The sequence below is a fragment of the Pseudomonas sp. Emmai genome, assembly GCF_055179735.1.
Map to the genome: position 1 here is coordinate 3,860,967 of NZ_CM143685.1, position 461,373 is coordinate 4,322,339.

Annotated in this window: 375 protein-coding genes, 1 tRNA gene and 12 pseudogenes (2 of these 388 running past the window's edge); 205 read left to right on the plus strand and 183 right to left on the minus strand. The window is 59.7% G+C overall.

Annotation, left to right across the window (positions count from 1 at the left end):
* Together galU and gorA are read left to right on the plus strand one after the other, a co-directional pair.
* Positions 1 to 134 carry the 3' portion of a UTP--glucose-1-phosphate uridylyltransferase GalU gene (gene galU / locus ACY4LX_RS17890; RefSeq protein WP_054050566.1) on the plus strand. The gene continues 706 nt to the left of window position 1, outside the view, so 134 of the gene's 840 nt are visible here — the last part of the coding sequence; its start codon lies off the left edge, out of view; the stop codon is at positions 132 to 134.
* Positions 135 to 264: 130 nt separating this feature from the next.
* Positions 265 to 1,623, plus strand: coding sequence for a glutathione-disulfide reductase (gene gorA, locus ACY4LX_RS17895; RefSeq protein ID WP_463257290.1), 1,359 nt, complete (start codon positions 265 to 267; stop codon positions 1,621 to 1,623).
* On the opposite strand, the gene ACY4LX_RS17900 is transcribed toward gorA, so the two are convergent.
* Complete coding sequence (locus tag ACY4LX_RS17900) at positions 1,620 to 2,630, minus strand: DNA-binding protein (RefSeq protein WP_463257291.1); 1,011 nt, start codon at positions 2,628 to 2,630, stop codon at positions 1,620 to 1,622. The two genes, gorA and ACY4LX_RS17900, sit on opposite strands and share 4 nt — an antisense overlap.
* 177 nt (positions 2,631 to 2,807) lie before the next feature.
* On the opposite strand from ACY4LX_RS17900, the gene ACY4LX_RS17905 reads away from it, so the two are divergent.
* From ACY4LX_RS17905 to ahpF, 3 genes are all read left to right on the plus strand, one after another.
* Positions 2,808 to 3,752, plus strand: a complete 945-nt coding sequence (locus ACY4LX_RS17905; RefSeq protein ID WP_149661726.1) for a site-specific integrase — start codon at positions 2,808 to 2,810, stop codon at positions 3,750 to 3,752.
* A 145-nt stretch (positions 3,753 to 3,897) separates the two neighbouring features.
* Positions 3,898 to 4,461, plus strand: coding sequence for an alkyl hydroperoxide reductase subunit C (gene ahpC, locus ACY4LX_RS17910; protein ID WP_149661727.1), 564 nt, complete (start codon positions 3,898 to 3,900; stop codon positions 4,459 to 4,461).
* Positions 4,462 to 4,593: 132 nt separating this feature from the next.
* On the plus strand, positions 4,594 to 6,159 hold the full coding sequence (ahpF, locus tag ACY4LX_RS17915) for an alkyl hydroperoxide reductase subunit F (RefSeq protein ID WP_463257292.1): 1,566 nt from the start codon (positions 4,594 to 4,596) through the stop codon (positions 6,157 to 6,159).
* Positions 6,160 to 6,263: 104 nt separating this feature from the next.
* Here ahpF and gloA read toward each other — a convergent pair whose 3' ends face one another.
* The gene (gene gloA, locus ACY4LX_RS17920) at positions 6,264 to 6,785 is read right to left on the minus strand and encodes a lactoylglutathione lyase (protein ID WP_463257293.1); all 522 of its coding nucleotides are present in this window, start codon (positions 6,783 to 6,785) and stop codon (positions 6,264 to 6,266) included.
* A 144-nt stretch (positions 6,786 to 6,929) separates the two neighbouring features.
* Between gloA and ACY4LX_RS17925 the strand changes: the two genes are divergently transcribed.
* On the plus strand, positions 6,930 to 7,454 hold the full coding sequence (locus ACY4LX_RS17925) for a DUF4946 domain-containing protein (RefSeq protein ID WP_463257294.1): 525 nt from the start codon (positions 6,930 to 6,932) through the stop codon (positions 7,452 to 7,454).
* Positions 7,455 to 7,672: 218 nt separating this feature from the next.
* On the opposite strand, the gene ACY4LX_RS17930 is transcribed toward ACY4LX_RS17925, so the two are convergent.
* From ACY4LX_RS17930 to ACY4LX_RS17940, 3 genes are all read right to left on the minus strand, one after another.
* A complete protein-coding gene (locus ACY4LX_RS17930; protein WP_123408041.1) occupies positions 7,673 to 8,038 on the minus strand; it encodes a histone-like nucleoid-structuring protein, MvaT/MvaU family in 366 nt (121 codons plus the stop codon).
* A 224-nt stretch (positions 8,039 to 8,262) separates the two neighbouring features.
* Entirely contained in the window at positions 8,263 to 9,798 is a 1,536-nt protein-coding gene (locus ACY4LX_RS17935; protein ID WP_463257295.1) for an EAL domain-containing protein, read from the minus strand.
* 23 nt (positions 9,799 to 9,821) lie between these two features.
* Positions 9,822 to 10,715: a LysR family transcriptional regulator gene (locus ACY4LX_RS17940; protein WP_463257296.1), complete on the minus strand. Its 894-nt coding sequence runs from the start codon at positions 10,713 to 10,715 to the stop codon at positions 9,822 to 9,824.
* 69 nt (positions 10,716 to 10,784) lie between these two features.
* Between ACY4LX_RS17940 and ACY4LX_RS17945 the strand changes: the two genes are divergently transcribed.
* Entirely contained in the window at positions 10,785 to 11,729 is a 945-nt protein-coding gene (locus ACY4LX_RS17945; protein ID WP_463257297.1) for a DMT family transporter, read from the plus strand.
* 252 nt (positions 11,730 to 11,981) lie between these two features.
* Positions 11,982 to 13,058 (plus strand): 4-hydroxyphenylpyruvate dioxygenase, encoded by a 1,077-nt coding sequence (gene hppD / locus ACY4LX_RS17950; RefSeq protein WP_463257298.1) that lies wholly within the window; start codon positions 11,982 to 11,984, stop codon positions 13,056 to 13,058.
* Between the two features lie 151 nt (positions 13,059 to 13,209).
* On the opposite strand, the gene rarD is transcribed toward hppD, so the two are convergent.
* The 3 genes from rarD to ACY4LX_RS17965 form a co-directional block, all read right to left on the minus strand.
* Positions 13,210 to 14,097 (minus strand): EamA family transporter RarD, encoded by an 888-nt coding sequence (gene rarD / locus ACY4LX_RS17955; RefSeq protein ID WP_463257299.1) that lies wholly within the window; start codon positions 14,095 to 14,097, stop codon positions 13,210 to 13,212.
* A gap of 257 nt (positions 14,098 to 14,354) precedes the next feature.
* A complete protein-coding gene (locus ACY4LX_RS17960) occupies positions 14,355 to 15,368 on the minus strand; it encodes an aldo/keto reductase (RefSeq protein WP_149661736.1) in 1,014 nt (337 codons plus the stop codon).
* A 242-nt stretch (positions 15,369 to 15,610) separates the two neighbouring features.
* Positions 15,611 to 16,921 (minus strand): MFS transporter, encoded by a 1,311-nt coding sequence (locus ACY4LX_RS17965; protein WP_463257300.1) that lies wholly within the window; start codon positions 16,919 to 16,921, stop codon positions 15,611 to 15,613.
* 170 nt (positions 16,922 to 17,091) lie between these two features.
* Between ACY4LX_RS17965 and ACY4LX_RS17970 the strand changes: the two genes are divergently transcribed.
* The 4 genes from ACY4LX_RS17970 to ACY4LX_RS17985 all read left to right on the plus strand — a co-directional run bounded on the left by ACY4LX_RS17970 (position 17,092) and on the right by ACY4LX_RS17985 (position 22,805).
* A complete protein-coding gene (locus ACY4LX_RS17970; protein ID WP_149661739.1) occupies positions 17,092 to 18,204 on the plus strand; it encodes a sugar diacid recognition domain-containing protein in 1,113 nt (370 codons plus the stop codon).
* A gap of 227 nt (positions 18,205 to 18,431) precedes the next feature.
* Complete coding sequence (locus ACY4LX_RS17975) at positions 18,432 to 19,574, plus strand: glycerate kinase (RefSeq protein WP_463257301.1); 1,143 nt, start codon at positions 18,432 to 18,434, stop codon at positions 19,572 to 19,574.
* Positions 19,575 to 19,951: 377 nt separating this feature from the next.
* Positions 19,952 to 21,577 carry a methyl-accepting chemotaxis protein gene (locus tag ACY4LX_RS17980; protein WP_463257302.1) on the plus strand — a complete coding sequence of 542 codons (1,626 nt, stop codon included), beginning with the start codon at positions 19,952 to 19,954 and terminating at the stop codon, positions 21,575 to 21,577.
* 40 nt (positions 21,578 to 21,617) lie between these two features.
* A complete protein-coding gene (locus tag ACY4LX_RS17985; RefSeq protein ID WP_149661742.1) occupies positions 21,618 to 22,805 on the plus strand; it encodes a pyridoxal phosphate-dependent aminotransferase in 1,188 nt (395 codons plus the stop codon).
* 182 nt (positions 22,806 to 22,987) lie between these two features.
* Here the strand turns inward: ACY4LX_RS17985 and ACY4LX_RS17990 are convergent, their stop codons facing one another.
* From ACY4LX_RS17990 to ACY4LX_RS18010, 5 genes are all read right to left on the minus strand, one after another.
* The gene (locus ACY4LX_RS17990) at positions 22,988 to 23,965 is read right to left on the minus strand and encodes an NAD(P)-dependent oxidoreductase (RefSeq protein WP_463257303.1); all 978 of its coding nucleotides are present in this window, start codon (positions 23,963 to 23,965) and stop codon (positions 22,988 to 22,990) included.
* Between the two features lie 21 nt (positions 23,966 to 23,986).
* Positions 23,987 to 25,285, minus strand: a complete 1,299-nt coding sequence (locus ACY4LX_RS17995; RefSeq protein ID WP_149661744.1) for an MFS transporter — start codon at positions 25,283 to 25,285, stop codon at positions 23,987 to 23,989.
* Between the two features lie 118 nt (positions 25,286 to 25,403).
* Positions 25,404 to 26,378 carry a sugar kinase gene (locus tag ACY4LX_RS18000; RefSeq protein WP_463257304.1) on the minus strand — a complete coding sequence of 325 codons (975 nt, stop codon included), beginning with the start codon at positions 26,376 to 26,378 and terminating at the stop codon, positions 25,404 to 25,406.
* On the minus strand, positions 26,371 to 27,153 hold the full coding sequence (locus ACY4LX_RS18005) for a sugar phosphate isomerase/epimerase family protein (RefSeq protein ID WP_463257305.1): 783 nt from the start codon (positions 27,151 to 27,153) through the stop codon (positions 26,371 to 26,373). The genes ACY4LX_RS18000 and ACY4LX_RS18005 overlap by 8 nt, the downstream gene beginning before the upstream one ends.
* Before the next feature lie 145 nt (positions 27,154 to 27,298).
* Complete coding sequence (locus ACY4LX_RS18010) at positions 27,299 to 28,324, minus strand: LacI family DNA-binding transcriptional regulator (protein WP_463257306.1); 1,026 nt, start codon at positions 28,322 to 28,324, stop codon at positions 27,299 to 27,301.
* A gap of 248 nt (positions 28,325 to 28,572) precedes the next feature.
* On the opposite strand from ACY4LX_RS18010, the gene ACY4LX_RS18015 reads away from it, so the two are divergent.
* Both ACY4LX_RS18015 and ACY4LX_RS18020 read left to right on the plus strand, forming a co-directional pair.
* On the plus strand, positions 28,573 to 31,392 hold the full coding sequence (locus tag ACY4LX_RS18015; protein ID WP_463257307.1) for a hypothetical protein: 2,820 nt from the start codon (positions 28,573 to 28,575) through the stop codon (positions 31,390 to 31,392).
* A gap of 244 nt (positions 31,393 to 31,636) precedes the next feature.
* A complete protein-coding gene (locus ACY4LX_RS18020; protein WP_463257308.1) occupies positions 31,637 to 34,177 on the plus strand; it encodes an autotransporter outer membrane beta-barrel domain-containing protein in 2,541 nt (846 codons plus the stop codon).
* 61 nt (positions 34,178 to 34,238) lie between these two features.
* On the opposite strand, the gene ACY4LX_RS18025 is transcribed toward ACY4LX_RS18020, so the two are convergent.
* The 5 genes from ACY4LX_RS18025 to ACY4LX_RS18045 form a co-directional block, all read right to left on the minus strand.
* Positions 34,239 to 34,856, minus strand: a complete 618-nt coding sequence (locus ACY4LX_RS18025) for a LysE family translocator (RefSeq protein WP_463257309.1) — start codon at positions 34,854 to 34,856, stop codon at positions 34,239 to 34,241.
* A 49-nt stretch (positions 34,857 to 34,905) separates the two neighbouring features.
* Positions 34,906 to 35,745 (minus strand): AraC family ligand binding domain-containing protein, encoded by an 840-nt coding sequence (locus tag ACY4LX_RS18030; protein WP_463257310.1) that lies wholly within the window; start codon positions 35,743 to 35,745, stop codon positions 34,906 to 34,908.
* Positions 35,746 to 35,822: 77 nt separating this feature from the next.
* Positions 35,823 to 36,464, minus strand: coding sequence for a DUF1345 domain-containing protein (locus ACY4LX_RS18035; RefSeq protein WP_149661755.1), 642 nt, complete (start codon positions 36,462 to 36,464; stop codon positions 35,823 to 35,825).
* Positions 36,465 to 36,645: 181 nt separating this feature from the next.
* Positions 36,646 to 39,744: a multidrug efflux RND transporter permease subunit gene (locus ACY4LX_RS18040; protein ID WP_463257311.1), complete on the minus strand. Its 3,099-nt coding sequence runs from the start codon at positions 39,742 to 39,744 to the stop codon at positions 36,646 to 36,648.
* A 15-nt stretch (positions 39,745 to 39,759) separates the two neighbouring features.
* Positions 39,760 to 40,917: an efflux RND transporter periplasmic adaptor subunit gene (locus ACY4LX_RS18045; protein WP_149661757.1), complete on the minus strand. Its 1,158-nt coding sequence runs from the start codon at positions 40,915 to 40,917 to the stop codon at positions 39,760 to 39,762.
* Positions 40,918 to 41,188: 271 nt separating this feature from the next.
* On the opposite strand from ACY4LX_RS18045, the gene ACY4LX_RS18050 reads away from it, so the two are divergent.
* A complete protein-coding gene (locus ACY4LX_RS18050) occupies positions 41,189 to 41,890 on the plus strand; it encodes a response regulator (RefSeq protein WP_149661758.1) in 702 nt (233 codons plus the stop codon).
* 4 nt (positions 41,891 to 41,894) lie between these two features.
* A complete protein-coding gene (locus ACY4LX_RS18055) occupies positions 41,895 to 43,196 on the plus strand; it encodes an ATP-binding protein (protein WP_149661759.1) in 1,302 nt (433 codons plus the stop codon).
* Between the two features lie 148 nt (positions 43,197 to 43,344).
* Here the strand turns inward: ACY4LX_RS18055 and pncA are convergent, their stop codons facing one another.
* The 5 genes from pncA to ACY4LX_RS18080 all read right to left on the minus strand — a co-directional run bounded on the left by pncA (position 43,345) and on the right by ACY4LX_RS18080 (position 46,513).
* Positions 43,345 to 43,986, minus strand: coding sequence for a bifunctional nicotinamidase/pyrazinamidase (pncA, locus tag ACY4LX_RS18060; protein WP_463257312.1), 642 nt, complete (start codon positions 43,984 to 43,986; stop codon positions 43,345 to 43,347).
* A 47-nt stretch (positions 43,987 to 44,033) separates the two neighbouring features.
* The gene (locus ACY4LX_RS18065; protein ID WP_149661762.1) at positions 44,034 to 44,810 is read right to left on the minus strand and encodes an anti-sigma factor family protein; all 777 of its coding nucleotides are present in this window, start codon (positions 44,808 to 44,810) and stop codon (positions 44,034 to 44,036) included.
* Positions 44,807 to 45,304: an RNA polymerase sigma factor gene (locus tag ACY4LX_RS18070; protein ID WP_463257313.1), complete on the minus strand. Its 498-nt coding sequence runs from the start codon at positions 45,302 to 45,304 to the stop codon at positions 44,807 to 44,809. Before ACY4LX_RS18070 ends, ACY4LX_RS18065 begins: the two co-directional genes overlap by 4 nt.
* 52 nt (positions 45,305 to 45,356) lie before the next feature.
* The gene (locus ACY4LX_RS18075; protein ID WP_149661763.1) at positions 45,357 to 45,887 is read right to left on the minus strand and encodes a tetratricopeptide repeat protein; all 531 of its coding nucleotides are present in this window, start codon (positions 45,885 to 45,887) and stop codon (positions 45,357 to 45,359) included.
* Between the two features lie 80 nt (positions 45,888 to 45,967).
* On the minus strand, positions 45,968 to 46,513 hold the full coding sequence (locus tag ACY4LX_RS18080) for a cytochrome b (protein ID WP_463257314.1): 546 nt from the start codon (positions 46,511 to 46,513) through the stop codon (positions 45,968 to 45,970).
* 136 nt (positions 46,514 to 46,649) lie between these two features.
* Here ACY4LX_RS18080 and ACY4LX_RS18085 point away from each other — a divergent pair, with 136 nt between their 5' ends.
* The 3 genes from ACY4LX_RS18085 (at position 46,650) to nudC (ending at position 49,280) form a co-directional block, all read left to right on the plus strand.
* A complete protein-coding gene (locus ACY4LX_RS18085) occupies positions 46,650 to 47,423 on the plus strand; it encodes a class I SAM-dependent methyltransferase (RefSeq protein WP_463257315.1) in 774 nt (257 codons plus the stop codon).
* Between the two features lie 207 nt (positions 47,424 to 47,630).
* On the plus strand, positions 47,631 to 48,443 hold the full coding sequence (locus ACY4LX_RS18090) for a crotonase/enoyl-CoA hydratase family protein (protein ID WP_463257316.1): 813 nt from the start codon (positions 47,631 to 47,633) through the stop codon (positions 48,441 to 48,443).
* Between the two features lie 6 nt (positions 48,444 to 48,449).
* Positions 48,450 to 49,280: an NAD(+) diphosphatase gene (gene nudC / locus ACY4LX_RS18095; protein WP_463257317.1), complete on the plus strand. Its 831-nt coding sequence runs from the start codon at positions 48,450 to 48,452 to the stop codon at positions 49,278 to 49,280.
* Here nudC and ACY4LX_RS18100 read toward each other — a convergent pair.
* Both ACY4LX_RS18100 and ACY4LX_RS18105 read right to left on the minus strand, forming a co-directional pair.
* Positions 49,248 to 50,027, minus strand: a complete 780-nt coding sequence (locus tag ACY4LX_RS18100) for a TSUP family transporter (RefSeq protein WP_123408103.1) — start codon at positions 50,025 to 50,027, stop codon at positions 49,248 to 49,250. The genes nudC and ACY4LX_RS18100 overlap by 33 nt on opposite strands.
* Positions 50,028 to 50,208: 181 nt before the next feature.
* Entirely contained in the window at positions 50,209 to 51,447 is a 1,239-nt protein-coding gene (locus ACY4LX_RS18105) for an acyl-CoA dehydrogenase family protein (protein ID WP_463257318.1), read from the minus strand.
* Positions 51,448 to 51,803: 356 nt separating this feature from the next.
* On the opposite strand from ACY4LX_RS18105, the gene sfnG reads away from it, so the two are divergent.
* Entirely contained in the window at positions 51,804 to 52,898 is a 1,095-nt protein-coding gene (gene sfnG, locus ACY4LX_RS18110) for a dimethylsulfone monooxygenase SfnG (RefSeq protein ID WP_463257319.1), read from the plus strand.
* A gap of 115 nt (positions 52,899 to 53,013) precedes the next feature.
* On the opposite strand, the gene ACY4LX_RS18115 is transcribed toward sfnG, so the two are convergent.
* Both ACY4LX_RS18115 and ACY4LX_RS18120 read right to left on the minus strand, forming a co-directional pair.
* Positions 53,014 to 53,493, minus strand: a complete 480-nt coding sequence (locus ACY4LX_RS18115; protein WP_133836485.1) for a nuclear transport factor 2 family protein — start codon at positions 53,491 to 53,493, stop codon at positions 53,014 to 53,016.
* Positions 53,494 to 53,542: 49 nt separating this feature from the next.
* Entirely contained in the window at positions 53,543 to 54,106 is a 564-nt protein-coding gene (locus tag ACY4LX_RS18120; protein ID WP_463257320.1) for a TetR/AcrR family transcriptional regulator, read from the minus strand.
* Positions 54,107 to 54,324: 218 nt separating this feature from the next.
* On the opposite strand from ACY4LX_RS18120, the gene pssA reads away from it, so the two are divergent.
* Entirely contained in the window at positions 54,325 to 55,668 is a 1,344-nt protein-coding gene (gene pssA, locus ACY4LX_RS18125; RefSeq protein ID WP_463257321.1) for a CDP-diacylglycerol--serine O-phosphatidyltransferase, read from the plus strand.
* Between the two features lie 161 nt (positions 55,669 to 55,829).
* Here pssA and efeO (ACY4LX_RS18130) read toward each other — a convergent pair whose 3' ends face one another.
* The 7 genes from efeO (ACY4LX_RS18130) to ACY4LX_RS18160 all read right to left on the minus strand — a co-directional run bounded on the left by efeO (ACY4LX_RS18130) (position 55,830) and on the right by ACY4LX_RS18160 (position 64,579).
* A complete protein-coding gene (efeO, locus tag ACY4LX_RS18130) occupies positions 55,830 to 56,654 on the minus strand; it encodes an iron uptake system protein EfeO (RefSeq protein WP_463257322.1) in 825 nt (274 codons plus the stop codon).
* Between the two features lie 21 nt (positions 56,655 to 56,675).
* Positions 56,676 to 57,971, minus strand: coding sequence for an iron uptake transporter deferrochelatase/peroxidase subunit (gene efeB, locus ACY4LX_RS18135; protein ID WP_463257323.1), 1,296 nt, complete (start codon positions 57,969 to 57,971; stop codon positions 56,676 to 56,678).
* 18 nt (positions 57,972 to 57,989) lie between these two features.
* Positions 57,990 to 59,189, minus strand: coding sequence for an iron uptake system protein EfeO (efeO, locus tag ACY4LX_RS18140; protein ID WP_463257324.1), 1,200 nt, complete (start codon positions 59,187 to 59,189; stop codon positions 57,990 to 57,992).
* Positions 59,190 to 59,197: 8 nt separating this feature from the next.
* Positions 59,198 to 60,037 (minus strand): iron uptake transporter permease EfeU, encoded by an 840-nt coding sequence (efeU, locus tag ACY4LX_RS18145; protein ID WP_149662023.1) that lies wholly within the window; start codon positions 60,035 to 60,037, stop codon positions 59,198 to 59,200.
* Positions 60,038 to 60,150: 113 nt separating this feature from the next.
* Positions 60,151 to 61,158, minus strand: a complete 1,008-nt coding sequence (locus tag ACY4LX_RS18150; RefSeq protein WP_463257325.1) for a DUF3829 domain-containing protein — start codon at positions 61,156 to 61,158, stop codon at positions 60,151 to 60,153.
* On the minus strand, positions 61,155 to 62,879 hold the full coding sequence (locus ACY4LX_RS18155; protein ID WP_463257326.1) for a J domain-containing protein: 1,725 nt from the start codon (positions 62,877 to 62,879) through the stop codon (positions 61,155 to 61,157). Before ACY4LX_RS18155 ends, ACY4LX_RS18150 begins: the two co-directional genes overlap by 4 nt.
* Positions 62,876 to 64,579, minus strand: coding sequence for a molecular chaperone HscC (locus ACY4LX_RS18160; RefSeq protein WP_463260613.1), 1,704 nt, complete (start codon positions 64,577 to 64,579; stop codon positions 62,876 to 62,878). Before ACY4LX_RS18160 ends, ACY4LX_RS18155 begins: the two co-directional genes overlap by 4 nt.
* Positions 64,580 to 64,735: 156 nt before the next feature.
* On the opposite strand from ACY4LX_RS18160, the gene ACY4LX_RS18165 reads away from it, so the two are divergent.
* The 6 genes from ACY4LX_RS18165 (at position 64,736) to ACY4LX_RS18190 (ending at position 71,774) form a co-directional block, all read left to right on the plus strand.
* Positions 64,736 to 65,752, plus strand: coding sequence for an AraC family transcriptional regulator (locus ACY4LX_RS18165; protein ID WP_463257327.1), 1,017 nt, complete (start codon positions 64,736 to 64,738; stop codon positions 65,750 to 65,752).
* 314 nt (positions 65,753 to 66,066) lie between these two features.
* Entirely contained in the window at positions 66,067 to 67,731 is a 1,665-nt protein-coding gene (locus tag ACY4LX_RS18170; RefSeq protein WP_463257328.1) for an AMP-binding protein, read from the plus strand.
* 16 nt (positions 67,732 to 67,747) lie between these two features.
* Positions 67,748 to 68,509, plus strand: coding sequence for an SDR family NAD(P)-dependent oxidoreductase (locus tag ACY4LX_RS18175; protein ID WP_463257329.1), 762 nt, complete (start codon positions 67,748 to 67,750; stop codon positions 68,507 to 68,509).
* Positions 68,510 to 68,521: 12 nt separating this feature from the next.
* The gene (locus ACY4LX_RS18180; protein WP_463257330.1) at positions 68,522 to 69,715 is read left to right on the plus strand and encodes an acetyl-CoA C-acyltransferase; all 1,194 of its coding nucleotides are present in this window, start codon (positions 68,522 to 68,524) and stop codon (positions 69,713 to 69,715) included.
* Positions 69,716 to 69,859: 144 nt separating this feature from the next.
* Entirely contained in the window at positions 69,860 to 70,987 is a 1,128-nt protein-coding gene (locus ACY4LX_RS18185) for an acyl-CoA dehydrogenase (protein WP_463257331.1), read from the plus strand.
* A gap of 13 nt (positions 70,988 to 71,000) precedes the next feature.
* Complete coding sequence (locus ACY4LX_RS18190; RefSeq protein ID WP_149662015.1) at positions 71,001 to 71,774, plus strand: enoyl-CoA hydratase; 774 nt, start codon at positions 71,001 to 71,003, stop codon at positions 71,772 to 71,774.
* A 92-nt stretch (positions 71,775 to 71,866) separates the two neighbouring features.
* On the opposite strand, the gene ACY4LX_RS18195 is transcribed toward ACY4LX_RS18190, so the two are convergent.
* From ACY4LX_RS18195 to argH, 11 genes are all read right to left on the minus strand, one after another.
* Positions 71,867 to 73,018, minus strand: coding sequence for an acyl-CoA dehydrogenase family protein (locus ACY4LX_RS18195; RefSeq protein ID WP_149662014.1), 1,152 nt, complete (start codon positions 73,016 to 73,018; stop codon positions 71,867 to 71,869).
* 3 nt (positions 73,019 to 73,021) lie between these two features.
* Positions 73,022 to 74,128: an enoyl-CoA hydratase/isomerase family protein gene (locus ACY4LX_RS18200; protein WP_463257332.1), complete on the minus strand. Its 1,107-nt coding sequence runs from the start codon at positions 74,126 to 74,128 to the stop codon at positions 73,022 to 73,024.
* Positions 74,129 to 74,428: 300 nt separating this feature from the next.
* Positions 74,429 to 75,124, minus strand: a complete 696-nt coding sequence (locus ACY4LX_RS18205; protein ID WP_463257333.1) for an HPP family protein — start codon at positions 75,122 to 75,124, stop codon at positions 74,429 to 74,431.
* Between the two features lie 158 nt (positions 75,125 to 75,282).
* On the minus strand, positions 75,283 to 76,461 hold the full coding sequence (locus tag ACY4LX_RS18210; protein ID WP_463257334.1) for an MFS transporter: 1,179 nt from the start codon (positions 76,459 to 76,461) through the stop codon (positions 75,283 to 75,285).
* A 21-nt stretch (positions 76,462 to 76,482) separates the two neighbouring features.
* On the minus strand, positions 76,483 to 77,922 hold the full coding sequence (locus ACY4LX_RS18215) for an MmgE/PrpD family protein (protein ID WP_463260614.1): 1,440 nt from the start codon (positions 77,920 to 77,922) through the stop codon (positions 76,483 to 76,485).
* A gap of 29 nt (positions 77,923 to 77,951) precedes the next feature.
* Entirely contained in the window at positions 77,952 to 78,839 is an 888-nt protein-coding gene (locus ACY4LX_RS18220) for a polysaccharide deacetylase family protein (protein WP_463257335.1), read from the minus strand.
* A complete protein-coding gene (locus ACY4LX_RS18225; RefSeq protein ID WP_463257336.1) occupies positions 78,832 to 79,680 on the minus strand; it encodes a polysaccharide deacetylase family protein in 849 nt (282 codons plus the stop codon). Before ACY4LX_RS18225 ends, ACY4LX_RS18220 begins: the two co-directional genes overlap by 8 nt.
* 257 nt (positions 79,681 to 79,937) lie before the next feature.
* Positions 79,938 to 80,762: an ABC transporter substrate-binding protein gene (locus tag ACY4LX_RS18230; protein WP_463257337.1), complete on the minus strand. Its 825-nt coding sequence runs from the start codon at positions 80,760 to 80,762 to the stop codon at positions 79,938 to 79,940.
* 53 nt (positions 80,763 to 80,815) lie between these two features.
* Complete coding sequence (locus ACY4LX_RS18235) at positions 80,816 to 81,580, minus strand: amino acid ABC transporter ATP-binding protein (RefSeq protein WP_463257338.1); 765 nt, start codon at positions 81,578 to 81,580, stop codon at positions 80,816 to 80,818.
* Positions 81,581 to 81,590: 10 nt separating this feature from the next.
* Positions 81,591 to 82,469: an amino acid ABC transporter permease gene (locus tag ACY4LX_RS18240; RefSeq protein ID WP_463257339.1), complete on the minus strand. Its 879-nt coding sequence runs from the start codon at positions 82,467 to 82,469 to the stop codon at positions 81,591 to 81,593.
* A gap of 209 nt (positions 82,470 to 82,678) precedes the next feature.
* Positions 82,679 to 84,106, minus strand: coding sequence for an argininosuccinate lyase (argH, locus tag ACY4LX_RS18245; RefSeq protein ID WP_463257340.1), 1,428 nt, complete (start codon positions 84,104 to 84,106; stop codon positions 82,679 to 82,681).
* A 295-nt stretch (positions 84,107 to 84,401) separates the two neighbouring features.
* Between argH and ACY4LX_RS18250 the strand changes: the two genes are divergently transcribed.
* Positions 84,402 to 85,367: a LysR family transcriptional regulator gene (locus ACY4LX_RS18250; protein WP_463257341.1), complete on the plus strand. Its 966-nt coding sequence runs from the start codon at positions 84,402 to 84,404 to the stop codon at positions 85,365 to 85,367.
* A 431-nt stretch (positions 85,368 to 85,798) separates the two neighbouring features.
* On the opposite strand, the gene ACY4LX_RS18255 is transcribed toward ACY4LX_RS18250, so the two are convergent.
* From ACY4LX_RS18255 to arnB, 13 genes are all read right to left on the minus strand, one after another.
* Entirely contained in the window at positions 85,799 to 86,104 is a 306-nt protein-coding gene (locus ACY4LX_RS18255) for a hypothetical protein (RefSeq protein ID WP_429530765.1), read from the minus strand.
* Positions 86,101 to 86,814 (minus strand): DUF4225 domain-containing protein, encoded by a 714-nt coding sequence (locus ACY4LX_RS18260; protein ID WP_463257342.1) that lies wholly within the window; start codon positions 86,812 to 86,814, stop codon positions 86,101 to 86,103. Before ACY4LX_RS18260 ends, ACY4LX_RS18255 begins: the two co-directional genes overlap by 4 nt.
* Positions 86,802 to 87,296, minus strand: coding sequence for an Hcp family type VI secretion system effector (locus tag ACY4LX_RS18265; RefSeq protein ID WP_149662003.1), 495 nt, complete (start codon positions 87,294 to 87,296; stop codon positions 86,802 to 86,804). Before ACY4LX_RS18265 ends, ACY4LX_RS18260 begins: the two co-directional genes overlap by 13 nt.
* A gap of 107 nt (positions 87,297 to 87,403) precedes the next feature.
* Positions 87,404 to 87,922, minus strand: coding sequence for a GNAT family N-acetyltransferase (locus ACY4LX_RS18270; RefSeq protein WP_463257343.1), 519 nt, complete (start codon positions 87,920 to 87,922; stop codon positions 87,404 to 87,406).
* A gap of 93 nt (positions 87,923 to 88,015) precedes the next feature.
* Positions 88,016 to 89,632 (minus strand): ArnT family glycosyltransferase, encoded by a 1,617-nt coding sequence (locus ACY4LX_RS18275; protein WP_463257344.1) that lies wholly within the window; start codon positions 89,630 to 89,632, stop codon positions 88,016 to 88,018.
* A complete protein-coding gene (locus tag ACY4LX_RS18280; RefSeq protein WP_463257345.1) occupies positions 89,605 to 90,984 on the minus strand; it encodes a UDP-glucose dehydrogenase family protein in 1,380 nt (459 codons plus the stop codon). Before ACY4LX_RS18280 ends, ACY4LX_RS18275 begins: the two co-directional genes overlap by 28 nt.
* Positions 90,981 to 91,394: a 4-amino-4-deoxy-L-arabinose-phosphoundecaprenol flippase subunit ArnF gene (gene arnF, locus ACY4LX_RS18285; RefSeq protein WP_463257346.1), complete on the minus strand. Its 414-nt coding sequence runs from the start codon at positions 91,392 to 91,394 to the stop codon at positions 90,981 to 90,983. The genes ACY4LX_RS18280 and arnF overlap by 4 nt, the downstream gene beginning before the upstream one ends.
* Positions 91,391 to 91,735 (minus strand): 4-amino-4-deoxy-L-arabinose-phosphoundecaprenol flippase subunit ArnE, encoded by a 345-nt coding sequence (gene arnE, locus ACY4LX_RS18290; RefSeq protein ID WP_149661999.1) that lies wholly within the window; start codon positions 91,733 to 91,735, stop codon positions 91,391 to 91,393. Before arnE ends, arnF begins: the two co-directional genes overlap by 4 nt.
* Positions 91,732 to 93,381, minus strand: coding sequence for a lipid IV(A) 4-amino-4-deoxy-L-arabinosyltransferase (gene arnT / locus ACY4LX_RS18295; RefSeq protein ID WP_463257347.1), 1,650 nt, complete (start codon positions 93,379 to 93,381; stop codon positions 91,732 to 91,734). Before arnT (ACY4LX_RS18295) ends, arnE begins: the two co-directional genes overlap by 4 nt.
* On the minus strand, positions 93,378 to 94,262 hold the full coding sequence (gene arnD / locus ACY4LX_RS18300; RefSeq protein WP_149661997.1) for a 4-deoxy-4-formamido-L-arabinose-phosphoundecaprenol deformylase: 885 nt from the start codon (positions 94,260 to 94,262) through the stop codon (positions 93,378 to 93,380). Before arnD ends, arnT (ACY4LX_RS18295) begins: the two co-directional genes overlap by 4 nt.
* Complete coding sequence (gene arnA, locus ACY4LX_RS18305) at positions 94,262 to 96,253, minus strand: bifunctional UDP-4-amino-4-deoxy-L-arabinose formyltransferase/UDP-glucuronic acid oxidase ArnA (protein WP_463257348.1); 1,992 nt, start codon at positions 96,251 to 96,253, stop codon at positions 94,262 to 94,264. Before arnA ends, arnD begins: the two co-directional genes overlap by 1 nt.
* On the minus strand, positions 96,250 to 97,269 hold the full coding sequence (gene arnC, locus ACY4LX_RS18310; RefSeq protein WP_149661995.1) for an undecaprenyl-phosphate 4-deoxy-4-formamido-L-arabinose transferase: 1,020 nt from the start codon (positions 97,267 to 97,269) through the stop codon (positions 96,250 to 96,252). Before arnC ends, arnA begins: the two co-directional genes overlap by 4 nt.
* Positions 97,266 to 98,414 carry a UDP-4-amino-4-deoxy-L-arabinose aminotransferase gene (arnB, locus tag ACY4LX_RS18315; protein ID WP_149661994.1) on the minus strand — a complete coding sequence of 383 codons (1,149 nt, stop codon included), beginning with the start codon at positions 98,412 to 98,414 and terminating at the stop codon, positions 97,266 to 97,268. Before arnB ends, arnC begins: the two co-directional genes overlap by 4 nt.
* A 374-nt stretch (positions 98,415 to 98,788) precedes the next feature.
* On the opposite strand from arnB, the gene ACY4LX_RS18320 reads away from it, so the two are divergent.
* The gene (locus ACY4LX_RS18320) at positions 98,789 to 99,727 is read left to right on the plus strand and encodes a site-specific integrase (protein ID WP_372242378.1); all 939 of its coding nucleotides are present in this window, start codon (positions 98,789 to 98,791) and stop codon (positions 99,725 to 99,727) included.
* A 33-nt stretch (positions 99,728 to 99,760) separates the two neighbouring features.
* Here the strand turns inward: ACY4LX_RS18320 and ACY4LX_RS18325 are convergent, their stop codons facing one another.
* The 10 genes from ACY4LX_RS18325 to ACY4LX_RS18370 all read right to left on the minus strand — a co-directional run bounded on the left by ACY4LX_RS18325 (position 99,761) and on the right by ACY4LX_RS18370 (position 111,749).
* A complete protein-coding gene (locus tag ACY4LX_RS18325) occupies positions 99,761 to 101,263 on the minus strand; it encodes an ArnT family glycosyltransferase (RefSeq protein ID WP_463257349.1) in 1,503 nt (500 codons plus the stop codon).
* 145 nt (positions 101,264 to 101,408) lie between these two features.
* Positions 101,409 to 103,130 carry a lipid IV(A) 4-amino-4-deoxy-L-arabinosyltransferase gene (gene arnT / locus ACY4LX_RS18330; protein WP_463257350.1) on the minus strand — a complete coding sequence of 574 codons (1,722 nt, stop codon included), beginning with the start codon at positions 103,128 to 103,130 and terminating at the stop codon, positions 101,409 to 101,411.
* A gap of 149 nt (positions 103,131 to 103,279) precedes the next feature.
* The gene (gene pmrG, locus ACY4LX_RS18335) at positions 103,280 to 103,957 is read right to left on the minus strand and encodes a lipopolysaccharide core heptose(II)-phosphate phosphatase PmrG (protein WP_463257351.1); all 678 of its coding nucleotides are present in this window, start codon (positions 103,955 to 103,957) and stop codon (positions 103,280 to 103,282) included.
* Between the two features lie 324 nt (positions 103,958 to 104,281).
* Positions 104,282 to 104,830, minus strand: coding sequence for a PqiC family protein (locus tag ACY4LX_RS18340; RefSeq protein WP_463257352.1), 549 nt, complete (start codon positions 104,828 to 104,830; stop codon positions 104,282 to 104,284).
* A 17-nt stretch (positions 104,831 to 104,847) separates the two neighbouring features.
* A complete protein-coding gene (locus tag ACY4LX_RS18345) occupies positions 104,848 to 106,503 on the minus strand; it encodes a PqiB family protein (protein WP_149661990.1) in 1,656 nt (551 codons plus the stop codon).
* Positions 106,484 to 107,131 carry a paraquat-inducible protein A gene (locus ACY4LX_RS18350; RefSeq protein WP_463257353.1) on the minus strand — a complete coding sequence of 216 codons (648 nt, stop codon included), beginning with the start codon at positions 107,129 to 107,131 and terminating at the stop codon, positions 106,484 to 106,486. Before ACY4LX_RS18350 ends, ACY4LX_RS18345 begins: the two co-directional genes overlap by 20 nt.
* The gene (locus ACY4LX_RS18355; protein ID WP_463257354.1) at positions 107,128 to 107,724 is read right to left on the minus strand and encodes a paraquat-inducible protein A; all 597 of its coding nucleotides are present in this window, start codon (positions 107,722 to 107,724) and stop codon (positions 107,128 to 107,130) included. Before ACY4LX_RS18355 ends, ACY4LX_RS18350 begins: the two co-directional genes overlap by 4 nt.
* A gap of 194 nt (positions 107,725 to 107,918) precedes the next feature.
* Positions 107,919 to 109,220 (minus strand): NAD(P)/FAD-dependent oxidoreductase, encoded by a 1,302-nt coding sequence (locus ACY4LX_RS18360; RefSeq protein ID WP_463257355.1) that lies wholly within the window; start codon positions 109,218 to 109,220, stop codon positions 107,919 to 107,921.
* On the minus strand, positions 109,217 to 110,305 hold the full coding sequence (locus ACY4LX_RS18365) for a polyamine ABC transporter substrate-binding protein (protein ID WP_463257356.1): 1,089 nt from the start codon (positions 110,303 to 110,305) through the stop codon (positions 109,217 to 109,219). The genes ACY4LX_RS18360 and ACY4LX_RS18365 overlap by 4 nt, the downstream gene beginning before the upstream one ends.
* Before the next feature lie 85 nt (positions 110,306 to 110,390).
* Complete coding sequence (locus tag ACY4LX_RS18370; protein WP_149660741.1) at positions 110,391 to 111,749, minus strand: glutamine synthetase family protein; 1,359 nt, start codon at positions 111,747 to 111,749, stop codon at positions 110,391 to 110,393.
* 161 nt (positions 111,750 to 111,910) lie between these two features.
* Here ACY4LX_RS18370 and ACY4LX_RS18375 point away from each other — a divergent pair, with 161 nt between their 5' ends.
* From ACY4LX_RS18375 to ACY4LX_RS18395, 5 genes and pseudogenes are all read left to right on the plus strand, one after another.
* Positions 111,911 to 112,819 carry a helix-turn-helix domain-containing protein gene (locus tag ACY4LX_RS18375; RefSeq protein WP_463257357.1) on the plus strand — a complete coding sequence of 303 codons (909 nt, stop codon included), beginning with the start codon at positions 111,911 to 111,913 and terminating at the stop codon, positions 112,817 to 112,819.
* Between the two features lie 201 nt (positions 112,820 to 113,020).
* Positions 113,021 to 113,323: a hypothetical protein gene (locus ACY4LX_RS18380; RefSeq protein WP_463257358.1), complete on the plus strand. Its 303-nt coding sequence runs from the start codon at positions 113,021 to 113,023 to the stop codon at positions 113,321 to 113,323.
* A 278-nt stretch (positions 113,324 to 113,601) separates the two neighbouring features.
* Entirely contained in the window at positions 113,602 to 114,786 is a 1,185-nt protein-coding gene (locus ACY4LX_RS18385; RefSeq protein ID WP_463257359.1) for an FAD-binding domain, read from the plus strand.
* 85 nt (positions 114,787 to 114,871) lie between these two features.
* A pseudogene (locus tag ACY4LX_RS18390) lies at positions 114,872 to 115,009 on the plus strand (anti-sigma factor); the annotation flags it as partial.
* A gap of 338 nt (positions 115,010 to 115,347) precedes the next feature.
* Complete coding sequence (locus ACY4LX_RS18395; RefSeq protein WP_463260615.1) at positions 115,348 to 116,715, plus strand: DegQ family serine endoprotease; 1,368 nt, start codon at positions 115,348 to 115,350, stop codon at positions 116,713 to 116,715.
* Between the two features lie 242 nt (positions 116,716 to 116,957).
* On the opposite strand, the pseudogene ACY4LX_RS18400 reads toward ACY4LX_RS18395, so the two are convergent.
* Positions 116,958 to 117,164 (minus strand): annotated as a pseudogene (locus ACY4LX_RS18400) (transposase); the annotation flags it as partial.
* Positions 117,165 to 117,219: 55 nt separating this feature from the next.
* Here ACY4LX_RS18400 and petA point away from each other — a divergent pair.
* The 3 genes from petA to ACY4LX_RS18415 all read left to right on the plus strand — a co-directional run bounded on the left by petA (position 117,220) and on the right by ACY4LX_RS18415 (position 119,346).
* A complete protein-coding gene (gene petA / locus ACY4LX_RS18405) occupies positions 117,220 to 117,816 on the plus strand; it encodes a ubiquinol-cytochrome c reductase iron-sulfur subunit (RefSeq protein WP_463257360.1) in 597 nt (198 codons plus the stop codon).
* A gap of 434 nt (positions 117,817 to 118,250) precedes the next feature.
* Positions 118,251 to 118,769: a peroxiredoxin family protein gene (locus ACY4LX_RS18410; protein WP_463257361.1), complete on the plus strand. Its 519-nt coding sequence runs from the start codon at positions 118,251 to 118,253 to the stop codon at positions 118,767 to 118,769.
* A 112-nt stretch (positions 118,770 to 118,881) separates the two neighbouring features.
* A complete protein-coding gene (locus tag ACY4LX_RS18415; protein ID WP_463257362.1) occupies positions 118,882 to 119,346 on the plus strand; it encodes a DUF2254 family protein in 465 nt (154 codons plus the stop codon).
* 172 nt (positions 119,347 to 119,518) lie between these two features.
* Here the strand turns inward: ACY4LX_RS18415 and ACY4LX_RS18420 are convergent, their stop codons facing one another.
* Positions 119,519 to 120,766: a cation:proton antiporter gene (locus ACY4LX_RS18420; RefSeq protein ID WP_463257363.1), complete on the minus strand. Its 1,248-nt coding sequence runs from the start codon at positions 120,764 to 120,766 to the stop codon at positions 119,519 to 119,521.
* Positions 120,767 to 120,900: 134 nt separating this feature from the next.
* On the opposite strand from ACY4LX_RS18420, the gene ACY4LX_RS18425 reads away from it, so the two are divergent.
* The 6 genes and pseudogenes from ACY4LX_RS18425 (at position 120,901) to ACY4LX_RS18450 (ending at position 124,613) form a co-directional block, all read left to right on the plus strand.
* Complete coding sequence (locus ACY4LX_RS18425) at positions 120,901 to 121,170, plus strand: cation:proton antiporter domain-containing protein (protein ID WP_463257364.1); 270 nt, start codon at positions 120,901 to 120,903, stop codon at positions 121,168 to 121,170.
* 274 nt (positions 121,171 to 121,444) lie between these two features.
* Positions 121,445 to 121,974 (plus strand): annotated as a pseudogene (locus ACY4LX_RS18430) (hypothetical protein); the annotation flags it as partial.
* Complete coding sequence (locus ACY4LX_RS18435; protein WP_463257365.1) at positions 121,971 to 122,219, plus strand: hypothetical protein; 249 nt, start codon at positions 121,971 to 121,973, stop codon at positions 122,217 to 122,219. The pseudogene ACY4LX_RS18430 and the gene ACY4LX_RS18435, both read left to right, overlap by 4 nt.
* Positions 122,220 to 122,222: 3 nt before the next feature.
* A complete protein-coding gene (locus ACY4LX_RS18440; RefSeq protein ID WP_463257366.1) occupies positions 122,223 to 123,380 on the plus strand; it encodes a glycoside hydrolase family 15 protein in 1,158 nt (385 codons plus the stop codon).
* Entirely contained in the window at positions 123,307 to 124,059 is a 753-nt protein-coding gene (locus ACY4LX_RS18445) for a glycoside hydrolase family 15 protein (RefSeq protein ID WP_463260616.1), read from the plus strand. The genes ACY4LX_RS18440 and ACY4LX_RS18445 overlap by 74 nt, the downstream gene beginning before the upstream one ends.
* Positions 124,056 to 124,613, plus strand: coding sequence for an ROK family protein (locus ACY4LX_RS18450; protein WP_463257367.1), 558 nt, complete (start codon positions 124,056 to 124,058; stop codon positions 124,611 to 124,613). The genes ACY4LX_RS18445 and ACY4LX_RS18450 overlap by 4 nt, the downstream gene beginning before the upstream one ends.
* On the opposite strand, the pseudogene ACY4LX_RS18455 reads toward ACY4LX_RS18450, so the two are convergent.
* The 4 genes and pseudogenes from ACY4LX_RS18455 to ACY4LX_RS18470 all read right to left on the minus strand — a co-directional run.
* Positions 124,558 to 124,785 (minus strand): annotated as a pseudogene (locus ACY4LX_RS18455) (DUF6388 family protein); the annotation flags it as partial. The gene ACY4LX_RS18450 and the pseudogene ACY4LX_RS18455 overlap by 56 nt on opposite strands.
* A 66-nt stretch (positions 124,786 to 124,851) precedes the next feature.
* Positions 124,852 to 126,036 carry a D-alanyl-D-alanine carboxypeptidase family protein gene (locus tag ACY4LX_RS18460; protein WP_463260617.1) on the minus strand — a complete coding sequence of 395 codons (1,185 nt, stop codon included), beginning with the start codon at positions 126,034 to 126,036 and terminating at the stop codon, positions 124,852 to 124,854.
* Between the two features lie 140 nt (positions 126,037 to 126,176).
* The gene (locus tag ACY4LX_RS18465; RefSeq protein WP_463257368.1) at positions 126,177 to 127,562 is read right to left on the minus strand and encodes a sensor histidine kinase; all 1,386 of its coding nucleotides are present in this window, start codon (positions 127,560 to 127,562) and stop codon (positions 126,177 to 126,179) included.
* On the minus strand, positions 127,540 to 128,220 hold the full coding sequence (locus tag ACY4LX_RS18470) for a response regulator transcription factor (protein WP_348122794.1): 681 nt from the start codon (positions 128,218 to 128,220) through the stop codon (positions 127,540 to 127,542). The genes ACY4LX_RS18465 and ACY4LX_RS18470 overlap by 23 nt, the downstream gene beginning before the upstream one ends.
* A 482-nt stretch (positions 128,221 to 128,702) precedes the next feature.
* Between ACY4LX_RS18470 and speC the strand changes: the two genes are divergently transcribed.
* The 9 genes and pseudogenes from speC to ACY4LX_RS18515 all read left to right on the plus strand — a co-directional run bounded on the left by speC (position 128,703) and on the right by ACY4LX_RS18515 (position 136,921).
* Positions 128,703 to 131,075: an ornithine decarboxylase gene (gene speC, locus ACY4LX_RS18475; RefSeq protein ID WP_463257369.1), complete on the plus strand. Its 2,373-nt coding sequence runs from the start codon at positions 128,703 to 128,705 to the stop codon at positions 131,073 to 131,075.
* Entirely contained in the window at positions 131,072 to 131,275 is a 204-nt protein-coding gene (locus ACY4LX_RS18480) for a hypothetical protein (RefSeq protein ID WP_463257370.1), read from the plus strand. Before speC ends, ACY4LX_RS18480 begins: the two co-directional genes overlap by 4 nt.
* Positions 131,275 to 131,433: an Orn/Lys/Arg family decarboxylase gene (locus tag ACY4LX_RS18485; RefSeq protein ID WP_463260618.1), complete on the plus strand. Its 159-nt coding sequence runs from the start codon at positions 131,275 to 131,277 to the stop codon at positions 131,431 to 131,433. The genes ACY4LX_RS18480 and ACY4LX_RS18485 overlap by 1 nt, the downstream gene beginning before the upstream one ends.
* Positions 131,434 to 131,437: 4 nt before the next feature.
* The gene (locus ACY4LX_RS18490) at positions 131,438 to 132,793 is read left to right on the plus strand and encodes a basic amino acid/polyamine antiporter (protein ID WP_463257371.1); all 1,356 of its coding nucleotides are present in this window, start codon (positions 131,438 to 131,440) and stop codon (positions 132,791 to 132,793) included.
* 19 nt (positions 132,794 to 132,812) lie between these two features.
* Positions 132,813 to 133,721: a F0F1 ATP synthase subunit gamma gene (locus tag ACY4LX_RS18495; protein ID WP_463257372.1), complete on the plus strand. Its 909-nt coding sequence runs from the start codon at positions 132,813 to 132,815 to the stop codon at positions 133,719 to 133,721.
* Between the two features lie 126 nt (positions 133,722 to 133,847).
* Positions 133,848 to 134,105, plus strand: a complete 258-nt coding sequence (locus ACY4LX_RS18500) for a hypothetical protein (protein WP_463257373.1) — start codon at positions 133,848 to 133,850, stop codon at positions 134,103 to 134,105.
* Positions 134,106 to 134,195: 90 nt separating this feature from the next.
* Positions 134,196 to 135,413: pseudogene (locus tag ACY4LX_RS18505) on the plus strand (arginine deiminase).
* Between the two features lie 25 nt (positions 135,414 to 135,438).
* Positions 135,439 to 136,312, plus strand: a pseudogene (locus tag ACY4LX_RS18510) (ornithine carbamoyltransferase).
* A gap of 36 nt (positions 136,313 to 136,348) precedes the next feature.
* On the plus strand, positions 136,349 to 136,921 hold the full coding sequence (locus ACY4LX_RS18515) for an amino acid kinase family protein (protein ID WP_463260619.1): 573 nt from the start codon (positions 136,349 to 136,351) through the stop codon (positions 136,919 to 136,921).
* A 9-nt stretch (positions 136,922 to 136,930) separates the two neighbouring features.
* Here ACY4LX_RS18515 and ACY4LX_RS18520 read toward each other — a convergent pair whose 3' ends face one another.
* The 3 genes from ACY4LX_RS18520 to ACY4LX_RS18530 all read right to left on the minus strand — a co-directional run bounded on the left by ACY4LX_RS18520 (position 136,931) and on the right by ACY4LX_RS18530 (position 140,376).
* A complete protein-coding gene (locus ACY4LX_RS18520; protein ID WP_348122818.1) occupies positions 136,931 to 137,317 on the minus strand; it encodes a DUF1850 domain-containing protein in 387 nt (128 codons plus the stop codon).
* Positions 137,314 to 139,341, minus strand: coding sequence for a TRAP transporter permease (locus ACY4LX_RS18525; RefSeq protein ID WP_463257374.1), 2,028 nt, complete (start codon positions 139,339 to 139,341; stop codon positions 137,314 to 137,316). Before ACY4LX_RS18525 ends, ACY4LX_RS18520 begins: the two co-directional genes overlap by 4 nt.
* A gap of 81 nt (positions 139,342 to 139,422) precedes the next feature.
* Positions 139,423 to 140,376: a TAXI family TRAP transporter solute-binding subunit gene (locus ACY4LX_RS18530; RefSeq protein WP_348122821.1), complete on the minus strand. Its 954-nt coding sequence runs from the start codon at positions 140,374 to 140,376 to the stop codon at positions 139,423 to 139,425.
* A 240-nt stretch (positions 140,377 to 140,616) separates the two neighbouring features.
* Here ACY4LX_RS18530 and ACY4LX_RS18535 point away from each other — a divergent pair, with 240 nt between their 5' ends.
* Positions 140,617 to 141,936, plus strand: a complete 1,320-nt coding sequence (locus ACY4LX_RS18535) for a chloride channel protein (RefSeq protein WP_348122822.1) — start codon at positions 140,617 to 140,619, stop codon at positions 141,934 to 141,936.
* Position 141,937: 1 nt separating this feature from the next.
* Here ACY4LX_RS18535 and ACY4LX_RS18540 read toward each other — a convergent pair whose 3' ends face one another.
* Positions 141,938 to 143,215: a DUF2254 domain-containing protein gene (locus ACY4LX_RS18540; RefSeq protein ID WP_463257375.1), complete on the minus strand. Its 1,278-nt coding sequence runs from the start codon at positions 143,213 to 143,215 to the stop codon at positions 141,938 to 141,940.
* Positions 143,216 to 143,512: 297 nt separating this feature from the next.
* Between ACY4LX_RS18540 and ACY4LX_RS18545 the strand changes: the two genes are divergently transcribed.
* The 3 genes from ACY4LX_RS18545 (at position 143,513) to ACY4LX_RS18555 (ending at position 147,724) form a co-directional block, all read left to right on the plus strand.
* Positions 143,513 to 144,967, plus strand: a complete 1,455-nt coding sequence (locus tag ACY4LX_RS18545) for a TrkH family potassium uptake protein (RefSeq protein WP_101206751.1) — start codon at positions 143,513 to 143,515, stop codon at positions 144,965 to 144,967.
* Between the two features lie 160 nt (positions 144,968 to 145,127).
* Positions 145,128 to 147,002: a DUF294 nucleotidyltransferase-like domain-containing protein gene (locus ACY4LX_RS18550; RefSeq protein WP_463257376.1), complete on the plus strand. Its 1,875-nt coding sequence runs from the start codon at positions 145,128 to 145,130 to the stop codon at positions 147,000 to 147,002.
* The gene (locus tag ACY4LX_RS18555; RefSeq protein ID WP_101206753.1) at positions 147,002 to 147,724 is read left to right on the plus strand and encodes a 3'-5' exonuclease; all 723 of its coding nucleotides are present in this window, start codon (positions 147,002 to 147,004) and stop codon (positions 147,722 to 147,724) included. Before ACY4LX_RS18550 ends, ACY4LX_RS18555 begins: the two co-directional genes overlap by 1 nt.
* 101 nt (positions 147,725 to 147,825) lie before the next feature.
* Here the strand turns inward: ACY4LX_RS18555 and ACY4LX_RS18560 are convergent.
* From ACY4LX_RS18560 to ACY4LX_RS18580, 5 genes and pseudogenes are all read right to left on the minus strand, one after another.
* Positions 147,826 to 148,793 (minus strand): annotated as a pseudogene (locus ACY4LX_RS18560) (SulP family inorganic anion transporter); the annotation flags it as partial.
* Between the two features lie 213 nt (positions 148,794 to 149,006).
* On the minus strand, positions 149,007 to 150,128 hold the full coding sequence (locus ACY4LX_RS18565) for a mechanosensitive ion channel family protein (protein WP_463257377.1): 1,122 nt from the start codon (positions 150,126 to 150,128) through the stop codon (positions 149,007 to 149,009).
* Between the two features lie 101 nt (positions 150,129 to 150,229).
* Entirely contained in the window at positions 150,230 to 151,885 is a 1,656-nt protein-coding gene (locus ACY4LX_RS18570) for a BCCT family transporter (protein ID WP_463257378.1), read from the minus strand.
* A 209-nt stretch (positions 151,886 to 152,094) separates the two neighbouring features.
* On the minus strand, positions 152,095 to 152,421 hold the full coding sequence (locus ACY4LX_RS18575) for a hypothetical protein (protein ID WP_463257379.1): 327 nt from the start codon (positions 152,419 to 152,421) through the stop codon (positions 152,095 to 152,097).
* Entirely contained in the window at positions 152,373 to 152,591 is a 219-nt protein-coding gene (locus ACY4LX_RS18580; protein ID WP_463257380.1) for a GH36-type glycosyl hydrolase domain-containing protein, read from the minus strand. The genes ACY4LX_RS18575 and ACY4LX_RS18580 overlap by 49 nt, the downstream gene beginning before the upstream one ends.
* A gap of 18 nt (positions 152,592 to 152,609) precedes the next feature.
* Here ACY4LX_RS18580 and ACY4LX_RS18585 point away from each other — a divergent pair, with 18 nt between their 5' ends.
* Positions 152,610 to 153,407: an inositol monophosphatase family protein gene (locus tag ACY4LX_RS18585; RefSeq protein WP_463257381.1), complete on the plus strand. Its 798-nt coding sequence runs from the start codon at positions 152,610 to 152,612 to the stop codon at positions 153,405 to 153,407.
* A 1,470-nt stretch (positions 153,408 to 154,877) separates the two neighbouring features.
* On the opposite strand, the gene ACY4LX_RS18590 is transcribed toward ACY4LX_RS18585, so the two are convergent.
* Positions 154,878 to 155,498 (minus strand): dTMP kinase, encoded by a 621-nt coding sequence (locus tag ACY4LX_RS18590; protein ID WP_149660415.1) that lies wholly within the window; start codon positions 155,496 to 155,498, stop codon positions 154,878 to 154,880.
* 248 nt (positions 155,499 to 155,746) lie between these two features.
* Here ACY4LX_RS18590 and potE point away from each other — a divergent pair, with 248 nt between their 5' ends.
* The 3 genes from potE to ACY4LX_RS18605 all read left to right on the plus strand — a co-directional run bounded on the left by potE (position 155,747) and on the right by ACY4LX_RS18605 (position 160,339).
* A complete protein-coding gene (potE, locus tag ACY4LX_RS18595) occupies positions 155,747 to 157,156 on the plus strand; it encodes a putrescine-ornithine antiporter (protein ID WP_149660414.1) in 1,410 nt (469 codons plus the stop codon).
* Positions 157,153 to 159,438: an Orn/Lys/Arg family decarboxylase gene (locus ACY4LX_RS18600; RefSeq protein ID WP_463257382.1), complete on the plus strand. Its 2,286-nt coding sequence runs from the start codon at positions 157,153 to 157,155 to the stop codon at positions 159,436 to 159,438. Before potE ends, ACY4LX_RS18600 begins: the two co-directional genes overlap by 4 nt.
* A gap of 241 nt (positions 159,439 to 159,679) precedes the next feature.
* Positions 159,680 to 160,339: an MliC family protein gene (locus tag ACY4LX_RS18605; protein ID WP_463257383.1), complete on the plus strand. Its 660-nt coding sequence runs from the start codon at positions 159,680 to 159,682 to the stop codon at positions 160,337 to 160,339.
* 1 nt (position 160,340) lies between these two features.
* On the opposite strand, the gene ACY4LX_RS18610 is transcribed toward ACY4LX_RS18605, so the two are convergent.
* The gene (locus tag ACY4LX_RS18610; RefSeq protein WP_463257384.1) at positions 160,341 to 161,246 is read right to left on the minus strand and encodes a LysR family transcriptional regulator; all 906 of its coding nucleotides are present in this window, start codon (positions 161,244 to 161,246) and stop codon (positions 160,341 to 160,343) included.
* Positions 161,247 to 161,363: 117 nt separating this feature from the next.
* On the opposite strand from ACY4LX_RS18610, the gene ACY4LX_RS18615 reads away from it, so the two are divergent.
* Complete coding sequence (locus tag ACY4LX_RS18615; RefSeq protein WP_463257385.1) at positions 161,364 to 162,359, plus strand: zinc-dependent alcohol dehydrogenase family protein; 996 nt, start codon at positions 161,364 to 161,366, stop codon at positions 162,357 to 162,359.
* Positions 162,360 to 162,384: 25 nt separating this feature from the next.
* Entirely contained in the window at positions 162,385 to 162,945 is a 561-nt protein-coding gene (locus ACY4LX_RS18620; RefSeq protein ID WP_463257386.1) for a chorismate mutase, read from the plus strand.
* A gap of 113 nt (positions 162,946 to 163,058) precedes the next feature.
* Here the strand turns inward: ACY4LX_RS18620 and ACY4LX_RS18625 are convergent, their stop codons facing one another.
* The 3 genes from ACY4LX_RS18625 to ACY4LX_RS18635 form a co-directional block, all read right to left on the minus strand.
* A complete protein-coding gene (locus tag ACY4LX_RS18625) occupies positions 163,059 to 164,201 on the minus strand; it encodes a patatin-like phospholipase family protein (RefSeq protein WP_463260620.1) in 1,143 nt (380 codons plus the stop codon).
* A gap of 174 nt (positions 164,202 to 164,375) precedes the next feature.
* Entirely contained in the window at positions 164,376 to 165,011 is a 636-nt protein-coding gene (locus ACY4LX_RS18630; RefSeq protein ID WP_149660408.1) for a response regulator transcription factor, read from the minus strand.
* 4 nt (positions 165,012 to 165,015) lie between these two features.
* Entirely contained in the window at positions 165,016 to 166,464 is a 1,449-nt protein-coding gene (locus ACY4LX_RS18635) for a sensor histidine kinase (protein WP_463257387.1), read from the minus strand.
* Between the two features lie 230 nt (positions 166,465 to 166,694).
* Between ACY4LX_RS18635 and ACY4LX_RS18640 the strand changes: the two genes are divergently transcribed.
* From ACY4LX_RS18640 to phaR, 6 genes are all read left to right on the plus strand, one after another.
* Positions 166,695 to 168,317, plus strand: coding sequence for an acyl-CoA synthetase (locus ACY4LX_RS18640; protein ID WP_149660406.1), 1,623 nt, complete (start codon positions 166,695 to 166,697; stop codon positions 168,315 to 168,317).
* Between the two features lie 126 nt (positions 168,318 to 168,443).
* Entirely contained in the window at positions 168,444 to 168,770 is a 327-nt protein-coding gene (locus tag ACY4LX_RS18645) for a DUF485 domain-containing protein (RefSeq protein ID WP_149660405.1), read from the plus strand.
* Complete coding sequence (locus ACY4LX_RS18650) at positions 168,770 to 170,440, plus strand: cation acetate symporter (RefSeq protein WP_149660404.1); 1,671 nt, start codon at positions 168,770 to 168,772, stop codon at positions 170,438 to 170,440. Before ACY4LX_RS18645 ends, ACY4LX_RS18650 begins: the two co-directional genes overlap by 1 nt.
* Before the next feature lie 60 nt (positions 170,441 to 170,500).
* Entirely contained in the window at positions 170,501 to 172,273 is a 1,773-nt protein-coding gene (locus ACY4LX_RS18655; protein WP_463257388.1) for an acyl-CoA dehydrogenase C-terminal domain-containing protein, read from the plus strand.
* 129 nt (positions 172,274 to 172,402) lie between these two features.
* Positions 172,403 to 173,671, plus strand: coding sequence for an OprD family porin (locus ACY4LX_RS18660; RefSeq protein WP_149660402.1), 1,269 nt, complete (start codon positions 172,403 to 172,405; stop codon positions 173,669 to 173,671).
* Between the two features lie 369 nt (positions 173,672 to 174,040).
* Complete coding sequence (gene phaR / locus ACY4LX_RS18665; RefSeq protein ID WP_463257389.1) at positions 174,041 to 174,562, plus strand: polyhydroxyalkanoate synthesis repressor PhaR; 522 nt, start codon at positions 174,041 to 174,043, stop codon at positions 174,560 to 174,562.
* A gap of 35 nt (positions 174,563 to 174,597) precedes the next feature.
* Here the strand turns inward: phaR and ACY4LX_RS18670 are convergent, their stop codons facing one another.
* Positions 174,598 to 175,167 (minus strand): phasin family protein, encoded by a 570-nt coding sequence (locus ACY4LX_RS18670; RefSeq protein WP_149660400.1) that lies wholly within the window; start codon positions 175,165 to 175,167, stop codon positions 174,598 to 174,600.
* Positions 175,168 to 175,412: 245 nt separating this feature from the next.
* Between ACY4LX_RS18670 and ACY4LX_RS18675 the strand changes: the two genes are divergently transcribed.
* Positions 175,413 to 177,779, plus strand: a complete 2,367-nt coding sequence (locus tag ACY4LX_RS18675) for a DUF3141 domain-containing protein (RefSeq protein WP_463257390.1) — start codon at positions 175,413 to 175,415, stop codon at positions 177,777 to 177,779.
* A 21-nt stretch (positions 177,780 to 177,800) separates the two neighbouring features.
* On the opposite strand, the gene ACY4LX_RS18680 is transcribed toward ACY4LX_RS18675, so the two are convergent.
* Positions 177,801 to 178,838, minus strand: a complete 1,038-nt coding sequence (locus ACY4LX_RS18680) for an AraC family transcriptional regulator (RefSeq protein ID WP_149660398.1) — start codon at positions 178,836 to 178,838, stop codon at positions 177,801 to 177,803.
* 241 nt (positions 178,839 to 179,079) lie between these two features.
* Between ACY4LX_RS18680 and phbB the strand changes: the two genes are divergently transcribed.
* The 5 genes from phbB (at position 179,080) to ACY4LX_RS18705 (ending at position 185,018) form a co-directional block, all read left to right on the plus strand.
* Positions 179,080 to 179,826 carry an acetoacetyl-CoA reductase gene (gene phbB / locus ACY4LX_RS18685; protein WP_149660397.1) on the plus strand — a complete coding sequence of 249 codons (747 nt, stop codon included), beginning with the start codon at positions 179,080 to 179,082 and terminating at the stop codon, positions 179,824 to 179,826.
* A gap of 57 nt (positions 179,827 to 179,883) precedes the next feature.
* Positions 179,884 to 181,062 (plus strand): acetyl-CoA C-acetyltransferase, encoded by a 1,179-nt coding sequence (locus ACY4LX_RS18690; RefSeq protein ID WP_149660396.1) that lies wholly within the window; start codon positions 179,884 to 179,886, stop codon positions 181,060 to 181,062.
* 94 nt (positions 181,063 to 181,156) lie between these two features.
* Positions 181,157 to 182,860: a class I poly(R)-hydroxyalkanoic acid synthase gene (gene phaC, locus ACY4LX_RS18695; protein ID WP_149660395.1), complete on the plus strand. Its 1,704-nt coding sequence runs from the start codon at positions 181,157 to 181,159 to the stop codon at positions 182,858 to 182,860.
* A gap of 131 nt (positions 182,861 to 182,991) precedes the next feature.
* Positions 182,992 to 183,645 (plus strand): hydrolase, encoded by a 654-nt coding sequence (locus tag ACY4LX_RS18700; RefSeq protein ID WP_463257391.1) that lies wholly within the window; start codon positions 182,992 to 182,994, stop codon positions 183,643 to 183,645.
* A gap of 59 nt (positions 183,646 to 183,704) precedes the next feature.
* Positions 183,705 to 185,018 (plus strand): OprD family porin, encoded by a 1,314-nt coding sequence (locus ACY4LX_RS18705; protein ID WP_463257392.1) that lies wholly within the window; start codon positions 183,705 to 183,707, stop codon positions 185,016 to 185,018.
* 196 nt (positions 185,019 to 185,214) lie between these two features.
* On the opposite strand, the gene ACY4LX_RS18710 is transcribed toward ACY4LX_RS18705, so the two are convergent.
* Positions 185,215 to 185,856: a hydrolase gene (locus ACY4LX_RS18710; RefSeq protein ID WP_149660393.1), complete on the minus strand. Its 642-nt coding sequence runs from the start codon at positions 185,854 to 185,856 to the stop codon at positions 185,215 to 185,217.
* Positions 185,857 to 185,998: 142 nt separating this feature from the next.
* On the opposite strand from ACY4LX_RS18710, the gene ACY4LX_RS18715 reads away from it, so the two are divergent.
* Positions 185,999 to 186,886: a LysR family transcriptional regulator gene (locus ACY4LX_RS18715; protein ID WP_463257393.1), complete on the plus strand. Its 888-nt coding sequence runs from the start codon at positions 185,999 to 186,001 to the stop codon at positions 186,884 to 186,886.
* A 3-nt stretch (positions 186,887 to 186,889) separates the two neighbouring features.
* On the opposite strand, the gene ACY4LX_RS18720 is transcribed toward ACY4LX_RS18715, so the two are convergent.
* The 7 genes from ACY4LX_RS18720 to fdnG form a co-directional block, all read right to left on the minus strand.
* Positions 186,890 to 186,985, minus strand: a tRNA-Sec gene (locus ACY4LX_RS18720).
* Positions 186,986 to 188,890 carry a selenocysteine-specific translation elongation factor gene (selB, locus tag ACY4LX_RS18725; RefSeq protein ID WP_463260621.1) on the minus strand — a complete coding sequence of 635 codons (1,905 nt, stop codon included), beginning with the start codon at positions 188,888 to 188,890 and terminating at the stop codon, positions 186,986 to 186,988.
* Complete coding sequence (gene selA, locus ACY4LX_RS18730) at positions 188,887 to 190,293, minus strand: L-seryl-tRNA(Sec) selenium transferase (RefSeq protein ID WP_149660391.1); 1,407 nt, start codon at positions 190,291 to 190,293, stop codon at positions 188,887 to 188,889. The genes selB and selA overlap by 4 nt, the downstream gene beginning before the upstream one ends.
* Positions 190,294 to 190,344: 51 nt before the next feature.
* Positions 190,345 to 191,271: a formate dehydrogenase accessory protein FdhE gene (gene fdhE, locus ACY4LX_RS18735; protein WP_463257394.1), complete on the minus strand. Its 927-nt coding sequence runs from the start codon at positions 191,269 to 191,271 to the stop codon at positions 190,345 to 190,347.
* A gap of 4 nt (positions 191,272 to 191,275) precedes the next feature.
* Positions 191,276 to 191,926, minus strand: coding sequence for a formate dehydrogenase subunit gamma (locus tag ACY4LX_RS18740; protein WP_463257395.1), 651 nt, complete (start codon positions 191,924 to 191,926; stop codon positions 191,276 to 191,278).
* A complete protein-coding gene (gene fdxH / locus ACY4LX_RS18745) occupies positions 191,923 to 192,858 on the minus strand; it encodes a formate dehydrogenase subunit beta (protein WP_463257396.1) in 936 nt (311 codons plus the stop codon). The genes ACY4LX_RS18740 and fdxH overlap by 4 nt, the downstream gene beginning before the upstream one ends.
* A complete protein-coding gene (fdnG, locus tag ACY4LX_RS18750; RefSeq protein ID WP_463257397.1) occupies positions 192,859 to 195,924 on the minus strand; it encodes a formate dehydrogenase-N subunit alpha in 3,066 nt (1,021 codons plus the stop codon).
* Between the two features lie 341 nt (positions 195,925 to 196,265).
* Between fdnG and ACY4LX_RS18755 the strand changes: the two genes are divergently transcribed.
* The 4 genes from ACY4LX_RS18755 (at position 196,266) to ACY4LX_RS18770 (ending at position 199,019) form a co-directional block, all read left to right on the plus strand.
* A complete protein-coding gene (locus ACY4LX_RS18755) occupies positions 196,266 to 197,411 on the plus strand; it encodes a MalY/PatB family protein (protein WP_463257398.1) in 1,146 nt (381 codons plus the stop codon).
* A 111-nt stretch (positions 197,412 to 197,522) separates the two neighbouring features.
* Positions 197,523 to 197,711 carry a hypothetical protein gene (locus tag ACY4LX_RS18760; protein ID WP_463260670.1) on the plus strand — a complete coding sequence of 63 codons (189 nt, stop codon included), beginning with the start codon at positions 197,523 to 197,525 and terminating at the stop codon, positions 197,709 to 197,711.
* 224 nt (positions 197,712 to 197,935) lie between these two features.
* Positions 197,936 to 198,229, plus strand: a complete 294-nt coding sequence (locus tag ACY4LX_RS18765) for a hypothetical protein (protein ID WP_149660384.1) — start codon at positions 197,936 to 197,938, stop codon at positions 198,227 to 198,229.
* 313 nt (positions 198,230 to 198,542) lie between these two features.
* Positions 198,543 to 199,019: a hemerythrin domain-containing protein gene (locus ACY4LX_RS18770; protein WP_463257399.1), complete on the plus strand. Its 477-nt coding sequence runs from the start codon at positions 198,543 to 198,545 to the stop codon at positions 199,017 to 199,019.
* A 187-nt stretch (positions 199,020 to 199,206) separates the two neighbouring features.
* Here ACY4LX_RS18770 and ACY4LX_RS18775 read toward each other — a convergent pair whose 3' ends face one another.
* Together ACY4LX_RS18775 and ACY4LX_RS18780 are read right to left on the minus strand one after the other, a co-directional pair.
* Positions 199,207 to 199,743 carry a hypothetical protein gene (locus ACY4LX_RS18775; RefSeq protein ID WP_149660381.1) on the minus strand — a complete coding sequence of 179 codons (537 nt, stop codon included), beginning with the start codon at positions 199,741 to 199,743 and terminating at the stop codon, positions 199,207 to 199,209.
* 104 nt (positions 199,744 to 199,847) lie between these two features.
* On the minus strand, positions 199,848 to 201,770 hold the full coding sequence (locus ACY4LX_RS18780) for a hybrid sensor histidine kinase/response regulator (RefSeq protein WP_463257400.1): 1,923 nt from the start codon (positions 201,768 to 201,770) through the stop codon (positions 199,848 to 199,850).
* Positions 201,771 to 201,927: 157 nt separating this feature from the next.
* On the opposite strand from ACY4LX_RS18780, the gene ACY4LX_RS18785 reads away from it, so the two are divergent.
* Positions 201,928 to 202,701, plus strand: a complete 774-nt coding sequence (locus tag ACY4LX_RS18785) for a DJ-1/PfpI family protein (RefSeq protein WP_463257401.1) — start codon at positions 201,928 to 201,930, stop codon at positions 202,699 to 202,701.
* Here the strand turns inward: ACY4LX_RS18785 and ACY4LX_RS18790 are convergent.
* Both ACY4LX_RS18790 and ACY4LX_RS18795 read right to left on the minus strand, forming a co-directional pair.
* The gene (locus tag ACY4LX_RS18790) at positions 202,607 to 204,919 is read right to left on the minus strand and encodes an ATP-dependent DNA helicase (RefSeq protein ID WP_463257402.1); all 2,313 of its coding nucleotides are present in this window, start codon (positions 204,917 to 204,919) and stop codon (positions 202,607 to 202,609) included. The two genes, ACY4LX_RS18785 and ACY4LX_RS18790, sit on opposite strands and share 95 nt — an antisense overlap.
* Complete coding sequence (locus tag ACY4LX_RS18795; RefSeq protein WP_463257403.1) at positions 204,916 to 206,583, minus strand: VRR-NUC domain-containing protein; 1,668 nt, start codon at positions 206,581 to 206,583, stop codon at positions 204,916 to 204,918. The genes ACY4LX_RS18790 and ACY4LX_RS18795 overlap by 4 nt, the downstream gene beginning before the upstream one ends.
* Positions 206,584 to 206,753: 170 nt before the next feature.
* On the opposite strand from ACY4LX_RS18795, the gene ACY4LX_RS18800 reads away from it, so the two are divergent.
* Positions 206,754 to 206,978: a YgdI/YgdR family lipoprotein gene (locus ACY4LX_RS18800; protein WP_149660376.1), complete on the plus strand. Its 225-nt coding sequence runs from the start codon at positions 206,754 to 206,756 to the stop codon at positions 206,976 to 206,978.
* Between the two features lie 89 nt (positions 206,979 to 207,067).
* On the opposite strand, the gene ACY4LX_RS18805 is transcribed toward ACY4LX_RS18800, so the two are convergent.
* From ACY4LX_RS18805 to ACY4LX_RS18875, 15 genes are all read right to left on the minus strand, one after another.
* Positions 207,068 to 207,433: a hypothetical protein gene (locus ACY4LX_RS18805; RefSeq protein WP_463257404.1), complete on the minus strand. Its 366-nt coding sequence runs from the start codon at positions 207,431 to 207,433 to the stop codon at positions 207,068 to 207,070.
* A 240-nt stretch (positions 207,434 to 207,673) separates the two neighbouring features.
* Positions 207,674 to 209,527: a polyurethane esterase gene (locus ACY4LX_RS18810; protein WP_463257405.1), complete on the minus strand. Its 1,854-nt coding sequence runs from the start codon at positions 209,525 to 209,527 to the stop codon at positions 207,674 to 207,676.
* 98 nt (positions 209,528 to 209,625) lie between these two features.
* Positions 209,626 to 211,323 carry a polyurethane esterase gene (locus ACY4LX_RS18815; RefSeq protein WP_463257406.1) on the minus strand — a complete coding sequence of 566 codons (1,698 nt, stop codon included), beginning with the start codon at positions 211,321 to 211,323 and terminating at the stop codon, positions 209,626 to 209,628.
* A 24-nt stretch (positions 211,324 to 211,347) separates the two neighbouring features.
* Positions 211,348 to 214,419 carry an autotransporter domain-containing protein gene (locus tag ACY4LX_RS18820; protein WP_463257407.1) on the minus strand — a complete coding sequence of 1,024 codons (3,072 nt, stop codon included), beginning with the start codon at positions 214,417 to 214,419 and terminating at the stop codon, positions 211,348 to 211,350.
* A 148-nt stretch (positions 214,420 to 214,567) separates the two neighbouring features.
* A complete protein-coding gene (eprS, locus tag ACY4LX_RS18825) occupies positions 214,568 to 217,528 on the minus strand; it encodes an autotransporter serine peptidase EprS (RefSeq protein ID WP_463257408.1) in 2,961 nt (986 codons plus the stop codon).
* Between the two features lie 238 nt (positions 217,529 to 217,766).
* Positions 217,767 to 219,119 carry a TolC family outer membrane protein gene (locus ACY4LX_RS18830; RefSeq protein WP_463257409.1) on the minus strand — a complete coding sequence of 451 codons (1,353 nt, stop codon included), beginning with the start codon at positions 219,117 to 219,119 and terminating at the stop codon, positions 217,767 to 217,769.
* A gap of 14 nt (positions 219,120 to 219,133) precedes the next feature.
* Positions 219,134 to 220,483 (minus strand): HlyD family type I secretion periplasmic adaptor subunit, encoded by a 1,350-nt coding sequence (locus ACY4LX_RS18835; protein ID WP_463257410.1) that lies wholly within the window; start codon positions 220,481 to 220,483, stop codon positions 219,134 to 219,136.
* Positions 220,480 to 222,261: a type I secretion system permease/ATPase gene (locus ACY4LX_RS18840; RefSeq protein WP_463257411.1), complete on the minus strand. Its 1,782-nt coding sequence runs from the start codon at positions 222,259 to 222,261 to the stop codon at positions 220,480 to 220,482. Before ACY4LX_RS18840 ends, ACY4LX_RS18835 begins: the two co-directional genes overlap by 4 nt.
* Positions 222,262 to 222,465: 204 nt before the next feature.
* Positions 222,466 to 222,888, minus strand: coding sequence for an AprI/Inh family metalloprotease inhibitor (locus ACY4LX_RS18845; RefSeq protein WP_463257412.1), 423 nt, complete (start codon positions 222,886 to 222,888; stop codon positions 222,466 to 222,468).
* A gap of 96 nt (positions 222,889 to 222,984) precedes the next feature.
* Positions 222,985 to 224,439: a serralysin family metalloprotease gene (locus ACY4LX_RS18850; RefSeq protein WP_463257413.1), complete on the minus strand. Its 1,455-nt coding sequence runs from the start codon at positions 224,437 to 224,439 to the stop codon at positions 222,985 to 222,987.
* 487 nt (positions 224,440 to 224,926) lie between these two features.
* Positions 224,927 to 225,331: a hypothetical protein gene (locus ACY4LX_RS18855; protein WP_463257414.1), complete on the minus strand. Its 405-nt coding sequence runs from the start codon at positions 225,329 to 225,331 to the stop codon at positions 224,927 to 224,929.
* A gap of 133 nt (positions 225,332 to 225,464) precedes the next feature.
* Positions 225,465 to 226,550 (minus strand): polyamine ABC transporter substrate-binding protein, encoded by a 1,086-nt coding sequence (locus ACY4LX_RS18860; RefSeq protein WP_149660365.1) that lies wholly within the window; start codon positions 226,548 to 226,550, stop codon positions 225,465 to 225,467.
* A 54-nt stretch (positions 226,551 to 226,604) separates the two neighbouring features.
* Positions 226,605 to 226,946, minus strand: a complete 342-nt coding sequence (locus ACY4LX_RS18865; RefSeq protein WP_463257415.1) for a cupin domain-containing protein — start codon at positions 226,944 to 226,946, stop codon at positions 226,605 to 226,607.
* 18 nt (positions 226,947 to 226,964) lie between these two features.
* Positions 226,965 to 228,371 carry an NAD(P)/FAD-dependent oxidoreductase gene (locus tag ACY4LX_RS18870; RefSeq protein ID WP_463257416.1) on the minus strand — a complete coding sequence of 469 codons (1,407 nt, stop codon included), beginning with the start codon at positions 228,369 to 228,371 and terminating at the stop codon, positions 226,965 to 226,967.
* Positions 228,372 to 228,422: 51 nt separating this feature from the next.
* A complete protein-coding gene (locus ACY4LX_RS18875; protein ID WP_463257417.1) occupies positions 228,423 to 229,238 on the minus strand; it encodes a helix-turn-helix domain-containing protein in 816 nt (271 codons plus the stop codon).
* Between the two features lie 266 nt (positions 229,239 to 229,504).
* Between ACY4LX_RS18875 and ACY4LX_RS18880 the strand changes: the two genes are divergently transcribed.
* Positions 229,505 to 229,780 (plus strand): DUF1652 domain-containing protein, encoded by a 276-nt coding sequence (locus tag ACY4LX_RS18880; RefSeq protein ID WP_463257418.1) that lies wholly within the window; start codon positions 229,505 to 229,507, stop codon positions 229,778 to 229,780.
* A gap of 71 nt (positions 229,781 to 229,851) precedes the next feature.
* Here ACY4LX_RS18880 and ACY4LX_RS18885 read toward each other — a convergent pair whose 3' ends face one another.
* Positions 229,852 to 232,335, minus strand: a complete 2,484-nt coding sequence (locus ACY4LX_RS18885; protein ID WP_463257419.1) for a UvrD-helicase domain-containing protein — start codon at positions 232,333 to 232,335, stop codon at positions 229,852 to 229,854.
* 279 nt (positions 232,336 to 232,614) lie between these two features.
* Here ACY4LX_RS18885 and ACY4LX_RS18890 point away from each other — a divergent pair, with 279 nt between their 5' ends.
* Positions 232,615 to 233,310 carry a pirin family protein gene (locus ACY4LX_RS18890; RefSeq protein ID WP_463257420.1) on the plus strand — a complete coding sequence of 232 codons (696 nt, stop codon included), beginning with the start codon at positions 232,615 to 232,617 and terminating at the stop codon, positions 233,308 to 233,310.
* Positions 233,311 to 233,519: 209 nt separating this feature from the next.
* Here ACY4LX_RS18890 and pgm read toward each other — a convergent pair whose 3' ends face one another.
* The 4 genes from pgm to ACY4LX_RS18910 form a co-directional block, all read right to left on the minus strand.
* On the minus strand, positions 233,520 to 235,166 hold the full coding sequence (gene pgm, locus ACY4LX_RS18895; RefSeq protein ID WP_149660359.1) for a phosphoglucomutase (alpha-D-glucose-1,6-bisphosphate-dependent): 1,647 nt from the start codon (positions 235,164 to 235,166) through the stop codon (positions 233,520 to 233,522).
* Between the two features lie 109 nt (positions 235,167 to 235,275).
* Complete coding sequence (locus tag ACY4LX_RS18900) at positions 235,276 to 236,676, minus strand: aminotransferase-like domain-containing protein (protein WP_463257421.1); 1,401 nt, start codon at positions 236,674 to 236,676, stop codon at positions 235,276 to 235,278.
* A gap of 67 nt (positions 236,677 to 236,743) precedes the next feature.
* Positions 236,744 to 238,198, minus strand: coding sequence for a hypothetical protein (locus ACY4LX_RS18905; RefSeq protein ID WP_463257422.1), 1,455 nt, complete (start codon positions 238,196 to 238,198; stop codon positions 236,744 to 236,746).
* 542 nt (positions 238,199 to 238,740) lie between these two features.
* Complete coding sequence (locus ACY4LX_RS18910; RefSeq protein ID WP_149660356.1) at positions 238,741 to 239,763, minus strand: zinc-dependent alcohol dehydrogenase family protein; 1,023 nt, start codon at positions 239,761 to 239,763, stop codon at positions 238,741 to 238,743.
* Positions 239,764 to 240,032: 269 nt separating this feature from the next.
* Between ACY4LX_RS18910 and ACY4LX_RS18915 the strand changes: the two genes are divergently transcribed.
* The 6 genes from ACY4LX_RS18915 to ACY4LX_RS18940 all read left to right on the plus strand — a co-directional run bounded on the left by ACY4LX_RS18915 (position 240,033) and on the right by ACY4LX_RS18940 (position 248,137).
* Positions 240,033 to 240,950: a LysR family transcriptional regulator gene (locus ACY4LX_RS18915; protein ID WP_149660355.1), complete on the plus strand. Its 918-nt coding sequence runs from the start codon at positions 240,033 to 240,035 to the stop codon at positions 240,948 to 240,950.
* Positions 240,951 to 241,171: 221 nt separating this feature from the next.
* Positions 241,172 to 241,522 carry a DUF4190 domain-containing protein gene (locus ACY4LX_RS18920; RefSeq protein ID WP_149660354.1) on the plus strand — a complete coding sequence of 117 codons (351 nt, stop codon included), beginning with the start codon at positions 241,172 to 241,174 and terminating at the stop codon, positions 241,520 to 241,522.
* Positions 241,523 to 241,537: 15 nt separating this feature from the next.
* On the plus strand, positions 241,538 to 241,993 hold the full coding sequence (locus ACY4LX_RS18925; RefSeq protein WP_463257423.1) for a DUF805 domain-containing protein: 456 nt from the start codon (positions 241,538 to 241,540) through the stop codon (positions 241,991 to 241,993).
* Between the two features lie 274 nt (positions 241,994 to 242,267).
* Positions 242,268 to 243,521, plus strand: a complete 1,254-nt coding sequence (gene mexE / locus ACY4LX_RS18930) for a multidrug efflux RND transporter periplasmic adaptor subunit MexE (RefSeq protein ID WP_149660352.1) — start codon at positions 242,268 to 242,270, stop codon at positions 243,519 to 243,521.
* 15 nt (positions 243,522 to 243,536) lie between these two features.
* The gene (locus tag ACY4LX_RS18935) at positions 243,537 to 246,716 is read left to right on the plus strand and encodes an efflux RND transporter permease subunit (RefSeq protein WP_149660351.1); all 3,180 of its coding nucleotides are present in this window, start codon (positions 243,537 to 243,539) and stop codon (positions 246,714 to 246,716) included.
* Complete coding sequence (locus ACY4LX_RS18940) at positions 246,713 to 248,137, plus strand: efflux transporter outer membrane subunit (protein WP_149660350.1); 1,425 nt, start codon at positions 246,713 to 246,715, stop codon at positions 248,135 to 248,137. The genes ACY4LX_RS18935 and ACY4LX_RS18940 overlap by 4 nt, the downstream gene beginning before the upstream one ends.
* A gap of 293 nt (positions 248,138 to 248,430) precedes the next feature.
* Here the strand turns inward: ACY4LX_RS18940 and ACY4LX_RS18945 are convergent, their stop codons facing one another.
* From ACY4LX_RS18945 to ACY4LX_RS18955, 3 genes are read right to left on the minus strand one after another with little or no spacing between them, the layout of a single operon-like run.
* The gene (locus ACY4LX_RS18945; protein WP_463257424.1) at positions 248,431 to 249,396 is read right to left on the minus strand and encodes an HlyD family efflux transporter periplasmic adaptor subunit; all 966 of its coding nucleotides are present in this window, start codon (positions 249,394 to 249,396) and stop codon (positions 248,431 to 248,433) included.
* Between the two features lie 4 nt (positions 249,397 to 249,400).
* Positions 249,401 to 249,601 (minus strand): DUF1656 domain-containing protein, encoded by a 201-nt coding sequence (locus tag ACY4LX_RS18950; protein ID WP_133839750.1) that lies wholly within the window; start codon positions 249,599 to 249,601, stop codon positions 249,401 to 249,403.
* Entirely contained in the window at positions 249,591 to 251,738 is a 2,148-nt protein-coding gene (locus tag ACY4LX_RS18955; protein ID WP_463257425.1) for an FUSC family protein, read from the minus strand. Before ACY4LX_RS18955 ends, ACY4LX_RS18950 begins: the two co-directional genes overlap by 11 nt.
* 207 nt (positions 251,739 to 251,945) lie before the next feature.
* Between ACY4LX_RS18955 and ACY4LX_RS18960 the strand changes: the two genes are divergently transcribed.
* The 4 genes from ACY4LX_RS18960 to ACY4LX_RS18975 all read left to right on the plus strand — a co-directional run bounded on the left by ACY4LX_RS18960 (position 251,946) and on the right by ACY4LX_RS18975 (position 257,398).
* Positions 251,946 to 252,845 (plus strand): bestrophin family protein, encoded by a 900-nt coding sequence (locus ACY4LX_RS18960; RefSeq protein WP_463257426.1) that lies wholly within the window; start codon positions 251,946 to 251,948, stop codon positions 252,843 to 252,845.
* 77 nt (positions 252,846 to 252,922) lie between these two features.
* Positions 252,923 to 253,978: a tetratricopeptide repeat protein gene (locus tag ACY4LX_RS18965; protein ID WP_149660345.1), complete on the plus strand. Its 1,056-nt coding sequence runs from the start codon at positions 252,923 to 252,925 to the stop codon at positions 253,976 to 253,978.
* Between the two features lie 250 nt (positions 253,979 to 254,228).
* On the plus strand, positions 254,229 to 255,731 hold the full coding sequence (locus ACY4LX_RS18970) for an ATPase domain-containing protein (protein ID WP_149660344.1): 1,503 nt from the start codon (positions 254,229 to 254,231) through the stop codon (positions 255,729 to 255,731).
* Positions 255,728 to 257,398: an ATP-binding protein gene (locus ACY4LX_RS18975; RefSeq protein ID WP_463257427.1), complete on the plus strand. Its 1,671-nt coding sequence runs from the start codon at positions 255,728 to 255,730 to the stop codon at positions 257,396 to 257,398. Before ACY4LX_RS18970 ends, ACY4LX_RS18975 begins: the two co-directional genes overlap by 4 nt.
* A 168-nt stretch (positions 257,399 to 257,566) precedes the next feature.
* On the opposite strand, the gene ACY4LX_RS18980 is transcribed toward ACY4LX_RS18975, so the two are convergent.
* From ACY4LX_RS18980 to ACY4LX_RS19000, 5 genes are all read right to left on the minus strand, one after another.
* Positions 257,567 to 257,944: a response regulator gene (locus ACY4LX_RS18980; protein ID WP_149660342.1), complete on the minus strand. Its 378-nt coding sequence runs from the start codon at positions 257,942 to 257,944 to the stop codon at positions 257,567 to 257,569.
* A 77-nt stretch (positions 257,945 to 258,021) separates the two neighbouring features.
* Positions 258,022 to 259,203 (minus strand): hybrid sensor histidine kinase/response regulator, encoded by a 1,182-nt coding sequence (locus ACY4LX_RS18985; protein ID WP_463257428.1) that lies wholly within the window; start codon positions 259,201 to 259,203, stop codon positions 258,022 to 258,024.
* Positions 259,197 to 259,790, minus strand: a complete 594-nt coding sequence (locus tag ACY4LX_RS18990) for a chemotaxis protein CheB (protein ID WP_149660340.1) — start codon at positions 259,788 to 259,790, stop codon at positions 259,197 to 259,199. Before ACY4LX_RS18990 ends, ACY4LX_RS18985 begins: the two co-directional genes overlap by 7 nt.
* Positions 259,787 to 260,602 carry a CheR family methyltransferase gene (locus tag ACY4LX_RS18995; protein ID WP_149660339.1) on the minus strand — a complete coding sequence of 272 codons (816 nt, stop codon included), beginning with the start codon at positions 260,600 to 260,602 and terminating at the stop codon, positions 259,787 to 259,789. Before ACY4LX_RS18995 ends, ACY4LX_RS18990 begins: the two co-directional genes overlap by 4 nt.
* A gap of 13 nt (positions 260,603 to 260,615) precedes the next feature.
* Complete coding sequence (locus ACY4LX_RS19000; protein ID WP_463257429.1) at positions 260,616 to 264,107, minus strand: response regulator; 3,492 nt, start codon at positions 264,105 to 264,107, stop codon at positions 260,616 to 260,618.
* A 264-nt stretch (positions 264,108 to 264,371) separates the two neighbouring features.
* Between ACY4LX_RS19000 and ACY4LX_RS19005 the strand changes: the two genes are divergently transcribed.
* From ACY4LX_RS19005 to ACY4LX_RS19075, 15 genes are all read left to right on the plus strand, one after another.
* Positions 264,372 to 264,731, plus strand: a complete 360-nt coding sequence (locus ACY4LX_RS19005; protein WP_463257430.1) for a response regulator — start codon at positions 264,372 to 264,374, stop codon at positions 264,729 to 264,731.
* A 105-nt stretch (positions 264,732 to 264,836) separates the two neighbouring features.
* Positions 264,837 to 266,336 carry a PhoPQ-activated protein PqaA family protein gene (locus ACY4LX_RS19010; protein WP_463257431.1) on the plus strand — a complete coding sequence of 500 codons (1,500 nt, stop codon included), beginning with the start codon at positions 264,837 to 264,839 and terminating at the stop codon, positions 266,334 to 266,336.
* Between the two features lie 414 nt (positions 266,337 to 266,750).
* Complete coding sequence (locus ACY4LX_RS19015; protein ID WP_463257432.1) at positions 266,751 to 270,281, plus strand: hypothetical protein; 3,531 nt, start codon at positions 266,751 to 266,753, stop codon at positions 270,279 to 270,281.
* A gap of 73 nt (positions 270,282 to 270,354) precedes the next feature.
* Entirely contained in the window at positions 270,355 to 274,131 is a 3,777-nt protein-coding gene (locus ACY4LX_RS19020) for a hypothetical protein (protein WP_463257433.1), read from the plus strand.
* A 94-nt stretch (positions 274,132 to 274,225) separates the two neighbouring features.
* On the plus strand, positions 274,226 to 275,542 hold the full coding sequence (locus tag ACY4LX_RS19025; RefSeq protein WP_463257434.1) for a glycosyltransferase: 1,317 nt from the start codon (positions 274,226 to 274,228) through the stop codon (positions 275,540 to 275,542).
* A 162-nt stretch (positions 275,543 to 275,704) separates the two neighbouring features.
* On the plus strand, positions 275,705 to 276,580 hold the full coding sequence (locus ACY4LX_RS19030; RefSeq protein WP_149660332.1) for a PI-PLC domain-containing protein: 876 nt from the start codon (positions 275,705 to 275,707) through the stop codon (positions 276,578 to 276,580).
* A 53-nt stretch (positions 276,581 to 276,633) separates the two neighbouring features.
* Entirely contained in the window at positions 276,634 to 277,539 is a 906-nt protein-coding gene (locus tag ACY4LX_RS19035) for an AraC family transcriptional regulator (RefSeq protein WP_149660331.1), read from the plus strand.
* Positions 277,540 to 277,852: 313 nt separating this feature from the next.
* Positions 277,853 to 279,163: an ABC transporter substrate-binding protein gene (locus ACY4LX_RS19040; RefSeq protein WP_463257435.1), complete on the plus strand. Its 1,311-nt coding sequence runs from the start codon at positions 277,853 to 277,855 to the stop codon at positions 279,161 to 279,163.
* A 205-nt stretch (positions 279,164 to 279,368) separates the two neighbouring features.
* The gene (locus tag ACY4LX_RS19045) at positions 279,369 to 280,268 is read left to right on the plus strand and encodes a carbohydrate ABC transporter permease (protein WP_256672338.1); all 900 of its coding nucleotides are present in this window, start codon (positions 279,369 to 279,371) and stop codon (positions 280,266 to 280,268) included.
* Positions 280,269 to 280,278: 10 nt separating this feature from the next.
* A complete protein-coding gene (locus tag ACY4LX_RS19050) occupies positions 280,279 to 281,109 on the plus strand; it encodes a carbohydrate ABC transporter permease (RefSeq protein WP_054046221.1) in 831 nt (276 codons plus the stop codon).
* Positions 281,110 to 281,173: 64 nt separating this feature from the next.
* On the plus strand, positions 281,174 to 282,277 hold the full coding sequence (locus ACY4LX_RS19055) for an ABC transporter ATP-binding protein (RefSeq protein WP_463257436.1): 1,104 nt from the start codon (positions 281,174 to 281,176) through the stop codon (positions 282,275 to 282,277).
* A gap of 12 nt (positions 282,278 to 282,289) precedes the next feature.
* Positions 282,290 to 283,765: a mannitol dehydrogenase family protein gene (locus ACY4LX_RS19060; protein ID WP_463257437.1), complete on the plus strand. Its 1,476-nt coding sequence runs from the start codon at positions 282,290 to 282,292 to the stop codon at positions 283,763 to 283,765.
* 127 nt (positions 283,766 to 283,892) lie between these two features.
* The gene (xylB, locus tag ACY4LX_RS19065) at positions 283,893 to 285,389 is read left to right on the plus strand and encodes a xylulokinase (RefSeq protein ID WP_463257438.1); all 1,497 of its coding nucleotides are present in this window, start codon (positions 283,893 to 283,895) and stop codon (positions 285,387 to 285,389) included.
* A gap of 15 nt (positions 285,390 to 285,404) precedes the next feature.
* Entirely contained in the window at positions 285,405 to 286,349 is a 945-nt protein-coding gene (locus ACY4LX_RS19070; RefSeq protein ID WP_463257439.1) for a carbohydrate kinase family protein, read from the plus strand.
* Between the two features lie 170 nt (positions 286,350 to 286,519).
* The gene (locus ACY4LX_RS19075; protein WP_149661641.1) at positions 286,520 to 287,140 is read left to right on the plus strand and encodes a transglycosylase SLT domain-containing protein; all 621 of its coding nucleotides are present in this window, start codon (positions 286,520 to 286,522) and stop codon (positions 287,138 to 287,140) included.
* An 85-nt stretch (positions 287,141 to 287,225) separates the two neighbouring features.
* Here the strand turns inward: ACY4LX_RS19075 and ACY4LX_RS19080 are convergent, their stop codons facing one another.
* Positions 287,226 to 288,527: an OprD family porin gene (locus ACY4LX_RS19080; RefSeq protein ID WP_463257440.1), complete on the minus strand. Its 1,302-nt coding sequence runs from the start codon at positions 288,525 to 288,527 to the stop codon at positions 287,226 to 287,228.
* Between the two features lie 350 nt (positions 288,528 to 288,877).
* On the opposite strand from ACY4LX_RS19080, the gene ACY4LX_RS19085 reads away from it, so the two are divergent.
* From ACY4LX_RS19085 to ACY4LX_RS19155, 15 genes and pseudogenes are all read left to right on the plus strand, one after another.
* Positions 288,878 to 290,950 (plus strand): type VI secretion system Vgr family protein, encoded by a 2,073-nt coding sequence (locus tag ACY4LX_RS19085; protein ID WP_463257441.1) that lies wholly within the window; start codon positions 288,878 to 288,880, stop codon positions 290,948 to 290,950.
* Positions 290,947 to 291,798, plus strand: coding sequence for a DUF4123 domain-containing protein (locus ACY4LX_RS19090; protein ID WP_463257442.1), 852 nt, complete (start codon positions 290,947 to 290,949; stop codon positions 291,796 to 291,798). Before ACY4LX_RS19085 ends, ACY4LX_RS19090 begins: the two co-directional genes overlap by 4 nt.
* Complete coding sequence (locus tag ACY4LX_RS19095; protein ID WP_463257443.1) at positions 291,791 to 292,600, plus strand: hypothetical protein; 810 nt, start codon at positions 291,791 to 291,793, stop codon at positions 292,598 to 292,600. Before ACY4LX_RS19090 ends, ACY4LX_RS19095 begins: the two co-directional genes overlap by 8 nt.
* Before the next feature lie 10 nt (positions 292,601 to 292,610).
* A complete protein-coding gene (locus tag ACY4LX_RS19100; protein ID WP_463257444.1) occupies positions 292,611 to 293,471 on the plus strand; it encodes a hypothetical protein in 861 nt (286 codons plus the stop codon).
* A gap of 10 nt (positions 293,472 to 293,481) precedes the next feature.
* A complete protein-coding gene (locus tag ACY4LX_RS19105; RefSeq protein ID WP_463257445.1) occupies positions 293,482 to 295,689 on the plus strand; it encodes a lipase family protein in 2,208 nt (735 codons plus the stop codon).
* 121 nt (positions 295,690 to 295,810) lie between these two features.
* Positions 295,811 to 298,103: pseudogene (locus tag ACY4LX_RS19110) on the plus strand (type VI secretion system Vgr family protein).
* Positions 298,100 to 299,668 carry a hypothetical protein gene (locus ACY4LX_RS19115; protein WP_463257446.1) on the plus strand — a complete coding sequence of 523 codons (1,569 nt, stop codon included), beginning with the start codon at positions 298,100 to 298,102 and terminating at the stop codon, positions 299,666 to 299,668. The pseudogene ACY4LX_RS19110 and the gene ACY4LX_RS19115 overlap by 4 nt, the downstream one beginning before the upstream one ends.
* Positions 299,669 to 299,673: 5 nt before the next feature.
* Entirely contained in the window at positions 299,674 to 300,612 is a 939-nt protein-coding gene (locus ACY4LX_RS19120) for a PoNe immunity protein domain-containing protein (RefSeq protein WP_463257447.1), read from the plus strand.
* 105 nt (positions 300,613 to 300,717) lie between these two features.
* Positions 300,718 to 301,656, plus strand: a complete 939-nt coding sequence (locus tag ACY4LX_RS19125) for a PoNe immunity protein domain-containing protein (protein ID WP_463257448.1) — start codon at positions 300,718 to 300,720, stop codon at positions 301,654 to 301,656.
* Between the two features lie 54 nt (positions 301,657 to 301,710).
* Positions 301,711 to 302,508: a PoNe immunity protein domain-containing protein gene (locus ACY4LX_RS19130; protein ID WP_463257449.1), complete on the plus strand. Its 798-nt coding sequence runs from the start codon at positions 301,711 to 301,713 to the stop codon at positions 302,506 to 302,508.
* Entirely contained in the window at positions 302,501 to 303,262 is a 762-nt protein-coding gene (locus ACY4LX_RS19135; RefSeq protein WP_463257450.1) for a PoNe immunity protein domain-containing protein, read from the plus strand. The genes ACY4LX_RS19130 and ACY4LX_RS19135 overlap by 8 nt, the downstream gene beginning before the upstream one ends.
* Positions 303,259 to 304,029, plus strand: a complete 771-nt coding sequence (locus tag ACY4LX_RS19140) for a PoNe immunity protein domain-containing protein (RefSeq protein WP_463257451.1) — start codon at positions 303,259 to 303,261, stop codon at positions 304,027 to 304,029. Before ACY4LX_RS19135 ends, ACY4LX_RS19140 begins: the two co-directional genes overlap by 4 nt.
* 11 nt (positions 304,030 to 304,040) lie before the next feature.
* Positions 304,041 to 304,988 carry a type VI immunity family protein gene (locus ACY4LX_RS19145; RefSeq protein WP_463257452.1) on the plus strand — a complete coding sequence of 316 codons (948 nt, stop codon included), beginning with the start codon at positions 304,041 to 304,043 and terminating at the stop codon, positions 304,986 to 304,988.
* 5 nt (positions 304,989 to 304,993) lie between these two features.
* Positions 304,994 to 305,797, plus strand: a complete 804-nt coding sequence (locus ACY4LX_RS19150; RefSeq protein WP_463257453.1) for a PoNe immunity protein domain-containing protein — start codon at positions 304,994 to 304,996, stop codon at positions 305,795 to 305,797.
* 40 nt (positions 305,798 to 305,837) lie between these two features.
* Positions 305,838 to 306,506: a hypothetical protein gene (locus tag ACY4LX_RS19155; RefSeq protein WP_463257454.1), complete on the plus strand. Its 669-nt coding sequence runs from the start codon at positions 305,838 to 305,840 to the stop codon at positions 306,504 to 306,506.
* Positions 306,507 to 306,530: 24 nt separating this feature from the next.
* Here the strand turns inward: ACY4LX_RS19155 and ACY4LX_RS19160 are convergent, their stop codons facing one another.
* Entirely contained in the window at positions 306,531 to 306,827 is a 297-nt protein-coding gene (locus ACY4LX_RS19160) for a hypothetical protein (RefSeq protein WP_463257455.1), read from the minus strand.
* 378 nt (positions 306,828 to 307,205) lie between these two features.
* Between ACY4LX_RS19160 and ACY4LX_RS19165 the strand changes: the two genes are divergently transcribed.
* From ACY4LX_RS19165 to ACY4LX_RS19175, 3 genes are all read left to right on the plus strand, one after another.
* The gene (locus tag ACY4LX_RS19165) at positions 307,206 to 307,754 is read left to right on the plus strand and encodes a hypothetical protein (RefSeq protein WP_463257456.1); all 549 of its coding nucleotides are present in this window, start codon (positions 307,206 to 307,208) and stop codon (positions 307,752 to 307,754) included.
* A gap of 194 nt (positions 307,755 to 307,948) precedes the next feature.
* The gene (locus tag ACY4LX_RS19170) at positions 307,949 to 308,218 is read left to right on the plus strand and encodes a DUF2790 domain-containing protein (protein WP_463257457.1); all 270 of its coding nucleotides are present in this window, start codon (positions 307,949 to 307,951) and stop codon (positions 308,216 to 308,218) included.
* Positions 308,219 to 308,309: 91 nt separating this feature from the next.
* Complete coding sequence (locus ACY4LX_RS19175) at positions 308,310 to 308,705, plus strand: hypothetical protein (RefSeq protein WP_149661629.1); 396 nt, start codon at positions 308,310 to 308,312, stop codon at positions 308,703 to 308,705.
* Here ACY4LX_RS19175 and ACY4LX_RS19180 read toward each other — a convergent pair.
* The gene (locus ACY4LX_RS19180; protein ID WP_463257458.1) at positions 308,702 to 308,971 is read right to left on the minus strand and encodes a DUF1652 domain-containing protein; all 270 of its coding nucleotides are present in this window, start codon (positions 308,969 to 308,971) and stop codon (positions 308,702 to 308,704) included. The two genes, ACY4LX_RS19175 and ACY4LX_RS19180, sit on opposite strands and share 4 nt — an antisense overlap.
* A 385-nt stretch (positions 308,972 to 309,356) precedes the next feature.
* Between ACY4LX_RS19180 and eco the strand changes: the two genes are divergently transcribed.
* Together eco and ACY4LX_RS19190 are read left to right on the plus strand one after the other, a co-directional pair.
* A complete protein-coding gene (gene eco / locus ACY4LX_RS19185; RefSeq protein ID WP_463257459.1) occupies positions 309,357 to 309,839 on the plus strand; it encodes a serine protease inhibitor ecotin in 483 nt (160 codons plus the stop codon).
* 182 nt (positions 309,840 to 310,021) lie between these two features.
* The gene (locus ACY4LX_RS19190) at positions 310,022 to 310,327 is read left to right on the plus strand and encodes an NIPSNAP family protein (RefSeq protein WP_149661626.1); all 306 of its coding nucleotides are present in this window, start codon (positions 310,022 to 310,024) and stop codon (positions 310,325 to 310,327) included.
* Positions 310,328 to 310,351: 24 nt separating this feature from the next.
* Here ACY4LX_RS19190 and ilvA read toward each other — a convergent pair.
* Positions 310,352 to 311,347 (minus strand): annotated as a pseudogene (gene ilvA / locus ACY4LX_RS19195) (threonine ammonia-lyase, biosynthetic); the annotation flags it as partial.
* Between the two features lie 346 nt (positions 311,348 to 311,693).
* Between ilvA and ACY4LX_RS19200 the strand changes: the two are divergent.
* Positions 311,694 to 312,026 (plus strand): DUF2834 domain-containing protein, encoded by a 333-nt coding sequence (locus tag ACY4LX_RS19200; RefSeq protein WP_149661624.1) that lies wholly within the window; start codon positions 311,694 to 311,696, stop codon positions 312,024 to 312,026.
* On the opposite strand, the gene ACY4LX_RS19205 is transcribed toward ACY4LX_RS19200, so the two are convergent.
* The gene (locus ACY4LX_RS19205) at positions 312,007 to 312,930 is read right to left on the minus strand and encodes a magnesium transporter CorA family protein (protein ID WP_463257460.1); all 924 of its coding nucleotides are present in this window, start codon (positions 312,928 to 312,930) and stop codon (positions 312,007 to 312,009) included. The genes ACY4LX_RS19200 and ACY4LX_RS19205 overlap by 20 nt on opposite strands.
* A gap of 7 nt (positions 312,931 to 312,937) precedes the next feature.
* Positions 312,938 to 314,512, minus strand: a complete 1,575-nt coding sequence (locus tag ACY4LX_RS19210) for a RimK family protein (protein ID WP_149661623.1) — start codon at positions 314,510 to 314,512, stop codon at positions 312,938 to 312,940.
* A 92-nt stretch (positions 314,513 to 314,604) separates the two neighbouring features.
* On the opposite strand from ACY4LX_RS19210, the gene rimI reads away from it, so the two are divergent.
* Positions 314,605 to 315,705: a ribosomal protein S18-alanine N-acetyltransferase gene (rimI, locus tag ACY4LX_RS19215; RefSeq protein WP_463257461.1), complete on the plus strand. Its 1,101-nt coding sequence runs from the start codon at positions 314,605 to 314,607 to the stop codon at positions 315,703 to 315,705.
* Positions 315,706 to 315,854: 149 nt separating this feature from the next.
* Here the strand turns inward: rimI and ACY4LX_RS19220 are convergent, their stop codons facing one another.
* Together ACY4LX_RS19220 and ACY4LX_RS19225 are read right to left on the minus strand one after the other, a co-directional pair.
* Entirely contained in the window at positions 315,855 to 317,006 is a 1,152-nt protein-coding gene (locus ACY4LX_RS19220) for a PQQ-dependent sugar dehydrogenase (RefSeq protein WP_463257462.1), read from the minus strand.
* Positions 317,007 to 317,057: 51 nt separating this feature from the next.
* Positions 317,058 to 317,372 (minus strand): hypothetical protein, encoded by a 315-nt coding sequence (locus ACY4LX_RS19225; RefSeq protein WP_463257463.1) that lies wholly within the window; start codon positions 317,370 to 317,372, stop codon positions 317,058 to 317,060.
* 202 nt (positions 317,373 to 317,574) lie between these two features.
* Here ACY4LX_RS19225 and ku point away from each other — a divergent pair, with 202 nt between their 5' ends.
* The gene (gene ku / locus ACY4LX_RS19230) at positions 317,575 to 318,450 is read left to right on the plus strand and encodes a non-homologous end joining protein Ku (RefSeq protein ID WP_133839703.1); all 876 of its coding nucleotides are present in this window, start codon (positions 317,575 to 317,577) and stop codon (positions 318,448 to 318,450) included.
* A 33-nt stretch (positions 318,451 to 318,483) separates the two neighbouring features.
* Positions 318,484 to 320,991 (plus strand): DNA ligase D, encoded by a 2,508-nt coding sequence (gene ligD / locus ACY4LX_RS19235; RefSeq protein WP_463257464.1) that lies wholly within the window; start codon positions 318,484 to 318,486, stop codon positions 320,989 to 320,991.
* Positions 320,992 to 321,090: 99 nt separating this feature from the next.
* On the opposite strand, the gene lpxO is transcribed toward ligD, so the two are convergent.
* Entirely contained in the window at positions 321,091 to 321,990 is a 900-nt protein-coding gene (lpxO, locus tag ACY4LX_RS19240; RefSeq protein WP_149661616.1) for a lipid A hydroxylase LpxO, read from the minus strand.
* Between the two features lie 483 nt (positions 321,991 to 322,473).
* Between lpxO and ACY4LX_RS19245 the strand changes: the two genes are divergently transcribed.
* Together ACY4LX_RS19245 and ACY4LX_RS19250 are read left to right on the plus strand one after the other, a co-directional pair.
* Complete coding sequence (locus ACY4LX_RS19245) at positions 322,474 to 324,063, plus strand: ABC-F family ATPase (protein WP_123410456.1); 1,590 nt, start codon at positions 322,474 to 322,476, stop codon at positions 324,061 to 324,063.
* 272 nt (positions 324,064 to 324,335) lie between these two features.
* Positions 324,336 to 325,523 carry an MFS transporter gene (locus tag ACY4LX_RS19250; RefSeq protein WP_463257465.1) on the plus strand — a complete coding sequence of 396 codons (1,188 nt, stop codon included), beginning with the start codon at positions 324,336 to 324,338 and terminating at the stop codon, positions 325,521 to 325,523.
* A 91-nt stretch (positions 325,524 to 325,614) separates the two neighbouring features.
* Here ACY4LX_RS19250 and ACY4LX_RS19255 read toward each other — a convergent pair whose 3' ends face one another.
* Together ACY4LX_RS19255 and ACY4LX_RS19260 are read right to left on the minus strand one after the other, a co-directional pair.
* Positions 325,615 to 326,652 carry an alpha/beta hydrolase family protein gene (locus tag ACY4LX_RS19255; protein ID WP_463257466.1) on the minus strand — a complete coding sequence of 346 codons (1,038 nt, stop codon included), beginning with the start codon at positions 326,650 to 326,652 and terminating at the stop codon, positions 325,615 to 325,617.
* A gap of 262 nt (positions 326,653 to 326,914) precedes the next feature.
* Positions 326,915 to 327,526: an FMN-dependent NADH-azoreductase gene (locus tag ACY4LX_RS19260; protein WP_149661613.1), complete on the minus strand. Its 612-nt coding sequence runs from the start codon at positions 327,524 to 327,526 to the stop codon at positions 326,915 to 326,917.
* A gap of 130 nt (positions 327,527 to 327,656) precedes the next feature.
* Here ACY4LX_RS19260 and ACY4LX_RS19265 point away from each other — a divergent pair, with 130 nt between their 5' ends.
* Positions 327,657 to 328,565: a LysR substrate-binding domain-containing protein gene (locus ACY4LX_RS19265; protein WP_149661612.1), complete on the plus strand. Its 909-nt coding sequence runs from the start codon at positions 327,657 to 327,659 to the stop codon at positions 328,563 to 328,565.
* Positions 328,562 to 328,921: an MmcQ/YjbR family DNA-binding protein gene (locus ACY4LX_RS19270; protein ID WP_463257467.1), complete on the plus strand. Its 360-nt coding sequence runs from the start codon at positions 328,562 to 328,564 to the stop codon at positions 328,919 to 328,921. Before ACY4LX_RS19265 ends, ACY4LX_RS19270 begins: the two co-directional genes overlap by 4 nt.
* Here the strand turns inward: ACY4LX_RS19270 and ACY4LX_RS19275 are convergent.
* Together ACY4LX_RS19275 and ACY4LX_RS19280 are read right to left on the minus strand one after the other, a co-directional pair.
* The gene (locus ACY4LX_RS19275) at positions 328,918 to 329,346 is read right to left on the minus strand and encodes a DUF1294 domain-containing protein (protein WP_463257468.1); all 429 of its coding nucleotides are present in this window, start codon (positions 329,344 to 329,346) and stop codon (positions 328,918 to 328,920) included. The two genes, ACY4LX_RS19270 and ACY4LX_RS19275, sit on opposite strands and share 4 nt — an antisense overlap.
* Complete coding sequence (locus ACY4LX_RS19280) at positions 329,343 to 330,173, minus strand: undecaprenyl-diphosphate phosphatase (RefSeq protein ID WP_149661609.1); 831 nt, start codon at positions 330,171 to 330,173, stop codon at positions 329,343 to 329,345. Before ACY4LX_RS19280 ends, ACY4LX_RS19275 begins: the two co-directional genes overlap by 4 nt.
* A 291-nt stretch (positions 330,174 to 330,464) precedes the next feature.
* Here ACY4LX_RS19280 and ACY4LX_RS19285 point away from each other — a divergent pair, with 291 nt between their 5' ends.
* From ACY4LX_RS19285 to ACY4LX_RS19325, 9 genes are all read left to right on the plus strand, one after another.
* Positions 330,465 to 332,099: a methyl-accepting chemotaxis protein gene (locus ACY4LX_RS19285; protein ID WP_463257469.1), complete on the plus strand. Its 1,635-nt coding sequence runs from the start codon at positions 330,465 to 330,467 to the stop codon at positions 332,097 to 332,099.
* A 128-nt stretch (positions 332,100 to 332,227) separates the two neighbouring features.
* Positions 332,228 to 332,791 (plus strand): nicotinamide riboside transporter PnuC, encoded by a 564-nt coding sequence (pnuC, locus tag ACY4LX_RS19290; RefSeq protein WP_149661607.1) that lies wholly within the window; start codon positions 332,228 to 332,230, stop codon positions 332,789 to 332,791.
* Positions 332,788 to 333,312 (plus strand): AAA family ATPase, encoded by a 525-nt coding sequence (locus ACY4LX_RS19295; protein WP_463257470.1) that lies wholly within the window; start codon positions 332,788 to 332,790, stop codon positions 333,310 to 333,312. The genes pnuC and ACY4LX_RS19295 overlap by 4 nt, the downstream gene beginning before the upstream one ends.
* 331 nt (positions 333,313 to 333,643) lie before the next feature.
* Complete coding sequence (locus ACY4LX_RS19300) at positions 333,644 to 334,081, plus strand: hypothetical protein (protein WP_463257471.1); 438 nt, start codon at positions 333,644 to 333,646, stop codon at positions 334,079 to 334,081.
* 1 nt (position 334,082) lies between these two features.
* Positions 334,083 to 334,655 carry an adhesin gene (locus ACY4LX_RS19305; protein WP_149661605.1) on the plus strand — a complete coding sequence of 191 codons (573 nt, stop codon included), beginning with the start codon at positions 334,083 to 334,085 and terminating at the stop codon, positions 334,653 to 334,655.
* Positions 334,656 to 334,711: 56 nt separating this feature from the next.
* Positions 334,712 to 335,998, plus strand: a complete 1,287-nt coding sequence (locus ACY4LX_RS19310; RefSeq protein WP_463257472.1) for a heme utilization protein — start codon at positions 334,712 to 334,714, stop codon at positions 335,996 to 335,998.
* 63 nt (positions 335,999 to 336,061) lie between these two features.
* Positions 336,062 to 336,742 (plus strand): C39 family peptidase, encoded by a 681-nt coding sequence (locus ACY4LX_RS19315; RefSeq protein ID WP_149661603.1) that lies wholly within the window; start codon positions 336,062 to 336,064, stop codon positions 336,740 to 336,742.
* 33 nt (positions 336,743 to 336,775) lie between these two features.
* Entirely contained in the window at positions 336,776 to 337,543 is a 768-nt protein-coding gene (locus ACY4LX_RS19320) for a hypothetical protein (protein WP_149661602.1), read from the plus strand.
* Positions 337,544 to 337,590: 47 nt separating this feature from the next.
* On the plus strand, positions 337,591 to 338,871 hold the full coding sequence (locus tag ACY4LX_RS19325) for a coiled-coil domain-containing protein (protein WP_463257473.1): 1,281 nt from the start codon (positions 337,591 to 337,593) through the stop codon (positions 338,869 to 338,871).
* Between the two features lie 146 nt (positions 338,872 to 339,017).
* On the opposite strand, the gene ACY4LX_RS19330 is transcribed toward ACY4LX_RS19325, so the two are convergent.
* A complete protein-coding gene (locus ACY4LX_RS19330) occupies positions 339,018 to 340,343 on the minus strand; it encodes a sigma-54 dependent transcriptional regulator (protein ID WP_149661600.1) in 1,326 nt (441 codons plus the stop codon).
* Between the two features lie 343 nt (positions 340,344 to 340,686).
* On the opposite strand from ACY4LX_RS19330, the gene ACY4LX_RS19335 reads away from it, so the two are divergent.
* The 3 genes from ACY4LX_RS19335 (at position 340,687) to nhaB (ending at position 344,081) form a co-directional block, all read left to right on the plus strand.
* The gene (locus ACY4LX_RS19335) at positions 340,687 to 340,953 is read left to right on the plus strand and encodes a hypothetical protein (protein ID WP_463257474.1); all 267 of its coding nucleotides are present in this window, start codon (positions 340,687 to 340,689) and stop codon (positions 340,951 to 340,953) included.
* 265 nt (positions 340,954 to 341,218) lie between these two features.
* Positions 341,219 to 342,508 (plus strand): NHL repeat-containing protein, encoded by a 1,290-nt coding sequence (locus ACY4LX_RS19340; RefSeq protein ID WP_463257475.1) that lies wholly within the window; start codon positions 341,219 to 341,221, stop codon positions 342,506 to 342,508.
* Between the two features lie 70 nt (positions 342,509 to 342,578).
* Positions 342,579 to 344,081 carry a sodium/proton antiporter NhaB gene (nhaB, locus tag ACY4LX_RS19345; RefSeq protein WP_463257476.1) on the plus strand — a complete coding sequence of 501 codons (1,503 nt, stop codon included), beginning with the start codon at positions 342,579 to 342,581 and terminating at the stop codon, positions 344,079 to 344,081.
* 115 nt (positions 344,082 to 344,196) lie between these two features.
* Here the strand turns inward: nhaB and ACY4LX_RS19350 are convergent, their stop codons facing one another.
* The 3 genes from ACY4LX_RS19350 to gnd are packed head-to-tail and all read right to left on the minus strand — an operon-like array spanning position 344,197 to position 347,518.
* The gene (locus ACY4LX_RS19350) at positions 344,197 to 345,021 is read right to left on the minus strand and encodes an HAD family hydrolase (RefSeq protein ID WP_463257477.1); all 825 of its coding nucleotides are present in this window, start codon (positions 345,019 to 345,021) and stop codon (positions 344,197 to 344,199) included.
* Positions 345,018 to 346,541 carry a glucose-6-phosphate dehydrogenase gene (gene zwf, locus ACY4LX_RS19355; protein ID WP_463257478.1) on the minus strand — a complete coding sequence of 508 codons (1,524 nt, stop codon included), beginning with the start codon at positions 346,539 to 346,541 and terminating at the stop codon, positions 345,018 to 345,020. Before zwf ends, ACY4LX_RS19350 begins: the two co-directional genes overlap by 4 nt.
* Positions 346,538 to 347,518: a phosphogluconate dehydrogenase (NAD(+)-dependent, decarboxylating) gene (gnd, locus tag ACY4LX_RS19360; protein WP_149661594.1), complete on the minus strand. Its 981-nt coding sequence runs from the start codon at positions 347,516 to 347,518 to the stop codon at positions 346,538 to 346,540. The genes zwf and gnd overlap by 4 nt, the downstream gene beginning before the upstream one ends.
* Before the next feature lie 273 nt (positions 347,519 to 347,791).
* Here gnd and ACY4LX_RS19365 point away from each other — a divergent pair, with 273 nt between their 5' ends.
* From ACY4LX_RS19365 to ACY4LX_RS19390, 6 genes are all read left to right on the plus strand, one after another.
* A complete protein-coding gene (locus ACY4LX_RS19365) occupies positions 347,792 to 347,971 on the plus strand; it encodes a DUF6026 family protein (RefSeq protein WP_133839677.1) in 180 nt (59 codons plus the stop codon).
* Positions 347,972 to 348,328: 357 nt separating this feature from the next.
* Positions 348,329 to 350,077, plus strand: coding sequence for a phosphoethanolamine transferase CptA (locus ACY4LX_RS19370; protein WP_463257479.1), 1,749 nt, complete (start codon positions 348,329 to 348,331; stop codon positions 350,075 to 350,077).
* Positions 350,078 to 350,228: 151 nt separating this feature from the next.
* A complete protein-coding gene (locus ACY4LX_RS19375; protein WP_463257480.1) occupies positions 350,229 to 350,525 on the plus strand; it encodes a transposase in 297 nt (98 codons plus the stop codon).
* The gene (locus tag ACY4LX_RS19380; RefSeq protein WP_463257481.1) at positions 350,522 to 351,355 is read left to right on the plus strand and encodes an IS3 family transposase; all 834 of its coding nucleotides are present in this window, start codon (positions 350,522 to 350,524) and stop codon (positions 351,353 to 351,355) included. Before ACY4LX_RS19375 ends, ACY4LX_RS19380 begins: the two co-directional genes overlap by 4 nt.
* A 159-nt stretch (positions 351,356 to 351,514) precedes the next feature.
* Positions 351,515 to 353,755: a TonB-dependent siderophore receptor gene (locus ACY4LX_RS19385; protein WP_463257482.1), complete on the plus strand. Its 2,241-nt coding sequence runs from the start codon at positions 351,515 to 351,517 to the stop codon at positions 353,753 to 353,755.
* 145 nt (positions 353,756 to 353,900) lie between these two features.
* Positions 353,901 to 354,107 (plus strand): hypothetical protein, encoded by a 207-nt coding sequence (locus tag ACY4LX_RS19390; protein WP_463257483.1) that lies wholly within the window; start codon positions 353,901 to 353,903, stop codon positions 354,105 to 354,107.
* Positions 354,108 to 354,190: 83 nt separating this feature from the next.
* Here ACY4LX_RS19390 and ACY4LX_RS19395 read toward each other — a convergent pair whose 3' ends face one another.
* The 5 genes from ACY4LX_RS19395 to ACY4LX_RS19415 form a co-directional block, all read right to left on the minus strand.
* Positions 354,191 to 354,682 carry a GNAT family N-acetyltransferase gene (locus tag ACY4LX_RS19395; protein ID WP_463257484.1) on the minus strand — a complete coding sequence of 164 codons (492 nt, stop codon included), beginning with the start codon at positions 354,680 to 354,682 and terminating at the stop codon, positions 354,191 to 354,193.
* A 72-nt stretch (positions 354,683 to 354,754) separates the two neighbouring features.
* Positions 354,755 to 355,336, minus strand: a complete 582-nt coding sequence (locus ACY4LX_RS19400; RefSeq protein WP_463257485.1) for a DinB family protein — start codon at positions 355,334 to 355,336, stop codon at positions 354,755 to 354,757.
* Positions 355,337 to 355,353: 17 nt separating this feature from the next.
* Positions 355,354 to 356,472 (minus strand): cell division protein ZapE, encoded by a 1,119-nt coding sequence (gene zapE, locus ACY4LX_RS19405; RefSeq protein ID WP_463257486.1) that lies wholly within the window; start codon positions 356,470 to 356,472, stop codon positions 355,354 to 355,356.
* A gap of 225 nt (positions 356,473 to 356,697) precedes the next feature.
* On the minus strand, positions 356,698 to 357,039 hold the full coding sequence (locus ACY4LX_RS19410) for a nuclear transport factor 2 family protein (protein ID WP_463257487.1): 342 nt from the start codon (positions 357,037 to 357,039) through the stop codon (positions 356,698 to 356,700).
* 52 nt (positions 357,040 to 357,091) lie between these two features.
* A complete protein-coding gene (locus ACY4LX_RS19415) occupies positions 357,092 to 357,808 on the minus strand; it encodes a helix-turn-helix transcriptional regulator (RefSeq protein ID WP_149661586.1) in 717 nt (238 codons plus the stop codon).
* A 191-nt stretch (positions 357,809 to 357,999) separates the two neighbouring features.
* On the opposite strand from ACY4LX_RS19415, the gene ACY4LX_RS19420 reads away from it, so the two are divergent.
* Positions 358,000 to 359,052: an aldo/keto reductase gene (locus ACY4LX_RS19420; protein ID WP_463257488.1), complete on the plus strand. Its 1,053-nt coding sequence runs from the start codon at positions 358,000 to 358,002 to the stop codon at positions 359,050 to 359,052.
* Positions 359,053 to 359,185: 133 nt separating this feature from the next.
* Here the strand turns inward: ACY4LX_RS19420 and speB are convergent, their stop codons facing one another.
* Both speB and ACY4LX_RS19430 read right to left on the minus strand, forming a co-directional pair.
* Positions 359,186 to 360,145 carry an agmatinase gene (gene speB / locus ACY4LX_RS19425; RefSeq protein WP_463257489.1) on the minus strand — a complete coding sequence of 320 codons (960 nt, stop codon included), beginning with the start codon at positions 360,143 to 360,145 and terminating at the stop codon, positions 359,186 to 359,188.
* Positions 360,146 to 360,158: 13 nt separating this feature from the next.
* Entirely contained in the window at positions 360,159 to 361,250 is a 1,092-nt protein-coding gene (locus ACY4LX_RS19430; RefSeq protein WP_463257490.1) for a polyamine ABC transporter substrate-binding protein, read from the minus strand.
* Positions 361,251 to 361,352: 102 nt separating this feature from the next.
* Between ACY4LX_RS19430 and ACY4LX_RS19435 the strand changes: the two genes are divergently transcribed.
* The 3 genes from ACY4LX_RS19435 to ACY4LX_RS19445 all read left to right on the plus strand — a co-directional run bounded on the left by ACY4LX_RS19435 (position 361,353) and on the right by ACY4LX_RS19445 (position 364,669).
* On the plus strand, positions 361,353 to 362,246 hold the full coding sequence (locus tag ACY4LX_RS19435; protein ID WP_463257491.1) for a LysR family transcriptional regulator: 894 nt from the start codon (positions 361,353 to 361,355) through the stop codon (positions 362,244 to 362,246).
* Positions 362,247 to 362,510: 264 nt separating this feature from the next.
* On the plus strand, positions 362,511 to 363,959 hold the full coding sequence (locus ACY4LX_RS19440; protein WP_463257492.1) for a nucleobase:cation symporter-2 family protein: 1,449 nt from the start codon (positions 362,511 to 362,513) through the stop codon (positions 363,957 to 363,959).
* 53 nt (positions 363,960 to 364,012) lie between these two features.
* Entirely contained in the window at positions 364,013 to 364,669 is a 657-nt protein-coding gene (locus ACY4LX_RS19445) for a TetR/AcrR family transcriptional regulator (RefSeq protein ID WP_149661580.1), read from the plus strand.
* A gap of 48 nt (positions 364,670 to 364,717) precedes the next feature.
* Here the strand turns inward: ACY4LX_RS19445 and ACY4LX_RS19450 are convergent, their stop codons facing one another.
* The 4 genes from ACY4LX_RS19450 to ACY4LX_RS19465 all read right to left on the minus strand — a co-directional run bounded on the left by ACY4LX_RS19450 (position 364,718) and on the right by ACY4LX_RS19465 (position 370,599).
* The gene (locus tag ACY4LX_RS19450) at positions 364,718 to 368,278 is read right to left on the minus strand and encodes a molybdopterin cofactor-binding domain-containing protein (RefSeq protein ID WP_463257493.1); all 3,561 of its coding nucleotides are present in this window, start codon (positions 368,276 to 368,278) and stop codon (positions 364,718 to 364,720) included.
* Between the two features lie 16 nt (positions 368,279 to 368,294).
* Positions 368,295 to 368,771, minus strand: coding sequence for a (2Fe-2S)-binding protein (locus ACY4LX_RS19455; RefSeq protein WP_463257494.1), 477 nt, complete (start codon positions 368,769 to 368,771; stop codon positions 368,295 to 368,297).
* 160 nt (positions 368,772 to 368,931) lie between these two features.
* A complete protein-coding gene (locus ACY4LX_RS19460) occupies positions 368,932 to 369,414 on the minus strand; it encodes a MarR family winged helix-turn-helix transcriptional regulator (RefSeq protein WP_463257495.1) in 483 nt (160 codons plus the stop codon).
* Positions 369,415 to 369,546: 132 nt separating this feature from the next.
* On the minus strand, positions 369,547 to 370,599 hold the full coding sequence (locus ACY4LX_RS19465; protein WP_463257496.1) for a 2,5-dihydroxypyridine 5,6-dioxygenase: 1,053 nt from the start codon (positions 370,597 to 370,599) through the stop codon (positions 369,547 to 369,549).
* A gap of 311 nt (positions 370,600 to 370,910) precedes the next feature.
* Here ACY4LX_RS19465 and ACY4LX_RS19470 point away from each other — a divergent pair, with 311 nt between their 5' ends.
* The 7 genes from ACY4LX_RS19470 to ACY4LX_RS19500 all read left to right on the plus strand — a co-directional run bounded on the left by ACY4LX_RS19470 (position 370,911) and on the right by ACY4LX_RS19500 (position 377,991).
* Complete coding sequence (locus ACY4LX_RS19470; protein WP_463257497.1) at positions 370,911 to 372,059, plus strand: FAD-dependent monooxygenase; 1,149 nt, start codon at positions 370,911 to 370,913, stop codon at positions 372,057 to 372,059.
* On the plus strand, positions 372,056 to 372,862 hold the full coding sequence (locus tag ACY4LX_RS19475; RefSeq protein WP_463257498.1) for an alpha/beta fold hydrolase: 807 nt from the start codon (positions 372,056 to 372,058) through the stop codon (positions 372,860 to 372,862). The genes ACY4LX_RS19470 and ACY4LX_RS19475 overlap by 4 nt, the downstream gene beginning before the upstream one ends.
* 18 nt (positions 372,863 to 372,880) lie before the next feature.
* Positions 372,881 to 373,633: a maleate cis-trans isomerase family protein gene (locus tag ACY4LX_RS19480; protein ID WP_149661574.1), complete on the plus strand. Its 753-nt coding sequence runs from the start codon at positions 372,881 to 372,883 to the stop codon at positions 373,631 to 373,633.
* A 245-nt stretch (positions 373,634 to 373,878) separates the two neighbouring features.
* Complete coding sequence (locus ACY4LX_RS19485; protein WP_463257499.1) at positions 373,879 to 374,511, plus strand: N-carbamoylsarcosine amidohydrolase; 633 nt, start codon at positions 373,879 to 373,881, stop codon at positions 374,509 to 374,511.
* 404 nt (positions 374,512 to 374,915) lie between these two features.
* The gene (locus tag ACY4LX_RS19490; RefSeq protein WP_463257500.1) at positions 374,916 to 376,226 is read left to right on the plus strand and encodes an MFS transporter; all 1,311 of its coding nucleotides are present in this window, start codon (positions 374,916 to 374,918) and stop codon (positions 376,224 to 376,226) included.
* Between the two features lie 113 nt (positions 376,227 to 376,339).
* Positions 376,340 to 377,422, plus strand: coding sequence for a nucleoside hydrolase (locus ACY4LX_RS19495; protein ID WP_463257501.1), 1,083 nt, complete (start codon positions 376,340 to 376,342; stop codon positions 377,420 to 377,422).
* A 101-nt stretch (positions 377,423 to 377,523) separates the two neighbouring features.
* Positions 377,524 to 377,991, plus strand: coding sequence for an LEA/WHy family protein (locus tag ACY4LX_RS19500; RefSeq protein ID WP_149662281.1), 468 nt, complete (start codon positions 377,524 to 377,526; stop codon positions 377,989 to 377,991).
* Between the two features lie 165 nt (positions 377,992 to 378,156).
* On the opposite strand, the gene ACY4LX_RS19505 is transcribed toward ACY4LX_RS19500, so the two are convergent.
* On the minus strand, positions 378,157 to 379,080 hold the full coding sequence (locus tag ACY4LX_RS19505; protein ID WP_463257502.1) for a carbon-nitrogen hydrolase family protein: 924 nt from the start codon (positions 379,078 to 379,080) through the stop codon (positions 378,157 to 378,159).
* Positions 379,081 to 379,165: 85 nt separating this feature from the next.
* On the opposite strand from ACY4LX_RS19505, the gene ACY4LX_RS19510 reads away from it, so the two are divergent.
* A complete protein-coding gene (locus ACY4LX_RS19510; protein ID WP_463257503.1) occupies positions 379,166 to 380,104 on the plus strand; it encodes a LysR family transcriptional regulator in 939 nt (312 codons plus the stop codon).
* 174 nt (positions 380,105 to 380,278) lie between these two features.
* On the opposite strand, the gene ACY4LX_RS19515 is transcribed toward ACY4LX_RS19510, so the two are convergent.
* On the minus strand, positions 380,279 to 380,530 hold the full coding sequence (locus ACY4LX_RS19515; RefSeq protein WP_054046380.1) for a hypothetical protein: 252 nt from the start codon (positions 380,528 to 380,530) through the stop codon (positions 380,279 to 380,281).
* Positions 380,531 to 380,694: 164 nt separating this feature from the next.
* Between ACY4LX_RS19515 and ACY4LX_RS19520 the strand changes: the two genes are divergently transcribed.
* Positions 380,695 to 381,012 (plus strand): ElaB/YgaM/YqjD family protein, encoded by a 318-nt coding sequence (locus tag ACY4LX_RS19520; RefSeq protein ID WP_149661434.1) that lies wholly within the window; start codon positions 380,695 to 380,697, stop codon positions 381,010 to 381,012.
* A gap of 56 nt (positions 381,013 to 381,068) precedes the next feature.
* Here ACY4LX_RS19520 and ACY4LX_RS19525 read toward each other — a convergent pair whose 3' ends face one another.
* Positions 381,069 to 382,100 carry an Ldh family oxidoreductase gene (locus ACY4LX_RS19525; protein WP_463257504.1) on the minus strand — a complete coding sequence of 344 codons (1,032 nt, stop codon included), beginning with the start codon at positions 382,098 to 382,100 and terminating at the stop codon, positions 381,069 to 381,071.
* Between the two features lie 379 nt (positions 382,101 to 382,479).
* Complete coding sequence (locus tag ACY4LX_RS19530) at positions 382,480 to 382,749, minus strand: PepSY domain-containing protein (RefSeq protein WP_149661436.1); 270 nt, start codon at positions 382,747 to 382,749, stop codon at positions 382,480 to 382,482.
* A gap of 153 nt (positions 382,750 to 382,902) precedes the next feature.
* On the opposite strand from ACY4LX_RS19530, the gene ACY4LX_RS19535 reads away from it, so the two are divergent.
* On the plus strand, positions 382,903 to 383,904 hold the full coding sequence (locus ACY4LX_RS19535; protein ID WP_463257505.1) for a FecR family protein: 1,002 nt from the start codon (positions 382,903 to 382,905) through the stop codon (positions 383,902 to 383,904).
* Positions 383,905 to 383,962: 58 nt separating this feature from the next.
* Here ACY4LX_RS19535 and pvdQ read toward each other — a convergent pair whose 3' ends face one another.
* Positions 383,963 to 386,314: a bifunctional acylase PvdQ gene (pvdQ, locus tag ACY4LX_RS19540; RefSeq protein ID WP_463257506.1), complete on the minus strand. Its 2,352-nt coding sequence runs from the start codon at positions 386,312 to 386,314 to the stop codon at positions 383,963 to 383,965.
* Positions 386,315 to 386,569: 255 nt separating this feature from the next.
* On the opposite strand from pvdQ, the gene ACY4LX_RS19545 reads away from it, so the two are divergent.
* The gene (locus ACY4LX_RS19545) at positions 386,570 to 386,971 is read left to right on the plus strand and encodes a fe2+ zn2+ uptake regulation protein (RefSeq protein WP_149661439.1); all 402 of its coding nucleotides are present in this window, start codon (positions 386,570 to 386,572) and stop codon (positions 386,969 to 386,971) included.
* Here ACY4LX_RS19545 and ACY4LX_RS19550 read toward each other — a convergent pair.
* A complete protein-coding gene (locus ACY4LX_RS19550; protein ID WP_149661440.1) occupies positions 386,961 to 387,149 on the minus strand; it encodes a hypothetical protein in 189 nt (62 codons plus the stop codon). The two genes, ACY4LX_RS19545 and ACY4LX_RS19550, sit on opposite strands and share 11 nt — an antisense overlap.
* Before the next feature lie 572 nt (positions 387,150 to 387,721).
* Here ACY4LX_RS19550 and ACY4LX_RS19555 point away from each other — a divergent pair.
* From ACY4LX_RS19555 to ACY4LX_RS19575, 5 genes are read left to right on the plus strand one after another with little or no spacing between them, the layout of a single operon-like run.
* On the plus strand, positions 387,722 to 388,945 hold the full coding sequence (locus ACY4LX_RS19555; protein ID WP_463257507.1) for an MFS transporter: 1,224 nt from the start codon (positions 387,722 to 387,724) through the stop codon (positions 388,943 to 388,945).
* A gap of 26 nt (positions 388,946 to 388,971) precedes the next feature.
* Entirely contained in the window at positions 388,972 to 390,102 is a 1,131-nt protein-coding gene (locus tag ACY4LX_RS19560) for a LuxE/PaaK family acyltransferase (protein WP_463257508.1), read from the plus strand.
* Position 390,103: 1 nt separating this feature from the next.
* Positions 390,104 to 392,512, plus strand: a complete 2,409-nt coding sequence (locus ACY4LX_RS19565; protein WP_463257509.1) for an acyl-CoA reductase — start codon at positions 390,104 to 390,106, stop codon at positions 392,510 to 392,512.
* A gap of 45 nt (positions 392,513 to 392,557) precedes the next feature.
* Complete coding sequence (locus tag ACY4LX_RS19570) at positions 392,558 to 393,847, plus strand: AMP-binding protein (RefSeq protein ID WP_463257510.1); 1,290 nt, start codon at positions 392,558 to 392,560, stop codon at positions 393,845 to 393,847.
* Positions 393,844 to 394,779: a GNAT family N-acetyltransferase gene (locus ACY4LX_RS19575; RefSeq protein ID WP_463257511.1), complete on the plus strand. Its 936-nt coding sequence runs from the start codon at positions 393,844 to 393,846 to the stop codon at positions 394,777 to 394,779. Before ACY4LX_RS19570 ends, ACY4LX_RS19575 begins: the two co-directional genes overlap by 4 nt.
* Here the strand turns inward: ACY4LX_RS19575 and ACY4LX_RS19580 are convergent.
* On the minus strand, positions 394,768 to 395,694 hold the full coding sequence (locus tag ACY4LX_RS19580; protein WP_463257512.1) for a LysR family transcriptional regulator: 927 nt from the start codon (positions 395,692 to 395,694) through the stop codon (positions 394,768 to 394,770). The genes ACY4LX_RS19575 and ACY4LX_RS19580 overlap by 12 nt on opposite strands.
* Positions 395,695 to 395,812: 118 nt before the next feature.
* On the opposite strand from ACY4LX_RS19580, the gene ACY4LX_RS19585 reads away from it, so the two are divergent.
* Entirely contained in the window at positions 395,813 to 396,808 is a 996-nt protein-coding gene (locus ACY4LX_RS19585) for an aldo/keto reductase (protein ID WP_149661448.1), read from the plus strand.
* A gap of 46 nt (positions 396,809 to 396,854) precedes the next feature.
* Here the strand turns inward: ACY4LX_RS19585 and ACY4LX_RS19590 are convergent, their stop codons facing one another.
* The gene (locus ACY4LX_RS19590) at positions 396,855 to 397,364 is read right to left on the minus strand and encodes a hypothetical protein (RefSeq protein WP_149661449.1); all 510 of its coding nucleotides are present in this window, start codon (positions 397,362 to 397,364) and stop codon (positions 396,855 to 396,857) included.
* 419 nt (positions 397,365 to 397,783) lie between these two features.
* Here ACY4LX_RS19590 and ACY4LX_RS19595 point away from each other — a divergent pair, with 419 nt between their 5' ends.
* From ACY4LX_RS19595 to ACY4LX_RS19695, 21 genes are all read left to right on the plus strand, one after another.
* Entirely contained in the window at positions 397,784 to 399,775 is a 1,992-nt protein-coding gene (locus tag ACY4LX_RS19595) for a methyl-accepting chemotaxis protein (protein ID WP_463257513.1), read from the plus strand.
* Positions 399,776 to 400,210: 435 nt separating this feature from the next.
* On the plus strand, positions 400,211 to 400,495 hold the full coding sequence (locus tag ACY4LX_RS19600; RefSeq protein WP_463257514.1) for a DUF3077 domain-containing protein: 285 nt from the start codon (positions 400,211 to 400,213) through the stop codon (positions 400,493 to 400,495).
* Positions 400,492 to 400,758: a short-chain dehydrogenase gene (locus tag ACY4LX_RS19605; RefSeq protein ID WP_463257515.1), complete on the plus strand. Its 267-nt coding sequence runs from the start codon at positions 400,492 to 400,494 to the stop codon at positions 400,756 to 400,758. The genes ACY4LX_RS19600 and ACY4LX_RS19605 overlap by 4 nt, the downstream gene beginning before the upstream one ends.
* Positions 400,759 to 401,058: 300 nt before the next feature.
* Positions 401,059 to 401,505 carry a DUF411 domain-containing protein gene (locus tag ACY4LX_RS19610; protein ID WP_463257516.1) on the plus strand — a complete coding sequence of 149 codons (447 nt, stop codon included), beginning with the start codon at positions 401,059 to 401,061 and terminating at the stop codon, positions 401,503 to 401,505.
* The gene (locus ACY4LX_RS19615) at positions 401,505 to 401,939 is read left to right on the plus strand and encodes a YqaA family protein (RefSeq protein WP_463257517.1); all 435 of its coding nucleotides are present in this window, start codon (positions 401,505 to 401,507) and stop codon (positions 401,937 to 401,939) included. Before ACY4LX_RS19610 ends, ACY4LX_RS19615 begins: the two co-directional genes overlap by 1 nt.
* 85 nt (positions 401,940 to 402,024) lie before the next feature.
* On the plus strand, positions 402,025 to 403,047 hold the full coding sequence (locus tag ACY4LX_RS19620; protein WP_149661454.1) for an alpha/beta fold hydrolase: 1,023 nt from the start codon (positions 402,025 to 402,027) through the stop codon (positions 403,045 to 403,047).
* A 10-nt stretch (positions 403,048 to 403,057) separates the two neighbouring features.
* Positions 403,058 to 404,011, plus strand: a complete 954-nt coding sequence (locus tag ACY4LX_RS19625; RefSeq protein ID WP_463257518.1) for a D-2-hydroxyacid dehydrogenase family protein — start codon at positions 403,058 to 403,060, stop codon at positions 404,009 to 404,011.
* 587 nt (positions 404,012 to 404,598) lie between these two features.
* Positions 404,599 to 406,179 carry a glycogen synthase GlgA gene (glgA, locus tag ACY4LX_RS19630; RefSeq protein WP_133840581.1) on the plus strand — a complete coding sequence of 527 codons (1,581 nt, stop codon included), beginning with the start codon at positions 404,599 to 404,601 and terminating at the stop codon, positions 406,177 to 406,179.
* A 16-nt stretch (positions 406,180 to 406,195) separates the two neighbouring features.
* On the plus strand, positions 406,196 to 407,989 hold the full coding sequence (gene treZ / locus ACY4LX_RS19635) for a malto-oligosyltrehalose trehalohydrolase (protein ID WP_463257519.1): 1,794 nt from the start codon (positions 406,196 to 406,198) through the stop codon (positions 407,987 to 407,989).
* Positions 407,986 to 410,064 (plus strand): 4-alpha-glucanotransferase, encoded by a 2,079-nt coding sequence (gene malQ / locus ACY4LX_RS19640; protein ID WP_463257520.1) that lies wholly within the window; start codon positions 407,986 to 407,988, stop codon positions 410,062 to 410,064. The genes treZ and malQ overlap by 4 nt, the downstream gene beginning before the upstream one ends.
* Positions 410,061 to 412,856, plus strand: a complete 2,796-nt coding sequence (locus ACY4LX_RS19645; RefSeq protein WP_463257521.1) for a malto-oligosyltrehalose synthase — start codon at positions 410,061 to 410,063, stop codon at positions 412,854 to 412,856. The genes malQ and ACY4LX_RS19645 overlap by 4 nt, the downstream gene beginning before the upstream one ends.
* 21 nt (positions 412,857 to 412,877) lie before the next feature.
* On the plus strand, positions 412,878 to 413,207 hold the full coding sequence (locus ACY4LX_RS19650; RefSeq protein ID WP_149661460.1) for a DUF2934 domain-containing protein: 330 nt from the start codon (positions 412,878 to 412,880) through the stop codon (positions 413,205 to 413,207).
* Between the two features lie 229 nt (positions 413,208 to 413,436).
* Entirely contained in the window at positions 413,437 to 415,596 is a 2,160-nt protein-coding gene (gene glgX, locus ACY4LX_RS19655; protein ID WP_463257522.1) for a glycogen debranching protein GlgX, read from the plus strand.
* Between the two features lies 1 nt (position 415,597).
* On the plus strand, positions 415,598 to 416,587 hold the full coding sequence (locus ACY4LX_RS19660; RefSeq protein WP_463257523.1) for an acyl-CoA dehydrogenase: 990 nt from the start codon (positions 415,598 to 415,600) through the stop codon (positions 416,585 to 416,587).
* A complete protein-coding gene (locus ACY4LX_RS19665; protein WP_463257524.1) occupies positions 416,584 to 417,342 on the plus strand; it encodes a PIG-L deacetylase family protein in 759 nt (252 codons plus the stop codon). The genes ACY4LX_RS19660 and ACY4LX_RS19665 overlap by 4 nt, the downstream gene beginning before the upstream one ends.
* Positions 417,339 to 417,938 carry an SAM-dependent methyltransferase gene (locus tag ACY4LX_RS19670; RefSeq protein WP_149661464.1) on the plus strand — a complete coding sequence of 200 codons (600 nt, stop codon included), beginning with the start codon at positions 417,339 to 417,341 and terminating at the stop codon, positions 417,936 to 417,938. Before ACY4LX_RS19665 ends, ACY4LX_RS19670 begins: the two co-directional genes overlap by 4 nt.
* Positions 417,935 to 418,594, plus strand: coding sequence for a glycosyltransferase family 2 protein (locus ACY4LX_RS19675; RefSeq protein ID WP_149661465.1), 660 nt, complete (start codon positions 417,935 to 417,937; stop codon positions 418,592 to 418,594). Before ACY4LX_RS19670 ends, ACY4LX_RS19675 begins: the two co-directional genes overlap by 4 nt.
* A gap of 179 nt (positions 418,595 to 418,773) precedes the next feature.
* Positions 418,774 to 419,532, plus strand: a complete 759-nt coding sequence (locus tag ACY4LX_RS19680; protein WP_149661466.1) for a PIG-L deacetylase family protein — start codon at positions 418,774 to 418,776, stop codon at positions 419,530 to 419,532.
* A gap of 232 nt (positions 419,533 to 419,764) precedes the next feature.
* Positions 419,765 to 420,592 (plus strand): endonuclease/exonuclease/phosphatase family protein, encoded by an 828-nt coding sequence (locus tag ACY4LX_RS19685; protein WP_372242367.1) that lies wholly within the window; start codon positions 419,765 to 419,767, stop codon positions 420,590 to 420,592.
* A gap of 266 nt (positions 420,593 to 420,858) precedes the next feature.
* Entirely contained in the window at positions 420,859 to 423,567 is a 2,709-nt protein-coding gene (locus ACY4LX_RS19690; RefSeq protein ID WP_463257525.1) for an autotransporter family protein, read from the plus strand.
* A gap of 322 nt (positions 423,568 to 423,889) precedes the next feature.
* Entirely contained in the window at positions 423,890 to 424,957 is a 1,068-nt protein-coding gene (locus ACY4LX_RS19695; RefSeq protein WP_463257526.1) for an autotransporter domain-containing protein, read from the plus strand.
* Positions 424,958 to 425,118: 161 nt separating this feature from the next.
* On the opposite strand, the gene glgB is transcribed toward ACY4LX_RS19695, so the two are convergent.
* From glgB to ACY4LX_RS19710, 3 genes are all read right to left on the minus strand, one after another.
* Positions 425,119 to 427,350: a 1,4-alpha-glucan branching protein GlgB gene (gene glgB, locus ACY4LX_RS19700; RefSeq protein ID WP_463257527.1), complete on the minus strand. Its 2,232-nt coding sequence runs from the start codon at positions 427,348 to 427,350 to the stop codon at positions 425,119 to 425,121.
* 2 nt (positions 427,351 to 427,352) lie between these two features.
* A complete protein-coding gene (gene treS / locus ACY4LX_RS19705; RefSeq protein ID WP_463257528.1) occupies positions 427,353 to 430,694 on the minus strand; it encodes a maltose alpha-D-glucosyltransferase in 3,342 nt (1,113 codons plus the stop codon).
* A 178-nt stretch (positions 430,695 to 430,872) separates the two neighbouring features.
* Entirely contained in the window at positions 430,873 to 432,870 is a 1,998-nt protein-coding gene (locus ACY4LX_RS19710; protein WP_463257529.1) for an alpha-1,4-glucan--maltose-1-phosphate maltosyltransferase, read from the minus strand.
* 218 nt (positions 432,871 to 433,088) lie between these two features.
* Between ACY4LX_RS19710 and ACY4LX_RS19715 the strand changes: the two genes are divergently transcribed.
* Positions 433,089 to 433,256: a hypothetical protein gene (locus ACY4LX_RS19715; RefSeq protein WP_178129263.1), complete on the plus strand. Its 168-nt coding sequence runs from the start codon at positions 433,089 to 433,091 to the stop codon at positions 433,254 to 433,256.
* A 112-nt stretch (positions 433,257 to 433,368) separates the two neighbouring features.
* On the opposite strand, the gene ACY4LX_RS19720 is transcribed toward ACY4LX_RS19715, so the two are convergent.
* Entirely contained in the window at positions 433,369 to 433,875 is a 507-nt protein-coding gene (locus ACY4LX_RS19720) for an MgtC/SapB family protein (protein ID WP_463257530.1), read from the minus strand.
* Positions 433,876 to 433,996: 121 nt separating this feature from the next.
* Here ACY4LX_RS19720 and ACY4LX_RS19725 point away from each other — a divergent pair, with 121 nt between their 5' ends.
* From ACY4LX_RS19725 to mapR, 3 genes are all read left to right on the plus strand, one after another.
* Positions 433,997 to 434,230 carry a DUF3203 family protein gene (locus tag ACY4LX_RS19725; RefSeq protein ID WP_149661474.1) on the plus strand — a complete coding sequence of 78 codons (234 nt, stop codon included), beginning with the start codon at positions 433,997 to 433,999 and terminating at the stop codon, positions 434,228 to 434,230.
* Between the two features lie 195 nt (positions 434,231 to 434,425).
* The gene (gene ccoG, locus ACY4LX_RS19730) at positions 434,426 to 435,838 is read left to right on the plus strand and encodes a cytochrome c oxidase accessory protein CcoG (RefSeq protein WP_463257531.1); all 1,413 of its coding nucleotides are present in this window, start codon (positions 434,426 to 434,428) and stop codon (positions 435,836 to 435,838) included.
* A 169-nt stretch (positions 435,839 to 436,007) separates the two neighbouring features.
* Positions 436,008 to 437,417 carry a GntR family transcriptional regulator MpaR gene (gene mapR, locus ACY4LX_RS19735; RefSeq protein WP_133839068.1) on the plus strand — a complete coding sequence of 470 codons (1,410 nt, stop codon included), beginning with the start codon at positions 436,008 to 436,010 and terminating at the stop codon, positions 437,415 to 437,417.
* 158 nt (positions 437,418 to 437,575) lie between these two features.
* Here mapR and ACY4LX_RS19740 read toward each other — a convergent pair whose 3' ends face one another.
* The 9 genes and pseudogenes from ACY4LX_RS19740 to ACY4LX_RS19780 all read right to left on the minus strand — a co-directional run.
* A complete protein-coding gene (locus tag ACY4LX_RS19740; protein WP_149661476.1) occupies positions 437,576 to 438,322 on the minus strand; it encodes an SDR family oxidoreductase in 747 nt (248 codons plus the stop codon).
* Between the two features lie 242 nt (positions 438,323 to 438,564).
* Positions 438,565 to 440,646: a putative bifunctional diguanylate cyclase/phosphodiesterase gene (locus ACY4LX_RS19745; RefSeq protein WP_463257532.1), complete on the minus strand. Its 2,082-nt coding sequence runs from the start codon at positions 440,644 to 440,646 to the stop codon at positions 438,565 to 438,567.
* A gap of 97 nt (positions 440,647 to 440,743) precedes the next feature.
* Positions 440,744 to 440,950 carry a hypothetical protein gene (locus tag ACY4LX_RS19750; protein WP_463257533.1) on the minus strand — a complete coding sequence of 69 codons (207 nt, stop codon included), beginning with the start codon at positions 440,948 to 440,950 and terminating at the stop codon, positions 440,744 to 440,746.
* Positions 440,951 to 440,955: 5 nt separating this feature from the next.
* A complete protein-coding gene (locus ACY4LX_RS19755; RefSeq protein ID WP_149661479.1) occupies positions 440,956 to 442,437 on the minus strand; it encodes an efflux transporter outer membrane subunit in 1,482 nt (493 codons plus the stop codon).
* Positions 442,434 to 445,541 (minus strand): efflux RND transporter permease subunit, encoded by a 3,108-nt coding sequence (locus tag ACY4LX_RS19760; protein WP_463257534.1) that lies wholly within the window; start codon positions 445,539 to 445,541, stop codon positions 442,434 to 442,436. The genes ACY4LX_RS19755 and ACY4LX_RS19760 overlap by 4 nt, the downstream gene beginning before the upstream one ends.
* Positions 445,542 to 445,644: 103 nt before the next feature.
* Positions 445,645 to 448,740, minus strand: a complete 3,096-nt coding sequence (locus tag ACY4LX_RS19765) for an MdtB/MuxB family multidrug efflux RND transporter permease subunit (protein WP_463257535.1) — start codon at positions 448,738 to 448,740, stop codon at positions 445,645 to 445,647.
* Positions 448,737 to 450,047 (minus strand): MdtA/MuxA family multidrug efflux RND transporter periplasmic adaptor subunit, encoded by a 1,311-nt coding sequence (locus tag ACY4LX_RS19770; RefSeq protein WP_463257536.1) that lies wholly within the window; start codon positions 450,045 to 450,047, stop codon positions 448,737 to 448,739. The genes ACY4LX_RS19765 and ACY4LX_RS19770 overlap by 4 nt, the downstream gene beginning before the upstream one ends.
* 173 nt (positions 450,048 to 450,220) lie before the next feature.
* Complete coding sequence (tpx, locus tag ACY4LX_RS19775; RefSeq protein ID WP_008030203.1) at positions 450,221 to 450,721, minus strand: thiol peroxidase; 501 nt, start codon at positions 450,719 to 450,721, stop codon at positions 450,221 to 450,223.
* A gap of 275 nt (positions 450,722 to 450,996) precedes the next feature.
* A pseudogene (locus tag ACY4LX_RS19780) lies at positions 450,997 to 451,080 on the minus strand (polyketide cyclase); the annotation flags it as partial.
* A 105-nt stretch (positions 451,081 to 451,185) separates the two neighbouring features.
* On the opposite strand from ACY4LX_RS19780, the gene ACY4LX_RS19785 reads away from it, so the two are divergent.
* The 3 genes and pseudogenes from ACY4LX_RS19785 to ACY4LX_RS19795 form a co-directional block, all read left to right on the plus strand.
* The gene (locus tag ACY4LX_RS19785) at positions 451,186 to 451,611 is read left to right on the plus strand and encodes a YciI family protein (RefSeq protein WP_149661484.1); all 426 of its coding nucleotides are present in this window, start codon (positions 451,186 to 451,188) and stop codon (positions 451,609 to 451,611) included.
* 290 nt (positions 451,612 to 451,901) lie between these two features.
* Positions 451,902 to 452,693, plus strand: a complete 792-nt coding sequence (locus tag ACY4LX_RS19790; RefSeq protein ID WP_463257537.1) for a hypothetical protein — start codon at positions 451,902 to 451,904, stop codon at positions 452,691 to 452,693.
* Positions 452,694 to 452,703: 10 nt separating this feature from the next.
* Positions 452,704 to 453,327 (plus strand): annotated as a pseudogene (locus ACY4LX_RS19795) (DUF1254 domain-containing protein); the annotation flags it as partial.
* Between the two features lie 164 nt (positions 453,328 to 453,491).
* On the opposite strand, the gene ACY4LX_RS19800 reads toward ACY4LX_RS19795, so the two are convergent.
* Positions 453,492 to 454,163, minus strand: coding sequence for a DUF3313 domain-containing protein (locus tag ACY4LX_RS19800; RefSeq protein WP_149661486.1), 672 nt, complete (start codon positions 454,161 to 454,163; stop codon positions 453,492 to 453,494).
* A gap of 207 nt (positions 454,164 to 454,370) precedes the next feature.
* On the opposite strand from ACY4LX_RS19800, the pseudogene ACY4LX_RS19805 reads away from it, so the two are divergent.
* A pseudogene (locus ACY4LX_RS19805) lies at positions 454,371 to 456,538 on the plus strand (tetratricopeptide repeat protein).
* 128 nt (positions 456,539 to 456,666) lie between these two features.
* Here the strand turns inward: ACY4LX_RS19805 and ACY4LX_RS19810 are convergent.
* The 3 genes from ACY4LX_RS19810 to ACY4LX_RS19820 form a co-directional block, all read right to left on the minus strand.
* On the minus strand, positions 456,667 to 457,635 hold the full coding sequence (locus ACY4LX_RS19810) for a hypothetical protein (RefSeq protein ID WP_463257538.1): 969 nt from the start codon (positions 457,633 to 457,635) through the stop codon (positions 456,667 to 456,669).
* Positions 457,636 to 457,815: 180 nt separating this feature from the next.
* Positions 457,816 to 458,295, minus strand: coding sequence for a DUF934 domain-containing protein (locus tag ACY4LX_RS19815; RefSeq protein ID WP_149661489.1), 480 nt, complete (start codon positions 458,293 to 458,295; stop codon positions 457,816 to 457,818).
* Entirely contained in the window at positions 458,292 to 459,965 is a 1,674-nt protein-coding gene (locus ACY4LX_RS19820) for a nitrite/sulfite reductase (protein WP_463257539.1), read from the minus strand. The genes ACY4LX_RS19815 and ACY4LX_RS19820 overlap by 4 nt, the downstream gene beginning before the upstream one ends.
* Before the next feature lie 259 nt (positions 459,966 to 460,224).
* Between ACY4LX_RS19820 and ccoN the strand changes: the two genes are divergently transcribed.
* A protein-coding gene (gene ccoN, locus ACY4LX_RS19825; RefSeq protein ID WP_149661491.1) for a cytochrome-c oxidase, cbb3-type subunit I crosses the window boundary here: on the plus strand, positions 460,225 to 461,373 show its 5' portion. It continues 279 nt past the right edge of the window; 1,149 of the gene's 1,428 nt are visible here — the first part of the coding sequence; the start codon lies at positions 460,225 to 460,227; its stop codon lies off the right edge, out of view.

Below are 461,373 nucleotides of genomic sequence, written 5' to 3' on the forward strand. Positions count from 1 at the left end.
AGCAGGCGCAAAACGGTTGCGTGATTGCCTACAAGTTCAAAGGCAAGCGTTTCGACTGCGGTGGCGCTGAAGGCTACATCGAAGCGACCAACTTCTGCTTCGAGAACTTCTACAAGACTGGCAAGGCTTACTGATAGCGCCTGACCCACTTGTACTGAGAAAACCACCTTCGGGTGGTTTTTTCGTTTTCCGGCCCCATATTGTTCGCAGCGCTTGCCCAATGGGCGTCTGCGGGTATGCTGATGGCCTGCCGAGGAGATAGAAATGGCCTACGATTTTGACCTTTATGTGATTGGCGCCGGTTCCGGCGGTGTGCGGGCTGCGCGATTTGCGGCCGGTTTTGGCGCGAAAGTGGCCGTGGCCGAAAGCCGCTATCTGGGCGGTACGTGCGTGAACGTCGGTTGCGTGCCGAAAAAACTGCTGGTCTACGGGGCCCACTTCGCCGAAGACTTCGAACAGTCTTCCGGTTTCGGCTGGACTCTGGGTGAGGCGAAGTTCGATTGGGCGACGCTGATCGCCAACAAGGACCGCGAGATCAATCGCCTGAACGGCATTTATCGCAACCTGCTGGTCAACAGCGGCGTGACCCTGCATGAAGGCCACGCCAAGATCGTCGACCCGCACACGGTCGAGATCAATGGCCAACGCCACAGCGCCAAAAATATTCTGATTGCTACCGGCGGTTGGCCGCAGATCCCAGAAATTCCGGGGCACGAACACGCCATCAGCTCCAACCAGGCCTTCTTCCTCAAGGAGTTGCCGAAACGCGTTCTGGTGGTCGGTGGTGGTTACATCGCGGTGGAATTCGCCGGGATCTTCCATGGCCTGGGCGCCGAGACCACGTTGCTGTATCGCGGCGATCTGTTCCTGCGCGGCTTCGATGGCGCGGTGCGCAAACACTTGCAGGAAGAGCTGACCAAGCGCGGCATGGATCTCCAATTCAACGCGGACATCGAGCGTATCGAGAAACTGGCCGATGGCAGTCTGAAAGCCACCCTCAAGGATGGCCGCGAACTGCAAGCCGATTGTATTTTCTATGCTACTGGGCGACGTCCGATGCTGGACAACCTGGGTCTGGAAAACACCGGCGTCAAACTCGACAAGAAAGGTTTCGTTGAAGTTGATGAGCAGTACCAGACCGCCGAACCATCGATCCTCGCCTTGGGTGATGTGATCGGCCGCGTCCAGCTGACGCCGGTGGCGCTGGCCGAGGGCATGGCCGTTGCCCGGCGTTTGTTCAAGCCTGAGCAATATCGTCCGGTGGATTACAAGATGATCCCGACTGCCGTGTTCAGCTTGCCGAACATCGGCACCGTCGGCCTGAGCGAAGAAGAGGCCCGGGAAGCCGGGCACGAAGTGGTGATCTACGAAAGCCGTTTCCGGCCGATGAAGCTGACCCTGACTGAATGCCAGGAACGCACGCTGATGAAGCTGGTGGTGGATGCCAAGACCGACAAGGTCCTGGGTTGCCACATGGTCGGTCCGGATGCCGGGGAAATCGTCCAAGGCCTGGCGATTGCCTTGAAGGCCGGCGCGACCAAGCGCGATTTCGACGACACCATCGGCGTGCACCCGACGGCCGCTGAAGAGTTCGTCACCATGCGCACACCTGTCGCGGGTTAATCGTCCTGCGCGGCGTCTGGCGCGGTTGCAACGACGGCCGCCAGGCGCACGCTTTCATCCAGGCTGGCCTGGGTCTTCGCCAATTCGATTTCCAATGACTGATTGACCTGCGACTGCTCGTCGACGTTCTGCTTGAGCGCCTGGCTTTCCAGTAACGCAATGCGCAGGCGTTCCTGGAGGAGGGTGCGTTCGCTGTCGACGCGATTGGCTTGCTCCAGCAACTGATCCTGGCGAGTGTTGGCCTGCTTGAGCTGCTCCTGTAACAGGCTCAATTCCCGCAGCGTCCCACGGTTTTCAGTCAGCAGACGTTCATTGTCGCGGTGCAATTGGGTGATTTCATCCTGGCGGACTAGGGCGCTTTGCTGGGCTTGGCGCAATTCCATCTGAATCTGTTGTACCTGGCCTTCGTGGCGGCGCTGATCCTGATCGCGCTGTTCCTTGACCGAGTTGCGGTAGTGCTCAAGGGCATCCCGGGCGTGCAGGTGCTTTTCTTCAAGGGAGCGGATCTGCTCATCCTTGTCCTTCAAGCGCAATTCGAAATCTGACAGTGCCTGGTTCAGCCCGGCGTTGCGGGTTAGCTCGGTCTGCAGCATCGAGCGGGTTTCCAGCAGTGTGTCGGACTCCTGTGTCAGTGCCAGGCTTTGAATCTCGTATTGTTGATGCAGTTCGGTGTTGGCCTCACGGGCTTCTTCGAGCTGAGATTCCAGCTCCTTGCGCTGGCGATCGAACTGCTCACGCGCCTGATCGATGGGCTCTTGCGCCTGCTCCTTGAGGCGTTGTGCCAGGCGCGCCACCAAGCCTGCCAGCTCATCATCAATCGGTTCGGCCGTTTCTTCGACGCGTGCCGGGCCGCCATCTAGCTCCTTCAAATAGCGATGAATCGTGGTTTTCGAGCCGGTATTGCCCATCTCGATCCGTACCGCATCGATGCTGGGGTTTTCGCCACGGGCGAGGATCGCCAACCGTGCCGCTTGTACGACCGCTTTATTTACGCCGCCACGAGCCATGAGTTCTCCTACGATTTCGTACTGTGGTACATATTATTAATTACACAGTGTACCACTGCCAAATAAAAGTTAAATACTTTACGTTTTTAACACGGGATATACTGGTATTACCCCGTGTGATACGTCATAAACGCGGTTTACACCCGCTAAAGCGGTACGTTTTCGAGAACTGAGCCCATGACCGATCTGGATCGCTACCTGCAAGCCGCCACTCGCGACAACACCCGTCGCAGCTACCGGGCGGCCATCGAGCACTTCGAAGTCAGTTGGGGAGGGTTTTTGCCGGCGACCAGCGATAGCGTTGCGCGCTATCTGGTCGCGCATGCGGGCGTGCTCTCGATCAACACCTTGAAGCTGCGCCTGTCGGCGTTGGCGCAATGGCACAACAGTCAGGGTTTTGCCGATCCGACCAAAGCGCCGGTGGTGCGCCAGGTGTTCAAGGGGATTCGCGCGTTGCACCCGGCGCAGGAGAAGCAGGCTGAGCCGTTGCAACTTCAGCATTTGGAGCAAGTGGTGGCCTGGCTTGAGCAGGAAGCGCAAACCGCCCGGGCTGCGGGTGATCAGCCGGGATTATTGAGGGCGCGACGTGACACAGCGCTGATCCTGCTGGGATTCTGGCGCGGCTTTCGTAGCGATGAGTTGTGCCGCTTGCAGATCGAGCACGTGAAGGCCATCGCTCAATCGGGGATAACGCTCTATTTGCCCCGTAGCAAAAGTGACCGCGAAAACCTCGGCAAGACCTATCAGACGCCCGCATTGCAGCGCTTATGCCCGGTGCAGGCCTACATCGCCTGGATTACCGAAGCGGCATTGGTTCGCGGGCCGGTGTTCCGCGGCATCGACCGTTGGGGGCATCTGAGCGAGGAGGGCTTGCACGCCAACAGCGTCATTCCGCTGCTGCGCCAGGCGCTGGAGCGTGCCGGTATCCCGGCCGAGCAGTACACCAGTCACTCCTTGCGTCGCGGTTTTGCAACATGGGCCCATCAGAGTGGTTGGGACTTGAAGTCGTTGATGAGTTACGTGGGCTGGAAGGATATGAAATCCGCCATGCGCTATGTTGAAGCGAGCCCGTTTCTCGGGATGACGCCCCTCGAGGAAAAGGCCATTGGCGCTGCTCAGTAAGTTTTCTTCTATTAATACGTAGCTCTAATAGCGAAAACCAATGAGCAGCATGAGCTTTGCCAATGAGCCATCCGTCCATCGAGTGGGTAGGATTCACCCCATCAACTTCTTAACCAAACTTTTCAACCCTGACGGAGAGTCACCGATGCCTATCATCAACAGCCAAGTAAAACCGTTCAAAGCTACCGCTTACAAAAATGGCGACTTCGTACAAGTGTCTGACGCTGACCTGAAAGGCAAATGGTCGGTCGTGTTCTTCTACCCAGCCGACTTCACCTTCGTTTGCCCAACCGAACTGGAAGACCTGGCTGACAACTACAGCGCGTTCCAGAAACTGGGCGTCGAGATCTACAGCGTTTCCACCGATACCCACTTTGCACACGCTGCCTGGCACAACACTTCGCCAGCCATCGGCAAAATCGAATACACCATGATCGGCGACCCGACCCACGCCATCTCCCGCAACTTCGACGTGCTGATCGAAGAAGTTGGCCTGGCTGACCGTGGCACCTTCGTGATCAACCCTGAAGGCCAGATCAAAATTGTTGAACTGAACGACGGCGGTGTTGGCCGTGACGCTTCCGAGCTGCTGCGCAAAATCAAGGCTGCTCAGTACGTCGCTGCTCACCCGGGCGAAGTGTGCCCAGCCAAGTGGAAAGAAGGCGAAGCCACCCTGGCTCCGTCCCTGGACCTGGTCGGCAAGATCTAAGTCTGTGACACCAGCAATATCAGGGCGGGTTTCCGCACCTCAGTAAGCTGCAACCGCCCAATAAAAACGCCCGGGCGAGATTCGCTCGGGCGTTTTTTTTTCGCCTCAAATAAAGTAAAGGAAATCGCCCGTATGTTGGACGCCAATCTTAAAGCCCAGTTGAAATCGTACCTGGAACGGGTCACCCAACCGATCGAGATCGTTGCCTCCCTCGACGACGGTGCGAAATCCCAGGAAATGCTTGAACTGCTGAAAGACGTTACCAGTCTTTCCAACCAAATTACCTTGCTCGACAACGGTGATGATGCACGCAAGCCATCGTTCTCGATCAACCGCCCGGGTGCCGACATCAGCCTGCGTTTCGCCGGCATTCCCATGGGCCACGAATTCACTTCGTTGGTGCTGGCCTTGCTGCAAGTCGGCGGCCACCCTTCGAAAGCCAGCGTTGAAGTGATCGAGCAGATCCGCTCGCTCAAAGGCCAGTTCAGCTTCGAGACGTACTTCTCGCTGTCCTGCCAGAACTGCCCGGACGTGGTTCAGGCGCTGAACCTGATGGCGGTCCTGAACCCTAACATTCGCCACGTCGCCATTGACGGCGCGTTGTTCCAGGCTGAAGTCGATGACCGCAAGATCATGGCCGTGCCGAGCATCTACCTGAACGGCGAACTCTTCGGCCAAGGCCGCATGGGCCTGGAAGAAATCCTCGCCAAGATCGACACCAGCGGTGCCGAACGCCAGGCCGAGAAGATCAGCGCCAAAGAAGCCTTTGATGTGTTGATCGTCGGCGGTGGCCCGGCCGGTGCTTCGGCGGCGATCTACGCGGCTCGTAAAGGCATCCGCACCGGTGTGGCCGCTGAGCGTTTTGGTGGGCAGGTGCTGGACACCATGGCTATCGAAAACTTCATCTCCGTGCAGGAAACCGAAGGGCCGAAACTGGCCAGCGCCTTGGAAGAACACGTCAAGCAGTACGACGTTGACATCATGAACCTGCAACGCGCAACCGCGCTGATCCCGGCGAAGAATGTCGGCGAGTTGCACGAAGTTCGCTTTGAAAGCGGTGCCAGCCTGAAAACCAAGGCACTGATCCTTGCTACCGGCGCCCGCTGGCGCGAAATGGGTGTGCCGGGCGAGCAGGAATATAAAGCCAAGGGCGTGTGCTTCTGCCCGCACTGCGACGGCCCGCTGTTCAAGGGCAAGCGCGTGGCGGTGATCGGCGGCGGTAACTCCGGCGTTGAAGCGGCCATCGACCTGGCCGGTATCGTCAGCCACGTTACGTTGCTGGAATTCGACAGCAAGTTGCGCGCCGATGCCGTATTGCAGCGCAAGTTGTACAGCCTGTCGAATGTCACTGTCATCACCAGCGCGTTGACCAGCGAAGTGAAAGGCGATGGGCAGAAGGTGACCGGTCTGGTCTACAAGGATCGTGATTCGGGTGAGTTCAACACGGTCGAGCTGGAAGGGATCTTCGTGCAAATCGGTCTGTTGCCTAACACCGATTGGCTCAAAGGCACCGTCGAGCTGACGCCTCGTGGCGAGATCATTGTCGATGCGCGCGGTGAAACTTCATTGCCGGGTGTGTTCGCCGCTGGCGACGTCACCACCGTGCCGTACAAGCAGATCGTGATTGCGGTGGGCGAGGGTGCCAAGGCATCCCTGAGCGCATTCGACCACCTGATCCGGACCTCGGCCCCGGCTTAAACGCCAACGCTGAAAACACAAAACCCCATGAGCGATCATGGGGTTTTTGTGCTTGATGCTGATCGTTACCGCGCAGCGTGGGAACGATCGGCGGTGGTGTATTTTTACATCGGTGCCGGCTGAATGATCTCGACCCAGTAAGCATCCGGGTCCTTGATAAACGCCAGGCTCTTCATGCGGCCATCGTTCAAACGCTTCTGGAAATCACAGCCCAGCGCTTCGAATCGCTCGCACGCGGCGCGGATGTCCGGCACGGAAATACAGATATGACCGAAGCCCCGCGGGTCGGTGTTGCCGTTGTGGTAGGCAAACGCCGGATCGTTTTCGGTGCCGTGGTTGTGGGTCAGTTCCAGAATGCCGGGGATCGACTTCATCCACTCGGTACGCGCCGCGGCATCGGCCGGGATCTGGTTTTTGTCGACCAGCGCCAGGAAGTACAGACTGAATTCGGCTTCCGGGAAATCGCGCTTTTCAACCAGCGAGAAACCGAGGATGCGCGTGTAGAAATCCAGGGACTTGGTGATGTCCTTGACTCGCAGCATGGTGTGGTTGAAGACGAACTTCTGGGTGCTGCTGTCAGGCTGGGCAGTGACGCCGGGAAAGTTGTTCAATTCGTGCAGGCTCATGGGCCCTCCGGAAAATATGTGGGGCTGGCGATGGTCGCAATGATACGCAAGCGACCCGGCATCGCCAAACCAAAACGCCCGGCTATTGCCTGGCGGCCGGGTGAGGCTCAGACTTTGTGGTTCAATCTATGAGTGCCTCTCGTAATGATCCGACCGTTTGCATCGCTATTCGTTTTCATGGGTTTGTTGGCGCTGGCCACGGCGGCGCAGGCCGATACCCCGAGCATTACCTGGCCCAGTGGCTGGGAGGTGGAAGTCATTGCTGCAAATGAGGCCGCGCCGCAGGTGTCCCGCCAGCGCGCAGTGAAAAACGACGCCGATGGCAACCAGGTGCTGGTGATGGAGCTGACGATGACGCCAGTGGAAAGCGACCATCAGGTGAACTTGCAGGGTGTGTTGCTGGAAATGCGCAAGTCGGTGCAAAAAGACTTTTTTCAGGGGGGATATCAAAGTGTCTGCAACCGGATTCACCCGACGACATTAAGCCGGCTGTCAGCCCTTGAAACCACTTGTACGGTCACTCAGAACGGTCGACACGTGCTGTCTCAAACATTGGTCGCGGCTGTGGAGGCGGACAGGGCCTATGTTCTTTCCTACGCGGGACAGGCCGAGGTTTATAAGGCAAGTCAGGACGAAATAGCGGCTGCCCGCAACAGCTTGAAACTTTAGATGAAGAATTGAGCGGCGATGGGTTTCGGCAAGCTCGGGTTTTACTTACCCAAAGGGATTAAACACAAAGTTGCCCGCCAAGTACCGAGCGTCGGTTCAGGTGGCAGCCTCCTTTACAAGGAGTTTCCAACTTGATCGGCGGTCAATCGTTGTATTTGTTAGATATTGTCCATAAAAAAACCCTGCATTAGCAGGGCTTTTTTTGTTGCCGCGAAGGGTTAGCCGCGCAACCAGGAATCGACGGTAGCAGCGCCGTACTGTTCTTTCCAGGCTTTCAGGCCGCGGTGGTTACCGCCCTTGGTTTCAATCAGTTCACCGGTGTGCGGGTTGTGATAGACCTTGACGACGCGGGCGCGACGGGTTTTAGGCGCTGCGGCCTGTTGCAGGCCCGATTTAGCCGGGTTCGGATCGAGAATGGCGATGATGTCGCGCAGGCTTTTGCCGTAAGTTTTCATCAGCCCCTGGAGCTTTTCTTCGAATTCGATTTCTTTCTTGAGCCCGGCATCGTTCTTCAAGGATTCGAGCTGCTTGAGCTGCTCTTGAAGGGCCTTTTCAGCTGCACGAAATTCAGCGAGTCTGGACAATATCTTTACTCCAATAGTGTGTTTGGCTGATACCAACCGCAAACAAAGCTATAAGCCAAGAGCCTTGAAGCGACTCGGTGATAATGGCTCACCTGCCAATCTTGCGCAGGCAAGAAAAATTGTAGTAGTTAATCGTCCAAGAGTAAATCCTGTCTTTTTCTTCATGTAACAACAGCAGTCTTTTGATTCAATTTGGTGCAACATTTTGTTATTTACCCAGCCAGTTAATGGTGACTTAATGCATTAATGAAGTCCGCGCCGGGCATTGGCCGACCGAACAGGTAGCCTTGCAGGAAGTTCACGTTGTGCGCTGTCAGGTAATCGCTTTGCTCTTGGGTTTCCACACCTTCGGCAACAATTCCCAGGTCCAGCTTGGCCGAGAGTTCGATGATGCTGTCCAGAATATGCCGGGAAAGCGCATCGGCACCGATCATGGCGACGAAGCTCTGATCGATTTTCAGGAAGTCCACGTTGAATTGGCGCAAGTACCCCAGACTTGAATGGCCGGTGCCGAAATCATCGATCGCGATCATCACGCCCAACCCGTGAAGTTGCTCGAACAACTGATGAGTCAGGGCCGTCGGTTCGATCAGTTCGCGCTCGGTCAGCTCCAGCACCAGGCTGATGCTATCCGGCGCAAAAGCACCGAGAAACGTTCGGCAATCCTCCACCAGTTCCAGGTCCTGGCAATGGCTGGCGGTAATGTTGATGCCAATATGAAACGGGCTGTCGAAGGAGGCCGATATCGGTGCCAGCAGTGCGGCGGTCTGCTGCATCAATGAACGGGTCATGGGTACGATCAACCCCGAGTGTTCGGCAAACGGGATAAACAGATCCGGCCGCACCAAACCTTCCTTGGGATGACTCCAGCGCATCAGCACCTCGGCGCCGCTCCATTTTTTAGTGTCGCCATGCACCACCGGTTGAAAATACGGAATGAACTCACCGGCCTCCAGTGCGCGCTGCAACTCAACACTCGGCGACGAAGCACGCTTTTGCAGGATGTGCCCGATCGAGCCCGACACCACGCCAAAAAAGATCAGCAGGCTGAACAGCGGCGGGTACTCGCTGCTCATGTAACGCCAGGTCCCACCCTCGGGAAAACCGGCGGCCACGGTAAACGCATACTGCTTGGAAACCCGCACGCTTTGCGCCACCGGCAAGACGGGCAGGGCGCCGTCCCGGACTTTGCCGTCGGCGGCCAACCAGTGATTGCCCACTTGCAGCAACAGCGACGTCTGGCGGCCGATCAACCGCAGCACGTTACTCAAGTGGTAACCGTCGAGGGTGGTCAGCGCGCCCTTGTTTTCATCACTGAGGCGATAGACCAGCAGCGCGGTGTTGGGCGTGACCGGGTTGCCATTCATCAACCACAACTGGCCTTGGGTGTAGTCGCCGGGGTTGACCTTCTCCTGATGTTCGCCGAACAACGAACTGCAATAAAGGTTGTTGTCGTACACCAGATTCGTCGAGCGCACGAAGGGGCGGCGGGTCACCTGTTCACGCAGCGCCAGTGTGGCGTCGTTGCAACTATTGCCAGCCAGGGGCAGCAACACCCGCGCGGCCTCGGCAGTGTTGTCGAGCATCAGATTGAATTGGCGCAAGGCTTCATCGGCGGTTTGTTCGGTGCTTTGCTGCAACGCGCGCCCGGCTTGCATATAAAGGATGGCGAAGCCCAGCAGAACCGGGAGCACCCCGCTCAACACGGTCACAGCAATCCGGGTGCTGCGCTTGCGGCGGGATTTGACGGTTAGTGGCATCTGCGAAACCTGTGGCGATGAAACTAGGAGGATAGATGGCCGTTCGCGCTTTGGCTCAGGCCGGATGCCAGCGAAATAAAAGCCAGAGTCGCCGGCGAAGACTGACGCTGGTCCAACACCGCCAATCCGACCTGGCGCCTGACCGGTGGCGACAGCGGACGTTTCACGTAGCGGCGATCGGCGTCCTGCGGCAATGAGCTTTCGGCGACGACAGTCAGTGCATCGCCACGGCCCACGGTGTCGAGGGTGCTGAGCAACTGTGAGCAGCGGTAACGGATGTTCGGCGTCAGCCTGGCGGCGCTGAACAGCCGGGACACCAGCTCCGAAGAACCGGCCTCGGTCAACACGAAGGGGTCATGGCACAAGTCGCTCAAACTCAAGCTTTTGCGCGCCGTCAGCGGATGATCGGCGGGCAGCAGCGCGACCATCTGGTCCTCCATCAGCGCAAACGTGTCGAAACGGTCCTCGGGCAATACCACGAAACCAATGTCGATGCGCCGCTCTTCAAGCCACTGAATCACCTGGCGATCCGGGCCTTCATCGACGTGCACTTCGATGCCGGGATGCGCTGCGCGGTAATGCTGCAAGATCAGCGGCAGTAACTTGATCGATGACGTCGGGCCGAACGAACCGATGCGCAACGTGCCGCGTTTCATACCACGAGCATCGGCGGCTTCCTGGCGCAGGGTGTTGGCCAACCCGAGCATGGCCCGGGCGCGCAGCAACAGTTGCTGGCCGATGTCGCTGAGTTCGACCTGGGACTGATGCCGGCGCAGCAACTCGACACCCAGTTCCTGTTCCAGGGCCTTGAGCGCATGGGACACCGCCGATTGCGAGATGCCCAGGCGATTGGCGGCGGCGGTGAAGCCGTGCAGTTCGGCCACCAGGGAGAAGATTTCCAGTTGGGTCAGGGTCATGAGTGTTTACTCATTTTACGATGATCAGGTATTAGCCGGATCATACGGCATCTGTGCTTCGGGTGACCTATGAGTAGCTATGAGCAAAACTGGACGAAACCGTCGGACGTGCCGGTGTATCTGAAGCTGGCGGCAGTGACCATGATCTGGGGCGGGACTTTCGTGGCCGGGCGTTTCCTCGCCGACAGCCTCAGCCCGTTGTTTGCCGCGAGCCTGCGGTTTTTGCTGGCCAGCGTGGCGTTGTTGCTGTTTGTGCTACTGGCCCGGATGCCGCTGGTGCGGCCCAGCGCCAGGCAGTGGCTGCAATTGGCGATGCTGGGGTTCTTCGGGATCTTCTTCTACAACCTGTGCTTCTTTTACGGGCTGCATTACATCAACGCCTCACGGGCGTCGTTGATCGTGGCGTTGAATCCAGCGGTGATTGGCCTGGCATCCTGGCTGTTATTCAAGGAACGCCTGAAGCGGGCGAAAGTGGCAGGGATTGCGATCTGCATCGCCGGAGCAGGGCTGGTGATTGTCAGCCGCAACCCGCAACTGCTGGCGGCTAATGCCGACGCGTGGATTGGCGATCTGCTGATCTTCGGCTGCGTGCTGAGTTGGGGGGTCTACTCGTTGTTTTCCAAGGGCTTGAATCAAACGCTGGGGCCGGTGCAAACGGTGACCTATTCGATCCTGTTGGGCACGGCGATGCTTTGGCTCACCAGTGCGGTGCGCGGCGAGTTGAGTGTCGAGGCGCTCATCCGCCTGGGGCCGCAACAATGGCTGAGCCTGATGTACCTGGGCGTACTCGGCTCGGCGCTGGCCTACATCGGCTATTACGACGGCATTCGCAAAATCGGCGCGACCCGTTCCGGCGTGTTCATTGCCTTGAATCCGTTGACCGCCGTCATCCTGGGCGCATTGCTGTTGGGCGAACAACTGACCTTGCCGATGGGCCTGGGCGGCGGGCTGATCCTGGCGGGGATTTACCTGTGCAACAAACCGCTTGCGCCGCCTGTGAAAAAGGGGATTTGATACAGAAGGCGGACAAACCGTTTTACGCTGTGTAGAATCGGGTTACGCATACAATAATAAACGACTTCTGACACCAGAAGCCTCGCCCGCAAGAGCCTTGGGTCGACAATGAAGAGTTTTGGGTTTCAACTGATCTACGGTGACTTCCTCGCCCGCAGCGTGCGCGGCATCTCCTGCGCGCCGCCCGCCAGTCTCAGCATTGCTAGCAACTAACGATCCGTTAATTCTAAAAATGATGATGAGGCGCCAACCATGGCAGATTTATACGAAAACCCAATGGGCCTGATGGGCTTTGAATTCATTGAGTTCGCATCGCCGACCCCGAACACCCTGGAGCCGATCTTCGAGATCATGGGCTTCACCAAGGTCGCGACCCACCGTTCCAAAGACGTGCACCTGTATCGCCAGGGCCAGATCAACCTGATCCTCAACAACGAACCCCACAGCGTCGCTTCGTACTTCGCGGCCGAGCATGGTCCGTCGGTGTGCGGCATGGCGTTTCGCGTCAAGAACGCCCAACAAGCGTTTGCCCGTGCCCTGGAACTCGGCGCCCAGCCGATTCATATCGAAACCGGCCCGATGGAACTGAACCTGCCGGCGATCAAAGGCATCGGCGGTGCGCCGCTGTACCTGATCGACCGTTTCGGCGAAGGCAGCTCGATCTACGACATCGACTTTGTGTTCATCGACGGCGTGGACCGCAATCCGGAAGGGGCGGGCCTGAAGATTATCGATCACCTGACCCACAACGTGTATCGCGGGCGTATGGCCTACTGGGCCAACTTCTACGAGAAGCTGTTCAACTTCCGCGAAATCCGTTACTTCGACATCAAGGGCGAATACACCGGCCTGACTTCCAAGGCCATGACCGCGCCGGATGGCATGATCCGCATCCCGTTGAACGAAGAATCGTCCAAGGGCGCCGGGCAGATCGAAGAGTTCCTGATGCAGTTCAATGGCGAAGGCATCCAGCACGTCGCGTTCCTCAGCGATAACCTGATCGACACCTGGGATCGCCTGAAGAAAATCGGCATGCGCTTCATGACCGCGCCACCGGAAACCTATTACGAAATGCTCGAAGGCCGTTTGCCGAACCATGGCGAGCCGGTTGATCAACTGCAATCGCGCGGGATTTTGCTGGACGGCTCGTCCGAGTCGGGCGACCGCCGCCTGCTGCTGCAGATCTTCTCGGAAACCCTGATGGGCCCGGTGTTCTTCGAATTCATCCAGCGTAAAGGCGACGATGGTTTCGGCGAGGGTAACTTCAAGGCGTTGTTCGAATCGATCGAGCGCGATCAGGTTCGTCGTGGCGTACTGTCCACCGAGTAAGCCACCGCAGATGTAAAAAAGCCCGGTCAGCAGCAATGCTGGCCGGGCTTTTCTTTGGCTGATACATCCCCCTGTAGGAGCGAGGCTTGCCCGCGAAGCTTTTTGGCGCCTTCAAGGACGCCTTCGCGGGCAAGCCTCGCTCCTACATTATTTACATAGGCTTGCGGCGCTGCCGGACCAGATGCTTGAACCCTTCAAACACCAACACCACCACCGCCAGCCAGATCGGAATGTAGGTCAGCCATTCCCCTGGCTTGATACTTTCCCCCAACAGCAACGCCACCCCCAGCAACAGCACCGGCTCGACATAGCTCAGCAAGCCGAACAGGCTGAACGGCAACAAGCGGCTGGCGATGATGTACACCACCAGCGCCGAAGCACTGATCAACCCGAGTACAGGGATCAGCAGCGATAGCCATGGGTATTGATCGAACACGACGAAACCCTGTTCACCGCCCCAGACGAACCAGAACGCCACCGGCAGCATCAAGGTCATGTCCAGCCACAAACCGCCGAGGTTGTCGGTGGTCAGCCATTTGCGCAACACGAAGTACAAGGGATAACCGACGACCACCAGCAGCGTCGCCCAGGAGAAACCGCCGACCTGATACAACTCGTTGAGCACGCCGAGGGAGGCGAAAAACACGGCGACTTTTTGCAAGTAGGACAAACGCTCGCCATAAGCGATGCGCCCGGTCAGCACCATCGCCAGCGGCAACAGGAAATAGCCCAGCGACACGTCGAGGCTGTAGCCGTTAAGCGGTGCCCACATGAACAGCCAGAGTTGCAGGCCAAGTAGCGTCGCCGAGACGACCAGACCGGCGAACAACTTGGGTTTACCGCCCAGGCGCTTGAGGATGTCGAGCGAGCGCCGCCATTCACCGGACACCAGCATGAACACTGTCATGCAGGGCACGGTCAGCAGCATCCGCCAGCCGAAGATTTCTACGCCGCTCAAGGGCGTGAGCAGCGAGGTGTAGTAATACATGACGGCAAACAGCACCGAGGCTGTGACCGATAAAGCGATACCTTTAGACAAACTGTCCTCGCGGGGTTGAACGTGAAACGGGGGGCGGAGGATACGTGGTTTTAGCTTAGAACATTGTCTGATTGATCAAGATCGTTCACAGATGATCGTTCCCACGCTCTGCGTGGGAACGATCAAACCGGGATTTGGCGAACGCCACAGTTCCCTTGTAGGAGCGAAGCTTGCTCGCGAAAGCGGATTTCCAGCCAACATCGATGTTGGATATCAAGACGTCTTCGCGAGCAAGCTTCGTTCCCACAGGGTGTGTGTCAGCTGTTGCGGGGTTTACGGCCCGAGACGAAATGGCTCACGTCATTGAAGCCCGGTGTCGAGGAGTGGCCCGGTGTCACCAGCGAGTCAATGAACGCCTCATCTTCCGCCGTGATCTTCACCGTCTGCGCCTTGGTGTAGGCGTCCCACTGTTCCTCGGTGCGCGGCCCGACGATGGCGGAGGTGACGGCGCTGTTATTGATCACCCAGGCAATGGCGAATTCGACGATGCCCACGCCACGGCCCTGGGTGTATTGCTGGATCTGCTGGGCGATGCGCAGCGACTCGACGCGCCATTCGGTTTCGAGGATGCGTTTGTCTTGGCGCCCGGCGCGGCTGTTGGCGTCCGGCGTGACGTCCGGTGCGTATTTGCCGCTGAGCACGCCGCGCGCCAATGGGCTGTAAGGCACCACGCCGAGGCCATAGGCGTGGGCGGCGGTGATCTGTTCGGTTTCAGCCTGGCGATTGACGATGTTGTACAACGGCTGGCTGATCACCGGCCGGTCGACGCCAAGCTTGTCGGCCACGCGAATGACTTCGGCGATGCGCCAGCCACGGTAGTTGGACAGGCCCCAATAGCGGATCTTGCCTTGGCGGATCAGGTCGCCGATGGCCGAGATCGTCACTTCGAGCGGCGTGTTGTGGTCTTCGCGGTGCAGGTAATAGATGTCGACATAGTCGGTGCCCAGGCGGGTCAGGCTGGCATCGATGCCGTTGAAAATGTGCTTGCGACTGAGGCCGCTGCGGTTCGGCACGCCGTCCACCGGGCCGAAACCGACCTTGGTGGCGAGCACCCATTCGTGACGGTTGCCGGCAATCGCCTCACCGACGATCTCTTCGGAGCGGCCGCCGGTATAGACGTCCGCGGTGTCGATGAAGTTGATGCCCTGGTCCCAGGCCTTGTCGATGATCCGCAGGGAATCTTCGGTGCTGGTCTGTTCGCCGAACATCATGGTGCCCAGGGTCAACGTAGAGACTTGCAGACCCGAATGACCCAACGTGCGGTAACTCATGACGAAATCCTTTTGCCGATGGAAAGGCGTCAATCAAATACCAGAACGGTGGCCGGGAGCAACCGGATTTATCGACACAACTCCATTTTGGCCAGGGGCAATAAACGGCCATTGTGGCGAGGGAGCTTGCTCCCGCTGGGCTGCGTAGCAGCCCCAAATTCTGCAAATATTCACGATTTTGCGAGTGCTGCGCACTCGAGCGGGAGCAAGCTCCCTCGCCACAAAAGCACCTTGCTTGCTCGTTAAACCTTCAACGTACGCGTCATCCGCAACGCCAGCACACTGCCGCAGACAATCACGCCCGCCAGCAGATACAACGCCGCATCGGTCGACCCGGTGCTGTCCTTGACCCAACCCACCAGATACGGGCTGAGGAAACCGGCCATTTGGCCCATGGAGTTGATCAACGCCAAACCGCCCGCCGCCGCACCGGCACTCAGCAGCGCGGTCGGCACTGGCCAGAACATCGGCAGGCCGGTGAGGGCGCCCATGGTCGCGATGGTTAAACCAAGAATCGCAATCGCCGGCGTCGTGGCGAAGTTCACCGCGATCAGCAGACCGACCGCGCCCATCAACATCGGCACCACCAAATGCCAGCGCCGCTCTTTGCGCAAGTCCGCCGAACGACCGACCAGCAACATGAACATCGCCGCCAGCAGGTAGGGAATCGCACTCAACCAGCCAATCACCAGGTTATCGCTGAATCCCAGGTTCTTGATGATCGACGGCAGCCAGAAGTTGATCGCATAAACACCGCTCTGGATGCAGAAATAGATCAAGCCGAACGCCCAGATCGCCGGGTTCTTGAACACCGCCAGCAGCGAATCGGTGGTGGTTTTCGGCTTGTTGGCCAGGTCTTGCGCGTGGTCCGCTTCCAGTACCGAACGCTCGAACGGCGTCAGCCACTTGGCATTGGCGTAACTGTCGCTGAGCAGGAAGTAGGCGAGGGCGCCGAGGATTACAGTTGGGATCCCTTGCAGTAAAAACATCCACTGCCAGCCGGCCAAACCCGCCTGGCCAGCGCCGAAGTGATTGAGGATCCAGCCGGAAAACGGGCTGCCGAGCAGGCCGGACACCGGGATCGCCGACATGAACAGCGCCATGATGCGACCACGGCGGAAGGTCGGGAACCACTGCGAGAGATAGAGCACCACGCCCGGGAAGAACCCGGCTTCGGCCGCGCCGGTGAACAGACGCAAGGTGTAGAACTCGGTGGGCGTGGTGACGAACAGCAGGCAGGTCGAGAGCGAACCCCAGACAATCATCATCAGCGCAATCCAGCGCCGTGGGCCGAATTTGGTCAGGGCCAGGTTGCTCGGTACGCCACACAATACGTAGCCGATAAAGAAGATCCCGGCGCCGAGGCCGTACACGGTTTCACTGAATTTCAGGGCGTCGAGCATCTGCAGCTTGGCGAATCCAACGTTGACCCGGTCGAGGTAGTTGAACAAGTAGCAGATGAAGATGAAGGGGATCAATCGAAGGGTAATGCGTTTGTAGACGGCGTTTTTTTCGTCAGCAATGGTCTGGGTAACGGCTGCGCTCTGTGACATGGCGGGCTCTCTCTTTATTATGATTTTTTGCGATGCAAAGGGTAACGTTGATCGCCCTGTGAGTCTCGGCCACCGCTTGGGTGGTTGTCTTTGTGCCTGAGCACAGGGTTTGCCCACAAGGCCTGTGCGGGTGAACAACCCGTCCCTCCACGCTTTCAAGGATCTGCCCAATGTTTGAACTCGATCACGACCTGGCCCAGGACATCGTCGACCGGGCCATGGCCATCCTGCCGTACAACGTCAACGTCATGGACAGCCAGGGGCTGATCCTCGGCAGCGGCGAGCCCGAGCGGATCAACACCCGCCACGAAGGCGCGCAACTGGTGCTGGCCAACGGGCGCGTGGTGGAGATCGACGCGCAAACCGCGATTCACCTCAAAGGCGTGCAGCCGGGGATCAACCTGCCGTTGTTGCTCGATCAACGGCTGATCGGCGTGCTCGGCATCACCGGCGAACCCGAGCAGTTGCGCACCTACGCCGAGCTGGTGCGCATGACCGCCGAGATGCTGGTGGGCCAGCGCAATCAGCAGGCGGAACAGCAATGGCGACGCCAGCGTTGCGATGATTTGCTCGCCTTGTTGTTGACCGACGCGGGGGATTCGCCGCGTCTGGTGGATGAGGCGCAACAATTGGGCCTCAAGCCGCAGCTATCGCGGGTGCCGTATCTGTTCGAGTTGGGCCTGGAACACGGGCCGGGGCAGACCGTCGAAGCCCTCAGCGCCTGGCTGATCAGCCGTTATCCCGACAGTTGGTGTGTCAGCTCCGCCAAGTCCTCGCTGCTGTGGTGCCGGCCGGCGAGCCAGGCGATCGAGCATGAACGGTTGCTGGAAAAACTCGATGGCCTGGGCTGGAACATTTTGCGCATCGCCGTGGGCGGGCAGGCCGATGGGTTGCCGGGGTTGCGCCGCTGCTATCGCCGGGTCGGTGATCTGCTGGCCTATGGACGCGATGTGTTGCCGCGCTCGCGGTTGCTGAGGCTGAACCGTTATCGGCTGCCAGTGATGCTCTGGCGGCATCGCAACGACGACGCGCTGGACGAGTTGCTCAAGCCGTTGCGCAAAGTCATCGCCAAGGACAATAACGGTCAATTGCTGGCGACCCTGCGTTGCTGGTGCGACCACGATGGGCAAAGCCAGGCGTGTGCGGATGCGTTGGGGATTCATCGCAACAGTCTGCGTTATCGCATGGAAAGGATTGCCGAGTTGAGTGGGGTTGATCCGTTGCGGCTGGACGGGATGCTGGCGTTGTACCTTGGGGTGCAGTTGCTGCCGCAAACGGAGTGAAAGATGTGGCGACTATATGGACGCCTTCGCGGGCAAGCCTCGCTCCTACAGGGATCGCGGCGCTCGCTCTTGTAGGAGCGAGGCTTGCCCGCGAAGAGGCCCTCCCAGCCACCACAATCCCGGGTTTGTAGAAATGAACAACAAACGCCACCCCCACTTGTGCACCTGACCGGCGTCATCCTCTGGGGCAACTGGCAGCATGGATGCATTGAAAACGGAGAATTCTCATGAAAATCGTCATCGCCCCCGATTCGTTCAAGGACAGCCTGAGTGCCCAAGGCGTCGCCGATGCCATCGCGTTGGGATTGGCCGAGGTCTGGCCGCAGGCGCAGTTGGTCAAGTGCCCGATGGCCGACGGCGGGGAAGGGACGGTCGAATCGATTCTGGCGGCGTGTGCGGGTGAATTGCGCCGCACAACCGTGCGCGGCCCGTTAGGTGCCACGGTTGACGCCGCGTGGGGCTGGCTGCCGCACAACCACACCGCGATCATCGAAATGGCCGAGGCCAGTGGTTTGCAATTGGTGCCGATGGCGCAGCGCGATGCCTGCGTCAGCAGCACTTTCGGCACCGGCGAACTGATCCGCGCCGCGCTGGATGCCGGGGCGCAGCGGGTGATCCTGGCGATTGGCGGTAGCGCCACCAACGACGCTGGCGCCGGGGCGATGCAGGCCCTGGGCGTCAAACTGTTCGATGCCCAGGGCCAAATCCTCGCGCCCGGTGGCCTGGCGCTGGCGCAACTGGCCCGCATTGACCTGAGCGACATCGATCCGCGCTTGAACGCGGTGCGCTTCGACATCGCTGCCGACGTCAACAATCCCCTGTGCGGACCCCACGGTGCCTCGGTGATTTTTGGCCCGCAGAAAGGTGCATCGCCGTCGCAGGTCCAGCAACTGGATCAGGCCCTTGGGCTGTTTGCCGATGTGTGCGCGCAAGCCTTGGACAAAGACGTGCGCGATGAACCGGGCAGCGGCGCGGCGGGTGGCCTGGGGTTCGCGGCCAAGGCGTTCCTGGGGGCGCAATTTCAGGCTGGTGTGGAAGTGGTCGCGGAACTGGTTGGCCTGGCCGAGGCGGTGGAGGGCGCGGACCTGGTGATTACCGGTGAAGGCCGATTCGATGCCCAGACCTTGCGCGGCAAGACGCCGTTTGGCGTGGCGCGGATTGCCTGCCGGCAAGGTGTGCCGGTCATCGTGATCGCCGGGACCTTGGGTGAGGGTTATCAAGAACTCTACGAGCACGGCATCGACGCCGCGTTTGCCCTGGCGAGCGGGCCGATGACGCTGGAGCAGGCGTGTGCCGAGGCGCCTCGGTTGTTGCGGGAGCGGGCGAGCGATATTGCGCGGGTTTGGCAGATCGCTTCCCAAAAGACCTGAACGCGATCCTCAGGGTAGAGCGTTTTTGTGGCGAGGGGGCTTGCCCCCGTTGGGGCGCGTAGCGGCCCCTGGCATTCTTTCAGTCATTCCGTGCAAGCAGGTTTAGCGCCTGCTTCGCAGGCGAACGGGGTAGAGCCCCCCCTCGCCACAATGGACTCGCCCCTGCAGCACAGGTGTTTCGCCGCTGAAACACCCCTAACCCCCTTGAAATATTTTTCCACTTCCCCCGTAAAAATCCTCAAGCCCGGCCGATAACCCTCATAGGCGCGCACAAACCAACCATAACAGTGGCGCCAAGCTGATCCCGCCGGCCCCACGCCCGCCCGACAGCGACCACGGCACGGATGCTTCGACGCTCACCCCCCGAGAATCATCCTATGTCCCTGCGTAATCTGAATATCGCGCCTCGAGCGTTCCTCGGTTTTGCCTTCATCGCCTTGCTGGTGATCGTGCTGGGTGTGTTTGCGGTCAATCGCATGTCGATCATCCGCCAGTCCTCGGTCGACATGGGCAGCACCCAACTGCCCAGCGTCACCTTCCTGGGCAATGTCACCGAAAACATCCTGCGCATGCGCATTCTCTCGTTCCGCATTCTGGTTAACCGCGAGCCGGCCAGTCTGCAGGAAGCCGATACGCGCATTGGCGTACTGACCGACAAGGCCCGCAAGGCGCAGGTCGCTTATGCCGCACTGCCGATGGGTCCTGACGAAGCGGCGCTGTATAAAGTGTTCAGCACCACCCTCGACAATTACATGCAAGCCCAGCGGGAAATGCTGGACCTGTCGCGTCAGAACAAAGTCGATGAGATGCGCAGCCTGATCAATACGCGGATCAAGGAAGGCACCGACCTGATGGGCGAACAGCTCAATAAACTGGTGGCTTACAACATCGACGGCGCCAAAGCGGCGGAGACGGTTGCCGAAGACAACTACAACACCGCCGTGAACGGCATCATTGTCGTGTCAGTGGTGGCGGCGCTGATGACTGTGCTGCTGGCCTGGTTGTTAACCCGCAGCATCGTCACACCGTTGAACCGCGCGGTGCAGGCTGCCGAAACCATCGCCGGCGGTAACTTGACCAAAGCCATCGAAGTCGATGGCAAGGACGAACCGGCCCGCCTGCTCGGTGCCTTGTCCGTCATGCAGACCAACCTGCGCCAAACCATCGAGCAGATCGCCGGTTCCGCCACGCAATTGGGCGCTGCCGCCGAAGAACTCAGCACCGTCACCGAAGAAGCCTCGCGCGGCCTGCAACAGCAGAACAACGAAATCGAACAAGCGGCCACCGCCGTCAATGAGATGACCGCCGCCGTGGAAGAAGTGGCGCGCAATGCGGTGTCGACTTCCGAAGCGTCGAACCAGTCGACCCAGGCCGCTCGCGAAGGCCGCAACCGCGTGGTGGAAACCGTCGACGCGATCCAGACCATGACCCACGACGTGCAAAACACCGCGACCATGATCGAAGGCCTGGCCGCACAAGGTCGCGACATCGGCAAGGTGCTGGACGTGATCCGCGCCATCGCCGAGCAAACCAACCTGCTGGCGCTCAACGCCGCCATCGAAGCCGCCCGTGCCGGTGAAGCCGGGCGTGGTTTTGCGGTGGTGGCAGACGAGGTCCGGGCCTTGGCCCATCGCACCGCGCAATCGACCCAGGAAATCGAAAAAATGGTCGCCGGCATCCAGAACGGGACCGGTGAAGCGGTGTCCTCGATGCAGCAAAGCAACCAGCGCACCCAAAGCACCCTGGAAATGGCCCGCGCCGCCGGTGTGGCCCTGGAGCAGATCACCCAATCGATCCACCTGATCAACGAACGCAACCTGGTGATCGCCAGCGCCTCGGAAGAACAGGCCCAGGTGTCCCGCGAAGTCGACCGCAACCTAGTCAACATCCGCGACCTCGCCACTCAGTCCGCCGCCGGTGCCAACCAGACCAGCGCTGCCACTCACGAACTGTCGCGTCTGGCCGTGGATTTGAATGCGATGGTGGCGCGTTTTGTAATTTGAGATAGGGTTGAGTCTGGAGCACGCGCGACAGGAGACGTACATGCGCTATTCAGCCCTGACTCAACGTATTGCCGGTGACGGAGCGGCAGCCTGGAACATTCATGATCGAGCGCTGGAGATGCGCGAGCAGGGCATTGATGTGTTGCTGCTGACGGTGGGCGATCCGGATTTCGACACGCCCAGGCCCATCGTCCAGGCCGCCATCGACAGCCTCTTGGCCGGCGATACCCATTACTCGGATGTGCGTGGCACCCGGGCGTTGCGCAACAGCATCGCCAGTCGGCATCGACGCCGCAGCGGTCAGGCGGTGGATGCCGGGCATGTGATCGTGTTGCCGGGGGCGCAATGTGCGGTGTACTCGGTGGCGCAATGTTTGCTCGATCCGGGCGATGAAGTGATCGTCGCCGAACCGATGTACGTCACCTACGAAGGTGTCTTCGGCGCTTGTGGGGCGAAAGTGGTGCCGGTGGCGGTACGGCCGCAGAACGGTTTTCGCGTGGACCCGGCGGATGTCGCGGCGCTGATCACGGCCAAGACCCGGGTCATTTTGCTGAACAGTCCAAACAATCCTTCCGGCGCCAGCCTTTCATTGAAGCTCTGGCAGGAACTGGCGCTGCTCTGCGTTCGCCACGACTTGTGGCTGATCAGCGACGAGGTCTACAGCGACTTGCTGTACGAAGGCGAGCACGTCAGCCCCGCCAGTCTGCCCGGCATGGCCGAGCGCACGGCGACCATTAACAGCCTGTCCAAATCCCACGCCATGAGCGGTTGGCGCGTCGGTTGGGTGATCGGCCCCAAACCCTTGGCCGAACACTTGATGCACCTGTCGTTGTGCATGCTGTTTGGCATTCCGGATTTCGTGCAGAAAGCCGCGCAAGTGGCGCTGGATGGGGACCTGCCGGAGGTGGCGCAGATGCGCGAAGAGTATCGCCAGCGCCGGGACCTGGTGTGCTCGCGGTTGAGCGCGTGCCCGGGTATCCGGCCGATCGTGCCCGATGGCGGGATGTTCGTGATGGTCGATATACGCCCGACCGGACTCTGCGCCCAGGGGTTTGCCGAGCGGCTGCTGGAGGGGTATGGCGTGTCGGTGCTGGCGGGCGAAGCCTTCGGGCCGAGTGCGGCGGGGCATATTCGCCTGGGGCTGGTGGTGGACCAGGTGAAACTGGCGGACGCGTGTCGGCGGATTGCGCGGTGTGCGGCGGATTTGTTGGAGGCGCGTAGGGCCTGATCGTTCCCGCTGGTTTCGCGGGCCTCTTCGCGGGCAAGCCTCGCTCCTACAGGATCTGCGCAATTGATCGTTCCCACGCTCTGCGTGGGAATGCATCCCGTGACGCTCCGCGTCACATCCAACGGCGGAACGCGGAGCGTCCCTGGCGGCATTCCCACGCAGAGCGTGGGAACGATCATCGCTCAGGCCTTCCAAGCCCCGGCATTCACAAGATTCACCGGCCGTTCTCCGGCCAACGCCAGCAGCAGATTGTCCACCGCGCACCTGGCCATCGCCTCGCGCGTCTCATGGGTCGCCGAGCCAATGTGCGGCGTGGCCACCACGTTATCCAGCCGCAACAATGGCGACGCCGAATCCAGCGGCTCGCGCTCGAACACATCCAGCCCCGCCGCCCGAATCTGCCCCTTGCGCAGGGCGTCAATCAGCGCAGCTTCGTCCACCACTTTGCCCCGGGAAATATTGATGAAGATCGTCTCCGGGCCCATCAAGGCAAACTGCTCAGCCCCGATCAACCCTTCGGTTTCAGCAGTCAGCGGCAAGGTCAGGCACACGAAATCCGCCTCTTGCAACAGTTGCGGCAGGCTGCGGTATTGCGCGTTGAAACGCTGTTCCACCGCCGGTTTCGGCGAGTGGCTGTGATAAATGACCGGCATGCCGAAGCCGAAATGCCCACGCTGGGCCAACGCCTCGCCGATGCGGCCCATGCCGATGATGCCCAAGGTCTTGCCATGCACATCGGTGCCGAACTGTGCCGGGCCAACGTTGCGCTTCCAGTGGCCGGCACGAACCATGTTCGCCAGTTCCACCACGCGGCGGGCACTGGCCAGGATCAATGCAAATCCGGTGTCAGCCGTGGTTTCGGTGAGCACGTCCGGGGTGTTGCTGAGCAGGATCCGGCGCTCGGTCAAATAATCGATGTCGTAGTTGTCGACACCCACCGAAACGCTGGCGATGGCTTCGAGATCGGGGGCCAGATCGAGTAATGCAGCGTCCAGCTTCAGACTGGCGCCGAGCAAGCCCTGGGCCTTGGGCAGGGCCTCGCGCATTTTGGCCAGGCCCTCGGCGTCGAGGCTGTCGATCAGGGTCACTTCAGTCTGCTCATGCAAGCGGGCCATCAGCAACGGCGAGAGTTTCTTGTACAGCACGACCTGCTTTTTCATCGTCATCGTCTCAACTTCAATTCAAGGGTGAGCAGGCACCGGCCGTTTCGCAACGGCCTTGGCCACGACCCGGTCACTGGCGCCGGGCTTGAGGAAAATCGTCAGTACTACCGAGAGCATCAACGCGCCGCTCATCAACAGATACGAAGCACCCGGCGAACCGGTGCTGCTGTTCAGGTAACCGACCAGATAGGAACCGCCAAACGAACCGAGGGCACCCATGCTGTTGATCAGCGCCATGGCGCCACCGGCGACGTTGGCGGGAAGGATTTCCGGGACGATCGCAAAAAACGGCCCATAAGGCGCATACATGCAGGCCCCGGCGATCACCAGCAAGGTGTAGGACCACCAGAAGTGTTCCGCACCCAAAGCGTATGAACCGTAGAACGCAATCGAGGCGATCAGCAACGGCGGCCACACAAAGCGTTTGCGCTTCTGCAACTTGTCCGAGCCCCAGGACACCGCGAGCATCCCAATCACCGCCGCCAGGTACGGCAGCGCCGAGAGCCAGCCGGCCTCGACCATGTCCATCTGCAAACCGGCCTTGAGGATCGACGGCAGCCACAGCACGAAGCCGTAGACGCCGATGCTCCAGCAGAAAAACTGCAGGGCCAGCACGATGACTTTCGGCGAGCGGAAGGCTTCGGCGTAGTTTTTCACCGCTTTGATCCCGACTTGTTCGGCCGCCAGGGCGCTTTCCAGGTCCTGTTTCTCCTGGTCGCTGAGCCACTTGGCCTGGGCTGGACGCTCGTCCGCCAGGCGCCACCAGATAAAGGCCCAGATCACCGCGGGCAAGCCTTCGATGATGAACATCCAGCGCCAGCTGAAATGCTGCACCAGATACCCCGACACCACCGACATCCACAGCATGGTCACCGGGTTGCCGAGGATCAGGAAGGTGTTGGCGCGCGAACGTTCGGCACGGGTGAACCAGTGGCACAGGTACACCAGCATCGCCGGCATCACCGCGGCTTCAACCACGCCGAGCATGAAGCGAATCACGATCAGCCAATAGGCACTGGATACGATCCCGGTCAGGGTCGCGAGGCCGCCCCAGAGGATCAGGCTGACGAAAATCAGCTTCTTTACGCTGTGTTTCTGCGCGTAGATCGCGCCCGGCACCTGGAAGAAAAAGTAACCGAGGAAGAACAGTGCGCCGAGCATCGAGGACAAACCCGGGGTGATCATCAGGTCTTCGGCCATCCCGGAGGCGGCGGCGAACCCGTAGTTGGCGCGGTCCAGATACGCCAGGCTGTAGGTGATGAAGACGATGGGCATGATGTACCACCAGCGGCGGGTGGCGAGTGTTGCGGTTTTCATGATGGTGCTCCTGAGCTTGTTGTTTTTGTCGCAGCAGGTAACGGTGTTCGGTGATCGTTCCCACGCTCTGCGTGGGAATGCCTCTACGGACGCTCCGCGTCCACGGTTGCGCAGAGCGTCACGGGCTGCATTCCCACGCAGGAGCGTGGGAACGATCAGGTATGTGGCTTGGCAATTCGGCGCGGGTCGGCAACCCCTCCATATCCCCTCGACTCTGCACCGCCCGGCTGCCTATCCAGTTGGCGCGCTGCACGGCGTCGGCAAAGCTGTGGTTTTCCAGCAGGGCGCTGATCATGCCGACGGCAAAGCCATCGCCGGCGCCCACGGTGTCGACCACGTTTTGCACCGGCACACCGGCGACGAAGCCCTGGTCCAGGTGCGTGCGGTAATACGCACCGTGTGGCCCCAGTTTGATCGCCACCGCTTCAACCCCTTGGTCGAGGTAAAACGCCGCGATGTCCGCCGGATCCTCAAACCCGGTGAGCAAACGACCTTCGCTCAACCCCGGCAGTACCCAATGGGCGAGGGCGGCGAGGCGATTGATCTCGGTGATCATCTGTTGCTCGCTGGCCCACAGGCTCGGGCGCAGGTTCGGGTCGAAAGACACACTGCGCCCAGCCTCACGCATGCGGGTCATCAATTCAAAGGACATCTCCCGAGCGCTGACGGAAAGCGCCGGAGGAATCCCGGTGGCGTGCAAGTGCCGGGCGTTCAACAGCTCAGGCTGGATCGACTGCACCGACAAGTGACTGGCTGCCGAACCACGGCGGAAATACTCGACCACCGGGTCGCTGCCGTCATCGGCGCGGGACTTGAGTTGAAAACCGGTCGGGTGCGCCGGGTCGATATCGACCTGACTGCAATCCAGGCCTTCTTTGGCCAACGTATCGATTATGAAACGACCCAGCGAATCAGCACCCACCCGGCTTAGCCACGTGACGTTGAACCCCAGCCGCGACAATCCGATGGCGACGTTACTGTCCGCCCCGGCAATGCGCTTATGAAACTGGCCAACCGCCGCCAGGTCACCGCTCTGCTCGGCGACGAACATCGCCATGGTTTCGCCGAACGACAGGATATCGATCTCAGACATGGGCGCTCTCCAACCGTGATTGACCGAGGCGGGCGAGGGTGGCGACGTGTTCGGTGGTCAGTTGCACCAGGTCGTCGCCCTGCAACGGATACTCCGCCGCTCGCATGATGCCTTGGGCCATGTGCCGCAGCAGTTGTTCCCACAGATGCAGGTCGGCGGCGCTCGGTGGTATCGCCACCAGTTTGCCGTCGGCCCGGCGCGCCACAGCCTTGCAATGCACGTAGCCGACATGCCGCCCGAGCAACCGCGCGGCGCTGGCGGCGGACTGGTCCTGCCATTGCCAGTTGCCGATGTCGAAGGTCATCTTGATCGGCAGGTTGTGCTGCTCGACCTCAGCGAAAAAGCGCTGGAACGGCTCAATGCGCCCGCCGTGCAAGGTCTGGTCGTTTTCTACCAACAGGTGCACGGGGCTTTGGCTCAACTGTCGAGCCAACGCCTGCAAGTCGTTGTTGTCGGTGAAATAGCCGAGGGAGACTTTCAGCCACTTGGCGCAAAACAGCTCAGCGCGTTGCAGGGTCTTGAACAATTCAGGATTGGGCTTCGATTGACCGGCCAGCCACAGCTCCATCGGCGAGGAATAGATGCTTTCGAGGCCGCGAGCCTGGGTGTCATCCGCCAGTTGCGCGGGGTCTTCGTGGGTCAACAGTTCTTCGCGCCATTCGATGCGCGTGGCGCCGGCGGCGGCCAGCACCTCGATAAAACTGCCCTGGCCGCGTAGGCGCACAAGGTCGGCGCCGTAGCTCGACAAGCTGATGGAAACGGGTGGTTTATTCATTGTTATTTACCTCTGAAACCGGTTTCATTTTTGTTCAAAAAAAAGGTTTGGAATTTGCGTTGTTCTTTCGGGCGTCTTTGCGGGCAAGTCGGATCGCCGCACCGCTCGCTCCTACAGGTTTCGCTGCGTTTGAATAACGTGTGATTCAACGCAAATCCCCACGGGTCGACCCACGCACCACCAACCGCGCCGCAAAATCCATCGTCCGCACTGGCCCGACATCCCCGCGCAAACGCTTGAGCAAACATTCAAACGCACTCGCGCCAATCTCCGCCGTCGGCTGGGCGAGGGCGGTAATGCCGCTGCCCACCAACGGGTACCAATCCAGATCATCCAACGCAATCAGCCCGACATCCCCAAACAGGTCACAGCCAAGCTCACGCAACGCATGGGTGCCGGCCAACGCCGCAATCCCGTTGGCACAGAACAGCGCTTTTGGCCCGGGGCCGGGTGTATCAAGGAAGGTTTGCAAGCGTGAGGTCAGGTCGCTGCCGGTTTCGACGACAGCCCCTTGCAGCGTCGAACGCTGCTCAATCTGCGCCTTGAAACTGCCCACCCGTTCAATCCGCGAGCTGGTGCCGTCAAACGGTTCAGTCACCAACAGCACATCGCGATAACCGCGTTCTTCAAGATGGGCGAGGGCCATGGCGACGGCGGCGGGATTATCCAGCCCGACCAAATCACTCTCGAGCTGCTCGACCTTGCGATCCACCAGCACCAGCGGCATCTCCCGATGCAACTCGCGCAGTTCATCGCGGTGATGACCCAGGGTGTTCACGATCAAGCCTTCGATGTTGTACGAACGCAGCAGCGCCAGGTGCTGGCGTTCTTGCTCGTCATCGCGGTCGGTGTTGCACACCACCAGGCTGTAGCCATGCTGACGGCAGGCGGTTTCCACGCCATGCATCACGGCAATCGAATAAGGGTTACGGATGTCGGCCACCAGCATGCCGATCAGGCGCGTGCGCCCGCGCTTCAGGCCGCGTGCCATCTGGTTGGGGCGGTAACCCAATTCGCTGATGGCGTGTTCGATGCGCTGGGCAATGGCATCGGAGAGCAGGGCGCGGTCATCGCCGATGAAGCGCGAGACGCTGGCCTTGGACACGCCGGCGTGTTCGGCGACGTCAAGCATGGTCACGCGGCTGCGTTGGGCGGCGGAAAAATCGTTCATGGCGGCGTTTTCTTGTTGTTGGATAGCGGTTCGAGTAGTCGTGAAACCGGTTTCAGATAACACCAATCTCTGCACTCTCGTCAAGGCGCGTTCATCTTCTCCAGCAATGCGCAGCCTTCGCCACCCGACGGACGGTCGCTTTACCTGTCAGATCTGACAGTAGGCAACTCCGATGGCTGAGCGTTTAATTCGTCCATGAGCGGTATAGAAGTTACGTATGTCCTACAACCCGGATGGACTAGAAGGCTATGACGACGAAAAATCTGCCGGAATCAGGTGCAGACATATTAGCGGCCCCCCTTTCAGTAGAAGGTGTCGATGATAGCGACCTAGAGGGTTATGTCTCCCGCGAGATATTGCGCAACGGTACTCGCATCATTATTCCTTATTGGCCCAGTCCTCTGAACGATGATGAGCTGTGGATAACACTGTTGCAAAACGGAACTGAACAAAGGCTCTACACGGAGTTCTTAGATCCGCCACAAGCTAATTTTTTATATTTCAGGCTGACACCGCAACACTTGGCGAACGACGGTATTGCATTCTTATCTTATAAAGTCTGGAAAGCATCGGGCGGTACCCCTGATCCTTCGCCGCCAAGAAAACTGACCATCGATCACACGCCACTTCTCAGCCTGGACGAACCGAGATTTCCCCACGCCACCCTTTGGGGTTATCTGAATAACAAAACGGTTCCGCCGCTTACTTCCGGGGCGACTGTTGCGTTACCCGCCTCAACAGGTATCGCATTGCGCGGCGATACCGCCAGAGTGCATTGGCAGGGTTATTTAAGCAAAAATGGAAGCACTGATCCCGTTGCGGGTACCGAAGGTGTCTTTGATAAACAATTGCTACAGCAGGATGTAGATCAAGGGTATGAACAGGTCGTACCGTTCGACCCTTATATACAGCTTCTTTATGATGACGACTCTGCACTTGCCTATTGGCAGTTGTATAGAGGAGGGCAATTGATTGGCGAGTCGAAAAAAAGTTTGGTGAAAATCGACAGAGTAACACCCGGCGAAAGTGGCCTTGCTGGCCAAACAGCACAAGGAGATACGAAGATGGCACTGAAATACGTACCCAAAAAAAACAGACCCGCGTCCACTGAAATTAGTGAAGCAGGGCCTTTATCTGTTATTACGATAGATACACTTGCTGACGGTTTTGTCGCGAAGAGTGTACTGGACAGCGGCAACCTGACCCTGAATTTTGTCCGCCCAGAAGATGAGTATGACCGTGATGAGTTTGATGTTCTGTATGGGGTGAGAGGCGAGACTCTAGCGCCGTATGACCAAACAATCCAGCTGGGTCCAATTGCGGGCAGGCCTCCCGTCAATGTTCCATTCCAGTTGCCCGCCCGTCTTTTTCCAGAGCTACCTACGCCAGCAGCGCCTACCACTTATGTGGTTCAGATCCAACTTTATAAAGACAGTGGTGGTAACGCGGATCCTTCCAATCTGCTGGAGTTCGTTATCGACCAAACGGCTCCTTTCAATACAAAAAATCCCAGGAGAGAAGTAAGGCCGACGCCAACGCCAGTCTTTGTCAATAGACCTTTAGATGCGCAAGTCACTGTCAACGAAGCCTGGATGACCGCTAACCCTAACGTGAGTGCGACCGTGAACGTTAGTTATGCCCTGCGTCGTCTTGACGACAATCTTCGCGTCGCGCTTCTGGCAGGCACCACGAGGGTTGAGGTCTTTAACGGTACTGTGCCCGCAAACGGTGCATTTACGTTCGCCAGCAGCTTGCTACGTCAACTTCCGAATGGGCGGGTCAATATCGTCTATGACTGGACAGACCTTCCCGGCAACCAGGGTTTGGAGTCTCTGTCAGCGGCGTTTCTGACATTGGCTGTGGCACAAAGACCGGTGCTGAACAAAGCGCCCCTGGTGCCTATAACCGATCCCGGTTACGCCACGCCTATCTATTTGGACGATCTGGCCAGTGGCATTACGGCGATCGTGGAAAACGCGTTTATCCAGAACGCGGAGCCGGGCGATCAAATCTTTTTGACTATTGAAGATGCCAATGACGCGACGCTCTTTCATGAAACTGCCGCCCAACCTTGGGCCGGTGCGAATCTGACGTTCCCACTGACTTACGCAGACTTGGCTAAAGTCTTCGATGATGCCGACGAACCGAAGAGTGTCACCATCAAGTCCACAATTACCCGCACCGGGATGGTCCCCCCCAATCCTGAGTCGCCAGACGCCACTTTTACCCTGGCATTCGACTACGCAGGTCCAGACAACCCGGATCTTCCGGACTTGATCAACCCGAACCTTCAGTTGCCCGTTGTCACTGGCGACTCTGGGACACCGAACGAGTTACTACCCGGCGACCGCGACAAGGCGGGTAAATTTAAAGTGGTATTTGCACTTACTGATCCACCCATCACTCCTGAGCAGACAGCCAAGTGCTACATCAATGATGTATTTATTGCTGACTACATTCCATTTGCCGATCAGGATGAATTTGAAGTTACTATTCCGGCAAATATAATTTCCAGTCTTACGCCCCCTGAAGTGCAAGCTCACTGGACGATTCAAAAGACAGGTAGTGACAAGAATGTCATGCAGTCCAGAGACCGAAGAGTGCTGGTGGGCGGCATCCCAATTACGCTACCGCTACCGACTATCCGAATCCGTAATCCGGCAAATCGCGATTTTATCGAATGTTACGGGATGATCAGTCCTACCAGTAACTACATACTTGGTTTGCAAATTCCAAAGGATTCATTGTTGCCGCCTGGCAAAACAATTACCGCGCATTTTGCGGCCTACAGTGATCCGGGAGGAAATACTCTGATCCCCAATACGGAGGACTCTAAGGATTACGTCATCAAAGCCGCTAATGAGGCTGACGTGGCGCCAATAGGCAGTCCGGCGATTTTCAAAGCAGCACAACCCGTTAGAGGCGCGGTTGCGTATGGCAAATATTGGTATACGACGGATATAAATGGCTCGCAAACGTCTGTGCCTGTTATCAAGCAGTTGGACACTATCAGTAATAGCTTTAACTACTGTGACCAGACGGCAGTTCCTGCAGCGCCAGGGCCATAGTTTTTGTAGTGCTTTGAACAGTATCGCGAGGGAGACCTGACCGTCTCTCTCGCGATTATTTTTGATTCAGGAGTGGGAGGAGGTTTATGCCTACTTACACTGAAGACAATTCCTCAAGAGACAAGGACTTTTCCTACATCAGGCTTTCGCTTGAGTCATTAGGCTGTCGAACGTTTTTTGGATAGAGACATTCAATACTGCCAGAAAACATTTTCAGTATTTGTGCAGGATTGAGGAGCTTCCTATGCCACTGTTTTCGTTTTCACACCACCCACAGGCGATCAAAAAATTAATCATAGCCATCGTGGTTGCGTCCTCTCCCGAAGCCTACAGCCGAATACTGTTGCCGGGCGAAAGTGATGTGGTGACCAATCCACCCGCTCCCGAAGCATGGGCGGTTTCGCAAGGGGGCACGCTGACTATCAACAATGCCCAGGCGCTGACCATTTCTTCAACTAATGCCAACGTCGTTTTCAACGGTGGCCAGAGCCAACGAATCAACGCCAATAATTCTGTGTTGAGCCTTTCCGGGGCCACTGTCAATAGTGCGAGTGGCAGGGGAGCGATACAGCTGATTGACAGCAGTGCAACGATCGACAACAACACGAATATCACCAGTTCGAACAGTTTTGGCCTTCTGTTGGGACGCAATATCAACACACCCGCTTCCTCCAGTGCGACGGTCAAGGGTGGAAGCACAATCACCGGTCTGCCCGGGGGCGCGAATGCGGTCGGTTTCGCGGTGTTGAATGTCGAGAACTCGACCATCCGTGGCACTGACACAACCAGCTACGGCGTGCAATTGGGCGGTGCAACACTGTCGGCGACAGGCAGCACCATTTCCGGCGGGCAGGATGGCCTTCAAATCGTGACTGACACGGTCGGTGTCAATGCCAGTACCGTGACACTCAACAATACCCGCGTGACAGGCGGTACTGGTTCAGCGATTGTGCTGGGTTCGTCCGGCCCCGCCGGCGCTGTGGCCAAGATCGACATCCTGGGCGGCACCGAACTGATCGGCGGTAACGGCACGCTGTTGCAGGCGACCAATGGCTCTACGGCCACTGTCACGGTCGACGGCAGTGCTTTGAGGGGAAACGTGATTGCCGACAACGGCAGCACTATCGGGTGGTCGATGAGCAACGCCGCGTCTATCGAAGGCAATCTGCAGAATGTTACCCGGGTCAATCTGGATACCCGCAGTGCGTTGAACGGCAATGTTTTGGCGGTGGCAGGGACTGCTGCGACGGTTAGCCTGAATAACGGTTCCACCATCAACGGCAACGTCGAAAACGTTTCCAGTCTGTCGCTGGACAATGCCAGCAGCATGACCGGTGATGTGGTCACCGACACCCGGGGCAGCGTATCGCTGAATAACGGCTCTGTGCTGACCGGCCAAATCAGCAATTCCGCCAATCTGAATATCGACAATTCAGCACAATGGGTGATGACCGGCGATAGCTCCGTACAACGTCTTGCGCTGAGCAACGGTGTCGTGCGCATGGGGACGAACGAACAGTTCCAACGCTTGGATGTGGGCGATCTGTCCGGTAACGGCACGTTTGCGATGGCGACCGACTTGAGCAATGGCAACACGGATTTCCTGAACGTCACCGGCCAGGCCAGTGGACAACATCAACTGCAAATCTCCGCCACCGGCACCAATCCGCTCACCGCCGAGCGGGTACAGGTCGGCAATATCGCTTCCGGCGACGCAAACTTTTCCCTGGCCAATCGTGAAACAGTGGACGCGGGCACCTTTGTCTACAGGCTGGCGAAGGAGGGCACGGGTTTGTACCTGAACCCGGACAAGGAAACGGTCAGTACTTCATCCAATACGGCACTGGCGCTGGCCGGCAGCGCACGCAGCGTGCTAAATGCTGAAATGGCCATGCTCAGCGATCAACTGGGTGATCGCAGTCTCAGCATCCGGCCCGAAGCCTCGCTCCGGGCGATGAACGACGGTTCGGTTAAAAACCTCAGCAACAGCGTCTGGGTCCGCACTTACGGCAATCAATACAACGTCAGTAATGCCTATGGCGATGGCTACACGCAGAACCAGACCGGCATCACCGGTGGTGCCGACACGACCGTGGATTTGGGCAGCCGGTCGTGGGTGTTGGGCGGATTCGTGGGTACAAGCCGTACGAATATGGATTTGAAATACGGTTCCAGCGCCACAGTCGACAGCCTGAATGCCGGTGTTTATGGCAGCACGTTCGATGTTGAAAGCGGTGTGTTCGTTAATGTCATGGCCAAGATCAACCAGTTCGACAATCACGCCAAAGTCACCATGAGTGACGGCACGCGGGCCAAAGGTGATTACAAGGCGTTGGGTGTCAGTGGTTCCGTAGCAGTGGGCAAGCACATTCGCCTCAAGGACGATTACTTTTTAGAGCCTCAGGTCCAGGTATCGACCGGCGCCACCCAAAGCGACAAGTACCGGCTGGACAACGGCCTGGAGGTCAAAAGCGACACCATGCGTTCAGTGCAGGGTAAGGTCGGGATCAAAGGTGGGCGCGTCATCACCCTCGACAACGGCAGTTTGCTGGAGCCCAGTGTGCTGGCGGAGGTCAATCACGAGTTCGTCAAAACCAATCAGGTCAAGATCAACGACGACAGTTTCGATGACGATCGCGCCAGTAGCTCGATCGGTTATGGCGCCGGTTTGAAATGGACGCCGGCGCAACGCAACTGGCAGGTTGCCGGCCAGGTGGGAGGCAGCAAAGGCACGACGGTCAGTCAAGACTGGTGCGGTAGTGTGAGACTGAGCTATTTCTTCTAGATGACTTAAAAATGCCCCGATGAGATCGGGGCATTTTTTTGCTCGCGGATTGAGCGTTGGGTCACGCCAGCAAGCTGAGCCAGGCCGAACCCAGCAGTAAAAGGGCCATGGCCTGATTGAAGTGTTTCAAGCGGTTGGACGACCGAATCCACCTGGCCGAGCCTGCGCCAAGCAATGCCCAGGTGCCCATGCACGGCACTGACACCAGAAAAAACACCAGCGACAGGCACAGCGTCTGAACCTGACGATCGGCGCTGGTCCCGGCAAACACACTGACGACGGCCAGGGCCATCATCCAGGTCTTGGGGTTGACCAGTTGCAAACCGGCGGCGCCCTTGAAGCCCAGTCGTTGTGACTGCGGGGGGCCGGCCAAGGGTTCCTTGGTATTGACCGGCGCCCAAAAAATTTGCCACGCCAGATAACTCAACCACGCGACACCTGCCCACTGCAGAGTTGTTTGCAGGTAGGGGCGGGTGCTGAGCACTTGCCCCATACCGCCGCCCACGGCCAGTACGAGCAGCGCTGCGCCAGTGCAGGCACCGAAGACGATCGGCAGCGCGGCCTTGAAACCATAGCGGGCGCTGTTGCTCAGCACCAGGATATTGGTCGGACCAGGGGTGATGGACGCGACGAAAGCGAATGCCAAAAACGGCAGCAGGCTGGAAAAAGTGACAAGCATGATCATGGGCTCCTTGGACAGTCAGGAGCCAATCTTCACAAAGGCCAGGTCACACGTCTGGAAGATTTGAGCAGCGCCTGCGGTACATCGCCGGGGTCAACCCATACGCCCGGACAAACCAGCGGCCCAGATGACTCTGATCGGCAAACCCCAGCTCCATGGCCACCGCCGCCGGTTGCAAACCGCTGGCGAGCATTCGCCGGGCCTTGGACAGGCGCAATTGCACGAGATAGGCGTGGGGCGCCAATCCGTAGGCAGCCTTGAACGCGCGAGTCAGGCGAAAGCGATCAACGCCTGTGACGACCGCCAACTGATCGAGGCCAATGTCCAGATGAGCATTGGCGTGCAGGTATTCCCGGGCCTTTTGCGCCACCAGCGGCAGACGCGGGTCTTCGCCGTAGCGGGTGCGCCAGTGCAGATGGCGGGTCAGGTGTTCGAGCAAACCGTCGAGGGCCGTCTGGCGCACGATCTTCAACTCGCCACCGTGCAACGTCTGGAACGCCAGGCTGGTGGCTTGGGCCAGTTGTGGGTCAGTGGTCAGGGTGTTGGCGAAACTCAGTTGGCTGTTGAGCGGGGCGTTTTCGAACAACGCGCTCAGTTCCCGTTCCAGCCATTGCGGGTCGAGGTAGAGCATGCGGTAGGTGAAGCCGTCCTCGGTGGGCGCTTCGCCGTCGTGGATGTCACCGGGTTCCAGCAGAAACACCTTGCCCGGCGTGCTCTGATGCCGGGCCCGGCGGCAGTTGAATTGCTGCACGCCTTGCTCGGTGACGCCCACCAGGTAACTGTCGTGCCAGTGCGGGTCGTAGGCGTGGCCCTCGAAATGCGCACGCAAGGTTTCGATGCCGGTGTCGGCGTCCTGGGCCAGGTCGATCCAGTTGTGCGAAGTCATGCTGCACCTGTGAGACGGATTGCCGACTTATTTAACGCCTGCGACGCGGGTAACGCCTAGAACGTTTGTGCAGCCGTTTAGCTGAACAGTCCGGCCGCGATGTTGATCGAAAACCCGAGAATCGCCGTGTTGAACACAAAGCCGATCAGCGATTGCGCCAAGACGATTTTGCGCAGCCCCCGGGTCGCCACGCCGACATCGGCAGTCTGCACCGCCACGCCGATGGTGAACGAGAAGTACAGGAAGTCCCAGTAATTGGGGGTAGTCAGGCCTTCGGCAAAGCGCAGTGCCGGCTCCTTGCCGTCCCAGGTGTAGAACAGGCGGGCGTAGTGCACGCTGAAAATCACCCCGATCAGCAGCCATGAACCAATGACGGTGGCTGCGGTGAAGGCGTAATGCAGCAGCTTGCGTGAGGTTTCCAGGTCTTTGCTGCCGGCCAGTTCGAAGGTGATGGTCGCCAGGCTGGCAATCGCGGCGATGCACACCACGAACAACACCAGCCCGGCGTTTTCATCCTCGATCTCGGCAATGCGCTTCACATCCGGAGCCTTGGCCTTGGTGGCGAGCCAGATCATCAGGATCAGGTAGGTCCAGACCCCGGCGTTCCAGCCGATGAGGATTTTGCTGATGATCGAATCGGCCGGGGCCAGGATGCCCACCGCCAGGCCAAGAACCGTGGCGGACGACAGGCGAGGGTGGGTGCGGGCGAGGAGGGGCATGGAGGCTCGATGGGCGCAGGGGTTTGCAACACCTTAGCCCAGGGCGATGCGTTGTGACCACTCGGCGACGCAACCTTGTAGGAGCGAGGCTTGCCCGCGAAAGCGATCTTACCGTCAACATTTCTATCGACGGTGATGACGCTTTCGCGGGCAAGCCTCGCTCCTACAGGGGATTGGTGGGTCAGGTGTCTTTGTGGCGTTTGCGCACCAGTTTCATCACCACCACGAAAAACACCGGTACAAACAGCACCGCCAGGGTCGCGGTGATCATCCCGCCGATCACCCCGGTGCCAATTGCTTGCTGGCTCGCCGAACTGGCCCCGGTGGCAATCGCCAGCGGCACCACGCCAAGGATGAACGCCAGCGACGTCATCACAATCGGCCGCAACCGCAGGCGCGCGGCTTGCAGGGTGGCGTCGATCAGGTCGTGGCCTTCGTCGTACAGGCTCTTGGCGAATTCGATGATCAGGATCGCGTTCTTCGCCGACAAGCCGATGATGGTGATCAGCCCGACCTTGAAGAACACGTCATTGGGCATCCCGCGCAAGGTCACTGCCAGTACCGCGCCGAGTACGCCGAGCGGCACCACCAGCAGCACCGAAGTCGGAATTGACCAGCTCTCATACAGCGCCGCCAGGCACAGGAACACGATCAACAGCGACAAGCCAAGCAGAATCGGTGCCTGACTGCCGGACAAACGCTCCTGCAACGACAGGCCGGTCCATTCCTGACCCAACCCCGCCGGGCCTTGCGCCACCAGCCGTTCGATTTCCGCCATGGCTTCGCCGGTGCTGTGACCCGGTTTCGGTTCGCCGGAAATACTGATGGCCGGGTAGCCGTTGTAACGGGTCAATTGCGTCGGGCCCTGGGTCCATTTGGCCTGGACGAAGGCCGACAGCGGCACCATTTTCCCGGCGCTGTTGCGCACGTGGATCTTCAGCAGGTCCTCGACCTGGCTGCGTCGATCACCTTCGGCTTGCACGACGACGCGCTGCATCCGCCCCTGATTGGGGAAGTCGTTGATGTAGGCCGAACCCACGGCCGTGGACAGCACGCTGCCGACATCGGCAAAGGACACGCCAAGGGCATTCGCCTGTTTACGGTCGACTTCCAGTTGCACTTGCGGTGCTTCGGCCAGGGCGCTTTCGCGCACATTCATCAGGATCGGACTTTTCTCCGCCGCCGCCAGTAACTGCGTGCGCGCTTGCATCAGCGTGGCATGACCGAGGCCGCCGCGATCCTGCAAGCGGAACTCGAAACCACTGGAGGTGCCGAGGCCATCCACCGGTGGCGGCAACACGGCAAACACCACCGCATCCTTGATCTGGCTCAGGGCAATGTTGGCGCGGTCGGCGATCGAACTGGCCGAGTCATCGCTGCTGCGCTCGGACCAGTCCTTCAACGTGGTAAACGCCAGTGCCGCGTTCTGCCCGCTGCCGGAGAAGCTGAAACCGAGAATCACCGTGCTGTCACCGACACCGGGCTCCGTGGCGTTATGTTTTTCGATCTGTTCGACCACCTGCACCGTGCGGTTCTTGCTCGCGCCCGGTGGCAGTTGAATGTCGGTGATGGTGTAACCCTGGTCTTCCACCGGCAGGAACGAGGAGGGCAGGCGACTGAAGCACAGGCCCAGCCCGATCAGCAGCACGCCGTAGATCAGCAGGTAACGCCCGGTGCGCTTCAGCGCATAGGCCACCCAGCCCTGATAACGCACGGTCAACTGTTCAAAGCGACGGTTGAACCAACCGAAGAAGCCACCCTTTTCGTGATGCTCGCCTTTGGCAATCGGCTTGAGCAGCGTCGCACACAGCGCCGGGGTCAAGGTCAGGGCGAGGAAGGCCGAGAACAGGATCGAAGTAGCCATCGACAGCGAGAACTGCTTATAGATGACCCCGACCGAACCCTGCATGAACGCCATCGGAATAAACACCGCTACCAGCACCAGGGTGATGCCGATGATCGCGCCGGTGATCTGCTTCATCGCCTTGCGCGTGGCGTCCTTGGGCGACAAGCCCTCGGTGACCATGATCCGCTCGACGTTCTCCACCACCACGATGGCATCGTCCACCAGAATGCCGATGGCCAGCACCATGCCGAACATGGTCAGCACGTTGATCGAGAACCCCAGCGCCAGCATCGTGGCAAAGGTGCCCATCAACGCCACCGGCACCACCAGGGTCGGGATCAGCGTGTAGCGGATGTTTTGTAGGAACAAAAACATCACCGCGAACACCAGCAACATCGCCTCGCCCAGGGTGTAGACCACTTTGGTGATCGAGACTTTGACGAAGGGCGAGGTGTCGTACGGGATCTTGTATTCGACGTTGGCCGGGAAGTAACGCGCCAGGTCATCCATTTTTGCCCGCACGGCGGTGGCGGTGCTCAGGGCATTGGCCCCAGGAGAGAGTTGCACGCCGACGGCGGTGGATGGCTTGCCGTTCAAGCGGGTGCCGAACTGGTATTCCTGACTGCCGATCTCGACCCGCGCCACATCGCCGATGCGCACCGTGGAGCCGTCGGGGTTGGCCTTGAGCACGATGTCGGCAAACTCTTCCGGCGTCGACAACTGGCCCTTGACCATAATGGTCGCGGTGATTTCCTGGGTGCTGCGGGTCGGCAAGTCGCCGATGCTGCCGGCGGACACCTGGGCGTTCTGCGCGACGATCGCGGCGTTGACGTCGGCCGGGGTCAGGTTGAAACCGATCAGCTTCTGCGGGTCGATCCAGATGCGCATTGCCCGTTCGGCACCGTACAACTGGGCCTTGCCGACACCGTCGAGACGCTTGATCTCGTTCATCACGTTGCGCGCCAGGTAATCGCTGAGCGCCACGTCGTCGAGCTTGCCGTCGCTGGAGGTCAGGGTGATCAGCAACAGGAAGCCGGAGGAGACTTTCTCCACCTGCAAGCCTTGCTGGTTCACGGCCTGGGGCAGGCGCGACTCGATCACCTTGAGGCGGTTTTGCACATCGACCTGCGCCATCTCGGGGTTGGTCCCCGGTTGGAACGTCGCCTTGATGGTGGCGCTGCCGAGGCTGCTCTGGGATTCGAAATACAGCAGGTGATCGGCGCCGTTAAGCTCTTCCTCGATCAGGCTGACCACGCTTTCGTCGATGGTCTGCGCCGAGGCGCCGGGGTACGTGGCGTTGATTTCGATCTGCGGCGGCGCGACGTCGGGGTATTGCGCCACCGGCAACTGTGGAATGGCCAGGGCACCGGCCAGCAGGATGAACAACGCGACCACCCAGGCGAACACCGGGCGGTCGATAAAGAACTGCGGCATAAAAAAGCGTCCTGCTTACTGACCAGAAACCTGGGCAAGTGGAAGAGGGGTGTCGTCGATCTGCACTTTTTCGCCCGGCTTGGCGTGTTGCAGGCCTTCGGTGACGATGCGGTCGCCGGGCTTGAGGCCGCCGGTGACGATCCAGCGATCGTTCTGCACCGCGCTCAGTTGCACCGGTTGCAGACCGACCCGTTGCTCGGCGTCGAGCAACATCACCTGGGCCACCCCGGCGCTGTCGCGCTGGATCGCCCGCTGCGGCACGCTGATGCCTTGCTGGTTGACCCCTTGCTCGACGCGTACACGGACGAAGCTGCCCGGCAGCAAGTCGAGGTCCGGGTTGGGGAACTCGCTGCGCAGGATGATCTGGCCGGTGCCCGGATCGACGCTGATCTCGGCGAACAGCAGCTTGCCCGGCAGCGGGTACAGACTGCCGTCATCCTGGATCAGCGTGGCCTTGGCCTGATCCTGGCCAACCTGCTGCAGGTTTCCAGAGCGGAAGGCCCGGCGCAGGTCGTTGAGTTCACGGGTCGACTGGGTGAGGTCGGCGTGGATCGGGTTCAGTTGCTGGATCAAGGCCAGCGGGGTGGTTTCGTTCTGCCCGACCAGTGCGCCTTCGGTGACCAAGGCACGGCCGACGCGCCCGGAAATCGGCGCGGTGACGGTGGCATAACCCAGGTTCAGCTTGGCCCGGGCCACGGCGGCTTTATTGGCCGACACATCCGCGGCGGTTTGCCGGGCATTGGCCCGGGCGTTGTCGTAGTCCTGGCCGCTGATGGCGTTGCCTTCGATCAACTGCGAATAGCGCTGCTCTTGCAGCTTGGCCTGGAAGGCATTGGCCTCGGCCTTGCGCAGCGCCGCTTCGGCGCTGTCCAGGTCCGCCTTGAACGGTGCCGGGTCGATGCGGAACAGCACGTCGCCCTGTTTCACGTCGCTGCCTTCGCGGAAGGTGCGCTGCAATACAACGCCGGCCACCCGAGCGCGGACTTCGGCAATGCGCGGCGCGACAATCCGCCCGCTCAGTTCGCTGCTGATCGACAGCGGCCGCGCTTCGATGGTTTCGATGCGCACAGTGGCCAGCGGCGCCGCTTCTTCAGCGGTCGAGGACTTGTCACAAGCGCTCAGGGTCAACGCCAGTGCAATCAGGCTGAGCGTGGCAAGCAGGTTCTTTGACATGTGAATACCCCAATAATGACCCCGGCATCCTACGGGGAGTCGGCGAGAGTAGCGGTGAAGCTTTGTAGGCGCTGTGTGAAATTGTGTAAGGGTTTTACTCGCGGGTGCGTGAGGGCGTATATCCTTGGGCCCTTGAATTTCTCAGCGACCGTTCGGGCGTCTTCGCGGGCAAGCCTCGCTCCTACAGGGGAATGCGATACCTGTGTAGGCGCGAGGCTTGCCCGCGAAGACGCCCGAAAGATCGCCACAGCACTTTTTCTGGAAACACCCCATGCCCAACATCCTCCTGGTCGAAGACGACACCGCGCTCTCCGAACTGATCGCCAGCTACCTGGAACGCAACGGCTATTGCGTCAGCGTGATCAGCCGCGGCGATCATGTGCGCGAACGCGCGCGGGTCAATCCGCCGGACCTGGTGATCCTCGACCTGATGCTGCCGGGCCTTGACGGGCTGCAAGTCTGCCGCTTGCTTCGCGCCGATTCGGCGACATTGCCGATCCTGATGCTCACCGCCCGGGACGACAGCCATGATCAAGTGCTGGGCCTGGAAATGGGCGCCGACGACTATGTCACCAAACCCTGCGAGCCACGCGTCTTGCTGGCCCGGGTGCGCACCTTACTACGGCGCAGCAGCCTCGGCGAACCGCAGACCGCCAACGACCGCATCCTGATGGGCAACCTGTGCATCGACCTGTCCGAGCGCACGGTGACCTGGCGCGAACAACTGGTGGAGCTGTCCAGCGGCGAATACAACCTGCTGGTGGTGCTGGCCCGGCATGCCGGCGAAGTGCTGAGCCGCGACCAGATCCTGCAACGCCTGCGCGGCATCGAATTCAACGGCACCGACCGCTCGGTGGATGTGGCGATTTCCAAGCTGCGGCGCAAATTCGACGACCACGCTGGCGAGGCGCGCAAGATCAAGACAGTGTGGGGCAAGGGCTACCTGTTCAGTCGCTCCGAGTGGGAATGCTGAGGCGATGTTCAGAATCCTCTTTCGCCTGTACCTGGTGACGATCGTTTCGTACAGCGCGGCGATTTACCTGGTGCCGGATGTGGTGATCAAGCTGTTCCATGAACGCTTCGTCACCTACAACCTCGATTATTCCCGTGGTTTGCAGACCCTGATCGTCAAGCAGTTCCACGCCGTGCCAAGCGAACAATGGCCGGCCCTGGCGGCGGAAATGGACAAGGAGTTCCAGCCGCTGCACATCGTGTTGAGCGGCAAGGATGACGACGACTTCACCCTGGAGGAGCGTGAACGCTTGCAGCGCGGGGAGAACGTGGTGCGGATCGGCGACTGGGGCTGGCGCACCCTGGCGGTGGCGCCGTTGAACGAACGGACCGTGGTGCAGATGGTGGTGCCGCCGGATCCGCTGGACGTCAATTTGTTGTACTGGAGTATCAACGTGCTGATCGGCGCGATGATGCTCGCGTGCCTGCTGCTGTGGCTGCGCCCGCACTGGCGCGATCTGGAGCGCTTGAAAGGCACGGCCGAACGCTTCGGCAAAGGGCACCTGAGCGAGCGCACGCAGATCTCGCATAAATCCAACATCGGCAGCCTGGCCAACGTGTTCGACACCATGGCCGGCGATATCGAGAACCTGCTCAACCAGCAGCGCGACTTGCTCAACGCCGTATCCCACGAACTGCGCACGCCGCTGACACGCCTGGATTTCGGCCTGGCCCTGGCCCTTTCGGATGACATGCCGGCGCCGAGCCGCGAACGCCTGCAAGGGCTGGTCGCGCACATCCGAGAACTGGATGAGCTGGTGCTGGAATTGTTGTCCTACAGCCGCTTGCAAAATCCGGCGCGCTTGCCGGAGCGGGTTGAAGTGGCGCTGGATGAGTTTATCGACAGCATTCTGGGCAGTGTCGATGAGGAACTGGAATCACCGGATATCGTCATTGACGTGTTGCTGCACGGCCAACTCGAACGCTTCACACTCGACCCGCGCCTGACGGCGCGTGCCTTGCAAAACCTGCTGCGCAATGCCATGCGTTATTGCGAAAAGCGCATTCAGGTTGGCGTGAAGGTATGCCCCAAGGGCTGCGAGATCTGGGTCGATGACGACGGAATCGGCATTCCGGAGGATGAGCGGGAGCGGATATTCGAGCCGTTTTATCGGCTGGATCGAAGCCGGGATCGCGCGACCGGCGGCTTCGGCCTCGGCCTGGCCATCAGCCGCCGCGCCCTGGAAGCGCAAGGCGGGACGTTGACGGTTGAGCCTTCGCCGCTGAGTGGCGCGCGGTTCCGGTTGTGGTTGCCCACACCGAACTGACGGCAAGCATACCCACCTGTGGCGAGGGAGCTTGCTCCCGCTGGGCCGCGAAGCAGCCCCCAGCGTTCATTCAATTACAACGCGCTGGCATGTTTTGCGACTGCTGCGCAGCCGAGCGGGAGCAAGCTCCCTCGCCACAGGACAGGCGTCAACCCAAAATATCTTTAGTCGAAATCAACCCAACCCCAGCCACCTGCATCCGTTCAATCGCCACAGCCAGCGACCCCTGCAGATCAATCGCCCGACACGCATCCAGCACCACAAACGTATTGAACCCCGCCGCCCGCGCATCCAGCGCCGAGTACATCACACAGAAATCCAGCGCCAGCCCGACCATGTAAACAGTGTCGATGCCGCGTTCCTTCAAATACCCGGCCAGGCCCGTGGTGGTCGTGCGATCGGCCTCCAGAAACGCCGAATAACTGTCGATGTCCGGATTACAGCCCTTGCGAATGATCAGTTGCGCATGGGGCAAATCCAACTCCACGTGGAGTGCCGCCCCAGGGCTATCCCGCACACAGTGCACCGGCCATAGCGTCTGCTTGCCGTAGGGCAGTTGGATCTCGTCGTAAGGCTGGCGATTGGGGTGGCTGGACGCAAACGAGGCGTGTCCGGGCGGGTGCCAGTCCTGGGTAATGATCACCTGCTTGAATTGGCCGCCCAGTTGATTGATCAATGGCACGATCAGGTCGCCTTCGGGCACCGCCAGTTGGCCGCCGGGGATGAAGTCGTTCTGCACGTCGATCACCAGCAAAGCCGTGCGTGAAGGGTGGAGCGAGGGATGCGGCATGGGAGGGCGCCTTGGAAGTCAGGCGCCAAGCATAGTGATAATTGGCGTTATACGCTCAGCCGACTTCTCAAGACTTTGGCCATGTCCTCAAGGTCCGCCACGGGGTTGTGCCCGATCAGCATCCAGGCGTGCTCCGTGTCCGCCCAGAACACGACGTTCATGTCGTGCCGGCGTTCATGGGCAAACGGCCGGCTGCCTTTGTTGGAGCGCGTGACACACAGTGCCATCGGGCCGTGGGTAGGGTCGAGATAGGTGATCTGGGCGATGGGTACGCCTTCGTACTCGAGGATTTGCGCGCGTTTGAGCTCCAGGCGTGGCAACACCAGTTTTGCAGGCGCGAGGTTCAGGCCCAAACGGCTGTCGATGGTGCGCAGTTGCGCGCGCTGAGTCGCCTCGTCGCCAGGCAAGTGTTCCAGGGTTTGCGGCACGTAGAGCGACATGTAGTCGGCCACCAGCCCGCGCCAGTTGCTTTTCTGCTGGCTCGACTGCCAGCCGAGAAACAATCGATCCGCGACTACACTGCTCAGCACCAGACCGGCCGCCGCCGCCAGAAACCAACGGCGGTTCAGCGCCGGACGGGCAGGGCTGGGCAAGGTGTCGAGCATGGCTTGCAAGCGATCTGTCGGTGCTTGCTTGCCCAGTTGGTCATACGCGTCCTTGAACGGCAGGCTGCTGCGGGCCAGCCATTGCAGGCGCAGGTTGAGCGCCGGGTCATCGTGGATGGCGGCGTCGATGCGGGTGCGCTGTTCGGTGTCGAGCTGGTCGTCGAGGTAGGCCACCAATTGTTCATCGGTCGGGATCGTCGGGCGTAGGGGGTCGGTCATCGACGTTCTCCTGTGGTGTTGCTCGGTACGGTGTGCAAGGGCGGGTACTCCGCGAGTTTCAGGCGGGCGGTGGCCAGGCGGCTCATGACCGTACCGATGGGCACTTGCAGCACCTCGGCCACTTCGCGGTAGGACAAGCCTTCGACGTAGGCCAGGTACACCGTTTCGCGCTGGGCTTCAGGCAGAGCATCGACGCGCCGGATCACCTGCGCCGCCAGCACATGGGTTTGCGCCGCGTGTTCGCCGTCGAACGACAGCGCCTCGTCGGCATTCACCAACCCCTGGCCCAGACGCACACGCCGGGCGCGTACTTCATTGAGCCAGATCGAATGCAATATGCTCAGCAGCCAGCGATCCATGCGGGTGCCGGGCTGATACTGCCCGGCCCGTTCCAGCGCCCGCACGCACGTGGCTTGCACCAAGTCTTCGGCCACATGCCGTTGTCGGGACAGCAGCAAGCCGTAGCGCCATAACCGCGCCAGATGCTGGCCCAACTCTGCTCGTATTGCCTGATCGCTGGCGATGGCGACCTCCGTCCGTTCGGTGTCAGGTTTTCGATGAATCGTGGATGGCTTCGGCCAGGTCCTGGTATTCCTCGCAGGTGCTGCCGCAGATCGATTTGATGTGCTGCAACTGTTCCTGGGCAAGATCCAGCCGACCCTTGATCACATACGCTTCGCCGAGGTATTCGCGCACTTGCGCATACTGCGGGTCGAGTTTGACCGATTGCAGGTAATAGCCAATGCCTTCGTCGGTGCGGCCCAGTTTACGCGTGGCGTAGCCGCGATAGTTGAGGGCTTTGGCGGTGTTGGGGTTTTTCAGCGTATCAAGCAGGGCCAGGGCTTCTTCGTAGCGACCGTCCTTGGCCAGGCGGTAGGCGTAGTCGACACGGTCGTTATCCGGCACCAGGCTGCTGGTTTGCAGCACGCATTTGTTCGACTTGTTGTCGAACACCTGGCCTTTGGGGCAGTTGGGTTTGGCCGGCTCATCCTCGTCGCCGTGGGCGAACGCCGCAGAGCTGGATAACGCCGCGACCAGCAACAGCGGGGCGGTGAAAACAGCGAAACGGATATCCATGGGTGAAACTCCATTCACAGTGAAAACAGAATTCGAGCGCATGCATCTAAAGAACACCCGGCCCCGGTGTTTTATTCGCCTCAGTTTGTATCGCGCCCTGGCAGCATCCGGCGCAACGTGCCGTCCCGCAGGCCGTAATGATGAACCAGCGCCATCACCGCGTGCAGCCCGGCCAGAATCACGATGACCCAGGCGACGTTTTCATGCAGGCCGCCGAATACCGACTTCATGCTTTTATCGAACGTCATCAGGGCCGGGACATCGAACAACCCGAAGAAGTTGAACGGTTCTGCTTGCGCCCAGCGGAACATAAAACCCAGCACAATCTGGCTCAACAACAGCAGGTACAGCGCCAGATGCGCGGTTTTCGCTGCAATGTTCATCATGCCTCGATTGAGCGGCGGCAGTCGGCGGCCACGAGACAGTCGCCAGATCAATCGACCGATAACAATCACCGCCAGCAGGATGCCGCAGGAAATGTGCACCGATTGCAGCCCTTTACGCAGCGGCGTGCCTTTAGCCAGTTGATCCCAGATCAGTGCACTGGAGAACAGGAAAATCACCAGCACGGCAGTCAGCCAGTGCAGGCTCATGGTGAGGCGGTCGTAACGGGTCGGAGTGTTCATGGGCTTTCCTTATGAGCGATGGGCAGTGAACACCGCTGTGTGAACAATTATTCATTTCGTTGTGCAGCTCTTTGCAAGGAAAGCATTAAGCCAGACGCTATGCTCGACTGCATTGATGTGTATCGGGAGAACTGCGATGAGAGAACATATTCACCCTGTCGCCGCCGATGGCTACAGGACCGGCGCCGACACCTACGTGCGCGGCCGCCCGGACTATCCGCCGCAAGTGGCCGACTGGCTGACCGGCACCCTGGGTTTGAATGCCGACAAAACCGTTATCGACCTCGGCGCCGGCACTGGCAAGTTCACCGGACGGCTGGTGGCCACCGGGGCGCAGGTGATTGCCGTGGAACCGGTGCCACAAATGCTCGAAAAATTGTCCGCCGCGTTGCCTGACGTGCTGGCGGTGAGCGGCACCGCTACCGATCTGCCGCTGCCCAATGCCTCGGTGGACGTGGTGGTGTGCGCCCAGGCCTTCCACTGGTTCGCCAGCCCCGAGGCGCTCAGCGAAATTGCCCGGGTGCTCAAGCCGGGCGGCAAGCTGGGGCTGGTGTGGAACCTGCGCGACACCCGAGTGAGTTGGGTGCCGAAACTCGACGCGATCGTCAACGCGCTGGAAGGCGATACCCCGCGTTATTACACCGGAGCCTGGCGGCTGGCCTTTCCCCACAAGGCGTTCGGGCCGTTGCAGGCTGAGCATTTCGGGCATGGGCACACGGGTTCGCCGGAAGATGTGATTTTCAATCGGGTGCGGTCCACTAGCTTCATTGCGGCGTTGCCTCAGGTGCAGCGGGATAAGGTCGATGCGCAGCTGCGGGCATTGATTGAAGGCGAGCCCGAGTTGCGCGGCAGGGAGGTGATTACCGTGCCTTATGTGACGGCGGCGTTTGTGGCGGTGAAAGGCAGTTAGATCGGCGGTGTAGCCTTCGCGGGCAAGCCTCGCTCCTACAGGGGCGCGCCATCCCTGTAGGAGCGAGGCTTGCCCGCGAAGGCGTCAGACCAGACACCACAGCCCCCAAAACCAGTCCCGCATTTGGCCGAACCACTGCCTTACTCCCACCCGCGATGCCTTGTTATAGTTCGGGCCTCATTTTCCGCCCGGTCAAGGATCACTGCCATGTCTCAGTACACTGCGTTCACCGTCGAACTCGCCGACAAAATCGCCCATGTGCAGATCAACCGCCCGGACAAGATCAACGCGATGAACGCCGCGTTCTGGAGCGAGATCATCGAGATTTTCCAGTGGATCGACGACACCGACGAAGTGCGGGTGGTGGTCCTGAGCGGCGCCGGCAAGCACTTTTCCTCGGGCATCGACCTGATGATGCTGGCCGGCGTGGCCAACGAACTGGGCAAGGATGTCGGGCGCAATGCGCGCCTGCTGCGGCGCAAGATCCTCGCCCTGCAAGCCTCATTCAATGCGGTCGATAATTGCCGCAAACCGGTGCTTGCCGCGATCCAGGGTTACTGCCTGGGCGGCGCTATCGACCTGATCGCCGCCTGCGACATGCGCTACGCCGCCGAAGACGCACAATTCTCGATCAAGGAAATCGACATCGGCATGGCCGCCGACGTCGGCACCTTGCAACGCTTGCCGCGGATCATCGGTGACGGCATGCTGCGTGAACTGGCTTACACTGGTCGCCACTTTGGTGCCGAGGAAGCGCGCGGCATGGGCCTGGTCAATCGGGTCTACAGCGACCGCGACAGCCTGCTCGATGGCGTGATGGGCATTGCCCGGGAGATCGCCGGCAAGTCGCCGATTGCCATCACCGGCACCAAGGAAATGATCAGCTACATGCGCGACCATCGCATCGACGACGGCCTCGAATACGTCGCCACCTGGAACGCCGCCATGCTGCAATCCACCGATTTGCGCGTGGCCATGGCCGCCCATATGAGCAAACAGAAACCCGAATTTCTGGACTGATTAACCATGATTTCACGCTGGACCACCGCAGTACTGGACACCGATCAACCCGGCGGCTGGGCCGTGGCACGCAGCCCCGAAGGCTTTCTGTTCGATGACAACGGCGCGCTGTTCCCCCGGGAATGGCTCAAGCGCCAGGACTTGTCGATCCTGGCCGAGCACGGTATCGGCCATCTCGATGGCGAACCGGTTTACCTGCTGGAGCTGCGTTGCGCCAACGAAGTGCCGGGCTGCAACTGGAAAGGTCTGCGGGCGTTCATGCTGGAGGGCGATCACACCGTCTACAAGGTGCTCGGCTACGCGGCGCAGATTGGCACCTGGTACCGCGAACACCGCTTTTGCGGCAATTGCGGGCAAGCGACGCATCAGGTGCCGCGCGAACGGGCGATGTATTGCGAACCGTGCGATATCCGTTATTACCCACGAATTTCGCCGAGCATGATCGTGCTGGTGACCCGTGGCGATGAGGTGTTGCTGGCCCGTTCACCGCGCTTCGTCGCCGGGGTCTACAGCACGCTGGCGGGGTTTGCCGAGCCGGGAGAGTCGGCCGAGGATTGCCTGATTCGCGAGGTCCGCGAAGAAGTGCAGATCGAGGTCAAGAACATCCAGTACATGGGCAGCCAGTGCTGGCCGTTCCCGCATTCGATGATGCTGGGTTTCCACGCTGAATACGCGGGGGGCGAGATTGTCTGCCAGGAAGACGAGATCGAAGACGCCCAGTGGTTCAACATCCACGCGATGCCGCCGTTGCCGGCATCGCGTTCGATTGCCCGTTACCTGATCGACGTGTATCTGGCGCGGCGCTTAGGCCACGCTGAACCAGTGCTGCCAGGCTAACCGCACGGTCAAGCCCAGTACCACGGTGATGAACACCGGGCGAATGAACTTCGCTCCGCCGCTGATGGCGGAGCGTGCGCCGAAGAACGCGCCGACCATCACCGACAGGCCCATGCTCAGGCCGATGATCCAGTCCACCTGCCCGGAAAACACGAACACCGACAGCGCCGCAATGTTGCTGACGAAGTTCATGCTGCGGGCCACGCCGCTGGCCTTCACCAGGTCGATGGGGTACATCAGCATGCTGCTGACGGTCCAGAACGCCCCGGTGCCTGGGCCAGCCACGCCGTCATAGAAACCGAGGCTGAAGCCCTGGGTCGATTGCCACTTCTTCTTGATCGGTGCGTCGCTGTCCAGCGGCGCTTTCGGCGTGCCGCCAAACAATAGATAAACGCCGCAGGCGAAGACAATCACCGGCAGCATCTTGTTCAGCCATTCGGCAGGCAGGTAATGCGCGACCACGGCACCGGTCAGCGCACCGACCAGGGTGCCGACGATGGCGTGCACCCATTGCCGCGGGTGGAACAGCTTGCGGCGGTAGAAGGTGAAACTGGCGGTGGCCGAGCCGAAAGTCGAACTCAGCTTGTTGGTGCCCAGCACCAGGTGCGGCGGCAGGCCGGCGGTCAACAGCGCAGGCGTGGTCAACAGACCGCCACCGCCGGCGATGGCGTCGATGAAACCGGCAATGAAAGCGACAACGGCCAGAATGGCCAGGGTGGTGAGGTCAACGCTGAGTTCGAAAGGCATGGAATCGGCTTATTCGGCGGGGCGCAGAAAGGGCTGCGGGGAAGGCCGGTATCTTACCCATATCGAACCTTTGCGGCGACCCGTCTGGCCTCTTCGCGGGCAAGCCTCGCTCCTACAGGGGAACGCATTCCAAAATGTAGGAGCGAGGCTTGCCCGCGAAGGCGTCATCCCTGACGACAAATTACTTACGCTCAGGCCCATTCCCGATCTGCCACACAAACGGCGGCTCAGTCCCGTTAATCACCCAATCCCCGACAATCCGCGCCTTGTAGATCACCGGATTGTGCGACGACACCGTCCGCGCGTTGCGCCAATGCCGATCCAGGGATTTCCCTTCACGAATGTCCGAAGCCCCCAGGGCATTGAACAGCTCGGTGGTTGCGCGCTGGATCAATTCGGTGACCACCACCTGCGCCTTGGCCGATTCGATTTCCGCCGCGACATTGGCGGCACGCTCCAAAACGTCATCGCCAGAGAAGCGTGCCTCATAAGCTTTCTGCGCCGGTTGCGCCGCCCTCAAGGTACTGGCCTCGGCGGCATACACCAACGCCGCAATCTCACCGACTACTTGCTGAATCTGCGCATCCTGACTCACATGCTGCGCATTGCCATGGCTGTAGATGCGTTTGCGCTCGCGCACCTGCTGCGCCACATCGCGCAGCGCCGCGCGACCGATGCCGGCCAGGGACGCCAGCAGCACCAGTTGATAGAACGCAGTCTGGTATTTGAAGCGGGTGGCGAAGTCGATGAGGTTCTCGGCGTCGACTTCGGCATCGATAAACCGCGACGTACCGCTGCCGGTGGTGCGCTGACCGAAACCGTCCCAGTCATCGCTCTGCACAATGCCGGGCTGGCGAGTGCGCACGGCGGCGATCACGTCGCCACCGGTGTCGCTGCGCCGGGCGTAGACGTCGATCCAGTCGGAAAACAGACTGCCGGTGCTGTAGAACTTCTCGCCGTTGAGCCGCCATTGATCGCCATGGGGCGAGACTTTGGTGATCACATCGCCGATGGCCACGCTGCCGATTTCAGTCCAGGCGCAACCGACGATGTCGCCGGCCACAAAGCGTTTGAACCAGACGTCCCGTGCCGGGCCGGGGGCGGCGTTGAGGCGATCCTCGGCAAAGGCGAAATGCCCGCGCAAGGCTTGCGGGATATTGGAATCGGCTTCGGCCAGTTCGATTAACAGTTCGAACAACTGCGGCACCGAGGCACCGCCACCGCCGTACTCCACCGGCACGCGCACCGCGCCGAATCCGGCCTCCTTGAGCCATTGGATCGGTTCGTAGGGCAAGCGGCGGGTTTGTTCGCGTTCAACGGCGCCGGCGGCGATGCGCTGGAAGATTGGCCGGAATCGTGCTGCGAGGGTTTCGTAGTCGGTGCCGGTGGAGAGGGGGTTGATGATCTGGTGTTCGGTCATGGGACAGCTCCTTGGGGCGGCAGTGGATGCAGGGGGGATTGCACGGTCCATGCCGGGTGGGCGCAGCCAAGTTTTGCTGGCGTGTGCGGAATTCGAGGATGTTTCAACTGTTGCTGCGCCAACAGTGCAACAGCAAATTGCCCCTGACACGCCCTCCATCTATGGCAAAAAACATCTCTGTGGCGAGGGAGCTTGCTCCCGCTTGAGTGCGCAGCGCTCACCAGATTTTGGGGCCGCTGCGCAGCCCAGCGGGAGCAAGCCCCCTCGCCACAGATGTCATACGCCACAAGAAATTCGGTGCTGGCACGGTTGCTGCTCTGTCCCAAAGACTTCTCCAACGTCCCGAGGACACGCCAATGAGTCAGCAAGCCGTCAAATTTGCCTACTGGGTACCAAACGTCAGCGGCGGGCTGGTGGTCAGCAAGATCGAGCAACGCACCCACTGGGGCATCGACTACAACCGCAAACTGGCGCAACTGGCCGAGGCGGCGGGGTTCGAATACGCCTTGACCCAGATTCGTTTCACCGCCGGTTACGGCGCCGAGTTCCAACACGAATCGGTCGCCTTCAGCCACGCGCTGCTGGCCGCCACCACCACCCTCAAAGTCATCGCGGCGATCCTGCCTGGCCCATGGCAACCGGCGCTGGCAGCCAAGCAACTGGCGACCATCGATCAACTCACCAATGGCCGGGTAGCAGTGAACATCGTCAGCGGCTGGTTCAAAGGTGAATTCCAGGCCATCGGCGAACATTGGCTGGAACACGACGAACGCTATCGCCGTTCCGAAGAATTCATCCGCTCGCTCAAGGGCATCTGGAGCCAGGACAACTTCACCTTCCGCGGCGATTTCTATCGTTTCGACAATTACAGCCTCAAGCCCAAACCCCTGGGCCAGCCGGAAATCTTCCAGGGCGGCAGCTCACGCGCAGCCCGGGACATGGCGGCGCGGGTGTCGGATTGGTACTTCACCAACGGCAATACCCCGGAAGGCATCAAGGCCCAGGTCGATGACATTCGAATCAAGGCGGCGGCGAACAATCACTCGGTCAAGGTTGGGGTGAATGCTTTCGTCATCGCCCGCGACACCGAAGAAGAAGCCCGCGCCGTCCTGGCGCAGATCATCGACCAGGCCGATCCGGAAGCGGTGAATGCCTTTGGTGATGCGGCGAAACAGGCGGGCAGGGCGTCGCCGGAAGGCGAGGGCAACTGGGCCAAGTCGACGTTCGAGGACCTGGTGCAGTACAACGACGGGTTCAAAACCAACCTGATCGGCACGCCACAGCAGATTGCCGAGCGCATCGTGGCGTTGAAAGCGGTGGGCGTGGATCTGGTGCTGGCGGGGTTCCTGCATTTCCAGGAAGAGGTGGAGTATTTCGGCAAGCGGGTGTTGCCGTTGGTGCGGGATCTTGAGGCCAAGGCAGGCGTGAAAGAACAACCCGCAGTCGCGTAATGATCGTTCCCACGCTCCGCGTGGGAATGCATCCCGTGACGCTCTGCGTCACATCGAACGCGGAGCGTCCGTGGCGGCATCCCCACGCAGGCGCGTGGGAACGATCGGTCTCGGTTTACAGACCGAGATCGGACAGGCCCGGATGATCGTCGGGACGTCGCCCCAGCGGCCAATGGAATTTACGCTCGCTTTCCTTGATCGGCATGTCGTTGATGCAGGCAAATCGGTTGGCCATCAAACCATTCTCATCGAACTCCCAGTTTTCGTTGCCGTAGGAGCGGAACCAGTTGCCCGAGTCATCGTGCCATTCGTAGGCGTAGCGCACGGCGATGCGGTTGTCGGTGAAGGCCCAGAGTTCCTTGATCAGCCGGTAGTCCAGTTCCTTGGCCCATTTGCGGGTCAGGAAGCCTTTGGCTTCTTCGCGGTTGTAGGCGAATTCGGCGCGGTTACGCCATTTGGTGTCCAGGGTGTAGGCCAGGGACACACGCTGCGGGTCGCGAGAGTTCCAGCCGTCTTCGGCCAAGCGAACTTTTTCAATGGCCGATTCACGGGTGAACGGCGGTAATGGCGGACGAACTTCGGCATTAGATGACATTTGAGTGTCTCCTTATAAAACTAAAGTTAACAACGGCTTGATTAAGCAGTTACAGGTCCAATAACTTTCGCGCCATGCATTGCGCATTATCGGCGGCACTGTGATCACCCATCACAAGCGCTACGGTAATGGCTCCATCGATCAGGATCAGCAGCTGTTTGGCCAGTGCCTGCGGATCGGTGGCGCCATGTTCGGTGCAAAGCTCGCGCACGTAGTCGAGCAGTTTCTGTTTGTGGTCCTTGGCGACCAGGCGGACCGGGTCTTGCGGGTCGCCGGTTTCGCCGCTGGTGTTAATAAAGGCGCAGCCGCGAAAGCCTTCGGAGTTGAACCAGCGGGTGAGCACGGTAAACAGGTTGAGCAGCCGGTCGGCCGGGGTCGGGGCCTTGTCGACTTCAGTCCTGAACCAGAGCATCCAGCGCTCGTCGCGGCGTTGCAGGGCGGCGACGGTCAGCTCCTCCTTGTTGGCGAAGTAGCGGTAGATACTCTTTCTGGAGACCCCGGCGGTTTTCACAAGTAGATCCATGCCGGTGGCAGCGATGCCACTTTTGTAGATCAACTTTTCGGTGACATCCAGGATGATGTTGCGTGTGTCGTTGCTAGTAATTTCGTTCATGGGGCGAACAGTAGAACGATCGTTCTCCTTGGTCAAGCGGATATTTTTGGTGCCTGTGAAATTGTCTTCGCGGGCAAGCCTCGCTCCTACAGTTAAACGCACTCCCCTGTAGGAGCGAGGCTTGCCCGCGAAGAGGCCTTCACAGACACTCACAAGACCCAAGGCGATCCATGGTGTAAGCTCTCGGGTTCTTCGGATTCGACCTTTTTGCGAGCCCTATGCCGTCGCTTTTCAAACGCTCTCTGCTGCCCAAACTGCGCAGTTTTCCGCTGACCGCCGATGCCGTCACCATCCTTTCTGGCGCCGCCGAATACCGGCGTTGCCTGCTGGAGAAGATCGCCCAGGCGACGCAGCGCATCTATATCGTCGCGTTGTACCTGCAACAGGACGAAGCCGGCCAGGAAATCCTCGATGCCTTGCACGCCGCCAAACTGGCGCGTCCGGAGCTGGACGTGGTGGTGGTCGTTGACTGGTTGCGCGCCCAGCGTGGCTTGATCGGCGCCGGCAAGCAGCCGGGCAACTCGGCGTGGTATCAGGAAATGACCCGCACCCACGCCAGCGTTGTGCCGGTGTATGGCGTGCCGGTGCAGACCCGCGAACTGTTCGGCGTGCTGCACTTGAAGGGTTTCGTGATCGACGATTGCGTGATCTACAGCGGCGCGAGCCTGAACAACGTTTACCTGCACAAATTCGACAAGTACCGCTACGACCGCTATCACCTGCTGCAGAACAGCGCGCTGGCCGATTCTATGCAGCACCTGATCCAGCACGGCCTGATCGCCTCCAAAGCGGTGCATCGCCTCGACCTGCCGAACCTGCCGACCACCCGCAGCCTGCGCAACGACATCGGCGACCTGCGCAGCCGCCTCAAGCACGCGACGTACGACACCACACTGGGCAGCACCGCCAAAGGTGGTCTGTCGGTCAGTCCGTTGCTCGGCGTAGGCAAGAACAACCCGCTAAGCCGGGTGATCTGCGAGTTGATCGCCAGCGCCCAGCATCAGCTGACCATCTGCACGCCGTACTTCAACTTGCCGCTGCAAGTCACCCGGGAAATCAACCGGGCCCTGGCCCGTGGGGTGAAGATCGACATCATCGTCGGCGACAAGACCGCTAACGACTTCTACATTCCGCCGAGCGAGCCGTTCAAAGTCATCGCGGCGCTGCCATACCTCTACGAGATCAGCCTGCGTCGCTTCGCCAAGCGCCATCAGCGCAACATCGACAGCGGCCAGTTGAACCTGCACCTGTGGCGCGACGGCGACAACACCTATCACCTCAAGGGCATGTGGATCGATCAGCGCTACACCTTACTGACCGGCAACAACCTCAACCCACGGGCGTTCCGGCTCGATCTGGAAAACGCCTTGCTGATCGACGACCCGAAAAGCGAATTGCAGGCACCGCGCAATAAAGAACTGGCAGAGATTTTCGAGAACACCCGGCGCGTCGAGCGTTACCTGGACCTCGAAACCCTGCCGGAATACCCGGCGGCGGTGGCCAAGTTTCTCAAGCGGGTGAGTCGGGTGCGGATTGAGCGGTTGCTCTATCGGATGTTGTGAGGAGCAGCACAGGCTGGTTGCTGTGTTGCTTTTGAGAATGCCTTCGCGGGCAAGCCTCGCTCCTACAGTGGTTTGGTGTCAAATCACAATAATGTGACCGACCCATAACCCTGTAGGAGCAAGGCTTGCCCGCGAAGGGGCCCAGCCAGACGCTAAAAAACTCAGTTCAGCCCCAGCTTCCCACGCAACGTCGACAAATCCTCAGCCAAGGTATTCACCGGTCCCACCAGTGCCTTACGGTCAGTTTCCTTCACCTTGTCGTAAGTCTCGAAACCACCATCCTTCGTCTTGTACTTGGCCAGGATCTTGTCCACGGTCGCAAAGTTCTTGTCGACTTTGGCGATGAACGCCGCGTCTTGCTTCTCGATCTGCGGGTGGAACAGGTCGACGATTTTCTTCGCGCCGTCGATGTTGCCCTGGAAGTCATAGAGGTCGGTATGGCTGTAGCGGTCTTCTTCGCCGGAAATCTTGGTCGCTGCAACTTCTTCCAGCAGGGCAGCGGCACCGCCGACGACTTTCTCAGGCGGGAAGGTCAGGCCGGCGACGCGGGCTTGCAGGTCCTTGACGTCTTTGTTCAGGCCGTCGGCCAGTGCGTCCAGACCCTGGGTGCTTTTTTCCGAGAACAGCGTGTATTCGATGCGGTGGAAACCGGTGAAGTCTTCGGCTTTCACGCCTTTTTCGTGGTCGTCGACCCGGGAGTCGATGGACGCATCCAGGTCACTGAACAGCTCGGCAATCGGTTCGATTGACTCGTAGAACACGCGGGTCGGTGCGTAGAGCTTTTGCGCGGTGGCCAGGTCGCCTTTTTTCACGGCGTCGGTGAATTTCTGGGTGTGTTCGCCCAGTTGGTCCAGTTGTTCGGTGACGTAGATCTTGTAGTCCGAGACCGGTCCCACCAGATCCAGCGGCGCCGTCGCCGCAAAAGCCGAAAACGGGGTGTTGAGCAAGCCAAGGGTCAGCATTAACGCGAGTGGCGACTTTTTCATGGGACGGTTCCGTGTTGGGGGTTATGCAGTTTTTGCGGGTTGTGTCGCGGCAAGCAGCGAGCGACCGATAAAGTCCTTGTCACCCGAGACACCCGGCAAGGTGAAGAAGTACCCGCCGCCCACTGGCTTGAGGTATTCCTCCAACGGTTCACCGTTGAGTCGGGTCTGGACGGTGATGAAGCCTTTTTCCAGGTCCGCCTGGTAGCAGATGAACAACAGGCCCATTTCGAGCTGGCCGTTCTTGTTCACGCCGTTGGAGTAGTTGAACGGCCGGCGCAGGATCAGGTTGGCCTGGGTCGCGGCGGTGCGCGGGTTGGCCAGGCGGATGTGCGCGTCGAGCTTGGTCAACTTGCCTTGCGGGTCCTTGGCGTAGTCCGGGACCTGGCCTTCATGCTCGCCGCCCATCGGTGCGCCGGTGCTTTTGACCCGGCCGAGGATGCTTTCCTGTTCCTGCAGGGGCGTGCGGTCCCAGCGTTCGACGAAGTTGCGGATGATCCGCACCGCTTGATAGCTGCCATTCGCAGCCCAGGCCGGTTCGTCGCTGCCAGGCTGGACCCAGACGATGCTGTCCATGGCCTTGGCATCGTTGGAATCGGGGTTGGCCGAGCCATCACGAAAGCCCAAAAAGTTACGCGCGCTTTGCGCCGGCACACCGGGTTTGGCCGGGGCTTGCGGCGGCACGCTGCCTTCCTGTTTCCAGCGCACCAGCAGCAGGTCCGGCAGGTTTTTCACGATGTCGCGCAGGGCGTGGATGTTGGTGTCGGTGGTGTTGGCGCAGAACTGCAAGCTCAAGTCGCCATGGCAGCAATCCGCTTCCAGGGCATCGTTGGGAAAACCGACCATGCGGATCAGGCGCTTGGGTTTGGCGTTGGCCAGGCCGAAGCGCTCGTCGAACAGCGACTCGCCGACGGACACGGTGATGGTCAGGTTGTCCGGCGTGACCACTGGGCCGAGGATTCCCGAATCCACCGGCGGCAACTTCGGATCGACCTGGGTCACCGGGCCGCCCTTCATCAGGAACGCGATGCGCTCGTTGAGAGTGCGGAACAGCCGCTCCAGGTCTTCCCGGTCGCTGGCCAGTACATCGAACGACACCAACATGCCCGACGCCGGGCGCGGCGTGACGATGCCGCTCTGGTGCTGGCCGTAAAAGGCGTGGCGGTCTTCGGTCTTTTCGCTGCTCGGGGCTTCGGTCACCTGGCTGGACGCGGCCATCGCCGGGCAGCTCAGGGCACCGCCGGCCAATGCGACACCGGCGGCGCCCATGCCCATCAATACGCGGCGACGCTGGGCGGAAAACTGTTCTAAGTCTTTCATCTAAAAGTCGTCTTCTGCTTACAGGCCGGAAAGGCCAAGGGCTGGATCGATTTCGTCGAGCAAGGTGGCCAGGGCCTTGGCCTTGTCGGCGATCTGTTTGCGCTGCTCGGCACTGACCGTGTCGTAGCTGGCGTAGCCATCCTTGACCTTGAAGCCGTTGAGTTCGGCGTCGAATGCGGCGATGGCGCTGTCGATCTTCGGCAGCAGCTCGGCGGCCGACTTGCTCAGCAACGGCCGCAACAGGTCGACCACTTTGCGGGTCACGTCGAGGTTGGCGACGAAGCCGTTCAGGTCGGTGTGGCTGTAGCGCTCCTCTTCACCGCTGCTGGCGCGTACGTCGGCGATGCTGTTGAGGGTGCGCACCACGATGCTCACCAACTGCTCCGGCGGCAGGGATTGGGCGAGCAATTGCTGTTTGAGCGTGGTGATGTCGATGATCAATTGCATGGCCACCGGCGTCAGGGCGTCGAGTTTGCGTTGCTGGAACAGCGCGTATTCGAGGCGATGGAAACCGGTGAAGGCCGGATCCTGTTCGCGTTTTTCGAAGTAATCGGCCCGGGCGTTGACGGCGTTGTCCAGCTCGGCCAGCCGCTGTGCCGCCGGAGCGATCCGCTGATACGCGACGCGGGCCGGCACGTAAAGCGCCTGGGCTTGCGCCAGGTCGCCGGCCTCGATGGCGTCTTTGAGCGCGGTCGTGGCTCTGATCAGCGCGCTGCTCTGGCTGCTCAGGTACACGCGAAATTCCGACAGCGGCCCGATGAACGCAACCATCGACGGCCGGGCCTTGGCGGCAGCATCGGAGGCTGCGGTCGGCGTCACGTGCAAGGTGCCGCGCGGGTTGCTCAGCAACCCGCAAGTGATCGCATAGTCGCCGGGGGCCAGGTTGGCGTTGATCACCTGGCTCAGGCCCGGCGCGATGTTTTCCCGCTCTTCGACCACCAGCACGCCGTCGAGGATTTCCCATTCCACCGCCCGGTCGGAGCGGTTGACGATGCGGAAACTCGAATGCCCGGCCGGGACCGTCAGCGCATTCGGCTCACAACTTTTAGGGTGAATGTTCACCACCACTTCATCGTGGTTGGTCTGGCGCTTGGCCGCGGCCATTTTCGAGGCGTAGTAGAACAGGCCGCCGGCCGCGATCATCACGATCACCGAACCGGCCACCGCCCAGCGCAGCGCGCGGGGAGGGGAAGCCACGGGAGGAGTTGGCGTTGACATGAAAGCCCTTACTGGCTGGAAACGGAAGAAGGTTGCTTGGTGGGCGCGGGGGCGGGGAGGAAGAACATCACCAGCGCCACCACCAGATAAATCAGATATGCGCCGAGGGTGCTGACGGTGGGTGCGTCCTGGTAACCGAACATGCCAGCCAGCACCGAGCCCAGCGGGCCGTCCATCGGCAGCGTGGCGCTGAAGTCGAAGAGCACGGTTTGCAGGTGATTCCACACGCCGGCTTCGTGCAGGGCTTGCACCGAGTTGGAGAGGATGCCGGCGGCCACCACGAGGATGAACAGGCCAGTCCAGCGGAAGAACGCGCCGAGGTTCAGGCGCATGCTGCCGGTATAGATGAGGAAGCCGACGATGATCGCCAGGACCAGACCGAGCAGGGCGCCAATCGGTGCCCCGGGGCCTTCGCTTTGCTGGAACACCGCGAGCAGGAAAAATACGGTTTCCAGGCCTTCCCTGGCCACGGCGAAAAACACCATCGCGATCAGCGCCGTGACCTGATGCTTGGAGCCGGCCAGGGCGTGATCGAGGGACACGTGCAGGGAATGCTTGATCGAACGCGCCACCTTGCGCATCCAGAACACCATCGAGCTGAGGATGCCGACGGCGACCAGACCGACGATGCCTTCGAACAGTTCCTGTTGCTTCTGCGGGAACTCGGCGCTCATCAACTCCAGGCCACCGCCGACCAGCAGGGCCAGCGCAGCGGCGAGAAACACGCCAATCCACACGGCGGGCATCCACTGGCCACGACCGGTCTGCTTGAGGTAACTGGCAATGATGCCGACGATCAACGCGGCTTCAATGCCTTCGCGCAGCATGATCAAAAAGGGAACAAGCATTCAGCACCGTAGTGTTAGTTAGGTTGCTAATTTGTAACATAATGACACTCATTCTCATATGCCATCTATTGACTTTAGCTGAACCTAAGCTGAACACCTGATCAAGTGCCCCTTTAAAACAGTGGATTCACCCGTTCGTTGTACACCTCTATCAATTGATCATAGCGGCGGCCGATCCGCTCATAGTCGTCACTCAATTGTTGCGGCGGGGCTTTGGCGGCCCAGTCGTCGCGCAGTGTGTTGATCGCGTCCAGGTAGTGCTTGCCGGGCAAGCGCACGTAGTTCCAGATGGTTTCCGGGTAATCGGCATTGCTGGTGGCCGGGTTGGCTTGCAGATATGCGCTGCCGTCGTCCCAGGCTTGTTGCAGCGCAAGGGTCGCGCCGCTCAGGTCATTGGCGCTAAAGCGCTGCTCGCGAACACGCTCGTCGAGCTTGAGCATCAGGGTTCGTGCTTCGAGCATGTAGGTGAGGATGTGCGCGTACTTGAGTTGATCCCGCGTCTTGAGCTGTTCGAGCTGGACCTGGCGCAGAGCCTGGTCCTGTGTATCCAACGCACGGCGCAGTTGGTCAGAGGCGACGAGGTAGTCGTTGACCAGCGGGATAAACAGGGCGTCGCGCTCGGACTTGTCTGCGGGGCTGACGGAATAGAGGGGTTTGGGGCTGAAAAAATCGAAGCTCCCGGCCGCTTCGTTGGCGGCCGTCAGCATCGCTTCAAAACGATTTTGCAACGGTAGCAACTCAGGTGCCGACTTCTGCAGATTGTCTTTTTGCGCGGTGTTCAGCCGACAGCCATACGCCGCGTGAACACTCGGGTAGTCAAGCCCCTCGCGCACGCTGACCATCGGCTCGAAGTCTTCGGGGAAACGCGCTTTCAGGGTCGGATCGACGGGTCTACCGCGCTTCAAGTAGTTGCTATAGGCATGACGCCAGCGGCTGTCGACCGCGTTCAGGCAGGCAATCAACGGACGCAGGGCAGTGGCTTTTTCCTGCTCTGCGAGGCCGGGCTGTTGGAGCCAACGCTGAATCGGCGCCAGCAGGGTGTTCTGATGTTCCCGCAACATGCCAAGAAAAGTCACTGTGAGCACGGCGGTGATGACGATTGCCTTGATGCGTCTGCTCATGGCCGACCCTCCCGTGCAGGCGATTGCCCATACCATTGCGCCTGGGTGGGGGCGATCCGGCATTCCTGACGGCTGTCCAGAGATCCGTTGCAGCCACGCTTGGCAAACGGTTGCAAACCTTGATCCGGGCCCATCAACTGACTGCTGACAATGATGTAAACCAGGAACGTCGTACCGATGACCCCGATCATCAGCGCTATCGATGCTGCCGCACTCAAGGCAGGCAGCCGCACCTCGGGCCGCTTGATGGTTAACGCTTGCGGCCAGGCCACGCGACTCAATCCGCCCAGCGTCAGCAGCACCACGGTGTAGCTGGCAAAGGCTGCTGCGCCACAGCAGGCCCAGGTCAGCGCCCCCATCAACCAACAAGGCAGCAACTCACGCAGCACCAGTGGAGCAGGGCGCCTGAAACTGAGCCGGGGCGATAAAACGCTGCTCAAGCGCACATCCAATGACCAGAACCGGTCCGCCATCGGGCACCAGGCCCACAGCAACGCCGCGCTGGGCGTCGCCAGCACACAGAGCCAGAACAGCATTGCGGCGAAGCTGGCGCCGAGCCCGGATTGATCACTGAGGTATTCACCGGCGGCCCACGTGAGCGATGCCCCAAGCAACCCGGCGAACATCGGCCAGGCGCGGCGGGGCTGCATCAGCGCCTTCCAGAAATACGGATCGCCGTTGGGCATGGCTTGGCATCGCGCCGGGTCCAGGCGCCGCAGCTTCTCGCTGAGCGTGCGGCAGGCGTTCCAGTCCGCTTCAAAGAAACGCCGAGCGAAGGCGCTTCGCTCGGTGTCGGTCATCGGCGTCAACAACAAGCGCGATGCGCGGCTCAGGGGATCACGATCATTCAGGACCGCCAGGCGTTCCAGTGTTTCAAGAAACGCTTGCTCGTCTTGACGCTGCACCAGTGCCGACCAATAAGCGGGCGGGCAACGCCCTCCATTTTCGGCCGCATTCCACTGCTGATGGGAGCACAGCGTTTCGAACACATGCTGCGACCAGAAACTCGACTCCAACAGTAAACGGGCCAACGTTGCATTGAACCAGTCGTGGCGTTCGAACGACTGCAGCCAGTCGACTTTCTTAAGCACCCGATAGCGCTTGATGAAGGCGTCGACCTGGCCTGCGTCCATCAGCTCGCGCAAACCCTCTTCCACATGCTCGCAGTGTGCGCGAAGCACCCACTCAAGCTCGTGCGGCGATAAATCCGGGCGTTGCCAGGCGGTGAACCAGCGGAACTGCTCCATCCCCCAGGCGATCAACAATCGCCTGTCGTCGCGCGGTGACAGGCATAACGTCAGTAACTGATCTTCGAACTCCCGGCTGCAATGAGACACCCGGGCCTGGGCCAGACGCTGATCGAGTTGATCAGCCGTAACGTCTTCGAGTAACTGCGCCGCCCGATGTGCGCCGTGGGTGCGCTCAACCTCCAGATGCTCCAGCTCAAAACTGAGCACCGGTTCAAGCAGCGGCGCGGCAGGCTCTGTTTCCGTGGTGACGGGGTGCTGAGTGAGCGGCGCCATCGCCGGTTCACGAGGCCTCGACTCCATCGCCGGTTCGCGGCGGCTCCATTCCAGCGCCTGTTCGTAGGCTTCGCGCAGACGCTGAAAACCGCTGGGGTCTTCATCCGGACGGTGGACTTTGAGCAGGGTTGCGTATTGGCGCTTGATGCTGCGTGAATCGGCATCGGCTTCCAGCCCCAGAATGGCCCAGCAATTCACCGCCACACGCCTTGTTCCAGCTCATCGAGCTGTTGCGTCAGTTGCAGGCGCAGTTCGCGAATCGCGCGTTCATCCTGGGTATCGAGCACTTGCTGGAAGCGATTGGCGATTTGATCGATGCGTTGGCGCAAATCGCCGAGGCTTTCCTGATACAGCCGCTCGAGACGGGCATTGAGCAGGCTGTTGACCTGCTGCTCGCGCGGATGAACCTTGAGGTTGGCCAGTGCGGCCAGGCGTTGCTGGATCTCATCGGGAGCGAGGACGCCGGGGTTGTTTTCGATCACCAGGGCCCGGCGCTCACCCGTGCGGTTGATCAGCGCCTCGGCTTCGAGCAGGCCGTTGTTATCGTAGGTGAAGCGTACATCGATGCTAATCTCGCCCGCCGGCGCCACGGGCACCTCAATGTCCATTTCCCCCAGGTAAATGTTTTCTTTTACCCAGCGACTTTCGCCCTGATAGATCTTCAACTGCACCACGCGCTGATGGTGGCGCAGGGTAGAGACCGTTTTGACCCGGCTCACCGGCACCACACAGTTACGCTCGATAATCGGCAGGTAGTGACCGGCTTGCGCATTTTCGCCGACGCTGACGGCGACTTCGATACCGAGGGTGTACGGGCAAACGTCGGTCAACACCACCTCTTCCAGTGCCGCATCCCGGGCCTTGAGGGCCGCTTGCACCGCCGCGCCCAGGGCAATCGATTCGTCCGGGTTGAGCGCAATCGAAGGAAACCGGCCGAACAGCCCGGCGACCATGCGCCGAATCATCGGCATGCGGGTCGTACCGCCCACCAGCAGCACTTCATCCAGCTCCGACGGCCGAATGCGCGCGTCGCGCAGCGCGGTTTCGATCGGCGTGCGCAGACGCATCAGCAGCGGCGCGCAGAGGTCGGCCAGTTGCGCCTGGGTGAACGTCTGCTCCCATTGGCCGTCGCCATGGCGCAGGACGAAGGTCGCGCTGTCGGCCTGGCCAAGGGCATGGCGCACACGCTCGGCTTCGCGGCGCAAACGATGGGCGATCGTCGGCTCGGTCAGCGAGGGCAGGTCGATGCGATTGGCGTGGGCGGCGGTAAACGCCTGCACCAGCACGGTGTCGAAGTCTTCACCGCCGAGAAAGTTATCGCCGGCGCTGGCGCGCACTTCCATGACGCCATCGAACAGTTCGAGGATCGACACATCGAATGTACCGCCACCGAGGTCGAACACCAGGAACGAACTGGCGCTGTCACGTTGATGCAGTCCGTAGGCAAGGGCGGCCGCCGTCGGTTCGTTGATCAGCCGTTCGACCTTGAGCCCGGCCAGTTCGCCAGCGATTTTCGTGGCTTTGCGCTGCCCGTCATTGAAATAGGCGGGGACGCTGATGACGGCTTCAGTGACCGTTTCGCCATAGTGGCGCTCGACGTCTTCCTTCAGGCTGCGCAGCACCAGTGCCGACAATTCTTCCGGGCGGAACGAGCGGGTGCCAAGGCGCAGTTCATGGGCACTGCCCATGTGGCGCTTGAACAATGCCGCCGTCAGGTGAGGATGCGTCTGCAAACGCTCTTTGGCGGCCTGACCGACCAGCACCCGACCCTCGTCATCGAGGCCCACCACGCTTGGGGTCAACAGGCTTTCCAGGGCGTTGGGGACCAGTTCGGGCGCGCCATTGCGCCACACCGCAACCAGGCTGTTGGTCGTGCCCAAATCAATGCCGACGATCATAACGTTCACAACTCCATGTCCATTACCGGAATTCCCGGCAACAGCCTATCGGCCATCCGCTGCGGTAATTGAGTCGGCTTTTGCACAAGACTGGCTTTTTACGGCGTGCTGCCTAAGATGGCCGACAGATTATTCAGTGCGCTCGAGTGACGTTCAATGTCGGAAAAGGACACCATCTCTATCCAACTGGTGCGCGAAGCGCTGCTGCAAAGCTGCGCCCCCGGCACCGCGACTGACGAGGTGTTGCATAAAGTCGGCATCGATCCGGCGTTGCTGTTGACCCCCGGCGCCCGGGTTCCGGCCACCGCATACGCTCGTTTGTGGCGGCTGCTGGCCCGGCGCGGCGACGATGAGTTTTTCGGTATGGACCCGCGCCAGCTCAAATCCGGCAGCCTGGCGTTTCTGTGTCGCTGCGCCATGGTCCAGCCGAACCTCGCCGCAGGCCTCACTTCGGGCCTGGACTTCTTGTCATTGATGCTCGAACACCTGCCCGCGCAACTGGTGCGCCAGCAAAGCCTGGCGGAAATCGTCTTGCTCGAAGACGACCAGGACCCACGTCGGGCCTTCACCTATTTCACCTACTGGATGATCGTGCACGGCGTCGCCTGTTGGCTGGCGGGGCGGCGGATTCCGATCATGGCCATCGAACTGCGCTGCCCGGCGCCGGATTTTTGCGATGACTATCAGGTGATGTTTTCCGAGAACCTGCGCTTCGACCGGCCGCGCACACGGATGATTTTCGCCGCCGATTGCCTGGACCTGCCGATCAAGCGCAGCCCCGAAGAGCTCAAACGCTTCCTGGCTCACGCGCCGGCCAACATCCTGGTCAAATACCGCGACCCGGAGAGCCTGGCCAGTCGGATCAAGCATGACCTGCGGCAACTGCCCGCCGAGCAATGGCCGGAAACCGAAGCCCTGGCGCAGCAATTGTGCATGTCCGCCTCGACGCTACGCCGGCGCCTGGCCGAAGAAGGGCAGACCTGGCAGGGCCTCAAAGACAGCGTGCGCAAGGAGTTGGCCATTGTCTGGCTGGCCGAACCCTCAATCAGCTTTGTCGAGATAGCGGCGCGCTTGGGGTTTGCTGATGCGAGTTCGTTCTACAAGGCGTTTCGCAAGTGGTCGGGGACCAATCCGGGGCACTATCGGAGCCTTATCCTTAACGAAGCCAGCTAGACACCGATCGTTCCCACGCTCCGCGTGGGGATGCCTCAATGGACGCTCTGCGTCCGCTGTTGGGACGCGGAGCGTCCCGGGCTGCATTCCCACGCAGAGCGTGGGAACGATCAGGGGGTGTGTACGCCCCGGTCCTGTAGGAGCGAGGCTTGCCCGCGAAGGCGGCCTTCCAGGCGCCACGCCTCTCAATCCTTGGCCAAACCAGTCACGCAACTTGATAGCTTTGACCATTGCCCCACACCCCGCGCAGCGCGAGTATTCCTCTGTTAATTACGGTTCCCCCCACCTAATAAAAATACAGAGGGATTCTGGCAATGCGCGATTACTTGTCTGCCACATCGAAGTTCGATTACCAGCACACCGTAAATGCCGCGCTCGACGGCGATTTGACGGCGCTTAATGCCTGTATTGAATGCTGCGACCGCCATGCATTGCCGGGGCGCATCGCGCTGTTCTGGGAAGGCCGCGACGGCTCCAGCGCGACCTACACCTTCAGCGATTTGCAGGACAAAGCCGCGCGTTTCGCCAATTTTCTCCTGGCCCAGGGCGTGCAGAAGGGTGACAAGGTCGCCGGCCTGCTGCCACGCAACATCGAATTGCTGATCGCCGTGTTCGCCACCTGGCGCATCGGCGCGGTCTATCAGCCGTTGTTTACCGCGTTCGGCCCGAAAGCCATCGAACACCGTTTGAGCAGTTCCTGCGCCAAAGTGGTGGTCACCGACGCGGTCAATCGGCCAAAACTCGCGGAAGTCGCCGATTGCCCGACCATCGTTACCGTCGGCGGGCCCAAAGGGCAGGGCATCGTGCGGGGCGACTACAGTTTCTGGGCCGAACTGGCCAACTATTCCTCCGAGTGCGAACCGGTACTGCTGAGCGGCGAAGACCCGTTCCTGCTGATGTTCACCTCGGGCACCACCGGCCCGTCGAAAGCCTTGTCCGTACCGCTCAAAGCCATCGTCGCGTTCCAGAGCTACACCCGCGACGCCGTGGACCTGCGCCCGGAAGACGCGTTCTGGAACGTCGCCGATCCGGGTTGGGCCTACGGCATTTATTTCGGCGTGACCGGCCCGATGTCGATGGGGCATCCGATCACCTTCTACGATGGCCCGTTCACCCTCGAAAGCACCTGCCGGGTGATCAACAAATACGGGATCACCAACCTCACCGGCTCGCCGACCGCTTACCGTTTGCTGATTGCCGGCGGCGACGAGTTCGCCAAGTCGATCAAGGGCCGGCTGCGCATTGTCAGCAGCGCGGGCGAGCCGCTGAACCCGGAAGTGATCCGCTGGTTCGCCGACAACCTCGGCGTGGTGATCCACGACCATTACGGCCAGACCGAGCTCGGCATGGTCCTGTGTAACCACCATGGCCTGGACCACCCGATCCACATGGGCGCCGCCGGTTTTGCCTCGCCGGGCCACCGCATCGTGGTGCTGGACGATGAGTACAAGGAACTCGGCGTCGGCCAACCTGGCATCCTGGCCATCGACCGCACCCAGTCGCCGATGTGCTGGTTCAACGGCTATGAAGGCGCGCCGACCAAGGCCTTCGTCGGCAACTATTACCTGAGCGGCGACACCGTCGAGTGGAACCCGGACGGCAGCATCAGCTTCGTCGGCCGCAGCGACGATGTCATCACCACCTCCGGTTACCGCGTCGGCCCGTTCGACGTGGAAAGTGCATTGATCGAACACCCGGCCGTGATCGAAGCCGCCGTGGTCGGCAAACCTGACCCGGAACGCACCGAGCTGGTGAAAGCCTTCGTCGTGATCTGCGAGCAGTACCGCGCCACACCCGAGCTGGCCGAAGAGTTGCGCCAACACGTGCGCAAGCGCCTGGCCGCGCACTCATACCCCCGTGAAATCGAATTTGTCAGCGAGTTGCCGAAAACCCCAAGCGGCAAATTGCAGCGCTTTATCTTGCGCAACCAGGAAATCGCCAAGGCTCAAGAGGCCGCGGCTCACAAAGCTTCTGCTTGAATCGAAGGAAAATTAGATGCAGATCGAAAACAAGGTTTTTCTCGTCACCGGCGGCGCGTCCGGCCTGGGTGCCGCCACCGCTGAAATGCTGGTGACTGCCGGCGCCAAAGTGATGCTGGTGGACATGAATGCCGAGGCCGTTGCGGCTCAGGCTCAGCGTCTGGGCGCGCAAAGCGTGGTGGCCGATATCAGCAACGAAGCCGCCGCCGAAGCCGCTGTTGCGGCGACGGTGAAGGCCTTCGGTGGCCTGCACGGCCTGGTGAACTGCGCCGGCATCGTGCGGGGCGAGAAGATCCTCGGCAAAAACGGCCCGCACGGGTTGGCCAGTTTCAGCCAGGTGATCAACGTCAACCTGATCGGCAGCTTCAACATGCTGCGCCTGGCCGCGGCGGCCATCGCTGAAACCGAAGCGGATGCTGACGGCGAACGCGGCGTGATCATTAACACTGCATCGGCGGCCGCCTACGACGGCCAGATCGGTCAAGCCGCCTACGCCGCGTCCAAAGGCGCCATCGTCAGCCTGACCTTGCCCGCCGCCCGTGAACTGGCGCGCTTCGGCATCCGCGTGATGACCATCGCTCCCGGCATCTTCGAAACACCGATGATGGCCGGCATGACCGACGAAGTCCGCGCATCCCTGGCCGCTGGGGTGCCGTTTCCGCCGCGCCTCGGTAAACCGGGCGAGTACGCCGCGCTGGTCAGGCATATCATTGAAAACAGCATGCTCAACGGCGAGGTGATCCGTCTCGACGGTGCCTTGCGTATGGCCGCCAAGTAAGGAGGATTTGTCATGACCCTTTCCAACGATCCGATTGTTATCGTCAGCGCCGTCCGCACCCCGATGGGCGGTTTCCAGGGCGAACTGAAAAGCCTGACCGCGCCGCAACTCGGTGCGGCGGCTATCAAGGCTGCCGTTGAGCGTGCCGGCGTCGCTGCCGACGCGGTCGATGAAGTCCTGTTCGGTTGCGTATTGCCCGCCGGCCTCGGCCAGGCGCCGGCACGTCAGGCCGCATTGGGTGCCGGGCTGGATAAGTCGACCCGTTGCACCACCGTGAACAAGATGTGCGGTTCCGGTATGGAAACCACGATCCTTGCCCACGACATGCTGGTCGCCGGCAGTGCCGAAGTGGTGATCGCCGGTGGCATGGAAAGCATGTCCAACTCGCCGTACCTGCTGGACCGCGCCCGCAGCGGTTATCGCATGGGCCATGGCCGGGTGCTGGATTCGATGTTCCTCGACGGCCTCGAAGACGCCTACGACAAAGGGCGTCTGATGGGCACCTTCGCCGAAGATTGCGCCGAGACCAACGGTTTCACCCGTGAAGCCCAGGACGCGTTTGCCATCGCCTCGACCACTCGCGCACAGCAGGCGATCAAGGACGGCAGCTTCAAGGCCGAAATCGTGCCGCTGACCGTGACCGTCGGTAAAGAACAGGTGCTGGTCAGCCACGACGAACAGCCGCCGAAAGCCAAACTGGACAAGATCGCCTCGCTGAAACCCGCGTTCCGCGACGGCGGCACCGTGACCGCGGCCAACTCCAGTTCGATTTCTGACGGTGCGGCGGCGTTGGTGCTGATGCGTCAGTCCGAGGCGCAGAAGCGTGGGCTCAAGCCCTTGGCGGTGATTCACGGCCACGCGGCGTTTGCCGATACCCCGGGCCTGTTCCCGGTGGCGCCGGTCGGTGCGATCAAGAAACTGATGAAGAAAACCGGTTGGTCATTGGACGAAGTCGAGTTGTTCGAAATCAACGAAGCGTTCGCGGTCGTCAGTCTGGTGACCATGACCAAACTGGAAATCCCCCACGAGAAGGTCAACATCCATGGCGGCGCTTGCGCCTTGGGCCACCCGATCGGTGCGTCCGGCGCGCGGATCCTCGTGACCCTGCTCTCGGCCCTGCGCCAGAAAGGCCTGAAACGCGGCGTTGCAGCGATTTGCATCGGCGGCGGTGAAGCCACCGCCATGGCCGTGGAATGCCTCTATTGATGCGCCCCCGTTCTCTGTAGGAGCGAGGCTTGCCCGCGAAGGCGTCCGTCCAGTCGATATTGATGTTGACTGACACACCGTCTTCGCGGGCAAGCCTCGCTCCTACAATGAAAGGCGCACCAAGGCTCAAATTAAGGATTCACCATGATTCCCAATGACGAACAAATGCAGATCCGCGAAGCCGCCCGGCAATTCGCGCAGGAGCGGCTCAAACCGTTCGCCGCCGAATGGGACCGTGAGCATCGCTTCCCCAAAGAAGCCATCGGCGAGATGGCCGAGCTGGGTTTCTTCGGCATGTTGGTGCCCGAAGAGTGGGGCGGTTGCGACACCGGTTACCTGGCCTACGCCATGGCCCTGGAAGAAATCGCTGCCGGCGACGGCGCTTGCTCGACGATCATGAGCGTGCACAACTCGGTCGGTTGCGTGCCGATCCTCAAGTACGGCACCGACGAACAGAAAGAACGCTTCCTCAAGCCACTGGCGAGCGGTTCGATGCTCGGCGCCTTTGCCCTGACCGAGCCCCAGGCCGGTTCCGACGCCAGCGGTTTGAAAACCCGTGCGCGTCTGGAAGGCGATCACTACGTGCTCAACGGTTGCAAACAGTTCATCACCTCCGGGCAGAACGCCGGGGTGGTGATCGTGTTCGCCGTGACTGATCCAAGCGCCGGCAAACGCGGGATCACCGCGCTGATCGTGCCCACCGATTCACCGGGCTACACAGTCGCCCGGGTCGAGGACAAGCTCGGTCAGCACGCCTCTGACACCTGCCAGATCCTGTTCGAAGACGTGAAGGTGCCGGTCGCCAACCGTCTGGGCGAGGAGGGCGAAGGTTACCGGATCGCCCTGGCCAACCTGGAAGGCGGGCGGGTCGGCATCGCGTCGCAATCGGTGGGCATGGCTCGCGCGGCGTTTGAAGCGGCTCGCGATTACGCCCGTGAGCGCGAGAGCTTCGGCAAGCCGATCATCGAGCACCAGGCTGTCGCATTCCGCCTGGCGGACATGGCGACCCAGATCGCCGTGGCCCGGCAGATGGTGCATTACGCCGCCGCGCTGCGAGATAGCGGCAAACCGGCCCTGGTCGAAGCCTCGATGGCCAAACTGTTCGCCTCGGAAATGGCCGAGAAGGTATGCTCCGCCGCGCTGCAAACCCTGGGCGGTTACGGTTACCTGAACGACTTCCCGCTGGAGCGGATCTACCGCGACGTACGGGTGTGCCAGATCTACGAAGGCACCAGCGATATTCAGCGCATGGTTATTTCGCGCAATCTTTAAGAAGGAAATCTTTATGACCTATGAAACGATTTTGCTGGAAACCCACGGCCGCGTTGGCCTGATCACCCTCAACCGTCCGCAAGCCTTGAACGCGTTGAACGCACAGATCGTCAGCGAACTGAATCACGCCCTCGATGGCCTGGAAGCCGATTCCAACATCGGTTGCATCGTGCTGACCGGCTCGAAAAAAGCCTTCGCCGCCGGTGCCGACATCAAGGAAATGGCCGAGCTGACCTACCCGCAGATCTACCTCGATGACCTGTTCAGCGACAGCGACCGCGTGGCCAATCGCCGCAAGCCGATTATTGCCGCCGTTAACGGCTTCGCACTGGGCGGTGGCTGTGAATTGGCGCTGATGTGCGACTTCATCCTCGCCGGCGACAACGCCAAATTCGGCCAGCCGGAAATCAACCTCGGCGTACTGCCGGGCATGGGCGGAACCCAGCGCCTGACCCGCGCCGTGGGCAAGGCCAAAGCCATGGAAATGTGCCTCAGCGGCCGCTTGATCGATGCGGTGGAAGCGGAACGTTGCGGGATTGTTGCGCGGATCGTGCCGGCCGATGAGCTGCTGGACGAAGCGCTGAAAGTCGCGGCGTTGATTGCCAAGAAGTCGTTGCCGATTGCCATGATGATCAAGGAAAGCGTGAACCGCGCGTTTGAAGTCAGCCTGTCGGAAGGTGTGCGCTTTGAGCGCCGAGTGTTCCACGCGGCGTTTGCGACGCAGGACCAGAAGGAAGGGATGGCGGCTTTTATTGCCAAGCGTGAAGCCGAATTCCAAGGCAAGTGATGTAGCGTTCCGATCGTTCCCACGCAGAGCGTGGGAACGATCAACGTCAACAATCTGTAGGAGCGAGGCTTGCCCGCGAAGCTTTTAAGGCTTCACACCAGATAGTTCTTCAGTTCCCTCGCAATCACCATCCGCTGTATCTCGCTCGACCCTTCATAAATCTGCGTAATCCGCGCATCCCGGTAATAACGCTCCACCGGGTAATCCTCCAGATACCCGTAACCGCCATGAATCTGCATCGCTGAGGAACACACCTTCTCGGCCATTTCCGACGCAAACAACTTGGCCTGTGACGCCTCCGACAGACACGGCTTGCCGGCACTGCGCAACCGCGCGGCGTGCAGGATCAACAACCGCGCCGCGTTCAGCCGGGTGTGCATGTCCGCCAGCATATTCGCGATGCTCTGGTGTTCGTTGATCGTCTTGCCGAATTGCACCCGCTCCCGGGAATAGGTCAGCGCCGCTTCAAACGCCGCACGGGCGATGCCCAGTGCCTGCGCGGCGATGCCGATGCGGCCGCCTTCGAGGTTGGAGAGGGCGATGGCCAGGCCTTTGCCGCGATCACCCAGCAGGTTGGCTTCGGGAATCGTGCAATTGCTCAGGGTCACCGCGCAGGTGTCGGAAGCGCGGATGCCCATCTTGTGTTCGGTACGATCCACGATGAAACCCGGCGTTTCGGTCGGCACCAGGAACGCCGAGATGCCGCGTTTGCCCAGGTCCGGATCGGTCACCGCAAACACAATCGCCAGTTTCGCCCGCTTGCCGTTGCTGACGAATTGCTTGGCGCCGTTGAGCACCCACTGGCCGTCCCGCAGTTCGGCGCGGGTGCGCAGGTTGTGGGCTTCGGAGCCGGCTTGCGGTTCGGTCAGGCAGAAGCAGCCGATGGCCTGACCGCTGGCCAGGTCCGGCAGCCAGGTTTTTTTCTGTTCTTCAGTGCCGTAGTTCAAAACCGGCCCACAACCCACGGAGTTGTGGATGCTCATCAACGCGCCGGTAGCACCGTCGCCGGCCGAAATCTCTTCCACAGCCAGGGCGTAAGCGACGTAATCAACGTAAGTGCCGCCCCATTCCTCGGGCACCACCATACCCAGCAGACCCAATTCACCCATCTTCGCCACCAGAGCGTCGTCGATCCAGCCAGCCTTTTCCCAAGCCTGGGCGTGGGGCGCGATCTCGCCACGGGCAAAGTCCCGGGCCATGTCGCGGATCATCACTTGCTCTTCGCTCAATTCGATATCGTGCATGACTCAGTTCCCGCTCTGCTCAAAACCGGTGAAGAAACTCTCGACGTGCTCGGCATGCAGCGCCTGCAAGGTCGGCGGGTTCCAGCGCGGTTTTTTGTCTTTGTCGATCAGCAAGGCGCGCACGCCTTCGATCAGGTCGCCGCGCTCAAACCACTGACGGTCCAGGTGCAGCTCAAGGGCGAAGCATTGTTCCAGGCTCAGCTTGCGCCCGCGCCGAAGCATTTCCAGGGTTACGCCCATGGCCAGCGGCGAACGGCTTTCCAGCAGGTCGGCGGTGGTTTTCGCCCATTCGTGGCTGTCGGCGACGGTTACTTCGCGCAGTTGCTCCACCATACTCGCCACGTCCGGCAGGGCGAAGAAGTGGTCGATGGCCGGGCGCAGCGCAATCAGCGGCGCGTCGGACAGCTGTTGCACGGCGAGTTTGGCCAGCACGCCTTGCAGGTCCTTGAGCGGCGATTCGCGCCATTCAAGTTGATCGAGTTTTTCGTCCAGCGTGCCCAGCTTGACGCTTTCCAGGTACCAGTCGGCCAGGCCGCAATACAGCGCATCGGCGGCGCGGATCTGCACGCCGCTCACGCCCAGGTAAATCCCCAGTTCGCCGGGAACCCGTGGCAGGAAGTGACTGCCGCCAACATCCGGGAAATAACCAATGGCCACTTCCGGCATCGCCAGACGGCTGCGCTCGGTCACCACGCGCATGTCGGCGCCTTGCACCAGGCCCATGCCGCCGCCCAGCACATAGCCGTCCATCAAGGCCAGGACCGGTTTGCAGTAGTGGTGGATGGCGAGGTCGAGGGCGTATTCCTCGACGAAGAAGTCTTCGTGCAGGGTCTCGCCGTTTTTGTAGCTGTCGTACAGCGAACGAATATCGCCGCCGGCACAGAAGGCTTTCTCGCCAGCGCCGCGCAACACCACGGCGTTGACCTGCGAATCCTCGGCCCAGGCATCGAGCTGGCGTTGCAGGCGGCGGACCATGTCCAGGGTGAGGGCGTTGAGACCGGCGGGGCGATTGAGGGTCAGATGACCAATGCGATTGCGAACCTCGGCCAGCACTTCAATTTGCGTGGCATCCATGGCAACGGCCTCCTGGGATGAAACCTGAGCAGTCATCGATAACTCCCTGCTTTTATTGTTCTTTATAGAGAAACTCGCGCGCGAGCGATGCTGGATCGTAACAGTGCAAATTTGTGATGTACAACCGGCATACGTGCAGGTTCTTTCTGCGTTTTTACCTTAGTGCAAAATCAAAAGATCGCAGCCTGAATAGTTTATTGAAGGCGCACGAACCCTGTGGCGAGGGAGCTTGCTCCCGTTGGACTGCGCAGCAGGCCCTTTCTTTGATGGGAAAAACGAGGGCCGCTTCGCAGCCCAGCGGGAGCAAGCTCCCTCGCCACAGGGGCTGGTGTTTGTTCAGGTTCTGCTGCTGAGCACTTCACTGATACTACGCCGCTTGGCATGCAATTCACTGGCGTGAATCAACTGCTCAAGGTCTTGCGGGGTGACGTCGAAAAACGCCTCCATTTCCGCCAACGCCAGTTTCAAATCCTCGGCGGTAATCGCCTGACTGTCCGCCGACGGCATGACCGGCACAGCCTCTGCCGGGCGCTTGGGATAGCGAATCCGCGTCAGGTTGTTATACGCCAGCGCACTGAGCAGCATCGCCGAGGCACTGAGCATCACCGGGCCGAGGGCTTTCCAGTCCAGGGCGATGGTCGCCGGGTCGGCCAATACCAACAACAACGCCAAGGCGCCGGCCGGTGGGTGCAGGCAACGCAGCCAGCACATCAACATCAGTGCCATGCCCGCCGCCAGGCAAGCGCTGCCCAGGGTTCGGCCGAGCACGTGCGCCACCAGCAGTGAAACCACCCCGGCGCTCAAATAACCGCCGAGGATCGACCACGGCTGGGCGAGGGCGCCGGAGGACACGGCGAACAGCAGCACCGCCGAAGCACCCAGCGGCCCGACCAGGTGCTGCGCCACTTCAATGCCGAACACCTGGCTGCACAGCCAGACGCTGAACAGCGTGCCCAGGGACATGCCGATGGCCGCGCGGCTCCATTCCGAAGGGCGGGTGTTGATGGCGGCGGGTAACCAGCGAGCGAACATGAGGTTGATCCGTTGACAAAAAACCTAAGCAAAAAAAAGGCTTAGCTGGGAAACCCAGAAAGCCCTTGAAGGTGTTCCAACTATTGGGGGAGGAACGGGGCACAGTGTGCCGCCCATTCCATCTGCTGACAAATTCATATTAATGCAGTTTCAGTGCATTATTTTTGCAGTATGGCCACCCGCCGACCGGCCATGAAACACAGTGATCCGCCCATGGCCGTCAACGCACAGAGGCCGTAGAACATCGTCGGCGCCGGGGTGTGCATCAGCAGGAAACCGCAAATCACCGGACTCAACGCGCCACCCAACGCCGCCAGGTTTTGCGCGCCGTAGTAACTGCCACGCAGCTCTTCCGGGGCCAGGGTGTCGACGAACAGGAATTCCGCCGGGTAAATGATCATTTCCCCGAGGGTGAAAATGAACATCGCCACACACCAGCTCACCAAGCCATCGGCCACGCTGAAACCGATCAACCCGAGGATGAACAGACTGGTGCCACCGGCAATCCAGTAGCGCAGTTGTTCACGCTTGAGGAAGCGGCCGATCTGGTATTGCAGCAGGATCACGCTGATGGCGTTGCAGGCGAGCAGGGCGGCCATGGTTTCCAGGGCGCGCTTGGAATCGTGGGTCACCAGCAGGTATTGCGACAGGTACAAGGTGAAACGGCCGTGAACCACGGTGCTGAACAGGCAGCCGCAGGTGAACATGATCAGTGTGCGGTCGTTCTTTAGCGTGGTCAGGGTCTTGAGAAAGCTTTGCGGCTGGCCGATGGCGGGCGCCCGCGCGGGGTCTTTCGGGATCCCGCTCATCAGGAAGATGCTGAAGAACGCGATACCACCGGCAATCAGGAACGGCGCAATCGGGTACACCCCGGCGATCACCACGCCGAGCATGGGACCGGTGGCGTAGCCGATGTTGGTCAAGGTGTAGCGCAGGGAAAACGCCTTGGCCCGTTGGCCCATGGGCAGGTTTTCACTGAGGATCGCCTTGGAGCCGATCAGGAACAACGCCGAGGCGGTTTCGGTGATCACCAGAGTGGCGGTGGTCAGGTAGAGGTTCTCGGCGAAGGTCAGCAGCACAAAGCCAATGGCGCTGGAGAGCATGGCCAGGATCAAGAGCCGGCGCTTTTCCAGGCGATCAATGATGTATCCGCCGTAGAGCGCGAGCAAGGTGGCGATAAACACCGCGATGCCCAGCAGCAGGCCAACGTCCTGTTGGTTGAGGCCGAGTTTGTTGCTCAGGAACAGCGTAAGCAACGGGCTGGTGATGGCGCGGCTGACGACGATGGTCAGCGAGCAGATCATCAGCCGGCGGATAACGAGCGAGTAAGTGGCCACGGTGGTGCACAAGTCCTTGTCTTAGTGATGATCGTTCCCACGCTCGGCGTGGGAATGCCTTACCGGACGCTCTGCGTCCGATTCTGGAACGCGGAGCGTCCCGGGCTGCATTTCCACGCGGAGCGTGGGAACGATCGATGTTTCAATAGAGTCCAGTTCTTCCAACCGCCACAACTGCCCCAGCAACTCTTCAGCCTGCCGCCGCACCATCACCCGTCCGGCCAGACTGAAAAACTTCTCTTCCAGCGCCGCATCACTCAGCGGATTGCCCGGCGCCCCCAGCGGCACCTCGACGCACAGGCTCGCCTGCCGACCGTCCACGGTCCGCACGCTCACCACGGGCTCGCCATCCTCGGACAGTTGCGGGTCCACTTCAAGCCGGATGCGCGACATCCACTGCGCCAAACGCGGGTCGCTGCGACGGGCATCGTCATAGGCTTCCAAGCGGCAGTGGCCAAGGACCAGCCGTGCGGCGAGGGCGTAGCGCAAGCTCATTTGCGCCGCTGCCAGACTGACGATGTCCTGCCCGCCGCACATGTCCTGCAGGAACCCGCACAGCGACACCTCAATGTCCTCGACCTGATCGGCGCTGACCTGCAACTGTGTCAACAGCAAGCCGAGGGCATCGATGGCCGAATGCGTCCCGCGACACGCGGCGTAGGGCTTGATCGAGCAGCGGGCGAGTTTCCACATCTTGCCCAGATCCGCATTCAGCGCTTCGGGCACGGCCGCATCGCCCGCGAGGGTCTTGAGGAAACCGCCCCAGACATCCTCGAACAACTTCGTCGGCCCGGTGATGCCGCGCTGGGCAAACCGCGTGGCCAGCAAACCACCTTCGGCAGCGCGACCGCTGTGGAGTTTTTTGCTTTGGGAACCGTCATGGATAAAGGCCCAAAGCCCACCGCTGAAACTGCCGGCAATGCCGAGGGCCGACAGGGTTTGTGCCGCATCCAGGCCGAGGATCCGCGCACTGGCCGCCGCTGCGCCGAACACGCCGCAGGTGGCCGTCGAATGCCAGCCGGCGCCGTTATGCGCCGAATAACTGCCGCAGGCTTCAAGCACCCGACGGCCAACTTCGTAGCCGATGACCACGGCGGTGATGAACTCGCGGCCATTGACCGGTTTCTCCGCCATCGACACCGCGGCCATCACCGCCGGCAACACCACCGCGCCGGAATGGTCGCAGCCACCGGTATCGTCCAGTTCCAGGGCATGGGCGGCGATGCCGTTGAGCATCGCGGCTTGCGCAGCACCGACGTGCCAATCGGTGCCCCAGACCGGCGTGTTGCCGGTTTCGCCTTCGAACACTCGGCGCGCCTGTTTCGCCACATCGCTGGCAGCCCCGGCCAGGGTCGCGCCGAAGGTGTCGAGGATGTGCCGCTTGGCTTGCTCAACCAGCGCCGGCGGCAAATCCTCAAATCGCGTATCAACGCAAAATTGCGCCAGGTGCTCCATGCGCATCACGCCTTGGTAGGCACTGCCGAACTCACTCATACCCCGTAATCCCGATAATGCCGCTCATACACCGCCGCCGGATGATCCTCCGTCACAGCCACCCCCGAATCCGCCCACCATTGCGCGACCTCGCCAGCGGTGGCGATCCATACGTCCTGATGCAGTTGAATCCCCTGCAGCAACTCGCGCAGCACGCCAATCCGCCCCGGTGTCGCGATGATCTCCGGGTGCAGGCGCAGCACGTAACACAGGCCGAACCGATAAAACCCGGCGAAGTCCATTTGCAGGTTGCCCAGGGTGTGGCTGTAGGACGCAATCCGCGATTGCGCGGGTGGCACGGCAGGGCTGAGGTTGAAGGCGAAGTAGGGTTCGTCTTCCAGTTCGTAGTGCAGTGGCAACTCGATCACCTCGGGCGCCGTCGGGTGGGCGAACGGCAAATCATCGCCGCGCCAGGACGATGACCAGCGAATGCCTTGGCTCCGCAGCGCCTCGATAAACCCCGGTGCGCCGTTGCCGGCGGGGATGCGAAATCCGGTTGGACGCATGCCGGTGAGCGCGGTCAAGGCGTCGCAACCTTTGGCGATCTCAGCGCTCTGCTCGGCGAGCGTCAGGGTGTCGTAGTTCTGATGGCGATACCCGGCGCAGGCAATCTCATGTCCACCGGCCAGGATCGCTTTTATAGGCTCGGGATTTTCTTCGGCGACGATCCCGGGAATGCACCAGCTACTGCTGACGCCCAATTCTTCAAATAAACCGAGTAAACGATCCACGCCGCGCTGGCTGCCGTAGCGCCAGACCGACAGCGTCTTGTCGCGCCCGGCGACTTCCGGGGCCTGGGTCAGGATGCCGTGGATGTCGTTGTAATCGACGGTCAGCACGACCGCGCAGCGGTGGCCGTTGGGCCAGACGGTGGAATCAGCCATGGTGATGCTCCTTGAGCCACCACTGGGCGACATCGCGGCAGGTGGCGAACCACACGTCGTCGCGCTGGCGCATGTGTTCGAAGAGTTTTTCCAGCAACAGGATGCGTCCCGGTTTGCCGGTGATCTTGGGGTGGAACAGGGTGGTCAGGCACAGCCCTTCATCCATCGCGCCGTCGAATTCACGGCGCCAATTGTCCAGGGTCAGCGCGTAGCTGGCGGTGCGATCCAGCCCGGAAGGAAAGTCCGGGGCGCGGGTGTAGGCGAGGGAGGCGTAGTCGTCCATTTCCCAGCGGCCGGGGATTTCCACCAACGGCGTGTCGAAGCCGGGGACGTTGACCAGATAAGGTCGGTCATCGCCACGCATGCTGCTGGAATAGGTCACGCCGGCTTCCACCAGCATCGCCGGGGTTTCGGCGCGCCAGTCGCCGGACGGCGTGCGGAAACCTTCGGCGCGGATGTTCAGGTGCTTCCAGAACACCTCACGGGATTTCTTCATCACGTCCTTCTGCTGGTCCAGCGTCAGGGCGTAAAAGGATTCATGTTTGTAGCCGTGGTACGCCACCTCATGCCCGCGCTCGACAATCGCCTGGCACTGTTTTGGCCAGTTCTCCACGACCCAGGCCGGGACGAAGAAGGTCGTCGGGATCTGGAAGGCGTCGAGCAAGTCGAGGATTCGTGGCAGCGCGCGATAAGGGCCATAACCGCCGAAGCCGAAGTACTCGGGCTTGCGCCAGATCGAGCCGTTGAGCATGGCATCGCCGGTCGGGCCGTCGAGGTCGAAAGCCAGGGCCAGGCAAGCCTTGTGCGGGGCGGGCCAGGTGGGTTGTAGCGAGGAGGACATCAGGTGGCTCTCCATTGATGTTCAGGTAAAACACAATCCCCGTAGGGGCGAGGCTTGCTCGCGAAGAGGCCGGCACATTCAACATCGTCGTTGACTGACACACTGCCTTCGCGGGCAAGCCTCGCTCCTACATTGGATTTGGGTTGTTTGTGAACCTGTAGGAGCGAAGCTTGCTCGCGAAGAGGCTGGCACATTCAACATCGTCGGTGACTGACACACTGCCTTCGCGGGCAAGCCTCGCTCCTACAGGGCAAGCATTACTTGCCGGCGTTGACTGTCACTGTCTTGATCGCACCCAACTCCAGGTCCCACTTCTTGAGGATGGTCTGGTAGCTGCCGTCATCGATCATGCTCTGCAACGCCACTTTCACCGCCTCGCTCAACTCAGGCTTTTTCTTGCTCACGCCCAGGCCGGTGAATTGCACGGAGATCGGCAGGCCCACGGTCTTGTACATGTCCTTTTCCTGAGTCTTCAGGTACGACAAGGTTTCGCTGCCCTGCATCGCCGCGTCGATCCGGCTCTGGCGCAGTTGCGCACGGGCGTCCGCCGAGCCTTCGGTGCCGATCACCACAATGGCCGGTTTGCCCGCCGCTTCACAGTTGGCCTTGCTGTATTCAGCAATTTCCGCCGGGAAGGTCGTGCGGCGGCTGGTGCCGACTTTCTTGCCGCACAGGTCGGTGATTTCGTTGAAGTCCTTGTTCTTCTGCAAGGTGTAGAACTGCGGACCGCTGGTGAAATAGTCGACGAAGGTCACGCTGGCCTGGCGCTCGGCGGTGTCGGTCATGCCCGACAGCACCATGTCCACGCGGTCAGTGGTCAGCGCGTTGATCATTTGCTCGAAGCCGGTTTCCTGCCATTTGATCTTCACGCCCAGCCGCTCGGCCAGGGCGTTACCCAGGTCATAGTCCAGGCCCGTGAGGGTGTTGGTGGCCGGGTCCTTGAAATCCATCGGCGGATAATTGGGCATGATCGCCACAACGATCTCGCCCTTGGCCTTGATGCTGGCCGGCAATTCGGTGGCGAAGCTGACGCTGGAAGCCATCAGGCCGGCGAGTACTGCTGGAATTACGAAGTTCTTCATGGTCGTTCTCTTATGAGTGTTTTGACGCAGCTCTTGGTTTGCGAGGCTGGCGCTTAGGTTCGAACGGCAGAAATGAAGCTTTGGGTGCGCGGGTTTTGTGGGCTTATTAGTATTTCTTCGGGGCTTCCAGCCTCCATGATCTGTCCGCCGTCCATAAACACCATGCGGTTGGAAACCTCGCGAGCGAAGCCCAGTTCATGGGTGACGACGATCATGGTCATGCCGGTTTGCGCCAGATCGCGCATCACCGACAGCACCTCACCGACCAGTTCCGGGTCGAGTGCCGAAGTGGGTTCATCGAACAGCATCAGCTTGGGCCGCATGGCCAACGCGCGGGCAATCGCCACCCGTTGCTGCTGGCCGCCCGAGAGTTCAATCGGGTAGCTGTTGCGTTTGTCGGCCAGGCCGACCCGGGCCAGCAGCTCCACGGCTTCTTCGTGCGCCTCTTTGGGCGAACGCTTGAGCACCTGGCACGGGCCTTCGATGATGTTTTGCAGCACAGTCATGTGCGGGAACAGGTTGAAACGCTGGAACACCATGCCGGTGGACAGGCGCTGCCGAGCGATTTGCGACTCGTTGAGTTCGTGCAGTTTGTTGCCGACCACGCGGTAACCCACCAGTTCGCCGTCGACCCAGAGGCCGCCCTTGTCGATCTTTTCCAATTGGTTGACGCAGCGCAGCAAGGTGCTTTTGCCCGAGCCGGACGGGCCGATGATGCACAGCACTTCGCCTTGCTCGACTTCGATGTTGATGTCCTTGAGCGCGTGGTACTGGTCGTAATACTTGTTCAGGCTCACGGCCTTGACGATGTTTCTCATGGGAGGCTCCTCAAGAACGCTTGCCGGCGCCGCGAGCGAAACGACGCTCCAGACGGCTTTGACCAAAGGACAGCACAGTGACGGCAACCAGGTACCAGATACCGGCGACGATCAGCAGCTCCATCACGCGGGCGTTGGCGTAGTAGATGTTCTGGGCGTTGTAGAGCAGTTCCGAGTATTGGATGACGCTCGCCAGGGAGGTCATTTTCACCATGCCGATGAATTCGTTGCCGACTGGCGGAATGATGATGCGCATGGCTTGCGGCAGGATGATCCGGCGCAGGGCTTGCAGGCGCGGCATGCCAATCGACTTGGCGGCTTCGTACTGCCCGGTGTCCACCGAGAGCAAACCGGCACGCACCACTTCGGCGGTGTAGGCACCCTGGTTGATGCTCAAGCCGAGCAGGGCGGCCACGAACGGCGTCATCAGGCTCACGGTGTCCATTTCGAACAGGCCGGGGATGCCGATAGTGGGAAAAATCAGCGCCAGGTTGAACCACAACAACAGTTGAAGGATCAGTGGCGTACCGCGGAACAGCCAGGTGTAGGTGATCGCTACGTAGCGCAGGATCGGGTTGGCCGACATGCGCATGATTGCCGTGATCACCCCGAAGACTAAGCCCAGCGCCATCGCCAGCACCGCCATGACGATGGTGTTGAACAAGCCCCAGAGGATCGCCTGGGAAGTGACGAACTGGCCGATGTAGGACCATTCGATCTTGCCTTCGGCGAAGGCGCGCACCAGGCCGAGAATGGCGATGACGATCACGGTGGCAAAGAAAATCCGCCCGTAATAACGCCGTGGCACGTGGTGGTACTGGGTGATATCGAACTGGTTTTCCGCCAGTTTGCGCTCCGACTGGAGACGTTCTGCCTGAGTCTGGCTCATGATGTTTCTCCGTACGCCGCCCAGTGACTGCGGCGCGTGCTGCTGTGGTTCAAAACGGCGTCGACGGCCCACCGCTGATCTTCGTGTTAAACGCGACCCCCTGTAGGAGCGAGGCTTGCCCGCGAAAGCGCTGGGTCAGATGTCATAAATGTTGCCTGACACACCGCCTTCGCGGGCAAGCCTCGCTCCTACAAGGTTTTCGCTCTGATTCAGAGACGGAAGCCTTGATAGTTTTCAATCCACTCATGCTGGGCGGCGAGGGCGGTTTTCAGTCGACCGATTTGCTCGCGCACCCGTTCTGGCGCGGTGCCGCCCCAACCGCTGCGGGCAGCGATGGCGGCTTCCAGGGTCAGGCTGTCGCGCACTTCCGGGGTCAGGCGTGGATCGATCTCGGCCAACAACGCCGGGGAGGCTTCCCACAATTCGATGTCATGTTTCTCACAGGCCTGGACCAGCGCACCGGTGATTTCATGGGCTTCCTTGAATGGCACGCCGCGCATCGCCAGCCAATCCGCGACTTCAGTGGCCAGGGTGAAGCCCAATGGCGCCTGGCGACGCAGCTCTTCGACATTGACCTTCATCGTCGCAACCATCCCGGCCATGGCCGGCAGCACCAGCAACAGGGTGTCGACACTGTCGAGCACACCGTTTTTGTCTTCACTCAAGTCGCGGTTATAGGACAGCGGCAGGGATTTGAGGGTGGAGAGCAATCCGGTCAGGTTACCGATCAAGCGACCTGCCTTACCCCGGGCCAGTTCGGCGATGTCCGGGTTTTTCTTCTGCGGCATGATCGAGCTGCCAGTGGCGTAGGCATCGTCCAGCGCGACCCAGCGAAATTGCCGCGACGACCACAGGCAAAACTCTTCAGCGAGGCGGGAAATGTTGATCCCGAGCATGCTGGCGATAAACAGGAATTCGGCCACGTGGTCGCGGCTGGCGACCGCGTCGATGGAGTTTTCGCACACGCCGCTGTAGCCCATTTCCTTGGCCGACTGCTGGGGCAGGCGCGCGATGGCGGAACCGGCCATCGCTGCGGCGCCCAGTGGTGACAGCGAGGTGCGCGCGTCCCAATCCACCAGGCGTTGTACGTCACGCAGCATCGATTGGGCGTGGGCCAGCAAGTGATGGGCGAAAACGATCGGCTGCGCTTGCTGCAAGTGAGTGAAGCCGGGGCAGATGCTTTCGATGTGCTGCTCGGCCTGATCCACCAGCGCTTGTTGCAGGGCCAGCACTTCAACGGCCAGGGTGCGCACGTGGTCACGCAGGAACAGGCGCAGGTCGTTGGCAGTCTGGTCGTTACGCGAGCGACCGGCGCGCAGCTTGCCGCCCAGAGCGCCGAGGCGTTCGGTCAGCAGGCGTTCGATAAAGGTGTGGACGTCTTCATCGTCCAGCGTCGGGGCGATGCTGCCGGCTTTGAAGTCAGCGCCGATCTGATCCAGGGCACCGAGCATGATGCGGGTTTCTTCTTCGGTCAAAAGACCGGCGCGGTGCAGTTCACCGGCATGGGCCTTGGACCCGGCGAGGTCGTACGGCGTGAGGCGGAAATAGCGCTCAGGGCAACGGGACAGGGCCGCCAGGGCTTCGGATGGGCCGCTTTTGAAGCGTGCACCCCAGAGACGGTCGGTGGTTTGAGACATTGTTGTTTTCCTCGTCGGTAAAGCGAACTGAATACGATCTGCCAAGCCCTGGCACTCGCCGAAAATCATTCGGACGCAGTGGGGCTCAAGCAGTTTTCAAATGGGCAGTTGCGAAAGGGCGAGAGCTGATCGAAGTGTCAGCTTTTAACAGTGCAAAATCAGTGAGTTGGCACTCAGGTACGGAATTTATTAGCGGTTGCCAAGCCTTGTTTTCTGTGTTCATTATTATTGGCCAGCTATGTTTTTGTTGTTGGGCACAGATTGTTTGCTAGGGCGCCAGAGGTAAATAAGCATTATGGAAACCCCACTTTCCAATTCCGGAAACCCCGCGCCGAAACCGACTCAGCGAGCGCCATTGGCACTCAGTGGCCTGGACTTCAAACTGCTCAAAGTGTTCAAGGCAGTGGTCGAAGCTGGGGGTTTCAGTGCTGCGCAGAACGAGCTGAATGTGGGCCTGGCGGCCATCAGCAAACAGATCTCGGACCTTGAGATTCGCATCGGCATGCGCCTTTGCACCCGAGGGCGCGAGGGGTTTCACCTGACCGAAGAAGGGCGTCTGGTGTATCAGGCGTCGATTGATTTGTTTGCTTCGGTTGACAACTTTCGTGATCGGCTTAGTTCTGCGCAGAATGAACTTATTGGTGATCTGGGTGTGGGGGTTATTGATAACACGATAACCGATCCCGGTTCGCCGTTAGTTGCAGCGCTAAGACTGATTAATGAAGAGTCGCCAAAGGTCCGGTTTCAACTTCAAGCGTCACAGTTGGATGAAATAGAGCGCGGTGTGGTCGAGGGTCGATTAGTGGCGGGCATCGTCCCGGTTTATCAAAAGCGCGAAGAGTTCGATTACTACGCGCTGTACGAGGAACGCTCGCAGGTTTACTGCGCGGTCGGGCATCCACTGTTCGAAGTGCCGGAGGCGGAAATCGGCAGCAACGTGCTCAAGGACTACGAGTGCATCAACCATCGCTACGCGATTCATCGGGACAAACTGAATTTTGCCCGCTACGACAGCTTTTCCGCCTCGGCAACCCAGGTTGAAGCCGTGGCTTTACTCATCAAGACCGGCCGTTTTGTGGGCTTCCTGCCGCAACACTACGCCGCCACCCTGGTGGCCCAAGGGCAATTTCGCGCGGTGCGCCCGGACCTGATTCACATCGTCACGCCATTCAATCTGATTCTGCGCCACAACACCGTGCGTAGCCCACTGGTCAAGGCTTTTGCCCTGGCGTTGGGTGTGGATTTGAAAGCGCCGGTTTGAAAGTCAGTCAAATCGACATGGCTATTGTTTTTTCCATACAGCGCTTCCTGGAGTTTTTCAGGGAAGGCAATCAAAAAACAAACCGACAGCCCGACAAAACACAGGCAACCTATTATTCTGAGCGCTATATAGTCGACCTCTAGAAAGTAAGTAATCACAGACAGGATTAGCATTGTGTGAAAGCCGGCGCACGCGAGGATCAATAGGTATGTTCGAACAAACAGCATGGGGTTTTTATTTGGCTTCAAGCTTTTCAAGCTCCTTATACGCAAGCTTGAAACAACAAAACAACACAATAAAAAAACAAACAGATCCAACCACTCTGAACGTTTTAACATCCATTTCAAGAAAGTAATTAAGCGCTAATAGAATCCACACCGAGTGAAAAGCTGAGCAAGAAATAAGAAACAACGACCTGATTGCCACTATGATCATTTTTTCGAGAACCAACATTTAACCTCCTGGTTCACAGGGCGCGCAAACAGATGAAGAATAATACAGGCAAACGCCACCCAGCCAATAAACGGGTCATCCAAAATAATGTCCGGGCGATAGCCCAGGAAGGGGAATTTGTTGTTTTCGATAATATTCATATAAGGAATGATGAACACAGCGTTAAACACCAACCCCAAGCAGAGTTTTGTATAATTCAGATTGTTACCAGACAGATGTGTCTTTAGAAAATACGCCGTAACTACACCTGAAATTGCAAGCAGTGGAAAAATCCAGGCGATCACTTTTCGATCTCCTGTTGTATTTGCTTCATTGTCTGATAGTTTGTGTGCGCTTCCAGAGCCCGTGAACCAAGCCCCATATTCTCATAAGCTCGCACATAATCTGTCCTGACATATCTAAATAGTCGCCATGCATCTGGCTTCAATGTCAGTCGAAAAAGCCCGTATATTGACGTGGTAATGTCAGCGGCACCATAGGCGATATTGCCTTCTCGATCAGATTTTCCGAGCCATTTCGCTACCCCTTGATATGCCTTTCGGGTCGGACCTTCTGTATCATTGCGGCCCTCCATTAAGTTACGCCCATTTTCATAAATATTATTCCCACCATGAGCCATCATTGGCACACCGCCCACAAGACAAAGCAAACCTGCCGATCCATAGCATATTCCCGCCCCCGTTAGTATTTGCATTCCCCCTGCAACCACACCAGCACCTTTCTTGGCAATTTCCCACGATTGACTCAGCAAACTACTCTGTTCGCTCTTTATCTCCTTCAACCCCTGATCAGCACTCTTCCTTCCCTGCGCCACATCATTAACAATCCCTCTCGCGTAATAAGAAACCTCGCGATTGAATTGCAATCGCAACGTCCCATCCTTGATATGTCGCGCAGACAGCGTACACGCCTGGCTCGTCAAATTACCCGCCGCCTTACTGACCGCCCAATAATCACAACTGCCAGGTTCGCAGCGATCCTTTAGCTGTCCCATTCGTTATTCCCCCAAGAGCCGTGCCCACTTGTTCCCGCGAGGTGGTGGCGCCATGTGATTTCGCGATAACGAATGGCGACGTGCTCTTGTGGCTCGGCGTCGTTCTGTAAAACAACGTGAGGCATGTCGAGTGTCAGGTCGGCAATGATGCCGCCTTCAATTTCAATGGTGAAAAACTTCTCTTGAAGGCCATAGGCGGACACTCGATAAAAGCTGATTGCACAGCTGATTTCTTCTCTGCTTGAGAGCGCTTGAGCAAGTAACGGAGAGGATTTATCGACATTCTTCGTAATGATGAGTGGGCTGTGTGTTGGCTTATTGATATTTCCAATATTGGCCATGTTATGGCTGTATGAAAGCACCATGATCTCGTCGGTGTGTCCCGACTGACATTTATTGCCAATAGAATCTTGTGTCGAACAACCCGCTGATATCAATCCCTGAGATTTTCCCTGGATGATCATGTAACCGTGATTCGCCATCGCTGCCACTCCTGTTTGCTGGCGAAGCACTTTATGGCAAACGTCTTAGGGCTAATGTAGGGAGATTCCCTATAGCTTGTAGGAAGGGTGCATTTTTCCTGATCTGCCTAGAGCAGGGGCAGACACATCGCACAACGCCGCTCACCGGGCAAACCGTGAGCGACTTCTTGACGCAGAATTGCCAATAAACGTGGGCTGGTTTCAGCCAGGCTCAATGTTGCAAAGCCCAACCGTCGATAAAACGGTTCATTCCACGGCACGTCGCGAAACGTGGTCAGGGTCAGGCTGACGAGTTCTCGTTGGCGAGAATGTTCAATCGCCGCTAACAGTAACTTTCGACCAATGCCTCGGCCCTGGAAGTGTTGGCTGACCGACAGTTCCTGAATATGCAGTTGATCGTCGACTTGTTCGGCGCTGAGAAACCCCGCAAGTGCGCCATCGGCGGATTGCGCGACCCACACGTCGGCGGTTTCTATGGCGCGCAGATGTTGTTGTGCGTCGGCCACGGGCGAGTCAGCGAGCCAGACGAGGGAAGGGTCGTTGCGAAACAACGCCGCTGCGGAACGCTCGATGGCGGGGAGGGCGGCAGCGTCAGCGAGTTGGGCGCGGCGAAGGGTAATGGTCATGATGATCGTGTAGGAGCGGCCGAAGGCTGCGATCTTTTGATCTTAACGGCAACGTCAGAAGATCGCAGCCTTCGGCAGCTCCAGGGTTATGCGTCAAGGTTTGAGATGGAGCAGGACGTAATCGTTTTTGTCGAAACGCCCGGTCAACGCGGGCTCCAGCGAACCCAGCGAAGTGCCTTGCATGGCTTTGTAGTCACCCTGATCCATGATCACCCACATTGGCGGCTTGATGGTTTCCAGTTCCTGGACCGATTCGGTGAACACCGGTTGCAGGTCCTGCTCGATATTGACCATGAACTTGATCGCCTTCGCGTCCTTGCCCATGCCGAACAGTACCAGCGGCGCGGGCTCCTGCTGGACTTGCGCAAAAGCTGCACGGCTGAAGCTGCGGGTGTCGTAGAGCTGTCGCTCCACCGGTTCGAACACCAGGATGTAGACCGACCACAATCCCAGCACCGCACAAAACGCCAGGATCGGCGCTCGTCGGGCCGGCTTGAAAAACGCGGCCAAAGCGATCGCTTGCAACACGCCCAGCACGATCAAGATCGGTACCGGGGAGGTCAATACCCCGGGGAAGCGCCGCTGGCCGACCATCAATGCCACGATCAGTAGCCCCGGAATCACTAGCCACACGCCCTGCATCAGCCCCCGCAATACGGCGAACAACCGCCCTTGCATCACCTGAAACGGATACGCCGCGATAATCGCCGCCATCGGCAACATCGGCAGCAGGTAACGGGCTTTTTTCGCCTGGGGAATCGACAGCCCGACCATCACGATCAACCCGGCCGCTGCGCAGTACTGCACCAGACGCAACGCCGGTCCGGCCTCGCGCGGATTGCTCAGGACGATCGCCGCGAGCGCCAATAACCCCAATGGATACGCCAGCGCATAGTTGCCCATGGAACTGGTGAAGTAATACAACGAACCGCTGACGCCTTCACTGCCGTCCATGCGCCCCATGAACTGCATGCGAATCACGTCCTGCATAAACGCCGGGCCACCGCTGAGTTTGGCCAGCAACAACAGCAATCCGACGCAGCCCGCCAGCAGCATGGCGGCAAGCAGGCCGAAGGCGAGCAATCGTTGCCACTGCCGATTGAGCAGGAAATAGCTGCACAACATGCCGGTTGGGACGACGAGGCCGATCGGTCCGCGAATCCCGAAACCCAGCAACAACAGGGCAAAGATCAGCGCCCAGCGCCGGGGGGCCTCGAAATGGTCGGCGGCATAACCCAGGTAGAACACCGAAAACGCCACCGCCGCCAGCATCACGTCCAGGGACACGGCGCGGGTTTCAGTGACGAAGGTGTTGGTCAGCAGGAGCAGGGCGATACTCAGTAATGCCCAGCGCGTGGAGTAGGGCGCCAGCAAGCGGTACATCAGCGTGACGATGACCGCCGCGGCAATTGCACTCGGCAGCCAGGCACTGAAGGCATTCACCTGGCCGAATGGCAGCGACAGCAACCAGACGAACAGCGTGCTCAGGGCCGAATAGTCTGCATAGGGCTGGCCATAAGTCGTCGGGAACACCGTAGGCCCGTGGCGCAGCATTTCCTGGGCAAACAGCACGAACCGCGAATCGAAGCCGATCGCAGTCTGCTGATAAACCCCGGCCATGAACAGCAGCAGCGCCAACAGCCCCGCGCCGAGGGACTGTCGACGAATGGTGGCATTCACGGTCAGGCAACCGACGAAATGGCAGACCATTGCTGGTATGGAATCGGCAGATTGCGCGAATCCCCACGGCCCATCGGGAAGTACAGGAAACCGGCGCGGGACAGCCGCTCGGCGTCATACAGGTTGCGTCCGTCGAAGATTACCGGCGCGGCCAGGCGCTGACGGATCAGATCGAAATCAGGGGCCTTGAACTGCTGCCACTCGGTGCAGATGATCAGCGCATCGGCGCCGGCCAGTACCGATTCCGGCGTGCCCATTAGCATCAGCTTCGATTCGTCCGGGTACAAATGCTGGGTTTCCTGCATCGCCTCCGGGTCGAACGCCCGCACACTGGCCCCGGCCGCCCACAAGGACTCCAGCAGCACCCGGCTTGGCGCATCGCGCATGTCATCGGTATTGGGTTTGAACGCCAAGCCCCACACGGCAAAGGTCTTGCCGGCCAGATTGCCCTTGTAGAACGCATTCACCCGTTCGAACAGCTTGTGTTTCTGCCGTTGGTTGATCGCTTCCACTGCTTGCAGCAAATCGCTGGAGCAGTGCGCCTGCTCGGCGCTGTGGATCAGCGCGCGCATGTCCTTGGGAAAGCACGAGCCGCCATAACCGCAGCCCGGATAGATGAAATGGTAGCCAATGCGCGAGTCCGCGCCGATGCCCAGGCGCACGGATTCGATGTCGGCCCCCAGGTGTTCGGCCAGTTCGGCGATCTGGTTGATGAAGCTGATTTTGGTCGCCAGCATGCAGTTGGCGGCGTACTTGGTCAGCTCGGCGCTGCGCAGGTCCATGAACATGATGCGATCGTGGTTGCGGTTGAACGGTGAATAGAGCTCGCGCATGACGTCGCGCACTTCGTCACGTTCGCAACCGATGATGATGCGGTCCGGGCGTCGGCAGTCGGCGACCGCCGAACCTTCCTTGAGAAACTCAGGGTTGGAGACGATATCGAATTGCAACTGGCGGCTGGCCTCTTCCAATCGGCCCTCGATGTGTGCGCGCAGGGTGTCGCCAGTGCCGACCGGCACAGTGGATTTTTCCACCAAAATCACCGGTTGCTCACGATGACGGGCCACGGCATCGCCCACTGACAGCACGTATTTCAGATCGGCCGAGCCGTCCTCGCTGGAAGGCGTGCCCACCGCAATGAACAACACTTCACCATGCTGCACCGCCAGTTTCTCGTCGGTGGTGAACTGCAGACGCTTGGCTTCCAGGCTTTCCCTGACCAGACTGGCCAGCCCCGGCTCGAAAATGCTGACATGGCCCTGTTGGAGCAATTCGACCTTTTTGGCATCGATGTCCATACAGATCACATCGTGGCCGACTTCAGCCAGAACGGCGGCCTGTACCAGGCCAACGTAACCACTACCAAATACACTGATTTTCATGGGTCATTCCTGAGAACGGAGACGCGAGCAGGTCGAGAGTTGATGGTGATGACACCCAAAACGACGAGGGCCACCCCAAGGCTTTTTGCAAGACTGAAATGTTCGTTGAACACCGGCAGGCTGGCGGCCAGCAGGTACACCAGCGCATAGCTGATGCTCAGCAGTGAATAGGCCCGGCCCAGCGGCACGTCACGCAGGGCCAGCAACCAGCTGAGCATCGACAATCCATAGGCGAAAATTGCCGCCAGCACCACGCCGATAGCGGCCGGATCGACGCTGCCATTGCCCAGGGCGGTCAGCCATTGATCCGGTTGCGGCAATCGGCTCATGCTCCAGCGCATACCCAACTGCGCGGCGCTGGCGAGCATCACGCTGCCCAGGGCGTAGGTGATTCCACGGCGCAGGCTCATGTGTGCTGCCCCAGCAAAACCACACCGCCGATCACCAGCGCGACACCGAGCCAATGGCGCCGGTCGATGGATTCATGAAAGACGAAGCGGGCGACCAACGTGATCAAAACGAAATTGAGGCTGAGCATCGGATAAGCGACGCCGACTTCCAGGCGTTGCAACACCAGCAGCCAGACCAGCAGCCCCAAACCGAGGGAGAACAACGCCAGCCACAGCCACGGCGAGCGCAGTTTGTCGCCCCAACCGGAATCCTTGCCGCGCCAGCTCTCCACGGCGTATTTCTGGGCCACCTGGCCCAGGCACGTCAGCAGGCATGCAGTCAGCAACAGAAACAGGCTCATGCCGCGTCCTTGGGGATAATCAGAATCACCAGGTTGCCTTGCTCATAACGCTTGCCCTCTTTTGGCAGCAGTTCCACTTCTGAAAGTTCGTCGTCACCCTTGACCCGCATGACCACGCCCACAGAACCGTGCTTGCGAGCATCGCGCATCCACTGTTGCACTTTGTCGACAGTGATCCGCCGATTACGCGCTTCGGGGTAATTAAGGCCGTATTTCAGCTCACCGACGGTGTTGTACAGCGCCACTTGCGGGCGTTGCAGGCGCCAGGCCAGGGCTGATGCGGCGCCCAGGTCGTTGCTCATCAATTGGGTGGTCTGGCTCAGTTCCTGGGCGTGTTCGAGGATGAATTGGTCAGGGGTTTTGTTCGACACCACCGCATTGGGCAGCGCGGCCGGGATCAGGCCGATGAACAGCAAGCTGCCAAACGCCGGCGCCGCCCAGCATTGCAGCGGCCGGAAGGCTTGCAGCAGGTTGGCCATGATCCAGCCCATCAGCGCGATAAACACCAGCACCAGGTTGTGCAGTTCCAACTCGTACAGCGGCTTTTTCAGTTGCAGGTAAACCAGGGCCAACAGGACCGTCAGGCCCAGCAGCAGGTTCAGCAAACCGTTGAGCCCCAGCGCCCGGCCTTGCTCAAGCCGCAAGCGGTCGGCCAGCGCATGGCCCAGCAGCAACGCCAGGGGCAGCAGGCACGGCAGAATGTAAGTCGGCAGTTTGCCGTTGCTCAGGCTGAAGAACACCAGAGGCATAACCAGCCACAGCAACAGGTAGCCAATGTGCGCCTGGCCCCGGGTCTGCCAGGCCTGTTTCAGCGCCGGCGCCAGCAACACCGCCCACGGCAGGCTGAACGCTACCAGCAGCGGCAGGTAAAACCACCACGGCGCGTCGTGCTGCGCATCGTCGCCGGCAAAGCGCCGAATGTGTTCGTGCCAGAAGAAGAACCGCCAGTAGTCAGGCTCCTGGGCGTGCACGGCCAAGGCCCACGGTAGGCTGACGGCGATGGCGATGATGATCGCGAGCGGACCGTAGATCAGCAGTTCACGCCAGCGTTTTTGCCAGAGCATCCACGGCAGGGCGATCAGCACCGGCAGCAACCAGGCCAGAAAACCCTTGGTCATGAAACCCATGCCGCAGGCCAGTCCCAACACGGTCCAGCCCAACAGCCGTTGGCCAGTGCTTTTGCTGTCTAGCGCAAACCACAGTGCCACCAGACTCAGATTGACCCAAAAGGTGAATTGCGGATCGAGGTTGGCGTACCCGGCCTGGCCGGCCACCACGGTGAAACTCATGTACAGCAAGGCGCAGGCAAAGCTTTTGCGCGGGTCGTTCCACAAACGGCGAGCGATCAGGAAGCACAGCAACACACTCAGCCCGGTGCTCAGGGCCGAAGCGAAGCGCACGCCGAACAGGTTGTCGCCAAACAGCGCCTGGCCGAGGGCGATCATCCAATAACCGGCTACCGGTTTCTCGAAATAGCGCAAACCCATAAAGTGCGGTGACACCCAGTTACCGTCCAGCAGCATGTCTTGGCTGATCTGGGCATAGCGGGTTTCGTCGGGAATCCACAGGCCATGGGTGCCCAGCGGCAACAGGTAAGCGAGCAGCATAATTGCCAGCAACACTGGCAAGGCCCAGCGTTTAGTCATGCGCCTTGCACTCCCAGCCAGCCTTCACGGCCTTCGAGGGCGCCACGCACCACGCGCCCGACCGGCAGGCTGGCGAATGACTCGGGCAACAGTTCGCCCAAGGGTTTGAAACGGATGTCACGCTGGCGCGCATCGGCCAGCAGTTGACGAAAATCGTTAGCCATCAGAATCCCTTCTACCTCGGCATGGATTGTGTAGACGTTGAGCTTTTCTGGGGTGAAGCGGTCAAGGATGAACCCGTTGAAATCCTTGGCGGCCATGCTCGGCCCGACCACCTCGTCAAAGGTAGGCAAGTCCACCGGGATTTGCGGCGCACCCAACAGGCCATTGGCCAAGGTCGGCTGGAACACGCTCTGGCCCCGGCAATCGCTGTTGTAGCGAAAGCCGAACGCCTGCTTGGCTTCGATCACGCGCTCGTCCGCGCGCCAACCAGCGGAAGCCGAGCAGTCGACTTTTGCCCCGAGGATGTCGCTGAGGCTGTCGACGCCCCGGCGAATCTGCTCGATCAGTTGTGCATCGCTCCAGCGCCCGGCATTCGCTTGCCAGCCATGGTGATCCCAGGCGTGCAGGCCGACTTCATGCCCGGCGTCCCGGGCCTGACGCATCAGGTGCCCGAGATCACGACCAATCGGTTTGCCCGGCCACGCCGTGCCGGCCAGCAAAATGTCCCAGCCATACAGGCCGGCGGCGTTGGAACGCAGCATTTTCCAGAGGAATTGCGGGCGGATCAGGCGCCACAAGTGGCGCCCCATGTTGTCCGGCCCGACGCTGAAGAAAAACGTCGCCTTGACCTGGGCCTCATCGAGGATTTCCAGTAACCGGGGCACCCCTTCGCGGGTGCCTCGGTAGGTGTCGACATCGATTCGAAGGCCTGCCTGCATCAGCGCTTGTCCGCGATTTCGAGCATGGCTTCACGCAGGAAGAAATCCAGCGTATTGCCGATGGTTTCGCTCATCTCGACGGTCGGCGTCCAGTCCAACAGGCGCTTGGCGTTGTCGATGCTCGGTTTACGGTGCGACACGTCCTGATAACCGGTGCCGTAGAACGCCTTGCTTTCCACGTCGCGGAAACCGGCAAACGGCGGGAAGTTACTGCGCAGCGGGTGCGCTTCGAACTGGCGCAGCAACTCTTCGCCCAACTGGCGGATGCTGGCTTCGTTGTCCGGGTTGCCGATGTTGATGATCTGGCCGTTACACACGTCATTGTCGTTGTCGATGATCCGCGCCAGTGCCTCGACGCCGTCAGCGATGTCAGTAAAGCAGCGTTTTTGCTCGCCGCCATCGAACAGCCGAATCGGCGTGCCTTCCACCAGGTTCAGGATCAGTTGAGTGATTGCCCGGGAGCTGCCGATCCGTGCCGAATCCAGACGATCCAGACGAGGGCCCATCCAGTTGAAAGGACGGAACAGCGTGAAATTCAGGCCTTTCTGGCCGTAGGCCCAGATCACGCGGTCGAGCAGTTGCTTGGAGACCGAGTAGATCCAGCGTTGTTTGTTGATCGGGCCCAGCACCAGGTTCGAGGTGTCTTCGTTGAAGCGCTCGTCCTGGCACATGCCATAGACTTCCGAGGTCGACGGGAAGATCACGCGCTTGTTGTACTTGACGCAGTAGCGCACCAGTTTCAGGTTTTCTTCGAAGTCGAGTTCGAACACACGCAGCGGGTTGCGGGTGTATTCGATCGGCGTGGCGATGGCCACCAGCGGCAGGACCACCTCGCACTTCTTGATGTGGTACTCGATCCACTCGGAGTGGATGCTGATGTCGCCTTCCACAAAGTGGAAATTCGGATGGCTGCGCAGGCGGTCGATGGCGTCGGAACCGATGTCCAGGCCATAGACTTCATAACGGTCGTCACGCAGCAGGCGCTCGGACAAGTGATTGCCGATGAAGCCGTTGACGCCGAGGATCAGCACTCGGGTGCGACGGGGTTTGCGCCCGGACTCAGCGCCCCGCAGCACCGAACCGTCGACCAGGCCCAGCTCATTGGCCAGTTGCGGGCCGCTCAGGTACAGGCCGTTGTCGTTGCGCTGGCCGGCGGTGATCACCAGCGAGTCTTCGCCGCAGGCAATACGCAGCGGGTCAACACTGATGACTCGGCCCGGTGCCTGACCTTCATTGCCCTTGGCGACCTGTGCGCCCCAGACAATCAGCTTGTGTTCGCCGACGTCACAGAACGCGCCCGGATACGGTTGGGTCACGGCGCGAACCAGGTTGAACAGTTCTTCGGCCGGTTTTTTCCAGATCAGCTTGCCGTCCGCCGGGGTGCGACGACCAAACACGGTGGCTTTGGATTCGTCCTGCGCGGTTTCGGTGATTTTGCCTTGCAGCAGCGCCGGCAGGGTGTCGCGCAGCAGCGTACTGGCGGCGTCACGCAGTTTTGCGTGCAGGGTCAGCGCGGTATCGCTGCGCTCGATCCCGACCTTTTGCTGGGCGAGGATGGCGCCGGCATCGGCGCGTTTGACCATGCGGTGCAGGGTCACGCCAGTTTCGGTTTCGCCGTTGACCAACACCCAGTTGGCCGGCGCGCGACCGCGATAAAGGGGCAGCAACGAACCGTGCAGGTTGAACGCGCCTTGACTGGCGGTGGCCAGCAGTGGCTCGCTCAGCAGATGGCGGTAGTAGAACGAAAAGATGTAGTCCGGGTTGAGCTTGGCAATGCGCTCGATCCACAGTGGATGGTTGGCATCCTCCGGGGCGTGCACGGGGATGCCTTGATTGGCACACAGTTGCGCCACGGAGCCATAGAAGGCGTTTTCCTTCGGGTCATCGGCGTGGGTGAATACCGCCGCAATCTCAAAACCTGCGCCAAGCAGGGCGTCGATGCCGGCACAGCCGATATCGTGATAGGCGAAGACAACAACTTTTTTGCTCATGAGAGAACCTGATCTGAAGGAGTTGAAGTGAGACCGTCGACAGTGACAACGGGAGCAGGGGAGGCGGGTTGGCTACGCAAGACTTTTTCGATGAAGAACCGTGGGCGGGCCCGGACGTCGCTGTACATGCGGCCCAGGTATTCACCCAACAGGCCCATGCCAATGAATTGCCCGCCGGTGAAGACGAACAGCACGGCGAACAGGACGAACGTACCGTCGCCAGCCCAGCCAGCGCCAAAGGCCAGGCGCAGGACAATCAGCGCGATGGCAAACAGCACGCCAAGACCGGCCATGCAGAAGCCGACGATGCTGAGCAGGCGCAGCGGGGTGGTGGTCATGCAAGTGATCAGGTCGAACATCAGGTTGACCAGGCGCATCGGGCTGTACTTCGATTCGCCGTGTTCACGCTCGGCGTGGGTCACGAGGATTTCCGTGGTGTGGCGGGCGAAGCTGTTGGCCAAAATCGGGATGAAGGTGCTGCGTTCGCGGCAGGCGAGCATCGCGTCGACGATGGTCCGGCGGTAAGCCCGGAGCATGCAGCCGTAGTCGCTCATGGCCACGCCGGTGGAGCGTTGCACCGCCAGGTTGATCAGCTTCGACGGCCAGCGCCGCAGGGCCGAGTCCTGACGGTTGTTGCGCACGGTGGCAACCACGTCGTAGCCGAGTTCGGCCTGGGCCACCAATCGGGGGATCTCTTCCGGCGGGTTTTGCAGGTCGGCGTCGAGGGTGATCACCACGTCGCCCTTGCACTGTTCGAACCCGGCCATGATCGCCGCGTGCTGCCCGTAGTTGCGGTTGAGGATGACCGCCACCACCGGGCTGCACTCGTGGCTCGCGGCCTCTTCCAGGATCTGCGCCGAGTTGTCGCGGCTGCCGTCGTCCACCAAGACGATTTCGTAGTCGTGGTGCAATTGCTGGCACGCGGCTTCGGTGCGCCTGAGCAACTCGGGAAGGCTGTCTTGCTCGTTATAGACCGGGATGACGATCGATACGCAACGGATCGGATAAGGTTTCACAGGCGGGCGTCCATAATGTTTTCGATGGCACCGACGACACGTTCAACGTCGTCAGTGGTCATGTCGGGGAACAACGGGATCGAACACAGCCGCGCCGAGTTCCATTCGGTATTGGGCAGGTAGATGTCCGGGAAGCGCTGGCGGTAGTAGGTGTGCAAGTGGGTGGCGATGAAATGGATGCCGGTGCCGATGTTCTGCTCCTGCAAGGCCTTCATGAAGGCTTCGCGGTCGAGGCCGCAGCGTTCGGCGTCGATGCGCAGGATGAACAGGTGCCAGGCGTGCTGCTGCGGGTACGCCGGGATGGCCAGCGGTTGTACCGGCAGGCCTTCGAGGCGTTGCAGATAGGTCTGGGCCAGTTGCGTGCGCTTGGCGTTGATCTCGTCCAGTCGTTCCAGTTGCACCAGGGCGATGGCGGCATTGATGTCGGCCAGGTTGTATTTGAACCCGGGCTCGATCACCTGGGCCTGGGGTTTGCGGCCACCGGTCAGGCGGTCGTAGGCGTCAACACCCAGGCCGTGGAATTTGAGCATGCGCACCCGAGCGGCCAGGTTTTCATCGTCGCTGACAAACATCGCGCCTTCGGCACAGGTCATGTTCTTGATGGCGTGGAACGAGAAGATCGCCGTGCCCTGTGAGCCAACGTGGCGACCTTTGTAAAAGGTGCCGGCCGCGTGGGCCGCGTCTTCGATGACGGGAATGCCGTGTTTGTCCGCCAGGGCGTAAAGCGGATCGAGGTCGAACGCCGCGCCAGCGTAATGCACCGGGATGATTGCCTTGGTCCGTGGCGTGATCGCCGCTTCGATGCTCTGCAAATCAGTCATCAGGGTGTCGCGATCGACATCGACAAACACCGGCGTCGCACCCAACAGACAGATCATGTTGGCGGTGGACACCCAGGTCTGGGACGGCGTAATCACTTCATCCCCGGGACCAATACCCAAGGCCAGCAACGTGATGTGCATGCCCCCGGTGGCCGACGACAATGCCACGGCATGCTTGCAGCCGACGTAGTTGGCGAAGTGTTCTTCCAGTGCCTGGTTTTTTGGCCCGGTGGTAATCCAGCCCGAGCGCAATACTTGCTCTACGGCGGCAATTTCTTCATCGCCGATACTGGGGCGTGAGAAGGGGAGAAAAGCCTGACTCATGGAGACCTCGGGGGTATAAGCAGCAACGAAATTTCAGGTGCAGTGATTCGGATCCAATTTAAGCGTAGTCGCTAAAATGAAAGCTGCATCAATTAGTTACTAGAGAAATGTGACAAATTGCCTAGGTTGACTTTTGACTGCCGGCTCGTCAGGTTGTGCTGGCTGACTATCGATGGCCCGACTCATTAAGGTTAAGCGCGAAAATGTGAAAGGGACATGAAAAACCGGTCGGCGAATCGTTTATCTGAAGTCCAGACAGCTAGAGTTCAGACTTCTACCGTTTATCGCGTTAATCCACCGTTGAGTACTCCTTACAGCAAGTAACCAAACTCTTTAGTTGTTGTGTTGAACAGTTTTCATTCAAGGCTTTTTGTGTGACTGACTTATCCGTTAATGAACCAAGGGTGGCCAAAGCCAACCCATTGACCGTGTATCTGGCGCGCCTGGCGTCGTCCAGCCAACTGACCATGCGTTATGTGCTGCAAGACGCGGCCGATCGTCTGGGCTTCGAAGACATGAACATCGAGGAGATTCCCTGGCACGAACTCCAGCCCGAGGATGTCATCGCCTTGGTCGCCGCCTTACGCACTGATGGTTATGCGCCGAATACCTCTTCGCTGTATGTGAACGCCGTACGCGGGGTGATGAACGAAGCCTGGCGCATGAGCCTGATCAGCCAGGAACACTTGCTGAAGATGCGCTCGGTCAAAGGCATTGCCGGCACGCGGCTGTCCCAGGGGCGCAATCTCAAGCGCACGCTGATTCAGGAATTGATGGCAGTCTGCGCGGCGGATCCGCGGCCACAAGGCCTGCGGGACGCGGCGATCATTGCGGTGCTGTACGGCTCGGGCATGCGCAAGTCGGAATCGGTGAACCTCGACCTGAACCAGGTCGACTTCAGCGAACGCAGCCTGCGGGTCACGGCCAAGGGCAACAAGCAGTTGATCAAGTACGCACCGGCCTGGGCCTTCGCCAAACTGGAGGCGTGGCTGGAATTGCGTCGCTCGCAACTGGGCGAAGGTCTGGAGGACGACCCGTTCCTGTTCAACCGCATCCGCCGCGGCAGCCACATCACCCGCGAGCGCATCACCAAACATGCGATCTATTACATCGCCCGCCAGCGCGGCGCCCAGGTCGGGGTGAAGATCATGCCCCACGACTTCCGTCGTTCGTTCATCACCCGGGTGATTGAGGAACACGACCTGTCGATTGCGCAGAAACTGGCGCATCACAGCAATATCCAGACCACCGCCAACTACGATGTGCGTGATGACAATGAGCGGCGGCGGGCGGTGGATCGCTTCGATTTGTGAGTCGGCAAGCTATCTCTGCCGGGTTGGTGTGGGTCAGGGCTGCGGGATAAACGCCACGCTCTGGTCCTCCCGACCATGGAACATCCGCTCACCGTTAGTGGGCGTGGTGGTGATGACCTGATGGTCGACACTCAGATAGCCCAACGGCAAGGCATCACCATTGCGGTATTGCGCCACGATGATGGTGCGCTGCGGGTCCCAGTGTTGGCCGCTGGTGGCATCAAGCCAGGTCATCAAAGCGGCGCTGTCGCCCGTGCGTGGGTAGTTCTGGTTTTCCTGCACGTAATAGAAGGGCGCACCGCCGGTTTGCAGGTACATCGGCACTTTGTTGTCGACTTCGATCATGACCAGGCGCCAGTCCTTGAGGGGCGCACGCTTGCTCGCCTCAAACTTGACCGTCTCACCGAATTGAACCACGCCGCCACCATTGTTGGTCCACGGATAGAGCACGCCCAGCACCGCGAGCAATAACACGGTGGCCGCACCGAAACCGATCTTCCAGCCACGACTCACCGGGTTGCGTTGGGTGATCCACCAAGCCCCAAGCAATTGCGCAAATGGCACCAGGGGCAACACGTAGTAACTGCGCCGACTGCCGCTGGCGGTGAAGAACAACATTAACAAACCCAGGCCCCAGATCAGCCAGCGGGTATTGGGTTCGATGCTGTGCCAGTGGCGCAGGGCGACCCACAACGCGATCAACCAGCACGGCGCCCAGGGCAGGGTGTAGACCGGCAGGTAAATCAGGTAGGTGTAAATCGGCCCAATGTTGTCGAACGGCTGGAAAAACCGCACGACGTTTTCCCGCAGCACCAGGCCCAGGCCACTTTCGCCATAGGTTGGCGCGCCGTAGACGTGGGACAGTACAAACGGCGTCATGTAGAACGCGCCAGCGATCATCAAGGCCAGGCACAGCCGCAGATTGAGATGGCGTTTCCAGCGCCCGTCTTGCAGCACATGGGGCAACAGCAGCAAGCCCGGCAGAATGAAGCCGATCAGGCCTTTGAACAGCGAGGTCAGTGACAGCAGCAGGAAAAATCCCAGGTAGCGCGACAGGCGAGTGTCTTGCGGCCCGCGCCAGTACCACCACACCGCCGCCAGTACACCGCACACGGTCAGGATGTCAGCCGTGGCCACCCGCGCCCAAAACACGAAGTAGAACGTGGTCGCCAGCATCCACCCGGCAATCAGCCCGGTGCCTTTGCGAAACAATTGCTCGCCCAGCAGGTACACCAGCCACACGCTCAACCACGCCGAAATCACCGAGGACAGGCGCAGCGACCAGTGTCCCAGGCCGCCGGTCAACCACGCCGTGGCGGTGATCAGCCAATAGGACGGCAGTGGCTTGTCGTAATACGGCCCGCCCTTGAGGTACGGATCAAAATAGTCACCGCTCTGGAGCATCTGCAAGGCGATGTTGGCCCAGCGGGTTTCCGCGCCCCAGAGCTCGCGCGAGCCTAAACCCAACAACAACATCAAGGCAGTCGCGCCCAGCAGGAGCCACAGCGCGGCCCTGTCACTTGCGTGGAACTTCATGGAGGGTTTCCTAAAACTTGAATGAGCACCGCAGTCCCTTGTCGGAGCGGGCTTGTTTGCGAAGACGTCGTGTCAGTCGCCACCTGCTTTGACTGATGCACCGCATTCGCGAGCAAGCCCGCTCCCACAGGTTTGGTGTTTGTCGTTACGGACTTTGCGGGAAAATCAGGATTTCAAGATTGCCACGCTCATAGCGCTTGCCATCCACCGGCAACAACTCGACTTCCTGGACCTCTTGCACACTGTTGACCCGCATCACCACCCCCACCGAGCCTTTCTTGCGTGCTTCAGTCATCCATTGACCAACGTTGTCCTTGGTGACTTTGCGCGAATCCATGGCCGGATCGTCCAGACCATATTTCAGCTCGCCAATGGTGTTGAACAGGTCAACCTGAGGTCGCTTCAGGCGCCAGGACAAGGCCGACGCCGCGCCTAGGTCGTTACTGAGCAGGGAGGAGGTCTGGCTCAGCGCTTCCAGGTGTTCGGCAATGAACTGGTCAGGCATCTTGCTGTTGACGATCGTCGCCGGCATCGCCGCTGGCAGCAGCGCCACCAGTAGCCAGCTGCCCAAAGCCGGCGCAGCCCAGAACTGCAAGGGTCGTGAGACTTGCAACGCATTGGCGATGATCCAGCCGGCCAACACGATATAGGCCAGGGACAGGCTGAGCATCTCGGTGTTTTCGAAGATTTCCTTGGTTGCCTGGATGTATATCAAGGCGATCAGGCCAACGCAGCCCAACACCACATTGATGGCACCGTTGAAACGAATGGCCCGGTCTTGCGCCTGATCGATAAGGCCCGTCAGGGCATGCCCCATCAGCAACGCCAGCGGCAGCAGGCACGGCATGATGTAGGTCGGCAACTTGCCGCTGCTCAGGCTGAAAAAGGTCAGGGGCAACAGCAGCCACAACAGCAGGAAACCCATGGCCGGTTCACGCTTGTTTTTCCAGGCCTGGATAAAGGTCGACGGCAACAACGCCGCCCAAGGCAGGCTCGAAGCCACCAGCAACGGCAGGTAGAACCACCACGGCCGGGCGTGTTGCGCGTCGTCAGCGGCAAACCGGCGAATGTGCTCATTCCAGAAGAAAAACCGCCAGAAGTCCGGTTCCTGATGGTGAATGGCAAGCACCCACGGCAGGCAGGTCACGGCAGCCACAACCAGCGCTATCGGCCCGTAGCGCAGCAACTCGCCCAAGCGACGTTGCCAGAGCATGTAGGGCAGGGCGATCAGCACCGGCAACAGCCAGGCGAGGAAACCCTTGGTCATAAAGCCCATGCCGCAGGCAACCCCCAACAAGGTCCAGGCACCGAGGCGTTGTTTACCTGAAGGGTTATCGAGGGCGAACCACAACGCCACCAGACTCAAGTTCACCCAGAACGTGAATTGCGGATCGAGGTTCGCATAACCGGCTTGCCCGGCAATCAGCCCGAAACTCATGTAGAGCAACGCGCACGCGCCACTTTTGCGCGGGTCGTTCCACAGTCGGCGGGCAATCAGGTAGGTCAGCCACACGCTCAGCCCGGTGCTCAACGCTGAGGCGATCCGCACACCGAACAGGTTATCGCCGAACACCGCCTGGGCGATGGCGATCATCCAGTAGCCGGCGATGGGTTTTTCGAAATAACGGATACCCATGAAATGCGGGGCGATCCAGTCACCGCTCAGGCGCATTTCCTGGCTGATCTGGCCATAGCGGGTTTCGTCGGGAATCCACAAGCCGTGGCTCATCAACGGCAGCAGATAGAACAGCACGAAGGCCAGGAGCAAACCGGGAACGATCCAGCGTTCGACGGCGGTGGGTGCAGGGGCGGGGCGTCTGTGCAGCTTCGCCGCCGGGTGTTGCAACAGATTGTGATGGGACGTCATGAGAAATCCTTAACGCGAGGACGCTGTGGATCCAGCGCACTATCAGCCATCCTCGCTGAACAGCGCCTGAAGGAATTCAAGCCAGAGAGATGTTTATTGATGAGTAGCGAACTAACAGTCTCAACTTTAAATAACTAACGACCGCAGCCTTACTTCAACGATTTATCGTTCAACAGCGAACGCCAATCAGCGTCATTCAGTACGCCCAGTACTTGAAGTTGCCCATCGCTGCCAATACTGGCAAACAATGAACTGCTGTATTCGGCGGTGGTCGCGTGTTTGAAACCGGTCTGGACCTCGAAATCGCTGATGCAACCGCTGTGGGTGACCAGCACTGTATTGCGATGGGCCACCTTGTGCGCGATCACATCGTCGCGCAGGGTGTCGCCACAACTGGCCAGCCAGGCCTGGGTCACCGCTTCCTTGCCGAACATATAGTGCGCGGTTTGTTGGGTGCGCGTGACCGGGCTGGTAAAAACGTCGGCCTGAGCCATGCCCAGGCGCATAAAGCCTTGGCCCACTGAGGCTGCAGACTGACTGCCGAGTTCGGTAATGCCGTCCGCCGGACCCAGGCAAGGGTTGCTGGAGCGGTCGCAGCGCTCGGCATGACGCACCAATACCACCACGTCGCCGGCGCGCCAGTGCCGGAGCAGTTCGGCGCGAGCCTGGGCATTCGCATTGCCCAGGTTGACCGGGGATCGATGCCACACGACGAAACCGGCGACCAGCGCTGCCACTGTCAACAAGACTGACACGCTGATAATCCTGACGAGTTTCGACGGTCGCCAGCGGCGCGACGGCATGGCGGATGACACTGATTCGATCACGGTGCTGCCCCTTATACGACAGTATTGAAACCTGCTTAGTCAAACTTTCAGGAATGCTCGGCACACTAAGGGGCGGCGCGTATGAGCACGGTGAAACGAATGTGAAAAATTTGCGGAGAAAGGCTCTGTTATTCACGAAACTGTTTCCTTTTAGTTTCAGTGGTCGGAGCGTAGTCGATTAAGTCGAATGGCGTGGGTGTGTTTGAAAACCAATGTCAAATACGACGAGAGAAACAGTTAAAGTTATTCCGGCATTACGAATATGAAATAACAACTCAACGGCAGGTATTTCGCCGTTGAGGGTTCATTGCAGAGCAGGTATTTTCAGAGAGGCGCCGGGCAACCCCGTTGCGTGGCCGCCGCTTGACTGATCACCGCAGCCAGGCGTTTGACGTTGTTCTGCTGCGCCGTCACCAAATCCTCAATGGAAGGCCCGGACGGGGTCTGCAACGTACTGCGGCACGTCACCAGCGAGTTATCGCCGGCCCCTAATGGCCGCAGGCGCCATTTGACGTCGATCAAGCCGTACTGGCCGGGAATCGAGTCGAAACGCTGCACATCCACCCGCAAAGACACCTTGCGTTGGGAATTGGCGTTGGACAGTTGATCCACCAGCGCACTGCGCAACTCATCCGACAGGCTCGCGCCCCACCAATCGGTTTCAAGGATCGCCAGACCGCTGTTGCCCTGGCGAATGACGATCTGCGGCCGATCGACCTGGGGCGGCACGCTGATGCCTTCGATCTTGATTTCGTCGCCATTGCCCCTAGCCAGTTGCGCCGGGGTCAGGGTATGAAAGTGAATCGGGTCGCTGCGACACGCCGCGAGCAGCAGCAACGCAGCGACCAGGGTGATCTTCGGCGAAAAAGCCATGGGTGTTGCTCCTGTGGTCAGTTACGCGGTGGCCCTTGCAGGTCGGCCGGCGCTGCATTGTCGGGGCGCCCGCGAATCAGCGATTCCGGGTGCCGTCCCAGGTAATCCGAGAGCTCACGCAGGGAACGCGACATGCGTTTGAGTTCGTCCAGGGTCTGGGTCAGTTGTTCCCGTTGCGGCGAATCTTCGGCGAGGGTCGAACTGGCCGAATTCAGGGTCTTGCTGACGTCCGCCAGGGTCGTCTGCACGCCGGGCAGGGTCTTGGCGTTGAATTGCGCCAGGCCTTTGCGCAACTCGACGAGGTTGCTGTCGAGGTTGCTGGCAATCCGTTCCACCGGCAGTTGGTTGATCTTGTTGACCATGGCCTCGAGTTTTTCCTGCAATTGCTCGAGGCTGCCGGGGATGGTCGGGATGCTGACCGGCCGCGCGTCCGGATCGAACTTGACCTTCTCCGCTTTCGGGTAGAAATCCAGCGAGATGTACAACTGACCCGTCAGCAGATTGCCGCTGCGGGCCTGTGCGCGAAGGCCGTTTTCGATAAACGTGCCCATCAGGCGTACGCCGGCGGCTTCGTCATTGGGGTCATGCATCAACGCCTTGATCATTTTGGTATGAGCCTGGCCGAGGCGTTGCGGGTAAATCACGATGCCGACGTTGACCGGGAAGCTGCGTTTCTTCTCGTCGAAATCCAGATTGATCGCCACCACCTTGCCGATTTCCATGCCGAGGAATTCCACCGGGGCATCGACCTTGAGCCCGCGCAGGGCCTGGTCGAAACGCAGGCTCAGGTACTGCGCCTTGCCATTGGGCGGGGCGAGGGCGGTGGTCTGGTCGTCGAACAGCTCGAAGGTCTTATCCTCGGCGGCGGGTTGATCGTTGGGGCTGTACTGCGGGGCGATGAAGGCGATACCGCCCACCAACAGCGAGGACAGCGATTCGGTCTTCACCGCGAACCCGTTGGCGCCGATGTTCAGGTCGATGCCGCTGGCGTTCCAGAACCGGGTGTTTTCGGTGACGTAGGCGTCGTTGGGCGAGTGCACGAAGACTTCAAGATTGACCCCTTTGCCGTCCGCATCCAGCGCATACGCCACCACTTGGCCGACCGGGATCTTGCGGTAGTAGACCGGCGAGCCGATATCCAGCGAACCGAGATCCTGAGAGTGCAGGGTAAAGCGCTTGCCCGGTTCGCCGTAGGTGATCGGCGGCGGGTTCTCCAGGCCGGTGAAGTTTTTCGCACGACCGTTGGCGTGACCGATATCGGCGCCGATGTAGTCGCCGGACAACAGCGTATCGATGCCCGAGACCCCACCCGCGCCGATGCGCGGGCGCACCACCCAGAACTGCGAGTCTTCGCGGGTGAAGGTTTCTGCCTGTTTGGCAAGTTTGATGGTGGCATCGACACTCTTCTGGTCTTTGCTCAACTCCACGTCAGAGACATGCCCGATTACCACGTTGCGGTACTTGACCTCGGTCTTGTTGGCGGTCAGGCCGTTGCCGGTCTTGAAGGTCACGACAATGGTCGGGCCTTCTTGCATGAGGCTGTGCACCACCAGGGAAATCCCCACCAGCACGGCCACGATCGGCACGATCCACACCAGCGAAACGCTGAAACGGCGAGTCTTGATACTGGCCTGTCCCGGGGCTTGCGGCCCGTCAGTGGCTTGCGACTTCATCCGTGACCTCCTCGTTATGGGGCGCTTTATCCCAGATCAATCGTGGGTCGAAACTCATCGCCGAGAGCATGGTGAAGACCACCACCAGGCCAAAAAACAGAATGCCGGGACGCGGCTCGATGTCAGCCAGGGCCTGGAATTTCACCAGCGAAGCGACCAGCGCGACCACGATGACATCGAGCATCGACCAATAACCGATGACCTCGACGAAACGGAACAGCTTCGAGCGCTCCTTGCGCGCCCACAGGCTGTCGCGCTGAACGGTGATCAGCAGCAGCGTCAGGGCGACGAATTTGATGCCGGGCACGGCGATACTGGCGATAAAAATGATCAGGGCAATGTCCCAGGCTCCGGCCTCCCAGAACTCCAGCACGCCGCTCATGATGGTGCTGTCGGCACCGGCACCGACCATTTTGGTGTTCATCACTGGCAACAGATTGGCCGGGACATAGAACGCCAGCGCGGCGAACAGGTAGGCCCAGGTCCGGGCCAGGGAATTGACCTTGCGCCGATGCAACGGGGCGCCGCAGCGTTCGCATTCCTGAGGATCGTTGGTCATGTCGCAGGCCATGCCGCAGCTGTGACACAGGCACAGGCCCAGATCGCTGGCGACCGGCGGCGTTGTCATAGCTCGTCCCACAGTTCACGGATATCGCGCCCGGCAATGCGGATCATCATCAAGCTGAGAATGGCCAGGGCGAACAGGCCGATGCCGGGCAGCACATCGAGCAACCCGGCGAGTTTGATCACCGCGACCATCGCTCCCAGCAGGCAAACTTCCAGCATGCTCCAGGGCCGCAGGGTTTCCAGCCAGCGCATGCTGAAGCGAAACCCTGGCGCGCGCTGATGGGCGAGGGCGAAGCTCAGGACCCAGATCAACAGGACCAACTGGATAATCGGCGCGATGATCATGGCGATTGCCGCGACCATGGCAATGAACGTGATGGGCCCAAGGCTCAGGGCCAGTACCGAATCCCACAGCGTGGCGCTGTTTTTCAGGCCTTTGAGGCTGATACTCATGACCGGGAAAAAGTTGGCGAAAATCCACAACACCAGCGCCGTGAAGGTCAAGGCCAGGCGCTGCTCCAGCGTCAGGCCGTTATACCGCTGGAGCACGCCACCACAGCGGGTGCACAGGGTTTTCTGATGTTTGGCGAGCGTGACTTTTTCATACACGCAGTCGCAGTGCTCGCAGATGATCAACGGGTCAGTCGTGGCCATGGGTCGCATTCGCAAGGAAGTCAGAGCACCTCCTCAATATAGAAGTGCCTTGCGATAGAGCAAATCGAAAGGCGGTTCAAAGGGATGCGACGACCCAATGTAGGAGCGAGGCTTGCCCGCGAAGGCGTCCGTAAGATCGCCTTCGCGGGCAAGCCTCGCTCCTACAAGATCGGGTTTTCACCAAGACGAAGGTGTCAGCCAAGCATCTCGCGCAAGCGATACCAGAGCATGCCCAGCGCCAGCAGCGGTGAGCGCAGGGCGCGGCCGCCAGGGAAGGTCATGTGCGGCACGGCGCCGAACACATCGAAGCCTTTGCTGTGGCCGGCGTGGATGGCTTCACCCAGCAGCTTGGCGCACCAGTGGGTCACGTTCAGGCCATGGCCGGAATAACCCTGGGCGTAGAACACGTTCGGGTACTGGCTCAAGCGGCCGACCTGGGGAAAACGGTTGGCCGAGATGCCGATCTTGCCGCCCCATTGATAGTCAATGCGCACGCTGGCCAGTTGCGGGAACACCTTGAGCATGGCCGGGCGCATGTAAGCGGCGATGTCCGAAGGATCGCGCCCGGAATAGTGACAGGCGCCGCCGAACAGCAAGCGCCGGTCCGCCGAGAGCCGGTAGTAATCCAGGCCGACTTTCTGGTCGCACAGCGCCAGGTTCTGCGGGATCAACTGTGCGGCGACTTCTTCTGACAACGGTTCGGTGGCGATGATGTAGCTGCCCGCCGGCAGCACCTTGCCGCTGAGTTTCGGTTCCAGTTCTTCAAGATGCGCGTTGCAACCCAGCACCACGCTGCCGGCGCGGATCGTGCCGCCGGCACAACGAACCTGCACGGTGCTGCCATGGATCAACTCCAGCACCGGACTTTGCTCGAAGATCCGCACGCCGAGGGACTCGGCCAGACTCGCTTCGCCCAATACCAGGTTGAGCGGGTGCAGATGCCCGGAGCCCATGTCGATCAAGCCACCGGCATACACCCCGGAATTCACCACTTGCTGGCGAATCTGCTCAGGCCCGATCAGCCGGGTTTCATGGGCGTAACCCTGTTCGATGAGACCTTCTTGCTCAGCCTTGAACGCCGCAAACTGCGCCGTCGTGTTGGCCAGTTCACAGAAGCCCCAGCGCAGGTCGCAGTCGATCCCGTGTTCGCGGATGCGATTGCCCACCAGCGCCACGGATTCAACCCCGGCCTGCTCCATGTAACGCACGCCTTCGTCACCGACATAGCGGGCAAACCCGCTGACATCATGACCGATGCCGCGAATCAACTGCCCGCCGTTGCGCCCGCTGGCGCCCCAGCCAATGCGCCGGGCCTCCAGCAGGATCACCGATAGCCCGCGTTGCGCCAGTTCGATGGCGGTGTTGACGCCCGTGAACCCGCCGCCGATCACGCAGACATCGGCGTCAAGGTCCGAGGCCAACGTGGGGTAGGGCGCCAGGCGCTTCGCCGTGGCGGCGTAATAGGAATGGGCGTGTTCGTGGCTGTACTGATTCATTTGTTGGACTTCACTTTGCTCCAGGAACGGGTCATCAAACGCATGATCGCCTGGGGCGGGGTGGTAGAAATGTAGAGCTTGTCGAGCACCGCCTGGGAAGGATAGACCTCAGGGTTGTTCACCAACGCCTCGTCCATGTACTGCTTGGCGGCCGGGTTCGGGTTGGCGTAACCCACCGAGGCGCTGACCTTGGCGATCACTTGCGGGTCCAGCAGGTAATTGATGAAGGCGTGGGCTTCTTTGGTGTTGGCGGCGTCGGCGGGAATCGCCAGCAGGTCAAACCACAAGTTGCTGCCTTCCTTTGGAATGGCATAGGCGATGTTCACGCCGTTCTTCGCTTCCTTGGCCCGATTGGCGGCCTGGAACACGTCGCCGGAGTAACCGAACGCCACGCAGATGTCGCCGTTGGCCAGGTCAGAAACGTACTTCGACGAATGGAAATAGGTGATGTACGGCCGAATGCTCATGAGCTTGGCTTCAGCTTTTTTGAAGTCCTCGGGGTTTTCGCTGCGTGGGTCCATGCCCATGTAGTTGAGCACCGCCGGGAACACTTCATCCGCCGAGTCCATCATCGATACGCCGCACTGGCTGAGTTTCTTGATGTTCTCCGGCTCGAACAGCACGGCCCAGGAATCGATATGGTCGATGCCCAGCACTTGCTTGACCTTGTCGACGTTGTAGCCGATGCCGTTGGTGCCCCACAGGTACGGCACCGAATGCGCGTTCTCGGGATCGTTTTTCTCCAACAGCGTCAGCAGTTTCGGGTCGAGGTTCTTGAAGTTGGGCAGTTGCGAGCGGTCCAGTTTGAGGAACGCCCCGGCCTTCACCTGGCGCGCGAGGAAGTGGTTGGACGGCACCACCACGTCATACCCGGTGCGGCCGGCGAGCAATTTGCCTTCCAGGGTTTCGTTGGAATCGAATACGTCGTAGATCACCTTGATCCCGGTTTTGCCCTGGAAGTCGGCGAGGGTGGTTTCGCCGATGTAATCGGTCCAGTTGTAGACGCTGACCTGTGGCTGAGCCTGGGCACCGGCACTGAACAGGATCGCCAGCGCGACCGGAACCACGGATTTCAATAGACGCATTCGACACCTCTTTTTGTTGTTGGATGATCGTTCCCACGCTCTGCGTGGGAATGCAGCCCGGGACGCTCTGCGTCCCTTTGCCGGATTAGACGCTCAGCAGCAGAAACTCCCGCTCCCAGGAACTGATCACGCGCTTGAAGTTTTCATGCTCGGCGCGTTTCACGGCGACATACCCGCGCACGAATTTGCTGCCCAGGTAACGCCCGACGGTTTCGCATTCTTCCATCTGGCTCAGGGCGTCTTCGATGGTGATCGGCAGGCGCAAGTTGCGACGTTCATAGGCGCGGCCCTGCACCGCGGCGCTCGGCTCGATCTTCTCGACCATGCCGAGGTAACCGCACAACAGGCTCGCGGCAATCGCCAGGTACGGATTGGCATCGGCGCCCGGCAAACGGTTTTCCACGCGCATGGCGTCCGGGGTGGAGGTCGGCACACGCAGGCCGACGGTGCGGTTTTCTTCGCCCCATTCAACGTTCACCGGTGCCGAGGTGTCCGGCAGAAAGCGGCGGAACGAGTTCACGTTGGGCGCGAACATCGGCAGCACTTTCGGGATGTACTTTTGCAGGCCGCCGATGTGGTGCAGGAACAACTCGCTCATCTTGCCGTCGGCATCAGCGAAGATCGGCTGACCGGTGACGATGTCGACCACGCTCTGGTGCAAATGCATGGCGCTGCCCGGCTCGTCGCCAATCGGCTTGGCCATGAAGGTCGCGGTCACGTTGTGCTTGAGCGCCGCTTCGCGCAGGGTGCGTTTGAACACGGTGATCTGGTCGGCCAGGTCGAGGGCATCGCCGTGGCGGAAGTTGATTTCCATCTGCGCCGGGCCGTCTTCGTGGATCAGCGTGTCGAGGTCCAGGCCCTGGAGTTCGCACCAGTCGTAGACGTCTTCGAACAACGGATCGAACTCGTTGGCGGCGTCGATGGAGAACGACTGCCGGCCACTTTCCGCTCGACCGGAGCGGCCCAGGGGTGCCTTGAGCGGCAAGTCCGGATCTTCACAGCGCTGGGTCAGGTAGAACTCCATTTCCGGCGCGACAATCGGCTTCCAGCCCTTGTCGGTGTACAGCTGCAAGACTTTCTTCAGCACGTTGCGCGGCGACAGTTCGATCGGGTTGCCGAACTTGTCGAAGGTGTCGTGGATCACGATGGCGGTCGGCTCGATGGCCCATGGAATCACATACACCGCGTCGGCCACGGGTTTGCAGACCATGTCGATATCGGCCGGGTCGAGCAGGTCGTAGTAGATGTCGTCGTCGACAAAATCCCCGGTTACTGTTTGCAGAAGCACACTTTCCGGCAGGCGCATGCCTCGCTCATGCAGGAACTTGTTGGTGGGTGCAATCTTGCCGCGAGCGATGCCGGTCAAGTCGCTGACCACACACTCGACCTCAGTAATCTTGTGATCTTTCAGCCACGTGAACAGCTGATCGAAAGGGACATTCATAAAGACCTCGTTATTGGTTTTGGTAACGCCGGGGAGGGCGGTCGCATCCGACAGACACTTCCCCTGAAGCGCGTTGACGACTATCTTGGGCGAGCCTTGCGGTTCCATCTATCCACTTTAAGCAGCACCAAAACGCACCAAACGAGTGCGTAAGGTCACCCATGACAGTGTGCAATCCGTTACAAGTCCAAGCGTTCAATACCGCCGATGTCACCGAGCAAATCCGCGCCACACCGGGCTGGGTGCAGCATTACCAGCAGATGTCGCCGGGGCATTTCGCCGGGCTGGTGCGTTATCTGGACCTGCAAGGCGTAGAGATTTACGAAGAACACATGAACACCCGGGTCGAGCAGAATTTCAGTGCGCCGCAGGGATCACTGGCGTTCTGTTTTGATCGCAGTGACAACTCGCTGTACGTGCTGAATGGCGAAAGTCGCAACATCTGGATCACCCCGGAGAACTATCAGGAGATCGCCGTGGTGTTCGGTCCTGAGTTCGTGCAGCGCCATGGCTTGAATGTGACACGGCTGGAAGGGTTGTTCATGTCGCCGCTCAATTGCCAGCAGAACGCGCTGTTCAGCCGCTGGTTAAGCGGGACCTTGACCCGATTGGCACAAACCCTGGACCCGCCCAGTCGCGAAGCCTTGACCCTGCAACTGCTGGAAGACTGCCTGTACATCCTCGACAACGCCTGCGTGCGTCTGGATCAGGGCGGGTTGCAGCGTCGGGCCGAGGAGCGGACGATCATGAAGCGCGTCGGCGAATGGGCCGCCGATGCGCCGGAAGAAACCCTCAACTTGCTCGAGCTTTCCCAGGTCGCGGGGGTTTCGCTGCGTCAGTTACAGCACGCCTTCAAGGCCTTTACCGGGATGACACCGACCCATTGGTTGCGCTTGCGCCGGCTCAATAGTGCGCATCGCGAATTACTCAGCCGCACAGCGATGCAGACCACGGTCGCCGAAGTGGCGATGCATTGGTCGTTCTGGCATTTGGGGAGGTTTTCCAGCAGTTATTACGCGCTGTTCAAAGAGTTGCCGAGTGAGACGCTCAAGCGTGGCAGTCGAGTGTAACTAAGCCGGCAACTAGTAATTGCCTGTAGGAAGCATCCTGCATATGTAGCTCGATGTTTCCAGGCTGATCGACTTTCGAATTTATTTCTTTGCGTATCAAGCACTTAGAGATTGCGCCAGGCATTTCTATTGTTTGACGAGGCACCACGGTCATCTAGCTTCTGTTCGTCGCTATCGACATCAATGAACCGAGGCAAACGTATGTCTGTTGTGTTGAAAGATTCAGAAAGTAGTAATGATCTTCCCAAAGCTGTACTGCATCTGATCTCGGGTAAATATCCGGGTGTGGCGCGCAGTGCCGGGGTGTTTACCAAAGAAGATGTCATCAAGATAAAACAGTATGTGAAGAAAGGTTTGTCACTGCCGAGCGAACTGCCGGAAGTCGAGTCGTACCTGAAATACACCAGGCTCGATATCCCCGGGCTGGAACCCAGTGATATCCAGGTGTTATTCAAGAAAATCCGCATACACGCCGCCAGTTGGGATGCCTTGGCCGAGCAGTAAAAGAATGACGTCCGCCACGGTGTCGGTTCAAGGAATTGACCTGACAGTAAGCGTTGCTTGCCCAATGCACCAAGTGACGGTTACGCCAGTACTAGGAGCCTCAAAACATCACTTGGCAGGCCTGCCGAATAATCGCCTGGTGGGATATGGATCGGGATGCGGTCCGGGAAGGTCTAAATAAAATACTTCACAGAGCCCAACACTGTGCCGTCAAGAGTTCTCTACCATTACGAACGCTGAATTCGGTCTGATCACAGTTAGGCTTGGAGGAAACGGACATGAGAGTTGCGATCAACGGTGCAGGCATCGCCGGTCCGACACTTGCATATTGGCTACGTGAATCCGGTCACAACGTGCTGCTCATCGAGGAGTCATCACAGCTTCGCAGTGGCGGCTATGTGGTTGACTTCTGGGGAGTCGGCTACAACATCGCCGAGAAGATGGGCCTAATCCCGCTAATCAGAGAGATGGGGTATCAGGTGGAGGAGGTTCGATTTGTAGATAGGCACGGACGAAATAGCGGCGGTTTCCCGGTCGACGCCTTCCGCCGCATGACAAATGGTCGCTTCACGAGCCTACGGCGCTCCGACCTTGCCGCTACGATTTACCATGCAATGGAAGGAAAGGTCGAGACGATTTTCGGCGACTCCGTCGCGAAGATTGAGGACGATGGTCGCTGCGTATGCGTCAGCTTCGATCATGCCGCCCCGCGAGAGGTCGATCTGGTCATTGGCGCGGACGGCTTACACTCGCGCGTGCGCCAGCTCGCGTTCGGACCCGAGGCAGCGTTTGACGTCTCGCTCGGTTATCACGTCGCCGCATTCGAGATCGAGGGCTACCAGCCTCGCGACGAGCTCGTTTACGTCAGTCACGGAGTTCCGGGACGACAGGTTTCTCGATTCTCCTTGCGCGACGACAAGACGCTCTTTCTCTTCGTTTTTCGCGACGAATACCTGACCGCCAGGGAGTCTATGACAGCGCAGCAGCAAAAGGCCACGCTAGCGAGCGTATTCGCCGAAGCTGGGTGGGAGTGCCCCCAAATTATCGCGGCAATGAGGGGGGCCGATGACGTCTATTTCGACCGCGTCAACCAGATTCAAATGGACCGCTGGACAAAAGGCCGCACGGCCCTGGTCGGTGATGCCGCGGCCTGCGTCTCCCTCATGGCTGGCGAGGGTACGGGGCTAGCGATGGCGGAGGCTTATGTGCTGGCAGGCGAGCTTCATCGTTGCGGGAATGATCACGGCGCAGCCTTCGCTCGCTACCAGGAGCGTCTGATGCCATTCCTAAAGCGCAAGCAGGAATCGGCGGCGAGATTCGCGTCGTCTCTTGCTCCAAAGAGCGCGTTCGGCCTTACTTTTCGCAACCTTGTCTCGCACCTATTGCGGTTCCCATTCGTTGCAGAGGTCCTCTTTGGCCAAGACCTACGCGACGATATAAAGCTTCCCGACTATAAACTCTAGCGGTGGGCTGGGCCGTTCAATATGTGAAACAAGTACAGAAAAGAGCGGAGCCCTAGTTATACAGGACGCTACCCCAATGGCCTGGGCTACCGTTGCCGTTTCACGGCATCTGACCACGCCCAAGGGTGAGATGATGGTTACCATGGTGGGGGAGATTCCGATTGGCACTGCCGAACGGATTGCGCTGTCGATGCGCTCGCAAGACTCTCAAGTCAAGCATTGAGGCGTAGGAAAGTGCTTGCTGGTGTACGCCGCTGTTGTACGGTACGAGGTCTGAAATGCCGGATCCGTGCCCAAGAGGCTGACATGCTTGGTCAATATCACGGTTTGCAAAGTCGGCAAGAATTTTCTATAGGTCAGTCCCAACAGGGGCTGGCTTCGCTTGTCGTACGAAAATTAAAAAAACAAGTCAATGCATGAAAGTTGGCCGCAATCTATTGCAGTGTCCGGTTTTTTTGCGTTTTCTGGTCGCTATTGCTTAACCATGCTCGTCGCTACAGGAGCCATATTATGTCGATACCACGCTTGAAATCTTACCTTTCTCTGTTTGCCGCGGTGCTGATGCTCGGTCAGGTAGTCTCGGCCCAGGCAGAAGCTCTGCCCGATTTCACGGAGCTTGTCGAGACAGTCTCGCCGGCCGTGGTGAATATCAGCACGACGCAGAAATTGCCTGATCGCAAGATCACTTCAGAAAATATGCCTGACCTCGAAGGCTTGCCGCCGGAGATCCGCGACTTCTTCGAACGCAACATGCCGCGATCACCACGAGGAGATCGCCAGCGTGAAGCGCAGTCGTTGGGCTCAGGCTTTATCATTTCCGCCGACGGTTATGTGTTGACCAATAATCATGTGATCGCTGACGCTGACGAGATCACGGTCCGGTTGTCCGACCGCAGTGAGTACACCGCCAAGCTGGTGGGCACCGACCCGCGGACCGATGTCGCGTTGCTGAAGATCGACGGCAAAGGGTTGCCGATCGTCAAGTTGGGGGATTCATCGAAATTGAAGCCGGGTCAGTGGGTGGCGGCCATCGGTTCGCCGTTCGGCTTCGATCACTCGGTCACCAAGGGTATTGTCAGCGCCATGGGCCGTTCCTTGCCCAACGACAACTACGTGCCATTCATCCAGACGGACGTAGCGATCAACCCGGGTAACTCCGGTGGGCCACTGTTAAACATGGCCGGTGAAGTCGTTGGCATCAACTCGCAGATATTCACCCGTTCCGGTGGCTTTATGGGCCTGTCGTTCGCGATCCCGATCGATGTGGCGCTGGATGTGTCCAACCAGTTGAAGAAAGATGGCAAGGTCAGTCGTGGATGGCTGGGGGTGGTCATTCAGGAAGTCAACAAGAACCTGGCTGAGTCCTTCGGTCTGGACAAGCCGTCCGGTGCTCTGGTTGCCCAGGTGCTGAAAGACGGCCCGGCGGCCAAGGGCGGCCTGCAAGTTGGTGATGTGATTCTGAGTATAAACGGTCAGCCAATCGTTATGTCTGCCGACTTGCCACACCTTGTAGGTGGCATGAAGGACGGTTCCAAGGCCAGCCTGGAAGTCATCCGTGAAGGCAAACGCAAGACTGTGGACGTGATCGTGGGATTGCTGCCGGATGAAGATCAGGAGGTCAGTCCCAGCACCGGCGGTGCTGAGCGCAGCAGCAACCGCCTGGGCGTTGCCGTGACCGACCTGACCGCCGAGCAGAAAAAAAGACTCGACCTCAAAGGGGGCGTGGTTATCAAGGAAGTGCAGGAAGGACCTGCAGCGTTGATCGGCCTGCAGCCGGGCGATGTCATCACCCACCTGAACAACCTGGCGATTGGCAATGCGAAGGAATTCACTGAAATCGCTAAGGCGCTGCCGAAGAACCGTTCGGTTTCCATGCGGGTGCTGCGCCAGGGTCGAGCCAGCTTCATTACCTTCAAGTTGGCCGAATAAACCGACAGCCGGAAAGAAGGGCGGTCGTTGACTACCCTCAGGCTGATGACAACCCCCTGCTTACGAGCAGGGGTTGTCGTTACTGCGCTTTGGATAGTTAATAGAGCAGGCCCTTGGGGATTTGGGCGTTTACGTCAGCAAACGACTCCAGCCTGTCCAGCAGCCGCGCCCATCAATGCCTGGGGAAAGCCATACAGGCGTAAAAAAACCGCCAGCAGCCGGGCAATCTTCTTGATGTTCTGTCAGGCGGCAGCCAGCAGGCACTGCCTCATTACGTTGCTCAGTCTTCTAAACCGCGCATAGCGATGCCAATGCAGCTCTTTGGCGTCGGCGACGCTACGCTCGACCGTTTCCTTACGCCGGTCATAGATACGTTTGCCTTCCGGCGTCAGTCGGTGCTGCTTTATGCGCTCCTTGGCTTCTTCCCCAACAGGCCTGACGACCACCTCAAACCTTAGAGGTCTACTACAATAAAATAAGTACTTGGTAGGACTGATAGGATAGTTGAGCAATGACGTCATGAATGCAGGTCGGCGTCGCTTCTTGGTGGCTGCCACGTCCGTGGTAGGGGCTGCCGGGGCGGTGGGGGCAGCGATCCCGTTTGTAGGATCGTGGTTTCCCAGTGCCAAGGCGAAAGCAGCTGGTGCACCGGTGACAGTCAATATCCGCAAGATCGAGCCGGGCCAGCAATTGATTGCCGATTGGCGTGGTCAGCCCGTGTTTATCGTCCGTCGTACACCAGAAGTTCTTGCGACTCTCAAGAAAATTGAAGCCCAACTGTCCGATCCCGACTCGAAAAAATCTATTCAGCCTCCTTATGTCGATCCCGAGTTACGCTCAATCAAGCCGGAGATTCTGCTGATCATCGGTATATGCACCCACCTGGGTTGCTCGCCAACCTTCCGGCCTGAGGTGGCACCGGCTGATTTGGGTAAGGACTGGGTAGGTGGCTATTTCTGCCCTTGCCATGGTTCCCGCTATGACCTCGCCGGGCGCGTATTCAAATCGCAGCCGGCACCCTTGAACATGCCTGTACCTCCGCATTCGTACATGTCGAACGAGCTTATCGTCATCGGTGTCGATCAGGGGAAAGCGTCATGAGCAAGTTCATGGATTCGGTTAACAGTAGACTGTTCGCAGGCTCTGATGATCTACGCTGAGACGAATATGTCCGGCACCTGTAACAGCCCCATACACCGAAGCCCAGGCCTCGCGTTGATGGGTGGTATGCTAACTTCCGCCTGGCTGAAGCGGTCGAAGACCTTATGTAAGTTGTCCTGTTCGAAGCCGGTGCCGCTGTCGATGTCGATGTCGATGTCGTGTAATTGCGCCATGTACCAGTGTGGCTCAGCCGCACTCCGAAACTACTATTTTTGGACATAAGCGACGACCGAGTGTCGAATCACCTCCCTCGCTTCATCTGCACACCCCCAACGGCTCATCTTCACCCAGTTGCCCCCCCCCAACGCACAAGCACGTCTAACATCAACAGGCACACATCGAAACTCCATAAGCCATCTCTGGGATTACTCAGAATGAAAACGCCCTTCACTATTTTATTCGCGCTTGGGCTACTGGCCCCGGTTTACGCTTGGTCTCAGCTCTCCAGCAGCCCAATTCCAAACTTTACGGCGACTGTGCTGACAGGCGAAAAAGTCAGTTCAGCCCAATTGATCGGCCAACCGACGATACTGATAGTTACGCCAAGCACAGAGGCTGCGACGGACACCCGCCTATGGGCCGAGGCGCTGCGTAAAAATGTAAACCAGAGTGAGGTTCGTATCATTGATGTGCTTGCGGTCGACCTTCCTTTTTTCATGAGTGAGGAAGATGCCATCGGCCGGGCGAAAGAGAAAATCCCGGCGCGCTATCAGGACCAAACTTGGATTTTGAGTAAGTCAAACCTCGAGACCGCTTTGAACATCCCGAGCAGTAGCGCCAAAGCATTCGTATTTGTTTTGAACACTCAAGGGAACATTCTTGCCCGCGTCGAGGGCAAGCCGAACAATGCCAAGCTTATGGAAATAAAACAGGCTCTTCGCTCGATCAAGTAGGAAGAATTTTGTTGGATGCAGGATCATTCATTTGAGGTTGGCGAATTGGACCAATCGTCAGTAACGTTTTTGTCGAGCGCCACGCAGGAGAAAGCCAAAGCTACGGCCAAGCATGCCATGGTTGTTGGTACAAACCAGAAACTCGACCGAAGACGATACCAATACTTCAGCAGCAACGTTTTCAAGGTATTTCATATCGGTCTCGATCCAGGCAGATCAGGTCGTGGCGCGAGTAGGTCGCGAACTCGACGGCGGAATCGACAGCTTGTTTGCGGGCGACTTTGGAAGTCCCGGTTCTGAAGCCTCAAAACCCGTAATCGAAGCTAACCTGCCAGCAGTGTTCGCTGGCGACGCTGCGGTGGTGAGCGCCTTTGATGACGGCTATCTCCAACTGATCGATGCTGACGTCCTGATGGCGTTGGCCATCAAGGATGATCTATTGATTCGGCTTGAGCGCCGGCCTGGGCATTACCTCATTAAAGGCAGGGCGATGCTAACGGTATGGCCTGCTGAGCGTGTTACTGAAACCTTGCGCCGTCGAGACGCGCTATACAGCCACAACACTCAGGCTGCGTGAGGTTCGGTGCTGACAAAACGATGCGTTTTGTTTTCAGATAGATCAGATGTGTTTCGAGTTTATATTTAATTCCTGCGATGTCAGACCATCGGTTCAAATAACATGTTGCGAGCGATGCCGACCAATTTAGTAAAACGCGAATCCATCCTCTTTTATCGAGCTGAACATTCGATCAGCGGTCTGCTACATCGCAGGGAATCACCCTCTTTACCAATTTACCTACGGATACACCCTGTACCAGAATGGAAAAAGCCACAACCTGGTACGTCAGGGCCACCACAACATCGCGAGCTTCGCCGCGGGGCAGCGACAATGCCAGTGCCACAGATATTCCGCCGCGCAGCCCTCCCCAGGTCATGACACTCCAGGCGCCTTTGGGAAGCTTGAAGCGTTGACCTAAGACTGCAATCGGAGCCCCGACCGTCAGCAATCGAGACAGGAGAGTCAACGCTATGACCATCATGCCCGTAGCGAGCAGTGGACTTGAAAACTGAATCAGAACCACCTCCAAGCCGATGAGCACAAACAACACGGCGTTCAGAATTTCGTCAATCAACTCCCAGAACATGTCGAGATTTTTTTCGGTCTGCTCGGACATCGCGTGGGATCGCCCTTGATTTCCTATGATCAGTCCCATTACCACCATTGCCAGCGGTCCGGATACATGCAGGTGCGTCGCCAAGGCATAACCGCCGAGCACAGCAGCCAAGGTAATGAGGACTTCTTCCTGATAGCTGTCGATGCTCTTGAGCATGCGATAAGTGATGTAACCGAAGGCGGCGCCTAAAAGGATGCCTCCCCCCGCCTCTGTCAATAAGAGTTGCGATGCGTTGCAGATTGACGGTATGTCCCCGCTTGTGATGATCGCCAGAATTAGCGAAAACAGGACGACGCTGACGCCGTCATTGAACAGAGACTCTCCCGAGATCACCAATTCAACACTATTTGGTGCGCCCGCTGACTTGAGAATGCCCATTACAGCAATTGGATCGGTGGGGGAAATCAATGCACCGAACACCAAACAGTAGGAAAGCGGCAACTCCAAGCTGGTCAGGGATAACAATCCCCAGAGCCCGAAGCCTATGAGCAGGGTCGATAGTGTGGTCCCGATCACTGCTAAAGATGCAATCTGCCATTTGTAGGCACGCAGCTCAGACAAGTCGATATGCAGTGCACCAGCAAATAGCAGCAGCGACAACATGCCTTGCATTAACAACTCGGAAAAATCGATGGACTCGACCAGCGATTGCTCCAACGTGTGCAAGGCGTGAAAACCCAGCGCGTCGGATGCCATGTTTATCAATGACAAGCTCAAGGCAATAGCCATTACGCCGATGGCGGAGGGTAGCCCCACATAACGACGGTTGAGGAAGGCAAGCACAGCTGTGATGCAGAAGAAAGCCGCAATAGTGTCCAGCATGGCCTGATGACTCCATTTCAAAGGGCAATTATTTCGTCCGAAAGAAATTGCCAGCGGACAGATAGATCCTCTGCCTATGAAGCGTAGGCAAACCGCGTCCTGCCACGTCGTTTTTAGTCTGACTGGTCATATTGGTGACGTTGTTGACGCGTTTACTGACGGGTGGAGATCCGATTGCGGTCATCGGGCGGCGCGCTCGGTTACCCAAAGGTTCCTGGAGTGTGCTGACCTGGGGTGGCCTTCGCGGCGGCATATCGGTGGCACTGGCGTTGTCGTTGCCGCCAGGAGAAGCTCGCGATTTGGTGGTTTCCCTAACTTATCTTGTCATGGTGTTTTCCATACTGATCCAAGGTATGTCCATAGGTATATTGGTCAAGCGAGTGATTCCATGCGGCAAAGGATGAAGGCCAAACCGTAATCCCCATGGCGGCTCTGTGTATAGGTTTTTGTTCGATTTGAACTATTGCGTGCGTCGCCAACTCAACCACATTGAGGTTCATCCATATACCACAGACCTCGCGGTACCGAATGGACGCTGGATGATGTGGCGTGTCGCTTCTCTGCCGTCCCCATGGCCCCTCATTGCCGCGAATACGCGGTGATCGAGCAGTTGCAACGCAGAGGAGCATGAAGATGCAAATCGGCATGATAGGACTCCGCGACGCGTGCCATAGCAGCGCTGATCAGGGTTGGCTGCACTGTGGGCCGCATGGTGCAGGTCACTTCGTCAAGATGGTGCACAACGGGATTGAGTACGGAGTAATGGCCGCCTATGCCGAAGGGCTGAATATCCTGCACCACGCGAATGTCGGCTCGCGCGAGCACACCGTCGATGCGGAGACGACGCCGTTGCGTTGCCCCACTCACTATCAATACGAGATGGACCTGCCGCAGATTGCGGAAGTCTGGCGGCGCGGCAGTTTGATCGGTTCGTGGCTACTGGATCTCACCGCCGCGGCTCTAGCGGCTGACCCCACGCTGGGCGGTTATGAAGGCCGTATATCGGATTCCGGTGAAGGACGCTGGACGGTGCAAGCGGCCATCGACGAAGCCGTGCCTGCACCGTTTTGAGCGCGGCGTTGTATGCCCGCTTCGGCTCGCGCGGCGATGCCGATTTCGCCAACCGCGTGCAGTCAGCCATGCGCCATGAGTTCGGCGGCCATGTCGAGAAGCCCCTTCAGGATCCCGCCGGCGGAGACCTAAAATGAACTCTGACCTCACCGATTCGCACATGCAGTCCCCATATGAACGGCTGTTGACCGACGCGATAAACGACGACGGCGCGCTATTTGCTCATGAAGACACCATCGAATCATCCTGGGCGGTTGTCGCCCCTGTGTTGGTCGATCCACCCCCGGTGCACCTCTATGTCGCGGGCTCATGGGGCCCGCCAGCTGCGGACCTTTTCATGTCCGCTGATGGCGGCTGGCACAACCCCGAAAAGGCGAGCTGAATCGTGCCCTTGCGCATTGAAGATTACGCGATGATCGGTGACTGCCACACCGCTGCGCTGGTGGGCCGCGATGGTTCGATTGATTGGCTATGCTTGCCTCGTTTCGACTCGGGCGCCTGCTTCGCCGCCCTTTTAGGTGGCCCAGAGAACGGTCGCTGGTTGATCTCGACACGCGATGAAGCCACGAAAGTGAGTCGTCGCTACCGCGAAGGCACGCTGATCCTGGAAACAGACTTTGAGACAGCGTCGGGTGCCGTGCGCGTGATCGACTGCATGCCGCTGTCAGACGAGCGGTGGGACGTGTTACGCATCGTCGTGGGCCTGCGGGGACGCGTCGCCATGAACATGGAACTCATCATTCGTTTCGACTATGGCTCCATTGTTCCCTGGGTGAGTCGGAGCGACGGTACGCTGTTCGCGACTGCCGGGCCAGACACAATCGAGTTGCATACACCGGTGCACACGCGCGGTGTGCAAATGACTACGCGGGCCGATTTCGAGGTTGGCGCCGGTGAACGTGTACCTTTCGTGCTCAACTACCGGCCGTCACACGAGCCCGTTCAACAGGTCATCGACGCTGAAAGCACGCTTGTGCAGACCGAGCACAACTGGCAGGACTGGTCACGGCGCTGTCGTTTCGAGAGCCGTTGGCAGGAAGCGGTGCTGCGTTCCTTGCTAACGCTCAAAGCGCTCATCTTCCAGCCCACGGGTGGCATCGTGGCGGCGCCAACCACCTCACTGCCGGAGCACCCCGGGGGTGTGCGCAACTGGGACTACCGCTATTGCTGGCTGCGCGACGCGACCTTCACGTTGAACGCCTTGCTGCTCGCCGGCTACACCGGCGAGGCGGAGGCTTGGTGCGGCTGGCTTCTGCGCGCCGTGGCAGGCAGCCCGGCCGACATGCAGATTCTGTACAGTGTGACCGGCGAGCGCCGGCTGCAAGAGAGAGAACTCTCTTGGCTGCCCGGCTATCTGCAGGCTGCGCCGGTTCGCATCGGCAACGCAGCGGCTGAACAGTTCCAGCTAGACGTTTATGGTGAGGTGATGGACACCTTGCACCTTGCACCTGGCGCGCGCGGCAGGGCAGGTGCAGTTGCCGCATGCCTGGGACATCCAGCGAGCCTTGCTGGACTTCCTCGACAGTCATTGGCAAGAGCCTGATGAAGGCATCTGGGAGGTCCGTGGGCCGAGGCGCCACTTCACCCACTCCAAGGTGATGGCTTGGGTCGCCTTCAACCGCGGGGTCAAGGCCGTCGAACGCTACGGCCTGGAAGGTCCGGTTGAGGCCTGGCGTCGTACCCGTGACCAGATCCACGCGCAGGTGTGCGAAGCGGGGTTCGATGTGAAGCGCAACTGCTTCGTTCAGCACTACGGCAGCACGGCGCTCGATGCCAGCCTGCTGCTGATTCCACTGGTGGGCTTTTTGCCGCCGGACGATCCCCGTGTGAAGAGCACGATCGCCGCGATCGAACGGGAACTGGTCGTTGATGGCCTGGTGTTGCGCTACCGAGTCGATACCGCGACGAGTGTCGATGGCCTTCCTCCTGGCGAAGGTGTCTTTTTGCCCTGCAGTTTTTGGCTAGCCGATTGCCTCGCTGTCATCGGCCGTCGCGTCGAGGCTGAAGCGCTGTTCGAACGCCTACTTGCGTTGCGCAACGACGTTGGCCTGCTGGCCGAGGAATTCGATCCCCGGAGTGGTCACATGCAAGGCAATTTCCCGCAGGCGCTTAGCCACATGGCGCTGGTAAACACCGCACACCTGCTTTCGCTGGCGCCGGATCAGATCGATGAATCGAGCCGCAAAGGCGAGCGTCCGGTTACCGCTAAGGAAGTGCCATGAGCACTCCGCGAAAGTCAGTTCAACCGAAGATCCTCGTCGTCGATGTCGGCGGTTCACACATCAAATGCCTGCTCAGTGGCGAGACGACTCGGCGCAAGTTCAAATCCGGGCCAAAACTCACACCGCAGCAGATGGTCGCCGGGATACTCAAGATTACCGCCGACTGGCGTTTCGATGCGCTGTCGATCGGCTACCCCGGTGTCGTCACTCAGGGCGCCCCGGCGCTGGAGCCGCACCACTTGGCGCCAGGGTGGGTCGGCTTCGATTTCGAGGAGGCGTTCGGCCTGCCGGTACGTATCGTCAACGATGCGGCAATGCAGGCCCTCGGCAGCTATCGGGGCGGTAAAATGCTGTTCCTGGGCCTGGGCACCGGCCTGGGGTCCGCGCCGAGAGTTCGGCATTGCATCAAAGCGGCAGGGATAGGCGCGATTAATCGTTTATTCCATTCAGGTGGCAATAATCGTTCCAGTCCATTTCTACCATTTCTGCGACTTCACGATGGAACTCCAGGGTCAGGCATTTCAGTTCTTCGGGAGATTCAGATATCAGTGTAAGCGTCAACTCCCACACCTCTATTCCCAGACGTATAGCCTCTTGTTCAAAGGCTGACTCAATACACATTTTTTTTTCGTCTTGACTCAGTCCCTGGACAGCATTATTAAGCGATGAGTCGCCGTTGAAAAATTTGGAGAGCGCTAATTCTCTTCGTAAATCATCTGAGTTCATCAGTTCTTCCAGTCTTGTGAGACGTCCAGGATTTTTGCCTTGGCGTGGTATGACGATCGACCATCGTCAGGCAGTTTCAGTCTCCTCGAACCAACCGAGAATCATTTGAGTAAAAAACAAATGCACCGTATCCCACCAGCGTGTCCACCAACTGCCTGGCTCACCGTCCTCAAGTGCTATCAAGGGCCGGCTCCCCAGTTTTTTTCCAGCATCGTACAGTTCCAGTTTTCCAAGGACGGTGCCCATAGCGATAGGTGCTTCGAGCGGTCCATCAATCTCTATGCGTGTCTCTAAATCCCGATTTTTATTCTTGGGCAAGGTGAGGGTCATGTCGTCCAGTAATCCTAGAGCGATCGATCGATTTTTACCTTTCCAGAGCGCAGACCACGTGAGTATTTCCCCGGCTTTTTTGTAGGTTTGAGTGTCGTAGAAGCGAAAGCCGTAACCCATGAGTTTTTCTGTTTCTGCTGTGCGCTTCAGGGTACTGCTAGCACCGAAAATCACACTGATCAAACGTCGCCCGCTTCGGTGGGACGAAGCCACCAGGCAATAGCCAGCCGCCTCGGTATGGCCGGTTTTCAAACCGTCGAAGCTTGCGTCGCGCCATAACAGTAGGTTGCGGTTGGCTTGGCGTATTCCATTCCAGGTGAAGTGTTTTTTGGCGTATAGCCCGTAGTAATCACTACCTTCACTGATGATCGCTCGAGCCAATGTTGCCATGTCCCGGGCAGACGAATAATGCTCTGGCTCAGGCAACCCTGTGGAATTCATGAAGTGCGTGTTGGCCATCCCCAGAGTAGTCGCGGTCGAGTTCATCATCCCGACGAAGACGCCTTCCGTTCCGGCCACATGTTCGGCGAGCGCAACGCTTGCGTCATTTCCCGAGTCGATGATCACCCCACTAAGCAAGTCGTGAACCGAAACCGAACTGCCGGGATCAAGAAACATGCGTGAGCCGCCGGTACGCCAGGCATTTTCGCTGACCGTGACCATGGCATCAGCGTTCATACGCCCGGCCTTGATCTCACGGCTGGTGACAAATGCCGTCATCATCTTCGTCAGGCTGGCTGGCGGTAGACGCATATCACTGTTGTGGCTGGTAATGACGGTACCTGTTCCAGCATCGACCAGTATCCAGGCTTTAGCGCCGAGCTTCGGCGCAGCAGGGATCATGGCCCCTCGAGTGTTATTGTCAGCCAGAGCAGGGCTAGCCCAGGCGAGCGGCGCTGTTACACAGAGAGCAGTGAGCATGAGCAGGAACAACAGGTATTTCACAAGCAGAAGACCTTGGGGCAGCAGAAAGTGCCGCCAAGCTAGCCCCCAGGGCAGGGGGGCTCAAATTAAGCTGGATTAAGTTAAATTTAATATTCGGTCACCGATAAGGGCGTAGATCAGTCGGAAACCATCGGGCAATGAATCAAAACACGGGTGCCAAGACCGAAGGCGGCGGGCTGGATATCCAGCGAGTAGCCATGCAATTTCACAATGGCAGCGACCAACGATAACCCGAGGCCGTGGCCGGGCTGCATGCTGCTAGCTTCCCCTCGATAAAGCCTGCGAATGACATGTGTACGGTCCGCCTCGGGAATCCCGGCCCCATCATCGGCAACCTCGATGATGACTGTTGAATCCTTGATGCTACCGCGCAATGTGATATGCCCGCCCACTGGCGCAAACTTGATGGCGTTATCCAGTAAGTTGACCAGCGCTTCGAACAGCAACGATGAGTCGCCATACAACCTGGGCAAGTCATCGGTAATTTCCAGGGAAAGAGTCTGAGAACGATCCAGCGCCAGAGGTTCATAAAACTCATGTGCCTGTTGCAACAGCGCCATGATCGGAAAAGGAGCAAACGCCGAGCGGCGACGGATATCGTCGAGTTCGGCAACCCGAAGCAGTCCTTGAAAGCGCACCATGATCGATTCGCTTTCTTCAAGGGCCTGATTCAATGTGTGCTGGTGATCACTGTCCAAGGGCAATTGCTGAAGCTGATAAAGCCTTGCACGCAACCGTGTCAGCGGCGTTCGTAGATCATGGGCGACACCATCGCAGACGCTCTTGACCTCATGCATCAGTTGCTCGATATGATCGAGCATCGTATTCACGGCGCTTGCCAGCATATCCAGCTCATCACGGCGGGCGGACAGGGGCAAACGCTCTGCCAAGTTGCCTGAAACGATACTTTCCGTACAAAGCTGAAGTCGTTTGACACGACGCAACGGTCGGCGTCGCAACAAACGCCAGCCAATTAACCCGGGAATCAGTGTTAACGAAAACCCCCACATCAAGGCCTGCTCAATAATCCCGCCCACGGCAGAAATAGAGCCGCCATCACGCGCCAGAATAAGCATATGCCCGTCGGGGCGGCGTGCTAACAGCGCATAGCTGCTTCTGGTTTCTTTGTCGGGCAACGCCATACTCAGTCCGCGCTCAAGATAATGAACCTTGCCATCATCGGGCAGACTGGAGCGCAGTTTGAGCAGGTCTCCGGCAACGTGTTGCCCATCGGGTGCGAACAATCCGTAAGCATCGATCCCCGGCGTTGAATAGGCTTCACTGGCAGCCAGCTCCTTCACCAGTTTTTCATCATCTATCTTTTGATAGTAATGGGCTCGCTGCAGTAATGTTCGCTCTGCAACGGTTCCTAGATAGTGGGAGATTTCCCAGTACAACACCCCTGTAAAGAGTGCTCCCCAGGCCACAAAAAAAAGGGCGTAGAAACCGATCAGTCGACTGCCGGATGAGCGCCATTCCTCAGTCTTTGGTAGCAAGGACATAACCGGCACCGCGTATTGTATGTATGGCAGGAGTTCCTTCATCGCCTTCAAGCTTTTTGCGCAGCCGACCGATGTGGACATCTATGATGTTCGTCCCTGGGTCGAATCGATAACCCCAGACTTCTTCAAAAAGCATGGTGCGGGTGACCAGTTGGCCGGCACTGCGCATCAGGTAATTGAGCAGTTTGAATTCGGTTGGCAGCAGCAGGATTTGTTCGTCATTTCGAGTCAGTTTGTGTTCGACCAGGTCCAGTCGCAGGTTTCCGCAACTGAGTTGCGGATGGCTTGCATCTGTGCTGGTTCGCCGAAGCAATGCGTCAAGACGCGCAACCATCTCGATAGCAGAGAAGGGTTTGGTCAGATAGTCATCGCCGCCCGCGCGGAGCCCTTGGACGCGCTCATCGACATCGGAAAGCGCACTGATCATCAAGACGGGCGTCTGAATCCCCAGACTACGCAACGTACTGACAATCGTCAGTCCATCAAAGTCGGGAAGCATCCGATCCAGGGTAATGGCGTCGTAACCTCCTGCAATCGCCAGGGCCAGGCCGTCTCGTCCGGTAGCGGCCCATTTTGAACTGAACCCATGGCGTTGGAGTTCAGCAATGATGACTTCCGCCGTCACCTTGTCGTCCTCTATGACCAGCGCGCAACTCATAACTTCCTCCATTAATACCTGTTTTCGGGCAATTGCGACGCAATGTCGACAGCCAATGCAGGCGTACCCTAGTGACCAACGATCCCGCCGAACATTAAATATTTCTTAACCCACCTTAACCCCGTCGCCCGTTAATGCACGGATATATTCGCCACAACAACGGATCACTCGCACTCAGAGGATGAAAGATGTGACCCCTTATCTGGCTTTCTTTTTACTGACGTTCGGCTTGGTGTGTACCTACGCGACATGGGCCGCAAAGACGACTAGCTGGGAGTAACGGAATCGGCGGCTGAATTGTCTGTGTGATAAGGCACGTAAGTACTTGTTGAAATCGTGCAGGCCAGCCCGTTAATGAAAATTAACAACGAGATATGTGGGGTGGCGTACAGACCTGATTTTGAACGTGGGGAATAGTCAAAGGTGAGGTACGAGGACTACGGCATGAGTCGCAGTACTACCACTTGATTAGAGGTCTCGACATGTCGGTTCCCTACCACACGCTATTTCATTTCCTGCTATACAGCCCCGTGTTCGTTCATGCACCTGAAAGCAACGAAGCGCGGCTCGTCCAGCGCCTGATTGACGCAATTGGCGAATATGACTATCGAACCGATGTCGTGCCCACCTTGAGCGGGGCCAATGTCGCGGCAGTGAGCGATATGGGGATCGGTTGCTTCCTGCTGTCGATCGACGGCCCGGATGAGCCCGAGGTACAGGCACTCATTAACACCATCAGGCGCGAGCGCGGACTTGATACGCCCATCTATCTGATGAGCGAATTGAAAGGCGTGGAGTCGCTTTCACTTGCCCCATTGGGCGAGGTCACTGGATACCTCTATCTCGACCACGAAACGCCGGCCTTTTCCGCAAAGGAAACGATCTTCGCGCTGGAACGTTATGCCACCGGGTTGAAGCCACCGTTTTTCGGCGCCCTGATGGACTACGACTACGAAGGCAACCAGATGTGGACCTGTCCGGGCCACCAGGGCGGGGCATTCTACCGGCGCAGCCCGGCCGGCCGTCTCTTTGTTGAGCATCTGGGCGAGGCGGTGTTTCGTAACGACATCGACAACTCGGTGCCCGAAATGGGCGACCTGCTGACACACGTCGGTCCGGCGCTTGCCGCGCAGATGGCGGCGGCAAAGGTCTTTGGCGCCGATCGCACTTACTTCATCCTCAACGGAACCTCGACGTCGAACAAGGTCGTGACCGCAGCGCTGCTAAAACGTGGCGACCTTGTGTTATTTGATCGCAACAACCACAAATCGAATCATCAGGGTGCGTTGCAACTGGCCGGTGCGATCCCGATTTACCTCGAAACAGACCGCAACCCACAGGGCCTCATCGGCCCGATCGATTACGACGCGCTGGACGAAACGAAGTTGCGCGAGCAGATCCGCAACCATCCACTGGTCACCGATCCAGAGGCATGGAAACGTGAGCGGCCATTCCGACTGGCCATCGTTGAACAATGCAGTTACGACGGCACCATCTACAACACCGGTAGCCTGATCGAACGAATCGGCCACCTGTGTGAGTACGTCCACTTCGACGAAGCGTGGGCGGGTTTCATGAAGTTTCACCCGCTGTTTGCCGGGCATTTTGCGATGGGTCTGGAGAACCTCGACGCCAATAGCCCCGGCATCATCGCTACCCAGTCAACTCACAAGCAACTGGCCGGCTTCTCGCAGGCCTCGCAGATTCATGTGCGCGACGAGCATATCAAGGGGCAATCACGACGCACCGGGCATCGACGGTTTAACGAGATGTTCATGCTGCACTGCTCGACCTCGCCGTTCTATCCACTGTTTGCCAGCCTTGATGTTGATGCTCAGATGCATAAGGGGCGCAACGGCTTGGTGCTTTGGGACGACGCGATCCGCATCGGTATTGAAACGCGTAAAAAGCTGCGCACGCTAAAACACCGCTTTACGGAAACCGCCAAGGGTGACGCCAGCGATTGGTTCTTCGATCCGTTCGTGCCTGATGTGGTGACAATTGCGGATTCCAGGTTCAGCCCTCCACTCGATGGCGTGCCCTGGGAGGATATCCCCACGGACGTGCTGTCCCGCGAGCCCGCGTGCTGGGCTCTAGTCCCGGATGCTCGCTGGCATGGTTTCCGGCACGCCGCGCCGGACTGGGCGATGACTGATCCGAACAAGTTGACGCTCCTCACGCCAGGCTTCGACCGTAAGACCGGCGAATACAGCGATACCGGCATCCCGGCGACGCTGTTGGCCGCCTACCTGCGCGAGAACAATATCGTGCCGGAAAAATGCGACCTCAATAGCATTCTCTTCCTGCTGACTCCCGCCGTTGAGGCCGGCAAGTGCGCGTCGTTGATATCCAGGCTGGTGGCGTTCAAGCACCTGTACGACACAGACGGGGCGCTCGAAGCGGTGCTGCCGACGACGCTTGCGCGCTATCCGCAGCGTTACGCCGGTTACACGCTGCGGGGCCTGTGCGACGAGATGCATGGTTTCTACCGCAAGCACGATATTGCTTCCCTGCAAAGACTGTGCTTTCGCGGCGAGCACTTTCCAGAGCAGGCGATGTCGGTCGCCGACGCCACCGAAGCGTTCGTCGGCAATCGAGTCGACTATCTGCCACTGTCCGAGTGCAAGGGTCGTATTTCGGCGACGCTGGCACTCATCTATCCACCCGGAATCGGCATTGTCGTACCCGGCGAGCGCTATGACGATCGGGCGCAGCCGATGCTGGACTATTTTCTCGTGTTCGAGGAGGCGTTCAATCGGTTCCCTGGCTTCGAGTTCGAGGTACAGGGCGTTTATGCCGATGATGTCGACGGCCGCGTTGTTTTCCACACCTATGTCGTGCAGGAGTCAACATGAGCGGCTTCTCACCGAACGTGCCCGGGATTCTCTATCGACGTCGGGTGCTTGTAGTGCATAACGGTACTGGCGCCGAGAGTGCCGGTCGTCACGCGACCGCGGCGCTGATCGACGCGTTGAAAGATCGCGATATCGATGTCATTGACGCCACTTCGGAAAGACCGGCGTGGTGCCGTATCCCCCAGGAATACCGTTGCTGATGCCCGGAGAAAATATGGGTATAGCAACAGGCTCAATGCTCGGCTACCTGAAAGCCCTCGAGGCATTTGATGCTGAAATGCCGGGCTTTTCCCACGACACGCATGGCGTTGAAGTCGTCGGCGGCCGCTATCAGATTTTGTGTATTACTGAGGATTGATCCCATGAAAGCAGCCACAGCAGCGGGCGTTATTCCGGATTCTGGCGCCTCAACCGCTTCGACGAACGTACCCGCCAAGAACAAGCTGGGTATGCTCTCCATGACCCTGTTGGTGATCGGCGCAATGGTGGGGGGAGGGGCCTTCAACCTGCCACAGAACATGGCACAACATGCCGGGTTGGGCGCGGTACTTATCGCCTGGCTGGTTTCCGGGCTCGGGATTTTCTTTCTGGCCCGAACTTTCCAGGTGCTTGCCGACATCAAGCCTGAGATTACCGCCGGCATCTACATGTACTCGCGTAAGGGCTTCGGCAAGTTCGCCGGATTTCAGGTTGCGTGGGGTTATTGGCTCTCGTCCGCCTTCGGCAACGTTGGCTTCGCGGTACTGCTGATGGACACACTCAACTACTTCTTTCCTCCTTATTTTGAGGGCGGGAATACGTGGTTGGCGATTTTGATCGGATCCAGCGTCTTCTGGATACTGAACTGGCTCGTATTACGCGGCGTGAAGAGTGCGTCGGCCCTTAACGTGATCGGCACGATTGCCAAGTTCGTCCCGATTGCAGTCTTCCTCGGCGTTGTCGTGATATCGATGAAAGCAGGCCTGTTCACGACCGACTTCTGGGGCAATGTAAGCGATAACGTGTCGGGTGGTAAGCCGCTGGGTAACCTGCTCGAGCAGGTCAAGAGCACCATGCTCGTGACGCTGTGGGTCTTCATCGGCATAGAAGGCGCAGTGGTGATGTCCGACGAGTCGGATGCCAAGACCGTGAGCCGAGCAACGTTGATGGGGTTCTTCGTTACGTTGCTGCTGTACGTCCTGATTTCCGTACTGCCCTTTGGGATCATGACCCAGGCGCAGTTGGCAGTTATCGCTCCGCCATCCATGGCAGCGATTCTCGGCTCGATTGTCGGCAAATGGGGCGAGTATTTCGTTAATGGCGGAGTCTTGATTTCGATTCTTGCCTGCTGGCTGGTTTGGACGATGCTCGTGGCCGAACTGCCCTGGGCCGCGGCGAAGGACGGTACCTTTCCCCAAGCTTTCGCCTTGACCAACAAGAAGGGCGCGGCCTCCGCTTCGCTGTGGGTTTCGACTGTCGTTATGCAGGCAGTGATGATCCTGATGTTCTTCTCGAACAATGCCTGGAACGTCATGCTTTCTATCACCGGCGTGATGATTTTGCCGGCTTACATAGGTGCCACCGGCTTCTTGTGGAAAATCATGGCCAATGGCAGTTACCCGTCAACCGCAAAAATGGGTAGAACCACTGCGCTGGTCAGTAGCGTGCTGGGACTGATCGCGAGCAGGTCAGCGAGGCTGCGCGTCAGGCACTTGCAGCGTTTCTGGCGCCGCCCGTGACAGACACCAAGGAAACCTGATGGCCGCCTCCATCACCGCACTGCGCCGCCAAATCAGTAGCGCAGGTGACCTTAAGTCAGTGGTTCGGGTCATGAAAGCATCGGCGGCCTCGGCGATTGGACAATACGAGCGATCAGTGGCCGCACTCGCCGACTACGCGCACACGGTTGAACTGGGGTTGGGTGTGTGTCTGCGTTCGGTCGATCCTGGGGGGGCACGCATTCAGTCCTCCCCGACGCGCGTCGATGACATTGTGGTGCACGCCGTTGTATTTGGTTCTGATCAAGGGCTGGTAGGTCGGTTCAACGAGGAGGTGGTCGACTACGCGATGGCGCAGGTCGCGTCTTCCTCGGTGAAGGTTTGGGCGGTCGGCGAGCGCGTGTATGAACGACTGCTCGATGCCGGTATGGCGCTCGAAGGCTCATTTGCCGTTCCCGGATCGGTAGAACAAATCACGCAACTCGTCGGACAGATTCTGCAAAAAGTACCGATCCCGGAAAGCGCAGCAGTGGGTGAGCAGCAGAGCGCAACGCTGATCCTTTTCTATAACCGTCCGACTGGCCAAGGTTATAGCCCCGTGAGTCAGCGACTGCTGCCTCTGGACGACCGTTGGCAACGCGCACTGGCTGAGCAGCCCTGGCCCACGAGTCAACGGCCCGAAGTCCTGAGCGCAAACAAGCAGACGCTGCGTGCCTTCATCCGCGAGCACCTGTTCGTCTCGCTGTTCCGTGCCAGTGCCGAGTCGTTGGCCAGCGAAAATGCCAGCCGTCTCGCCGCGATGCAGCGCGCAGACCGCAACATCGGCGAACTTCTGCTGGACCTCAACGCTACCTACCATCGTTTACGCCAAGCCGGCATCGATGAGGAGCTCTTTGACGTGATCTCTGGTTTTGACGCCTTGTCGCCGAATGCCGATGCCACCCCTTAACGCTAAACGCACTGTGTGTGCTGTCGAACAGACAGGCCAACGTACGGCTAACAGAATGAGGACAGATGGTTTGCCAACTCACGCTATTGAAGCGGTGGCAGGCAATAACCTGTTGAGGTACTTCCTATGACCCAGCCGTTAACTGCTGTTTACCAATACATCGTCAGGGAGCTCGAGCCCACCGAGCACGCGTTGGACGAAGCACCGGTTTCCATCGTCTGCGAGCCGGTCAAAGTGCCTGGCAGTCCAAGTGCACATGGCAGGATAACCATGCATCTCGCGGCGGGCACCACGCTTGAAGAAGCGCAGGCCATCGCGAGCACGCTGCAAGCCAAGGTCAAGGGGCTGTTTCATTTGAAAGCCTCGGCGGACGAGCCTGATTAGTTTGAGTTTGATGACTTGCCTCGGGACGGATTGGCCTGTGTAAAGCGCTTCTCGTTCACCCCCCGTGTATTTGCATAGGAAACCGACGTCATGACCGAAGGTGTGAATTCTGAAGTTGGCCGACTGCGTCGCGTGCTGGTTTGCCGACCTGGGCTGGCGCAACAGCGCTTGACGCCCGCGAACTGCCGCGACTTGCTGTTTGACGACGTGTTATGGGTGTCGCAGGCGCGCAATGAACACGACGCCTTCACCAATGCGATGGTGGAGCGCGAGGTGGAGGTGCTGGAGTTGCATGATTTACTTGCCTCCACCATGGCTGACCCAATCGCCCGTGCTTGGCTGCTTGACCGCAAACTCAGCCCTGGCACCGTCGATGTTGAGCTTGCTCAGCAACTGCGGCCATGGCTGGAGGCGCTACCGCCGCTACGTCTGGCCGAGCACTTGATTGGCGGGCTTGCGCGCTCCGAGCTGCCGTTCGAACCCGAAGGCCTGCTGGCACGCTTTGCTGCCGCGTCTGATTTCCTGCTGCCGCCGCTACCCAACACGCTGTTCAGCCGCGACAGCAGTTGCTAGGTCGGGAAGGGGGTGGTGCTGTGCCCGATGCACTGGCCTGCACGCCGACAAGAGACGCTGCTGACCGCCGCGGTCTATCGTTTCCATCCGCTGTTCGCCGGTCGGGTGACAACATGGTGGGGTGATCCAGACCAGGATCACGGCAGTGCCTGCCTGGAAGGCGGGGACGTGATGCCGCTGGGGCAGGGCGTGGTGCTGATCGGTATGGGCGAGCGCACGTCGCCACAGGCTGTGAGCCAACTCGCCCGAGCCCTGTTTGCTCAAGGAGCGGCGACCCTCGTGTTGGCCGCACAGATTCCGAAATCGCGCGGTGCGATGCACCTGGACACCGTCATTACCTTTTGCGACGTGGACCTGGTGACGTGTTTCCCGGACATGGTCGATGCGATCCGCGTGCACAGTCTGCGACCGGGCCAGCGTGAGGGCAGCCTGGACGTGCGCACCGAGAGCGGTGCTTTCCTAAGTGTCCTGGCCGCTGCGCTGGGACTGCCCAAATTGCGATCAGTCGCCACCGGCGGTGACGTCTGGCAGGCCGAACGCGAGCAATGGGATGACGGTAATAACTTGCTGGCGTTAGCGCCTGGTGTGGTGATGGGCTACGCGCGCAACACGCACACCAATACCCTGTTACGTAAAGCCGGTGTCGAGGTGATCACCGTCTCCGGTTCTGAACTGGGCCGCGGACGCGGTGGCAGCCATTGCATGTCGTGCCCGATCGAGCGCGATGCGCTCTGACATTCAACCAAATGCGGGAGTCACCATGAGTTTCAACCTGCGAAATCGTAGCTTGCTAGCACTCGAGGACTACGAGCCGGATGCAATCCGCTTTCTGCTCGACCTGGCAGCGGAGCTTAAACGTTCGAAAGCCGTGGGCAACAAACGGCCATCCCTGAAGGGCAAGAACATCGTGTTGATCTTCGAGAAACCGTCGACGCGCACCCGCTGCGCCTTTGAGGTAGCGCTTCCACCAAAGCGTGGTCGAGGAACTTGCACGCTACGCCAACGTGCCGGTCTGGAATGGTCTGACCGATGAAAGACACCCCACCCAAATACTCGCCGACTTGATGACGATGCAGGAGTTTGGAGAGAAACCACTGCACGAGTTGAGCTTTTGCTATCTGGGTGATGCCAGTTTCAACATGGGCTGTTCGCTTTTGGTGGGTGGCACAAAGATGGGCATGGATGTCCGTATTTGTGCCCCCGCCACTTTACAACCGCCCCCCGAACTGGTCGCGCAAATGCGCGAACTGGCTCGCAGTACCGGGGCACGCATCACCTTGGAGACAGACCCGTTGAAAGCGGTGGTTGGCGCCGACTTTCTTTACACCGATGTTTGGGTGTCTATGGGCGAGGACGACGCGGTGTGGCAGCAGCGTATTGATCAACTGCTGCCCTATCAGGTAACGACCGCACTGATGCAGGCCACCGGCAAGCCGCGCACAAAGTTCATGCACTGCCTGCCTGCATTCCATGGGATGGATACAGAAGTCGGTCGCCAGGTGCACGAGAAGTACGGTCTGACCGAGATCGAGGTGACCGACGAGGTGTTCGAGTCTGATGCCTCAATTGTCTTCACCCAGGCCGAGAACCGTATGCACACCATCAAGGCTGTCCTGGTGGCTACGCTCGGATGACCCTTTTCGGAGTACGCTCATGAAGGTTGTGGTTGCATTGGGTGCAAATGCGCTGTTACGACGCGACCAACCTCCAACAGCGGAAAATCAGCTAGAGAACATCCGCGCCGCCGCTCTGCAACTGGCGCAAGTGGCCGAGCATCGCCCGCGCCGTTGCGTGTACTTGGACTTCAGGCGATCCGCTGGCTGCTGGAACATGGCGCGCTCGTCATCGCCGCCGGCGGCGGAGGCATTCCGGTGGCACGCACGGGCGCGAGTGGTGATAACAGGCTGCACGGCGTGTCTGCTGTGATCGACAAGGATCTGTGCACCAGCTTGCTCGCGCGCGAGCTTCAAGCCGACTTGCTGATCATCGCTACTGACGTGCCGGCGGTCTACATCGACTGGGGCTCACCCACGCAGCGCGCGCTCGGCGAAGTGACGCCGCAGGATCTCGCCAAATACCACTTCGCTGAAGGATCGATGGGACCGAAGGTCGAGGCCGCACGAAACTTTGTCCTCGCTACCGGCAAACGTGCCGTGATCGGTTCACTCGACCAGATCGAGGACATGCTCGCTGGCAACGCGGGTACCCGGGTTTACCTTGCGAAAGCCAATGGTGCAGTATGACGATCAAATTCAACCTGCATCGCATGCCCACATCTGCACGGAGGGCTGATTATATGTGGGCGCTCCGACCCACTGGCTCAACGAGGAACACTGGCCATTGAAGCACAACTGGTAATCGCCAGCCTCGGGGGTTCGCCCCAAGTTAAGTGGCTGCAGAGGCGGTAAGTGACGTCGGTAGTGCCAACTGCCGTTTTCCAGTCGAGCATCTTCCGGGATCTCCATTCCCGCGCCGTTGCCACGTACACGAGCTTCTTCCAGTACCAGGCCTTGTTCGGTGACGCGGTAGTCCTCCTCCCAGCGAATCTTTTCAATGGTGTGATTCCACGCCAGCGTGAAGTGGGAAATCGACAGCTGAGCCCACACGGCGCCGGTGAGACCCAGACATAATCCGATCATGCGTTGGTGATTCCTGCCTGACGGGAGCGCCAGACGTGTTGGAGTATCAGCAATACTCCAAGGACGAAGCCCAGCTCATCAGTCAGTGGCAACGCCACCACCAGCAAGGCGCCTGCGCCCACGCACAATAAGCGCTCCCAAACAGGCATCTTGCGCTGCAAATAGCCGGTGGAGGCCATCCCCCAGAGCCCGACCGCCAACGTTGTTTTGATCAGCATGTAGGCGGTCATCCACACGTTGTCACCTTGCAGCATGAGGGCCGGGTTGTAGACCGCCATAAACGGGATGACGAACCCCGCCAGTGCAATTCGCACCGCCCAGAGGCTGATTTTGAATCCTGTTTCTTTGGCGATCGGTGCTGCAGCAAAGCAGGCGAGGGCGACCGGAGGCGTCAGGTCGGCGAGGATGCCGAAATAGAACACGAACATATGCGACACGATCAGAGGCACCCCCAACTCCAAGAGGGCAGGGGCTGCGATCGAACTGGTGATGATGTAGTTGGGGATGGTCGGAATACCCATGCCCAGCACCAGGCAGGTGATCATCGTCAGTATTAGCGACAGCAACAGGTTGTCTCGGCCAATGGCCAATATGTAACCCGCAAAGGTCGAGGCCACGCCGGTCAGTGACACTACGCCGATGATGATGCCCACCAGTGCGCAGGCAATCCCTACCGGTACCGCGTGGCGTGCGCCTTCGACCAACGCGTGGAGGCAGATAGTCAGTGTTTCTCGACCGCCCTTGATGGATCCGCAGACCACTACCAACACTGCGATGACCGCAAATATCACGGCGATCCCTAGCTGGAAAAAACCGGCGCACAGGATGCCTAGTGCTACCCAAAAAGCGCAGCGCAGGCCGAAGCTTTGCACCCTGAGGATGATCGCCGAGCCAAGAATTACGATGGCCGTCAGCGCCAGTCCAACCATGCCCGAGAATAGGGGCGTGCGCCCGGAAAACAGCAGGTAGACCAAAACCAGCAGGGGAATCAGCAGGTACCAGTTTTCCTTGACCGCACCCAGCGCGCTTGGGCATTGATCCTTGGGCAACCCCATAAGGTTGGAGCGCTTGGCTTCCAGATGAACCATCCAGAACACAGAGCCGAAGTAAAGGATGGCAGGAATCAATGCCGCCTTGGCAATCTCCACGAACGGCACGTTGATGGTTTCGGCCATGATGAAAGCGACCGCGCCCATCACTGGCGGCATCAACTGACTGCCCATGCTGGAGGTCGCTTCCACCCCGCCGGCAAACGCGGCCCGGTAGCCAAAGCGTTTCATCAGCGGAATGGTGAATTGCCCCGTGGTCACGACGTTAGCAATCCCCGAGCCGGTGATAGTCCCCATCAGCGCCGACGAGGCGACCGCGACTTTGGCCGGCCCGCCCAACTTGTGACCGAACAGGCCCATGGCGAAGTCGGTGAACAGCTTGATCATCCCGGCCTGTTCGAGGAATGCGCCGAACAGGATAAACAGAAAGATGTAAGTGGCCGACACATAAGTCGGCGTCCCATACAGTCCTTCGGTGCCAAAAGATAATTGATTGATGATTTGATCGAAGCCATAACCGCGATGTGCCAGCTCGCCCGGTAGATACTCGCCGAACAGGCCATACGCCAGGAACAGGCTGCAGATGATTGGCAGCGCAGTGCCCATTACCCGACGGGCAGCTTCGAACACCAGGGCAACCAGCAGGATACCTATTACCGTATCGGTGGACGTCAGATCCCCCGAGCGCTGGATCAGGTCTGCCTCGAACACCCACTGATACATCGCCGTGGCAATGGCTGCGAGGCTGAGCAGCCAGGCCAGCGGCTGCCAGGGACGGTCATTGCCGTAAGCGGGGTAACTTAAAAATACCACCCAAAGGAGGAAGCCGACGTGTACGGCGCGCAGAACCTGGCTTGAGAACGGTGCAAACGCAGCGGTGACGATCTGAAAAATCGAGAACAGTAATGCGACGTAAAACAATGTTTTTGGCCAGTCTCGCGGATTCGCGGAGATGCCCTGATGATCTTCACTCATTAGCTGCCTGCCTCATGACTGCATTGAAAAAGGGGCGAACCATTGGCGCAGCGACAACCCTGACCGCTGCGCCAAACGCCGTTACAGCGCGCCTTTTTCCTTGTAGTAACGCTCGGCGCCTGGATGCAGTGCAATTGGCAGGTTCTTGGCCGCGTTTTCCAGCTTGATGTCCTTGGCCGCCGAATGAGAGTTGCCCAAACGTGTCAGGTTTTCGAACAGCAATTTGGTCATCTGATAAGCCACTTCATCTGGCACATCAGCACGCGTGACGAGGATGTTGGTGATCGCGACCGTGGGCACCGCATCAGGTTGCCCATCATAGGTATTGGCCGGAATCATTGCGCTCTGATAGGCCGGGTTGCCGATTTTTTCGACCACATCGGTCGGAACGGAGACATAGTTCAGTGGCATGACCGAGGACAGGTCGCGAATGGCCGCCATGCCTAGCCCGGAGGACTGCAGCGTGGCGTCTAGTTGCCGGTTCTTGATCAATTCGACCGATTCAGCGAAAGGCAGGTACTGCACTTTACCCATGTCTTCGTAGGTCAAACCCGCCGCTTTGAAGATCGCCCGCGCATTCAACTCGGTACCCGATTTCGGTGCTCCGACAGAGATGGTCTTGCCTTTGAGGTCGGCCAGGGTCTTGATCCCCGACTCCTTGCTGGCCACGATTTGGATGTAGTTGGGGTAAGCACCGGCAATCGCGCGCAGCTTGGTCAGCGGCGCGTTGAAGCCTGCATCTGCAACGCCATTCTTCGCGTCGGCCACGGAGTCACCCAGCGCCAGCGCCAGTTCACCTCGACCGGCCTGAAGCAGGTTCAAATTTTCCACCGACGCTTTGGTGGCTTGAACCGAGGTCTTCACGCCCGGGATGCCATCGCTGTAAATCTGCGATAGACCGACGCCAATCGGGTAATAAACCCCGCTGGTACCCCCGGTCAGAATGTTGATGAACACCGGTGCGGCCTGAGTTGCGGTTGTGACTGCCAAAGTTGCTGCGGCGGCCAGCAGGGTAAAGCGGCTTTTTACTCGCATGGAAAACTCTCCGTCTTGTTATGGCTGTATGCAGAGTGACTCCACTGTAGTTGATAGTGACGCAAAGGTGGCGAGTTGCTGGCCAATCTCTGCACTGGAATACCTTGGCAAGTTGACGTGCACGGCGGGCTGCGGGTGAATTGTTTTGTAATCATTTGGCCAGAGCCGGTTGGACCTCATCACTTATCCGGTTAGTCTTGCCCTTACCACAGTGCTGAACATCAATTGGAATCCACTCGGGTGATCAAACCGCTTTTATTGATTCGCCGTCGTTTTGCCTCGATCCGTTGGCGTACACGAGTCACGCTTTGGGTAGCCGCTACTCTCGCGGGGCTGCTGGTGGTGATGTTCGCCCGACTGGCCGACCTGGCACTGACGCAATTTGCCCAACAGACCGCCGAACGGCCTTGGCTGCCCTTTGTATACACACCGCTGGTGGGCATGCTGGTGGTGTGGCTGACCACACGTTTTTTTGTTGGCTCACAGGGCAGTGGGATCCCGCAGGTTATCGCCGCTACCCGTCTGGCGCACCAAGGTAAGCCGGTCGATAAGCTGGTGTCGTTACGTATCGCCTTCGCCAAGATCGGCTTGGGTACCCTGGCACTCACCGGTGGTTTTTCGGCCGGACGCGAAGGCCCTTCGGTTCAGGTCGCCGCCTCGATCATGCATTTTTTTCACCGCTACTTGCCCAACGCACGAATCATCCGCAGCGAAGACTTGATCCTCGCTGGCGGCGCAGCGGGCATTGCTGCAGCCTTCAACACGCCTTTGGCAGGTGTGGCCTTTGCGGTAGAGGAGTTGGGGCGCAAGCTGGAAACCCGAACCAGCGGGGTCTTGCTCAGCACCATTATTTTGTCGGGGATGGTCGCGATTGCCTTGCAGGGCAACTACAACTATTTCGGTCACTTCGACGTTCAAGACATCCAACTCGATATCGTTGTCCCGGTGCTGGCGATCGGTATTGGCTGCGGTCTTCTGGGCGGGTTGTTCAGCCGGATGCTGCTGTGGCCGCAGCGCCATCATCGATTTGTCGTCTGGGAATGGCGCCGCGTGCATCCCGTCTGGTTCGCCGGTATATGTGGAATGATCGTGGCGATACTCGGTTGGCTCAGTGGCGGGATGTCGTTCGGCAGTGGTTACGGGATCACATCCCAGATCATCACGTCCGATATCGGCCTGCCATGGCATGCGCCCATTACGCGTTTTCTCGCGACGGTGGTGACTTACTTTTCCGGTATTCCCGGCGGCATTTTCGCCCCCTCCCTGGCGGTAGGAGCGGCCATTGGAGCCAACGTCGCGGAACTCTTCGGACTGGCTGCACAGCCGATGATTGCTCTGTGTATGGTCGGTTTTCTGTCTGCTGTAACGCAGTCGCCGATCACGTCAGCGATTATCGTGATGGAGATGATCGACAGCCACGGTATGGTGATCAGTCTGTTGGCTGTAGCGCTGATAGCCAAAGCGGTCAGTGCCAGGATGGGGCCTGAGTTGTATCAGCAATTGGCCCGTGGTTTTTTGCACGCCCCGGACAGTGGCGCAGCCCCGCGAAAACCAGATTGAACTAGCGGATCAGTTGTCGAGCCGCGGCCCTGAGTGTTTGTTTGTCTTCCTCCAATGTCAGCGACAGGTCTGAGCGTTTGAGTAGAAGGCCTGCGTGCCTGGCACAAGCATCCTTGTACATCTCGGGGTTTATCTGCGCCAGGCTGACAAGCGCCTTCATCATGCGCAGGTCTACTTCGAGCAAGCTCGCGCCATCTCTGGCAATCGGCGCAAAAAAGTCATCGAACAGATCATCTACAGTCAGGCCGCGGAGGTAAACCTGCTCGCAATCTTCATCGATTTTCGCTGCGGGGTCTTGTGGTTTACCCCAGCAGGAGAGGCTTCTGACCCCCCGGCCAATGACGTCAATGGCAGTCCCAGGGTCGTTGACTGCCGGCGACAAGGCGCGAGAGGCGATTTCCGACAGCACCGACAACCCGAACCGGGGATCGTGTTCAAACGTTCGGCGTACGTCAATGGTCAACGCAGCGAGGATTTTTTCGGTGCTGGCGTGCAACTCGTCTACGCGCTCCGCGTTCAAGCTCACGGTTCGGGCGAGCGGCATGCCCAGATGCACAAAAGATCCCGGAAGGATGTCCAGAAAAACCTGTATCTCGTCTGCTTTTGCAACGGCGCCTAACGCGTGCACGTCGATATGTTGGACGTACCCGGTTTGGTGACTGGTGATTGTTTGAGCAGAGACTGGAATCATCCACTCGGCAGGGTAAGCGGCACCGCCCAAATGAGGCCATTGGACCCTGTTGTTAATGGCGTCGATTGTCGCCTGTTCGACACGATCAATGGTTTCACCCACCCGTCCGAGTTTGGACAGGTGATCGATCCAGCGCAGAAGCGTGTAAACAATCAGAATCACCACGGCGATGGTCACCGCAAATAGCAGAACCCTTCCTTGTGTTCCGTAGGCCCCGGTACTCAACGCAATGATTCCCACCAGGCTAAACAGAAATGAGCCGATAAAGGTGGCGAGGGCATTTTGCGTGGTGGTGTCTTCCATCACCAGTGTGGTGGCTCGGGGCGTCACACCACTGCTGGCTGCACCGTAGGCGGTTACCATCGTGCTTAACGAAAAAGTGGTCACTGCGAGCATGCTTGAGGCGATGATGCTCAGGATCTTGTCGACAGCGTCGGCGCCGATACGGGCGGGCAATGATTCGGGAATGTAGTCTTTGAAGACAACGGCGAGCAACGCTGTTGCCACGCCTAGCAGCGAAAACAGCGTGGCTCTGAACCATAGCCGTTTGGTCAGTTGTTGTAACAGCCAGCGCCAGCGAGCGACCATTTTTCATACCTTTTGATAGTGGGGTGATCAGTCAGTGGTTTCAGGTTCCGGTCAGCAAAGACGGGAGGTGACTCTCCTTGGTTGGGTTCTCATGAGTAAGGATGGTTCATTCAGCAGTCACCCTAGCCGCAATCTTCAAATAAACCCTTGGGAGAATAAAGTTTTGAGGTGGACGTACCCCTTAATAGGCGAGAATCAGGCCGACGCATTGCGACCCTGCTGATCGCACTTGGAAATTGCGGACCCAGGAGGCGTAGCCTCCGATATCGCGTGGTACACATTTGTTAGGTTACTTCTATGTCGATCGCAGCAATACGGCTCATTGGCTTCATCTTAGGTATTTTTCTTATTACGTTGGCCGTCAGTATGGCTATTCCCATGATCACGTTGGTGGTCTATGAGCGCCGCGACGATCTGTCAGCCTTTCTCTGGTCCAGTTTGATTACCTTCATCTGTGGTCTGTTATTGGTCGCTCGTGGGCGCCCCGATACTGCGCAACTTCGTCCGCGAGATATGTACTTGCTGACCACCGGCAGTTGGGTGGTGGTGTGTACCTTCGCTGCGTTGCCGATGGTCTTTATCAGCCACATCAGTTACACCGACGCTTTTTTTGAAACCATGTCTGGTATCACAACTACCGGTTCAACGGTACTGAGTGGTTTGGACACAGCCTCTCCTGGATTGTTGATCTGGCGTTCGATGTTGCACTGGTTGGGAGGTATCGGCTTTATCGGTATGGCCGTGGCGATCCTTCCTCTATTGCGAGTGGGCGGCATGCGTCTTTTTCAGACAGAGTCTTCAGACTGGTCGGAGAAAGTGACCCCGCGCTCCCATGTGGCAGCCAAGTACATCCTTTTCCTCTATCTGGGGCTAACGGGCGCCGGAGCACTGGCGCTCTGGATGGCCGGAATGACGCCGTTTGAAGCAGTCAACCACGCCATGTCGTTGATCTCTACCGGGGGATTCTCAACCTCGGACGCGTCACTTGGGCATTGGACACAGCCAGCTATTCATTGGGTAGCGGTGGTGATCATGATTCTGGGCAGTCTGCCCTTTACTTTGTATGTCGCGACATTGCGCGGTCATCGACGTGCGCTATTGAAAGATCATCAGGTGCGCGGATTTATCGGGTTCTTGATCGTTACCTGGCTGGCGGTGGGGACCTGGCTGTGCTTTCACAGTGATTACGGATGGTGGGATGCGTTTCGTATCGTGGCCGTCAATGTGACCTCGGTCGTCACGACCACCGGTGTTGCGGTAGGCGATTACACCTTATGGGGCAGCTTTGCCGTCCTGCTCTTTTTCTATCTGACCTTCGTCGGTGGATGTTCAGGCTCCACGGCCGGTGGTCTCAAGATTTTTCGTTTTCAGGTGGCTGCCGCGTTACTGGTCAGTAGCTTGAAACAACTGATTCATCCACGGGCAGTGATTCAGAAAAAGTACAACGGCCATCCGATTGATGAGGAGATCGTGCGCTCTCTTTTGACCTTTTCGTTTTTCTTCACGATCACGATTGCCGCTATTGCCCTGGGCCTGGCTCTGATTGGACTTGACTGGACAACAGCATTGAGCGGCGCCGCTACGGCGGTGTGTAACGTAGGGCCAGGGCTTGGCACGATCATTGGGCCGGCAGGTAATTTTTCATCATTACCTGATTCCGCAAAATGGATATTGACCGTTGGAATGCTCCTTGGAAGGCTGGAAATTCTGACGGTGCTGGTGCTCATAACGCCTGTGTTCTGGAGATATTGACCTCAGCCGTCAGGGAACACGGAGGTGGGGAGTTACTTGATCACTGCCAAAGGTTGAACAACGTGACTGGATATGATCTGGTAAGCGCTGTTTTCAGCGCGCCAGCTCCCCCAGGCCTGTGCAAGGCTCAGTCATCTTTTTTGATCATCTCCGAGGTTCCATGCAAATCGAGTTACAGGAGATACGCGACCACCTTCATCGTTTTCCTCCCTTTGATCAGTTGCCTCAGGAGTCGCTGGACGCAATAGCCCAGCGTATCGACGTCAGTTATTTCAAGGCCGGCAGCGATATCCTTGTGGCCGGTGCCGTCATTCAGGATTTGCACTATGTGCGCAGCGGTGCCGTGGAGATTTATCGGCGCAACGGCGATCTCTATAACCGCCTCGTCGAGGGCGATATCTTCGGGCAGGCGGGTTTATTACGCAGCAACAAAGTTCGTTTTCCTGCCAGAGCTCTGGAAGACAGCCTGATCTACTTTATTCCCGCCGATATGTTCGCAGAGTTGTGCGCGCAGCATGATGCGTTCGCTGACTTCGTCGAGGCTGAAGGCCACTCAAGGCTACAGACCGCCGTCGAGGCGCAGGGCCGCGCGAGTGAGCTGATCCAACTGAAATGCCGCGCCTTGATATCGCGTGAACTGGTGTGGGTGACCAGCGACACTTCAGTCCATGAAGCGGCGAAAGTGATGACAGAGCAAAGCGTATCTTGCGTTGTGGTCATGGGGCCTGAGGGGCGGCAAGCGGAAATGGTCGGCATTGTCACCGACCGGGATCTGCGGACCCGAGTGGTCGCTGAAGGGCGAAGTGACAGCGCTACATCCATCAGCGAGATAATGTCGGAGGACCCCGTTGCGATCCAGGCCGATGACTCGGTATTCGAGGCCATGCTGGTCATGTTGCGACGCAATATCCATCACCTGCCGGTCGCCTATAAAGGCAAGACGTTAGGTCTGATCAACCTGCCGGACATCATTCGGTATGAGTCCCAGAGCAGCTTGTACCTGGTCAACCGGATTTCCAATCAAACCTCAGTCGAGGGCCTGCGATCACTGTTGCGTGATCTGCGTGCAACTTACATCCGTATGGTGCGCGACGGCGCTACAGCGCACATGATCGGGAGCGCGATCGCAGGTGTTGGCCGCGCCTTCATCCAGCGCCTGATCGAGTTGGCGGAGAAACAACTGGGGCCGCCGCCCGTGCCGTATTGCTTCATGGTGCTGGGGTCGATGGCCCGAGACGAGCAGTTGCTGGTGACCGACCAGGACAATGCCCTGGTACTCGATGATCGATTCGACCCCGTTCAACATGACGAGTACTTCAAGCGCCTCGCCACCTTTGTCAGCGATGGCCTGGCTGTCTGCGGTTATAGCTATTGCAAGGGTGGAATCATGGCCACCAATGATCAATGGCGGCAACCGGTGCGGGTTTGGCGCGCTTACTTTGAGCAATGGATCGAAAAGCCCAATCCGGCGACCTTGCTTAACAGCTGTATTTTTTTCGATCTGGACGGGGTCTATGGTCAACTGGAGTTGGTGCAGGAACTCAAGGACTTGTGCGCTCGCAAGTCCAGTATCCATCCAGGATTTCTCCACGCCATGGCCCGGATTGCGCTTAATCGGACGCCGCCGCTGGGTTTCTTCCGCACGTTCGTGGTGGAAACAGACGGCCGGCATAAGGGCATCATCAACCTCAAGGGCCGAGGCACTGCGCCGCTGACCGACCTTATTCGCATCCACGCACTTGCTTGCGCAAGCACGGCGCAAAACTCCTTTGATCGCCTCGATGCAATCAGCAACACCCAGCTCATTCCACCGGACGCGCTGATGCAACTGCGTTACGCCCTGGAGTTCCTGTCCATGGTACGGATCCGGCATCAGGCCGACGCGTTGGAGCAAGGCACCATACCGAACAACTACATCGAGCCAGAGCGGTTCTCCACCAGCGAACGGCATAGCCTCAAAGATGCGTTTCAGGTCTTGAGTAACGCGCAGAATTTCTTGCGATTCCGTTACCCACTCAAGGGGCGGCAATCGTAATGAGCGCGGTGAAAGTCAATCGACAGTTCGAAAAAATAGACTGGGCTGCAAGGTTTCAGGTATTGGCCGAGGAGGTGAGTCATCCCCACCTGAAAAAATTCTATCAGGCCGGGGCTGTGCCGGCACACACCTTAATAGAGCATGTGCAACTGCTGGCGATGGACATTGAAACGACCGGTCTCGATGCCGAATCCCACAGCATTGTCAGCATTGGACTGATCCCGTTCACGCTGCAGCGGATATATTGTGGTCAGGCTCTGTATTGGGTCATACAACCGCCATCAGAGCTTAACGACCAGTCGGTGACGTTCCACCACATCACCCACTCCGACATTCTGGACGCCCCGGGACTTTCCGAGATAGTCGGGGAGTTGCTGGAAGCCATGGCCGGTAAAGTCATGGTCGTGCATTACCGAAACATAGAGCGGGGTTTCCTCGATCAGGCGCTTCGCCTTCTGTTGGGGGAGGGCGTGCAATTTCCGGTTATCGACACGATGCAGTTGGAAGCACGAATGCATCGACAAAAACGAACGTGGCTCGACCGATTGCTGCGCCGGCCCAGGCGTTCAATTAGGCTGGCCGACAGTCGCGCGCGCTACAACCTGCCGGCTTACCACGCGCACCATGCCTTGACCGATGCCCTGGCGGCTGCCGAACTGTTGCAGGCGCAAATAGCCAACCACTACTCACCGTCGACGCCGATTGAGGCACTGTGGAATTGAGGTCGCCTCTCAATCACTGAGCAGTCGATCTCAGGGGCATCGATCACCCTGCGCCCGTCAAGTTGCGCAAGCGGAGAAGGGGCAGGGGCAGCGCATGTCGATTAATGGCCTATCAGTGTGTCAATGCCCCAGGCTTGTCGTGAACGCCGAATCGATCCACGAGCGTGGCTGTCGCCCGGTTCATGCCAATCACATCGACCTGAATGCCTTCACGACGAAGCTTGAGCACCACTTTGTCCAAGGCCGTGACGGCGGTGATATCCCAGAAATGTGCTTCGCGCAGATCGATGGTGAGCGTTTCGAGCGGTTCATTGAGGTCGAACGCGTTGGCAAAGCGATCTGACGAGCCGAAGAAAACTTGCCCGATCACATAGTACGTACGGTGGCTATGTTCCGGATCTCGGCTGGAAGTGATGTCCAGGTAGTGGGCAATCTTGTTGGCGAAGAACATGGCGGCCAGCAAGGTGCCAGCGATCACACCAAACGCCAGGTTGTGGGTGACAACGACCACCACCACGGTCACCACCATTACAACGTTCGTGGACAGCGGGTGTTGTTTGAGGTTGCGAATGGAGCCCCAACTGAAGGTGCTGATCGATACCATGATCATCACCGCAACCAGTGCGGCCATCGGTATGCGCGCCAGCCAGTCCCCGAGGAAGATCATCATGATCAGCAACAACACGCCCGCGCTCAGCGTCGACAGGCGAGTTCGTCCGCCCGACTTCACGTTGATCATCGACTGGCCAATCATTGCGCAACCGGCCATACCGCCGATGAGTCCGCTGACGATATTGGCAACGCCCTGACCTTTGCATTCGCGGCTCTTATCGCTGGACGTGTCGGTCAGATCATCGACGATCGTTGCGGTCATCATCGATTCCAGCAAACCCACCACCGCCAACGCCGCGGAGTAGGGCAGCACGATGAGCAAGGTGTTCAGATTCAATGGCACGTCAGGCCACATGAAGATCGGCAGGCTATCCGGCAACGACCCCATATCGCCGACAGTGTGGATATTGAGCCCCATGGACACGGAAATCGCGGTAAGCACCATTGCGCGCAGCAGAGTTGGACCGCAGCAAGGAGGCGGTCAGGGTTTTGCGAGGGGCCGTAGCGCTAAGGCGGCGTAGGCTGCCAGTTGAAGCGGGACAAGGTGTTTCCTTCAGGAAGTCAAAAAATGACGCCAGGATCTTAGCCGGCGGCGCGGCGCCAACACAACCGCAAGGCGATGAGAGCGTGCCAGGCCACCGGCAGACTGGTTCTTTGCGCGATCAATACATCAGAGCGGCTGTTCAGTGGCCATTTTGGCCGTCTCAGGAGCCATGGCATCAGGTAATGAAGCGACATAAACAGTTCGCGAAGGGAATGCGAAACTGACGCCGAGTTCGGCAAAAGCTCCCATCATCTCGATGTTTATTGCTTGCTGAACATCCATGTAAACGTTGTAGCTGGGATCAAGCACGATATACACCGTTTCGAACTCCAGGGCGCTATCGCCGAAACTGCGGAAATGCGAGCGATCGAACCGCGCCAGCTTTTGCCCTTTGATGATTTTCTCAATCCGCTGCGGTACTTCCTTGACCTGTTGGGCAGAGCAGTCGTAGGTCAAACCGACCTCAAACACAATGCGACGCTCTTGAAGGCGTTTATAGTTTTGGATGGTGCTGCCGATCATTTGCGCATTCGCCATCACGATCTGCTCGCCACCCAGGCTGCGTATCCGTGTGGTTTTCAGACCAACATGTTCGACCGTACCGGACAGCGAACCGACGACAATAAAATCGCCCACTTCAAAAGGCTTGTCGACCGCGATGGAGAGGGAGGCGAATACGTCTCCAAGGATATTCTGCACCGCTAACGCAATAGCAATACCGCCTACGCCAAGGCTTGCGACGAAGGCGGTGATGTTCACCCCGACATTTGACAGCATTGCCATGACCACGACGACCCACAGAAATACTTTCGCACCCCATAGGCTAAGCGTCGCCAAGGCACTGGCCTGGAATGTCTCGGCTGAGCCGTGGCGTCGAAAGTAGCGCGCTAGCGCCAATGCAATCGAACGGTTCGCCCAAAGGCCCGCTTGCAAAGCGACAACCACAAACCACAGGCTGCTGACACGCCCCAGCCAGCGTTCAGGCAAATCAAGAAAGCCGATGCCGATAAGGACCGAGGCTAAAAACAGAAGGGTGTTGCTGGTAACCGAGAGCACTTCGAGCGCGATATGACTGAGGTCTGCGTCGGGTAGCAAGGATCTCTTGCGGATTTTCTTGAGGGCAAATCGAATGGCCGTTCTGGCCAGGACGAAGCTTAGGATTGTTGCGAGGAGCGCCAGCAGCCAGTGCCCTAAAGCGATCCCCAGCAAACTGTAATTTACAAAAAGGTCAATAATGTTTTGAAGCATGCAGGTCTCCAGTAAAGCCCTGCGAGACATGTAACCGCATAACGAAATCACAGTCTCGCAGGTAAATCGAACTCACCTATCCATTTGAAAGCGATGACGCATCAGGATCGGGGTTCAGACAGCAGTCCTTTGACCAGAGAGACACATCCCACCATCAGCACAATAGCGAAAGGCAGACCGGTGGAGACCGCCATTGCCTGCAGCGCCACTAAACCACCGCCGAGCAGCAGGGCGATAGCAATCACACCTTCGATGACAGCCCAGAAAACGCGCTGCGGAACAGGCGCGTCGACCTTGCCACCAGCGGTAATGGTGTCGATCACCAGCGAGCCGGAGTCCGAGGAAGTGATGAAAAAGACGATGACAAGAATAATGCCCAGGAATGAGGTGATTTCCTTGAGCGGCAAATGCCCCAGCATGGCGAACAGCTTCAGTTCCAGGACGGCATCTTTAACGCCCACGAAGCCTTGAACGGTCGCTTGATCAATCGCCGTTCCGCCGAACGTCGTCATCCACAGTACCGAAACCACAGTAGGCACTAGCAGAACGGAGACCAGGAACTCTCGTACGGTACGACCGCGACTCACCCGGGCAATAAACATCCCGACAAAAGGCGACCAACTGATCCACCACGCCCAGTAGAAGGCCGTCCATCCCTCGGTGAACTCAGTGTCAGTTCGTCCAAATGGATTTGAAAGAGCAGGCAGATACTCGGCATAACTCACCAGGTTTTTGAAAAAACCCGTGAAGATGGCCAGGGTAGGGCCCACGACAATGATGAACCCGAGCAGAAGCAAAGCCAGGCCCATGTTGATCTGAGACAGCACCTTGACGCCCTTGTCCAGGCCGGCAAGCACCGACCATAACGCGACCATCGTGATGCCGATGATCAGCATTACTTTGCTGAGATTCGTCGACTTGATGCCAAAGAGATATTCGATCCCCGCTGCGGCCTGTTCCGCGCCGATGCCCAGGGACGTTGCCAACCCGAACAATGTCGCAAATACCGCGAGGATGTCGATGATATGCCCCGGCCAGCCCCAGACCCGTTCACCCAGCAATGGATAAAAGATCGAACGAATCGACAGTGGCAAGCCTTTGTTATACGAGAACAGCGCGAGCGACAGAGCAACAATCGCGTAGATCGCCCAAGGGTGCAGGCCCCAGTGGAAGATCGTCGTGGCCATTGCCAACTCGGCTGAGCCTTTCATATCACCTGCCGCGCCATTCAGAGGCGCCCAGTCAGTACGAACCCCACTGGCATCGAGCGTGACGCCCCCCATGGAGGCCGCGTAGTGCGACATGGGTTCGGCAACGCCGTAGAACATCAAACCGATGCCCATGCCGGCAGCGAAAAGCATTGAAAACCAGCCAAGATAAGTGTGATCAGGCTTGGCGTCTCGGCCGCCCAATCGAACCTTTCCCAGTGGCGAAACGATCAACGCCAGGCACAGCACAACAAAGATGTTTGCGACGCTCATGAAGAACCAGGCCAAATGGCTGGTCAACCAGTTACGGATCGAACTGAAGAGTGGTTCTACTTCGTTTTGCAGTGCCAGCGTCAAGATGACGAAGAGCACGATCGTGGCTGCCGAGATGATGAAAACTTTGCCGTGAATATCGAGCGAGAACGAAAACTCACCTTTGATATTGTCTTGACCGATGACGTAGTCAGTATCGATCAGATTGGCTGCTCCGCTTGGAGCCGGGATGCCATCCTCACTGGCAGATTGAGAATTAGCTGGTAGATCATCCATAGGGTTTTTCCCCATGAGAGCCTCCTTGGTAGTGGCACGCTTCTGCGTACGATGGTCTGTAGCCCCGCTGTTCCTATGGTAAAACGAGAATTTGCCGCTCTATCCTAACAAGTATTGAAACAAATCCCGAAAATCAATCGAAATCTCCAATCAATATCGACGTAGAAATGAATAGATTTATCCAGACACCTATACGTCGACAGATATATCTACTCATCGTTCGCTTTGGAATATTCGCGCGCCTGGCGGTCGGGCGAGCGAACGCGGCACTCAATGTGAACTCGATGTGCGATGCCATCGTCGATCAACAAGAGCGCATCTCTTTCAATGCGCTGGTCGTCGAGCGTCATTGAGGTGGTCTCTGTCGTGCCCTGATTGACTTCGAAGTGGTACTGGGTTGCACCGAAGCGGTAAGTCAACGTAAACCCGGGCCAATCCTGCGGGATCAACGGCTCAATCGTGAGCGTGTTGCCGCTACGTTGCAGGCCTAGCAGTGACTCCAGCGGTACATCCAGCCTGCCGAGCCGGTATACCAAGTCCAGCCGCCACGTCCGGCGTGGGGTTCTTTAGCGTAAACATCGGCGGCCATCACGTAGGGCTCGACTTTGTAAGTCTCGATCCTTGCGTTGTTGAGCCGGTCGGCGGAGTTGAACAGGTTCAGCAACTCCCAGGCTTTTTCGGTATCGCCCAATTGAGCAAACGCCATGGCCGCCCAGATTGCAGCGTGGGTGTAGAGATAGTTATCCGCGCGGGGCAGCTACTCATTGCGGAATGGGCGAGGGTAAATAGACCACGAGGGAAGGGCGATAAGGCCATAGTAGACATAGAAATCGAACGCGTTCTGCGCCAGCAACTTCTAGGACTTTTTTCTTGTGACTTCTGGGGAGAGGAAACCGGACATAGCCTCACGGGACATTCCTGGTGTTGGGTCGTCGATCCTAACGACGGTACGAGTGATTTTCTTAAAGGTCTCAAAGGGTCTGCCATTTCAGTCGGCCTTCTGCATAAGCAAATTCCGGTATTGGGCGTGGTCTACACACCAGTCACTGTTGAGGGCTCGCCTGATTGCATCGCCTGGTCTGAGCGTCTACCCGATTTGTTACGCAATGGACAGCCAGTAGCAAGAAAGCTTACTGGACTGGCGTTGTCGAGCAGCTCCTACGTGATGGTGAGTGCCGCCGCGATCATCAAGCCAGAGATTATTCGTGAGCTCTGCACCCCCAGCAGTTTTGTTGCGATGCCCTCAATTGCCTATAGGCTTGCAAAAGTCGCCGCAGGAGATGGCGTCTGCGGAGTTTCTTTGTACGCGGTTTCTGCACATGACGTCGTTGCAGGACACGCGTTGTTGCGAGGTGCAGGTGGCATTTTGCTCAATGAAAATGGTGAGTCAATTTACTACGTAACAGAAGCAAACATGCAGACGGTCTCAAAACGCTGCTTCGGGGGATCAGAGATCGCGTGTCGGACATTGGTGGCTCGAGATTGGAATCGTATTTTCACAGCGGAGGAGAGCCAAGCTTAAACGCAATCATTTAATTTGGCGTTTATAATCAAGTCAAAACAATGTTGACGCCTAATATACGGGGACGGGGGATTATTGTTGCGAGATGGTCGCTCTTTTGAACACTGCTGTCGAATACGACCTAGACTACTATTAACTTAACTCAACTAAATAGATGTTTAGTTGAGTTGGTTGATGTTCTCCAAATAAAGACTGTTAAGGTACCTCTGGCGGTTGGTGGTGCATAGACTATCGTCAATAGCGCAAATCACTCGTCAGACATGACGTTTCATGACGTCCTGATGAGCTCCAACCTAATCTAAAAGGGAGCCAAATAATGGAAAAGCCTGTTAAAATTTGCACGTTTGAGCTCGACGTTATATTGGTAGACAAGGCGGGAAAACGCCTACCGAATCCGATGATTACGGTCGCTGTTGACAGTGAAACGCAAGTGATAACAGGGGTATACATTTCGACTGGCAAACCCCGGAGTACGGACAGCATTACGGAGCTTTGAATTCCCAGGCGCGCCAGGAGAATCAAGGGCTAACACGCAGGTTCAGTATTACTCTGTAAATTTGTTTTTTGACTTGTTAACCACCGTAGTTAACAAGTCAAAATTGTAGTTAACAACGGTATCGGGCTAGCATTTTCTGAGCTTTTTTATACAGCCAAATTCTGGCGAGCTTCCAGGGTATTTGGTGGGAGGAAAGCACCACAGGCTTCAATCGCAAGGTGGCACCGCCTAACCTGCAGCATCTGCATTTAAATCATACGGCGTTTGTCTTTACCACGCATAGCAGCCCTTCAAATCTGCGCACCAACTCCACGCTGAACGCTGCAGATTTCACACAGCGACGTGTTTTCGGATGGACTCGCCGCGTAAGTAATACCGTAAACGAGCGAGCTGGTCGCAAAAAAGCTCCTTCAATCAAACGAATAGGCGAATCCGCATACGATGCGCGATCACTCTCATCAAGGGCGCCATTTCTGGATCCGCTGCTCATGACGTAGAATCATGAACGATGACGGTCACAAAGGCCGCGCCAGAGCCTGTAGCGCGCTGATGATTGCTGGGCAAGTGATCTGCATGCATATCCGTGAACGTGAGGCGAAAGGCTCGATTTACACGATTACTTCCCATTTTTTTACACGTTACTTCTGAGAACTGCTGGCTTGATCTCCAGCACAAGTATTTCTGCGCAATATCCGCATTCTGTGTAGAAGGTTCAGGAACAAGAAAGGTCGCATGGGCCGCACGGAATGGGCTCTGAAGCCTGAAGAAGTAAAGTCTTTTCCTGGCAGCGAAGCAGCCAAGCAAAGGATTTAGTTCTCAAAATGAAAAGAGATTACTTCCGAGAGCTACACCAATCTCTGGGCACAACCAGGCCAATCCTGAAACATCTTGTTACGTGTAATGTATATTATGTTAAATGATGTGTCTGAACGGACCCTCTCGGTAACCGTGCCTTACATTTGAACAATTAAGCGCTATACGGTGAATCGAAGGACTTTGTAGATCTCGCAAACCACCTGCATCGTTGCGTCTTCGATCGTTCCTTCATTACGGCATAACACCCAGCCGTGATCGGCGATCGCTCGTTCGAACGCCTGGGTACAAGCGACATGATCCTCCAGCTTGTACATCACCGTACTGCTCAACCCACGCCGTCGTGCCGCAGCTCTCGCCCATGACAATTCAGGGTCGGTAACAACCCCGACATGCAGGTCTGGCACTTGCACGTTTCGATCAATGTTCAACTGCAGAATCTCTGCAAACGGGATCATTCGGCGAAACGCTGCATCAGACGGGTACCAGCGGTCGATCAGGATGAGGCTGTCGGGCGGCTGTTTAGTCAGCACGTGCTGCGAAATCCAGGCACGACTGTCAGCAAAGCGTTCACAAACCCTCAACTCCAAATCCCGGGTAGGATTTCTGACGAGTTTGTTCACGAGGGCCATAGTTTCACCCCTGTAGGGATCGCTTTTACTCTCGCAAAGCCGGATCACCTTTTTGTTGTCGGCCCTCAGTACTTTCGTAACGGCCTCCAACAGTGTGGTTTTACCGGCGCCCTTGGGGCCATCCAGAGAAACAAACAGCGGACGATTCATTCTTCACATAACGGTTGATATACGGTTTTTTAGCCCGGTTCGTTCCCTGGAACCGCTTGGCGCGACGACACGAAGAAGGACCGGATGAGCAGATGTCGACGAGCACTCTAACCCGGTTCCCGGCTAACGGGCTTCAAAATCCAGGTTTTCAGCCTTATTCATATCCGCTATTGAACCTCCGTCGCGTTGCACCCTCTGCATCCTTTGCTATATCTAAATTCCACAACGCAATCTAATGAGGCAACGGAATGTCAGTCGCGAAGAAAATGAGTGTGGGGCAACTGACGATGTTGACGGCCGTCAACATGTTGGGCTCGGGCATTGTGTTGTTACCCACCAAACTCGCCGAAGTCGGCGCCATTTCCATTCTTTCCTGGCTGATCACTGCAACTGGCTCACTGGCTCTGGCGTATGCCTTTGCCCGGTGCGGGATGCTCAGTCGCAAGACCGGCGGCATGGGTGGCTATGCCGAATATACGTTCGGCAAGGCCGGGAACTACCTGACCAACTACACCTACGGCGCGTCGCTGCTGATTGCCAATGTGGCGATCAGCATTACGGCGGTTGGCTACATCCAGGTGCTGTTCGACGTGAAGCTGGACTCGCTGCAAGTGGGTCTGGCGACCATTGCCTTGCTGTGGATCACCACCTTCGCCAACTTCGGTGGCGCGCGGATTACCGGGCGCATCGGTGCGGTGACGGTTTGGGGGGTTATTGCGCCAGTGGTGCTGGTGTCGACCATCGGCTGGTTCTGGTTCGACAGCAGCACGTACGCCGCTGGCTGGAACCCGCACAACAAGGGCTGGATGGAAGCTGCGGGCGCTTCCGTGGCGATCACCTTGTGGGCGTTCCTGGGGCTGGAATCGGCGTGCGCCAACACCGATGCCGTGGAGAACCCCGAGAAGAACGTGCCGATTGCGGTCCTAGGCGGCACCCTGGGGGCGGCGGTGATCTACATCGTTTCCACCAACGTCATTGCCGGCATCGTCTCCAACCCCGAGCTGGCCTCCTCCACCGCCCCGTTCGGGCTGGTGTTCGCCAAAATGTTCACGCCGCTGATCGGCGATATCGTGATGGCCGCGATGATTATGGCCTGCATCGGCTCGCTGCTCGGTTGGCAATTCACCATTGCACAGGTGTTCAAGAGCTCGGCGGACACCGGCTATTTCCTGCCGATATTCGCCAAGGCCAACAAGGCCGGCACGCCGATTGTCGGTATGCTGATCCTGCTCGCCGGGCAGACCGCGTTGGGCCTGCTCACCATCAGCCCGGACCTGAGCAAACAGTTCGACACCCTCGTCAACCTGGCGGTGGTGACCAACCTGGTGCCGTACATCCTGTCCATGGCCGCGCTGGCGACCATGCAGAAAGTGTCCAACGTGCCCGCTGGCAAGGCGCTGGTGACCAACATCATCGCCTGGGTCGCGGCGGCCTACAGCTACCTGGCGCTCTACAGTTCGGGCGAGCAGGCACTGATGCTCGGCGGCGTAGCGACGATCTTTGGTTACACGCTGTTCGGCTTCGTCAATAACCGCCTGATCCGCCTCGAAGCCCTCAATAACAGCGTGCCGACCCAAACCGTCAGCGCACAGCACATCACGGGCGAGCCGGTGCCGGTCAACCGCTTGCAATCCGCCACTTTGGAGCCTCAGTCATGACGCAATATCGACAAACCCTCGGGATGCTCACGCTGCTGGTGAGCAACCCGCCGGACAAACGCACCGTCTTCGGTCGCGCCCTGGATCAATTGATCCACGATGTGGAAGAACGCGCCGTCCACGTCATCGCCTCGGAAACCCTCAGCGATGCGACGTCGATCCTGTGCACCGATCCTGCCGTGCAATGCGTGTTGCTCAGCTGGGAAATGGACAAGAGCGAAAACCACGAAGAATGCATCAAATTGCTGGTCAGCCTGCGCGAACGCAATACCCGCGTGCCGGTGTTCCTGATCAGTGACCGCAGCACCGCGTCGAACATTCCGCTGGTGGTGATGCAGCACGCCGACGACTTTATCTGGCTGCCCGAGGACACCAGTCGTTTCCTCAGCGGGCGCATCCTCGCCGCCATCGAACGCTATCGCCAGGCCGCGCTGCCGCCGATGTTCGGCGCGCTGGTGAAGTTCGCCCGTACTTATGAATATTCCTGGCACACCCCCGGCCATGCCGGCGGCACCGCGTTTCTGAAAAGCACGGCGGGCCGGGCGTTTTATGAGTTCTTCGGGGAAAACCTCCTGCGTTCCGACCTGTCGATTTCAGTCGGTGAACTCGGTTCGCTGCTCGATCACAGCGGCCCGATCGGCCAGGGCGAACGCTACGCCGCCAAAGTCTTCGGCGCCCACCGCACCTATTACGTGACCAACGGTTCATCGACGTCCAACCGCGTCATCCTCATGGCCAGCGTCACACGTAATCAGATTGCCCTGTGCGATCGCAACTGCCACAAGTCCGCCGAACACGCGATGACCCTGTCCGGGGCGATCCCGACCTACCTGGTGCCGACCCGCAACCGCTTCGGCATCATCGGCCCGATCCTGCCGCAAACCCTGAGTGCCGAAGGCGTGAAAGCGGCCATCGCCAACAACCCGTTGGTCAGGGACGGCATCGACCCGACGCCGGTCCACGCGATCATCACCAACTCGACCTACGACGGCCTGACCTACAACGTCACCCGGGTTGAAGAGCTGTTGGGCCAGAGCGTGGATCGCCTGCATTTCGACGAGGCCTGGTACGGTTACGCGCGGTTCAATCCGTTGTATCGCGAGCGCTTCGCGATGCACGGCAGCCCGGACGATCACGACGCGTCCAAGCCCACCGTGTTCGCCACCCAATCGACCCACAAACTGCTGGCCGCCCTCTCCCAGGCCTCGATGATTCACGTGCGCAACGGTCGCAATCCCATCGACCACGGGCGTTTCAACGAGTCGTTCATGATGCACGCCTCCACCTCGCCCAACTACGCGATCATGGCCTCCTGTGATGTCAGCTCGGCGATGATGGAAGCCCCGAGTGGGCAGATCCTCACCACCGAGTCCATCGAAGAAGCCGTGTCGTTCCGCCAGGTCATCTCGCGCATGCACAACGAGATGCTGAGCAAGGACGACTGGTTCTTCACCTGCTGGCAGCCGCCGTCGGTACACGTTGGCGGCACGACCGTTCCATTCCATGAAGTCGATCCGGTGCTGCTGAAAACCGAGCCGAACTGCTGGGTCCTGCACCCGAACGAGGTGTGGCACGGTTTCGGTGACATCGAGGACGGCTACTGCATGCTGGACCCGATCAAGGTCTCGGTGCTCAGCCCCGGCATGGGCGACGACGGCAATTTGCTCGACTCGGGTATTCCGGCCTGTGTGCTCACGGCGTACCTCGGTCGCCAGGGCATCGTGGTCGAGAAAACCACCGATTTCACCATCCTGTTCCTGTTCTCCATCGGCATCACCAAAGGCAAGTGGGGCACCCTGGTCAACGCCCTCCTCGACTTCAAGCGCGACTATGACAACAACGTCGAGCTGGAGCTGTGCCTGCCGGACCTGCTGGCCGCCAACCAGACGCGATACGCCGGCATGGGCCTCAAGGACCTGGCCGACGACATCTTCGCCGCCATGAAGAAACACAAGACCACCGCCAACATGGCCCAGGCTTTCGGCATGCTGCCCAAAGCCGAATTCAGCCCGGTGCAAGCCTACGAGAAACTGGTGCGCAACGACATCGAACGGGTCACCCTGGAAGAAGCCGCCGGACGCATCGTCGCTACCGGCATCGTGCCGTATCCGCCAGGCATTCCATTGCTGATGCCAGGCGAAAACGCCGGGCCTGCGGACGGGCCGCTGCTGGCGTATCTCAAGGCGCTGGAAGCCTTCGACAAATCCTTCCCCGGGTTCACCCATGACACCCACGGGATCGAAAGCGAGGCCGGGGTTTATACCTTGCTGGTGCTGAAATGAGGTAGGCGGTTCGCCGGAACATAAAAACGCCCTGACGACCTGTCGGGGCGTTTTTGTATCTGCAAGAAGTGCGTGAGCGTGTGGCCCTGTTCGCCCCGGCTCGCTGGCTGCCGCCGGGCGGAGTGGCAAGTTCCAAGCGCTGACGTACACTGCGTACACCCACTGCGAACGAATGACGGTTCATGGATCGACAGGTCCCACGGCAATCCGGGCATCACGTAACGATCTGGGTGAAGCCAGCATGAAAACGCTCACGACCCTTTTCACCCGTCTGTTTGCTGCCAGTCTTTGGGTGGCGACCAGCACCTGTGCCCAGGCGGCCGACCCGCCACCCCCGCTCAAGACCACCTTCGACTGTGCCCAAGCCAAAGCCTCCCTCGAAAAGCTGATCTGCCGTGATCCACAACTGTTGCAGATGGACATGGAACTGACGCGTCTCTATCGCCTGGCGCTCACCGATGAACGTTCAGTACCGGCGCCGGACAAAATCATCGTCGACCAGAAATTCTGGGCTTTGGAACGCAATCAGTGCGCCACCGATCCAGAGCCCAAGGTATGCGCGATCCGCCGCTACGCCGAGCGCGCCCATCAGTTGCGCCAAGGCTCGGTGATAGTGCGGACCAAGGACCCGGACCGACTGACCGAAGGCCCGCAAACGATTCGATGTCCCGGACTTGATACGCCGATTGCCGCGACCTTTTTCAGCACCCAGCCGGCGGTGGTGTACCTGAAATGGGCGAACACCTCGGCCACCCTGAGCCAGGTGCCGAGTGATGCCGGCGCCCGGTACTCCGGCAAGGATCGCCAGGGGATTTACAGCTTCTGGCAAGACGGCAACACCGTCCTTTTCCAGAAGCCAGGCTCAGGGCAAATGAGTTGTACGGCCGAACCTGAGGGTTGATTCAACCCAGGCAAACGTCGTCATCCACCGCAAACGCATCACGCAAATAGTCGGTAAACGCCCGCACCCGCGCCGATTGGCGGCGATCCGGAGCAAACAGCGCATGGATCGGCAATGACGGCGGTGTGTAGCCGTCCAGCAACGCCACCACGCGCCCGGCCTGCAAGTCCTCACGAAACAACCACGAGGGCGACAGGGATACGCCCAAGCCACTCAGCACCATCTGCCGAATCGCTTCGCTGTTGTTGCTGCGCACATTGCCTTTGATCTGGACGCTGCGCCATTGGCCGTCGTGCTCGAAGCGCCAACTGTCGAAGTGCTCCAGTTGATTGAAGACCAGGCAATTGTGGTCGCTCAAATCATCCGGTGCCGCCGGCACGCCGTGCTGTTCAAGATAGCTGGGGGCGGCGAACACCCGGCGTCGCGTCAGACCAATGGGCCGGGCGATCAGGCTGCTGTCCTTCAACTCGCCAATGCGCACGGCGACATCAATCCCCTCGCTGATCAAATCAACGTTCTCGTCGCTCAATTGCAAATCGATCGACACGTCGGGGTGTTGCTGGAGAAAACCGTGCAGCCGAGGCGCGATCTGGATCCGTCCGAAACTGCCCGAAGAAGCGATGCGCAATGGCCCGGCCACCCGCTCCTGGCCGGTCTGGAAGCTGTGTTCGGCATTGTCCACCGCCGCCAGAATCTGCCGACAATGCTCGTAATAACGCTGACCTTCGTCCGTCAGACTGAGGTTGCGCGTGCTGCGGGCGAACAGCCGACCGCCCAGCCTGTTTTCCAGGGCGCCGATCTGCTTGCTGATGGTCGGCTGGCTGAGCCCGAGCTCCCGGGCCACGGCCGAGAAACTGCCCCGCTCCACCACCCGCAGGAAAACTGCCATCGCTTCCAATGTATCCATGACTGCCTACTTGGCGATGATTTGGAATGAATACTATAGGTATTTACGCTCTTATCGGAATCGCTCGACTGCGTGAGACTGTGCCCATCGCCCCAAAACAGTTCAACAGGAGTTCCCATGAGCCAGACCACCATGCACGCCGCCGTCGCCTTGAATGCCGGTGCCGCCCTGCAACTGCAGAACCTGCCACGGCCTGAAATCAAGACTGGCCAGGTGCTGATCAAGATCATCGCCAGTGGCGTGAACCCATTGGACACGAAGATCAGCAGCGGCCAGGGCGGTCATGCGCGGCAACCGTTGCCCGCGGTGTTGGGCATGGACCTGGCCGGGGTTGTCGAAGCGGTCGGTGTCGACGTTACGGCGTTCAATATCGGCGATCAGGTCTACGGCATGGCCGGTGGGATTGGCGGTCACCAGGGTTCGCTGGCGCAATTCATTGCCGTCGATGCCGATTTGCTGGCGCGTAAACCGCGAAACCTGAGCATGCGCGAAGCTGCCGCCCTCCCCTTGATTTTCATCACCGCCTGGGAAGGCTTGGTGGATCGGGCCAAGGTCCGGGCCGGGCAACAGGTGTTGGTGCAAGGTGGCGCCGGGGGTGTCGGGCATATGGCCGTTCAGATCGCCAGGGCTCGCGGGGCCGACGTGTTCGCCACCGGCAGTGGCAAGGGCCTGGCAATCATCGAGGGCTTCGGCGCCACGGCGATTGATTACCGCAGTCAGGCGCCGGCCGATTATCTTGAGCAACACACCAACGGCGAAGGGTTTGACATCGTGTATGACACGGTCGGCGGCGCGACACTGGACGCCTCGTTCGATGTCTTGAAGGTCTACACCGGCCACGTGGTGAGTTGCCTGGGCTGGGGCGAACACAAACTTGCGCCGCTGTCGTTCCGGGGCGCGACCTATTCCGGCGTTTTCACGTTGCTGCCGCTGATCACCGGAAAAGGCCGCAAGCACCACGGCGAGATCCTCGCTGAGGCCACGCGGATGGCTGAAGCCGGGCAACTGCGGGTGCTGCTGGACGACCTACGCTTTACCCTGGAAAACGTCAATGACGCTCACGCCATCGTTGCTGCGGGACAGGCAATCGGTAAAGTAGTGATCGACATCTGACCGATCCCTGCCTGGATACTCATGAATGAGCGTTAAACCGAAACTCCGCATCCTATGCTGCGCCGGCCTCAGCCTTATCGTCCTCGACGCCCAGGCCAGCGCGCCACCCGAAACCTTGCAACCGCTGTTGGTGACGTTGAACGAACGCCTGAACATCGCTGACCTGGTCGCCCTGACCAAATGGGACAGCGGCAAGCCGATACAGGACAGTCCACGGGAAGCTCAAGTCATCGCCAACGCCAGGCAATTGGCTACAGACCGCAAAATGGACCCCGAAGACGTCGGCCAGTTACTGGCAGCGCAGATGGAGGCCAACAAACTGGTGCAATACGGCCTGCTCGCCAAATGGCAAGCCACCGGCAAGGCACCGGACACCCCGCGCCCAGACCTCGCCAAACAAATCCGGCCACGCCTGGATGAGCTGCAAAACCGCCTATTGCAGCAATACGCCGACTTCACGCCGTATCGAAAGGATCCACAGTGCGCGGACTGGATCGCAAAGGCACGCGCCCACCTGGCCACCGATCAGTTGCATGAACTGGCATTGATCCGCGCCACGGGGGAGTTGTGTACCGGTAAACCGTAACGCGATCCGTAGCAGTTGGCGCTCGGCTTGTAGCAGCTGTCGAGCCCCAGCGAGGCGGCGTCTGGCGTTATAGCAGCTCTGCTACAACGCCAAACGCAGGCGACGCCACGCGCTCACGTACTCGGCGATTTATGCCACGGATAGCCTTTCGCGCTGAGTTCAAAGGCGTAATCGAATAACCGCTTCATGTACGCGCCATCGAATTTGCGACTACGAGCGCCATCAAAATCGGCGCCGATGTACGCCAGATTGAAGTCCGCGCCGTCCTGTTGGGCAATCCGGTAGATTCGATCGAGGTCGCTGATGCCCTGGGTCTGGATCAAGGTGCTGATGGCTCGGCCGCCGATACTCAAGGTACGACGCTTGGTGCCGGACCACTGCGGTTCCAGTTTGCCGTTGCGAATCACGTAGAAATGCCGCTCCCGGCGCAAACGCGCGCCGGTCACCTGGTTCAGCGCCATCACGGTGCCCGGTGGGTAAAGGAACACCTGGGTGAGGACGCCGCCGTCCACGTGCATTTCCTGAAACTGTTTGCCGTCGACTTCTACATCGATCATCACCGGTGAGACCGCGCCGGGAATGCTCATCGACGCCACCATGATGTTGCGAAACAGTTCGAGCGCTCCTGGTGCACCGCTGGCGGCAATCGCGCCCATGTTCCAGGTGACGGCCCGCCCTGAATCCAGGTCGGTGGTGCCGATCATCAGCAGTCGTCCCTTGGCGTATTGCCCGGCGATGGCCGCCAGCACTTCGGCGCTGACGTACTTGGCAATCAAGCGCGACAGTGGCTTGCTGTCGGCCATACCGTCGCTCGCCAGGCGGGTCAGCATGCTGCGCGAATGGAACACGTCTTTGGGACCGATGCCCTTGCAGATCCCCAGAATGATCCCGTCATACTCGGGCCCCAGGTAAGCAAACGGGGCCACCAGGGCGCCGGCGCTGATGCCAGTGACGACCTTGAACACCGGTCGGGAACCATGCAGGGTCCACCCGGCAATGATGCCAGCGGCGAAGGTGCCGGCGTCGCCACCACCCGAGACGGCCAGCATATCGGCCAGCGGCAGCCTGTCATCCGGTGCCTCGGTACTGGCGAACGCCTCGTACTCTCGATGGTTGGCCTCACTCGCATCCCGGATAAACGACGTCAGGTCCTGGTCCAGCCAGTAACGCGCATTGGGGATACCAGGGATGACCGCTTGTTCCGTTAGCGCTTGAGGCACCGCATCACGACGTTGCAGGCAGCCTTGGCGCAACATGTTCAGCGTTGAGGCGCTGGGCCTGGGTAGAAAGGGTTTCAACACGCCTCCTCCGGTCCCTGCCATCGACAGAGAACGTGCTCGACTATTCGGTGAAATGGCCTCGCCCATCATGCGCGCGCCCTGTAACCGTGACTACCCACTCAGGGACGCCCGGTCTGTCTTGCAATGGATTCAACGCAGCTTCAACGGATCGACCAATTGCGCCGCAATCGCCATTCCCACCAGGTCCGGCAAGGTATTGGCCTGCATCCGTTTCATCACCCGTGAGCGATACAAGTCGACGGTTTTCGCGCTGACGCCCAATTGCTCGGCGATTTCCTTGGTGGTGTAACCCTGCACCAGCGGCAGCAATACGTCGCGCTCCCGTGGGGTCAGGGTCAGCATGCGTGCCTGCAATTCTTCGTGGCCCACATTGCCCGAGCGATTGGCCGCGCAGTTGCTGAGGGCCTGTTGCACGCTGTCGAGCAGCAGCTGTTCGTTGTAGGGTTTTTCGATGAAGTCATGGGCGCCGGCCTTGAAGGCACGGACCACGATCGGCACGTCGGCGTGGCCGCTGACGAAGATGATCGGCAGGTTCAATTCGCGCAGGCGCATTTCTTCCTGAACGTTCAAACCGCCCATGCCCGGCATGCGCACATCGAGCAACACGCAGGCGTTGAGCCGTGCGTCGCAAGCCTCCAGAAATTCGACGCCGCTGGTAAACGGCAAGGCCTTGAGGCCCACCGACTCCAGCAGCCAAACCGTCGAATCGAGCATGCCTTGATCATCATCGACCACGTACACCACGTGCTCCGTCACACCTGCCATTGCGTCATTCCTGTTGTTGTTTTATGGGGCCGGCCAGTGGCAAACGGCAGTAAACCAGCAGCCCGATCGGTTGCCGCCGCGCCCGTAACTCGCCGCCGAAACCTTCGATGATGCTGCGGCTCATGGACAATCCCAGGCCCAGGCCATCCGGTTTGCTGGTGAAGAACGGGGTGAATATTTGCTCCAGTTCCGGTTCGCTGACGCCCGGCCCCTGGTCATGCACGCTGATCTCCACCGTGGCCGCACTGCCCTGCCCCGCAGCCATCACGATCAGCGACGGGCGGCCCGGATGTTGTTCGCGGTTGGCATCGATGGCGTTGCGCAACAGGTTGAGCAGTACTTGTTCCAGCAGCACCCGGTCGGCGTAAACGGGCGGCAGATTATCCGGCAGTCGATCCTCGATTGTCACTTGGCAATGGGTCGCTTCCCAGGCACACAAGCGCACCGCCTCACGGGCGACATCCACCATGTTCAGCGCCTGCATGCGCCGCTGGCCCTTGCGCAGGAAGCCGCGCAAACGCCGGATGACTTCCGAGGCATGGGTGGCGTGCAACGTGATGCGTTCCAGGCCCTGGGCCACCCGTTCCGCCGCCTGGGGATTGGTCGCCAACGCCTGCATATACCGCTGGCTGGCGTTGGCGTAATTGACCACCGCCGCCAGGGGCTGGTTGATTTCGTGGGCGATGCCCGAGGCCAGTTCCCCCAGCGTCACCAGGCGCGCGGTGTGGGCCAGTTCATCTTCCAGGCGTCGGCGGTTTTCTTCGCCCTGTACCCGCGCGGTGATGTCCCGGGACACGCACACCACTTCGACCACCGCCCCGGTGTAGGTCTCGCGAATCGCCCGGCTGGCGGTTTCGAACCACAGGTAATGCCCGTCACGATGGCGGATGCGATACGTCATGGTGTGATAACCGTTCTGCTCCAGGGCATCGCGCGCGGTTTGCACCAGATTCGCCAGGTCCTGGCCGTGGAACAGGCCTTGGGCCATTTGCCCGCGCAGCGCTTCGGGCCAATAGCCGAGCAAGGTCCAGGACGCTGGCGATGCATCCAGAAAGCGCCCGTCCGGGGTGTGCCGGGAAATCAGGTCGGTGGTGTTCTCGATGATCAGCCGGTACAGCCGCCGCGCCGTGGCCGCTTCACGCTCGGCCAGCACTTGGGCGGTGGCCACGAGGCAGCGGGCGAACACGCGGTTGTTGGGCGGATCGGGGATAAAGGTCCAGATCAGAATCTGCGTCTGAAACTGCGCCTCGACCCCTTCGATCGCCCGCTGCTGCGCCAGGCAGGCGCGCACCAGGTCGCGATGATTTTTCGGCAGAAACCCGAGCACGTAGCTGTGCGGATGCTGTGCGAGCAATGCCAGCAGCGCTGCATTCAACTCCAGCGGCTGACCCTGGCTATCGAGCAGCACGCTCGGCTGAGGGTCATGGCTCAATAAGAGGGCGTCAGGCGTCATCACCGGTCCACTGCGTAGGGAACGGCCAGAATATACCGGCCAGGAAGGAATCGCCGCATTCATTTAGCGCCCGAGGAATTATATATAGTATTTGTACTATACAACCTAGGTTGTACTTCCATATCGACGGTGGATTGTTATATAAAGCAGACCGGACATAAAAGTTGACCTCAGCGGCTACGCTGAACAGGTCAGCCATAGAGCTAACAATCAGCCACCGAGTACCCGTCATGTCGATCTTCGAACAAGGGCTTAGCCCTACGGCTGTCAATCATATCGCCTTGTCGCCGCTCAGCTTCCTCGAGCGCACCGCCCACGTTTACCCCGACTACCCCGCCGTTATTCACGGCTCGATCCGCCGCACCTGGGCGCAGACCTACACCCGCTGCCGACGCCTGGCTTCGGCGCTGGCCGGGCGTGGCATCGGCAAGGACGACACCGTCGCGGTCATGTTGCCCAACATCCCCGAAATGCTGGAAGTGCACTTCGGCGTGCCGATGATCGGCGCGGTGCTCAACCCGCTCAACGTACGCCTGGACGCCGAAGCCATCGCCTTCATGCTGCAACACGGCGAAGCCAAGGTGCTGATCACCGACCGCGAATTCCACAGCGTGATTCACGCGGCCATCGGCATGCTCGATCACCCGCCGCTGGTGATCGACGTCAATGACCCGGAATACGGCGAAGGCCAGGCTGTCAGCGACCTGGACTATGAAGCGCTGCTGGCCGAAGGCGATCCGGCGTTCGCCTGGCAATGGCCGGATGACGAGTGGCAAGCCATTTCGCTGAACTACACCTCCGGCACCACCGGTAATCCGAAAGGCGTGGTCTATCACCATCGCGGCGCCTACCTCAACGCCTTGGGCAACCAAATGACCTGGGCCATGGGCAACCACCCGGTGTACCTCTGGACCCTGCCGATGTTCCACTGCAACGGTTGGTGCTACCCGTGGACCATCACGGCGCTGGCCGGGGTGCATGTGTTTCTGCGCCGGGTCGATCCACAGAAAATCCTCACCCTGATCCGCGAGCACCAGGTGACTCACCTGTGCGGCGCGCCCATCGTGCTCAATGCGCTGGTCAACATGCCGGACTCGGCCAAAGCCGCCATCGATCACCCGGTCAACGCCATGGTCGCCGGTGCCGCGCCGCCGGCCAAAGTCATCGGCGCCGTGGAAGAGATGGGCATCAAGGTCACTCACGTTTATGGCCTGACCGAAACCTATGGCCCGGTGACGCTGTGTGCCTGGCATGCCGAGTGGGATGAACTGCCGCTGGATGAGCGCGCGCAGATCAAGTCCCGCCAAGGCGTGCGTTATCCGACGCTCGAAGGGGTGATGGTCGGCGACTCGACCACCCTGAAACCGACCCCGCGCGACGGCAAGACCATCGGCGAGATCTTCATGCGCGGCAACACCGTGATGAAGGGCTATCTGAAAAACCCGACCGCCACCGCCGAAGCGTTTGAAGGTGGCTGGTTCCACACCGGCGACCTGGCGGTGTGTCATCCCGATGGTTATGTCGAGATCAAGGACCGACTCAAAGACATCATCATTTCCGGCGGCGAGAACATTTCCACCATCGAACTCGAAGGCGTGCTTTACCGCCATCCGGGTGTGATGGAAGCCGCTGTCGTTGCCCGTCCCGACGAAAAATGGGGCGAAACCCCCTGCGCCTTTATCACCTTGAAGGCGGATCACCAGGACGTGCGCGAGGCGGACATCATCAGTTTCTGCCGCGAACACCTGGCCGGGTTCAAAGTGCCGCGCACGGTGATCTTCACCCTGTTGCCGAAGACGTCCACCGGCAAGATCCAGAAGTACGTACTGCGCGACAGGGCCCAGGCGCTCTAACCCTCCCACGCTGAACCCTTCAAGCGGCAGGTCGCGAACCTGCCGTTTCGGGCTCGTGCGCGCCGGATTCGGCGCAACGCGGCCCTGCCCCCACACACCGACAACAAAAACAATGTGGAGCTACCGATGATCGACATCCATTCAACCGACACCCAGCGTTGCGAACGGATTCGCGCGAATCCGAAATTCCTCCAACTGGTCAGCAGCCGCTCGCGCCTGGCCTGGACGTTGAGTGCCACAGTGCTGGGCACCTATTACCTGTTCATGCTAGTGGTGGCGTTTGCCCCGCAATGGCTGCATGCACCGCTCGGCGAGCACCGGATGTTGACCCTGGGCATGCCGGTGGGCGCGGCGATCATCATTTTTTCCTGGTTGCTGACGGGGTGGTACGTCTACCGCGCCAACACCCGGTTCGATGCGCTCGGCGCGGCGATTCTTGAGGAGAGCAAGTGATGAAGCGGCTCAGAAAGCTTTGCCTCGCGGGTGCAGCCCTGCTGTCGTCCGGCGTCGTACTCGCCGCGCCGCTGACCGGTGCAGTGGAGAAACAACCGCTCAATCTGAACGCGATCAGCATGTTCTTTGTGTTCGTGCTCGGCACCCTGTGCATCACCTGGTGGGCTGCGCGGCAAACCAAATCCACCTCGGATTTCTACACCGCGGGTGGCGGCATCACCGGGTTCCAGAATGGTTTGGCGATTGCCGGTGACTACATGTCCGCCGCCACGTTGCTCGGGCTGTCGAGCCTGGTGTTTGCCAAGGGTTACGACGGTTTCATCTACACCATCGGCTTCTTCGTCGGCTGGCCGATCATCACCTTCCTGATGGCCGAGCGCTTGCGCAATCTGGGGCGCTACACCTTCGCCGACATCGTGTCCTATCGACTGGACCAGAACAAAGTGCGGATCTTCGCCGCGTTCGGGTCGCTGACGGTGGTGTGCTGCTATTTGATCGTGCAGATGGTCGGTGCCGGGCAGTTGATCAAATTGTTGTTCGGCCTCGACTACCCGGTGGCGGTGGTGATCGTCGGTGCGCTGATGCTGGTGTACGTGATCTTCGGCGGCATGATCGCCACCACCTGGGTGCAGATCATCAAGGCTGTGTTGCTGCTCGCCGGTGGTACGACCCTGGCGGTCATGGCCATGTCGCAATTCGGTTTCAGCTACGAAACCCTCGCCGCCAAAGCGGTCCAGGCCCACGCCAGCGGCTGGAACATCATGGGGCCAGGCGCAATGCTCGCCGACCCGATCAACACCGCGTCCATGTCCCTCGGGCTGGTATTCGGGATTGCCGGGTTGCCGCACATCCTGATGCGCTTCTTCACCGTGCCGAACGCCAAGGAAGCGCGTAAATCGGTGTTCTACGCCACCGGTTTCATCGGTTTCTTCTTCCTCGTGGTCTGCACCTTGGGCTTCGCGGCGATGGTGATCATCGGCACCGATCCGCAGTACTACGTCAACGGTGAAGTCGGCGGTGCCTTGATCGGCGGCGGCAACATGGTTGCCATGCACCTGGCCAAAGCGGTGGGTGGGAACCTGTTCTTCGGTTTCCTCGCGGCGGTCGCGTTCGCCACCATTCTGGCGGTGGTCTCCGGACTGGCCCTGGCCGGTGCCTCGGCGATTTCCCACGACCTGTACGCCACGGTGTTCAAGAAAGGCAAGGCCAGCGAGAAACAGGAAATGCGCGTGACGCGCATGGCTACCGTCGGCCTGGGCATCGTCGCGATTTTGCTGGGCATTCTGTTCGAGAAGATGAACGTCGCGTTCCTGGTGGGCCTGACGTTCGGCATCGCCGCGTCGACCAACTTCCCGGTGCTGATCATGGCCATGTACTGGAAAGGCCTGACCACCAAAGGCGCGATCCTCGGCGGTTTCGCCGGGCTGATCTGTGCGCTGGTGCTGGTGATTCTGTCGCCGGCCGTGTGGGTCACCGTGCTCGGCCATGCCCACGCGATCTTCCCCTACGACCACCCGGCGCTGTTCTCGATGCCCCTGGCGTTCCTGGTGATTGTGGTCGTGTCGAAACTCGACCGCAGCGTGCGCGCCGACAAGGAACGTGATGCCTACGCCGACCAGTTCGTGCGCGCCCAGACCGGTCTCGGTGCCGCCAGCGCTTCCAGTCATTGATTGAAAAAGCACGGCCCGCCGTCGCGGCGCCGTGCCCACCGTCCCAACGAGGTTCACGCTATGCCCGAATTCAACGCTCCCCTGCGCGACATGCGCTTCGTGCTGCATGAAGTGTTCAACGCCCCGGCCCTGTGGGCGCGCCTGCCGGCCCTGGCGGACAATGTCGATGCCGACACCGCCGACGCGATTCTTGAAGAGGCGGCGAAAGTTACCTCGCACCTGATTGCACCCTTGAATCGCAGCGGCGACGAAGAAGGCGCGCATTGGGTCTATGGCCAGGTCACGACGCCGATCGGTTTCAAACAGGCTTACACCACTTACATCGAAGGCGGCTGGGTCGGTTTGTCCGGCAACGCCGAGTTCGGCGGCATGGGCATGCCGAAGATGCTCGCGGTGCAGTTCGAAGAAATGCTCTACGGCGCCAATTCCAGCTTTGCGCTGTATTCGGCATTGAGTTCCGGTGCCTGTCTGGCCATCGATGCCCACGCCAGCGAAGAACTGAAAAACCTCTACCTGCCGCCGATGTACGAAGGCCGCTGGGCCGGTTCCATGTGCCTGACCGAAGCCCACGCCGGCACGGACCTGGGGCTGATCCGCACCCGCGCCGAACCCCAGGCCGATGGCAGTTACCAGCTCAGCGGCAGCAAGATCTTCATCACCGGCGGCGATCAGGACCTGACCGAAAACATCATCCATCTGGTGCTGGCCAAACTGCCGGACGCGCCGGCCGGGCCTAAAGGGATCTCGCTGTTTGTGGTGCCCAAAGTGCTGGTCAATGCCGACGGTTCCCTCGGCCATGCCAACGCCGTGAGTTGCGGTTCGATCGAACACAAGATGGGCATCAAGGCCTCGGCCACCTGCGTGATGAACTTCGACGGTGCCAGCGGTTGGTTGGTGGGTGAAGCCAACAAAGGCTTGGCGGCGATGTTCACCATGATGAATTACGAGCGCCTGTCCATTGGTATTCAGGGCATCGGTTGCGCAGAGGCGTCCTATCAGAGCGCGGTGAAATATGCCCGCGAACGGGTCCAGAGCCGATCGCCGGTCGGTACCCTGGCGCCGAGCCAGATCGCCGACCCGATCATCGTCCACCCCGATGTGCGCCGCATGCTGCTGAGCATGAAAGCCATGACCGAAGGTGGCCGCGCGTTTGCCAGTTATGTCGGCCAGCAACTGGATTTGGCGAAGTTCTCCGACGACGCCCGGGAGCGCGACAACGCGCAAACCCTGGTGGCGCTGCTGACCCCGGTGGCCAAGGCATTTTTCACCGACACCGGCCTCGACAGCTGCATCCACGGCCAGCAAGTGTTCGGCGGTCACGGTTACATCCGCGAATGGGGCCAGGAGCAACTGGTGCGTGACGTGCGTATCGCGCAGATCTACGAAGGCACCAACGGCATCCAGGCGCTGGACTTGCTCGGACGCAAAGTGCTGGCCGACAGCGGCGTGGCGCTGCGCCAGTTCACCGGCGAGATCCGCCACTTCGCCCATCAGCCCGACGCGCCCTACTCCATTCAACTGTTCGATGCCGTGCAGCGCTTGGAAAATCTCAGCGACTGGCTGCAAGACCAGGCCGCGACCAACCGCAATGAAATCGGCGCCGCGTCGGTGGAATACCTGCACTTGTTCGGGTATGTCGCCTACGCCTGGCTGTGGGCGCGAATGGCCCAGGTCGCGAAGAAAAAGCGCAGTGACGATCCGGCGTTCTACGGCGCGAAAATCGCCACCGCCGATTTCTACATCGAGCGTTTGCTCCCGCGCATTTTGAGCCTGGAGCAATCCATTCGCGCCGGCAGTGGCTCGTTGTATGGCCTGAGCGCCGAACAGTTCTGACGATTGAACCGCACGCGGCGCCCCCGCTCCTCATTTTGGGCGTTCGCGTTTTTTACTGAACAAGCCCTCGCCCGTCTGGCGAGGGAGCATGGCCGACTATTCCAACAATAAAAATAAAGGGGCTTCACCATGGACCGTCACACCCGCACGCTCGCTACCCGACTGTTACTGGCCGGTGGCGTCATCAGCCTCTCGGCCCCCGCTGCCGCTGACTTTATCAAGGACAGCAAAGCCAGCCTGGAACTGCGCAACTTCTACTTCAACCGCGACTTTCGCCAGGACAACGCTGCGCAATCGAAACAAGAGGAATGGGCCCAGGGTTTTCTGCTGCGCTATGAGTCGGGCTTCACGGATGGGTTGGTCGGCTTCGGTGTCGATGCTATTGGCCTGCTCGGGGTCAAACTCGATTCCAGCCCGGATCGCGCCGGTTCCGGGTTGCTGCAACGCCATCGCACCACCAGCAAGGGTGCTCAGGACGAGTACGGCGACTTGGGCGTGACAGCGAAGGTGCGCGCCTCGAAAACGGTGCTGAAACTCGGCACTTTGCTGCCGAAGTTGCCGACGGTGTTGGCCAATGATTCGCGGCTGTTGCCACAGACGTTCGAGGGCGGTCAGTTGACCTCGCTGGAAGTCGAAGGCCTGACCGTGGACGGCGGACGCCTGAAACAAGTCAACCAGCGCGATTCCTCCGACTATGAAGACATGGGCATCACCCGGACCGGCGCCAAAGGCATCATCACGCCGCACACCACCAGCGACAGCTTCGACTTTGCCAGCCTCAACTACAAATGGACCGGCAACCTCGCCACGGGCTACAGCTATGGCCATCTCGACAACCTCTACAGCCAGCACATGGTCAACCTGACTTACGTGTTGCCGGTGACGGCGGGCCAGTCGTTCAAGAGTGATTTGCGCTTTGCCCGCTCCACCGACGATGGCGGCAGCAACGTCGACAACAAGGCGCTGGGGGCGATGTTCACCTACAGCCTCGGCGGGCATGCGCTGGGCCTGGGTTATCAGAGCATGAGCGGCGACACCGGGTTTGCCTACATCAATGGCACTGACGCGTTCCTGGTCAACTTCGTGCAGATCGGCGACTTCGCCAGCAAGGATGAAAAGTCCTGGCAGGCCCGTTACGACTACAACTTCGCAGCCATTGGCGTGCCGGGGCTGACCTTCATGACCCGTTATCTCACGGGCGACAATATCGATCTGGGCGGCAATCGCCCGGAGGGAAAGGAATGGGAGCGCGATACCGATATCGGTTATGTCGTGCAGAGTGGCCCACTGAAGAACGTTGGGGTGAAATGGCGCAATGCGACCGTGCGCTCGACGAATTTCGGCAGTGATCTGGATGAGAACCGGTTGATCGTCAGCTATAGCTTGCCGATCTGGTAAGCACCACATGATCGTTCCCACGCTCCTGCGTGGGAACGATCACCGAAGCTGAACCACCACATCACCTGTAGGAGCAAGGCTTGCCCGCGAAAGCGTCGGCACATCCAACATTGATAGTGACTGACGCAACGTCTTCGCGGGCAAGCCTCGCTCCTACAGGGGGCGTGGTCGTCAGGCGGCGTTGCGGTCTGTTTGTGATCTTGTAGGAGCAAGGCTTGCCCGCGAAAGCGTCGGCACATCCAACATCGACAGTGACTGACACAACGTCTTCGCGAGCAAGCCTCGCTCCTACAGGGCTCGGCGGGTCGGCGACATCGGCGATAGTAGGTTAAGATGCCTGCAAATCAGGCTCGCCGCGAGACGCCCCGCATGACCGTTAACAACCCCAACACCCCCCGCCTGATCAAGAAATACCCCAATCGCCGCCTGTACGACACCCATACCAGCAGCCACTTGACCCTGGCCGATATTCGGCAACTGGTGGTCGATAAAGTCCCGCTCCAGGTGGTCGATGCCAAAACTGGCGAGGACTTGACCCGCAGTATTCTGTTGCAAGTCATCCTCGAAGCCGAAAGCGGTGGTGAGCCGATCTTCAGCAGCGAGATGCTGATGGGCATCATCCAGTTCTACGGCCCGTACCAGGGCGTGCTCGGCAGCTACCTGGATAAAAGCATCCAGACCGTGATCGACATCCAGTCCCAGACCGGCGCCCAGTCGTCCGAGGCCTGGAGCACCTTCATGCACCAGCAGGCGCCGGTGATGCAGGACTTGATGCGCCAATACGTCGATCAGTCCAAGGCGCTCTACCTCAATACCCAGAACATGTTCGGCCTGTTCGGCGCCAAGCCAGGCACCGATAACGGGACGAAAAAAAATGGCGATGGGGAATAATCCCATCGCCATCGGTGATGCTGGCCTGATCTGACTTATTTGTTGCCGTTGGTAGTCTTGGCACCCGCTTCTGGAGCAGCTTTGCCGGCGGCAGCGGTCGCAGCGTCGAAGCCACTCTGGGCTACATCAGACGCCTGCTTTACCGCCTTCTGTGCGCTTTCGAACACGGTACCGGCATTCGCCAGACCCGATTTGAAGGCCGCGACCACTGGCTCGGAGCCAGCCGGTGCATTCTTGCTGATCGACTCGACGAACTCATTCACCTGCTGAGTGCCCGCCTGGACTTGACCTTCGGTCAGTTTGGCGATCTCCGACTGGGTGCCGACGATCAGCGCCTGAACCTGACGATTGAATTCAGCCAGGCGTTCGGTTTGCGCGCTCGGTTGGGTGAACGACGCCTGCAAATCAGCGAAACCTTGTGGATCACGCACCGCCAGCAGCTTGCGCACGCCTTCGAAGTGCTCCTCGGTGGAGTCGCGCAGTGCCTTGAACTGCAACTGGCTCAGTTGTTCAACGCTGGCGAAGACTTTACCGCTGATCTGCTGCAACAGGTCGAGGTTGGCTTTCTGGGTGGCTTGCAGTTTTTCCGAGTTGAAAAAAGACATGCTGAAATCTCCTGGTACTGGAAGGCCCATTCAGGCCTGAGGACGCGACAGCGATCCGGGCAGTCGTCGCGTTAGCCTTGATATTGCAGTGCACAAAAAGGTTTGGCAACGGATATTTTGTGCACTGCAAAATAAACGGTACTCCTGCGGTGGTTATTCACTATAGACTCGTGAAAATCCGATGACCGGCCTAGCCATTGCTAGACTGGCTGACGATTCCCCCCGCACCGTGTCAGGAGTTCACCATGGGCCAGGAAGAAAATATTGCGCTGCAAGATGAGGGGCTTTCCCCGGCGACCGGGCTGTTCGAGCACCTGAATCACCTACAACAGCTCAATACCCGCAACGTGCTCGACGCGGTGCAGCAGCGCCAGGCAAAAACCTTCGCGCCGCTCAGCCAGGGCCAGCTCAAACAACCGACGGCGGCGCACTGGCAGGAATACTTCACCGACCTCAGCCAACGCAGCCTGTTGTTCTGGGACACCTTGCGCCAGCGCGGCGACAACACCTTGGCCCACGAGCGGGCAGGCTTTCCGCTGCTGCTCAAGTTCGAGCATGAAACCCTGGTCAACGGCGCCGACCTGCCGCGCCCGGTCAACTACTCACTGTTGCGCATCCTCAGCGCCGAACCAGCCATCGACAGCCAGCCACCGGTGATCATCATCGACCCGCGCGGCGGCCATGGCTCCGGCATCGGCGGCTTCAAGCAGGATTCACTCATTGGCGAAAGCCTGCGCGCCGGTCATCCCACCTACTTCATCTCGTTCAGTCACTCACCCGCTCCCGGGCAAACCCTGGCGGACATCGTCGCGGCGCAAGCGCGGTTCATCGAAACAGTCAGCGCCCGGCATCCCGCCAGCGCCAAACCGGTGGTGATCGGCAACTGCCAGGCAGGCTGGGCATTGATGGGACTGGCCGCCACACGCCCCGAACTGCCGGGGCTGATCATCGTCAACGGCGCACCGCTGTCGTACTGGGCCGGGGTCAATGGCCGCAACCCGATGCGCTACACCGGCGGTTTGCTCGGCGGTGGCTGGATGGCGCGTTTGGGTAGCGATCTGGGCAACGAGCGGTTCGACGGCACCTGGCTGGTGAGCAATTTCGAAAACCTCGACCCGGCCAACACCTATTGGGGCAAGTACTACCACCTGTTTAGCGAAGTCGACACCGAAGCCGCGCGCTTCCTCGACTTCGAACGCTGGTGGGGCAGCCCGACGCTGCTGAACGGCGAAGAAATCGAGATGATTGTCGACGACCTGTTCATCGGCAATCAGCTGTCCGGCGGCCTGGGGCGCAAGAGCAGCGGGCTCGACCTCAAGCGCATCGAAGTGCCCGTGGTGGTGTTTTGTTCCTATGGCGACAACATCACCTCGCCGCAACAGGCGCTGGACTGGATCGCCGATGTCTACCCCAGTGACCTGGCCTTGCAGAACGCCGGGCGGACCATTGTCTACCTGCGTCACGCGAGCATCGGCCACCTGGGGATTTTCGTCTCCGGCGAAGTGGCCCGGCGTGAACACCGCGAGCTGCTGGGTGCGGTCGAGACCATCAACGCCCTGCCCGCCGGGCTCTATGAAATGCTGATCGACGATCTACCCGACACGCAATACGCCGTGCGTTTCGAACCCCGACGCATCGCCGACATCCATGGCGAAGTGCCGCCGCCCCGGGATGATGATCGCGAATTCGCCCTGGTCGAACGCGCCTCGAGTATCAACAACAGCGTGTACGACGGCTTCATTCGGCCGTGGCTGCGTCCGTTGATCAATGAACCGACCGCCGATCTGCTACGCAAGGCCCATCCGTTCCATCAGCAACAAGTGCTCTGGAGCAGTTCGAACCCGGCCCTCTGGTGGCTGGCCGGCAGCGCCGCCCAGGTGCGCAATGAGCGTCGCCCCGCCGCCACCGACAATCCGTTGCTGGCCTGGCAGGCGTTGTTCTCCAACCAGGTTCAGGACACTTTGAACGCCTACCGCGATCTACGCGATGCCACCCAGGAACTGTGTTTCTACGGCGTCTACGGCGCACTCAACCAGCTCAGCGGCAACGTGCCAACGCGCGATCTGCAAGCCCACGCCGAGAACCACGACAAAGCACTGCTCGAACGCCTGCAAACCGCCCTGCCCCTGGGCGGCCTGATGGAAGCGCTGGTGCGCATCCTGTTCCTGCTGGACCGCGACAGCGACGCGCGAGGCAAAGCCAATCTCGACAAACTGCTCGAACAAATGCAGCGCTTGTTGCAGGACCACAGCGTTGAACCGCTGGATCTACGTGACACCCTGCAAACGCAGAAAATGCTGGTCCTCACTTATCCGCAGGAAAGCCTGCAAAGCCTGCCGCTGTTGCTGCCTGAAACCGAGGAGCGCCAGCAGGTATTGGCCGCCGTTGCCAATCTGCTGCCGGAACTGTTGAACGAGAACGCGGCCGGGCACGGATTCTGGTGCGAGTTGCACACCTTGCTTGAAGTGCCGCTACCGGGTTTTGACCTGACTCAACCGCCCAGCGAGGCTGATGCAGTTCTTGAACAACCCGCGCCTGTCGCCAAGGTTGAAGTCCCGACGCCACAACCCACCAAACCCCGCAAAACCTCGAAGAAACCACCAAAGAAATAAAACCGAACCGCATCGGCCAGATCAGGCCGATGCGGCTGTCTCGACGTCAAAAGATTCATCCGCCCGATACTGCCCCGGCGTCATCCCGAACCACCGGCTGCACGCCTTGTTGAAGCTGCTGTGGTCATGGAAACCAAGGAGATACGCCACATGCTTCATGTTGAAATGAGAGTGGCGCAGGTAGTAGTCAGCCAATTGCCGGCGCACCGCATTCTGCACATCCTTGAATTGCGTCCCTTCCTTTTCCAGCGAGCGTTGCAGCGTACGTTTGCTGATGTTCAGCGCCGCGGCGATCGACTCCATGTCGTACTGCCCTTGCCCCTGGCTCAACCGCTCGCTGATCAACGCGCGAATCCGGCCGACAATCGAGAAGCCAAACAGCAGGTCAAGTTGCGCCTCGGCAAAACTGTCGTGCAGCACCGCCAGTGTCTCGTTGGCCATGCTCAACGGGCGCAGCACTTCCTGGCCGTCGAACAGAATGCTGTCGTAGGGTGCGTTGAACTGCAGGTTGCAGCCAAACAAACGCCGATGTTCCGAAGTGTCGGCGGGTTCGGGATAACTGAACTGCACCTGCAACGGCTGCGGCGAGTTGCCGCCTGCCAGCCAACGGCAAAACCCCATCAGGGACGCCAGGGCGGCGTCGACGTATTGCCGGGGTTTGACCGAGCCGGCCTGCTGATGATCAAGCGCCGCCAATCGAAAGTTTTGCTGCTCAGCGGTGAAAAACAGGCTGAAGCCGGTACCGATCAACGGGCTGAAACGCACCAGCCGTTCTATCGCCCTTTTCAGGTTCAGGCTGGACATCATGGTGTAGCCGACAATCTGGAAACTGCCGGGATGGAAGTTGCCATAGGCTTTCAAGCCGATGTCCGGGTCAGCGCTGGCCTGCGCGGCCAGGGCCCACAATCGATAGATCGCCCGGCGCTCGCAAAACGCACCGGGCAGTTTCGCCAGATGGATGTCCAGTCCGGCCTCTTGGCACAAGCTGGCGACATCCAGTCCTTGAGCAGAAAGCGTATTCACCAGCACGCTGGCATAGCCTGAACTCATTCTGTACATGGGCGTCCTCAATGACCTGTGGTGCCGAACATCCTGTTCGGGCCATACGGATCTGCGTCTGAATCAAAGAATATTGGGCCGTTCAGTGTCGAGTGTTGATCCCAGTATAGGTACTCGTCGCTTTTAGCGACTTCTGGCGTCGTTGGACACCAAACAGTCACCTCACAACACTTCCCCAGCCCCCACCCATGCCGAACAATCCTCCCATCTTGCAGCGCAAAATAATAAAAGGAAGAAGTCTATGAAGTCGCTTGGTCGTATTGCGTTGGTAACCGGCGGTATGGGTGGGATTGGTACGGCGATCAGCCAGCGTCTTTACCAGGAAGGCTTCAAGGTGGTGGTGGGCTGCAGCGCCAATTCCAGCCGCAAGGAAGAATGGGCCGCCGCCCAGTCGGCAGCCGGGTTCGAGTTCCATTTTGTCTACGGTGACATCACCGACTGGGAGTCAACTCGCGCGGCGTTTGAGTGGGTCAAGGAGACGTACGGTCCGGTGGACGTGCTGGTCAACAACGCCGGCATCACCCGGGATGCCTCGTTCCGCAAGCTCACCCCCGAAGACTGGAACGCGGTGATCGGCACCAACCTCAGCGGCATGTTCAACACCACCAAACAGGTGATTGAAGGCATGTTGAGCAAAGGCTGGGGCCGGATCATCAACATCTCGTCCATCAACGGCCAGCGCGGCCAGTTCGGCCAGACCAACTACAGCGCGGCCAAGGCCGGTATCCACGGCTTCACCATGGCCCTGGCGCGGGAAGTGTCGGGCAAGGGCGTGACCGTCAATACCGTGTCGCCGGGCTACATCCAGACCAGCATGACCGCGGCCATTCGCCCGGACATCCTCGACAGCATGATCGCCGCCACACCAGTCGGTCGCCTCGGCCAACCGGAAGAAATCGCCTCCATCGTCGCCTGGCTGGCGTCCGATGAGTCGGCCTACAGCACCGGTGCCGACTTCTCGGTCAACGGCGGCATGAATATGCAGTAACCCGTGCAGGGCAAGGAGGCCCTGCTGCCGTTCGACACATTCTTAATGAGGTCACGCATGAACGAAGTCGTAATCGTTGCCGCTACTCGTACCGCCATTGGCAGCTTCCAGGGTGCCTTGTCCGCGATTCCGGCCACCGAACTGGGTGCGGCGCTGATTCGCCGCTTGCTGGAACAGACCGGTATCAACGGCGAACAGATCGATGAAGTGATCCTCGGCCAGGTGCTCAGCGCCGGTGCCGGACAGAACCCGGCACGCCAGACCGCGATCAAGGCCGGCCTGCCCTTCACCACCCCAGCCATGACCCTGAACAAAGTCTGTGGCTCCGGGCTCAAGGCTGTGCAACTGGCGGTCCAGGCCATCCGCTGTGGTGACGCCGAACTGGTGATTGCCGGCGGCCAGGAAAACATGAGCCTGGCGCCTTACGTCCTGCCCAAGGCCCGCACCGGTTTGCGCCTGGGCCATGCGCAACTGCAAGACAGCGTGATTCAGGACGGTTTGTGGGATGCCTTCAACGACTACCACATGGGCATCACCGCAGAGAATCTGGCTGAGAAATACAGTGTCACCCGTGAGCAACAGGACACCTTCGCCGCCGCCTCGCAGCAGAAAGCCGCAGCGGCCATCGAAGCCGGGTACTTCAAGCGTGAAATCACCCCGATCCTGATTCCCCAGCGCAAGGGCGAACCGCTGGCCTTCGACACCGATGAACAGCCACGAGCGGACAGCAGCGCCCAGTCCCTGGGCAAGCTGAAGCCGGCGTTCCAGAAAGACGGCAGCGTTACCGCCGGCAACTCGTCGACCCTCAACGACGGCGCCGCCGTGCTGTTGCTGGCCAGCGCCGCCAAGGCCCAAGCCTTGGGGTTACCGGTCCTGGCGCGGATCAAGGCGTACGCCAGTGCCGGCGTTGACCCGTCGATCATGGGCATCGGCCCCGTTCCGGCCACCCGCCTGGCGCTGGAAAAGGCCGGCTGGAGCCTTGATGACCTGGACCTGATCGAAGCCAATGAAGCCTTCGCTGCGCAGTCACTGGCGGTCGGCAAAGAACTGGGCTGGGACACCAGCAAGGTCAACGTCAACGGCGGTGCGATTGCCCTCGGTCATCCGATCGGCGCCTCGGGGGCACGGATTCTGGTGTCGCTGTTGTTCGAACTGATTCGTCGCGATGGCCATAAAGGCCTGGCCACGTTGTGCATCGGTGGCGGGCAAGGCGTCAGCCTGGTCATCGAGCGCTAGTCACACCGAACTGCTTGCCTTTGCTAATGACGCGGCACCGTACGCGGTGTCGCGCTTTTTTCTGCCCGGTTGACCTTTGTGGGCAAGGAGTTCCATGGATAACAACGCGCACACCTTCAACACTTACTGGTCTGGCCAGGTTCCGTTCATTGCCTCCTTTGCAGTGCAACAATTACGCCTGTGGGTCAGCACTAATCCGTGGTTCACCGGGCAGGAATACAACGACTGGTTTGACCTGCCCCGTGGCACCCTCGACAGCCTGCAGTCCGACTATCAACTGCAATGGGGTGACCTCGGCCAGCGCCTGATGACCGGCCAGCCGTTCACCTTCGATGATCGACGCTTCGCCAGCGGCGCCTGGAGCCAACCGCTGTTCGGTTCACTCGCCGCGTTTTACCTGCTCAACGCCGGCTTTCTGCTGAAGCTGCTCGACAAGTTGCCGATCAAGGACAAGAAACCGCGCCAACGCCTGCTGTACCTGGTGGAGCAAGCCATCGCCGCCGGCGCGCCGAGCAACTTCCTGGCGAGTAACCCTGACGCGTTACAACGGGTAGTCGATACCCAGGGCGCCAGCCTGCTCACGGGGTTGCTGCACCTGGCCAGCGACCTGCAAGAAGGCAAGATGCGCCAGTGCGACAGCAATGCGTTCAAGGTCGGCGAGGACCTGGCGACAACACCCGGCGAAGTGGTGTTCGAGAACGAATTGTTCCAGCTGATCCAGTACTACCCGCAAACCGAAACCCAGTACCGGCGCCCGGTGTTCGTGGTGCCGCCGTCGATCAACAAGTACTACATCCTCGATTTGCGCCCCGACAACTCGATGATCGGCCATCTGTTGCAGCAAGGCCATCCGGTGTTTCTGATGTCCTGGCGCAACTTCGACCAGGCCCACGCCAACACCACGTGGGATGACCTGATCGAAACCGGCATCATCAAAGGCCTGCAAGTGACCCGCGAGATCAGCGGCGAGCAACGACCCAATTGCGTCGGCTTCTGTATCGGCGGCACGCTGTTGAGCACGGCGCTGGCGGTGTTGGCCGCGCGTGGCGATAAAGACATCGCCAGCGTCAGCCTGTTGACCACATTCCTCGATTACCTCGACACCGGCCCCATCGACATCTTTGTCGACGAAAAACTGGTGGCCTACCGCGAACGCACCATCGGCGGGCTGGACGGCCCCATCGGCCTGTTCAAGGGCGAGGACATGGGCAACACCTTCTCCCTGCTGCGCCCCAATGACTTGTGGTGGAACTACAACGTCGACAAATACCTCAAGGGCCAGAAGCCGGTCGCCCTGGACCTGCTGTTCTGGAACAACGACAGCACCAACCTGCCCGGCCCGATGTATTGCTGGTATTTGCGTCACACGTATTTGCAGAACGACTTGAAGTCCGGTGAGCTGGATTGCTGCGGGGTCAAACTCGACCTGCGGGCCATCGAGGCGCCGGCGTACATCCTCGCCACCCACGACGACCACATCGTGCCGTGGCGCAGCGCCTACGCCAGCACCGAACTGCTCGGCGGGACCAAGCGCTTTGTGCTCGGCGCCTCGGGGCATATCGCCGGGGTGATCAACCCGCCGGCCAATCAGAAGCGTCATTACTGGACCAACAACCGCATCAGCAAAAAACCGGACACATGGTTCATGAATGCCCAGCAACATCCCGGTAGCTGGTGGAATGACTGGTTTGCCTGGTTGGCCGAACACGCCGGGGAGCGCCAGCCTTCGGCGCTGCACATCGGCAATGCCCAATTCCCGGCGATTGAGTCGGCACCGGGGCGGTATGTGATGCAATGACCCGCCGTCCTGCGCGATGAACTTGCATCGCGCAGGGCTCATACCACACACAAACACAGCACACCCACTCAAGATCCCCAGCCGAATCTGCGCAACCATGAGCCTTCACTCACTCCCGTAAGGACCTCGTGATGGCCATTGCACAAGCAGTTCCCGGCAAAACCCTGCTGACCCCGACCGACCACACCCTGATCATGATTGATCACCAGTCGCAGATGTCCTTCGCGACCAAGTCCATCGATGCCGTGACCCTGCGCAACAACGCCGCGCTGGTGGCCAAGGCTGCGCGTGGCTTCAAGGTTTCGACCATTCTCACCACTGTGGCCGAGAAGAGCTTTTCCGGACCGATCTTCGATGAAATCAAGTCGGTGTTCCCGGAACACAACGTGATCGACCGCACCAGCATGAACACCTGGGAAGACGAGCGCATCGCTGTTGAAGTGAACAAGTTCGGCAAGCAGAAAATCGTTCTCGCCGGGCTCTGGACCTCGGTGTGCATCGTTGGCCCGGCGCTGTCAGCCCTGGACCAGGGTTTCGAGGTGTACTTCATCGCCGATGCCTGTGGCGATGTGTCGATCGAAGCCCATGACATGGCGATTCAACGCATGATCCAGCTCGGCGCCCGGCCGATGACATCGCTGCAATACCTGTTGGAACTGCAACGCGACTGGGCTCGCAGCGAGACCTACGAAGAAACCGTGAAAACCTCCATCGCCAATGGCGGCTCCTACGGTTTGGGCCTGATCTACGCCAAAACCATGTTCGGCGCGTCCGAAGGCCATTAAGCAACAACGGCGACTGCGTGACTTGCTTGCGCAGTCGCTGCCTTGGTGGTGATCTATCCATGACGTCTTCTTTGTTAAATCGCAGCCTGTGCTTGTCGATACTGCTGACCGGCACGGCCCTGGCAGATGAACCGGCGCCCACAGGTTTTCTGGACGGTGCGACGCTCGGGGTGTTGAGTCGCAACTTCTATCTCAACAGCGACTATCGAACGCCCTCGCCTTCTGGAAAAAGCTACAAAGCCGAATGGGCTCAAGGGTTTATCAGCAACTTTGAATCCGGTTTCACCGATGGCGCGATTGGTTTTGGCCTCGACGCCCACGGGTTTTTCGGGCTCAAGCTCGATGGCGGTAAAGGCCATTCAGGCACTGGATTGCTGCCGCTGGATGATGACGGTCGCAGCGACAGCAACTACTCCAGTGGCGGCGGCGCGATCAAGGTCAAGGCGTCTCGCACCACCCTGGCATTCGGTGAAATGACCGTAGAAACCCCGGTGTTCGATACGTCGGACAAACGCTTGCAACCGGAGTACGCCACGGGTTTTCTGATGAACAGTCGGGAAATCGACGGCATCAACCTGGTGGCCGGGCACTTCACGGCGTTCAAGAACCAGGACAGCTCATCGGGCAAGGGCGATTTTTTCGGTTACGGCGCCAACACCGAGGCCGGCGGAATTTCTTTCCTGGGGGCCGACCTGTTCACCAACAGCCCGGTGGGCGGTGCGTTGTATACCTCCGAACTGAGCGACACCTGGCACCAGTACTACGGCAATCTGCACCTCAAGCAGTCTGATATTTTTCTCGATGCGAACCTGTACCACACGCAGGACACCGGCCGGGCATTGGCGGGTGCAATCGACAACACCGCCTACAGTCTGTCGGGCAAATACACCCTCGGCGCCCAAGCCTTTACCCTCGCCTACCAGCAAATCAACGGCGACACGCCCTTCGATTTCGTCGGTGGCGACTCCATCTACCTGGCCAACTCGATCAAGTACGCCGATTTCAACGGCGCCCATGAACGTTCCTGGCAGGCTCGTTATGACCTGGATTTGGGTGAATTCGGCATTCCGGGGCTGAACTTCATGACCCGTTATGTAAGGGGCAGCAACATCGACGGCACCCACGCGCCCAAGGGCGGCGCCTATAACCCGTTCGACGAGGAAAGTGGCGGGTACGTGCCGCAACAAGGGGATGGTGGCAAGCATTGGGAGCGGGATATCGATGTGCGCTATGTCGTGCAGTCAGGGTCGGCCAAGGGCTTGTCGCTGCAACTATCCCATGTCTCGCACCGGGGTAACGCGGCCCAGGCGGGCGATGATATTGACCGGGTTTATGTCGTGGTCCAGTACCCGTTGAGCTTCGGGCCGTTCTGATTCTCACAAATCCCTGTAGGAGCGAGCGGTGCGGCGATCCGACTTGGCCGCGAAGGCGTCGTGTCAGACGACATTAATGCTGGCTGACACAACGCTTTCGCGGGCAAGCCTCGCTCCTACAGGGAATGGCGGCGGTCGCGGGATTGGGCTGCCACATGGCCCTGAGCCTGGCTCAGGGCCGGTGGACGATCGTTATTTAAACCTTCCGCTGCGGTGCCTTGTGCACCATGGTGTAGGCGTAATCCACGCCCATGCCGTAGGCGCCGCTGTGTTCGCGCACCAGTTCCATCACCGCGTCGTAGGTTTCTTTGTGCGCCCAGTCGCGTTGGTATTCGAGCAGCACTTGTTGCCAGGTCACCGGCACCGCGCCGGCCTGAATCATCCGCTGCACCGACATGTCATGCGCTTCCTTGGTGGTGCCGCCGGAGGCGTCGGTGACGATGTACACCTCGTAGCCTTCGGCCAGGGCTTCCAGCGCCGGGAAGTTCAGGCAGACCTCGGTCCACAGCGCGGCCATGATCAGTTTTTTGCGCCCGGTGGCCTTCACTGCGGCGACCAGCGCCTTGTCTTCCCAGGAGTTCATCGAAGTGCGCTCGATGGGCTGTTGATCCGGGAACACACCGAGCAATTCCGGCCAGATAAAACCGCTGAAGCTTTCGGTTTCCACCGAAGTCAGGATGGTCGGCACGTTGAAGATCTTCGCCGTCTTGGCCAGGGCCACGGTGTTGTTCTTCAGGGTCTGGCGATCGATCGATTGCACGCCAAAGGACATCTGCGGCTGGTGGTCGATCAGGATCAGGGCGGAGTTGGTTGGGTTGAGCAATTCACGGATGGACATGGCGAGTTCCTTTTGATGTCGATGAGTTCTGTTCAGTGGGTTAGCCGTTGTTTGCTGCCGGCTTGTGGCTAATTTAGGCGCTAGCGATAAAAGGAACAATTCCCTAGAATCGGGAATCATTGATTCCAAATTGGGGACAGTCTTGGATCGTATCGAATGCATGCGCGCGTTTATCGTCACCGTCGGTGAAAACGGCTTCGCCGCCGCAGCCCGGGCAATGGACGTGCCGCGCTCCAAAGTCAGCAAACAGATTCAGGCACTGGAAGAAGCCATCGGCGTGCAATTGCTGCAACGCACCACCCGCAGCCTGCACCTGACCGAGGCTGGCGCCGAGTATTACGACGCGGCACGGGAACTGATTGCTTCGCTGGACGAAGCCGAGCAACGGGCGCGGGATGGTATTGGAGAGTTACGCGGCGTACTGCGGATCAACGCGCCGATGTCCTTCGGTCTGCGCCGCTTGGGGCCGCTGATTCCGCTGTTCCACGAGCAGCACCCGAACATCGAGTTGCAGCTGGTGCTGAGTGACCAGCAAGTGGACCCGGTGCGCGGAGGTTTTGATGTGACCTTGCGGATTGCGAGCATGCCGGACTCATCGATGATCGCCCGGCTCATCGCCCCCGCGCCACGGATCATGGTCGCTTCACCGGCCTACCTGAAACGGGCCGGCACGCCCCAGGTGCCGAAGGACCTGACCGCCCACCAATGCCTGAACTACGGCTATCTGCAAAGCGGCGTCAGCTTGCAACTGAGTAACGGCAAGGACACGCAACGGGTCAACGTCACCGGCCCGCTGCACGCCAACAACGGCGACCTGCTGGCCCAGGCCGCCGAAGCCGGCATGGGCATCGCCCTGCTCCCGGACTTTATCGTCGAAGACGCGTTGGCGGCCGGTCGTTTGGTGCCGGTGCTGTGCGAATGGCAGGCACCGCCGATCACCATCAACGCGGTCTACCCGTCAGCACGGCGGGTGCCGCAGAAGACCCGCACGTTCATTGATTTCCTGATCAAGGAACTGGGGCCACGCTGAAATTGGCGGAAGGCAGCCGGAGTCGAACCTGCCCGGGAACGGATGCCGTCCCCCACCGGGTTTGAAGCCCGGCCGCACCACCGGGCGCGATTGCCTTCCTTATTCGTTGGCCTGGGCCAGTGCACTGTCGAGGCGGACCTGACGACGGTCGCCGATACGCCGGGTCAGGCCGATCCGGTCGAAGTATTCGAGAATCTGCACGCTGCGCTTGCGCCCCAGGCCCACCGCATCGCGAAACGCCACAACCTCGATCACCGGGTTTTCCCCGGCCAGTTGCATCAGCATAGCCGCCAATTGCCGCAGCACCGCGTCGGTATAAAACAGATCGCGCACCACTTGGTGCAGCAGTCCCAATCGCGCCATTTTGCGCAGCAGCGCGCGCACCACCGCTTCGTCATGGCCGAGGTCACGCACCCAAGGTGGATTGAAACCGGCAGCTTCAAATGTCGGCTGCAATTGCTGCCACAAGGTTTCGTCATCCTCACTCAAGCACACTTGATGATCGGGCAGATGCAGCCACGGTCCACTGCTGACGAGGGCGCCACTGGCGAGCAATTCGTCGAGCAGGCTGATGAAGGTCGGGCGATCCAACGCGGTGCCGGTGAACCGACGCAGGCGATCGCGGTCCGGGCCCATTTGGTCGGGCTCCAGTTGGTGGAAGCGTGCAAGGTGTTCCAGCAGTGGCGGCTTGAAAGATTCCCAGCGTTCGGCGCTGAACAACAACGGACCTTGGCGGGTGTTGATCAGGCGCACTTCGCCGGGCAAGACCCAGCTATCGCGAGGACGGTTGAACTGGCGCTCCAGGCGTTGCGGATCGAGGCCGGTGCCGCTGTGGGCCAACAGCGCAGGTATGACAGCTTCAAGGCTGTCGGTGCTGGCGAGGGCTTGCAGTTGAGCCAGTCGTTCAGGGCTGCGGCGCTGGCGGCTCGGGGCAAATGGATCGAGCACGCGGCCGCCGCCGAGGGTGCGTTGGGCGCTCTGGTCGCGCAGGATCAAGGGATCGCCCTTCACCGCGTGCACCGGCGCGTTCAGCAGCAGTTGCGCGAACATCCGCTCGCCGGGGGCCAGGCTTGGACCTTCCAGCAACGCCACACGTCCGGTCACGTCCTGGGTGCCGAGGTGAACGTGCACCGGGTGGAAATGCTGGAATGCGGTGGCTTCGCTGGGCAGCAGTTGCATCTCGATGTCCAGGCGCTGGGTCGGTGCATGCAGCCACTCGGCCAGCAACCATTGGCCACGGTGGATGTGCTCCAGATTCAAGCGATCGGCGCTCAAATTCAGCGCGACTCGTTGCCCGGCGAAAGCAGTGTCGGCCGCTTGATTCTGCGCATGCAGGCCCCGCACTCGCACCGGTTTCCCCTGCGGCCCGAGCAGCAACGTATCGCCCACGTTCACGGCACCGGACAATGCCGTGCCGGTGACCACAATGCCCGCGCCGGCCACGCTGAAGGCACGATCAATCGCCAGGCGAAAGCCGCCAAGGATGTTGCGTTGAAGGACGTTTTTCTGCACGTCGAGCAAGGCTTCACGCAGGGTCGCAACGCCCTCGCCCGTCACACTCGACACCGCAATCAACGGCGCACCGGCAAAAGGCCCCGGCGCCAACAGCATTGAGATCTGCGCCCGGACTTCCTCGATTCGACCCGGTTCAACCCGATCACACTTGGTCATCGCCACCAACGCCCGAGGGATCCCCAGCAACTCGACAATCGCCAGATGCTCACGGGTCTGGGGCATCACCCCGTCATCCGCCGCCACCACCAACAGCACCAGATCAATCCCTTGCGCGCCCGCGAGCATGTTGTGGGTGAAACGCTCATGCCCCGGCACATCGATAAACCCGGTCAACGCCGTACCCGGCTCCAAGGCGGCGTAGAGATAACCGAGGTCAATGGTCATCCCCCGCTCCCGCTCCTCACGGCGACGATCCCCTTGCTGACCGGTCAACGCCTCAAGCAACAACGTCTTGCCGTGGTCGATGTGCCCTGCCGTACCGACGATCACGCCTGCCCGCCGTTCAACTGATCGAGTTGCGCCAGCCATGCCGCTTCGTCGTCCAGTTGCCGCAGGTCCAGCCACAAGGCGTCATCGTCAATGCGCCCGAGCACCGGAATCGGCAAGGTGCGAAATGCCGTTTCCAGCGTAAGCAACAACCGCCCACGCAGACGTTTGGACACCAGCGGCCGCAGGCACAACGCCCCGCTCGGCAACCGCGCCACCGGTTGGCTGCCGCTGCCGATCATGCCCAGCGCCGGCACCGCGCTGACGTTCCAGCCATCACCCAGCCGTTGGGCCAATGAAGGTTGCAGACGTTCGGCCTGGGCGAGGATGTCAGCCTGAGTCCGGGTCAGCAGACGCAAACTCGGCAAGCGCTCGGCCAATCGATCAGGGTCGCGGTACAACCCCAACACCGCCTCAAGCGCCGCCAACGTCAGCTTGTCGACCCGCAACGCCCGTTTCAGCGGGTTCTTCTTGATCTTCGCGATCAAATCCTTGCGCCCGACAATCAGCCCGGCCTGGGGACCACCCAACAATTTATCGCCGCTAAACGTCACGATATCCGCCCCGTCGAGCAACGCCTGACGCACCGTCGGTTCCGCCGGCAAGCCCCAGCGCGTCAGGTCCAGCAAACTGCCGCTGCCCAAATCCTCTAGCAACGGCAACGCATGCTTGTGCGCCAACTCGGCCAGTTCGGCCGTCGGCACGCTGGTCGTGAAACCGGAGATCGCGTAGTTGCTCGCATGCACGCGCATGATCAACCCGCTGCGCAGGCCGATGGCGGCTTCATAGTCTTTGGCGTGGGTGCGATTGGTGGTGCCGACTTCAACCAGTTTCACCCCGGCGCGGGCCATGATGTCGGGAATGCGAAACGCGCCGCCGATCTCGATCAACTCACCCCGGGAAATGATGCCTTCCTTGCGTGCGCCGAGGCTGTTGAGGGTCAACAGCACCGCCGCCGCGTTATTGTTGACCACGGTCACCGCTTCGGCGCCGGTCAACTCGCGAATGAGGCCTTCGATCAAATCGTCACGGTCACCGCGCTTGCCGCTGTGCAAATCAAACTCAAGATTGATCGGATACCGCGCCGCCATCTGCACCGCTTCAATGGCTTCCTGCGGCAACAACGCCCGTCCGAGGTTGGTATGCAGCACGGTCCCGGTGAGGTTGAACACCCGCCGTACATGGCTGCGATGCTGGGCAACCAGCCGTTCACCGGCCCGGCCCGCCAACACTTCTGGCGCAATCTCGACCGCCGCCAGTTGCCCCGACAACACCGGCTCGCGCAGGTCATCCAGCAGCTGTCGCAGACTGGCGAGCAACGCCTCGCGCCCATAGCGCTCGGCCAGCGGCTGGCACGCCGGATGGCGCAATAGGCTGTCGATGGAAGGCAGACGCAGGTTGGACATCAGCAGCACCCGAATGCAATGGACCGTCGCGCCTGAGTGTAGACGCTGGGCTTATTCGCTTCCGGGGGCTAGCAACAGATTCGGCGCCAGGCGCTGATAACCTTCCTGCTCCAGCCGCATGTCCAGCAACAGGCTGGTCAGGTCGGTGGACAAGGCTTCAGCCTCAGCATCGTTTTCCAGATACAGCAATTTCAGGTAGCTGTTGCAGCCCGGACAGACTTCGGCACGCAACGGCGCCTGATCCGCCGCGTGGCGATCATCGTCGAGGCTGACGTATTCCAGGCCTTTGCTCTGCTCGCAATACACGCACTTGACCCGCACCACATGCCATTCACAGGCACACAGCGAGCACACCAGATAACGCAAACCGTTGAACTTGCCGCGATGACGAATCACCCCCGCCATGGCCGGCGAACCACAGGCCGGGCATTGGCTGAGGCTGTCGCCGGGTTTGAGGTCCAGGTTCGGCGTGTCCAGCAACCAGTGGCTCCACGCCACTTGCAGGGCGGCGCCGAGAAACGGCACCACTTCGGCAGGCAATAACGAATATTGACCGCTGACCAACGCAACGGCCCAAGCCTTGAGCTCACCGGGGTTGGCCCCTAGCAGCGTGTTGATCGCGCTTTTGACCGCCGCCTGGGGCGGTGGCTTATAGCGCAGCAACAGCGCGTACAGAAACGGCAGCCAATCCGTCTCGCGCACCAGACTGTCAGCAGCGAACGGCGGCAAACCGTGCTGCTGGCAGACGCTCAACCGCTCGGCGTCGGGCATCTCATCAACCGGCAGGTCATCGAGCATGTCCTGTTGCAGATGGCACAACCCGGCGACCAGCCGCAGGTAATCGGCCAGCGGATGGCCCTCGGCCAACCGCTCCAGCCCCCGCGCTCGCAGGGTGAACAGGTTGCGCGGTGGCAAATGCAGAAACGGCGGAGAACTCGCCGCCGCTTCGATTTCGCCTGGCTCAAGAATCGTCGCCACGTGCTTATCCTTTTCTGATCGGTCGATCGGGGTCTTCGTCGCGGGTCACTTCGCGGTACCAGAGCTCATGGTGCTTCTTCGCCCAAGCGCGGCTGACCCAACCGTGGACCATGGCGCTGATCGAGCCCTTGATCCAGATCCCGGCGTAGATGTGCACGATGATGCTCAACACCAGCACAAACCCCGCCAGCGCATGCAGCAGCATGGCCCAGCGAATCGTGGTGATGCCGAAATACACGCTGAAGTACGCGCGCCAGATCACCAACCCCGTGAACAACAACCCTAACATGCACACCAGCAACGTCCAGAACAGCAACTTCTGGCCGGGGTTGTATTTGCCAATCGGCGGCACGCCCTCCTCTTCATTCTGGATCACCCGGTCGATGCGCTTGAGCCACAGCCCATCGTTGCGGATGAAGTAGTTGGCGCGCCAGAAGCGGAACACCAGGCCGAGGAACAGCACAAACATCACCACCCCCATGAACGGATGCAGAATCCGCGTCCACGGCCCGCCGCCAAACAGGTTGCTCAGCCAGAACAGCGCCGGGTGAAACAGCGCCAGCCCCGACAGCGCGGCCATGAAAAACAGGATCGCCACCAGCCAGTGATTGGTGCGCTGGTTGGCGGTGTAGCGCAGGATCTGCTTGCGGATCATGGTCTGTCCTCCCCGCGCGGATCGAAGGTGTGCACCGATGGATCGACTTCGTGCACCGCCGGGTCTTTAAGCGGTGGCAGCTCATCCTCTTCCACAATCTGCGGCCCGACGCGCACGTAATGGAAGAACCCCGCCAGCACCGCCAGGCCCATGGCGAGCAGGCCCAAGGGTTTGCTCACGCCTTTCCACAGGCCCACCAACGGACTGATTTCAGGATCTTTCGCCAGCCCGGCGTAGATCTGCGGCGTATCGGCGTGGTGCAGCACGTACATCACGTGGGTGCCGCCGACACCGGCCGGGTCATACAAACCGGCGTTTTCAAAACCACGGCTCTTGAGATCAACGATGCGTTCGGCGGCGTGTTCCTTCATGTCTTCCTTGGTGCCGAAGACGATGGCGCCGGTCGGGCAGGTTTTCACGCAGGCCGGTTCCAGGCCCACGGCGACCCGGTCCGAGCACAGCGTGCACTTGTAGGCCTTGTGGTCCTTTTGCGAGATGCGCGGAATGTTGAACGGGCAACCGGTGATGCAATAGCCGCAGCCGATGCAATGGTCCTGGTCGAAATCGACGATGCCGTTGGCGTGCTTGATGATCGCCCCAGGACTCGGGCACGCCGCCAGGCAACCGGGCTCGGCGCAGTGCATGCAGCCGTCCTTGCGGATCAGCCATTCGAGGTTGCCGGCGTCGGTTTCGTGCTCGGTGAAACGCATCAGGGTCCAGGTTTCAGCGGTCAGGTCCTGGGGATTGTCGTAGGTGCCGAGGTTATGGCCGATGTCGTCGCGTAACTCGTTCCATTCCGAACACGCCACTTGGCAGGCCTTGCAACCGATGCACTTGGTGGTGTCGATCAGCTTCGCCACTTCTTCCTGATTACGCGCCGACGGCGGCACGGTGGTGGTGGCCGAGCGGGCAATGATGTCTTGGCTGGCCATTTAGACTTTCTCCACGTTGACCAGGAATGACTTGGATTCCGGGGTCTGGGAATTACCATCGCCGAGGAACGGCACCAGGGTGTTGGTGAGATAACCGTGACGCGTCAACCCGGTAAACCCCCAGTGCAGCGGGATACCGATGTGGTGCACCACCTGGCCGTTGACCTGCAACGGCCGGATACGCTTGGTCACCACCGCCACCGCTTCGATAAAGCCGCGCTTGCTGCTGACCCGCACCTTGTCGCCGGCGACGATGCCTTTCTCCTTGGCCAGCACTTCGCCGATCTCGACGAATTGCTCCGGCTGGGCAATGGCGTTGAGCTTGCAGTGCTTGCTCCAGAAGTGGAAATGCTCGGTCAGCCGATAACTCGTCGCGGCGTACGGGTAATCCTTGGCCACGCCGAGGGTGTCCCACACCGAATCGAAGATCCGCGCCGCCGGGTTGCTGGTGGCTTTCTTGTTGTTGGGGTGCAGCGGGTTGATGCCGATCGGGGTTTCAAACGGCTCGTAGTGCTCGGGGAATGGCCCTTCGTTCATCTTGTCCACGGCGAAGAACCGCGCCACACCTTCGGGGTTCATGATGAATGGGTTCATCCCCGCTTCCGGTGGCGAATCGGCCTTGAAGTCCGGCACATCGGTGCCGCCCCAGGCCTTGCCGTTCCACCACACCAGGCGTTTTTTCTCGTCCCACGGCTTGCCCTGCGGGTCGGCCGAGGCGCGGTTGTAGAGAATCCGCCGGTTGGATGGCCAGGCCCAGGCCCAGCCCAAATGTTGCTTCATGCCGTAAGGATCGCTGTTATCGCGACGGGCCATCTGATTGCCGGTTTCGGTCCAGCTGCCGCAGAAAATCCAGCAGCCGGACGCGGTGCTGCCGTCGTCCTTGAGCTGGCCGAAACCGGCCAGTTGCGCGTTGCCCTTGATCGCCGCGCCGGTGGCATCGGTGAAATCGACGGTGGCGTTGCCGTTGATTTCCTTGGCCAGTTCTTCCGGCGACGGTTCGTCGGGGATTTTGTATGGCCACGACAGTTTCAGCAGCGGATCGGGATACGCACCGCCCTCGGCCTGATAACGCTTGCGCAGGCGCAGGAACAGTTCGCCCATGATCTTGATGTCGGTGTGCGCTTCCCCCGGCCCGTCTGCGCCTTTCCAGTGCCATTGCAGCCAACGACTGCTGTTGACCAGCGAACCGTCCTCCTCGGCAAAACAGGTGGTCGGCAGGCGAATGACTTCGGTATGAATGTCAGCGCTGGTCACGTCGTTGTAAGGCCCGACGTTTTTCCAGAATTCCGAGGTTTCCGTGGACAGTGGGTCCATCACCACCAGCCATTTGAGCTTGGCCAGCGCCGCCATCACCCGGTTCTTGTCCGGCAACGCGGCAATCGGGTTGAAGCCCTGGCACATGTAGCCGTTGACCTTGCCCTGCCCCATCAAATCGAACATTTTCAGGATGTCGTAGTTGGGGATGTCGAGTTTGGGCAGGTAGTCGTAGGCCCAATTGTTCTCGGCGGTGGCGTTGTTGCCGTACCAGGACTTCATCAGGCTGACGTGGAACTTGCTGTAGTTCTGCCAGTAGGACAACTGCCCCGGGCGCAACGGCATTTGTGTGCGCTTGGTGATGTAGGCCTTGTAGTCCTGCTCGGCATCCACGCCCAGGGTCAGGTAACCGGGCAGCGCATTGGAGAGCAAGCCGAGGTCGGTCAGGCCCTGGATGTTGGAGTGGCCGCGCAAGGCATTGACTCCGCCGCCGGGCATGCCGACGTTGCCCAGCAGCAGTTGCACCATCGCCGCGCTGCGGATGATCTGCGAACCGATGGAATGTTGAGTCCAGCCGAGCGCGTAGAGAATCGTCATGGTCTTGCCCGGTGTCGAGCAGGTGGCGATTTCTTCCCAGATTTTCTTGATGGCGTCCACGGGCATGCCGCAGATCTGGCTCGCCAGGTCGATGGTGTAGCGGCTGTAGTGGGTTTTCATCAGTTGATAAACGCAGCGCGGGTCTTGCAGGGTCGGGTCGACCTTGGCAAAACCGTCCTCGCCCAGCTCATAACCCCAGCCGGATTTGTCGGTGTACAGGCGTTTTTCCGCGTCGTAGCCGCTGAAAATCCCGTCCTCGAAACCGAACCCGGCTTTGACGATGAACGACACGTCGGTGTAATTGCGCACGTACTCGTGCTGGATCTTGTCCTCGGTCAGCAGGTAATTGATCAACCCGCCCATGAAGGCGATGTCGGTGCCGGTGCGGATCGGCGCGTAATAGTCGGCCACGGACGCGGTGCGGGTGAAGCGCGGATCGACCACGATCAACCGGGCCTTGTTGTGGGCCTTGGCTTCGGTCACCCATTTAAAGCCGCAAGGGTGCGCTTCTGCGGCGTTGCCGCCCATCACCAGGATCAGGTTCGCGTTGGCAATATCGGTCCAGGTATTGGTCATGGCACCACGGCCGTACGTCGGGGCAAGACTTGCCACCGTCGGACCGTGTCAGACACGCGCCTGGTTATCGAACCCCAGCATGCCCAGGCTGCGAATCACCTTGTGGGTGATGTAGCCCGCTTCGTTGGACGCCGCCGACGCCGCGAGGAACCCGGTGGTCAGCCAGCGGTTCACCGTTTCGCCCTTGGCGTTCTTCTCGATGAAATTGGCGTCGCGGTCGGTCTTCATCAGGTCGACCACGCGGTCCAGGGCTTCATCCCAGGAGATACGTGTCCATTCGCTGCTGCCAGGCTTGCGTACTTGCGGGTACTGCAAGCGGCTGGGGCTGTGAATGAAGTCCAGCAGGCCCGCGCCTTTGGGGCACAGGGTGCCGCGATTGACCGGGTGATCGGCGTCGCCTTCGATGTGGATGATGCTCTGGGCGACGTTCTTGGCCTGGTCGCCCTGGCTGTACATAATCAAGCCGCAACCCACCGAGCAGTACGGGCAGGTGTTGCGGGTTTCATGGGTGTGGGCGAGTTTGAAATGACGCACTTGCTCGGCGAAGGCCGGCACCGGGAGCATGCCCAGCGCGCCGAGGCTCGAGCCCGCAAGGCCGATACCGGCGACCTTGAAGAACTGACGACGGTTGAGGTCCATCGTGCACTCCTGATCAGGTGAAGACCCGGTGCTTTTCCGGGCTTTTCTGGACAGACACGGTCGCGGCAGCGTGGCTGCCGCTAATTCAAACTTTAGGCCAGGGTTATGAGTTCAACTATGAAAACCGACCGTCGGCACAACACCACCGTGGCCTGACACCACCACCGATTCCCTGTAGGAGCAAGGCTTGCCCGCGATGGCGTCGTGTCAGCCTGCATTTATGGTGACTGACACGCCGCCTTCGCGGGCAAGCCTCGCTCCTACAGGAGAATGGTGTGCTCGGTGTGGGTTGCGGCTTATCATGGCCGCCGTGATTAACCCTGCCTTCTATGAGACCGCGCATGACTTTCGATTTCGACCAGGTGTTCGACCGCCACGCAACCGGCAGTACCAAATGGAGCCGTTACCCGGCCGACGTGTTGCCGATGTGGGTCGCGGACATGGATTTCGCCGCGCCGCCGGTGATTATCCAGGCCCTGCAAAAACGCCTGGAACACCCGTTGCTCGGCTACAGCGTGGCCCCGGACAGCCTGCGCGACGCCATCGTCGCCGACCTCTGGAACAAATACGCCTGGCGGGTGAAACCTTCGGAACTGGTGTTTTTGCCGGGGGTGGAATCGGGATTCAACATGGCGCTGAACGCGCTGGTCGAGCCGCAGCAGAACGTCGTGGTGCAAACCCCGAACTACCCGCCACTGCGTCACGCGCCGGGGCATTGGGGGCTGAACAAAGTTGAACTGGAATTCGTCGCCCAGGCCGACGGTTCCTACGCCACACCGCTCGATGCCTTGCGCGAATCCCTGAACGGAGGTGGCGCGTTGCTGCTGAGCAACCCGCATAACCCGCTGGGTAAGGTGTTCCCCCGGGAAGAACTGCAAGCCGTGGCCGATATCTGCCTGGCGCAGGACGCCTGGATCATCTCCGACGAGATCCACGCCGAGCTGTGTTACGACGGGCGCGTACATATTCCTACCGCGTCGTTGAGCGCTGAAATCGCCAAACGCACCATCACCCTGATGTCGGCGAGCAAGGCCTACAACATCGCGGGTTTGAAGACCTCCTTCATGATCATCCAGGATCCGGCGCTGCTGTCGCGGGTCAATCACGCCCGTTGCGGCCTGGTCGACAGCGTCAACCCGCTGGGCCTGGAAGCCACCCGCGTGGCCTACACCGAAGGCGGACCTTGGCTGGCCGGGCTGATGACGTACCTGCACGCTAACCGTGATTATCTGGTGGACGCCGTGCGCACGCGGTTGCCGGGCGTGACCATCAACGTGCCCCAAGGCACTTACCTGGCGTGGCTCGACTGCTCGGCGCTGGGGCTGGAGGATCCGCAGCGGTTCTTCCTGGAACAGGCCAAGGTCGGGTTGAGTGCGGGCCTGGATTTTGGGGATCACAGCCAACAGTTTGTACGCCTGAACTTCGGCTGCCCGCGGGTGTTGCTGGAAGAAGGGATTGCGCGGATGGAGCGCAGCCTCAAAGCCTGACCCCATTCCCTGTAGGAGCGAGGCTTGCCCGCGAAGGCGTCCGTCCAGTCGATAGGGATGTTGACTGACACACCGTCTTCGCGGGCAAGCCTCGCTCCTGCAAGGGTGGAAGTGGCGCCAATCTATGTGTTGCTGGCGTCGGACGTGGCCATCGGCCCGGCGGGCATGGACCTGCTCAAGCTGGACATCAAGGACGCGGCGAACTGGATGGGCCACGGCATCGGACGCGTGACCTTGTCGATGCGCATCCGCAATGCCGACAGCACCTTCTCCCCCAATGATTACTGTGCACCGACCTGACGTTGTCGATCGTGGCGCTGAGCATCCTGGTCCATGGCATCAGCACCCAGCTGATGCTGGCTCGCTACGAGTGACTGAATAATCAAAAATCCTGATTGTTTTTTACGATAGCAAGCTATGTTTCCATCCATTTTTGTGCGTAAAAATTTTGAAATTTCCTTGAAAGGCAGGCGGTCACACGATTATCAGCCCGTGTGGCTACCCCTCTTATCAAGGTGAACGCTATGAAGTACTTCTCGGCTCCGGTAGATCCTGAGGCTCGCCGCAACTTCGCACTGGAATGCAATCGTCTGTTGTTCGAAGAGGCGCATCTGCTGAGCCGGGAGGCGTTTGAACTGCTGGAAAAAGCCGAACTGGATGCCGAGTTGTTCACCCAATACCAGGCGCTGCGCCAAAAGGCTGATGTGAAGTTCCAGGACGCGATCGATCATCTGCGGCTGATTGAAGAAGAGTTTCCGTCGACGGAGACGTTGGCGATGTTGCGTGCGAAATCGGCGGGGTTTGATTCTCGGGTTTGAGCGGAATTGGAAAGATCAAAAGATCGCAGCCTTCGCCAGCTCCTACAGGGTTTTGTGTACGCCCGCAGGAGCTGCCGAAGGCTGCGATCTTTTCGTTTCGTACTCCCCAATCCGATGCCGCGATCTGCACTGAATACCCTCGTCAATTCATGCACCTTGCACGGTACAAATGGCTATTAGCCGCGCCAACCTATTGTTTTATTAACGTTTTGTCCGCAGACGAAATCAGGCACAGGAAATGCTCTTGCACTGTAAGCGACTGACGGCAACGCGATCGTCTGCGCTGTCCCGTGACTAACAAAGAGGTTCGACCATGAACGCCATTGACCTGTTAAAAGCCGACCACGAACGCGTAAAAGGCATCTTGAGCCAGTTGAGCGATTCCACCGACCGCGCGATCAAAAAACGCGTGGAGTTGATCGGCAAGCTGGAAATGGAAATCACCATTCACACGCGTCTGGAAGAGGAAGTGCTGTACCCCGCGTATAAAAAGGCCGGTGGCAAGGAGCAGGAAGTCATGTACTACGAGGCCAAGGAAGAACACCGAACCGTGGATTCGCTGGTGCTGCCGGACTTGAAGGTCACCGACCCTTCGACACCCGAGTTCGCCGGCCGGGTGAAGGTGGTCAAGGAACTGCTGGAGCACCACATCGAGGAAGAAGAGACCGAGATGTTCCCTCAGGCCAAGAAGTTGTTGGGCAAGGCGACGCTTGATGAACTCGGGCAGCAGATGGAAATGCTCAAGGTGCAATACAAGAAGGAAATGACGGCGGCCAACATTGCGGCGTAATCGCAAGGCTGGCACTGAACCTGTGGCTAAAAGGCTTGCCTGTGGTGAGAGGCTTGCTGTGGCGAGGGGGCTTGCCCCCGTCGGACTGCGCAGCAGTCCCCCAAGAGCGGGGGCCGCTTCGCTGCCCAACGGGGGCAAGCCCCCCTCGCCACAACAGCTTATTCACCCCTTGCCCCCCTGCACCCTTTTAACCCCCAGGATTCGTGACCTGGATGTAAACCGCATAAGTGCCCAACAACATCCAGAACGTCGCAAAAATCCACGGCGTGCGCACCGAGAACAACAGCGACTTGCGATACCCCTTGTGGCTCGACTCTGTTTCAGCAAACAGCGGCGACTCGTCGTAAGCCAGCCCCATCAGCGGTTCACTGCTCAGCAACTGGCTTTGCTTGAAGTGCCAGTGATCGATGATGTCGTACGCCGCGCGAATCCCCGGCCAGGCGTTCAACGAACTGAGCACGCCCAGCAGCGCCAAAAATGGCGGCACCACCAGCGTGAACAACTTGCCCCATTCGGGGTTGAGATTGGCCATGCAAGACGCGAAGGCAATCACCAGAAACGATTGCGCCGCCAGGTAGGCATCGGTGCGGTTGGCCAGGATGCTGGTTTCGTACTGGATTTCCCGGCGATAAAAATCCAGGCGTTCCTTGGGCGAACCGAACATCTTGGCGTTGTGTTCGGTCAGGGCTTCTTCGGCCACGGTTTCAGTCAGGATTCTTGGCACAACGTTCTCGCACAGAGTGGAAAACGTTTAGAAGAGCCGCAAATTGGCAAGTTCAGCCGGATTGCCAGGCGTCCCAAGTCAAAGAAAAAACACATACCCGCTTTTTATTTCATGGCCTGGGCAATGATTTCCACCAAGTGCACCTGGGTAAAGGGTTTGGACAAGCGCGGCAGTTCGGTCACGAAACCCTCAAGCCGCTCGGCATAACCGGTGGCGAGGATGATCGGCAGGTCGGGCTTCAGGCCCCGGATCGCCTGCGCCAGTTGTGCGCCATTCATCTGGGGCATGGCCATGTCGGTGATGACCAGATCGATGGCCTGGCCGGTGTTGAATGCTTCCAGCGCCTGCGCCCCGGATGCCGCACTGATCACTCGGTGGCCGAGGTCCTCGAGCAGCAGGCTGGTGCTGGTCAACACCAGGGTGTCGTCATCCACCACCAGCACGGACAGCCCCGGAACCGGCGACATCGCTGACACTTCAGTGGCCGGTTTGGCCATCGAACCCGGCGTGGCAACCGGTAGCCAGAGTTCGGCCGTGGTGCCGACGTTTTTCTCGCTCTTGAGAATAAAGCGCCCGCCCAGTTGCGCGATAAAACCGTGGACCATCGACAAACCCAGGCCCGTGCCTTTACCGACGCCTTTGGTGGTGAAGAACGGATCGGTCGCCGACGCCAGGGTGGCCAGGTCCATACCCTCCCCGGTGTCCGTGACCGACAGACACACATAGCGGCCAGCCGGCAAGGATGACCGGGCCGGGTCGCTGACCACCTCGGACCGGGCGCTGATGACCATTTTCCCGCCATCGGGCATAGCGTCCCGGGCGTTCGTCGCCAGGTTCAACACCGCCAGTTCGAGTTGGTTAATGTCAGCCAGCGCGGGTTCGAGATCCCCAGCAAAGCGGGTTTCCAGCGCCACTGACGGTCCCAGGGAACTGCGTAACAGCCCGGTGATACCGTGGATCAGCGCGGGTATTTCCACCGGTTCGGTCTTGAGTTCCTGTCGCCGGGCGAAGGCCAGCATGCGTTGGGTCAGGGACACACCACGCAATGCGCCCTGGGTCGCGTTATCCAGCAAACGAACGATCTTCGGCTCATCCCCCACCCGTTTGCGCACGATTTCCAGGTTACCCAGGATCACCGTCAACAGGTTGTTGAAGTCGTGGGCGATCCCCCCACTGAGTTGGCCGATGGCCTGCATTTTTTGCGCCTGGAACAACGCTTCACGGGTTTGCTCCAGGGCATGCTGTGCCTGGGTTACTTCGGTAATGTCCCGGGTGATCTTGGCAAAACCGAGCAGCGTCCCCGTCTCACCCCAGATCGGGTCCACCACCACGTGCGCGAAAAACTGCGTGCCGTCCTTGCGCACGCGCCAGGCCTTCTTTTCAAATCGACCTTCCCGCGCAGCCGTCTCCAGCGCCCGTTGCGGTTCGCCGGCTTCGCGGTCTTCCGGGGTGTAGAAAATCGAAAAATGCTTGCCGATCACTTCTTCGGGCAGGTAGCCCTTGATGCGCTGGGCGCCAAGGTTCCAGTTGGTCAGGTAGCCGCTCCCGTCGAGCATGTAGATGGCGTAGTCCGTGACGCTCTGCACCAGCAGGCGAAACTGCTGCTCGCTTTGCTTGAGGGTTTCTTCGGCCATCTTGCGGTCGGTCAGGTCCCGGGTGATCTTGGCGAAACCCAGCAACGTGCCCGAGGGGTCGATGATCGGGTCGATCACCACGTGGGACCAGAAGTGCGTGCCGTCCTTGCGCACCCGCCAGCCTTCGCCTTCGAAGCGCCCTTCCCTGATGGCCGTGTCCAGTGCGCGTTGCGGCAGCCCGGCCAGGCGATCCGGTTCGGTGTAGAACCGCGAGAAATGCTGGCCCAGAATCTCCGCTTCCTCGTAGCCTTTGAAGCGTTTGGCCCCGGCGTTCCAGCTGGTAATGATGCCATCGGGGTCGATCATGTAGATCGCATAGTCCACCACAGCATCGATCAACAGACGGAATCGGCTGTCCTCGATAGCACTGGCTTTTGTCCGATCTGCACTCATTGATCCATCCCGGCATTATTGTTTGGTGGAGTATGCGACAAACCACAGGATTGGAAAGCCGCAATAAACAGACTTTGGATGGTCGTGGTGGAGCGCCAGTCACAGACCACCTATTCTCGACGCCAACGGCCACTTCTGGCCAAGGAAGATGCTCTCGATGATTTTGATCCTGTTGCCGACCCGCGATTACGACCCGACTGAAAGCAGCGTGCCCTGGCAAGCCATGCGCCAGGCCGGGATCGAGGTGCGTTTCGCCACGCCCGAGGGACGGCCCGCCTTCGCCGACCCACGCCTGGTGGGCAAGGGCTTCGGCCTGTTGAACCCGTTGCTGATGACACGCAAACCCGACCTCGCCAACTACGCCCGGATGATCGAGGACGCAGCCTTCCTCCGGCCATTGGCCTACGCCGATGTCGACCCGGCGCAATTTGCCGGCCTGCTGATTCCCGGCGGCCACGCCAAGGGCATGCGCAGCCTGCTGGAGTCCGGACAGGCCCGGCGCATTGCCCGGCACTTTTTCCAAACCGACAAACCGGTAGCCGCCGTGTGCCATGGCGTGCTGTTGCTGGCCCGCACCCTGGCCCTGGCCACCGGGCGACCGGTGATCGATGGGTACAAGGTCACCGCACTGGTGGCCGGCACCATGGAAATGCCGGCCTGGTTCCTCACCGGCCTGTGGCTGGGGCGCTATTACCGCACCTATCGGGATACCGTCGAAGCCGAAGTGCGCGCCGCCCTGCGCCAACCGGCGGATTTCCAGCGTGGCCCTTGGTTGTCCAGCCGTGATTCGGCGGACAAGCCGGAACGCGGCTTCGTGGTCCGCGACCGCCAGTTGCTCACCGCTCGCTGGCCAGGGGACTGTCATCGCTTTGCCGCCGAATGGCTGCGCCTGCTGGATGAACAGACCACCAGCGCGGCAGCAACTGCCTGACCTTGCTCTCACCAAAGCGGTCATCGATCAGCATCACCACGCCCTGGTCCTGCTGGGTGCGGATCACTCGCCCGGCGGCCTGCACGACTTTCTGCACGCCGGGGTACAGGTAGGTGTAGTCGTATCCCGCGCCGAAAATCGCCGCCATGCGGTGTTTCATTTGTTCGTTGACCGGGTTCAGTTGCGCCAGTCCCAGGGTGGCAATAAAGGCACCGATCAGCCGTGCGCCCGGCAGGTCGATGCCTTCGCCAAATGCTCCGCCCAATACCGCGAAACCAACGCCCTGGCTGTGGCTGGTGAACTGGTCGAGGAAGGCCTGGCGCTGACTTTCGGCCATGCCTCGGGACTGTGACCACAACGTGATATGCGGATGCCGCTCGGCCAGCAACTGCGCCACTTGCTGCAAATAATCGAAGCTGCTGAAAAACGCCAGGTAGTTGCCGGGACGCTCGGTGAACTGCCGGGCGATCAGCTCGACAATCGGCCCGAGGGACGCCTGACGGTGCACGAAACGCGTTGAGATCTGGCTGACGATGCTGACGTGCAACTGATCGGCATGGAACGGCGACTCCACGTCGATGCACACGGTATTCGCCGGCGTGCCGAGCAAGTCGGCGTAGTAATGCCGAGGGCTCAGGGTCGCGGAAAACAGCACGGTGCTGCGCGCGGCCGTCAGGCGCGGGCGGATAAACCCGGCAGGCACCACGTTGCGCAGGCACAGCTGCGACAGGTTGCGCTTGCGTTCGAGGTCGCGCTTGCTGATATCGAACAGGAACTGCTCGTCGAACAGCTCGGCCACTCGGCCGAATTGCAGGATGTCGAAGTAGAAATTCTGCAAGGCACTGTCCAGGCCCTGGGGATGGTCGTTCAGGTAGTCGCCGATGCTCGCGCTGCACGAGGACAAGGCTTGCAGGAGTTTTTCCGGGGCCTTGTCGTAGGCCTGATAGGGGCTCAGTTGCAGGTCATGCAGGGCGTTCCATTCGCGATTGACCCGTTGCAGGGATTTCTTCAATGGCTCAGGCGCGGTTTTGCGCACGTTATTGAGTGTCGCTTGATCAAGGCTGGCGCTGTACATCTGCCGGCCGCGCTCAACCAGGTTGTGCGCCTCGTCCACCAGCACCGCGACCCGCCAGTTGTTGGCCTGGGCCAGGCCGAACAACAAGGCGCTGAAGTCGAAGTAATAGTTGTAGTCGGCGACCACCACGTCCGACCAACGCGCCATTTCCTGGCTCAGGTAATAAGGGCAAACGGTGTGTTGCAGCGCCACTTCCCGCAAGGCGCTCTGGTTCAACAGACTCAATTGGCTGGCAGCCTGGCGCGCGGCAGGCAAACGATCGTAAAAGCCTTGGGCCAACGGGCAGGATTCGCCATGGCAAGCCTTGTCCGGGTGTTCGCAGGCCTTGTCCCGGGCGATCATCTCCAGCACGCGCAACGGTGGCGCGCCGGCGCTGTCGAGGATCACCTGCGCCGCATCCAGCGCCAGTTTGCGTCCCGGGGTTTTCGCCGTGAGGAAAAACACCTTGTCCAGTTGCTGCGGCGCCAGGGCCTTGAGCATCGGGAACAGCGTGCCGACGGTCTTGCCGATCCCGGTGGGCGCCTGCGCCATCAGGCAGCGGCCGGTGCTGACGGCTTTGAACACCGATTCAGCCAGATGCCGTTGCCCCGGACGAAACCCGGCATGGGGAAACGCCAACCCCTGCGCCGCTTGATTACGCGCGTCGCGATGGGCCATTTCCTGCTCGGCCCAATGCAGGAACAACCGGCAATGCTGCTCGAAGAACGCCCCCAGTTCATCGGCGCTGAACCCCTCGACCAGGCAGGTTTCCTTTTCGCTGACGATGTCGAAGTACACCAGCGCCAGGTTGATCTGTTGCAGGTGCAACTTCTGGCACATCAACCAGCCATAGATCTTGGCCTGTGCCCAGTGCAACTGGCGGTGGTTAGCCGGTTGCTTGCTCAAGTCGCCGCGATAGGTTTTGACTTCTTCCAGGCAGTTTTGCGTCGGGTCGTAGCCGTCCGCCCTGCCCTTGACCTTCAAGGTTTGATACAGCCCCTCCAGGGCGACTTCGCTTTGGTAGTTGTCGTTGCGCCGTGATGCGACAGTGCGATGGCCGACGATGCCTTCCAGCGCGGTCGGTGAGGGGGTGAAACGCAGGTCGAGGTCACCAACCTTGGCGGTGAATTCACACAGCGCCCGCACCGCGATGCTGTAGCTCAAGCGCTCTGCTCCGCCCATTGCACGTAGCAGACGGCAATCGGCATCTGGTGTTCGTGGCAGAACTCGATCCAGCGCAATTGGTTGTCTTGCAGGCGATCGCCGGGGCCTTTGACTTCGATCATGCGGTAGGTCTTGTCCTGCGGCCAGAACTGGATCAGGTCCGGCATGCCGGCGCGATTGGCCTTGATGTCCAGCAACAAGCGATTGAACCAGTGCTTGAGGTGCTCGGCTGGCAGGCAATCCAGCGCCTGATCGAGCAAGTCCTCGGTCAGCGCGCCCCAGAACACGAACGGCGACTGCACGCCCCACTTGCCCAGGTAGCGCTCGCGGATGGTCTGGCGGTAGCGTCCGTCATCCAGTTCGGCGAGGCAGGCCTGGAACAACTCGGCCCGGCGCCCGTGGAAGTCCTCATTAAGCAGATCCACCGGCCCGCGCTGGAACGGGTGGAAAAACGCTCCTGGCAACGGCGCGAAGATCGCTGGCCAGCAGAGCAAGCCAAACAGCGAGTTGATCAGGCTGTTCTCGACGTAATGCACCGGCGCCGTTTCTTCGGCCAGATGGGCCTGAACGTAATACTCCACAGACAGCGCCAGATCGGTTCGGGGCAGTTGCAGATCCAGCCGTTCCATGACTAGCGGGCCTGCGCGCTTTATCGGCGGCCCACCCAGTTTGCGTCGCAGCCTTGGCAGCACCCGCAACAGTTGTTGCTGTTCGGCGGCGCTTTCCGGTGACAACTCGGCGATGACCGCCAGTTCCAGTGCCAACGCGTATTCAGCACAACGCTCCAGCACCCGAATCAATCGCAGGCGCGCGCCGGGATAGTCACATTCGCGGTAAATGCCCAGGGCGGTGGGGAAATCGGCGATGCGTTCACAATACTGGCCGATCTGGAACAACAACTTGGCCCGACGCCGTTGCAGCCAGGGATTGCTTAGCGCCAATGCGTTGATTTGCTCGACAACGGCACCCGCCTCTTCACCCGCCTCGAAACGCTGCTGACACTCGTGGAGGAACACACAGGCGTCCACGTCATCACGGCTGCGCAAGCCACGGGAATCATCGCAGAACTCAACTTTTTCATAGGTAAAGATGCCAAGGTCCGCCAACACGAACTCCGACCAGTCCTGGTAGAGATTGCCGAAGAACATCAGGCGCAACCGGTCACACAGGCCCATGATGGTCAGGCTGAACAAGCGGTCATTCAGGGTCGGGCACCACTGCGCGAAACGGCGGGACTCGGGAAACTGCTCACTGAGCAGCGGCAACCAATCGGCCTTCTTGCCCTTGGGCTGGTCGATGGCGTGCCCCAGGCATTGCAGGATTTCGGCCTTGAGCAATACATCGAACAGTTCTTCGATTAATAACGGCGCCTGCTCATCGATCCAGCCCAATTGCAGTAATGGGCCAGCCGCAAGGGCGGTATCCCCGATTTCGACGTAATGAAGTTTGCCGGCCCGGAAATGCAGGCCCTTGCGCATCACCATCCGCACCAGCAGCGCCCGGGACTCCCTTGGCAAACGGTGGAACTCGGCGATGAAGCGCTGTTCGTCCGGGCTCAACACATCGGCATAGCGATGCTCAAGCCAATCAAGCACTTGCATGAAGTTGTTCAAGTAATAGAACGGGTCGTCGAGCGGGTTTGCAGTCACAGGAAAAAGGGCCATGGCGAGCGAGTACTGGTTATGCGTACAGATACCAGCTCCACCCGGTTCGGCGCAAACGGAAAAGGATGGGCGGCGCGGCGAACTGGATCTTTTTCGGGTGGCCATCGAACTTTCCGGCAATCCGTGGCACCAACCGCCATAGCGCTTATTTTTTGATCAAGGAGATAAATATGAATATCAAGACCCTGGGCCTGCCCCTGGCCGTAGCAGCCTTTCTGGCCCTGGCCGGTTGCTCCACGCCAACGGTGGTGACCCTGCAGAACGGCACCCAGTATTTGACCAAGGACATGCCGAAAACCAAGACCAAGGATGGCTTCTACGAGTTCGAGGATATTTCCGGGGCAAACGTGAAGGTCAATGCCAATGATGTGGCGACGGTGCGCAAGGAAGATTAAAAGACCGCGTTATCGTTGATCGCGGGCAAGCCTTGCTCTTGTAGGCGCGAGGCTTGCCCGCGAAGAGGCCCGTCAAATCACTACAAATTTCAAGGCATTCCCGCAATGCCGGTATCGCAAACGATATAGCGCTCCCCGCGCTTGATCAGCTCCGCCCGCAGCTTCTGACAACGGTCATATTCCTGCTGCACGGAATTATCGATGCTGATGTTGCCGGTCACTGGCGGCTTGTTCCCGTCACCGATCCGGATCGTCGCCCAAGGCTGCTCCGGCTCAATCTGAAAACGGCTTTTCTCTTCGACCGGTGCCTGGGTTTCGATGGCGGCCGGTTTCGGCAATTCATCCGGCGTCATGCCATAACGGCTCAAAATCGAGCCGTGAGGCAGTTCTGCGGCGGCGTTTGCCGATAACACGGCCAAAGCCAACCCCAAGACAACCGTTTTGCTGTTACTCACGTGGCTGAATCTCCTGTACTCAATGGCGGCATGCCGCGGGTGCGTTGTAGAAATAACGCAGAAGTGGGCGGATGCTTTAGTGCCGGTTCCTGTTGGTGCAGGTATTGGAGTCCAGGCGTGACCATCAGGTCACGGTGATAGGCAGGTTTACCGCGTTATCGTTCTTCACGGGCAAGCCTCGCTCCCACAAGGGATCGCGTAACCCCTGTAGGAGCGAGGCTTGCCCGCGAAGAGTCCCTATCAGGCAATAACGATTCCAGAGCCAGACAAACTCTCCAGCCCAACCCCGACCAACGTCACCGAATCCCCGCCAAACGTCAGCACCGTGTCATGCCCGACCGCCGAGGCATGCGCCCGAAAGTTATCGTCCGGCGTCACGCCTTGCACACCCATGAACACCAGCTTATCGGTGGCTTGATAGCCAACCACCCTGTCCTGGCCAAACGCCCCGGTGAACAGGAAGGTATTAACCCCGCCCCCCGACTCCATCAGGTCATTCCCTGCGCCGCCGACAAACACGTCATTGCCCTTGCCGCCGATCAAATGGTCGTTACCGTCCAGGCCAAACAACCAGTCACCGCTGGCGTGTGCCGTGAGCGTATCGGCGCCCGCGCCGCCCTTCACCGTCGAGGCGTATTGGGTCACGTTGTTGCCGACCTTCAGGCCATCCGCCGTGACGCTGTGGGTCACGTCGTCCTTGAACACGCCCCACAGGAACGCCGGTTCCTTGGTCAGGATGTTGCCGATGTCGCGGGTGATGCTGATCCCGCCGTTGGCGTCCTTCACGTACAGGTTGCCGACGCCGTCGTTGGCGAATACGAAGTTCTTCACCGACTGTTGCAAGTCCAGCAGGTTGCTGCCCTTGCCGCCCAGCATGATGTTGTAGCCGCCGCCATCGCGGAAGGTGTCGTTGCCGTCCCGGCCTTCGAGGTAGTCATTGCCCTTCCCGCCCTGGATCAGGTCATTGGCGTCGCTGCCGATGATAAAGGTGCTGCCTTTGTGGGTTTCGGCGTTGCGGTTCAGGTCCTGGACCCAGGTGTTGGCCCGCGCCGGGTCCGACAGGTTAGCCACGACGATGGTCGAGTCTTTGCTGGTGAGGTCGTAGAACTTCGACTCAATCACCCGGTTCATGCCGTCGCCGTAAGCGGTCGGCAGGTGCGAGATCCAGGTCGGAATGTTGAGGATGGAAAACGGCAGCACGTTCCACACCGTGGAGGCGTAGTGATCGTTGAAGCTGACGATGTTGTCGGTCGCCGAGGCCTTGGCCGCGTCGTGCACACCCACCGACGCGAGGTTGAAAGTCGAGCCGTCGAGGGCGCGGAACACCGGGTCGTTTTCGTAGCCGATGTTGAGCACTTTGTCGTTGCTGCTCTGGGTCGGCGACGCGTAGGCGATGTAGTTCGAATCCTTGTAGAACCCGCCCCACTTGTCCGTGCTCAGGTCCGCCGCGCTGTTGACGGCCAACCCGCCCAGGCTGTGGCCGCTGAACAACACGTCCTTGCCGGACAAACCGTTGGCACTGGCAAACGCCGCGACATTGCCGAGCAGTTTGCCAAAGGCTTCACCGACGTAATTCTTCGCATAATCCTTAGGGCCGAGCGCCGCCAGCAGATCGTTGATGACGTCGCCGATGGAGTCACCAATCTGGATTTCCCGCGGGCCACTGGTGCCACGAAAGGCGACACCGACTTCAGTGAGATGGCCCTGGGCGTCGTACTTGCCGAGGATCTCGACCTGGGCGCTGGTGAACCCGGACTTTTCGCCGTAGAAGGTTCCGCGCGCGTCGGTCTTGCCGTCATAGCCCAGCTGCGCGGCGGTGATCGGGGTCCAGCCGGCCTTCTGCACCGCTTGCAGGGCGAGTTTTTCCGAATCGGGGTTCCACGGAACGCCCGGTATAACCCCTTGGGAATCGGTGCCGCCAATCAGCGCGGTGACCAGGGTGGCCGGCAGCCCGATCCCGAAACCGTTGTGCTGATAACCGGTGGCAAAACCGTTATCGAGGTTGTGATAGGAATACAGCGTGATGGCCATGGCGTCGCTGAACAGCGCCTTGGAATCGGCTGTGGTGAAGTTTTTGTAATCGTAAACACCCATTTGCTATTGCCTCTCTTTTGTTGGAATTGTCAGAGATAGCTCACAGCCAAAGCGCCTCGGGAATGAGGCGCTCCGGAGCATTTCAGTGCATGCAGCCGTTATGCAAAGGTAAAACTTGAAGTGGAAAGGTTATCCAGCCCGACGCCGACCAGGGTCACGGCAAAATCGCCGACCTTGAGCACGGTGTCGTGGCCGGACTGTGAAGCATGCTGTTTGTAGTCATAGCCCTGCCCCGCGCCCTGGACGCCCATGAACACCAGTTTGTCACTGCCCTGGTAGCCATTGATCGTGTCGAAACCAAAGGCACCGCTGAACAGGAACGTGTTGTTACCGGCACCCGAGGCATGCATCACGTCATTGCCCGCGCCGCCGACGAAGGTGACGTGGCTCTTGTCGCTGCGCAGCAGGTCGTCACCGGCATTGCCGAACAACCAATCGCCATCCAGCGTGGCCGCCAGCGCGTTGCCATAGGCGTCGCCGTTGAGCGAATGGTTGTAGTGGGTCAGATCATTACCGTTAAGCAAGCCGCTGGCCGTGACGGTGTAACTGACGTCCTTGGTGCCAAACCATGAGCCCGGCTCCTTGCTCACCAGCGCGCCGATGTCCCGGGTCAGGCTGATGCCGCCGTAGGCGTCACGCACATACAACGTGCCGTCGCCGTCGTTGGCAAAGCTGAAGTTCTGCAACGGCTTTTGCAGCTCGAAGGTGTTGCTGCCCTTGCCGCCCAGCAGGATGTTGTAGCCGCCGTCATCGCGGAAACGGTCGTCACCGGCCCGGCCCTCGATGAAGTCATTACCGGCGCCGCCCTTGAGCAAGTCGTTGCTGTCGGTGCCGATGATGAAGGTGCTGCCGGTGTGCGGTTCGCCGCTGCGGCCCAGGTCCTCGACCCAGGTTTTACCCCGGGACTCCAGCGCCAGGTTGGAGACGATCAGCGTCGAGTCCTTGCTGGTCAGGTCGTAGAACGTCGAGTCGATCACCCGGTTCAAACCATCGGCATAACCCAGCGAACCATGGGCCGACCAGCTCAGCGGGTTGAGGATGCTGAACGGCGTCAGGTTCTGCGCGGTGGAGGCGTAATGGTCATTGAAGTTGACGATGTTGTTGGTCGCCGACGCCTGATAACCATCGTGCTTGCCCACCGAACCGCTGCTGAACGTGGTGCCGTCCAGTGCACGGAACACCGGGTCATTCTCGTAACCGACGTTCAGCACGTTATTCGAGATGCTTTGGGTCGGCGAAGCGAAGGCCACGTAGTTGGCGTCCTTGAAGAACCCGCCCCAGTTGTCGCCGCTCAGTTCTGCCACGCTGTTGACCCCAAGCCCGCCGAGGCTGTGGCCACTGATCAGCACGTCCTTGGCACTCAGGCCATGGGCGATGGCGAACGCCGCGACGTCCTTGAGCAAGGTGTCGAAGGCGCTTTTGGCGTAGTTCTTCGCGTAATCCACCGGGCCGATGGCGGCCAGCAAGTTGTTCTTGATGTCGCCGAAGGTGTCGCTGTAGCCCAGGCCCCCGGTGCCGCGAAAGGCTACACCGAGGCCGATCAGCTTGCCGGCCGCGTCGTACTTGCCGAGCACTTCGGCTTCGGCACTGGTGAAACCGTCCTTCTCGCCAAAGAACGAGCCTTGCGGGCCGACCTTGCCTTGATAGCCCAGGGCCGAGGCGCCAATCGGCGCCCAACCGGTGGCGGGCAATGGCTGGCCCGTCGGCGTGTAGGCATACAGCGTTAGCGCGATGGCATCGCTGTACAGCGCCTTGCCGGCTTCACTGCCGGCATTTTTGTAATCAAACAGTCCCATGTTTTTTGCTTCCTTTGCGTCAAATCAGAACTGCCAGTCCAAGGTCAGGCCCACGCCGTGATCCTTCTCGTTGGAACCCAGCAATCCGTTGTAATCCAGGTTTACGCGGGTCGCTTTGTTCAAGGCCAACCCGGCGCGCAGGCCGACCACGGCGGCGTTGCGATCCATCGACACACTCTGCACGTTGAACCCGGTGTTGCTGCTGGCGAAGGCCAGGTGTTGATCGGTATCGACACTGCTCAGGTTGTGCTGCCAGCCGAGGCTGCCAGACAGTTCGAGCTGCTTCTGGTCGGACAGCGCAATGGCTTTGCTCGCCCGCAGACCGAGGGTCGACAGCACCGCGTCGCGGTTGTCTTCACCCGCCTTGAGCGCGGCGGCATCACCCTTCTCGGTGAAGCTGTCGCTGTTCAAGTGCACGTAAGCCAGTTTGGCGAACGGTTCCAGGGCCAGGGGTTGCAGGTCCAAACGGTAAGCGGCTTCGGTGAACACCTGCGCGGTGGTCGCATCGTGTTTGGTTTTCTGCTTGCCGCTGACATCGGCGAATTGCAGGTCACGTTTCGCATCAATGCGATGCCAGCTGTAAGCACCGCCGACGCTCAGGCGCAGGGCATCGATTTCATGCCCCAGGTACGCACCCAAGTGGTAGCTGTCGACGTCCGCCGACGAGTGCGTGCCATCGCCCATGCTCAACGAGCTGTTGCTATAACCGGTGACGAAACCCAGACGGGTATCTTTAGCGATCAAGCCATCGCCACCCACCAGCAAGCCGCCGATGGAGCTGTTGGAACTGGCGTTGTCGTTACCGCCATCGCTCTTGCCCCAGGCGCCCAGGACTTTGACCCACAGGTTGCTTTTGTCATCCGTCGGCGCGCCGGCGTCGAACAGATCACGTTCACGCAAACGATCACTGACGGCGTCACGCAGGTAGCGACTGTCGTTCATCAGCATGGTGCCCACCGCCGGATGAATCTCGCCGGACAGTTGCTGGAACGCTTGCTGCGCCACTGCGGCGGTCGGCGCCAGCAACAAGGTTTCGTACAGCGCATTGCCTGCGCCCAGTTGCTCGGCGGCTGCGGCTACGGCGCGCTGGTTCGGGGTCTGGCCGACAGCGCTGAAGGACGTTGCGTTACGTTCCACCGCCAGTTGAATCCCGTTGGCCGTGTAATCCAGGGCACCGCCGATAAACAGGTAGTTCGGCAACACTTGCCCAAACTGCCCTTGGATGCCGCCCGCCGCTTGCAGGATGTTGTACTGATGGCCGAGCAGGGTTTGCGTTTCAGCAGTGGTCAGCAGGGTCGGACTGTTTTCCAGGGACAGGCTGACCGTGGCGCCATCGATCACAGCCTTGCCGCCGGCAATGATCTGGTCGCTGCTGGTGGGCGACAGTTCCACGGCGTAGGTCGAACCCGGTTCGAAGACCACGTCGCCGGCCACTTGCAAGGTACCGATGGAGTTGCCCGGCGCCACGGTGCCGCCGCTTTTCGCGGTCAGCGCGCCGATGCGGCCGTTACCGCCGAGGATGCCGTTGTCATTGACGGTGACTGCCGATTGCAGCGAACCGTTGATCGCCAGGCGACCCTGATTGACCAGGGTCGGGCCGGTGTAGGTGTTGGCGCCGGTCAGCACCAGGGTGCCGATGCCTTGCTTGGTCAGGCCGCCATGTCCGGAGATGTCGTTGCGCCAGGTGTCGAGCCCGCAGTGCACGTCGTTGCACACGCGCTCGGTGGGTTTGCCGGCGTCGACGATGCCACCGATGCCCGGCAGGTCCGCGACAAACTGGCTGTCGCCGTAGGCACCCTGGATGCGGAATTCTTCCGGAATGTCTTGCTCAGTCACCAACATCGCCGGGCCATTGATGCCCTTGCCCAGGTTGATCATGCCCCAGCCGTACAACGCGTCGACGCCAGGGGCACCGAGGTCGGTGGCCGTGGTGCGCAACACGCTGGCGACCTGCGCGCCGGTCATGTACGGGAAGCGTTCCATCAACACCGCCATGGAGCCCGCCACGTGCGGCGCGGCCATCGAGGTGCCGTTGTAGTTGGCATAACCGGTGCCGACATTGTTGGGGTCGGTGCCGCTGATGATCGAGCTGTAGATTTTGCTGCCCGGCGCCGACACGCAGTAGCTGGCGGTGTAACCGCAGCGCGAGGAGAACACGCTGATGTTGTAGAGCTCGTTGCTGGTCAGGTCCGGATTCTTTTGCAGCGCCGCCACGGTGATCCAGTTTGGCGCGATGTCCGGCACGAAGTAAGCGAGGCCGGCGATAGCGTCCGGGTTGTTGAGGTTGTAGTCGTTACCGGCGGCGAAGATCGTGACGATGCCGCTGCGAGCCGCCGCGATGGCGCCGTCATAGGCACCGCCGGGCTTGGTGCCGAGCAAGGGCTGGATCTCGTTGAACTGCAATTGCGCGTCCTGCACGGTGAAGTGCGGGAACGCCGGGTCGCGCCCGCCGAGGTCGAAGCGATCGGTGATGCCGATCCCCCAGCTGTTGTTGATGATCCGCGCGCCGCTGGCGATCAGGGCATCCCAACCGGCCTTGTACACCGCGCCGTCGTTGCCGCGAATGATCCCGTCCTCGGGGCCCGGGTCGCCGTTGTCGGCGCTGATGATTTGCGCGCCGAAGGCCACGCCGTGCATCGGGCCGCCGTCGCGGCTGCCGGCGGCAATCCCGCCGACGTGGGTGCCGTGGGCGCCGAGCTTGCCGTCGGAGCCGACCGAGGGCGCGCCGTTGTAAAGGAACGCGTCCCCGGCTTTGACCGGGATGTACGGGTCGGTGTATACACGGATGCCGCTGGTGACCAGGTTAATCACCTTGTTGGCCCCGGAAAACTCCGGGTGTTGGGCGTAGACCGGCTGGTCGAAAATCCCCAGTTTCACGCCTTTGCCGGAGTAGCCGGCGGCGTAGGCCTCCTGGGCGTTGATCGCGCCCACGCCCCAGTCGGCGTTGAACTCGGCGCTGCGCCAACTATTGGGATCACCGACCTTGCCGTTTTCCACGTAAGGCGCGGCATGGGCAGTGCCCAGCGTGGCCAGCGCGCAGAGCACGGCGAGGTTGAGGGATTTGAGGGCGAACGTGTTGTTGTTTTCGGACGTCATCCAGCTACCTTCCTTAGTTGTGTTGCCTTTTTCATGACCCCAGGTCATTTGGGGTATCCAAAAGATCGCAGCCTTCGGCAACTCCTACGCCGAACGCGTCACCTGTAGGCGCTGCCGCAGGCTGCGAGCTCTTCAGGGGTTCAAACAATCAGAACTGCCAATTGAGGCTCAGCCCCACGCCATGGCTTTTCTCGCGGCTGGCCAGTTGGCCGGTGTAATCGAGGTTCAGGCGAATATCGCGGCTCAGCGCCAGGCTGGCGTGGGCACCGACCAGCGCGGCATCGCGCACCAGTGGCGAACTTTCCACCGCGAACCCGGTGCCACCGCTGGCAAACGCCAGATGCTGCTCGGAATCAACGCTGCTCAGGTTGTGCTGCCAGCCGAGGCTGCCGCTCAGGTCCAGTTGCTGCTGGCCGGACAGGTTCACGGTTTTCAGTGCCCGCAGGCCGAGGGTGCTGAGCACCGCATCGCGGGTGTCGCCATGGCTTTTCAGCGCGGCGGCATCGCCTTTCTCGGTAAAGCCCTCGGTGTCGAGGTGCACGTAGGCCAGGTTGGCGAACGGTTCCAGGGCCAAGGGTTGCAGTTTCAGGCGATACGCCGCCTCACCGAAGACCTGGGTGGTGGCTGCATCGACCTTGGCTTTCTGTTTGGCGCTGACATCGCCGTATTGCAGGTCACGTTTCACATCGGCGCGATGCCAGCTGTAGGCACCGCCCGCGCTCAGGCGCCAGGCGCCCAGTTCGTGGCCGGCATACGCGCCCAGGTGATAGCTGTCGACCTGCGCCGAGGAATGGGTGCCCGAGCCCATGTTCACCGAGCTGTCGCTGTAACCGGCGACCAGGCCGATCCGGGTTTGCTCATCTACGGCGCCATCGACGCCCGCCAGCAAACCGCCAATCGAGGTGGTGTAACCCGCCGTGTCGTGCCGGTCATCGGTCTTGCCCCAGGCTCCCAGGGCCTTGATCCAGCCGTTGCTTTGCGCGCTTTTGGCCTCGTTGAGACGTTCACCCACGGCATCGCGCAGGTAACGGCTGTCGTTGATCAGCACCGAACCCAGCGCCGGGTAGATTTCCCCCGACAACTGCTGGAACGCTTGCTGTGCCGAAGTCGCGGTCGCCGACAGCAGCAGGCTTTCGTACACCGCATTGCCCGCGCCCAGCCCTTCCACGGCGCCGGCCACGGCACGCTGGTTCGGGGTCTGGCCGACGCTGGCGAAGCTGGTGGAGTTACGCGCTACGCTCAGGCCAATGCCGGTGGCGGAATAATCGAGCGTGCCGCCGATAAACAGGTAATTGGGCAACACCGCACCGAACTGACCCTGGATACCGCCGGCCGCTTGCAAGATGTCGTACTGATGACCGAGCAGGCTCTGCACCTGTGCGGTGCTGAGCAAGGTCGGGCTGTTTTCCAGGGACAGGCTGACGGTGGCGCCGCTGACCGTGGCTGTGCCGCCAGCGACAATTCGGTCGCTGCGGGTGGGTGACAGTTCCACGGCATAGGTCGAACCCGGGGCGAAGGTCACGTCGCCGGCGACCTGCAAGGTGCCGATGGAATTGCCCGGCGCCACGGTGCCGCCGCTATTGGCGGTCAGCGCGCCGATGCGCCCGGAACCGCCCAGGGTGCCGCTGTCATTCACGGTCACGGCGGAAGTCAGCGAACCGTTGACCGCCAGCAGGCCGCCGTTGACGGTGGTCGGCCCGCGATAGGTGTTGTCGCCGATGAGCATCAAGCGCCCGGCGCCGGACTTGATCAGGCTGCCTTCATAAACGCGCGTGGCTGCCGCGCTATCGCGCGCCATGCCCACGGCGTAATCAGTCTGATCCTGTTGACTGGCGCCCGCCGCCACGCCGTTTTCCCAGCCTTTGTCCTTCAGAGTCTGTTGCCAGGCACTGTGTTCGGCGGCGTCTTCGGCCTGGCGCTGGATCAACGCCTTGTCGCTGATGCCGTTGCTCCAGACGTCGCTCTGCCCTGCCCCCAGATTGGCGTCGAACGCGCCGAGTAATTGCCCCGGCCCGCGCATCGCCCGGTCCAGGTTGGCCACGCCCCAGCCGACCTGGGTGGTCGGCGCATCGGTGATCGAGCCGTCGAGCTGGGTTGCGGTGGTCAGCAGCACTTGCAGCGCCTGCTGATTGGTCATGTACGGGTAGCGTTCCATCACCAGCGCCAGGGCGGCCGTGGCGTGGGGCGCGGACATCGAGGTGCCGGACTTGATCGCGTAGCCACCGTCAGGAATGGTGCTATCGATCTTCGCGCCGGGGGTGGTGATGCACCAGTACTTGGCGATCCCGCACTGGTTGTACTTTTGCTGATTGGCTTGATCCAGCCCCGAGACCGCCAGCCAGTGGCCTTCAAGCTCCGGCTGGAAGTACGGCAGCGCCGAACGCACGCTGGCGTTGGGGTAGCCGCTGTTGCCGGCGCTGAACACGTTGATCACGCCGCGTTGGGACGACACGTCGGCGGCGGCATCCAGCCACGTGCCTTTGTTGAAGTGTTGGGCATAGGCCGCGTGCAGGTCGTCGAGGGTGCGATAGCTGACATCCGGTGGCTGGCTGCCCCAGCTGTTGTTGATCGCCCGCACACCGGCATCGGCCAGGGCGTTGTAGGCCGCTTTGAAATACTGCGGATCGGGATTGGGACCGAACAGGAAACTGTCGTTCTTGTTGGTGTTGGCCACGTAGATCTGCGCGTTGAACGCCACCCCGTGCATGCCGGTGCCGTCACGGGACGCGCCCAGGGTGCCGGTGACGTGGGTGCCATGGGAGTCGTTGTTGGGATTGAGCGTGCCGTCGACGTTGAACGGTGTGCCGTCGACGTAGGTGCCGCGGGTGGTGACCGCGTGGTATCGGTCGGTGGCGAACTCGGGATGGCTGGCGTCGAAGCCAGAATCCAGTTCACCGATCTTCACGCCTTTGCCGGTGATGCCGGCGGCGTAGGCTTGATCGGCCTGCATGCGGGCCAGACCCCAGTCGCGCTGGAACTCCGCCGAGCGCCAACTGGCGGCGTCACCGGGTTTGCCGGTTTCGAGGTATTGGGCCTGGGCTGCTTGGGGGATGACAGAAACCAGGAGCAATAGCGTGCCGACCGATATCGGCTTGATCTGTACTTCCATGTCTTTCTCGCTTTTTTGGCGTTTTTAGAGTTTTAGTCCCCCTGTTCGCGGGGTGGTCGTGCGGTGTTGCCGAAATGCATTTCTTTCAGGATGTCGCGATTCCTGCGGCAATCGAGCTTTTCGTGGCGAGGGAGCTTGCTCCCGCTGGGCTGCGAAGCGGCCCCCCCACGGCGGTTACGGGAGCAAGGTCCCTCGCCACAAAAGCCTGTTCGCCACAGGTTTGTTTTTCGTCAGCAGATCAGCGGGTTTTCGGGCCCTGGCCAAACGCCTCATCTACCTTCGCCAGATCCTGGTCGTTCAACGTCCCGGCGTAGTAATGCAGCTTGGTCCACGCCATCAGGTAGTCATACCGCGCCTGGGCCAGGTCTCTTCGAGTGGTGAACAACTGTTGTTCAGCGTTGAGCGCATCCAGGTTGACCCGCTCACCGCCAAGGATGCTTTGCTTGGTCGACACCACCAGCGCTTCGGCGGACACCAGGGCTTTTTGATAGGCGCGCAGCTTGTTCACGCCCGACAAACAGGCGCTGAACTGGCGGCGCAGTTCGATCAGGGTTTCCCGGGTCTTGCCGTCCAGTTCGTACTCGGCTTGCTCCATGGTGCGGCTGGCCTGGCGGGTCATGGCCGAGACCCCGCCACCGGCATACAACGGCACGCTGACTTCGATGCCGATGGTGTTGGTGTCGTAGCGCTGGTTATAGGTGTTGCCGCTTTCCGACTCGTTCTGGCGCACCGAGGCGTAGGCGCTGACTTTGGGCAGGTGCCCGGCGCGGTTGCGTTCGACTTCGTAGCGCGCCACTTCCACGGCCTGGCGCTGGGAGGCCAGGTTCGGGTTGTTGGCCACGGCCATCTCGTGCCAGGTGTCGTAATTGGCCGGTTGCAGGGCGAAGGTCTGGAAGTTCTGGTCCAGGGGCGCCAGATCACCGATGTTGACCGCCGGCACGCCGATCAGCGCACCCAGCTCACGCAGCGACGCGTCCTGCTCGTCACGGGCCTCGATTTCCTCGGCGGTGGCCAGTTCATAGCGCGACTCGGCCTCAAGGATGTCGGTGCGCGTGCCCTCGCCCTGACGGAACATGTGTTCGTTCTGCTGGAACTGCTGCTCGAATGCCTTTTTCTTGGCCTGGGCGATGTCGATCTGATCCTGGGCAAACAACGCCTTGGTGTAGTTATCCAGCACCCGCACCAGCAATTCCTGGCTCTTGCCACGAAAGGCTTCGTCGGCGAACAACGATTGCGCCACGCCTTTGCGATACGACGCGTAAGCCTCGTAGTCGAGCAACGGTTGTTGCACCGTCAAGGTCGAGCCGTAGCTGCTGTAGTTGCGGTCCTCGGTGAAGTCCGGCCGCCCCTCGTTAATCTGGGTGACCTTGGAGGTGTTGCGCCCTTTGTTGTAGTTGTAACCCACTTTGGGCAACAGCCCGGCGCGGCCGATGATGCGGTTTTCAAGGCCGGCATCCCGTTCCTTGATGGCGCCGAGGAACACCGGGTCATTGCGCAACGCCTGTTCGTAGATTTCAAACGGCCCCAGGGCCATTGCACTGTTGCAGGTCAGCATCGCCAGGGCGGCCCCGAGCATGGAAAGCTTATTCATACAACCGAACATCCTTATTCCTCGGTCAACGCGGAGTTGGCCCGGTCGAGCAGCGGCTTGAACAAATAGTTGAGGAGTGAACGCTCACCGGTGCGCACGAACATTTCCGCGGGCATGCCGGGCTTGATCACCAGGCCGTGGAGTTTTTCCATGGCCTGGTCACTGACGCTGCTGCGCAAGACGTAGTAAGGGGCGCCGGTTTTCTCGTCGATCATCTGGTCGGCGGAAATCAGGCTTACTTCCCCCGGCACCCGTGGCGTGCGGCTCTGGTTGAACGCGGTGAACAGGATGTCCACCGGCAAATGGGTGCCGACCTTGTCGATCAGGTTGACCGGCAGGTGCCCTTCCACTTCCAGGGTGGTGCCTTGGGGCACGATCTCCAGCAAGGTTTCGCCCTGGCGCACCACGGCGCCTTCGGTGTGCACCCCGAGGTTGACCGCGATGCCGTCGGCAGTGGCGATGATCTCGCGGTGTTGCAAGTCGAACCCGGCGGAGGTCAGTTGCTCCTTCAGCGTCACGCTCTTGAGTTGCGCGTCGGCCAGTTGGGTGCGGACTTCTTTCTGGTACTCCTCGATGTGCTGTTGCAGCTTGAGTTTCGCTTCGAGGATGCCCTGCTCCACCCGCCCGCTTTCGCCGGTGTTCTCCGCCAGTTGTTGCTGCACTTGCGACAGCTGACGCTGGTATTCCATCAGCCGGTTGCGCGGGATGTAGCCGTTGTCGGCCAGGGGCTGAAGGTTGCTCAGTTGCTGTTGCAACGAGCTGGCCTGGGCCGTCAGGTCGGTGCGGGCGCGGCGCATGCCGGCCAGTTGCGCGTTCGCGCCTTCGATATTGGCGCGCAGCCCGCCCTGTTGACGGGCATAGGCTTCGCGGCGGCTGCTGAACAATTGGCGCTGGCCTTCGAGGACCAGGGCCAGGCGTGGATCAGCGTCCTTGCTCAGCTCGGAGGGGAAAGTCACTTGCTTGAGGTTGTCCCGCTCGCTTTCCCAACGCGCGACGCTGGCCCAGGCCATGCGGTATTGCGCCTGCAGCGAATCGACGTCGGCCGCGACCTGGGTCTGGTCGAGCTGGAACAGCGGCTGGCCGAGTTTCACCACCTGGCCTTCGCGCACCAGAATCCGGCTGACAACACCGGGACTCATCGATTGCACCGCTTTGCGCTTGCCGGACACGACCACCGTGCCTTGCACCGGAATGCCTTGATCGAGCGGCGCGAGGCTGGCCCAGGTGAAGAAGCTGCCAGCGCCGACAATCGCCAAGATCCAGCCCATGCGTGCGAAAAATTTGGCGTCGCGTTCAGGGCGTTCGGCGATGTAGTCGTGTTCCATTGTGGCTTCGTTTTCAGTGTTCATGCGTGCGCTGCTCATACACCCGAATTCCTTGTCGTGGGCTGATACTGCCGGCTCATGCTGAGCCCGCCCGGCGCCTGGGGTGCCTTGTGTTCCTGATTGGCGGTCGGCTGGTTGCCGGACAATGCCTTGAGTACTTCCTGACTCGGGCCGAACGCCTGCAAGCGACCGTCGTTGAGCACCAGCAACTTGTCGGCCTGGGCCAGCGCGGATGAACGATGGGTCACCAGAATCACGCTGGTGCCGTTGGCTTTCATGTGCGCAATGGCGCCGGCCAGTGCTGCTTCACCGACGGTGTCGAGGTTGGAGTTGGGTTCGTCCAGCACCACCAGGCTCGGGTTGCCATACAAAGCACGAGCCAGGGCCACGCGCTGCTTCTGGCCGCCGGACAACCCGCTGCCGTCTTCACCGAGCACGGTGTCGTAGCCTTGGGGCATGCGCAGGATCAGCTCGTGGACACCGGCGTGTTTGGCGGCCTCGACGACTTTCTGCGGATCGGCTTCCCGGAACCGCGCGATGTTTTCCGCAATGCTGCCGCTGAACAGTTCGATGTCCTGGGGCAGATAACCGATGTACGGGCCGAGGTCGTCGCGGTTCCAGCGATGGATGTCCGCGCCGTCGAGGCGCACTGTGCCGCCGAGGGTCGGCCAGACGCCGACCAGCACTCGGGCTAGGGTCGATTTGCCAGACCCGGAAGCGCCAAGCACGCCCAACACTTCGCCAGCGCCCAGGCTGAAGTTGACCATGTGCAAGGTCGCCGCACGCTGGCCCGGTGGGCCGGCGCTGACTTGTTCGAAACTGATCTGGCCTTTCGGTGCCGGCAGCGCCATGGCTTCATCACTGGGCGGAAAGGCTTGCAGCAAGGCATCGAGCCGACGATAGGCGAGCTTGGCGCCGCTCCACTGTTTCCACACGGCAATCAGTTGATCGATCGGGCTCAGGACCCGGCCCATCAGGATCGAACCGGCAATCATCATCCCGGCGGTCATGTCGCCCTTGATCACCAGCAACGCACCGAGGCCCAACACCAGCGATTGCAGGCACAGGCGCAGGGTTTTGCTCAGGGAACTGATGACGGCGCCGGTGTCACTGGCCTGGTTCTGCAGGCCCAGAAAACGCGAATGCACCTGGAACCAACGCTTGCGCAAGACCCCGAGCATGCCCATGGCCTGGATGGTTTCGGCGTTGTGCAAATGGCTGGTGGCCAACTGGCTGGACTTCTGGGAAAACCCTGCGGCTTCACCCAAGGGCTTTTTGGTCATCGCCTCGTTGAGGCAAGCCAGCCCGATCAACAGCACGGCGCCGGCCGTGGCCAGCACGCCCAGCCAGACGTTGAACAGGAAAATCACAAACAGGTAGACCGGGAACCACGGCGCGTCGAAGAAGGCAAACAAGGCCGGGCCGGTGACGAACTGGCGAATGTGGGTCAGGTCACCGAGGGACTGCCCGGCGTTGCCCTCGCCCTTGAACAGGTTGCGCTCGAACGCGGCTTGGTAGACCCGCAGGTTGAAGCGCCGCTCCAGTTGGCTGCCGATGCGGATGACGATAAAGCTGCGGATGACCTCCAGCATGCCGATGAAGGCAAAGAAACCGACCACCATCAATGAGAGCATCGCCAGGGTGGTTTCGTTTTGCGAAGACAGCACCCGGTCATACACCTGGAGCATATAAATCGATGGGACCAGCATCAGCACGTTGATGAGTGCGGTGAAACATCCGACGCTGATCAAGATGCTCTTATAGTCGCCCAGTGCCTTGAATAACGGTGCGGTGGCTGGGGCGTTCGCCATCTTCATTGATTTTCCCTGAAATAATAGGCCTCGCCATTCATTGACGAGATTTCAATTAACTGTCCGCACACGGGTCGAGACATTCTTTGCCTGTTAGCGCTTACAAATGAATAACAACTTTTTTGATCGAGCGAGACTCAGGGGCTATTGATCCACGACTTATAACCCCATGGACTAGCTTTATATTCAGTGCCAGCCTTGCCCAAGTACTTAATGCGCTGCGCGCACTAGCGTAATACTCAAGCCGGACTTCAAAGTGGCTTTGTACAAGCCTTCTTTTTGTCGGCTGAAGAACACGATTCTGGAACCTTCCTTACCGGTAATCGAAATACCGTCCGGCTCCGTGAACCAGCCAATCGCCGGCGCCTCCAGCCAGGCGCCGAGGCATTCGGCGCCCTCACCCAGCGTCTGCTTTTGTTCAAGGTCGATGCGGCAAACGTTTGAGGGTTTGTCCTGCAATTCCTGGGTTTCAGGGGTGTCTTGCGCGGCGTTCAAGGTGGCCTGCCATAGGCCTGCCAATTCCGAGGGGTCCGCCAATTTCAGGCTACTTGCCATGGCTACTTCTCCAAAAAACATCATCAGCGTCGCCAATAGCCACGCGCTTGCTCTGTAGGTAAAGACGTTATGGGTCATAGGACTTTTTACTCCGGCCTGTAGCCTTACCCACTACGGGCATCGATGCAAGGACGGAGCACGGCGCACCAGGCGCCGCGCTCCTTTTGCCCTGAATCAGGCCACGATGTCCGTGGTAGCTGCCTGGCCAACGGTGCTGACGAGGAAATCAGCCACGCCGTGCCCGGAGAAGTCCACCGACAACAGGCTGTTACCGCCCGAAGAGGTCAACACCGCGTCGCCTGCCGCACCGGTGAAGGAGTTCACGAAGTGCAGGCCTGCGCCTTTGGTGATGCCGGTCAGATCGATCTTGTCCAGACCGCTGACAAAGTCGAGGATCTGGTCGGCTGCACCTGGCTTGGAATCGGTGCTGGCGGCAAACACGAAGGTGTCCGAACCCGAACCACCCCACAGTTTGTCCGCACCGCCCGCGCCGTAGATCAGATCGTTGCCGGCACCGCCCTTCAGTTCGTTGGCGATGCTGTTACCAATCAACAGATCGTTGCCCGAACCGCCGATGGCGTTCTCGATGATCGCGCCCTTGGCGATGGACACGTTACCTACCAGGCCGCCAACGTCGGAGAACGAGGCGTCATTGAGGTTGATCTTCTGGTTTTGGGTAAAACCGGAGAAGTCCAGGGTGTCCTTGCCGCCCGCATCCCAGACCGAGAACACGAGTTTGTCGGCGGCCGACGAAGCGCTCAGGAAGTCACGGCCGGCATTGGAGTTGAAACCGTAGGTGGTGTCACCGGTACGGGTCTCCAGGTTGGCGCCGTAGAGTTTCTGAATCGCCGCGATATCGTCCATCAGCGGGCCGGACGAATACGCTTCGACACCGCCCTTGCTGAAGTTCTGGCTGGTATTGCTTTCACTCCAGTAGCTCATGAGGCTGTAGCCACGGGTGTCCTGGCCGTAGGACGCGTCGTTATAAGTCGGGTTGCCTTCGCCGGCGTTATAGTCGCCAGGGTGAGACAGGCCCAAGGTGTGACCAATTTCGTGGGTCAGGGTCTGACGCCCGTAATTGCTCAAGCCCGGGGTTTTGTTGACGTTGTAACCACTGCCGGTCAGGTACCAGGACTGACCGTCATAACCTGGCTCGGTGCCCGGCAGGAAAGCAAATGCCGCTGCGCCGTCCTGGCCGCCGCTGTAGTTACCGAAGGTCATGTGGCCATCGCCACCCCTGGACGCTTCGGCAAACGTTACATTGGCGACATCAGCCCAGGATTGCATGGCGAGCACGGCCTGGGTTTTTTGCAGGGCGCTGAACTGACTGAAACCGGTAACGCCCAGGCCGCTGAAATTCGAGGTCTGGGACGTCAGAAAGGTGTAAGTCAGTTCGATCTTGCCGCTGCCGTTGAGATCGTGCCAGGAAGCACCATCGCGCAGCAGTTGAGTCGCGGCTTGATCTACCGAGAAGGAGGGTTTGCCATTGACCGTGAGGTTGCCGCCACGGTCGTACTGATGGCTGAAGCTATTGATCTGGTTGAACGCAGAACTCGGCGCGGCCAGTGCTTGCAATGGCTGGAAGACCAGTTCGGCGGAATCAATGGCTTTGGCTTTTACTTTCGACATAAACACACTTCCTTGTTAAGCAATGGAACAGTTTTTGTCCGACGGGACAATCTCTGGCGAGATCGTCCAATCACTCGCCCAATGAAGGCGTAAGAAACCTGACACAATTGGAAATCAAACGTCTAGCACTTTTTTGGGGTCGAACTTGGCTGTTCGGGAATATGCCCGGAAACAGGGGGTGCGGGGAGGGAATATTGTTTGGAGTGATGGGGTTTGAATGGATTGTCTGACAACTTCAAATTTAAATATTAAATATGGCTAAGTTGTTTTTTGTCGAAGACGTCTCACTTTGTTGGACTTATTAATATGAGTGCCAGTGCATTGCCATCAACTAGTTAAACACTGTCTGAGTATGAATTGAGGGAGAAAACCCAGCCCCCGCTGCCCATCGGACAGAAGAAAACCCGGAGGGAGTGATGAACTCACTTCCCCCGAGAATTCCGGTGCTCAATTCGCGATAAACGAGGGAGGTCCGCCTTGCGCCCTCCTACGCAGGATCAATGACATCAATCGAAAAAACAGCGCTGACGTGTATTTTTTCACCGGATGGCAAATAACCATCAAACGCCAATAAACCGTTGATACTCTGTCTAGGGCTGTGATTCTGAAGATTGATGGTGCCACTGACCGCGGTGACTACCGGCCCAAATGGCTGGACTAAATAGGACAGCCTCACCACCTCCCCATCGCCCACTTTGTATTCTTTGCTGGGTGCATTTTCGTGGTTCAACGTGAAGGCAATGGTTTCCCATGGTGAAGACTGATCGCCCCAGACATTCAGGTGTCCGTCGAGGTTATGCCTACCCACCGCTGTTGAGGAGAACTCTTTCTCGGCTCCAGTGCTAACGTTGGTAATGATGCCTTTCATCGTGCCAGTGAAACTGCTGCTCATGACGAATCCTCCTTGTGTCGCCTCGATGCGAGGCGCCTGCCGTCATGATTTGATCGACAAATAAAAATGTTGAAACCTGTCAGGGTTGACAGGTCTCAAGATCATTTTGCTATTTCAGACGATGTCGACTGACTCAACTCCCCGTCCGAATCTTGTTCCACACCCGCGTGCGAATCCGGTCGATATTCAGCGGCATCGCCTCCAGCGCAAACAATTTCCCCATCATTTCCGGGCTCGGATATACCTTGGTGTCGTTCTTGATCGCCGGGTCGATCAGGCTGTCGGCCTGTTCGTTGCCATTGGCGTAGTGCACGTAGTTGCTGATGCCGGCCATGACGTCCGGGCGCAGCAGGTAGTTCATGAAGGCGTAGCCGGCTTTGTCGTCCGGGGCGTCGGCGGGCATGGCGACCATGTCGAACCAGATGGCGGCGCCTTCCTTGGGAATCGCATAGCCGATGTCGACGCCGTTCTTGGCTTCTTTCGCGCGGGTTTCCGCTTGCAGGATGTCGCCGGAGAAACCGACGGCCACGCAGATGTCGCCGTTGGCCAGGTCGCTGGTGTATTTGGACGAGTGGAAATAGCTCACGTACGGCCGGACTTTGAGCAGCAGCGCTTCGGCCTTCTTATAGTCTTCCGGGTTTTTGCTGTGGTGTGGCAGGCCCAGGTAGTTCAGGGCGGCCGGCAGCAGTTCCGGGCCGTTGTCGAGAATCGCCACGCCGCATTTTTGCAGTTTCGCCATATTCTCGGGCTTGAAGATCAAGTCCCAGGAATCCACGGGCGCGTTGTCACCCAACACAGCCTTGACCTTGGCGATGTTGTAGCCGATGCCAGTGCTGCCCCACAGATACGGGAAGCCGTGTTCGTTGCCCGGATCGTTGGTCTGCAAGGCCTTGAGCAACACGGGGTTGAGGTTTTTCCAGTTCGGCAACTGGCTCTTGTCGAGTTTCTTCAAGGCCCCGCCCTGAATCTGCCGAGCCATGAAGTGGTTGGAGGGGAACACCACGTCGTAACCGGATTTGCCGGTCATCAACTTGCCGTCGAGGGTTTCGTTGCTGTCGTAGACGTCGTAGCTGAAACCGATGCCGGTTTCTTTCTGGAAGTTCTTGGTGGTGTCCGGGGCGATGTAGTCCGACCAGTTGTAAATCTTGACCGTCTCGGCCGCGTGGCTGAGGGTCGCGACCAGTGCGAGAGGTGCCAGGGTCAATGTCTTTCGGATCATGAGTCGATTCCTGTGTGGGTTTGTTGTTATTGGCAGGCAATCAAAAGATCAAAATCAAAAAATCAGAACGTAGGTCTTGCGCACGGTTTCCTGGATATCCCAGATCCCGAGGCTGTTGGCCGGCAACATCAGTGCATCACCAGCTTCTATGTGCAGGGTTTCACCGCCGTCGGGGGTGAAGGTGCAACGGCCCTGGATGAAGTGGCAAAACTCCTGGGCCACGATCTGCCGCCGCCAGCGCCCAGGCGTGCATTCCCAGACGCCGGTTTCGACGCCGTCGTCGCGTTCGACGCTGGTGGTTGAGGCCACGGCCACTGGGGTTCCCAAGGGCACAGCGACGAGATTGGAGTCGTCCAGTTTCAGGGTGGCGGTGTTTTTGAACTGCGTAATGCTCATTGGAATACCCATCAATATTTAGTGCATGAAACCTTCCATGAACCCCGCCACACCGCTGGCCAACTTGCGGCGCCAGGGTGCAGTGGCCGGGTTGGCCAGGGTCTGGTCTTCGTGGACGAAGCTGCGGATGATCGCGTTGTAACCGAGCCAGCGGCAGGGCTCCGGCTCCCAGGCTCTCAACGCATTGAGGCCACCTTGTGGAATCACCCAAGGCTGCCGGACTAATTCGGTGTCGCGCTCCAGAATCAGATCGGCCAGGGTGCGCCCGCCCAGATTGCTGGCACCGACACCCTCCCCGCCATAACCACCGGATAAGGCAATGCCATTGGCCCGATCGCAGAGCATGTGCGGCTTGAAGTGCCGGGACATGCCCAGGTTGCCGCCCCAGGCGTGGGTGATGCGCACGTTCTTCAACTGCGGGAACAGCTCGCCAAACAGATAGCGCCGCAGCTCGACTTCGCCAGTCGTGAGATTGAAGTCATGGCGCAATTTGCCGGCGAACTGATAACCACCGCGAGCGCCGAACACCAGGCGATTGTCGACAGTGCGTTGGCCGTAAGTGACCTGGCGACTGGCTTCGCTGAACGCCTGGCCCTGGCTCAGGCCGATTTCGTCCCAAGTGGCGGCGGACAGCGGCTCGGTGGCGACCAGCAGGCTTTGTACGGGTAACTGATAACGCCCCAGGGGCGGCAGCGTGACCGAATAACCTTCCACCGCCGGCACCACCCAGCGACTGCGCACCTGGGCTTGCGCCGTGCGCACGCTGCCGGACTGCCAATGGGTAACCGGGCTGTTCTCGTAGATCTTGACGCCCATGCGCTCTACCGTGCGCGCCAGGCCCCGGACCAATTTGGCCGGATTGATGGTCGCGACGTGCGGTGCATAGATACCGCCATACGGCTTGGCAACCCTGATCTGTTGCGCCAATTGCTCGGGGCTGAGCCAGCGGTAATCGTTTTCGGTCAGGCCCTGGCTATAGAGTTTGTCCAGGTAGCTGCGCAGGCTGGCTTCCTGCTCGGGATAACGCGCGGCGCAGTACAGCACTCCACCCTTGCGGTAATCACAGTCGATGCCTTCGCGTTCGAGGACGATCTCTACTTCATCGGGGATGCTGTGCAACAGATCGAACGAGGCGCGACGCTGTTCAGCCGGCAGATCGGCGAGAAGACGGTCTTCGCCCAGCAGATTGCCCATCAACCAGCCACCATTGCGGCCGGAGGCGCCAAACCCGGCGGTTTGCGCCTCGATGATGGCGATGTCCAACCCCGGAGCCAGACGCTTGAGGTAGTAAGCGGTCCACAGCCCGGTGTAGCCCGCGCCGATGATGGTCACGTCGACGTCCAGCTCCTGTTCCAGGGCCGGTCGCGCCTGCAACGGCTCGTCGAGTTGATCCATCCATAAACTGATACCGCGCCACGCCGACATACACCACTCCGCCACTCAACACATCAATGGCGTCGATCCTAGTGCGCGACCTCAGAGACTGTCTTGCGCGCGTGCACGCAAAGAAATTTGTTTGACGTAGGCCTTCGGCGACTGGCCGGTGTGCTGGCGAAAACAGCTATAAAAAGCAGACAGCGAGTTGAAACCGGCAGCAAAGGCCAGTTCATCGACGCGCAGCGGTGGCTTCGCTTTATCCAGTGCGGCGAGCAAATGTTGCAAGCGCGCCTGGTTGACGTAGCGATAGAAGCTTTGCCCCAGCACCTGGTTCAGCAGGTAGGAAATCTGATTGCGGCTGTAACCGCACTCCTTCGCCACCCGCTGCAAGTCGAGTTCGGGGTCCAGGTACGGTTGCTGGCGCTGGAAGTACTGCTGCAGGTCTTCGGCCATGAAACTCAGTTGTCGCGGTGACAAACCGAGCCGACTGGCCGCCGGGCGCAAGTTAGTGGAGGCTTTGTTGGCCGGCTGCTCGCGCACCAGGGAGGCGTATTCGTTGACGCGCCAGATCAAACCGTCACGCACGGTGATTGCTTCGCTGGAGCGGAACGACACCAACCCCTCGGTGCCGCGCAACGTCATCTGGTATTGAATGAATGCCGTATTGCCGTCCAGTCGGATCCGGTCCGAGTGCTCCAGCGCTTCGCCAGGATTGCGCGGCATGCTGTCACGCACGTACTCGCGCAACTCATCCAGCCCCATCACCCGGTTCTGGAAAAAATCGCTGTACTGGATGTCCGGGTGATAAAGGGCCATGACGCCGTCCAGGTCCCGGTGTTTCCAGCACAGGTGGTAGCGCATGACCGTTTCGCCCGTGGCCTGGGTTTGCAGCGGGCCATCATCATCGGCGTGCATAAAGGGCTCGGCGAAAAAAAACCGAGCTTGCCCAAGTTCCGCGCCGGCTTCAATGGCCAATCGGTACTGGCGTTTTGGCGACAACGGGGCGTGACGTGACCCCATATCAAAAAAAATTGAACCAATCGCCAAACGGACTGAAAAAATCCACATGGTTTTCACATCTGGATGCTACTTTTAAAGGCATCCACCGGTTGAACCAATGAAGGTTCTACCCCTCCTCACATGAGCAAAAGGAAGCGCTCGATGACTAAGGCGGGCAACACATGAACAAAGGGATATTCAGCAAGGTCACTTTTCCCAACGCCTGCCAGCTGATGCGCTGGCATTTTCATCCCATGGGTTTCGAGGCGAGCATGGACGCGCCGGGCAGCATGATTGCCCGTCTGTTTGACCGTGCCAGTGGCGAAACCATGATCGCAATCGCTGGCATTCCTTGCGCGACCGTGATGAATGCGGCGGATGTAGAACGAATAATCGAAGCGGTGGAGGATGAGTTGGAAGCGTTCATTCCGCCGGTTTCACTCAGGAGTTATGCCTGAGGTCCTGCCGCACAGTAAAAAGCCCACAGGATGTGGGCTTTTTTGTGGGTGAAAAGATTCTGCGGTAGCGCCTACGGGACTGTCGCCGCTTTCTGACCTTGTCGATGATCCGCAAAGAACGCCTTGCCCTGACCCACCTTGCCAGACGCTTTGGGCAGATTGACGGCCTGGTTATCCTGACCATCGACGTACCAATAACAATGACTCACCGCCCGGGTAATACCGACATAAGCCAGCCGCAGAATCTCGTCTTTCTGCGCGCTGTCATACGGCTCGCTATCGCCAGCTTTCCCAAGCCCGGCCATGCGATACACCTGGTTCTTGTACGGCGAACTGGTGAGATGCTGGCAATCACCCAACAGGAATACCGCGTCGGCTTGCAAGCCTTTGGCACTGTGATAAGTCAGTTGCTTAAGCCGTCGCGCTTCGTACGGCAAGCTAGAATCAACATTAACTACAGACTGAATATGCTGCTCAATCAATAACTTATCGCTGCTTTTTCGATAAAGCATCAAGATTGAATCGCCCTTTCTATAGTGCTCCATCAGCCGCTGCGCCATGCCCTGATCATCGCGATCCAGTACGTTGACTGGCTGCAGTGGCTTGGGCTCCCCGCTAGCCTTGGCCTTCTTGCCTGGGATGGCCGGCGCGGCGCGCACGATGTGTTCGGCGGCATCGATGATGTGCTGGTGGCTACGGTAGTTGTCGCTGAGCATCACCCGGGTCGTGCTCGGCGACGGGAATTCCTTGTTGAACTCCATGAAATACGTCGGCGAGCTACCGCGCCAGCCATAAATCGACTGCCAATCATCGCCCACGCAGAGCAGCGAGGACCGCTGTGCGCCGCGCCCGACATGCATCGCCGGGCCGCGACTGCGGATCTCTGCCAGGCTGGCGCGAATCCACGATACGATCTGCGGCGATACGTCCTGAAACTCATCGATCATCAGGTGTGAAAGCGGCCTGAGCAGCTCATCGCTCAACAGCTTGAGATTCTCCGGCGAGTGTTCGCTGAACAGGGCGAACATACGGTTGTAAGTCATCACGGGCGGCTTTTGATCGAGCAAGTGATCTTCCAGTGCACGCCAGAACAGGCTCAGTGCCTCGAAGAAAAACCGGTCAGGGTCGTCCTTGGCAAAATTCATCCGGCCCACGGCGTCCGGAACGTCGAGGCCCAGATTCTCGATAAACCCGGCGGCGGCGACAAAACTGTCCAGTAACGGGGCGGACGCCAGTTCACCCTTGACCTTGTAATCGAAGCCTGGCCCGGCGCTGGCATCCCCTGCCAGCGAGGCCAAAACACGCTTTGACGCATCGTAACTATCCAGCCATATCAATGGCTTACGACAGAAAGCTTGAAACAGGGTGCGTTTGACCGCCCATTCGGCGCGAACCGTCAGCTTGGCATTCGGGCGGCTGACCTGGGGGTTTTCCCGAGGATCGAAACCCAGCACCACCCAAGCATCCAGAGACGGAATATAGCCATGACAATGGAATGTCGAACCGTTGATATCGAACGTCTGGCGGTTGGGCTCGATGCCCTTGATCGGCCAGGCACCGGCGCGAAACCACAAGTCCTCTATCGTGTCGCAGAGCTCTTCGTCGCGCTTGGCCGCCAGTTCCGTCACGGCCATGCGTTTCTGCACATCCGGGTGATCGCGCTCCAGCTCCTTGAGCTGCAACGCGTGGCGGGACAACGGCTGGATCAGTTCGCGGAATCGCTCATTGCGGGTAAACAGGCTGTGGTAACAGGCGTTGAGTTGCTGGCGTTGGGCGTCGTTGATGCGCAGATCGAACGGATTGCTGTCGACCTCGTCGTCGCCGTTTTGCGCACGATGACTGAGGTTTTCGAAGGCTTGCAGGCGTTCGAACCCCGGCAAGCTGCGGACCATCGGCAAAATCCGCGAATGGAAGGTGCGCACCAGGTCCCGCGCCTCTTTGAGGCTGAGCGCCCGGCCCCACAGCGCAAACAGTTCGATCAGTTTATTAATGAAGTCTTTGCGCGACTCCCGGGTGAAGGTCACCACGGTCATTGAGCCGAGTTCGAAGCCCAGGTAGTGGGTCAGCAACAGAATGCGCAGCACCAGCGTCGTCGACTTGCCCGCGCCTGCACCGGCGATCACCGAGGTGGATGGGGTATCGCTGAAGATCATCTTCCATTGCGCGAGGCTGGGCTGTGCCTGCGCTGGCAGCCAGCGCGCAACGTCGGCCTTCATGCGCTTCTTGATCTCGGCCGTTAATGGCAGGCGCCAATCGTCGAACAGGTTGTCATCGACATTCGGTGGCCGATGCTCGGTGGAGCGCGAATCGCGGATCAGCAGCACCTGCCGGCCTTCTTCCAACCCTTCGGCCTTGCCCTCCTTGAACCCGTAATCCACCCCGGCGCTGTGCCCGCTGCGGAAGCCATCGGCTTGCCCGTGCAGCCATGAAGCACGGTGTTGCGCGCGCATTTGGGTCAAGCCATAGCCAAAAAACCGCGCGGCCAGGCGCTTGAGCAACGGCATCTCGGCCAGAGGACGAAGTTCGGGGGGAAGATCGGGGGTGTGTTGCGGCACGCGGACGGACTCCAGGGTGTGAGGCTGTTGGGGGCTATGGTGTCTGCATTTGCCGTTGAGTTCTAGTGAAATGCTTACAGGTCATTGGCTTAAGCGATGAAGTGAAGGCTGGATGAGAATGTTTCGAGGTTATTTAGCATCAACTAAATCGATTGTTTTGAGGCACTTTTTACGCTTTTTATCGATTATCGCCTGATAGATGATGCACGCCATCAACCACCGGTTCTTGTTTCGTGGTCCAGGCGCACTGCCCCATGACGAACCTTTCAGGAGACGATCATGCTTGAACTCAGACCTTTCAACACCTTGGGCGGCGCCCACCATGGCTGGTTGGATGCCCATCACCATTTTTCGTTCGCCGAGTACCACGACCCCAAACGCATGAACTGGGGCAACCTGCGGGTCTGGAACGACGATGTAATCGCTCCCGGCACAGGCTTCCCCCAGCATCCGCACCGCGACATGGAAATCATCACTTATGTGCGTGAAGGTGCAATTACCCACCAGGACAACCTCGGCAACAAGGGCCGCACCGAAGCGGGCGACGTGCAAGTCATGAGCGCCGGCACCGGGATTGCCCACAGCGAATACAACCTGGAAGCCACCGAAACCCGGATCTTCCAGATCTGGATCATCCCCAACGAGGCCGGTTCGGTGCCGTCGTGGGGCGCCAAGCCTTTCCCCAAAGGCCAGCGCGAAGGTTTCGTGACCCTGGCCAGTGGCAAGTCCGGTGACGATCAGAGCCTGCGGATTCGCGCTGATGCGCGGTTGGTGGCGGCGAATCTGAAAGCCGGGGAATCGGCGGAGTATCGTCTGGACAATGGGCGCCGTGCTTATCTGGTTCCGGCTACGGGTGTGATTGAAGTCAACGGCTTGCGGGCACAAGCTCGAGACGGTGTCGCGGTTGCCGATGAGCAGGTGTTGCGAGTGACGGCGATTGAGGACAGTGAAATCGTGTTGGTGGATCTGGCTTGATCGAGTAAATCGCAGACAAAAAAGGGGCGACCGTAATGGTCGCCCCTTTTCTATGTGTGTATTGCATGTGGCGAGGGGGCTTGCCCCCGTTCGGCTGCGCAGCAGTCGCAAACCGGTGAATGCGGACGATCTGAAATAACGCATTCGCCTGTTTTGGAGTTGCTTCGCAACCCAACGGGGGCAAGCCCCCTCGCCACAGGGTTCCTCAATCACTTCGCCGAGATTGCGCCATCCACCAGCGTCTGGGCCTCAGCCACCAACTGCTTGAGGTGTTCGTCGCTGACAAAGCTTTCCGCGTAGATCTTGTAGATGTCTTCGGTACCCGACGGACGCGCCGCGAACCAGCCGTTCTCGGTCATGACTTTCAAGCCGCCGATGGCCTGGTCGTTGCCCGGCGCATGGCTGAGGATGCTCTGGATCGCTTCGCCGGCCAGTTGGGTCGAGGTGACCTGATCCGGGGACAGTTTGCTCAGCAGCGCTTTCTGCTCAGGATTGGCCTTGGCATCGACCCGCACCGAGAACGGTTCGCCCAGTTCATCGGTCAGGGCGCGGTAGGCCTGGCTTGGGTCGCGACCGGTGCGCGCGGTCATTTCTGCCGCCAGCAGGGCCGGGATCAGGCCATCCTTGTCGGTGCTCCAGACGCCGCCATCCTTGCGCAGGAACGAGGCACCGGCGCTCTCTTCGCCACCGAAGCCCAGGGAGCCGTCGAACAAGCCATCGGCAAACCATTTGAAGCCGACCGGCACTTCGTACAGGCGACGACCCAGGCGCTTGGCCACACGATCGATCAGGCCGCTACTGACCACGGTTTTACCCACGGCGGCATCGGCACGCCACTGTGGACGGTTCTGGAACAGGTAGTCGATGGACACGGCGAGGTAGTTGTTCGGTGCCAACAGGCCACCGGACGGGGTGACGATGCCATGACGGTCATGATCCGGGTCACAGCCGAAGGCCACGTCGAAGCGATCTTTCAGACCGATCAAACCTTGCATGGCGTGGGTGGACGATGGGTCCATACGGATCTGCCCGTCCCAATCGACGGTCATGAAACGGAACGTCGGATCGACCTGGGTGTTGACCACTTCCAGATCGAGGCGGTAATGCTCGGCAATCGCCGACCAGTAACGCACCCCTGCTCCGCCCAGCGGATCGACACCCAGATGCAGCTTGGCATCGCGAATGGCGTCGAAGTCGATCACGTTGATCAGGTCGGCGACATAGGTATTGAGGTAGTCGTGACGATGGGTGGTGCTGGCCTTCAGCGCCTGTTCGTAGCTGATGCGCTTGACGCCGGCCAGTTTGTTGCCGAGCAACTCGTTGGCCTTGGCTTCGATCCACTTGGTGATATGGGTATCGGCCGGACCGCCGTTGGTAGGGTTGTATTTGTAGCCGCCGCTTTGTGGCGGGTTATGGGATGGCGTAATGACGATACCGTCCGCCAGGCCCGAGGTACGGCCGCGGTTGTAGCAGAGAATCGCATGGGAAATGGCCGGGGTCGGCGTGTACTCGTCGCCTTCGGCGATCATCACGGTGACGCCGTTGGCCGCCAGCACTTCGAGGGCGCTCGCACCGGCCGGCGTCGACAGCGCATGGGTGTCGATACCGACAAACAGTGGGCCGTCGATGCCCTGGGCCTCACGGTACAGGCAGATGGCCTGGCTGATCGCCAGAACGTGCCATTCGTTGAAACTCAAGTCGAACGAGCTGCCTCGGTGACCGGACGTGCCGAAGGCTACGCGCTGGGTAGAGATGGCGGCATCAGGCTGGCCGGTGTAGTAGGCCGTAACCAGTCGCGGGATGTCGACCAACAATTCTGCCGGTGCCGGTTTGCCCGCAAAAGGACTGATTGTCATGCAAAACCTCTAGATAGAGTGGCTCAGGAATTGGAACGCAGTTTACTGGCAGTTTGACCGCAACGCGATGGTAACGATCCGAGCCATGGACGACGTTTTTTAACCTGGCTCAATCGACCGACTCCAGACGCAACGCATCCCCCAGCAAACCCAGGGCGGTTCCCAGATCATGATCACCACTAAACGTATGGCTCAGGCGCAAGTGCTGACCATACAGGCCTTGCAGGCTGAACAACTCGCCCGGCGCAATCACCACCTGCTGCTTGAGCAAGCGCTGGAACACCCGGCGCACATCGACCTGGCGCAACGAACGCGCCCAGATCGTCGCCCCACCCTGCGGCTCCACCAGTTGCAAGGCATCGCCCAGGCGCTCGTGCAAGAGTTGGGTCATCTGCACCTGGCGCTCCTTGAGCAAGCGCCTCAGCACTTGCAGATGCTGATCGATACGTCCACTGCTGTACAGGCGTGCGATGGCCTTCTGGCGGATCGGCGACAAGCGAAAAGCGCGCAGCAAAAAATGCCGCTGCAATTCATTACCCAGGAGCCGCGAGAGCAGATAGCCATAAGGCGCTTCGGGGCCGATGAGTTTCTCGAAGGAAGAAAACACGATCAGTCGGTCAGGATCCAGAAGGTCGCGAAATCTCGGGCCGTCGGACTCGAAACCGAGTTCACCGTAACAGTCGTTTTCCAGCACCCAGCTGCCATGCTGCGCCAACAGGTCGGCGATGGACTGCCGATTGTCGTCGGGAATCTGGCTGCCTCGGGGCATGCTCATCCCGGACGACAGCACGACCAGCCGCACCGGGCGGGCCTCCAGCACTTCCTTGAGTTGCTCCAGGTCCAATGAGCCGCAGGCTCGCAACGGCAACTCGACCACCCGCACACCCGCCGCCTCGAACAACCGCAGGATGACCCAATCGCACGGCGACTCGATTACCACGGTCGCATCCTTGAGTCGCAGGACCGCGATCAGTATTTCCAGAACCCCACGCAGATCGGCGCCGATGTACACCTCATCGGCGTGCCAGCAACGCGCCGGCGACGTGGTGTAGCGCGCAGCGAGGGCCGTGCGCAGTTCCAGCTCGCCGCAGGGTTGCGCAGCCGATGCCGGTTGACGCGGATATTGGCGCAGCAGCTCGCGCTCCAACATCAGCAAAGGGCTGTCCAGTGGCTGCAACAAGGCCGGCTCGTCGGTGCTCAACACCAGCATTTCCGGACGCCGGGCATTGGCATAAACGCACTCAAGCAGATCATTACCGCTGGTCTGCGGGCCAATGGCGGTGACCGGCAGGGAGTAATAGCCGGACTTGGCCACCGAGTAGACCCGGCCCTCCTTCTCTAGCAGCGAATACGCGTACTGGATGGTCGAGATCGACACATTAAGGCGCACCGCCAACTGCCTCAACGAGGGCAGACGGATGGGCGTACCGCCATCCGACTTATGGGTCAAGTGCGTCAGGTACCGGTAAACCGCCTGGTAAGCAAAATCGGTTTCTCTGGGTCCTTTCATCGGTAATGGCCAGACACGGTGCGAGCATGTGCATGAGCGGTTGTGGATCGCGGCAGCCCTTGCACCGTCAATGCCCCGCGGACAGTTCGCCAACCACGGCAGCGTCATCGTTGCGCGGTTCTTCGACGCCGTTGTCGGCCTCAACCACCACCGGCTTCATGCGATACAACGTGCCGATCAGGCTGACCGGCAAGCCGCTGACATCGACCATCCACTGCACCACCTGTTCCGGCACCTGATAACCCTGCATCGCCTTGTGCAATTCCGGCATTGCCACCAGCATGCCGGGGTGGCAACTGCGCAGGAAGCGCTCCAGCCCCGCGCCACGGTCGATGAACGGCGAAAACAGCAGGCATACCAGCTGGGCCTCGGTCAGTCCGAGGGTTTTGTGCGCCTCGGCCGTCGCCAGCAGGCGCTGTTCGGCCTCGGTGGCCGGGTTACCGAATGCCTCCAGGGCCAGCTCGCAAATACGTTCCGGCACCTGCTTGCGACGCATCATCACCAAAGCGCGCTGCAAATATTCGGCGACCCCGGTTTCGTAGCTTCGGCCCGACACAAAGCACGCTTGCAGCCCCCGCAAGTGCGCCGCAATCCCAGGGCTGACATAGTCGTTGTCGCTCAGGTGCGCCGCCATTTCGTCGGGGCGGACACCCAGGAATTCGGTGAGCAGAGGCCAGCGTTCTTCCAGTTTGCCGACGACCATGTCGTGAATATCGAGACTAGTGGTCCGGCGGCAGGCTTCAAATCGGCCCGCCGGGCGCCAGGTTGCATACCCATGACCGAAATAGAACTCGCGGTAATAGTCGCTGCCCAGCTCATCAAGCATGGCAAACAACACCTCGAAGCCAGCGGATGTGCAGTTCAGGGTCCCGAGGCCGGCCTTTTGCGCCGCACGCTTCAATCCTTCGAGAAACTGTCTCTGCTGGCGAGGCGTTTCGCTGCTGATCAAGGCATCGACGCCGCTGTCCCAGCGCGCAATTTGCCCGTAGAACTCGCCAGTGGTCAGGTAGCCGTCATCCCATAGATCGAGCGGACCGTCACAGGTCCGGCAATGGCCGACCATCAATTGATTGAGCCGATTCGACTCGCGCCCGGCCTCGGAGATGGGGGCCAAGTGGTCGAATGGCAGGACTTCACGGTTATCCACCATCAACAATTCGACCCGAGGATCGTCATAGAGGAACAATGCCGCGTTGCTGCGGTGGATATTGTCCAGCGCCGTCGAGCCGGTCCCGTTCAGGCGCAAGGTCGCCACCCGCAACTGGAAGGTCGCCGGTGCACGGCTGGCGATACTCAGTTGTGCGGCACGCAGCAATGCCAGGGTGTAGCAACTGTCCAGTGTCCCGGACTGAATCGACATCACCTTGAAATCGCCGATTCGCTCCATCCCCCCGGCGGCCACCACCAGGCGCTGAATCATAAGCTGCAATGCAGTGCGCTCGGCGCGAGAGAAAAAACTCAGCAGCCTTTGCAGTACTTGCTGATAAACATAGTTCATTGCCTGATCGTGGATTGTAGTCATCAGTGTTTTACCTGGTATTCGGAAGTTCAATGTCACGCAAACAGTGATAAACACTGCGCGACCGATTCTCGGTGATGAAGTGCAGCAATCCTTTCATAAAATGCTAGCACTCGAATGTGAGTAATTATTTGAAATGGTTTGTACTCTGCCTATACCCAGGCGACAGCCACCTCCTCGCAAAGCCCCAGCGGGCAAGGTCCTTGAGATTTAAACTGACTTCCTAGGAAACTTCCGACAACGTCCCACAGACATTGAGTACAAAAAATAGAGAAAGAAGTTACTGATATATTTTTGATAGTTGCCCACTGCAACACCGGCCCATCGCCTGCAACCAATATGCACGAATTAATATCAATCGAACGCCCACCCATGACTCGTTCCTTGAGATGAAAGTAATCATTCAATTATCAGGGCTTATATGATGATTAGAAGATACAGATCGAAAGCAAAAACCGGTTCAGTTGCTCAAATGCACCGTTCAGAAACGACGATGCCCTCGGCGCGGGGAGCACCGAGGGCATCGGGGGACTGCTTGAAGGGTGTTACGCGGGCTCGACCTGAAGGGCGACCCGTTCGCGGCATGGGCATTCGTCCATGTAGCGGTGGGCTTCGACAAACTCGGCAAACGGGAAGACCCGAGTCTTGAGCGGCAACAGCACGCGGTCGGCGGTCAACTGGTTGATATCGCGCAACGCTCGTTGCAACGCCACCTGATCCTGAACAATGCCCAACTCCGGCTTACCGGTGAAGTTGCCGATGCAGTGCACGAAGAACTGAATGTTCTTCTGGAACGCCGCACAGGCCGGGAATGGCGTCTGGTTGCCCCCTTGCAGGCCATAAAGCACCAGGCTGCCACGGGGTGCGAGCACGTCACCGAGTAGCGACATCTGTGGCCCGCCGAGGCCGTCGAACACCACATCGACCCCGCGGTTGTCCGTGATTTTGTTGATTTGCATAAGCAGATCCTGTTCTTCGGTGACGATGACTTTCTCGGCACCGAGGGACAGCAGGTTTTCACGTTCTTCCGCGGTCTTGGTCGCGGCAATCACCCGTATACCCAGGGCTTTGCCCAGTTGCACGAAGGAAGGCCCTGCGCAATGGCTTGCGTCGGTCACCAGGGCGAATTGCCCCGGCTTGACTCGCGCCAGGTCGACGTAGGCAAAGTAGGCGATCAACAGCGGCGTGTAATGCACGCTGGCTTCGATCGGGCTGAGCACGTCCGGGTAGCGGGTCAGTGCTGAACGCGGCAGGACAATCTGTTCGCCGTAGACCGGATAATCGTTAGGGCTTTCGGCCGGGAAGCTGGCGACCTTGTCACCTACTGCCAGATCGTCGACACCATCGCCAATCGCCGTCACGACGCCGGCCATTTCATGGCCAAGGCCTGAAGGTAGACGAGCGTGGGACGACGCCAGGTTCTGGCGCCAGAGAATGTCGTACCAGCTAATGCCGATTGCTTCGACGCGCACCTGCACTTCACCTGGTGCAGGCAGAGCGGCCGCATGCTCTTCGCATTTGAGCACCTCGGCTGGACCAAACTTGTGAAAACGGATCGTGCGGGACATCGCAAACCTCGTCAAAGTAACCTCTAATGCCCTGAACTCTATCTGGGCTTTCTACCCAAGACCATCAGTGGCTATTAATAGTCGACATGCCTGTCATTGATTCCGCAGCGCCGGCGACATCATCAGATGCCGTAAAAACCGAAGCAGCCATTTAAGTAAAAAGTGAATTACACGGTGCAGAGTAGCAGCCTTTGCCCGTAAGATTCATGCCGGCCATTGTTCTCATATGGCCGCTCACGTCAAGTTTGCTGACTCTGCCAGGACTCCAGATGAATCGTAATGACCTGCGTCGTGTCGACCTGAACCTGTTGATCGTATTCGAAACACTGATGCACGAACGCAGCGTGACCCGCGCGGCGGAAAAACTGTTCCTTGGCCAGCCGGCCATCAGCGCGGCGTTGTCGCGCCTGCGCGGGCTGTTCGACGATCCGTTGTTCGTGCGCACCGGCCGCAGCATGGAGCCTTCCGCCCGGGCGGTGGAAATCTTCGCCCTGCTCTCCCCGGCCCTGGACTCGATTTCCACGGCGGTTAGCCGCGCGGCGGAATTCGACCCGGCCACCAGCACTGCGGTATTTCGTATCGGTCTGTCGGACGACGTCGAATTCGCCTTGCTGCCGATGCTGCTCAAACGCCTGCGCGCCGAATCACCGGGCATCGTCCTGGTGGTACGTCGGGCCAACTACATCCTGATGCCGAGCCTGCTGGCCTCCGGCGAGATCTCGATCGGCGTCAGCTACACCGCCGATTTGCCGGCCAACGCCAAGCGTAAAGTGCTACGCCGCAGCATGCCCAAGCTGCTACGCGCCGATACCGTGCCGGGGCCGCTGAGCCTCGATGACTTCTGTGCGCGCCCGCATGCACTGGTGTCATTCGCCGGTGACCTGAGCGGCTTTATAGATGAAGAACTCGAAAAACTCGGGCGCAAACGCCATGTTGTCCTGGCAGTGCCGCAGTTCAACGGGCTGAGCACCCTCATCAGCGGGACCGATATTGTCGCCACCGTGCCGGACTACACCGCTGAAGCCTTGACCGCAGCAGGCGGCGTGCGAGCGGAAGATCCGCCGTTGCCAGTGCGCAGTTTTGAACTGCACATGGCCTGGCGCGGGTCGCAGGACAATGATCCGGGGGAGCGTTGGTTGCGGTCCAGGATTCAGATGTTTTTTGGGGATCCGGATAGCCTGACTTAAGTCGCGCGAGCAGCTCGAGGCTGTCCACACCCGAACAAGATCAAACGCTATTGATGAGTGCGCCTTTCAAGCCCAGCCAGAGTAACAGTCGCTAAGCGCGATTTGCGCAACACACCCGGCCTTAAAAACAGAACTCGAAAGTTATCGGAAATAACATTAAAGTCGCCCGGCATCCGGGCGATAACGGTGCTGGTATTCAGGATTAAACGTTAAGGAAGACGATGACAATGGTATTTTGTCGCGCGTGCGCCAAGGAAATTCACGAGACGGCTCCAGCGTGTCCCCAATGCGGAGCGAGCCAACACGTTGCCTTGGCGGCAACTCCTGGCATCGGCTCTCCGTGGCTGGCCATCCTCTCGCTGATATTGGGCATCATCTGCTTACTTACCCTGCTTGATGACTCCGAATGGGACAGAGATACCGTCGTCGGTATGAGCACATTTTCCGTCGCCGGTCTCATTTGCGGGATCATCAGCATCAACCAGAAAAAACCAGGAAATAACTTGGCGATTGCCGGCGTTATCTTGTCGGCTATTGCGACGCTTGTTTTCATCGGACTGTCATTAGACTAATTTTAGGGAAAAAATATGAGCATGGTTTTTTGTCGTGGTTGTGCCAAGGAAATCAGTACCCTGGCCAAAGCCTGCCCGCAGTGCGGCGCGCCGCAAGCGAGCGAACAAGCCTTTACAGCGCCAAATGCAGGCGCAGCGCAAGGTAATCCTTACATTGAAGTACTGAAGAAATATGCTGTGTTCAGCGGCCGCGCAAGCCGCCGGGAATACTGGATGTTTATTCTGATCAACATTGCGGTTTCTATTGGCTTCATCGTTATTGACGCCTTGTTGGGCACCAAAGGGATTTTCAACAATGTTTATAGCCTGGCGGTATTCCTACCGGGCCTTGGTGCCGCCATTCGCCGGATGCACGACACTGATCGCAGTGGCTGGTGGATCTTGCTGCCGATCGTGAACATCGTATTCCTGGCCCAGGACAGCACGCCTGGCGTTAACCGCTTCGGTCCGAACCCTAAAGGGATCAACTGAAGTCAGTGAACTAACGCTAATCGAGACGGCCGCCATGGCCGTCTCTTTGTTTGAGCCGTTGACAACACGTCGAATCCGTCCGACCTTTGCATTCCCCGCAACACTGATTTGTTATCAATCCAATTGATAGCACCCTAACGAAAGGCGCATGCTAGAGGGCTTGCTTCGCGCTTATATCATTCCGAATGATAGTTACCTTTGCCTCATTCGATTCGTGCGATACAACATCGCCGAGCATCATCCGTCCATTCTCAATACATTGGCGGATGCATCCATGGAACAGTCACTCAAACATTTGCGCTTCCCGTTGGCCTTGTTGGCCGTAGTGGTGATGAGCGCTTGCGGCAAGGCTCCTGAGACCGCCGCCACCATGCCCGCGGCCAAGGTCAGCGTGGCCAAGGTGCTGGAGCAACCTGTCAACGAGTGGGACGAATTCACCGGGCGCCTCGAAGCGCCAGAAACCGTAGAAATTCGTCCACGGGTCTCCGGCCAGATCGATGAAGTCGCTTTCACTGAAGGCGCATTGGTCAAGAAAGGCGATGTACTGTTCCAGATCGACCCCCGCCCTTTCCAGGCTGAGGTCCGCCGCCTCGAATCGCTGGTCGCCCAATCCCGCGCCAACGCCACCCGCAGCGAAAACGAAGCCCAGCGCGGCGAACGCCTGCGCACCAGCAACGCGATCTCCGCCGAGCTGGCCGATTCGCGCACCAGCGCTTCGCAAGAGGCCCGCGCTGCCGTCGGTGCCCTCCAGGCCCAACTGGACCTGGCCAAACTGAACCTGAGTTTCACCCGCGTGACATCGCCGATCAGCGGCCGCGTCAGCCGTGCGGAAATCACCGCCGGTAACCTGGTGACCGCCGATACCACCGCGCTCACCAGCGTCGTCTCGACTGACAAGGTCTACGCCTACTTCGACGCCGACGAGCGTGTGTTCCTCAAATACACTCAGCTCGCTCGTCAGGGCAAACGCGGCGCCACCACTCCGGTGTACCTCGGCCTGTCCAACGAGGACGGCAACCCGCACCAGGGCGTGATGAACTTCGTCGACAACCAGGTCAACCCGAAGACCGGCACCATCCGTGGTCGCGCCGTGTTCGATAACGCTGACGGCCAGTACACCCCAGGCCTGTACGCACGCCTGAAACTGGTCGGCAGCGGCACCTACTCGGCCGTGTTGATCAACGACGAAGCGGTCGGTACCGACCTGGGTAAAAAGTTCGTGCTGGTGATGGATGCCGACAACAAGACCGTGTACCGCTCAGTCGAGCTGGGTCCGAAGATCGAAGGCTTGCGCATCGTGCGCAGCGGTCTGAACAAGGACGACACCGTCATCGTCAAGGGTCTGCAACGGGTTCGCCCTGGTTCTCCAGTGACGCCTGAAGTGATCCCGATGGCCACCAAGGAAACCCTCGCCGCTCTGGCTCAACAACGACAAGCGCTGGAAGCCAGCAACCTGCCCCAAGTCGCACCTGCCAAGGTCGCGCCGGGTGCGGTTGTGAAACTGGCTGCTGCGACTCCACGCGGTTAAGGGACGACAACTCCGATGAATTTTTCCCAATTCTTCATTTCTCGGCCGATCTTTGCAGCGGTACTGTCGCTGCTGATCCTGATCGCCGGCGCCATCTCGCTGTTCCAATTGCCGATCAGCGAATACCCGGAAGTGGTTCCGCCGACCGTTGTGGTCCGCGCCAACTTCCCGGGTGCCAACCCTAAAGTCATCGGCGAAACCGTGGCAGCTCCTTTAGAGCAAGCCATCACCGGTGTCGAGAACATGCTGTACATGTCCTCGCAGTCCACCGCCGATGGCAAGATCACCCTGACCATCACCTTCGCCCTGGGCACTGACCTGGACAACGCGCAGGTGCAAGTTCAGAACCGCGTAACCCGGACCGAGCCGAAGCTTCCAGAAGAAGTGACGCGCATTGGTATCACCGTGGACAAGGCCTCTCCGGACCTGACCATGGTGGTTCACTTGACCTCGCCGGACAAACGCTACGACATGCTCTACCTGTCCAACTACGCCTTGCTCAACATCAAGGATGAGCTGGCGCGTCTGGGCGGTGTCGGTGATGTGCAGCTGTTCGGGATGGGCGATTACTCCCTGCGGGTATGGCTCGATCCAAACAAGACCGCTTCGCGCAACCTGACCGCCACCGATGTGGTCAACGCCATTCGTGAGCAGAACCGTCAGGTCGCTGCCGGTGCCCTGGGCGCGCCTCCTGCGCCGAATGCCACCAGCTTCCAGTTGTCGGTTAACACCCAAGGTCGTCTGGTTTCCGAGGAAGAGTTCGAGAACATCATCATTCGCGCCGGTGACAACGGTGAAATCACGCGCCTCAAAGACATCGCTCGGGTTGAACTGGGTTCCAGCCAATACGCCTTGCGTTCGTTGCTGAACAACCAACCGGCGGTGGCGATCCCGATCTTCCAGCGCCCTGGCTCCAACGCGATCCAGATCTCCAACGAAGTTCGCGACAAGATGGCCGAACTGAAGAAGAGCTTCCCGGAAGGCATGGACTTCAGCATCGTCTATGACCCGACCATCTTCGTGCGCGGCTCCATCGAGGCAGTGGTTCACACCCTATTCGAAGCGCTGATCCTCGTAGTGCTGGTAGTGATTCTGTTCCTGCAAACCTGGCGCGCCTCGATCATTCCATTGGTGGCGGTGCCGGTATCGTTGATCGGTACGTTTGCGGTGATGCACCTGTTTGGCTTCTCCCTGAACGCCCTGTCACTGTTCGGTTTGGTATTGGCCATCGGTATCGTGGTGGATGACGCCATCGTGGTGGTGGAGAACGTCGAGCGGAACATCGAACTCGGATTGACCCCGGTCGAAGCCACCAAGCGCGCCATGCGTGAAGTGACCGGCCCGATCATCGCCACGGCACTGGTGTTGTGTGCGGTGTTTATCCCGGCGGCATTCATCTCCGGGTTGACCGGGCAGTTCTATAAGCAGTTCGCCCTGACCATCGCGATTTCGACGGTGATCTCGGCCTTCAACTCGCTGACCCTGTCGCCAGCGCTGGCTGCGGTGTTGCTCAAGAGCCACGACGCGCCGAAGGACCGCTTCTCCAAGGTCCTCGATAAGATCTTCGGTGGCTGGTTGTTCCGTCCGTTCAACCGCTTCTTTGAGAAAGCCAGCCACGGTTATGTCGGCACGGTCGGCCGGGTCATCCGCAGCAGCGGTATCGCCCTTCTCCTGTACGCTGGCCTGATGGTGCTGACCTTCTTCGGTTTCGCCAACACCCCGACCGGTTTCGTGCCTGGCCAGGACAAGCAATACCTGGTGGCCTTCGCGCAGTTGCCGGACGCTTCGAGCCTGGACCGTACCGAAGACGTGATCAAGCGCATGTCCGACCTGGCCCTGAAACAGCCTGGCGTGGAAAGTGCGGTGGCCTTCCCGGGCCTGTCGATCAACGGCTTCACCAACAGTCCGAACGCCGGCATCGTGTTCGTGACCCTGAAACCGTTCGACGAGCGTAAAGACCCGAGCATGTCCGCCGGTGCGATTGCCGGTGCCTTGAACGGCAAGTTCGCCGGCATCGAAGAAGCCTACATGGCGATCTTCCCGCCGCCGCCGGTACAAGGCCTGGGCACCATCGGTGGTTTCCGCCTGCAGATCGAAGACCGGGGCAACCTGGGCTACGACGAGCTGTACAAAGAAACCATGAACATCATCACCAAGAGCCACAACGTGCCGGAACTGGCCGCGCTGTTCACCAGTTACACCGTGAACGTGCCACAGGTCGATGCCGCCATCGACCGTGAGAAAGCCAAGACTCACGGCGTGGCCGTCAGCGACATCTTCGACACCCTGCAGATTTACCTGGGTTCGCTGTATGCCAACGACTTCAACCGCTTTGGTCGCACCTACCAGGTCAACGTTCAGGCCGAGCAACAGTTCCGCCTCGAACCGGACCAGATCGGTCAGCTGAAAGTGCGCAACAACAAAGGCGAGATGATCCCGCTGGCGACCTTCATCAAGGTCAGCGACACCTCAGGTCCCGACCGCGTGATGCACTACAACGGCTTCATCACCGCTGAAATCAACGGTGCGGCAGCCCCGGGCTACAGCTCCGGCCAGGCCCAGATCGCCATCGAGAAACTGCTCAAGGATGAACTTCCAAACGGCATGACCTACGAATGGACCGACCTGACCTACCAGCAGATTCTGTCCGGCAACACTGCGCTGTTCGTGTTCCCGCTCTGCGTACTGCTGGCGTTCCTGGTGCTCGCGGCACAATACGAAAGCTGGAGCCTGCCACTGGCGGTTATCCTGATCGTACCGATGACGCTGCTGTCGGCCATTACCGGTGTGATTGCTTCGGGAGGCGACAACAACATCTTCACCCAGATCGGCTTGATCGTACTGGTGGGGCTTGCCTGTAAGAACGCGATTCTGATCGTCGAGTTTGCCAAGGATAAACAGCAGGAAGGCCTCGGCCCTCTGGCTGCGGTACTGGAAGCGTGCCGTCTGCGTCTGCGGCCGATCCTGATGACCTCTTTCGCGTTCATCATGGGTGTTGTGCCACTGGTGTTCTCCAGCGGTGCCGGTGCCGAGATGCGTCATGCCATGGGCGTGGCGGTGTTCTCCGGGATGCTCGGGGTGACCTTCTTCGGTCTGTTGCTGACGCCAGTGTTCTACGTATTGATTCGTAACTTTGTGGAGCGCGGTGAAGCGCGCAAAGCGGCCAAGACCCTGAAACTGGAGTCGCAACAATGAGCCTGAAAGCCTTCCTGCCGAGCTTGCTGGTACTGGCGCTGAGCGCCTGTGCCGTCGGCCCGGACTACAAAACCCCTGCCACGGAGCCGGCCAACATCACGGCCGCTACCGATGGCGCCAGCGGTCAGAAGAACTATGACCGCTCGCGTTTCGAAGGCATCTGGTGGCAACAGTTTGAAGACCCGACCCTCAACCAGTTGGTGATGCAATCGCTGCAAGGCAACCGTGATCTGCGCGTGGCATTCGCCCGCTGGAAAGCCGCACGAGCGATTCGCGACGACGCCAGCAACGACGCCATGCCGACCATCACCAGCCGCGCCAGCAGTGACCTGGCCAAGGGGCAAATCCCTGGCCAGACCACCAAACGGGTTAACAGCGAACGCTATGACCTGGGCCTGGACATGGCGTGGGAACTGGACTTGTTCGGTCGCATCCAGCGCAATCTGGAATCGGCCGACGCCGAGCAACAAGCCGCCGAGGCCGATCTGTACCAACTGCAAGTCAGCATGATTGCCGAACTGGTGGACGCCTACGGCCAGCTGCGCGGCGCACAACTGCGGGAAAAGATCGCCCTGGCCAACCTGAACAACCAGCAGGAATCGAGCAAGATCACCGTCAGCCTGCGTGATGCCGGCGTCGGCGATCAGCTTGATGTGGTCCGCGCCGATGCACGCCTGGCGTCCGTCGAAGCCAGTGTGCCGCAATTGCAGGCCGAACAGGTTCGGCAGAAAAACCGCATCGCCACCCTGTTGGGCGAACGTCCGGACAAGCTGACCGTCGACTTGAGCCCGAAAGATTTGCCAGCGATCGCCAAGGCCCTGCCGATCGGTAATCCGGGTGAACTGCTGCAACGTCGCCCGGACATTCTCAGCGCCGAACGCAAGCTCGCTTCCGCCACCGCCCGTATCGGCGTAGCCAAGGCTGATTTGTTCCCGCGGGTCAGCCTCAGCGGCTTCCTCGGCTTCACCGCCGGGCGTGGTTCGCAGATCGGTTCTGCGGCAGCCAATGCCTGGGCACTGGGCCCAAGCATTACCTGGGCGGCGTTTGACCTGGGTAGCGTGCGCGCCCGTTTGCGCGGTGCCGACGCCGATGCCGAAGGCGCCCTGGCGACCTACGAGCAACAAGTGCTGCTGGCTCTGGAAGAATCGGAAAACGCCTTCAGCGATTACGGCAAACGCCAGCAACGCCTGATTTCGCTGATTCGTCAGAGTGAATCCAGCCGCGCCGCTGCTGACCTGGCGCAGATTCGCTACCGCGAAGGCACGGCGGACTTCCTGGTCCTGCTCGATGCCCAGCGTGAACGCTTGGCTGCCGAAGATTCCCAGGCCCAGGCCGAAGTCGATCTGTATCGCGGCATCGTCGCAATCTACAAAGCCTTGGGTGGCGGTTGGCAACCGGAGACAACGGTCGCCAGCAAGTAAGTTTTTAAAGAGCTCCTTTGGTTGGCCGCAACCAACCAAATTTTTTGGCCCCGCGTCTCATTCGGTCGCGGGGCTTTTTTTGCTTCCTCAAAAGACACTGCATTCCATCTGTGGGAACGGGCTTGTGTGGCGACGGGGCTTGTCGGAATGCCGCACCACCCGGTTCGGCTGCGAAGCAGTCGTGAATCATTGCATGCGGTGTGTCTGACAGATCTCGGCTACATATTTTGGGGCCGCTTCGCGACCCAACGGGGGCAAGCCCCCTCGCCACAAATGCCCGTTCCAATAAGGGATTAGCGGTGTTCGTCTGTCTTGTGGTTTTCCATGACGGTTACTGTGGCCGTCGTGCCAGCCCGCAAGCGGTTTTTGGCTGCGTAATCAGCATCGATCTCTATCCGCACCGGCACCCGTTGCGCCAATTTGACCCACGTGTAACTGGGGTTGATGTTGGCCAGCAACCGCCCACCCGGGGCGTTCTCCCGGTCTGCAATAGCGAAGGCGATGCTTTGCACCGTGCCGCCGAAGGTTTCGCCGCTCATCAACTCGATTCGAACCCGGTCCCCCTCCTCGATGCGCGGCAGTTTGGTTTCTTCAAAGTAACCGCTGACATAAAACGAGTCGCTATCCACCAACGCCAGCAGCGCGCCACCGGCCGTGGCGTAGTCGCCCTGGCGGGTCAGCAGGTTGGTGACGTAACCGCTGACCGGCGCTTCGACCCGGGTACGTTGCAAATCGAGTTCGGCCTGGGTCAACGCGGCGATGGCCAGTTGCACATTGGCCTGGGCCAGCCCGAGGTTAGCCTGATTGCGTAACAACTCGGCCTGGGCCACGGCGACCTCAGTGCTGGATTTTTCCCACTCCTCACCGGAAATCGCGAAACCCTGTTTCAACTTGCGCCGCCGCTGTTCTTCGCTTTGACGCTGCTTGAGCAGCGCTTCGCTGGACACAATTGAAGCCTGAGATTGGCCAAGCGTCGCTTTCGAGACTTCCACGGAACGCTTGGCCCGCTCCACCGCCAGGCTGTAGCGCGCCGGATCGATCTCCAGCAGCAGTTGCCCTTTCTCCACATGCTGGTTGTCCTGCACGCCCAGGCTGACGATGCGTCCCGCGACGTCGGCCGACAAGGTCACCACATCCGCCCTCACCCGGGCATCCCGGGTCCAGGGCGCGCGGGTGTAATGCTCCCAGGCAAACCAGCCGAGGATGAACGCCAGCAACACCAACGCGACGGTCGCGAGTCGGGCAAGGATCTTCTTCAAGGCATCAGGCTCCCATGACCAGGATCAGCGTGGCGCAAACGCAGGCATACAACGCCCCTTCAAACAGCGCTTCATGCCAGACGAAACGCAAAACACCCAGGCGCCTCAGGAGCCAGTCCAGCAGCAGAAAAATCGGCAAGGCCAGCAACAGGGCCTGGGCGATTGGCGGCAGATAGACACCGCCCAATTCCAGATCAATGGGCAAGGGCTGGTACTCCTTCCGTGTCGGCAGGTTGAAAGTAGCCGCGGTAGCGCTGTAGAAACGACACCACGATCAGCAACGAAACGCGCATCCGGAATACGGACCACAACTGCTCATGAACATCCAGATGCAGGTCATCCATTTCATCCCCCAGGCTGCGCAAGTTGGCGAGCAGGCGCTCAAGATCGATCCCGGGCCGTCCGGCAATCAACCGCCCGGTCTCACGGACCGCCGCCAGCAAACGGTTTTGTTGATCGGTACTCAGCAGCGCATGGTTGCGCCCTTGCTGCCTGAGCTGGTTCAACGCCACGCCCAGCGCCATGCAACCCAGGCTGACTTCGAACAACTCCCGGGAGCGCTGCTCGGTAATCGCCGGCAGCAAGCCGAGCATCATGGTCAGGCGGTCGACCATACGGCTTTCAAAGGCAAATTGCTGCTCATCGGTGGCTGGCGTCTTAAGTAACGCGTAGACCTGTTCACAGCTCTCATTGAACAACCGGCGCATCCGTAAAACCGGTCTGAACGGGAAGATCAGCGCGTAGACACTCAGTGCCAGCACGGTGGCGCAGGTGTACGCGGCGGCGAACTCGAACCACTGGATCGCCGTGTTCTGGCCGATCCCGATGTTTTGCGGCCCCAACAACAGGAATGTCGTGAGCCCCAGGCCAATGGCCGTCCCGGTGGTGGGCGGCGTGGTCAGCCCGATCGCCACGGCGTACAGCAGCGGCACCAACAGCAACGCCAACAACTCGAAATGGCTGATCATCGGGAACAGCATGAACAGGTAGAGCGCCGAAGCGATCAGCGCCATGACCAGCCCCCTCGCATAACTCTGGGCGGCCAGCAGCGGTCGCGGGAACGTCGCCATCAGCGAACAGAGAATGCCCACCAGCACCATTCCGCCACGGGCGCCGTCCCAGCCGGTTTCGATCCAGATCAATCCAGCCACCACCAACGCGATAAAGGCGCGAATGGCGTTCATCGCCGCCAGGGTGAAATCCAGATGCAATGGATTCTCCTGCCCGCGAAACACGCAACTGGCTTCGCGCCCCTCCTGAATCGCATCGCTGAGTTCCAGAATCTGCTCCAGTTGCTGAAGCAACCGCGCCTGCTCCCAACGCAACGCCCAGGCCAGTGAGCGCAAGGTGGCGGTCATGGTTTCGGTGAGCTGCTCGGCCTTGTAAGCCTGGCTGTCGAAGCGGTGTTGCAGTGAGACGAAATGCTGGCGCGCCTCGGTCGACAATGCGCGCCCCTGAATCGCCAATTCATCGAGAAAAGCCAGTTCTTCGGCGCGCAACAGCTCGATTTCTTCGGGCAATGCGCCTTGCCAGCGCTCGGCCAGCAGCTCTCGCTGGTGGCGCAACGCCGTCAGTCGTGAGGTCAGCAGCACCAGCTGATTACCCAGCATCTGCACCAGGCCGTTGGCACTGCGCAGGCGAGGCGCATCGAAGTACAAATGCCGACGCAACCCTTCCAGCGCACTGATCTCGCCCAACAGTTGCATCTGCCGACGGTGGAAATCGGCTTCGCTTTCTTCGGTGCGGATGACCGCCGCCGCGTGGGTCGCAAGCAGCTTGATCACCTCGTCGACCTTGGCGAAATAGTTGCGCGCCACCGTCTCCGGGCGTGCGGTCAGGAGGCTGACCACGCACACGCAAGCCACCGCCAACAGTGTCTCGGTGACCCGTGTGACGGCCAGCAGGAACGTGCCGTCCTGGTCCGGCACCGACAGCAGCGCCACAACAACGGCCGTGTAGCCGCTGAGCACAAAGGCCTGGGAACTGGTGTAGCGCAACAACGTACCGCCAGCGGTGCACAACGCCAGCCACAGGGCCAGGGTAATAATGAAGGGCAGCGGGGCCTGGGGGAAAATCGCCATGATCAGCACCGCGACGACCGCGCCCATCGTGGTGCCGATAACCTGGCCGAAGCTGCGGGCCAACGCCATGCCACCCGACGGCTGGCTGACGATGACCACCGCCATGATCGACCACTTGGGCTGGTCGAGGTCGAACAGGAACGCCAGGTACAAGGTCAGCAAACCGGCGGCAATGGTTCGCAAGGCAAACAGCAAGCCCCCTTGGCCGGGATTGAGCAGCATCTTGAAGTAGTGAAGAAACGGTTGCATAGGCGAACTCATCGGGTCATCTCAAGCAAGCGTAGTCACTGCTTCAAGACCCCGACAGGTTAAAAAGTCGACGGGAGTTGTAGGCAAATTCGATGATCAGCCAGCCGCCCGCGATAGATGCGCTCGATAACCCTGTCAGCCATAGCGATTGGACAGAAACCGGCCCGGCCCCTAGGCTTTAAACGCTGCGAAAGCGTCACTCGAAAAAGCCCCGCCCCCATGATCGTACGTCCCAAGCCGAACCTGATCGGCATCCTGTTCTCCCTCAAAGGCTCGATTGCCAAGCGCATTGCCTTGCGCAGCCTGTTGGTGACCCTGCTCGCGTCGGTGATTGTGCTGGTGGAAACCTGGCACCCGGCCTACTTCTCCAAGGTCAATGCCACGCCCTTCACCCTGCTGGGGTTGTCGCTGTCGATCTTCATGAGTTTTCGCAACAACGCGTGTTACGACCGCTGGTGGGAAGGTCGCAAGCAATTGGGGCAATTGATCATCGAGGTGCGCTCGCTGATCCGCCAGACCCAGGGCCTGATGGACGCCGACGAACGCGAACTGTTGTTGCGTGAACTCTGCGGCTTCGCCCATGGCCTGATCGCGCGCCTGCGCTTTGAAAGTGAGCGGCAAGCCGTCGCCCCCTGGACGCCCACGCCCATCGATCATCAGCACCCGAACATCCCCGACGCGCTATTGCAACGCATCGGCGCCCGCTGTTCGGAGCTGGCCGAACTCGGCCGGATCAGCGAATGGCGCTACACCCAACTGGAATCCCGGCTGGTCAGCCTGAGCCAGGTCCAGGCCAGTTGCGAACGGATAAAAAGCACGCCGCTGCCCTTCCCTTACACCCTGTTGCTGCACCGCACCATTTACCTGTTTTGCATCCTGCTGCCGTTTGCCATGGCCGAACCATTGGGTTGGCTGACCCCGGTGTTCACCGCCATCGTCAGTTACACCTTTTTTGGCCTCGACGAGATCGGCGACGACCTGGAAGACCCGTTCGGCTTGGATGAGAACGATTTGCCGTGTAATGCGATATTGCGCACCCTGGAGCGCGAAGTGCTGGCGGCGTTGGGGCAAACCGATTTGCCGCCGGCCCTCGAACCCATCGAGTACGTCTTGAGCTGAGCCAGGGTTTGACTCACGGCCGCACCTGACCGAAGCTGACGTCCTTTGCAAAAGCTCGCCAGCTCCCGGATCCGTGCATGCCCCAGTCCCGCCGCTACCTGCTTATCAGCCTCTGCGTCCTGTTCGCCATTGCCCTCGCCTGGTTTTTCCTGCGCAGTACCACGCCCGTGGTGCCGGAGGCGATCAAACATGGCTACAGCGAAGCGCTGGCCCAAGCGCGCGCCGGTCAACCGGGGGCGGCGCGGGTGCTTTATCAGCAACTGGCGCGGCCTGACTTGTCGACCAAACGCCGGCTCTGGCTCCTCGCCGAGTTGCCCAACTACCCCAGCCCGCAAGCCTTGAAGCTGGCCGATGCCGACTTGCAAAACAGCTCGGCGGATGTCCGGGTGGCGGCGATCAAAAGTGTGGTCGGCCTGGTCCCCAGCGGTCAGCGCAGCCTGTTGCTGGGGCCGTTGCTCGATGACAGCGAGCAAACCGTGCGTTTGGCAGCCGTCAACGCGCTATTGGGGCTGTCACCGGATGATCTGGGCCTGTATTTCGGTCCATTGCAGCAGGCGATTGATGCCTGGGAACTGGTGCTCAAGGCCGAACCGGAAAGTGCCAACACGCACTATCAGCTGGCACGGCTGCACCTGCACAACGCCGAACTGAAGGAGGCGCAACAAGCGCTGGAGCGCACCTTGCAGTTGGAGCCTGGCAACCTGCCGGCACTGGTCATGCAAATCGAAGTACTGGACAAGCAAGGCCAGACCGACGCCGCCCGCCAGTTGCTGGCCAAACAGTTGAAGGCCCAGCCCGATTCCGCCTTCCTGCAACATGCCCTCGGCCTCTGGTTGCTGCACCACGGGCAGAGTGAATTCGCGGTACTCGGCCTTTCCAAAGCGGTTGAACTGGAGCCGGACAACAAGGATTACCGTTACGACCTGGCCACTACGCTGCACGGTGAGGAAGAGCTGGAAGCCGCGCAGAAACAGCTGCAGGAAATCGTCCAGCGCCACCCAGCCGACCGCAAGGCGCGGGTGTTGTTGATCAATTACTGGAAGGAAAGCGGCCAGTTGCAGAACGTGCAGATTCTGCTGGCGCAACTGGAGCAGATGAACCCGGATGATCCGGCGTTGCAGCAAGGTCTGTAACGCTCGCCACCGTCCCTGTAGGAGCAAGGCTGAACGGCGATGGCGTCCGTGAGATCGCTATCGCGAGCTACAAAAAAAGCAGCGTCAAGCAAGCCTTGCTCCTACAGTCAGCAGGCGTCACACAGGCGTCATCGCGCCCGGCAAAAAAAGGTTGAACCGTCGTCACGGCCAAGGGTCAAGAGAAACAGGCAGTCAATTCAGGCATTTCAGGCCTGCTGCCTCGCTTCCCCTAGTCATGAGAGGGCTTTTTTTGTCTACATCTAACGAGTTGTTCAGTGCAAAAGCCGCCACCGGCATCGAAGGTCTGGATGACATCCTGGCCGGTGGATTGTCTCGCGGCCATGTGTTTTTGCTGGAGGGTGAACCCGGAACCGGTAAAACCACCGTCGCCTTGCATTTTCTCCTCGCCGGAGCCCGAGCCGGCGAGCGCTCGTTGTACATCACCCTGTCGGAAACCGAACGTGAACTGCGCCAAGGCGCGTTGTCCCACGGCTGGGAGCTGGATGAGAACATCCACATCTTTGAACTGACCCCGCCGGAAAGCCTGCTCAACGCCGAGCACCAGCAAAGCTTGCTGTATTCCTCGGACCTGGAGCTGGGCGAAGCCACCAAACAGATCTTTGAAGTCGTAGAGCGAGTCAAGCCGACCCGCGTGGTCCTCGACAGCCTCTCGGAAATCCGCCTGCTGGCCCAAAGCTCTTTGCGCTATCGCCGGCAGATCCTGGCCATCAAGCATTACTTCGTGCGCTATGACGCCACGGTGTTGCTGCTGGATGACCTGACCACCGAATCCCTGGATAAAACCGTGCACAGCGTGGCCCACGGGGTGATTCGCCTGGAAGAACTGACGCCCAACTACGGCGCAGAACGCCGGCGGATTCGCGTGGTGAAATACCGTGGCCAGAAATATCGCGGTGGTTTTCACGACTTCACCATCATGGGCGACGGCGTGCATGTGTTCCCGCGCCTGGTGGCGGCGGAACATCGCGGCAAGTACATCCGCACGCAATTGACCAGCGGCATCAAGGAAATGGACGCCTTGCTCGGCGGCGGCATCGAAACCGGCTCCAGCACGCTGATCCTCGGTCCCGCCGGTACCGGCAAATCCCTGATCTCGATGATATTCGCCGCTGCAGCCGTGGCCCGTGGCGAAAAGGCCGCGCTGTTTATCTTCGATGAAGAGCTAGGGCTGCTGTTTGAACGCATGAAAAACATGGGCATCGATCTCAAGGCCCTGCAAGACACCGGCAACTTGCTGATCGAACAAGTGGACGCGGCCGAACTGTCCCCTGGCGAGTTCTCCCACCGGGTGCGGCGCTGCGTCGATGAACGCAATATCAAGACTGTGGTGATCGACAGCATCAACGGCTATCAGGCGGCAATGCCCGAAGAAAACGCCCTGGTGTTGCACATGCATGAGTTGCTGCTGTACCTCAACCGCCAAGGCGCCGCGACCTTCATGACCGTCGCCCAGCATGGTCTGGTCGGTGACATGCAAGCGCCGGTCGATATCACTTACCTGGCCGACACCGTAATTCTGCTGCGCTACTTCGAAGCCCTGGGCAAAGTGCGCCGGGCCATCTCCATCATCAAGAAACGGACCGGCAGCCATGAATCAACCATTCGCGAATACCGCATCAGCAGCCACGGCATGACCATCGGCGAACCGTTGGATGCGTTCCAGGGTGTATTACGCGGCGTGCCGACCTACCTGGGCGCCAGCAATCCGCTGCTCAAGGAAGACGACAAATGACGGCGCTGGCAGCGACCTCCGAGCGCGCGATCATCCTCGCGCCGCTGGGGCGCGACAGCCAGATTGCGCTGATGATGCTCAACGAGGCCGGTTACGCCGGCGTCATCAGCCGTGACATGCCAGCGTTGTGTCGCGAACTGGAGTTTGGCGCCGGGTTGCTGCTGATCTCGTCCGAAGCGCTGCTCGGCAGTGACCTGGAACCCCTCTTCACCCTGATTGAACAGCAACCGGCCTGGTCGGACCTGCCGATTGTGCTGCTGACGTATCACGGCGGCCCGGAACACAACCCGGCGTCGCGCTTCGGCCCGCAACTGGGCAACGTCACCTTCCTTGAGCGCCCGTTCCATCCGGTAACCCTGATCAGTCTGGTGACCACCGCGTTGCGCGGGCGACGACGACAGTACGAAGCCAGGGATCGGCTGATCGACCTGAGCCAAAGCGAGTTGCGCCTGCAAACCACCCTGGAAACCCTTGAGCAACAAGTCGAGGAACGCACTGCGCAACTGCGGCACAACGAAGAAGCATTGCGCCAGTCGCAGAAGATGGAAGCAGTCGGCCAATTGACCGGCGGCATTGCCCATGACTTCAACAACATGCTGACCGGCATTATCGGCAGCCTGGAGCTGCTGCGAAGACGCCTGGCTCGCGGGCGCACCGACGACCTCGACAGCCTGATCGATCTGGGGGTCACTTCGGCCAACCGTGCGGCGGGCCTGACCCACCGTTTGCTGGCGTTTTCCCGCCGCCAGTCGCTGGATTCCAAACCCGTGCAGATGAACGCCCTGGTGACCTCGATGGGCGAACTGCTGCAGCGCAGCATCAACGAAAGCATTCAACTGGACATGCAGTTGAGCGATCAACTGTGGGTGGCCGAGGCCGACCCCAATCAACTGGAAAGCGCCCTGCTGAACCTGGTGCTCAATGCCCGCGATGCGATGCCCGACGGCGGCCAATTGGTGGTGAACACCTTCAATCAGCATCTGGACACCGGTTTCGCCGAATCCCATGGCAACCTCGAACCCGGGGATTATGTGGTGCTGAGCGTCACCGACACCGGCTGTGGCATGCCGCAAAGCACCATCAGCCGGGCATTTGATCCCTTCTTCACGACCAAACCCATCGGCCAGGGCACCGGCCTTGGGTTATCGATGATCTACGGTTTCAGCAAGCAGTCCCGAGGCCATGTCACGATCCATAGCGAGGTCGACAACGGCACCACGGTTAACCTCTACCTGCCGCGCTACATGGGCAACCTGGCGCAGGATCCGCTCGCGGATATCCAGCAAGCGCCCTTCGCCCAGGACGGTGAGACGGTGCTGATCGTCGAAGACGACCCGGCGGTCCGGGTGTTGGTCAGTGCGGTGTTGAGCGAGTTGGGCTACGCCTTCGTCGAGGCTGGCGATGCCGACAGCGCAGTGCCGATCCTGGATTCCGGCCAGCGCATTGATCTGTTGATCAGCGACGTTGGGTTGCCCGGGATGAACGGCCGGCAACTGGCGGAAATCGGTCGTCAGTATCGGCCCGATCTCAAGGTCTTGTTCATTACCGGGTATGCCGAGCACGCAGCGGTGCGCGGTGGTTTCCTTGACCCGGGGATGCAGATGATCACCAAGCCGTTTACCTTCGACCTGTTGACGGCGAAGGTGCGGGAGATGATTCGAATCTAAAGCGCCCGAGAGGTTTTACCGACGATGGCGGTCTCACGGACGCCTTCGCGGGCAAGCCTCGCTCCTACACGGGACGCGCGTGAACCTGTAGGAGCGAGGCTTGCCCGCGAAGGCGATTTCGGGATCACCCTCACCGTCAAGCCATGCACCGATAGGCGTTTTTTGATCTCAGGACAGCATTTCCTGCATCAATTCCTGCAACACATACAGGTCAAACGGCTTGCCCAGAATCGGCGCCTTGCGGGTAATCGGGCTGTCGGTCTCGCGGATTTCCTGCGGATAACCGCTGATGAAAATAACCTTGAGCTCCGGTCGCAGCTTGACCGCGGGCTCGGCGATCTGCACGCCGGAAATCCCGCCAGGCAGGCGGAAGTCGGTAATCATCATGTCCAGGTGCGGTTTACTGGCCAGGATTTCGAAGGCTTGCTCGCCGTTTTCGGCCTGCAACACCCGATACCCCTCGCCCGACAGATAGGCAGACAACACCATCAAAATCGAGGGATCGTCCTCGACAATGAGTACTACATCTTGCGCATCTTCACTCATGGGAAGCCTTTGTTCGGTCAATAGCTGCTGATACGACCGTGAGGTCGTTCAGAGGTTGCGTTTATCTGGCTGCTTTCCTACAGCGGCAGACAAACGCGAAATAAGGCGCCTTCGTTGATTCTGCTCTCGACGACGATGGATCCGCCATGGGCGGCGACGATTTGCTCGGAAATAAAGAGCCCGAGCCCAAGTCCCGCAATCACGGTCTTGGCTGAAACCCGTTCGAACTGTTGAAAAATACGCTTCTGGTTTTCTTCACTGATGCCGATGCCGCGGTCCTGGACCTCGACCCGGGCCTGGCCTTCGTGGCAATACACCCGCACATCGATCTGACCCTTGCCGCCATAGCGCAGGGCGTTGGTCAGCAAGTTGGAAATCACCTGCTCGATCCGGAACTCGTCCCACTGCCCTTCCACCGGCCCTTCGGCGCTGAACGTCACCGAGGACTCGGCGGCATCGACCTGCGGCGCGAAGTTTTGCAGCAGGTTGTCGACCAGTTTCACCAGATCTACCCGGCTCGGGCGGATCGACAGTTTGCCGGTGCGGATGCGCGAGACATCGAGCATGTCTTCGATCAGGCGGATCAGGCTTTTGATCTGCCGCTCGTCGCGGTCGACCATGGCGTGCATCTTGTCCAGGGTAAACGCCGCTGCGTTGTCCCGGGCCAGGTGCATCTTGCGCAATTGGGTTTCGAGGATCAGGCCATTGAGCGGCGTGCGCACTTCGTGGGCGACGATCGACATAAAGTCATCGCGCATGCGCACGGCCTGCTCCAGGTCATTCTGAGTGGTCTGCAGTTTTTTCAGCAGCGCTTCCTGCTCGCGACGGCTCTGCTCCAGGGCTTCGACCTGTTGCTTCATGGCCTTGCTCTGGCGATACAGGTCGACGAACACATTGACCTTGCTCTTGACCGCGTGGATATCCAGCGGCTTGTGCAAGAAGTCCACGGCACCGCTTTCGTACCCTTTGAACGCGTAGTTCAGCTCACGGCCAGCAGCGCTGACGAAGACAATCGGGATGTTCTTGGTCTTTTCCGTGCCGCGCATCAGTTCGGCCAGTTCGAAGCCGTTCATGCCCGGCATCTGCACGTCAAGAATGGCCATGGCGAATTCGTGTTGCAGCAACAACGACAGCGCTTCGTCCGCCGACAGCGCCTTGTAGACCATGCGGTCTTCGCGCTTGATCAACGCTTCGAGGGCCAGCAGGTTTTCCGGCAGATCGTCGACGATCAGCAGTTTGGCTTGGATGTCACTCAGCATGCTATTCGTTCCAACTCGACAAGCAAACGGCCGATGCCGCGTATAGGGAGAATGTGGTCAGGTTGATGCAAGTCCAGCGCCGCCTGGGGCATCGTCGCGACCTGGGCTTCGTCCGGGTCTTGCACCACGGTCAGGCCGCCACGGTACTTGACCTGGGCCAGACCGTTGGCGCCATCGCGGTTGGCACCGGTCAACAACACGGCCGCCAGCGCCGGTCCGTAAGCATCAGCGGCGGACTCGAACAGAAAATCAATGGCCGGCCGCGAATAGTGCACGCGGTCCTCCAGGCTCAACGAGAAACTGCGGTCCTGTTCCACCGAGAGGTGATAGCCCGGCGCGGCAAAATACAGGGTCCCGGCTTCGACCAACGTCTTGTCGACAGCCTCCAGCACCGGCAGTGAAACCCGTCGGGCAAACACCTCGGTCAACTGGCTGCGACGATCGTCAGGCAGGTGCAGCACCACGATGATCGGCAGGGCAAACCCTTCACGCAGCGGGCTGAGGATATTCAGCAGCGCCTCGACTCCGCCAGCCGAAGCGCCGATCACGATAGCCTCTACGGTCGGCAAACCGGCTTCGTTGTTCATGATTTACGGTAGATCCGTTCTTGTTTGACCAATGGCTCGAACTGCTTGCCGAACGCCGAGAAATCCGGGGTTTCCTTGCTGCCCAGCACCAGGAATCCACGATGGCACAGCGACTCATGAAACAAGCCAAACGCTCGATCCTGCAATTTTTTATTGAAGTAAATCAATACGTTGCGACACGAAATTAATTGAGTTTCTGAAAACACACTGTCGGTCGCCAGGCTATGGTCAGCAAAGGTCACGTTCTCGCACAGGCTCTTGTCGAAAATCGCGTAACCATAGGCGGCCGTGTAGTAGTCGGCAAACGAGCGCTGGCCACCGGCCTGCTGGTAATTGGAAGTGTAGGCGCGCACGTTCTCCATGGAGAAAATCCCTTGCTTGGCTTTTTCCAGTGAGCGCGGATTGATGTCGGTGGCGTAGATGATCGTGCGTTCGAGCAAGCCTTCCTCGCGCAACAGGATCGCCATCGAATAGACCTCTTCGCCGGTGCTGCACCCGGCAATCCAGATCTTGATCGACGGATAGGTCTTGAGCAGCGGTACCACTTCCTTACGGATCGCCAGAAAGTGCGACGGGTCACGGAACATCTCGCTGACCGGGATCGTCAGCAACTGCAGCAACTGCATGAACGCGGTCGGGTCGTGCAGGACTTTCTCCTGCAACGCCGAGATGGTCGCGCACTCGAACTGACTCAAGGCATGAGCGACTCGGCGCTTGATCGAGGCGCCGGAGTAGTCACGAAAGTCATAGCTGTACTTGAGGTAGATCGCCTCGATCAGCAGCCGCAGTTCGATTTCGGTGTTCTTTTCCACTAAATGCTATCCACTAGATGCGTTCCATCTTCGGTAACCACACACGAATCAGCGAGAACAGGCGATCGAGGTCGATCGGCTTGGCCAGGTAATCGTTGGAACCCGCCGCCAGGCAGCGCTCCTGATCGTCCTTCATGGCCTTGGCCGTGACGGCGATGATCGGCAGCTTGCGCCAGCGCGGGTCCTGGCGGATCAAGGTCGTGGCCTCGAAACCGTCCATCTCCGGCATCATCACGTCCATCAGCACCAGGTCGATGTCTTCGACTTCATTCAATTTTTCAATCGCCTCACGACCATTCCGGCCAATGACCACGACTGCGCCCTTTTGCTCCAGCGCACTGGTCAGGGCGAAGATATTGCGCACATCGTCGTCGACCAGCAGCACCTTGCGACCCTCGAAGACCTTGTCGCGACTGCGCGCGGTCTTGAGCATCTTCTGCCGCTCATGGGACAACTGGGATTCGACTTTGTGCAGAAAGAGTGTCACTTCATCCAGCAACCGCTCTGGCGAGCGGGCACCCTTGATGATGATCGAGCGCGAATACTTGCGCAGCTCGGCCTCTTCATCCCGGGTCAGGTTGCGTCCGGTGTAGACGATCACGGGCGGGAATGAGCAGATGTCTTCGGTGGACATGCGCTTGAGCAGATCGTTGCCGAGCATGTCCGGCAGCTTCAGGTCGATGATCATGCAATCGAAGACCGTTTCGCGCAGCCGGTCCAGCGCTTCCTGGGCGAAACCGACGGCGGTGATCTCGATGTCTTCTTCGCCGATCAGGCGGGCAATGCTGTCGCGCTGCAAATCATCGTCTTCCACCAGCAGCACCCGTTTGACCTTCTGGGTCAGCTTGGCTTCGAGGCGGGCAAACACGTCCTTGAGTTCTTCGCGGGTGGTCGGCTTGACCGCATAACCGATGGCGCCCATGTGCATCGCCGCTTCAACCCGGTCTTCGACCGAGATGATGTGCACCGGGATGTGCCGGGTTTCGGCGTGTTCTTTCAGGCGCTGCAACACCGTCAGCCCCGAATGATCCGGCAGGCGCATGTCCAGCAGGATGGCGTCGGGGATGAACTCCCTGGCCAGGTCATACCCTTCATCGGCGCCGTGGGCGACCAGGCACTGGTAACCCAGTTCGTGGGCCAGGTCGTAGAGGATGTGGGCGAAATTCACCTCATCTTCCACCACCAGGATGCAGCGCGTGGCGAACGGTGCCTTGGCGCGGTCATCATCGAAGCGCGGGATATCGACTTCGGCAATCAGCGGTACCGGCGCCGCGACCGGTGCTTTTGGCGTGTAGGCGACCGGCGTCGCGCGCATTGGCTCGACCGGCTCGTCACCCGGCTCGACGTATTGCTGCGGCAACACCAGGGTGAACGCACTGCCCTGCCCCGGTTCGCTGGTGACACTGATCGAACCGCCGAGCAACATGGCCAGGTCCCGGGAAATCGACAGGCCCAACCCGGTGCCGCCATAACGGCGGTTGGTGGTGCCGTCTGCCTGGCGGAAGGCTTCGAAGATGCTTTCCTGCTGTTCCGCGGCAATACCGATCCCGGAGTCGCGAACGATAAAGGCGATACCGTCGCCCGGCTGACTGGCGACAGTCAGGCTGACGGTGCCTTTTTCGGTGAACTTCACCGCGTTCGACAGCAGGTTCTTGATCACTTGTTCCAGGCGCTGGCGGTCGGTGTAGATCATCATCGGCGCACCGGCCTGCAACTCGATCTGGAAATCGAGCTTCTTGTCCGTGGCCATCGGCTCGAACATGCCGCGCAGGCCCTCCACCAGACGAGAGACGCTGGTGTTTTCCGGGCGCATGTCCAGCTTGCCGGCCTCGACTTTGGAAATATCCAGAATATCGTTGATCAGGTTGAGCAAGTCATTGCCGGCGGAATAGATCGACTCGGCGAACTTGACCTGTTCGGCGCTGAGGTTGTCCTGCGGGTTCTCCGCCAGCAACTTGGCGAGGATCAACGAACTGTTCAGCGGCGTGCGCAGTTCGTGGGACATGTTGGCGAGGAATTCGGATTTGTACTTGCTGGAGCGCTGCAATTCTTCGGCGCGGTCTTCCAGCTGAATCTGCGCCTGATTGAGTTCGGTGTTCTTCTGATCCATGGCGTCGCGCTGGTCGGCGAGGATCTGTGCTTGCTCGGCGAGCTGTTCGTTGGTCTGCTCCAGCTCCACTTGCTGGGTTTCCAGGTGCGCCTGGGATTCCTTGAGAATCCGCGATTGCTCTTCCAGCTCTTCGTTCGCGGTCTTGAGCTCTTCCTGCTGGACTTGCAGTTCTTCGTTGAGCTGCTGGGTTTCGGCCAGCACTTCCTGCAAGCGTTGACGGTAGCGCGCCGCTTCGATCGAAGTGCCGATGTTGCCGGCGATCAGTTCGAGCAGTTCGATGTCGCGCTCGTCCAGGGTCCGCAGGAAGCCAAGTTCGATCACGCCATTGACCCGGTCGTCGTCACTGGTCGGCACCACCAACACACTGTGGGGCAAGCCTTCGCCCAGGCCGGAGCTGACCTTGAAGTAGTCTTCTGGCACGTTGTCCAGGCGAATCAACCGGCCTTGTTTCACCGCCTGGCCGATAATCCCTTCGCCGTCGTAGACCGACTGTTCCTGCGCTTCCTGCTCGCGGGACAAACCATAAGAAGCCACGCGCTTGAGGCCGCCATGTTCTTCACGCACATAGATCGCCGCCACGGCGGTCCCGAGGTATTGCGCGCAGAATTGCAGGATATTGCGCCCCAGCAAGTTCAGGGTCAGTTGCCCCAGCACTTGCTCAGCCAGTTCGGTCTGGCCACTGCGCAGCCACGCCTGCTTCTCCAGGCGGTCGGCGGCACTCTGCTGCGCGGCGAGGTTGGCGCTGTAGTTCTGGGAGAGATTGAGCAGGTCACGGCGGCCAATGTAAGCCAGCAATGCACTGATCCCGGCGACGAACACCAGGTACAAGGTGATGCTCCAGATCGTGGTGCGGCGCACTTCTTCGTTGCGCGTGGTGCGCAACTGCTGCTCCATGTCGATCACGTCCTGGAACTGCGTACGGATTTCATCGGTCAGGCGCTTGCCGCGCCCGGCCTTGATCGCGCCGCGAAAATCGCCGCTGGAGCGCTGCAAATCGATCATCGATTGCGCGTAGGCGGCCCACTCGGTTTGCAAGGCCTGGAGACGGCGCAAACGGTCGGTCTGCACCGGGTTGTCGGCGGTCAGTTCGAGCAAGGTATTGAGGGCGACGGCGATTCGCGGCCTGGCCGTTTCATACGGGTCCAGGAAGTGCTCGTCGCCACTGAGCAGGAAGCCGCGCATGCCGGTTTCCAGGTCAACGGTCAGTTTTACCGCTTCATTGGCGTTATTGATCACCCGGTCGGTGTGCTCCACCCACTGAATGACGGACAACAGGTAAGTGATCAACGCCACAAAGAAAACCGCACTGATCACGCCCACGCCCAGCGGCAAGCTGACGTTGCGGCTCAGGAGTTTGCGGAATCGTTGCTCGTCAACCGAAGACGCAGAGGTCATGGGGAAGGCCTTGTCGAACTGTTGAAAACCAAGGAGTTTGCCCCAAAACGGACGCATTGATCTAATTTTCTGACAGCTCTGGGGACAAATTCCTGCAATTAACTGCGCTTGATCATTGCCGCGCGTTATCCTTGCAGGTTCTTGTACAACCATAGTTTTTTGTATCGGGTCGGGAACTTGTCGGGGTCCGGCAATTACTCAACCAAGAGACCGGCGATTTCGATCGACCGCCGACCCGTAAACCCAACCTTGAGAGCTCCTACTATGTCCGCCGATTCGTCCATCATTCTCGTCGTCGAAGACGACGACATCGTCCGCATGCTGATCGTCGATGTGCTGGAGGAACTTGAATTCAAGGTGCTGGAAGCCGATGGCAGCGAAAAGGCACTGGAGTTTCTCAATGACGAAGACCAGTACATCGACCTGATGATGACCGATGTCGGCTTGCCGGGGATGGATGGCCGTGAATTGGCCACCCAGGCGCGCATGCTGCGCCCGGAATTGCCGATCCTGTTTGCCAGCGGCTACGCCGAACGCATCGAGGTGGCGACCGGCACGCAGGTGATTGGCAAGCCGTTCTCGATTGATCAGTTGCGCGACAAGGTCAAGGGTATGCTGGCCTGATTCGACCTCAGCCCCTGTCGCACCTGTCAAGTCTGACAGTAGATGGAACCCGCCCGCATGGAGTTTGATTGGACCGGTCATTCCCGCTCATAAGGAACTGAGTCCATGCCGAGTCAAACCGAACTCTATGCACGTTACTTGAAGGCCTGCGCGCTGGTGCTTGCACTCATCGCTGGCTATGGTTGCCAATCCTCTTCGCCCGACGATCCCCAACAATGCTTTGAACAAAACGGACAGGCGTTCAGCGAAGTCTTGAGGTGTTATCACCAGGCCCAGGCGTCGCAACCGTTGCGCTACACCGATAAGGGCCAGGAGCAACAGCCCGGCGTCAGCATCCGGCGATTTGAGCTGACGTCGCAGGCCTGGGCCCAGGACGGTCAGGTCGCCCCGGCGCAGTGGCTGCATGACGTCGATCTGTACATTCCCGACAATGTTCAAGGCTCGCGGGCGGTACTGGTCGCCAACGACGGCGTCAACAACCCGCTGCCCGGCCAGTCACCCACCCCGCCCAACAACTTTACCCGACAGACATTGCTCAACATCGCCCGACAAACCGGTTCAATCGTGGTGGCGGTCAGCAATGTACCGAACCAGTACCTGACCTACAGCGATGACGCCGTGCCGCGCACCGAAGATGGCAGTGTCGCCCATAGCTGGAAACTGTTCATGCAGGCACCGGAGCGCCAGCCTTTCATCTCGTTGCATGTGCCGATGATGGAAGCGCTGGTCAAGGCCATGGACCTGGCGCAAAAGGAAGCGCCTGCGGGCCAGGCCAAAAGCTTTTTGGCCACCGGTGTATCGAAGCGCGGCTGGGCGGTATGGCTGGCGGCCCTGGCGGACCATCGCATCGATAGCATTGCGCCGTTTGTCATTGATGTCCTGAACACCGAGCGGGTGTTTGACCAGACGTTTCTGGCGTACGGCGGCAACTGGCCCTTGGCGTACTTCGACTACTACTCCCAAGGCGTGATCGCCCAACGCAAGACCCCGGCGTTCAGCAAGCTGATGCGCGTTGAAGACCCGACGACCTACCCGCCCGCTTATCTCGCCCGCTTGAGCATCCCCAAATACATCGTCAACGCCAGCGGTGATGACTTCTTCATCCCGGATGCTTCACGCCTGTACTTCCCGGGGCTGCCGGGTGAGAAGGCGCTGCGTGTCCTGCCCAACTCCCCCCACGATGTCCGGCCACTGGTTGAGGCGAACCTGATTCCGTACATCAAGCGTCGGCAGGCGGGCAAGCCCCTGCCGACGTTGAAGGTGCAGGAACAGCGCCTGGGCGTGACGTCGACCCGACTGCACGTGACGTTGTCCGAGCTGCCGGTCAAGGTCACCAAATGGGCAGCCCACAACCCGCAGGCCCGGGACTTCCGCTACAACTGCACAGTGCCCTACACCGCCGCGCAGTTCCCGGCGTCGACAGAACTGCAGACCACTTACCAGGCGCCCAAGACCGGCTGGGGCGCCGAGTTTTTCGAGTTTGAATTCGCTGACGGCTTGGTCGCCACGACCACCGTCACGGTTCTTCCGGACACCTACCCGACCCAGGCACCGCCCGCTGATGAGGCGCTTTGCAGAACACTGCCCGGCACCGTGGCTAAATAACCTCCTAAGTTGAACACTCGCAACGACAAAGTACTTTAACTTTGTCGTTGCCTGCTCAACTTTCCACCCGATACGTTTGAATACCAAACTACCCAACGCAACATCCATTTATATAAAGCAACTTGAACCCTTCTCGAAAAATACACAACATCCAAACAAGGAACACCCTCATAAATAATATTAGGTAACACCGTGACAACTCCAACCTTTAAAACGATCAACCGCTATTCTTTCGACGCAACCCTGCAAGCAAGAACACTGCGCAATGAAGCTGACAAGTTCGAAAGAGACTTGGTCATTCTCAAACTAAAAGAGGCGGTGCGCAGCACTGAAGAGACTGACTGGGACTCGCATGAAATTGACTTGAAACCGGGCTCTTCGCTTTATCAACTGCACATGCCCGCGAGCATCCTGTTGAATAAACTGAGCGCCGAACCGCTTATCCAGCAACATGCCGTGCGGCTATTCCGCGAACCGCTTATCGATGCTTTCGTCAACGCTGAGGGCAGCCTGTTCATTCGCGGCGACGCCTGGGAGCCCATCACCCAGATGGCTAACCGTTCTGCCTCGACCCAAGCCCAGCTGAAATGCCTGACGGACATTGCCAAACAAATAGGCGGCATTGTCTCCTCCAGCAATACCGTGGAAATATCGCAATGGATGAAGTTTCACGATCTGAATGTACCCACCACGCCGGCACAAACAAAAAACCTGCTCGACTTCCTGGAGTTCGATATTCCTTCTGCCGATTACCTGGGCAACTATTGGAATCAACTATTCGCGACTGAGGACGGTGAAACGGTATTAACCACCGATCAACAGGCCGCCATGCGCAAGTTAACTGCCGAGTTCCTGCCTAAAGGAAAAAACTTACTCGACAAACTGTATGAAGAAGCATTGAACAGTCGCCCGGTCATTTGGGACGACGCCGGGGATATGCTCAAGTCGCTCGTCAGTCATCCCACTTCCCGGGCATTGGCCAAACGCTACATCACCCGACTGGCCTGGTTTGGCGCCAACGCTGATGAATCGGTCCACGATGAAGACCTCGATCAACTCTTGATCACGGCAATCCTGTTGGACCTGAACCCGCCCGTTGTCACGCAGGACGCACGCAGCCCGTTCGGCAGCCTGGACATTTATTCGCCGGACAATGTTGATTTGCTGCACTTCCTGGTGCGCCAACAACTGGAAACCTACCTGGTGAACAACCAGCGGGTCGGCGCACAAGCCGCGCCACTGGCGGCGCATCTGCTGCTCGCCAACGTCGCGCCGGAGTTCCTGATCAAGCAATTACCGTCCTCACCGCTTTTGGGCTCCATTGCCTGGGTGACGTTCAGCCGCACCGTCGCATTGATTGAGCTCCAAGTCCGGGGGGCGTCGCGTTTGATGACATTTGCGCAGGTCATGCAATACGCGGCCATTGAACCCGTCGGTCCTTACCAGGAAAAAATCAGCGGCTTGGCGGCCATCAACCCGATTGTCGATTGGGCATTGCTGAACAGCGTGATCACACGGGCGGCATTGCAACGCCACAGCGCCGGAGCACTGCAAGAAGCGTCTACGGCGTACCACGCATTCCTGGAGCAGTTGAACCAGGCCGCCACCACGTTTGCCACGCCGCCCCCGAGTCGCCGGGCGCTCGCCCTGGCGCAACTGCAAGCGATCCTGCCGGATAGCGATGACCTGGAAAAAGAATTCCTGACCCACGCCGGGACCGCTTGGCAGTATCAGCCGGTCGTGCCTTATGCCGCTGACGAGATGTTTGAAAACCAGAAAATGTCGATGGTCGAGCTACACATGTCCGGCGACCTGGTTCGCCAGCAATGGAACGACCCCGCTTACGACCTCTTTAAAAAATACCCCGCGCTGTTGCCCGAGCTGAACAAGCTGTCCGGTGATTTTGAGGCGCCTGTGCGCGCCTATCAGCAGCAACTGCAACACGCGTTGGCGACCAATCTGCAACTGGCATTGGCGCAGTTGGATGAGGCCGATCAGAAAGACCTGCTACGCAGCGAAATCACCTTATACACCGTGCGCGCCTCGGCGCAGTTCGACGCCAAGGCCCCGGTAGCCTTGAATGGCCGCTTCGGCATGGAGTACCTGACCAGCATTGAAACCCAGGAAGCGATCGATGCCGCTACCGGTCATTACGGTGTGGTCATGTGTGCGTCTTTTCGCGGGAAAACCACCTGTTTTGAGCTCTTCAGCCTGCATGGCCAATGCCTGAAAAACCCAGCGCTTGGTGCGGCGATCAGTCAAGCGGCGCTGCACAAAAACCGCGCCCGGATCGACTTCACTGGCGACCTGAATCGCGCCATGAAACCCGCGCAACTGAGCGCCATGCCCCTGGACATCACCAACTACACGCACGGCAGCGTACCGAACCGCAAAGTGTCCAGTGAAGTCGTCCTCGACAAACTGGCGGTACTGGCGGCCCCCATTGAGACGACCATTGACAAGAAAGGCGTCTATCAACGCTTCCACTACCCGAACCTGGAACGCATCGCCCACTTCATCGCCCGCCATCGTCCTCTCGCCACTTACGCCGAGCTGAAAGAAATCGCCTTGGGGCAAACCCGGCTCGAAAAGTTGATCCGCAAGAATGAAGAACGGACCGAGTTCATGCTCAACCTGATCATCCCCTTCCGCTCCTGCATCGCGGAAATTCGTTCCGGGGAACGGGTACGGGTCGCGCAAGGCATCTTTGGTTGCATCATGGATGCCATCGCGGTCATCGGCGGTGTTGCCGGAGCGGCGTCGAATATCGCCGGCATCATGTCCAAGACCGTTTCCTCCTGCTCCAGGATCGCCAGCATTGCCAAAGAGCTGGTCATCCTGGCGATCGGGACTTTCAATCCGCTGGATGGTTTGCGTTCTTACGCCAGCATCGGTGCGAAGGCGCTCCTCAAAGGTGGCCTGCGCTTGAACCTGGTGGGCATGGACGCCGTGACGAAAGCCAGGATGCAGGTGCACCGGCTGACCAAAATGGCCGACTCCTATGACCTGGTCAAAGCGTCGAAACGCTCCGATCTCGTGCAAGGGACCTGGATTCCCAAGGACAGCAGCGAATCCGTTAACGCCTGGGCCTGCCGTAGCCGCAACAATCAATGGCACGCACTCAATCGCTTTGGCCGGCCATGGGGCGAGTCGTTGAAAAATTTCCGCCGGGTCGGCGAGATCCGCTTACCGCGTTTCGACAAACAATTGCCGGCCCTCTACACCAGCACGGTGATTGAAAATGCCCTGTCGAGCGCCCGCCGAAAAATGGACGCCGCCGTCAGGGTACTGGCCCAGGCGAACAGGAAAGTCGATGTCGACGCCCTCGCCAGGCTATTGCTGGGTGGCAGCTCAATCGAAGCGGTCAATAACGTTCTGATGGCGCAAAAGTCGTACTGCGGTGCGGTGGACCTGGGTAATTTCCTGCTGGATGAAGCAGACAGTGCCAACGAAATGCTCACCTTGGACCTCAGTGAGTTCCAGGTATGGAAAAACGCCGGCCCGTTGCAACGGGAGAAACAATTCCTGCGCGTCGACTGCGCCGACCTCAACGAACGCTTCCGCGAGCACCACCTGAACGAAGGCGTGATTGCCGATGATTTGATTCGAACCCTGCTCCACGCCAGCAGCATCGATGACCTGAGCTACGCCCTGCCGTTGCCGAACACCGATTCGCGCTATCAACAGCTGGACGTGGCGCCGCTGCTGAACCTGGCCAACGGGCATCATCCGATCGCCGACGAAGGGGTTGCGACCCGCTACCACGACCGCGCCCAGGCCCGGAACAACGCGGACTCCTTGACAGTATTCACCTCGCTATTGAGTCAGCTGGAAACCCACCCGGCGAACTTTGCCGAGAACCTGTCGGCCATGAGTGCCGCGCTGCAAGCCGCTCGCCAGGGCGCTATCAACCGGCCAGTGCCGATTTACCTGAACAGGCTCTAAACCCCTGTTTCATCGGGAGGCCTGGCATGAGGGCCCTCCTTCACTTTTTTCAAACTTAATGAATGGACTCAAAATGAATAACACAAGCAACAGCACGCTCACCGAGCGACACCTTTCGCGCCCCATCAGCCCTTCCAACAACGATGTCGATCCCACAAGCAGCAATGACAGCGAGCGACAGGAAGTCATCAGCCGATTGAAAACCATATTGGCTGATGACAACACAGGATTCGCCCCTGCCTGGACCCTGCCAGTTATTTCCCTGGAGCGCGATTCAAGCCTTGAAAGCTCGATGGTGCCCGGCATTGAGCTGTTAAAGCGAATGGTCAGCAAAGACGCCTTTAAACGGATCCTGAGCAGGCACCAATTAGCCGAAGACGCGGTGTTTCAAGTTGCAGAGAACGGGCACATCACCGCACAGACTCCGAACTTCACCTACGACCTGACCAGCCGCACCCAACTGGACCCCGAACTGGACGATGACCTGAAAACCCTCGCCGAAATGGCGGCGGCACTGGGTGGCGCGGTGACGCTCGACGACCGGGTCAGCCTGACGCAATGGTTCAGTTTCCACGAGCATCCCATCCCCAAAACAGCCGAGCAGACCCAACGCCTCATCACGTTGCTGGAGCTGAATCTGCCGAAAAGTCCGCTACTGGGTAACTATTGGGACATGCTCTCGATCGCCACCGACAGCCCGATCAGCCTGAATGACACCCAGCGCCGCCAAATCAAGGCCCTGACTCAGCGTCACATTCAGGGGCCAGGAACGCTGCTGGATCACCTGTCGCAAGTTGCCTTGGGGCGGGACATCTCGACCATCAGCCGATCCGACGCCGATGAACATCTGCAGACACTCGCGTCCCACTCCATCGCGGCCTCTTGGGCCGAAGGCTATATCAACGAACTAGGGTGGTATGGCGCATCGAGCGATGAGCCGATATCCGATGGGTATCGGCAGCAGGTGATGCTCACAGCGGTACTCCTGGACCTGCACCCTTCCATTGGCGAAGCGGAACCGCGCAATCATGTTGCCGGGTTTAATCTCTACGCCACTGAGCATGTTGAACACTCTTTTGCTGCCGTTCGCACCGCGTTGGAGAGTCATCTAGTTGCCAAGGCCGGCGTTAGCGAACAGACCGCGCCTCTCGCCGCCCATTTGTTGCTAGCCGGCACCGCGCCTGAGTTCCTGGTCAAAGACGTGCCTCCGACCCTGCTGCTGGGTACACCGCAATGGGTTGAGTTTTGTCGTGGCGTGGCGATGGTGGAATTCAACGCGCCGGGCTCTTCCCGCCTGATGACGTATGCACACATCAAAAAAATGGCAACGATTGATTGGGCGGATGAAGCGCTGACAACCCTCAACAGCGTGCTCGCCATCGACCCCCTGCTCGACTGGGCCCTGCTCAACGGCATTGTCACACTGACCGATGTGCAGAACGCCCACGCCACGGCCGTGGCCACTGCAACTTCGGCTTATGAAAAGCACCTTGGACACCTCGTCGACATCCAGACCCAGTTGTCGAAAAAATTCCCGACACGGCGGGACATCGCGTTAAGACTGCTGAAAGTTACAGCCCCTGATTGCGATTTTGTTGAAGATGAGATTCTGCGCAAAAAGAGCCCACACGCCGCTCGCCCGGGCTTTGCCACATCAGAGCCGATGTCGTTGGTTGAGTTGTTGATGGCCAATGAACTCGGCTCCCGGGAATGGGATTTGGCGGACGACAGCCTCTATGACATTTATCCGTTTATCAATAATGAAACCCATCGGTTGAGACCCGAATTCGATCGTTTGTTCAATCGGGCTCACACCCAATTCTCGGAAGCCATGAGCAGCAGTTTCAAACTGGCTTTTGCGACACTGCCACCGCTTGATCGCCAGCGATTGTTAAAAGGACAGGTGTCGCTGTTCACCGTCCGGCCTTCAGTCGCGGTCATCCCCAAGCCGGACAATACATTCTCGTTGAACCCGTTTAAGTTAATCACTCACACGGTCACCGAGTTCACCCAACTAGGCTACAAGGAAAACCAGGCCGACAAAGATGCCGCGACCGGACGTTATGGTGTGGTGGTCGGTGCTTACTACGAGAACAAGTTGTATTGCTACGAACTGTTCACACTGCACGGCGTCTGCCGCGAAAACCCCGCGCTCGCCGAAGTGATCAGCCGTAACGGCTTGTTGAACCAGGCCCCACGCACGGATTTCTCTGGCAGTGCGAATCGCTACGGCCCTCCTTCTGCCACTTATCATTTACCGACTGATATCGAGTGCTATACCCACGGCGTAAACCCCGGCATCCAACCCGCCAGCATTGGTGTGATTGAAAAACTCGCCATTCTTCCCGTGGCCGCCACACACTCAACCCGCCAGCCGCGCAGTTATTACCAAAGTTTTGACAGTGGCGAGTTCAACGAGCTTGCAGCCTTCATTCAGAAACACCGTCCCCTTGCGACCTATGACGAGCTGTCAAAAGAGTGCTGGGGACAGACCAAACTGGAGCGGTTGCGGGCCGAGTACGATGGCATTATCGACACAGCGCTCAACTTCATTGTCCCGTTCAAGTCGTGCATCCAGGACATCCTTTCGGACGATCCGGATCGCCGGGCAGAAGGTTGGGCGTCGTGCACCATTGAGGCGGCCATGACACTGCTGCTGGTGGTCGGCGCGGTCGCCAAGGTGGTCAGCATTGCCGCTAAAACCGCTTCCATCGCGGCAAAGGCCGCCAGCATGGCAAAAGTGGGCGTCGGCTTGTTGAACAGCGTGTTCAATCCGTTGGACGGCATTCCCGCCTTGTTGCGCAAGGGCGTGAAGGTGCTGAAGCTCAAGAAATTGGGCACCAATGTTCTGGAAAACGCCACGTTTCAACTGCGCAAGTTGACCGGCAGCGCGCAATCCTATGACTTGGTCAAAGCCGCCAACCGTGCAGACACCGGCATGGGAACCTGGCGTCCATTGGCGTCATCGACGGACTCGATCGCCGTCCTGGCTACGCGCCACAACGACCAATGGTACCCATTGAACCGTAGTGGCCAGCCTATCGGGCCAAAGCTGCAAAACTTCCATTTCCTGAACGCGCTCCGCTTGCCCGGATTGCATAAAATCATGCCCGCAACCTATACCCGCAAGTTGCTTCAGGAGGCATTGCCGGCTGCCCGGAAAAAAGTGGATGACGCCATTAAAGTGTTGACTGACGTGACATCGGAGAAAGATTCAGGCGTCGCCCTGAAACTGCTCATGGGGGATCACTCCGCCGAGAGTCGCAGAAAATTTCTGTCCGCCCTGCAGGATGTCAAAAAAGACTTGGCAAAGATCACGCCCGATAACTTCGAACTCGACACCTATACCAAGACAAACAGCCTGGCCGCGCTGAATCCGATTGCCTACAAGGAATGGATAAATGCCGGTGAGACTAAAGCGGCTCAAAAGAAATTCATGCGGATTTATTCGGAAAACTTCAACGACCAATATCGCAAGGAGGGATTCACGTCCACCGTTCCTGCTGATGATCTGATTCATGAAGTCTTTCACGGAGCCCCCGACACTCTGGACCACACTTACGCCAGTGCGCCGGTGTCCGGTCGAATCGGCAACCAGCAACGCCTGGACGTCAAGCGATTGATGAACCTGGCGTCTGGTCACTTCCGTGACGACAACCTCAAGTTGCTGGATAAGACCCTGGCCTTTGACAATGCCGACTCGTTTGCCGTGACCACCTCTTTGTTGAGCCAATCTTCCAGCAATAACCTTATGTTTCTTGAAAACATCGCCACCTTGCAGAAGCAGGCGGATAGAGCTCGCGGTGGCTACATTGGCTGGGAGGTGGTGTTGAACTTCAACCCGGTTTGATCAACGGCCCCATTGGCAGGGGCATCTGTGCGCAGGGCTGTGGTTTAATCGCGCTCTTTTTTTCATCGCCTTGCGCCCTCATCAGGAATGCCCCATGAGCCTGCCCCCCATCAAAGTCCTGGTCATTGGTTACGTCTGGCCCGAACCCCGCTCTTCGGCAGCCAGTGGCCATGTGATGCAAATTCTCGACACGTTTTTGCAGCAAGGCTGGGACATCACCTTCAGCAGCCCAGCGGGCGTCGGCGAACACAAAGCCGACCTCGCCGCCCTGGGCATTCGTGAATGTGCGATTGAGCTGAATAACAGCAGTTTCGATACGTTTATCCGCGAACTGGCCCCGGATATCGTGTTGTTCGACCAATTCATGATGGAAGAGCAATTCGGCTGGCGCGTGGAGAAACAGTGCCCCGACGCATTGCGCGTGCTCGAAACTTCCGATCTGCAAAGCTTGCGACATGCCCGGCACCAGCGGCTCAAGGATCGGTTGAAGGCCAGTGCCGATGAGAACGACTTCGGCGATCTGTTTGCCCCGGCGCTCCGTGAGGAGTTCGAGTTGATGGCCGGCACCGACCTGGCCAAACGCGAGATTGCTGCGCTGTATCGTTGCGACTTGAGCCTGATGATTTCCCCAGTGGAAATCGAGTTGCTGGTCGAACAGTTCAAGCTGCCGCGGGACTTGCTGCACTGGTGTCCGTTGATGCCCTCCCTGCCAACGGCGGCCCATACCCCGTTTGAAGCTCGGGCGAACTTTCTCAGCATCGGCAACTTCCGTCACGCGCCGAACTGGGACGCCGTGCTGTGGATGAAAACCGCAGTCTGGCCATTGATCCGTCAGCAACTACCCGGTGCGCAGTTGCATCTTTATGGCGCTTACACGCCGCCCAAAGCCACCGCGTTGCATAACCCCGCCCAAGGGTTTCACGTGATGAACTGGGCGGAGGATGCATTGCAGGTGATGTCGGCGGCGCGAATCTGCCTGGCACCGCTGCGCTTTGGCGCGGGGATCAAGGGCAAGATTGTCGATGCCATGCTGTGTGGCACGCCGAGCGTCACCACGCCCATCGGCGCCGAGGGCATGAGCGATGGCCTGCCGTGGCCGGGGGTCATTGGTGAATCCGCTGAAGCGCTGGCCGCCGCGGCTGTTGCGCTGTATCAGGACAAGGCGTTGTGGACCCAGGCGCAACAACATGGCGACCAATTGCTCAGCGCCCAATATCGCCAGTCAGACCACGGCCCGGCCTTGATCGAGCGCCTGCAAGCCTGTCGGCGTGACCTGGCCGAGCGCCGTCGCGACAACTTCACCGGCGCCATGCTTCGCCACCACGCGCACAAAAGCACGCAGTACATGGCCCAATGGATCGAGGCGAAAAATCGTCACGTCGAGTCGGATATTTCTGATTCTCGCGGGTGATAACTGACCTGAGGAAAGTGGCGCAAGGCTATATTTATGTGGATGTTTCTGTGCATTGAAAATCACCTGCCGGGCTTCTAGGCTCTTGGGCATCAGGTGATTTTTTCACGATTCCTCGCGCCCCACGGATGGGGGCCGAGCCACAGGCAGGAGCCTTGCACCATGACCAACAGCCCCACTTCCAATGTCGACAAACAATGCTGGATGAGCAAAGTCCCCGACATCGACCGCATGAAAATCACCGATCTCATCTGGCCCGGCACGCACAACTCGGGCATGGACAAAAAAGCCCCCAATTACGAAGTCATCATCGGCAACTGGACCACCTGCCAGAACGACTCCTTTGCCTGGCAACTGGCCAACGGTGCCCGGGCATTCGATTTGCGCCTGGGCTACCTGCCCGGCTCGCCCAGGGGTTCTTATTACTTTCACCACAACGGCTATCAGTCGCACAGGGTGCTGGATGAGCTGATCGATGCGGTCAACAGCTTTCTCGACCGCAACCCGGATGAATTCATCGTCCTCGACTTTCACCAATTGGGTAATGGCGACCAGCACTTTGACTACCGGCAACTCAGCGACTTATTGATACAACGCCTCGGCGCCCGGGCCATTGCACCCGACGATGAAGAAAAGACCCTTGGGGAGCTCAAGGCGGCGAGCAGCAAGAAACGCGTGGTTCTCGCCTCCCGCAAATCGGTGGAACTGGACCTGGATTATTTCTGGGGCACCATCCCCCATCGGTGGAGCGGCTCCCGGCTCACCAACGTGGACGAGTTGCGCCGACATATCGCCCGCACCCTGGACACACCCCGGTACGGCCATTACCTGTGGTCCCTGACCGCCACCAGCTACACCTTCCTCGGCGGGCCGGTGGACATCAAGCAACACATCAACGACTGGTTCCACTCCTCCCGGGATTGGGTGACGCAATGCAGCATCATCAGCACCGACTTCTTCGACGAGTCGCAGATTGTCGGTTATTGCTGGGTCGCCAACAGCATGAAGGCGGCACAACTCAGGCAGTCGCTGGCATAACTGGCCCGGAAAGAGGCATCATCAGCGGGCAATAACAATAAAAGTGCCCTGCCATGAGCCGATCCGCCCGAATAACCGATCCTTCCTACGAGTTGATGGACGACCACAACGGGTTGTCCATCATCTATCGCCAGCATGGTTTCCCATGCCCGTTAGTGCGCTGGCATTTCCACAAGGAATACGAACTGCACCTGATCGTCGCCAGTTCCGGCAAGGTGTTCATCGGTGATTACATTGGCAACTTCTACCCGGAAACGCTGTTCCTGACCGGCCCCAACCTGCCGCACAACTGGATCAGCCAGGTCGCCGAAGACGAAGTGGTGCCCAAACGCGACATGCTGGTCAACTTCACCGATGAGTTGTTCGACAGCGGTCACCTGGTGTTTGCCGAACTCAAGACCCTGGTGCCCTTGCTGGAGCGCGCGCAGTACGGCATCGAGTTTCGCTGCAAGCGCACCATCCGCCAGGCCATGACCCTGATGCAGCGCATCGCCGACACCCAAGGCGTGACCCGGCTCGGGCATTTCCTGATTTTGCTGGAATTGCTCGCGGCGTCCGATGATTACCAACTGCTGTCGGGCGCCACGACCACGCCATTGGCGGATGAACACAACGTTGACCGCACCAACCGGGCGGTGGATTACATCTTTGCCCATTACGCCCGGGAACTGCCGCTGGAAGAAGTCGCCGAGCACCTGGGTATGAAGCCGACGTATTTCAGTCGAGTGTTCAAGCAGGCCACCGGGCGCTGCTTCATCGAATTCGTCAATCGCCTGCGCATCAGCAAGTCCTGTGAACTGCTGGCCGATGGCGATAAACCGGTGACCGATGTGTGTTTCGAGTCGGGTTTCAACAATATTTCCAACTTCAACCGCCGGTTTCAGCAACTCAAGGGCATGACCCCTTCCCATTACCGGCGGTTGGCGGTCCAACGTTTGACCGAGCAAAACCTCGGTTAAATGCTTTTTTGCAGGGGCGAGGCTTGCCCGCGAAGGCGGTGTGTCAGAAAAGACGCCTTCGCGGGCAAGCCTCGCTCCTACAGGTTTCCCTACAAAACCTGTACGCATTTCATCACCGACAATCATCTAAAAGCCCTACCCCGTACTTCCCACCGAAAACCCCAGTGCAAAAAAGTATCGATTCAAGTGCGATGGATGATTTGTCACATCCGCAATTGAAGGCTGTAATCAGTGCACATTCTTCCCTCATCAGGAAGACACAAAAACAATAACTGTCCTTCTGGCCCCGCCGGGTACAGAAAAGGAGTGCTCGATGCAACCTTCTGTAAAAGCTCTGCTTGCCCTCACCTGCATGACCCTCAGCAGCGTCAGTCTCGGCGCCCAGACCCTGACCATTGCCACCGTCAACAACAGCGACATGATTCGCATGCAAAAGCTCTCGAAAACCTTCGAGACCGAGCATCCGGACATCAAGCTCAATTGGGTGGTGCTCGAAGAAAACGTCCTGCGCCAACGCCTGACCACCGACATTGCGACTCAGGGCGGGCAGTTCGATGTGCTGACCATCGGCATGTACGAAGCCGCACTCTGGGGCGCCAAAGGTTGGCTGGAGCCGATGAAGGACTTGCCGGCCAGCTACGCCCTCGACGACGTGTTCCCGTCGGTGCGTGAAGGCCTGTCGGTCAAGGGTTCGCTGTACGCTCTGCCGTTCTACGCCGAAAGCTCGATCACCTATTACCGCACCGATCTGTTCAAGAACGCCGGGCTGGAAATGCCGGAGCGCCCGACCTGGACCCAGATCAGCGAGTTCGCGAAGAAACTCACCGATAAAGATAAAGAACAGTACGGCATCTGCCTGCGCGGCAAGGCTGGCTGGGGCGAGAACATGGCGCTGATCACCACCATCGCCAACGCCTATGGCGCGCGCTGGTTCGATGAGAAGTGGCAACCGGAATTCACCGGCCCCGAGTGGAAGAACGCGCTGAACTTCTACGTGCAGACCATGAAGGATTCGGGCCCACCGGGCGCCTCCAGCAACGGTTTCAACGAAAACCTGGCGCTGTTCAACAGCAGCAAGTGCGCGATCTGGGTCGATGCCAGCGTCGCCGGCTCCTTCGTCACCGACAAGACGCAAAGCAAGGTCAGCGAGCACGTCGGTTTCACCTATGCGCCCCATGAAGTCACCGATAAAGGCTCGGCCTGGTTGTACTCCTGGGCGCTGGCGATTCCGACCAGTTCCAAGGCCAAGGACGCGGCGAAAACCTTCAGTGCCTGGGCGACTTCCAAGGAGTACGGCGCACTGGTTGCCGAGAAAGACGGCATCGCCAACGTACCGCCAGGCACCCGGGCCTCAACTTACAGCGAGGCCTACATGAAAGCCGCGCCGTTCGCCAAAGTGACCCTCGAGTCGCTGAAAGCCGCCGACCCGAGCAAACCGAGCGTCAAGCCTGTGCCGTACATCGGCATCCAACTGGTGACCATTCCTGAATTCCAGGGCATCGGCACCCAGGTCGGCAAGTCGTTCTCGGCAGCGCTGATCGGTCAGACCACGGTCGACCAGGCCCTGGCCGCCGCCCAGCAAACCACCGAACGTGAGATGAAGCGCGCCGGTTATCCCAAGTAACCCGCGCCCTCTGTAGGAGCGCTTTTTGTGGCGAGGGAGCTTGCTCCCGCTCGGCTGCGAAGCAGTCGCAAAGCTTTTGGGGTCGCTTCGCGACCCAGCGGGAGCAAGCTCCCTCGCCACACAAGCCTCGCTCCTACAGTTGATCTTCACCTGCCTGTTCTTAATTGGTTCTATCGCCATGAATATTTCAACTGCCAAAGCTCAAATGGACATTCCCCAACCGGTGCGTAAAAGCCGGTTGGCCAATCCCGGCTGGTTTCTGGTCAGCCCTTCGGTGGTCATGTTGCTGCTGTGGATGATCGTGCCGCTGGGCATGACCCTCTACTTCTCGGTGATCCGCTACAACCTGCTCAACCCCGGCGAGAACGAGTTCGTGGGGCTGGAGAACTTCACCTATTTCCTCACCGACTCGGGCTTCCTGCCCGGCGCCACCAACACCCTGTTGCTGGTAGGCAGCGTGCTGCTGATCAGCGTGGTGTTCGGCGTGTTGATCAGTGCGTTGCTGGAGGCCAGTGAGTTCCTCGGTCGCGGCATCGTGCGGGTCATGCTGATTTCGCCGTTCTTCATCATGCCCACCGTCGGCGCGCTGATCTGGAAGAACCTGATTTTCCATCCGGTGTCGGGGATTCTCGCCTACGTCTGGAAGCTGTTCGGCGCACAACCGGTGGACTGGCTGGCGCACTACCCGCTGCTGTCGATCATCATCATTGTCTCGTGGCAATGGCTGCCCTTCGCGATCCTGATCCTGATGACCGCCATGCAGTCGCTGGACCAGGAACAGAAAGAAGCCGCGCGCCTGGACGGTGCCGGTCCGGTCGCGATCTTCTGGCACCTGACCCTGCCGCACCTGGCGCGGCCTATTGCGGTGGTGGTGATGATTGAAACGATCTTCCTGCTCTCGGTGTTTGCTGAAATCTTTACCACCACCAACGGTGGCCCCGGCTACGCCTCGACCAACCTCGCCTACCTGATCTACAACCAGGCGCTGGTGCAGTTTGATGTGGGCATGGCGTCCGCCGGCGGTTTGATCGCGGTGGTGATTGCCAACGTCGCGGCCATCGTGCTGGTGCGCATGATCGGCAAAAACCTGACAGACAAAGCCTGAGGCCTGCGCCATGACTCTTCAACAATCCCGCCGTCTGCAAAGCCTGCTGCTCGGCACCCTGGCCTGGGCCATCGCGATCCTGATCTTCTTCCCGATCTTCTGGATGGTGCTGACCAGTTTCAAAACCGAAATCGACGCGTTCGCCACGCCGCCGCAATTCATCTTCACCCCGACGCTGGAAAACTACCTGCACATCAACGAGCGCAGCGACTACTTCAGCTTCGCCTGGAACTCGGTGGTGATTTCCTTCAGCGCCACGGCCCTGTGCCTGCTGATTGCGGTGCCGGCGGCCTACTCGATGGCGTTCTACGAAACCAAACGCACCAAAGGCACGCTGCTGTGGATGCTCTCCACCAAGATGCTGCCACCGGTGGGCGTGCTGATGCCGATCTACCTGCTGGCCAAGAGTTTCGGCCTGCTCGATACGCGTATCGCGCTGATCGTGATCTACACCCTGATCAACCTGCCGATCGTGGTCTGGATGATTTACACCTACTTCAAGGACATCCCCAAAGACATCCTCGAAGCCGCACGGCTGGACGGGGCAACGCTGTGGCAGGAAATGGTCCGCGTGCTGCTGCCCATCGCCAAGGGTGGCCTGGCCTCCACGGTGCTGCTGTCGCTGATCCTGTGCTGGAACGAAGCGTTCTGGTCCTTGAACCTGACCTCGTCCAAAGCCGCACCGTTGACCGCGTTGATCGCCTCGTACTCAAGCCCCGAAGGTCTGTTCTGGGCCAAGTTGTCGGCGGTATCGACCCTGGCGTGTGCGCCGATCCTGATCTTCGGCTGGATCAGCCAGAAACAACTGGTCCGCGGCCTGTCGTTTGGTGCAGTGAAGTAGCCCGGAATCCGATCCTTGTAGGAGCCAGGCTCAAATCAATAAAAACATGTGGAGGCCCATCATCATGGCCAACCTGAAAATCAAGAATCTGCAAAAAGGCTTCGAAGGCTTTTCCATCATCAGGGGCATCGACCTGGAAGTGAACGACAAGGAATTCGTGGTGTTCGTCGGTCCATCGGGCTGCGGCAAGTCCACCCTGCTGCGCCTGATCGCGGGCCTTGAAGAAGTCAGCGGCGGCACCATCGAACTCGATGGCCGCGACATCACCGAAGTCAGCCCGGCCAAGCGCGACCTGGCGATGGTGTTCCAGACCTACGCCCTGTACCCACACATGACCGTAAAAAAGAACATGTCGTTCGCCCTCGACCTGGCCGGCGTGCCAAAAGCCGAAGTCGAGAAGAAAGTCGGCGAAGCGGCACGCATCCTCGAACTCGGGCCGATGCTCGAACGCAAGCCGAAACAACTGTCCGGCGGCCAGCGCCAACGGGTCGCCATCGGCCGCGCCATCGTGCGCAACCCGAAAATCTTCCTGTTTGACGAACCGCTGTCCAACCTCGACGCTGCCCTGCGGGTGCAGATGCGCCTGGAACTGCTGCGTCTGCACAAAGAACTCAAAGCCACCATGATCTACGTGACCCACGACCAGGTCGAAGCCATGACCATGGCCGACAAAGTCGTGGTGCTCAATGGCGGTAAAGTTGAACAAGTCGGCTCGCCGCTGGACCTGTATCACCAGCCGGCCAACCTGTTTGTCGCCGGGTTCCTCGGCACGCCGAAAATGGGCTTCCTCAAGGGCAAAGTCACTCGTGTTGAAAGCCAGAACGTCGAAGTCCTGCTCGACGCCGGCACCCGCATCACCCTGCCGTTGAGCGGCGCCAATCTGAGCGTCGGCGGCCCCGTAACCCTGGGGATTCGCCCGGAACACCTGAACCTGGCGCAAACCGGCGACTGCACCCTGCAAGTCACCGCCGACGTCAGCGAACGCCTGGGCAGCGACACCTTCTGCCACGTGGTGACCACCTCCGGCGAAGCGCTGACCATGCGCGTGCGCGGTGACCTGGCCAGCCGTTACGGTGAGTCGCTGAGCCTGCACCTGGACGCCGAACACTGCCATTTATTCGATGCCGACGGCGTGGCGTTAACTCGCCCACTGCGCGCCGCTGCCTGACGAGACTATGCGATGAAACTGAATAAACAGAACCTCAATCGCCTCGCGCCTGAGGTGGCACTGCCCGCCTACGCCCTGAGCGATACGCACCAAGGCATCGCCCACATCGGCGTCGGCGGTTTCCACCGGGCGCATCAGGCGTATTACACCGATGCGCTGATGAACACCGGCGAAGGCCTCGACTGGGCGATTTGCGGGGTCGGCCTGCGTGCCGAAGACCGTCGCGCCCGGGACGATCTGAAGGAACAGGATTACCTGTTCACCTTGTTTGAACTGGGCGACGACGCTGACGCCGAAGTCCGGGTGATCGGCGCGATCCGCGACATGTTGCTGGCCGAAGACAGCGCCGAGGCGCTGATCGACAAACTCGCCAGCCCCCAGATCCGCATCGTCTCGCTGACCATCACCGAGGGCGGCTACTGCATCGACGACAGCAACGGCGAGTTCATGGCCCATCTGCCGCTGATCCAGCACGACCTGGCGCACCCGAACGCACCGAAAACCGTGTTCGGCTTTCTCTGCTCCGCGTTGGCCAAACGTCGCGCCGCCGGCACGCCAGCGTTCACCTTGATGTCCTGCGATAACCTGCCGCACAACGGCGCGGTAGCCCGCAAGGCACTGCTGGCCTTCGCTGCGCTGCGCGATGCCGATCTGCGGGACTGGATCGACCAGAACGTCAGCTTCCCCAACGCCATGGTTGACCGCATCACGCCGATGACCAGCACCGAGCACAAACTGCAATTGCACGACAAAACCGCGATCGACGACGCCTGGCCGGTGGTCTGCGAACCGTTTGTGCAATGGGTGCTGGAAGACAAGTTCGTCAACGGCCGCCCGGCCTGGGAAAAGGTCGGCGTGCAGTTCACCAACGACGTCACGCCTTACGAAGAAATGAAGATCAAGTTGCTGAACGGCAGCCACTTGGCCCTGACTTACCTGGGTTTTTTGAAGGGTTACCGCTTCGTCCACGAAACCATGAACGATCCGCTGTTCGTGCGTTACATGCGCGCCTACATGGACCTCGACGTCACGCCACAACTGGCTTCGGTGCCGGGGATCGACCTGACCCAATACAAGAACACTCTGGTGGCGCGGTTTTCCAATCAGGCGATTGCCGATCAACTGGAGCGGGTGTGTTCGGACGGTTCCTCGAAGTTTCCGAAATTCACCGTGCCGACGATTAATCGCCTGATCGCTGACGGCCAGGAGACCAAGCGTGCGGCGTTGGTGGTGGCGGCCTGGGCCTTGTATTTGAAGGGCGTGGATGAGAATGGCGATACCTATTCGATTCCCGATCCGCGGGCGACGTTCTGTCAGGCGTTGGTGGCGGATGATGCGTTGATCACCCAGCGGTTGTTGGAGGTCGATGAGATTTTTGGCACGGCGATCCCGCGTTCGGCGGAGTTTGTCGCGGCGTTTGAGTGGTGCTGCAACAGCTTGCGAGAGGTGGGCGTGACCCGAACCCTGGAAAAAGTACTCGCCGCCTGATCGTTCCCACGCTCTGCGTGGGAATGCAGCCCGGGACGCTCCGCGTCCCCCATCCATAAGCGGACGCAGAGCGTCCATTGAGGCATTCCCACGCAGAGCGCGGGAACGATCTTCGGTAGGGTCATCCATGGCAAACCAACAACGATTCCTCGGCATCGACTGCGGCACCCAAGGCACCAAAGCCATCATCCTCGACGCGGTCAGCGGTCAAGTGCTGGGCCAGGGCGCCGCCGCCCACACCCTGATCAGCGGCGCCAACGGTCGGCGCGAGCAAGACACCAATCAGTGGCTGGAAGCCTTCGCCCTCGCCACCCGACGCGCCCTGCTCGCCGCCAACGTCGACGGCCAGGACATCCTCGGCATCGGCGTCTCCGGCCAGCAACACGGCCTGGTGTTGCTCGACGATCAAGGCCAGGTCCTGCGCCCGGCCAAGCTCTGGTGCGATACGGAATCCACCCCGGAAAACGATCGTCTGCTGACGCATCTGGGTGGCGAAAAAGGTTCGCTGGAACGCCTCGGCATCGTCATCGCGCCGGGCTACACCGTGTCCAAACTGCTCTGGACCAAAGAACAACACCCACAGATTTTTGCGCGCATCGCCCGAGTCCTGCTGCCCCACGACTTCCTCAACTATTGGCTCACCGGCCGCAGTTGCAGCGAATACGGTGACGCGTCGGGCACCGGTTATTTCAATGTGCGCACCCGCCAGTGGGACTTGCAGCTGCTGCGCGACATCGACCCCACCGGGCGCCTGCAAGCGGCGCTGCCGGAGCTGATCGATGCGCACCAAGCGGTAGGAACCGTCCTGCCCAGCATCGCCGAACACCTGGGCATCAACCCGCAAGCACTGGTGTCCAGCGGCGGCGGCGACAACATGATGGGTGCCATCGGTACCGGCAACATCCAGCCCGGGGCGATCACCATGAGCCTGGGCTCCTCGGGCACGGTCTATGCCTATGCCGAACAGCCCAAAGTCAGCCCGGACGCCTCGGTCGCCACGTTCTGCTCCTCCAGCGGCGGCTGGTTGCCGTTGATCTGCACCATGAACCTGACCAATGCCACCGGGGTGGTTCGCGAGTTGTTCGAGCTGGATATCGAGCGCTTCAACGCTCTGGTCGAACAGGCGCCGATCGGTGCGGACGGCGTGTGCATGCTGCCGTTCCTCAACGGCGAACGCGTCCCCGCCCTGCCCCACGCCACCGGCAGCCTGCACGGCTTGACCATGACCAACCTGACCCAGGCCAACCTGTGCCGCGCCGCCGTCGAAGGCACGACCTTCGGTCTGCGTTACGGACTGGACCTGCTGCGGCAAAATGGCTTACAAAGCCGCAGCATTTGCTTGATCGGCGGCGGCTCGAAAAGCCCGGTGTGGCGCCAGATCGTCGCCGACATCATGAACACCCCGGTGATCTGCACCGAACAAAGCGAAGCCGCCGCCCTCGGCGCGGCGATTCAAGCGGCGTGGTGCAAGTCCTGGTCTAACGGCCACGAAAGCACCCTGGCGGACTTGTGCGAGCGCTGCGTGAAACTCGACCTGGCCAGCGAAACCCTGCCGATCACCGAGAATGTGGCGGCCGCGCAGCAGGCTTACGAACGCTATCAACAGCATGTCGCAACCCTTTAAAGAGCGAACAATTCTATGTATCTGGTGTGTGGCGAAGCGCTGTTCGATTTCTTCAGCGAAGACGATGCCAGCGGTCTGGCGTCCAAAGTGAATTTCAAGGCGATTGCCGGCGGTTCGCCGTTCAACGTCGCGGTGGGTTTGCGCCGCTTGGGCGTGGATTCGGCGTTGTTTGCCGGGTTGTCCACCGACTACCTCGGCCGCCGCTTGCAGCACGTGTTGCAGGACGAAGGTGTGTGCCCGGATTACCTGGTGGACTTCGCCGCGCCGACCACCCTGGCGATGGTCGCGGTCGGCGCCAATGGCTCGCCCCATTACAGCTTCCGCGGTGAAGGCTGCGCGGATCGGCAATTGCGCCTGGAGCATCTGCCGGTGCTGAGGCCTGAAGTGCGCGGTTTGCACATTGGTTCGTACTCGCTGGTGGTGCAGCCGATTGCCGACACCTTGCTGGCGTTGGTGGGTCGCGAAAGCGGTAAACGCCTGATCAGCCTTGATCCGAATGTGCGGTTGAATCCAGAGCCGAACATCGACCTGTGGCGTTCGCGGATTGCCGAACTGGTGAAGTTGGCCGACCTGATCAAGGTCAGCGATGAAGACTTGAGCCTGCTCTACCCCGAGCAAGACCCGGCGCGTGTCATTGAAGGCTGGTTGCAGCATCGCTGTCAGTTGGTGTTTTTGACCCGTGGCGGCGAAGGCGCGACGGTGTTCAGTCGGGCCCATGGTTCGTGGTCGGTGCCGGCGCAATCGGTGAAGATTGCCGATACGGTCGGGGCTGGCGATACCTTCCAGGCTGCGTTGATTACCTGGCTGACCGAGCATCAGCTGGATTCGGTGGACGGTGTGCAGCGCCTGAGTCGGGAGCAGATAGACGGGATGTTGAAGTTTGCGGTGCAAGCGGCGGCGCTGACCTGCAGCAAGACCGGGCCGGATTTGCCGTATCGGCAGCAGTTGGATTTGCACTGAACCGATCGTTCCCACGCTCTGCGTAGGTACGCAGCCCGGGACGCTCCGCGTCCCATCCAGAGCCGAACGCGGAGCGCGCCGACCAGGCATTCCCACGCAGAGCGTGGGAACGATCAAAGGTCCTGTGTAAACTGTCGCCCTTTTTAAGCGCATGACGGGAAGACGGGCTTTTGAACTCTAGGCAAACAGCTGGGCTTGTATTACTCACGACAGTGCTGGCCGGTTGCAGCACCTCGCCGCCCCGCTCCCCCAACGATATCTGCGAGATCTTCCGGGAAAAGAGCGACTGGTACGACGCCGCGCAAGTCACGCAAAAACGCTGGGGCGTGCCGATCCAGGTGCCCTTCGCGATCATGTATCAAGAGTCCGGCTATCGCTACGACGCCAAGACGCCGCGCAAATACCTGCTCTGGATCATCCCGTGGGGCCGGGTGTCGACGGCGTCGGGCTACGCCCAGGCCAAGGACGAGGTCTGGTCCGACTATCAGAAAAGCACAGGCAGAGGTGGGGCCGACCGCGAGGATTTCGATGACGCCATCGATTTTGTCGGCTGGTACATGGACAAAACCGCCAGCATCAACGGCGTCTACAAATACGACGCCTACGGGCAGTACCTCAACTATCACGAAGGCTGGGGCGGCTATCGCCAGAAAACTTACGCCAGCAAAGCGTGGCTGGTGGCCACGGCCGGCAAGGTCCAGGGTCGATCCGATCTGTATGCGCAGCAATACGCTGGGTGCAAGAACGATCTGAATCGCGGGTTCTGGAGCCGGTTCTGGCATTGGCTCTAAACCCCGTAGCTGCCGAATGCTGCGATCTTTTGATCTTGCTTCTAAAAGATCGCAGCCTGCGGCAGCGCCTACAAAGTCCTACCGGTCACAACACCGAGAAGTTGTAACTCACGATCAACCGGGTCTCATCCACGTCCCGGGCAAACTTCTCGTAATTGGTACGGTACGTCGCATTGCGCAGACGCAAACTCACGTCCTTGAACGTCCCACTCTGCACCAGGTACTTCAGCTCGCTGTCGCGCTCCCACTCCTTCCCGTCCTGAGCGCTGCCCAGCACCTTGATATGGTCGCCGTTCACATAACGGGTCAGGAAACTCAGCCCGTTGAGGCCAATCGCCTTGAAGTCATAGTCATAGCGCAACTGCCACGAACGCTCTTGCGCGGCGGCGAAGTCGTTGACCTGCACATAGTTGACCAGGTACGGGTTGGTGCCATCCAGGTACGGCATCGAGTTGTCGCCATTCATGCGCTGCCAGCCGGCGCTGAAGGTGTGGCCACTCAACGCATACGACAGCATGCCGCTCAGGGCACGGTTGTCGATGGAACCGGCACGGGCGGCGCCGCTGTCGGCACTTTTCAGCAGTCGCAGATCAGCCTTCAGTACGCCGTCACCCAACGGTTGGTTGGCCAACACACCGACGAAGTGCTGGCGGTAGATGTCCTCCAGTTCCGCGTAATGGTATTGGGCAGTCAGGCGCTCGTTGATCTTGTAGTCGAAGCCGTACATGTCGAAATGGTCAGCGGTGACATTGCAGGCGTAGCGCTTGTTCTTGCAGTGCACGCGGATGTCTTGCGCATCCGTCGAATCCCGGGCGGTGTATTTGTCCAATCGCGCGGCCATGAAGGTCAGGTCTTTGACCTCTTTGGAGGTCAGCATCGCGCCGTTGAACATCGTCGGCAGCAGACGGCCGTCGTTGTACTTGAGCAGCGGCAGGTCCGGCAGCAACGCGCCGTACTTCAACACGCTTTGCGAGACCCGCACTTTGGCGGTCACGCCGAGCTTGGCGTACTGGTCCTTCGAACCGCGCGGGTTCTCGCCGGACGACGGCAGCAAGCCGCTGTTGCTGCTGTCGGCGCTGGAATCAAGCTTGAGCCCGAGCATGCCCAATGCATCGATCCCGAAACCGACCGTGCCCTCGGTATAACCCGATTGCAGATTGAGAATGAAACCTTGCGCCGACTCCTCACGCTTGGAAGCGCCCTGGTCGTTGCTGGTGTGCCCATCACGGAAGTCGCGGTTGAAATACACCGTACGCGATTCGATTTTCGCCGTGGTGTCGTCGATAAAACCGCTGGCCTGGACCGACCCGGTAAAACCGGCGCACAGGGCTAGAGCGCCGAAGCCGAATGACTGGCGGGCCGTGATGAGGGGAAATGGGGGACGCATGAAAAAAAGCTCCAACAGTGCAGCGTTTGCGCAAGGCGCAATAAGCCAGAAAATAGCTTCCGCCCTGGACCGGTGACGGGCCAGAGTGAAGTGAACACACGGGGGTGAACGGCGATGATGGCACAAGGCTTTTACGGGTTGAAGGCGACTTTAGTCTGAAACTGACTGGCAGTTCTTCAGTTCGAGTCCCCTCCTGTTGGAACCGGTCAGGTCTAAAGCTCCGCATTCATTGACCGAAACCCTGCACATAGGGGATTTCCCTACCCTCAAGCACGGCATTTGCGCCTTGAACGCGCCCGGTTAATCCTGCACCATCCGCCCCAGCTTATTCAAAGGACGGAATTCAAGGCATGCTGGACGCGAACGCAACCCATATTTCCCTCACGCTGGAAGGTGTTTCCACCGACCTTCAAGTGCTCAGTTTCGTCGGTCGCGAAGCCCTCAACCAACCGTTCTGTTTCGACATCGAACTGGTCAGCGCCCGCCCCGACCTCAAACTCGAAGAGCTGCTGCACAAGCCTGGCTGCCTGACCTTCGGCGCCACCGGCGAAGGCATCATCCACGGCCTGGTCTACCGCATCGAACAAGGCGATTCCGGCAAAAAGCTCACGCGCTACAGCGTCAGCCTGGTGCCGCAACTCGCCTACCTGCGGCACAACCATGACCAGCAGATCTTCCAGCACCTGACCGTACCGAAGATCATCGGCCAGGTCCTCGAAGCGCGCGGCATCCTCGCCGATGCCTACAGCTTCCAACTCGGCGCAGGCTACCCCGAACGCGACTACTGCGTGCAGTACGACGAATCCGACCTGCATTTCATCCAGCGCCTGTGTGAAGAAGAAGGCATTCACTTCCACTTCCAGCACTCCGCCAGCGGCCACACACTGGTGTTCGGCGATGACCAGACGGTGTTCCGCAAACTCGCACCCGTGAGCTACCAGCAAGACTCCGGCATGGCCGCCGAAAAACCGGTGATCAAGCGCTTCAACCTGCGCCTGGAAACCCGCACCACCCGCGTCAGCCGCCGGGACTACGACTTCGAAAAACCACGCATCCTCCCCGAAGGCACCGCCAAAAGCACCTTCGCCCCGGACCTCGAAGACTACGACTACCCCGGCCGCTTCACCGACCGCGAGCGCGGCAAGCAACTGGCGACCCGCGCCCTTGAGCGCCATCGCAGCGACTACAAACTCGCCGAAGGCAAAAGCGACGAGCCGACCCTGGTCAGCGGCCACTTCCTGGCCCTGAGCGAACACCCGCGCGCCGAGTGGAACGACCTCTGGCTGCTGCTGGAAGTCGTGCACGAAGGCAAACAACCGCAAGTGCTCGGCGAAAACACCACCAGCGACGTCACTGACAACAAGGACGACTTCCACCAGGGCTACCGCAATCGCTTCCTCGCGACCCCGTGGGACGCGCACTTCCGCCCTGCCCTCGAACACCCAAAAGCCAAAATCCTCGGCAGCCAGACCGCCATCGTCACCGGCCCCAAAGGCGAAGAAATCCACACAGACCAGTACGGCCGAGTCAAAGTCCAATTCTTCTGGGACCGCGACGGCCAGGCCGACGACAACACTACCTGCTGGCTGCGCGTCGCCACCGGCTGGGCCGGCAACGCCTACGGCGGCATCGCCATCCCGCGCATCGGCATGGAAGTGCTGGTGTCCTTCATGGAAGGCGACCCGGATCAACCGCTCGTCACCGGCTGCCTGTACCACAAGGAAAACGTCGTCCCCTACGACCTGCCGGCCAACAAAACCCGCAGCACCTTCAAAACCCTCAGCTCACCGGGTGGCAAGGGCTACAACGAATTTCGCATCGAAGACAAGAAAGGTGCGGAACAGATTTATCTGCACGCCCAACGCGACTGGGATGAAAACATCGAGCACGACCAGAAGATCCGCGTCGGCAACGAACGCCACGACACGGTCGAGGCCAATGTTCTCAGCGAATTCAAGGTCGAAGAACACCGCATCACCCACCTGGATCGCAAGACCGAATCCCGAGCGAATGACCACCTCACGGTTGGCGTGACTCAGCATGTGAAGGTGGGGACGGCGCTGTTTGTCGAGGCGGGTCAGGAGATTCACTACAACGCTGGGGAAAAGGTTGTGGTTGAGGGGGGGATGGAGCTTACGGCCAAGGCTGGCGGGAGCTTTGTGAAGGTGGATGCGGGGGGTGTGACGATTAGTGGGGCGAATGTGAAGGTTAACTCGGGTGGTGGGCCGGGTTCTGGCACGGGGATCCAGATTCTCGACCCTGTCATCCCTTGGGCCGCCGCCAGGGACAAGCCCGGCGCCCCGCTCGTCCCGGCCGCCGTGCAAATGGCCATGGCCAAAGCCGCCCGCGCGGCTGGCGACATCCGCTGCCCGATTTGCGAAGCCTGCCGCGAAGGCAAGTGCGACCTGGGGGCGACAGCATGAGCGACGTACTCAATCATTGGCTGGACGAACAAGCCCGGCTCAATCGTGTGTTGATCCTGGCCCTCGACAGCCTCGCCGAACCCAACCCGGTCACCTCGCTGTACAGCGCCGGCCTGATGCAGCGCTCGGTGCAACTCTATCGCGGCACCCAGTACGTTGAATTCGCCCCCATCAGCCCATGGCTGGCCGAACTGCCCAACTCCAGCGCCGATGCCTTCCGCAAGCTGCTCGACGACCCACAGCGTAACTGGGGCTGGATCGGGAGCATGGAACAATCCGACCTCGATGGCCTGACCCAACACTGGCGAGCGCGGATGATTATTGATGAAGACGGCGAACGCTCACTGTTCCGCTTCCAGGACAATCGCGTACTGGCCCGCTGTCTCGCCAACCTGAGCGAGACCGAACGACCGTTGTTGTTAGGTCCGATCAGCAGCGTGCTGTATTGGGATGAGGACCAATGGAAAACCGCCGATAACTCCCGCCCCGGCCTGTTCCCGGTGCCTAACCCGGCGCCATGGCTGCGCATCCCCAACTCACCGGACCGCAGCCGCGCCATCCTGCGCGAAAACCTGAAACGCTGGTTGTTGGTGCACCACGTCGAGGCTGCCGCCAAGCTATCCGAAACCCGTAATGTTCGCGAATGGCTGGAAGAACAGATGGACCTGCTCGAAGCCTGGCAGTGGAACACACCTGATCAGCGGGAATTCATGCTCAGCCTGAGACTCGACCCTAAATGCGCCGAGGACGTGGCTTGGCAGCCTTTGACGGGTGAGAAACCAGAGCAGCATTTCGAGCGAACGCAGCGAGTGTTTGATGCGAGCTTGGGTAAGTCTGAGCGTGAGTGAGGTTAAGGCGTCAGGCGCGGCTAAACGGTTATTGAGGCGCTTGCCCTGGTCTTTTGCATTGGCGTGGGCGGTGTCTGGTTGTTCGGCCATCAAGCCAGCTGACAGTTTTACGTTGCTGACGGAGTTGCCGCCGGGGTTCAGCATCAAAGGAGAAGCGTCTTATGTGCCTCGTATGGGGGAAATGTGTTCTGTACCCGTAAAGACTGGCAGGAGCCATCCGGGGCGTAAGTTTTTTGAACAGGAGCTGAGTAATGCGGCACAAACGGCACGGTTTGAAGTTCCGCTGACAAGTACGGAAGGTGGTTGTCCTTTAGTACTTAAAAGCTTTGGATATGAAGTAGATGCAAAGTACGGCGCTGCCCGGCTGAATTTAGGCAGGGATTACACGGGCCTTACGTTCCAGGACGGGATCGCAGATAGCCAGGACTCACCTACTCCTCTGTTATTGCGAAAGCAGTGTGAATGGTTGTTCCGTACCGTCGGAAGTAATCGTTACATCGCTAAAATTCTGAAGTGTAAATCTGTCGCTACACCTGAACAAGCAAGCGGCACAGTTGCAAAAGGTCCGCTACAACTTCATCAACTAACCGGAAAGACAGTTAGGGTAGTTTTCGCTATTTCAAGCGTAGAGAGTCCGGCCGTGGGTGATACCTGGGTGAAATTTCCCACTGGCTGGAAACGCTGCAAGGGTCATAGCCTCGATGACCCCTATGCGTTTTGTCGCGGTAATACTACTGACTTCAAACCCTTCAAAATGCCGGATGGACGTGACTGCACCGTCTACCCTAACTGCACAGAATGAGGAGGATTTAATGTATATCGGCTTTCTAACACGCGTCGTCAAGACTCTATTTTTTTTAACATTACCAATGACAGGCGCTTGCACTTGGGCCGGGCAGACAACGAAAGAGGCAGTCTTAAATGCGGCAAGTCATTATGGGCCTGATCACTTTAAATTATCAGCCGTAATTCCGGCAAACCTAGAGTTCACTTCAAAAGCACATTACTCCCCATCCCCCGGAGAAAGCTGCAAATTTTATAGTTCTGGATTAGGGGGGACGGTTACTAGGCAACAACAAAAAACTGACCATGCACCCGCAAAAACCACCGAACAAACTATCAGCTTCGACATACCGCTTATATTCTATATTTCTGATTGCACGATGAAGCTAACAAAAGTAGATACCTTTATTAGTGGCAGCTATGGCCCTACTCCGATGGATGTCGGTGAAGACAGTGGTGGAATATCCATACGAGACTCATCCACTTCACAAGAGCACGATAGCGTCTTATCAAAAGACTTGGTCTTTCGAGGCCTTTGCACTTGGAAATTCCAGCTCAGTAGAGCGCGAATTGAACAAGACGGAATATCCAAAATATTATCTTGCGCTGCCGCTGATGCAACTTTTGGCACTTCGAATGATATTTATTCGGAGCGTAAACCAGGCGGACTCGTTCAGAGGAACGAGTTAGCCGGGAAAGAAATCGTCATGCGTTATAAGTTGGCGCGCGAAGAACAACCTGGATCAAAAGAAACCTGGGGAAAAGTCGACGCGGGGTGGAAACCATGCATCGAAACAGATAAGACAATCCGATGCCAAACCCCTCCTGTCTTTAAAACCTTTAAGATGAATGGACGCGAGTGCACTGTTTATCCAGGCTGCACTGAATAAAGGACCAGTTATGACTAGCATAGAAAAGCCTCTGCTAAATGATAAACGCCTCGGATGCCCTGTAACAGGACAGTGGATTAGTTTTCGCTTGGTAGATGAATTTGGTGATGGCACCCCATATTCAGGTCTTGATTTTGAGGCTGTAGACTCGGAAGGGACGAAACATAATGGCACTCTTGACTCTGATGGATATGCTCGACTCGAAGGGTGTTATAGCGGGCCATTGGTCCTGAGCTTTCCGGCGCCCTATAAAACGGGTGTCGATGTCTGGTATGAACGGTTGATGGTCAGAACATCTTACAAACTGGCAATAACCGCGTTACAAGCTGCTGCCGAGCAAACTCTGCACCGGCCAGAAGGAGTCCAGACAAAAGGACACTACCGCGCATCTGCAGAAAAAGGGAAATTATATCAAGTCGAAGTGCGCGATCTGGTTTTGCACTCAAGCCATCTTCCGCCACCAGCAAAACTATCATTCCCGCTACCAAGCGGCCCAGCGAACTTAACAAAACAATTTTACAACCCCACTCCAACACACGGCATTTCATTACTTCCAGAAAAACACTACGTATTAGAAGTTAGAGCGTTACGAGCATTTCGCCCGCTAATCTCCATATCGCCTGAGTTTAACGCTTTAAATCTATATCAAATGTCAATCCTTAGCACATTAAGCTATGGTGAATTCGGCCAATCCCCTGACGAAAAAATTAAAGACGACACAATATTTACTTATCCAAAACTCGGCACCATTGGCCACGTATTAGAAACGCAACTGGCGTGTGGCAAGGAACCAAAATATTATGCTGATGCCAGCAAGGCATGGTTTCCGTTAGTTGAAGACGTTCCCTACTCGAAACGTTTGGAAATTGTTCCGTACGACCCAAACCTCTACTCAGAAAACCAAGCTGGGGAAAATCAAGAGACCCCTAGTACTGTCCATTTTTTTAATGACAGTCGCAATGGGATGACGGACTTCACCAATACAGACACTCAAGCCTACGCGACCCATGATGATCGCATGATATTGATTTCCGTGAGGGGTACTCAAGAAAACTGGGACAAATGGCGAGACGCCGATGCCCAACAAGTGCCCATAGACGGTGGCACCGGAAAAGCTCACCAAGGATTTCATGAAGGCTATTTGGCAGTTAGAAAATTCGTTGCTGTCTACTTGGATAGATTCCGAACTGCCGACCAGCGAGTGATGGTTTGCGGCCATAGTCTGGGCGGCGCTATTGCACTCCTGCTCGCCGAATGGATACGTAACAACTACGATAAAAACGTAATTCTCTACACATTTGGCTCTCCTCGCGCAGGTGATTCTGTATTTGTTGAGTCGGCGAAAGCGCTTATACACCATCGTATCGTCAATCATAATGACCCTGTTCCAAGTGTCCCCGCTCCTTGGATGAGTACCCATAAGTCCATTTGGAGTACAGGTGCAGCTCTGGTTGTTACTGGTGCTAGTCCGCCAGTAGGCGGTATATTCTTTGCAGCTGGATTGACACGTATTGGTGGTAACCCTTACTGGCATCAAGGTGAACAGCGTCATTTCATGCCAGTCAAGCTACCACGCGGAATAGTTTCATCTGTATTGTGGAAACCCGGTTGTGAGGGTATTGAAGAGGCCGCGATGACAAAATGCATTAGAGAACTCGCCGATGCTGACATGCCAGCCCGCGCGTCCTTTATCGGCCAGATTTTCTCGGCGGCAGAGCACAGTATGCTCGGAGGATACATACCGAACTGCTGGGCTACATTCAAACGCTGGCAGGAAGCTCAATCAAAGGGCGGAACTGTTGTCACAGAAACAGAGCGAAACGGTATAGCCACAGATATTCAACAATATCAAAAGGCTTTAAAACAATGGGAACAAAGCGCGCGGGATGAGTATCCAGGTGGGGTTATTTACGGTCGCCCTCAGGATCGGGCAACGATAGCCCAGCAGCGAATGTCCTATTCCGATCTGGAAAACCGCCAAAAGGAAATCAACGCGGCTATTCAGTACAACAAAAAAGAATTAGCTGCCACCGACAACACATTGGATCATATACGCAATTTGACCAAACAAAAGCTTCTATTAGCAGATGTATATGGTGATCGTTCTGAACTACCAAAGTTACAGAACCATCTAGACCGATGGTTCGCGCATGAAGAAAATCAAGCATCAGTACGAGTAGCTCAAATTCCACAAACCACGGCATCGAGTACAGCCTGACAAAGACCTTTCAATAGCTGCTATTTGCCAGCCCCTTCGGACTGGCACATTTGCGCCTTGAACGTGCCCGGTTAATCCTGCACCATCCGCCCCAGCTTATTCAAAGGACGGAATTCAAGGCATGCTGGACGCGAACGCAACCCATATTTCCCTCACGCTGGAAGGTGTTTCCACCGACCTTCAAGTGCTCAGTTTCGTCGGTTGCGAAGCCCTCAACCAGCCGTTCTGTTTCGACATCGAACTGGTCAGCGCCCGCCCCGACCTCAAACTCGAAGAGCTGCTGCACAAGCCTGGCTGCCTGACCTTCGGCGCCACCGGCGAAGGCATCATCCACGGCCTGGTCTACCGCATCGAACAAGGCGATTCCGGCAAAAAGCTCACGCGCTACAGCGTCAGCCTGGTGCCGCAACTCGCCTACCTGCGGCACAACCATGACCAGCAGATCTTCCAGCACCTGACCGTACCGAAGATCATCGGCCAGGTCCTCGAAGCGCGCGGCATCCTCGCCGATGCCTACAGCTTCCAACTCGGCGCGGTCTACCCCGAACGCGACTACTGCGTGCAGTACGACGAATCCGACCTGCATTTCATCCAGCGCCTGTGCGAAGAAGAAGGCATTCACTTCCACTTCCAGCACTCCGCCAGCGGCCACACACTGGTGTTCGGCGATGACCAGACGGTGTTCCGCAAACTCGCACCCGTGAGCTACCAGCAAGACTCCGGCATGGCCGCCGAAAAACCGGTGATCAAGCGCTTCAACCTGCGCCTGGAAACCCGCACCACCCGCGTCAGCCGCCGGGACTACGACTTCGAAAAACCACGCATCCTCCCCGAAGGCACCGCCAAAAGCCCCTTCGCCCCGGACCTCGAAGACTACGACTACCCCGGCCGCTTCACCGACCGCGAGCGCGGCAAGCAACTGGCGACCCGCGCCCTTGAGCGCCATCGCAGCGACTACAAACTCGCCGAAGGCAAAAGCGACGAGCCGACCCTGGTCAGCGGCCACTTCCTGGCCCTGAGCGAACACCCGCGTGCCGAGTGGAACGACCTCTGGCTGCTGCTGGAAGTCGTGCACGAAGGCAAACAGCCGCAAGTGCTCGGCGAAAACACCACCAGCGACGTCACCGACAATAAAGACGATTTCCACCAGGGCTACCGCAACCGCTTCCTCGCGACCCCGTGGGACGCGCACTTCCGCCCTGCCCTCGAACACCCAAAAGCCAAAATCCTCGGCAGCCAGACCGCCATCGTCACCGGCCCCAAGGGCGAAGAAATCCACACCGACCCATACGGCCGGGTCAAAGTCCAATTCTTCTGGGACCGCGACGGCCAGGCCGACGACAACACTACCTGCTGGCTGCGCGTCGCCACCGGCTGGGCCGGCAACGCCTACGGCGGCATCGCCATCCCGCGCATCGGCATGGAAGTGCTGGTGTCCTTCATGGAAGGCGACCCGGATCAACCGCTCGTCACCGGCTGCCTGTACCACAAGGAAAACGTCGTCCCCTACGACCTGCCGGCCAACAAAACCCGCAGCACCTTCAAAACCCTCAGCTCACCGGGTGGCAAGGGCTACAACGAATTTCGCATCGAAGACAAGAAAGGTGCGGAACAGATCTACCTCCACGCCCAACGGGATTGGGATGAAAACATCGAGCACGACCAGAAGATTCGTGTCGGCAACGAGCGCCACGACACGGTCGAGGCCAATGTTCTCAGCGAATTCAAGGTCGAAGAACACCGCATCACCCACCTGGATCGCAAGACCGAATCCCGGGCGAATGACCACCTCACCGTTGGCGTGACCCAGCATGTGAAGGTCGGGACGGCGCTGTTTGTCGAGGCGGGCCAGGAGATTCACTACAACGCTGGGGAAAAGGTTGTGGTTGAGGGTGGCATGGAGCTGACGGCGAAGGCTGGCGGGAGCTTTGTGAAGGTGGATGCGGGGGGGGGTGACGATTAGTGGGGCGAATGTGAAGGTTAACTCCGGTGGTGGGCCGGGTTCTGGCACTGGCATCGGCATCCTCGCTCCGCTGATTCCAGGCCTCGCCGCCGCCGACATCGCCGGTCGCCTGATGAAAGAAGCCAAGTCCAATCCGACCTGGCTGGAATTGAACCTGCACTACGACAACCTTGAACCTGTACCGGGCGCGGCCTACCGCGTCGACTTTGCCGACGGCTCGACCCGTGAAGGCGTGCTGGACGATGACGGCTTTGCCCGGTTGGAGGACGTACCGAAAGGACCGGCCAAAGTGTATTACGGCGAGGATCCACGGCCGTACACCCGTGAAAGCGTCACGGTTGTACAGAACTCTGACGAAAAGGTTAACGCAGACTTACGCAAGCTCGGCCTGGACCCGGACGAGGTTGATTTACAAGCATTGGTGGAGAAAGCCGCAGGGAGGCTGTCATGAGTGACGAAGTAGTTGAGAGCGCAAACGAAGGTGACGAAGACCGTAGCGCCGCTTACCAAGAAGCCGCGATAGAACTGGCAAAAGGCATCGCCCTCGGCGCCGTGCCGTTTCTTGGCCAGGCGATCGACGCCTACGACACGATCGAATCCGCTATCGTCCTCTACAACGCAGAGTCGACCGACGGTAAGGAAGAAGCTCAATTTGACCTGTTGATGGCCGTCATCGGCTGGGTTCCAGGGCCGGGCGACGGGTTGAAGAAAAGCCTGCGCATCGTCAATAAAGACCCACAGCGCTACGCCCCGGTACTCTTCGACCTGCTGCGCTTCGTACTGCAAGAATGCGGAATCAAAACCAGCCCCGAAGAACTGCTCAAGCAAATATTCGATGCCGGCAAACTGCGCGTTGAACTCGACGAAATCATCACCGGCGTCAAAGGCTCATCGACGTTCCAAAGCCTTCCAAACTGGGCAAAAACATCCGTCGTCACCGTCCTCTCCGCCTCCCGCGACAACATGCCCGCCATGGTGGGGATTGTTGAGAAGCGGTTGGTTAAATGGAAAGGGATGCAGCGTAATAGCTCGGCGGCTTCCTCCGGGTCAAGTCACCCGAAAAGAGCGGAAAAGCCTGCAAGCAAAGACTCGGCTGTTGCGGCGAAGGGCAAGGACGGCGCCAGCGGCACCCATTCCAACCAAGTTGAAGCCTCCAAAGTAGGCCTTCAAGCCCCTTCCGGCATTTTGAATGAAGGGCTGGGGGTTAGTGGGGAGCATATTGCCGACTACATTTGTGCGGTGGAGTTTGGTTGGGGTAAGGATTGGGATGGGCATGATAAAGGGGCGGATGGGAAATGGTTGGAGGGTGTGCCGAGTGCAAGTAAGACAGGGAAACTCTCGGCGGGAGGAAGTCCGAAGGCAAAACACGTCCTCTACAAGCTAACGGATGGTGCGAATGGAACGGGTATTGATGCAGTATGGCGAGCTAATCCGGCAAATAACGAGGGCAAAAAATTCGCCATAGTCGAGGCGAAGGCAAGCCGAGATGAAGATGCGCCTAAATTCATGCGTAAACCCAACAACACCCGAAAGCCTGGAATAAGCTCAAAATTAAATATTTCCGGAGTAGCCGATCCTAGTGAACTGTTAGAACCCATAGAGCAAATTGAAGCACCTGATCAAAGTAGAAGCAAAAACAATGGACACAGCGGCAAAAAGAATAAAACGACTTCCAAGGACAAAGAAAGTCCTACCAAAAGACCAAAATCATTATTAGTTCAAATGAGTCGTGAATGGATCGAAGAAAATATTGACAAAGCCGTTGAAGGAAGATTCCTTGCTATTAAAGTAATGGCTTCGTACAGCCGCCATCTGTTTTATACACCGCTATACCATACTAGCTTGAGTCCGAAAGAGCACGCCACCGCGCAGTTAGGAAGTTTAGACGAAATCTCTCATCAAAATCACAAGGCCTTTCATTACTCTAACCACGAAGTAAAAGGTTTCGTAAACAAACGCAAGAAATCCTTGGCCAAAAAGTACGGCGCATTGAGTTCTTTGAAGATTGAGGTGTGAAGAAAATGAACAAAAGACAAAAATTCTTTAGTGAAGCTCACTACAAAAACTTTCAAAGAGAGCATGACCAAGTCCTTGAATTTTTAAAGACAAACACCTTTGAATCCGACTCGCCCGAAGAAGAAGCAGCGCTCCGATCAAGGCACTTACAAAGGCTTGCACTGGACAGACTTTTAGCTGCTTATACAGCAGGAGAAGAAATATCCTTCTTAATACCGCTTCTAAGCGACCTGATTGACAAGTACGAAATAAGACAAGCCAAACTCGAGGAACACGAAAACCTCCCAAACATATCACCACTCGCAATTGATGACTGGCCTTATCAATATGAAGAATGCGTACAAGTTATAGGCTTCTGCGTGCTGCTACATCGCACGGACCTACTCAAACGTTTTGTAAAGCTAATAGATAACGCAAGCTATGCTGGCGCCGACACTCTATATGAAGATTTACTTACCAAGGTACTGCCAAACAGACACGATGTAGATTTTTGGTTTCACGGTGTCTATTCACCTTTAATTCAAGCAATCTATGCAGATAGTAAAGAAGAAGCAACCAAGTATCTAAAAAAATACTGCAGTCAATGGTATCCAGCATTTGAACAAGCGCCATGGCACGATTTGCATTTACAGGGAGAGGATGGGAATTACGTCGGATACTGGGCTATTGAAGCAGGAGCAATCGCATTTTTGTATGGCATAGACGACAGCAAAATTGATCACATGGTTTATCCAAAGGACTTGGTCGAATACGCGAGAAATTACCAACCGACCGATGGGTCTCGAGTTGTTCGTATAGATGCAGGACAACCATGCAGCAAGACTGGCTATTGGTTTACGCCGGCGAAAGCAGAGTCTCGCCGCCACTTTAATCAAGGCGACATAATGCCAGGATTCAATGATTCTCATTGGGGCGATACCATTTGGTATTGGTCGGGAGAATAATAACGGGGACATAGTGATTTAACTCCAGCTAGCTATCAACCGAATGGGCGAACATCCGCCCATTACTTGCTGTTTGGAGTCCGGCCACTCAGAAGAAAAAAACGCATGAATAAAAGACAGCAGTTCCTGAGCGAAACACGTCTCGATAATTTCTTCATCAACTACGAAGAAACCCTTAGTTTTTTTGATAAAAATACATTCCAAGCAGACTGCGAGAATCAAGAAAAAGCAGTCAGAGCTAGGCACTTTCAAAAGCTGATACTCAAAGAAATACTGATACGCTACACCGCCGGAAATAAAATCGAAAATCTGATTCAATTATTGGAAAATCTTGTCAATAGCTACGAGATCCTTCAAAAAACGTTGGCTATTTATGAAAAGATTCCATACGTCACACCGCTAACGATTGATGATTGGCCTGACCAGTACGAAGAATGTGTTCAAGTGTTCAGTCTGTGTATTCTTTTGCACCGCGCCGACCTGCTAAAACGCTTCGTGGCCTTAATAGATCCAGCGGGTTACGCGGGCGATGACACTCTATACGAAGATCTGCTTTGCAAACTTTTGCCTGATCGATACGACGTAGATCGCTGGTACCACGATGTTTACTCTGATCTGGTATACGCAACGCATGAGGAGGATAAGGAAAAGGCTTCCAAGCTATTGCAGAAATACTGCAATGGTTGGTATTCCGCGTTTGAACAGGCACCATGGCACGACACTCATAAACAGGGGGATAAAGGAAGCTACTGTGGATATTGGGCACTGGAAGCTGGTGCCATTGCTTTTCTATACGGTATAGATGATAGCAACATCGATCACATTGTTTATCCAAAAGACTTGGTCAAGTACGCCAGAAATTACCAGCTGACTGACCCTACAAAAATGACCTGTATAGACGCCGGTCAGCCTTGTAGCCAAACAGGGTATTGGTTTACACCCGTACAAGCAGATTCCCGTCGCTATTTCGAACGGGGCGCGGTCATGCCTATTGCAAATGATTCAAAGCGGGGCAACACGATTTGGTATTGGGCGAGCGAATAACAAGATCCTCCCTGACTTAGAATGCGGCGTATTGCTCCAGGTAACTAGGCATTTATGAAGGTAAGACAACATCTATTCAGTAAAAAACACTATGAAAACTTCCTCCGCGAACACGACGAAGTCATAGAGTTCTTCAAAAGCAATACATTTCAATCTGACTCGGTGGAGGAGGAAGCCTCTCTTCGTGCAAGTTACTTTAAAACCCTGGCACGTGACAGGCTATTCGCCGCCTATACCGGCGGAGAGGACATAGCCTCTCTTATTCCTCTGCTTGAGGATGTGATTGCAAAGTACGAAGTACGCCAGAAAGCATTGGCAATATATGAGGAATCCCCGGATATCTCGCCTTTAGCGATGGATGACTGGGCTTATCAATTTGAAGAAGGCGCTCAGGTCATCAGCCTGTGCATTCTGTTACACCGCACCGACCTGCTCCCTCGATTCGTCAGGCTCATGGACGATGCGGGCTATGCAGGTTTCGACACGCTTTACGAAGACTTGCTGAAGAAGGTTCTACCTGGCCGGCACGATGTCGACCAGTGGTATCACGACGTCTATACGCCTCTTATTCAATCAATCTACGTCGACAGTAAAGAAGAGGCTTCTGAACTGCTTCAACAGTACTGCGAGCAATGGTATTGCGCCTTCGAACATGCCCCGTGGCATGACACCCACCATCAAGGAGAGGATGGAAACTACGTCGGTTACTGGGCGTTGGAAGCAGGCGCCATCGCCTTTTTATACGATATAGACGACAGCAAAATCGATAACATGGTATATCCGAAAGATTTGGTCGAATACGCCAGAAACCATAAAACAACTGCTGATTCCTTACGTGGTCGTCATGAATAAACGACAAGAATTCCTCACTGAGACCCGATACGCGAACTTCCTGGCTTACAGCGAAGAGACCAAAATTTTCTGGAAGACTCACACATTCGAGTCGGACTCTCCCGAACAAGAAGCGTCCCTCAGGGCTGCTCACTTCAAAAGTGTGGCGCAAAGAAAACTATTTATTTCTTATACTTCAGGAGTGGATATCCACTTATTGGTGCCAATGCTTGAAGAACTGATATCAGCCTACGAAGAGTGTCAGAGAAAACTTTCGATCTCCGAGGGGGTAATCAACATCTCGCCCCTTGCCATTGATGACTGGCCAGATGAATTTGAAGAATGCGTACAAGTCTTTAGCCTGTGCGTCCTGCTCAACAGAACGGACTTGCTCAAACGATTTGCCAAGCTTGTAGACGATGCAAATTACAAGGGTGAGGACACGCTCTACGAAGACTTGCTGCGCAAACGGCTACCCGACCGAGAGGATGTCGATGAGTGGTACCACGATGTCTACACCCCTTTAATCGAAGCTATCTATGCAGATGAAAAAACCGAGGCGTCTCAGTTGCTAGCGGATTATTGTGAACAATGGTACGAGGCATTTAGCCACGCTCCTTGGCACGATTCACACTTGAATGGGGACGAAGGCAGCTATGTAGGATATTGGGCATTCGAGGCGGGTGCTATTGCTTTTTTGTATGGAATCGATGACAGCAAAATCACCCATAGCGTCTACCCAAGGGATTTGGTCGAATATGCGAGAAATACATGAATACAAGGCAAGATTTTTATAGTAAAGATCACTACAAACATTTTCTGAAAGAACTCGATGAAACAATAGAGCTTTGTAAAACTAACACATTCGAATCTGACTCTCCGGAAGAAGAAGCTTCACTTCGAGCAGAGCAACTCCAAAATCTTCTGTTTGACAGGATCTTCGCCAGCTACACGGCAGGTGAAGAGATAAAAACTCTTATTCCACTGCTTGAAGAACTAATAGAAAAATACGAAACATGGCAAACCAAGTTGGCCATCCTTGAACACGCGCCAAAAATTTCGCCCTTGGCTATTGATGACTCGCTGGACCAGTATGAAGAATGCGTACAAGTCATAAGTTTGTGCATCCTATTGCATCGTATCGATTTATTGAAGCGGTTCGTGCTTCTAATAGATCAGGCGGGATATGTTGGCGATGACACCTTGCATGAAGATTTATTGCGTAAAGTACTGCCAAATAGACATGATGTTGATCAATGGTACCACGATGTATATACCCCATTGATTCAAGCCATCTATGCCAAGACCAAAGAGCAATCCAGAAAGCTACTAGACGACTATTGTGAACAATGGTACGACGCATTTACCCAGGCGCCGTGGCATGACACCCATTTACAGGGAGAAGGCGGCAATTATGTTGGGTACTGGGCGATAGAGGCCGGGGCAATCGCGTTTTTATACGGCATCGACGACAGCAAAATCGATCATATGGTTTATCCAAAAGACCTGGTCGAATATGCCAGAGCCGTAACCGCCAGATAGAAAAGACGACTATGAATCCATTGCAAATATTATCTGACCAAGCTCCAAACCTGACTTTTGAACTTCCAGATAGCACACCAGCCATCAGACTGGGGCTGATTGCCACAGTTTATTTTAAAAAAGGCTATCTACTGGAGAACAAGACAAAAGTCGTAGAATGCTTCGATCGCTTCAAGAAAGAATTCGGCCAACATCTAAAGGGGCAATTTACTGATCAATATAAAAAACTGACAAACGATAGTTTCAAAAAAACGACCGAGGATATTATTCAAACAAGTTCGAACGAACAATATGAATGGCACCTCAGCAGTGCTCCAACTGCAAATGAGGCTGCTGAATACCGCCTTTCGGCTTTGAACTCATTTGAAGTCCATGGCGACCAAAAGCGCTCGTACCTTAAGATCATTTTGCCTTGGTCTTTTTTGTTGGAAGCTGACGGTGTAGCCCGCTATCAGAACTGGCTGGTTTATCTTTGTAATCAGGTGAAGGCTGAACATGGCTATGGCGGACTTTCCAGTGTTCTGCCTTATGACTTCGATAGCTACATGCCAATGGAATTTCAGTTGGCTCAGCAGTTCCCCGGACTTGAAGTGGACACCATGGTGCACAACTTTAAGCGAGAGCTGCTTGATCACATCAAGGGTGTGAACTGGTACACCATTCTTGGCAATCAGTTTGTGGAGCGTCTAGGAGGTGAAAACTTGTTAAATCATGCTTTTAGCAGCCGCAGCAATCTGGAGACATTGAATTATGACAACGGATTGATCATCCGTGCCGGCGACTACCCCCAGCTCGGGTCACAGGGTGAGGCGCCACCCGCAGCCTATGTAGCCGTTAATGAAATTGTCAAAACCATACGCATCCCTGAGCCAGATCAACTCCAGTCCCATTCACCCTATGGCCCGACCTTCGGAGAAGACAGCACCGCGCAGTGGTTTAAGCGATTCGACAAGGAATAGTTCCGATGGAAGTAAGCCAGACAAACGCCATGAACAGACGCCAGCATTTCATCGCCGACTCCTACTACCAAAAATCTATCCATCTGTACGATACGACCGAATCTCGATGGACAGGAACGATGCAGGCAGACTCTCCAGATCAGGAGAAGGCATTACGCACGGGGTACTTCAAGGAGGCGGCATTTAACGCCTTGCTGATCAGTTACACGGCGGGCGAGCCGATTGACAGCCTTATTCCCCGGTTGGAGAAGCTGATCAGTCGCTACGAGATTTACCAACAAGCGCTGGCTGCCGAGGAACGCGAACCTGATATTTCCCCCTTGGCCATTGATGACTTGCCTGAACACTACGAAGAGTGCGTTCAAGTCATCAGCCTTTGTATTTTGTTGCAACGTACCGACCTGCTGACTCGTTTCGTCACCCTGGTGGATCGCGGGGGATACGCCCACGAAGACACCCTCTACGAAGACCTTCTGCGCAAGTATTTACCTGGCCGCGCTGATCTGGACGAGTGGTTCCACGACCTCTACACGCCGCTGATTCGGGCGATGTATGCCACCGAACCTGAAGAATCGAGCCACTTGTTAAAGCACTATTGCGAAGCGTGGTATCCCGCTTTCGCCACGCTGCAAACCAACTGGCATGACAGTCATTTGGACATTGAAGACGACGAAGGCAACTACGTCGGTTACTGGGCTTTTGAAGCAGGCGTCATTGCCTTTTTATACGGTATCGACGACAGCCAAATCGATAGCATGGTTTACCCCAAAGACCTGGTTGCCTATGCCAGACGCGCAGCAAACACGTAAACTTCCGCCCTCTTCAGAAACGGACTTCGGATTCAACGACATGGAACTGCACTTCACCATTACCCCCGAGCACACCCAGATCAGGATCGGCGAACAACTGGAGCGCGAGATGCTTAAGCATGATGAGCAGCAGGCCCAACTGATGGGTTGCATCGCACGCTTGCAGGAACGTCTGCTCGCCCCGCTTTTGTTTTTGCTGTGCCTGGTCGGCGGGATGCTGGCGATCTATTTTCCCGAGCGCCAGTTCACTCCTCAGAAGATCATCACGATGGTGTTGTTCGGGGCGATCTTCGCGGTGTTTTGGTGGTTCTTTTCCAGTCGATGGTTGGGCCACCTGCGCGCACGTATGGCCGCCAGCGGTGCCCAGCCACGTGCGCCTTTGCGCGGCGCGAATCAGCGCCTTATCGAAGCCAAGCTGCGTATTAACCTCAAGTCTGTTGAGGGTGCGTATCGCTTGCTGCTTGATGATCAGGGTTTCAGTTTGGTCAATGCCAAGGGTGCAAAAGGCGGGTTGGCTTGGGGGAAGATTGTGCGTCTCAAGGAGACACCTGACTTTTACTCGGTGGCCTGCGCTGAGTCGGATCGCAAGGACATGGCCTATCACATTCCCAAACGCAGCGATGTGATGGACGCCGAGCAGTATCAGCAAGGTTTGGCGCTGTTTTTGAGCCGGGTGCCCGCCTCTGCCGTGTTGACGCCTGCCTCGTAGGAGGCAGGCGTGTTTCAGCAGGCGTCAGGCTGGGGCTGTCCAGCCCAGCATTTGTTGCTGCGCGACTTGCAATAGATCGCAGCCGTCCTGCGTCAGCAGATACAGCGCGTGGGTAATGTGGGGAATGTCCTGGACGTCACCGTCTTTGAAGCACTGGCAATGCAACGTTTCCAGCAAGTTGCTGGAGGCACGGATGCGTTGGAGTGCGGCTTCGAGAATGTCTTGGGGATTGGCCTCGGTGTCGATGACCAGGGGGCTTGAATCAGTGACGCTGCTTTTGATTGGGCGGTAGCGATTGGGAAATGGATTTAGCGTTGGCATAGTGGTTACTCGATGATTTGTGAATAACCGCCAGCATCGTGACCAAACGATGGAGGCGGACTGTGTACAGGCTTGGTCAACCGATACCATCGACTCGGCTCGCCCGAAGGCGTCCGGCACACAGCCGCCATTACAACGCACTACGAACACATAGAAGTCCGCGGGGCGAATGATGGCACACACATCTGTGTGATGGCAGCAGGTGACCAAACCTGACCGCTGATTTTGCAGCGATGCCAAACAGTACCCGCCGGAAGCCGGCCGGCGAAAGTCGACAATGCGCCCAAGCTTGTAGGAACGGGACGAAGCTTTCCTAGGATTTTTTACGACTCACGGGCAGCAATGTAGGACCCAACAACCGAAAGGATTCCCGCCCCAATGAAATCACCTTGGCCGTACCTCTTCGCAGCCCTGCTAACCACCCCGACCTACGCGCAACCGCTCAAGACCATCCTCACCTGCCCGTTAGCCGGTAACTCCAAGGTATCGCTGTTGGCCGAGCCCGCCGAAGACGGCCATCGTCTTTTCGTAAAACTCGACGGCAACACCCACATCGCCTTCACCGATATGCCCCAAGAGGACTTTATCGGCCGCATCGTCCTGGCAAAGTGCGTGTCCTCAACCCTGATATTCGCCCTGGAATACGGCTCGCCCTATATGAAAGGCGTCGTGTTGCGCAAAAACCCGGTCACTCACAGCGTTGAGCAAATCGATTTCGCCGAGAAGGCCCTGCCCCGTTGGCTCTATCTGGGGCCGCAGCAAATGCGTCTGGTCATGCCAAACGAAGGCTATGAAGTCCCGACGAAGTTGCTGCTCTATGACTACGTGGCCGGCAAAGGCCAGGCTGAAACGGCTATCGGCATTGATACGCTTCCCGAGGCGCGCGGTTTTAAAGTTGTGCGCCTGGAGAGTCGTTCCAGCAACTAACTGACCGGTCCCCCATGAAACCTCTGTCAGAAACTGCCTTACGACAGGTGGTATTCAGACGGGTTAACCATCGCTTAACGCCGCGGTCCAAAACTTTACGGGACCGCACGCCTTCAGACTCTCCTGATGCCCAGTGCGGCAGGTTCGACGCCCTACTCGTCGAGCTGACTTTAAGCCTGCACCGGAGAACCTCCATGAACATGCGCACCTTGCTGATCACCACCGCCCTCGCCTGCACCGCGTTTACCGGCCTGGCCCAAGCCAACGACACTTCGACCGCCCAGGCGACTCCGTACCAGTACGGCATGCCGCTGCACGTGGGCAGGGTGATTGCCTTGAACGAACCGACGACGTTGGACTGCAAAGTGGTCAACGCAGACATGAAGTACATCGACAGTGCCACGGGTAAACCGTCGGAGATCACCTATCGGAAATTGTCTGACGCCTGCAGTTATCAGAACTGACAGAAGGCTCTGATTCGGCGCTTTGCGGTTTGCCTGTGAGGGATCTGGCGCTATGCTTTGGGCGCCTCCCTCACTGCCGCAAGGATTCGCCATGCAGTTATCGTTTCGTACGTTGTCGACGTTCACCGCCGCGCTGTGTTTCGTGCTGGCGTTGGTGTGGGGCTTGATGCCGGATCAGTTATTGGCGGTCTGGAGCATCGAGTATTCGTCGGCGGCGGGACTGGTCGCGCGGCGTAGCGCCGTGCTCTTTGCGGCGTTGGGGGTGATGTTTTATCTGGTTCGCAACGAGGCGCCTTCCGCGACTCGCAGTGCTTTGAGCAACGGTTTTATTGTCGGCTGTTGGGGTTTGGCAGCACTGGGCTTCGGCGAATGGCTGAATGGCCATGCCGGGCCAGGTATTTTGCTGGCTGTCGGGGTCGAACTGGCGCTGGGTCTGGGATTTTTCCAGACCCGGCGCGTATCGGTCGAGCTCGAAACTGTGGGTTAAAGTGCTTTGCGATCCGGATGCAATGTCTGGGCGGATGCCCTGTGCTGCATGTCGGATCGAAGTTCGGCAATCAGGTCGTTGATTTCGCGACAACCATTCAAGTGTTTGGCGTTGATACCGGTCACCATCAGATCCAGTTGATCGGTGTGCGTGTCGGCATACACTTTTACGGTCATCGACAAGTCAGGCGTCAGCGTGCATTGACAGCGCTTCGGCAGGAAGCTGCTTTCAATGATGTTGCGAAGTTCCAGGGCAGAAAGAAACATGGCGACCCTCTCCTTAATGTGAGACTGCCAATCAAAATAATCATCGGTCGGTGCTGAAAAAACCCGTTTGTCTTCCTTGCGGGCCTGAACATTTCATTACCTGGCCGTTCTCTCGTAGCAACACTGACTCATATGAACTCGTCGGTCAGCTTAAGACCAGCTACAGCATAAAACATGCCCAAGAATTCGCTCTGCACCTCGTCGGCAAATCAAAGGTTTAGGCTGCGCGCCATCAGATTGCACTCATGCAAGATGCAAGAAGGGCCGGTAAAAGCCCTGCAATATGCAGGTATCAGCGATGGGTTTGCATCCATCGTGTTCGGCAGTAAAAATGCTACCCAATATTTCAGTATCCGCTGACCCCACTCACACGCAAGGAGGCATCATGGGTTCGTTGACCTTAAACACGACCGTTGGGCTAATAGTTGCCGGGCTGTCGTGCGCCGCGCACGCCGCAAAACTTGAGGAAGTTGCGCCATTCCCCAAAGCCGAGAGCGGTTTTACCCGCCAGGTGATCCGTCTCGCGCCACAAACCCAGGAAGACAGCTACCAGGTCGAGATTCTGGCCGGCAAGACGTTGACTGTGGACTGCAACCGTCAGCGCCTGGGCGGAATGCTCGAAGAGAAGAATCTGGAGGGTTGGGGTTATCCGTTCTATCGGCTGGAAACGGTGATCGGGCCGATGAGCACGATGATGGCCTGCCCGGATGGCAAGACCACAAAAGACTTCGTGCCGGTGGTCGGTGACGGGTTCATGCTGCGCTATAACAGCAAGCTGCCGATCGTGCTTTACGTGCCCAAGGATGTTGAGGTTCGTTATCGTATCTGGACGGCGTCGAGCAAGATTGAGAAAGCCGTCCAGGAGTAGCGCGATACTGTGGCGAGGGCGCTTGCTCCCGCTTGAGTGCGCAGCACTCACAAAACCTCCCACCGCCCTCGAAGTCTTGAGGCCGCTAAGCAGCCCAGCGGGAGCAAGCTCCCTCGCCACAGGGGCACCACCAGGCTTGGGATCATCCTCAGCCTTCCGATATTTGCCACAGGAGCTTTCTTTTGATTACCTGCCACGTCAAATACGTGATCGATCCCTATCAACTGCCCGAGTTCGAAGCCTACGCCCAGGCCTGGCTCGGTATCGTCGAGCGCCTGGGCGGTACTCATCACGGCTACTTCCTGCCGTCCGAGGGCGCGAGCAATATTGCCTACTGCCTGTTCAGTTTTCCGTCGCTGGCGGACTATGAAAGCTACCGCCATATCGCGATGACCGATCCGGAAACTACCGCGCTGGTGGCCTCGCTGGTGGAGAAGAAGTTTATCGTCAGCTACGAGCGCACGTTCCTGCGCCCGATGCTGGCCTGAGACCCCTCACGCCGGGACGCCGCTCAACGCAGCGCGCTCGGCGACATGGCGCAGGCTGTCGAAATTGATGTTGGCGCCCGAGTCGATGGCCACCAACGTCTGGCCCCGGACGCCGGTCTGTGCCACGTACTTCTTGATTCCGGCCACGGCCAAGGCGCCGGAAGGCTCGGTGATCGAGCGGGTGTCGTCGTAGATGTTCTTGATCGCCGTGCACAATTCGTCGTTGCTGACGGTGATGACTTCATCGACACAAACCCGGCACACCTCGAAACCATAAGCACCGATCTGCGCCACTGCCACGCCGTCGGCGAAGGTTCCTACGTTGGGCAGAACCACCCGCTCACCGGCCCGCAACGCCGCCTGCAAACACGCGGAGTGTTCCGACTCGACGCCGATGATGCGCACTTCCGGTCGCAGGTATTTGACGTACGCGGCGATACCGGCGATCAAGCCACCGCCGCCCACCGGGACGAAGATCGCATCCAGTGGTCCTTGGTGCTGACGCAGGATCTCCATAGCGACGGTACCCTGCCCGGCAATCACGTCCGGGTCGTCGAAGGGCGAGACAAAGGTGCGACCGGTTTGCTGCGCCAGGTTCAGGGCGTATTCCAGGGCGAAGGGAAAACTCTCGCCGTGCAGCACCGCGTCGGCACCACGGCTGCGCACGCCGAGCACCTTCAACTCCGGCGTCGTGCAAGGCATGACGATGGTCGCGGCGATCCCCAGTTCCCGCGCCGCCAACGCCACGCCCTGGGCATGATTGCCCGCTGAAGCCGTGATCACGCCGCAGGCCTTTTGCGCATCGCTGAGCTGCACCAGTTTGTTGTAGGCGCCACGGATCTTGAAGGAAAAGGTCGGTTGCAGGTCTTCGCGCTTGAGCAGGACCTGATTGCCCAACGCCTCGGACAGCGCCGGCGCCGGTTGCAGGGGCGTGCGCACCGCCAGCTCATACACCGGCGCGGCGAGGATCTTTTTCACGTAGTGCTCAAGCAAGGCCTGCTGGGCGACGGTACTGTTCATGCTGATCTCCTGTTCCACACGACCTGCTTAGGAGCTGCCGAAGGCTGCGATCTTTTGATCTTCAAACAGCAAAAGATCGCAGCCTTCGGCAGCTCCAACACGGGTGGTGCGTCGATTCAAAACCCAGGAGACAGAAAGTAAAAACCCGCCTCTAGGGCGGGTTGGGTGCTGCAGTCGTGAGCTAGCCCGCCAAATAAGGAATGGCGGTAATAATGCTTGGCTGGCAGCGCAATACGGTGGAAGTCATGGCTGGAAATTAGCCGGGCGACGCGGGCAAGTCAATGGCCAATTTTGCCGGGGCTCTGTAGTCTGGCGACTCCGCTCATTGCCCCCAAGGATGGAAACCATGAAGTCTGTCGCCCTCCCCCTGATTGCCTTGATCGCGTTTGCTGGCTACACCGTGTCGGTGATGCTGCAGGCCGAACAGTCGTTGATCGATTTCGGGATCAGCTTGATGTCGCGTCCGGATACGGCGCAGGTGGTGATTGATCTTTATCTGCTGGCGACGCTGGCGGGCATCTGGATGTACCACGATGCGCGCAAGCGCGGCCAATCGGCGTTGTCCGTGATTCCCTATCTGTTGCTCACCGCGATTTTCGTGTCGATCGGGCCGTTGCTGTACCTGGTTGTCCGTGGCTTGCAGGATCGGCGCAAGGCACTCACTTCGCCAGCCGCCTGAGCCCCAGCAGCATCACACCGGCCCCGAGCATCATCGCCGTCAAAAACAACGGATAGGACACCCACCACGGCGTCCCGGCCGTCATCATGCTGAACTCGGACATGCCGCCAATGCTCGCAATCAAATTCAACGGCAGAAACACCACGTTGATCAGCGTCAGTTTGCGCAACAGGTTGTTCATGCTGTTGTTCATCAGGTTGCCCCGGGCGTCGATCAGCCCGGAGAACACCGTGGAGTAGATTTCCGCCTGTTTGTAGCACTGGTTGTTTTCGATGATCAGGTCGTCGATCAGGCCAATGGCCTCGGCGCTGAAGTGTTCCTTTTCCGCGTGGTTGCGCAGCCGGGTCAGCACGGCGCCGTTGCTGTGGATGGCGTTGATGTAATAGATCAGGCTTTCGCTGAGGTTGAACATTTGGATCAGGTGCTGGTTTTCCATCGAGGCGTTGAATTTTTGCTGCAACTCCCGGGCAACCAGTTTGATCACCTTGAGGTGGCCCAGGTAGTGATGGATGTTGTTGAACAGCAAATCCAGCAACACATCCAGCGGCGTGTTGAGCCGCTGGCGGGTGCCGAGCCCGTGCAGCGGCGAGTCGTCGGTGGCGATCACCAGCAAGCGGCCCGGCGAGAACAGCAAGCCGCAGGACGACACCTCGAAGGCCAGGCTGCCGGCACCGGAATAGTTTTCCGGGCGTTTCCAGATCAGGAACAGGTTGTCGGGGTGAAACTCGATGCGCGACACCTCGTCGGGGTCCAGGGCCGAAGCCAGGGCATGTTCATCGAGTTTGAAATGGCTGTGCAGCAAGTCCCGCTCGGCGGCATCGGGGTTGCTGAACAGCATCACTTCGGCGTCCAGCCGTTCAACCTTGTGCAGGGCGCCTTGGGTCAGTTGAAAACTCTTGATCATCGGCCGTTCACCAGGCCTGGCCGCGTCGCTTGAGCTCCAGGCGCCGGACGAACTCTTCCAGCACCAGCGAGTACAAATCGTCCTGCAAATAAGCGTCTTCGATGCCAGCGTCCATGTTCGGATTATCGTTGACCTCGATGACCACCACTTTGTCGCCAGACTGCTTGAGGTCGACGCCGTACAAGCCATCGCCAATCAGGTTGGCAGTCTTCACCGCCAGCTCCACCACCGCGCGCGGCGCTTCGTGGACCGCCAGGGTGCGACATTCGCCGTTGATGTCCTGGCCCTTGGCTTTGTGGTTGTAGATCTGCCAATGGCCCTTGGACATGAAGTACTGGCAGGCAAAGATCGGCTTGCGGTTGAGCACACCGATGCGCCAGTCGTACTCGGTGTAGAAGAATTCCTGAGCCAGCAGCAACACCGAGTGTTCGAACAATTCAGCGGTGGCTTCGAGCAAGGCTTGCTGGCTTTCGACCTTGATCACGCCTCGGGAGAAGCAGCCGTCGGGGATCTTCAACACCAGCGGAAAGCCCAGACGCTCGCCGACCCGTTCGAAGTCTTCCGGTCGCTCCTTGTAGAGAATTTCGGTGGCGGGCATGCCCAACTGGTGGCTTTTCAGCAGGTCGGTCAGGTAGACCTTGTTGGTGCAGCGCAGGATCGACGCCGGGTCGTCCATCACCACCAGCCCTTCGCTCTCGGCTTTCTTGGCGAAGCGGTAGGTATGGTTGTCGACGCTTGTCGTCTCGCGGATCAGCAGGCCGTCGTATTCGGCGATGCGGGCGTAGTCCTTGCGCTCGATCAGCTCGACGTCGATGCCCAGGGTCTTACCGACCCGCACGAAGTTATCGAGGGCCTTGGCGTTGGAGGGTGGTAACGCTTCTTGCGGGTCATGCAGGATCGCCAGGTCATAACGCGCCAGGCGCCGTGAGCGCGGTACACGCCAGATCTTGCGACTGAAACTGTCCAGGGAGTTGGCAAATTGATCTTCCTGATCTTCACGCAACTTGTGCAAGGCGCCGGACTTTACACCTTCAATGTGCCAGCCGTTAGTTCTTCTAAACTCAACTAGCAATATCGGACATGGGAACACTTCAAACAGTTGCCGCGCCAGATCCTGCAAGGGTTCGATATTAGTCTTGCCAAAATAAAGGGTTAGCGTAAAGCCTTCGGTATCGCTGTAAAGATGATTACTGAGGGCTTTTTCCAGCGGTTTATCCAGATCATCCAGGGACAGCCCATACAGCGATTTACGCGTCAGTTCACTGATGGTCCGCACCGATGGAATGACCTTGTGCCCCCGGGCTTCGGCCAGCAGCGAGCAGTAGTAACCGTGCCCCAGGTACTTGTAGCTGCGGCACAGGTTGATCACCTGCACCCGTTTACCCTGCTCGTTGTCGCGGGTTTGTTCCAGGTATTCCTGGGCCGTGACGATGTCTTCGCTGGGGAAATACGACGCCCAGTCTTCCTTGCGTTCGACGATGATAATCAACTGACTTGAAGTGCTAACCGCGTCATTTAAATAAGTTGCCGCCGGCAAACTTTGCTCGGATACTTCGCGCCAATGACCTTGTACCGCTGACATAGTGATTGATCCGTTGGAGAACAAGACCTTTCCTATTAAGCACGAACTTTTTCGAAAGTCCCGTTTCGTTACGTAACTTTTACGGCGGTCATATGAATCCTGTCTTTCGCCTGGCGGTAGTTGAAGACTTACCGGCACTGTTGAAACTTGAAGAGCAATGCTTCACCACGGACCGGCTCAACAGTCGCAGTTTTCAGTGGATGATCACCAAGGCTCACGGGCAGTTGCTGGTGGCGGAACACGCTGACGCACTGCTCGGCTACGCGGTGGTGCTGTTCCACCGTGGCACGTCCCTGGCGCGGTTGTACTCCATTGCCATCGCGGCCGAGGCCCGAGGCAACGGCTTGGGCAAACAGTTGCTGGAGCGGGTCGAGGCCTGCGCGCTTGAGCATGATTGCGCCTACTTGCGCCTGGAAGTGCGCATCGACAACCCGGCAGCGATTGCCTTGTATGAGCGCAATGGTTACCGGCGGTTTGCGCTGATTCATGACTATTACCAGGACCATGCCGACGCGCTGCGTCTGGAGAAGCGCATCCTCCAGCACCGTGATTCGCGCAATATCCAGGTGCCTTGGTATCGGCAGACCACCGATTTCACCTGTGGCCCGGCGTGCTTGCTGATGGCGATGGGGGCGCTGCAGCAGGGGCGATTGCTGGAGCGACGTGAAGAGCTGCAAATCTGGCGCGAGGCGACCACGGTGTTCATGACCTCGGGCCACGGTGGTTGCAGCCCGCAAGGTTTGGCGTTGGCGGCATGGCGGCGCGGGTTTCGTGTGCAGTTGCAACTGAGCATGGCCGGGCCGTTGTTTCTCGATGGGGTGCGCGATGAACATAAAAAAGACGTCATGCGTTTGGTGCACGAAGAGTTCACGGCGCAGTTGCAGGACACCGATGTGGAGCGGGTGATTGGCGGAACGCTGGATTTGCCACGGTTGCTGGACGCGGGTGGACAGCCATTGGTGCTGATCAGCAGCTACCGCCTGACCCGCTCCAAGGCGCCGCATTGGGTGATGGTGACCGATTGCGACGAAGAGTTTGTCTACCTGCATGACCCGGATGTGGATCACAGCCAGCATCGGCAACCCATGGATTGCCAGCATCTGCCGGTGAGTCATGGGGAGTTTGAGAAGATGTGCAGTTTTGGGCGGGGCAAGCTTCGGGCGGCGGTTGTCCTGTATGCCCGCCACCAGTGATCGTTCCCACGCTCCGCGTGAATTCCTCTTGTGACGCTCCGCGTCACGCTTTGGGACGCAGAGCGTCCCTGGCTGCATTCCCACGCGGAGCGTGGGAACGATCAGCGACGCGGAGCGTGTGAACGATCAGCACGATCAGCGCAGAGACTTCACTTCAGGCCAACCTTGTACAGCGCCCCATCCTCCTCATCCGTCAGCACATACAAATACCCGTCCGGCTCCTGTCGCACATCGCGGATCCGCTCCTTGAGTTCGCCCAGCAAGCGCTCTTCATGCACGACTTTGTCGCCATCGAACTGCAACCGAATCAGTTCCTGGCTCACCAGCGCGCCGATAAACACGTTGTGCTGCCAAGGCTTGAAGCGATCGGCGTCGTAGAACGCCATGCCGCTGATGCCAGGAGAAACTTCCCAGACGTGGTGCGGTGGCACGGTGCCTTCGGCGGTCTTGCCCTTGGCTTCCGGGATCGGCTGGCCAGAATAGTTGATGCCATTGGTTGCCAGCGGCCAACCGTAGTTCTTGCCGCGCTCGATGACGTTGATTTCGTCGCCACCCTTGGGCCCATGCTCGTTTTCCCACAGCGTACCGTTCCACGGATTGAGCGCCGCGCCCTGGGGGTTACGCTGGCCGTAGGACCAGATCTCCGGTCGCACGCCGGCCTGACCGACAAAAGGGTTGTCATCCGGCACCTTGCCGTCCGGGTAGATCCGCACCACTTTGCCCTGCAACTTGTCGAGATCCTGGGCGGTCATGCGGTCGTTGTTTTCGCCCAGGGTGATGAACAGGTAGCCGTCACGGTCGAATACCAGCCGTGAGCCGAAATGATTGCCGACCGAGAGCTTCGGCTCCTGACGGAAGATCACCTTGAAATCCTTGAGGGTGGTCAGGTCTTCGGACAAACGCCCGCGACCGACCGCCGTCCCGGCCTTGTCACCCTCACCGCCACCTTCGGCGTAGGACAAATAGACCATGCGGTCCTGCTTGAAGTCAGGTGACAGCGCCACATCGAGCAAACCGCCCTGCCCCTTGGCCCAGACCTTGGGTACCCCGCTGATGGGCGCCGAACGTTTGCCGTCGACCGTGACCACCCGCAAGTTGCCGGGCCGTTCGGTCACCAGCATGCCTTTGCGGTCCGGGAGAAACGCCAGGGCCCACGGGTGTTCCAGGCCTTTGGTGATCGGCGTGACCTCAAGGGTGCCTTGTTCGCTTTTGAGTTCCTGGGTGGGCGCGGCGAAAACAGGCGCCGTGGCGGTGATCAGTACGCTGGCGCAGAAGGTGGCCAGGAGGGTTTTACGCAACATGCACGCGTCCTTTTGCTGTTCGAATGGCTGACAGAACCTCAGTCCCGCCGTTCAACGGTTGCTGCTGTCCGAGTCCCTTGGAGGTGGGTTGGGAATGAATTTCGGTGGCGCGCTGGGCGCCGATTTGTTCTGGGGATATCGGTTGCCGATGCCGCCGTTGTCCAGAGTGGGCGGACGCGGCGTCGGCGCGAACGTTGGCTGCCGGGTGGCGGGCTGCGTGCCCTGCATGCTGTTGGGATTGGCCCGGTGAATCGGGCTGTTGTAGGGATTGTTGTTGCTGCTGCCCGTCGGGCTCTGGGCCTGGGCCGCCTGGCCGAGCAAACCGCTCAAGGCCAACACGGTGCAACCGAGCACAAATCTGTTCATGGGGAGCCTCACTGCGGACACGGGAATAGAGTCTTCGATGCCACGCTACGCCCGAGGTTCGCATTTGTTAACTGAAACCTCCTTCACAGATGTAACACCCGTTTGCCGCACCGCTGATCCCCCCGCAGGGCTTGGGCGCAAGCCGCTGAAACTTTTGCGCGGGGCCGCAGGTCACCTGATCATCACTTGCGAGTACACGACGATGGCCCGGGCAATCTGGAAAGGCGCAATCAGTTTCGGCTTGGTGCACATCCCTGTGGCACTGGTGTCGGCCACTTCATCCCAAGGGGTGGATTTCGACTGGCTCGACAGCCGCAGCATGGACCCGGTGGGCTACAAGCGCGTCAACAAGGTCACCGGCAAGGAAGTCACCAAAGAACACATCGTCAAAGGCGTGGCCTACGAAAAGGGCCGTTACGTGGTGCTCAGCGAAGAGGAAATCCGCTCCGCGCACCCGCTGTCGACCCAGACCATCGACATCTTCGCCTTTGTCGACAGTGAGCAGATTCCGCTGCAAAACATCGACACACCTTATTACTTGGCACCGGACAAACGTGGCGGCAAGGTCTACGCACTTTTGCGTGAAACCTTGAGCAAAACCAACAAGGTCGCCCTCGCCCATGTCGTGCTGCACACCCGCCAGCATTTGGCGGCGCTGATGCCACTGGAATCGGCCATGGTGCTGGTGATGCTGCGCTGGCCGGCGGAAGTGCGCAGCCTGGATGAATTGGCGTTGGGCAGTGAAGTGACCAAACCGGAACTGGCAAAAGGAGAGCTGGAGATGGCCAAGCGCCTGGTGGAAGACATGAGCGCCGACTGGAAACCCGAGGATTACCGCGACAGCTTTGAAGACAAGATCATGGCCCTGGTCGAGAAAAAGGCCCATGAAGGCAAGATCGAAGACGTCGAAAGCACCAGCGGCGAAGAGGAACGCAAAACCGCCGATGTTATCGATTTGACCGAACTGCTCAAACGCAGCCTCGGCGGCAAGGCCGCCGCCAAACCAGCGGCCAAACCGCGCAAAGCCGCCGCCAAACCGGCCCCAGCGAAAAAAGCCACGAAGAGCTCTCGCGGCTGACGGCCCGGGACTCGCAGCACAGGGTAGTCCGCCATGGCTAAACCGGTGAGTGAATACACGCGCAAACGCAACTTCGAGATCACCTCGGAGCCGCCCGAATCGGCGCCGGCCAAACGCGGCAAGAAAACCGCCTCGGCCCTGCGTTTCGTGATCCAGAAGCACGATGCGCGCAACCTGCATTACGACTTTCGCCTGGAACTCGACGGCACCCTGAAAAGCTGGGCGGTGCCGAAGGGCCCGAGCCTCGATCCAACGCAAAAGCGCCTGGCGGTGCATGTCGAAGACCACCCGATCAGTTACGGCACCTTTGAAGGCAGCATCCCCGAGGGCCAGTACGGCGCCGGGGATGTGATTGTCTGGGACCACGGCGTCTGGCAACCGATTGGTGATCCGCAGCAAACCTACAAGGCCGGCAAACTGAAATTCACCCTGATCGGCGAAAAGCTTTCCGGTGACTGGGCCTTGGTGCGCACGCACCTGCGCGGCAGTGGCGACAAGGAACAATGGTTGCTGATCAAGGAGAAGGATCAACAGGCACGGCCGATCAGCGAGTTTGACGTGGTCGCCGAGCTGCCCAAAAGCGTGTTGAGTGATGCCACGGTGGGCGATAAGACCACCAAAAAAGCCGTCAAAAAAACCGTTAAAAAGCCCAAACCGACCAGCCTGCCCGAAACGTTCAGCCCGCAACTGGCCACGCTGATGGAAAAGGCCCCGGCCGGTGATTGGCGCTACGAAATCAAGTTCGACGGCTACCGCATCCTCGCCCGCATCGACGACGGCGAGGTGAAGCTGTTGACCCGCAACGGCCACGACTGGACCGCCAAACTGCCGTTGCAGGCCAAGGCCCTGGCCGAGATGAAGCTCGACGGCAGTTGGCTCGATGGCGAAGCGGTGGTGCTGAACGACAAGGGTTTCCCGGATTTTCAGGCGCTGCAAAACGCCTTCGAAATCGAGCGCTCGGTGGACATCGTTTATTTCGTGTTTGACGCGCCGTTCCTCCACGGCGTCGATCAGCGTGAGATGCCAGTGGAAGACCGCCGTGCGGCGTTGAAAAAAGCCTTGGGACGGAAGTCGCGGCAAGTGCTGCGCTTTTCGGAAGCCTTCACCGCGAACCATCAGGACATCGTCGAAAGCGCCTGTGCGCTGTCCCTGGAAGGCGTGATCGGCAAGCGCGCCGGCAGCCCTTATGTGTCACGCCGTAGCCCGGACTGGATCAAGCTCAAATGCCGCTTGCGCCAGGAATTCGTGATCATTGGTTACACCGCGCCGCAAGGTTCGCGCAGCGGTTTCGGCGCCCTGCTGCTGGGCGTCTATGACGATCAGGCGTTGGTGTATGCCGGGCGGGTCGGCACCGGGTTCAACCAGGCCAATCTCAAGTTGTTTCATGGGCAATTGCAGAAGCTCGAACGCAAAACCTCGCCGCTGGACAAGTCGCTGACAGCGGCGCAGGCCCGAGGTGTGCATTGGGTCGAGCCGAAGCTGGTGTGCGAAGCCGAGTTTGCCGAATGGACCCGCGAAGGCGTGGTGCGCCAAGCCGCGTTCATCGCCATGCGCACCGACAAACCGGCGACCGAAATCGTGCGTGAACAGCCCCAATCCCCCAAGGCGAACAAACCCGTGAGCGAAAAGAAAACCAGCAGCAAGGACAGCACCGTCGCCGGGGTCAAGATCACCCACCCCGATCGCGTCATCGACAAGGACAGCGGCACGCAGAAACTGCAACTGGTGCAGTTCTACGAAAGCATCAGCGAGTGGATTCTGCCGTTCTTGCGCAACCGGCCGGTGTCGCTGTTAAGGGCCCCCGAAGGCGTGGACGGCGAGCAGTTTTTCCAGAAACACGCCGAGCGCCTGGCGATCCCCCATATCAAGCACCTGGACCCGAACATCGACCTGGGGCATGCACGCCTGATGGAAATCGACAGCGTCCAGGCGCTGATCGGGGCGGCGCAAATGGGCGCGATCGAGTTGCATACCTGGGGCGCGACCCACGACAAGATCGAAACGCCCGACCTGTTTGTGCTCGACCTCGACCCCGACCCGGCGTTGCCGTGGAAAAGCATGGTCGAGGCGACGCAACTGACCCTGTCGGTACTTGATGAAATCGGTCTCGACGCCTTTCTGAAAACCAGCGGCGGCAAAGGCATGCACATCATTGTGCCGCTGGCGCGCAAGGATGATTGGGACACGGTCAAGGGGTTCGCCAAGGCCATCGCCCAGTTCATGGCGCAGCAGTTGCCGGAACGGATCACCGCGACCATGGGCCCGAAAAACCGGGTCGGCAAGATCTTCGTCGATTACCTGCGCAATACCCGTGGGGCCAGTACGGTGGCGGCGTATTCGGTGCGGGCGCGGCCGGGGTTGCCGGTGTCGGTGCCGATTGCACGGGATGAGTTGACGGCGCTGCATGGCTCGCAGGAATGGACCGTGGCCAATTTGCTGGAGCGGCTTGAAGGGTTGAAAGGTGATCCGTGGGAAGGGTATGCCAATCGGCAGAAGATTACGGCGAAGATGTGGAAGCAGTTGGGGGGCAAGAAGCCTTAGGTGTTGTGTTGAATGTACCGGCCTCTTCGCGGGCAAGCCTCGCTCCTACACAGGGTTATGCGAGACCTGTAGGAGCGAGGCTTGCCCGCGAAGGCGTCCTCAGATCAGAACGAAAACCGCCAACAACCCACCAAAAATCGCCCACTTCTCCAGGTAATAACGCGCACGATTGCGCTTCTTCAGCTCCTTGCCACGTAGGCGAACCTTGTAGATTTTGGTGAACAACCGGTTGATGCCACCTGTCTTGTCGCCCGCATCGTTCGGCGCGCCCGCCGCCGACATCACGGTACGGCTGAACCAGGCATTGAACGCCGACGCCCAGCGATACTTCATCGGCCGTTCTACGTCGCAGAACAAGATGATGCGGTTCTGGTCGGTGGTGTTTTCGGCGTAATGAATGAATGTCTCGTCGAACATCACCGCTTCACCGTCGCGCCAGTGGTAGTTCTCACCGTCGACGTTGATGTAACAACCGGCGTCGTTCGGCGTTTCCAGACCCAGGTGATAACGATACGAACCGGCATACGGGTCGCGGTGGCGCACCAGTTTTGAACCCGGTGGCAGTTCGGCGAACATCGCAGCCTTGATCGAGCCAATGCTTTGCACCAGTTCGGTGGTGCGCGGGCAGAGTTTCTCGGCCGAAGGGTGGCTGTCGCCGTACCACTTCAGGTAAAAACGCTTCCAACCGCTCTTGAAGAACGAGTTGAAACCCACGTCATCGTATTGGTTCGAGCGCTTGATCTCCCCGGCACGCAGCAGATTCTGGCCCTCGGCTCGGATTTCTTCCCAGTGCGCCTGCAACGGGCTCAGGTCCGGAAAGTCGGCCGGGTTGAGGTAAGGCTTGCTCGGGAGTTTGGAGAACAGATAAAGGAAGCAGTTGATCGGCGCCAGAAACGTCGAGTGGTCGCTCAACTGGCGGCCCAACTTGTGTCGCACACGACCGCGCAAGTGAACATACGCGATGGAAACAACATAAATAGCGGCAATGATAAGTTTCACGGCAATCGTCACAGGTCAGAAGTGAACAAACTGCGCCTAGCCGGCCAAGCGGTCTGGCACAGTGTCTGAATACGAAACAGCGGTCCAGGTGGCACGTCCTTGAGCCGATGCCAAAGTGGCATTGGATTGATAGGTGGCATTTTAGCCATGCTTTGTAACAAATAGTTAGCATCCAGATGTGAATATCTGTCCACTGATGCCACCAAAACGCCCGTGCGGCCTCAACGCCCTATCGTTTAAAGAGCCAGACCAGTACAATCGCCGCCAAACATTACGCGCCCCCCTTGGTTGATGACGGGAATGATCCCCGCCTCAGCGCACTTTCACTCGGGCCAAGCGCTCCATTGCTGCTGTCCACTTATTGCCAGATGGACCTTCCGCTTCTGACCGGGATGCATTTCCCGTGGTTTGAAAACCGGAACCGGGTACTGAATCGGTACTGCCGCACCCCTAGCTACTCTGAATGCTTCGCAGGAAAAACCTTTGATTTCTACAGCTAACATCACGATGCAGTTCGGCGCCAAGCCGTTATTCGAGAACGTTTCGGTCAAGTTCGCCGCGGGCAACCGCTATGGCCTGATCGGCGCCAACGGTTGCGGCAAGTCGACCTTCATGAAGATCCTCGGTAACGATCTCGAGCCGTCCGGTGGCCAGGTCATGCTCGAGCCGAACGTGCGTCTGGGTAAATTGCGCCAGGACCAGTTCGCCTACGAAGAATTCACCGTGATCGACACCGTGATCATGGGTCACGAAGAGCTGTGGAAGGTCAAGGCCGAGCGCGATCGCATCTACTCGTTGCCAGAAATGACCGAAGAAGACGGCATGGCCGTGGCCGAACTGGAAACCGAGTTCGCCGAAATGGACGGCTACACCGCCGAATCCCGTGCCGGTGAACTGTTGCTGGGCCTGGGTATCGGCATCGAGCAGCACTTCGGCCCGATGAGCGAAGTGTCCCCTGGCTGGAAACTGCGCGTATTGCTGGCTCAGGCGCTGTTCTCCGATCCTGAAGTGCTGTTGCTCGACGAACCGACCAACCACCTGGACATCAACACCATCCGCTGGCTGGAAAACATTCTGACCCAGCGCTCCAGCCTGATGATCATCATCTCTCACGACCGTCACTTCCTGAACAGCGTGTGCACCCACATGGCTGACCTGGATTACGGCGAGCTGCGCCTGTTCCCGGGCAACTACGACGAGTACATGACCGTGGCGACCCAGTCCCGCGAGCAACTGCTGTCGGACAACGCCAAGAAGAAAGCCCAGATTTCCGAGCTGCAATCGTTCGTCAGCCGCTTCTCGGCCAACGCCTCGAAAGCCAAGCAAGCGACCTCCCGTGCCAAGGCGATCGACAAGATCCAGCTGGCCGAGGTCAAGCCTTCGAGCCGTGTGAGCCCGTTCATTCGTTTCGAACAGAACAAGAAGCTGCACCGTCAGGCGGTCATCGTCGAGCGCATGGCCAAAGGCTTCGACGGCAAGCCACTGTTCAAGGACTTCAGCTTCCAGGTTGAAGCCGGCGAGCGCGTAGCGATCATCGGCCCGAACGGTATCGGTAAAACCACCCTGCTGCGCACCCTGGTCAATGAACTGACCCCGGACGCCGGCACCGTGAAGTGGACCGACGCCGCGGAACTGGGCTACTACGCCCAGGACCACGCGCACGACTTCGAAGACGACTGCAACCTGTTCGACTGGATGGGCCAATGGACCCAGGGCGGCGAGCAGATGGTTCGCGGCACCCTCGGCCGGATGCTGTTCTCCAACGACGAGATTCTCAAGTCGGTCAAGGTCATCTCCGGTGGTGAGCAAGGTCGCATGCTGTTCGGCAAGCTGATCCTGCAAAAGCCGAACGTGCTGATCATGGACGAACCGACCAACCACTTGGACATGGAATCCATCGAGGCGCTGAACCTGGCGCTGGAGAACTACCCGGGCACGCTGATCTTCGTCAGCCACGACCGTGAGTTCGTATCGTCGTTGGCTACTCGCATTATCGAACTCAGCCCTAGCGGTGTGATCGACTTTAGCGGTACTTACGATGATTACCTGCGCAGCCAAGGCGTGGTGTTTTAAGGGCAGCTTTTAGTTTCAAGCTGCAAGCGGCAAGTAGAAGCCCTGTCCATGTGACGGGGCTTTTTGCATTCGGGCTTTTGATCGTTCCCACGCTCTGCGTGGGAATGCCTCGAGGGACGCTCCGCGTTCCAATGGGACGCGGAGCGTCCCGGGCTGCATTCCCACGCGGAGCGTGGGAACGATCAGGTGGCGAGAAGTAGTTAGCCTGCTTCCTTTTATTCCCGGCCCACGCCATGATGCAGGTCTCCCACCGCCGCCCGCGAACGAGCCCTATGTCTGCGCAGCCACTGCCCCCGCAAAGCTCCATGGCGATCACCCTGCAGATCGTCTCCATCGTTTTCTATACCTTTATCGCCTTCCTCTGCATCGGCCTGCCGATTGCGGTGATTCCGGGGTATGTCCATGAACAACTGGGGTTCAGCGCGATCATTGCGGGGCTGACCATCGGTTGCCAATACCTGGCCACCCTCCTCAGCCGGCCGATGGCCGGGCGCATGTCGGACAGCGTCGGCACCAAGCGCGCGATTGTCTACGGCTTGTCGGGGATTGTGTTAAGCGGCTTGCTGACCTTGCTCTCGACCTTGCTGCAAAGCCTGCCGTTGTTGAGTCTAATGATCCTGATTGCCGGCCGGTTGCTGCTGGGGATCGCCCAGGGCTTGATCGGCGTCGGCACCATCAGTTGGTGCATGGGCCAGGTTGGCGCCGAGCACACGGCGCGCTCGATTTCCTGGAACGGCATCGCGTCCTACGGCGCCATTGCGATTGGCGCGCCGCTGGGGGTGGTGATGGTCGCCGAGTATGGCTTTGAAAGCCTGGGGATTGTCCTGTCGGTGCTGGCCTTGGGGGCGCTGTTGCTGATTCGCAACAAGCCATCGGTGCCGGTGATTCGCGGCGAACGCCTGCCCTTCTGGAACGTGTTCGGGCGTATTGCCCCGTTTGGCGCGAGCCTGAGCCTGGCGTCCATCGGCTACGGCACCCTGACCACCTTTATTACCCTGTATTACCTCAATCGTGGCTGGACCGGCGCGGCGTACTGCCTGACGGTGTTTGGGGTGTGTTTCATCCTGTCGCGGCTGTTGTTCATTTCCACTATCAGCCGATTCGGCGGCTTCACCTCGGCCATTGCCTGCATGACCATCGAAACCGTGGGCCTGGTGCTGCTGTGGCTGGCGCCGTCCACCGGGTACGCGTTGATCGGCGCCGGGTTGACCGGGTTCGGCCTGTCGCTGGTGTATCCGGCGCTGGGGGTCGAGGCGATCAAGCAGGTGCCCAACTCCAGTCGCGGCGCGGGGCTGAGTGCTTATGCGGTGTTTTTTGACCTGGCGCTGGCGATTGCCGGACCGCTGATGGGCGCGGTCGCGTTGAACCTGGGGTATTCGTGGATTTTCTTTTGTGCGGCGTTGTTGTCGGTGACAGGGTTGGGCCTGACATTAATGCTGAAACGCCGCGCAATGGCCTGATGCGCCCGACCTCTGTAGGAGCAAGGCTTGCCCGCGATGGCGTCCGTGAGACCGCCATCGCGAGCAAGCTTTGCTCCTACAAGGTTCGGCGTTATTGATCGGCGGTTTGCATCCCGGCCCGACTCGGTTTGCCCAGGGCATGGGAGAAAAACCGTCCCGCTTCCGAGATCAGGTTGCGGTGAATGTCCTCACGATCAACCCCATCGGCATCGGTACACAACGCCGGCATGGCGATGATCTGCTCTTCGTTGCACGGCGCCATGAACACAAAGTGCCCTGCCCCGGCCAGCAGCTTGAAGTCCGGCGCGATCGGCAGTTTGCGCGCCAGGGCAGCGGCGTTCTTGTCGAAAGCCACCAGTTTGTCGCCGTCGCCGCTGTACAGCAGCACCGGCACATGCACATCCGCCAGGGTGTGACGGCCGAACTTCAGGCTCAGCGGCGCCATCAGCAGCAAGGCGTGGACACGCGGGTCGGCCACCGGCTGCAAATCATCACGGTCGACAATCAGCTCGCCCTGGGTGTTGCAGGCATCGCGGTCGTCCGGTCGCTCCTGGCAATAGCGGCGCAGACGATCCAGGTCGGGCGTGGCACCGGACAGGATCAACGCCGTTTCGCCGCCCGCCGAGTAACCAATCACCCCCACCTGATCGGCGTTGACGAACGGCGCCAGCATGGCATCGCCCAGCGTCGCGGTAATGGCTTCGGAAATTTGCAGCGGCCGACCGTACAGGTTGCTCAAGGTGCCGAGACGGCTGTGATCCTTGGAGTTGTCGCCGGGGTGAATCACCGCCACCACCACAAAGCCCTTGCGTGCCAGCGAGGTGGCGAGGTCGTGCAAGGCCAGCGGCGTGCCGACGTTGCCATGGGACAGCATCAGCATCGGGAAACGGCCGATCGCCACGCGGGCGTCTTCGCTCGCTTCGACGGTGTAACCATCGAGTTTGCTGGTGTGTTCTTTATCGCTGGAGGGATAAAAGGCAATGGCGCGCATCGGCTGCAAATCCAGCGGATCGAGGAACGTCATCTCGTGATAGCCGACGCCCCAGTGCGCATGCAGCCCAGGCGCGGCGTGCACTGAAAGCAGGCTGCTGAGCAGGCATATCAGTAACGTTGCACAAAGACGCACCATGGGATGCCCCACCTTTGATACTTGCCTGAAAAGCCCGTAGTGCTCCGATGTACGGAGTACGCGGCCTCGTGCCAGTGTTTGCGGCCACCAAGGTCATTGCGCGACGGGGACGTTAACCCTCGACTGCATAACCTGGGCCAGAACCTATAAAACGGTCAAAAACAAAAAACTCTGTAACTGATCATTACGATGATCAGAATACAGAGTTTTTCGGGTATTACCTGAGCTGTTTAGTATTTTTTACGCAAGCCTTACACAGACCTTATGCCGCAGCGAACAGTTGATCGCTGATGTGCGTGTGAGCGTCGCTCAGGGCTTTGGTGCGCACTTCGTCACCGTAAGCCAGGCCATGGGCGCGAACGAACTCAATATCAGTGATGCCCAGGAAACCGAACAGCACTTTCAAGTAGTCTTCGTGCGCTACGCCGGTGGCTTGACCGACGTGGAGGCCACCCGAAGTCGAAACGATCACCAGTTTCTTGCCACCGCACAGGCCTTCCGGGCCGGCTTCGGTGTAGCGGAAGGTCTGGCCGGCCACGGCGATGCGGTCAATCCAGGCCTTGAGTTGAGTCGGGATGGTGAAGTTGTACATCGGCGCGGCAATGACGATGGCGTCGGCAGCAAGGAATTCAGCCAGGGTCGAAGCGCTCAGTTCGGCTTCGTGCTGTTGCGCGGCGTTGCGCAGCTCAGCGGTGGTGCCAGCGGCAACCAGGGTAGTGGATGAGAAATGGCTGATGGCGTCAGCAGCCAGGTCGCGGTAAGTGACGACGGCCGAAGCGTCAGCGGCTTGCCAGGCTTTGACCACTTCGCCGCTCAACTGACGGGACGCCGAGTTGTCACCCAAAATGCTCGAATCGATATGCAACAGTTTCATTTAAGGATCTCCAGGTGAGGATCGCCACCGGGCGATCTGATGGAGGGGATCCTACAGATGAATCTAATAGGTGATTAGCCCGCAACAATGCGATAGTTCGTCTCACTGATAGAACAATCGAGTCCAGATCATGCAAGACCTTAACGACCTCTACTATTTCGCCAAAGTCGTCGAAGCCGGTGGTTTCGCGGCCGCCGGGCGCTTGCTGGGGATTCCCAAGTCGCGGCTGTCGCGGCGCATCGCCGAGCTGGAAGAACGCCTGGGCGCGCGCCTGCTGCAACGCACCACTCGCCAACTGAAATTGACCGCCGTGGGCGAACGTTACTTGCGCCACTGTCAGGCGATGTTGCTGGAAGCGGAGATGGCCGACGAAGCGGTGGCCAGCATGTCCAGCGAACCCCGAGGGCGATTGCGGGTGTCCTGCCCGGTGGGGTTGGCCAATCAAATGTTGCCGACGATCATCAGCGACTTTCTCGGGAAATACCCGCAGGTCCAGCTGGAGGTCATGCTGGTCAACCGCCGGGTCGATCTGGTCACCGAAGGCGTCGATGTCGCCCTGCGCGTCCGCGAATTGGGAGATGAAGACCCATTACTGGTGACCCGACGCCTGCGTCAGGCGCAGACGCTCATGGTCGCCAGCCCCGCCTTCTTGCACGGCCGGGAAATCAACCATCCGGACGACCTCAAGAGTTTGCCGGTCCTCGGAGCGCTGGAACCCGACCGCATGGTGCATATCCGAATGCTCGATCAACAGGGTAAAAGCCATGACCTGGCAATGGAGGCACGGCTGGGCATTGACGACTTTATCGTGCGCCGCGCCTGCGCCCTCGCTGGCCAGGGCTTTACCGTTCTGCCAATGATGTATTGCGAGTCGGAGCTGGCGGACGGTTCATTGATCCAGTTGCTGCCCGACTGGTCGATGCCTGGCGGTTGGCTGCAAGCGGTCTACCCTCATCGGCGCGGGGTAATGCCGGCCGTGCGCGCCTGGCTCGACCACTTGATCGAATCATTCAATGCCTGTGGGGACCGATTGATATGAAGGCTGGACGCATGAACGAAGCGGATGTCGCGCAGTTTTGCCTGGGGCTGCCCGGCGCGCGGGAAGACTACAAATGGGGTGGCGTGCGGGTGTTTTCGATTGCCGGGAACAAGATGTTCGCGTTGCAGAACCTGCGGGGCGAATCCCTGGCGTTCAAGGTCGACAAGGATTTGTTTCTCGGCCATTGCGACCGACCGGGCATTCACCCGGCGCCGTACCTGGCCCGGGCGCAATGGATCATCATGCAGGCGCCCTACCCGCTGGGCGCCGAAGAACTGAAGGCGCTGCTGCAACGTTCACACCAACTGGTGGTGGGCAAGTTGCCCAAGCGCACTCAGGTCGGGCTGCTTCTTTAAAACAACGCCAGCAGGTTCGCACCGAGAAACAACTGGTCAATCCAGAACACCTGGTGCATGAGCACGATCAGCCAGAACACCAGTTGAAACGAAAGCTTGCGAGTCTTGTGCCGGAACACTTGCTGGGCCAACAAGGCGCCCGGCCAGCCACCGGCCAGTTCCACCGCGTGCAAGACGTTTTCCGGCGTGCGCCAGGTGTCGGCGCGGGCCTTGCGCTTGTCGCTCCAGTACAGGAAAAACGCGACCACGCTGACCACGCCGTAGGCCGCCAGCGGGATCACGGAAACCCCGCGCAGCCACACCATCAGCGAGCCATACAGCGGCAGCGCGCACAGGATGGCGAGCACCAGCAATTTCAAGCGTGGATGCTGGACTTCGCCCCCGGACTTGCGACCGGGGTTGTTGCGCGCGTTGGAATCACTCATGGCTTGGCGGCGGCCCAATCGACCCAACCGAACTGCCAGGTCGCCAGAATCACCAGGCCAAACGCAATGCGATACCACGCAAACACCGCGTAGCTGTGACTGGCAATGAACTTGAGCAGCGCCTTGACGGCAATCATCGCGAAGATAAATGCAGTGACAAAACCGATGGCGAACACCGGAAAATCCGCCGGGACGAACAGATGGCGGTACTTGAACCCCGAATACACCGCCGCTGCGACCATGGTTGGCATGGCCAGGAAGAACGAGAACTCGGTGGCGGTTTTGCGCGACAGCCCGAACAGCAGGCCACCGATGATCGTCGAGCCGGAACGCGAGGTCCCCGGGATCATCGCCAGGCATTGGGCGAAGCCGACTTTCAGCGCGTCCTGCCAGGTGATGTCATCGACCGTTTCGGCATGCACTTCGTGCTGACGCTTTTCGGCCCACAACATGATGATCCCGCCCACGACCAACGCCGCGGCCACGGTAATCGGGTTGAACAGGTAGTGGTGAATCAAATCGGAAAAAATCACCCCCAGTACCACGGCCGGCATGAAGGCAATCAACAGGTTGGCGGTAAAGCGCCGTGCGCTCGGCTGGGTCGGCAAGCCGACGACCACGTCGAGGATCTTGCGCCGGAACTCCCAGACCACCGCGAGAATCGCGCCTAGCTGGATGATGATGTTGAATGCAATGGCCCGCTCACCACCGAAGTCGAGCAAATCCGCGACGATAATCTGGTGTCCGGTACTCGAAATGGGCAAAAACTCCGTCAGCCCTTCTACAACGCCTAGAATCAGTGCCTGGAAGGCCGTCCAAAGATCCATCAATCCCCCAAAGGCAGCGCTCAAAGGCATGCCCCGTTAATATTTTTAGTTCGTTCACTGCGCTCAGCGTAGCTGAAGTCTCGCGCGCACAGGATCCCCACGAAACCGTAAAAATTCCGTGAAAAATCAACTTGGATTCAGGTTTTTCCGCGCGAGGCCGAAATCCTATCAGACAAGCTCCGATTACGCCGCCGTGTAATTGGACTTGGGTCGAATAGGCCCCACCGGCAAAGTGTGGTTGGATGCTCGCGATCGTTTATTACAAGAAGAAGAATCTGGAGTGACAGCGTTATGAACAGCTTACGCAGTGTGTCGATCAGCCGACGCTTGTGGCTCATCTTGATCGTGGCCATCGTGATGTTATTGACGTTGGGCATCTTGATGCTCAAACAGATTCACGACGACCTGTACCATGCCAAGGCGCAGAAAACCCAGCACGTGGTGCAGACGGCCAGTGGCATCCTGAACTACTACCACGACCTGGAAACCGCCGGCACCCTCACCCGCGAAGCGGCGCAAAAACAGGCGCTGACCGTGGTTCGCGGCCTGCGCTATGACCAGAACGACTACTTCTGGATCAACGACCTGGGGCCGGTGATGATCATGCACCCGGCCAACCCGAAACTCGAAGGCCAGAACCTCTCGGCGATCCGCGACCCGGATGGCTTTGCGCTGTTCAACGAGATGGTCGCCATCGCCAAGTCCAAGGGCGCCGGCATGGTTGACTACCGTTGGCCGAAACCGGGCGCCAGCGCGCCGGTGGAAAAAACCTCCTACGTCAAACTGTTCGAACCCTGGGGCTGGGTCATCGGTTCGGGCGTGTATGTCGATGACCTGCAAGCCGAATTCTACGGGCAGGTCTGGAAAGCTTCGTTTATCGGCATGGCAATTACCCTGATCATGGCGCTGCTGGTGATCATGATTGCCCGCAGCATCGTGCGTCCATTGCAGGAAACCGTAAACGCCATGGCCAATATCGCCAGCGGCGAAAGCGACCTGACCCGCAGCCTCGACACCCACGGCCAGGACGAAGTCACGCAACTGGCGCACCACTTCAACGCCTTTACCGCCAAGCTGCGGCAGGTGATCAGCCAGTTGCAGGTGTCGGCCAGCGCCCTGGGCCAGTCGTCCAGCGATCTGGGTAACGATGCGGCGCAGGCACAGCAACGCAGTCAGCAGCAGTCCCAGCAAATGGAACTGGTGGCGACCGCGATCAATGAAGTGACCTACGGCGTGCAGGACGTAGCGAAGAACGCCGAGCATGCGGCCAGTGAAATGCGCGACGCCGAGTCCCAGGCGCAACAGGGTCAGGTCAACATCGATGGCAGCTTGCAACAGATCGACAAGCTCTCCGGCACCATTGATCAAGCGGTGGAAGTGATTCGCACCCTGGCTGCCGAAAGCACCCAGATTGGCAGTGTGCTGGAAGTGATTCGCTCGATTGCCGAGCAAACCAACCTGCTGGCCCTCAACGCGGCCATCGAAGCTGCCCGGGCTGGCGAGCAAGGTCGCGGGTTTGCGGTAGTGGCCGATGAAGTGCGCCTGCTCGCCCAGCGCACACAGAAGTCCACGGCGGAAATCCAGGCGATGATCGAACGCCTGCAAAACCACTCCGAAGCGGCGGTCAAGGTGATCGGCGACAGCAGCCGCGCCTCGCAACTGACCATCGAACAGGCCGGGCTGGCCGGTGCGAGCCTGAACGCCATCGGCCAGGCCCTGCGCAACCTCAACGGGCTGAACGCCTCCATCGCCAGCGCCACACTGCAACAGGCGCATGTGGTGGAAGACATCAACCAGAACGTCACACAGGCGGCCGGGTTGTCCCACAGCACGGCGCTGGCGGCGGAACAATCGAGCCTGGCCAGTGTTCACCTCAGGGAATTGAGCGAGCAGTTGAACGGGTTGCTCAAGCAATTCCGGGTGTAAAGCGAAAGGATCGCAGCCTTCGGCAGCTACAGGGTTTGTGTACATCTGTAGGTGCTGCCCAAGGCTGCGATCTTTTGATCTAACCGCTACAATCCGCCCCCTCTTTCGACTCCTCCCAAGGAACCTCCATGTCCGGGCTTGAACTGTTTGCTGCCGCCCTCGGCGTGATCGCCGTCTGGCTGACGGTCAAACAGAACCCGTGGTGCTGGCCGATCGGGCTGGTGATGGTGCTGCTTTATAGCTGGATCTTCTTCGAGGTGAAGCTGTATTCGGACATGTTGCTGCAGGTGATCTACGCCGCGTTGCAACTCTACGGCTGGTGGCAGTGGACCCGAGCCGGCGATGCCCATGATGGCCGGCAAGTCAGCGCGCTGGATGCCCGGTCGATCATGCTCGGCCTTGCCGTGGGCGCCATCGGCAGTCTGTTGCTGGGCGCAGCCATGGCCCACTGGACCGACGCCGCGCAACCCTGGCTCGATGCCGCTCTGACGGGCTTCAGCCTGGTGGCGCAGCTATGGATGGCGCAAAAACGCGTGCAATGCTGGCCGCTGTGGATCGTCCTCGATGTGATCTTTGTCAGCCTGTTCATCTACAAGGGCCTGTACCTGACCGCGACCCTCTACGGCTTGTTTACCCTGATCGCGGTGCAAGGCTGGCGTGAATGGCGCGCCGATCCGGCGCTGCACGCATGAAAGCGCTGGTCCTGACAGGCCCGGAATCCAGCGGCAAAAGCTGGCTTTCGAGTGAAATCCAGGCGCATTTTGGCGGGCTGTTGGTGGGTGAGTACGTTCGGCATTTCATCGAAAGCCAAGCCCGCGAAACCTGCCTCGATGACATTACCGCCATCGCACTCGGCCAACTGGCCTGGGAAGATGAAGCACGAGCCAAACAGCCGTCACTGCTGATTCTCGATACACACCTGTTGAGCAATATCCTGTGGAGTCGCACGTTGTTTGGCGCGTGCCCGACGTGGATCGAGCCTGCATTGTTGGCACGGCACTACGACCTGCATTTGCTGCTGAGCCCTGAAACAGTGGTCTGGCACGACGACGGGCAACGTTGCCAGCCGCAACTGGAGGAACGCCAAGGGTTTTTCCAGGCGAGCCACGATTGGCTTGACCTTCACCGCCAGCCTTACCAGATATTGCAAGGTGATTGGCAACAGCGTAAAGACGCGGCATTCGCGGCAGTGAAACGCTTGCTCGAAGCCTGACACGGGCCCCCAGCCCTGGCGCAAGTGTCCATTCCTGAAACACCCCCTCCTGAGCGAACCCGCGAACTAAAGCGGTTCCCGCACTTCAGAGCGAAACTGTTAAACCTCTGATACAACCTGCGTTTCGCCGCTCTAGCGTGCAATGCCGCCCGCATGGGCGGCGTTTTTACGTGGTGCTGTCTCAGTGGCGTTACAAATATTTTTTGACAACCTCGAGATTTAAAGTCAACCCATTGTTTTTAAACGATAAATAAAAATCGGCACACCTTCTGCTCTCTACCTCGCAACGCTGAAAAGGGCCAGCGTCCCAATTACAGAAGGAATTGCCGCCGTGGGGAAATTTGATAGAAGCATCTACCGCCTCCTGCTGATCGGATGCGCGCTGGGCTCAAGTTTCTGCCTGCCCGTTCAGGCTGACAACGGCATCATTACGATCAAACGTGATGTCCAGACGCGCAACGCCGTGGTTCCACCGCTGATCCCTGACCCTCACCCCACCACCGTTAACGCCAACCCTTCGCAACATATCCTCAATCAAACGAACGAGTTGAGCGACGGTGATTTTGCCGGTGTTGCCAGCGGTGCAGGCATCAGTCAGATGGTGACGCAAAACACCAACAACCTGGGCGGCAATATCAGCAATCAGTCCCAACTGTCCAACCTCCCCGGCGGGCGTTCGGGAAACTCGGGCAGCGGCATCGCCAACATGGTCAATTCGAACGTCCAGCAAGGCCTGGGTGCTCTGAAAATCATAACGGGAGACCGTTAGCATGAATCGTTCGCTGCTGATTATCGCCATGTTTTGCAGTGCCTCGTCCTTTGCCCAGTCTCCCGTCATCGACAACGCGGACATCGACAGTTCGGGCGCGCAGTACCAGGGCAACCTCGGGGTCAACCAGGCCGCCGGCGATCAGCAACAACAGGTCAACGCCCGGGCCATCGCCATTGGCAACAACGCCCATGCATCCACACAGATTCGCCAACGGTTGCATTCACCTGCAGACCCACGCATCGACGCCAGCGCCAGCATTCAAGGTAACGCCTTCAGCAACGGTAACGGCGTGCTGGGCGTCAACCAGAGCGCGGGCGGCAACAACCAGCAGGCCAATGCCCTGCGGATCAGCATCAGTACACAGCCGCAAAGTATCGACGACAGCGTCCTCCTGCAACAGAACGTGGCGCTGATCAACAACTCCGATCCAACTGACTCCGCACCAGGCTATCGCCGGGTCGCTACAAGCGATCAGGCCTTCACCGGTAGCCGTGGAGTTATTCAGTTGAATCAGAGCGCCGGGGTGGGAAACCGAACGGCCAACACCGTGAGCGTACGGGTCGCGGATTGACCCAAAACAGGTAAAAAAAACAACACTTAACCTATAAATCAGTACGGAGAATCACCATGAAACCTTCGATGGCAATCAAGCCTCTGGTTTTCGCAATTGCTGCGGTCATGGCTGTTGCTGTACAAGCTGGACAAAGTGACGACCACCATAATGGCCACCACAATGGCCACAATAACAACGGTCAGCACACCCCTCCTCCAACCCGGATCCCTGTCTACGCGACTGCGAATGCGTGGGATACCCAAAGTAGTACCGATAACCGCATTAGCAACGCCGGGACTGTCAACAGTGCCGAGATGAATAACTCTGCTACAGGCACCAGCGGCAACGTCGGCGTCAACGTGGCTGGCGGCGACGGCAACCAACAAGACAACGCAGCCGCTATTGCAAACGCCGCAGCTGCCGCTCCTGATAATGCGTTCGTGTTCGGCACCGCCAGTGCCACGGCATCCGTCACCCAAACCAGCCGCAACAACCGGGTCGACAACTACGGCAGCCAAGCTACGGCTTCTATGAGCGGTTCGGCTAATGGCGGCAGCGGCAACATGGGCGTCAACGTGGCGGCCGGCGACCTGAACCAGCAGAAAAACACCATGGCCATTGCTAACACCAATGCTCCATTGGGTAACGCCACAGCCACCGCCTCTGCTACACAAACCGGCCCTGGCCTGACCGTTAATAACAATGCCGATCGGACCTACCGCGTCGATACGCTGACCTTTACCACCTCGGCCAGCGGCAGTAAAAACTATGCCAACGCAAGCGCAGCGTCCGGCAGTAAAAGCTCCTCATCGAGCTTTGACGTGAGCGGTTCGAAAAGCTTCGATGCCAGTGGTTCAAAAAGCTACGAGAAGAGCAGTTCTTCTAGCTCTAATTTGAATGCTTCGTTGAACGCTACGCTGGATGCTTCGGCTGCGGCTTCTCAAAATGCTGCCTGGGATAATGGCTATCACCATTCGGGTAGCAGCAGTTCGTCTTCCGACGCGTCTCTGAACGCATCGCTTGACGCCACGCTGGACGTATCGATCGATAAGTCGCACAACAAGTCGGGCAGTTCGTCGTTCGATAAGTCGTTCGATTCCTCGTTCGAAAAATCCGGCAGCAAGTCGCACCAATCCGAGTATGAAAAACAGAAAGCCTACGCTGAAAGCAGTTCATTTGATCTGAGCAACACCTACTCCTATCAAGTGCTGACTCCAACTGGCTGGGCCAACCCTGTAACCAACACTGCAACCCTGAGCGGTTCGGTGAACGGCGGCAGCGGCAACCTGGGTGTCAACGTGGCTGCTGGTGTGGGCAACCAACAAAGCAACTCGCTGGCCATTTCCAACAACTCGTTCTAATGGCTGTCTTTTGGGGCCCCCTCACGGGGGCCTTTTTCAACAACAACCAGAAGGCGTCCCACCATGCGCATCATCGCCTTGGCAATTTTGCTTTGCGTGGCCAGTGTGATCGAGGCTGCACAAATGCCGCTTTCCGTCCTTCCGGGCGGCGCGGTGGTGTACAAGCCGATCCAGAGCGTACGCGAGCGTAAATTTGCTGACCTGGTGCAACAGAAAACCGACTTCAGTTGCGGCGCCGCGGCGCTGGCAACCATCTTGCGCCAGGCCTATTGGCTTGACGTGAGTGAAAATCAAATCATTGAAGGCATGCTGGCCCACTCGGATCAAAATCTTGTCCGCGTCCAGGGCTTCTCCATGCTCGACATGAAGCACTACGTGGAAAGTATCGGCATGCGGGCCCGTGGCTACCGGGTGGCGACGGAAACGTTGAGCGAAATCAAAATCCCCGTAGTGGTCCTCATGGACATCCGTGGCTACAAGCATTTTGTGGTCTTGCAAAGAGTCCACCAAGGCTGGGTCTATATCGGCGATCCGGTACTCGGCCATAAACGTTACAGCGTCGACGACTTTGTCAAAGGCTGGAACGGCATCATCTTTGCCGTCATCGGCCAGGGCTACGACAAATCCAATGCGTTGCTCGAGCCCCCCCTGCCGCTGACTGCCAAAAACCGCCTCAACATGTTCAGCCCGGTGCAAGACGCGGAGTTGATGGATTTCGGATTCATCCAAAGCGACTTCTTCTAATAACAAGGGAGCATGAAGCTCCGGGAGCATCCAATGAAAACTTCAACCTGGCTGGCTGTGGTTTGCCTGGCCGCCAGCCTGCCAACCCAGGCAGAGACGTTCAAACCCATTGAACTGAAGGATCAGGAGTTGGCGACCCTGCGAGGCCGATTTGTCATGCCGGGACGTATCGTCAGTTTCGGCATTGTCATGACCAGCACTTGGCAGAATGCCGAAGGCCAGTTGATCGGGGCGACGTCCGCGATGCAAATTCAACAATCGACCATCAAACCCCAGTTCTATGTGTCGATGATTGACGAAAAACCTGCTGGCCAAACGAGTTCGCAAGGCTCCGGCTCCGGCGCAGGGACAGGCACCGTCACGGGCGGCGGCGGCCTCAACACGACAGAAGGCGTTACTCAAGTAGTACGTGCTGCCGGCGACAACAACACCGCCTACAACAACGTAGATATCAACGTCGCAAAAGCTAGCCAGGTCAACCCGTCATCCGCAACGCAACCGCAGGGTCAGGCATTGACCCCTGGAACGACGTTAGTGGGCAACAATGGTGCGGGCTCGCTCAGCGTTTCCTCAACCGGTAGTGGAGTTCAACTCAACATCGTGGCTAACAACAACCAGGGCAGCACCATGCAGCGCCTGGCCCAGGGTGGACTGATGCAGAACACGACTTTGCTCGGCAGTAGCAACCAGGTCCGCAACTTGACATCTCTCAATGTTGTGCTGCGTGACAACGTGCCGACAGCCGGATCCGTGAGCGGCAATCTGGACCAGCTCAAAGGTCTTCGCACTATCGGATTCTGATCTACGCTCAGTCTCATTCAGATCTAATCAGAAGGGACGGCTAACCCATGCACCGATCGTTAACGTTCAGAGCTATCGTCTGTTTGAGTAGCCTGACCCCGGCAACACTGCTCTACGCAGCACCGGACCCTCAGGTCGAAGCATTAAAACAAGAACTCACGGAGTTGAAACAGCGTTATGAAGCACAACAGAACGCGCTGATGGTACTTGAACAGCGCGTTCGCCAAGTCGAAGCAGCACCTGCGACACCGGCGCCCAAACGCCTGACCAAATCCCCGGCCGAGCCGGTCAAGAGTGGTCAGACGGTGGCCTCCGGTGCGCCAGGCACCACCGGCAGCTCATACGGCCAATCGCTCAAGGATGATTCTGAGCCTGCGCAAAGCGTCTCCAACCTGTATGACGAAGCCAGCGGCTTCTTCGGTGGCGGCAAGTTCAGCCTCGAAACCGGCGTGACCTACACGCACTACGACACGCGGGCATTAACGCTCAACGGCTTCCTGGCACTGGACTCGATTTTTCTCGGCAACATCAACCTCGACCGCATCAAGGCCGACAACTGGACCCTGGACCTGACGGGGCGCTACAACGTGGCACAACGTTGGCAGTTCGACATCAACGTCCCGATTGTTTATCGCGAATCGACGTATTCCTCCGGCGGCGCGGGTGGCGCAGGTCCGGTGACGTCGGACGCAACCGTGACCCGGGACCCGACCATCGGCGATATTAACGTCGGCGTTGCGTACAAGTTTCTGGATGAGTCGGCCAACTGGCCCGACGCGGTCGCGACACTGCGCGTCAAGGCCCCAACCGGCAAGGACCCTTACGGCATCAAGCTGGTCAGTGACCCGGCCAACGATAACCTCTCGGTACCCGAGGACTTGCCGACTGGCAATGGTGTCTGGGCGATCACGCCGGGGATCTCGCTGGTCAAGACCTTCGACCCTGCCGTGCTGTTCGGCACGTTGTCCTACACCTACAACATGCAGGACTCTTTCAGCGACATCAGCCCGCAGGTCGGCTCCAAAGTCAAAGGCGACGTGAAACTGGGCGATTCCTGGCAGGTTGGCGCCGGCATTGCGTTCGCGTTGAACGAGAAGATGAGTATGTCGTTCTCGGTCACCGATCAGTTCGCCCGCAAGAGCAAGATCAAGCCGGACGGTGGCGATTGGCAGTCGATTTCCAACAGCGATTACAACGCGGCCAACTTCAACATCGGCATGACCCTGGCCGCAACGGACAACCTGACGATCGTGCCCAACCTGGCCATAGGCCTGACCGAAGACTCGCCAGACTTTTCCTTCAGCCTGAAATTCCCGTACTACTTCTGATCCACAACGGCAAAGCCCCGCTGCGACTTCAATCGCAGCGGGGCTTTTTATTGGTGGGCCTTCGAAAGATCGCTCCTACAGGTACGCGCGGATTCCTTGTAGGAGCTGTCGAGGGAAACGAGGCTGCGATCTTTTGATCTTTGCGTCTAACGAATCTGATGCTTGTGCAACAACCGGTAGAACGTAGGCCTGGATATCCCCAAGACCTTGGCGGCGATGCTCAAATTGTCGCTGTGGCGGTTAAGTACGTCGCACAAGGCCTGGCGTTCAGCCCGGGTCTTGTAGTCTTCCAGCGTCCCCATCGGCGCGGCTATGGTTAGCTGGCTGATCAGCCCCAAGTCTCGCGCTTCGATCTGCCGGCCTTCGGCCAATACCAACCCGCGACGCACCCGGTTGGCCAGCTCGCGAACATTGCCCGGCCAGTCATGCTTGCCCATGGCAATCAGCGCATCTTCGCTGAAGCTGCGGGGGCGACGACCGGTTTCATGGCTATAGAAATGCGAAAAGTGGTTAGCCAGCATCGAGAGGTCGCCGTGGCGCTCACGTAGCGGCGCGGTGACTACTTGCAGAACGTTGAGGCGGTAGTACAAGTCTTCGCGAAAGCGTTTCTTCTCGATGGCGGCTTCAAGGTCGACGTGGGTCGCCGCCAATACCCGCACATCCACCGGAATCTGCTGGCTGCCGCCGACATGCTCGATGTGTTTTTCCTGGAGAAAGCGCAGCAGATTGGCTTGCAGCTCCAACGGCAGGTCGCCGATTTCATCGAGAAACAGCGTGCCGCCGTTTGCCGCCTCGATCCGCCCGATCTTGCGCTGATGCGCGCCGGTGAAGGCGCCTTTCTCGTGACCAAACAGTTCGGACTGGATTAAGTGTTCCGGAATGGCACCGCAGTTGATCGCCACGAAAGGTTTGCTGTGGCGCTGGGATTGTCGGTGCAGGGTGCGGGCGACCAGCTCTTTGCCGGTGCCGCTTTCGCCACGGATCAGTACCGGCGACTCGGTAGGCGCCAGTTTGCTCAGCAGCTTGCGCAGTTCGCGGATCGGCTTACTGTCACCGAGCAGCTCGTGTTCCGGCTGATCGATGTGAATCGTGCCCTGCCCGCGCAGTCGCGCCATGCCGAACGCGCGCCCCAGTGTCACCTGGACCCGGGCCACATCGAACGGCAAGGTGTGGAAGTCGAAAAACCATTCGCACACGAAGTCCCCGACGTTCTGCAAGCGCAGAACTTCCTGATCGAGCACCGCGATCCATTCGGTGCCGCTGCGGCTGATCAGTTCCTTGACGGCTTCGGGACGTTCCAGATGGAACGGCTGCAATCGCAAGAGACCGACATCGCATGTTCGGTCGGCGGCGTTTTCCAGCGTACAGCTGTCAACATCCCACCCAACAGAACGCAAACCCGGCAAAAGACGATGGCAATCGTCGCAAGGATCAACCACTAACAGACGTCGTAAGGCAGGCGCTTCGATCATGACTGTTCCTTGGCGCCAAATTTAAGGAAATATTATTAAAAACAGTCATTTGGCGGACCTGGCTGTAACATTAGCAAGAATTTGACAGGGCCTTGTATCAATTGCTTATAGGAGTGTTAACTGATTAGTTATAAGAACAGGCTTCGTTAGTTGCCTAACGACTTGAACCTTTCATTCAGCTTTCAATCACTGCCTGAACATTGAGTATATGAAAGAAAGTTGAATTTTCTTTGGATTGTGTGTGACCCGACCCCCTATTGAGGGCATCAGTACAAGTAACCAGCCGAACGGTAAGCCCAACCGACGGCATGTCACTTGATTGGGCATACAGAGAGAAAACCCCATGACCGCCCCGCTCCGTATCAACGAAGCTCTTTTGATTGCCGACCGCGCGTTCAAGCCATTTAAATGCGTGGCCTGGGCCCCACAAGACGGCAACGGTGAACTCAGCCTGAGTGTCATCGATCGCACCACCAACCGCATTGGCCGCGCGCAGATCCCCTGCAGCGCCTATTCCGATCCGGTACAACTTGAACACTTGCTGGAACAAGCGCGTAAAGCGTTGAGCGAAGATGGCTACACGCTGCAATCGTGGTCCATGCCGCATTAATTATTCCGCCGGATATACATTCCCTGTAGGAGCAAAGCTTGCTCGCGATGGCGCCCTCGAAATAGCCATCGCGAGCAAGCTTTGCTCCTACTGTGCTGTTAGCTCAATATCAACTGGGTCCAAAAGACACTGTTCTGGCACACAGCGACCCTCCGCCTGTTAGTTATGACAGTTGTGCGCTCATGCATTCAGGGATTGAATGTTTCGCACGCGCCGTCACCCGCCCGGTTACCGGGATCGGGTCGATTGGCAAGGAGATGCGTGCATGCCAACCCAGACCGCTTTTGCCCGCCCTGCCACCCTGAATCAAGCCGGGCATCTCGACCCTGATTTTGCCGCGGCGGGCAAAACCCAAGTGTATTTCGCCGGCAGCTCCTCCAGCATGGCCAACGGTATCGCCATCGACGCGGATGGCCGTTTGTTGGTCGCGGCCAAGGTCGGCACCCACGGCGGCAGCCGCTTCGGTCTGGCCCGTCTGCTGGAAAATGGCTCGGCGGACCTGTCCTTCGGCAATCAGGGCAGCCTGATCGGGCAGTTCGCGCTGGGTTTCGAGGCCATGGCCAGCAAAGTCCATGTCCTGCCCTGCGGTTCGATCCTGCTGGCCGGCCTGCATTACGAAAACGCGCATCGCACCTTGCCCGCCCTGGCGCTGTTCAACCCCGATGGTCAACGGGTTCGAGACTTTGGCGACGACGGCCGCCTGGTGGTGCGGCTACCGGGCGACCTGTCCCGAGGCTTGCGTGACGACTGGTTGCCACCTGGTGTGCCGGGCGCCGAAGCCTGTGATATCTGCGTGCAGGAGGACGGGCGGATCCTGCTGCTGGCCAATCATCATTTCGAACTGGCCGATCACGCCGGCCTGCTGATCCGCCTCAACACCGATGGCACACTGGACAACGATTTCAACGGCCGTGGTTTCGTCGTGGTCAGGCATCTGCTGATGAATACCTGGCTCGGCAGCCTGATGGTGCAACGGGACGGACGAATCCTCGCCGGCGGTGCGATCAATTTCCCCGGGGAAGGCTTGCTGGCGCGCTACCACGTCGATGGCACGCTGGATAACAGCTTCGCCGTGGATGGCTTCATGACTTTCCAGGCCCAGGGACGCAGCGCGCTGATCAGCCAGATCGTCCAGCAGGCCAATGGCGACTTGCATTGTTTTGGCAGCAGCCGTGACCCGATGCACTGCCTGTCACTCAAACTGCACAGCAACGGGCGCCCGGATAATCATTGCAATGGCGGCCAGCCGCAGCACCTGGAAATCGGCCACACCGCCAGCCAATGGACCGCCGCCCAGGTTCAGCCCGATGGCAGCGTGCTGGCCGTGGGGGCCACCGTCGGCGGTATCGAAGCCGACTTCATCCTCGCCCGTTATTTGCCCCAAGGGCAGCTGGATCGCAGCTTCGCCAATGGCATCGGTTGGGTGCGCACTCGTCTGGGCCGCAGCCTCGACACCGCCACTTCCCTGGCCGTGCAGGCCAACGGCCGAATCGTCGTCGGCGGTTACTCACTGGACGGCAATTACCGCGCGGTGGTGGCGCGCTACCTCGCCTGACAAGCGGCGGCGCTTGATCTTCCCTGCCCCTTGCGGCAAGTTGCGCGCTTCTTAATACAAGGAGTAGCCGATGTCCGGTTCGATAACCCAGGCGTTCGCGCATAACTTTCTCGGGCACTCTCCCCGCTGGTACAAAGCAAGCATTGTCGGTTTTCTGATACTGAACGCCCTGGTGTTGTGGACGGTCGGGCCGATAGCGGCCGGATGGCTGCTGGTCCTGGAGTTCATCTTCACCCTGGCCATGGCACTCAAGTGTTATCCGCTGATGCCCGGCGGATTGCTGTTGATCGAAGCGCTGCTGCTGAAGATGACCACGCCCCAGGCGCTGTATGACGAGCTGGTGCACAACTTCCCGGTGATCCTGCTGCTGATGTTCATGGTGGCCGGCATCTATTTCATGAAAGACCTGCTGCTGTTTCTGTTCTCGCGCCTGTTGCTCGGGGTTCGCTCCAAGGCGCTGCTGGCGTTGCTGTTTTGTTTTCTGTCGGCCTTCCTCTCGGCGTTTCTCGATGCCTTGACTGTCACGGCGGTGATCATCAGCGCGGCCGTGGGGTTTTACTCGGTGTATCACCGCGTCGCCTCGGGCAATGATCCGCGCAAGGACAGCGCCTTCAGCGACGATAAGCACCTGCCGACACTGCATTACCAAGACCTCGAGCAGTTCCGCGCGTTCCTGCGCAGCCTGCTGATGCATGGCGCCGTGGGTACCGCGCTGGGCGGCGTGTGTACGCTGGTCGGTGAGCCGCAGAACCTGTTGATCGGCCACGAGATGGGTTGGCATTTCGCCGAGTTCTTCCTCAAGGTCGCCCCGGTTTCCCTGCCGGTGCTGGCCGCCGGCCTGGTGACCTGCGTGCTGCTGGAGAAGCTGCGCTGGTTCGGTTACGGCCCCCTGCTGCCGGACAACGTACGTGCGGTGCTGGCCAACTACGCCGCCGAAGACAACGCCGAACGCACCTCGCGCCAGCGCGCGGCGCTGCTGGTACAGGGCGCGGCGGCGTTGATCCTGATTGCCGGGCTGGCGTTTCATATCGCCGAAGTCGGGCTGATCGGTTTGATGGTGATCGTGTTGATCACCGCGTTCACCGGCATCACCGAGGAACACCACATCGGCAACGCCTTTAAAGACGCTATGCCGTTTACCGCGCTGCTGGTGGTGTTCTTCGCCGTGGTCGCGGTGATTCATGACCAGCAACTGTTCACGCCATTGATCCAGTGGGTGCTGGCCCTGCCGGCGGATCAACAGCCGGGCATGCTGTTTATCGCCAATGGCCTGTTGTCGGCGATCAGCGATAACGTGTTTGTCGCAACGATCTACATCACTGAAGTGAAACAGGCATTCATCTCCGGCCACATGAGCCGCGAGCATTTCGAGACGCTGGCGATTGCGATCAACACCGGGACCAATCTGCCCAGCGTCGCGACGCCCAATGGCCAGGCGGCGTTTCTGTTTCTGCTGACGTCGGCGATTGCACCGCTGATTCGGTTGTCTTACGGGCGGATGGTGTGGATGGCGTTGCCATATACGGTGGTGCTGGGAGGGTTGGGGTGGTATGCGGTGAGTTTCTGGCTGTAACACCACGGTGATCGTTCCCACGCGCTGCGTGGGAATGCCTCAAGGGACGCTCCGCGTTCCAATGGGACGCGGAGCGTCCCAGGCTGCATTCCCACGCAGAGCGTGGGAACGATCATTACGCGGGACGGAGGATGTATTGCTCGATGGCTTGGGCCGCGCCATCTTCGGTGTTGGCGCCGGTCACCACATCGGCCTGGCGTTTCACCGCCTCTTCCGCCTGGCCCATGGCAATCGACAACCCGGCACGATGGAACATCGCCGGGTCATTGCCGCCGTCGCCCAGTGCCGCAGTCTGCTCCAGCGGCACGCCGAGGAACCCGGCCAGTGTCGCCAGCGCATCCCCTTTGTTGGCTTGCATCGCCGTCACGTCGAGGTAAATCGGCTGTGAGCGGGAGACTTGCGCCTGGCCTTCCACTTTCGGCAGCAGAAGCGCTTCCAGCTCGATCAACAAGTCCGTGTTGTTGCTGGTGGCGACGATCTTGTCGATCCGCTCCAGGTACGGTTCAAAACTCTCGACCACCACCGGCGGATAACCCAGACCGTGCTGTTCTCGAGGAACCATCGGACCGTGCGGGTCTTTCAACAGCCAATCGCCACCGCTGAACACCCAGATTTCGATGTCCGGCCGGTCGGCAAACAGTGCCAGCGCGGTCAGTGCGGCCGTCGCCGGCAAGTAATGCGCAACCAGCAAACTGCCGTCCGGATTGACGATGGTGCCGCCATTGAACGCCGCGGTCGGCAGATCAACGCCCAGGGCTTCGATCTGCTGCAACATGGCTTTCGGCGGACGGCCGGTGGCCAGGCTGAACAGCACGCCGGCCTCGCGCAGTGCGCGGACCGCGTCGATGGTGCGCTGGCTCAGGCTGTGATCGGGCAGCAGCAAGGTGCCGTCCATGTCGCTGAGCAGAAATCGGATGGGTTGTTGCGTAGCGTCACTCATCCGAGGCTGTGCCAGACGCGACCATCGCGGGCCAGCAGGTCCTCGGCGGCTTGTGGGCCGTCTTCACCGGCCGGGTAGCTCTGCACGCTCGCATCCTGCTGCCAGGCGTCGAGGAACGGCTGCACGGCGCGCCAGCCGTTCTCGATGTTGTCAGCGCGCTGGAACAGCGTCTGATCGCCTGTCAGGCAATCGTAGATCAGGGTTTCGTAGCCAGTGGACGGTTGCATCTCGAAGAAGTCCTTGTAGGCGAACCCCAACTCGATGTTGGCCATTTTCAACGCCGGCCCCGGCCGCTTGGCCAGCAGGTCGAACCACATGCCTTCGTTGGGCTGGATCTGGATCCGCAGGTAGGTCGGCTGCAACTCGTCGACCTCGGTGTCGCGAAACTGCGCGTACGGCGCCGGCTTGAAGCAGATGACGATCTCGGTGTCGCGCACGCTCATGCGCTTGCCGGTGCGCAGGTAGAACGGCACGCCGACCCAGCGCCAGTTGTCGATCATCACTTTCAGCGCGACGTAGGTTTCGGTGTTGCTGTCAGGCGCGACGTTGCCTTCCTGGCGGTAACCGGCCAGTGGCTTGCCATCGACTTCGCCGGCAGCGTATTGCCCACGTACCGAGTTGGCCCGCGCATCTTCGACGGACCAGGGGCGGATCGCACCGACCACCTTGGCCTTCTCACCGCGCACCGCATCGGCGCCAAACGCGGCCGGCGGTTCCATGGCGACCATCGCCAGCAACTGGAACAGGTGATTGGGCACCATGTCCCGCAGGGCGCCGGTGTGTTCGTAAAAACTGCCACGGGTTTCCACGCCAACGGTTTCGGCGGCGGTGATTTGCACGTGGTCGATGTAATGGTTGTTCCAGAACGCTTCGAACAGGCTGTTGGAGAACCGGCTGACCAGAATGTTCTGCACGGTTTCCTTGCCCAGGTAGTGGTCGATCCGGTAGATCTGCTTCTCCGACATGACCTTGAGCAAGCACGCGTTCAAGGCTTCGGCGGTTTGCAGGTCGGAGCCGAACGGTTTTTCGATCACCACCCTTCTGAAGCCTTCGGGCGTCTCTTCCAGCAAACCGGCGCTGCCGAGGCGGCGCACCACTTCACTGAAGAAACGCGGTGCGGTGGCCAGGTAGAACACCGCATTGCCCGTGCCGCTGTCGGCGATTTTCGCCGCCAGCGCTTGATAAGTGCTGTCGTCCAGGAAGTCGCCCTGGACGTAGCTGATGCCTTTGGCGAGCTTGGCCCACAAGGTCGGGTCAAGGGCTTCATCGCCCTTGCCGACCTTGGCGGCCGCTTCGGTGCGAATGAAGTCTTCGAGCTTTTGCGCGAAGGCTTCATCGCTGATGGCGTTGTGGTCAACGCCGATGATCCGCAGTCCATCGCCCAGCAGGCCATCGCGACTGAGGTTGTACAGGGCCGGCATCAACAGACGCTTGACCAGGTCACCATGGGCACCGAACAGGAACAGCGTGGTCGGTGGTGCGGGTTCTGCCTTGGATTTCCTGCGGATCGTGTTGGTCATTTTTTCGGAGTCTCCACATGGCCGCCGAAGCCGAAACGCTGGGCCGAGAGGATTTTGTCGCCAAAGGTGCCCTGGCCGCGCGAGCGGTAGCGCGAGAACAGCGAGTTCGACAGCACCGGTACCGGCACCGCTTGTTCCATGGCAGCTTCGATGGTCCAGCGACCTTCACCGCTGTCGGCCACTTCGCCCGAATAGCCGTCAAGCTTCGGATCGCTGGCCAAGGCGTCGGCGGTCAGGTCGAGCAACCACGAGGACACCACGCTGCCACGACGCCAGACTTCGGCGATGTCGGCCACATTCAGGTCGAAACGCTGGTCTTGCGGCAGGATCTCGCTGGATTTGGTCTTGAGAATGTCGAAGCCTTCGGCGAAGGCCTGCATCATTCCGTATTCGATGCCGTTGTGGATCATCTTCACGAAGTGACCCGAACCTGCAGGGCCGGCGTGGATGTAGCCGCGTTCGGCACGATCGTCTTCGGACTTGCGGTCCTTGGTGCGCGGGATGTCACCCAGGCCCGGCGCCAGACTTTCGAACAGCGGATCGAGGCGCGTGACGGTCTCGGCGTCGCCGCCGATCATCATGCAGTAGCCGCGCTCCAGGCCCCAGACGCCGCCGGAGGTGCCGACGTCGATGTAGTGCAGGCCTTTCTCCGCCAGGGTTTTCGCCCGGCGAATGTCATCTTTATAGAACGTGTTGCCGCCGTCGATGATGGTGTCACCGGCTTCGAGCAGGTTGCTCAGGGTGTCGATGGTGTCTTCGGTCGGTGCGCCGGCCGGCAACATGACCCAGACCGCACGCGGCTTGGCCAGGCCGGCGACCAGTGCAGGCAGGTCGGCAACGCCGGTGGAGCCTTCTTTTGCCAGGTTCTCGACGAAGGCGGTATTGCGGTCGTAAACAACGGTGGTATGCCCGTTGAGCATCAGGCGCCGCGCAATATTCCCGCCCATGCGGCCCAGTCCAATAATCCCGAGTTGCATGTGCTGATGCTCCTTACTACAAATAATGTGTGTCAAAGGTTATAGCCCAACGCGACTAATGTGGGTTAGTCCAGAGCGCCGGGATGAAGTTTCCGGGCATTGTGCCCGATCCTGATTGATAACGTCGGGAATCGTGCTGAAGACACACCGACCATTAAAAATAAAAAAGTTCCATTCACAGGCAAAAGAAATCAAAATCGGCGCCGATAGTGAGGGTGTCGCTCGCAAGAACGACACAACCACAGTTGAAGCAGGCCATTTGCGAGGTGAGCAATGGACACAATCGTTACCGCACGTCCCCCACAAACTCTCTACGTCACGATCCGTCGTGATGAATTGCGCCAATTGAAAGACGAGCGTGACACCTTGAAACACCAGGTGGCCCAGCTCCGGCAATTGTTGCAGCAACAGGCTCAGCTGTCCGGGCAAGCGATGCCCGCGTTGAACGCCTGATTTCCGGCAACACCTCTGCCTTGTGGCGAGGGGGCTTGCCCCCGTTGGGGCGCGAAGCGGCCCCCTCTTTCCCGGTATCGCCAATAAAGCTAAGGACTGCTGAGCAGTCCGACGGGGGCAAGCCCCCTCGCCACAGCCCCCCCTCGCCACAGCAAACCCCCTCGCCACATAAATCTTCTCCTGATCAGTAAAAATAGCGACCTGTTACCTGTCGTGCACCTGAACAAAACTCACAAAGTTTTCACATCTGCCTAGCGATACTTCGCGTCCTTGTGGCTGTTCGGTTCTCGGACAGTGGTGTCTCGTGGGTTTCGTTTGATGACGCCGGTGGCTTGCTGATGCCGGTGGGAGTTCTGAATGGCAGTGTTCAAACGCAGCAAAACGTCTGCGACAGGTTTCGATTGGGCCGGGTTCCTCTGGCTATTTGTGTTCTTCTGGTATTTTTCCGGCATTACGCAACTGCTGATCCAGTTGACGGGCACCTCCGGCTTCACCGGTTTTCGCCAGGCCTTCGTGATGAGCGCCGTGTGGCTCGCACCGATGCTGCTGTTCCCCAAACGTACCCGCCTGCTGGCCGCGCTGATCGGCGTCGTGCTGTGGGCCTGCTCGATGGCCAGCCTGGGCTACTTCTTCATCTATCAGCAGGAATTTTCCCAGAGCGTCATCTTCATCATGTTCGAGTCGAACATCTCTGAAGCCGGCGAGTACATGACCCAGTACTTTGCCTGGTGGATGGTGTTCGCGTTCCTCGCCCACACGGCGTTCGCCTACTTCCTCTGGACCCGCCTGCGCCCGGTGTACATGCCCCGTGGCCGCGCGCTGATCGCCGCGACCGCGATTCTGGTGGCCGTGGTCGGTTATCCGCTGATCAAGCAAACCGCGCGTACCGGCAGTTTTGCCGGCGGTTTCGAGAAGTTCGAAACCCGCATCGAGCCGGCAGTGCCTTGGCAGATGGCCGTGGCGTATCACCGATACCTCGACACCCTGGCCGGCATGCAAGACATGCTCGACAGTGCAAGCAAGATCGCGCCGCTGAAAAGCCTCAAGAACACCATGGCCGACCAGCCGTCGACCCTGGTGCTGGTGATCGGCGAGTCCACCAACCGTCAGCGCATGAGCCTGTACGGTTACAACCGGGACACCACCCCGGAGCTGGACAAGCTCAAGGATCAACTGGCGATCTTCAATAACGTCATCACCCCGCGCCCCTACACCATCGAGGCGTTGCAGCAGGTACTGACCTTCGCCGACGAAGAAAACCCGGACCTGTACCTCTCGACGCCGTCGCTGGTCAGCATGATGAAACAGGCGGGCTACAAGACCTTCTGGATCACCAACCAGCAGACCATGACCAAGCGCAACACCATGCTCACCACGTTCTCCGAACAGGCCGACGAGCAGGTGTACCTGAACAACAACCGCAACCAGAACGCCGCCCAGTACGATGGCGACGTGATCGAGCCGTTCAACAAGGCTCTGACGGATCCGGCGGCGCACAAGTTGATCGTTGTGCATTTGCTCGGCACGCACATGAGCTACCAGTACCGCTACCCGCCAACCTTCGACAAGTTCAAGGACCGCGCCGGGGTTCCGGCCGGTGTACACGATGCCGAAGTGCCGACCTACAACAGCTATGACAACGCGGTGCTGTACAACGACTTCGTGGTGTCGAGCCTGATCAAGGATTACGCCAAGGCAGACCCTAACGGCTTCCTGATGTACCTCTCCGACCACGGCGAAGACGTGTTCGACTCGCCGGGCCACAGCACCCTGGGTCGTAACGAGAACAAGCCGACGGCGCCGATGTACACCATTCCGTTCATGGCCTGGGCTTCGCCGAAATGGCGTGAAACCCACGACTGGAATTTTGCCGCCGACCTGAGCCGCTCTTACAGCAGCTCGCAGTTGATCCACACCTGGGCCGACCTGGCCGGGCTGAGCTTCGATGAACTGGACCGCAGCAAAAGCCTGGTCAGCGACAGCTTCAAGCCACGGCCGCTGTTGATCGGCAACCCGTATGAACGCCAGGAACGTCCGCTGATCGATTTCAGCTTGATGAAGCCAAAGGCTGCGGTTGTCGAAGAACCGGCCGTGGTCAAGCAATAACCCCGCAACCTCCTGTAGGAGCGAAGCTTGCTCGCGAAGACGTCAGCACATTCACTACGGATGCTGCCTGACACACCGCTTTCGCGAGCAAGCTTGTTGTGGCTCAATGTTTTTGGACCATGATGTAGGAGCATCTACCTAAGGAAGCATCATGGGATATCGGATCGTTGATACTGGGGCAAAAGCGGAAGCCATTCGCTTGGTTGTGGAGATGAATTGCTCCATACCTGAAGCCTGCAAGCTAACGGGAATTGGACCCACAGCTCTACGCCGATGGGTTCTGCTCTGGCGTCGGGAGCATGCGGGGATTTCACAACCCTCTCGGCCGCAGGACCAGGAGCTGATTGAGTCGTTACAGGCAAAATTGGCACTGGTCGAAGCAGAGAACCAGGTATTAAAAAAGCAATTGCCCTCTCATCTGAAGGTTCTGTTCAGTCGAACCAAGTGATTGACGGCGCTAGAGGGGCAGGGTCGATTAGACGCACGTGTCTGGTCTTAGGCTTGGCCCGCAGTAGCTATTACGCGCAACGTAAACCCAAGCCGCCTCGTGTTATCGAGAGTGGTTTGGAGATGACGATTCGTGCGGTGCATACCGAGCATCGCGAAGCTTTAGGGGCCCGAGGGCTTTCCAAGGAGTTGAGGAAAGAAGGTATTTCTATCGGACGTCACCGCATGCGCTCCTTGATAAAGACCCTTGATTTAACCAGGCGCCGGCCGCGTTACGCCCACTATCGTCGCGCCACCAAACCAAGTATCACGGCACCGAACATACTTGATCGTCGCTTTAATCCGGTCCAGCCAGACACGCTCTGGGCCGGCGATATCACTTACATCAAAGTGAGGGATAGCTGGTTATATCTAGCCGTAGTGATGGATTTGTTTTCACGCCGGATTGTGGGGTGGGCTTGTTCAAGAACCGCCGACACGGACCTGTCGATCAAAGCACTGAAATTGGCAGTAGCACTGCGCCACCCAATGCCTGAGCTGTTGTTTCATTCAGACCAGGGCTGTCAGTACACCTCTGAGCGATTTTCAGCGTGTCTGGCGCAATGCCGAATCGTCCACAGCGTGAGTCGTCGCGGTAACTGTTGGGATAACGCGGTGGTAGAGCGTTATTTCAGAACGTTGAAGCACGACTGGATGCCAGAAAATGGCTATCAGAATCACCTTGAGGCGGAAAAGGATGTGATCGACTTCGTGTCGCACTACAACCATCGCCGCTGCCACACCGCATCGAATAACCTGCCGCCTGCGCTTTTTGAGCAGCAGGCGGCCTAAAGCTCCTACGGAGTGGTCCAAAAAAACTGGACCCCAACAGCTTCGCTCCTACAGCCCTCCTTCCGATGATAATTATTCTCGTTTATCGCTAAATATCCCCGCCCCCCTTCGTCTTTGAGCAAACGGAATTTTTCCCTCGAAGACAAGGAGTCGGCTGCGATGTTCGCGCCTATTACCCGTTCCATGACCTTGACCCTCGGCCTGTGCAGCGCAGCCCTGAGCCCCGATCTGCTGGCCGAAACCGAGCCCGACAAGGACCCGGCCGCCAGCACCCTGGAGCTCACCGCCACCAACATCACCGCCGAAGGCCTGGGCACCACCACCGAACACACCGAGTCCTACACCACCGGCGCCATGAGCACCGCGACCCGCCTGAACCTGTCAATCAAGGACACCCCGCAATCGGTGTCCGTAGTCACTCGCCAGCAAATGGACGACTTCAAGCTCGGCACCCTTTCCGAAGCCATGAGCCAGACCACCGGCGTGGTGGTCCAGCACAATGACTCGGACCGGGTCAGCTATTCGTCCCGTGGCTATGAGATCAACAACTTCCAGATTGACGGGATGCTCAATACCTTCGGGCGGATGAAGTCAGACTCAGACACCATCATCTACGACCGCATCGAAGTGGTTCGCGGCGCCACCGGGTTGACCACCGGCGCCGGCGACCCGTCAGCCACCATCAACATGGTGCGCAAGCGCCCGACCGCGCAATGGCAAGCCCAGACCGGCGTCAGTGGCGGCAGCTACGACGATTACTACAGTTACGTGGACGTTGGCGGTCCGTTGGCGTTCGATGGACGTTTGCGCGGCCGCAGCGTGCTGGCCTACCGCGACAGCCAATCGTTGCGCGATCACTACCAGATGCAACGGGAAGTCGGCTACGGCGTGCTCGAAGCCGATCTCACCGACGACACTGTGCTGGCGGTGGGTTACGACTATCAGGACAAACAGGTTCAGGGCACGTCATGGGGCACCGTGCCGTACTGGAATTCGTCGGGGGGCAAGGCCAACCTCGGGCGCTCGACCAACATGGCGACGTCGTGGAGTTCCTGGCCACTGAAAGACAAGACCGCGTTTGCCAACCTTGACCAGCAACTGGGCGGCGGCTGGCATCTCAAAGCGGCCTACACCCACCGCGAGAGCGATACCGACGGCAAGGTCTACTACGGCGGTGGCGGCTTCCCGAATGACGATCGAAGTGGCATGAGCGCCTACCGTGGCCACATGGTCGGCACGCAGAAAATGAAAACCTATGACTTCAACGTGGCGGGCCCCTACGCGCTGTTCGGGCGCGAGCATGAGCTGATGTTCGGCTACGGCGAAGCCGAGCGCAGTGCCGAGTCGCCGTACGCCGTGGCGGGCGCCGTACCCGCCGGCTACGACACCATTGCCGACTGGAAATACATGGGCGGTATCGCCAAGTTTCCCGACACCGTGACCAGCCTCAATGGCTCATCGGACAACACCCGTCAGAAGGCCGGCTACCTGGCCACCCGCCTCAACCTGACCGACCGCTTTCACGCGGTGCTCGGCAGTCGTTACGGCAGCTGGAAAGCCTCGAAAAACAGCAAGACCTACGATGACAACCTGCAATTGACGGGCGTGGAGACCACTTCGCAGCAACACAGCGATATCTGGACGCCCTACGCCGGGTTGCTCTACGACCTGACGCCCGAGTACACCGTTTACGTCAGCTACACCGACATCTTCAAACCCCAGGAAAATCGCGACGCCAATCGCAAATACCTGGAACCGGTGGTCGGCAGCAACTATGAACTGGGGCTCAAGGGCAGCCTGCTGGAGGAACGCCTGAATGTGGCCACGGCAGTGTTCTGGAGCAAGCAGGACAACGTCCCCGAAGTGGACGATGCGGTGCCGCCAGCCCCGGTGACGGGTGAGGAATTCTACAAGTCCGGGGGCAAGGGGCAGAAGGTCCAGGGCTTCGAAATCGAAGTGTCCGGCGAGGTCATGACCGACTGGAACATGACCGCCGGCTACACCTACACCCACGCGGCCAACGGCGAAAAGCAGCGGGCGAACACCAATGAACCGCTGAACATGTTGCGCCTGTCCACCGCGTACCGCTTGCCCGGCGACTGGCATGCGCTGACCGTCGGCGGCGCGCTGAATTGGCAGAGTGATATCTGGGGCAACTCCAATCGCCCGGTCGGGCGCAATGCCGAGGGTGGCCTGATCACTGAACGCACGAAGATCCGCCAGGAGGCCTACAGCGTGGTCAAGTTGATGTCGCGTTACGAGTTCGACAAGCACCTCTCAGCCTCGCTGAACGTCGATAACCTGTTCGACAAAAAGTATTACGACAACGTCGGTTTTTATAACGGTGTGTTCTGGGGCGACCCGCGCACCGTGACGCTCAGCCTGGACTGGAAACTCTGAACCTGACTTGGCCTCTGCTGTGGGAGCGCCTTGGCTCCCACGTTTTGCTCGGTGTTAACCCCGATTTAATGAGGTCTGCCAATACTGCGCCCACGCCCTTGAATCACGGATGAAAGGCCCCGTCATTCTTAGTGGGAGATCCATCATGAAACGAGTCAGCCTGATCCTCGCCGGCCTGCTCATCGTCGGCTCCAGCAGCGTGTTTGCCGAAGGCGGTGCGCAGCGGATGAAGCATCACTGGGACAACTTCCCGGTTCCCTCCGCGCAAACCCCGACCGATCATCGCCCAAACGGCGAGCTTCGGGTTCCGGATGATCAAACCGCACAAGTGACCGAATCCTACAGAACCTGAACCGATGGACCTCTGGCGACCTGCTCCGTCGCCAGAGCTGACACTTGGGCGTCCTGCTGGACGCCCTTTTTTATGCCCGGGATTTACAGCGACTTGATCCAGAACAGCATGCGGCCATGGGCCGGGTCGAACATGCCGGCGGCAAAGCCGAACTTGGCGTAGGACGCCTGAGCCACGGCGTTGCCTTCCAGGACTTCGAGGGTGATCTTGCAGCAACCGCGCTGGCGGGCGATTTCTTCGACCTTTTGCAACATCTTCTGGCTCAGGCCCAAACCACGAAACTTCGCCACCACCGCCACGTCGTGCACGTTGACCAGAGGTCGGCAGGCAAAGGTCGAAAACCCTTCAAAGCAATTGACCAGCCCCGCCGGTTCACCGCCGACGAAGGCGAGCACGCTGAATGCATAAGGACGCTTGGCCAGTTCCGCCGGCAGTTGCTGCAGGACATCGGCTGAAAGCGGCTTGCCGCCGCCCATCGGGTCTTCGGCGTAGTGGTTCAACACCAGGCAAATGGCCTCGGCGTGCACCGGGTTGGTGTAGTTGGCCTGGAGTACAAGTATTTCTGCGGATTCCATTTCCACCCTCGATCGCATACATCAAATTGGCCAAGGACATTAGCGTGACGGCGGCGTGGCGACAACCGGATCTTAGTGACCCCAAATCAATTCTTCGGTCCAACCCAGCTCGGCAAAATCCCCTGCCCGCAACCCCGACTCCCCGGCACAGAAAAACTCATCCAGTTGCGGCGGTTCCACCGACGTGCCACTGAGCATCCCATGCACCTGCCCGCGATGATGAATCTGGTGTTCGAACACATGCGAGAGCATGCGCAGACGGCTGTCGTGTTGCGGCGTGTCCCGGGCGATGGTCACGAGTCGCCCGAGGTCGGCGTCGCGCAATTGCTCGCAATAGGCGATCAGCCGGCGGTCTACCTGGGCTTGCTCGCGCTGGAGATCGGCAGCGACAGTGAAGGGTTGCTCGTCGTTGAAAAAAACGTAGCAATCGGGATGTGGCACATCACCGCGCAGTTCGCGCTCCAGGGCATCCACATAGAACCAGTCGCAGGTCAGGATGTGATTGAGTGTGGCGCAAATGCTGGGGAAGAAACTGACCCGCGTGGCCGTCAATTCCGCCGCGCTCAACTGACCCCAGGCCTTGGCCAGTCGGTGGTTGGCCCAGGCGTTCTGGTAGGCCATGGTCAGTAAATGGTGAGACAGGGGTTGAGTCATCGTCGCGCCTCCTGTGTTCAAGCTTCGGCAAACCGTTGCAACTGCATTTCCTGCAAGCGACTGAGGGTGCGGCGGAACGGGAATTCCAGATAGCCCTCGGTGTACAAGGCCTCCATTGGCACCTGGGCTTCGAGGTACAGCGGCACCTTGCGGTCGTAGCACTCGTCCACCAGGGCGATGAAACGCCGAACGCCGTCATCGTGCACCGACAACTGCGGCAACTCACGGTCACCGGCCACCACCCGCTCCACACCGTCTTCGGTGCCCCTGGCGATGCGCCCTTCGCGTTTCTGCGCACTCAGGTTGGGCACTTCACTCATCAGAATAGCGCTGAAGGTGTCGCACAGGGCCATGAAGTCCATGGCGGCAAACGGTTGCTCGCACAGATCCGCGTAACGACACCACAGCACCGTGGCGCTGGCCTGCACCACATGAACGCTGCGATAGCCGACCTGGATCGGATCGACGGACACCGACTGCCCCACCGTCAGGGCCTTGAACGCTTCGGCCAACCCACTGGGCTCATCAAGCGCCCCCACCCAATAGCGCTGCAACGCCGCGCCGGGGTGCAGGCGATGATCTTCGCCGCCATCCACCGCGATCACTTGCATGTGCTGCTTGATCGCCTCGATGGCCGGGGTAAAACGGTCGCGGTTGAAGCCGTCGGCATACAGCTGATCCGGCGGCTGGTTGGAGGTGCTCACCACCACCACGCCTTCTTCGAACATGACCTGAAACAAGCGGCCGAGAATGATCGCATCGCCGATGTCGTTGACGAACAACTCGTCGAAACACAGCACGCGGACTTCCTGGGCCAATTCCCGGGCAAGGGCTTTGAGTGGGTCGGCGGTGCCGGTCAACTGGAACGAGCGCTGATGCACCCAGCCCATGAAATGGTGGAAATGCTGACGCCGGGCCGGTACCCGCAGGCTCTCGTAGAACTGATCCATCAGCCAGGTCTTGCCCCGACCGACCGGGCCCCAGAGGTACACGCCGGTGATCGACTTGCGCCCTTCATGCAAGGCTTCATGACACTTTTGCAGGGCCCAGACGGCATGTTCCTGGGCTTCGTCCTGAACAAAGCCCTTCTGTTCAATGGCGTACTGCCAGGCGCTTAACGGGGAGTCGAATGTCATAGGGCCGCGCTTCAGATCAGAAGCTGCGCAGTATGCCAGTCACCCCACCATTTGAAACACCACAATTCCCCGTGCAGGAGCGAGCGGTGCGACGATTCGACTTGCCCGCGAAGGGGCCTTCACATGCAACACCTTTGTTGACTGTTAAACCGCCTTCGCGGGCAAGCTTAATCGTCGCACCGCTCGCTCCTACAGGGTATTGCACCCGCATTGACCGGAATGGTGTCAGAGGGAAATGTCCAACCGGGCGATCTTGCCCTGCTCGTTCAACCGAAACGTGTAGCGCAATTGCAGCGGGCTGCCGGGAAACGTCCCGGAAATCAGGTTGTGCACCAGCACCTTGCCGGTGCGCAACTGAACGTCGAGCACCTCGACCCGTGGCTGGTAGCGTTGCGCGGTGTCTTGCATCCATTGGGCGATGGCCTGGGGCCCGACCTGATGCTCGCCTTCGTCGAAGACATTGGCATCCTCGGCGAAAAAACTGGCGACCCGTGAGGTGTCACGGGCATTGGCGGCGGCGATGTAAGCGGCGATGGCCGGGGCCAGTGAAGCGGCTGGACTAGACATGTTGATAGCTCCTTGTTGTTTGATTCTGGAGCCATGCTAAATCAGCGCTGTGTCAGTTCTTGTCAGGAGTGAAGCGCCCGGCCTCATCCAGTTGCATCTGCTTGCGCCAGGTGCGCAACAGGTCGCTGCGCCGGCCGGGATAGCGCTCGCCCTGCTCGCTCGCGGCTGAAATCCGGTCGGTGCGAAAGGTCCGATAGGCACTGCGCAATTCGCACCAGGCGACGATGATCCGCACCTCGTTGAGAAAGCCCAGCGCCAAGGGCCAGATCAAGCGCTGGGTCGGCACCTGATGGGCGTCGGCGTAGTCGATGTGCAACTTGGCCTGATTGCGGATCGCCTGGCGGAACACATTCAGCGGCACGGCGTTTTGCGCAAAACCGTACCCCGACGGGCCGGGCAATACCGTCGGGTTGTGCAGCGCCTCCAGCGCCTCGGGCGCCAACACCGCAGCTATCTTCGCCAGCGCATCCGCCGCCGCCTTGCTCAACACCTCATCGCCACGCTGATCGACATAGCGCAAACCGAGCACGATGGCTTCGGTTTCGTCGGCGTTGAGCATCAAGGGCGGCAGAAACAGACCGCTGCGCAATACATAGCCGATTCCCGCCTCGCCATAAATCGGCGCACCGAGTGCCGTGAGTTCGGCGATGTCGCGGTACAGCGTGCGTTCGGAGATCTCCAGTTCGCTGGCCAGGGTTGCGGCGGTCGCCGGGCGGCTTTTCCCGCGCAGCACTTGGAGCAAGGTCAGTAAACGAGTGGTTCGCGACACGATCGGCACGCTCAGTCCGGGAAAGTGGCCGAAGCTTAGCAAAGGCTGCTGTCAGAAACTGGCAGGAGTGATCGGCCCTTTCATCGCCCCTGAAAAAAGCGTCTTGACGCTGGATATTACTCGCATCATATTAAATACATGTTGCAAAACATTTATATTCAACCCCGACGTTTTCCCTCAGGAGTCCTCCCATGCATTACAAAGTCTTTGGCCGTAAAACCGGCTTGCGGGTTTCGGAACTGGCGCTGGGCGCCGGCAATTTCGGCACTGGTTGGGGCCACGGCGCCGAACGCGACGAAGCCAAGCGGATTTTCGACGGCTACCTGGAGGCCGGCGGCAACTTCATCGACACCGCCAACGGTTATCAGGGAGGCGAGTCGGAAGGCATGCTCAGCGAGTTCATTGCTGCCGAGCGGGATCGGTTGGTGATCGCCACCAAATTCACCATGGGCACCGAGCGCACGGCCAATATTTCCTTCACCGGCAACAACCGCAAGAACATGGTCCGCGCCGCCGAAGAAAGCCTCAAACGCCTGAAAACCGATCACATCGACCTGTTCTGGGCGCACATCAGCGACGGCGTCACGCCGATGGAAGAAATCCTGCGGGGCTTCGATGACCTGGTGCGCGCCGGCAAGATTCACTACGCCGGTTTGTCGAACTTCCCGGCCTGGCGCATCGCTCGTGCTGATGTGCTGGCCGAAGTGCGCGGCTTTTCGCCGATCGCCGCGATCCAGACCGAATACAGCCTGGCCGAACGCACCGCTGAACGAGAATTGCTGCCGATGGCTGAAGCCCTGGGTCTGGCGGCAACCTTGTGGTCACCCTTGGGTGGCGGCTTCCTCACCGGTAAATACCGCACCAACGACGAGAACAACCGCGCGGCCAAACTCGGCATGTTGATTCACACCGAGAAAAGCGCCCGGGAAACCGCCCTGCTCGACACCTTATTGGCGGTTGCCGCCGAAATGGAATCGAGCCCGACCCACGTGGCCATTGCCTGGTTGCGCGAGAAAGCCAAGCGCTCGACCACGGCGCTGATACCGATTCTGGGTTCGCGTACCCGTGAGCAGTTGGACGCCACGTTGGGCGCGTTGAATGTGCATCTGAATGACGAGCAGTTGGTGCGGCTGGATGGCAGCAGCAGTGTTGAGCCGGGTGTGCCGCACGCGATGATCGCCGGGTCGGTGGCGCGGTATACCGGGGTTGAGATTTTGGATTTACCGAAGATTCCGGTGGCCTGAAAAAGCTTCGCGGGCAAGTCGAATCGTCGCACCGCTCGCTCCTACAGGTTATGCGCCAATTTCAACACCGCGCAAAACCTGTAGGAGCAAGGCTTGCCCGCGAAGGCGTCCTCCTGACCGCTACACATCCCTCTCAACGATCAACCTTATGTTTGGCCGCATACAAACACAGCATCTCCATGGCCAACGTCGCCGCCGCCAGTGAGGTAATGTCCGCGCTGTCATAAGCCGGCGCCACTTCCACCACATCCATCCCCACCAGATTGATCCCGCGCAAGCCGCCAAGAATCTCCAGCGCCTGCACCGTGCTCAGCCCGCCGCACACTGGCGTTCCGGTGCCAGGCGCGAACGCCGGGTCCAGGCAATCGATATCAAACGTCAGGTACACCGGGTTATCCCCAACCCGCGCCCGAATCGCCTCGACAATCGCCTCACACCCCTGGCGATGCACCCGCCGGGCGTCCAGCACCTGAAACCCCATGTGATCGTCATTGGTCGTGCGCAAACCGATTTGCACCGAACGCGACGGATCCACCAGCCCTTCCTTGGCCGCATGCCAGAACATCGTGCCGTGATCGACCCGCTTACCCTCCTCGTCCGGCCAAGTGTCGCTGTGGGCGTCGAAGTGGATCAGCGACAAGCTGCCATGTTTACGCGCATGGGCCTTGAGCAGCGGATAAGTGACGAAGTGATCGCCACCGAAAGTGAGCATCGCGCTGCCGGCGCTGAGGATGTGCTCGGCGTGGGCTTCGATGCTTTCCGGGATCGAGTGCGGCGAGCCGTAATCGAAGTCACAATCGCCGAAATCAATCACCGCCAGGTGATCGAACGGGTCGAAGGTCCACGGCCAATGGCGTTCCCAGGCAATCCCGGTGGACGCGGCGCGAATGCCCCGTGGCCCGAAACGCGCGCCGGGGCGGTTGCTGGTGGCGGTGTCGAACGGCACACCGCTGACGGCCACATCCACACCGCGCAAATCGCGGCTGTAGCGTCGACGCATGAAGCTGGTGATACCGGCGTAGGTGCTTTCGGCGGCAGTCCCATAGAGGCTGTCGCGGGTCATGGCCTGGTCGTTTTGCACAGGGACATCCATGGTGAGTTCCTTATTATTGGCGGCTACGGAAAGTGGTCCACAGGCGGGTGCGCTGGCGCATGTCTTTGAGGCTCATGCTGCGGTCGGCGTACAAACGGTCGCGAACGTCGGCCAGCGGGTAGATATCCGGGTCGGTGCGCACCGCTTCATCCACCAACGGCGTGGCGGCGGTATTGGCGGTGGCAAAGAACAGGGTGTTGGTCAGCGCGGCCACGGATTCGGGGCGCAGCATGAATTCGATGAACTGGCGCGCGGCTTCGGGGTGCGGCGCGTCCTTGGGGATCGCCAGGTTGTCCTGCCACACCAGCGTGCCTTCCTTGGGAATGCGGTACGCCACTTCGTACGGTTTGTTGGCCTTGCGCGCCTGATCGGCGGCCATGCTCGCGTCACCGTTGTACGTCAGGGCCAGGCACACGCTGCCGTTAGCCAGATCGCTGATCTGCCGGCCGGTGGCGACGTACAACACATTCGGCTGAAGCTGATGCAACAACGCTTCGGCAGCTGACAGATCAGTCTTGTCGGTGCTGTAGGGATCTTTACCGAGGTAATGCAGCGCCAGGCCGATCACCTCTTGCGGCGAATCGAGAATGGCAATGCCGCAGTCTTTCAGCTTGCTGGCGTATTCGGGCTTGAACAGCAGATCAAGGCTATTGAGCGGCACGTCCGGCAAACGCTGTTTCACTGCTTCGACATTCATCCCCAGGCCCAACGTGCCCCAGGTGTAGGGCACGCCGTAGCGGTTGCCGGGGTCGACGGCGGCGAGTTTTTCCAGCAAGTCCGGGTCGAGGTTGGCGTAGCCCTTGAGGCCTTCGTGGGGAATCGCCTTCAACGCGCCGGCCGCCAGACCACGGGCCAATACGCTGGACGATGGCACCACCACGTCATAGCCGCTGCCGCCGGTGAGCAACTTGGTTTCCAGCACTTCCGACGAATCGAAGGTGTCGTAGCGCACGTGAATGCCGGTTTCCTGTTCGAAGCGCTGCAAGGTCTCGGGCGCCACGTAATCGGCCCAACTGTAGAGGTTGACCACCTTTTCCTCAGCCTGGGCCGACGCGGCGATTGCCAACAACAATGCGGGAAAACACAGTTTGAGAAGAGGAGGCATCACGAACACCTGACATTATTGGAGTGGTTGCAGCGTGCGCCCTCGGATACATTGGAAAAATATCAAGTTTGTTAACCTGACTTTATCCAGGAGTAATGCGTGATGCTCGGCCAACTGCACGATCTGGACCTGCAACTGCTGCGCCTGTTTGTCAGCGTGGTGGAATGCGGCGGCTTCAGCGCGGCCCAGGGTGAACTGGGGTTGAGCCAATCGAGCATCAGCCAGCAAATGGCCAGGCTGGAAACCCGCCTCGGTTATCGCCTGTGCAGTCGCGGCAAGGGTGGTTTCCGGGTGACACCCAAGGGCGAGCAATTGCTGATCGCCATTCGCAGTCTGTTTGAATCCATCGAAGTCTTTCGTCATCAGTCCAACGGCGTGGCCGGGCGTTTGATTGGCGAGGTGCGCCTGGGGTTGTCCGAAGCCCTCGACCAGTCGGTGCTGCAACGGGTAGCCGATGCGATCCGGCGCTTTCGCGAACGGGATGAGTCGGTGCGCATCGAGTTGATCAGCGCCATGCCCGGGGAAATGGAGCGACTGATGCTGCAACAGCGGCTGGACCTGGCGATCGGTTATTTCTCACAGGTGCAACGTGCGTTTGACTACCGGGAACTGTTCAGCGAAACCCAGCATTTATATTGCGCGCCGGGGCATCCGTTGTTCACCAACGAGGCGCCGGATGATCAAGCGCTGCAGGCGTGTGACCGGGTGGATCATCCCTATCGCTTCCTGCGCAGTGACGAGCCGTTCCAGGGCAAGGTGTGTTCGGCGCGCTCGGAACAGGTCGAGGGGACGCTGGCGTTTATTCTGTCCGGGAAACATGTGGGTTATTTGCCGAGCCACTTTGCCCGGAGCTGGGAAGACAAGGGGTTGCTGCGGGCAGTTCGTGTAGGAGAAATGAGTTTTGATGTGGGATTTCACCTGGCCCGGCATCGGGCGCAGGTGCCGGGGGATGCGCAGAAGGCGTTTGAGGAGGATTTGCTGGCGGCGTTCACCTGACCTGATCGTTGATGATCGTTCCCACGCTCTGCGTGGGAATGCAGCCCGGGACGCTCTGCGTCCCAGTGGAACGCGGAGCGTCCCTTGAGGCATTCCCACGCAGAGCGTGGGAACGATCGGTACGCGGAGCATGGGAACGATCATGTAAACACCGCCGCCGCCCCCTCGCCACAGTTGGGTGGTGGTCACAGGATTTGTGTCAGGTTGTAACTTTTCTGGCATCCTGCGCCTCCTTTTTCTGACCTGGCCCCTGGCGCTTTCCTCGTGACCTCATCCGAACACGCAAAATCCCAGCCCCGCTCCGACCTGATCTACGGCCTCAACGACCGCCCGCACCTGACCGCCACGGTCTTCGCCGCCCTGCAACACGTACTCGCGAGTTTCGTCGGCATTATCACGCCAACCCTGATCATGGGCGGTGCGCTGGGTCTGCAAAGCGAAATCCCCTACCTGATCAGCATGGCGTTGTTCGTCTCTGGCCTGGGCACCTTCGTCCAGGCCCGGCGCTTTGGCCCAGTGGGTTCCGGGTTGCTGTGCCTGCAAGGCACCAGTTTTTCCTTTATCAGCGTGATCCTCAGCGCCGGGTTCATGGTCAAGGCCCGGGGCGGCGGCACCGATGAGATTCTGTCGACGATCTTTGGCGTGTGCTTTTTCGCCGCGTTTATCGAAGTGGTGTTGAGCCAGTTCATCGGCAAGCTGCGGATGCTGATTACTCCGGTGGTCACTGGGACCATCATCACGCTCATGGGGCTGTCGCTGATCAAAGTCGCAATGACCGACATTGCCGGCGGCTTCGGCGTGGCGGACCTTGGCGCCAGCCATCACCTGGCCCTGGCAGCACTGGTGCTCGGGACCATCGTGGTACTGAACCGGGTCGATGTGCCGTTCCTGCGCCTCGGCGCGATTGTGATAGGCCTGACCCTCGGCTACGTCGTCGCCTGGTTGATGGGCGATGTGGATTTCGCCAGCCTGCCGGCGGTGCCGCTGGTGAGCGTGCCGGTGCCGTTCAAGTACGGTTTCAACTTCGATTGGGTGGCGTTTGTGCCGGTGGCGGTGATTTTCCTGGTGTCGCCGCTGGAAGCTGCGGGCGACTTGACGGCCAACTCGATGATTTCCCGGCAGCCGGTCAAGGGCCCGATCTACATTCGCCGGATCAAGTCCGGCCTGCTCGCCGATGGCCTCAACTCGGCCATGGCGGCGGTGTTCAACAGCATGCCGATGGTGACCTTCGCCCAGAACAACGGGGTGATCCAGCTCACTGGCGTGGCCAGCCGTTACGTGGCGTTTTTCATCGCCGGTTTGCTGGTGCTGCTGGGGCTGTTCCCGATGATCGGCGCGGTGCTGCAACTGATGCCGAAACCGGTACTGGGCGGCGCGGAGCTGGTGATGTTCGGCACCGTGGCCGTGGCCGGGATCAAGATCCTCGCCGAAGCCGGCCTGCATCGGCGCAACATGCTGATTGTGTCGATTTCCCTCGGCATGGGCCTGGGCATCGCGGCGGTGCCGGAAGTGTTGCGCGAGTTGCCCCTGGCGCTGCACAACATCTTCGAATCGCCGATTACCGTGGGTGCGCTGTGCGCGATCATCCTCAACGTGTTCCTGCCCGAGGAATTCATGGAGCTTGAGGAAGACGATTTCGACCCGGAAGCGTCGATCCTGCAAGTCATGGAAAACCCGCAAGCCACGGAATCCGCCAGCCACCTGAACCGCTGAAGCGCGCGTGCTACATTCGTGGCGACTCCGCTTGGCACAAGGTTGATCACACGTTGAACAAGAAGACCGGCATCCGGGCCGCCCAGGCCCAGCAGACCCGCACACGGATCCTCGAAGCAGCGGTGAAGGTGTTCACCCGCGACGGTTATTCCGGAGGGCGGGTCGAGAGCATTTCCCGGGAAGCCGAGTCCAACGACCGCATGCTCTATTACTACTTCGGCAGTAAGGAGCAGCTGTTTATCTGCGTGCTCGAACACACCTACGAGCAATTCAACAAGGCCGAAAGCCGATTGAAGCTGGACCTGAGCCAGCCGCTGGTGGCGTTGCAGGAACTGGTGGCGTTCGTCTGGCATTACTACGTCAAGCACCCGGAATTCGTCGCGATCCTGAGTAATGAAAACCTCCACGGCGGCAAGCATGCGCAACAGTCCAGCGAGTTGCGCCGATTGTCCGGGGAAGCGGTCGGGGTGTTGAAGCCGATCATTGAGGCGGGTCAGGCCCAAGGGCTGTTTCGCGAGGTGCTGGACATCAAGCATGTGTATTTGATGATTGCCTCGCTCTGTTATTTCTATAACTCCAACCGGCACACTCTGAGTTCGTTTCTGGGTGAGGATTTGGCGGACAAGGGGCAGCAGCAGGATTGGTTGGGGTTTATTCAGGATTTGGTGGTGCGGGGGGTGATGAGGTTGCCCCCGCGGGATCTCGGTTGATAGGGCCGGCCCCTTCGCGGGCAAGCCTCGCTCCTACACGCGATGCTTTTAATGGCTGCCGGGATTCGCCCGCAAATGCGCCACCGTCGACTCCAACCCTTCCCACCCCGGCGCATTCCCCGCAAATCGACTGCGTAGATACGCCGCCAATTCCGCCACCTGGGTGTTCGACAGGCTGTCCTTGAAAGCAGGCATGTAACCCAAGTCCTTGGTCGCCGGGGTATCGATGCCTTGCAGAATGACCTTGATCAGGTTATCCGGCTGATCGCTGTGCACGTTGGTGTTGGTGGCCAGTGACGGACTCACGCCAAACAATTTCGGCCCCAGGCCATCGGCATGACAGGCCTTGCACGAACCCTCAAATACGCGCTGGCCGTTGCTCAGGGAAACGGTGGCCACCGGCCGCGTGGCTTTCTCCACGACTTGCGCCTCAGCCTGCGCGCCATTAAGTGACGCCAGATACACCGCCATCGCCCGGATATCATCCTTGGGCAACTTCGCCAATTCCGTGACCACCGGCCCCATCGGCCCGGTCGCTACGCCATGTTCAGCGGAATAACCGCTGCTCAGGTAACCGAACAATTGATCCTCGGTCCACGGTGTCGGTGCCTTGGACAAACCATTCAGCGCCGGCGCCTCCCAGCCATCGACCATGCCCCCCGCGAGGAACGATGCACCGCCCTTCTCCGCCCCCATCAGGTTGCGCGGTGAATGGCACGCTGCGCAGTGACCCAAACCGTTGACCAGGTACGCGCCGCGATTCCACTGTTCGCTACGCTGCGGCTGCACGCTGATTTCACCCTTGCGCAGGAACAACGCATTCCACCCCGCCATCAACGGCCGCAGGTTGAACGGAAAGCGCATGTCGTTGGCCTTTGCCGCTTGGCTGACCGGCGCTTGTGACATCAGGTACGCATACAACGCCTGCATATCCGCATCATTGATATTGCGAAACGCGGTGTAGGGGAACGCCGGATACAGATTGCGCCCATCCCGGCCAATGCCGTCGCGCATCGCCCGTTCGAACGCCGGATAGGACCAACTGCCAATCCCGGTTTTCACGTCGGGCGTGATGTTGCTGCTGTACAGCGTGCCGAACGGCGTCTCCATCGCCAGGCCACCGGCATTGGTCGTGCCACCCGGTACCGTGTGGCACACCGCGCAATCGCCGACCGCCGCCAGCAAGCGGCCGCGCTCCAGGGTCGCCGTGGACCAGGTGCCGGCGCTCGGCGGCGCTATCGGTGCGATTTCGCCGTGAAACGGCCACGCCGTCGCCGCCATGCCGAGCACCGCGCCGAACGCGGCAAACAGTGATCCGAACAGCCACTTGGAACGCTTGGTCGGGGACTTCGGCGGTTCATCACAAGTGCCCGCGTTCAACGCGGCCAACACCCGCTCCGGTGTGATCGGCAGTTCGCGAAAACGGATCCCGGTGGCGTCATAAATCGCATTGGCAATCGCCGCCGCACTCGGCACCGAAGCCGATTCACCGGCGCCCATCGGTGGCTGGTCCTGGCGCGGCATCATCAGCACGTCGATCTGCGGCACTTCGGGAAAGGTCAGGATCGGATAACCGCCCCACTCCTTGCTCGCCACCGTCGATTCCTCGAACGTCACCCGCTCCTTGAGCACGCGGCTGGTGGACTGGATGACGTTGCCGTGGATCTGATGCTGCACGCCGGCCGGGTTGATCATCATCCCCGAGTCATGGCCGATCACCACCCGCGTGACCGAGACATCGCCGGTCTGCCGGTCGATGGCCACGTCCGCGACCCACGCCGCCCACGCCGCACCGAAACCGGGAAATTTGCTGTGGATGTAGCGCGCATAGGCAAAGCCGCGACCGCGCAACAACCGGTCCTCGTTCGGGGTTTGCATCGGCGCGGTGCGTGGGGTCCAGGCCGCGCGTTCGGCGGTGGATTTCACCAGGTCGATGGCGCGCTCGTCGTGCAGGTAGCGCAAGCGGTATTCCACCGGATCGACGCCGGCGGCGAAGGCCAGTTCATCGATGTAAGACTCGTGGGCGAAGGTGTTGGGCAACGCGGAAACCCCGCGCATCCATGAGGCGCGGACAATCGGCGCCATGTCGTTGATGGTCACGCGCATGTTTTCAAAGTCGTAGGGCGGGATCGAGGTGCGGTCGCCCATCTCGAACATCGCCGCTACCGGCTCGACCCGCCCGGTCAGCAGCAGGGCCAATGTCGGCGCACCGTTCGATGGGTAACTGGTCTGGAAATCATAGGCAGCGACACTGCCATCGGCGTTCAAACCGCCATCAACGTCCATCAGTTGCGCGGTGCCTTTGGGTTCCCACAGATGCTCTTGCTCGCGGGTCAGTTGCACGCGCACCGGTTTGCCCACGGCGCGGGATAACAGCAAGGCATCGGCGCAGACGTCGTCGGCACAGTTGCGCCCGTAACAACCGGACGCCTCCATGCGAATGATCTCGATGGCTTCCTCTTCACACTCCAGCAACCACGCGAGGTCGGCGCGCAGCAAATGCGGATTCTGGCTGCCGGACCACACCCTGCTGCCCGATGGCTGATAGTCCGCGACCCCGCAGGACGGGCCGATCGAACCGTGCATCTGATACGGCCACATATACGTGCGCGGCATGCGCTGAGTGGCGGCGGCCAGGGCTTCATCGACGTTGCCCTGATCCAGCACCACCCGTTGCACCCGGGGGTTGTCGCGAATCGCCTGCTCGACATCGCTCAGGTCCGGCAAGCCTTGATTCCAGGTTTTCCAAGTGACTTTCAACGTTTGGGCAGCCTTGATCGCCTGCTCCTCGCGCAACGCCACGATGCCGACGAAATCGCGGATCACCACCACGGCGACGATTCCGGCGATGTGAGCGATGGAGGATTCGTCGACTTCCAGCAGGCTGTTGCCGACAAAATCACCGCAATCGAGCCCGGCATAGGGCGGGCGAATCACCCGGCCGTGGAGCATGTTCGGCACGCGCATGTCGTGGACGTAGGTCAGCTCGCCAGTGGCCTTGCCCGGAATGTCCACCCGCGCTGCGCCCTTGCCCACCAGTCGATAGGCTTCGGCGGGTTTCAGCGGCGCGGTACCGGAGATGCGCAGTTCAACGTGCTCGCCGCTGACCAGGTCGGCGTAAGTTGCGGTGCGGCCGTCCTCGGCGCGAATCACGCCTGCTTCGATCTTCAGGCTACTGGCCGCCACCGACCAACGTTCGGCTGCCGTTTCCAGCAGATAACGCCGCGCCTCGGCCGCCGCATTGCGCAACGGAATCGCGGAAATCTGCAACGTCGCACTGGCAATGGTCGCGCCCTGATTCGGCGCACGCTCGGTGTCGCCGAGCACCATGCACACCTGTTCCATTTGTAAATCGAGTTCTTCGGCGACGATCTGCGCCAGCGAGGTGCGAATGCCGGTGCCGAGGTCGACATGGCCGTTGAACGCATACACGCGCCCGTCATCGCTGATGGCAATGAACAGGCCCAGTTCCTTGGGTTTGATCAGCGGCGTACCGCCCTTCGCCACCGGGCCGGACGGCGGCAGGATGTCGTCGACGATCAGCAGCACGCCGGACTTGGCCAGCAGTTGGTCGCGGGTCGGGATGGAAAGCGCGATGGAGCCAGTCATGGTCATTGATCCACCTTCAAGGCATTTGACGGGCGGCACGCAGCACCGCGCGGAGGATTTCGATGTGGGTGCCGCAGCGGCAGAGATTGGCCGAGAGTTCGTTGCGGATCTGGGTTTCGCTGGGGTGCGGGATGCGGTCGAGCAAGGCCTTGGTGGTCATGATCATGCCGTTGAGGCAGTAGCCGCATTGCGCCGCTTGCTCATCGATAAAGGCTTGTTGCACCAGGTGCGGCGCGGCGCGGGTGCCGAGGCCTTCGAGGGTGACAATCTGCCGATCCACGGCACCGGCCAGCGGAAACACGCAAGAACGCGCCGCCACCCCGTCGATGATCACCGTGCACGCCCCGCACTCGCCCAGGCCGCAGCCGTACTTGGGGCCGTTGAGCTGCAAGTCATTGCGCAAGATCAGCAATAACGGCGTGTCCGCCATGGCGGTGACGGTGCGGGTGAGGCCATTGACCTCAAGCGTTACGGTGATTTCCTGGCTGGTCATTCGCGGCGCCTGCTTCGTTTGATGAAGTGGCTACTACACCAAAAGGTCGAAAAAAACGTCGCGGGCCCGATGGGGTTGTGGCGACGCGACACACTCGACTGGTGAAGTGGCTACTACATGAAACAGGAGCAAAAACGATGCCAGCAGTTCGGATCGATGATCAGTCTTGCGGGTCGTCGATCATTTTGCGCAGCAAAAACAGCACCGCGACCTGCTCGGCCGGGTTGAGGTTGCTCATGGTCAGCTCGGTGATTTTCCCGGCGCAGGGCACGGTTTGCTGCACCAGACGGTCGCCCGCTTCGGACAGGCCGACGATGACTTTGCGCCGGTCTTGCGGGTCGGGTTCGAGGGTAATCAGTTCCCGGGCCTTGAGCCGTTCGACGATGCCGCGAATGGTCGCCTGGTCCACGGCGGTGGCCTTGACCAGCTCGGTCAAAGAGCTGGGGCCGTGATCGCGCACGGCACAGAGCGTGACGAACTGCACCGCCGTCAGCTGGGAATCGCCGACATTCTGCTGAAAAATCGCCATGTGCCGCTGATAGGCCTTGCGCAGCAAATGCCCGACTTGTTCGGAGAAAACGTAGGAAGCATCAGGAGTTTCAGGCACGGCGGACTCGAAAGGCGATGAGTGGTGGGGAGGCATGATGGACAGGTTGGCAGGCGGACTCAAGAGCGGTTTGGGGCAAACACCTGAACCGCTTTGCGTAGGACCAAGGCTTGCCCGCGATGGCGCCCGTGAGATCGCGATCGCGGGCAAGCCTTGCTCCTACAGGTTTCAGCGAACCCGGGAGGCTTCTGGCGCCACCACATCCCCGCCAATCACCACCGCCTGGTCATCCAGGTACACATCGCAATTGCGCAGCGGAATGTCCAGGTGGCACGGGGTTTTGCGCTTACCGCCGACTTCGGTGTTCGGCCCGGTGGAGAACAGGAAGTTGCCATAGAACGCCCGGGCGTCCATGCACATGCCATCGTTCTTGTCGTGCAGACCCATGGCGGTCCACTGGGCTTTTGGCTGCAAACCCCAGCCGATGTGGGAGATGCCGTACACCTCGGGATCGTTGAAATACTTCATGTAGTCGCGCAGGTATTCGGCCTCGAAACCGCCGTGGATTGAGGTGATAAAGCCCTTTTCGATCTCCAGGGTGATCTTCTCCCGGGCGTAGGTCTTGAACGGCAGCACGATGTCGCCGATGTCCAGCACCAGCACGCCTTCGGCGGTTTCTTCGTTGGGCCAGGAGAACAGGAAACCGCTGGGCCAGTGGTCCCAGCGCCCCGGTTCATCGGCGAAACCGTACTCGGTGACCGCCGGATATTGCCCCAGCGCCGCCCGGAAATCGCTGCCGGCGCGGGACGTGACGTGGATCGAGCGCGCTTGTGTCAGCAGCTTCTCCGCCGCCATCACCCGCACCTTGTCCGCCTCGGTCGGCAGCATCCGCGCCAGCACTTCCGGGGGTTCGACGGCCAACAGAATGCGCGTGCCGGTCTTGAGGATCTGCTCCTGTTCCGGCGAGTGCAGCAGCATCATGGTGTCGACGATCAGGTCCGCCGCTTCCAGCGCCCGTTGCGCCGCGATGTTGCCAGTGAGCGCGGTGTCGCCGCAGTAGGCGGTCATGTCATTGCCCATGGCCGTCGGGTGGTTGAACGACGGCAGTTCCACGGCGTAGACCTTGGCACCCAGGCGTTGGGCGGCGTCCATCGCGGCACGCACGGTGCGCGGGTCGGAATAGTGGCTCTTGAGCACGGCGACGCTCTGGGTCGCATCGACCTTCGACAGCTTCAACACGTGTTCGAACATCTGGGTCAGTTCGCAATCGCTTACCGGCATTTCCAATCTCCTCAATCGTCTGCTGCGCACCAAGTCGAGGCGCCCCGCCTCACTCCAGTGCATTTTTATAGCGTGTACGCCATTTGTTATCGATAAGACATCAAATGCGAGCGGACTGCAAGCGCCGGACCATAACGTTACCAACCCACACAAACCCAACAAACAAGGGTTACATTCGGTGACTACGGGCAAAAAACGCCAAAAAATAATTTTCACCAACGGCTCTTTCTTTTTGAAAAATACAGCGTATACACTTTAAAAACCTTGCGGCGACACAGCCAGCGACCATTCGAAGAAGAGGAACAAGCCCCATGGCCCAAACACAAAAAATCGCCATCGTCGGTGCAGGTCTTGGCGGTGCAGCCGCTGCGACGTTGCTGCAACAAGCCGGGTTCCAGGTGGACATCTACGAACAGGCCCCGGAGTTCTCCCGCCTCGGCGCCGGGATCCACATGGGCCCCAACATCATGAAAATCTTCCGGCGCATGGGCATCGAGCAGCAGCTTGATTTGATGGGCTCGCACCCGGATCACTGGTTCAGCCGTGATGGCTTGAGCGGCGACTACCTGTCGCGCATCCCGCTGGGGGATTTCGCTCGCAAGGAATACGGCGCGTCCTACGTCACCGTGCACCGCGGCGACCTGCACGCCTTGCAGATGTCGACGATCAAACCGGGCACCGTGCACTTCAACAAACGCCTGGAAACCCTCGAAGAAACCGAGACCCAGGTGCGCCTGACGTTCAGCGACGGCGAAGTCACCTACGCCGACATCGTGATCGGCGCCGACGGGATCAATTCGAAGATTCGTGAAGAGTTGCTGGGCGCGGAAAAACCGCTGTACAGCGGCTGGGTCGCACACCGGGCACTGATCCGTGGCGATCAACTGGCCAAGTACGACTTGAAGTTCGAGGACTGCATCAAGTGGTGGACCGAGGACCGGCACATGATGGTCTACTACACCACCGGCGCGCGCGACGAGTACTACTACGTCACCGGCGTGCCGCACCCGGAGTGGGATTTCCAGGGCGCGTTCGTCGATAGCAGCCGCGAAGAAATGTTCGAGGCATTCCAGGGTTATCACCCGACCGTGCAAGCGCTGATTGAGTCCACCGAAAGCGTGACCAAGTGGCCGCTGCGCAACCGCAATCCGTTGCCACTGTGGAGCCGGGGTCGCCTGGTGTTGCTCGGCGACGCCTGCCACCCGATGAAGCCGCACATGGCCCAGGGCGCCGGCATGGCCATCGAAGACGCCGCAATGCTGACCCGCTGCTTGCAGGAAACCGGTCTGGGCGATTACCGCACCGCGTTCGAACTCTATGAAGCCAACCGCAAGGAACGCGCCTCCCGCGTTCAGTCCGTGTCCAACGCCAACACCTGGCTGCGGACTCAGGAAGACCCGGCCTGGGTCTATGGCTACGACCTGTATGCCCAGCAACTGAAATCGGGGGTGGCCGCGTGAGCACTTTCGTCCATGGCGGCAACGTCCAGGCCAACGGCATTCGCCAGCATTACTTGCGCTACGGCGGCAAAGGCCCGGCGCTGGTGCTGATTCCCGGCATTACCAGCCCGGCGATTACCTGGGGGTTTGTTGCCGAACGCCTTGGGGAGCATTTCGATACCTACGTGCTGGACGTGCGGGGTCGTGGCCTCTCCTCCACCGGGCCCGATCTGGATTACAGCGCTGAGACTTGCGCCGATGACATCGGTGCGTTTGCCCAAGCCATGCAGCTCGACAGCTACCACTTGGTCGGCCACTCCATGGGCGCGCGGTTTGCCGTGCGCAGCGCCGTGAAACATCCGGCCGGGGTCAATCGCCTGGTGTTGATCGACCCGCCCGTCTCCGGCCCCGGACGCCGTGAATACCCGAGCAAGTTGCCGTGGTACGTCGACTCGATCCGACAGTCATTGATCGGGATGGATGCCGAGGCGATGCGCGCCTTCTGCGCCACCTGGACCGACGAGCAACTGCAACTGCGCGCCGAGTGGCTGCATACCTGCTACGAGCCGGCGATCGTGCGCGCCTTCAACGATTTTCATGACGTGGATTTTCATCAGGACCTGCCAAAACTCCAGCAACCTGCATTGCTGATGATCGCTGGCCGTGGCGGGGTGATTGCGCCCGAGGACGAGGCGGAAATCCTCGATCTGCAACCGAACATTCGCAGCGTCCACGTTGAAAACGCCGGGCACATGATCCCGTGGGATGACCTCGAAGGTTTCTTCGCGGCGTTCGGTGATTTCCTCGGCCCGCGCCTCAACTAATCGAATCGGGAGACTTTTATGCTCAAGCCCTACCGCATCGGCCAGATTGTGCCGAGCTCCAACACCACCATGGAAACCGAGATCCCGGCGATGCTCAATGCGCGCCAGTTGATCCGCCCGGAACGTTTCACTTTCCACTCCAGCCGCATGCGCATGAAGCAAGTGCGCAAGGAAGAACTGGCGGCGATGGACGGCGAATCCGACCGTTGCGCCATTGAACTGTCCGACGCCAAGGTCGATGTGCTGGGGTATGCCTGCCTGGTGGCGATCATGGCCATGGGGCTCGGTTATCATCGCCAGTCCGAGCAACGGCTGCGCAAAGCCACCGCCGATAACGATGCCAACGCGCCGGTGATCACCAGTGCCGGTGCGTTGATCGAAGGCTTGAAAGTCATGGGCGCCAAACGCATTGCCATCGTCGCGCCGTACATGAAGCCGCTGACGGAACTGGTGGTCGATTACATTCGCGAAGAAGGCTTTGAAGTGGTGGATTGGCGCGCCCTGGAGATCCCCGACAACCTGGCCGTGGCCCGGCACGACCCGGCGAACCTGCCCGGCATCGTGGCTGGCATGAATCTGGAAGGGGTGGATGTGATTGTGCTGTCGGCCTGCGTGCAGATGCAGTCGCTGCCGGTGGTGGCGCAAGTCGAAGCGCAAACCGGCAAACCGGTGCTGACCGCGGCCATCGCCACCACCTACGCCATGCTCAAGGCCCTGGACCTGGAGCCGATCGTTCCCGGTGCGGGTGCCCTGCTCTCCGGCGCTTATTGAGGCATGCGGGCTTTTGTGGCGAGGGAGCTTGCTCCCGCTGGGCTGCGTAGCAGCCCCCAAATCGACCATGAAGTTCTGTCTGAAATAACGCGGTGATGGGACTGGGGTTGCTTCGCAGCCCAGCGGGAGCAAGCTCCCTCGCCACAGGTTATTTGCAATGCAGAGAGGGTATTTGCAGTGCCCAAGAGAGTATTTGCAGTGCCCAAGAGAATGTTGGCAATGCCAAAGAATGAGGACGTAATGAAATGAGCGAACAAACCGCCAACGACAACTATCAAGGCGTATGGGGTCAGCGCATCGGGTTTGGGCAGAAGGCTGCGTTGCTGATGATCGATTTCATGCGCGGCTACACCACCGAAGGCGCGCCGCTGTACGCCCCTGGCGTGGTCAGTGCCGTGGCTCAAAGCGTCGAGTTGCTGACCAGCGCCCGGCACCATGGCATCCCGGTGGTGCACACCAATATCCGCTACCATCCCGGCCATTTTGCTGACGGTGGGATCTGGGTGAAGAAGGCGCCGGTGATGAAGGACATGGTCGAGGGCAATCCTCTGGCGGCGTTTTGCGAAGAGGTACTGCCGCAGGCCGATGAAGTGGTGATCAGCAAACAGTACGCCAGCGCTTTTTTCGGCAGCAGCCTGGCCTCGATGCTGCACGCCCAAGGGATCGACACCGTGGTGCTGGCCGGTTGCTCCACCAGCGGCTGCATTCGGGCGACGGCGGTGGACGCGGTGCAACACGGCTTCCGCACCATCGTCGTGCGCGAATGTGTCGGCGACCGCCACCCGGCGCCCCACGAAGCCAACCTGTTCGACATCGACAGCAAATACGGCGATGTCGTCAGCAAACAGGAGGCGATTGCCCACTTCAAAACAATGTAATGCGTGCGACAAGAACCCGCGCCGGTTAGAGCGCTGGTCTTGTCGGGTTTGAAAGGGACAACGGCCACACAGTCAAGACCTCCAGTCGAACACTGTCCTGTGGCGAGCGAGCTTGCTCGCGCTGGGTTGCGAAGCAGCCCCAAAATGGTGGTCGCACCGATTGATTTTGCGAGTGCTGCGCACTCGAGCGGGAGCAAGCTCCCTCGCCACAAAAACAGTGCATGACGGAAGATTGTCTGGCTGGTATCGGGCCTGCCAAACCCAAACGAAAAAAACTGAGCCCAACTCGCCCACGAGCGAGCGCCCAGTCTTCTGACACTGCCTTTGGACGCCGCTTTCAGCGCGCCAAAGCGCTGAAAAAAGCGGCTGTATAAAAACCATAAGTCACCGCCAGGAGACATCCGATGCCCATTGCGAATGCAGCACCCGCGACCACGGTCGCCGACCCGATTCAAGCGCTGTACCACAAGATCACCTGGAAGCTGATTCCCTTCCTGTGTTTCTGCTACCTGGCCGCGTACCTCGACCGGATCAACATCGGCTTCGCCAAACTGCAGATGCTCGATCAACTGCATTTCAGCGAAACCGCGTTCGGCCTCGGCGCCGGGCTGTTTTTTGTCGGCTACATCCTGTTCGAAGTGCCGAGCAACCTGGTGCTGGAAAAAGTCGGGGCGAAGATCTGGATCGCCCGGATCATGATTACTTGGGGCCTGCTCTCGGCCTGCACCATGCTCGTGACCTCCACCACTCAGTTCTACGTTCTGCGGTTTTTGCTCGGTGCCGCCGAAGCCGGTTTCCTGCCCGGAGTCCTGTATTACTTGACCACTTGGTTCCCGACCTATCGACGCGGGCGCATCATCGCCCTGTTCATGATCGGTTTGCCGTTGTCCAGCGTGATTGGCGGGCCGCTGTCGGGTTGGGTGATGAGCCATTTCGACACCCTCGGCGGTTTGCACGGCTGGCAATGGCTGTTCCTGATCGAAGCGGTGCCCAGCGTATTGCTCGGCATCCTGACCTTCTGGGCGCTGCCGAACAGCTATCAACAAGCCAAGTGGCTCAACGAGGACGAGAAATCCCTGCTGGCACAGGAGCTGCGCGCCGACGAGGCCGGTGCCAGCGACAGCAAGCACAGCTTTCGCGACGGCTTCTTCAACCTGAAAGTGTGGATGCTCGGCGGCATCGACTTCTCGATCCTGCTCAGCGCCTACGCCATGGGTTTCTGGATGCCGACCTTCATCCGCAACGCCGGGATCGTCGACACCTTCCACATCGGCATTCTCACCGCATTGCCGAGCGTCGCCGCGCTGCTGGGGATGCTGCTGATTGGCGCCAGTTCGGACAAACACCGCGAACGCCGCTGGCACATCATCGTGCCGTTCCTGGTCGGTGCGGCGGCCATGGCCACGGCGCCGTTCTTCGTGCACAACGTGGTGGCGACCGTGGCGCTGTTCGCCATTGCCTCGGCAGCAATCATTGGTGCGGTGCCGGTGTTCTTCAGCCTGCCGGCGACGTTTCTCAAAGGCACGGCGGCGGCGACCGGGTTTGCCCTCGCCTGTTCGTTGGCGAACATTGCCGGGTTGGTGAGCAATTCGCTGATGGGCGTGGCGATTGATGTCACGGGCAGCAGCGCCGGGGCGCTGTGGTTCTTTGCCGGGTGTTTGATTCTCAGCAGTTTCCTGGTCATCGCGTTGCCGGCCAAATTGGTTAACCGCTAACCCCTCGGCCCCGTAGGAGCAAAGCTTGCTCGCGATGGCGATTTCACCGACGCCATCGCGGGCAAGCCTTGCTCCTACAGGTGTTCATTTCCAACCTGTCAGGTGTGTCCCTCATGCAAGGTTTGATCAAACGCTGTGCCCTGCTCGCCGCCGCCGGCCTGTGTGCCGGGTCCCTGCAAGCGGCGGAAAAAGTCATCTTCGACACCGACTTCAACGTGCTCAACGATGACGGCCAGGCCTTCATCATGCTCGCCCAGTTGCACGCGCAAAAACGCATCGACCTGCTCGGCATGACCCTGGTCAGCGGCAACGCCTGGGTCGATCAGGAGCAGGTCGACGCGCTCAAGGCTGTCGAGCGCATGGGCGTGGACAAAGAGGTCGGGGTGTATTCCGGCGCGGCGTATCCGCTGCTGCATGACTTCGCTACGTATCCGCAGGAACAGGCGCTGTTCGGCGCCGGTTGGCCGGGGGCGTTCAAAGCCGCTCGCCCTACAAACGCCGCGCAATTGGTCGCGCCGCCGGATGGCCTGGCGGCCCACACCACATTGCGCAAGGAAACCGCCGCGCAGTTCATCGTCGACAGCGTGCGCGCCAACCCCCATGAAGTGACGCTGCTGGCGGTCGGGCCGCTGACCAACATTGCGCTGGCGATCCGTTCCGCGCCGGACATCGTGCCGCTGATCAAACGCATCGTGTACATGGGCGGCGCGATCGAGATTCCGGGCAACACCACGCCGGCCGCCGAGTTCAACTGGTGGTTCGATCCCGAGGCGGCGAAGATCGTCCTGCGTTCGCCCATCGAACACGTGATTTTCCCCAACGATGTCTGCGAGAAAGTCACCTTCGATGCTGCGGTGTACAAACGGGTGATCGCCAAACCGGGCCCCATTGCCGACCTGTACAAGCATGAATTCGGCGCGCTGTTCGACAAGGATCCGGCCTATCACAGCTTCACTTGGGACAGCCTGCCAGCGCTGTTCCTGGTACAACCGGACATCGTCACCGAGTCCCGGGATTTGTGGGTGGATGTGGACGCGCAGTTCGGCGCCGACTACGGCCGGGCCCTTGGCTACAAGAAGAGCCCGCCGGTGGGCACGCAAAAAGCCAAGGTGGTATTCGCCATCGACCAGAAGCAATTCTGGGACGGCTACGTCAACCTCGTGACTTTGCCGACACCGGTCAAGATGAACAAGTGACAGCCCGCAGCGAACCCCTCACAGTGAGCGTGGTCGCACAGGTGAGCCGCCGGATAATCTTCAACGGCGGTTCAGTCCCTTTTTCTGTCGAGAGCCTTTAGATGCGCAGACTCCTTGCCCTGTCCCTGCTGTTGCTGTCCCTGAGCGCCTGCGCGCTGTTCCCCAATCGCGATCCGCTGAACATCAACGTGGTCGGCATCGAACCGCTGCAAAGTCAGGACCTGGAAGTGCGCTTCGCGGTGAAGATCCGCGTGCAGAACCCGAACGAAACCGCGATCGACTACAACGGCGTGGCCCTGGACCTGGAAGTCAACGGCCGACCATTGGCCTCGGGCGTCAGCGATCAATCAGGCACGATCCCGCGCTTTTCCGAAGCCGTGCTGACCGTGCCGGTGAGCGTCTCGGCCTTCTCTGTATTGCGCCAGACCCTGGGCCTGAGCCAGACGCAAACCCTCGACAACCTGCCCTACGTACTGCGCGGCAAACTGGCCGGCGGCTTGTTTGGCACCATGCGTTTTGTCGATACCGGCAAGCTGAGTTTTCCGGGGTCCGCCGCTGCAACCTGGTAACCCCGCCCCCCTTTGTAGGAGCGAGGCTTGCCCGCGAAGGCGGAGTGTCATCCAACATAGATGTCGACTGACACACCGCCTTCGCGGGCAAGCCTCGCTCCTACAGGGATGCCGCAACCGAAAGATATGCGGTGAAGCGCACACAGGGTTTGTGGCAACCGAGGATTATGCGGTGAAGCGCACGCCGGGTTTGGCGCGCTCATCCACGCTCAGCTCGAACACATCCGGCCGCGCATAGTGCCCCACCACATCGAAGTCGTAGCGAGCGCGAATCAACTCGTCGGTGTCGATTTCAGCGGTCAGCAAACCCGGCCCGCCCCGCAGCGGCCCGGCCAGAATGTCGCCCATCGGCCCGACGATCACACTGCCACCGGCTATCAACGGTCGATCCGCCGGCCAGTTGGCAATGTCCACGCCCAAGGCTTGCGGCGAGTCCTGCACCTGACAGGCACTGACCACAAAGCACCGGCCCTCGTGGGCGATGTGGCGCATGCTGACCTGCCACATCTCGCGTTCATCCACGGTCGGTGCACACCACACTTCGACGCCTTTGGCGTACATCGCGGTGCGCAGCAACGGCATCATGTTTTCCCAGCACACCACGGCGCCGAGGCGCCCGACCTGGCTGTCGATCACCGCCAACGTCGAGCCATCGCCCTTGCCCCAGATCAGCCGTTCGGTGCCGGTCGGCATCAGTTTGCGGTGTTTGGCGACCAGCCCGGCCGCAGGGTCGAAGTACAACGCGGTGCAATGCAAGGTGCTGCCCGCGCGTTCGATCACGCCGATGACCAGATTGGCCCCGGTGCGCGCCGACAACCCGGCCAAGGCTTCGGTCTCGACGCCCGGCACGTCGATGGCGTTGGCGAAGTACCGCGCAAACGCCTCGCGCCCCTCCGGCAGGCGATAGCCCAATTGCGTACCGAACGCTTCACCTTTGGGATAGCCGCCCAGCAAAGCTTCCGGCATCACCACCAGCGCGGCACCGGACTCGATGATGGGGTTTTCCCAGGACAGGATCTGTTCCAGGGTTTCGCCCTTGCCACCGGGCAAGGCGCCGATTTGCAGGGCAGCAACGATTGACTTGGACATCTCGGTAACTCCGACGGCAATGAGGTGTTGCTGATTTTCCGCCCGCGCCGGATCATGAATAAAGCCCCGTTCGCTGCTGAATGATATGAACACCATGAATATCGCCACCGTCGATCTCAACCTGCTCAAAGTCTTCGAAGCCTTGCACGAAGAGTCCAGCGCCAGCCGTGCCGCGCTGCGCCTGGGCGTCACGCAATCGGCGGTCAGCGCCGCATTGCGCCGGTTGCGGGAGGTGTATGGCGATCAATTGTTCGTGCGCACCGGGCGTGGTTTGGCGCCGACGCTCAAGGCCAATCAGCTCAAACCGGTGGTCAGCGATGCGCTGAACAAATGCCGACAGAGCCTGGCCATGGTCGACCCGGCGGCGGGTCACTACGAAGGTCGTTCGGTCACCGTGGGGCTGTCGGATGACTTCGAGATCGCCTACGGGCGGCGGCTGATTGACGAGATCGCCCGCACCGCGCCGAAACTGCGGTTGATCTTCCGCCAGACCCACAGCCAGATCGTGGCCCAGGCCTTGATGGAACGCAGCATCGACCTGGCGATCACGGCGGGCGGTTTTGCCGAGCGCTTGCTCAGCCGGCAGGTGCTGGGCGAAGGGGGTTATCTGTGCCTGGTCGACCCGATCAGCCTGGCGCCAGGGCAGCAGGCCCTCAGCCTGGAGGAGTTCGTGGCGCGGGAGCACATTCTGGTGTCGTCGGGTGGTTTTATCGGGATCACCGATGAGGGTTTGGCGGCGCTGGGCTTGAGTCGGCGGGTGTGCGCCTCGACCACACACTTTGCGGCGTTGCCGCATCTGCTCAAGGGCAGTCAGGCAGTGGCGACCATTCCGGCCCACGCCGCGCAAAGCATCGCGGCACTCAGCGGTCTGACGCTACTGCCCTGCCCGCTGGCGTTGCCGCGTTACCCCATCGAACTGGGCTGGCGCACCAGCGCGCAACTGGATCCGGTGGTGTTGAAGGTGCGCGAGGCGATTGTGGCGATTTTTCCCCGCGATGACGATTTCAACGACTCACACCTATAAACGACGCCCCACCCTGTAGGAGCAAGGCTTGCCCGCGATGGCATCCTTGAGATCGTCATCGCGGGCAAGCCTTGCTCCTACAGCGAAGGCGGTGTGTCATTCGACGTCGATGCTGGATGATATGACGCCTTCGCGGGCAAGCCTCGCTCCTACAGGGTGGGGGTCAACCTGGAATTATTTGGCGGCCATCAGGCGATTGACTTCACTGCGCACCATGTTGGCGTATTCTGGCGGCGACAGGAGGTCGAGCTCGGAGCGAACCCATTCCGCCCATTTGCCTTTGCGCTTGGCCCGTTCACCGAATAACCGCGCCGCTTCGCCTTTGGACTTGCCCAGGTTGCTTTGCCAGAGGTCGAACAGACGGGATTTTTCGTCTTCAAGCGCAGCGCGCTCGGCAAGGGGTTTGTCGGCCAGATTGAAGCTCATGGGAAATACCTGCGGCGTAAATAGGCGACATCTTACACCGTAGGAGGAAATCTCCGACCCTGGATTTTTCCTCAGGGTGGAGCCTGCACACAAAATGAGTGCAACTTTTTCAATCGCCCGAGACTCCATTGTTCACTGCCCACTTACCCGCAAGGAGTTACTCAATGGCCCGCAAAACAGCCGTACAAAACGCCGCAGACCAAATCAAGGATCAGGCATTCAGTGAGCTTCAGGCGCTGATCGAAGAATCGGACAAGCTGCTCAAAAGCAGTGCGTCGCTGGTGGGCGAGGAAGCCGATACCCTGCGCGGACAAGTCGCCCAGAAGCTGCAACAGGCGCTGGAATCAGTGACCAGCGTGCGCGAACGCACCAAACCGGCGGTCGACGCCACTGAAACCTATATCGGTGGCCACCCGTGGCAGACCGTGGCGATTTCTGCCGGTTTCGGCCTGGTGGTCGGGTTGTTGCTCGGTCGTCGTTGATCGGTTCTGCATAAAAAAAGGCGAGCTTGATGCTCGCCTTTTTTGCTCCACAAGGCTCAGAGCCCAGCCAATTCCCGCAAATTCGCCAAAACATCCGCCTCCAACTCGATCCCCCCAGCCGCTGATTTGGCACGCTGGTGATGCCGCCGATCCCCCGGCAAACGCTTCAACCCCACGCCATGCATCTGCCGCACCAGTTCCTGGCTGCGTTCGGCGAAGTTCTGCCCGGCGGCCTTGCTCGGGTCGATCACGATCAGCAGTTGCCCGGTCCACGGCGTCTTCGCCCCCGGGTGGTTCGACCAATCGAATTCGAAAGAAAAATTGCCGCCGGTTAACGCCGCGGCCAGCAACTCCACCATCATCGACAACGCCGAGCCCTTGTGCCCGCCGAACGGCAGCAACGCACCGCCCTCGAGAATCGCTTTCGGATCCTGGGTCGGCTGGCCCAGGCTGTCCACACCCATGCCCGGCGACAGGCGCTCGCCGTTGCGCGCGGCGATCTGCACGTCGCCATGGGCGATGGCACTGGTGGCCAGGTCGAACACGATGGGGTCGCCATCCGCCCGTGGCGCGGCGAAAGCAATCGGGTTGGTGCCGAACAGTGGGCGATCGGCGCCGTGGGGCACCACGCACGTCATGCTGTTGACCACGCTCAGGGCCACCAGGCCTTCATAGGCGAACGGTTCGACGTCTGGCCACAGCGCAGCGAAGTGATGGGAGTTGCGGATTGCCAGCACGGCAATCCCGGCGCTGCGGGCTTTTTCCACCAGCAACGCACGGGCGGCGGCCAGGGCCGGTTGGGCAAAGCCACCGCCGGCATCGACCCGGACGAAGCCCGAGGCCACGTCTTCAACCACCGGCACCGCCTGGCCATTGACCCAGCCGCTGTTGAGCGTCGACACATAACCGGGAATCCGGAACACGCCGTGGCTGTGGGCGCCGTCGCGTTCGGCGCCGGCGCAGTTCAGGGCCAGGGTATTGGCGACCTCGGCCGAGGTGCCGTGGCGCAGGAAGATGTGTTCGAGCAATTGAACGAGTGAATTGAAGTCCAGGGTTTGCGTGTTCGAAGAGGCGGGTGTTGCGGTCATCTGAGGCTCCAGTTTTATTATTGAGTGCTGGCTACAGGCTGAAACGGGGTTGTGCGGCAACCCAAAAAACATGGCCGATTAAGCGCTGTTGCGCAGGGTGCCTGTCAAGCCTCGAAACTTCGAATACCCCAGCAATATGTACCGCACACCCGCCGTGCCCCAGCCTTACCGTTTTTCCTCCACCCCATCGAGGAAAAACCATGACCTCTGCCCCGCTCCCCTGAAAGGTATTCATGAGGGATGCCTCGGCGAGGCTGGCGGTACAACTGGGCAATGCCGATTCGGTGACCTGGCTGATCACCCACCTGGGGCGGCAACTGCACACCAGCACGCCATAAAACAGTGATCGGGGCACTGTGATGACAGTGCCCCGACAGGTTTAGTCTTTCTGGTCGCGCAGGATGTTGCCGGAGGCGCCATCAATGCGGAACTCGTAGACCACGCCATCGGCCTTGCGGCCCTCGCCTTTCCAGTAACCGTTGTTATCGGCTTCGATCTCGTAGACCTCGACGTAACCGGCCTTGGTCTTCGCGGTTTCGATGGCCTTCTCGATGGTGATCCAGCCTGCGCCCGGGCGATCGGCCAATGCAGCGCCAGCGCTGAACAGACAGGCGGTGGCAATCAGGGCGGCGAAGGTTCTTTTGATCATTTTTTCACTCCATTTGTGGATAGTAGGCGTCATGCGTCCTGGTTTTTGGGCGTCAGCGGGGAAAATAAGTTCCACTTTGATGGGTAATTGCCATGACGGATGTTCTCGGCGCCTCGCCCGCAAGGTTAGAATGCAGCCAATCAGGATGAGTCAATGACCGAACACACCTTCTCGGAAGCCGAATACGACGCCATCACCGATGCCGCTGCGCACTGGTGCATGCGTCTGCACGCCATCGACTGCACCGCCGAGGAGCGCCAGGCGTTCGAACAATGGCGCGACGCTCATCCGCTGCATGCCTTCGAGTTCGAAGCCATGCTGGAAATCTGGGAGGTCGCGGGCGATTTGCCGCACCCTGAGTCCGCCGAGCCCCTGCTGCCCAACCAACGTGCCACCTCCTGGCGCCGCTACTGCATCACCGCGGCTGTCTGCGCCCTGGCGCTGCCGCTGGCGGCGTACAGCGGCTGGAACCTCGGCTGGCTGCCCAACGCCTATCAGCATTTCGAAGCCAGTGACACGGTGCGTCATGTCACCCTGAAGGATGGCAGCCAGGTGGAGCTGAACCTGGGCAGTGAACTGACCTTCAGCAATTACAAGGATGAGCGTCGGGTCACGTTGAAAAAGGGTGAAGCGTTCTTCAGTGTCACCCACGACATGACCCACCCTTTCATCGTCAACGCCGCCGAAGGCCGGATTCGGGTAACGGGCACTAAATTCAACGTGTGGCTGTATGAAGATCAGGTGCGGGTGAACCTGATCGAAGGCTCGGTGCTGGTCACCAGCAACGACGCCCTGGCCGGCGACGGCTTGCGCCTGGGGCCAGCGATGCAGGCCCGCTTTCGCCACGGCGACTACATGCCGCAGATCAGCCAGACCTACGCCAACGACAACGCCCTGGCCTGGCGCAGCGGCAAACTGGTGCTCGACGACTTACCCCTGAGCGAGGCCTTGCCGCTGATCAACCGTTACCTGGCCAAACCGGTGATGGTGGCCGATAACAGCACCGCGTCGATCCGCATCGGCGGCATCTACAACATCAAGGAACTCAACAACCTGGTGGCGTCCCTGCCCCGGGTATTGCCGGTGTACCTGACTCGCAACGAGAACGGCAACCCGGTGCTCAATTCGATTCCGCAGCAGGCACCAAAAAGCTGAAGGCCGCGTCCCTTTGGGGAGGCGGCCTTCGTGTTGGCTACAACTTGTCGCGCGGTGTTTATTGCGCCGCTATCTTCCCGGCTTTTTCATCCGATTCGCGCAGCGTCTGCACCTGATACTGCGGATCAGCCTTGATCTGCTGCTCGGTGAACGGCAACACACTCAACTGCTTCTTCGAGAACGCCTGCGTCTGGTCCCGGGCGTATTTCGATGCCGGGTCACTGGACAACGAGAACGCCAGCAATCCCTGGGCGTGCGGACCTTTGTCATCGAAGGTCACGATTTGCAGGTAACTGGTGCCGCTGACCACTTCCAGTTTGCCGTCGGTTCTCGGGACGCTCTGGATCGCGTTATAAATCCCCAACGTGCCCGGCCCGCCGTGGATCGACGTTTGTTGTCCGCCGCTGCTGACCACCTGAATGTCGCCCCAGCGGCTGTCCGGCTTGAGTCCCATATGGGCAGTCCGTTCCACGGACGCGAGCATCGCCTCGCGGATGGCTTTGGCAACGTCTGGTCGTTCGAAAGCCAATCCGTGCGGGGTGTGTTGCGCGTCTTTCGGGTCGAAGACCACACGCCAGACGTCAGGTAAAAGCTGCAACGACTCCATGACGATATTGAAATGCACCAGGCCCAGCCCGCTGTCCAGATTCGCCCGGCCATCCCACGCCTTCAGGCTGGCGCACACCGGTGCGAGTGTCGCGGCATCCGCCCCCAGATCCGTGCTACAGAAGTTCAGCAGGTCCGGCATGACCTGTGCCACCAGATACACCTGATCATCCATCACCATCCGTTGCAGATCCGCCGCCGCCACCGGCCCGGCCTTGGCCAGCGAGCCCAGGCGATCCAGGGCAAAACGCGAGCGCAACCCCAACGGCTGGCTGTCCTGGCTGATCAGTGGCGAGAAACCGGTGAGCGGTTGCGCCGGGTTGGCCAGCCAGGCGGAATCGTTGGAATGCTGCACAAAGTCTTTGCGCAGCAGCTGCGGTAACTGGTCCGCCGCGTAAATGCCCTTTTGCGCGGCCTTCGGGTCGATGTCCCAGGCGCAGGCACTGTTGGAACCATCGAGCACGATCATCTGCAACCCGGCGCGCGGATCGCTGCACTTGGCCAGTTTGTCAGCATTGACGTTCGGCACCACCGACAGGTTCATGTACAGCGTCTGCCCCTGATCATCCGCTGCCAGGGTGTTGACCCACGGGATGCCCTGGATCTTGTGCACCGAGGCCTGCAATTCCTTGAGGCTGGTGGCGCGATTCATCGCGTACCACTGCTGCAGGACGCGATCGTTGTCCAGGTTGGCATCGCGCAGGCTGTAGGCGAACTGCTTGTCCCAATCGAGCTTGCCCGGCCACTGCACCACGGGGCCGAACACCGAGCTGTAGACCACGTGGGACACCGCTTTGACCTGGCCGTCCGGCTGTTTCACGTTGACCGTCAGCGTCTGTTTATCCAGCGGCAACGACTTGCCATCCAGCACGTAACGGGTGGAATCCTTGGGGTCCAGTTGCAGGCGATACAAGGTGAAATGCTTGGACGAATCCACCGTGTGGGTCCACGCCAGGTGCTGATTGAACCCGATGTTGATCATCGGCAGACCGGGCAACGCGGCGCCCATCACGTCCAGTTTGCCGGGAATGGTCAGGTGCATCTGGTAGAAGCGCATCCCGCCGACCCAAGGGAAATGCGGGTTGGCCAGCAGCATGCCGCGACCGTTGAATGAGCGTTCGCTGCCAATTGCCACCGCGTTGCTGCCGCGATCCAGGGCAAAGCGTTGCTGGCGCTCGGCGGCCGCCAGGAACGACTGCGCCCCCGCCCCCGCCGCCGCTTGGGCGACGCTCGCTGGCGGCGTCGCGCCGGCCAGTGCTTCGGCAAACTGCCCGACCCCGCCTTCCACCAGCAGGCGCCGCGTGAGCTTCACCAGGTCCTGCGCGGCAATCGGGCGAACCCAGTCACCCTCGCATTGAGCCGGCAAACCCTGGGCCTGGCGCTCGGCCAGCGAGCGGTTGTAACCCGCCACGTAACCGTCGATCAGCTCCTTGACTTGCGGGGTTTGCGCCTGCCAGAAACCGGCCACCGCCTGGGGCGTATTCAGCCAGTTGAAAAACAGGTCGCTGGCCAGGTTGGCGCGTTCTTCGAGGGTGAACTGTTCCGGGCCGAAATACTTCGAGCGCTCGCCGTTGACGGTGACGATCTCGTTGGCCATCAGGCACAGGTTGTCCTGGGCGTAGGCGTAGCCGATGCCGTAACCGAGCCCGCGTTCGTTCTCGGCACGAATGTGCGGCACGCCGAAACTGGTGCGCCGAATATCCACGGCCGAAGATTCCGGTGCACTGCGGGCGCTGGCCGCAAGGCTCAACCCCAGCATCACACCTGCAAGACTCAACCGGGTTAACTGCCTGCTAATAATCACGCTCGCTCCTGATGGACATGGCCCTGAAAAATCACATCCGGCGTACAACACGGAATGTGCCTGGCCTTAGGAACGAAAAAAACATCAGGAAATTTAGGCGGCGCGACGATCATCGGCGGCCGTATCACATGGCGCTCACGTGGCCTCGACAAATTTTCTACATCAACGTCTTCATGATTTGCCGTGCTCGTCCGTCTTAATGATTGAGAGCACCCTCATTTTTTTCCTGATCAGGCTCTGAAAAGGAGTTTTTGCATGTACAACTCGCAACTGCCAACGGACGGTAGCCACGCGCCAAAGAGCGTTTCCATGAGCCACGGCTCCGGGATCTTTGAACGAGCCGATCGCCACGGAAACGAACGAATCCGGGTACTGCTCAAGAGCTTTGGCCTGAGAACCAGCCTGATTCGCCTCAAAGTCATCGACGCCCTGCTCAGCGCCGCCGAAAGCGAACGCAACCTGGGCGTGCGCGGCGTGCACACGCATTTGCTGGACCTGGATATTCCCCTGTCCTTCCTGAGTGTGCGGGAGGTGTTGAAGCGGCTATGCAGTGAGGGCGTGATCACGCTCAATCCGGACAAGAGCTATAGCCTGCATCCGCAGGCCATTGCCATTCTCTACAGCGAATCGGCCTCGCACGCTTCGCTCAAGGCTTGACCTTGCGGCGCATCACGCCATTGACGATGACCACGATCACGGCCACGCCGATGGCGATGTACTGGAACAGCTTCTCGCTGATGATCCCTGCATTTTGCAGATAGGAAAGGCCGAACATGATCCCCAGGACGACCAGGGAGATCAGAATCGAGTATTTCAAACGTTGCGACTGGGTCATTGCGGGTTCCTGAAACTTGAAATGTATCCGGTTTGTATCCGCTTGCATGCCAAGCCCCTACCTTCTGGCGGGGATGAACAGGCGCAAACGAAGTCTCATGTTACAGCCGATGAAGAGTTTTGGCTTCATTGCGGCGCTAACCATGAGGATTCTGAAATGCTTCGTCGAATCACACTGCTGATTCCCCTGATCGCTCTCCTGTCCCTGAGCGGCTGTATCATTTTTCCCCACGGAGGCTGGCATGGCGACCACCACTATGATCGTGGCGGACCAGGTTATTACCAACACCGCTAGTTCGACCCGTTAGAAAATATTCACTTCTTTTTAATCAATCCTGAACAAATGCCCGCCCTGCTGCGGGCATTTTTCGTTTATTAATCTCTCAACTTTTTTGAAACTTAGGATCCACAGTCGCGCCTTTCATTAGTTCATTCCGAACAATTGAAATACATGGCAAACCCTTGAAACTATAAGTCTCAATCGCGCACTAGAGCGAATATCGTTAGATGATTACTCTCGATATAACGCAACACGCGTTACAACTTGAACTTTACAGTATCGATAAGGACATCATGCACACTTCATCAACTAACCGGAGACGCTTCCAACTGACCGGCTTTTGCCTGGCTGTCGCTGTTTTCGAACTACTGACCTATATGGCCAGCGATTTGATCATGCCCGCCATGCTGACCGTCACCGAACAATTGAACACCCGTCCTGAATATGTCCCGTATGCATTCACCCTGTATTTGACCGGCGGTGTGCTGTTGCAGTGGCTGATCGGCCCGCTGTCCGATCACTACGGGCGTCGTCCGCTGCTGCTGATCGGCAGTGCGCTATTTGCCCTGGCGTGTGGCGCGACGTACTGGGTGCAGGGGATCGGAGCATTCAACGGCTTGCGCCTGATCCAGGGCATGGGCCTGGGCTTTGTCATCGCCGTCAGTTATCCCGCCTTGCAGGAAGTGTTCTGCGAGGCCGATGCGGTGCGGATCATGGCGTGGCTGGGGAACATTGCCCTGCTCTCGCCACTGCTGGGGCCTTTGTTCGGCAGCTTGTTATTGCAATGGCTGTCGTGGCGAGAGCTGTTTTTATTGCTCGGCATCGCCGCCCTGGCGGTCTGGGTCAGCTTGTATGTCTTCATTCCGCGAACCTTGGGCGGCGCAGCCACCGACAAGCCCTTCGACGTGCGCGCCACCGTGCGCCGCTACGGCGTGTTGTTGCGCAACCGGGGGTTTGTGCTGTCGTCCATCGCCCTGGGGCTGATGAGCTTGCCGCTGATTGCCTGGATCGGCCTGTCGCCGTTGTTGTTAATCCAGGGTCAGGGTCTGTCAGTCCTGCACTACGGGCTCTGGCAGATCCCGGTGTTCGGCGCGGTCATTCTCGGCAACCTGCTGCTCGACCGCTTGATTACCGGATCGGCCCTGCCACAACTGGTGCGCTATGCACTCTGGCCGTTTTGCGCCGGGCTCGCGGCACTCCTGATCGTTGGCTTTTACGGGGCGTCGACCGGGTTACTGGTCGGGTGCCTGGCGATCTACGCCGTCGGCCTGGGCATGAGCAATGCCGCGCTGTACCGCTTGGCGCTGTTTTCCAGCGAGGACAGCAAGGGACTGGTGTCGGCCATGATCGGCATGTTGTCCATCTCGATCATGGGCGGCGTCGGGTCACTGATTGCGGCGCTCGGGGCCGGTGACAGCCTGGAGTCGTTCGCCTTGATCGCCGCTACGGCGGGGCTGCTGTGCCTGGTGCCTTTGCACGCATTTCTACGACGGTGCCACCCCTCGGTCGCCGTCTGAATCAAACAATCAAAAAAGGAATTTCGATGATTCATCTTCCCAACACCGACGCGTTGTGCGCGCTGGTGCAACCTTACGACCTGGAGGCTGTACCGCCGGGTTTGTTCGATCGCGCCATGGCTGAAACCAGCCTGTTTCATTGCCACCATACCCCCGGCTACGAACGTTGGCTGCACAGCCACGGCCTGGATGCCCAGGCTCTGGACACCCTGGAGGATTGGTCGCGCCTGCCGCCGATCTTCGCCAGTTTTTTCAAACAACAGCTGCTATTGAGCCCCACCGCTGAGGGCGCGCTGGAACTGACCTCGTCCGGCACCAGCGGCCAGAAGAGCCGCATGCGCTATGACGATCGCAGCATGGCCGCCGCCCAAGGCATGGTCACACGGATTTTCCGGCAGTACGGTTGGGACACCCCGGACACCCCGTGCAACTACTTGCTGCTCAGCTATGAACCCGAGCCTGATAACCGTCTGGGTACCGCTTACACCGATCAGTTTCTGTGTCGTTACGCCCCCGCCAACCGAGTCGTCTATGCCCTGCGGCGCACCGGCGATGGTCACGAGTTCGACCTGTTCGGCGTGATCCGCGCCTTGCAGGCGTTCGCCGAAGAACAGCTCCCCGTGCGCATTTTCGGTTTTCCGGCGTTCCTCTGGCAGACGCTGCAACGCATGCAGGCGACGGGCCTGGCGCCGCTGGATTTGCCTGCCGGGTCATTTGTGTTTCTCGGCGGCGGCTGGAAAAACCACACCGCGCAGGAGATTTCCCGGGCTCGACTCTATGAACGGATCGGGCAGCAACTGGGCATCGAACCGGCCCGCTGCCGCGACGGCTACGGCGCGGTCGAGCACGCGGTGCCCTATATCGAATGTGCCCATCATCATTTCCATGTACCGGTTTACTCGAAGGTTTTCGTGCGCAATCCAGCTGACTTCAGCGTCCAGCCCTATGGCCAAAGCGGCCTGCTGAACTTCGTATCACCTTATATTTCGTCGAGCCCGGCCCATGCCGTGGTCATGAGCGACCTGGCCACCTTGTACCCCGGCGCAACCTGCGGCTGCGGCCAGGCCACTGACTGGTTCCAGTTGCATGGACGTGCCGGCACCAGCCCCGGCCGTAGCTGCGCCATGGCCGCCGCCGAACTGCTCGGGAGGGCTTGAGATGTATTTGATCAACGGCCAACTGCACGCCGACCTTGCCCTCGATACCGCCCTGAATGCTCTGCACCAGGCCTTGCCGCGCTTGCTGATGAGCCCTGTCGACAGTGACACCGTCGTGGCCTCGGCCGCACGCTTTGCCCGGCAACTGCAAACGGGCGAGCTCGACTTCGGCCTGGAGGACGATCAACGCCTGGCACTGATCGATTTCTGCCAGCCCGAGCATCTGAATCCCAAACTGGAGCGCGAACTGGGTGTACAACCACGCTCCCTGCGGCGCATCGACTACCGGCAACCGCGCTTCGAAAGCTGGCACCCGCTGGGGCTGGTGGTACACATCACGCCGGCCAATGCGCCGATGCTCGCCTTTTGTGCGGTCCTGGAAAGCCTGCTGGCGGGCAACGTCAACTGGTTGCGCCCCAGTTCCAGCGACCAAGGGCTGACAGCACGCCTGCTGGAGGCCCTCGGCCGGTGTGACAGCAGTGGCCGGCTGGCCGACTTTATCGCGGTGCTGCCCGTGGCGACCGCAGACATCGCACGCCTCTGCACCCGGGCCGATGCCGTGGCGGCGTGGGGCGGCGAAACCGCGCTCAAGGCGATTCGCAGCCAAGTGCCCATCGGCTGTCGCTGGATCGACTGGGGGCACCGCATCAGCTTCGCTTATCTCTCACCGGAGGCGGCACAACCGGACGCACTGGATGCCCTGGTGGACGAAGTCTGTCGCCTCGATCAACAAGCCTGTTCCAGCCCGCAATGGGTGCTGGTGGACAGCGATGACCCGGCCATCCTGCACGACATGGGCATGCGCCTGACCGAGGCGTTCAAACGTCGCAACGCGCACTGGCCGGCGCTGGTCCCGTCCGACCAGGAAGCCTCGGAAATCACCACCCGCTGCGCCATGGCGCGCCTGGAACAATGTTTTGCCGGGCACACCGGTGAGGTCTGGAGCGAAGCGGGTTGGCGGGTCATCTGGGAGCATCATCAAACCCTCGCCCCCTCCCCGCTGTTTCGGACCCTGCTGCTCAAACCGGTGCCCCAGGCGCTGCTTGCCGAAACCCTGCTGCCCTGGCGCACCGTGCTGCAAAGCTGCGCCTTGATTTGCCCGCCGGCACACACACCGGAGCTGGTGCGAACCCTGGTCAACGCCGGCGTCACGCGCATTGCGCCAGCGGGCGCGATCCACGACGGCTATGCCGGCGAGCCCCACGATGGCGTGTACGCGCTGGCCCGCCTGAGCCGCCGCCTCTCGGTGAGCCTGCCCGCCAATGTGCTGAGCAGCCATGCGTGCCTCGACGCACTGCCCGCCGCCGTGGACACCACGGGCTTGGCGATCATGGACAAACACGCCTTCCAGGCCCAGCCCATCGCCCCGTCGGCGCAGCTGTTCTTTCGCTCCGGCGGCAGCAGCGGCACCCCGGCGCTGGCCGGTTTCAGCTACCGCGACTTTCAGCGGCAAATGCGCGCGGCGGCTGACGGGCTGTTCGCCGCCGGGCTTGATCCGGCACAGGACCGAGTGATGAACCTGTTCTATGGCGGCAGTCTTTACGGCGGTTTTTCCAGTTTCTCCTGGGTTCTGCAACTGATGGACATCACGCATTTGCCCATGGGCGCGCCGCATGACGATAACTTCAGCGAAATCGCCCGGCTGATCGTGCAGCAAAACGTCAACGTGCTGATCGGCATGCCGAGCACCCTGCACCGGCTGTTTCTCAACGAACAGAAAACCCTGCGAGCCTATGGGGGTATCCGCAAGGTGTTTCTCGCTGGCGAGCATCTCGGATTGGCCAGTCGTCAATTGATGGAAAGCTGCGGCGTGTCGTCGATTCGCTCGGCAATGTACGGTTCCGTGGACGCCGGCCCCCTGGGCCATGCCTGCGCGGCGACCAGCGATGGCGTCTTTCACTTGATGTGCGATACCCAGCATCTGGAAATCGTTGACCTGGAACAGGATGTGCCCGTCCAGGACGGTCAGGTCGGACGCCTGCTGTTCACCTCGCGAGCCCGCCACAGTCAGACCGTGCGCCGCTACGAAGTGGGCGACACCGGGCGCTGGGTGCATGGGAACTGTCCCTGCGGACTGAGTTCGCCACGGTTCCAATTGCTGGAGCGCCATGGGCAATTGTTGCGAATCGGTACCGTATTCGTTTCGCCTTCACACCTGGCCCACTGCGCAGGCGTGCCCATTCAAATGGTGCTCGACCATGGGCCCGACGGGTGCGAGCGCATGGTGGTGCGTGCCGAGGGCGAGGCGCAACAGGTTCGCGCCCGATTGGTGTCCGACCCGGCACTTGAAACGGCCCTTGTCGGCGCACTGCTGACCCTTGAAGTTAATACCTGCGCCGCCACTCAATTTGAACGAAACCGCCACAGCGGCAAGACCCCGTTAGTTATCGACCAACGCAAACAACAATAAATATTATTTATTAACCGTAGATTAAAACCTGAAAAAGGAATTCCAGTGAAAGAACTATTGACCCTCGAACAACTGGTGCAATACATACGTGAACATTCGCGTTTTTATCATCAGCACCTCAAACACTTACCGTTACAGGGATTCACCACAAACGATATTCCCTTGATCGACGCAAACAACTATTGGGCAGGCAGCCATGACTTGAAACAGTGGCCGGTACTGACGGCACCGGTCGACAACGCGCTGTTGTTTAAAACCGGAGGCACCACCAGCCAGGGTAAATTGGCGGTTTACACCCACGAAGAATGGCGAACCCTGGTCACGACTTTCGGTGACAGCCTGTCGTCGCAATTGAACAATGGCGACCGGGTCGCCAACCTGTTTTTTTCCGGGGACCTTTGCGCCAGCTTTCTGTTTATCCACGAGTCACTGACCCATGTGCGGGTGTCGATCAGTGAGTTTCCCTTTACCGGCAACGTCGATTTCCGGGGGCTGACAGCGGCGATTGGCGACCACCGGATCAATGTCCTGGCGGGCATACCGGCACAGTTGCTCAAATATGCGGCGTATCTGGCAGAGCATGGGCACGTGTTGAGTGGCGTCGACACCCTGCTCTACGGCGGTGAAAGCGTGTTTGCCAGCCAACTGCCGATCTTCGCCAAGGTCTTCCCCAATGCCCGCGTCGCCTCCATCGGTTATGCCAGTGTCGATGCCGGGCTGATCGGGGCCAGCGACCGAGACTGTGCGCTGGGTGAACATCGGGTGTTCGACCAGCACACCGTGCTCGAGATCATCGACGAGTTCAGCGGCGACATCATTGATGAGTGCGACCGTATGGGCCTGTTGGTGGTGACCAATCTGAATCGCCGGTTGATGCCGCTGCTGCGCTACCCGGTCGGTGATCGCGCCTGCTGGCTTGAGCCCGCGGGTACGCCAAGGCGTAAATTCGCCCTCAGGGGCCGCAGCGTCCACAGTCGGCGGGTGCGCGTGGGGGTGATGTCGCTACTGACCGACGAGATACACCACATCGTCCAGCGCGTCACCCACAGCGAGCAGTGGCAGTTGCGGATCGAACGGGTGGGCCACAAGGACCTGTTGAGCGTGCATTGGGTTCCCGAAGACGGCGCCCACGCCATCGAAGCGCCGAGCCAGGCGTTGCGCCTGGCACTCATGGCCCACTACCCCGCCATCGACAGCCTGAACAAAGACGGTTTGCTGGATTTCCGGGTTCTCCCTTGTGCCGTTACTGACCTGGCGTTGCATCCGCGCTCGGGCAAACAATTGCGTGTCCTGGATTTGCGCGAGTACACGCCCGCGCCGGAGACCAGGCCATGAGTCAGCTGATTTTCCGCCCCTTCCGGCCTTCCGATGCCGCGGCGGTCAGCGGGCTTTTTCGACAGGTGTACGGCCAACACTACGTGCAGCCGGATGTGTATCTGCCGACGTTGATCACCCAGCACAACCACGACGGGCGCTGGCAATCCATGCTCGCGGTGGACGGCTCGCAGGTCCTCGGGCACGCGGCGTTATGCCGGGACAAGCACCCAACCGACATCGCCGAACTGGCCCTCAGCGTCGTCCACCCGCAGGCGCGCGGACAGAACATCGCCACGCGCCTGGGCCGTGAATTGCTGGAACACTCCCGTGCGGTCGCGGGTCGTTGTGTCCTGATCAAACAGGTCACCCACCACCCTTACACCCAACGCATGGCGCAAACGCTGGGGTTCCATTGCACCGGGTTGCTGCCGGACTACGTGCCGTCGCCCTTCGCCGAAGCCTTGCCGGAAAGCGTCGTCGTCGGCGTCCATCCGCTCGCCGGGCGCAGCTGCCCGCTGCCCGACATCGCGTGGCCGCCAAGCTGCCGAGGGTTCATGCACCATCTGGGTTCGCTGTTCGGCAGCGACCCGTTTGTGCCGGACTACCTGTCGCGGCCCCTGCAGATGAAGCAGCATCACCAGAGGGTGGATGTTGTCATCGAACGCCTGGACAAACGCCTGCTCGATCAGCTGACTGAATTGCCCTGGAACTGGCTGATTTCGGTCCGGCTGGCCCTGTCATCGCGCTTTGCCGAGGATGTCGAACGCTTGAACAGCAAGGGCTTCGTCTTCACCGGGGTGATGCCTGCACCTGATCAGGCGCGATGGCTCGCCCTGTTTCATCGCGGCGCCCGGTCACGCGCGCTGGACCTGCACTGCTTGCACATGCAACACCTGCATCACACGCTGCAACGCTCAACGGACCCCGACGCCGATCGTTCAGCGGCCTGAATCATCTCGGTAAAAAGGCTGGCCCGGTTGCGCGCAGAGTTCAACCAGCCAGTCGACAAACACCCGCACCCGCCGGGATAACTGGCGGTGTGGCGGGTACAGCGCCGTCAACGGCATGCCCGGGGGCGGCGCCTCCCTGAGCACCTCGCACAGGCGCCCTTCCTCCAATTGCCGCGCCACGTGGTAATACGGGGCCTGGACCAATCCATACCCGGCCTCGCACGCGGCCATGTAACCATCGGCGCTGTTGACCGAAATCCGCTTCGGCAGATTGACCGGTTGCACCTGCCCCTCGACCACAAACTCCAGCCCGAAGCGCGTGCCCGTGGTCGCGGAGAAATACTCCACCATCTGATGACCTTGCAGCTGCGAGGTGTTCAGGGGTACGCCGTGACGCCGCAAGTAGTCGGGGCTGGCGCAGGTCACCTGATCGAGCGTGACCAGCGGCCGCGCCACCAGTGAGTCATCCAGCGGTGAACCGCCACGCAGCACACAGTCCATGCCTTCGCGAATCAGGTCCACCGTGCGGTCGTTCAAACTGATTTCCAGCTCGATCAACGGGTACCTGTCGGTGAATTGCGCCAGTGCCGGAATCACGATCAGACGCCCGATCCCCGCCGGCATGTCCACCCGCAGCAAGCCTTTGGGGTTGTGCCGGGCGGCGGAAAACACCGCTTCGGTTTCCTCAAGATCCGCCAGCAAGCGCACGCATCGCGGGTAATACGCCGCGCCGTCGAGGGTCAGGCTGACTTGCCGGGTGGTGCGCTGCAGCAGTTGCACCCCCAGGTGGGCCTCCAGTTGCTTGATCAGAATGGTCACCGAGGCCCGGGGCATTTGCAGGCTGTCCGCCGCTTTGGCAAAGCCGCCCGACTCGACGATCCGGGTAAACACGCGCATGGCGTTGAGACGGTCCATGGTTCTGCTGCACCTGCTGATTATTTAGAAATAGCGAATAGTGATAGCAGTTTTAGCCGGTTTATCTGCTTTGTGTCGAGGTGAACAATGGCGGCTCACCATTCAAGGAGCTGATCTCATGCAAACACGTCAATTGGGCAAGAACGGACCACAGGTAAGCGCCATCGGTCTGGGCTGCATGGGCATGACCGATTTCTACACCACCGGCACCGACACCCGCGAAGCCACCGCCACCCTGCACCGGGCGCTGGAACTGGGGATCAACCTGCTCGACACCGCCGACATGTACGGCCCGCACACCAATGAAGAACTGATCGGCAAAGCCATTGCCGGCAAGCGTGACCAAGTGTTCCTGGCCAGCAAGTTCGGGATCGTGCGCGACCCGGCCAACCCGACCGCGCGGGGTGTCGATGGCCGCCCCGAGTACATCCGCCAATCGATCGACGGCACGTTGAAACGCCTGGGCGTCGACACCCTGGACTTGTACTACCAGCACCGGATCGACCCGCAAGTGGCCATTGAGGAAACCGTCGGCGCCATGGCCGAACTGGTGCAGGCCGGCAAGGTGCGTTACCTGGGTTTGAGCGAGGCCTCGGCCGCCACGCTGGAACGGGCGCACAAGGTGCATCCGATCAGCGCGTTGCAAAGTGAATTCTCGTTGTGGAGCCGCGATCAGGAAGACAACGGCTGCCTGGCGGCATGCCAGCGCCTGGGCATTGCGTTTGTGCCCTACAGCCCGCTCGGTCGGGGGTTTTTGACCGGCGCGCTAAAAAGCCCGGACGACTTCGCCGCGGATGACTACCGCCGCTTCAGCCCACGTTTTCAAGGGGAGAATTTCGCGAAAAACCTGTTGCTGGTGCAGCAAGTCCAAGCGCTGGCGGCGGATAAGGGCGTGACCGCCGGGCAACTGGCGTTGGCCTGGGTCCTGGCGCAAGGCGACTACCTGATCCCGATTCCCGGGACCAAGCAACGTAAATACCTGGAGGAAAATGTGGCGGCACTGGAGGTGAAACTGAGCAACAGCGAGTTGCAGGCGCTGGAAGCGATCTTCCCGGCCGAGGCCACCGCCGGCTTGCGTTACCCCGAAGAGGTGATGAAGTTGCTCGACCGCTGAACAGCCGTCCTCTGACCCGGTGCGGGTCGGGTCAGAGGATGACGCCTTACTTCTTCTTGACCGGGCCGTTGGTTTCGCCGTAGGTCTTGAGGTTTTGCAAGGCGTAAATGGCTTTCTTGTATTCGGGCACCAGGTAGTTGGCGTACTTGTTGCCCTTCAGGTTATTGCTCTGGATGGTGTCCAGTTGGATGGCAAAGTATTCCAGGGCATTGAATTTCGCGTCCACGTCCTTCGGCACGCCAAATTTATCGAACTCGTTTCCCGCGTTCAGCAGCGTCAGCGCCGTCACATCGCTGATGATGCCGTTCTGCTTGAGAAAGGTGCTCATGTTGCCGAGCTGCTTGACCGAAACGTTTTCCGGGTCGAAGCCCTTGACCTGCTTCCACATCGACATGGAATCCATCTTTGCCTTGTCGAGCGACAACGGGTTGGTGCCCACCTGACTCAAAATCTCTCGCGCCTTGACGCTTTGGCTCAGTGGCTTGGCATTGACCGAACCCTGTCGAACAAATACGCCGGCCTTCGCCGTCCAGTTGCCGACCAGACCAATCGTCATGACCGAACTCCTGCCAGCGTGAGAAGAGAGGAATGTCCTTGCGACGGGAACATAAAAAATCCTTGTTTAACCGAGATGAATGCGGGGAAGTATCGGCGCGACGAGGACGTCCACCTACAAATATTTCTACTTTTTACAATTTTCGTACATTTACGATACAAACCACCAAGTGCCCAGTTTCATTGGCCTATATGAACTTTTAAAGTTTGCTGTAGCCGATCGATCGTCTGTCATAACTGCCGATGTAGCCGGTTTGTACCGTTTACGATACGCGCCTTTTGCGCACCGTCCGTCCCTCGATCCGTTTTCTTGCACGCGCGTACTAAAGCTCGCCCCCAGCGCGCCGATAAGTCCTGGATAGCCTTATTTTTCAAACCCGAACTCCCCAACAATAAGAACGCAGCACAAGGACCGGTCCCATGCCCGCATTCCGTACCATTCAGGCTCGCTACACGCTGTTTCTGGTCCTGTTCATCCTGCTGCTTTCCGTGCTCACGGTCGTGGGCATCAGCCAGTTGGTCGCGCCGAAGCTGCGCCACACCGAAGAACAAGTCGCCCTCAACCGTATCGCCGAAGTCGCCGAGCAGATCCAGGGCGAATTGAACAAAGTCCAGGCCCAGCAACGCAGCATCACCCAGACCATTCCCCTGCTCGACAGCGCCGCCATCGATACCGTGCTGCCCGGCCTGGTGGATCAGTACGGCGAGCTGAAGGTGTTTGGCGGCGGGATCTGGCCATTGCCCGGCCAGCGCGAAGCGGGACGCAACAAGTTCAGCACCTTCTGGCACCGCGACAGCTCCGGCAAACTGGCGGTCAACACCTTCTGGAACAGCGACGCCGCGCCCAACTATTACGACCAGACCTGGTACAAGGGCGGCATGGCCACCCCACGCGGCCAGTGCGCCTGGGCCGCCGCCTATAAAGATGACGCCAGTGCCGAGCCGCGCACCAACTGCGCCATGGCCATTCAGAAAAACGGCGTGGCCTACGGCGTGTCGACCATCGACGTGACCCTGGGCTTCTTCAACGACCTGATCGCGCGCAAGGAAAAAGACCTCGGCGCCGAAATGCTGATCGTCGAAGCCGACGGCAAAATCATCAGCAACAGTTCGCGCATCAGCGGGCCGGTCGTGCTGAAGAACATCAGTGAGCTGGCCGGCGGCTCGCCGTTCGCCAGCCAGGTCAAGGCCGGCCTGCCCAACCGCGACAAAGCCCAGCGCGTCGAATTCGACAACAACGGCGAAGCCAGTACCTTCTTCATGCGCCCGATCGAAGGCACACCGTGGTTCCTCGCCACCGCCCTGCCGACCAAGCTGATCACCGCCCAGCGTGACGATGTCCTGAACACCCTGAGCCTGTTGCAGATTCCGATGGTGATCCTGCTGGTGCTGCTGCAGATCTACGCGATCCGCCAGTTGATCAACCGCATGAAAATCCTCAAGGCCAACATCGACGCGCTGTCGGCTGGCGATGCTGACTTGACCAAACGCATCACCATTCGTGCCGAAGACGAACTGGGGGCCATCGGCCACTCGGTCAACGCTTTCATCATCTACTTGCAGAACATGATCGGCGAAGTGACCCAAGCCACCGGTGCCATGGCGTCGAGCCTGGACAATCTGCAACGGACTTCGGCGCACACCAGCCAGATCCTGGTGCGTCACGCCTCGGAAACCGATCAGACCGTCACCGCCATCACTGAAATGAGTTCGACCGCCGACAGCGTGGCGCAGAACGCCGCCGAAACCGCATCGTTCACCCAGCGCGCCAGCGAACACGCGGATCGCTCGCGCGTGGTGGTGGGTGAAGCCTCCAGCAGTGTGGTGGCCTTGATTGAAGAAGTGGCCAGCGCCACCCATAAAGTCGAAAACATGCAGCAGGACGCGCAGCGCATCACCGAGATTCTCGGGGTGATCGGCGCGATTGCCGGGCAAACCAACCTGCTGGCGCTCAACGCGGCGATTGAAGCGGCACGTGCCGGTGAACAAGGTCGTGGCTTTGCGGTGGTGGCCGATGAAGTCCGCGCCCTCGCCGCCCGGACCCAGGCCAGCACCTCGGAAATCAACGAAATGCTCAAACGCCTGACCCAAGGCGTGAGTTCCTCGGTGGCGGCCATGGAAAACACCCAGGCCAGTTGCCAGTCCGCCGCCGATGCGACGGCACGGGTCAACTCCGGCCTGGATGAAATGGCCGGCTCCGTCAGCCACATCAACAGCCTCAGCACCCAGATCGCCACCGCCGCCGAACAGCAAAGCGCCGTGACCGAAGAGATCAACCGCAGCATGGTGCAAATCCGCCACATGGTGGATGAACTGGTGAAAAGCGGTCACGCCAGCGAGCTGAACACCCAGCAGTTGCTGGAAGCCAATAGCCGCGTCAGCTCGATCATGGGGCGCTTCAAAGTCCGCTAGTCAACACAACCCCTGTAGGAGCAAAGCTTGCTCGCGAAAGCGCCGGTACATCCAACAATGATGTTGGCTGACACGACGCCATCGCGAGCAAGCTTTGCTCCTACAGGGGCAGCGTCACGCCAGAATATGCCTACAGGTAACGCCGCCTTTTCCAGCCTTGCGCCGGTTGACTGCCCTGCCCGCGCTCCCTATCCTCACGCCCGTCACGACTCATTCGTGATCGGGTTTGACGGCTCGGCGGTTTTAAGGTGCGCATTGTTCTCCAACTTTGCTCGTGCACTCGTGTGCTCGACACAAAGCTTTATGGTGACTGTGCGCGGGGCACTTTCGAGTGCGCCGGGTACCTTAGACCGGTCCGTCAACCTGCGCACAGTTGCCACCCATTCGTTTGACGGCGATCTTGTGGCAGCTCTTGATGACTAAGGAGCTACAACAATGACCCACGCAACCACAAAATCCACCCCGTTCTCCCCCTGCGATCACACCGACCACCACCTCTTCGCCGTACAACCCGACATTCCCCTGCTCGACGCCCTGGAACACGCCTCAATCTTCCTCAGCGGCGCCGAAGCCCTCGCCCACCAAGCCCCCAACGCCACCCGCCCGGAACACATCGCGACTCTGCGCTGGGCCAGCAAGCACCTGCTCGACACGGCCCGTTCGCTGGTTCAAGCCTCGATCGATGGTTTACACGCCGCGCAAGCGGGAGGTGAGGCATGAATCCGCATATGCCGATGACCAACAATGAATCCGACACCCCGGTGTTGCTGGTGGCCACGCAGGCGCCGTTGGACGTTTTGCACTGCCAGGCCGCCGCGCGGTTTCTGGCGGGGACGCAGATGATGGAGAGTCTGGCCAGCCTTGATATCAGTCAGGCCAAGGGCGCCGATGTGCAGCAATTGGCGCTGGCGGCGGCGCTGTTGTTAAGGGATGGGTGTGATGTGATGGATGTGTTGGGGCGGCGGATTCGGGCTCGGGTTTAAACGCCGGGTTTGAGGCCAGCCGTTAGGGCCTCTTCGCGGGCAAGCCTTGCTCCTACACGGGGGATCGTCGTACACAACATCTGTGTTCACCGCCGATCCCTGTAGGAGCGAGGCTTGCCCGCGAAGGCGGTTTCACATTCAGCAGGGATGTTGGCTGACACGCTGACTTCGCGAGCAAGCTTCGCTCCTACAGGATTGGTGTCGTTTTCGTATTACTTCGAAACACTCTCCCCCCGCGTTCCTGGCTAAAGTCGTCAAAATGCCTCTTTTTTTGACCGCCACCCGAGTCGAGACCTTCCCATGCGAACCCACCTGCGTCTGCTCGCTCTGAGCGCCCTGTTTCTCTCCTCCCTGGCCCAGGCCGCCGACCTGATCCCGATCGAAGTGCACCGCGATGCCAATTGCGGCTGCTGCAAGAAATGGATCAGCCACCTGGAAGCCAACGGCTTCAAGGTCGAGGATCACGTCGAAGCCGATATGAGCACGTTCAAGCAACAGCACGGCGTGCCGCCCCGCCTGGCGTCGTGTCATACCGCGTTGATCAACGGCAAGTTCGTCGAAGGCCATGTGCCGGCCGAGCAAGTGCTGGCGCTGAGCAAGCGTGCTGACCTGCTGGGGGTGGCGGCGCCGGGTATGCCGATGGGCTCGCCCGGCATGGAAATGGACGGCATGAGCGACGCTTATCAAGTCATCGGCCTGAAGAAGGACGGGACGGACACGGTGGTAGCGGACTATCCCGCCCATTGATGTCCGGCGCTTATATCGGGTTGTTCCTGGCGGCGTTCGGTGCCGCGACGCTGTTGCCGTTGCAGTCCGAAGCGGTGCTGGTGGGGCTGTTGCTCAGCGACCAGTATTGGCTGTGGTCGCTGCTGGCGGTCGCGACCCTGGGCAATGTCCTTGGCTCGCTGGTCAATTGGTGGCTGGGCCGTGGCATCGGGCGCTTTCGCGAGCGACGCTGGTTTCCCGTCAGCCCGCGGCATCTTGAAACAGCCCGAAAACATTATCAGCGCTACGGCCATTGGTCGTTGTTGCTCAGCTGGGTGCCGGTGATCGGCGATCCGCTGACCCTGGTGGCGGGCGTTATGCGCGAGCCGCTGGGGCGTTTCCTGTTGATCGTGACCCTCGCCAAGGGCGCTCGTTACGCCGTGCTGGCCCTGGCAACCTTGGGCTGGATGAGTTGAACGATCGGGGTCGCTGATTGCCTGTGTTTAATGTCGCCCTAATCATGCCCTTCCAGCATCCGTGCATTTCCCATGGAGTAAACCTATGTCCCCTTCCCGCTGGCTGCCCAGCCTGCTGCTGACCGCCGCACTGCCCGTCCTGGCCCATGCCGAAGGCCCGGCGTATGGCCCGCAGCTGCAAGGTTTCGACTACCCCTACACGGTCAAGCACTTTGCCTTTCAATCCCAAGGCAAATCCCTGCAGATGGGTTACATGGACGTCGCCGCCCATGGCAAGGCCAACGGGCGCAGCGTGGTGCTGCTGCACGGCAAGAACTTCTGCGGCGCCACGTGGGACAGTTCGATCAAGGCCCTGAGCGAGGCCGGTTACCGGGTCATCGCCCCGGACCAGATCGGTTTCTGCACCTCCAGCAAACCGGACAACTACCAATACACGTTCCAGCAACTGGCGACCAACACCCAGCAGTTGCTCAAGGCCCTGGGCATTCAGAAAGCCACGTTGCTGGGGCACTCCACCGGCGGCATGCTCGCCACCCGTTATGCCCTGCAATACCCGGAACAGGTCGAGCAACTGGCGCTGGTCAACCCCATCGGCCTGGAAGACTGGAAAGCCCTCGGCGTGCCGTATCGCACCGTCGATCAATGGAATGAGCGAGAGCTGAAAGTCACCGCCGAGAGCATCCGCGAGTACGAACGCAGCACCTATTACGCCGGGCACTGGAAGCCTGAGTTCGACCGTTGGGTCGACATGCTCGCCGGCTTGAGCAAAGGTCCGGGCAAGGCCCAGGTGGCATGGAACTCGGCGCTGATCTACGACATGATCTTCACCCAACCGGTGTACTACGAGTTCAAGGACTTGAAAGTGCCGACGCTGTTGCTGATCGGCACTTCCGACACCACCGCCATCGGCAAGGACATCGCGCCCCCGGCGGTCAAGGCGAAAATTGGTCACTATGAAGTGCTCGGCAAGCAGGTGGCCCAGCTGATTCCCCAATCGACGCTGATCGAATTCCCCGGCCTGGGCCACGCACCACAGATGGAAGAACCGGCGAAATTCCACCAGGCCCTGCTGGGCTGGCTAAGCAAATACAACCCTGTTCGCGGATGAGGTAAGGCTGATGGCAGTGCAGATTGCGGTGATCGATGACTGGCAGGACGTGGCCAGCGGCGTGGTGGACTGGTCAGTGCTCGACAGCATCGGCGACGTCAGTTTTAGCCACGACTACCCGGCCGACAACGACACCTTGGCCGAACGCCTGGGCGGGTTCGAGGTGATCTGCGTGATGCGCGAGCGCACGCGGTTCGACGAAGACCTGTTGCGCCGTTTGCCGAAACTGAAGTTGCTGGTCACCGGCGGCATGCGCAACGCCGCCCTGGACCTGAAAGCCGCCGCCGCGCTGGGAATTCAGGTCAGCGGCACCGACAGCTACAAACACGCGGCGCCGGAACTGACCTGGGCGCTGATCATGGCCGCCACCCGCAACCTCGTCGCCGAAGCCAACGCCCTGCGCGCCGGGCTTTGGCAACAAGGCCTGGGCGGCGATCTGCACGGCAAGACCCTGGCGATTCTCGGCCTGGGCAGCATCGGCCAGCGCGTGGCTCAATTCGGCCAGGTGTTCGGCATGCGGGTGATCGCCTGGAGCGAAAACCTCACGACCGAACGGGCTGCCGAGGTTGGCGTGACCTATGTGAGCAAGCAGGAGTTGTTCGAACAGGCCGATGTGCTATCGGTGCATTTGGTGCTCAGCGACCGCAGTCGCGGGATCGTCGACGCTCAGGCGCTGGACTGGATGAAACCCACCGCGCTGCTGGTCAACACCGCGCGCGGGCCGATTGTCGATGAAGCGGCGCTGATCAAGGCGTTGCAGAAAAATCGGCTGGCGGGGGCGGCGCTGGATGTGTTCGATGTGGAGCCGTTGCCCGCATTGCATCCGTTCAGGACGCTACCCAATGTGCTGGCCACGCCCCATGTCGGGTATGTCAGCCGACAGAATTACCAGCAGTTTTTTTCGCAGATGATTGAGGACATTCAGGGTTGGGCGGCAGGGGCGCCGGTTCGGTTGTTGACGTAAAACCCCGTTATCGTTCTTCGCGGGCAAGCCTCGCGCCTACAGGTTCACGCGATCCTCTGTAGGAGCGAGGCTTGCCCGCGAAGAGGCCCTCACATTCACACCAGCTCTCGAAATTCTCCGCACCGCAATGGTGCAAGACCCTCTCTCCCCGTGCACACCAATATGAATCCCCCGTGACATTTTGGCCCGCCATTCCAAAAAAACATGCCCTTCGTCGGTGCGTTTACCCTCCGAATCTGCACGTCCGTACCTCTTTAAACCGATTGTCGAACAATTTTGCCATTTGGTCCGTGCCGCTCTAAGTTCTGGCCTAGACTGATTTTCGCGGGCTGAAACCGGTCGGTCACAAAGCGGGAAAATAGTCGAAACTTTTGCCTGTCGTGCAGAGTCCTCTCTAAGACAGGTGCGTTCCGACTGGTGCAATCCTTGCAGTAACCCTTGTATGAGCCGCTCCACCCTTTGTGCTTTAGCGTATTGGGCAGCCCTTGCTCCTCGATGCGTAGCGCGTTTGCGCCCGGCCACAGGATTTGGCCACGAACACCGTTTGTGCCAGGCCTAGAATTAGATCAACAACACGGGAGATTCATATGATCAGTGCGGCTTTAGATATTCAGGGAGAACGTGCTCATCAGCAGGTCGGCGAATCGAGCGCCGTGAATGCCCCCAGCAGCAAGGTCATCAGCGTTCCCAAGACCCTTGCACCGGTGGCCAGTCAGAACCCGAACAAGAAAAAGGTTTTGTTTGTTACCTCGGAAATCGCCGATCTGGTGAAGACCGGCGGTCTGGGCGACGTCTCCGCGGCACTGCCCCGGGCCATGGCTCATCTGCACGACGTGCGTGTGCTGATCCCCGGTTACCCGCAAGTGCTGCACAGCGAAAACCCGATCCACATCATTGGTGAACTCGGCGGTCATGCCGCATTGCCGCCCTGCAAGATCGGGCGCATGGACATGCCCGACGGCCTGGTCATTTACGTGTTGATCTGCCCCGAGCTCTACGAGCGCGAAGGCTCGCCCTACGGCGCCAATAACGGTCGCGACTGGCCGGACAACCACATTCGCTTCGCCCGCCTGGGCCTGGCCGCTGCCGATATCGCCGCCAACCTCGCACAAATCCACTGGTGCCCGGACCTGGTGCACGCCCATGACTGGCCGGCCGGCCTGGCCCCTGCCTACATGCACTGGCGTGGACAACGCACTCCAACGCTCTTCACGATCCATAACCTCGCCTACCAAGGCGTGACCAGCCTCGGCTCTTGCCCGGAACTGGGTATTCCGATGCACGCGTTGCAACAGGAAGGCATGGAGTTCTACGGCAAGATGTCGTTCCTCAAGGCCGGCATGGCCTATTCGAGCCACATCACCACGGTCAGCGCCACCTACGCCCAGGAAATCACCACGCCAGCCTTTGGCTGCGGCCTCGACGGTTTTCTCGCCGCCAAGACCCAGCAAGGCCTGCTCAGCGGGATTCCCAACGGCATTGATGAAAGCTGGGACGCGGCCACCGATCCACACCTGTTCTGCCCGTTCACCATCGGCGACTGGGACGGCAAAGCCGTCAACGCCGCCCATGTCCGTGAGTTGTTCGGTCTTGAAGATTCCGAAGGTCCGCTGTTCGCCGTCGTGTCGCGCCTGGTCTACCAGAAAGGCCTCGACCTGACGGAAGCCGTAGCCGACTTCATCGTCGAAAACGGCGGGCAGATCGCAATCATCGGCCGTGGCGAGCCGGAAGAAGAACAAGCCATGCGCGAATTGGCGCTGCGCTTCCCCGGTCAAGTGGGTGTGCGCATCGGCTTCAACGAAACCGACGCCCGCCGCATGTTCGCCGGCAGCGATTTCCTGCTGATGCCGTCACGTTACGAACCTTGCGGCCTGAGCCAGATGTACGCCCAGCGCTTCGGCTCATTGCCGGTGGCACGCAACACGGGCGGCCTGGCCGACACCATTGAAAACGGTGTGACCGGGTTCCTGTTCGACGAATCCACCGTCGAAAGTTACCGCGAAGCCGTGGGCCGTGCGTTCAAGGTGTTCGCTTTCCCCGATCTGCTCAACGCCATGCGCTGCCGTGCCATGGCCGCACCGTTCAACTGGTGCAAGGCGGTCGAACCCTACGCCGAACTCTACGAACAACTGGTGGCTAAAGCCTTGGGTAAATCGGGCCACAAATAAGAAGAGGTTTTCAAAGATGCCGTTACGGACCCTTGAGACCTGGCCCCACGGCGCAATCATGCTGGACGCAGAGCACACGCGTTTTGCCTTGTGGGCGCCAGATGCGTTCGACGTCAGTGTCGAACTGGATGATGGACAATCCATACCGCTGCAACCCCAGGCCGATGGCTGGTTTGTGATTCAGACCCGCTGCCCGGCCGGCACGCGATACCGCTACAACATCGATGGCGAACAGGAGGTGCCCGACCCGGCCTCCCGCGCCCAGGCCGGGGACCTCGACCGCCACAGCGTGGTGGTCGACCCCCTCGCCTACCACTGGCAACACAACGACTGGCAAGGTCGGCCGTGGCATGAGGCGGTGATCTACGAATTGCACGTCGGCACGCTCGGCGGCTTCAGCGCGGTCGAGCAGCACCTGGCGCGCCTGGTCGAACTGGGCGTCACCGCGATCGAACTGATGCCACTGGCGCAATTCCCCGGCGAGCGCAATTGGGGCTACGACGGGGTCCTGCCCTACGCGCCCCAGGCCTCCTACGGTACCCCCGAACAACTCAAGCACCTGATCGACACGGCCCACGGCCATGGCCTGGCAGTGATTCTCGACGTGGTCTACAACCACTTCGGCCCCGACGGCAATTACCTGCATCGCTACGCCAAGGGTTTCTTCCGCGAAGACAAACACACGCCGTGGGGCGCGGCCATCGACTTCCGCCGCCGCGAGGTGCGCGACTTCTTTATCGAAAACGCGCTGATGTGGCTGCAGGAATACCGCTTCGACGGCTTGCGCCTGGACGCGGTGCACGCCATCGAAGACCCGGACTTCCTCCAGGAACTGGCGCAACGGGTACGTCGCCAGACCGCGCCGGGTCGGCATGTCTGGCTGAACCTGGAGAACGAACACAACCAGGCCAGCCTGCTGGAGCAAGGCTTCGACGCGCAGTGGAACGACGACGGCCACAACGCCCTGCATGTGCTGCTGACCGGCGAAACCGACGCCTATTACGCCGACTACGCCGAAAACCCCACCGAGCAACTGGCGCGCTGCCTGAGCGAAGGCTTTGTGTTCCAGGGCCACATCAATCGCCACGGTGAAGCGCGGGGCGAGCCCAGCGGTCACTTGCCGCCGAGCGCGTTCGTGCTGTTTTTGCAGAACCACGATCAGATCGGCAACCGCGCCTTTGGCGAACGCTTGCATCAACTGGCGCCGACCGATGCATTGAAAGCGGCGACTGCGTTGCTGCTGCTGTCCCCGATGATCCCGCTGATGTTCATGGGCGACGAGTTCGCCGCCGCGCAACCCTTCCTGTTTTTCACCAGCCATCACGGTGAACTGGCGGAACTGGTGCGCGAGGGGCGGCGTAATGAATTTGCGGCGTTCAGCGCGTTCAAGGATCCGCACAAAAGGGAAAAGATCCCCGACCCGAACGCGCCCGACACCTTTGAGGCGTCACAGCCGCGCCCGGCGGATGAGCCGGAGCAACAGGCGATTCACGCGTTGTATCGGCACCTGCTGAAACTGCGTCACGAGCACATCGTTGCGCACCTGCCCGGCGCCCGCGCCCTGGGCGCTGAAGTGCTGGGCGCAGGCGCCGTGTCCGCGCGCTGGCGTTTGGGCAACGGCAACCTGTTGCGTATTGACCTGAACCTCAGCGACACGCCTGTGGTCCACCCTCCACAGGCCGATGCGTTGCTGTTGTTCGAACACCCGCCCGCATCCGACCTGCTGAATCAGAGCAGCCTCGCCCCATTTAGCGTGCTCGTCAGCCTCACGGCTGCAAACCCTTTGCTACCTGATGGAGAGCGCCTATGAGCGATGCGCAACTGGAAATACTGGCCAGCCGAGCTGGCCTGGCGGTCGATTGGATCGACGCCAATGGCCGTCCACAGAAAGTCGCCCCGGCCGTGCTGCGCGCGGTGCTGATCGGGCTCGGCCACCCGGCCAGCACGGCCCAGGAAATCGACGCCAGCCTCCTGCAATTGCAAGAGTTCCAGCAAACCCGGCACTTGCCGCCGCTGATCACCGCGGATTTCGGTAAAGGCCTGGATCTGGCGCGCTATTTCGAGCCCGAAACACCGTGCGAAGTGCACCTGGAAGACGGTTCGCGCCTGCACCTCAAACTCGATGCCGAAGCAGTCCTGCCCGGCTTGATCCCGGTCGGCTATCAGCACGTCAGCATCGACGGCCAATCCTTCACGTTGGCCGTGGCGCCCGAGCGTTGCTACAGCGTCGGCGACGCGGTCGACAGTCCGATCCCGCGCACCTGGGGCCTGAGCGTGCAGCTCTATTCCCTGCGTCGCCCCGGCGATGGCGGCTTTGGCGATACCCAGGCGTTGGAAGAGCTGGCCCGAGTGGCCGGCGAACGCGGTGCCGAAGCGTTGGCGATCAGCCCGATGCACGCGATGTTCAGCAGCGACACCCACCGCTACAGCCCGTATTCACCGTCCAGCCGCTTGTTCCTCAACAGTCTGTATGCCGCGCCGGGGGCGATCCTCGGCGAACGCGCCCTGCGTGATGCAATTGACGCCACCGGGCTGGCCGAGCAACTGCAAGCACTCGAAGCCCTGCCGCTGATCAACTGGCCGGTGGCCGCTGAAGCCAAACACCGGTTGTTGCAGGCGCTCTACGAAGGCTTCGTCCAGGGCGAACACCCTTTGCACGAAGACTTCAGCAGCTTCCGCCACGCCGGCGGCGAAGCCCTGGAAAACCACTGCCGTTTCGAGGCGATCCAGGAAGCCCGCGCCGCTCGCGGTGAAGACCTGGACTGGCGGCACTGGCCGCAGGAATGGCAGGACCCGCGCAGCACCGCGCTGGCCGACTTTGCCGAAGAAAACGCCGGCCGCATCGGCTTCTTCGCCTTCTGCCAATGGTTGATCGACCGCTGCCTGGCCCGTGCGCAAACCGCTGCAGTCAGCGCCGGCATGGGCATTGGCCTGGTGGCGGACCTCGCAGTCGGCGCCGATGGCGGCGGCAGTCAGGCCTGGAGTCGTCAGGACGAATTGCTCGCCTCGCTGACCGTCGGCGCACCGCCGGACATCCTCAACCGTACCGGCCAAGGCTGGGGCATTTCCGCGTTTTCCCCGGAAGGCCTGGTGCGTAACGGCTTTCGCGCGTTCATCGAAATGCTTCGGGCCAACTTCGCCCACGCCGGTGGCCTGCGCATCGACCATGTGATGGGCCTGCAACGTTTGTGGGTGATCCCCAACGACGCACCGCCCGCCGATGGCGCCTACCTGTATTACCCGGTGGACGACCTGCTGCGTCTGCTGACCCTCGAATCCCATCGGCACCAGGCGATCGTGCTCGGCGAAGACCTGGGCACGGTGGCCGACGGCCTGCGGGAAAAACTCATCGCCCGCTCGATCCTCGGCATGCGCGTGCTGTTGTTTGAACAGGACAACACCCACTTCAAGTCGATCCTCGACTGGCCGGACAATGCCCTGGCGACCACCAGCACCCATGACTTGCCGACACTCAACGGCTGGTGGCACGGGCATGACATCGACTGGAATGCGCGGCTCGGCCTGGTGGATCCCCTGGGCGAGATCGAGTGGCGCCATCACCGCGAACGCGAGCGCGAAGGCCTGCGCCGCGTGTTGAGTGAAGACCCGCAGAACTTTCGCGAAGAGTCCCACGAATCCGATCAGGTGCTCGACGCTGCCATCCGGTTCCTCGGCCACACCCGTGCGCCGCTGGTGCTGCTGCCGCTGGAAGATGCCCTGGGCATCGAACAGCAAGCCAACCTGCCGGGCACCACCGATTCGCACCCGAACTGGTCGCGACGCCTGCGCGGTGACAGTGAAGCGTTGCTCGATGACCCGGACGCCGCCCGGCGCCTGGAACTGCTCGCCTGCGCGCGACTTCAGGCGGCCGAGCGTGACCAATGAATCAAGCCTTCATTCAGCCGCTGCGCGCGACCCTGCGCCTGCAATTTCATAAAGGGTTCACCCTGGACGATGCGGTGCCGCTGGTGCCGTACTTCGCCCGCCTGGGCATCAGCCATGTCTACGCCTCGCCGCTGCTCAGCGCCCGCGCCGGTTCCATGCACGGCTACGACGTGGTGGACCCGACCACGGTTAACCCGGAACTCGGCGGTGAAGCGGCGTTGCGCCGTTTGGTCGCGGCCCTGCGCGAGCAGAAAATGGGGCTGATCCTCGACATCGTCTCCAATCACATGGCCGTCGGCGGCGGCGACAACCCGTGGTGGCTGGACTTGCTGGAATGGGGACGCCTGAGTCCCTACGGTGAGTTTTTCGACATCCAGTGGCATTCGCCGGACCCATTGATGGAAGGCCAATTGTTGCTGCCGTTCTTGGGCAGCGACTATGGCGTGGCGTTGCAGGACGGCACCCTGCCCCTGCGCTTCGATGCCGGGCGCGGCGAGTTTTTCGTCGAGCACTACGACCATCACTTTCCAATCTGCCCGACCTGGTACGGCGAGCTGCTCAAGCCCAACGAGCAACTGAACGCCGAACAGACCGAACAACTGAAATTCCTCAGCGACCGTTTTGCGGCGCTGAGCTTTCAGACCGACGCCCACAGCCTGGCGATTCCCCTGCAAGAGGAACTGCGCGAGTTGGCGGGCGACCCGGCAATCCTGCACGCCCTCCAACAGCAGATCAGCACCTATGACTCGCTGACACCAGAAGGCTTCCACAACCTGCACAACCTGCTGGAGCGCCAGAGTTATCGGCTGGCCAGTTGGCGCACGGCGGCGGATGACATCAACTGGCGGCGCTTTTTCGATGTCAACGAACTGGGCGGTTTGCGCGTTGAGCGCCCGGCCGTGTTCGAAGCCACCCACGCGAAAATCTTCGAGCTGATCACCGAAGGCCTGGTGGACGGCTTGCGCATTGACCACATCGACGGCCTCGCCGACCCACGGGGTTATTGCCGCAAACTGCGCCGCCGGGTCGACAGCCTGTCACCAGAGCGGCACTTGCCGATCTACGTCGAAAAGATCCTCGGCGAAGGCGAAACCCTGCACCGCGACTGGTCGGTGGACGGCACCACCGGTTACGAATTCATGAACCAGTTGTCGCTGCTGCAACACGACCCGGCCGGCGCTGAAACCCTGGGCGAGTTGTGGAACCGTCACAGCGAGCGCCCCGCCGAATTCATCCAGGAAGCACGATTGGCACGCCAGCAGATCCTCAATGGCTCGCTGGCCGGGGATTTCGAAAGCGTCGCCCAAGCGCTGTTGCAAGTGGCCCGGGATGACGTGATGACCCGCGACCTGACCCTCGGCGCGATCCGCCGGGCCTTGCAGGAATTGATCGTGCATTTCCCGGTGTACCGCACCTACATCAGCCCCCGTGGCCGCTCGGCCGAGGACGATGTGTTTTTCCAGCAAGCCATGGACGGTGCGCGGCTGACGCTGAGCGAGGCCGACTGGCCGGTGCTCGATTGCCTGGCCGGCTGGCTTGGCGGCGAGCCTTGGCGCAAGCGCCCGGTGGGCCGCCAGCGCAAGATCCTCAAGCATGCCTGCGTACGCTTTCAGCAGCTGACGTCGCCGGCGGCGGCCAAGGCTGTGGAAGACACCGCGTTCTATCGCTCGGCGGTGTTGCTGTCGCGCAATGACGTGGGCTTCAGCACCGAGCAGTTCAGTGCGCCGGTCAGCGACTTCCATGCGGTGTGCCGCAGTCGCCTCGACACCTTCCCGAACAATCTGCTGGCCACCGCGACCCACGACCACAAACGCGGCGAAGACACCCGGGCGCGGCTCGCGGTGTTGAGTGAGCGCAGCACGTGGTACGCCGAACAGGTCGAGCACTGGCGGGAAATGGCGCGAGCACTGCGCAGCGATGACAGCGCGCCGTCGGCGGGTGACGAGTTGATTCTGTATCAAGCCATCCTCGGCAGTTGGCCGCTGGACCTGCGCAGCGACGATCAACCGGCGCTGGCGGACTACGCCAAACGCCTGTGGCAGTGGCAGCAAAAAGCCCTGCGCGAAGCCAAGCTGCAAAGCAGTTGGAGCGCGCCGAACGACGCTTACGAGCAAGCCACCGAAGCCTTTCTCAACCGGCTGTTGCTGAGCTCGGAAGGTCAGGCATTGCGCACCGCCCTCGCTGAAGCGGCGCAGGCCATTGCCGCACCCGGTGCGTTGAATGGTTTGGCGCAAACCTTGCTGCGCATGACCGTGCCGGGGGTGCCGGACCTCTATCAGGGCAATGCCTTCTGGGACTTTACCCTGGTCGATCCGGACAACCGCCGACCGGTGGATTACACGGCCCGTGAACAGGCGTTGCAGGCACCGTTCGAACTGGCGCCGTTGCTGGCGAACTGGCGTGACGGGCACATCAAGCAACGCCTGATCGTCACAACCTTGCAGCGCCGGGCCGAGCACGCCGAGCTGTTCCGTCAAGGGGCCTATCGTGCCCTTGAAGTGGTGGGCAGCGAAGCGCATCGGGTGTTGGCGTTTGCTCGCCAGCACGCACATACCTGGGCCATCGTGATCGTGCCGATCCGCTGTGCCGGGTTGCTGGAAAACAGTGCCGTACCTCAGGTTGGCGCGCCGCAGTGGGGCGATACCCGGGTGAAATTACCGTTCGCCGCCCCGGACCAAAACCTGAAGGGACTTTTTTCCACCGTAGCAGTCACAAACCACAGGGAGCTGAATATCAGCGCCGCGCTGGGGGATTTCCCGGTCAATCTCTTTATTCAAACTATCGACACTTGAGTTCAGTTCAGGAGCATTGCGATGAGTACCGAAGATAAACGCGTTCGCGAATTTGCCTATCAAATCTGGGAGTCCGAAGGCAAGCCCGAAGGCCAGGAAGAACGTCATTGGGAGATGGCGCGCAAACTGGCTGAAGCGGAAGCCCTGGCACCCAAGAAATCGTCGAAAGCAGCCGCCGGCAAGACCCCGGCTGCCAGCAAGGCTAACGGCAAGCTCGACGCCAAGCCCGACAGCAAGGCGCCAGCAGCGAAAGCCAAAGCCAAACCGGCTGCGGCGGCAAAAGTAACCCCGCCAGGGGAAAAAGCTGCCGAGAAGAAACCACGTACCGCGAAAAAACCACCTGCGGTCTGACGTTTCACGCTTTTGAACTGACTGATCCCGTGGCGGGTTCGCTCGCCACTGTGGGCGCGTTCGCCCGCAAAAAAAACCGGAACGCCACCGTTCCCCGTAGGCGCTGCCGAAGGCTGCGATCTTTTGACTTTGAAAAGCAAGATCAAAGATCGCAGCCTTCGGCAGCGCCTACGTATCAAGACCGACGGGCATTACACCGTTTATGTCACCCCTATTTGCAGGAGCATCTATGACCAATCCAAAGAAAGCCGCGCCAGAACCTCACGCCGAGGCCTCGCGAATCCGTGAAGGTTTGCCCTTCCCGCTGGGCGCGACCTGGGATGGCCTGGGGGTCAACTTTGCGCTGTTTTCCGCCAACGCCACCAAGGTCGAGCTGTGCATCTTCGACGATGCCGGCGAAGTCGAACTGGAGCGCATCGAGCTGCCGGAATACACCGACGAGATCTACCACGGCTACCTGCCTGACGCCCATCCGGGGCTGATCTACGGCTACCGTGTCTACGGTCCGTACGACCCGGCCAACGGCCATCGTTTCAACCACAACAAATTGCTGATCGACCCCTACGCCAAGCAATTGGTCGGTGAGCTGAAATGGTCGGAAGCGCTGTTCGGCTACACCATCGGCCATAAAGACGCCGACCTCAGCTTCGACGAACGCGACAGCGCGCCGTTCGTGCCCAAGTGCAAAGTCATCGACCCGGCCCACACCTGGGGCCACGACCATCGAGTCAGCATTCCGTGGGACAAAACGATCATTTATGAGACTCACGTGCGCGGCATCAGCATGCGTCACCCTTCCGTCCCCGAGAACGTGCGTGGCACCTTCGCCGGGTTGATGGTCGATGACGTGCTCGAACACATCCGCAAGCTCGGCGTGTCGACCGTGGAATTGCTGCCGATCCACGCCTTCGTCAACGACCAGCATCTCTTGCACAAAGGCATGACCAATTACTGGGGCTACAACAGCATCGCCTTCTTCGCCCCGGACCCGCGCTACCTGGCCAGCGGCAAGATCGCCGAGTTCAAGGAGATGGTCGCGCACCTGCACGAAGCCAATCTGGAAGTGATCCTCGACGTGGTCTACAACCACACCGCCGAGGGCAACGAACAAGGCCCGACCCTGTCGATGCGCGGCATCGACAACGCCTCGTACTACCGCTTGATGCCCGACGACAAGCGCTTCTACATCAACGATTCCGGGACCGGCAACACCCTGGATCTGAGTCACCCGTGCGTGCTGCAAATGGTCACCGACTCGTTGCGCTACTGGGCCACGGAAATGCACGTGGACGGTTTCCGCTTCGACCTGGCGACCATTCTCGGGCGTTATCACGACGGTTTCGACGAGCGCCACAGCTTCCTCGTCGCCTGTCGCCAGGATCCGGTGCTGCGCCAGGTGAAAATGATCGCCGAGCCCTGGGACTGCGGCCCCGGTGGTTATCAGGTCGGTGGCTTCCCACCGGGCTGGGTCGAGTGGAACGACAAATTCCGCGACACCGTGCGCGCGTTCTGGAAAGGCGATGACGGGCAACTGGCGGACTTCGCCAGCCGCATGACCGCGTCCGGCGAAATGTTCAACCAGCGCGGACGTCGGCCATACGCCTCGGTGAATTTCATCACCGCCCACGACGGTTTCACCCTCAACGACCTGGTGTCGTACAACGACAAGCACAACGAAGCCAACGACGAAAACAATCAGGACGGCAGCAACAACAACCTGTCGTGGAACCACGGCGTCGAAGGCCCGACCGACGATCCCGAGATCAACGAACTGCGCCAGCGCCAGATGCGCAACTTCTTCGCCACGCTGCTGCTGTCCCAGGGCACGCCGATGCTGGTGGCCGGCGACGAATTCGCCCGCACCCAGGACGGCAACAACAACGCCTATTGCCAGGACAGCGACATCGGCTGGGTCAATTGGGACCTGAGCGATGACGGCAAGGCCCTGCTCAAGTTCGTCAAACGCCTGATCAAGTTGCGCCTGGCCTATCCGATCCTGCGCCGTGGTCGTTTCCTGGTGGGTAATTACAACGAGGACATCGGCGTCAAGGACGTGACCTGGCTGGCCCCGGACGGCAGCGAGATGAGCACCGAACAATGGCAGGAAGCCCACGGTCGTTGCATGGGTATGCTGCTCGACGGTCGCGCCCAGGAAACCGGGATCCGCCGCAAAGGTGGCGACGCGACGCTACTGTTGGTGGTCAACGCCCACCACGACATCGTCAACTTCACCTTGCCCGAAGTGCCGGATGGCGGTCACTGGACCTGCATGATCGATACGAATCAACCGTCGATTCGCGGTCAGGAACGCTTCGATTTCGGTCATGAATATTCGGTCACCGGCCGTTCGCTGCTGCTGTTTGAATTGCAGCATGAGGAAGATGAGTGAAATGGACCTTCAAGGCTTTCTTCAACAGCAAGCGCCGGACTACGCCGATACCCAGGCGCTAGGCCGGTGCCTGCGGGCGATCGTCGAGGCGGGTCTTGATCAGTTGCCCTTGCCCGGCGATGGCCAGACCCTGGCGCGGTTCCAGCGTCTGGCCGAGGTCGGTGGGCATGACCTGGGGTTGTGCAAGTTATACGAAGGCCATACCGACGCGCTGGCGATCATCCAGCAACTCGGGGGGTCGCCGACCCCGGCCAGCACTTGGGGCATGTGGGCGGCCGAACCGCCCCAGGCCAAGGTTCGGCTCAGCCCTTCGGGGCATATGGTTTCGCTCAACGGGCGCAAGGCCTGGTGTTCGGGCGCGGCGGTGCTCAGCCATGCCTTGCTCACGGCGTGGGATGAACAGGACCGGCAGCAATTGGTCGCGGTGGCGCTGGATCAACCCGGCGTCAACGTCACGACGCAGGGCTGGCAAGCGGTGGGCATGGGCGCCACCGGCAGCGTGGAGGTGGTGTTCGAAGGGGCCGAGGCGCAAGCCATCGGCAACCCCGGCGACTACTTGCAGCGGCCGGGGTTCTGGCAAGGCGGGATCGGCATTGCCGCGTGCTGGTACGGCGCGGCCCAGAGTATCGCCGAGCGTTTGCGCCGGCACTGCGCACAACGCCCGGAACCCCATGCTTTGGCACACCTCGGCGCGGTCGACAGTGCCTTGCACGCAGCGGCGCAAGTGTTGCGGGCCAGTGCCTTGACCATCGATGCCAATCCCCTGGATAACGCCGAAGTGCTCGCTCGACGCGCCCGTGCGGTGGTCGAGCACAGCGTCGAGCAGGTCATCCGGCACGTCGGCCATGCCCTCGGCGCCGGGCCTTTTTGCAAGGATCGGCAGTTCGCCCAATTGATGGCGGATCTGCCGGTGTTCCTGCGCCAAAGCCACGCCGAACGGGATCTCGCCGCCCTCGGCGAACAGGTCGTCAGCGGAGGTTGGGCGCTATGAAAGCCAACCCCATCGTCGGCCAAGGCACGCCCCTGCACCTGTGGCAAAGCTCGCGACACCTGGCGCAAGTGCCGGTGATCGACATCCTCGACCTGGTGCCCGAAGGTTCCCGCGCCGTGATCATCGCCCCACACCCGGACGATGAAGTGCTCGGTTGCGGCGGCTTGCTGCAACTGCTCGCCGACGCGGGCCGGGCCTTGCAACTGATCTCGGTCACCGACGGCAGCGCCAGTCACCCCGGCTCCCGGCGTTGGCCCGTGGAGCGCCTGAGCGCCGTGCGGCCGCAGGAATCCGCCGAAGCCTTGCGCCGACTCGGCCTGCCGGTGCACAGCCTGGAATGGTTGCGTGGCGGGTTTGCCGACAGTCAGGTCGCGGCGCGGGAAGTCGAGCTGATTGCGTTCATCGAACGGCATTTGCAGCCCGACGACGTGGTCTTCACCACCTGGCGCGAGGACGGCCATTGCGACCACGAAGCCGTGGGCCGCGCCAGTGCCGAGGCGGTCAAACGGGTGCGCGCGACGCTGCACGAACTGCCGGTCTGGACCTGGCATTGGGCAACCCCGGAAGACCGTGTCGTGCCGTGGCACCGGGCACGCAAGATTCTGCTCGACCCGCCACTGATCGCGCGCAAGCGTCACGCGGTCCAGGCCTTCGCCAGCCAGTTGGAAGGCGACCCGCACATCGGCCTGGCGCCGGTGCTGCCGCCCTACGTGCTGGACCGCTTACTGCAACCGTTCGAAGTGGTGTTTGTATGAGTGTCGAGGATCGCTATTTCGACGGACTGTTTTCCGGCAACGATGACCCTTGGGCGTTTCGCCAACGCTGGTACGAACAGCGCAAACGCGCGATCACCCTCGCTGCCCTGCCCCGGCCCCATTACCGCGCGATCTTCGAGCCCGGCTGTGCCAACGGCGAACTCAGCGCCGAACTGGCCAGCCGCTGCGACCGCCTGCTGTGTTGCGACACCGCGGCCGCCGCCGTCGCCCTGGCCCGCACACGCCTGAGCCTGTTCGACCACGCCGAAGTGCGCCAAAGCCGTTTGCCCGCCGAGTGGCCCGAGGAGAAATTCGACCTGATCGTGATCAGCGAGATCGGCTATTACCTGGACGCCGACGACCTGAAACGCCTGATCGCCAAGGCCGAACAGTCGCTGACGGCGGACGGCCAATTGCTTGCCTGCCACTGGCGCCCGCCCATCGACGGCTGCCCGCTGAATGCCCGTCAGGTGCATGACTTGCTCCACGAACAGTTGCATTTGCCGCGCCTGGTCCTGCACCAGGAAGCGGATTTCCTGTTGGAACTCTGGAGCCGAGAACCCCGCTCCGTGGCGGCTCTGGAGGGCTTGCGATGATTGGAATTCTGATCCCGGCACACAACGAAGAAGACCTGCTCGAACCCTGTATCCGCGCGGCACTGCGGGCCGGCTGCCATGAACGGCTGGAGGGCGAACCGGTGATGGTGCTGGTGGTGCTCGACAGTTGCACCGACCGCTCCGCCTGGATCGTCGAGCAATACCCGGTGCACAGCCTGGCGATCGAGGCGCGCAATGTGGGTCAGGCCCGCGCCGCCGGGGCACGCTATCTGCTGGAACAGGGTGCGCGCTGGATTTCCTGTTCCGACGCCGACAGCCTGGTCGCCAAGGACTGGCTGGTGGCGCAACTGGCCCTGGGCGCCGATGCGGTATGCGGCACGGTCACCGTGGATCAGTGGACCGCTGATTTCGATGAGTCGGCGCAGATTCGCTATCACCAGCATTACCAGGCCCGGGACGGTCACCGGCACATCCACGGCGCTAACCTGGGCATCAGCGCCGAGGCGTATCAGCGCGCTGGCGGGTTTGAAGCCCTGGCCTGCGATGAAGATGTGCAACTGGTGCGCCAGTTGGAACTCAGCGGGGCGAACATCGCCTGGAGCCATCAACCGCAAGTGCTGACCAGCGCCCGGCTGGACAGCCGTGCACGGGGTGGTTTCGGGGATTTTTTGCGAAACATGGTACAGATTGAATAAAAAAACCGGATCAGATGTAACCGCGAGGCGACGAACAGGGTTGTATGAGCAATACTCTGCTGGCCGCAATCCAGGGTTCGGAGCACGGCACATTGCTATCAACCAGCCTTCACGGGTCTGCCAGGCTTGACGATCAAGCGTTGCACGACTGAGGGCGAGACAGAACAAGGATGTAGCCCATGAAATCGGTTTACCTCAGCGAAAGCAGCCTGCCTTCCCAGATCTGGAACAACGCCCAGCAACTGGACAACATCCCGGTCATCAATACTCAAACCCTGGTCCCCGAAGGCGCACGCGCCGTGGTGATCGCGCCCCATCCGGGCGATGAAGTGGTCATGTGCGGCGGCTTGCTGCAACTGCTGTCCTCCCTCGGCCATCCCCTGCAACTGATCTCGATCACCGACGGCAGCGCCAGCCATCCGGGCTCGCAGCAATGGTCGGAAAAACGCTTGAGCGTGTTCCGCCCCCAGGAAAGTGTCGAGGCCTTGCGCCGCCTCGGCTTGCCGATGCACAGCCTGAAATGGATTCGTGGCGGCTTTACCGATAACGCCCTGGCCGAGCACGAGCAACCGTTGAGTCACTACATTGCGCGCTACCTGCGCCCCGGCGATGTGTTGTTCAGCACCTGGCGTGAAGACGGCACCGATGACCATGACGCCGTTGGCCGGGCCGCCGCCAGGGCTGCGGCGATCGTCGGCGTGGCGTTCTACGAAATGCCGGTCTGGGCCTGGCACTTGCCGACGCGCGACCAGGGGCAGATCCCCTGGCACCGCGCCCGCAAGTTGCGCCTCGACACCTGGACCATCGCCCGCAAAAGCCACGCCACCCATGCCTACGCGAGCCAGCTCGACGGCGAACCGGCCATCGGTATCGCGCCGCTGCTGCCCAAGGCACTGCTCGAGCGGATTCGCCTGCCGTACGAAATCGTGTTCGTCTAAACGCGCCCCGTAGGAGCAAAGCTTGCTCGCGATAGCGATCTCACGGACGCCTTCGCGGGCAAGCCTTGCTCCTACAGAAAATCCGTCTGCCGCGCGAATCGTGTTCGTCTAAACGTGCCCCGTAGGAGCAAAGCTTGCTCGCGATGGCGATCTCACGGACGCCATCGCGGGCAAGCCTTGCTCCTACACAAAATCCCGCTGAACTGCCCGCGCCTCCATCAGTCGCATACTTATGCAGCCTGGATTCAGAGGAGCCAACGTGACCAGCGATTCAGAACACCGCACGCGCACATCGGCGCCCTTGAACACCCCCACCGCCATCCATCGACTGCGCGTGCTGACGGTCAATACCCACAAAGGCTTCACCGCGCTCAATCGCCGTTTCATCCTCCCGGAATTGCGCGAAGCGGTGCGCAGTACCTCGGCGGACCTGGTGTTCCTGCAGGAGGTGATTGGCGAACACGAGCGTCACTCTTCCCGTTACCACGAGTGGCCGCAGATGTCGCAATACGAGTTCCTTGCCGACAGCATGTGGAGTGATTTCGCCTATGGGCGCAACGCGGTCTACCCCGACGGCCATCACGGCAACGCGCTGCTGTCGAAGTACCCGATTCGCGAATTCCGCAACCTCGACGTCTCAATTACCGGTCCCGAACGCCGAGGCTTATTGCACTGTGTACTGGATGTGCCGGGCCACGCCGAAGTCCATGCGATCTGCGTGCACCTGAGCCTGCTCGAAAGTCATCGCCAGTTGCAGCTGCAGTTGCTTTGCCAACTGCTGGAGTCCCTGCCCGACGATGCGCCGGTGATCATCGCCGGCGACTTCAACGACTGGCAGCTGCAAGGCAATGCCGCCCTGGCCCGACGCGATTACCTGCACGAAGCCTTCGAGCGCCATTATGGTCGCCCCGCCAAGACCTACCCGGCGCGCTTCCCGCTGTTGCGCCTGGACCGCATCTACCTGCGCAATGCCAGCAGCCACCACCCGACCATTCTCGGCAACCGGCCCTGGACCCACTTGTCGGACCATTTGCCGTTGGCGGTGGAAGTGCATCTGTGAGTGATGCAAGTCGGTTGAGTACCCTGTGGCGAGGAGCTTGCTCCCTCGCCACAACAAGCCCTCGCCACGATGTCAGGGTTGACAGAACCATTCGTCAGTAGCGCTCCCCTTGGTCAAAGAATGCGACTACACCTTAAAAAAGCTTAAGGACTAGCACATTCAATTCGTTAGGGCCCGTGCCTCACGCAGTTCATGAATTAGGGTTGTTTTACAGTCCGGCGAACCACCAAGGATGACATCCCCCGAAACACGAGAAGGGATTCGCCATGAGTCGCTATGCCTGGCTGCTGCGGACAATGCCGCAGGTCTTCGTTGTTCCTGCTTCACTCCTGATTTTCGTCAGTCCCCTCGCCTCTGGCGCCTGCTCACTGATCGCAGGCCCCGGCAACGATGCCTTCACCTGCGACAGCGGCACCAGCGGTGCCTTGACCGATCTGGCGGGCAACAACAGCCTGACCTTCCCCGCCAACGGCACGGGCCGCATCAATGGCAACGTAACCTTTGGCGCCGGCAGCGACACCTTCGACATGAACTCCGGCACCCTCGCCGGTGCGCTCGATCAGGGTGACGGCAACGACCGCGTGCGCATCAGCGCCGGGCAAATCACCGGCGCCGTGAGCCAAGGCAACGGCATCGATGACTTCGTCATGAGCGGCGGCACGATTCAGTCCCTGGCCCAGGGCGATGGGCGTGACACCTTCCTGATGACCGGCGGCACGATCACCGGCGCCTTCGAGGATGGCGACGTGGCGCGGATGACCGGTGGCACCATCGGCCGGGTCGACATGAAGCTCGACAACAATATTTTCGACCTGTCCGGCGGGCAGATCCTCGGCAACCTGGTGACCGGGTTCGGCACCGACACCATCATCGTTTCCGGTGGCTTCATCGGCGGCAATATCAGCGTCAGCGGCGGCAACGACAGCATCACCGTGACCGGCGGCGAGATCGTCGGTGAAATCCGCGCCAGTGTCGGCGATGACATTTTGAACTGGAGCGGTGGCGGCATTATCCGCTCAGCCATCCTCATGGCCGAAGGTAACGACCGCGCGACTCTGAGCAACCTCGATGAAAGCATCCTCGCCCTCACCCCGAGTATCGACGGCGGAACCGGTAACGACCTGCTGACCTTCGACCACACCGCCACCGCCAACCCCGCCCGCTACATCAACTGGGAAACGGTGAACCTGAGCAACGGCTCGCGATTCGACCTGGCCGGCAACTTCGTCCTGGGCGACAGCGCCAGCGGCACCGGGGCATTCAACATCGATTCCAGCAGCACCCTGACGTCGACTCAGGGCAGCATCACACCGTTCACCGCTGGCCAGTTCGCGACCCTGAACAACGCCGGGGTGATTGACCTGGCCAGCGGCAACACCCGCACCGACGACAGCCTGACCGTCCAGGGCAATTACGCCGGCAATAACGGCCAACTGCGGCTGCAAAGCGTGGTCGGCGACGACAGTTCCCCCAGCGATAAACTGGTGGTGAACAACGGCACCTTGACCGGCAGCACCGTGATCAGCGTCAGCAACCTGGGCGGCGTCGGCGGTTTGACCCAGCAGAACGGCATCCAGCTAGTCCAGGCCCAGGGCACGGCCGTCAGCGATAACAGCGCGTTTGTGCTCAATGGCACGGTGTCGGCGGGCGCCTATGATTACCGTCTGTTCAAGGGCGGCGTCACCGCAGGCACTGAGAACAGTTGGTACCTGCGCTCAGCGGTGGTCGCGCCGGCGGCGGCCTTTAGCATTCCCAATCCCGATCCAGACTTGCCGCCGATTATCGTGCCGGCGGTGGCGACGCCCGTGGCAGCGGCCACGCCGACGATCTTCAGCATTCCCAACCCTGATCCAACCTTGCCGCCGATCCTCGTGGCGGCGGCCGCGACACCCACGGTCATCAGCATTCCCAACGCCGACCCGACCCTGCCACCGACCCTCGTCACCGTGCCCGCCGCACCGGCCGGCAGTTCGCCGCTACCCGTGTTGCCCGCCGCCGTCCCCGGGGCGGCGCCGATTCCCTTGTACCGCCCGGAAGTCCCGACCTGGTCGGTGCTGCCACCGGCCGCCGCGCAATTGACCCTCAGCGCCCTCGGCACCTTCCACGATCGCCAGGGCGAGCAGCGCCTGCTCACCGAGACCGGCGCCTTCAGCGCGGGTTGGGCGCGGGTCTATGGCCGGAATTTCGACCAGACCTGGGCCGGCACCGTGACGCCACGGCTCAACGGTTCGCTGAACGGTTTTCAAGTGGGCAACGATTTGTACAGCGCGCAAACCGACGGCGGGCAAACCCGGCGCACCGGGTTCTTCGTTGGTCACACCCGTTTACAGGGCGATGTCGACGGTTTCAACGAAGGCTTTGAAGGCAAGCGTGCCGGCAGCGTGGAACTGGAAGGCGACAGCTACGGCCTGTACTGGACGCTGACCGATCCCAAAGGCTGGTACGTCGATACAGTGGTCATGGGCACGCGGTTCGACGGCGATAACCGTTCCGAGCGCGGCCTCAAGCTCGACAACCGGGGGCACGCCCTGACGCTGTCGGCAGAGGCCGGCTACCCGATCACCCTGGCCGGCAACTGGGTGGTGGAACCCCAGGCCCAAGTGATTCACCAGAAAATTTCCCTGGACAGTCAGGACGACGGCATTTCCCGGGTGTCCTTCGATTCCGACGGCGCCTGGACCGGTCGCCTCGGTGCGCGCCTCAAGGGTCGTTATGAAGTCAGTGGTCGGCCGCTGGAGCCGTACCTGCGGGCCAATCTGTGGCACACGTTTTCGGGGACCGACACGGTGACGTTCGATCACGTCGACCGGATCGAGAGCGAACAGAAATCCTCCAGCGCCGACCTCGGGATCGGCGTGGTCCTGAGCCTGGATTCCTCCGTCAGTGTGTACGCCAGTGCCGATTACACCCGCAATATTGACAGTAATCCGTTGCGCGGCGTGGTGGGCAATGTCGGCGTCAGGTTGAGTTGGTAGGTGTTTAGCCAACTATCAAAAGCCGCTGGCTTGAGGGTTTCCTGATGATCTTTTGTACAAACAATCACTTATAGACACGCTATAAAACAGACACTTGCAATCGCTAAAATAGCCCTACCATTTATCGGCCATTTTCTTGACGCAAGGTCACAGGTCTTCTTAGCTACACGGTACTACCCCCGGAAATACATCCGGGGCAAACCTTCAGACACCCGCAAAAACGGGCGGCCATAGGCTTGCCTCAATCCATTCGGTCGCCCCTCATTCGGGGTAGGAGAGACGCCCAAGCGAGAAACGGCATGCGTGTGCAAGGTAGGCCTCCATGAAAACCTCATTCACCCCACAAGAGATCAGAATCACTGTTTGCACCGTCTCGAGCACACTGTTGCTGTGTTCATCCATGGATGTACAAGCCGGTCCCGCCGAAGACGACGCCACCCCTTGGTATCGTCAGGAGGTGCCGACATTGACCTTGCCCAATGTCGCCGCCACCTACCCGGGACGCTACACCTTCAACCCGGACTTGCGAAGTTCACACCTGACCATCGAAAACGCCGCACCCACTGCCTGGGATCAGCTCTATGGCCAAGCGTCACGCCAAGCCCAAACCGATGCGCTGTCCGGGAGTTTTGCGAGCCCCGGTATCGACGAATTCAAAGGCCCGGCCATCCTGACCCTGCAAAGCAGCAGCGGTCATGTGCAACGGGTCGGGCTGATCGGGGGCACCAGCCAGTACCAGGGCAATAGCGATGGCTTGTTGACCGGCCGCGCGATGGCCGACCCCGGCAATGACACCCTCAACCTGCAAGGCCAGAGCCTCGGCGCCTACTGGAGCCTGACCGGGCCCCAAGGCTGGCACGTCGACCTGACCGCCAGCGGTGGCCGGGTCAATGGTTACAGCCGCGATGCCCAAGGCATGCGGCAAACCGCCGAGGGCAGCGCGATGACGGTGTCGGTGGAAGGTGGCTTCCCCATCGGCCTGGGCGAGAACTGGGTGGTGGAACCCCAGGCGCAATTGATCAACCAGCGCATTACCCTGGACACGCCCTATGCGGGGGCCAATAACGCGTCTTCCAGCGATCTGACGTCATGGAGCGGCCGGGTCGGTGCGCGGTTGAAAGGCAGTTACGACATCAATGGCCTGCCAGTCGAACCCTATGTGCGGACCAACTTGTGGCACACGGTGTACACCGGCACGACCGTGACCCTGGATCAGGTGGACAAGATCAGCAGCAGTCGCAATTCATCGACGGTGGATGTGGGATTGGGGTTGGTGGCCAGGGTCACGCCCGCCGTCAGCCTGTACGTCAGCGCCGATTACAGCAGTGACGTGGACGACAATGATTTGAATGGGTTGATTGGCAGTCTGGGGGTTCGGATGCGGTGGTGAGGTGATCGTTCCCACGCTCTGCGTGGGAATGCAGCCCGGGACGCTCCGCGTCCCATTGGAACGCGGAGCGTCCCTTGAGGCATTCCCACGCAGAGCGTGGGAACGATCAATTCCGTAGGAGCGAGGCTTGCCCGCGAAGGGAGCGACGCGGTGTTAGAGGATCAACCCTCCGGCCGCAAAATCAACACCGCCAGCGGCGGCAGATTCAACACCAGCGACAACGCCTGGCCGTGGCTCGGCTCTTCCTCGGTAAACGCCCCGCCGCCATTGCCATAGTTGGAACCGGCATAGGTGTCGGCATCGCTGTTGATCAGCTCGGCCCAGCGTCCGGCAAACGGCACGCCGATGCGATAGGCCGGACGCGGCACCGGCGTGAAGTTGGCCACCACCAGCGCCGGCCGACCGTCCTTGCTCCAGCGCATAAAGGCGTAAACGCTGTTGACCGCATCATCGCCGATCAACCACTGGAAGCCTTGCGGCGCATCGTCCTGATCGTGCAGCGCCGGTTCTTCGCGGTACAACCGATTGAGGTCACCGACCAGTTTCTGCACGCCTTTGTGCTCGGAGTACTGCAACAGGTACCAGTCCAGTTGCTGATCGTGATTCCACTCGCGCCACTGGCCGAACTCGCAGCCCATGAACAACAGTTTCTTGCCCGGATGCGCCCACATGAAACTCAGGTAGGCGCGCAGATTCGCGAATTTCTGCCAGCGGTCGCCGGGCATCTTGTCGATCAGCGAATGCTTGCCGTGCACCACTTCATCGTGGGAAATCGGCAGGATAAAACGCTCGGACCACGCATACACCAGGCCGAAACTCAGCTCGTTGTGGTGATGGGCGCGGTACACCGGATCCTGCTGAATGTAATGCAGCGAATCGTGCATCCAGCCCATGTTCCACTTGTAGTCGAAACCGAGGCCACCCTGCTGGGTGTTCTGGCTGACGCCGGGCCACGCGGTGGATTCTTCGGCGATCACCAAGGCACCGGGCGCTTCGAGGTCGACCACGTCATTGAGGTGCCGCAGGAAATCGATGGCTTCCAGGTTTTCGCGACCGCCATGGCGGTTCGGCACCCATTCGCCGGCCTTGCGCGAGTAGTCGCGATAGAGCATCGAGGCCACGGCATCGACCCGCAGGCCATCGACGTGGAAGTGCTTGAGCCAGTGCAGCGCCGAGGCGAGCATGTAGCCGTGCACTTCGGTGCGCCCCAGGTTGTAGATCAACGTGTCCCAATCCTGGTGAAAGCCTTCCATCGGGTTGGCGTATTCATACAACGCCGTGCCGTCGAACTGCGCCAAACCATGGGTATCGGTAGGGAAATGCGCCGGCACCCAATCGAGGATCACACCAATGTCGGCCTGGTGGCAGGCGTTGACGAACGCCGCGAAATCGTCCGGCGAACCGTAACGCGCACTCGGGGCAAATTGCGAGAGCAATTGATAACCCCATGAGCCACCGAACGGATGCTCCATGATCGGCATCAGTTCGATGTGGGTGAACCCCAGCTCCTTCACATACGGAATCAGCCGATCAGCCAATTCGTGCCAGGTGTACTGGCGCGCGACTTCGCCCAGGTCATCCAGCTCGCATTGCCACGAACCGGCGTGCAATTCATAGATCGACAGCGGTGCGCTGGGTTTTTGCTTGTCAGCGCGCGACTGCATCCAGTCGTGGTCCTGCCACTCGATGCTCAGGGGCGCCGCGACTCTCGAGGCGGTGTCCGGCGGCATCTGTGTAGCCAGGGCCATCGGGTCGGCCTTGAGCGGCAAAATGCCCTGGGCGCCGAGGATTTCATATTTGTAGGCCTCCCCCGCTTGCAGGCGCGGGATGAACAACTCCCAGACCCCGGTCGGATGACGCAAGCGCATCGGATGCCGACGGCCGTCCCAGACGTTGAAGTCGCCGACCACTGACACGCGTTTGGCGTTCGGCGCCCACACGGAGAAACGCACGCCATCGACGCCATCGACATTCTTCAACTGCGCGCCAAGGCACGCACTGAGGTCGCGGTGATTGCCCTCGGCGAACAGGTACAAGTCCATTTCACCGAGCAACGGCCCGAAGCTGTAAGGATCTTCCGCCACCTGCTCGCCACCGGCCCAGCGGGTGCGCAGCAGGTACGGCTGCGCGCGGTCGAAATGGCCGACGAACAGCCCCGGCGTCTGGGTGGCTTCAAGGTTGCCCAGCTCTTCGCCGGAATCCTTGGCCAGCACCTGCACGCTCAGAGCGTCCGGCAGATAGGCGCGGATGAATTGCCCGCCCTGGTCATCGCCGTGGGGGCCGAGGATGGAAAACGGGTCGTGGTGTTCGGCGCGTACCAGCGCATCAATGTCTCGCGCCCTGGGTAGCAGCGCTTCTTTATGGTGCCCCTGTTCCTTGTTCGAGAAACTCATGACTACTCTCCACCAAGATCGGAAAAGGGTTTGAGCCCACTCAATAACCCATACAAACCGTGCAACGGCACCGGCAGCCAGGTGGGGCGGTTTTCCGCCTCATAAGCCACTTCATAGGCCGCCTTCTCCAGGCCGAACAACGCCAGTGCGGCGTCCTCGCCTTCAGGATCTTGCCACGCATGACCAAGACTAGCTGCCGCCAGCCGATAAGCGTCGATAAATGCCTGTTGCGCTTCAATTAAATAGCGGTCGGCGACCCGTTGCCGGGCCGCTTGAGCATCGGCGGTGTTGTCGACGTTATGCACGTTGATCGCCATCGCCGCGGCATAGTCGAAGGAGCGCAGCACGCCGCTGACATCTTTGTACGGACTGTGCTTGCCGCGACGCTCACTGAGCGGCCGCGCCGGTTCGCCTTCGAAGTCGATCAGGTAGGCATCGCCTTTGATCACCAGCACCTGGCCCAAGTGCAAGTCGCCGTGGACACGAATCTGCAAGCCACCCGCGGCTTTTTTGCCCAGTTCCTGGACATGGCCGAGGATGGTTTTTTTGTTGTCCAGCAAACGAGTGACCAGCGCTTTGTCCGCCGGGTTCAATTCGCTTTGATGCTGCTTGAGCAACTTCAGCGCGTGTTCCAGTTGCGCCGCCACGTCCTTGGCCGAGGCCAGGGCTTCCTTCTGCGTAGTGACCTGCGGGGCGAAGTCCGGGTTGTCGCTCGGGGTCGCCAGCACCACGTGCATTTCCCCCAGGCGCTGGCCGAGCATGCCGGCAAAATCCTTCAACTCACCGAGGGCGTTGTAGTGCTGCTCCTGCTCGGACACGGCGTCAGCGAGTTCATCGCGCAGCGCCCGTTCGAGGTTGTTCTGGGTCCATTCCCAGGCATCGCCCTGATTGCTCAAGTAGCCCTGGGCAATCATCAACAGCGTGTCTTCACCCTGGGCATCGCGGCGAATCACCGAACCCAGCAGCGGTGAAATATTGGCGAACCCGGCCTGGGTCAGGTACGCGCTCATTTCCAGTTCCGGGTGCACGCCCGAGGCGATTTTGCGGATCAGTTTGAGCACCAGGCTGTTGCCGATCACCACCGAACTGTTGGACTGCTCGGCGGACAGGTAGCGCACTTCCGACTCGGCGCTCAGGCCGCGCTTGGCCAGTTCCTGGGTCGGTTCGAACCGAATCTCGCCTTCGCTGGACTGCAACACGGTACTGGCCTGCATGCCCTCAAGCACCGCGCGGACGTAGGTTTCCAGGCTGAACGCATCAGTGATCAAACCGACCTGACGCACACGGCGAACCCGCGACAGGGCCAGTTGTTGCGGCAGCGCCGCGCCAACCTGATCCTCGGAGATAAAGCCGAACGGCAGTTGATAACGACTGGTCTGGCCGCCGCTGGTGACGTCGATTTCACTCAACAGCACCGGGTGCAGCGGATCGCCGAAGCGTACGCCGTACGCGATGCTGACCTTGTCGATGGCCGCGTCCTTGCCGGCAAACCAGCGCCGGTTCTGCAACCAGTTCGGCAAGATGTCTTGCTCCAGGGTGCCGCGGGACGGCGCTTCGAGCAGTTCTTCCATGCGTTTTTTAAGCACCAGGGTGGTGAAGTCCGGCAGGCTTTGCGCCGGTTCCACGTGCCAGCTCGGCATCTGGTTTTCCGCCGCCAGGACGAACCAATAGAAGCCGTACGGCGCCAGGGTCAGCAGGAAATTCAACTGGCCGATGGGCGGGAAGGCGTTACCGCCGAGCATCTCCACCGGGACCATGCCGGCGTAGGCCGACAGGTCGAGTTCCGCCGCTTGCGCACTGCGCGACACGTTGGCCACGCAGAGGATGATTTCGTGCTTGCCGTCGACGCCGGTGAATTCACGGGTATACGCCAGAATCCGGCGGTTGCTCGGCGAGAGCATTTTCAGCGTGCCACGGCCGAACGCCTTGGACTGCTTGCGCACGGCGAGCATGCGTCGGGTCCAGTTCAGCAGCGAATGCGGGTCGCCGGCCTGGGTTTCGACGTTGACCGACAGGTAGCCGTATTGCGGGTCCATGATCGGCGGCAGCACCAGGCTGGCCGGGTCGGCGCGGGAGAAGCCGCCGTTACGGTCGATGGACCATTGCATCGGCGTACGCACGCCGTCGCGGTCGCCGAGGTAGATGTTGTCGCCCATGCCGATTTCATCGCCGTAATACAAGGTCGGCGTGCCGGGCATCGACAGCAGCAGGCTGTTGAGCAGTTCGATGCGGCGACGGTCGCGCTCCATCAGCGGCGCGAGACGGCGGCGAATCCCCAGGTTGATCCGCGCCCGACGGTCGGCCGCGTAGTAATTCCACAGGTAATCGCGCTCCTTGTCGGTGACCATTTCCAGGGTCAGCTCATCGTGGTTGCGCAGGAAAATCGCCCACTGGCAGTTGGCCGGAATTTCCGGGGTCTGGCGCAGGATGTCGGTGATCGGGAAGCGGTCTTCCTGGGCCAGCGCCATGTACATGCGCGGCATCAGCGGGAAGTGGAACGCCATGTGGCATTCGTCGCCGTTCAGGCCGATGGAATCCGCGTCACCGAAGTACAGCTGCGTGTCTTCCGGCCATTGATTGGCCTCGGCCAGCAGCATGCGGTCGGGGTAGTTGGCATCGATTTCGGCACGGATCTGCTTCAAGACGTCGTGGGTCTCGGGCAGGTTCTCGTTGTTGGTGCCGTCGCGTTCGATCAGGTACGGGATCGCGTCAAGGCGCAGGCCGTCGATGCCCATGTCCAGCCAGTAGCGCATCACCGAGAGCACGGCTTTCATGACTTGCGGGTTGTCGAAGTTCAGGTCCGGCTGGTGGGAATAGAAACGGTGCCAGAAGTACTGACCGGCCACCGGGTCCCAGGTCCAGTTGGACTTCTCGGTGTCGAGGAAAATGATGCGGGTGCCGGCGTACTTTTGGTCGTCATCCGACCAGACGTAGAAGTCCCGGGCGGCCGAGCCTTTTTTGGCTTTGCGCGCGCGCTGGAACCAGGCGTGCTGGTCGGAGGTGTGGTTGATGACCAGCTCGGTGATCACCCGCAAACCACGTTTGTGCGCCTCGGCGATAAAGCGCTTGGCGTCGGCCATGGTGCCGTAGTCGGAATGCACGCCACGGTATTCGGCGATGTCGTAGCCGTCATCGCGGCGCGGCGATGGATAGAACGGCAACAGCCAGATGGTGTTGACGCCCAGGTCGGCAATGTAATCGAGTTTGGCGATCAGCCCGGGAAAGTCGCCGATCCCGTCATTGTTGGAGTCGAAAAAGGATTTAACGTGAACCTGGTAAATCACCGCATCCTTGTACCAGAGTGGATCCTTGATAAAAGTTGTGGCCTTGGGTTTCTTCGCCATTTGAAACTCCTGTTGAATTCGATAAAGCCACTGAGACGCTTGTGGCGAGGGAGCTTGCTCCCGCTGGGTTGCGCAGCAACCCCATTGCAGTTGATCCATTGCACCGCGTTCGCCGGTTTTACGACTGCTTCGCAGCCGAGCGGGAGCAAGCTCCCTCGCCACAGGGAACGCGGTGTCTTCAAGATGTGGTAATTCGCCAAATCCCGAACGGCTGATGCGCCGGGTCGATCCGCATGAACTGGTACTTGCCGTGCCAGGTCCAGCGGTGGCCGTTCATCAAGTCTTCGCCCTGGGTGCTGGCGTCGTCGGGCAGGCCCATTTCCCAGAGCGGCAATTCGAAATTCGCTTCCTGCACGTTATGCGGGTCGAGGCTGACCGCCACCAGGATGAAGTTGCTGCCGTCGGCGCTGCGTTTGCCGAAGTACAGAATGTTGTCGTTCCAGGCGTTGTAGATCTTCAGCCCCAGGTGCGTCTGCAATGCCGGGTTCTGCCGGCGGATGCGGTTGAGCTGGGCGATCTCGGCAATGATGTTGCCCGGCGCATTGAAGTCTCGCGGGCGGATCTCGTACTTCTCGGAATTGAGGTATTCCTCCTTGCCCGGAATCGGCGCTGCCTCGCACAGCTCGAACCCCGAATACATGCCCCACAGGCCCGAGCCCATGGTCGCCAGCGCCGCACGGATCAGAAAGCCGGGGCGTCCAGACTCATGGAGAAACGCCGGGTTGATGTCCGGGGTGTTGACGAAGAAGTTGGGGCGAAAGCATTCACTCCACGGCGACTCGTTCAGTTCACTGAAATAAGTCGACAGTTCGTACTTGGTGTTGCGCCAGGTGAAATAGGTGTAGCTCTGGGAGTAACCGACCTTGCCCAGCCGCGCCATCATCGCCGGGGTGGTAAAGGCTTCGGCGAGGAAAATCACTTCGGGGTGCAGCGCCCGCACATCGGCAATCAGCCATTGCCAGAACGGCAGCGGCTTGGTGTGCGGGTTGTCGACGCGAAAGATCTTCACGCCCTCCTCGACCCAGCCGACCACAATGTCGCGCAATTCGACCCAGAGGCTGGGGATCGCGTCGGCGGCGTAGAAGTCGACGTTGACGATGTCTTGATATTTCTTCGGCGGGTTCTCGGCGTATTTGATCGTGCCGTCGGGCCGCCAGTTGAACCAGCCCGGATGCTGTTGCAGCCACGGGTGGTCCTGGGAGCACTGGATGGCGAAGTCGAGGGCGATTTCCAGCCCATGCTCCGCCGCCGCGACCACCAGCCGGCGGAAGTCTTCGCGGGTGCCCAACTCGGAATGAATCGCTTCGTGCCCGCCCTCGACACTGCCGATGGCGTACGGGCTGCCCGGATCGTCGGGGCCGGCGGTCAGGGAATTGTTCGGGCCTTTGCGGTAGCTGCGGCCGATCGGGTGGATCGGCGGGAAGTACAGCACGTCGAAGCCCATGTCCTGGATCATCGGCAGCCGCGAGTGCACGTCGTTAAAGGTGCCGTGGCGGGTGGGATCGTCGGTGATCGAGCGCGGAAACAGCTCGTACCAGCTGGCGAACTGGGCGATTTCCCGTTCGACGTCCAGCGGGTATTCCTGGCTCAGGCTCAGGTAGGCGCGATGGTCGGCCTCGGCCATGAGGTCGGCGCTACGCTGGTGCAAGAACAGCGCGACCTGCTCGGTTTCGAGCAACCCGGACAGTTCATGGTGCAGCCCCGCCAGTTGCTCGCTCAACTCACCGTCACTGCGCTCGCCGGCCTGTTGCACCATCGTGCGGCCTTCCTGCAGCTCCAGGCTCACCGGCACGCGGGCGGTGTGTTTCTTTTCCAGTTCATAACAGAAGCTGGCGAACTGATCGATCCAGGCTTCGATGCAGAACACATGACGGCCCTGGCGCTCGACCCGGAACCGGCCCTGCCAGCCGTTGTTGCCCAGTTCAGCCATGGTTTCGCTGTGCCAGGACTCCTCACCCTCGCCGCGCCAGCGGATGCGCACGGCCAGTTTGTCGTGGCCATCGGCAAACACCTTGCTGGTCACCAACACGTCCTGGCCGACCACGGCCTTGACGGCAAACTGCCCGCCATCGAGGGTCGGCATGACGTTTTCAATCGCAATGCGCGGCAGCAATAACGCCTGCGACAGCGGCATGTGCGGGTTGTAACTGAGTTCTGTCGGTTTTTCAGCGATCATCGAGCATCTCTCCTTTACGCCCCAAGGACGCTCTTGTGCCAGATGTTCATCCACATGGGCCGGTCCGTCCCGGAATGAACTCACTTAGGTTCCGAGCGACGGGCGCCGGTAAAAGTTCACGGGGATTTGCCTGAGTATTGGTGGGAATCAAAACCTTCACGCGGTGGTCAACTCACTTAAGCACGACTCACGCCATGTGCAACCAGGAGGCATCCACGATGAGCATTCCGATCCCGGCAGAAACGCCTGATCCCAACATCGACAACCCGACGATCCCGCCAACCGAACCGGAGCCGGTGCCCGAACAAGAGCCACCAGGCACCACCCCGCCCCCCCGCGAAGACCCGCCGCAGACCATGCCGCCGGTGATCGTCAGCCCCGCGTAAGATCGTTGATCGTTCCCACGCTCCGCGTGGGAATGCAGCCCGGGACGCTCTGCGTCCCAGTGGAACGCGGAGCGTCCCTTGAGGCATTCCCACGCAGAGCGTGGGAACGATCTTACGGATCACGGTTGTTGTTCTTGTCGAGCATGCGCACCACCACGGGCATCACACTGAAAATCGCCAAGGCCAGCAACGTACTGAGCACCGCCGTCGCCTCGCGGCCCAACCCGGCGGAAACGCCAATGGCCGCAGTCATCCACAAGCCGGCAGCCGTGGTCAGGCCTTTCACGTGACCTTCATCGCCTTCGGTGTTCTTCAGGATGGTCCCGGCACCGAGGAAGCCGATCCCGGCGATCACCCCCTGCACCACCCGGCTCATGGCATCCGCCTGGGAGCCGGACATCTGCGGCACCAGCACAAACAGCGCCGCGCCCAGGGCCACCAACATATGCGTGCGCACCCCGGCAGCCTTGCCCTTGTGCTCGCGCTCGAAACCCAAAATACCGCCCAACACGGCCGCCATCAGCAAACGCACGGTAATGCGCGTCAGTTGTGAAGCGTCGCCAACGTCGGCGAACTCCGCTTGCAGCGTCACCCAAACCGCATACCACCAGGCATCCATCGCGCAGTCCTTGTGAGAGTTGATAAAGGATGGACCGCGTCGACCATTAATCGGTTGCACAGAACGATGGCCGTCCCCGGCGACCTAAGGTTTTAGTCTCCGCCGAAAAAAGGACAGTCCCATGACCGTACGCATCGAAAGCCAAACCTGCTTTTTCACCACCGAAAACGGCGAAGAAATTCGTCTGTGCCCCGACGTCACCATCATCACCGACTCGGAAAAAGCCATGTCGGCAGTGGAGATCAACGGCCAGCGTATCTACATCACCGAAGCAGAAGCCGACGCATTGACCGTAGCAGGTGCTGTCGACGGTCGTAAGCATCTGAAAGCCACCGACAGTGATTCGGTGATTTGACTGACCCGGATCAACAACGCCCGCAGGCGCCTGGGATAGGCGTTTGCGGCCTGCGTTCGCGGGTGCATCAAGTTGTCGCAGGCATTCGTTCAAATCCCATCTGATCCGCTTTTTATTGCAATACCTGAGTCTGTTATGCAAACAGATCGACGCTCATAGTGCACCGGCCTGATGGAGGCTGATGAGCGAACGACCATGAGCGAGAGAATCCCCGTCCGAACCGTAGAGACCTATGAACCTTCACGCCCAAAGATGAAGGTCAAATCCAGCGACAACCTGATCCACACCCGCAGCTTCACCGGCCTGTACCGCACCTTGCGCATGAGCGGTGCCGGTTTCCTGTTCCTCGCCTTCTTCGGCACGGTGTGGCTGAACTGGGGCGGCCGCCAGGCGGTGCTCTGGGATTTATCCGAAAGCAAATTCCACATTTTTGGCGCGACCTTCTGGCCCCAGGATTTCATCCTGCTCTCGGCGCTGTTGATCATTGCCGCGTTCGGCCTGTTTGCGATCACCGTGTTTGCCGGGCGGGTCTGGTGCGGCTACACATGCCCGCAAAGCTCCTGGACCTGGATCTTCATGTGGTGCGAGAAGATCACCGAAGGCGAGCGCAACCAGCGGATCAAGCTACAAGCCGCGCCCTGGGGCCTGAACAAGCTGCTACGGCGCTCGGCCAAGCACACATTGTGGCTGGCCATCAGCCTGCTCACCGGCCTGACCTTTGTCGGTTACTTCACACCAATCCGCCCCTTGGCCGAAGAACTGCTGACCCTGCAAATGGCCGGGGTCAGCCTGTTCTGGGTGATCTTCTTCACCGGCGCCACCTACATCAACGCCGGTTGGCTGCGTGAAGCGGTGTGCATGCACATGTGCCCGTATGCGCGGTTCCAGAGCGTGATGTTCGACAAGGACACCTTGACCATTTCCTACGACGTGGCCCGTGGCGAAAACCGTGGCCCGCGCAAACGCGAGGTGAAACCGGCCGACGTCGGCCTCGGCGACTGCATCGACTGCCAGGTCTGCGTGCAGGTCTGCCCGACCGGCATCGACATCCGCGACGGCTTGCAAATGGAATGCATCGGCTGCGCGGCGTGCATCGACGCCTGCGATTCGATCATGGACAAAATGGGCTACGCTCGCGGGCTGATCAGTTACACCTCCGAACATGAATTGCAGGGTGGCAAGACCCATCTGCTGCGGCCACGGTTGATTGGCTACACGGCGGTGCTGCTGATCATGATCGGCGCGCTGGCCCTGGCGTTGGTGGAACGGCCAATGGTGTCGCTGGACGTCACCAAGGACCGGGGCATGTACCGTGAAAACAGCGAAGGCCTGATCGAGAACATCTACAGCCTCAAAGTCATCAACAAGACCCAGCAGCGCCAGGATTACCATCTGAGCCTGGTGGATGGCGATGGCTTCCAGCTGCAAGGCAAGACGGAGTTGAGCCTGGCGCCGGGTGAGATTGTCGATGTGCCGCTGTCGGTGGCCATGACCACGGAACGGCCGAGCAGCAGCTCGCAGACCATCAGCTTCAAGATTGTCGACAGCGACGAACCCGACATCTACAGCGTGGCGAAGAGCCGGTTTGTTGCGCCGATGAATCGTTGAGCCGTTAAGATGCCGCCCATTGTCAGGCGCGGTCCATTGTGGCGAGGGAGCTTGCTCCCGCTCGGCTGCGAAGCAGTCGCAAAGATTTTGGGGGCGCTACGCACCCCAGCGGGAGCAAGCTCCCTCGCCACAACTGTGTACACATGAAAAATTTCAAACCGGGTTCTAGATGAAACGCTACGAAAAATTCGCCGATGACATCGCTGAACTGATCCGCTCCGGGGTCCTTGGCCCCGGCCAGCGCGTGCCGTCGGTGCGCTACGCCAGCCAGACCTACGGGGTCAGCCCGTCCACGGTGTTCCAGGCGTATTACCTGCTGGAGCGTCGCGGCCTGATCCGGGCCCGGCCGCGCTCCGGTTACTTCGTCAACACCCACGCCCCGAGCCCGTTTTCGGAGCCGGTGATCAGCAGCCAGGTCAACGAGTCCACCGAAGTCGACGTCAGCGAACTGGTGTTCTCGGTCCTCGACTCGATCAAGGACCCGACCACCGTCCCGTTCGGCTCCGCCTTCCCCAGCCCGACCCTGTTCCCGCTGCAACGCCTGTCCCGCTCCCTGGCCAGCGCCGCCCGGGAGATGGACCCGCGCATGGTGGTCACCGACATGTCGCCGGGCAACCCGCAGCTGCGCCGGCAAATCGCCCTGCGTTACATGGTCGGCGGGCTGATGCTGCCGATGGAAGAACTGCTGATCACCAACGGTGCGCTGGAGGCCTTGAACCTGTGCCTGCAAGCCGTCACCGAACCCGGCGACCTGGTGGCCATCGAAGCCCCGGCGTTCTACGCCAGCCTGCAAGTGCTGGAACGCCTGAAGCTCAAAGCGGTGGAAATCCCGGTGCACCCGCGCGACGGCATCGACCTGGGCGTGCTCGCGCAAACCCTGGAGCGCCACCCGATCAAGGCCTGCTGGTGCATGACCAGTTTCCAGAACCCGATGGGCGCGACCATGCCCGAGGCGAAGAAGCAGGAATTGGTGGAATTGTTGCGCAGCCATCAAGTGCCGCTGATCGAGGACGACGTCTACGCCGAACTCTATTACGGCCAGCAAGCGCCGAAACCGGCCAAGGCCTTTGATACCGAAGGCCTGGTGATGCATTGCGGTTCGTTCGCCAAGAGCCTGGCCCCCGGCTACCGCATCGGCTGGGTCGCCGCCGGGCGTTACGCGCAAAAAATCGAACGGCTGAAACTCATGACCTCGCTCTGCGCCTCAATGCCGGCCCAGGCCGCCATCGCCGATTACCTGCAACACGGCGGCTACGACCGTCACCTGCGCAAACTGCGTTACGCCCTGGAAGAACAGCAAAGCGCCATGCTCGCCGCCATCGCCCGCTACTTCCCGGCGCAGACCCGCGTCAGCCAACCGGCCGGCGGCTACTTTTTGTGGCTGGAACTGCCACCGCAGATGGATTCGTTGAAGCTGTTCCAGATGGCGCTCGCCCAAGGGATCAGCATCGCGCCGGGGCCGATCTTTTCACCGACCCAGCGCTTCAGGAATTGCATTCGTTTGAACTACGGCAGCCCGTGGGATGAGGCGTCGGAGAAGGCGATGGAGACGTTGGGGCGGATCGTGCGGTCGTTCTGACAGTGATCGCGTGATCGTTCCCACGCGCCCCGCCTGATCGTTCCCACGCTCTGCGTGGGAATGCCGCCACGGACGCTCCGCGTTCGGCTCTGGATGTGACGCGGAGCGTCACGGGATGCATTCCCACGCAGAGCGTGGGAACGATCGGCGATCAGCGGTTAGCGTCCGCCACCCAAATCCACAAACGTCCCGGTCGCATACGAAGCCTTGTCCGACAACAACCACACAATCGCCTCGGCCACTTCATCCGGCCGCCCACCCCGGGCCATCGGGATGGCCGACTCCAGCTTGCTGACCCGATCCGGATCGCCGCTCAGCGCGTGGAAATCGGTGTAGATAAAACCGGGGCGCACGGCGTTGACACGAATCCCCTCGCCCGCCACTTCCTTCGACAGGCCGATGGTGAAGCTGTCCAGCGCACCTTTTGAGGCGGCGTAATCCACGTACTCGTTGGGCGAGCCCAGGCGCGAAGCGACTGAAGACACATTGACGATGCTGCCACCCTGCCCGCCATGCTTGGGCGACATGCGCAGGATCGCGTGCTTGGCGCAAAGGATCGGTGCCAGGACGTTGGTCTTGAGGGTTTTGAGAATGCGAAATTCGGACATTTCGTCGATCCGGGACTTGTGCCCGACGGTGCCGGCGTTGTTCACCAGGGCGGTGACCCGGCCCAACTCGGTGTCGACGCGGTGGAACAGGGCAACCACTTCGTCTTCGATGCTGACGTCGGCGCGCACGGTAATGGCCTGGGCGCCGAGGGCGCGGACTTGCTCCAGCACATGTTGGGCAGCCTGTTCATCAGCCTGATAGTTGATACAGATCCGGTAGCCCTGTTCCGCGGCCAACAGCGCCGTGGCCGCGCCAATCCCGCGGCTGCCGCCGGTGATGACAATGACTTTTTCCATGCTGGTGTTCCCCCGTTTCGAGCTTAAGCAGTCGGGGGCAAGAATAACCGCCATTGGCGGGTTTTGCATGACCTGCATCTATCGGGGTGACGATGCAGATAGGTGGCGAAGTGCTTTTCTGTGGCGAGGGAGCTTGCTCCCGCTGGACTGCGCAGCAGTCCCTGTTTTTGGGGGCCGCTGCGCGGCCCAGCGGGAGCAAGCTCCCTCGCCACAGGTTTCTACCCCACTCCAGGCAGGATCTATCAGACCGCCGCCAGCTGTTCACCCCGAACAATATCGACCATAAAACGCTCCGCCGGCAGCGGGTGCCCGAGCAGATAACCCTGCAACGAATCACACCCCAACTTCGTCAGAAAGTCCTGCTGCACACCGGTCTCCACGCCTTCCGCCACGATCCGCAAACCCAGCGCCTGGCCCAGCGCCACAATCGCCGAAACGATGGCCGCGTCATCGCTGTCATGCTCCAGATCCCGGACAAAGCCGCGGTCAATCTTCAGCTCGTTAGCCGGCAAACGCTTGAGGTACATCAAGCTCGAATAACCGGTGCCGAAGTCATCAATGGACAAATCGACGCCCATTTCCGACAGTTCCTGCAGCACGGTCATGCTCGCATCGGCGTCGCTCATGGCGGTGGTTTCGGTGATTTCCAGGGTCAGGCTGTTGGCCGGCAAATGGTGCGTGGCCAAGGCCTTGGCCACGCTCTGGACCAGGCCGGCGTGGCAGAACTGCAAGGCCGAGAGGTTTACGGCGATGCGCCAGTCGGTGTAGCCGAGCACATACCATTCGCGCATCTGCCGGCAGGCTTCGTTGAGCACCCACTCGCCGATAGGAATGATCAGCCCGGTCTTTTCCGCCAGTTCGATGAATTTGTCCGGCAGCAACATGCCCTGGGTCGGGTGCTGCCAGCGCAGCAAGGCCTCGGCGCCGACCGGACGCCCATTGCTGGCGTCGAACTTGGGTTGGTAATACAGACTGAATTGTTGATGTTCCAACGCAGCGCGCAGGTCTTGCAGCAGTTGCAGTTGCTTGCGGGCGTTGCTGTTCATCGAGGCGTCGAAGAAGCTGTGACCGTTTTTGCCTGCGCCCTTGGCGTGGTACATCGCGGCGTCGGCGTTCATCAGCAGTTCCTGGGCGGTCTGGCCATTGCCCGGATACAGCGCGATGCCGACGCTGGCGGAGATCCGCAAGTCATGCTCGGCGACCCGGAACGAGCGCGCGATCAGGCTGACCTGACGCGCCGCCAGGTTCAGTGCATCGTTGGGCTCGCTCAGGCGCACCAGCAGCACGAATTCGTCGCCGCCGATCCGCGCCAACGTGTCCTGGCTGCGCAAGTCTTCGCGCAGTCGCAGGCTGACTTCGCGCAGCAACTGATCACCCATGTGGTGGCCGAAGGCATCGTTGACCGGTTTGAAGCCGTCCAGATCGATGAACATCAGCGCAAAACAACCGCCCTGCTCTTGCACCTTGGACATGGCCAGGTCGATGCGATCCGCCAGCAACGTGCGGTTCGGCAGGCCGGTCAGGGTGTCGTGCAAGGCCAATTGGGTGAGTTCGCGGTTGGCCTCGGTCAGCGAGCGCGCAAGATCAGCGGTGCGCGCCTCCAGGCGTGCATCGAGAATCGAGGTCAGCAAGGCAATGCTCAACACCGCGAGGGTGGTGATCAGCACCAGGTTGTCCAGGCCTTTACCGCTCAAGCCATTGAGGGCCGCGCTGCAGAAACTGCCGTCCGGAAAACGCGCCGCCGCCATGCCGGTGTAGTGCATGCCGACGATGGCGAAGCCCATGATCACCGCAGCACCCCCACGGATCAGGCCCACGTAAGGCGTGTGCTGGCGCAGGCGGAAGGCAATCCACAACGCTGCGGCGGACGCACCGACGGCAATCAGCAGCGAGGCGCCGAACAGCGTCGGGTCGTAATCGATGCCCGGCACCATCAGCATGGCGGCCATGCCGGTGTAATGCATGGCGCTGATCCCGGCGCCCATCACCAGCGCGCCGAACGCCAGTTGCCAGCCCGGCAGCTTCGGCTGGCTGACCAGCCACAGGGCAAAGCCGCAGGACAGGATGGCAATGACCAGCGACAGCACGGTCAGGCTGAGGTCGTAGCCCAGGTCGATGGGTAATTTGAACGCGAGCATGCCGATGAAATGCATCGACCATACGCCAATGCCCATGGCCACCGCGCCGCCGGCGGTCCACAGATGGACAGCGCGGCCCTTGGTGGTGGCGATCCGGCCGGTCAGGTCAAGGGCGGTGTACGAAGCGAGGATCGCCACGCACAGCGAGATGAAAACCAGCGTAGGGGAATAGGTGCCGATGAGCATGGGATTTCTCGTGACTGCCCCTGCGTACTGCATCCATTCTCGGGGGGCAAAGTCGGCGATTGTACTGAATGCGCGGAAGAACGCACTGACAAAATTATCAAATGGCCATCAAGCCGATGAAACGCTTGTTTGACAGCAAAAATCGGAGTTTCAACGCGATCATTGTGGCGATCTGAAGGTCCGCGTTTGATCGTTCCCACGCTATGCGTGGGAATGCCGCCACGGACGCTCCGCGTTCGGCTCTGGATGTGACGCAGAGCGTCACGTGATGCATTCCCACGCAGAGCGTGGGAACGATCAGCATGCAGGTTATTCCTTGTCACTCACCTGCAACTCCCCATCCCACCCACCGCCCAACGCCGCAATCAACTGCACGCTGGCAATCAACCGGCTCTGCAACACGTTCAACACGCTTTGTTCGTTGTTCAACGCCGTGGCTTGCACCACTACCACGTCCAGATAGGCAATCAAACCGGCCTTGTACTGGTTTTCGGTCAGGCGCAGGGAGTCGCGCGCCGCGTCCAGTGCTTCCTGGCGCACCGCCGCTTCGTCTTCGAACACCTTGAGTTGCACCAGGTAGTTTTCCACTTCGCGGAAGCCATCGAGCACGGTCTGGCGGTACTTGGCCACGGTTTCGTCGTAGACCGCTTCGTTGCGGTCGACTTCCGCCGAGCGCGCACCACCGTCGAACAACGGCAAGTCCAGTTTTGGCCCCACCGACCAGAAGCGGTTCGGCAAGCTGATCAGGTTGCTCGATGTACTGCTGCTGTAACCGCCGCTCAGGCTCAGGGTCAGGTCCGGGTAGTACGCGGCTTTCGCCACGCCAATTTCGGCGTTGGCGGCGATCACCGAGCGTTCGGCGGAGGCAATGTCCGGGCGGCGTTCAAGCAATTGCGACGGCAGGCTCAGGGGGATTTGCGGCAGTTTCGGAATGTCCTGGGTTTCCGCCAGGTTGAACTGCGCCGGTGGCAGGCCGATCAGCACCGCGATGGCGTTTTCGAACTGCGCCCGTTGCCAGATCAGATCCACCAGATCAGCCTGGGTGCTTTTGAGCTGCGTCTGGGCCTGGGCCACCGCATCGCGCCCGGAGACACCGGCGCGGTACTGGTTCTGGGTCATTTGCAGCGAGCGTTGATAGGCCGCGACCGTCGATTCGAGCAAACGCTTCTGCTGGTCGATGACCCGCAACTGCAAATAGTTCTGCACCATTTCCGACTGCTGGCTCAGGCGCATGGCCGCCAGATCGGCGAAGCTCGCCTGAGCGCTGGCCGTGTCGGCTTCCAGCCCGCGGCGCAACTTGCCCCAGATATCCGCTTCCCAACTGACGCCCAATTCGGTGGTGTAGGTATTGCGAATCCCGCTGGCGGAACTGCTCAGGCTGGAACTGCTGCTGCCGGCACCCTGACTGGAACGGGTTTTACCCGCGCTCAAATCGACGGTCGGGTAAAACGCCGCGCGGGCGCTTTTCACCAAGGCCTGGGACTGGCGATAGCGGGCCTCGGCCTGGGCGACGGTCTGGTTGGCATTGTTGAGTTGTTCCACCAGGCCATTGAGCTGGCGGTCACCGTACAACTCCCACCAGGCGCCACGGGCCAGGGCATCGCTGGGACTGGCCTGACGCCAGCCCTCGGCTTCCTTGTACTGCGCAATCTCGGCCGTGTGCGGGCGCTGATAATCCGGGCCGACGGCGCAGGCGCTGACCAGGGCCATGCACAGCGCCAGGCTCAACAAGCGCGAGCCCCGGGCCAGGGCAATCGGTGCAGCCAGAGTGATAAGCGAACGGTCAGTCATAGCGGAGTTTCCAGAGCTGCATCGGTACGTATCCCACGCCATTTATTGAAGCGATGGCGCAGTTTGTCGAGGTAGAGGTAAACCACCGGGGTGGTGTAGAGGGTCAGCACCTGGCTGAAGATCAGCCCGCCGATGATGGTCAGGCCCAGCGGCTGGCGCATTTCCGCGCCCTCGGCACGACTGAGCAGCAACGGCAGCGCGCCGAGAATCGCCGCCAGCGTGGTCATCAGGATCGGCCGCAGCCGTTGCAGACAGGCGCTGCGAATCGAATCCAGCGGCGTCATGCCCTGATGCCGCTCCAACTGCAACGCCAAGTCGATCATCAGGATCGCGTTTTTCTTCACCACGCCGATCAGCAGGAACAGCCCCAACAGCGAGATCAGGCTGAACTCCCCGCCCAAGGCATAGATCGACAACAAGGCGCCAACCCCGGCCGACGGCAAGGTCGACAGAATGGTCAGCGGGTGAATGTAGCTTTCATACAACACGCCCAACACCAGATACACCGCCACCAACGCGCCGAGAATCATGAACGGCTGACTCTTCTGGGTCGCGGCAAAGGCGTCGGCGGTGCCGGCCATTTTCACGATCACGTCTTCCGGCATGCCGAGCTTGGCAATCGCCCGCTCGATGGCCGCCGTGCCCTGCTCCACCGTGACCCCTTCGGCCATGTCGAACGAAATGCTCTCGGACGCGAACTGGCCTTCGTGGCTGACCCGGTCGTCTTCCAGGCTGTTTTCGTAGTGGGCAATGGTCGACAGCGGAATCCGCGCACCATCGGCGGTGATCACCTGAACCTGCTTGAGGGTGATCGGGTCCTGGGCGTATTTGGGATTGACCTCCATCACCACCTGATACTGGTTGAGGCTGTCGTAGATCGTCGAAATCTGCCGCTGGCTGTAGGCGTTGTTCAACACGGCGGTGACCATGTCCATGTCCACTCCCAGGCGCTTGGCCTGATCGCGGTCGACGATCAGCGTCACTTGTTGCGCGCCGCGCCCCTCGCGAGCATCAATCGCCGTCAGCTCGGGCAAGGCCCGCAGCGCGGTGACGACTTTCGGGTACCACTCGCGCAACGAACCCAGATCGGCGCTTTGCAGGATGTAGGAATATTGCGAAGTGGTCTGCTCACGCCCGCCGCCAAATTGCAGGTCCTGATCCGCCATCAACATCAACTGCGCGCCGGCGACCTTGGGCATTTCCTTGCGCAGGCGTTCGATCACCTTCTGCGCGGAAATATTGCGCTCCTTGATCGGTTTCAGGCGCACCAGCATGAAGGCGTTGTTGGTGCCGTTGGTGCCGCCGATGAACCCGGCCACGCTCTGCACCGCATCGTCCTTGAGCACGGCACGGCGGAAGACTTCCATCTTCGGCTGCATCACGCTGAACGACAGGCCGTCGTCGCCGCGCACAAAACCGATCAACTGCCCGGTGTCCTGCTGCGGCATGAAGGTTTTCGGCACCACCACGTACAGCGCAACGTTGACGCCGATGGTCACGATCAGGCTGAGCAAGGTCAGGCGGCGGTGACGCAGCACCCAGTCGAGGCTGGTGGCGTACTTGCCGACCATCCAGTCGTTGGCGCGCTGGCTCCAGCGTTGCAGACGGTTTTCCTGGCCCGGCGTATGCGGCTTGAGCCAACGGGCGCAGAGCATCGGGGTCAGGGTCAACGACACGATCAGCGAGACGACGATGGACGCCGCCAGGGTGATGGAAAACTCGCGGAACAGGCTTTCGATGATCCCGCCCATAAACAGGATCGACAGGAACACCGCCACCAGCGACACGTTCATCGACAGCAACGTAAAGCCGACTTCCTGGGCCCCGAGGTACGCCGCTTTCATCGGCGGCACGCCTTTGTCGATGTGCCGGGAAATGTTCTCCAGCACCACGATGGCGTCGTCCACCACCAGCCCGGTGGCGAGGATCAGCGCCATCAGCGACAGGTTGTTCAGGGAAAACCCGTAGAGGTACATCACCGCGAAGGTGCCGACCAGCGACACGGGCACCGCCAGCGTCGGAATCAGCGAGGCGCGGAAGTTACCGAGGAACAGGAACACCACCAGAATCACCAGCGCCACGGCGATCAGCAGGGTCATTTCCGCTTCATGCAACGTCGCCTTGATCACCGGCGAGCGGTCCATGGCCAGGTTCAGCTTGACGCTGGCCGGCAACACCGCCTGCAACGCCGGCAACTGCGCCTTGATATCGTTGACCGTCTCGATGATGTTGGCGCCGGCCTGACGGTTGATCACCAGCAGCACCGCCGCATCATTGTTGAAGAAACCGCTGTTGTAGCGGTCCTCGACGCCGTCGCTGACCGTGGCCACATCCTTCAGGCGCAGGGCCGCGCCGTTGTTGTAGTGGATGATCAGCGACTCGTAGTCCTTGGCCTTTTCCAGTTGATCGTTGGCCTGCACCTGCCACAGACGCTGGTCGTCCTCGACCGAACCTTTCGGCCGGCGCACGTTGGCGTTGGCGATGGTGTTGCGCACCTCGTCCAGGGCCACGCCGTACTGGTTCAGCGCCTGGGGTTCGAGTTCGATGCGCACCGCTGGCAGCGAGCTGCCGCCGATCTGCACTTCGCCCACACCCTGCACCTGGGACAGGCTCTGGGACAGGATCGTCGAGGCCAAGTCGTAGAGCTGGCCTTTTTCCAGTACATCCGAGGTCAGGGACAAGACCATGATCGGCGCTTGCGACGGGTTGACCTTCTTATAGGTCGGCATGCTGCGCATCCCGCTGGGCAGCAGGTTGCGCGAGGCGTTGATCGCCGCTTGCACTTCCCGCGCCGCACCGTTGATGTCGCGGTCGAGGTCGAACTGCAAAATCACCCGGGTCGAGCCCTGGCTGGAGCGGCTGCTCATGGTGTTGACCCCGGCGATGGCGCCGAAGGAACGTTCCAGCGGCGTGGCCACGGTCGAAGCCATTACCTCCGGGCTGGCACCGGGCAGACTGGCCTGGACCACGATCACCGGGAAGTCCATCTGCGGCAGCGGCGACACCGGCAACAGGCCGAAACTTACGCCGCCCAGCAACATGATCGCCAAAGAGAGCAGCATGGTTGCCACGGGACGTTTGATGAACGGTCCTGAGAGATTCATGGACGACAGCTCCAAGCTTCAAGCCGTAAGCTGCAAGAGAAAAGCAGGCCGTGCGCAGGCTTTAACTTGCCGCTTGCCGCTTGAAACTTGCAGCCGACCGGCGTCATACCACCACCTCTTTCGACTCGGTCTTGCCAAAGCGGCGTCCCAACCGATCGAAATACAGGTAAATAACCGGCGTTGTGAACAGCGTTAGCACCTGACTCACCAGCAACCCGCCAACCATCACCAGGCCCAGCGGTTGACGCAATTCCGCGCCCGAACCGGTAGCGAGCATCAACGGCACTGCACCAAACAACGCGGCCAGGGTGGTCATCAGGATTGGCCGGAACCGCAGCAACGCCGCTTGATAGATCGCCTGCTCCGGCGCCATGCCCTGATTGCGCTCAGCGTCGAGGGCGAAGTCGATCATCATGATCGCGTTCTTTTTCACGATGCCGATCAGCAAGATGATGCCGATGATCGCGATCATCCCCAGGTCGTTGCCGGTCAACAGCAGCGCCAGCAATGCACCGACCGCCGCCGAGGGCAAGGTCGAGAGGATGGTGATCGGGTGAATGTAGCTCTCGTAGAGCACGCCGAGCACGATGTACATGGTCACCACCGCCGCCAGGATCAGCAGCAAAGTGCTCGACAGCGACGCCTGGAACGCTTCGGCCGCGCCCTGGAACTGGGTCTGCACGCCAATCGGCATGCCGATGTCCTTCTGCACCTGGTCGATAACGTCCACCGCATGCCCCAACGCTACGCCGGACGCCAGGTTGAACGACATCATCACCGCGGGGAACTGGCCGATGTGGGTGATCGCCAATTGCGTCTGGCGTTGTTCGACATGCGCCAGGCTCGACAGGCGCACCTGCCCGCCATCGGTGGTCTTGACGTGAATCTGGTTCAGCGCGTCCGGGCCGATTTTCTCGCCGGACTGGGATTGCAGGACCACCCGGTATTGGCTGGCCTGGGTGTAAATCGTGGAAATCTGCCGCTGGCCGAAGGCGTCGTACAGCGCATCGGTGATGTTCGACACTGATACCCCGACCCGGGACGCCGCATCGCGGTCGATCACCAGGTACACCTGCAACCCCTTGTCTTGCAGATCGCTGGCGACGTCGGTCAATTCCGGGCGCTGGGCCAGGGCTTGGACCAGACGGCTGCTCCACAGGCTGAGCAACTCCGAGTCCGGCGACGACATGCTGAACTGGTACTGCGTGCGGCTGACCCGGTCCTCGATGGTCAGGTCTTGCACCGGTTGCATGAACAGGCGAATGCCGACCAGTTTGTCCACTTCCGGTTGCAGTCGGGCAATGATCTTGGTCGCGCTGAGGTCCCGGGCGTTGTGGGGCTTGAGGTTGATCAGCATGCGACCGCTGTTGAGCGTCGAGTTGTCACCGTCTACGCCGATGTAGGACGACAGGCTTTCCACCGATGGATCGGCCAGGATGACTTTGGCCAGTTCCTGCTGGCGCTCGCTCATCGCCGCAAAGGAAATCGACTGCGGCGCCTCGGAAATGCCCTGGATCACCCCGGTGTCCTGCACCGGGAAGAAGCCCTTGGGCACCACCATATAAAGGAACACGGTCAGGCCGAGGGTGGCGATGGCCACCAGCAAGGTCAGCGGCTGGTGCTTGAGCACCCACTGCAATTTGCGCCCGTAGGCGGCGATCATCCAGTCGATGGTCGCGCCGCTGGCCCGGTAGAAACGGCCCTGTTCTTCTTCCTTCGGTTCACGCTTGAGCAGCCGCGCGCACATCATCGGCGTCAGGGTCAGGGACACCACGAGGGAAATCAGGATCGCCACCGCCAACGTGATGGCGAACTCGCGGAACAGGCGCCCGACCACGTCGGCCATGAACAGCAGCGGGATCAGTACCGCAATCAGCGACAGGGTCAGGGAAATCAGGGTGAAACCGATCTGCTTGGCGCCCTTGAGTGCCGCTTGCAACGGACTGTCGCCCTCCTCGATGTACCGGGAAATGTTCTCCAGCATCACGATGGCATCGTCCACCACAAAACCGGTGGCGATGGTCAGGGCCATCAGGGTCAGGTTGTTGACCGAGAACCCCGCGAGGTACATCACGCCAAACGTGCCGATCAGCGACAGCGGCACGGCCACCGACGGAATGATGGTCGCGCTGGCGCGGCGCAGGAACAGGAACGTCACCATCACCACCAGGGCGATGGCGATCAGCAGTTCGTGTTGCACGTCCGTCACGGAGGCGCGGATGGTCTGGGTACGGTCGGTCAGGACGGTGACGTCGAGGCCGGCCGGCAGGTTGTCGGTGATGCTCGGCAGCAACGCCTTGATCCGGTCCACCACCTCGATGACATTGGCCCCGGGCTGGCGCTGGATGTTCAGCAGCACCGCCTGGTTTTCATTGGCCCACGCGGCCAGGCGTTCGTTCTCGGCGCCATCAACGATTTCCGCCACGTCCTTGAGCCGCAACGGCGCGCCGTTGGCGTAGGCCAGGATCAGGTTGGCGTAGTCCTTGGGCGAGGTCAGTTGGTCGTTGGCGTCGAGCATCGACACCCGGGTCGGGCCGTCGAAGTTACCTTTGGGCTGGTTGACGTTGGATGCGCCGACGAGGGTGCGAACGTCCGACAGGTTCAAGCCATTGGCCGCCAGGGCCTCGGGGTTGACCTTGATCCGTACCGCCTGACGCTGGCCGCCGGCGATGCTGACCATGCCGACGCCGCTGATCTGGGCGATTTTCTGCGCCATGCGGGTATCGACCAAGTCATTGAGCTTGGGCAACAGCATGGTTTTGGAGGTGATGGCGAGGGTCAGCACCGGGGTGTCCGCCGGGTTGACCTTGTTGTACACCGGCGGTGCCGGCAGGTCCTTGGGCAGCAAGTTGGTCGCGGCGTTGATCGCGGCTTGCACCTGTTGCTCGGCGACGTCCATGTTGATGTCGAGGCTGAAGCGCAGCGTCAGTACCGAGGCGCCGCCCGAGCTGGTGGAGGCCATTTGCGTCAGGCCCGGCATTTGCCCGAACTGGCGCTCAAGGGGCGCGGTTACGGCGCTGGTCATCACGTCCGGGCTGGCGCCGGGATAGAGGGTCATGACGCGGATGGTCGGGTAATCGACCTGGGGCAACGCCGACACCGGCAGCAAACGGTAAGCGATGATGCCGGCCAGAATAATGGCGAGCATGCTCAGGGTCGTGGCGACCGGGCGAAGGATGAACAGCCGCGAGATGTTCATGCGCCCTTCTTCACCTTGTCATTGGCGGTCGCTTCAGTGGTTTTCGCCGCGGATTTGCCTTGCAGGTGTTCGGTCGGGGTGGTCGGCACATCCTGGCTGTCGTTGACCACTTCCACTTCACTGCCTTCCTTGAGGCGGTCGGTGCCTTCCAGGACCACGCGATCACCGACGGCCAGGCCTTCGGTGATGACGGTGTTGTCACCGTCGCTGGCGCCGACTTTCAGTTGACGAATCTTGACCTTGTTGTCCCCGTCCATGGCGTAGACGAAGGTGCCGTTGGTGCCGAACTGGATCGCCGCCGAGGGCGCGAGCACCACGTCTTTGAGGGTGTCGGCCAGCAGGTGCACGTTGACGAACTGGTTGGGGAACAACGCTTGATCGCGGTTATCGTAGCGGGCCTTGAATTTCAGGGTACCGGTGGTGACGTCGATCTGGTTGTCCAGGCTCTGCAGTACGCCGCTGGCCTGGATTTTCATGTCGCCACGGTCCCACGCTTCGACCGGCAATTTGGCGCCGGAGTGGTAACGGGCGAGCACGGTGTCGAGGCTGTTTTCCGGCAGGGTGAAAACGACGCTGATCGGTTGGGTCTGGGTGATGATCGCCAGCGCGGTGGTGTCGTTGGCGGCGACGAGGTTGCCAACGTCGAGCTGACGCAAGCCGACACGCCCGGTGATCGGCGCGCGGATCTTGGTGAATTCGAGATTGAGCTTGGCGTCGTTGACCGCCGCCTGATTGGTCTTGACCGTGCCCAGGTATTGGCCGACCAGTGCTTCGGCGGTGTCGAGGGTCTGCTTGGCGATGCTGTCTTCTTTAAACAGACCGCGATAGCGCTCGACGTCGACCTGAGCGTTTTTCAATTGCGCCTGGTTTTGCAGCAAGGTGCCTTCGGCCTGAAGCAAGGCGTTCTGGTAAGGACGCGGGTCGATCTCGGCCAGCAAGTCCCCGGCCTTGACCATCTGCCCTTCCTCGAAGGCAATCTTCATCAACTCGCCGGCCACGCGGCTGCGAACATTGATGGTGTTGAGCGCCGTGACCGTGCCCAGCGCCTTGTAATACAGCGGGAAGTCACCCTTGACCGCCGGGGCCACCCGCACCGGGATCGGCCCGGTCGCGCCGCCAAAGCCCGGACGCATGCCCCCGGACTTGCCCGTATGCCCGGCAACGGCTTTCGGCTTTTCGCCCGTTTTATGCTCGGTGCCGGCAGGCCAGAACTTCCAGCACACAGCAGCGACGACCAACAGGACAAGCAGGCCGAACAGCCAGCGACGGGGACTACGGGAGGAGGATTGCATTGAATGATCAACCATGGGCGCGGGGGCTTCTTTTACAGGAGGCTGAACGATAAGCACTGGCGAGCGTTAAGCAAAGCGGCTTTACCGGCAATTTACCTTCGGCTTACGTAACAGGAGGTTTTGCTAAGACACTGAAGCACAAATGAAAACGGCCTGGACAGAGCCAGGCCGTTAACAATTGTAAAACCTTACTTGAGAACGGCGAGGGCCGCTTCGTAGTTAGGCTCTTCAGCGATTTCTTTAACCAGCTCGCTGTGCAGCACGTTGTCGTTTTCATCCAGCACCACGACAGCGCGAGCGGTCAGGCCTTTGAGCGGGCCGTCAGCAATGGCCACGCCGTAGTTTTCGATGAACTCGGCGCCACGCAGGGTCGACAGGTTCTGTACGTTTTCCAGGCCTTCGGCGCCGCAGAAGCGGGCCTGGGCGAACGGCAGGTCAGCGGAGATGCACAGCACGACAGTGTTGGCGACGTCGTTGGCCTGGGCGTTGAACTTGCGAACCGAAGTGGCGCAGGTCGGGGTGTCGACGCTTGGGAAGATGTTCAGCACTTTACGCTTGCCGGCGAAGCTCGCCAGGGTCACGTCCGACAGATTGCCGGCGACCAGGGAAAAGGCTGGCGCCTTGGAACCGGCTTGTGGCAGTTGGCCGTTGACTTGAACCGGGTTGCCTTTAAGAGTGACTTGAGCCATGAACGGAGTCCTTCTGGAGGTGTTGTTGGAAATCTGAAGAGGCCGAAGTTAACCACGAAATGGCCCGACGACCTATGCCCGGATACAAATTGTGATGTGCCAGCGCACAAATTGGATACACCACATACAAGCGACACAAAAACCCTGTAGGAGCGAGGCTTGCCCGCGAAGGCCACACTGCGGTGTATCAGGCAGACCGCATCATCGTTCTTCGCGGGCAAGCCTCGCTCCTACAGGTCTGTGTTCAGGCCAGCAACCGCAGCCTATTGCGATGCCGCGCCGCCAATGGCAGCCAGGTCGGTATATAGCGTACCGCCCTCTCCCGCCGCCACCCGGTGTTCATGACGAAAGGCAGCCAGCATCTCCTAGGCTAAAAAGACGGCTTTTTTTCAGCCGCACTGTCGATTCAGCAAATGGCCATTCGACTAGCCAGTGAATCACTCACATCCAGCGGAGATAACACCATGCAATTCATGATCATTGTCAAAGCCAGCCCGGATTCCGAGGCCGGCGTGATGCCCACCGAAGAACTGCTGACCGCGATGGGCAACTACAACGAGGAACTGGCCAAGGCCGGCATTCTCCTTTCGTGCGATGGCCTGCAACCCAGCAGCAAAGGCGCCCGCGTGCGTTTCTCCGGGGACAAACGCACGGTGATCGATGGCCCGTTCGCCGAAACCAAGGAGCTGATCGCCGGTTATTGGCTCTGGGAAGTGAAATCGAAAGAAGAAGCCATCGAATGGGTCAAACGCTGCCCGAACCCGATGCCAGGAACGGACGCCGAGATCGAGATTCGCCCGGTGTACTCGGCCGAGGATTTCGGCCCCGAGTTCACGCCGCAGTTGCGTGAGCAGGAAGAACGAATCCGTGCGCAGGCGAAAAAGAGCTGAATCGATGTCCTGGCGGGCACAGCCAGTGTGCCCGCCTCCCCCTGTAAATCCTCACATCCCGCATCAACCCCCGCCGGCAACCTACTGTTTCGCATTAACTTTTTAGCACACAGAAAAAACGCAAATACGCTCACAAAACCAAAGAATTAACCCCTTGGACTGGATAACCCGCGGTTAGCTGCTAGCTTCAAAAGACGTGTCCTGCAGGCTTGATTAGGAAAAAGACTACGCAGTAAAGGCCAAGAATATGGCCGAGTTCGTCCACTGAGCCACCAAGGAACCGGGGAATCATGTCGAAAATCCAGGGAACCCACGCCTTTTTATCGGTGGCACTCCTGGCGTCTGCCTTTTGTGCGCACGCCGATAACGCCGAGGAAGCCAATAAAAGCAACAACCCGCTGAATCTGGCGCCGGGCGCCAATCTGCAGGACTACTACACGCCCAAACTCTACGACACCAACGTCCACACCAACGACGCCTTGCTGCGCGGCACCTTGCCGGTGGCCCCCAACGATTTCATCGGCGTCCCGCAATTGCTGCGCGCGACCTTGCCGATCAGCACCCGCCCCGACCCGCACAACGGCTACAGCACCGGCATCGGTGACCTGAACCTGTTCGATATCTTCCTGCTCAAGACCGACGGCGTGCAGCTGGGCATCGGCCCGCAAATCACGGCGCCGACCGCCGAGCAGGATGAATTGGGCACCGGCAAGTGGCAGGCCGGCCTCGCCGCGATTGCCATCGACTCGTCACCCCGTGGCCTGCTGGGCGCGCTGGTGCAATACCAGAGTTCGTTCGCCGGCGACCATGATCGCGCCCACGTCGAAACCGCGACCCTGCAGCCGTTCATCATCCATAACCTGCCCAAGGGCTGGTACCTGCGCTCCACCGGCACTTGGACCTTCGACCTGAAGAACGACACCCATTACATCCCCATCGGTTTCGGTGGCGGCAAGGTCTGGAAATCCGGGACCAACATTTTCAACGCCTTCGTTGAACCCCAGTGGACAGTCGAGCGTAAAGGCGATGGCTTGCCGCAATTCACGCTGTTCGCCGGGATCAACGTCACCTTCGGCAAATAAGGATTTTGATATGCACATTGCACTGCGTGCGGCGGGTTTCAGCGTCATGGCGATGTTCGTCAGTTGCGGCGTGGGCGCCCAGGCGCACGCCCAGGGCCTCGACACCCGTATCGGCGACGTGGCCATGGAAGGCGAACTGCCGGCCCATGAATCCATCGCCAAGCTTTACGCCGAGCTGGATTTCCAGCAGGCGACCCAGAGTTACCTGTGGGCCTTGCCGCTGGTGTCCTACGCCCAATGGCAGGAAGAGTTTCGCGACAAGCTCGGCGCCCACAGCGGCGACCTGATGGTGCTCAACAGTTACGAAGACAAGCTCGGCGTGATCACCGCCAACGCCACCACGCCGTACATCCTCGGCTTCGTCGACCTGAATGAAACCGGGCCACTGGTGATTGAACTGCCACCCGGCCCGACGGCGGGCGGCATCGGTGATTTCTGGCAACGGGCAATCATCGACATGGGCCAGACCGGCCCGGACAAAGGCAAGGGCGGCAAGTACCTGGTGCTGCCACCGGGCGCCGAGCCACCGGCCGACGCCGGCAAGTATTACTTGGCCAAGTCGGAAACCATGAACGTGCTGGTGGGTTTCCGCGTACTCGACCCGGACCCGGCGAAAGGCAAGGCGCTGGTCGAACCGCGGCTATGACGCGCTGCTCAGTTATTACAACCGGATGGCCCGCGTCGACTATTGAACGACGTGTTGCGAAGGTTGCGGGTTGACTGCTCCGCCGTCTTCGCGGGCAAGCCTCGCTCCTACATGATCGTTCCCACGCAGAGCGTGGGAACGATCAATGAGGACTACTTGGACTTGAGCTTCAAATACGACTGATGCAGATCCGAAGCCCAGCCATCGATCACGCTTTTCACGTCATCGGCCTTCATCACTTGAGTGTCGTTCTCCAGCGGTTTGCCGGTGCCTTTGCGCACCACCTGGGCCACCACCGTGTTGTTGCCGCCATCGAGGAACACGGCCTCTGTCGCCAGGGTGGTTTCCTGATCGCGAATCCCGCTGGCCGTGCTGACCGCCGCTGCCACTAACGCAATCGGGATCACTTCGTAGGGCTTGAGGCCTTCGGTCTTGCTGCTGACTGCGGTAATCGCCGCGCGCACCACGATCACGCCGGGCCCTGGGCCGGCGGCCAATGGCAGGGATTTACCCAGTTCGCGCTTGAGCGCCTGGTCGTAGTAACCGGTGATGCCGTTGAGGGTGGCCTGGGGGATTTTCACGGTGGGTTGCGGCTGGGGATAGAGCTGGGTCGGCTCGATGTAGACGCTGGTGAATTTATCGATTTTGAGTTTGGGGTCCATCCAGCGCATCACCTCGGCACCCGACGGTGACTTGGCTTCCTTGAGCTGGCTGTAGTCCTTGAGAAACCCCGAATACTGGCCCGGCTCGACCACTTTACTGGAGCAGCCAACCACCCCGATCGAGGCGATGCACAGTGTGCTCATCATTAACGCAAGCTTCATGCTGTTACTCCTGTAAGAGGTCGATAAAGAGACCTAGGTAGTTATAGCCAAATCTCAATAATCTGCCGCCATCCTCATCAAAGGTTCATCCAGGGCTGTGGCTCAGCGCACAAAGCCCATTTGACAGACGCTGGCCATCCGGCAAAGCTGAACCAAGCTTCAAAGCGCGCCCTGAACGGCCAACGCACTCGGACTACGGAAGTCGCAATGGCGAAGCATAAAAATAAAGCTGAAAACCCGAACCCTGATTCGCGCCCTCCCCTGATCAACCGCTAGCTGTTTCCCGTCACCATCGGCGTATTGCTGCTGGCCGTCGCGGCGATTGGCGGGTTTCTGTTCCACAGCAGCACCCCCGCCCCGCCCAAGCCTGTCGCGGTCAGCGCGCCTGTCGTCCCGCCGGTCAAACCGGTGGTGGCTGCGGCACCGGCGACGATGGTCGATGAGCAGCCATGCCAGGGCTGCCACACCGAGCAGGTCAAGGACTGGCAAGGCTCCCATCACCAATTGGCGATGCAGCCGGCCACCGCCGACACGATGCTCGGGGACTTCAACAATGTGACCTTCAAGGCCGAAAAAGAGACCAGCGTGTTTTCGCGCAAGGGTGACGATTTCTGGGTCAACACGCCGGGGGTTGATGGCAAGAACGCCGACTTCAAGGTTGCCTATACCTTCGGCATCGCACCGCTTCAGCAATACCTGATCGAGGTCGGCGAAGGCCGGTTGCAAGCCCTGGGCGTGGCCTGGGATACCGAGCAGCACCGGTGGTTTCATCTCTATCCAGGCCAGGGGGTCAACTTCAAGAACCCGCTGCACTGGAGTAAGCCGAACCAGAACGCCAACTTCATGTGCGTCGAGTGCCATACCACGGGCTACAAACGCAATTTCGACGCGGCGAAAAACACCTTTGAAAGCCACTGGAACAGCCTCGGTGTCGGCTGCCAGGCGTGCCACGGTCCGGCGTCGAATCACCTGGAATGGACGGCAAGATCAAGGACGAGGTGTTCGAACACGGCTCCTTCGCCCAGAGCAAAATGTTCGACAAGGGCGTGCGTTGCAGCAACTGCCACAACCCCCACAGCGCCGAACTCAAGGCCACCGGCAACGGCGTGTGCCTGCAATGCCACAACACCGCCGGCAAGACCGCGGTGGACGGTGTGGATGGCAAGGGTTTGCAGGCGAAGAACTACGATTCCATCGAACACACCCGCCACACCCAGGGTCAGCCGGGTTCGCAATGCGTGGATTGCCACATGCCGGGCAAGTTCTACATGGGCAATGACTTTCGGCATGACCACAGCTTCAGCATTCCCAACCCCGAGCGCGCATCGAGACTGGGAACGCCGGATGCGTGCCTGACCTGCCATCAGGGCAAGGCCGGGGACAAGGTGACCGAGCAATTCAAACTGTGGAACACGGCGTCGGCGTCGGCTGTTCAGGCACCGCGTTATGACGAAAGCCTGTGGCTGATCCGCAATGGTCAACCGGGCGCGGCGCAGGCCTTGTACGAGCAGTTGCAGCGCAGCAACCTGCCGGCGATCCAACGGGCGACCCTGCTGGCCGAACTGCCGCTGTACCCGAGCGATCAGGCGCTGAAACTGGCGACCCAGGACTTGAGCAATACGGCACCGCAAGTGCGTGAAAGCGCGGTGCGGGCGATCAGTGCGTTCCTGCCGCCGGCGGAGCGCGCGCCGCTGCTGGCGCCGTTGCTCGGTGATCCGGTGAAGGCGGTACGGATCGTCGCCGCTCGGGATCTGCTGAGCGTGGCACGTAACGGTTTGGGCAGTGCCCAGGCCAACTGGAACGCGGCCATCGCCGAGTATGAGGCTGTGCAGAAAAGCCTGGCGGAACGGGCCGAGGCCAACCTCAACCTGGCCATGCTGTATCAGGCCAGTGGGCGCACGGCGGACGTCGAGCCGCTGCTGCGTGCGGCGCTCAAACGCGACCCGGATTTCTACCCGGCGCTGGTGACGCTGGTGCAATGGCTGGAGGCTAGTGGTCGTGCGCAAGAGGCGCAGGCGCTGCTGGAACAGAGCGTCAAGGAACACCCGGACGCCGCGTTGCTGCTGCACACCCAGGGGTTGTCGCTGATTCGCGCAGGCAACACGGCGCAGGCCATGCCGCTGCTGCGCAAAGCCGCGACGCTGGAACCGCAGAGCGCGCAGTACGGTTATGTGCTGGCGGTCGCGTTGCATGACAGTGGCAAGGTGGATGAGGCGTGCGAGGAACTGGAACGGTTGTTGAAGGTGCAACCGGCGAACCGCAATGCGCGGTTGTCGTTGATCCAGTATTACCTGGAGAACGGCAAGGAGCCCAAAGCCCAGGTGTTGTTGCAGGGGTGGAAGAAAATGAACATGGGGGACCCGGCGTTGAAATGATCGCGGTTTGATCCGAGGGCCCCTTCGCGGGCAAGCCTCGCTCCTACAGGGGTATTGCGCAACCTTGTAGGAGCGAGGCTTGCCCGCGAAGACGTCAGCTCAACCAACCCAAATCTCTGGACCCATCATCACCACGACGACCCACTCTGCGCCGCCAACGCCCGCCGGCTATTGGCCCGCATCGCCTTGATCAACGACACCGTCCCCACCAACAGAATCGCCGCGCCAAACAGGAAGTCGATGTTGTACAGCTGGAAATCCTGCAACGGCCCCACCAGCATCATCCGAACCGCACCAATCCCCACCAGCGTCGCCAGGAAATCGATGCCTGGCTCGTCGCGATAAAACACGTGCATCAGCGGCAGGCAAATCACCAGCAGCAACAGCAAAACGATCACCTTGAACGAGCCCTTGCGCTCAACACTGAACGCACATTCATTGGCGCTGTAAGCCTTGTAATCCTCATCGCGCACCATCGAGTTCTTCTCGTTGATGTACTCCATGCGGTTGTATTTCTGGATCGGGGTAAAGGTGTTCGACATCTCCATCAGCGTGGTGATGTGGCGCAAACGCAGGTCAATGCGCTCATTGCCCTTGAGGTAATACAACACCGGTTTGTAGCCGTAGCGGTAGGTGTCGAACGGAAATTCGGTGGCCCGGCCCTGCACGCCGATCGGACGCGATTCGAGTTCGGCGAAGGCGCTTTTATTGTCGGACGCGAGGTTGCGGCTCAGGGGTTTGATCCGCACTTGTTCGAGGAAGATCGGCGTGGCGCCGAAGGACCATTGCAGCGGTTCCAGGCGCAGGCGCAATTCGTTGCGGCCCAAGTCGTAACGATTGAAGGTGCGCTCGGAAACGATCACCGAACCGCCGAGCATGAACTCGCCGCGCAGGTTGTTGGTGATGCGCAGGGTCAGTTGATCCTTGCCCAGGGACAAGGCATCGGCCGACGGTGGCGTGCCGCACCAGGCGGTGCTGTCATAGGCGCCGCCCAACTGCCCGCCACGGTTTTCCTGGAACACGTAAAAGTAGCCAGCCCACAGGGTCAGCATCAACAGAAATGCCGTCAGCCCTAAAATCTTCTTGCCCAAACTCACAACGCCAGACTCCCTTCTTGATTTCGTCCATGCAGCCCAAAAACCGGCCGAGTGCGCGGACTCTACCAAAATGCCATCAACCGCCAAAGCAAAAAGATCGCAGCCTTCGGCAACTCCTACAGGTGTACTCATTCCCCTGTAGGAGCTACTGAAAGCTGCGATCTTTTGATCTTGCTGTGTTTACCGACGTCGGAATAATGGCCGCGGCTCAATCACCGACCGCCCATACAACACGCTCATCCCGGCCAGTCCCTTCAACGCATCTTCAGCCGACTTGTCCTCCCGCACCGCAAAACTGTCAAACCCGCATTGCCGCATATGGCTCAGTTGATCGCGCAACACATCCCCAACCGCCCGCAATTCACCGGCCCAACCTAGCCGCGTGCGCAACAGATACGCCTGGCTGTACCCGCGACCATCGCGAAAACTCGGAAAATCCAGGGCGATCAACGGCAGCAGGTTGAAACAGGATTTCAGGCTTTCCACCTCATCGTCCGGCCCCAGCCAAACCCCATTCCGGGTCGGTTCATCCAGCCAACGGGCCAACGGCAGAATCAACCGTCCCGAGGGCATTTCAGCGTCTACCTCCCGCACCAGCGTCCAGGGGTCATCCAGATCAATCCGCGCCACGCCCTCCTCCAGCCGCAACAGATTGTTCATACCGACGCCTCCAGCACTTTCGGGTAGATCCGCTCCTTGAACGGCTCCAGACCAATGCGTTGCACCGTATCGACGAACAATTCCTCGCTCTCGCGGTAACGGACGAAGGTGCTGATGATGCCTTCAATCACATTGGGCACTTCGGCGGCGCTGAAGGACGGGCCGATGACTTTACCCAGCGCGCTGTTTTTCCCTTGGGCGCCGCCGAGGGTGATCTGGTACCACTCGCTGCCGTTTTTATCGACGCCAAGAATGCCGATGTTGCCGATATGGTGGTGGCCGCAGGCGTTCATGCAGCCGGAGATGTTGAGGCTGATGTCGCCCAAATCGTGAAGATAATCGAGGTCTTCGAAACGGCCCTGAATCGCCTGGGCGATGGGGATCGACTTGGCGTTGGCCAAGGCGCAAAAGTCACCGCCGGGGCAGGCGATGATGTCGGTCAGCAAGCCGATATTGGCGCAGCCCAGCCCTTGGTCGCAGGCCAGGCACCACAGGGCATAGAGGTCAGCCTTGGTCACGTCCGGCAGCACGATGTTCTGTTCGTGGGCGATGCGGATTTCGCCGAAACCGAACAGCTCGGACCAGTCCGCCACCGCGTCCATCTGCTCGGCGGTGACATCCCCCGGCGGTGAGGCGATGCCGGGTTTGGTCGAGAGCACGACGCTGGCGTACCCCGGCACTTTGTGCGGCTGCACGTTGCGTGCGACCCAACGGGCGAAGGCCGGGTTCTGCGCCAGGCGCGTGCCGAAGTCCAGGTCAGTACCGGCCAGCGCTTGATACACCGGAGGGACGAAGGCACTGGCCACGCGCTCGTACTCGACGTCGGTCAATTGCGCCGGGCCGTCCTTGAGGTGCTGCCACTCCTCCTCGACTTCCTTGGCGAAGGCGTCGATGCCCAGCGCTTTGACCAGGATCTTGATCCGCGCCTTGTACTTGTTATCCCGCCGACCGTGGCGGTTGTAGACCCGCAGCACCGCCTCGACGTAGGACAGCAAATGCTGCCACGGCAAGCCTTCGCGAATCTGCAACCCGAGGATCGGCGTGCGCCCCAGGCCGCCGCCGACGATCACCCGCAGCAGCATTTGCCCGTCGCTGCCAGGGTAAAGATAGAGGCCGATGTCGTGCATCATGATCGCCGCGCGGTCCTGTTTCGCCGAGCAGATGGCGATCTTGAATTTGCGTGGAAGGAACAAAAATTCCGGGTTGATGGTCGACCATTGCCGCAGGATTTCCGCCAAGGGACGCGGGTCGATCAACTCGTCCGCCGCGACCCCGGCGAAGGCTTCGGTGGTGATATTGCGCACGCAGTTGCCGGAGGTCTGGATCGCGTGCATTTCCACTTGGGCCAGGCGTTCAAGGATGTCCGGCACCTGGGCCAGTTCGATCCAGTTGAACTGCATGTTCTGCCGGGTGGTGAAGTGGCCGTAGCCGCGATCATAGTCCCGGGCGATGCTCGCCAGGGTGCGCATCTGCCCGGCGCCGAGGGTGCCGTAGGGTATGGCGACCCGCAGCATATAGGCGTGCTTTTGCATGTAGAGGCCGTTCTGCAGACGCAGCGGCAGGAACTCTTCTTCGCTCAGTTCATCGGCCATGAAGCGCTCGACCTGATCGCGAAACTGCGCAACCCGCTCGAACACCAGCGCCCGGTCATAGTCGTCGTACTGATACATGTGGCCACCTCATCAGGGTTGATCGGGCTCTGCGGCCCGTTTTCGATGAAGCGACTATGGACCTACGGCGCAGCACGTTACAGACCCACCTGAAACCTAAAAAACCGTATCAGAGCGCGTCAGATCGCCGCAGGACTGCCTAAATCTGATCCGTATAAATCGAGTTTTCCTGAGTCTGTTTTGTTTCCGGCAAGGTTTCTACAGTGCATCCCATGCCAGACCGGGTGGCCTGGCAAGACTTTGCATGGATGAACTGACCATGAGCACAGCAACAATCGGACAGGCCTATAACTACAAGGTCGTCCGCCAATTCGTCATCGCGACCATTGTCTGGGGTGTGGTGGGCATGGCCATGGGCGTGTTTATCGCCTCGCAACTGGTCTGGCCCGAGATGAACCTCGACCTGCCGTGGACCACCTTCGGCCGCTTGCGCCCGCTGCACACCAGCCTGGTGATTTTCGGTTTTGCCGGCAGCGCCCAATTCGCCGCCAGCTACTACGCGGTGCAACGCACCTGCCAGGTGCGGCTGTACTCGGACAAGCTCGCCGCGTTCACCTTCTGGGGCTGGCAATCGGTGATCGTGATCATGCTGATCACCCTGCCACTGGGCTACACCACCACCAAGGAATACGCCGAGATCGAGTTCTCCGGCGCAGTGTGGATGACCGTGGTCTGGGTCGCCTACGCCATCGTGTTCTTCACCACCGTGGTGCAGCGCAAGACCAAGCACATCTACGTCGGCAACTGGTTCTTCGGCGCGTTCATCGTGGTGATCGCCATGCTGCACGTGGTCAATCACCTGTCGATTCCGGTGGACTGGTTCAAGTCCTACCCGGTGTATTCCGGGGCCACCGACGCCATGGTGCAGTGGTGGTACGGACACAACGCGGTGGGCTTCTTCCTGACCACCGGGTTCCTGGGGATGATGTATTACTTCGTGCCGAAACAAGTGGGTCGGCCGGTGTATTCCTATCGTTTGTCGATCGTGCATTTCTGGGCGCTGATCACCCTGTACATCTGGGCCGGCCCGCACCACCTGCACTACACCGCGCTGCCGGACTGGGCGCAGTCGCTGGGCATGGCGATGTCGCTGATCCTGCTGGCGCCGAGCTGGGGCGGGATGATCAACGGCATGATGACGCTCTCCGGCGCGTGGCATAAGTTGCGCACCGATCCGATTTTGCGCTTCCTCGTCCTGTCCCTCGCGTTCTACGGCATGTCCACCTTCGAAGGGCCGATGATGGCGATCAAGACCGTGAACGCCCTTTCCCACTACACCGACTGGACCATCGGCCACGTCCACGCCGGCGCGCTCGGCTGGGTCGCGATGATCACCTTCGGCGCGATCTACCACATGGTGCCGAAAGTCTTCGGCCGCGAGCAGATGTTCAGCACGCCGCTGATCAAC

Excerpts from the sequence above, each read along its gene's own strand:
- ACY4LX_RS18265 (WP_149662003.1), bottom strand. The coding sequence starts at position 87,296 with ATGGCGAATCACGGTTACATGATCATCCAGGGAAAATCTCAGGGATTG.
- ACY4LX_RS19305 (WP_149661605.1), top strand. The coding sequence starts at position 334,083 with ATGAATCGTTCGCTGCTGATTATCGCCATGTTTTGCAGTGCCTCGTCC.
- ACY4LX_RS19140 (WP_463257451.1), top strand. The coding sequence starts at position 303,259 with ATGAATACAAGGCAAGATTTTTATAGTAAAGATCACTACAAACATTTT.
- ACY4LX_RS18985 (WP_463257428.1), bottom strand. The coding sequence starts at position 259,203 with ATGCTGAGTGACATCCAAGCCAAACTGCTGATCGTCGACGATCTGCCG.
- ACY4LX_RS18645 (WP_149660405.1), top strand. The coding sequence starts at position 168,444 with ATGATCGACATCCATTCAACCGACACCCAGCGTTGCGAACGGATTCGC.
- ACY4LX_RS18640 (WP_149660406.1), top strand. The coding sequence starts at position 166,695 with ATGTCGATCTTCGAACAAGGGCTTAGCCCTACGGCTGTCAATCATATC.
- mapR (WP_133839068.1), top strand. The coding sequence starts at position 436,008 with ATGAAACGCTACGAAAAATTCGCCGATGACATCGCTGAACTGATCCGC.
- ACY4LX_RS18030 (WP_463257310.1), bottom strand. The coding sequence starts at position 35,745 with ATGACTTCGCACAACTGGATCGACCTGGCCCAGGACGCCGACACCGGC.
- ACY4LX_RS18435 (WP_463257365.1), top strand. The coding sequence starts at position 121,971 with ATGAACTCTGACCTCACCGATTCGCACATGCAGTCCCCATATGAACGG.
- ccoG (WP_463257531.1), top strand. The coding sequence starts at position 434,426 with ATGAGCGAGAGAATCCCCGTCCGAACCGTAGAGACCTATGAACCTTCA.
- ACY4LX_RS19430 (WP_463257490.1), bottom strand. The coding sequence starts at position 361,250 with ATGCCTCCTCTTCTCAAACTGTGTTTTCCCGCATTGTTGTTGGCAATC.
- ACY4LX_RS19320 (WP_149661602.1), top strand. The coding sequence starts at position 336,776 with ATGAAAACTTCAACCTGGCTGGCTGTGGTTTGCCTGGCCGCCAGCCTG.
- ACY4LX_RS18710 (WP_149660393.1), bottom strand. The coding sequence starts at position 185,856 with ATGTCCATCCGTGAATTGCTCAACCCAACCAACTCCGCCCTGATCCTG.
- phaR (WP_463257389.1), top strand. The coding sequence starts at position 174,041 with ATGACCGTTAACAACCCCAACACCCCCCGCCTGATCAAGAAATACCCC.
- ACY4LX_RS18340 (WP_463257352.1), bottom strand. The coding sequence starts at position 104,830 with ATGGCTTTTTCGCCGAAGATCACCCTGGTCGCTGCGTTGCTGCTGCTC.
- ACY4LX_RS18450 (WP_463257367.1), top strand. The coding sequence starts at position 124,056 with ATGAGCACTCCGCGAAAGTCAGTTCAACCGAAGATCCTCGTCGTCGAT.
- ACY4LX_RS19390 (WP_463257483.1), top strand. The coding sequence starts at position 353,901 with ATGAAACGAGTCAGCCTGATCCTCGCCGGCCTGCTCATCGTCGGCTCC.
- ACY4LX_RS19270 (WP_463257467.1), top strand. The coding sequence starts at position 328,562 with ATGAAGGCTGGACGCATGAACGAAGCGGATGTCGCGCAGTTTTGCCTG.
- ACY4LX_RS18810 (WP_463257405.1), bottom strand. The coding sequence starts at position 209,527 with ATGGGTGTTTACGATTACAAAAACTTCACCACAGCCGATTCCAAGGCG.
- ACY4LX_RS17960 (WP_149661736.1), bottom strand. The coding sequence starts at position 15,368 with ATGAGTTACCGCACGTTGGGTCATTCGGGTCTGCAAGTCTCTACGTTG.
- ACY4LX_RS19280 (WP_149661609.1), bottom strand. The coding sequence starts at position 330,173 with ATGGATCTTTGGACGGCCTTCCAGGCACTGATTCTAGGCGTTGTAGAA.
- ACY4LX_RS18055 (WP_149661759.1), top strand. The coding sequence starts at position 41,895 with ATGTTCAGAATCCTCTTTCGCCTGTACCTGGTGACGATCGTTTCGTAC.
- ACY4LX_RS19545 (WP_149661439.1), top strand. The coding sequence starts at position 386,570 with ATGTACAACTCGCAACTGCCAACGGACGGTAGCCACGCGCCAAAGAGC.
- ACY4LX_RS18240 (WP_463257339.1), bottom strand. The coding sequence starts at position 82,469 with ATGAGCCAGACTCAGGCAGAACGTCTCCAGTCGGAGCGCAAACTGGCG.
- ACY4LX_RS19470 (WP_463257497.1), top strand. The coding sequence starts at position 370,911 with ATGGCCCAAACACAAAAAATCGCCATCGTCGGTGCAGGTCTTGGCGGT.
- ACY4LX_RS19225 (WP_463257463.1), bottom strand. The coding sequence starts at position 317,372 with ATGAACAGATTTGTGCTCGGTTGCACCGTGTTGGCCTTGAGCGGTTTG.
- selA (WP_149660391.1), bottom strand. The coding sequence starts at position 190,293 with ATGTCCAACCTGCGTCTGCCTTCCATCGACAGCCTATTGCGCCATCCG.
- speB (WP_463257489.1), bottom strand. The coding sequence starts at position 360,145 with ATGGATGTCCCTGTGCAAAACGACCAGGCCATGACCCGCGACAGCCTC.
- ACY4LX_RS19275 (WP_463257468.1), bottom strand. The coding sequence starts at position 329,346 with ATGAGTGATTCCAACGCGCGCAACAACCCCGGTCGCAAGTCCGGGGGC.
- ACY4LX_RS19080 (WP_463257440.1), bottom strand. The coding sequence starts at position 288,527 with ATGCGTCCCCCATTTCCCCTCATCACGGCCCGCCAGTCATTCGGCTTC.
- ACY4LX_RS18050 (WP_149661758.1), top strand. The coding sequence starts at position 41,189 with ATGCCCAACATCCTCCTGGTCGAAGACGACACCGCGCTCTCCGAACTG.
- sfnG (WP_463257319.1), top strand. The coding sequence starts at position 51,804 with ATGAGTCAGCAAGCCGTCAAATTTGCCTACTGGGTACCAAACGTCAGC.
- ACY4LX_RS18615 (WP_463257385.1), top strand. The coding sequence starts at position 161,364 with ATGAGCCAGACCACCATGCACGCCGCCGTCGCCTTGAATGCCGGTGCC.
- ACY4LX_RS17905 (WP_149661726.1), top strand. The coding sequence starts at position 2,808 with ATGACCGATCTGGATCGCTACCTGCAAGCCGCCACTCGCGACAACACC.
- ACY4LX_RS18235 (WP_463257338.1), bottom strand. The coding sequence starts at position 81,580 with ATGAGAAACATCGTCAAGGCCGTGAGCCTGAACAAGTATTACGACCAG.
- ACY4LX_RS18460 (WP_463260617.1), bottom strand. The coding sequence starts at position 126,036 with ATGCTCACTGCTCTCTGTGTAACAGCGCCGCTCGCCTGGGCTAGCCCT.
- ACY4LX_RS18830 (WP_463257409.1), bottom strand. The coding sequence starts at position 219,119 with ATGAATAAGCTTTCCATGCTCGGGGCCGCCCTGGCGATGCTGACCTGC.
- ACY4LX_RS17925 (WP_463257294.1), top strand. The coding sequence starts at position 6,930 with ATGATCCGACCGTTTGCATCGCTATTCGTTTTCATGGGTTTGTTGGCG.
- ACY4LX_RS19170 (WP_463257457.1), top strand. The coding sequence starts at position 307,949 with ATGAACATGCGCACCTTGCTGATCACCACCGCCCTCGCCTGCACCGCG.
- ACY4LX_RS19525 (WP_463257504.1), bottom strand. The coding sequence starts at position 382,100 with ATGACCGCAACACCCGCCTCTTCGAACACGCAAACCCTGGACTTCAAT.
- ACY4LX_RS18365 (WP_463257356.1), bottom strand. The coding sequence starts at position 110,305 with ATGCGTCTATTGAAATCCGTGGTTCCGGTCGCGCTGGCGATCCTGTTC.
- arnT (WP_463257350.1), bottom strand. The coding sequence starts at position 103,130 with ATGACGTCCCATCACAATCTGTTGCAACACCCGGCGGCGAAGCTGCAC.
- ACY4LX_RS19510 (WP_463257503.1), top strand. The coding sequence starts at position 379,166 with ATGAACACCATGAATATCGCCACCGTCGATCTCAACCTGCTCAAAGTC.
- ACY4LX_RS19505 (WP_463257502.1), bottom strand. The coding sequence starts at position 379,080 with ATGTCCAAGTCAATCGTTGCTGCCCTGCAAATCGGCGCCTTGCCCGGT.
- ACY4LX_RS18545 (WP_101206751.1), top strand. The coding sequence starts at position 143,513 with ATGTCGATCGCAGCAATACGGCTCATTGGCTTCATCTTAGGTATTTTT.
- ACY4LX_RS19250 (WP_463257465.1), top strand. The coding sequence starts at position 324,336 with ATGTCTGCGCAGCCACTGCCCCCGCAAAGCTCCATGGCGATCACCCTG.
- ACY4LX_RS18185 (WP_463257331.1), top strand. The coding sequence starts at position 69,860 with ATGATTCCCAATGACGAACAAATGCAGATCCGCGAAGCCGCCCGGCAA.
- xylB (WP_463257438.1), top strand. The coding sequence starts at position 283,893 with ATGGCAAACCAACAACGATTCCTCGGCATCGACTGCGGCACCCAAGGC.
- ACY4LX_RS19150 (WP_463257453.1), top strand. The coding sequence starts at position 304,994 with ATGGAAGTAAGCCAGACAAACGCCATGAACAGACGCCAGCATTTCATC.
- ACY4LX_RS19725 (WP_149661474.1), top strand. The coding sequence starts at position 433,997 with ATGACCGTACGCATCGAAAGCCAAACCTGCTTTTTCACCACCGAAAAC.
- ACY4LX_RS19205 (WP_463257460.1), bottom strand. The coding sequence starts at position 312,930 with ATGATCAAGAGTTTTCAACTGACCCAAGGCGCCCTGCACAAGGTTGAA.
- ACY4LX_RS19490 (WP_463257500.1), top strand. The coding sequence starts at position 374,916 with ATGCCCATTGCGAATGCAGCACCCGCGACCACGGTCGCCGACCCGATT.
- phaC (WP_149660395.1), top strand. The coding sequence starts at position 181,157 with ATGGATAACAACGCGCACACCTTCAACACTTACTGGTCTGGCCAGGTT.
- ACY4LX_RS19785 (WP_149661484.1), top strand. The coding sequence starts at position 451,186 with ATGCAATTCATGATCATTGTCAAAGCCAGCCCGGATTCCGAGGCCGGC.
- ACY4LX_RS18170 (WP_463257328.1), top strand. The coding sequence starts at position 66,067 with ATGCGCGATTACTTGTCTGCCACATCGAAGTTCGATTACCAGCACACC.
- ACY4LX_RS19590 (WP_149661449.1), bottom strand. The coding sequence starts at position 397,364 with ATGACGATTGGTCTGGTCGGCAACTGGACGGCGAAGGCCGGCGTATTT.
- ACY4LX_RS19060 (WP_463257437.1), top strand. The coding sequence starts at position 282,290 with ATGAAACTGAATAAACAGAACCTCAATCGCCTCGCGCCTGAGGTGGCA.
- ACY4LX_RS19740 (WP_149661476.1), bottom strand. The coding sequence starts at position 438,322 with ATGGAAAAAGTCATTGTCATCACCGGCGGCAGCCGCGGGATTGGCGCG.
- ACY4LX_RS18115 (WP_133836485.1), bottom strand. The coding sequence starts at position 53,493 with ATGTCATCTAATGCCGAAGTTCGTCCGCCATTACCGCCGTTCACCCGT.
- ACY4LX_RS18765 (WP_149660384.1), top strand. The coding sequence starts at position 197,936 with ATGAAGTACTTCTCGGCTCCGGTAGATCCTGAGGCTCGCCGCAACTTC.
- ACY4LX_RS19450 (WP_463257493.1), bottom strand. The coding sequence starts at position 368,278 with ATGACTGGCTCCATCGCGCTTTCCATCCCGACCCGCGACCAACTGCTG.
- ACY4LX_RS18550 (WP_463257376.1), top strand. The coding sequence starts at position 145,128 with ATGCAAATCGAGTTACAGGAGATACGCGACCACCTTCATCGTTTTCCT.
- fdxH (WP_463257396.1), bottom strand. The coding sequence starts at position 192,858 with ATGGCCAGCCAAGACATCATTGCCCGCTCGGCCACCACCACCGTGCCG.
- ACY4LX_RS17965 (WP_463257300.1), bottom strand. The coding sequence starts at position 16,921 with ATGTCACAGAGCGCAGCCGTTACCCAGACCATTGCTGACGAAAAAAAC.
- ACY4LX_RS18700 (WP_463257391.1), top strand. The coding sequence starts at position 182,992 with ATGGCCATTGCACAAGCAGTTCCCGGCAAAACCCTGCTGACCCCGACC.
- ACY4LX_RS18870 (WP_463257416.1), bottom strand. The coding sequence starts at position 228,371 with ATGTCGGCGTGGCGCGGTATCAGTTTATGGATGGATCAACTCGACGAG.
- ACY4LX_RS18065 (WP_149661762.1), bottom strand. The coding sequence starts at position 44,810 with ATGACCGACCCCCTACGCCCGACGATCCCGACCGATGAACAATTGGTG.
- ACY4LX_RS18105 (WP_463257318.1), bottom strand. The coding sequence starts at position 51,447 with ATGACCGAACACCAGATCATCAACCCCCTCTCCACCGGCACCGACTAC.
- ACY4LX_RS18875 (WP_463257417.1), bottom strand. The coding sequence starts at position 229,238 with ATGCACGCCGATGATGATGGCCCGCTGCAAACCCAGGCCACGGGCGAA.
- ACY4LX_RS18540 (WP_463257375.1), bottom strand. The coding sequence starts at position 143,215 with ATGGTCGCTCGCTGGCGCTGGCTGTTACAACAACTGACCAAACGGCTA.
- ACY4LX_RS18670 (WP_149660400.1), bottom strand. The coding sequence starts at position 175,167 with ATGTCTTTTTTCAACTCGGAAAAACTGCAAGCCACCCAGAAAGCCAAC.
- ACY4LX_RS19045 (WP_256672338.1), top strand. The coding sequence starts at position 279,369 with ATGGACATTCCCCAACCGGTGCGTAAAAGCCGGTTGGCCAATCCCGGC.
- ACY4LX_RS19135 (WP_463257450.1), top strand. The coding sequence starts at position 302,501 with ATGAATAAACGACAAGAATTCCTCACTGAGACCCGATACGCGAACTTC.
- ACY4LX_RS18705 (WP_463257392.1), top strand. The coding sequence starts at position 183,705 with ATGACGTCTTCTTTGTTAAATCGCAGCCTGTGCTTGTCGATACTGCTG.
- ACY4LX_RS19385 (WP_463257482.1), top strand. The coding sequence starts at position 351,515 with ATGTTCGCGCCTATTACCCGTTCCATGACCTTGACCCTCGGCCTGTGC.
- ACY4LX_RS19340 (WP_463257475.1), top strand. The coding sequence starts at position 341,219 with ATGCCAACCCAGACCGCTTTTGCCCGCCCTGCCACCCTGAATCAAGCC.
- ACY4LX_RS18045 (WP_149661757.1), bottom strand. The coding sequence starts at position 40,917 with ATGTCAAAGAACCTGCTTGCCACGCTCAGCCTGATTGCACTGGCGTTG.
- ACY4LX_RS17980 (WP_463257302.1), top strand. The coding sequence starts at position 19,952 with ATGTCCCTGCGTAATCTGAATATCGCGCCTCGAGCGTTCCTCGGTTTT.
- ACY4LX_RS19465 (WP_463257496.1), bottom strand. The coding sequence starts at position 370,599 with ATGCCGGTAAGCGATTGCGAACTGACCCAGATGTTCGAACACGTGTTG.
- ACY4LX_RS18410 (WP_463257361.1), top strand. The coding sequence starts at position 118,251 with ATGAAAACGCCCTTCACTATTTTATTCGCGCTTGGGCTACTGGCCCCG.
- pssA (WP_463257321.1), top strand. The coding sequence starts at position 54,325 with ATGCCGTCGCTTTTCAAACGCTCTCTGCTGCCCAAACTGCGCAGTTTT.
- argH (WP_463257340.1), bottom strand. The coding sequence starts at position 84,106 with ATGTCTCAAACCACCGACCGTCTCTGGGGTGCACGCTTCAAAAGCGGC.
- ACY4LX_RS19125 (WP_463257448.1), top strand. The coding sequence starts at position 300,718 with ATGAATAAAAGACAGCAGTTCCTGAGCGAAACACGTCTCGATAATTTC.
- ACY4LX_RS18955 (WP_463257425.1), bottom strand. The coding sequence starts at position 251,738 with ATGAGTTCGCCTATGCAACCGTTTCTTCACTACTTCAAGATGCTGCTC.
- ACY4LX_RS18490 (WP_463257371.1), top strand. The coding sequence starts at position 131,438 with ATGAAAGCAGCCACAGCAGCGGGCGTTATTCCGGATTCTGGCGCCTCA.
- ACY4LX_RS18360 (WP_463257355.1), bottom strand. The coding sequence starts at position 109,220 with ATGAATCAGTACAGCCACGAACACGCCCATTCCTATTACGCCGCCACG.
- ACY4LX_RS18910 (WP_149660356.1), bottom strand. The coding sequence starts at position 239,763 with ATGTCCCGCACGATCCGTTTTCACAAGTTTGGTCCAGCCGAGGTGCTC.
- ACY4LX_RS19285 (WP_463257469.1), top strand. The coding sequence starts at position 330,465 with ATGAACAGCTTACGCAGTGTGTCGATCAGCCGACGCTTGTGGCTCATC.
- ACY4LX_RS18630 (WP_149660408.1), bottom strand. The coding sequence starts at position 165,011 with ATGGCAGGTGTGACGGAGCACGTGGTGTACGTGGTCGATGATGATCAA.
- hppD (WP_463257298.1), top strand. The coding sequence starts at position 11,982 with ATGGCAGATTTATACGAAAACCCAATGGGCCTGATGGGCTTTGAATTC.
- ACY4LX_RS19160 (WP_463257455.1), bottom strand. The coding sequence starts at position 306,827 with ATGCCAACGCTAAATCCATTTCCCAATCGCTACCGCCCAATCAAAAGC.
- arnT (WP_463257347.1), bottom strand. The coding sequence starts at position 93,381 with ATGACTAAACGCTGGGCCTTGCCAGTGTTGCTGGCAATTATGCTGCTC.
- ACY4LX_RS19610 (WP_463257516.1), top strand. The coding sequence starts at position 401,059 with ATGCGAACCCACCTGCGTCTGCTCGCTCTGAGCGCCCTGTTTCTCTCC.
- efeO (WP_463257322.1), bottom strand. The coding sequence starts at position 56,654 with ATGAAAAAGTCGCCACTCGCGTTAATGCTGACCCTTGGCTTGCTCAAC.
- ACY4LX_RS19685 (WP_372242367.1), top strand. The coding sequence starts at position 419,765 with ATGCAGCCTGGATTCAGAGGAGCCAACGTGACCAGCGATTCAGAACAC.
- malQ (WP_463257520.1), top strand. The coding sequence starts at position 407,986 with ATGAGCGATGCGCAACTGGAAATACTGGCCAGCCGAGCTGGCCTGGCG.
- ACY4LX_RS19520 (WP_149661434.1), top strand. The coding sequence starts at position 380,695 with ATGGCCCGCAAAACAGCCGTACAAAACGCCGCAGACCAAATCAAGGAT.
- ACY4LX_RS19755 (WP_149661479.1), bottom strand. The coding sequence starts at position 442,437 with ATGACTGACCGTTCGCTTATCACTCTGGCTGCACCGATTGCCCTGGCC.
- ACY4LX_RS19020 (WP_463257433.1), top strand. The coding sequence starts at position 270,355 with ATGAATAACACAAGCAACAGCACGCTCACCGAGCGACACCTTTCGCGC.
- ACY4LX_RS18625 (WP_463260620.1), bottom strand. The coding sequence starts at position 164,201 with ATGTTGCGCCAAGGCTGCCTGCAACGTCGTGATGCGGTGCCTCAAGCG.
- ACY4LX_RS19365 (WP_133839677.1), top strand. The coding sequence starts at position 347,792 with ATGGACACAATCGTTACCGCACGTCCCCCACAAACTCTCTACGTCACG.
- ACY4LX_RS18500 (WP_463257373.1), top strand. The coding sequence starts at position 133,848 with ATGACCCAGCCGTTAACTGCTGTTTACCAATACATCGTCAGGGAGCTC.
- ACY4LX_RS18205 (WP_463257333.1), bottom strand. The coding sequence starts at position 75,124 with ATGTTCGCTCGCTGGTTACCCGCCGCCATCAACACCCGCCCTTCGGAA.
- ACY4LX_RS19620 (WP_149661454.1), top strand. The coding sequence starts at position 402,025 with ATGTCCCCTTCCCGCTGGCTGCCCAGCCTGCTGCTGACCGCCGCACTG.
- ACY4LX_RS19420 (WP_463257488.1), top strand. The coding sequence starts at position 358,000 with ATGCATTACAAAGTCTTTGGCCGTAAAACCGGCTTGCGGGTTTCGGAA.
- glgB (WP_463257527.1), bottom strand. The coding sequence starts at position 427,350 with ATGAGTTTCTCGAACAAGGAACAGGGGCACCATAAAGAAGCGCTGCTA.
- ACY4LX_RS19040 (WP_463257435.1), top strand. The coding sequence starts at position 277,853 with ATGCAACCTTCTGTAAAAGCTCTGCTTGCCCTCACCTGCATGACCCTC.
- ACY4LX_RS18570 (WP_463257378.1), bottom strand. The coding sequence starts at position 151,885 with ATGGATGATCTACCAGCTAATTCTCAATCTGCCAGTGAGGATGGCATC.
- ACY4LX_RS19720 (WP_463257530.1), bottom strand. The coding sequence starts at position 433,875 with ATGGATGCCTGGTGGTATGCGGTTTGGGTGACGCTGCAAGCGGAGTTC.
- ACY4LX_RS18080 (WP_463257314.1), bottom strand. The coding sequence starts at position 46,513 with ATGAACACTCCGACCCGTTACGACCGCCTCACCATGAGCCTGCACTGG.
- ACY4LX_RS18220 (WP_463257335.1), bottom strand. The coding sequence starts at position 78,839 with ATGGCTGATTCCACCGTCTGGCCCAACGGCCACCGCTGCGCGGTCGTG.
- ACY4LX_RS18860 (WP_149660365.1), bottom strand. The coding sequence starts at position 226,550 with ATGATCCGAAAGACATTGACCCTGGCACCTCTCGCACTGGTCGCGACC.
- ACY4LX_RS19595 (WP_463257513.1), top strand. The coding sequence starts at position 397,784 with ATGCCCGCATTCCGTACCATTCAGGCTCGCTACACGCTGTTTCTGGTC.
- ACY4LX_RS19650 (WP_149661460.1), top strand. The coding sequence starts at position 412,878 with ATGAGTACCGAAGATAAACGCGTTCGCGAATTTGCCTATCAAATCTGG.
- ACY4LX_RS19500 (WP_149662281.1), top strand. The coding sequence starts at position 377,524 with ATGCGCAGACTCCTTGCCCTGTCCCTGCTGTTGCTGTCCCTGAGCGCC.
- ACY4LX_RS19565 (WP_463257509.1), top strand. The coding sequence starts at position 390,104 with ATGTATTTGATCAACGGCCAACTGCACGCCGACCTTGCCCTCGATACC.
- ACY4LX_RS17995 (WP_149661744.1), bottom strand. The coding sequence starts at position 25,285 with ATGAAAACCGCAACACTCGCCACCCGCCGCTGGTGGTACATCATGCCC.
- ACY4LX_RS18990 (WP_149660340.1), bottom strand. The coding sequence starts at position 259,790 with ATGAACAACGAAGCCGGTTTGCCGACCGTAGAGGCTATCGTGATCGGC.
- ACY4LX_RS19330 (WP_149661600.1), bottom strand. The coding sequence starts at position 340,343 with ATGATCGAAGCGCCTGCCTTACGACGTCTGTTAGTGGTTGATCCTTGC.
- ACY4LX_RS18230 (WP_463257337.1), bottom strand. The coding sequence starts at position 80,762 with ATGAAGAACTTCGTAATTCCAGCAGTACTCGCCGGCCTGATGGCTTCC.
- ACY4LX_RS18260 (WP_463257342.1), bottom strand. The coding sequence starts at position 86,814 with ATGGGACAGCTAAAGGATCGCTGCGAACCTGGCAGTTGTGATTATTGG.
- ACY4LX_RS18680 (WP_149660398.1), bottom strand. The coding sequence starts at position 178,838 with ATGTACAGAATGAGTTCAGGCTATGCCAGCGTGCTGGTGAATACGCTT.
- ACY4LX_RS18975 (WP_463257427.1), top strand. The coding sequence starts at position 255,728 with ATGACGGCGCTGGCAGCGACCTCCGAGCGCGCGATCATCCTCGCGCCG.
- ACY4LX_RS17985 (WP_149661742.1), top strand. The coding sequence starts at position 21,618 with ATGCGCTATTCAGCCCTGACTCAACGTATTGCCGGTGACGGAGCGGCA.
- ACY4LX_RS19820 (WP_463257539.1), bottom strand. The coding sequence starts at position 459,965 with ATGTATCAGTACGACGACTATGACCGGGCGCTGGTGTTCGAGCGGGTT.
- zapE (WP_463257486.1), bottom strand. The coding sequence starts at position 356,472 with ATGACATTCGACTCCCCGTTAAGCGCCTGGCAGTACGCCATTGAACAG.
- ACY4LX_RS19335 (WP_463257474.1), top strand. The coding sequence starts at position 340,687 with ATGACCGCCCCGCTCCGTATCAACGAAGCTCTTTTGATTGCCGACCGC.
- ACY4LX_RS19790 (WP_463257537.1), top strand. The coding sequence starts at position 451,902 with ATGTCGAAAATCCAGGGAACCCACGCCTTTTTATCGGTGGCACTCCTG.
- ACY4LX_RS18345 (WP_149661990.1), bottom strand. The coding sequence starts at position 106,503 with ATGAAGTCGCAAGCCACTGACGGGCCGCAAGCCCCGGGACAGGCCAGT.
- ACY4LX_RS18525 (WP_463257374.1), bottom strand. The coding sequence starts at position 139,341 with ATGAGTGAAGATCATCAGGGCATCTCCGCGAATCCGCGAGACTGGCCA.
- zwf (WP_463257478.1), bottom strand. The coding sequence starts at position 346,541 with ATGACCAACACGATCCGCAGGAAATCCAAGGCAGAACCCGCACCACCG.
- ACY4LX_RS18480 (WP_463257370.1), top strand. The coding sequence starts at position 131,072 with ATGAGCGGCTTCTCACCGAACGTGCCCGGGATTCTCTATCGACGTCGG.
- arnB (WP_149661994.1), bottom strand. The coding sequence starts at position 98,414 with ATGAGTCAGGCTTTTCTCCCCTTCTCACGCCCCAGTATCGGCGATGAA.
- ACY4LX_RS18465 (WP_463257368.1), bottom strand. The coding sequence starts at position 127,562 with ATGTCCTTGCTACCAAAGACTGAGGAATGGCGCTCATCCGGCAGTCGA.
- ACY4LX_RS19035 (WP_149660331.1), top strand. The coding sequence starts at position 276,634 with ATGAGCCGATCCGCCCGAATAACCGATCCTTCCTACGAGTTGATGGAC.
- gorA (WP_463257290.1), top strand. The coding sequence starts at position 265 with ATGGCCTACGATTTTGACCTTTATGTGATTGGCGCCGGTTCCGGCGGT.
- ACY4LX_RS19800 (WP_149661486.1), bottom strand. The coding sequence starts at position 454,163 with ATGAAGCTTGCGTTAATGATGAGCACACTGTGCATCGCCTCGATCGGG.
- arnF (WP_463257346.1), bottom strand. The coding sequence starts at position 91,394 with ATGAGCCTGCGCCGTGGAATCACCTACGCCCTGGGCAGCGTGATGCTC.
- ahpF (WP_463257292.1), top strand. The coding sequence starts at position 4,594 with ATGTTGGACGCCAATCTTAAAGCCCAGTTGAAATCGTACCTGGAACGG.
- ACY4LX_RS18610 (WP_463257384.1), bottom strand. The coding sequence starts at position 161,246 with ATGGATACATTGGAAGCGATGGCAGTTTTCCTGCGGGTGGTGGAGCGG.
- ACY4LX_RS19625 (WP_463257518.1), top strand. The coding sequence starts at position 403,058 with ATGGCAGTGCAGATTGCGGTGATCGATGACTGGCAGGACGTGGCCAGC.
- ACY4LX_RS19100 (WP_463257444.1), top strand. The coding sequence starts at position 292,611 with ATGTATATCGGCTTTCTAACACGCGTCGTCAAGACTCTATTTTTTTTA.
- pgm (WP_149660359.1), bottom strand. The coding sequence starts at position 235,166 with ATGACAATCAGTCCTTTTGCGGGCAAACCGGCACCGGCAGAATTGTTG.
- ACY4LX_RS19050 (WP_054046221.1), top strand. The coding sequence starts at position 280,279 with ATGACTCTTCAACAATCCCGCCGTCTGCAAAGCCTGCTGCTCGGCACC.
- ACY4LX_RS18565 (WP_463257377.1), bottom strand. The coding sequence starts at position 150,128 with ATGCTTCAAAACATTATTGACCTTTTTGTAAATTACAGTTTGCTGGGG.
- ACY4LX_RS18855 (WP_463257414.1), bottom strand. The coding sequence starts at position 225,331 with ATGAGCAGCAGTTTCACTGGCACGATGAAAGGCATCATTACCAACGTT.
- nhaB (WP_463257476.1), top strand. The coding sequence starts at position 342,579 with ATGTCCGGTTCGATAACCCAGGCGTTCGCGCATAACTTTCTCGGGCAC.
- ACY4LX_RS19180 (WP_463257458.1), bottom strand. The coding sequence starts at position 308,971 with ATGTTTCTTTCTGCCCTGGAACTTCGCAACATCATTGAAAGCAGCTTC.
- speC (WP_463257369.1), top strand. The coding sequence starts at position 128,703 with ATGTCGGTTCCCTACCACACGCTATTTCATTTCCTGCTATACAGCCCC.
- ACY4LX_RS19395 (WP_463257484.1), bottom strand. The coding sequence starts at position 354,682 with ATGGAATCCGCAGAAATACTTGTACTCCAGGCCAACTACACCAACCCG.
- ACY4LX_RS19400 (WP_463257485.1), bottom strand. The coding sequence starts at position 355,336 with ATGACTCAACCCCTGTCTCACCATTTACTGACCATGGCCTACCAGAAC.
- ACY4LX_RS18660 (WP_149660402.1), top strand. The coding sequence starts at position 172,403 with ATGGACCGTCACACCCGCACGCTCGCTACCCGACTGTTACTGGCCGGT.
- treZ (WP_463257519.1), top strand. The coding sequence starts at position 406,196 with ATGCCGTTACGGACCCTTGAGACCTGGCCCCACGGCGCAATCATGCTG.
- ACY4LX_RS18795 (WP_463257403.1), bottom strand. The coding sequence starts at position 206,583 with ATGGCCCTTTTTCCTGTGACTGCAAACCCGCTCGACGACCCGTTCTAT.
- ACY4LX_RS19120 (WP_463257447.1), top strand. The coding sequence starts at position 299,674 with ATGAACAAAAGACAAAAATTCTTTAGTGAAGCTCACTACAAAAACTTT.
- ACY4LX_RS19350 (WP_463257477.1), bottom strand. The coding sequence starts at position 345,021 with ATGAGTGACGCTACGCAACAACCCATCCGATTTCTGCTCAGCGACATG.
- ACY4LX_RS19455 (WP_463257494.1), bottom strand. The coding sequence starts at position 368,771 with ATGACCAGCCAGGAAATCACCGTAACGCTTGAGGTCAATGGCCTCACC.
- ACY4LX_RS19680 (WP_149661466.1), top strand. The coding sequence starts at position 418,774 with ATGAAATCGGTTTACCTCAGCGAAAGCAGCCTGCCTTCCCAGATCTGG.
- arnD (WP_149661997.1), bottom strand. The coding sequence starts at position 94,262 with ATGCAGGCAGGCCTTCGAATCGATGTCGACACCTACCGAGGCACCCGC.
- ACY4LX_RS19585 (WP_149661448.1), top strand. The coding sequence starts at position 395,813 with ATGCAAACACGTCAATTGGGCAAGAACGGACCACAGGTAAGCGCCATC.
- ACY4LX_RS18980 (WP_149660342.1), bottom strand. The coding sequence starts at position 257,944 with ATGAGTGAAGATGCGCAAGATGTAGTACTCATTGTCGAGGACGATCCC.
- ACY4LX_RS18960 (WP_463257426.1), top strand. The coding sequence starts at position 251,946 with ATGATCGTACGTCCCAAGCCGAACCTGATCGGCATCCTGTTCTCCCTC.
- ACY4LX_RS18815 (WP_463257406.1), bottom strand. The coding sequence starts at position 211,323 with ATGGGACTGTTTGATTACAAAAATGCCGGCAGTGAAGCCGGCAAGGCG.
- ACY4LX_RS19260 (WP_149661613.1), bottom strand. The coding sequence starts at position 327,526 with ATGAAACTGTTGCATATCGATTCGAGCATTTTGGGTGACAACTCGGCG.
- treS (WP_463257528.1), bottom strand. The coding sequence starts at position 430,694 with ATGGCGAAGAAACCCAAGGCCACAACTTTTATCAAGGATCCACTCTGG.
- ACY4LX_RS19200 (WP_149661624.1), top strand. The coding sequence starts at position 311,694 with ATGAAGTCTGTCGCCCTCCCCCTGATTGCCTTGATCGCGTTTGCTGGC.
- ACY4LX_RS18620 (WP_463257386.1), top strand. The coding sequence starts at position 162,385 with ATGAGCGTTAAACCGAAACTCCGCATCCTATGCTGCGCCGGCCTCAGC.
- ACY4LX_RS18605 (WP_463257383.1), top strand. The coding sequence starts at position 159,680 with ATGAAAACGCTCACGACCCTTTTCACCCGTCTGTTTGCTGCCAGTCTT.
- ACY4LX_RS18195 (WP_149662014.1), bottom strand. The coding sequence starts at position 73,018 with ATGCACGATATCGAATTGAGCGAAGAGCAAGTGATGATCCGCGACATG.
- ACY4LX_RS19660 (WP_463257523.1), top strand. The coding sequence starts at position 415,598 with ATGGACCTTCAAGGCTTTCTTCAACAGCAAGCGCCGGACTACGCCGAT.
- ACY4LX_RS19315 (WP_149661603.1), top strand. The coding sequence starts at position 336,062 with ATGCGCATCATCGCCTTGGCAATTTTGCTTTGCGTGGCCAGTGTGATC.
- ACY4LX_RS18355 (WP_463257354.1), bottom strand. The coding sequence starts at position 107,724 with ATGGCCACGACTGACCCGTTGATCATCTGCGAGCACTGCGACTGCGTG.
- ACY4LX_RS18020 (WP_463257308.1), top strand. The coding sequence starts at position 31,637 with ATGCCACTGTTTTCGTTTTCACACCACCCACAGGCGATCAAAAAATTA.
- ACY4LX_RS18900 (WP_463257421.1), bottom strand. The coding sequence starts at position 236,676 with ATGAAAGGACCCAGAGAAACCGATTTTGCTTACCAGGCGGTTTACCGG.
- ACY4LX_RS19370 (WP_463257479.1), top strand. The coding sequence starts at position 348,329 with ATGGCAGTGTTCAAACGCAGCAAAACGTCTGCGACAGGTTTCGATTGG.
- eprS (WP_463257408.1), bottom strand. The coding sequence starts at position 217,528 with ATGGAAGTACAGATCAAGCCGATATCGGTCGGCACGCTATTGCTCCTG.
- ACY4LX_RS18925 (WP_463257423.1), top strand. The coding sequence starts at position 241,538 with ATGAGCATGGTTTTTTGTCGTGGTTGTGCCAAGGAAATCAGTACCCTG.
- ACY4LX_RS18280 (WP_463257345.1), bottom strand. The coding sequence starts at position 90,984 with ATGAAAATCAGTGTATTTGGTAGTGGTTACGTTGGCCTGGTACAGGCC.
- ACY4LX_RS18690 (WP_149660396.1), top strand. The coding sequence starts at position 179,884 with ATGAACGAAGTCGTAATCGTTGCCGCTACTCGTACCGCCATTGGCAGC.
- ACY4LX_RS18420 (WP_463257363.1), bottom strand. The coding sequence starts at position 120,766 with ATGCTGGACACTATTGCGGCTTTCTTCTGCATCACAGCTGTGCTTGCC.
- ACY4LX_RS19310 (WP_463257472.1), top strand. The coding sequence starts at position 334,712 with ATGAAACCTTCGATGGCAATCAAGCCTCTGGTTTTCGCAATTGCTGCG.
- ahpC (WP_149661727.1), top strand. The coding sequence starts at position 3,898 with ATGCCTATCATCAACAGCCAAGTAAAACCGTTCAAAGCTACCGCTTAC.
- ACY4LX_RS18890 (WP_463257420.1), top strand. The coding sequence starts at position 232,615 with ATGCTTGAACTCAGACCTTTCAACACCTTGGGCGGCGCCCACCATGGC.
- ACY4LX_RS17900 (WP_463257291.1), bottom strand. The coding sequence starts at position 2,630 with ATGGCTCGTGGCGGCGTAAATAAAGCGGTCGTACAAGCGGCACGGTTG.
- ACY4LX_RS19515 (WP_054046380.1), bottom strand. The coding sequence starts at position 380,530 with ATGAGCTTCAATCTGGCCGACAAACCCCTTGCCGAGCGCGCTGCGCTT.
- ACY4LX_RS19675 (WP_149661465.1), top strand. The coding sequence starts at position 417,935 with ATGATTGGAATTCTGATCCCGGCACACAACGAAGAAGACCTGCTCGAA.
- ACY4LX_RS19750 (WP_463257533.1), bottom strand. The coding sequence starts at position 440,950 with ATGCTGATCGTTCCCACGCTCTGCGTGGGAATGCATCACGTGACGCTC.
- ACY4LX_RS19165 (WP_463257456.1), top strand. The coding sequence starts at position 307,206 with ATGAAATCACCTTGGCCGTACCTCTTCGCAGCCCTGCTAACCACCCCG.
- ACY4LX_RS18965 (WP_149660345.1), top strand. The coding sequence starts at position 252,923 with ATGCCCCAGTCCCGCCGCTACCTGCTTATCAGCCTCTGCGTCCTGTTC.
- ACY4LX_RS18225 (WP_463257336.1), bottom strand. The coding sequence starts at position 79,680 with ATGTCCTCCTCGCTACAACCCACCTGGCCCGCCCCGCACAAGGCTTGC.
- ACY4LX_RS18655 (WP_463257388.1), top strand. The coding sequence starts at position 170,501 with ATGCCCGAATTCAACGCTCCCCTGCGCGACATGCGCTTCGTGCTGCAT.
- ACY4LX_RS19210 (WP_149661623.1), bottom strand. The coding sequence starts at position 314,512 with ATGTCAGCGGTACAAGGTCATTGGCGCGAAGTATCCGAGCAAAGTTTG.
- ACY4LX_RS18090 (WP_463257316.1), top strand. The coding sequence starts at position 47,631 with ATGTCTCAGTACACTGCGTTCACCGTCGAACTCGCCGACAAAATCGCC.
- ACY4LX_RS18940 (WP_149660350.1), top strand. The coding sequence starts at position 246,713 with ATGAGCCTGAAAGCCTTCCTGCCGAGCTTGCTGGTACTGGCGCTGAGC.
- ACY4LX_RS18180 (WP_463257330.1), top strand. The coding sequence starts at position 68,522 with ATGACCCTTTCCAACGATCCGATTGTTATCGTCAGCGCCGTCCGCACC.
- ACY4LX_RS18485 (WP_463260618.1), top strand. The coding sequence starts at position 131,275 with ATGCCCGGAGAAAATATGGGTATAGCAACAGGCTCAATGCTCGGCTAC.
- ligD (WP_463257464.1), top strand. The coding sequence starts at position 318,484 with ATGGCTAAACCGGTGAGTGAATACACGCGCAAACGCAACTTCGAGATC.
- ACY4LX_RS19010 (WP_463257431.1), top strand. The coding sequence starts at position 264,837 with ATGCCGAGTCAAACCGAACTCTATGCACGTTACTTGAAGGCCTGCGCG.
- ACY4LX_RS18520 (WP_348122818.1), bottom strand. The coding sequence starts at position 137,317 with ATGATCGGATTATGTCTGGGTCTCACCGGCGCCGTGTGGGCTCAGCTG.
- ACY4LX_RS18040 (WP_463257311.1), bottom strand. The coding sequence starts at position 39,744 with ATGCCGCAGTTCTTTATCGACCGCCCGGTGTTCGCCTGGGTGGTCGCG.
- ACY4LX_RS18600 (WP_463257382.1), top strand. The coding sequence starts at position 157,153 with ATGACGCAATATCGACAAACCCTCGGGATGCTCACGCTGCTGGTGAGC.
- ACY4LX_RS18865 (WP_463257415.1), bottom strand. The coding sequence starts at position 226,946 with ATGAGCATTACGCAGTTCAAAAACACCGCCACCCTGAAACTGGACGAC.
- glgA (WP_133840581.1), top strand. The coding sequence starts at position 404,599 with ATGATCAGTGCGGCTTTAGATATTCAGGGAGAACGTGCTCATCAGCAG.
- glgX (WP_463257522.1), top strand. The coding sequence starts at position 413,437 with ATGACCAATCCAAAGAAAGCCGCGCCAGAACCTCACGCCGAGGCCTCG.
- ACY4LX_RS18150 (WP_463257325.1), bottom strand. The coding sequence starts at position 61,158 with ATGAGCAGACGCATCAAGGCAATCGTCATCACCGCCGTGCTCACAGTG.
- ACY4LX_RS18190 (WP_149662015.1), top strand. The coding sequence starts at position 71,001 with ATGACCTATGAAACGATTTTGCTGGAAACCCACGGCCGCGTTGGCCTG.
- ACY4LX_RS19435 (WP_463257491.1), top strand. The coding sequence starts at position 361,353 with ATGCTCGGCCAACTGCACGATCTGGACCTGCAACTGCTGCGCCTGTTT.
- ACY4LX_RS18375 (WP_463257357.1), top strand. The coding sequence starts at position 111,911 with ATGACAGTGTGCAATCCGTTACAAGTCCAAGCGTTCAATACCGCCGAT.
- efeO (WP_463257324.1), bottom strand. The coding sequence starts at position 59,189 with ATGTCAACGCCAACTCCTCCCGTGGCTTCCCCTCCCCGCGCGCTGCGC.
- ACY4LX_RS19410 (WP_463257487.1), bottom strand. The coding sequence starts at position 357,039 with ATGTCTAGTCCAGCCGCTTCACTGGCCCCGGCCATCGCCGCTTACATC.
- ACY4LX_RS19115 (WP_463257446.1), top strand. The coding sequence starts at position 298,100 with ATGAGTGACGAAGTAGTTGAGAGCGCAAACGAAGGTGACGAAGACCGT.
- potE (WP_149660414.1), top strand. The coding sequence starts at position 155,747 with ATGTCAGTCGCGAAGAAAATGAGTGTGGGGCAACTGACGATGTTGACG.
- ACY4LX_RS19485 (WP_463257499.1), top strand. The coding sequence starts at position 373,879 with ATGAGCGAACAAACCGCCAACGACAACTATCAAGGCGTATGGGGTCAG.
- ACY4LX_RS19695 (WP_463257526.1), top strand. The coding sequence starts at position 423,890 with ATGAAAACCTCATTCACCCCACAAGAGATCAGAATCACTGTTTGCACC.
- ACY4LX_RS17940 (WP_463257296.1), bottom strand. The coding sequence starts at position 10,715 with ATGACCCTGACCCAACTGGAAATCTTCTCCCTGGTGGCCGAACTGCAC.
- ACY4LX_RS18275 (WP_463257344.1), bottom strand. The coding sequence starts at position 89,632 with ATGGTCTGCCATTTCGTCGGTTGCCTGACCGTGAATGCCACCATTCGT.
- ACY4LX_RS19555 (WP_463257507.1), top strand. The coding sequence starts at position 387,722 with ATGCACACTTCATCAACTAACCGGAGACGCTTCCAACTGACCGGCTTT.
- ACY4LX_RS18580 (WP_463257380.1), bottom strand. The coding sequence starts at position 152,591 with ATGGCGTTTGCTCAATTGGGCGATACCGAAAAAGCCTGGGAGTTGCTG.
- pncA (WP_463257312.1), bottom strand. The coding sequence starts at position 43,986 with ATGCCGCATCCCTCGCTCCACCCTTCACGCACGGCTTTGCTGGTGATC.
- ACY4LX_RS18770 (WP_463257399.1), top strand. The coding sequence starts at position 198,543 with ATGAACGCCATTGACCTGTTAAAAGCCGACCACGAACGCGTAAAAGGC.
- ACY4LX_RS19090 (WP_463257442.1), top strand. The coding sequence starts at position 290,947 with ATGAGCGACGTACTCAATCATTGGCTGGACGAACAAGCCCGGCTCAAT.
- ACY4LX_RS19325 (WP_463257473.1), top strand. The coding sequence starts at position 337,591 with ATGCACCGATCGTTAACGTTCAGAGCTATCGTCTGTTTGAGTAGCCTG.
- ACY4LX_RS18325 (WP_463257349.1), bottom strand. The coding sequence starts at position 101,263 with ATGAAGTTCCACGCAAGTGACAGGGCCGCGCTGTGGCTCCTGCTGGGC.
- ACY4LX_RS18740 (WP_463257395.1), bottom strand. The coding sequence starts at position 191,926 with ATGATCCGCAAGCAGATCCTGCGCTACACCGCCAACCAGCGCACCAAT.
- ACY4LX_RS18530 (WP_348122821.1), bottom strand. The coding sequence starts at position 140,376 with ATGCGAGTAAAAAGCCGCTTTACCCTGCTGGCCGCCGCAGCAACTTTG.
- ACY4LX_RS19025 (WP_463257434.1), top strand. The coding sequence starts at position 274,226 with ATGAGCCTGCCCCCCATCAAAGTCCTGGTCATTGGTTACGTCTGGCCC.
- eco (WP_463257459.1), top strand. The coding sequence starts at position 309,357 with ATGGGTTCGTTGACCTTAAACACGACCGTTGGGCTAATAGTTGCCGGG.
- ACY4LX_RS19770 (WP_463257536.1), bottom strand. The coding sequence starts at position 450,047 with ATGGTTGATCATTCAATGCAATCCTCCTCCCGTAGTCCCCGTCGCTGG.
- ACY4LX_RS19375 (WP_463257480.1), top strand. The coding sequence starts at position 350,229 with ATGGGATATCGGATCGTTGATACTGGGGCAAAAGCGGAAGCCATTCGC.
- ACY4LX_RS17935 (WP_463257295.1), bottom strand. The coding sequence starts at position 9,798 with ATGCCACTAACCGTCAAATCCCGCCGCAAGCGCAGCACCCGGATTGCT.
- ACY4LX_RS17945 (WP_463257297.1), top strand. The coding sequence starts at position 10,785 with ATGAGTAGCTATGAGCAAAACTGGACGAAACCGTCGGACGTGCCGGTG.
- ACY4LX_RS18160 (WP_463260613.1), bottom strand. The coding sequence starts at position 64,579 with ATGATCGTCGGCATTGATTTGGGCACGACCAACAGCCTGGTTGCGGTG.
- ACY4LX_RS19130 (WP_463257449.1), top strand. The coding sequence starts at position 301,711 with ATGAAGGTAAGACAACATCTATTCAGTAAAAAACACTATGAAAACTTC.
- ACY4LX_RS18905 (WP_463257422.1), bottom strand. The coding sequence starts at position 238,198 with ATGACTACAATCCACGATCAGGCAATGAACTATGTTTATCAGCAAGTA.
- ACY4LX_RS18175 (WP_463257329.1), top strand. The coding sequence starts at position 67,748 with ATGCAGATCGAAAACAAGGTTTTTCTCGTCACCGGCGGCGCGTCCGGC.
- ACY4LX_RS18755 (WP_463257398.1), top strand. The coding sequence starts at position 196,266 with ATGACTTTCGATTTCGACCAGGTGTTCGACCGCCACGCAACCGGCAGT.
- ACY4LX_RS19600 (WP_463257514.1), top strand. The coding sequence starts at position 400,211 with ATGACCCACGCAACCACAAAATCCACCCCGTTCTCCCCCTGCGATCAC.
- ACY4LX_RS19665 (WP_463257524.1), top strand. The coding sequence starts at position 416,584 with ATGAAAGCCAACCCCATCGTCGGCCAAGGCACGCCCCTGCACCTGTGG.
- ACY4LX_RS19605 (WP_463257515.1), top strand. The coding sequence starts at position 400,492 with ATGAATCCGCATATGCCGATGACCAACAATGAATCCGACACCCCGGTG.
- ACY4LX_RS18935 (WP_149660351.1), top strand. The coding sequence starts at position 243,537 with ATGAATTTTTCCCAATTCTTCATTTCTCGGCCGATCTTTGCAGCGGTA.
- ACY4LX_RS19005 (WP_463257430.1), top strand. The coding sequence starts at position 264,372 with ATGTCCGCCGATTCGTCCATCATTCTCGTCGTCGAAGACGACGACATC.
- ACY4LX_RS18840 (WP_463257411.1), bottom strand. The coding sequence starts at position 222,261 with ATGAAGATGGCGAACGCCCCAGCCACCGCACCGTTATTCAAGGCACTG.
- ACY4LX_RS17975 (WP_463257301.1), top strand. The coding sequence starts at position 18,432 with ATGAAAATCGTCATCGCCCCCGATTCGTTCAAGGACAGCCTGAGTGCC.
- ACY4LX_RS19030 (WP_149660332.1), top strand. The coding sequence starts at position 275,705 with ATGACCAACAGCCCCACTTCCAATGTCGACAAACAATGCTGGATGAGC.
- ACY4LX_RS18370 (WP_149660741.1), bottom strand. The coding sequence starts at position 111,749 with ATGAATGTCCCTTTCGATCAGCTGTTCACGTGGCTGAAAGATCACAAG.
- ACY4LX_RS19580 (WP_463257512.1), bottom strand. The coding sequence starts at position 395,694 with ATGGACCGTCTCAACGCCATGCGCGTGTTTACCCGGATCGTCGAGTCG.
- ACY4LX_RS19615 (WP_463257517.1), top strand. The coding sequence starts at position 401,505 with ATGTCCGGCGCTTATATCGGGTTGTTCCTGGCGGCGTTCGGTGCCGCG.
- ACY4LX_RS19715 (WP_178129263.1), top strand. The coding sequence starts at position 433,089 with ATGAGCATTCCGATCCCGGCAGAAACGCCTGATCCCAACATCGACAAC.
- ACY4LX_RS19550 (WP_149661440.1), bottom strand. The coding sequence starts at position 387,149 with ATGACCCAGTCGCAACGTTTGAAATACTCGATTCTGATCTCCCTGGTC.
- rimI (WP_463257461.1), top strand. The coding sequence starts at position 314,605 with ATGAATCCTGTCTTTCGCCTGGCGGTAGTTGAAGACTTACCGGCACTG.
- ACY4LX_RS19295 (WP_463257470.1), top strand. The coding sequence starts at position 332,788 with ATGAAAGCGCTGGTCCTGACAGGCCCGGAATCCAGCGGCAAAAGCTGG.
- tpx (WP_008030203.1), bottom strand. The coding sequence starts at position 450,721 with ATGGCTCAAGTCACTCTTAAAGGCAACCCGGTTCAAGTCAACGGCCAA.
- arnA (WP_463257348.1), bottom strand. The coding sequence starts at position 96,253 with ATGAGCAAAAAAGTTGTTGTCTTCGCCTATCACGATATCGGCTGTGCC.
- ACY4LX_RS19480 (WP_149661574.1), top strand. The coding sequence starts at position 372,881 with ATGCTCAAGCCCTACCGCATCGGCCAGATTGTGCCGAGCTCCAACACC.
- ACY4LX_RS19220 (WP_463257462.1), bottom strand. The coding sequence starts at position 317,006 with ATGTTGCGTAAAACCCTCCTGGCCACCTTCTGCGCCAGCGTACTGATC.
- ACY4LX_RS18100 (WP_123408103.1), bottom strand. The coding sequence starts at position 50,027 with ATGCCTTTCGAACTCAGCGTTGACCTCACCACCCTGGCCATTCTGGCC.
- gloA (WP_463257293.1), bottom strand. The coding sequence starts at position 6,785 with ATGAGCCTGCACGAATTGAACAACTTTCCCGGCGTCACTGCCCAGCCT.
- ACY4LX_RS19765 (WP_463257535.1), bottom strand. The coding sequence starts at position 448,740 with ATGAACATCTCGCGGCTGTTCATCCTTCGCCCGGTCGCCACGACCCTG.
- ACY4LX_RS19055 (WP_463257436.1), top strand. The coding sequence starts at position 281,174 with ATGGCCAACCTGAAAATCAAGAATCTGCAAAAAGGCTTCGAAGGCTTT.
- ACY4LX_RS18845 (WP_463257412.1), bottom strand. The coding sequence starts at position 222,888 with ATGACCCATAACGTCTTTACCTACAGAGCAAGCGCGTGGCTATTGGCG.
- gnd (WP_149661594.1), bottom strand. The coding sequence starts at position 347,518 with ATGCAACTCGGGATTATTGGACTGGGCCGCATGGGCGGGAATATTGCG.
- ACY4LX_RS18010 (WP_463257306.1), bottom strand. The coding sequence starts at position 28,324 with ATGAACGATTTTTCCGCCGCCCAACGCAGCCGCGTGACCATGCTTGAC.
- nudC (WP_463257317.1), top strand. The coding sequence starts at position 48,450 with ATGATTTCACGCTGGACCACCGCAGTACTGGACACCGATCAACCCGGC.
- phbB (WP_149660397.1), top strand. The coding sequence starts at position 179,080 with ATGAAGTCGCTTGGTCGTATTGCGTTGGTAACCGGCGGTATGGGTGGG.
- ACY4LX_RS19760 (WP_463257534.1), bottom strand. The coding sequence starts at position 445,541 with ATGAATCTCTCAGGACCGTTCATCAAACGTCCCGTGGCAACCATGCTG.
- ACY4LX_RS18015 (WP_463257307.1), top strand. The coding sequence starts at position 28,573 with ATGACGACGAAAAATCTGCCGGAATCAGGTGCAGACATATTAGCGGCC.
- ACY4LX_RS18650 (WP_149660404.1), top strand. The coding sequence starts at position 168,770 with ATGAAGCGGCTCAGAAAGCTTTGCCTCGCGGGTGCAGCCCTGCTGTCG.
- ku (WP_133839703.1), top strand. The coding sequence starts at position 317,575 with ATGGCCCGGGCAATCTGGAAAGGCGCAATCAGTTTCGGCTTGGTGCAC.
- ACY4LX_RS18915 (WP_149660355.1), top strand. The coding sequence starts at position 240,033 with ATGAATCGTAATGACCTGCGTCGTGTCGACCTGAACCTGTTGATCGTA.
- ACY4LX_RS19085 (WP_463257441.1), top strand. The coding sequence starts at position 288,878 with ATGCTGGACGCGAACGCAACCCATATTTCCCTCACGCTGGAAGGTGTT.
- ACY4LX_RS19255 (WP_463257466.1), bottom strand. The coding sequence starts at position 326,652 with ATGGTGCGTCTTTGTGCAACGTTACTGATATGCCTGCTCAGCAGCCTG.
- ACY4LX_RS18635 (WP_463257387.1), bottom strand. The coding sequence starts at position 166,464 with ATGACGCCTGACGCCCTCTTATTGAGCCATGACCCTCAGCCGAGCGTG.
- ACY4LX_RS18495 (WP_463257372.1), top strand. The coding sequence starts at position 132,813 with ATGGCCGCCTCCATCACCGCACTGCGCCGCCAAATCAGTAGCGCAGGT.
- ACY4LX_RS18395 (WP_463260615.1), top strand. The coding sequence starts at position 115,348 with ATGCTCGGTCAGGTAGTCTCGGCCCAGGCAGAAGCTCTGCCCGATTTC.
- ACY4LX_RS18785 (WP_463257401.1), top strand. The coding sequence starts at position 201,928 with ATGATTTTGATCCTGTTGCCGACCCGCGATTACGACCCGACTGAAAGC.
- ACY4LX_RS18000 (WP_463257304.1), bottom strand. The coding sequence starts at position 26,378 with ATGTCTGAGATCGATATCCTGTCGTTCGGCGAAACCATGGCGATGTTC.
- ACY4LX_RS17970 (WP_149661739.1), top strand. The coding sequence starts at position 17,092 with ATGTTTGAACTCGATCACGACCTGGCCCAGGACATCGTCGACCGGGCC.
- ACY4LX_RS19155 (WP_463257454.1), top strand. The coding sequence starts at position 305,838 with ATGGAACTGCACTTCACCATTACCCCCGAGCACACCCAGATCAGGATC.
- ACY4LX_RS18350 (WP_463257353.1), bottom strand. The coding sequence starts at position 107,131 with ATGACAACGCCGCCGGTCGCCAGCGATCTGGGCCTGTGCCTGTGTCAC.
- ACY4LX_RS19495 (WP_463257501.1), top strand. The coding sequence starts at position 376,340 with ATGCAAGGTTTGATCAAACGCTGTGCCCTGCTCGCCGCCGCCGGCCTG.
- ACY4LX_RS19535 (WP_463257505.1), top strand. The coding sequence starts at position 382,903 with ATGACCGAACACACCTTCTCGGAAGCCGAATACGACGCCATCACCGAT.
- ACY4LX_RS18470 (WP_348122794.1), bottom strand. The coding sequence starts at position 128,220 with ATGAGTTGCGCGCTGGTCATAGAGGACGACAAGGTGACGGCGGAAGTC.
- ACY4LX_RS19175 (WP_149661629.1), top strand. The coding sequence starts at position 308,310 with ATGCAGTTATCGTTTCGTACGTTGTCGACGTTCACCGCCGCGCTGTGT.
- ACY4LX_RS18780 (WP_463257400.1), bottom strand. The coding sequence starts at position 201,770 with ATGAGTGCAGATCGGACAAAAGCCAGTGCTATCGAGGACAGCCGATTC.
- mexE (WP_149660352.1), top strand. The coding sequence starts at position 242,268 with ATGGAACAGTCACTCAAACATTTGCGCTTCCCGTTGGCCTTGTTGGCC.
- ACY4LX_RS18555 (WP_101206753.1), top strand. The coding sequence starts at position 147,002 with ATGAGCGCGGTGAAAGTCAATCGACAGTTCGAAAAAATAGACTGGGCT.
- ACY4LX_RS18005 (WP_463257305.1), bottom strand. The coding sequence starts at position 27,153 with ATGAATAAACCACCCGTTTCCATCAGCTTGTCGAGCTACGGCGCCGAC.
- ACY4LX_RS19815 (WP_149661489.1), bottom strand. The coding sequence starts at position 458,295 with ATGAACAATCTGTTGCGGCTGGAGGAGGGCGTGGCGCGGATTGATCTG.
- ACY4LX_RS19670 (WP_149661464.1), top strand. The coding sequence starts at position 417,339 with ATGAGTGTCGAGGATCGCTATTTCGACGGACTGTTTTCCGGCAACGAT.
- ACY4LX_RS19690 (WP_463257525.1), top strand. The coding sequence starts at position 420,859 with ATGAGTCGCTATGCCTGGCTGCTGCGGACAATGCCGCAGGTCTTCGTT.
- ACY4LX_RS18820 (WP_463257407.1), bottom strand. The coding sequence starts at position 214,419 with ATGACGTCCGAAAACAACAACACGTTCGCCCTCAAATCCCTCAACCTC.
- ACY4LX_RS19145 (WP_463257452.1), top strand. The coding sequence starts at position 304,041 with ATGAATCCATTGCAAATATTATCTGACCAAGCTCCAAACCTGACTTTT.
- ACY4LX_RS19105 (WP_463257445.1), top strand. The coding sequence starts at position 293,482 with ATGACTAGCATAGAAAAGCCTCTGCTAAATGATAAACGCCTCGGATGC.
- ACY4LX_RS18200 (WP_463257332.1), bottom strand. The coding sequence starts at position 74,128 with ATGACTGCTCAGGTTTCATCCCAGGAGGCCGTTGCCATGGATGCCACG.
- ACY4LX_RS19000 (WP_463257429.1), bottom strand. The coding sequence starts at position 264,107 with ATGACCTCTGCGTCTTCGGTTGACGAGCAACGATTCCGCAAACTCCTG.
- ACY4LX_RS18880 (WP_463257418.1), top strand. The coding sequence starts at position 229,505 with ATGAACAAAGGGATATTCAGCAAGGTCACTTTTCCCAACGCCTGCCAG.
- ACY4LX_RS18270 (WP_463257343.1), bottom strand. The coding sequence starts at position 87,922 with ATGACCATTACCCTTCGCCGCGCCCAACTCGCTGACGCTGCCGCCCTC.
- ACY4LX_RS18800 (WP_149660376.1), top strand. The coding sequence starts at position 206,754 with ATGAATATCAAGACCCTGGGCCTGCCCCTGGCCGTAGCAGCCTTTCTG.
- efeU (WP_149662023.1), bottom strand. The coding sequence starts at position 60,037 with ATGCTTGTTCCCTTTTTGATCATGCTGCGCGAAGGCATTGAAGCCGCG.
- ACY4LX_RS18075 (WP_149661763.1), bottom strand. The coding sequence starts at position 45,887 with ATGGATATCCGTTTCGCTGTTTTCACCGCCCCGCTGTTGCTGGTCGCG.
- ACY4LX_RS19460 (WP_463257495.1), bottom strand. The coding sequence starts at position 369,414 with ATGCCTCCCCACCACTCATCGCCTTTCGAGTCCGCCGTGCCTGAAACT.
- pnuC (WP_149661607.1), top strand. The coding sequence starts at position 332,228 with ATGTCCGGGCTTGAACTGTTTGCTGCCGCCCTCGGCGTGATCGCCGTC.
- ACY4LX_RS18025 (WP_463257309.1), bottom strand. The coding sequence starts at position 34,856 with ATGCTTGTCACTTTTTCCAGCCTGCTGCCGTTTTTGGCATTCGCTTTC.
- ACY4LX_RS18835 (WP_463257410.1), bottom strand. The coding sequence starts at position 220,483 with ATGAGCAGCGCACGCATGAACACTGAAAACGAAGCCACAATGGAACAC.
- ACY4LX_RS18920 (WP_149660354.1), top strand. The coding sequence starts at position 241,172 with ATGACAATGGTATTTTGTCGCGCGTGCGCCAAGGAAATTCACGAGACG.
- ACY4LX_RS18380 (WP_463257358.1), top strand. The coding sequence starts at position 113,021 with ATGTCTGTTGTGTTGAAAGATTCAGAAAGTAGTAATGATCTTCCCAAA.
- ACY4LX_RS19710 (WP_463257529.1), bottom strand. The coding sequence starts at position 432,870 with ATGATCGCTGAAAAACCGACAGAACTCAGTTACAACCCGCACATGCCG.
- ACY4LX_RS19560 (WP_463257508.1), top strand. The coding sequence starts at position 388,972 with ATGATTCATCTTCCCAACACCGACGCGTTGTGCGCGCTGGTGCAACCT.
- ACY4LX_RS19530 (WP_149661436.1), bottom strand. The coding sequence starts at position 382,749 with ATGATCAAAAGAACCTTCGCCGCCCTGATTGCCACCGCCTGTCTGTTC.
- ACY4LX_RS19645 (WP_463257521.1), top strand. The coding sequence starts at position 410,061 with ATGAATCAAGCCTTCATTCAGCCGCTGCGCGCGACCCTGCGCCTGCAA.
- ACY4LX_RS18035 (WP_149661755.1), bottom strand. The coding sequence starts at position 36,464 with ATGCCCCTCCTCGCCCGCACCCACCCTCGCCTGTCGTCCGCCACGGTT.
- ACY4LX_RS17990 (WP_463257303.1), bottom strand. The coding sequence starts at position 23,965 with ATGAAAAAGCAGGTCGTGCTGTACAAGAAACTCTCGCCGTTGCTGATG.
- ACY4LX_RS18415 (WP_463257362.1), top strand. The coding sequence starts at position 118,882 with ATGCCATGGTTGTTGGTACAAACCAGAAACTCGACCGAAGACGATACC.
- ACY4LX_RS18120 (WP_463257320.1), bottom strand. The coding sequence starts at position 54,106 with ATGAACGAAATTACTAGCAACGACACACGCAACATCATCCTGGATGTC.
- ACY4LX_RS18850 (WP_463257413.1), bottom strand. The coding sequence starts at position 224,439 with ATGTCGAAAGTAAAAGCCAAAGCCATTGATTCCGCCGAACTGGTCTTC.
- ACY4LX_RS18590 (WP_149660415.1), bottom strand. The coding sequence starts at position 155,498 with ATGAATCGTCCGCTGTTTGTTTCTCTGGATGGCCCCAAGGGCGCCGGT.
- ACY4LX_RS19745 (WP_463257532.1), bottom strand. The coding sequence starts at position 440,646 with ATGCTCATCGGCACCTATTCCCCTACGCTGGTTTTCATCTCGCTGTGC.
- ACY4LX_RS18250 (WP_463257341.1), top strand. The coding sequence starts at position 84,402 with ATGGAAACCCCACTTTCCAATTCCGGAAACCCCGCGCCGAAACCGACT.
- ACY4LX_RS18385 (WP_463257359.1), top strand. The coding sequence starts at position 113,602 with ATGAGAGTTGCGATCAACGGTGCAGGCATCGCCGGTCCGACACTTGCA.
- ACY4LX_RS18215 (WP_463260614.1), bottom strand. The coding sequence starts at position 77,922 with ATGCGCATGGAGCACCTGGCGCAATTTTGCGTTGATACGCGATTTGAG.
- ACY4LX_RS18165 (WP_463257327.1), top strand. The coding sequence starts at position 64,736 with ATGTCGGAAAAGGACACCATCTCTATCCAACTGGTGCGCGAAGCGCTG.
- ACY4LX_RS19575 (WP_463257511.1), top strand. The coding sequence starts at position 393,844 with ATGAGTCAGCTGATTTTCCGCCCCTTCCGGCCTTCCGATGCCGCGGCG.
- arnE (WP_149661999.1), bottom strand. The coding sequence starts at position 91,735 with ATGAGCCTGTTTCTGTTGCTGACTGCATGCCTGCTGACGTGCCTGGGC.
- ACY4LX_RS19265 (WP_149661612.1), top strand. The coding sequence starts at position 327,657 with ATGCAAGACCTTAACGACCTCTACTATTTCGCCAAAGTCGTCGAAGCC.
- ACY4LX_RS18675 (WP_463257390.1), top strand. The coding sequence starts at position 175,413 with ATGGGCCAGGAAGAAAATATTGCGCTGCAAGATGAGGGGCTTTCCCCG.
- ACY4LX_RS18085 (WP_463257315.1), top strand. The coding sequence starts at position 46,650 with ATGAGAGAACATATTCACCCTGTCGCCGCCGATGGCTACAGGACCGGC.
- efeB (WP_463257323.1), bottom strand. The coding sequence starts at position 57,971 with ATGAAAGACTTAGAACAGTTTTCCGCCCAGCGTCGCCGCGTATTGATG.
- ACY4LX_RS19070 (WP_463257439.1), top strand. The coding sequence starts at position 285,405 with ATGTATCTGGTGTGTGGCGAAGCGCTGTTCGATTTCTTCAGCGAAGAC.